The organism is Citrobacter sp. RHBSTW-00944 (genome assembly GCF_013615435.1).
Taxonomy (GTDB): domain Bacteria; phylum Pseudomonadota; class Gammaproteobacteria; order Enterobacterales; family Enterobacteriaceae; genus Citrobacter; species Citrobacter braakii.
Window position 1 is genome coordinate 3,221,882 of record NZ_CP055418.1, and the last position, 461,373, is coordinate 3,683,254.

407 protein-coding genes, 14 tRNA genes, 12 pseudogenes and 1 riboswitch (2 of these 434 only partly in view) are annotated in these 461,373 nt (G+C 52.4%); of the genes and pseudogenes, 237 read left to right on the forward strand and 196 right to left on the reverse strand.

All coding sequences use genetic code 11. From position 1 onward, the window contains the following. On the forward strand, positions 1 to 567 hold the 3' portion of the coding sequence (gene ssuB / locus HV334_RS15605) for an aliphatic sulfonates ABC transporter ATP-binding protein (RefSeq protein WP_016152467.1). The gene continues 201 nt to the left of window position 1, outside the view; only the last 567 of its 768 coding nucleotides appear in the window; the start codon falls outside the window, past its left edge; its stop codon occupies positions 565 to 567. Between the two features lie 103 nt (positions 568 to 670). On the opposite strand, the gene pepN is transcribed toward ssuB, so the two are convergent. Then, on the reverse strand, positions 671 to 3,283 hold the full coding sequence (gene pepN / locus HV334_RS15610; protein ID WP_016152466.1) for an aminopeptidase N: 2,613 nt from the start codon (positions 3,281 to 3,283) through the stop codon (positions 671 to 673). A gap of 265 nt (positions 3,284 to 3,548) precedes the next feature. Between pepN and pncB the strand changes: the two genes are divergently transcribed. The 4 genes from pncB (at position 3,549) to aspC (ending at position 9,368) form a co-directional block, all read left to right on the forward strand. Continuing rightward, complete coding sequence (gene pncB, locus HV334_RS15615) at positions 3,549 to 4,751, forward strand: nicotinate phosphoribosyltransferase (protein ID WP_047501156.1); 1,203 nt, start codon at positions 3,549 to 3,551, stop codon at positions 4,749 to 4,751. 165 nt (positions 4,752 to 4,916) lie between these two features. Next, entirely contained in the window at positions 4,917 to 6,317 is a 1,401-nt protein-coding gene (asnS, locus tag HV334_RS15620; protein WP_016152464.1) for an asparagine--tRNA ligase, read from the forward strand. A gap of 600 nt (positions 6,318 to 6,917) precedes the next feature. After that, a complete protein-coding gene (gene ompF / locus HV334_RS15625; RefSeq protein ID WP_019076404.1) occupies positions 6,918 to 7,994 on the forward strand; it encodes a porin OmpF in 1,077 nt (358 codons plus the stop codon). 183 nt (positions 7,995 to 8,177) lie between these two features. Beyond that, positions 8,178 to 9,368, forward strand: a complete 1,191-nt coding sequence (aspC, locus tag HV334_RS15630) for an aspartate transaminase (protein WP_181220596.1) — start codon at positions 8,178 to 8,180, stop codon at positions 9,366 to 9,368. Between the two features lie 54 nt (positions 9,369 to 9,422). On the opposite strand, the gene HV334_RS15635 is transcribed toward aspC, so the two are convergent. The 7 genes from HV334_RS15635 to cmoM form a co-directional block, all read right to left on the reverse strand. Further along, the gene (locus HV334_RS15635) at positions 9,423 to 10,070 is read right to left on the reverse strand and encodes an MBL fold metallo-hydrolase (protein WP_003035823.1); all 648 of its coding nucleotides are present in this window, start codon (positions 10,068 to 10,070) and stop codon (positions 9,423 to 9,425) included. Between the two features lie 28 nt (positions 10,071 to 10,098). Next, positions 10,099 to 10,647 (reverse strand): YcbK family protein, encoded by a 549-nt coding sequence (locus HV334_RS15640; RefSeq protein WP_016152461.1) that lies wholly within the window; start codon positions 10,645 to 10,647, stop codon positions 10,099 to 10,101. A 177-nt stretch (positions 10,648 to 10,824) separates the two neighbouring features. Further along, positions 10,825 to 12,576 carry a L,D-transpeptidase gene (gene ldtD, locus HV334_RS15645; RefSeq protein WP_181220597.1) on the reverse strand — a complete coding sequence of 584 codons (1,752 nt, stop codon included), beginning with the start codon at positions 12,574 to 12,576 and terminating at the stop codon, positions 10,825 to 10,827. Positions 12,577 to 12,832: 256 nt separating this feature from the next. Further along, the gene (gene mukB / locus HV334_RS15650) at positions 12,833 to 17,293 is read right to left on the reverse strand and encodes a chromosome partition protein MukB (protein ID WP_181220598.1); all 4,461 of its coding nucleotides are present in this window, start codon (positions 17,291 to 17,293) and stop codon (positions 12,833 to 12,835) included. Next, a complete protein-coding gene (gene mukE, locus HV334_RS15655; RefSeq protein ID WP_016152457.1) occupies positions 17,293 to 17,997 on the reverse strand; it encodes a chromosome partition protein MukE in 705 nt (234 codons plus the stop codon). Before mukE ends, mukB begins: the two co-directional genes overlap by 1 nt. Beyond that, positions 17,978 to 19,300 carry a chromosome partition protein MukF gene (mukF, locus tag HV334_RS15660; protein ID WP_016156123.1) on the reverse strand — a complete coding sequence of 441 codons (1,323 nt, stop codon included), beginning with the start codon at positions 19,298 to 19,300 and terminating at the stop codon, positions 17,978 to 17,980. Before mukF ends, mukE begins: the two co-directional genes overlap by 20 nt. Next, positions 19,293 to 20,096 carry a tRNA uridine 5-oxyacetic acid(34) methyltransferase CmoM gene (gene cmoM, locus HV334_RS15665; RefSeq protein ID WP_016152455.1) on the reverse strand — a complete coding sequence of 268 codons (804 nt, stop codon included), beginning with the start codon at positions 20,094 to 20,096 and terminating at the stop codon, positions 19,293 to 19,295. The genes mukF and cmoM overlap by 8 nt, the downstream gene beginning before the upstream one ends. Before the next feature lie 135 nt (positions 20,097 to 20,231). Between cmoM and elyC the strand changes: the two genes are divergently transcribed. Beyond that, entirely contained in the window at positions 20,232 to 20,996 is a 765-nt protein-coding gene (gene elyC, locus HV334_RS15670) for an envelope biogenesis factor ElyC (RefSeq protein WP_047501165.1), read from the forward strand. Positions 20,997 to 21,031: 35 nt separating this feature from the next. On the opposite strand, the gene HV334_RS15675 is transcribed toward elyC, so the two are convergent. The 13 genes from HV334_RS15675 to HV334_RS15735 form a co-directional block, all read right to left on the reverse strand. Continuing rightward, the gene (locus tag HV334_RS15675) at positions 21,032 to 21,925 is read right to left on the reverse strand and encodes a YcbJ family phosphotransferase (protein WP_016156120.1); all 894 of its coding nucleotides are present in this window, start codon (positions 21,923 to 21,925) and stop codon (positions 21,032 to 21,034) included. A 163-nt stretch (positions 21,926 to 22,088) separates the two neighbouring features. Further along, positions 22,089 to 22,835: a 3-deoxy-manno-octulosonate cytidylyltransferase gene (gene kdsB, locus HV334_RS15680; RefSeq protein WP_016152452.1), complete on the reverse strand. Its 747-nt coding sequence runs from the start codon at positions 22,833 to 22,835 to the stop codon at positions 22,089 to 22,091. After that, positions 22,832 to 23,014 (reverse strand): protein YcaR, encoded by a 183-nt coding sequence (gene ycaR / locus HV334_RS15685; protein WP_003035793.1) that lies wholly within the window; start codon positions 23,012 to 23,014, stop codon positions 22,832 to 22,834. Before ycaR ends, kdsB begins: the two co-directional genes overlap by 4 nt. Before the next feature lie 51 nt (positions 23,015 to 23,065). Further along, positions 23,066 to 24,298, reverse strand: a complete 1,233-nt coding sequence (locus HV334_RS15690) for a winged helix-turn-helix domain-containing protein (protein ID WP_181220599.1) — start codon at positions 24,296 to 24,298, stop codon at positions 23,066 to 23,068. A 41-nt stretch (positions 24,299 to 24,339) separates the two neighbouring features. Further along, positions 24,340 to 25,317: a tetraacyldisaccharide 4'-kinase gene (lpxK, locus tag HV334_RS15695; protein WP_047359381.1), complete on the reverse strand. Its 978-nt coding sequence runs from the start codon at positions 25,315 to 25,317 to the stop codon at positions 24,340 to 24,342. Further along, positions 25,314 to 27,062: a lipid A ABC transporter ATP-binding protein/permease MsbA gene (gene msbA / locus HV334_RS15700; RefSeq protein ID WP_047501171.1), complete on the reverse strand. Its 1,749-nt coding sequence runs from the start codon at positions 27,060 to 27,062 to the stop codon at positions 25,314 to 25,316. Before msbA ends, lpxK begins: the two co-directional genes overlap by 4 nt. Positions 27,063 to 27,098: 36 nt before the next feature. Next, positions 27,099 to 29,363 carry a ComEC family protein gene (locus HV334_RS15705; RefSeq protein WP_181220600.1) on the reverse strand — a complete coding sequence of 755 codons (2,265 nt, stop codon included), beginning with the start codon at positions 29,361 to 29,363 and terminating at the stop codon, positions 27,099 to 27,101. 206 nt (positions 29,364 to 29,569) lie between these two features. Continuing rightward, positions 29,570 to 29,854, reverse strand: a complete 285-nt coding sequence (gene ihfB, locus HV334_RS15710) for an integration host factor subunit beta (RefSeq protein ID WP_003035780.1) — start codon at positions 29,852 to 29,854, stop codon at positions 29,570 to 29,572. Between the two features lie 160 nt (positions 29,855 to 30,014). Next, entirely contained in the window at positions 30,015 to 31,688 is a 1,674-nt protein-coding gene (gene rpsA, locus HV334_RS15715; RefSeq protein ID WP_003035776.1) for a 30S ribosomal protein S1, read from the reverse strand. 113 nt (positions 31,689 to 31,801) lie between these two features. Beyond that, complete coding sequence (cmk, locus tag HV334_RS15720) at positions 31,802 to 32,485, reverse strand: (d)CMP kinase (protein WP_016152447.1); 684 nt, start codon at positions 32,483 to 32,485, stop codon at positions 31,802 to 31,804. 233 nt (positions 32,486 to 32,718) lie between these two features. Continuing rightward, the gene (aroA, locus tag HV334_RS15725; RefSeq protein WP_047501177.1) at positions 32,719 to 34,002 is read right to left on the reverse strand and encodes a 3-phosphoshikimate 1-carboxyvinyltransferase; all 1,284 of its coding nucleotides are present in this window, start codon (positions 34,000 to 34,002) and stop codon (positions 32,719 to 32,721) included. A 68-nt stretch (positions 34,003 to 34,070) separates the two neighbouring features. Beyond that, complete coding sequence (gene serC / locus HV334_RS15730) at positions 34,071 to 35,159, reverse strand: 3-phosphoserine/phosphohydroxythreonine transaminase (protein ID WP_016152445.1); 1,089 nt, start codon at positions 35,157 to 35,159, stop codon at positions 34,071 to 34,073. Between the two features lie 212 nt (positions 35,160 to 35,371). Then, a complete protein-coding gene (locus HV334_RS15735) occupies positions 35,372 to 36,064 on the reverse strand; it encodes a DUF421 domain-containing protein (protein WP_016156114.1) in 693 nt (230 codons plus the stop codon). 136 nt (positions 36,065 to 36,200) lie between these two features. Between HV334_RS15735 and ycaO the strand changes: the two genes are divergently transcribed. From ycaO to pflA, 4 genes are all read left to right on the forward strand, one after another. Next, positions 36,201 to 37,961 (forward strand): 30S ribosomal protein S12 methylthiotransferase accessory factor YcaO, encoded by a 1,761-nt coding sequence (gene ycaO / locus HV334_RS15740; protein WP_181220601.1) that lies wholly within the window; start codon positions 36,201 to 36,203, stop codon positions 37,959 to 37,961. Between the two features lie 404 nt (positions 37,962 to 38,365). Next, entirely contained in the window at positions 38,366 to 39,223 is an 858-nt protein-coding gene (gene focA, locus HV334_RS15745; protein ID WP_003831909.1) for a formate transporter FocA, read from the forward strand. 59 nt (positions 39,224 to 39,282) lie between these two features. Then, positions 39,283 to 41,565, forward strand: a complete 2,283-nt coding sequence (gene pflB, locus HV334_RS15750) for a formate C-acetyltransferase (RefSeq protein ID WP_016152441.1) — start codon at positions 39,283 to 39,285, stop codon at positions 41,563 to 41,565. Positions 41,566 to 41,750: 185 nt separating this feature from the next. Beyond that, a complete protein-coding gene (gene pflA, locus HV334_RS15755; protein WP_003035751.1) occupies positions 41,751 to 42,491 on the forward strand; it encodes a pyruvate formate lyase 1-activating protein in 741 nt (246 codons plus the stop codon). Between the two features lie 57 nt (positions 42,492 to 42,548). On the opposite strand, the gene HV334_RS15760 is transcribed toward pflA, so the two are convergent. Then, positions 42,549 to 43,397 (reverse strand): MurR/RpiR family transcriptional regulator, encoded by an 849-nt coding sequence (locus HV334_RS15760; RefSeq protein WP_047359385.1) that lies wholly within the window; start codon positions 43,395 to 43,397, stop codon positions 42,549 to 42,551. Positions 43,398 to 43,518: 121 nt separating this feature from the next. Between HV334_RS15760 and HV334_RS15765 the strand changes: the two genes are divergently transcribed. From HV334_RS15765 to HV334_RS15785, 5 genes are read left to right on the forward strand one after another with little or no spacing between them, the layout of a single operon-like run. Next, on the forward strand, positions 43,519 to 43,794 hold the full coding sequence (locus HV334_RS15765) for a PTS sugar transporter subunit IIB (protein ID WP_016152439.1): 276 nt from the start codon (positions 43,519 to 43,521) through the stop codon (positions 43,792 to 43,794). 16 nt (positions 43,795 to 43,810) lie between these two features. Beyond that, positions 43,811 to 45,076 carry a PTS ascorbate transporter subunit IIC gene (locus tag HV334_RS15770; protein ID WP_047501181.1) on the forward strand — a complete coding sequence of 422 codons (1,266 nt, stop codon included), beginning with the start codon at positions 43,811 to 43,813 and terminating at the stop codon, positions 45,074 to 45,076. Between the two features lie 12 nt (positions 45,077 to 45,088). Beyond that, the gene (locus HV334_RS15775) at positions 45,089 to 45,886 is read left to right on the forward strand and encodes a transketolase (protein ID WP_016156111.1); all 798 of its coding nucleotides are present in this window, start codon (positions 45,089 to 45,091) and stop codon (positions 45,884 to 45,886) included. Next, a complete protein-coding gene (locus HV334_RS15780) occupies positions 45,886 to 46,797 on the forward strand; it encodes a transketolase C-terminal domain-containing protein (protein WP_181220602.1) in 912 nt (303 codons plus the stop codon). The genes HV334_RS15775 and HV334_RS15780 overlap by 1 nt, the downstream gene beginning before the upstream one ends. 53 nt (positions 46,798 to 46,850) lie before the next feature. Next, positions 46,851 to 47,327, forward strand: coding sequence for a PTS sugar transporter subunit IIA (locus HV334_RS15785; protein ID WP_016152435.1), 477 nt, complete (start codon positions 46,851 to 46,853; stop codon positions 47,325 to 47,327). A gap of 45 nt (positions 47,328 to 47,372) precedes the next feature. Here the strand turns inward: HV334_RS15785 and HV334_RS15790 are convergent, their stop codons facing one another. Continuing rightward, positions 47,373 to 48,521, reverse strand: coding sequence for an MFS transporter (locus HV334_RS15790; RefSeq protein ID WP_016152434.1), 1,149 nt, complete (start codon positions 48,519 to 48,521; stop codon positions 47,373 to 47,375). 385 nt (positions 48,522 to 48,906) lie between these two features. Between HV334_RS15790 and ycaC the strand changes: the two genes are divergently transcribed. After that, on the forward strand, positions 48,907 to 49,533 hold the full coding sequence (gene ycaC / locus HV334_RS15795; RefSeq protein WP_016152433.1) for an isochorismate family cysteine hydrolase YcaC: 627 nt from the start codon (positions 48,907 to 48,909) through the stop codon (positions 49,531 to 49,533). Positions 49,534 to 49,562: 29 nt separating this feature from the next. Here ycaC and HV334_RS15800 read toward each other — a convergent pair whose 3' ends face one another. The 8 genes from HV334_RS15800 to lrp form a co-directional block, all read right to left on the reverse strand. Next, positions 49,563 to 50,426 carry a dimethyl sulfoxide reductase anchor subunit family protein gene (locus tag HV334_RS15800; RefSeq protein ID WP_181220603.1) on the reverse strand — a complete coding sequence of 288 codons (864 nt, stop codon included), beginning with the start codon at positions 50,424 to 50,426 and terminating at the stop codon, positions 49,563 to 49,565. A gap of 1 nt (position 50,427) precedes the next feature. After that, positions 50,428 to 51,045, reverse strand: a complete 618-nt coding sequence (locus HV334_RS15805) for a DMSO/selenate family reductase complex B subunit (RefSeq protein ID WP_003035741.1) — start codon at positions 51,043 to 51,045, stop codon at positions 50,428 to 50,430. Positions 51,046 to 51,055: 10 nt separating this feature from the next. Continuing rightward, a complete protein-coding gene (gene dmsA, locus HV334_RS15810) occupies positions 51,056 to 53,500 on the reverse strand; it encodes a dimethylsulfoxide reductase subunit A (RefSeq protein WP_181220604.1) in 2,445 nt (814 codons plus the stop codon). A gap of 68 nt (positions 53,501 to 53,568) precedes the next feature. Next, positions 53,569 to 54,861 carry a serine--tRNA ligase gene (serS, locus tag HV334_RS15815; protein ID WP_049043013.1) on the reverse strand — a complete coding sequence of 431 codons (1,293 nt, stop codon included), beginning with the start codon at positions 54,859 to 54,861 and terminating at the stop codon, positions 53,569 to 53,571. A gap of 92 nt (positions 54,862 to 54,953) precedes the next feature. Further along, positions 54,954 to 56,297: a replication-associated recombination protein RarA gene (rarA, locus tag HV334_RS15820; RefSeq protein ID WP_181220605.1), complete on the reverse strand. Its 1,344-nt coding sequence runs from the start codon at positions 56,295 to 56,297 to the stop codon at positions 54,954 to 54,956. 10 nt (positions 56,298 to 56,307) lie between these two features. Further along, positions 56,308 to 56,919, reverse strand: coding sequence for an outer membrane lipoprotein chaperone LolA (lolA, locus tag HV334_RS15825; protein ID WP_003831898.1), 612 nt, complete (start codon positions 56,917 to 56,919; stop codon positions 56,308 to 56,310). Positions 56,920 to 57,030: 111 nt separating this feature from the next. Beyond that, positions 57,031 to 60,975 carry a DNA translocase FtsK gene (gene ftsK / locus HV334_RS15830; protein ID WP_181220606.1) on the reverse strand — a complete coding sequence of 1,315 codons (3,945 nt, stop codon included), beginning with the start codon at positions 60,973 to 60,975 and terminating at the stop codon, positions 57,031 to 57,033. A 134-nt stretch (positions 60,976 to 61,109) separates the two neighbouring features. Next, entirely contained in the window at positions 61,110 to 61,604 is a 495-nt protein-coding gene (gene lrp, locus HV334_RS15835) for a leucine-responsive transcriptional regulator Lrp (RefSeq protein ID WP_002439523.1), read from the reverse strand. A gap of 547 nt (positions 61,605 to 62,151) precedes the next feature. Here lrp and trxB point away from each other — a divergent pair. The 6 genes and pseudogenes from trxB to infA all read left to right on the forward strand — a co-directional run bounded on the left by trxB (position 62,152) and on the right by infA (position 67,976). Further along, on the forward strand, positions 62,152 to 63,120 hold the full coding sequence (gene trxB, locus HV334_RS15840) for a thioredoxin-disulfide reductase (RefSeq protein ID WP_181220607.1): 969 nt from the start codon (positions 62,152 to 62,154) through the stop codon (positions 63,118 to 63,120). Between the two features lie 114 nt (positions 63,121 to 63,234). Further along, positions 63,235 to 65,001: a cysteine/glutathione ABC transporter permease/ATP-binding protein CydD gene (gene cydD, locus HV334_RS15845; RefSeq protein ID WP_181220608.1), complete on the forward strand. Its 1,767-nt coding sequence runs from the start codon at positions 63,235 to 63,237 to the stop codon at positions 64,999 to 65,001. Further along, positions 65,002 to 66,723: a cysteine/glutathione ABC transporter ATP-binding protein/permease CydC gene (gene cydC / locus HV334_RS15850; RefSeq protein ID WP_181220609.1), complete on the forward strand. Its 1,722-nt coding sequence runs from the start codon at positions 65,002 to 65,004 to the stop codon at positions 66,721 to 66,723. Positions 66,724 to 66,767: 44 nt separating this feature from the next. Then, positions 66,768 to 67,472: a leucyl/phenylalanyl-tRNA--protein transferase gene (aat, locus tag HV334_RS15855; RefSeq protein WP_016152424.1), complete on the forward strand. Its 705-nt coding sequence runs from the start codon at positions 66,768 to 66,770 to the stop codon at positions 67,470 to 67,472. Further along, positions 67,473 to 67,830 (forward strand): annotated as a pseudogene (locus HV334_RS15860) (hypothetical protein). It begins immediately after the preceding gene. Beyond that, entirely contained in the window at positions 67,758 to 67,976 is a 219-nt protein-coding gene (infA, locus tag HV334_RS15865; RefSeq protein WP_002211347.1) for a translation initiation factor IF-1, read from the forward strand. Before HV334_RS15860 ends, infA begins: the two are co-directional and overlap by 73 nt. A gap of 79 nt (positions 67,977 to 68,055) precedes the next feature. On the opposite strand, the gene HV334_RS15870 is transcribed toward infA, so the two are convergent. Next, the gene (locus tag HV334_RS15870) at positions 68,056 to 68,967 is read right to left on the reverse strand and encodes a LysR family transcriptional regulator (protein WP_181220610.1); all 912 of its coding nucleotides are present in this window, start codon (positions 68,965 to 68,967) and stop codon (positions 68,056 to 68,058) included. Between the two features lie 108 nt (positions 68,968 to 69,075). Here HV334_RS15870 and HV334_RS15875 point away from each other — a divergent pair, with 108 nt between their 5' ends. The 3 genes and pseudogenes from HV334_RS15875 to HV334_RS15885 all read left to right on the forward strand — a co-directional run bounded on the left by HV334_RS15875 (position 69,076) and on the right by HV334_RS15885 (position 70,693). Continuing rightward, entirely contained in the window at positions 69,076 to 69,930 is an 855-nt protein-coding gene (locus HV334_RS15875; protein WP_181220611.1) for a pirin family protein, read from the forward strand. Beyond that, positions 69,917 to 70,456, forward strand: a pseudogene (locus HV334_RS15880) (isochorismatase family protein); the annotation flags it as partial. The gene HV334_RS15875 and the pseudogene HV334_RS15880, both read left to right, overlap by 14 nt. Before the next feature lie 149 nt (positions 70,457 to 70,605). Then, a tRNA-Ser gene (locus HV334_RS15885) sits at positions 70,606 to 70,693 on the forward strand. 88 nt (positions 70,694 to 70,781) lie between these two features. On the opposite strand, the gene rlmC is transcribed toward HV334_RS15885, so the two are convergent. The 10 genes from rlmC to HV334_RS15935 form a co-directional block, all read right to left on the reverse strand. Then, a complete protein-coding gene (gene rlmC, locus HV334_RS15890) occupies positions 70,782 to 71,909 on the reverse strand; it encodes a 23S rRNA (uracil(747)-C(5))-methyltransferase RlmC (protein ID WP_181220612.1) in 1,128 nt (375 codons plus the stop codon). A 41-nt stretch (positions 71,910 to 71,950) separates the two neighbouring features. Further along, positions 71,951 to 72,439 carry a YbjO family protein gene (locus tag HV334_RS15895; RefSeq protein WP_016152418.1) on the reverse strand — a complete coding sequence of 163 codons (489 nt, stop codon included), beginning with the start codon at positions 72,437 to 72,439 and terminating at the stop codon, positions 71,951 to 71,953. A gap of 59 nt (positions 72,440 to 72,498) precedes the next feature. Continuing rightward, a complete protein-coding gene (gene potI, locus HV334_RS15900) occupies positions 72,499 to 73,344 on the reverse strand; it encodes a putrescine ABC transporter permease PotI (RefSeq protein ID WP_016152417.1) in 846 nt (281 codons plus the stop codon). Next, positions 73,341 to 74,294, reverse strand: coding sequence for a putrescine ABC transporter permease PotH (potH, locus tag HV334_RS15905; protein ID WP_016152416.1), 954 nt, complete (start codon positions 74,292 to 74,294; stop codon positions 73,341 to 73,343). The genes potI and potH overlap by 4 nt, the downstream gene beginning before the upstream one ends. A 9-nt stretch (positions 74,295 to 74,303) precedes the next feature. After that, on the reverse strand, positions 74,304 to 75,437 hold the full coding sequence (gene potG / locus HV334_RS15910; RefSeq protein WP_016152415.1) for a putrescine ABC transporter ATP-binding subunit PotG: 1,134 nt from the start codon (positions 75,435 to 75,437) through the stop codon (positions 74,304 to 74,306). A gap of 138 nt (positions 75,438 to 75,575) precedes the next feature. Further along, a complete protein-coding gene (gene potF, locus HV334_RS15915; RefSeq protein WP_016152414.1) occupies positions 75,576 to 76,688 on the reverse strand; it encodes a spermidine/putrescine ABC transporter substrate-binding protein PotF in 1,113 nt (370 codons plus the stop codon). Positions 76,689 to 77,120: 432 nt separating this feature from the next. Next, a complete protein-coding gene (locus HV334_RS15920; protein ID WP_016152413.1) occupies positions 77,121 to 77,597 on the reverse strand; it encodes a YbjN domain-containing protein in 477 nt (158 codons plus the stop codon). 90 nt (positions 77,598 to 77,687) lie between these two features. Then, positions 77,688 to 78,590: a 30S ribosomal protein S6--L-glutamate ligase gene (gene rimK, locus HV334_RS15925; protein ID WP_181220613.1), complete on the reverse strand. Its 903-nt coding sequence runs from the start codon at positions 78,588 to 78,590 to the stop codon at positions 77,688 to 77,690. A 59-nt stretch (positions 78,591 to 78,649) separates the two neighbouring features. Continuing rightward, entirely contained in the window at positions 78,650 to 79,372 is a 723-nt protein-coding gene (gene nfsA, locus HV334_RS15930; RefSeq protein WP_016156098.1) for a nitroreductase NfsA, read from the reverse strand. Next, positions 79,356 to 79,646, reverse strand: coding sequence for a YbjC family protein (locus HV334_RS15935; RefSeq protein WP_016152409.1), 291 nt, complete (start codon positions 79,644 to 79,646; stop codon positions 79,356 to 79,358). The genes nfsA and HV334_RS15935 overlap by 17 nt, the downstream gene beginning before the upstream one ends. Before the next feature lie 172 nt (positions 79,647 to 79,818). Between HV334_RS15935 and HV334_RS15940 the strand changes: the two genes are divergently transcribed. After that, positions 79,819 to 80,082, forward strand: a complete 264-nt coding sequence (locus HV334_RS15940) for a GrxA family glutaredoxin (RefSeq protein ID WP_016152408.1) — start codon at positions 79,819 to 79,821, stop codon at positions 80,080 to 80,082. Between the two features lie 34 nt (positions 80,083 to 80,116). On the opposite strand, the gene HV334_RS15945 is transcribed toward HV334_RS15940, so the two are convergent. Beyond that, entirely contained in the window at positions 80,117 to 80,497 is a 381-nt protein-coding gene (locus HV334_RS15945; protein ID WP_016152407.1) for an inner membrane protein YbjM, read from the reverse strand. Between the two features lie 269 nt (positions 80,498 to 80,766). On the opposite strand from HV334_RS15945, the gene HV334_RS15950 reads away from it, so the two are divergent. After that, positions 80,767 to 82,452, forward strand: coding sequence for an aspartate:alanine antiporter (locus tag HV334_RS15950; RefSeq protein ID WP_016152406.1), 1,686 nt, complete (start codon positions 80,767 to 80,769; stop codon positions 82,450 to 82,452). Between the two features lie 267 nt (positions 82,453 to 82,719). Next, positions 82,720 to 83,517 carry an SDR family oxidoreductase gene (locus HV334_RS15955; RefSeq protein ID WP_181220614.1) on the forward strand — a complete coding sequence of 266 codons (798 nt, stop codon included), beginning with the start codon at positions 82,720 to 82,722 and terminating at the stop codon, positions 83,515 to 83,517. Here HV334_RS15955 and HV334_RS15960 read toward each other — a convergent pair. Next, on the reverse strand, positions 83,504 to 84,064 hold the full coding sequence (locus tag HV334_RS15960) for a TetR/AcrR family transcriptional regulator (protein WP_029139468.1): 561 nt from the start codon (positions 84,062 to 84,064) through the stop codon (positions 83,504 to 83,506). The two genes, HV334_RS15955 and HV334_RS15960, sit on opposite strands and share 14 nt — an antisense overlap. A gap of 85 nt (positions 84,065 to 84,149) precedes the next feature. Here HV334_RS15960 and HV334_RS15965 point away from each other — a divergent pair, with 85 nt between their 5' ends. The 3 genes from HV334_RS15965 to HV334_RS15975 all read left to right on the forward strand — a co-directional run bounded on the left by HV334_RS15965 (position 84,150) and on the right by HV334_RS15975 (position 86,561). Next, complete coding sequence (locus HV334_RS15965) at positions 84,150 to 85,358, forward strand: MFS transporter (protein WP_029139467.1); 1,209 nt, start codon at positions 84,150 to 84,152, stop codon at positions 85,356 to 85,358. Then, positions 85,358 to 86,173 carry a Cof-type HAD-IIB family hydrolase gene (locus HV334_RS15970; protein WP_049282702.1) on the forward strand — a complete coding sequence of 272 codons (816 nt, stop codon included), beginning with the start codon at positions 85,358 to 85,360 and terminating at the stop codon, positions 86,171 to 86,173. The genes HV334_RS15965 and HV334_RS15970 overlap by 1 nt, the downstream gene beginning before the upstream one ends. A 106-nt stretch (positions 86,174 to 86,279) precedes the next feature. After that, positions 86,280 to 86,561, forward strand: a complete 282-nt coding sequence (locus HV334_RS15975) for a hypothetical protein (protein WP_103766083.1) — start codon at positions 86,280 to 86,282, stop codon at positions 86,559 to 86,561. Positions 86,562 to 86,589: 28 nt separating this feature from the next. Here the strand turns inward: HV334_RS15975 and HV334_RS15980 are convergent, their stop codons facing one another. Beyond that, positions 86,590 to 87,822, reverse strand: a complete 1,233-nt coding sequence (locus tag HV334_RS15980) for an MFS transporter (RefSeq protein ID WP_181220615.1) — start codon at positions 87,820 to 87,822, stop codon at positions 86,590 to 86,592. Positions 87,823 to 88,119: 297 nt separating this feature from the next. On the opposite strand from HV334_RS15980, the gene ybjG reads away from it, so the two are divergent. Both ybjG and deoR read left to right on the forward strand, forming a co-directional pair. Then, a complete protein-coding gene (ybjG, locus tag HV334_RS15985; protein ID WP_181220616.1) occupies positions 88,120 to 88,728 on the forward strand; it encodes an undecaprenyl-diphosphate phosphatase in 609 nt (202 codons plus the stop codon). A gap of 64 nt (positions 88,729 to 88,792) precedes the next feature. Beyond that, a complete protein-coding gene (deoR, locus tag HV334_RS15990; protein WP_019076372.1) occupies positions 88,793 to 89,551 on the forward strand; it encodes a DNA-binding transcriptional repressor DeoR in 759 nt (252 codons plus the stop codon). Positions 89,552 to 89,596: 45 nt separating this feature from the next. Here deoR and dacC read toward each other — a convergent pair whose 3' ends face one another. Next, positions 89,597 to 90,799: a serine-type D-Ala-D-Ala carboxypeptidase gene (gene dacC, locus HV334_RS15995; protein WP_065554553.1), complete on the reverse strand. Its 1,203-nt coding sequence runs from the start codon at positions 90,797 to 90,799 to the stop codon at positions 89,597 to 89,599. Positions 90,800 to 91,127: 328 nt separating this feature from the next. Here dacC and HV334_RS16000 point away from each other — a divergent pair, with 328 nt between their 5' ends. Next, positions 91,128 to 91,754 (forward strand): glutathione S-transferase family protein, encoded by a 627-nt coding sequence (locus tag HV334_RS16000; RefSeq protein WP_016152396.1) that lies wholly within the window; start codon positions 91,128 to 91,130, stop codon positions 91,752 to 91,754. Between the two features lie 5 nt (positions 91,755 to 91,759). On the opposite strand, the gene HV334_RS16005 is transcribed toward HV334_RS16000, so the two are convergent. Both HV334_RS16005 and bssR read right to left on the reverse strand, forming a co-directional pair. Continuing rightward, on the reverse strand, positions 91,760 to 92,857 hold the full coding sequence (locus tag HV334_RS16005) for a PQQ-dependent sugar dehydrogenase (protein ID WP_181220617.1): 1,098 nt from the start codon (positions 92,855 to 92,857) through the stop codon (positions 91,760 to 91,762). A gap of 102 nt (positions 92,858 to 92,959) precedes the next feature. Further along, entirely contained in the window at positions 92,960 to 93,343 is a 384-nt protein-coding gene (gene bssR / locus HV334_RS16010; protein WP_181220618.1) for a biofilm formation regulator BssR, read from the reverse strand. A 230-nt stretch (positions 93,344 to 93,573) separates the two neighbouring features. Between bssR and rimO the strand changes: the two genes are divergently transcribed. Then, positions 93,574 to 94,899 (forward strand): 30S ribosomal protein S12 methylthiotransferase RimO, encoded by a 1,326-nt coding sequence (rimO, locus tag HV334_RS16015; RefSeq protein WP_016152393.1) that lies wholly within the window; start codon positions 93,574 to 93,576, stop codon positions 94,897 to 94,899. A 57-nt stretch (positions 94,900 to 94,956) separates the two neighbouring features. On the opposite strand, the gene gsiD is transcribed toward rimO, so the two are convergent. The 6 genes from gsiD to HV334_RS16045 all read right to left on the reverse strand — a co-directional run bounded on the left by gsiD (position 94,957) and on the right by HV334_RS16045 (position 102,209). Continuing rightward, complete coding sequence (gsiD, locus tag HV334_RS16020) at positions 94,957 to 95,868, reverse strand: glutathione ABC transporter permease GsiD (RefSeq protein WP_047501226.1); 912 nt, start codon at positions 95,866 to 95,868, stop codon at positions 94,957 to 94,959. Between the two features lie 2 nt (positions 95,869 to 95,870). Beyond that, positions 95,871 to 96,791, reverse strand: a complete 921-nt coding sequence (gene gsiC / locus HV334_RS16025; protein ID WP_016152391.1) for a glutathione ABC transporter permease GsiC — start codon at positions 96,789 to 96,791, stop codon at positions 95,871 to 95,873. A gap of 46 nt (positions 96,792 to 96,837) precedes the next feature. After that, on the reverse strand, positions 96,838 to 98,376 hold the full coding sequence (gene gsiB / locus HV334_RS16030) for a glutathione ABC transporter substrate-binding protein GsiB (RefSeq protein ID WP_046274653.1): 1,539 nt from the start codon (positions 98,374 to 98,376) through the stop codon (positions 96,838 to 96,840). Between the two features lie 28 nt (positions 98,377 to 98,404). Further along, complete coding sequence (gene gsiA / locus HV334_RS16035) at positions 98,405 to 100,276, reverse strand: glutathione ABC transporter ATP-binding protein GsiA (RefSeq protein ID WP_019076365.1); 1,872 nt, start codon at positions 100,274 to 100,276, stop codon at positions 98,405 to 98,407. Continuing rightward, on the reverse strand, positions 100,263 to 101,228 hold the full coding sequence (iaaA, locus tag HV334_RS16040; protein WP_047501231.1) for a beta-aspartyl-peptidase: 966 nt from the start codon (positions 101,226 to 101,228) through the stop codon (positions 100,263 to 100,265). Before iaaA ends, gsiA begins: the two co-directional genes overlap by 14 nt. 192 nt (positions 101,229 to 101,420) lie before the next feature. Then, the gene (locus HV334_RS16045) at positions 101,421 to 102,209 is read right to left on the reverse strand and encodes an aminoglycoside adenylyltransferase family protein (protein ID WP_181220619.1); all 789 of its coding nucleotides are present in this window, start codon (positions 102,207 to 102,209) and stop codon (positions 101,421 to 101,423) included. 176 nt (positions 102,210 to 102,385) lie between these two features. Between HV334_RS16045 and moeA the strand changes: the two genes are divergently transcribed. Together moeA and moeB are read left to right on the forward strand one after the other, a co-directional pair. Continuing rightward, positions 102,386 to 103,621: a molybdopterin molybdotransferase MoeA gene (gene moeA, locus HV334_RS16050; RefSeq protein WP_181220620.1), complete on the forward strand. Its 1,236-nt coding sequence runs from the start codon at positions 102,386 to 102,388 to the stop codon at positions 103,619 to 103,621. After that, positions 103,621 to 104,370, forward strand: coding sequence for a molybdopterin-synthase adenylyltransferase MoeB (gene moeB / locus HV334_RS16055; protein WP_181220621.1), 750 nt, complete (start codon positions 103,621 to 103,623; stop codon positions 104,368 to 104,370). Before moeA ends, moeB begins: the two co-directional genes overlap by 1 nt. Before the next feature lie 119 nt (positions 104,371 to 104,489). Here the strand turns inward: moeB and fsa are convergent, their stop codons facing one another. Further along, entirely contained in the window at positions 104,490 to 105,152 is a 663-nt protein-coding gene (gene fsa, locus HV334_RS16060; RefSeq protein WP_019076360.1) for a fructose-6-phosphate aldolase, read from the reverse strand. Positions 105,153 to 105,284: 132 nt separating this feature from the next. Between fsa and HV334_RS16065 the strand changes: the two genes are divergently transcribed. The 4 genes from HV334_RS16065 to HV334_RS16080 all read left to right on the forward strand — a co-directional run bounded on the left by HV334_RS16065 (position 105,285) and on the right by HV334_RS16080 (position 110,975). Then, complete coding sequence (locus HV334_RS16065) at positions 105,285 to 106,184, forward strand: glycyl-radical enzyme activating protein (RefSeq protein ID WP_016152383.1); 900 nt, start codon at positions 105,285 to 105,287, stop codon at positions 106,182 to 106,184. A 5-nt stretch (positions 106,185 to 106,189) separates the two neighbouring features. Then, on the forward strand, positions 106,190 to 108,622 hold the full coding sequence (locus tag HV334_RS16070; protein ID WP_049040697.1) for a glycyl radical protein: 2,433 nt from the start codon (positions 106,190 to 106,192) through the stop codon (positions 108,620 to 108,622). 121 nt (positions 108,623 to 108,743) lie between these two features. Then, a complete protein-coding gene (locus HV334_RS16075) occupies positions 108,744 to 109,559 on the forward strand; it encodes a Cof-type HAD-IIB family hydrolase (RefSeq protein WP_047501243.1) in 816 nt (271 codons plus the stop codon). A 153-nt stretch (positions 109,560 to 109,712) separates the two neighbouring features. Continuing rightward, positions 109,713 to 110,975, forward strand: a complete 1,263-nt coding sequence (locus tag HV334_RS16080) for a DUF1479 domain-containing protein (RefSeq protein ID WP_049282692.1) — start codon at positions 109,713 to 109,715, stop codon at positions 110,973 to 110,975. Positions 110,976 to 111,118: 143 nt separating this feature from the next. Here the strand turns inward: HV334_RS16080 and HV334_RS16085 are convergent, their stop codons facing one another. Next, positions 111,119 to 112,711, reverse strand: coding sequence for an ABC-F family ATPase (locus HV334_RS16085; protein ID WP_181220622.1), 1,593 nt, complete (start codon positions 112,709 to 112,711; stop codon positions 111,119 to 111,121). A 232-nt stretch (positions 112,712 to 112,943) separates the two neighbouring features. Here HV334_RS16085 and ldtB point away from each other — a divergent pair, with 232 nt between their 5' ends. After that, positions 112,944 to 113,864 carry a L,D-transpeptidase gene (gene ldtB / locus HV334_RS16090; RefSeq protein WP_003035268.1) on the forward strand — a complete coding sequence of 307 codons (921 nt, stop codon included), beginning with the start codon at positions 112,944 to 112,946 and terminating at the stop codon, positions 113,862 to 113,864. Between the two features lie 80 nt (positions 113,865 to 113,944). Here the strand turns inward: ldtB and HV334_RS16095 are convergent, their stop codons facing one another. Next, entirely contained in the window at positions 113,945 to 115,054 is a 1,110-nt protein-coding gene (locus HV334_RS16095; RefSeq protein WP_181220623.1) for an anion transporter, read from the reverse strand. Then, positions 115,051 to 115,524 (reverse strand): manganese-binding transcriptional regulator MntR, encoded by a 474-nt coding sequence (gene mntR / locus HV334_RS16100; RefSeq protein WP_003831586.1) that lies wholly within the window; start codon positions 115,522 to 115,524, stop codon positions 115,051 to 115,053. The genes HV334_RS16095 and mntR overlap by 4 nt, the downstream gene beginning before the upstream one ends. Positions 115,525 to 115,710: 186 nt before the next feature. Between mntR and mntS the strand changes: the two genes are divergently transcribed. Both mntS and HV334_RS16110 read left to right on the forward strand, forming a co-directional pair. Next, on the forward strand, positions 115,711 to 115,839 hold the full coding sequence (mntS, locus tag HV334_RS16105; RefSeq protein ID WP_016152374.1) for a manganase accumulation protein MntS: 129 nt from the start codon (positions 115,711 to 115,713) through the stop codon (positions 115,837 to 115,839). A 276-nt stretch (positions 115,840 to 116,115) separates the two neighbouring features. After that, positions 116,116 to 117,702: a phosphoethanolamine transferase gene (locus HV334_RS16110; RefSeq protein WP_181220624.1), complete on the forward strand. Its 1,587-nt coding sequence runs from the start codon at positions 116,116 to 116,118 to the stop codon at positions 117,700 to 117,702. Positions 117,703 to 117,765: 63 nt separating this feature from the next. Here HV334_RS16110 and ompX read toward each other — a convergent pair whose 3' ends face one another. Next, on the reverse strand, positions 117,766 to 118,281 hold the full coding sequence (gene ompX, locus HV334_RS16115) for an outer membrane protein OmpX (RefSeq protein WP_016152372.1): 516 nt from the start codon (positions 118,279 to 118,281) through the stop codon (positions 117,766 to 117,768). 411 nt (positions 118,282 to 118,692) lie between these two features. Here ompX and rhtA point away from each other — a divergent pair, with 411 nt between their 5' ends. The 6 genes from rhtA to ybiO all read left to right on the forward strand — a co-directional run bounded on the left by rhtA (position 118,693) and on the right by ybiO (position 125,341). Beyond that, positions 118,693 to 119,580: a threonine/homoserine exporter RhtA gene (gene rhtA / locus HV334_RS16120; protein ID WP_016156069.1), complete on the forward strand. Its 888-nt coding sequence runs from the start codon at positions 118,693 to 118,695 to the stop codon at positions 119,578 to 119,580. Positions 119,581 to 119,883: 303 nt separating this feature from the next. Further along, positions 119,884 to 120,387: a DNA starvation/stationary phase protection protein Dps gene (dps, locus tag HV334_RS16125; RefSeq protein WP_006685362.1), complete on the forward strand. Its 504-nt coding sequence runs from the start codon at positions 119,884 to 119,886 to the stop codon at positions 120,385 to 120,387. A 365-nt stretch (positions 120,388 to 120,752) separates the two neighbouring features. Beyond that, a complete protein-coding gene (gene glnH / locus HV334_RS16130; RefSeq protein WP_016152370.1) occupies positions 120,753 to 121,499 on the forward strand; it encodes a glutamine ABC transporter substrate-binding protein GlnH in 747 nt (248 codons plus the stop codon). Between the two features lie 107 nt (positions 121,500 to 121,606). Continuing rightward, complete coding sequence (gene glnP / locus HV334_RS16135) at positions 121,607 to 122,266, forward strand: glutamine ABC transporter permease GlnP (protein ID WP_003035248.1); 660 nt, start codon at positions 121,607 to 121,609, stop codon at positions 122,264 to 122,266. After that, complete coding sequence (glnQ, locus tag HV334_RS16140) at positions 122,263 to 122,985, forward strand: glutamine ABC transporter ATP-binding protein GlnQ (RefSeq protein WP_003035246.1); 723 nt, start codon at positions 122,263 to 122,265, stop codon at positions 122,983 to 122,985. The genes glnP and glnQ overlap by 4 nt, the downstream gene beginning before the upstream one ends. 118 nt (positions 122,986 to 123,103) lie before the next feature. Then, positions 123,104 to 125,341: a mechanosensitive channel protein gene (gene ybiO, locus HV334_RS16145; protein WP_181220625.1), complete on the forward strand. Its 2,238-nt coding sequence runs from the start codon at positions 123,104 to 123,106 to the stop codon at positions 125,339 to 125,341. On the opposite strand, the gene rlmF is transcribed toward ybiO, so the two are convergent. Then, positions 125,338 to 126,264: a 23S rRNA (adenine(1618)-N(6))-methyltransferase RlmF gene (gene rlmF, locus HV334_RS16150; RefSeq protein ID WP_047359435.1), complete on the reverse strand. Its 927-nt coding sequence runs from the start codon at positions 126,262 to 126,264 to the stop codon at positions 125,338 to 125,340. The two genes, ybiO and rlmF, sit on opposite strands and share 4 nt — an antisense overlap. Before the next feature lie 210 nt (positions 126,265 to 126,474). Here rlmF and mcbA point away from each other — a divergent pair, with 210 nt between their 5' ends. From mcbA to ybiJ, 5 genes are all read left to right on the forward strand, one after another. Then, on the forward strand, positions 126,475 to 126,735 hold the full coding sequence (gene mcbA, locus HV334_RS16155; protein ID WP_016152367.1) for a DUF1471 family periplasmic protein McbA: 261 nt from the start codon (positions 126,475 to 126,477) through the stop codon (positions 126,733 to 126,735). 293 nt (positions 126,736 to 127,028) lie between these two features. Next, complete coding sequence (locus tag HV334_RS16160) at positions 127,029 to 129,314, forward strand: catecholate siderophore receptor Fiu (protein ID WP_181220626.1); 2,286 nt, start codon at positions 127,029 to 127,031, stop codon at positions 129,312 to 129,314. Between the two features lie 43 nt (positions 129,315 to 129,357). Then, entirely contained in the window at positions 129,358 to 130,035 is a 678-nt protein-coding gene (gene ybiX, locus HV334_RS16165) for a PKHD-type hydroxylase YbiX (RefSeq protein WP_016156066.1), read from the forward strand. Between the two features lie 75 nt (positions 130,036 to 130,110). Then, positions 130,111 to 130,377 carry a DksA/TraR family C4-type zinc finger protein gene (locus tag HV334_RS16170; protein WP_003035233.1) on the forward strand — a complete coding sequence of 89 codons (267 nt, stop codon included), beginning with the start codon at positions 130,111 to 130,113 and terminating at the stop codon, positions 130,375 to 130,377. A 300-nt stretch (positions 130,378 to 130,677) separates the two neighbouring features. Continuing rightward, on the forward strand, positions 130,678 to 130,938 hold the full coding sequence (gene ybiJ / locus HV334_RS16175) for a DUF1471 family protein YbiJ (protein WP_016152363.1): 261 nt from the start codon (positions 130,678 to 130,680) through the stop codon (positions 130,936 to 130,938). Between the two features lie 97 nt (positions 130,939 to 131,035). Here the strand turns inward: ybiJ and HV334_RS16180 are convergent, their stop codons facing one another. From HV334_RS16180 to rhlE, 4 genes are all read right to left on the reverse strand, one after another. After that, positions 131,036 to 132,121 carry a malate/lactate/ureidoglycolate dehydrogenase gene (locus tag HV334_RS16180; protein ID WP_181220627.1) on the reverse strand — a complete coding sequence of 362 codons (1,086 nt, stop codon included), beginning with the start codon at positions 132,119 to 132,121 and terminating at the stop codon, positions 131,036 to 131,038. 161 nt (positions 132,122 to 132,282) lie between these two features. Beyond that, positions 132,283 to 133,251, reverse strand: coding sequence for a DNA-binding protein YbiB (gene ybiB / locus HV334_RS16185; protein WP_181220628.1), 969 nt, complete (start codon positions 133,249 to 133,251; stop codon positions 132,283 to 132,285). Positions 133,252 to 133,280: 29 nt separating this feature from the next. Beyond that, the gene (gene dinG, locus HV334_RS16190) at positions 133,281 to 135,431 is read right to left on the reverse strand and encodes an ATP-dependent DNA helicase DinG (RefSeq protein ID WP_181220629.1); all 2,151 of its coding nucleotides are present in this window, start codon (positions 135,429 to 135,431) and stop codon (positions 133,281 to 133,283) included. Positions 135,432 to 135,527: 96 nt separating this feature from the next. Continuing rightward, positions 135,528 to 136,871 (reverse strand): ATP-dependent RNA helicase RhlE, encoded by a 1,344-nt coding sequence (gene rhlE / locus HV334_RS16195; RefSeq protein ID WP_049282687.1) that lies wholly within the window; start codon positions 136,869 to 136,871, stop codon positions 135,528 to 135,530. 221 nt (positions 136,872 to 137,092) lie between these two features. Between rhlE and cecR the strand changes: the two genes are divergently transcribed. From cecR to HV334_RS16220, 5 genes are read left to right on the forward strand one after another with little or no spacing between them, the layout of a single operon-like run. Next, on the forward strand, positions 137,093 to 137,770 hold the full coding sequence (gene cecR, locus HV334_RS16200; RefSeq protein WP_181220630.1) for a transcriptional regulator CecR: 678 nt from the start codon (positions 137,093 to 137,095) through the stop codon (positions 137,768 to 137,770). After that, on the forward strand, positions 137,767 to 138,762 hold the full coding sequence (gene hlyD, locus HV334_RS16205; RefSeq protein ID WP_181220631.1) for a secretion protein HlyD: 996 nt from the start codon (positions 137,767 to 137,769) through the stop codon (positions 138,760 to 138,762). The genes cecR and hlyD overlap by 4 nt, the downstream gene beginning before the upstream one ends. Then, the gene (locus HV334_RS16210; protein WP_181220632.1) at positions 138,755 to 140,491 is read left to right on the forward strand and encodes an ATP-binding cassette domain-containing protein; all 1,737 of its coding nucleotides are present in this window, start codon (positions 138,755 to 138,757) and stop codon (positions 140,489 to 140,491) included. The genes hlyD and HV334_RS16210 overlap by 8 nt, the downstream gene beginning before the upstream one ends. Next, on the forward strand, positions 140,484 to 141,617 hold the full coding sequence (locus HV334_RS16215) for an ABC transporter permease (RefSeq protein WP_016156059.1): 1,134 nt from the start codon (positions 140,484 to 140,486) through the stop codon (positions 141,615 to 141,617). The genes HV334_RS16210 and HV334_RS16215 overlap by 8 nt, the downstream gene beginning before the upstream one ends. A gap of 10 nt (positions 141,618 to 141,627) precedes the next feature. Then, positions 141,628 to 142,734: an ABC transporter permease gene (locus HV334_RS16220; RefSeq protein ID WP_016152354.1), complete on the forward strand. Its 1,107-nt coding sequence runs from the start codon at positions 141,628 to 141,630 to the stop codon at positions 142,732 to 142,734. Here HV334_RS16220 and HV334_RS16225 read toward each other — a convergent pair. After that, positions 142,696 to 143,106 (reverse strand): YbhQ family protein, encoded by a 411-nt coding sequence (locus tag HV334_RS16225; protein WP_016152353.1) that lies wholly within the window; start codon positions 143,104 to 143,106, stop codon positions 142,696 to 142,698. The genes HV334_RS16220 and HV334_RS16225 overlap by 39 nt on opposite strands. Positions 143,107 to 143,237: 131 nt before the next feature. Here HV334_RS16225 and HV334_RS16230 point away from each other — a divergent pair, with 131 nt between their 5' ends. The 3 genes from HV334_RS16230 to HV334_RS16240 are packed head-to-tail and all read left to right on the forward strand — an operon-like array spanning position 143,238 to position 146,199. After that, a complete protein-coding gene (locus HV334_RS16230; protein WP_153690577.1) occupies positions 143,238 to 143,999 on the forward strand; it encodes an endonuclease/exonuclease/phosphatase family protein in 762 nt (253 codons plus the stop codon). Continuing rightward, positions 143,996 to 145,237 (forward strand): cardiolipin synthase ClsB, encoded by a 1,242-nt coding sequence (clsB, locus tag HV334_RS16235; RefSeq protein ID WP_153646788.1) that lies wholly within the window; start codon positions 143,996 to 143,998, stop codon positions 145,235 to 145,237. Before HV334_RS16230 ends, clsB begins: the two co-directional genes overlap by 4 nt. After that, on the forward strand, positions 145,237 to 146,199 hold the full coding sequence (locus HV334_RS16240; protein ID WP_181220633.1) for a YbhN family protein: 963 nt from the start codon (positions 145,237 to 145,239) through the stop codon (positions 146,197 to 146,199). The genes clsB and HV334_RS16240 overlap by 1 nt, the downstream gene beginning before the upstream one ends. A gap of 39 nt (positions 146,200 to 146,238) precedes the next feature. Here HV334_RS16240 and HV334_RS16245 read toward each other — a convergent pair whose 3' ends face one another. The 6 genes from HV334_RS16245 to moaA all read right to left on the reverse strand — a co-directional run bounded on the left by HV334_RS16245 (position 146,239) and on the right by moaA (position 149,686). Continuing rightward, positions 146,239 to 146,943 carry a Bax inhibitor-1/YccA family protein gene (locus tag HV334_RS16245; RefSeq protein ID WP_003831536.1) on the reverse strand — a complete coding sequence of 235 codons (705 nt, stop codon included), beginning with the start codon at positions 146,941 to 146,943 and terminating at the stop codon, positions 146,239 to 146,241. Positions 146,944 to 146,984: 41 nt separating this feature from the next. Continuing rightward, on the reverse strand, positions 146,985 to 147,437 hold the full coding sequence (gene moaE / locus HV334_RS16250) for a molybdopterin synthase catalytic subunit MoaE (RefSeq protein ID WP_046274634.1): 453 nt from the start codon (positions 147,435 to 147,437) through the stop codon (positions 146,985 to 146,987). A 1-nt stretch (position 147,438) separates the two neighbouring features. Next, a complete protein-coding gene (moaD, locus tag HV334_RS16255; protein ID WP_181220634.1) occupies positions 147,439 to 147,684 on the reverse strand; it encodes a molybdopterin synthase sulfur carrier subunit in 246 nt (81 codons plus the stop codon). Beyond that, positions 147,677 to 148,162 (reverse strand): cyclic pyranopterin monophosphate synthase MoaC, encoded by a 486-nt coding sequence (gene moaC, locus HV334_RS16260; RefSeq protein ID WP_003035188.1) that lies wholly within the window; start codon positions 148,160 to 148,162, stop codon positions 147,677 to 147,679. Before moaC ends, moaD begins: the two co-directional genes overlap by 8 nt. A 2-nt stretch (positions 148,163 to 148,164) precedes the next feature. Further along, on the reverse strand, positions 148,165 to 148,677 hold the full coding sequence (gene moaB / locus HV334_RS16265; RefSeq protein WP_181220635.1) for a molybdenum cofactor biosynthesis protein B: 513 nt from the start codon (positions 148,675 to 148,677) through the stop codon (positions 148,165 to 148,167). A 19-nt stretch (positions 148,678 to 148,696) separates the two neighbouring features. Further along, positions 148,697 to 149,686, reverse strand: a complete 990-nt coding sequence (moaA, locus tag HV334_RS16270; protein WP_016152346.1) for a GTP 3',8-cyclase MoaA — start codon at positions 149,684 to 149,686, stop codon at positions 148,697 to 148,699. Continuing rightward, a riboswitch (molybdenum cofactor riboswitch) is annotated at positions 149,674 to 149,819 on the reverse strand. (Overlaps the previous gene by 13 nt.) A gap of 392 nt (positions 149,820 to 150,211) precedes the next feature. Between moaA and yvcK the strand changes: the two genes are divergently transcribed. After that, complete coding sequence (gene yvcK, locus HV334_RS16275) at positions 150,212 to 151,120, forward strand: uridine diphosphate-N-acetylglucosamine-binding protein YvcK (RefSeq protein WP_016152345.1); 909 nt, start codon at positions 150,212 to 150,214, stop codon at positions 151,118 to 151,120. A gap of 64 nt (positions 151,121 to 151,184) precedes the next feature. On the opposite strand, the gene nhaC is transcribed toward yvcK, so the two are convergent. From nhaC to uvrB, 3 genes are all read right to left on the reverse strand, one after another. Next, positions 151,185 to 152,651 (reverse strand): Na+/H+ antiporter NhaC, encoded by a 1,467-nt coding sequence (gene nhaC, locus HV334_RS16280; RefSeq protein ID WP_181220636.1) that lies wholly within the window; start codon positions 152,649 to 152,651, stop codon positions 151,185 to 151,187. Positions 152,652 to 152,666: 15 nt separating this feature from the next. Next, a complete protein-coding gene (locus tag HV334_RS16285; RefSeq protein WP_047501285.1) occupies positions 152,667 to 153,878 on the reverse strand; it encodes a PLP-dependent aspartate aminotransferase family protein in 1,212 nt (403 codons plus the stop codon). A gap of 316 nt (positions 153,879 to 154,194) precedes the next feature. Beyond that, positions 154,195 to 156,216, reverse strand: a complete 2,022-nt coding sequence (gene uvrB / locus HV334_RS16290) for an excinuclease ABC subunit UvrB (protein ID WP_181220637.1) — start codon at positions 156,214 to 156,216, stop codon at positions 154,195 to 154,197. A 770-nt stretch (positions 156,217 to 156,986) separates the two neighbouring features. Between uvrB and HV334_RS16295 the strand changes: the two genes are divergently transcribed. Next, positions 156,987 to 157,709, forward strand: a complete 723-nt coding sequence (locus HV334_RS16295; protein ID WP_103283652.1) for an ATP-binding cassette domain-containing protein — start codon at positions 156,987 to 156,989, stop codon at positions 157,707 to 157,709. Here the strand turns inward: HV334_RS16295 and bioD are convergent. The 4 genes from bioD to bioB are packed head-to-tail and all read right to left on the reverse strand — an operon-like array spanning position 157,675 to position 161,299. Continuing rightward, on the reverse strand, positions 157,675 to 158,373 hold the full coding sequence (gene bioD / locus HV334_RS16300) for a dethiobiotin synthase (RefSeq protein WP_101699852.1): 699 nt from the start codon (positions 158,371 to 158,373) through the stop codon (positions 157,675 to 157,677). The two genes, HV334_RS16295 and bioD, sit on opposite strands and share 35 nt — an antisense overlap. Continuing rightward, positions 158,366 to 159,121: a malonyl-ACP O-methyltransferase BioC gene (gene bioC / locus HV334_RS16305; protein ID WP_016156049.1), complete on the reverse strand. Its 756-nt coding sequence runs from the start codon at positions 159,119 to 159,121 to the stop codon at positions 158,366 to 158,368. Before bioC ends, bioD begins: the two co-directional genes overlap by 8 nt. Next, positions 159,105 to 160,262 (reverse strand): 8-amino-7-oxononanoate synthase, encoded by a 1,158-nt coding sequence (gene bioF, locus HV334_RS16310; protein WP_181220638.1) that lies wholly within the window; start codon positions 160,260 to 160,262, stop codon positions 159,105 to 159,107. The genes bioC and bioF overlap by 17 nt, the downstream gene beginning before the upstream one ends. Beyond that, positions 160,259 to 161,299: a biotin synthase BioB gene (gene bioB / locus HV334_RS16315; RefSeq protein ID WP_029139462.1), complete on the reverse strand. Its 1,041-nt coding sequence runs from the start codon at positions 161,297 to 161,299 to the stop codon at positions 160,259 to 160,261. Before bioB ends, bioF begins: the two co-directional genes overlap by 4 nt. A 76-nt stretch (positions 161,300 to 161,375) precedes the next feature. Here bioB and bioA point away from each other — a divergent pair, with 76 nt between their 5' ends. From bioA to HV334_RS16345, 7 genes and pseudogenes are all read left to right on the forward strand, one after another. Further along, positions 161,376 to 162,665 carry an adenosylmethionine--8-amino-7-oxononanoate transaminase gene (gene bioA / locus HV334_RS16320; RefSeq protein WP_047501294.1) on the forward strand — a complete coding sequence of 430 codons (1,290 nt, stop codon included), beginning with the start codon at positions 161,376 to 161,378 and terminating at the stop codon, positions 162,663 to 162,665. A gap of 254 nt (positions 162,666 to 162,919) precedes the next feature. Continuing rightward, a pseudogene (tssD, locus tag HV334_RS16325) lies at positions 162,920 to 163,411 on the forward strand (type VI secretion system tube protein TssD). 10 nt (positions 163,412 to 163,421) lie between these two features. Beyond that, positions 163,422 to 163,778, forward strand: a complete 357-nt coding sequence (locus HV334_RS16330) for a tlde1 domain-containing protein (protein ID WP_181220639.1) — start codon at positions 163,422 to 163,424, stop codon at positions 163,776 to 163,778. Further along, positions 163,775 to 164,209 (forward strand): hypothetical protein, encoded by a 435-nt coding sequence (locus HV334_RS16335; protein ID WP_181220640.1) that lies wholly within the window; start codon positions 163,775 to 163,777, stop codon positions 164,207 to 164,209. Before HV334_RS16330 ends, HV334_RS16335 begins: the two co-directional genes overlap by 4 nt. Before the next feature lie 196 nt (positions 164,210 to 164,405). Then, positions 164,406 to 164,666 carry a hypothetical protein gene (locus HV334_RS16340; RefSeq protein ID WP_047501297.1) on the forward strand — a complete coding sequence of 87 codons (261 nt, stop codon included), beginning with the start codon at positions 164,406 to 164,408 and terminating at the stop codon, positions 164,664 to 164,666. Next, positions 164,626 to 164,787: pseudogene (locus HV334_RS25330) on the forward strand (phage tail protein); the annotation flags it as partial. The gene HV334_RS16340 and the pseudogene HV334_RS25330, both read left to right, overlap by 41 nt. A 99-nt stretch (positions 164,788 to 164,886) precedes the next feature. Next, positions 164,887 to 165,363 carry a kinase inhibitor gene (locus HV334_RS16345; RefSeq protein ID WP_016156043.1) on the forward strand — a complete coding sequence of 159 codons (477 nt, stop codon included), beginning with the start codon at positions 164,887 to 164,889 and terminating at the stop codon, positions 165,361 to 165,363. A 56-nt stretch (positions 165,364 to 165,419) separates the two neighbouring features. Here the strand turns inward: HV334_RS16345 and hutH are convergent, their stop codons facing one another. The 5 genes from hutH to hutI all read right to left on the reverse strand — a co-directional run bounded on the left by hutH (position 165,420) and on the right by hutI (position 171,721). After that, on the reverse strand, positions 165,420 to 166,940 hold the full coding sequence (gene hutH / locus HV334_RS16350) for a histidine ammonia-lyase (RefSeq protein ID WP_049043079.1): 1,521 nt from the start codon (positions 166,938 to 166,940) through the stop codon (positions 165,420 to 165,422). Position 166,941: 1 nt separating this feature from the next. Next, positions 166,942 to 168,627, reverse strand: a complete 1,686-nt coding sequence (gene hutU, locus HV334_RS16355) for a urocanate hydratase (RefSeq protein WP_181220641.1) — start codon at positions 168,625 to 168,627, stop codon at positions 166,942 to 166,944. 125 nt (positions 168,628 to 168,752) lie between these two features. Beyond that, entirely contained in the window at positions 168,753 to 169,472 is a 720-nt protein-coding gene (locus HV334_RS16360) for a histidine utilization repressor (protein WP_181220642.1), read from the reverse strand. An 87-nt stretch (positions 169,473 to 169,559) separates the two neighbouring features. After that, positions 169,560 to 170,501, reverse strand: a complete 942-nt coding sequence (gene hutG, locus HV334_RS16365) for a formimidoylglutamase (protein WP_181220643.1) — start codon at positions 170,499 to 170,501, stop codon at positions 169,560 to 169,562. Continuing rightward, complete coding sequence (gene hutI / locus HV334_RS16370; protein WP_049269855.1) at positions 170,498 to 171,721, reverse strand: imidazolonepropionase; 1,224 nt, start codon at positions 171,719 to 171,721, stop codon at positions 170,498 to 170,500. Before hutI ends, hutG begins: the two co-directional genes overlap by 4 nt. A gap of 223 nt (positions 171,722 to 171,944) precedes the next feature. On the opposite strand from hutI, the gene HV334_RS16375 reads away from it, so the two are divergent. From HV334_RS16375 to HV334_RS16435, 13 genes are all read left to right on the forward strand, one after another. Continuing rightward, positions 171,945 to 173,228 (forward strand): putative acyl-CoA thioester hydrolase, encoded by a 1,284-nt coding sequence (locus tag HV334_RS16375; RefSeq protein ID WP_047502440.1) that lies wholly within the window; start codon positions 171,945 to 171,947, stop codon positions 173,226 to 173,228. A 560-nt stretch (positions 173,229 to 173,788) separates the two neighbouring features. Further along, entirely contained in the window at positions 173,789 to 174,481 is a 693-nt protein-coding gene (locus tag HV334_RS16380; RefSeq protein WP_181220644.1) for a prepilin-type N-terminal cleavage/methylation domain-containing protein, read from the forward strand. 70 nt (positions 174,482 to 174,551) lie between these two features. Beyond that, positions 174,552 to 176,729 carry a type II secretion system protein gene (locus HV334_RS16385; RefSeq protein ID WP_181220645.1) on the forward strand — a complete coding sequence of 726 codons (2,178 nt, stop codon included), beginning with the start codon at positions 174,552 to 174,554 and terminating at the stop codon, positions 176,727 to 176,729. Positions 176,730 to 176,745: 16 nt separating this feature from the next. After that, positions 176,746 to 177,201, forward strand: a complete 456-nt coding sequence (locus HV334_RS16390; RefSeq protein WP_019076325.1) for a TcpQ domain-containing protein — start codon at positions 176,746 to 176,748, stop codon at positions 177,199 to 177,201. Between the two features lie 20 nt (positions 177,202 to 177,221). Then, positions 177,222 to 178,664 carry a type II and III secretion system protein gene (locus HV334_RS16395; RefSeq protein WP_047497825.1) on the forward strand — a complete coding sequence of 481 codons (1,443 nt, stop codon included), beginning with the start codon at positions 177,222 to 177,224 and terminating at the stop codon, positions 178,662 to 178,664. 7 nt (positions 178,665 to 178,671) lie between these two features. Next, the gene (locus HV334_RS16400; RefSeq protein ID WP_181220646.1) at positions 178,672 to 179,217 is read left to right on the forward strand and encodes a hypothetical protein; all 546 of its coding nucleotides are present in this window, start codon (positions 178,672 to 178,674) and stop codon (positions 179,215 to 179,217) included. A 4-nt stretch (positions 179,218 to 179,221) separates the two neighbouring features. Further along, positions 179,222 to 180,076 carry a hypothetical protein gene (locus HV334_RS16405; protein WP_181220647.1) on the forward strand — a complete coding sequence of 285 codons (855 nt, stop codon included), beginning with the start codon at positions 179,222 to 179,224 and terminating at the stop codon, positions 180,074 to 180,076. Then, positions 180,058 to 180,594: a hypothetical protein gene (locus tag HV334_RS16410; RefSeq protein WP_047497815.1), complete on the forward strand. Its 537-nt coding sequence runs from the start codon at positions 180,058 to 180,060 to the stop codon at positions 180,592 to 180,594. Before HV334_RS16405 ends, HV334_RS16410 begins: the two co-directional genes overlap by 19 nt. A gap of 143 nt (positions 180,595 to 180,737) precedes the next feature. Further along, positions 180,738 to 182,120 (forward strand): ATPase, T2SS/T4P/T4SS family, encoded by a 1,383-nt coding sequence (locus HV334_RS16415; protein WP_141875514.1) that lies wholly within the window; start codon positions 180,738 to 180,740, stop codon positions 182,118 to 182,120. Further along, positions 182,104 to 183,141: a type II secretion system F family protein gene (locus HV334_RS16420; RefSeq protein ID WP_049282667.1), complete on the forward strand. Its 1,038-nt coding sequence runs from the start codon at positions 182,104 to 182,106 to the stop codon at positions 183,139 to 183,141. The genes HV334_RS16415 and HV334_RS16420 overlap by 17 nt, the downstream gene beginning before the upstream one ends. A 12-nt stretch (positions 183,142 to 183,153) precedes the next feature. Continuing rightward, positions 183,154 to 183,951, forward strand: coding sequence for an A24 family peptidase (locus tag HV334_RS16425; protein ID WP_153690592.1), 798 nt, complete (start codon positions 183,154 to 183,156; stop codon positions 183,949 to 183,951). Between the two features lie 12 nt (positions 183,952 to 183,963). Then, on the forward strand, positions 183,964 to 184,740 hold the full coding sequence (locus HV334_RS16430) for a M23 family metallopeptidase (protein WP_249415025.1): 777 nt from the start codon (positions 183,964 to 183,966) through the stop codon (positions 184,738 to 184,740). Positions 184,741 to 184,754: 14 nt separating this feature from the next. After that, a complete protein-coding gene (locus HV334_RS16435; protein WP_103766049.1) occupies positions 184,755 to 186,119 on the forward strand; it encodes a hypothetical protein in 1,365 nt (454 codons plus the stop codon). 115 nt (positions 186,120 to 186,234) lie between these two features. On the opposite strand, the gene pgl is transcribed toward HV334_RS16435, so the two are convergent. Beyond that, on the reverse strand, positions 186,235 to 187,230 hold the full coding sequence (gene pgl / locus HV334_RS16440) for a 6-phosphogluconolactonase (RefSeq protein WP_016156024.1): 996 nt from the start codon (positions 187,228 to 187,230) through the stop codon (positions 186,235 to 186,237). Positions 187,231 to 187,395: 165 nt separating this feature from the next. Here pgl and HV334_RS16445 point away from each other — a divergent pair, with 165 nt between their 5' ends. Beyond that, positions 187,396 to 188,214, forward strand: a complete 819-nt coding sequence (locus HV334_RS16445; protein ID WP_181220648.1) for a pyridoxal phosphatase — start codon at positions 187,396 to 187,398, stop codon at positions 188,212 to 188,214. On the opposite strand, the gene modC is transcribed toward HV334_RS16445, so the two are convergent. From modC to HV334_RS16465, 4 genes are all read right to left on the reverse strand, one after another. Beyond that, positions 188,215 to 189,273 (reverse strand): molybdenum ABC transporter ATP-binding protein ModC, encoded by a 1,059-nt coding sequence (gene modC / locus HV334_RS16450; protein ID WP_016152328.1) that lies wholly within the window; start codon positions 189,271 to 189,273, stop codon positions 188,215 to 188,217. A 2-nt stretch (positions 189,274 to 189,275) separates the two neighbouring features. Further along, positions 189,276 to 189,965 carry a molybdate ABC transporter permease subunit gene (modB, locus tag HV334_RS16455; protein ID WP_016152327.1) on the reverse strand — a complete coding sequence of 230 codons (690 nt, stop codon included), beginning with the start codon at positions 189,963 to 189,965 and terminating at the stop codon, positions 189,276 to 189,278. Beyond that, positions 189,965 to 190,738, reverse strand: coding sequence for a molybdate ABC transporter substrate-binding protein (gene modA, locus HV334_RS16460; protein ID WP_016152326.1), 774 nt, complete (start codon positions 190,736 to 190,738; stop codon positions 189,965 to 189,967). The genes modB and modA overlap by 1 nt, the downstream gene beginning before the upstream one ends. Before the next feature lie 201 nt (positions 190,739 to 190,939). Next, entirely contained in the window at positions 190,940 to 191,089 is a 150-nt protein-coding gene (locus tag HV334_RS16465; RefSeq protein ID WP_003023026.1) for an AcrZ family multidrug efflux pump-associated protein, read from the reverse strand. Positions 191,090 to 191,219: 130 nt separating this feature from the next. Here HV334_RS16465 and modE point away from each other — a divergent pair, with 130 nt between their 5' ends. The 6 genes from modE (at position 191,220) to galM (ending at position 198,023) form a co-directional block, all read left to right on the forward strand. After that, positions 191,220 to 192,008: a molybdenum-dependent transcriptional regulator gene (modE, locus tag HV334_RS16470; RefSeq protein WP_016152325.1), complete on the forward strand. Its 789-nt coding sequence runs from the start codon at positions 191,220 to 191,222 to the stop codon at positions 192,006 to 192,008. Positions 192,009 to 192,075: 67 nt separating this feature from the next. Then, the gene (modF, locus tag HV334_RS16475; RefSeq protein ID WP_181220649.1) at positions 192,076 to 193,548 is read left to right on the forward strand and encodes a molybdate ABC transporter ATP-binding protein ModF; all 1,473 of its coding nucleotides are present in this window, start codon (positions 192,076 to 192,078) and stop codon (positions 193,546 to 193,548) included. A gap of 216 nt (positions 193,549 to 193,764) precedes the next feature. Next, the gene (gene galE / locus HV334_RS16480) at positions 193,765 to 194,781 is read left to right on the forward strand and encodes a UDP-glucose 4-epimerase GalE (RefSeq protein WP_016152323.1); all 1,017 of its coding nucleotides are present in this window, start codon (positions 193,765 to 193,767) and stop codon (positions 194,779 to 194,781) included. 9 nt (positions 194,782 to 194,790) lie between these two features. Further along, on the forward strand, positions 194,791 to 195,837 hold the full coding sequence (galT, locus tag HV334_RS16485; protein ID WP_181220650.1) for a galactose-1-phosphate uridylyltransferase: 1,047 nt from the start codon (positions 194,791 to 194,793) through the stop codon (positions 195,835 to 195,837). A gap of 3 nt (positions 195,838 to 195,840) precedes the next feature. Further along, positions 195,841 to 196,989: a galactokinase gene (galK, locus tag HV334_RS16490; RefSeq protein WP_047359465.1), complete on the forward strand. Its 1,149-nt coding sequence runs from the start codon at positions 195,841 to 195,843 to the stop codon at positions 196,987 to 196,989. Beyond that, the gene (gene galM / locus HV334_RS16495) at positions 196,983 to 198,023 is read left to right on the forward strand and encodes a galactose-1-epimerase (RefSeq protein ID WP_181220651.1); all 1,041 of its coding nucleotides are present in this window, start codon (positions 196,983 to 196,985) and stop codon (positions 198,021 to 198,023) included. Before galK ends, galM begins: the two co-directional genes overlap by 7 nt. Positions 198,024 to 198,072: 49 nt before the next feature. Here galM and chbG read toward each other — a convergent pair whose 3' ends face one another. After that, positions 198,073 to 198,723, reverse strand: coding sequence for a chitin disaccharide deacetylase (gene chbG, locus HV334_RS16500; protein WP_181220652.1), 651 nt, complete (start codon positions 198,721 to 198,723; stop codon positions 198,073 to 198,075). A gap of 90 nt (positions 198,724 to 198,813) precedes the next feature. Here chbG and HV334_RS16505 point away from each other — a divergent pair. Then, positions 198,814 to 199,511, forward strand: a protein-coding gene (locus tag HV334_RS16505; protein WP_095033700.1) for an IS1-like element IS1B family transposase whose coding sequence is annotated in 2 segments (ribosomal slippage) — positions 198,814 to 199,063 and positions 199,063 to 199,511 — 699 coding nt in all. Because the reading frame shifts where the segments join, the coding sequence is not laid out codon by codon here. Positions 199,512 to 199,513: 2 nt separating this feature from the next. Here the strand turns inward: HV334_RS16505 and HV334_RS16510 are convergent. Then, positions 199,514 to 199,900: pseudogene (locus tag HV334_RS16510) on the reverse strand (PTS N,N'-diacetylchitobiose transporter subunit IIC); the annotation flags it as partial. A 407-nt stretch (positions 199,901 to 200,307) separates the two neighbouring features. On the opposite strand from HV334_RS16510, the gene gpmA reads away from it, so the two are divergent. Further along, positions 200,308 to 201,060 (forward strand): 2,3-diphosphoglycerate-dependent phosphoglycerate mutase, encoded by a 753-nt coding sequence (gpmA, locus tag HV334_RS16515; protein ID WP_003022999.1) that lies wholly within the window; start codon positions 200,308 to 200,310, stop codon positions 201,058 to 201,060. Between the two features lie 156 nt (positions 201,061 to 201,216). Here the strand turns inward: gpmA and aroG are convergent, their stop codons facing one another. Then, positions 201,217 to 202,269 carry a 3-deoxy-7-phosphoheptulonate synthase AroG gene (aroG, locus tag HV334_RS16520; protein ID WP_181220653.1) on the reverse strand — a complete coding sequence of 351 codons (1,053 nt, stop codon included), beginning with the start codon at positions 202,267 to 202,269 and terminating at the stop codon, positions 201,217 to 201,219. A gap of 317 nt (positions 202,270 to 202,586) precedes the next feature. Here aroG and HV334_RS16525 point away from each other — a divergent pair, with 317 nt between their 5' ends. Together HV334_RS16525 and zitB are read left to right on the forward strand one after the other, a co-directional pair. Then, on the forward strand, positions 202,587 to 202,961 hold the full coding sequence (locus tag HV334_RS16525; RefSeq protein WP_016152318.1) for a YbgS-like family protein: 375 nt from the start codon (positions 202,587 to 202,589) through the stop codon (positions 202,959 to 202,961). 113 nt (positions 202,962 to 203,074) lie between these two features. Next, positions 203,075 to 204,016, forward strand: a complete 942-nt coding sequence (zitB, locus tag HV334_RS16530; protein WP_181220654.1) for a CDF family zinc transporter ZitB — start codon at positions 203,075 to 203,077, stop codon at positions 204,014 to 204,016. On the opposite strand, the gene pnuC is transcribed toward zitB, so the two are convergent. The 18 genes from pnuC to cydA all read right to left on the reverse strand — a co-directional run bounded on the left by pnuC (position 204,013) and on the right by cydA (position 215,922). Then, a complete protein-coding gene (pnuC, locus tag HV334_RS16535; RefSeq protein WP_016152316.1) occupies positions 204,013 to 204,732 on the reverse strand; it encodes a nicotinamide riboside transporter PnuC in 720 nt (239 codons plus the stop codon). The genes zitB and pnuC overlap by 4 nt on opposite strands. A 27-nt stretch (positions 204,733 to 204,759) precedes the next feature. After that, positions 204,760 to 205,803, reverse strand: a complete 1,044-nt coding sequence (gene nadA / locus HV334_RS16540; RefSeq protein ID WP_181220655.1) for a quinolinate synthase NadA — start codon at positions 205,801 to 205,803, stop codon at positions 204,760 to 204,762. Between the two features lie 269 nt (positions 205,804 to 206,072). Beyond that, positions 206,073 to 206,148 (reverse strand) — tRNA-Lys (locus HV334_RS16545). Positions 206,149 to 206,180: 32 nt separating this feature from the next. After that, positions 206,181 to 206,256 (reverse strand) — tRNA-Lys (locus tag HV334_RS16550). Between the two features lie 151 nt (positions 206,257 to 206,407). Beyond that, positions 206,408 to 206,483: transfer RNA gene (locus tag HV334_RS16555), tRNA-Lys, on the reverse strand. 3 nt (positions 206,484 to 206,486) lie between these two features. Beyond that, positions 206,487 to 206,562, reverse strand: a tRNA-Val gene (locus HV334_RS16560). A gap of 26 nt (positions 206,563 to 206,588) precedes the next feature. Beyond that, a tRNA-Lys gene (locus tag HV334_RS16565) sits at positions 206,589 to 206,664 on the reverse strand. A gap of 165 nt (positions 206,665 to 206,829) precedes the next feature. After that, positions 206,830 to 207,618: a cell division protein CpoB gene (gene cpoB / locus HV334_RS16570; RefSeq protein WP_016156016.1), complete on the reverse strand. Its 789-nt coding sequence runs from the start codon at positions 207,616 to 207,618 to the stop codon at positions 206,830 to 206,832. A gap of 9 nt (positions 207,619 to 207,627) precedes the next feature. Next, positions 207,628 to 208,146: a peptidoglycan-associated lipoprotein Pal gene (gene pal / locus HV334_RS16575; protein WP_003022983.1), complete on the reverse strand. Its 519-nt coding sequence runs from the start codon at positions 208,144 to 208,146 to the stop codon at positions 207,628 to 207,630. A 34-nt stretch (positions 208,147 to 208,180) separates the two neighbouring features. Next, positions 208,181 to 209,473, reverse strand: coding sequence for a Tol-Pal system beta propeller repeat protein TolB (gene tolB / locus HV334_RS16580; protein WP_003022981.1), 1,293 nt, complete (start codon positions 209,471 to 209,473; stop codon positions 208,181 to 208,183). A gap of 127 nt (positions 209,474 to 209,600) precedes the next feature. Then, entirely contained in the window at positions 209,601 to 210,857 is a 1,257-nt protein-coding gene (gene tolA, locus HV334_RS16585) for a cell envelope integrity protein TolA (RefSeq protein WP_016152313.1), read from the reverse strand. Between the two features lie 64 nt (positions 210,858 to 210,921). Continuing rightward, positions 210,922 to 211,350, reverse strand: a complete 429-nt coding sequence (tolR, locus tag HV334_RS16590; RefSeq protein ID WP_003022978.1) for a colicin uptake protein TolR — start codon at positions 211,348 to 211,350, stop codon at positions 210,922 to 210,924. A gap of 3 nt (positions 211,351 to 211,353) precedes the next feature. After that, positions 211,354 to 212,046, reverse strand: coding sequence for a Tol-Pal system protein TolQ (tolQ, locus tag HV334_RS16595; RefSeq protein ID WP_016152312.1), 693 nt, complete (start codon positions 212,044 to 212,046; stop codon positions 211,354 to 211,356). Then, complete coding sequence (gene ybgC / locus HV334_RS16600; protein ID WP_003831439.1) at positions 212,043 to 212,447, reverse strand: tol-pal system-associated acyl-CoA thioesterase; 405 nt, start codon at positions 212,445 to 212,447, stop codon at positions 212,043 to 212,045. The genes tolQ and ybgC overlap by 4 nt, the downstream gene beginning before the upstream one ends. A gap of 330 nt (positions 212,448 to 212,777) precedes the next feature. Further along, positions 212,778 to 213,071, reverse strand: a complete 294-nt coding sequence (gene ybgE / locus HV334_RS16605) for a cyd operon protein YbgE (protein ID WP_016152311.1) — start codon at positions 213,069 to 213,071, stop codon at positions 212,778 to 212,780. Beyond that, the gene (gene cydX, locus HV334_RS16610) at positions 213,071 to 213,184 is read right to left on the reverse strand and encodes a cytochrome bd-I oxidase subunit CydX (protein WP_003022970.1); all 114 of its coding nucleotides are present in this window, start codon (positions 213,182 to 213,184) and stop codon (positions 213,071 to 213,073) included. Before cydX ends, ybgE begins: the two co-directional genes overlap by 1 nt. A 14-nt stretch (positions 213,185 to 213,198) precedes the next feature. Beyond that, positions 213,199 to 214,338, reverse strand: coding sequence for a cytochrome d ubiquinol oxidase subunit II (gene cydB / locus HV334_RS16615; RefSeq protein ID WP_016152310.1), 1,140 nt, complete (start codon positions 214,336 to 214,338; stop codon positions 213,199 to 213,201). A 15-nt stretch (positions 214,339 to 214,353) separates the two neighbouring features. Beyond that, positions 214,354 to 215,922 carry a cytochrome ubiquinol oxidase subunit I gene (cydA, locus tag HV334_RS16620; RefSeq protein WP_016152309.1) on the reverse strand — a complete coding sequence of 523 codons (1,569 nt, stop codon included), beginning with the start codon at positions 215,920 to 215,922 and terminating at the stop codon, positions 214,354 to 214,356. Between the two features lie 1,217 nt (positions 215,923 to 217,139). On the opposite strand from cydA, the gene glmS reads away from it, so the two are divergent. From glmS to cobO, 10 genes are all read left to right on the forward strand, one after another. Beyond that, the gene (gene glmS / locus HV334_RS16625; RefSeq protein ID WP_016152308.1) at positions 217,140 to 217,589 is read left to right on the forward strand and encodes a methylaspartate mutase subunit S; all 450 of its coding nucleotides are present in this window, start codon (positions 217,140 to 217,142) and stop codon (positions 217,587 to 217,589) included. Then, on the forward strand, positions 217,589 to 218,977 hold the full coding sequence (gene glmL, locus HV334_RS16630; protein WP_181220656.1) for a methylaspartate mutase accessory protein GlmL: 1,389 nt from the start codon (positions 217,589 to 217,591) through the stop codon (positions 218,975 to 218,977). Before glmS ends, glmL begins: the two co-directional genes overlap by 1 nt. A gap of 18 nt (positions 218,978 to 218,995) precedes the next feature. Continuing rightward, entirely contained in the window at positions 218,996 to 220,441 is a 1,446-nt protein-coding gene (locus HV334_RS16635; RefSeq protein ID WP_181220657.1) for a methylaspartate mutase subunit E, read from the forward strand. Then, positions 220,441 to 221,682, forward strand: coding sequence for a methylaspartate ammonia-lyase (locus HV334_RS16640; protein ID WP_016152305.1), 1,242 nt, complete (start codon positions 220,441 to 220,443; stop codon positions 221,680 to 221,682). Before HV334_RS16635 ends, HV334_RS16640 begins: the two co-directional genes overlap by 1 nt. A 3-nt stretch (positions 221,683 to 221,685) precedes the next feature. Continuing rightward, positions 221,686 to 223,056 (forward strand): acyclic terpene utilization AtuA family protein, encoded by a 1,371-nt coding sequence (locus HV334_RS16645; protein WP_016156013.1) that lies wholly within the window; start codon positions 221,686 to 221,688, stop codon positions 223,054 to 223,056. After that, positions 223,053 to 223,370: a DUF4387 domain-containing protein gene (locus HV334_RS16650; RefSeq protein ID WP_016152303.1), complete on the forward strand. Its 318-nt coding sequence runs from the start codon at positions 223,053 to 223,055 to the stop codon at positions 223,368 to 223,370. Before HV334_RS16645 ends, HV334_RS16650 begins: the two co-directional genes overlap by 4 nt. A gap of 168 nt (positions 223,371 to 223,538) precedes the next feature. Beyond that, positions 223,539 to 224,843 (forward strand): dicarboxylate/amino acid:cation symporter, encoded by a 1,305-nt coding sequence (locus HV334_RS16655; protein WP_047497772.1) that lies wholly within the window; start codon positions 223,539 to 223,541, stop codon positions 224,841 to 224,843. A 125-nt stretch (positions 224,844 to 224,968) separates the two neighbouring features. Then, on the forward strand, positions 224,969 to 225,970 hold the full coding sequence (gene glsA / locus HV334_RS16660) for a glutaminase A (RefSeq protein WP_065554176.1): 1,002 nt from the start codon (positions 224,969 to 224,971) through the stop codon (positions 225,968 to 225,970). 58 nt (positions 225,971 to 226,028) lie between these two features. Further along, positions 226,029 to 227,681, forward strand: coding sequence for a class I fumarate hydratase (locus HV334_RS16665; RefSeq protein WP_181220658.1), 1,653 nt, complete (start codon positions 226,029 to 226,031; stop codon positions 227,679 to 227,681). Between the two features lie 9 nt (positions 227,682 to 227,690). Continuing rightward, positions 227,691 to 228,293: a cob(I)yrinic acid a,c-diamide adenosyltransferase gene (cobO, locus tag HV334_RS16670; RefSeq protein ID WP_016156012.1), complete on the forward strand. Its 603-nt coding sequence runs from the start codon at positions 227,691 to 227,693 to the stop codon at positions 228,291 to 228,293. Between the two features lie 82 nt (positions 228,294 to 228,375). On the opposite strand, the gene HV334_RS16675 is transcribed toward cobO, so the two are convergent. Then, positions 228,376 to 229,278: a LysR substrate-binding domain-containing protein gene (locus HV334_RS16675; protein WP_047359471.1), complete on the reverse strand. Its 903-nt coding sequence runs from the start codon at positions 229,276 to 229,278 to the stop codon at positions 228,376 to 228,378. A gap of 405 nt (positions 229,279 to 229,683) precedes the next feature. Here HV334_RS16675 and cobA point away from each other — a divergent pair, with 405 nt between their 5' ends. Next, the gene (gene cobA / locus HV334_RS16680) at positions 229,684 to 230,472 is read left to right on the forward strand and encodes a uroporphyrinogen-III C-methyltransferase (protein ID WP_053090133.1); all 789 of its coding nucleotides are present in this window, start codon (positions 229,684 to 229,686) and stop codon (positions 230,470 to 230,472) included. On the opposite strand, the gene HV334_RS16685 is transcribed toward cobA, so the two are convergent. Continuing rightward, a complete protein-coding gene (locus tag HV334_RS16685; protein ID WP_016152296.1) occupies positions 230,451 to 231,344 on the reverse strand; it encodes a PocR ligand-binding domain-containing protein in 894 nt (297 codons plus the stop codon). The two genes, cobA and HV334_RS16685, sit on opposite strands and share 22 nt — an antisense overlap. Positions 231,345 to 231,715: 371 nt before the next feature. On the opposite strand from HV334_RS16685, the gene otnK reads away from it, so the two are divergent. The 8 genes from otnK to HV334_RS16725 are packed head-to-tail and all read left to right on the forward strand — an operon-like array spanning position 231,716 to position 238,470. Further along, a complete protein-coding gene (gene otnK, locus HV334_RS16690; RefSeq protein ID WP_181220659.1) occupies positions 231,716 to 232,972 on the forward strand; it encodes a 3-oxo-tetronate kinase in 1,257 nt (418 codons plus the stop codon). Continuing rightward, positions 232,969 to 233,613 (forward strand): aldolase, encoded by a 645-nt coding sequence (locus HV334_RS16695; RefSeq protein WP_016152294.1) that lies wholly within the window; start codon positions 232,969 to 232,971, stop codon positions 233,611 to 233,613. The genes otnK and HV334_RS16695 overlap by 4 nt, the downstream gene beginning before the upstream one ends. A gap of 9 nt (positions 233,614 to 233,622) precedes the next feature. After that, positions 233,623 to 234,429: a DeoR/GlpR family DNA-binding transcription regulator gene (locus tag HV334_RS16700; RefSeq protein WP_016156008.1), complete on the forward strand. Its 807-nt coding sequence runs from the start codon at positions 233,623 to 233,625 to the stop codon at positions 234,427 to 234,429. Continuing rightward, a complete protein-coding gene (locus HV334_RS16705) occupies positions 234,410 to 235,186 on the forward strand; it encodes a TIM barrel protein (RefSeq protein ID WP_181220660.1) in 777 nt (258 codons plus the stop codon). The genes HV334_RS16700 and HV334_RS16705 overlap by 20 nt, the downstream gene beginning before the upstream one ends. Before the next feature lie 28 nt (positions 235,187 to 235,214). Further along, positions 235,215 to 236,027 (forward strand): 3-keto-5-aminohexanoate cleavage protein, encoded by an 813-nt coding sequence (locus HV334_RS16710; protein ID WP_047497759.1) that lies wholly within the window; start codon positions 235,215 to 235,217, stop codon positions 236,025 to 236,027. 21 nt (positions 236,028 to 236,048) lie between these two features. Continuing rightward, complete coding sequence (locus HV334_RS16715; protein ID WP_181220661.1) at positions 236,049 to 237,395, forward strand: bile acid:sodium symporter family protein; 1,347 nt, start codon at positions 236,049 to 236,051, stop codon at positions 237,393 to 237,395. Between the two features lie 5 nt (positions 237,396 to 237,400). Continuing rightward, complete coding sequence (locus HV334_RS16720; protein WP_016152289.1) at positions 237,401 to 237,820, forward strand: heme-binding protein; 420 nt, start codon at positions 237,401 to 237,403, stop codon at positions 237,818 to 237,820. Further along, entirely contained in the window at positions 237,817 to 238,470 is a 654-nt protein-coding gene (locus HV334_RS16725; protein WP_181220662.1) for an aspartate/glutamate racemase family protein, read from the forward strand. The genes HV334_RS16720 and HV334_RS16725 overlap by 4 nt, the downstream gene beginning before the upstream one ends. 53 nt (positions 238,471 to 238,523) lie before the next feature. On the opposite strand, the gene mngB is transcribed toward HV334_RS16725, so the two are convergent. After that, positions 238,524 to 241,157, reverse strand: a complete 2,634-nt coding sequence (gene mngB, locus HV334_RS16730) for a mannosylglycerate hydrolase (RefSeq protein WP_181220663.1) — start codon at positions 241,155 to 241,157, stop codon at positions 238,524 to 238,526. A gap of 24 nt (positions 241,158 to 241,181) precedes the next feature. Further along, a complete protein-coding gene (gene mngA, locus HV334_RS16735; protein WP_181221910.1) occupies positions 241,182 to 243,098 on the reverse strand; it encodes a PTS 2-O-a-mannosyl-D-glycerate transporter subunit IIABC in 1,917 nt (638 codons plus the stop codon). A 184-nt stretch (positions 243,099 to 243,282) separates the two neighbouring features. Here mngA and HV334_RS16740 point away from each other — a divergent pair, with 184 nt between their 5' ends. Then, positions 243,283 to 243,999, forward strand: coding sequence for a GntR family transcriptional regulator (locus tag HV334_RS16740; RefSeq protein WP_019076293.1), 717 nt, complete (start codon positions 243,283 to 243,285; stop codon positions 243,997 to 243,999). A gap of 81 nt (positions 244,000 to 244,080) precedes the next feature. Here HV334_RS16740 and sucD read toward each other — a convergent pair whose 3' ends face one another. From sucD to sdhC, 8 genes are all read right to left on the reverse strand, one after another. Then, positions 244,081 to 244,950 carry a succinate--CoA ligase subunit alpha gene (gene sucD, locus HV334_RS16745; RefSeq protein ID WP_003022929.1) on the reverse strand — a complete coding sequence of 290 codons (870 nt, stop codon included), beginning with the start codon at positions 244,948 to 244,950 and terminating at the stop codon, positions 244,081 to 244,083. Further along, positions 244,950 to 246,116, reverse strand: a complete 1,167-nt coding sequence (gene sucC, locus HV334_RS16750) for an ADP-forming succinate--CoA ligase subunit beta (protein ID WP_003022927.1) — start codon at positions 246,114 to 246,116, stop codon at positions 244,950 to 244,952. The genes sucD and sucC overlap by 1 nt, the downstream gene beginning before the upstream one ends. A 90-nt stretch (positions 246,117 to 246,206) precedes the next feature. After that, the gene (odhB, locus tag HV334_RS16755; protein ID WP_016156001.1) at positions 246,207 to 247,430 is read right to left on the reverse strand and encodes a 2-oxoglutarate dehydrogenase complex dihydrolipoyllysine-residue succinyltransferase; all 1,224 of its coding nucleotides are present in this window, start codon (positions 247,428 to 247,430) and stop codon (positions 246,207 to 246,209) included. A gap of 14 nt (positions 247,431 to 247,444) precedes the next feature. Then, entirely contained in the window at positions 247,445 to 250,246 is a 2,802-nt protein-coding gene (gene sucA / locus HV334_RS16760) for a 2-oxoglutarate dehydrogenase E1 component (protein WP_016152283.1), read from the reverse strand. A gap of 235 nt (positions 250,247 to 250,481) precedes the next feature. Continuing rightward, positions 250,482 to 251,198 (reverse strand): succinate dehydrogenase iron-sulfur subunit SdhB, encoded by a 717-nt coding sequence (gene sdhB / locus HV334_RS16765; RefSeq protein WP_003022921.1) that lies wholly within the window; start codon positions 251,196 to 251,198, stop codon positions 250,482 to 250,484. A 15-nt stretch (positions 251,199 to 251,213) separates the two neighbouring features. Further along, positions 251,214 to 252,980 (reverse strand): succinate dehydrogenase flavoprotein subunit, encoded by a 1,767-nt coding sequence (gene sdhA / locus HV334_RS16770; protein WP_003022919.1) that lies wholly within the window; start codon positions 252,978 to 252,980, stop codon positions 251,214 to 251,216. Beyond that, positions 252,980 to 253,327 carry a succinate dehydrogenase membrane anchor subunit gene (gene sdhD, locus HV334_RS16775; protein ID WP_181220664.1) on the reverse strand — a complete coding sequence of 116 codons (348 nt, stop codon included), beginning with the start codon at positions 253,325 to 253,327 and terminating at the stop codon, positions 252,980 to 252,982. Before sdhD ends, sdhA begins: the two co-directional genes overlap by 1 nt. Further along, positions 253,321 to 253,725: a succinate dehydrogenase cytochrome b556 subunit gene (sdhC, locus tag HV334_RS16780; RefSeq protein WP_016152282.1), complete on the reverse strand. Its 405-nt coding sequence runs from the start codon at positions 253,723 to 253,725 to the stop codon at positions 253,321 to 253,323. Before sdhC ends, sdhD begins: the two co-directional genes overlap by 7 nt. A 702-nt stretch (positions 253,726 to 254,427) precedes the next feature. On the opposite strand from sdhC, the gene HV334_RS16785 reads away from it, so the two are divergent. The 8 genes from HV334_RS16785 to HV334_RS16815 all read left to right on the forward strand — a co-directional run bounded on the left by HV334_RS16785 (position 254,428) and on the right by HV334_RS16815 (position 261,617). After that, positions 254,428 to 255,711 (forward strand): citrate synthase, encoded by a 1,284-nt coding sequence (locus tag HV334_RS16785; protein WP_016152281.1) that lies wholly within the window; start codon positions 254,428 to 254,430, stop codon positions 255,709 to 255,711. 228 nt (positions 255,712 to 255,939) lie between these two features. Further along, complete coding sequence (gene tssD / locus HV334_RS16790) at positions 255,940 to 257,679, forward strand: type VI secretion system tube protein TssD (protein ID WP_153690601.1); 1,740 nt, start codon at positions 255,940 to 255,942, stop codon at positions 257,677 to 257,679. Next, positions 257,666 to 257,950: a bacteriocin immunity protein gene (locus HV334_RS16795; protein ID WP_153690602.1), complete on the forward strand. Its 285-nt coding sequence runs from the start codon at positions 257,666 to 257,668 to the stop codon at positions 257,948 to 257,950. Before tssD (HV334_RS16790) ends, HV334_RS16795 begins: the two co-directional genes overlap by 14 nt. Before the next feature lie 236 nt (positions 257,951 to 258,186). Then, positions 258,187 to 259,334, forward strand: a protein-coding gene (locus tag HV334_RS16800) for an IS3 family transposase (RefSeq protein ID WP_131020090.1) whose coding sequence is annotated in 2 segments (ribosomal slippage) — positions 258,187 to 258,436 and positions 258,436 to 259,334 — 1,149 coding nt in all. Because the reading frame shifts where the segments join, the coding sequence is not laid out codon by codon here. A gap of 64 nt (positions 259,335 to 259,398) precedes the next feature. Further along, complete coding sequence (locus HV334_RS25500) at positions 259,399 to 259,683, forward strand: HNH endonuclease (RefSeq protein ID WP_323741284.1); 285 nt, start codon at positions 259,399 to 259,401, stop codon at positions 259,681 to 259,683. After that, positions 259,684 to 259,959 carry a bacteriocin immunity protein gene (locus tag HV334_RS16805; RefSeq protein ID WP_153690603.1) on the forward strand — a complete coding sequence of 92 codons (276 nt, stop codon included), beginning with the start codon at positions 259,684 to 259,686 and terminating at the stop codon, positions 259,957 to 259,959. It abuts the gene before it with no gap. A 76-nt stretch (positions 259,960 to 260,035) separates the two neighbouring features. Next, a complete protein-coding gene (locus HV334_RS16810; RefSeq protein WP_181220665.1) occupies positions 260,036 to 260,440 on the forward strand; it encodes a DUF2251 domain-containing protein in 405 nt (134 codons plus the stop codon). 130 nt (positions 260,441 to 260,570) lie between these two features. Further along, on the forward strand, positions 260,571 to 261,617 hold the full coding sequence (locus HV334_RS16815; protein WP_016156000.1) for an AbrB family transcriptional regulator: 1,047 nt from the start codon (positions 260,571 to 260,573) through the stop codon (positions 261,615 to 261,617). Here the strand turns inward: HV334_RS16815 and nei are convergent. Genes nei through ybgI form a run of 8 tightly spaced genes read right to left on the reverse strand, consistent with a single transcriptional unit; the run spans position 261,614 to position 267,909 of the window. After that, on the reverse strand, positions 261,614 to 262,405 hold the full coding sequence (gene nei, locus HV334_RS16820; RefSeq protein WP_047497737.1) for an endonuclease VIII: 792 nt from the start codon (positions 262,403 to 262,405) through the stop codon (positions 261,614 to 261,616). The genes HV334_RS16815 and nei overlap by 4 nt on opposite strands. A gap of 14 nt (positions 262,406 to 262,419) precedes the next feature. Then, on the reverse strand, positions 262,420 to 263,064 hold the full coding sequence (gene pcp / locus HV334_RS16825) for a pyroglutamyl-peptidase I (protein ID WP_016155998.1): 645 nt from the start codon (positions 263,062 to 263,064) through the stop codon (positions 262,420 to 262,422). Between the two features lie 9 nt (positions 263,065 to 263,073). Then, positions 263,074 to 264,069, reverse strand: a complete 996-nt coding sequence (locus HV334_RS16830) for a DUF979 domain-containing protein (protein ID WP_016152277.1) — start codon at positions 264,067 to 264,069, stop codon at positions 263,074 to 263,076. Further along, positions 264,066 to 264,788: a DUF969 domain-containing protein gene (locus tag HV334_RS16835; RefSeq protein ID WP_003831395.1), complete on the reverse strand. Its 723-nt coding sequence runs from the start codon at positions 264,786 to 264,788 to the stop codon at positions 264,066 to 264,068. The genes HV334_RS16830 and HV334_RS16835 overlap by 4 nt, the downstream gene beginning before the upstream one ends. A 55-nt stretch (positions 264,789 to 264,843) precedes the next feature. Next, on the reverse strand, positions 264,844 to 265,578 hold the full coding sequence (gene pxpA / locus HV334_RS16840; protein WP_053388605.1) for a 5-oxoprolinase subunit PxpA: 735 nt from the start codon (positions 265,576 to 265,578) through the stop codon (positions 264,844 to 264,846). Next, positions 265,568 to 266,500, reverse strand: coding sequence for a 5-oxoprolinase subunit PxpC (gene pxpC, locus HV334_RS16845; protein WP_047497731.1), 933 nt, complete (start codon positions 266,498 to 266,500; stop codon positions 265,568 to 265,570). Before pxpC ends, pxpA begins: the two co-directional genes overlap by 11 nt. Then, positions 266,494 to 267,150: a 5-oxoprolinase subunit PxpB gene (gene pxpB / locus HV334_RS16850; protein ID WP_181220666.1), complete on the reverse strand. Its 657-nt coding sequence runs from the start codon at positions 267,148 to 267,150 to the stop codon at positions 266,494 to 266,496. Before pxpB ends, pxpC begins: the two co-directional genes overlap by 7 nt. Before the next feature lie 15 nt (positions 267,151 to 267,165). Then, complete coding sequence (ybgI, locus tag HV334_RS16855) at positions 267,166 to 267,909, reverse strand: radiation resistance protein YbgI (protein WP_181221912.1); 744 nt, start codon at positions 267,907 to 267,909, stop codon at positions 267,166 to 267,168. Between the two features lie 289 nt (positions 267,910 to 268,198). Here ybgI and dtpD point away from each other — a divergent pair, with 289 nt between their 5' ends. Continuing rightward, on the forward strand, positions 268,199 to 269,680 hold the full coding sequence (gene dtpD, locus HV334_RS16860) for a dipeptide permease DtpD (protein ID WP_016155995.1): 1,482 nt from the start codon (positions 268,199 to 268,201) through the stop codon (positions 269,678 to 269,680). Positions 269,681 to 269,729: 49 nt separating this feature from the next. Here dtpD and HV334_RS16865 read toward each other — a convergent pair whose 3' ends face one another. The 3 genes from HV334_RS16865 to HV334_RS16875 form a co-directional block, all read right to left on the reverse strand. Then, positions 269,730 to 270,644 (reverse strand): Rpn family recombination-promoting nuclease/putative transposase, encoded by a 915-nt coding sequence (locus tag HV334_RS16865; RefSeq protein WP_181220667.1) that lies wholly within the window; start codon positions 270,642 to 270,644, stop codon positions 269,730 to 269,732. 161 nt (positions 270,645 to 270,805) lie between these two features. Then, complete coding sequence (phrB, locus tag HV334_RS16870) at positions 270,806 to 272,224, reverse strand: deoxyribodipyrimidine photo-lyase (protein ID WP_181220668.1); 1,419 nt, start codon at positions 272,222 to 272,224, stop codon at positions 270,806 to 270,808. A 124-nt stretch (positions 272,225 to 272,348) separates the two neighbouring features. Next, positions 272,349 to 272,555, reverse strand: a complete 207-nt coding sequence (locus tag HV334_RS16875) for a YbfA family protein (RefSeq protein ID WP_003022870.1) — start codon at positions 272,553 to 272,555, stop codon at positions 272,349 to 272,351. A 308-nt stretch (positions 272,556 to 272,863) separates the two neighbouring features. On the opposite strand from HV334_RS16875, the gene kdpF reads away from it, so the two are divergent. The 9 genes from kdpF (at position 272,864) to potE (ending at position 284,799) form a co-directional block, all read left to right on the forward strand. Beyond that, positions 272,864 to 272,953, forward strand: a complete 90-nt coding sequence (gene kdpF, locus HV334_RS16880; protein ID WP_001670793.1) for a K(+)-transporting ATPase subunit F — start codon at positions 272,864 to 272,866, stop codon at positions 272,951 to 272,953. Then, positions 272,953 to 274,632: a potassium-transporting ATPase subunit KdpA gene (gene kdpA, locus HV334_RS16885; protein WP_016152269.1), complete on the forward strand. Its 1,680-nt coding sequence runs from the start codon at positions 272,953 to 272,955 to the stop codon at positions 274,630 to 274,632. The genes kdpF and kdpA overlap by 1 nt, the downstream gene beginning before the upstream one ends. A gap of 20 nt (positions 274,633 to 274,652) precedes the next feature. Beyond that, the gene (kdpB, locus tag HV334_RS16890; protein WP_016152268.1) at positions 274,653 to 276,701 is read left to right on the forward strand and encodes a potassium-transporting ATPase subunit KdpB; all 2,049 of its coding nucleotides are present in this window, start codon (positions 274,653 to 274,655) and stop codon (positions 276,699 to 276,701) included. A gap of 8 nt (positions 276,702 to 276,709) precedes the next feature. Continuing rightward, positions 276,710 to 277,276: a potassium-transporting ATPase subunit KdpC gene (gene kdpC, locus HV334_RS16895; protein ID WP_181220669.1), complete on the forward strand. Its 567-nt coding sequence runs from the start codon at positions 276,710 to 276,712 to the stop codon at positions 277,274 to 277,276. Positions 277,277 to 277,286: 10 nt separating this feature from the next. Further along, a complete protein-coding gene (kdpD, locus tag HV334_RS16900; protein WP_181220670.1) occupies positions 277,287 to 279,971 on the forward strand; it encodes a two-component system sensor histidine kinase KdpD in 2,685 nt (894 codons plus the stop codon). Further along, positions 279,968 to 280,645 carry a two-component system response regulator KdpE gene (gene kdpE / locus HV334_RS16905; protein ID WP_016152265.1) on the forward strand — a complete coding sequence of 226 codons (678 nt, stop codon included), beginning with the start codon at positions 279,968 to 279,970 and terminating at the stop codon, positions 280,643 to 280,645. Before kdpD ends, kdpE begins: the two co-directional genes overlap by 4 nt. A 278-nt stretch (positions 280,646 to 280,923) precedes the next feature. Beyond that, positions 280,924 to 281,028, forward strand: coding sequence for a leader peptide SpeFL (speFL, locus tag HV334_RS16910; protein ID WP_114149115.1), 105 nt, complete (start codon positions 280,924 to 280,926; stop codon positions 281,026 to 281,028). Positions 281,029 to 281,284: 256 nt separating this feature from the next. Next, positions 281,285 to 283,483 carry an ornithine decarboxylase SpeF gene (speF, locus tag HV334_RS16915; RefSeq protein ID WP_181220671.1) on the forward strand — a complete coding sequence of 733 codons (2,199 nt, stop codon included), beginning with the start codon at positions 281,285 to 281,287 and terminating at the stop codon, positions 283,481 to 283,483. Next, positions 283,480 to 284,799 carry a putrescine-ornithine antiporter gene (gene potE / locus HV334_RS16920; RefSeq protein ID WP_016155987.1) on the forward strand — a complete coding sequence of 440 codons (1,320 nt, stop codon included), beginning with the start codon at positions 283,480 to 283,482 and terminating at the stop codon, positions 284,797 to 284,799. Before speF ends, potE begins: the two co-directional genes overlap by 4 nt. Before the next feature lie 71 nt (positions 284,800 to 284,870). Here the strand turns inward: potE and pgm are convergent, their stop codons facing one another. Beyond that, complete coding sequence (gene pgm, locus HV334_RS16925) at positions 284,871 to 286,511, reverse strand: phosphoglucomutase (alpha-D-glucose-1,6-bisphosphate-dependent) (protein ID WP_016152262.1); 1,641 nt, start codon at positions 286,509 to 286,511, stop codon at positions 284,871 to 284,873. 24 nt (positions 286,512 to 286,535) lie between these two features. After that, positions 286,536 to 287,078 (reverse strand): replication initiation negative regulator SeqA, encoded by a 543-nt coding sequence (seqA, locus tag HV334_RS16930; protein WP_016152261.1) that lies wholly within the window; start codon positions 287,076 to 287,078, stop codon positions 286,536 to 286,538. A 194-nt stretch (positions 287,079 to 287,272) separates the two neighbouring features. Here seqA and ybfF point away from each other — a divergent pair, with 194 nt between their 5' ends. The 5 genes from ybfF to fur all read left to right on the forward strand — a co-directional run bounded on the left by ybfF (position 287,273) and on the right by fur (position 289,884). Next, positions 287,273 to 288,046 (forward strand): esterase, encoded by a 774-nt coding sequence (gene ybfF / locus HV334_RS16935; protein WP_032947058.1) that lies wholly within the window; start codon positions 287,273 to 287,275, stop codon positions 288,044 to 288,046. A gap of 128 nt (positions 288,047 to 288,174) precedes the next feature. Next, entirely contained in the window at positions 288,175 to 288,462 is a 288-nt protein-coding gene (ybfE, locus tag HV334_RS16940; protein WP_003022842.1) for a LexA regulated protein, read from the forward strand. Between the two features lie 155 nt (positions 288,463 to 288,617). After that, a complete protein-coding gene (gene fldA, locus HV334_RS16945; RefSeq protein ID WP_003022839.1) occupies positions 288,618 to 289,148 on the forward strand; it encodes a flavodoxin FldA in 531 nt (176 codons plus the stop codon). Positions 289,149 to 289,358: 210 nt separating this feature from the next. Next, positions 289,359 to 289,445 (forward strand): ryhB-regulated fur leader peptide, encoded by an 87-nt coding sequence (locus tag HV334_RS16950; RefSeq protein WP_049259739.1) that lies wholly within the window; start codon positions 289,359 to 289,361, stop codon positions 289,443 to 289,445. Next, complete coding sequence (fur, locus tag HV334_RS16955; RefSeq protein WP_003022836.1) at positions 289,438 to 289,884, forward strand: ferric iron uptake transcriptional regulator; 447 nt, start codon at positions 289,438 to 289,440, stop codon at positions 289,882 to 289,884. The genes HV334_RS16950 and fur overlap by 8 nt, the downstream gene beginning before the upstream one ends. 65 nt (positions 289,885 to 289,949) lie before the next feature. On the opposite strand, the pseudogene HV334_RS16960 reads toward fur, so the two are convergent. After that, positions 289,950 to 290,533, reverse strand: a pseudogene (locus HV334_RS16960) (IS4 family transposase); the annotation flags it as partial. Between the two features lie 215 nt (positions 290,534 to 290,748). Here HV334_RS16960 and HV334_RS16965 point away from each other — a divergent pair. The 3 genes from HV334_RS16965 to HV334_RS16975 are packed head-to-tail and all read left to right on the forward strand — an operon-like array spanning position 290,749 to position 292,201. Then, complete coding sequence (locus HV334_RS16965; RefSeq protein WP_181220672.1) at positions 290,749 to 291,063, forward strand: hypothetical protein; 315 nt, start codon at positions 290,749 to 290,751, stop codon at positions 291,061 to 291,063. A 12-nt stretch (positions 291,064 to 291,075) separates the two neighbouring features. Continuing rightward, the gene (locus HV334_RS16970; RefSeq protein ID WP_181220673.1) at positions 291,076 to 291,864 is read left to right on the forward strand and encodes a DUF4225 domain-containing protein; all 789 of its coding nucleotides are present in this window, start codon (positions 291,076 to 291,078) and stop codon (positions 291,862 to 291,864) included. Further along, the gene (locus tag HV334_RS16975) at positions 291,854 to 292,201 is read left to right on the forward strand and encodes a hypothetical protein (RefSeq protein WP_181220674.1); all 348 of its coding nucleotides are present in this window, start codon (positions 291,854 to 291,856) and stop codon (positions 292,199 to 292,201) included. The genes HV334_RS16970 and HV334_RS16975 overlap by 11 nt, the downstream gene beginning before the upstream one ends. Positions 292,202 to 292,328: 127 nt before the next feature. On the opposite strand, the pseudogene HV334_RS16980 reads toward HV334_RS16975, so the two are convergent. Continuing rightward, positions 292,329 to 292,695 (reverse strand): annotated as a pseudogene (locus HV334_RS16980) (transposase domain-containing protein); the annotation flags it as partial. A 191-nt stretch (positions 292,696 to 292,886) separates the two neighbouring features. Between HV334_RS16980 and tcuR the strand changes: the two are divergent. The 4 genes from tcuR (at position 292,887) to HV334_RS17000 (ending at position 297,789) form a co-directional block, all read left to right on the forward strand. Further along, positions 292,887 to 293,813 carry a tricarballylate utilization LysR family transcriptional regulator TcuR gene (gene tcuR, locus HV334_RS16985; protein WP_047501718.1) on the forward strand — a complete coding sequence of 309 codons (927 nt, stop codon included), beginning with the start codon at positions 292,887 to 292,889 and terminating at the stop codon, positions 293,811 to 293,813. A 97-nt stretch (positions 293,814 to 293,910) separates the two neighbouring features. Then, positions 293,911 to 295,314: an FAD-dependent tricarballylate dehydrogenase TcuA gene (gene tcuA / locus HV334_RS16990; protein ID WP_142417702.1), complete on the forward strand. Its 1,404-nt coding sequence runs from the start codon at positions 293,911 to 293,913 to the stop codon at positions 295,312 to 295,314. Further along, positions 295,301 to 296,440: a tricarballylate utilization 4Fe-4S protein TcuB gene (gene tcuB / locus HV334_RS16995; protein ID WP_101699818.1), complete on the forward strand. Its 1,140-nt coding sequence runs from the start codon at positions 295,301 to 295,303 to the stop codon at positions 296,438 to 296,440. Before tcuA ends, tcuB begins: the two co-directional genes overlap by 14 nt. A gap of 53 nt (positions 296,441 to 296,493) precedes the next feature. Next, the gene (locus tag HV334_RS17000) at positions 296,494 to 297,789 is read left to right on the forward strand and encodes an MFS transporter (RefSeq protein WP_181220675.1); all 1,296 of its coding nucleotides are present in this window, start codon (positions 296,494 to 296,496) and stop codon (positions 297,787 to 297,789) included. A 51-nt stretch (positions 297,790 to 297,840) separates the two neighbouring features. On the opposite strand, the gene chiQ is transcribed toward HV334_RS17000, so the two are convergent. Beyond that, complete coding sequence (gene chiQ / locus HV334_RS17005) at positions 297,841 to 298,173, reverse strand: ChiQ/YbfN family lipoprotein (protein WP_016155980.1); 333 nt, start codon at positions 298,171 to 298,173, stop codon at positions 297,841 to 297,843. Positions 298,174 to 298,222: 49 nt separating this feature from the next. Continuing rightward, complete coding sequence (chiP, locus tag HV334_RS17010) at positions 298,223 to 299,629, reverse strand: chitoporin (RefSeq protein ID WP_016152254.1); 1,407 nt, start codon at positions 299,627 to 299,629, stop codon at positions 298,223 to 298,225. A gap of 636 nt (positions 299,630 to 300,265) precedes the next feature. On the opposite strand from chiP, the gene HV334_RS17015 reads away from it, so the two are divergent. Genes HV334_RS17015 through HV334_RS17025 form a run of 3 tightly spaced genes read left to right on the forward strand, consistent with a single transcriptional unit; the run spans position 300,266 to position 304,727 of the window. Next, on the forward strand, positions 300,266 to 301,267 hold the full coding sequence (locus HV334_RS17015) for a LacI family DNA-binding transcriptional regulator (protein WP_181220676.1): 1,002 nt from the start codon (positions 300,266 to 300,268) through the stop codon (positions 301,265 to 301,267). Positions 301,268 to 301,301: 34 nt separating this feature from the next. Further along, on the forward strand, positions 301,302 to 303,410 hold the full coding sequence (locus tag HV334_RS17020) for an ADP-ribosylglycohydrolase family protein (protein WP_181220677.1): 2,109 nt from the start codon (positions 301,302 to 301,304) through the stop codon (positions 303,408 to 303,410). A 33-nt stretch (positions 303,411 to 303,443) separates the two neighbouring features. Further along, on the forward strand, positions 303,444 to 304,727 hold the full coding sequence (locus HV334_RS17025; RefSeq protein WP_181220678.1) for an ABC transporter substrate-binding protein: 1,284 nt from the start codon (positions 303,444 to 303,446) through the stop codon (positions 304,725 to 304,727). A gap of 58 nt (positions 304,728 to 304,785) precedes the next feature. Here the strand turns inward: HV334_RS17025 and glnS are convergent, their stop codons facing one another. Both glnS and nagE read right to left on the reverse strand, forming a co-directional pair. Then, positions 304,786 to 306,453, reverse strand: coding sequence for a glutamine--tRNA ligase (gene glnS, locus HV334_RS17030; protein ID WP_016152250.1), 1,668 nt, complete (start codon positions 306,451 to 306,453; stop codon positions 304,786 to 304,788). Between the two features lie 187 nt (positions 306,454 to 306,640). After that, entirely contained in the window at positions 306,641 to 308,590 is a 1,950-nt protein-coding gene (gene nagE / locus HV334_RS17035; RefSeq protein ID WP_181220679.1) for a PTS N-acetyl glucosamine transporter subunit IIABC, read from the reverse strand. 342 nt (positions 308,591 to 308,932) lie between these two features. Between nagE and nagB the strand changes: the two genes are divergently transcribed. From nagB to HV334_RS17095, 12 genes are all read left to right on the forward strand, one after another. Next, positions 308,933 to 309,733 carry a glucosamine-6-phosphate deaminase gene (gene nagB, locus HV334_RS17040; RefSeq protein WP_003022803.1) on the forward strand — a complete coding sequence of 267 codons (801 nt, stop codon included), beginning with the start codon at positions 308,933 to 308,935 and terminating at the stop codon, positions 309,731 to 309,733. A gap of 60 nt (positions 309,734 to 309,793) precedes the next feature. After that, positions 309,794 to 310,942, forward strand: coding sequence for an N-acetylglucosamine-6-phosphate deacetylase (nagA, locus tag HV334_RS17045; protein WP_046274596.1), 1,149 nt, complete (start codon positions 309,794 to 309,796; stop codon positions 310,940 to 310,942). Between the two features lie 8 nt (positions 310,943 to 310,950). After that, positions 310,951 to 312,171, forward strand: coding sequence for an N-acetylglucosamine repressor (locus HV334_RS17050; protein WP_016152247.1), 1,221 nt, complete (start codon positions 310,951 to 310,953; stop codon positions 312,169 to 312,171). Between the two features lie 157 nt (positions 312,172 to 312,328). Then, positions 312,329 to 313,081, forward strand: coding sequence for a ribonucleotide monophosphatase NagD (nagD, locus tag HV334_RS17055; RefSeq protein WP_005121413.1), 753 nt, complete (start codon positions 312,329 to 312,331; stop codon positions 313,079 to 313,081). Between the two features lie 252 nt (positions 313,082 to 313,333). Further along, complete coding sequence (gene asnB, locus HV334_RS17060) at positions 313,334 to 314,998, forward strand: asparagine synthase B (protein ID WP_003835552.1); 1,665 nt, start codon at positions 313,334 to 313,336, stop codon at positions 314,996 to 314,998. A gap of 222 nt (positions 314,999 to 315,220) precedes the next feature. Beyond that, positions 315,221 to 315,297, forward strand: a tRNA-Met gene (locus HV334_RS17065). 8 nt (positions 315,298 to 315,305) lie between these two features. Beyond that, positions 315,306 to 315,390, forward strand: a tRNA-Leu gene (locus HV334_RS17070). 23 nt (positions 315,391 to 315,413) lie between these two features. Further along, positions 315,414 to 315,488: transfer RNA gene (locus HV334_RS17075), tRNA-Gln, on the forward strand. A 37-nt stretch (positions 315,489 to 315,525) separates the two neighbouring features. Beyond that, positions 315,526 to 315,600: transfer RNA gene (locus HV334_RS17080), tRNA-Gln, on the forward strand. Positions 315,601 to 315,621: 21 nt separating this feature from the next. Beyond that, positions 315,622 to 315,698: transfer RNA gene (locus HV334_RS17085), tRNA-Met, on the forward strand. Positions 315,699 to 315,741: 43 nt separating this feature from the next. Next, a tRNA-Gln gene (locus HV334_RS17090) sits at positions 315,742 to 315,816 on the forward strand. A gap of 36 nt (positions 315,817 to 315,852) precedes the next feature. Beyond that, positions 315,853 to 315,927 (forward strand) — tRNA-Gln (locus HV334_RS17095). Between the two features lie 103 nt (positions 315,928 to 316,030). Here HV334_RS17095 and ubiF read toward each other — a convergent pair. Beyond that, positions 316,031 to 317,206 carry a 3-demethoxyubiquinol 3-hydroxylase gene (gene ubiF / locus HV334_RS17100; RefSeq protein ID WP_181220680.1) on the reverse strand — a complete coding sequence of 392 codons (1,176 nt, stop codon included), beginning with the start codon at positions 317,204 to 317,206 and terminating at the stop codon, positions 316,031 to 316,033. A gap of 145 nt (positions 317,207 to 317,351) precedes the next feature. On the opposite strand from ubiF, the gene miaB reads away from it, so the two are divergent. The 13 genes and pseudogenes from miaB to HV334_RS17165 all read left to right on the forward strand — a co-directional run. Further along, a complete protein-coding gene (gene miaB / locus HV334_RS17105) occupies positions 317,352 to 318,782 on the forward strand; it encodes a tRNA (N6-isopentenyl adenosine(37)-C2)-methylthiotransferase MiaB (protein WP_103766019.1) in 1,431 nt (476 codons plus the stop codon). Between the two features lie 191 nt (positions 318,783 to 318,973). Further along, complete coding sequence (locus HV334_RS17110; protein WP_019076268.1) at positions 318,974 to 320,020, forward strand: PhoH family protein; 1,047 nt, start codon at positions 318,974 to 318,976, stop codon at positions 320,018 to 320,020. Then, positions 320,017 to 320,484: an rRNA maturation RNase YbeY gene (gene ybeY / locus HV334_RS17115; protein WP_181220681.1), complete on the forward strand. Its 468-nt coding sequence runs from the start codon at positions 320,017 to 320,019 to the stop codon at positions 320,482 to 320,484. Before HV334_RS17110 ends, ybeY begins: the two co-directional genes overlap by 4 nt. 162 nt (positions 320,485 to 320,646) lie before the next feature. Further along, entirely contained in the window at positions 320,647 to 321,525 is an 879-nt protein-coding gene (gene corC / locus HV334_RS17120) for a CNNM family magnesium/cobalt transport protein CorC (RefSeq protein ID WP_005121418.1), read from the forward strand. A gap of 24 nt (positions 321,526 to 321,549) precedes the next feature. Continuing rightward, entirely contained in the window at positions 321,550 to 323,088 is a 1,539-nt protein-coding gene (lnt, locus tag HV334_RS17125; protein WP_094760687.1) for an apolipoprotein N-acyltransferase, read from the forward strand. A gap of 357 nt (positions 323,089 to 323,445) precedes the next feature. After that, entirely contained in the window at positions 323,446 to 324,354 is a 909-nt protein-coding gene (gltI, locus tag HV334_RS17130; protein ID WP_016152242.1) for a glutamate/aspartate ABC transporter substrate-binding protein GltI, read from the forward strand. A 288-nt stretch (positions 324,355 to 324,642) separates the two neighbouring features. After that, positions 324,643 to 325,383, forward strand: a complete 741-nt coding sequence (gene gltJ / locus HV334_RS17135; RefSeq protein WP_016152241.1) for a glutamate/aspartate ABC transporter permease GltJ — start codon at positions 324,643 to 324,645, stop codon at positions 325,381 to 325,383. Next, a complete protein-coding gene (gltK, locus tag HV334_RS17140) occupies positions 325,383 to 326,057 on the forward strand; it encodes a glutamate/aspartate ABC transporter permease GltK (RefSeq protein WP_003022757.1) in 675 nt (224 codons plus the stop codon). The genes gltJ and gltK overlap by 1 nt, the downstream gene beginning before the upstream one ends. Then, a complete protein-coding gene (gene gltL / locus HV334_RS17145; protein ID WP_003022754.1) occupies positions 326,057 to 326,782 on the forward strand; it encodes a glutamate/aspartate ABC transporter ATP-binding protein GltL in 726 nt (241 codons plus the stop codon). The genes gltK and gltL overlap by 1 nt, the downstream gene beginning before the upstream one ends. A 116-nt stretch (positions 326,783 to 326,898) precedes the next feature. Beyond that, a complete protein-coding gene (gene rihA, locus HV334_RS17150; protein ID WP_047501740.1) occupies positions 326,899 to 327,834 on the forward strand; it encodes a pyrimidine-specific ribonucleoside hydrolase RihA in 936 nt (311 codons plus the stop codon). Between the two features lie 121 nt (positions 327,835 to 327,955). After that, the gene (locus HV334_RS17155) at positions 327,956 to 328,936 is read left to right on the forward strand and encodes an IS5-like element IS5 family transposase (protein WP_032430896.1); all 981 of its coding nucleotides are present in this window, start codon (positions 327,956 to 327,958) and stop codon (positions 328,934 to 328,936) included. Between the two features lie 380 nt (positions 328,937 to 329,316). After that, positions 329,317 to 329,610 carry a hypothetical protein gene (locus HV334_RS17160; protein ID WP_181220682.1) on the forward strand — a complete coding sequence of 98 codons (294 nt, stop codon included), beginning with the start codon at positions 329,317 to 329,319 and terminating at the stop codon, positions 329,608 to 329,610. Positions 329,611 to 329,786: 176 nt separating this feature from the next. After that, a pseudogene (locus HV334_RS17165) lies at positions 329,787 to 329,996 on the forward strand (type VI secretion system tube protein Hcp); the annotation flags it as partial. Between the two features lie 49 nt (positions 329,997 to 330,045). Here the strand turns inward: HV334_RS17165 and HV334_RS17170 are convergent. Continuing rightward, positions 330,046 to 330,528, reverse strand: coding sequence for a zinc ribbon-containing protein (locus HV334_RS17170; protein WP_003022748.1), 483 nt, complete (start codon positions 330,526 to 330,528; stop codon positions 330,046 to 330,048). Between the two features lie 235 nt (positions 330,529 to 330,763). Between HV334_RS17170 and leuS the strand changes: the two genes are divergently transcribed. The 4 genes from leuS to nadD are packed head-to-tail and all read left to right on the forward strand — an operon-like array spanning position 330,764 to position 335,628. Continuing rightward, the gene (gene leuS / locus HV334_RS17175; protein WP_049040670.1) at positions 330,764 to 333,346 is read left to right on the forward strand and encodes a leucine--tRNA ligase; all 2,583 of its coding nucleotides are present in this window, start codon (positions 330,764 to 330,766) and stop codon (positions 333,344 to 333,346) included. A gap of 14 nt (positions 333,347 to 333,360) precedes the next feature. Beyond that, entirely contained in the window at positions 333,361 to 333,954 is a 594-nt protein-coding gene (gene lptE / locus HV334_RS17180) for an LPS assembly lipoprotein LptE (RefSeq protein ID WP_181220684.1), read from the forward strand. Next, positions 333,954 to 334,985 carry a DNA polymerase III subunit delta gene (gene holA, locus HV334_RS17185; RefSeq protein WP_181220685.1) on the forward strand — a complete coding sequence of 344 codons (1,032 nt, stop codon included), beginning with the start codon at positions 333,954 to 333,956 and terminating at the stop codon, positions 334,983 to 334,985. The genes lptE and holA overlap by 1 nt, the downstream gene beginning before the upstream one ends. A gap of 1 nt (position 334,986) precedes the next feature. Beyond that, positions 334,987 to 335,628, forward strand: a complete 642-nt coding sequence (gene nadD / locus HV334_RS17190) for a nicotinate-nucleotide adenylyltransferase (RefSeq protein ID WP_087121840.1) — start codon at positions 334,987 to 334,989, stop codon at positions 335,626 to 335,628. Here nadD and cobD read toward each other — a convergent pair. Next, positions 335,603 to 336,697 carry a threonine-phosphate decarboxylase CobD gene (cobD, locus tag HV334_RS17195; protein ID WP_181220686.1) on the reverse strand — a complete coding sequence of 365 codons (1,095 nt, stop codon included), beginning with the start codon at positions 336,695 to 336,697 and terminating at the stop codon, positions 335,603 to 335,605. The genes nadD and cobD overlap by 26 nt on opposite strands. Positions 336,698 to 336,793: 96 nt before the next feature. Between cobD and HV334_RS17200 the strand changes: the two genes are divergently transcribed. The 10 genes from HV334_RS17200 to lipA all read left to right on the forward strand — a co-directional run bounded on the left by HV334_RS17200 (position 336,794) and on the right by lipA (position 346,243). Then, entirely contained in the window at positions 336,794 to 337,405 is a 612-nt protein-coding gene (locus HV334_RS17200) for an adenosylcobalamin/alpha-ribazole phosphatase (RefSeq protein ID WP_016152234.1), read from the forward strand. Positions 337,406 to 337,659: 254 nt separating this feature from the next. Continuing rightward, entirely contained in the window at positions 337,660 to 337,977 is a 318-nt protein-coding gene (gene rsfS / locus HV334_RS17205; RefSeq protein WP_003022728.1) for a ribosome silencing factor, read from the forward strand. Positions 337,978 to 337,980: 3 nt separating this feature from the next. Beyond that, positions 337,981 to 338,448: a 23S rRNA (pseudouridine(1915)-N(3))-methyltransferase RlmH gene (rlmH, locus tag HV334_RS17210; protein WP_003022725.1), complete on the forward strand. Its 468-nt coding sequence runs from the start codon at positions 337,981 to 337,983 to the stop codon at positions 338,446 to 338,448. Positions 338,449 to 338,478: 30 nt separating this feature from the next. Then, positions 338,479 to 340,380 carry a peptidoglycan DD-transpeptidase MrdA gene (gene mrdA, locus HV334_RS17215; protein ID WP_016152233.1) on the forward strand — a complete coding sequence of 634 codons (1,902 nt, stop codon included), beginning with the start codon at positions 338,479 to 338,481 and terminating at the stop codon, positions 340,378 to 340,380. 2 nt (positions 340,381 to 340,382) lie between these two features. After that, positions 340,383 to 341,495 (forward strand): peptidoglycan glycosyltransferase MrdB, encoded by a 1,113-nt coding sequence (gene mrdB / locus HV334_RS17220; protein ID WP_006685529.1) that lies wholly within the window; start codon positions 340,383 to 340,385, stop codon positions 341,493 to 341,495. Positions 341,496 to 341,505: 10 nt separating this feature from the next. Beyond that, on the forward strand, positions 341,506 to 342,609 hold the full coding sequence (rlpA, locus tag HV334_RS17225) for an endolytic peptidoglycan transglycosylase RlpA (RefSeq protein ID WP_137379424.1): 1,104 nt from the start codon (positions 341,506 to 341,508) through the stop codon (positions 342,607 to 342,609). Between the two features lie 142 nt (positions 342,610 to 342,751). After that, a complete protein-coding gene (gene dacA / locus HV334_RS17230) occupies positions 342,752 to 343,963 on the forward strand; it encodes a D-alanyl-D-alanine carboxypeptidase DacA (RefSeq protein ID WP_003022711.1) in 1,212 nt (403 codons plus the stop codon). A gap of 106 nt (positions 343,964 to 344,069) precedes the next feature. After that, entirely contained in the window at positions 344,070 to 344,333 is a 264-nt protein-coding gene (ybeD, locus tag HV334_RS17235; protein ID WP_003022706.1) for a DUF493 family protein YbeD, read from the forward strand. Positions 344,334 to 344,429: 96 nt separating this feature from the next. Further along, on the forward strand, positions 344,430 to 345,071 hold the full coding sequence (gene lipB, locus HV334_RS17240; RefSeq protein ID WP_016152231.1) for a lipoyl(octanoyl) transferase LipB: 642 nt from the start codon (positions 344,430 to 344,432) through the stop codon (positions 345,069 to 345,071). Positions 345,072 to 345,277: 206 nt separating this feature from the next. Then, positions 345,278 to 346,243, forward strand: coding sequence for a lipoyl synthase (lipA, locus tag HV334_RS17245; protein WP_003022702.1), 966 nt, complete (start codon positions 345,278 to 345,280; stop codon positions 346,241 to 346,243). Between the two features lie 76 nt (positions 346,244 to 346,319). Here the strand turns inward: lipA and tatE are convergent, their stop codons facing one another. Together tatE and HV334_RS17255 are read right to left on the reverse strand one after the other, a co-directional pair. Beyond that, on the reverse strand, positions 346,320 to 346,523 hold the full coding sequence (gene tatE / locus HV334_RS17250) for a twin-arginine translocase subunit TatE (protein ID WP_016152230.1): 204 nt from the start codon (positions 346,521 to 346,523) through the stop codon (positions 346,320 to 346,322). Positions 346,524 to 346,651: 128 nt separating this feature from the next. Next, a pseudogene (locus HV334_RS17255) lies at positions 346,652 to 347,439 on the reverse strand (deaminated glutathione amidase). Between the two features lie 90 nt (positions 347,440 to 347,529). On the opposite strand from HV334_RS17255, the gene crcB reads away from it, so the two are divergent. After that, a complete protein-coding gene (crcB, locus tag HV334_RS17260) occupies positions 347,530 to 347,913 on the forward strand; it encodes a fluoride efflux transporter CrcB (RefSeq protein ID WP_003831281.1) in 384 nt (127 codons plus the stop codon). A gap of 51 nt (positions 347,914 to 347,964) precedes the next feature. On the opposite strand, the gene cspE is transcribed toward crcB, so the two are convergent. Further along, complete coding sequence (cspE, locus tag HV334_RS17265; RefSeq protein ID WP_000034825.1) at positions 347,965 to 348,174, reverse strand: transcription antiterminator/RNA stability regulator CspE; 210 nt, start codon at positions 348,172 to 348,174, stop codon at positions 347,965 to 347,967. Between the two features lie 189 nt (positions 348,175 to 348,363). Next, on the reverse strand, positions 348,364 to 348,927 hold the full coding sequence (gene pagP / locus HV334_RS17270; RefSeq protein ID WP_345943264.1) for a lipid IV(A) palmitoyltransferase PagP: 564 nt from the start codon (positions 348,925 to 348,927) through the stop codon (positions 348,364 to 348,366). 451 nt (positions 348,928 to 349,378) lie between these two features. Between pagP and dcuC the strand changes: the two genes are divergently transcribed. Further along, positions 349,379 to 350,761 (forward strand): anaerobic C4-dicarboxylate transporter DcuC, encoded by a 1,383-nt coding sequence (dcuC, locus tag HV334_RS17275; protein WP_047501759.1) that lies wholly within the window; start codon positions 349,379 to 349,381, stop codon positions 350,759 to 350,761. Between the two features lie 149 nt (positions 350,762 to 350,910). Here the strand turns inward: dcuC and dpiA are convergent, their stop codons facing one another. Both dpiA and dpiB read right to left on the reverse strand, forming a co-directional pair. After that, entirely contained in the window at positions 350,911 to 351,591 is a 681-nt protein-coding gene (gene dpiA, locus HV334_RS17280; protein ID WP_016152226.1) for a two-component response regulator DpiA, read from the reverse strand. Further along, complete coding sequence (dpiB, locus tag HV334_RS17285; protein WP_181220687.1) at positions 351,560 to 353,221, reverse strand: sensor histidine kinase DpiB; 1,662 nt, start codon at positions 353,219 to 353,221, stop codon at positions 351,560 to 351,562. Before dpiB ends, dpiA begins: the two co-directional genes overlap by 32 nt. Before the next feature lie 388 nt (positions 353,222 to 353,609). On the opposite strand from dpiB, the gene citC reads away from it, so the two are divergent. From citC to rna, 8 genes are all read left to right on the forward strand, one after another. Next, positions 353,610 to 354,686: a [citrate (pro-3S)-lyase] ligase gene (citC, locus tag HV334_RS17290; protein WP_016152224.1), complete on the forward strand. Its 1,077-nt coding sequence runs from the start codon at positions 353,610 to 353,612 to the stop codon at positions 354,684 to 354,686. Then, the gene (gene citD, locus HV334_RS17295) at positions 354,683 to 354,979 is read left to right on the forward strand and encodes a citrate lyase acyl carrier protein (RefSeq protein WP_181220688.1); all 297 of its coding nucleotides are present in this window, start codon (positions 354,683 to 354,685) and stop codon (positions 354,977 to 354,979) included. The genes citC and citD overlap by 4 nt, the downstream gene beginning before the upstream one ends. Next, on the forward strand, positions 354,976 to 355,884 hold the full coding sequence (locus HV334_RS17300) for an aldolase/citrate lyase family protein (RefSeq protein ID WP_019076252.1): 909 nt from the start codon (positions 354,976 to 354,978) through the stop codon (positions 355,882 to 355,884). Before citD ends, HV334_RS17300 begins: the two co-directional genes overlap by 4 nt. 9 nt (positions 355,885 to 355,893) lie before the next feature. After that, the gene (citF, locus tag HV334_RS17305) at positions 355,894 to 357,426 is read left to right on the forward strand and encodes a citrate lyase subunit alpha (protein ID WP_016152222.1); all 1,533 of its coding nucleotides are present in this window, start codon (positions 355,894 to 355,896) and stop codon (positions 357,424 to 357,426) included. Positions 357,427 to 357,429: 3 nt separating this feature from the next. After that, a complete protein-coding gene (gene citX / locus HV334_RS17310; RefSeq protein WP_181220689.1) occupies positions 357,430 to 357,984 on the forward strand; it encodes a citrate lyase holo-[acyl-carrier protein] synthase in 555 nt (184 codons plus the stop codon). Continuing rightward, the gene (citG, locus tag HV334_RS17315) at positions 357,953 to 358,858 is read left to right on the forward strand and encodes a triphosphoribosyl-dephospho-CoA synthase CitG (RefSeq protein WP_016152220.1); all 906 of its coding nucleotides are present in this window, start codon (positions 357,953 to 357,955) and stop codon (positions 358,856 to 358,858) included. The genes citX and citG overlap by 32 nt, the downstream gene beginning before the upstream one ends. A 25-nt stretch (positions 358,859 to 358,883) precedes the next feature. Then, a complete protein-coding gene (gene citT / locus HV334_RS17320) occupies positions 358,884 to 360,347 on the forward strand; it encodes a citrate/succinate antiporter CitT (RefSeq protein WP_016152219.1) in 1,464 nt (487 codons plus the stop codon). Positions 360,348 to 360,457: 110 nt separating this feature from the next. Further along, on the forward strand, positions 360,458 to 361,264 hold the full coding sequence (gene rna / locus HV334_RS17325; RefSeq protein WP_049282446.1) for a ribonuclease I: 807 nt from the start codon (positions 360,458 to 360,460) through the stop codon (positions 361,262 to 361,264). A gap of 41 nt (positions 361,265 to 361,305) precedes the next feature. Here rna and HV334_RS17330 read toward each other — a convergent pair whose 3' ends face one another. Next, a complete protein-coding gene (locus HV334_RS17330) occupies positions 361,306 to 361,929 on the reverse strand; it encodes a flavin reductase family protein (RefSeq protein WP_016155958.1) in 624 nt (207 codons plus the stop codon). Positions 361,930 to 362,025: 96 nt separating this feature from the next. Beyond that, complete coding sequence (locus HV334_RS17335; protein WP_016152216.1) at positions 362,026 to 362,856, reverse strand: alpha/beta hydrolase; 831 nt, start codon at positions 362,854 to 362,856, stop codon at positions 362,026 to 362,028. Between the two features lie 275 nt (positions 362,857 to 363,131). On the opposite strand from HV334_RS17335, the gene rnk reads away from it, so the two are divergent. Next, on the forward strand, positions 363,132 to 363,542 hold the full coding sequence (gene rnk / locus HV334_RS17340) for a nucleoside diphosphate kinase regulator (RefSeq protein ID WP_005120853.1): 411 nt from the start codon (positions 363,132 to 363,134) through the stop codon (positions 363,540 to 363,542). Between the two features lie 187 nt (positions 363,543 to 363,729). Next, positions 363,730 to 364,158, forward strand: a complete 429-nt coding sequence (uspG, locus tag HV334_RS17345; protein WP_016152215.1) for a universal stress protein UspG — start codon at positions 363,730 to 363,732, stop codon at positions 364,156 to 364,158. Between the two features lie 250 nt (positions 364,159 to 364,408). On the opposite strand, the gene ahpF is transcribed toward uspG, so the two are convergent. Beyond that, on the reverse strand, positions 364,409 to 365,974 hold the full coding sequence (ahpF, locus tag HV334_RS17350) for an alkyl hydroperoxide reductase subunit F (protein ID WP_181220690.1): 1,566 nt from the start codon (positions 365,972 to 365,974) through the stop codon (positions 364,409 to 364,411). Positions 365,975 to 366,128: 154 nt separating this feature from the next. Next, complete coding sequence (gene ahpC, locus HV334_RS17355) at positions 366,129 to 366,692, reverse strand: alkyl hydroperoxide reductase subunit C (RefSeq protein WP_004859485.1); 564 nt, start codon at positions 366,690 to 366,692, stop codon at positions 366,129 to 366,131. Between the two features lie 374 nt (positions 366,693 to 367,066). On the opposite strand from ahpC, the gene dsbG reads away from it, so the two are divergent. The 4 genes from dsbG to HV334_RS17375 all read left to right on the forward strand — a co-directional run bounded on the left by dsbG (position 367,067) and on the right by HV334_RS17375 (position 370,914). Next, positions 367,067 to 367,813, forward strand: coding sequence for a thiol:disulfide interchange protein DsbG (dsbG, locus tag HV334_RS17360; protein WP_153690627.1), 747 nt, complete (start codon positions 367,067 to 367,069; stop codon positions 367,811 to 367,813). A gap of 205 nt (positions 367,814 to 368,018) precedes the next feature. Beyond that, positions 368,019 to 368,939: a LysR family transcriptional regulator gene (locus HV334_RS17365; RefSeq protein ID WP_181220691.1), complete on the forward strand. Its 921-nt coding sequence runs from the start codon at positions 368,019 to 368,021 to the stop codon at positions 368,937 to 368,939. A 149-nt stretch (positions 368,940 to 369,088) separates the two neighbouring features. Beyond that, a complete protein-coding gene (locus tag HV334_RS17370) occupies positions 369,089 to 370,312 on the forward strand; it encodes a phosphoadenosine phosphosulfate reductase (RefSeq protein ID WP_181220692.1) in 1,224 nt (407 codons plus the stop codon). Continuing rightward, positions 370,297 to 370,914: a ParB/RepB/Spo0J family partition protein gene (locus tag HV334_RS17375; protein WP_047501774.1), complete on the forward strand. Its 618-nt coding sequence runs from the start codon at positions 370,297 to 370,299 to the stop codon at positions 370,912 to 370,914. The genes HV334_RS17370 and HV334_RS17375 overlap by 16 nt, the downstream gene beginning before the upstream one ends. Here the strand turns inward: HV334_RS17375 and HV334_RS17380 are convergent, their stop codons facing one another. Next, positions 370,915 to 372,075 carry a pyridoxal phosphate-dependent aminotransferase gene (locus HV334_RS17380; RefSeq protein ID WP_181220693.1) on the reverse strand — a complete coding sequence of 387 codons (1,161 nt, stop codon included), beginning with the start codon at positions 372,073 to 372,075 and terminating at the stop codon, positions 370,915 to 370,917. 132 nt (positions 372,076 to 372,207) lie between these two features. Between HV334_RS17380 and HV334_RS17385 the strand changes: the two genes are divergently transcribed. Next, on the forward strand, positions 372,208 to 373,296 hold the full coding sequence (locus HV334_RS17385) for an oxidoreductase (RefSeq protein ID WP_181220694.1): 1,089 nt from the start codon (positions 372,208 to 372,210) through the stop codon (positions 373,294 to 373,296). A gap of 105 nt (positions 373,297 to 373,401) precedes the next feature. On the opposite strand, the gene HV334_RS17390 is transcribed toward HV334_RS17385, so the two are convergent. The 7 genes from HV334_RS17390 to entC form a co-directional block, all read right to left on the reverse strand. Further along, positions 373,402 to 373,599 (reverse strand): YbdD/YjiX family protein, encoded by a 198-nt coding sequence (locus tag HV334_RS17390; RefSeq protein WP_019076244.1) that lies wholly within the window; start codon positions 373,597 to 373,599, stop codon positions 373,402 to 373,404. 63 nt (positions 373,600 to 373,662) lie between these two features. Further along, complete coding sequence (gene cstA / locus HV334_RS17395) at positions 373,663 to 375,768, reverse strand: pyruvate/proton symporter CstA (RefSeq protein ID WP_016152202.1); 2,106 nt, start codon at positions 375,766 to 375,768, stop codon at positions 373,663 to 373,665. Positions 375,769 to 375,953: 185 nt separating this feature from the next. Then, on the reverse strand, positions 375,954 to 376,367 hold the full coding sequence (gene entH, locus HV334_RS17400; protein ID WP_029139447.1) for a proofreading thioesterase EntH: 414 nt from the start codon (positions 376,365 to 376,367) through the stop codon (positions 375,954 to 375,956). Positions 376,368 to 376,369: 2 nt separating this feature from the next. After that, positions 376,370 to 377,125 (reverse strand): 2,3-dihydro-2,3-dihydroxybenzoate dehydrogenase EntA, encoded by a 756-nt coding sequence (entA, locus tag HV334_RS17405; protein ID WP_103765998.1) that lies wholly within the window; start codon positions 377,123 to 377,125, stop codon positions 376,370 to 376,372. Beyond that, on the reverse strand, positions 377,125 to 377,982 hold the full coding sequence (locus tag HV334_RS17410; RefSeq protein ID WP_016152199.1) for an isochorismatase: 858 nt from the start codon (positions 377,980 to 377,982) through the stop codon (positions 377,125 to 377,127). The genes entA and HV334_RS17410 overlap by 1 nt, the downstream gene beginning before the upstream one ends. A gap of 13 nt (positions 377,983 to 377,995) precedes the next feature. Beyond that, entirely contained in the window at positions 377,996 to 379,606 is a 1,611-nt protein-coding gene (gene entE / locus HV334_RS17415; protein ID WP_047358073.1) for a (2,3-dihydroxybenzoyl)adenylate synthase EntE, read from the reverse strand. 33 nt (positions 379,607 to 379,639) lie between these two features. Then, on the reverse strand, positions 379,640 to 380,815 hold the full coding sequence (entC, locus tag HV334_RS17420; RefSeq protein WP_181220695.1) for an isochorismate synthase EntC: 1,176 nt from the start codon (positions 380,813 to 380,815) through the stop codon (positions 379,640 to 379,642). 187 nt (positions 380,816 to 381,002) lie between these two features. Here entC and fepB point away from each other — a divergent pair, with 187 nt between their 5' ends. Then, on the forward strand, positions 381,003 to 381,959 hold the full coding sequence (fepB, locus tag HV334_RS17425; protein WP_016155944.1) for a Fe2+-enterobactin ABC transporter substrate-binding protein: 957 nt from the start codon (positions 381,003 to 381,005) through the stop codon (positions 381,957 to 381,959). Positions 381,960 to 382,017: 58 nt separating this feature from the next. On the opposite strand, the gene entS is transcribed toward fepB, so the two are convergent. Next, positions 382,018 to 383,256, reverse strand: a complete 1,239-nt coding sequence (entS, locus tag HV334_RS17430) for an enterobactin transporter EntS (protein ID WP_016152195.1) — start codon at positions 383,254 to 383,256, stop codon at positions 382,018 to 382,020. 109 nt (positions 383,257 to 383,365) lie between these two features. Here entS and fepD point away from each other — a divergent pair, with 109 nt between their 5' ends. The 3 genes from fepD to fepC are packed head-to-tail and all read left to right on the forward strand — an operon-like array spanning position 383,366 to position 386,156. Then, positions 383,366 to 384,373, forward strand: coding sequence for a Fe(3+)-siderophore ABC transporter permease (fepD, locus tag HV334_RS17435; protein WP_046275115.1), 1,008 nt, complete (start codon positions 383,366 to 383,368; stop codon positions 384,371 to 384,373). Further along, positions 384,370 to 385,362: an iron-enterobactin ABC transporter permease gene (gene fepG, locus HV334_RS17440; RefSeq protein ID WP_181220696.1), complete on the forward strand. Its 993-nt coding sequence runs from the start codon at positions 384,370 to 384,372 to the stop codon at positions 385,360 to 385,362. Before fepD ends, fepG begins: the two co-directional genes overlap by 4 nt. Then, a complete protein-coding gene (gene fepC / locus HV334_RS17445) occupies positions 385,359 to 386,156 on the forward strand; it encodes an iron-enterobactin ABC transporter ATP-binding protein (protein ID WP_046275116.1) in 798 nt (265 codons plus the stop codon). Before fepG ends, fepC begins: the two co-directional genes overlap by 4 nt. Before the next feature lie 46 nt (positions 386,157 to 386,202). Here fepC and wzz(fepE) read toward each other — a convergent pair. Beyond that, positions 386,203 to 386,922, reverse strand: a pseudogene (wzz(fepE), locus tag HV334_RS17450) (LPS O-antigen length regulator Wzz(fepE)); the annotation flags it as partial. A gap of 55 nt (positions 386,923 to 386,977) precedes the next feature. Here wzz(fepE) and HV334_RS17455 point away from each other — a divergent pair. Then, positions 386,978 to 387,675, forward strand: a protein-coding gene (locus HV334_RS17455) for an IS1-like element IS1B family transposase (RefSeq protein WP_095033700.1) whose coding sequence is annotated in 2 segments (ribosomal slippage) — positions 386,978 to 387,227 and positions 387,227 to 387,675 — 699 coding nt in all. Because the reading frame shifts where the segments join, the coding sequence is not laid out codon by codon here. A 15-nt stretch (positions 387,676 to 387,690) separates the two neighbouring features. On the opposite strand, the pseudogene HV334_RS17460 reads toward HV334_RS17455, so the two are convergent. The 4 genes and pseudogenes from HV334_RS17460 to fes all read right to left on the reverse strand — a co-directional run. Then, positions 387,691 to 388,113: pseudogene (locus HV334_RS17460) on the reverse strand (Wzz/FepE/Etk N-terminal domain-containing protein); the annotation flags it as partial. 228 nt (positions 388,114 to 388,341) lie between these two features. Then, positions 388,342 to 392,232, reverse strand: coding sequence for an enterobactin non-ribosomal peptide synthetase EntF (gene entF / locus HV334_RS17465; protein WP_181220697.1), 3,891 nt, complete (start codon positions 392,230 to 392,232; stop codon positions 388,342 to 388,344). Beyond that, a complete protein-coding gene (locus HV334_RS17470; protein ID WP_095715175.1) occupies positions 392,229 to 392,447 on the reverse strand; it encodes an MbtH family protein in 219 nt (72 codons plus the stop codon). The genes entF and HV334_RS17470 overlap by 4 nt, the downstream gene beginning before the upstream one ends. Before the next feature lie 30 nt (positions 392,448 to 392,477). Beyond that, positions 392,478 to 393,695 (reverse strand): enterochelin esterase, encoded by a 1,218-nt coding sequence (gene fes, locus HV334_RS17475; RefSeq protein WP_016152189.1) that lies wholly within the window; start codon positions 393,693 to 393,695, stop codon positions 392,478 to 392,480. A 253-nt stretch (positions 393,696 to 393,948) separates the two neighbouring features. On the opposite strand from fes, the gene HV334_RS17480 reads away from it, so the two are divergent. The 6 genes from HV334_RS17480 (at position 393,949) to HV334_RS17505 (ending at position 401,251) form a co-directional block, all read left to right on the forward strand. Beyond that, positions 393,949 to 396,243, forward strand: a complete 2,295-nt coding sequence (locus HV334_RS17480; protein WP_094760663.1) for a TonB-dependent siderophore receptor — start codon at positions 393,949 to 393,951, stop codon at positions 396,241 to 396,243. A gap of 50 nt (positions 396,244 to 396,293) precedes the next feature. Beyond that, positions 396,294 to 396,956, forward strand: a complete 663-nt coding sequence (entD, locus tag HV334_RS17485; RefSeq protein WP_047415103.1) for an enterobactin synthase subunit EntD — start codon at positions 396,294 to 396,296, stop codon at positions 396,954 to 396,956. Between the two features lie 117 nt (positions 396,957 to 397,073). Beyond that, on the forward strand, positions 397,074 to 398,015 hold the full coding sequence (locus HV334_RS17490) for a D-ribose ABC transporter substrate-binding protein (RefSeq protein WP_049282465.1): 942 nt from the start codon (positions 397,074 to 397,076) through the stop codon (positions 398,013 to 398,015). Positions 398,016 to 398,026: 11 nt separating this feature from the next. Then, a complete protein-coding gene (locus tag HV334_RS17495; protein WP_049282466.1) occupies positions 398,027 to 398,635 on the forward strand; it encodes a DUF2291 family protein in 609 nt (202 codons plus the stop codon). Continuing rightward, entirely contained in the window at positions 398,635 to 400,161 is a 1,527-nt protein-coding gene (locus tag HV334_RS17500; RefSeq protein ID WP_176443253.1) for a sugar ABC transporter ATP-binding protein, read from the forward strand. Before HV334_RS17495 ends, HV334_RS17500 begins: the two co-directional genes overlap by 1 nt. A 1-nt stretch (position 400,162) precedes the next feature. After that, complete coding sequence (locus HV334_RS17505; RefSeq protein WP_016152183.1) at positions 400,163 to 401,251, forward strand: ABC transporter permease; 1,089 nt, start codon at positions 400,163 to 400,165, stop codon at positions 401,249 to 401,251. Positions 401,252 to 401,333: 82 nt separating this feature from the next. On the opposite strand, the gene HV334_RS17510 is transcribed toward HV334_RS17505, so the two are convergent. Next, positions 401,334 to 402,284 (reverse strand): sugar-binding transcriptional regulator, encoded by a 951-nt coding sequence (locus HV334_RS17510; RefSeq protein ID WP_047358065.1) that lies wholly within the window; start codon positions 402,282 to 402,284, stop codon positions 401,334 to 401,336. A 316-nt stretch (positions 402,285 to 402,600) separates the two neighbouring features. Here HV334_RS17510 and HV334_RS17515 point away from each other — a divergent pair, with 316 nt between their 5' ends. The 4 genes from HV334_RS17515 to HV334_RS17530 are packed head-to-tail and all read left to right on the forward strand — an operon-like array spanning position 402,601 to position 407,368. After that, positions 402,601 to 403,431 (forward strand): transketolase, encoded by an 831-nt coding sequence (locus HV334_RS17515; RefSeq protein WP_016152181.1) that lies wholly within the window; start codon positions 402,601 to 402,603, stop codon positions 403,429 to 403,431. After that, entirely contained in the window at positions 403,424 to 404,371 is a 948-nt protein-coding gene (locus HV334_RS17520) for a transketolase C-terminal domain-containing protein (protein ID WP_141874950.1), read from the forward strand. Before HV334_RS17515 ends, HV334_RS17520 begins: the two co-directional genes overlap by 8 nt. 37 nt (positions 404,372 to 404,408) lie before the next feature. Then, the gene (locus HV334_RS17525) at positions 404,409 to 405,827 is read left to right on the forward strand and encodes an L-fucose/L-arabinose isomerase family protein (RefSeq protein ID WP_181220698.1); all 1,419 of its coding nucleotides are present in this window, start codon (positions 404,409 to 404,411) and stop codon (positions 405,825 to 405,827) included. 32 nt (positions 405,828 to 405,859) lie between these two features. Then, on the forward strand, positions 405,860 to 407,368 hold the full coding sequence (locus HV334_RS17530; protein WP_104652079.1) for an FGGY-family carbohydrate kinase: 1,509 nt from the start codon (positions 405,860 to 405,862) through the stop codon (positions 407,366 to 407,368). A gap of 127 nt (positions 407,369 to 407,495) precedes the next feature. On the opposite strand, the gene HV334_RS17535 is transcribed toward HV334_RS17530, so the two are convergent. Then, positions 407,496 to 408,193, reverse strand: a protein-coding gene (locus HV334_RS17535) for an IS1-like element IS1B family transposase (protein WP_095033700.1) whose coding sequence is annotated in 2 segments (ribosomal slippage) — positions 407,496 to 407,944 and positions 407,944 to 408,193 — 699 coding nt in all. Because the reading frame shifts where the segments join, the coding sequence is not laid out codon by codon here. A 55-nt stretch (positions 408,194 to 408,248) separates the two neighbouring features. Here HV334_RS17535 and HV334_RS17540 point away from each other — a divergent pair. Then, a pseudogene (locus HV334_RS17540) lies at positions 408,249 to 408,980 on the forward strand (YbdK family carboxylate-amine ligase); the annotation flags it as partial. Positions 408,981 to 409,046: 66 nt separating this feature from the next. After that, positions 409,047 to 409,295, forward strand: a complete 249-nt coding sequence (locus HV334_RS17545; RefSeq protein ID WP_016152175.1) for a DUF1158 domain-containing protein — start codon at positions 409,047 to 409,049, stop codon at positions 409,293 to 409,295. 21 nt (positions 409,296 to 409,316) lie between these two features. Here the strand turns inward: HV334_RS17545 and HV334_RS17550 are convergent, their stop codons facing one another. Both HV334_RS17550 and HV334_RS17555 read right to left on the reverse strand, forming a co-directional pair. Then, positions 409,317 to 409,658 carry a RamA family antibiotic efflux transcriptional regulator gene (locus HV334_RS17550; protein ID WP_003021996.1) on the reverse strand — a complete coding sequence of 114 codons (342 nt, stop codon included), beginning with the start codon at positions 409,656 to 409,658 and terminating at the stop codon, positions 409,317 to 409,319. Between the two features lie 17 nt (positions 409,659 to 409,675). Further along, complete coding sequence (locus tag HV334_RS17555) at positions 409,676 to 410,788, reverse strand: MBL fold metallo-hydrolase (RefSeq protein WP_016152174.1); 1,113 nt, start codon at positions 410,786 to 410,788, stop codon at positions 409,676 to 409,678. Between the two features lie 189 nt (positions 410,789 to 410,977). Here HV334_RS17555 and HV334_RS17560 point away from each other — a divergent pair, with 189 nt between their 5' ends. The 4 genes from HV334_RS17560 (at position 410,978) to HV334_RS17575 (ending at position 414,009) form a co-directional block, all read left to right on the forward strand. Continuing rightward, the gene (locus HV334_RS17560) at positions 410,978 to 411,559 is read left to right on the forward strand and encodes a TetR/AcrR family transcriptional regulator (RefSeq protein ID WP_016152173.1); all 582 of its coding nucleotides are present in this window, start codon (positions 410,978 to 410,980) and stop codon (positions 411,557 to 411,559) included. Continuing rightward, positions 411,559 to 411,927 (forward strand): MmcQ/YjbR family DNA-binding protein, encoded by a 369-nt coding sequence (locus tag HV334_RS17565; protein ID WP_016152172.1) that lies wholly within the window; start codon positions 411,559 to 411,561, stop codon positions 411,925 to 411,927. Before HV334_RS17560 ends, HV334_RS17565 begins: the two co-directional genes overlap by 1 nt. A gap of 119 nt (positions 411,928 to 412,046) precedes the next feature. Beyond that, complete coding sequence (gene nfsB / locus HV334_RS17570; protein WP_016152171.1) at positions 412,047 to 412,700, forward strand: oxygen-insensitive NAD(P)H nitroreductase; 654 nt, start codon at positions 412,047 to 412,049, stop codon at positions 412,698 to 412,700. 64 nt (positions 412,701 to 412,764) lie between these two features. Continuing rightward, on the forward strand, positions 412,765 to 414,009 hold the full coding sequence (locus HV334_RS17575) for a mechanosensitive ion channel family protein (protein WP_016152170.1): 1,245 nt from the start codon (positions 412,765 to 412,767) through the stop codon (positions 414,007 to 414,009). 3 nt (positions 414,010 to 414,012) lie between these two features. On the opposite strand, the gene HV334_RS17580 is transcribed toward HV334_RS17575, so the two are convergent. From HV334_RS17580 to pheP, 5 genes are all read right to left on the reverse strand, one after another. Continuing rightward, the gene (locus tag HV334_RS17580) at positions 414,013 to 414,993 is read right to left on the reverse strand and encodes a LacI family DNA-binding transcriptional regulator (RefSeq protein ID WP_016152169.1); all 981 of its coding nucleotides are present in this window, start codon (positions 414,991 to 414,993) and stop codon (positions 414,013 to 414,015) included. A 77-nt stretch (positions 414,994 to 415,070) separates the two neighbouring features. After that, the gene (locus tag HV334_RS17585; protein WP_137379416.1) at positions 415,071 to 416,222 is read right to left on the reverse strand and encodes a Gfo/Idh/MocA family oxidoreductase; all 1,152 of its coding nucleotides are present in this window, start codon (positions 416,220 to 416,222) and stop codon (positions 415,071 to 415,073) included. Further along, positions 416,219 to 417,247, reverse strand: coding sequence for a sugar phosphate isomerase/epimerase family protein (locus HV334_RS17590; RefSeq protein ID WP_047358057.1), 1,029 nt, complete (start codon positions 417,245 to 417,247; stop codon positions 416,219 to 416,221). The genes HV334_RS17585 and HV334_RS17590 overlap by 4 nt, the downstream gene beginning before the upstream one ends. 15 nt (positions 417,248 to 417,262) lie before the next feature. Further along, positions 417,263 to 418,504: an MFS transporter gene (locus HV334_RS17595; protein WP_181220699.1), complete on the reverse strand. Its 1,242-nt coding sequence runs from the start codon at positions 418,502 to 418,504 to the stop codon at positions 417,263 to 417,265. Positions 418,505 to 418,669: 165 nt separating this feature from the next. Further along, complete coding sequence (pheP, locus tag HV334_RS17600; RefSeq protein ID WP_047415083.1) at positions 418,670 to 420,064, reverse strand: phenylalanine transporter; 1,395 nt, start codon at positions 420,062 to 420,064, stop codon at positions 418,670 to 418,672. A 246-nt stretch (positions 420,065 to 420,310) separates the two neighbouring features. Here pheP and HV334_RS17605 point away from each other — a divergent pair, with 246 nt between their 5' ends. From HV334_RS17605 to HV334_RS17615, 4 genes are all read left to right on the forward strand, one after another. After that, positions 420,311 to 421,486, forward strand: coding sequence for a DnaJ family molecular chaperone (locus HV334_RS17605; RefSeq protein WP_016152164.1), 1,176 nt, complete (start codon positions 420,311 to 420,313; stop codon positions 421,484 to 421,486). Positions 421,487 to 422,103: 617 nt separating this feature from the next. Continuing rightward, entirely contained in the window at positions 422,104 to 422,286 is a 183-nt protein-coding gene (locus HV334_RS25335; RefSeq protein WP_249415026.1) for a hypothetical protein, read from the forward strand. 23 nt (positions 422,287 to 422,309) lie between these two features. Further along, a complete protein-coding gene (locus HV334_RS25340; protein ID WP_225622975.1) occupies positions 422,310 to 422,681 on the forward strand; it encodes a LuxR C-terminal-related transcriptional regulator in 372 nt (123 codons plus the stop codon). Between the two features lie 196 nt (positions 422,682 to 422,877). Continuing rightward, positions 422,878 to 432,210, forward strand: a complete 9,333-nt coding sequence (locus tag HV334_RS17615) for an autotransporter outer membrane beta-barrel domain-containing protein (RefSeq protein ID WP_181220700.1) — start codon at positions 422,878 to 422,880, stop codon at positions 432,208 to 432,210. A 179-nt stretch (positions 432,211 to 432,389) separates the two neighbouring features. On the opposite strand, the gene HV334_RS17620 is transcribed toward HV334_RS17615, so the two are convergent. From HV334_RS17620 to rclA, 6 genes are all read right to left on the reverse strand, one after another. After that, complete coding sequence (locus tag HV334_RS17620; protein ID WP_016152160.1) at positions 432,390 to 433,157, reverse strand: EAL domain-containing protein; 768 nt, start codon at positions 433,155 to 433,157, stop codon at positions 432,390 to 432,392. A gap of 101 nt (positions 433,158 to 433,258) precedes the next feature. Next, entirely contained in the window at positions 433,259 to 433,846 is a 588-nt protein-coding gene (locus HV334_RS17625) for a helix-turn-helix transcriptional regulator (RefSeq protein ID WP_345943288.1), read from the reverse strand. A gap of 24 nt (positions 433,847 to 433,870) precedes the next feature. Continuing rightward, positions 433,871 to 434,557 carry a pilus assembly protein PilZ gene (locus HV334_RS17630; RefSeq protein WP_047501820.1) on the reverse strand — a complete coding sequence of 229 codons (687 nt, stop codon included), beginning with the start codon at positions 434,555 to 434,557 and terminating at the stop codon, positions 433,871 to 433,873. A 578-nt stretch (positions 434,558 to 435,135) separates the two neighbouring features. Next, positions 435,136 to 435,696, reverse strand: coding sequence for a reactive chlorine resistance membrane protein RclC (rclC, locus tag HV334_RS17635; protein ID WP_181220701.1), 561 nt, complete (start codon positions 435,694 to 435,696; stop codon positions 435,136 to 435,138). 11 nt (positions 435,697 to 435,707) lie between these two features. Then, a complete protein-coding gene (rclB, locus tag HV334_RS17640; protein WP_049282516.1) occupies positions 435,708 to 435,944 on the reverse strand; it encodes a reactive chlorine resistance periplasmic protein RclB in 237 nt (78 codons plus the stop codon). 164 nt (positions 435,945 to 436,108) lie between these two features. Then, entirely contained in the window at positions 436,109 to 437,434 is a 1,326-nt protein-coding gene (gene rclA, locus HV334_RS17645; RefSeq protein ID WP_181220702.1) for a reactive chlorine resistance oxidoreductase RclA, read from the reverse strand. 235 nt (positions 437,435 to 437,669) lie between these two features. On the opposite strand from rclA, the gene rclR reads away from it, so the two are divergent. Continuing rightward, positions 437,670 to 438,524 (forward strand): reactive chlorine-specific transcriptional regulator RclR, encoded by an 855-nt coding sequence (gene rclR, locus HV334_RS17650; RefSeq protein ID WP_101699772.1) that lies wholly within the window; start codon positions 437,670 to 437,672, stop codon positions 438,522 to 438,524. 51 nt (positions 438,525 to 438,575) lie between these two features. Here the strand turns inward: rclR and HV334_RS17655 are convergent, their stop codons facing one another. After that, complete coding sequence (locus HV334_RS17655; protein WP_181220703.1) at positions 438,576 to 441,719, reverse strand: CusA/CzcA family heavy metal efflux RND transporter; 3,144 nt, start codon at positions 441,717 to 441,719, stop codon at positions 438,576 to 438,578. A gap of 34 nt (positions 441,720 to 441,753) precedes the next feature. Then, a protein-coding gene (locus HV334_RS17660) for an IS1-like element IS1B family transposase (protein WP_095033700.1) occupies positions 441,754 to 442,451 on the reverse strand; the annotation gives its coding sequence in 2 pieces (ribosomal slippage) (positions 441,754 to 442,202 and positions 442,202 to 442,451; 699 coding nt in all). 313 nt (positions 442,452 to 442,764) lie between these two features. On the opposite strand from HV334_RS17660, the gene uspF reads away from it, so the two are divergent. Beyond that, positions 442,765 to 443,193 carry a universal stress protein UspF gene (uspF, locus tag HV334_RS17665; protein ID WP_016152141.1) on the forward strand — a complete coding sequence of 143 codons (429 nt, stop codon included), beginning with the start codon at positions 442,765 to 442,767 and terminating at the stop codon, positions 443,191 to 443,193. A gap of 240 nt (positions 443,194 to 443,433) precedes the next feature. Here uspF and torD read toward each other — a convergent pair whose 3' ends face one another. The 3 genes from torD to torC are packed head-to-tail and all read right to left on the reverse strand — an operon-like array spanning position 443,434 to position 447,753. Next, positions 443,434 to 444,048 carry a molecular chaperone TorD gene (gene torD / locus HV334_RS17670; RefSeq protein WP_080858976.1) on the reverse strand — a complete coding sequence of 205 codons (615 nt, stop codon included), beginning with the start codon at positions 444,046 to 444,048 and terminating at the stop codon, positions 443,434 to 443,436. Beyond that, positions 444,045 to 446,585 carry a trimethylamine-N-oxide reductase TorA gene (gene torA, locus HV334_RS17675; RefSeq protein ID WP_181220704.1) on the reverse strand — a complete coding sequence of 847 codons (2,541 nt, stop codon included), beginning with the start codon at positions 446,583 to 446,585 and terminating at the stop codon, positions 444,045 to 444,047. Before torA ends, torD begins: the two co-directional genes overlap by 4 nt. Continuing rightward, the gene (torC, locus tag HV334_RS17680; protein WP_016152138.1) at positions 446,575 to 447,753 is read right to left on the reverse strand and encodes a pentaheme c-type cytochrome TorC; all 1,179 of its coding nucleotides are present in this window, start codon (positions 447,751 to 447,753) and stop codon (positions 446,575 to 446,577) included. The genes torA and torC overlap by 11 nt, the downstream gene beginning before the upstream one ends. Before the next feature lie 131 nt (positions 447,754 to 447,884). Here torC and torR point away from each other — a divergent pair, with 131 nt between their 5' ends. Then, complete coding sequence (gene torR, locus HV334_RS17685; protein ID WP_016152137.1) at positions 447,885 to 448,577, forward strand: two-component system response regulator TorR; 693 nt, start codon at positions 447,885 to 447,887, stop codon at positions 448,575 to 448,577. Here torR and torT read toward each other — a convergent pair. Then, a complete protein-coding gene (gene torT / locus HV334_RS17690) occupies positions 448,550 to 449,581 on the reverse strand; it encodes a TMAO reductase system periplasmic protein TorT (RefSeq protein WP_181220705.1) in 1,032 nt (343 codons plus the stop codon). The two genes, torR and torT, sit on opposite strands and share 28 nt — an antisense overlap. An 82-nt stretch (positions 449,582 to 449,663) precedes the next feature. Here torT and torS point away from each other — a divergent pair, with 82 nt between their 5' ends. Continuing rightward, entirely contained in the window at positions 449,664 to 452,450 is a 2,787-nt protein-coding gene (torS, locus tag HV334_RS17695) for a TMAO reductase system sensor histidine kinase/response regulator TorS (protein ID WP_181220706.1), read from the forward strand. 8 nt (positions 452,451 to 452,458) lie between these two features. Here the strand turns inward: torS and HV334_RS17700 are convergent. Continuing rightward, positions 452,459 to 452,535, reverse strand: a tRNA-Arg gene (locus HV334_RS17700). A 39-nt stretch (positions 452,536 to 452,574) separates the two neighbouring features. Continuing rightward, positions 452,575 to 452,754 (reverse strand): hypothetical protein, encoded by a 180-nt coding sequence (locus HV334_RS17705; protein ID WP_016152134.1) that lies wholly within the window; start codon positions 452,752 to 452,754, stop codon positions 452,575 to 452,577. Positions 452,755 to 452,791: 37 nt separating this feature from the next. On the opposite strand from HV334_RS17705, the gene fimW reads away from it, so the two are divergent. The 3 genes from fimW (at position 452,792) to fimZ (ending at position 455,713) form a co-directional block, all read left to right on the forward strand. Further along, a complete protein-coding gene (fimW, locus tag HV334_RS17710; RefSeq protein ID WP_181220707.1) occupies positions 452,792 to 453,385 on the forward strand; it encodes a fimbria biosynthesis transcriptional regulator FimW in 594 nt (197 codons plus the stop codon). A 385-nt stretch (positions 453,386 to 453,770) separates the two neighbouring features. Further along, on the forward strand, positions 453,771 to 454,493 hold the full coding sequence (locus HV334_RS17715) for a hypothetical protein (RefSeq protein ID WP_047501853.1): 723 nt from the start codon (positions 453,771 to 453,773) through the stop codon (positions 454,491 to 454,493). 587 nt (positions 454,494 to 455,080) lie between these two features. After that, complete coding sequence (fimZ, locus tag HV334_RS17720) at positions 455,081 to 455,713, forward strand: fimbria biosynthesis transcriptional regulator FimZ (protein ID WP_016152131.1); 633 nt, start codon at positions 455,081 to 455,083, stop codon at positions 455,711 to 455,713. 49 nt (positions 455,714 to 455,762) lie between these two features. Here fimZ and sfmF read toward each other — a convergent pair whose 3' ends face one another. The 6 genes from sfmF to fimA all read right to left on the reverse strand — a co-directional run. Next, the gene (gene sfmF, locus HV334_RS17725; protein ID WP_047501855.1) at positions 455,763 to 456,299 is read right to left on the reverse strand and encodes a fimbria assembly protein; all 537 of its coding nucleotides are present in this window, start codon (positions 456,297 to 456,299) and stop codon (positions 455,763 to 455,765) included. Beyond that, on the reverse strand, positions 456,292 to 457,299 hold the full coding sequence (gene fimH, locus HV334_RS17730; protein WP_047501858.1) for a type 1 fimbria D-mannose specific adhesin FimH: 1,008 nt from the start codon (positions 457,297 to 457,299) through the stop codon (positions 456,292 to 456,294). The genes sfmF and fimH overlap by 8 nt, the downstream gene beginning before the upstream one ends. Positions 457,300 to 457,303: 4 nt before the next feature. Continuing rightward, complete coding sequence (locus tag HV334_RS17735; protein ID WP_181220708.1) at positions 457,304 to 459,925, reverse strand: fimbrial biogenesis usher protein; 2,622 nt, start codon at positions 459,923 to 459,925, stop codon at positions 457,304 to 457,306. A gap of 7 nt (positions 459,926 to 459,932) precedes the next feature. Beyond that, positions 459,933 to 460,625 carry a type 1 fimbria chaperone FimC gene (gene fimC, locus HV334_RS17740; RefSeq protein ID WP_016152127.1) on the reverse strand — a complete coding sequence of 231 codons (693 nt, stop codon included), beginning with the start codon at positions 460,623 to 460,625 and terminating at the stop codon, positions 459,933 to 459,935. Between the two features lie 41 nt (positions 460,626 to 460,666). Then, positions 460,667 to 461,200: a type 1 fimbrial protein subunit FimI gene (fimI, locus tag HV334_RS17745; protein WP_016152126.1), complete on the reverse strand. Its 534-nt coding sequence runs from the start codon at positions 461,198 to 461,200 to the stop codon at positions 460,667 to 460,669. A gap of 77 nt (positions 461,201 to 461,277) precedes the next feature. Then, on the reverse strand, positions 461,278 to 461,373 hold the end of the coding sequence (gene fimA / locus HV334_RS17750) for a type 1 fimbrial major subunit FimA (protein ID WP_181220709.1). It continues 459 nt past the right edge of the window; the window shows 96 of its 555 coding nt (coding positions 460-555); its start codon lies beyond the right edge, outside the window — the gene reads right to left on this strand; it ends in the stop codon at positions 461,278 to 461,280.

Consider the following 461,373-nt stretch of genomic DNA (forward strand, 5'->3'; position numbering starts at 1 on the left):
TTACTTGCCGGAACCACCCCGCTGGCAGAAATTCAGGAGGATACGCGAATGATGTTTCAGGATGCGCGTCTGCTGCCCTGGAAGACGGTTATCGATAATGTGGGTCTGGGTCTGAAAGGTCACTGGCGCGATGCGGCCCGGGACGCGCTGGCCGCAGTTGGGCTGGAGAATCGTGCTCAGGAATGGCCTGCCGCCCTGTCCGGTGGACAAAAACAGCGCGTGGCCCTGGCGCGGGCATTAATTCATCGTCCCGGTCTGCTGCTGCTGGATGAACCCCTCGGTGCGCTGGATGCCTTAACCCGCCTTGAAATGCAGGAGCTGATTGTCTCTTTATGGCAAGAGCACGGCTTTACCGTACTGCTGGTCACCCATGACGTCAGTGAAGCGGTGGCAATGGCCGATCGCGTGTTGCTTATTGAAGATGGAAAAATCGGACTGGATTTAACAGTGGATATTGCGCGACCACGCCGGATTGGTTCGGTGCGTCTGGCAGAGCTGGAAGCAGAAGTGTTGAACCGGGTAATGCAGCGTAGCGAAACGGAACAGCCGATCCGCCGGCATGGATAAGCATTCAGAAAAATCAGGCCCAGTAAGCGCAAGCGCCACCGGGCCTTTTGCCGGATAGCGGCGTTACCGCCTATTCCGGCTTACAAAACGACAGGTCAACGTTTCAGGCTAACGCTTTGGTTACCTTCTCGAACAGATCGCCGGAGAGATTCTCCAGACCTTTCAGCTGTTCCAGCGCCGCGCGCATCTGCGTCTGACGTTTTGCATCATACCGTTTTAAGCGAATCAGCGGCTCAATCAGACGTGACGCCACCTGCGGGTTACGGCTATTGAGTTCAGTCAGCATGTCGACCAGGAACTGATAGCCGCTGCCATCTTCCGCATGGAATGCCGCCGGGTTGCTGCCCGCAAAGGCGCCAATCAGAGATCGGATTCGGTTCGGGTTACTCATACTGAAGGAACGGTGCTTCAGTAAGCCACGTACCGTTTCCAGCACGTTTCTCGCCGGGCTGGTGGATTGCAGGATAAACCATTTGTCCATCACCAGACCGTCATGATGCCACTTATCGTCATACTCCTGCATTAGCGTGTCGCGGCAAGGCAGTTGCGCCGCGACTGCCGCGGACAGCGCCGCCAGCGCATCGGTCATATTGTTTGCTTCACGGTACTGCTTGCTGACCAGCGTGTCGGCCAGATGGGTTTCGCCAAAGGCCAGGAAACGCAGGCAGGCATTACGTAGCGTACGCTTGCCAATATCGGCATGCTCAACGCGGTACTCATCAAGATGATTAGCGTTATAGATGGCGAGGAATTCATCAGCCAGTTCGGCCGCCAGCGTGCGAGTTAACGCTTCACGTACTTCCGTTATCGCCACCGGATCGATGATGTCGAACAGTTCAGCAATTTCATTCACCGAAGGCAGCGTCAGAATCTCTGCCGCCAGTGCCGGATCGATTTTTTCATCCAGCAAAATCGCCCGGAATGCATCGGCCACGTGTACCGGCAGCGACAGCGGCTGTCCCTGCTGATGGCGAGCTACGTTGAGCTTAATATAGGTCGCCAGCAAGCTTTGCGCCGCGTCCCAACGAGAGAAATCGTTACGCGCATGACGCATCAGGAAGGTCAGTTGCTGATCGCTCCATTTGTATTCCAGTTTTACCGGTGCGGAGAATTCGCACAGCAGTGCCGGAACCGGCTGGAAGTAGACGTTATCGAAGACAAACGTCTGCTCAGCCTGAGTGACATTGAGTACGGAATTCACCGGGTGCCCGCCTTTTTGCAGCGGGATCACTTTCCCTTCGTTGTCATACAACTCGAGGGCGAAAGGAATATGCAGCGGTTGTTTTTCGGCCTGATCCGGCGTGGCCGGCGTGCGCTGGCTGATAGTCAGCGTGTACTGCTCAGTAGATGGATTGTAGTCATCACGCACGGTCAGAATCGGCGTACCGGACTGACTGTACCAGCGGCGGAAATGCGATAGATCGACGTTGGACGCATCTTCCATCGCCTGCACGAAATCATCACAGGTTGCAGCGCTGCCGTCATGACGCTCAAAGTACAACTGCATCCCTTTCTGGAAGTTAGCCTCACCGAGCAGGGTGTGGATCATACGAATAACTTCAGCGCCCTTTTCGTACACGGTCAGGGTATAGAAGTTGTTCATTTCAATGACCATATCCGGACGGATAGGATGCGCCATTGGGCTGGCATCTTCGGCAAACTGCAGGCCGCGCATGGTGCGCACATTGCTGATCCGGTTTACCGCGCGTGAGCCGAGATCGGAACTGAACTCCTGATCGCGGAACACGGTTAGCCCCTCTTTCAGGCTCAACTGGAACCAGTCGCGACAGGTCACGCGGTTGCCGGTCCAGTTGTGGAAATATTCGTGACCGATGACGCGCTCAATATCGAGGTAGTCTTTGTCGGTGGCGGTATCGGTACGTGCCAGCACATATTTGGAGTTAAAGATGTTCAGACCTTTATTCTCCATCGCCCCCATGTTGAAGAAATCGACCGCGACAATCATATAAATGTCGAGGTCATATTCGAGGCCAAAGCGCTCTTCATCCCATTTCATGGAGTTTTTCAGTGAGGTCATCGCCCACGGCGCGCGGTCCAGGTTGCCGCGATCGACGTACAGTTCCAGCGCCACTTCACGCCCGGAACGGGTGGTAAAGGTGTCGCGCAGGACGTCGAAATCACCGGCTACCAGCGCAAACAGATAACACGGTTTCGGGAACGGATCCTGCCACTGTACCCAGTGACGACCATTTTCCAGTTCCCCCTGCGCCACACGGTTACCGTTGGAGAGCAGGAACGGATATTGGGTTTTATCGGCGATAATTTTGGTGGTAAAACGCGCCAGGACATCCGGCCTGTCGAGATACCAGGTAATATGGCGGAACCCTTCCGCTTCACACTGGGTGCACAGCGCGTCGCCGGACTTGTACAGTCCTTCCAGCGCGGTATTGGCCGCCGGGCTAATTTCATTCACGATACGCAGCGTAAAACGTTCCGGCAGTTGACTGATGACCAGAGCGCCCTCTTCTTCTTTATACTCTGCCCACGGCTCGTCGTTCACGTGGATCGACACCAGGGTCAGATCTTCACCATTCAGGCGCAGGGGCGCATCGGACGCGCCATGACGGACAGCCTGGCTCACGGCGGTGACCACGGTTTTTTCAGCATCCAGGTCAAAGGTCAAGTCAATATCAGTAATCTGGTAATCCGGCGCACGATAGTCGTGACGGTATTTGGCTTGTGGCTGTTGTGTCATAAAAAACCTTTAGCATCTTTGGTAGAGTCTCGGCTTCAGTCTATTCCTGTTGCGTAAATCGCGCTACGCAGAATGTTCATCTTTTCAGGCACAAACACCCTTTTTGCTACATTTTTATAACACGCGGCACGAATTGCCCTCGACCAGAAAGACAGCTTATGGTGTGATCGGGGTTCAATAAATCGCTAAACAAGGTATACTCCAGCGGTTTTCTTAGTTGTTTATTGTACTAAACGCTCCCGTGAGAGGATGCTACTGCGCACCTATGACACAATTCGCTTCTCCTGTTCTGCACTCGCTGCTGGATACAGACGCTTATAAGTTGCATATGCAGCAAGCCGTTTTTCACCACTACTATGATGTACAAGTAGCGGCTGAATTTCGTTGCCGTGGCGATGACCTGCTCGGTATTTATGCCGATTCTATTCGTGAGCAGGTGAATGCTATGCAACACCTGCGACTGCAGGAGGACGAGTACCAGTGGCTCTCCGACCTGCCTTTCTTTAAAGCTGATTACCTCACCTGGTTACGTGATTTCCGCTATAACCCGGAACAGGTTTGCGTCACCAATGATAACGGTAAGCTGAACATCCGCTTAACCGGGCCGTGGCGTGAAGTGATCATGTGGGAAGTCCCGCTGCTAGCGGTTATCAGTGAGATGGTACACCGTTACCGTTCGCCCGAATCAGGCGTCCCGCAGGCACTCGATGAGCTGGAAAGCAAACTAGTAGAATTCTCTGCTTTAACGAAAGATGTCGATATGTCCCGCTTCCATCTGATGGATTTCGGTACGCGTCGTCGTTTTTCACGTGAAGTACAGCAGGCTATTGTTAAACGCCTGCAGCGAGAGCCCTGGTTTGTCGGCACCAGTAACTACGATCTGGCCCGCCGCCTGTCATTAACCCCAATGGGCACGCAGGCGCATGAGTGGTTCCAGGCTCATCAGCAAATCAGCCCTGAGCTTGCCACCAGCCAGCGCGTTGCCCTGGCCGCCTGGTTAAATGAATATCCTGACCAACTCGGCATTGCGCTGACCGATTGCATCACCATGGATGCGTTTTTACGCGACTTTGGCGTCGAGTTTGCAACCCGCTATCAGGGTTTACGCCATGACTCAGGCGACCCGGTGGAATGGGGTGAAAAAGCCATCGCCCATTATGAAAAACTGGGCATTGATCCGCTGAGCAAAACGCTGGTGTTTTCAGATAACCTCGATTTGAAAAAAGCGATTGAGCTCTACCGCCACTTCTCTTCTCGTGTGCAGTTGAGTTTTGGTATTGGCACACGTTTAACCTGTGATATTCCCCAGGTTAAGCCGCTCAATATTGTAATCAAGCTGGTGGAATGTAACGGCAAACCTGTGGCGAAGTTATCTGATAGCCCGGGTAAAACCATCTGCCACGATAAAGCGTTCGTGCGCGCGCTACGCAAAGCCTTCGATTTGCCGCATATTAAAAAAGCCAGTTAAACCTTCCAGGGAGCCAGTTTGGCTCCCTTTTCACGCTAATTTCCGAAATCTTTCACTCCAGCTACGAATTCTGCTTGTCTGATTGCAGATGCCAGGTAACATAGGTATCCCCCCATTACGGGTGGACATGTGTTTATATATCCGACTATTAACAGAGAGAATATTATGAGCGTTGTGCCTGTAGCCGACGTACTCCAGGGCCGCGTAGCCGTTGACAGCGAAGTCACCGTGCGCGGATGGGTGCGTACCCGCCGAGATTCAAAAGCTGGCATCTCCTTCCTCGCCGTTTATGACGGTTCCTGCTTTGATCCTGTACAGGCCGTCATCAATAATTCTCTGCCCAATTACAATCAGGACGTACTGCGCCTGACGACGGGTTGTTCAGTTATCGTAACGGGTAAAGTCGTTGCATCTCCTGGACAAGGACAGAGCTTTGAAATTCAGGCCACTGAGGTTGAAGTAGCCGGCTGGGTTGAAGATCCTGATACCTATCCAATGGCGGCTAAGCGTCACAGCATTGAGTATCTGCGTGAAGTGGCGCACATGCGCCCACGTACCAACATGATTGGTGCTGTCGCGCGAGTACGTCATACGCTGGCGCAAGCGCTGCATCGCTTCTTCCACGAGCAGGGTTTCTTTTGGGTATCGACTCCGCTGATCACCGCTTCCGATACGGAAGGTGCCGGTGAAATGTTCCGCGTGTCTACGCTGGATCTGGAAAACCTGCCGCGTAACGATCAGGGCAAAGTCGATTTCGACAAAGACTTCTTTGGTAAAGAAGCTTTCCTGACCGTTTCCGGTCAGCTGAACGGCGAAACCTACGCCTGTGCTCTGTCCAAAATTTATACCTTTGGCCCGACGTTCCGTGCAGAAAACTCTAATACCAGTCGTCACCTGGCAGAGTTCTGGATGCTGGAACCGGAAGTGGCTTTCGCCGACCTGAACGATGTTGCAGGCCTGGCTGAAGCGATGCTGAAGTACGCGTTCAAAGCCGTACTGGCTGAGCGTGCGGATGATATGAAATTCTTCGCCGAACGTGTCGACAAAGACGCGATTTCACGCCTGGAACGTTTCATTGAGGCTGACTTCGCGCAGGTGGATTACACCGACGCGGTAAGCATTCTGGAAAAATGCGGCAAACAGTTCGAAAACCCGGTTTACTGGGGTGTAGATCTCTCTTCTGAGCACGAACGTTATCTTGCTGAAGAGCACTTTAAAGCGCCGGTTGTCGTTAAAAACTACCCGAAAGATATCAAAGCGTTTTATATGCGCCTTAACGAAGACGGTAAAACCGTTGCAGCAATGGACGTCCTGGCTCCGGGAATCGGTGAAATCATCGGTGGTTCTCAGCGTGAAGAGCGTCTGGACGTACTGGATGCCCGTATGCTGGAAATGGGTCTGAACAAAGAAGATTACTGGTGGTATCGCGACCTGCGTCGCTACGGTACCGTTCCACATTCCGGCTTCGGTTTGGGCTTTGAGCGTTTGATCGCTTACGTTACCGGCGTGCAGAACGTCCGTGACGTTATTCCGTTCCCGCGTACCCCGCGTAACGCCACGTTCTAACCCTGCATTTTTGATACAAAAGCCAGCATTGCTGGCTTTTTTTGTCACCGCTTCACGTTTTGGGATCCCCCTCCCGCGTTTAACACAACCCTTCGCCTTCCCCCTTCCTGTTACGTAATATTTCACCGCAACATATTTGAACAAAAAATAATCAGTATTTTTATTGTGGATTAGCATTTTCTGATTAGATAGTACATTTTCTGACCATTTGCACGGCATTCCAGACGTCCAGAAATAGCTATCTGTAAACCATGAACTTTATGGCAGAACAGAGAAAAAAGGAGTTTATCTAAATTAAATATAAGAAAATCATATAAATAGAAATAGAAGTGGTGATTTTTAGCGCACGGACATCTGAAATTTGAAGTTGTTCACAAAGTTGCACAAAAATAACATTTTGTTACACACTTTTTCTTTTTGAAACCAAATATTTATATTTGTAGCACTTTGACGGTAGCGAAACGATAGTTTGAATGGAAAGATGCCTGTCAGACACATAAAGACACCAAACTCTCATCAATAGTTCCGTAAATTTTTATTGACGGAAATTATTGGCGGCAGTGGCAGGTGTCATATAAAAACCGATGAGGGTAATAAATAATGATGAAGCGCAATATTCTGGCAGTGGTTATCCCTGCTCTGCTGGTAGCCGGGGCAGCTAACGCTGCAGAAATCTATAACAAAGATGGCAACAAAGTAGACCTGTACGGTAAAGCAGTAGGTCTGCACTATTTTTCCAAGCACAACGGTGACAATGCCTACGCACCTAATGGCGATCAGACTTACGCCCGTCTTGGTTTCAAAGGGGAAACTCAGATTAACGACCAACTGACCGGTTACGGCCAGTGGGAATACCAGTTCAGCGGCAATAACTCTGAAGGCGGTGATGATGCTCAGAATGGCAACAAAACCCGTCTGGCGTTTGCCGGTCTGAAATTTGGTGACGCAGGCTCCTTCGATTACGGTCGTAACTACGGCGTCGTTTACGATGCTCTGGGTTACACCGATATGCTGCCAGAATTCGGTGGTGACACTGCTGCTTCCGACCAGTTCTTCTCCCAGCGTAACGGCGGTCTCGCAACTTACCGTAACTCTAACTTCTTCGGTTTGGTTGAAGGCCTGAACTTCGCTGTTCAGTACCTGGGCAAAAACGAGCGTGATGACGTTCGTCGCTCTAACGGTGATGGCGTTGGCGGCTCTGTTAGCTACGAATTCGAAGGTTTTGGTATCGTAGGTGCGTATGGTGCAGCTGATCGTACCGATGCCCAGCAAAACCCAGTTCTGCGCGGCCACGGCGACAAAGCTGAGCAGTGGGCGACCGGCTTGAAATACGATGCTAACAACATCTACCTGGCGGCGAACTACAGCGAAACCCGTAACGCAACCCGTATCGCTAACGGTTATGCTAACAAAACTGAAGACGTCCTGTTGGTTGCTCAGTACCAGTTCGACTTCGGCCTGCGTCCGTCCCTCGCCTATACCAAATCTAAAGGTAAGGACATCGAAGGAATCGGCGACGTAGATCTGGTGAACTACTTCGAAGTGGGTGCGACTTACTACTTCAACAAAAACATGTCCACCTATGTTGATTACATCATCAACCAGATCGATTCTGACAACAAACTGGGCGTAGGCTCTGACGACACCGTTGCAGTGGGTATCGTTTACCAGTTCTAATAGCAGACCTCTTTGTTAAATGCCTAAAAAACAGGACTTCGGTCCTGTTTTTTTATCTCTGCTAGCGGATTCTTGCGTCTTAAAAAAACACCTCGGCTTTTCGTCAGTAACGGTTGGCATTTTGTAAATCTACCGTTAACCTGATAGCGGACTTCCCTTCTGTAATCACTATGGAACCTCGTCATGTTTGAGAACATTACTGCCGCTCCTGCCGACCCCATTTTGGGTCTGGCTGATTTGTTTCGTGCCGATGACCGCCCAGGAAAAATAAACCTTGGGATCGGTGTATATAAAGATGAGACAGGCAAAACGCCGGTACTGACCAGCGTTAAAAAAGCCGAGCAATATATTCTGGAAAATGAAACCACCAAAAATTACCTTGGCATCGACGGTATTCCAGAGTTTGGTCGCTGCACTCAGGAATTACTGTTTGGTAAAGAAAGTTCGCTTATCAACGACAAACGTGCGCGTACAGCACAGACTCCTGGCGGCACTGGCGCACTGCGTGTGGCCGCTGATTTCCTGACAAAAAACACCTCAGCTAAACGCGTATGGGTGAGCAATCCAAGCTGGCCAAACCATAAGAGCGTCTTTAACTCTGCCGGTCTGGAAGTTCGTGAATACAACTATTACGATGCCGCGAACCACTCATTAGACTTTGATGCGCTGCTGGCAAGCCTCAGCGAAGCGCAGGCTGGCGACGTGGTGTTATTCCACGGCTGCTGCCATAACCCAACCGGTATCGATCCTACGCTGGAGCAGTGGCAAACGCTGGCTCAGCTTTCTGTCGAAAAAGGTTGGTTGCCGCTGTTTGACTTCGCATACCAGGGCTTTGCCCGCGGTCTGGAAGAAGATGCAGAAGGTCTGCGCGCATTCGCTGCGCTGCACAAAGAGCTGATCGTCGCCAGCTCCTACTCCAAGAACTTTGGTCTGTACAATGAGCGCGTAGGCGCCTGTACGCTGGTTGCAGCCGATGCTGAAACCGTCGACCGCGCGTTTAGCCAGATGAAGTCCGTCATTCGTGCCAACTATTCCAACCCACCAGCACACGGCGCGTCGGTTGTGGCAACCATCCTGAGCAACGATGCCCTGCGCGCTATCTGGGAGCAGGAACTGACTGATATGCGTCAACGCATCCAACGCATGCGTTTGCTGTTTGTGAATACGCTGCAAGAGAAAGGTGCGAACCGCGATTTCAGCTTTATCATCAAACAGAACGGCATGTTCTCATTCAGCGGCCTGACCAAAGAGCAGGTTCTGCGTCTGCGTGAAGAGTTTGGTGTCTATGCCGTCGCTTCCGGACGTGTGAACGTAGCAGGAATGACGCCAGATAACATGGCGCCGCTGTGCGAAGCGATTGTCGCAGTACTGTAATCTATCGCGTACTAAAAAGGCCGCAATAGCGGCCTTTTTCATTTATCTGCGGTGTTACCAGACTGGCATTTCATCCTGCAGGAACGGATTATGTAGCCGTTCGTTGCCCAACGTCGAAAGTGGGCCGTGACCCGGAATAAACGTCACGTCATCGCCCAACGGCAACAGTTTACGTTTAATCGAATCAATCAATTGACTATGATCTCCGCGAGGAAAATCGCTGCGCCCTACGCCGCCTTTGAAAATCACGTCACCAGAAATCAGTAGCTTTGATTGTTCATCAAAGAAGACCACATGTCCCGGCGTGTGACCCGGGCAATGCAGTACCTGCAACGTCACGTTACCCACGCTTACCCGGTCGCCTTCATTCAACCAGCGATCGGGCGTCAGCGGCTCACAATCGCCCAGGCCAAACATGCGACTCTGAGCAGGAAGTCCTTGTAACCAGAACTCATCTTCTTTTTCCGGACCAATAACCGGTACACCATAATGCTGTGCCAGTTCAGCCGCCGCACCTACGTGATCAAGATGACCATGGGTGAGCAGGATCTGCATTAGCGTCAGGCCACTGGCATCGACTTCCTGTTTGATTTTCTCAGCATCGCCGCCGGGATCGACCAGCGCAGCCAGACGGGTTTGCTCACACCAGATTAACGAGCAGTTCTGGGCGAATGCAGTGACCGGAATAATACGATAGTTCATACGGCTCCTGTTTCATTAAGCTTATGGATCACCAATGACGCGCCGGTCCGGTGTCAATATGCACAAAGTTACTGCGTGGGTAGTATCCTACACCACCTGCGCGCATAGATAACGCAGCTTTGCGAATATTACTTAATGCGATGCCTTCAATATGGAAATCCATGGCCTGCCCTTTCGTGTGGTAGCTTTTCTTTGCCACACCGCGGCTGTGCGCACGTAATTCATTATTGGTATCAATAGAGCGGTAACCAGAAATAAGCTGTACGGGTTTACGCGTGCCCAGCAGGCCCTGCAGACGGAAGAGTTGATCGAACAATCCCGGATCGATGGATTTCACTTTATTCGCACGAAAATCACGGAAAAAGTGATTAAGTTTAGCTAATTCGTCCTGAATATAGCCCCTGCCATCAAAAAACTCTGCTTTTATTGACTCACCGGTATGCAGGTTATTCAGAGTCAAAATGCGCGGACGTGGGGTAGAGAGTGTAGCAAACGCAGGCGTAGGCAGGATGGCAGCGCCGAGGGCAATACCACCAAGCGCCAGCAGTTTGCGGCGATTAGCGTCAAATTTGTCCATGGTTTTAAGGTCTACAAGGTCAATGTTATCGTATGTATGCTCTAGCGCACGCGGGAAACCTTATCTGGCTAAGTAGTCCACGTCAAGGCTCCCAACCCCAGGAAATACGGGGTTTGCAGCCATTTCGCCCCGTTTCCAGCATAACTTACGACAATTATTTTCCTCGAACTGCTTCATTTATCTGATTAATTGTTCAGCTTTTGACACAATTTGTGCACTGGATCGCGCTGTCTGATCGTAATTGTAAATATCTGTACGATACTGCGTGCGACCATCCGGGCCAACAAATGCGGTCAGATAGTAGAGGTTGACGGGGATATTCTGGCGAATATTCACGTACCTTGTATCCCCTTGCTTCAGGGCATCCGAGATGCGCGTATCATTCCACCCCGCATCCTGTAGCAGCATATTCGCCAGCTCAGATGCCTTGTTCACGCGCACGCAACCGGAGCTTAACGCCCGCGAATCCTTCTGGAACAGAGTGTGGTTCGGCGTATCGTGCAGATAAATAGCATCCGAACTCGGCATATTGAATTTATAGCGTCCGAGCGAGTTACGCGCTCCCGGAGCCTGCTGGAAGCGGAACGGCAGATTGGAGGCGGTGATGGTGGCCCAGTCAACCTGCCACGGATCTATCGTCTCTTTGCTGTTCCAGCCGCGCATTACGGTATAGCCGTGACGCTCAAGATACCCCGGGTCATTCCAAACCTTAGGCAGAATATCCTTCCGGGCCAGCGTCGGCGGCACGTTCCACGGCGGGTTAACGACCACGTTATTCAGCGCACTGCTCATCATCGGCGTTTTACGATCGGGACGTCCGACGATAACGCGCGAGGCCAGCACCTGATTGCCGTTTTGATAATACACCAGCGAGTAGGCAGGAATATTCACCATGATACCGGTAGACAGCGTACCCGGCAGCAGGCGCAAGCGCTGAATATTTAACGCCAGCACGCCCGCACGTTGAGCAGGCGTCACGTTCAGCCAGTCACGCGTGGCAGGGCCAATCGCGCCATCGGCCCCAAGCCCCTGCCACGTCTGAAAACGCTTAACCGCGTCAACAAGTTCACGATCGTAAGCGCTACGGCCTTCTTTGGCAGCCGTACTGACAACAGACTCCAGCATCCCGGTACGGCGTAAAATTTCACGCAGCGCAGGGATATCGTTACTCCACTCCCCCGGACGCAGCGTCGCGGTACTGGTCAGTTGCGGCCAGGGCCGCGTATCGCCCACCAGCTTGAGCAGCGAATCATGCATTGCTGCGTACTGCGGATGTTGCGGTGCCAGGCTGGCGACAAACGAAGTCAGTTGACCGTTATCCAGCGCGACTTGCCATTGGTTGATCACGGAAATCGGCGGCGTCGTCAGCGCATAGGGCTTATCGCTATAGAGCCAGCGATTACCTTTGACGGGGATGTTGGCAATAAAGTGCAGATACCCCATCATCGCATCTGAGAGCACGATATCTCGCGCCTGACCGGTTACTGCCGGGTCAGTCAGTAAAGCAACCCAGGTGGTGAACTGCGGCTGAAAGCCGGCAATCGCCACTTCAGCTAACTGTTGCTGAAAGGCTTTTACCGCATCACGATTTTCCCACATCGGTTTCATTTCGCGTGCGGCATACAGCAGTTCCAGTTGGCTCATATAAACCGGTGTGAAGCCCGCTGGAAGTTGAGATTGTAATTCGGCGCGGGCTTTATCAACTGACACGCCCTCGGGCAGTGGTTGGATACCTGCCATGATAGCCGTCGCGGAAGATTGAGCCTGCGGCTGCGATAACGCTGTTGGCTGTTCACTGACGGTCGCTGAGCTATCGCCAGGGATCATTTCAGGCTCATCGGCCTGCGCATTGAACAGTGGAGCGAATGTTACGGCCAGGCACAAACTAATTGCCGACAGCCGACGACCACACATTTTATTAAGCAACATCCCTTGCCCCCTGTTTTTTTATCATACTTTGAGTAGCCAGGCCGTATGTCTTCCCCTTATTTTGGCGGGGCCGAACCTGTAAAACGCCAATACAAGCTGAAGTATGACGAGCAAGCCTGTGACGCGTTAGGCTTACCTTTAGTATATAAACATGAAAAAATTTTTGCCTAACCTAATGTAAAGAAGTTTAAAGAAATTACACCAGTTATTGAGAATTTTCGGAAGAAAAGAAGGCGGCCATTTAGCCGCCTTTTATTTAGCTTGCCTGCGAGGAGGCATCTTCGGTGCCAGGCAGCGGCTCAGGTAACTGAGGCGCAAACCCGCGCAGACCTACCACGTGAACGTGTTCGGTGTTCTGGAAGACTTTACGCACCAGTTTGTAGGTGGTGCCTTTCTCCGGGCTAATGTTTTCTGGGGCTGCGATAATCAGCTGCATTTGCAGACGCTCGCACAGTTCAAACAGGGTCGCGATAGAGCGTGCATCAAGTCGCGCAGCTTCATCCAGGAACAGCAGACGGCAAGGAGAAATATCTTTCCCGCGCAGTCTACGCCCTTCGTCTTCCCAGCTTTGCACAACCATCACCAGAATAGACATCCCGGTCCCGATCGCTTCACCGGTTGACAGCGCGCCAGATTCAGCACGCAGCCAGCCGTCAGAGCCACGGTTAACTTCAACTTCCATTTCCAGATAGTTACGGTAATCCAGCAGTTCTTCACCAATGGTTTGCGGCGTACGTTGCCCCATATCAATCTGCGGATTCAGACGCTGATACAACTTCGCCAGCGCTTCAGAGAAGGTCAGACGATTGCTGTTAAACAGATCCTGGTGCTGCTCATGCTGTTCGGAAAGTACGTCCAGCAAGGTAGCATGCGTCTCGCGTACGTTGACGTTCAGACGAACGCTGTTTACCTGGCCAAACGACACGCTTTGCAGCCCCTGGTTCAGCATGCGAATACGGTTCTGTTCGCGCTGAATGGTCTTACGAATGATATTCGCCACGCTGCGAGAGCTGATCGCCAGTTTCTGTTCGCGAGACGTTAATTCTTCCGTCAGACGGCTCAGCTCAATCTCCATCTGTTCGATCGCTTCAACCGGATCGTCGGTACGGATGATATCCTGGCGAATACGTTCACGCAGATGCTGATAAACCGCGACAAAGAACTGAATTTTACGCTCTGGACGTTTTGGATCTTCAGACATGCGCAGTACATCGCGCAGGTGTTCGTTATCCGCAACCGCCAGGCGCAGCGCACCGAGCGCCTTATCCGACATCGAGCGCAGTTCATCACCGGAAAGATACGCCAGCTCCCGACGGTGCAGGCGGCGTTCAACGCCGTTATCTTTCACCATCCGCATCACCGCACACCATCCGGCTTTCGCGGTAACTACCTGCTCGCGCATTTCAAAATAATCACGTTCCAGCTTGCGCAGCCTGCGGGTCAGGTTTTCCATCTCCGCTTCGCAGAAGGTCAACGCTTTTTCCAGTTGGTTACGGCGCGCACGGTTATTGCTGAGCTGCGCATGCAGTTCATCACGACGAATACGCGCGCGCTCTTCGGCACCGCTGTCCGCACGAACGCCAATATCCTGCAGTTCACGTTGTAAATCGTTAAGCAGCTCTTTTTTGGTGTCATAGGAGCTTTTCAGCGACGCCATGACCTGGTTGTACTGGCTTAACTGTGCGGCGTGACTGCGTAGCGCTTCACGGGCGCGGGTACGTTCAGCTTCCGCCTGTTCCAGGCGCTCACGCAGTTTTTCGTTCAGATCGCTGTTGCCGCTAAGCATTTCAGCAGAGTCGGAATAGCTAAAGTGCGCCCGGCGCTGCACCACTTCGGTCAGAGCAAAAGCTTGCTGACGCGCATCGCGCTGCATCTGCTGGGAATACGCGTAGTCTTCCTTCAGTTGTTCAAACTGCTCAGGGTCATTTTGCAGGACCGAAACAATCGGTTCCAGTTTGGCTAACTGGTTACCATGTTGCTGCACAAAACGCGCCGCTTCCTGGGCTTCATCCAGGCGCTCACGAATTTCGTCCACGCGATCGGCCAGCGTGTCATCCGCCAGCAGATTCAAACGCGGGAGAAGGCGGTTAAGAGCGGAGACCCCCTCTTTCGCCTGCTCAAACTGCATACGGCTTTGCTGATTATCATTTTCATGATTGCTCAGCGCACGTTCCAGTTCAACGCGACGGCCATTCAGTTGGCGAATTTCCGCTTCCGGATCGGCTTCAAACGCCACCGACAAATGACTGCCAATGAAACGACTGAACGCCTGATGCAGACGCTGGGTTTTCTGGACGTCAAAGGAGAGCGTTGCGAAACGTTCAGACAGCCCTTCACGCTCGGCATGCAGGGTTTCGATACGGCTTTCGCGCGCTGCACGGCCAAAAATCGGCACCGTCGGGAAGCGGGAATAACGCCACTGACGCTCGGCGGTTTTCACCACTACCGCTTTTTCCAGCTCATCAACGCTGAAAACGCTGTCATCAAACGACTGCGGATCCCCTTCGATGAAATAGAGATCTTCCGGACAATCCGTCAGCCCTTCAAGCTGCTCGGTAATCAGCGACAGATCCGGCACCACGATGGCATGACGCGAAGGACCGTACAGCGCAGAGAAGTACGGCGCATCTTCAAGACTAACGTCGTCATAGATTTCTGACAGCAGAACGCCACCGAAGCGCTCCGCCAGCGCGTTCAGACGCTGATCTTCCGCCCCGCCCGGCTGACTTAAACGTTCAATCTCTTCATCAACTGCATTTTTGCGCGCACCGACTTCATCACGCTCAACAATGGCTTCACGCTCGCGCTCCAGCAGTTGTTGCAGATACTCGGTCACGTCCTGGCTTGAGGTAAACTCTTCGCCACACTGCTCGCTAAGCTGATTCAGGCTATTCTGCGCGGCCAGCCAGACAGGCGCACGTTTCATCAGATGCTGGATACGAGACTGCAGTTGTTCCTGCTCCTGACGCAACGTCATACGCTGTTCGCTGGCAGAAGAGACGCTGTCCGACAATGCGGCGATACGTTCTTCCAGCTCCTGGTGCAGCGCTTCCAGCTCATCGATATCGAACTGTTTACCCTGACGCTTGCAGAATTCAGCCAGCAGACGCTCGGCGTCTTGCTGTTCGCGCAGACGCTGCTCCAGTTCGCTGAGTCGCATACGCAACGGCTGAACCTGTTCCGCCAGGTGGCGCTGTTCAACGCCTTCCCGCAGCAGTTCACGCGCCACGCTCCAGGCTTCACCACGCGCCAGCGGGCCATTGATAGCCGCCACCAGCTGATAAGCCTGTTCGAACTGGCTGTGCGCGGTTTGCGCCACGCTCATTTTTTGTTCCAGCGTCAGCAGTTTTTCAGTGGCTTCCTGCTCTTTAGCCTGGAAGGTTTCCAGCCATTCAGCAGCGCTGTCGGCGGTCAGATCCGGTAAGTGACAGAGCTCTTTCGCCCGATTCAGCGCCTGGATCGCCTGGGTATACTGGATGGCTCGCGTTTGCTGGACGTCCAGCGCTTGCTGATAATCGGCAAGCTGGCTTTTCAGCTCATCCACTTCCAGTTCCGCGGCTTCTGCGCGGGCTTCGTTTTCATCCTGGCGGTCAACGGCCTCCGCGACCACCTCATTTTGTTCTTCGAGACGGACCTGCAGTTCTTCGAGATCCGCTTCGTAGCGTTCAATTTTTTCCTGCTGACGCAGCGCGGTTTGCACCAGATTCAGGTGATCGCTCGCGGCCTGGTAATCAGCTTCCAGATCGCCTTCCGCGCCGTTATGCTCGCCCAGTTCGCGCGCCATATCCACGTGCTTATACTGCTCAGCGGCCAGCTGCTTACGTGAAGTATGCAGCTCACGACGATATTCCAGCGCTTTATCAAGATGGATACGACGTTCGTTGGCGTGACGCATATAATCCGCGGCCACATAGTTGGTCGCTTCGCTGATCAAATGCTTAAACAGATCACGGTCAGACTGAGTTACGCGAATCGCTTCCAGCGTCATGCGGTTTTCACGCAGCGCAGCTTCCATATCCTGGAAGGCTTTACGTACGCCGCTGTTTTCCGGCAGCAGGTAGTCACGCAGTGAACGGGTAATGGCACTGGAGATCCCGCCGTACAGCGAGGCTTCAATCAGACGATAGAATTTACTACGGTCAGACGCGGAACGCAGACGACGGGCGATGATGCCCAGATCGAACATCAGTGAGTGATAATCGGTGATTGAGTTGAACTGTTTAAACTGCACGCCTTCCATCTCATCAAGCTTCTCTTTCAGCTCAGAGAGGGACAGCACGCGCGCCTGGCGTTCATTCAGCGTTTCCGTCACCAGTTGGGTTGGCTGCACCGACATCGGCAGTCCCTGAATGGCAAACGGTTTGATATCCACTTTACGATCGCGACCGGCAACCTGTTGCAGACGCACCCCCACGACCACGCGCTGATGGCGCGAGTTGAGGACGTCGAGCATTGAGTAACAGACGCCCGCTTTCAACTTACCGTGCAGGCCCTTATCACGTGAACCACTGGTTGCACCGGCTTCGGTGGTGTTACGGAAATGCAGCAGGGTTAAGTCCGGGATGAGCGCTGTAACAAATGCCGCCATGGTGGTGGACTTACCCGCACCGTTACCGCCGGACAGCGTGGTAACCAGTTCATCAAGGTCGAATGTACGGGCAAAAAAACCATTCCAGTTAATCAGCGTAAGTGAGCGAAATTTACCGCGTTCAATCATTATTCTTCTTCTCCACTGTCCGGCTGATTCTCTTCGGGCTCATCGTTGAGCTGCAGGCGGTTCTCGACCGGCATCGCTTCGCCATCACGAATTAAGCGACGCTGCGCTTCTCGCGGATCGTCACCGCTGCGCACGTCCGCGCCAAAGCGGAAGACTGATTCCGTAATACGGAATTTGCTGCTGTCGTGACCCATAAACCACACCATGCCTAAACGGCGCAGACGGTTTAGCGAAGAACGAACTTTTTCCTGTAGCTTCTGGCGATCAACATCCGAACCGGTTGAACGATTGTTCACCAGTTTCAGCAGCTTCGCTTCATCAGCCAGCGTTAGCAGCTCGTCGTACAACTCTTGCTGGGTAAAAATCCCTTCATTCGCCAGGCGTTCCGGGCTGAGATAGAGATAGCAAAGAATTTTACCGACCATCATGTCCAGTTCAGACAGGACCGAACGGGGAATGAGCGTCGTTGAACGCGGGCGAAGGTAGAAGAACCCTTCCGGCGCACGGATCAATTCCACGTTATAGCGGCTGTAAAACTCTTCAAAATATTCCTGAAAATCCATCAGGAAGGCATGATTATCCAGTTCATCCAGACCGATATGGCGGCCCGAACGTAAGGCGCTGTCCAGCGCCGGAAATAACGGATTCGCCAGCGCCTGCGCCAGCTTTACCGGCATCACTTGTTCAATATTTGTCAATGACATGCGCCTGTACCTTGGCTCCGTAATCATTAATCGGCTGCCATTTGGCTGGCAGTCCGGTGAAGTCTGCTTGCGCTACGCCAAGGCGTACCGCCTGATCGATAACTATGCGCGCGACGTCGAAATGACGCGCACGTGGGTATTGCGCCAGATACTCGCGCACGACCAAACCGAGATCCAGTGGTGTTTGTCTGGATTTGTAGATAGCTAGCTGTTCTTCGATGATCGCCGCCAACTGTTCACGGATCTCGTTAAATTCTTCATATTCCAGATCTTCCGGAAGCTCGCCGGTGACCTCTTCGTCACGCAGCACCATCTCTTCGTCACGCATATCCAGCAGACGATCGGCGTTGGCATAGGTTAGCGCCCACGGATCGTCAAAGTATGTCTGCACGGACTGGCGCAGACGCTGGGCAAAGACGCGGTTTTTATCCATATCGATCGCGGTACGGATAAACTTATGCACGTGACGATCGTAGCCGATCCATAAATCAATGGACTGCTGACCCCAACTGATAATGCGGTCGAGCTTACTTTGTAAGTCAAACACCAACCGATCGACGAAATGCAAATCGTCATGCGTCATCGTGGCGTCCTGGATGTGTAACAGGTGAGCCTGTAGCTTATCCCCCGCCGCTTCCAGCGTATCCTGCAGTTCACGCAGCGTACCAGACGTTTCAGAGAGCAGCAGTTCACAGCTGGAGATCGCCGCCCGCCAGTCTTTATTAAGCAACTGTGCGATGTCGTCTTTTACCTGCTGTTGCTGTTCATCCATGATGCGCTGAGTCAGATCGATACTGTCAAAAATCTCCGCCACCGAGTATTTCAATGGCGCGTAGACGTTGCGATGCCAGTGGAACTCATCGCCACCTTCCGCTGCCGCATCCGCCGCGCGCTTTAGTTCACCAGCAACAATCGACAGTTGCATTGAAAGACGTAGCGTAGAGAATTCACGCTGACGAATGTAGTAATCCGTGATGCCAATTCCCAATGGCGTTAAACGATATATAGCGTTGCCTTCCGCCTGCTCGCTGGTAAAGCGGTTCAGCAGACGTTGACGCACCATATCGTTGATCGCGTTGTTGGCGCGTACGCCGATGGTTTCGCTGGTTTGCTCAAACGCATCACTCACATGGCGGAACGCATCCACCAGCTCACCTTCACTCATCTCGCCGTCAAGTCGCTCACCGTTCAGGGTCGCGACCGCCAGCAGGAACGAAAGTCTGTCTACCGGCAGAGAGATGGAGAAGTCATTTTTTCTGGCCCAGGCAACCAGTTCGGGGACTGTCTGGGAAAATTCACTCATAAATTATCCTTGCATCTGCGGCTCGGGCCGAACTTTTAATCGCGGTGACATGAATATAGCGCCCAAGGCTGATATACGGTTCCTGGCGGCAATAGCGCGTTTCTAACTCAAGTAACATTTCAAAGTCGTCATGCTGTTTATGTTTATCTCGCAGATAATCATGAAACACACGGACGCCCGTTTTACCGGTTATCTGCCAACCGATCTCGTCCAGCCACTGGTAGACCTGCCCCGGATCGCGCGGGTAGTCCGGTGAAAGCGTGCGTTTTTTACGTTTCGGCATCCCCACCTGCACATAGTCAAAGTTCCCTGCGACCATGTTATGCATCAACAGACCGTTAGCATTGTAGAACATTAACGACAGCGCGCCGCCTGGACGCAATACTGACCACAGAGTCTGCAACACGCTGACCGGATCTGTCACCCACTCCAGCACAGCATGAAACAATATCAGATCAACCGGGCTTTCCAAATGCGAAGCAACATCCTGAGCGGCGCATTGTATAAAATGCATGTTCCCGCTCACACCTTTTGCCTCTGCCGCCTGTTGCGCTCGGGCGATCATCTCGCCAGACAGATCGCATAATGTGACGAAATGTCCTCGTTCCGCCATTTTGATGGCCGTTTGCCCTTCACCACCACCGGCATCCAGAATGTGCAGTTTTTGCTCACCGAACGTTTCCAGTAATCGATCCAGATCCTGCCAAAGGATAGCCTGTCTTAATTGACCTTTGGTGGTGCCGTAAATGTTACGGGAAAACTTCTCTGCAATGTCATCAAAATTGCGATCCCGCATCGGGCTCTCCGCATACTGGCTTTAGGGTGACTAAGTAAAACCGCTATTTTGTCACACCCACGCCGAGAATGAACCTTCCTGGTGTAATATCCCTGCAGATCCCCTGCTGTATGGTTAAAAAAGGAACCAAAAAGGATGCTTTTTACGCTGAAGAAAGTGATTGGCGGTATGATGCTGCCGCTGCCACTGATGCTAATTATGATGGGTATTGGCCTGGCGCTGGTCTGGTTCAGTCGCTTTCAAAAAACAGGGAAAGTGTGTATTAGCCTGAGTTGGCTGGCACTGTTACTCCTTAGTTTACAGCCCGTCGCCGACAGCCTGTTGAAACCGATTGAGGACAGTTATCCAACGTGGCAAGGTTCGCAAAAAGTGGAATATATTGTGGTGCTGGGCGGAGGGTATACCTGGAATCCGCAGTGGGCGCCGAGTTCAAATCTGATCAGCAACAGCCTTCCACGTCTGAATGAAGGTATTCGCCTATGGCGCGCAAACCCGGGATCGAAGCTCATCTTTACCGGCGCTGCTGCAAAGACGAATAACGTCAGTACCGCAGAAGCTGGCGCCCGCGTAGCGCAGTCGCTGGGGGTGCCAGCCGATGAAATCATCACCCTGGATCACCCCAAAGATACCGAAGAAGAAGCCGCAGCGGTAAAGAAAGCCATCGGCAATGCGCCGTTCCTGCTGGTAACCTCTGCCTCCCACTTACCGCGGGCGATGATCTTCTTCCAGCAGGCCGGCTTGCATCCGCTGCCAGCACCAGCCAATCAGTTAGCAATTGATTCACCGCTTAATCCGTGGGAGCGCGCTATACCTTCACCCGTCTGGTTGATGCACAGCGATCGCGTTGGTTACGAAACCCTGGGACGCATCTGGCAGTGGCTGAAAGGATCGGAACATTGACAGGAATGTTGCCTGATAAGATGTTCACATGTTTATCATGCGAGCCACGGCAGCAATGATTTCGTTGCCAGGTCAAAGTTGGAACGATTAAAGCGTCCGGTGTTGACCAGTTGCGTCACTTCATCCCATAACACGTACAACCAGCGCCGCCAGATGAATGACTCCGCCACTGGCGCGCGCTGCAGGTATTGCCAAAGCAAGCTTTCCGCCAGCGCATTATCCATCAGGCGGAACAGTTCATATTCCCTTGGCGCCCACAGCATCAACCCCGGCCCCACCATAGCCAGAAGCTGATCGCTACGGGCGTCTTTGAGCATGCTACGTAAACTGAAATTACCGTGGATCAGCACGCAGTTATCATTGAATCCTTCAAATAAGGCAGGCAAACACTCACGGGTGCGAAACAGGATCCGCTTGTCCTGCATCGTTAGCCCGGTATTGTTGAACTGATTTAACGTGGTCCACAGCACCTCAACCCGCTGACGATACCAGGATGGCCAGATATTCTCTTGCGTGTTATCCACCATTCCCACGCAACCAGCACTATCCTGCCGATGCCATGACAGCAGACCTTCTACGATCTGATCTTTTAAATGTTCCCAGCGTTCGGGCGTTCGGGCAGGCGCTTCCACCGGCACTCCACGTAAACGCTCAAGCAGTAGCACATCAGGACCGGGATGTTCCTCGTGGGTTAAGACCCCATAAATGACGGGCATACGCACCGTACCACTGCGCGCCAGCATGGAGGTTTTCCATGCCAACTGCTGCGCCATACCCGGCGTGGTGAAACTTCTCGCCATCAGTGGCATCGGATTTCCCTGGCTGTCGTACAGTGACCACAGGGCCGTATCCACTTTTTCATTCACGCATTCTATACGACTGAGTTTTTCACCCAACAGATGACTGAGTTCGGCACGCAACTGTTCCATTTCGGATTGCCCTCATAAATGCTACTGCTTTCATAATGAGCGTCGTGCAGACAGATGTCACCCGGATGAGATCAATTGATGAAAAGAAAAGTGGCGGGAAAGCGTAACGATATGACACTCCTCCCAAAAATTCGCGTCATCAGGGGGAGTGTCGTGAGAAAAACTAACGCATTTCGGCGCGAACGCGCTCAAGATCTTCGGCAGTGTCTACGCCGGTACCGGGTACTTCTTTTGCGACGGCAACATGAATTTTTTCGCCGTACCACAGCACACGTAGTTGCTCCAGCATTTCAATATGCTCAAGCGGGCTGGGCTGCCAGTTAACATAACGGCGGATAAAACCGGCGCGATAGCCGTAAATACCCAGATGTCGCAAGAAGGTGTCACCCACCGTTTCCAGGCTTTTAGCGAAACGGTCGCGATCCCACGGAATGGTCGCGCGTGAAAAATAGAGTGCATAACCTTCGGCGTCCAGAACGACTTTCACCGCATTCGGATTAAATGCCTCTTCCGCACTGTGAATCGGGGCAGCAAGGGTCGCCATACCGACCTGGCGCTGTGCCAGATTCTCAGCGACCTGGCGAATAATGACCGCCGGGATCATCGGCTCATCACCCTGTACGTTCACAATAACGGTATCATCGCTAAAGCCACATTTCTCGACGACTTCCGCCAGACGCTCCGTACCGGACTGGTGATCGGCGCGGGTCATGCATACTTCACCACCCACCGCTTCTACCGCGCGAGCGACATCTTCGTGATCGGTCGCAACGATAATACGTTCAGCGCCAGATTCACGCGCACGCTCCAGCACATGCACGATCATCGGCTTGCCATTGATATCCAGTAGCGGCTTGCCCGGCAAACGTGTGGACGCATAACGCGCAGGAATAATGACCACAAAACTCATGATTTACTCTCATCAGCAGTCAGAACGCGAGCTTCGGTTTCCAGTAACACGGGAATGCCATCACGCAGTGGGAAAGCAAGGTTATCCAGTTTACAAATCAGTTCCTGTTTTTCCTGGTTAAACCAGAGTTTGCCATTGCATACCGGGCAGGCAATGATTTCAAGCAGACGATGATCCATAGTTCCTCCAGATGGACCGGATTGTGAATCCGTAAATATTAACATAATCGCTTACCGTGCTGGGTCTATTTCCCAACCATGGCGTGCATCAGCAAATAAACTTTCAGGATAGCGTCCCAGCGTCACACGTGTTGCCTGCTGCCAGCGGGCAAAATCATCAATCGCCTGAAACAATCCTTTTTGCAGAGTAACCCCAGGTTTGACGCCATCCTGTAACCACAGCGAAATCACTTCCAGTACGCCCGTTTTGCGGTGCATTTTGGCATCCATCCGCCCAACTAACTGCCCGCGATGCAGCAGCGGCAAGACGAAATAACCATACTGACGTTTCGGTGCTGGCGTGTAACATTCGAGCCGATAGCTAAAATCGAATAGCTGCTCTGCCCGTTTACGATCCCAGACCACCGGATCAAAGGGTGATAATACTGCGCTATGCGTCGCCGTTAATTTACCCGTCAATGCCTGCTCCAGCAGCGGCTGAAGGTGGCTATGCAGCCACAGGGTTCCTAACCCTTCGACATCGACAGGAATAATCTGTTGCTGCTGTGCACGTACGTTGCACCAGTTTTTTAGCGCCGGACGCTTCAGGCGATAGTAGTCTGCCAGCCATTGTTCGCGAAAAATCCCCAGACTGCGGGCGCTGTTATCCAGCATGAGGCTTTCAGCTTCTTCCTGTGAAAGCCGGTCGCGTTCATCATCCCAGTGCGGCATGACGCGATGGGTTAAATCATACACTCGCTGGAAATTACGCCGTTCCACCACCATCACTTTCCCGGCGGTGAACAGGCCTTCAAGATGACGCTTATGCGGTTTCCATGCCCACCAGCCGCTGGCCCCCTTGTGCAGATGCTCAAAATCAGCAGAGCGGACTGGTCCGTTATGCTGGATGTGCTGGAGCAGTTGCTCAATCTCATGAGCATGTTCTTTCATCCACTCCGCTTTATATTTCCAGCCCATTTTCTCCGGGGCCAGCATGCGGTGACGTATCAGCATAAAGTCGCTACGCGGCAAAAAGCAGGCCTCGTGCGCCCAGTATTCCATCAGTTCGCCCCGCTGCAATGCGTCATCCAGCCACTGGGGCGAATAATCACCCAAACGACTAAACAGCACCAGGTAAGGGCTGCGCGCCACAATATTGATGGTATCGATTTGCAATAACGACATGCGCGAAATGGCAGCAAGAATATCTGCTGGGGTTGCCCGACGGCGTGTTTTTTTCAGCAGCCCTTGAGCGGCAAGGTGAAGATGACGGGCATCCGTCAAAGAAAGACGCGGCAACGACATTTATGGCCTCATAAATGATTCGCTGCCGCAGCGTGAATCAGTTAGCGAGTCAGCGAGATTAAGCTATCCAGCAACATATCAGGCCGATCGCCTGACAAATGAGCGTCAACAGGTAAATACCACCAGTTTTCATCGGCAAATGCACGGCACTTAACCGCATCTTTTTCCGTCATCACCAGCGTTTGCCCGGCGTCTGCAAACGCACTGACGTCACTGTAGGTCAGAGACTGATGGTCTGCCAGCGCAATACTTTTTTGCACGCTGGCACCGCATGCTTCCAGCGTGGCAAAAAAACGCGGTGGATGGCCAATGCCCGCCATGGCGACAATATTGGACAGCTGCGACACATCGCGGCGTTCACCCGTACGTAAATTAACGGCCAGCCCCGGTTCAAGTCGCATAGGGATTTCCCCTGGCTGCGCAACGCCACCGTTAACGATAGTCGCATCCACCGATTTAAGCCGGCCTGCGCGTTCCCGCATGGGACCCGCGGGAAGCCACCAGCCATTGCCAAACCGACGTTCTCCGTCAATAACCACGATTTCAACATCTCGCGCCAGACGGTAGTGCTGTAGCCCATCGTCCGTCACAATAATCTGCACATCGTGTTGGGCCAAAATGGCTTTGACCGCATCCGATCTTACCGGGGATACCGCTACGGGCACGCCGGTACGTTGGGCGATCAGCACAGGTTCATCACCCGCTTCTGCCGTAGTGGTATCTGCGGTCAGTAACAGCGGGTAAGCAGCCGCTTTCCCGCCATAACCACGCGACACCACGCCCACGCGAATCCCACGTTGACGCAGTTGTTCAACCAGCCAAATCACCACTGGTGTTTTGCCATTGCCACCCGCGGTCAGGTTTCCGACCACCACAACCGGGACTGGTGCACGCCACGCGCGTTTAATCCCAAGCTTGTAACATAAGCGGATCCCCCCGCTGACCAGGCCATACAGCCAGGAGAGCGGGAGTAACAGTCGCCACAGCGGCGACTCACCAGACCAGATTCGAGCGATCATTGACCGAATTGCATTTTATGTAATTGTGCATACACCCCACGCTGCTCAATCAGCTCGCTATGGGTTCCGCGCTCAACAATAATACCGTCTTCCACCACAATGATTTCATCCGCCTGTTCAATGGTAGAAAGGCGGTGAGCAATCACCAGGGAGGTACGGTTTTTCTGAAGCTCATCCAGAGCAGCCTGAATTGCGCGTTCAGACTCGGTATCGAGTGCCGACGTTGCTTCATCAAGGATCAGAATCGGACTGTCACGCAACAAGGCGCGGGCAATAGCGATACGCTGGCGCTGACCACCAGATAGCAGGACGCCGTTTTCGCCAATCACCGTATCCAGGCCATTGTCCATCTTATTGATGAAATCCATGGCGTAAGCCATTTTCGCCGCTTTTTCGATCTGCTCACGGCTGTACAAATCGGTACGCGCGTAGGCGATGTTGTTGGCAACCGTATCGTTAAACAGGTGCACATTCTGCGAAACCAACGCGACCTGATCGCGCAGGGATGCCAGGGTATATTCACGTAGATCGTGTCCGTCCATCAGAATCTGCCCTTCATCAATATCATAGAAGCGCGTGATCAAGCTGGCGATAGTGGATTTCCCGGAACCCGAACGGCCAACCAGGGCAACGGTTTTCCCCGCTGGGATACTCAGGTTGATGTTGCGCAGCGCAGGTACTTCACGTCCCGGATAGGTGAATGTCACGTTGCGGAATTCGAGATTGCCGGTAGCGCGTTCGATTTCGCGTGTACCTTCATCTTTTTCCTGCTCGCTATCCAGAATCGTAAATAAGGTCTGGCAGGCCGCCATACCGCGCTGGAACTGCGCGTTGACGTTGGTCAGCGATTTCAACGGACGCATCAGCGCGATCATTGACGAGAAGACAACCGTAATTGTCCCTGCAGTCAGGTTTTCCATTACGCTTGGGAAGCTGGCTGCATACAACACGAAGGCCAGAGCCAGAGACGCAATCAGCTGGATGATAGGATCGGAGATAGAAGAGGCGGAAACCATCTTCATGCCCTGCAAACGCATCTTATTGCTGACTTTATCAAAGCGCTTAGTTTCGACTTCCTGACCACCAAAAATCAGAACTTCTTTGTGGCCTTTCAGCATCTGCTCCGCACTGGTCGTAACCTGACCCATGGTGTTTTGCATATTTTTACTGATGCTACGAAAACGCTTGGAAACTATACGAATCGCCACTGAAACAATTGGCGCCAGTACAATCAGGATCAATGACAGCTGCCAGCTGTAATAGAACATCATGATAAACAGGCCAATAATTGAAGCCCCTTCACGTACCACGGTGATCAGCGCGCCGGAGGACGATGATGCGACCTGCTCTGAATCATAGGTAATACGTGACAACAGCGTACCTGTAGACTGTTTATCAAAAAAGGAGACCGGCATGCCCATCATATGGCCAAACAGGCGGCGACGCATGGTCATGACCACTTTGCCTGATACCCATGAGATGCAGTAGCTGGAGACATAGCTGGTGAATCCGCGAAGAACCATTAGTCCAATGACCACCAGCGGCATCCACAGCAGCACCGAGCGATCCGTTTTACCAAAACCATCATCCAGTAATGGCTTAAGGAGCGATAGCATGAAGGTATCGCTGGCCGCGTTCAGGATTAACGCTATACCCGCCACGATCAGACCCGATTTAAAAGGCGCTATGGTTGGCCATAGTCGGCGAAACGTCTGCCACGTAGAGAGATCTTTATCGTTATGCATTCAAAAAACCAGCATTTGTTAGAATAGCCGCATATTCTACCCGTTATCCTCCGACACGCCAAACCACTGATGATACCAACGAGGTAAAATCTGATCCCGCAAGCTGTTTATTCGCCAGTTTTTTTGATAAAAATCCAGCGTAATCTGCCCCTGGTGTGGTGTATCCAGCCATTGATAATTTTGTTGCCGATAACGTTGCTTCACTTTCCTGGACGGGAGACGCCAGGCATTGTAACGGGATGCGGAGGCTAGCGCGGCCTGCCCGCCGACCCGCTGAATCAGCGCCTGCGATGATGAGGTATTGCTACCATGATGTGGAACCTGTATCACCGTAGACTGCAGATGCTGCCAGTAGTGACTTAGCATTTTTTGTTCAGCGGGAGACTCAATATCTCCGGTCAGCAGAATACTCTGATGCCCGTCATCGACCTTAACCACGCAGGAGTGGTTATTCCCCAGATCTTTATTTCCACGCACGGGCCAATGCGCACTAAAGGTTAACCCTTGCCATTGCCAGCGCTCCCCGCGTAAACACGGGAGATGCCCTTCCCAACCTAATGGGCTTCTTATCCATAGCGACGGCCAGGATTGCTGCAGCGAACGCAACCCGCCCCGGTGATCCATATGCTCATGGCTTAAAATAACGCCTTCTGGCTCCAGGTTGTGCCAGCGTAGCCATGGAATAATCAGCTGTTGCGCGCTATCGCCTTCAGGCCATGCCAGACCGGTATCGTAAAGAATCGCTTTCCCATTGCGCGCAATGACCATCGCCAGCCCCTGCCCGACGTCCAGCATATGCACTTGCCAGACATCAGTACGTAGCGTTCGCCAGAACGGGGCGCTCAGTAAAAGGAGCACAGTGACGCAAACTACCGGTATAGTTCGCCACGCGTTCAGCCGATATGCGATGAGCAGGAGTCCGGGTACAAATGCAAGCCATTGCCAACGTGCATCAATATTGATCCACCCTTCAGGCAGGCCCCTGAGCCCCCAAAATAATAGTGCGAGGGAGCGATCCGCTAAATACCATAGGTTCGACTCAACCATCGCCAGCCCGGTTAAATGCACGATCATGCCTGCTAATATCAATGGTACGGAAATAAACGTAACCAGCGGTACGGCAAACAAATTCGCCAGAAATGAGGTCAGGCTAAAACCGTGGAACATCGCGATTTGCACAGGCAGAAGCAGGAGCGTAATTCCCAATTGCAAATGAGCAAGCGCCAGAAATTGGCGTCCAACGCGCGACAGAGGCCAATCCGGCATCGGAACCCATTGATACCAGAACAGCAGCGCCGCAACGGCAAAAGCAGACAACCACAGACTTTGTGAAAGAACGGCGACAGGATCCACCACCAGAATGGCTGCCAGACAGCAGATCCACACCGACCATCCACTCCACTGCCTGCCGCTGAGTTTTAGCCCTCCCCAGACCAGTAGCGCAACAACCGTACGTAATGCCGGGGGCTGTAGCCCCGTTAACCAGGCATAGAATGTTGCGCAGACGATCCCGCCAACTAACGGAACCTGCCAGCAAATCCATCTGGTTGGCATAAAAAATTGCCCCGCGCGAATTAATCCTGCTGCCAGAAGTGCGGCAAATGCAATATGCAGCCCGGAGATAGCCATCAAATGGGCCGTACCGGTATCTCGCATAATGGTTTTCACCGCTTGTGACACGGACAAGCGCTCCCCCATTCCCAGGCCCAGTATAACCTGCTGCCAGGGATAGTCAGCGAGCGCGCTTTTCAACGAGGAGAGATACCTCGAACGCAAACTGCATTGTTGTGTAATAACCGAAGCCTGCAATAATCTTCCCGTCAGCAGTTGGTGCTGCGCCAATGCGTAACGCTGGCTATCAAACCCGCCCTCGTTCAATTGACCGTGTATAGCACGAACCTTCAACGTCATCGCCCATGTCTGGCCCGCACAAACGTTGCCGGGTAAGTACTGCCCATACAGAGTAATTCCGATGGCAGGAAATACCCGCTTCCCCTGCAGATGCGTGATCTGGCCGTAGTGCGTTGTCATATTATCGGTTCCGGTTATCCGCACGATGGCCTGCTGGCTTTTTGCAGGCAGCGTATTACCGGCCCACAGCGCATCTTTCGCAGCCAGAACTCCCCAAAGAAAAAATAGCAGGGTTAATCCGGCGAAACGTACAGGGCTGTGAGAAATAAGGCAGAGCAGAATTGCCAGACCAAATATAACGCCGATGCACAGCATGTCAGGTAACGCAGGTAATAGCATAAGCGGGAGAATGCCGAATAATGCACTCGTACTAACCGTTGTTATTTTCATCAGTCACCTCCCTGTAGCAGGAAGTGTGCAGTAATGTTCGACGGTTGTCTGGTGCCAATTTAGCGTTATACGGTACGCATTCCGCTAACATTTAGCGGCGCTTGTAACGTGCAAATTAACTGGGATGGAGATTCCAGGATGGGCTGGCAGAAATGAAAAAAGCACCCATGCGGGTGCTTTTCTCGGCGTTAAGTCTCGCTAAAAACTTAACCGTAAATATTGGCGCGATCGCGCAGTTCTTTACCTGGTTTAAAGTGCGGAACGTATTTTCCTTCCAGGTCCACTTTATCGCCGGTCTTCGGATTACGTCCGGTGCGCGGTGCGCGGTAATGCAAAGAGAAACTGCCGAAACCGCGGATTTCAATACGCTCGCCCTGCGCAAGAGTCGAGGCCATATGTTCCAGCATCTCTTTAACTGCATCTTCAACCGCTTTCGCGGGAATATGAGGTTGCTGGGTTGCAAGTCTTTCAATCAATTCTGACTTGGTCATGATTCCTCCGGTTCCTTAAAGGCATAATTAGCTGCTGCATTGATTAAGGGCGGCCTTAGCCGCCCTTTGTCATTGATTACAGGACGAATCCTGTAATCTGTCAAGCTACTCGTCACCCTTTGTGCTGTTAACAGCACAAAGGATTTAGGAGCACTCGATATTACTCGCCTTTAGCTGCTTTGAAAGCTTCAGCCATTGCGTTGTTAGAGAAGTTAGCATCTTCCTGTTTGTTAACAGTTGCGATTGCATCTTTCTCATCAGCTTCGTCTTTAGCACGAACAGACAGGCTGATTGCGCGGTTCTTACGATCAACGCCGGTGAATTTAGCTTCAACGTCGTCGCCTACGCTCAGAACCAGAGTTGCATCTTCAACGCGGTCGCGGGAAGCTTCAGAAGCGCGCAGGTAACCTTCAACGCCGTCAGCCAGTTCTACGGTTGCGCCTTTAGCATCAACTGCAGTGACTTTACCGTTTACGATTGCGCCTTTCTTGTTCAATGCAACCCAGTTGTTGAACGGATCTTCTGCGAGCTGTTTAACGCCCAGAGAGATACGCTCACGCTCTGCGTCAACCTGCAGAACAACAGCTGCGATTTCGTCGCCTTTTTTGTATTCACGAACTGCTTCTTCGCCTGCAACGTTCCAGGAGATGTCAGACAGGTGAACCAGGCCGTCGATGCCGCCGTCCAGGCCGATGAAGATACCGAAGTCAGTGATAGACTTGATTTTACCTTCAACACGGTCGCCCTTGTTGTGGGTTTCCGCGAACTGCTGCCATGGGTTGTTTTTGCACTGCTTCAGACCCAGGGAGATACGACGACGTTCTTCGTCGATATCCAGAACCATAACTTCCACTACATCGCCAACGTTAACAACTTTGGACGGGTGGATGTTTTTGTTGGTCCAATCCATTTCGGAAACGTGAACCAGGCCTTCAACGCCTTCTTCGATTTCAACGAAGCAGCCGTAGTCGGTCAGGTTGGTCACGCGACCAGTCAGTTTGGTACCTTCCGGATAACGCTTAGCGATAGCTACCCATGGATCTTCGCCCAGCTGTTTCAGGCCCAGAGATACACGAGTACGCTCGCGGTCGAACTTCAGCACTTTAACAGTGATTTCGTCGCCAACGTTTACGATTTCGCTCGGATGCTTAACGCGTTTCCATGCCATGTCGGTGATGTGCAGCAGGCCGTCAACGCCACCCAGATCAACGAATGCACCGTAGTCAGTGAGGTTCTTAACGATACCTTTAACTTCCATGCCTTCCTGCAGGTTTTCCAGCAGCTGATCGCGTTCTGCGCTGTTTTCGGATTCGATAACGGCACGACGGGAAACAACAACGTTGTTACGCTTCTGATCCAGCTTGATTACTTTGAATTCAAGCTCTTTGCCTTCCAGGTGCAGCGTGTCGCGGACCGGACGAACGTCTACCAGGGAACCCGGCAGGAACGCGCGAATACCATTCAGCTCAACAGTGAAGCCACCCTTGACTTTGCCATTGATAACACCAGTAACGGTTGCAGCTTCTTCGTAAGCTTTTTCCAGCGTGATCCAAGCTTCGTGACGTTTAGCTTTTTCACGGGACAGCAGGGTTTCACCGAAGCCGTCTTCTACTGCATCCAGAGCAACGTCAACTTCGTCACCAACCTGGATTTCCAACTCGCCCTGGGCGTTTTTGAACTGCTCTGCCGGAATGGCGGACTCAGATTTCAGACCAGCGTCAACCAGTACTACGTCTTTGTCGATAGCAACAACAACACCACGAACGATGGAACCCGGACGGGTTTCGATTTCTTTTAAGGATTCTTCAAACAGTTGAGCAAAAGATTCAGTCATGTTTAATCTTCAGGTTTCATATTTAACGTCCACCTGGCTCCATGCCGGATGGGGTTGTTTAACATACCCGCTGTCAATCCATTGCAACGGGGGTACTGCAAATTCGGTCGCACTTAAGCGAGTGCCAGTTTTTGGCGCGCGTATTGTAACGCTTTTTCAATCACTTGCTCAATGCTTAATCGGGTTGAATCCAAAACTAAAGCATCAGCAGCGGGAACCAGCGGCGCTACAGCACGGTTACGATCGCGGAAATCGCGTTCTTCGATCTCGGCCAAAAGGCGTTCAAAGTTAACACTAAAGCCCTTTTCCTGCAACTGTAGCATACGTCTATGCGCACGTTCTTGCGAGGAGGCGTCCAGGAAAATTTTCACTGGTGCATCCGGGAACACCACGGTCCCCATGTCTCGTCCGTCGGCAATCAGGCCGGGCGCTTCACGAAACGCGCGTTGACGACGTAACAGCGCTTCGCGTACGCGAGGAAACGCAGCGACCTGAGATGCGGCATTCGCTACTTCCTGGGTGCGGATTTCGCCGCTGACATCTTCACCTTCCAGAATGACTTCCAGGTTGCCGTCCGTTGAGATAAAACGCACATCCAGGTGTGAGGCAAGCGGTACCAGAGCATCTTCAGATGTGACATCAACATGGTGATGCAACGCTGCGAGCGCCAGTACGCGGTAGATCGCGCCTGAATCTAACAGATGCCATTGCAATGCTTCCGCCATTGCCTTGCACAAGGTGCCTTTTCCTGCACCACTTGGGCCATCAATGGTAATAACCGGGGCAATTGCCGTCATCTTTTTCTCCTTAAACGGGCATACGTTAACGTGAACGCCGCGCATTATACGCGCCAACGCTAATAATCGTTAACACAGAGTGTAAAAACCCGATTAGTCTGTAACGATGTGAGGAAGAATTGCGCAATTATAGCGGGCTGGCGAGAAACCAGCCCGGAAGATGACACTGATTTACTTTTTATCTGCAGCGATGCGCTCACGAATATGCAGAGCGCGATCGTCAGATGTGAGGATCAGGCAGGTGTACTAATACGCGCCAGCTGTTCGAAATAATCCGGGAAAGTTTTGGCGGTACATTTAGGGTCCAGAATGGTCACCGGCGTGTCAGACAACGCCACCAGCGAGAAACACATCGCCATGCGGTGATCGTTGTAGGTCGCGATCTCCGCAAACTGTAACGTCGCCGGTGGTGTAACGCGAATATAGTCTTCGCCCTCTTCAACGATCGCACCCACTTTACGCAACTCGGTCGCCATCGCGAACAGGCGGTCGGTCTCTTTGACGCGCCAGTTGTAGATGTTACGTAAAGTCGTGGTGCCTTTAGCGAACAGCGCTGCCGTGGCGATGGTCATCGCCGCATCGGGAATATGGTTCATATCCATGTCTACCGCGTTCAGCTCACCGTGAGTACAGGCAATAAAGTCTTCGCCCCAGGTAATGGTCGCGCCCATTTTTTCCAGCACATCAGCGAAGCGGATATCACCCTGCATACTGTTGCGGCCAATCCCGGTGACTTTTACCGTACCGCCTTTAATGGCTCCCGCTGCGAGAAAATAGGAAGCGGAAGAAGCATCGCCTTCAACCAGATATGCACCCGGTGACTGATACTGCTGCTGACCCTGCACAACAAAGCGCTGGTAGTTCTGATTCTCAATTTCAACACCAAACGTTTTCATCAGGTTCAGTGTGATATCAATGTAAGGTTTGGATACCAGCTCGCCTTTAATGGCGATCGTCGTATCCTGCGGCGCCAGTGGCGCAGTCATCAGCAGCGCAGTCAGGAACTGGCTGGATACGCTGCCGTCTACCTCAACCTGTCCTCCGGTAAAGCCACCGCGCAGACGTAAAGGCGGATAGTTTTCCTGCTCCAGGTATTCAATGTTGGCTCCGCCCTGGCGTAACGCATCAACCAGATGGCCAATCGGGCGCTCTTTCATGCGCGGCTCACCCGTCAACACGATGTCATTACTGCCCAGACACAGCGCAGCGGCCAGTGGGCGCATTGCGGTTCCGGCATTGCCAAGGAACAGTTCCACTGCGCCTTCGGCATGCAGCGCGCCGCCATTGCCGATAATCTCGCAACGCGTACGGTCGGCAGAAAGGGTATAGCTAATTCCTAACGCATTCAGAGCATTAAGCATATGGCGGACATCATCGCTGTCCAGCAGATTAGTCAGGACAGTGGTGCCATTTGCTAATGCAGCCAGCAGCAAAGCGCGGTTAGAAACACTTTTGGATCCAGGCAGATTGATGGTGCCATCCACCCGCGCAATGGGTTGTAACGTCAGGGATTCCATGAAACTCGACTCTCAAAAACAGACATAAAAACCCCACAGACTGGCTGTGGGGATGAAAATACAGCAGATTAACCGCGGCGGCGCTCGAAATCGACCATGAAATCGGTCAGCGCTTTTACACCTTCTAGCGGCATTGCATTGTAGATGGACGCGCGCATACCACCGACCACACGGTGCCCTTTCAACGCGTGCAGACCCGCAGCGAAAGACTCTTCCAGGAAGAGTTTATCCAGTGCGCTGTCAGCAAGCTGGAACGGTACGTTCATGCGTGAACGGTTCGATTTTGCCACGTCGTTACGGTAGAAATCGCTGTTATCGATTACGCCGTACAGCAGTTCCGCTTTTTGCTGGTTAATTTTATCCATCGCGTTAACACCGCCCTGCTCTTTCAGCCATTTAAAGACCAGGCCAGACAGGTACCAGGCAAAGGTTGGCGGCGTGTTGAACATGGAGTCGTTGTCATTCAGCACGGTATAGTCGAGGATTGACGGGCATGACACATGAGCCTTACCCAGCAAATCTTCACGTACGATGACAATGGTCAGCCCGGCCGGGCCGATGTTTTTCTGCGCCCCGGCATAAATTACGCCATAACGGCTCACGTCAAGCGGTGCGGAAAGAATGGTAGAGGACAGATCCGCCGTAACCACCACATTGCTGGCAAAATTCGGCGTTTCATCGATCGCAATGCCATCAATGGTTTCATTCGGGCAATAGTGCAAATACGCCGCGTTGTCTGAAAGCTGCCATTCGCTCATTGGCTTAACAGCACGCAGTCCGTCAACGGTGACTTTGGCGTCAATAACGTTTGGCGTACAGTATTTTTTCGCTTCTTTAATTGCGCTGGCGGCCCAATAACCGGCATCGACGTAATCCGCCGTGGTTTTGTCACCCAGAATATTTAACGGGATACCCGCAAACTGCCCGCGCCCACCGCCATGGCAGAACAACACTTTATAGTTGGAGGGGATGCTGAGAAGATCGCGAAAATCCTGCTCCGCTTCCTCTGCGACCTGGATGAATTCTTTGCCACGGTGGCTAATTTCCATCACCGACGTGCCAAGACCGTTCCAGTCGCGAAGATCCTGTTGAGCCAGTTTAAGTACTTCTGCCGGTAACATTGCCGGACCTGAACTAAAATTGAAGACCTGAGCCATTTCCCCTCACCACGTTGTGTTGTTGTCCAATCAACATCCTGTCATTGGCGATAATCCGGTGACAGACATTGGTATAAGTTATTCCTGTGGATATCGGTTTTATCATTCAGTGACACGCGCCGCAATGGGTAAAACTGGCCAGGGTAAAAATGTGTCATTGGTCACACAACAGAATCTATCGGATTGACGGGTAAAAACCGAGATTTTCGCTGTCAGGTGACCCGTTTTGCCCGACTGGCCTTCGACCATTCTGGATTTGCACAGCGTGGACATAATTGATGATCTCCGGCGTTCATTTGCACCACTTCACTACACCGTATACAGGCATAGTCCCCAGCTTCAGGTATCACTTTAAATCGCTGTGTACAGCGTTTAGGCAAAATACTGAGCCCCGGCTTTACGTCTTCATCAGCAAAGAAATAGACGCTGATTTGCCCATTTGTCTCCAGGATGGCCAGTCTCACCTGTCCCAATTGCTCCACGCCGTTCAAACGCAATTCCATAAAGAATTCGAATTCCGTCATATTGGCGCTATTGAGCTTCGACCATGCCAGCTCGCCGTCCTCAATGATCACAACGGGCTTGCCCTCCAGCAAATCCTCCATTTTCTCGCTATGCGCCATCAGCCACATAACCAGCCGATACAGCACAGCAAGCGTAATAAAGACCACCAGCACCGGCAGCATCGGGACATCATCATAAAATGCCACGTCTCCCGCCGCAGACCCCAGCGTAAGGATGATCAGCACTTCAAAAAGCGACATCTGGCGTACGCCGCGACGTCCGGTGATTTTTAAAAACAGAAAAACCAATATAAAGGTATAGAGGCTGCGCAGAGCAACTTCTCCCAGAAAATCCATGGGCACCTTATCCAGTACCATTCGGTGTAAATCGAAAGCTTTCATTATTATGCTCTAAACGTGGTTGGCTGTAGGAAAGCATAGCTAATACTTTTATTTACGTCTGAACTCCGGCGACGATAGCGCCATTCATTTAAAACCCGTATCATTGCGCGCTTTCCGTACGACAAAAGTGATTTTCATGACGCAAACATTTATCCCCGGCAAAGATGCCGCTCTGGAAGACTCCATCGCTCGCTTCCAGCAAAAATTGCTCGACCTTGGTTTTCAAATTGAAGAAGCCTCGTGGTTGAATCCCGTCCCTAACGTCTGGTCAGTACATATTCGCGACAAAGAATGCGCGCTGTGCTTCACCAACGGTAAAGGCGCGACGAAAAAAGCGGCGCTGGCTTCCGCGCTGGGCGAATATTTTGAGCGTCTGTCGACTAACTATTTCTTTGCGGATTTCTGGCTGGGTGAAACCATCACCAACGGTCCATTCGTGCATTATCCGAACGAAAAATGGTTCCCGTTGACTGAAGAAGACGACGTACCTGAAGGTCTACTGGATGCTCGTCTGCGTGCGTTTTACGATCCAGACAACGAACTGACTGGCAGCATGCTTATCGATCTGCAATCCGGTAATGAAGAACGTGGGGTCTGTGGCCTACCGTTTACCCGTCAGTCGGATAACCAGACCGTCTATATTCCGATGAATATTATTGGCAACCTGTACGTTTCTAACGGCATGTCTGCGGGTAACACCCGAAACGAAGCGCGCGTTCAGGGCCTGTCTGAAGTCTTTGAGCGTCATGTGAAGAACCGTATTATTGCGGAAAGCATCAGCCTGCCGGAAATCCCGGCCGAAGTCATGGCGCGCTATCCGGCAGTGGTGGAGTCCATCGCCAAACTGGAAGCGGAAGGTTTCCCAATTTTCGCCTACGATGGCTCGCTGGGCGGCAAGTATCCGGTGATTTGCGTTGTCCTGTTCAACCCGGCCAATGGTACCTGCTTTGCCTCCTTCGGTGCGCACCCGGATTTCGGCGTTGCGCTGGAGCGTACCGTCACTGAACTGCTGCAGGGTCGTGGTCTGAAAGATCTTGATGTCTTCACCCCTCCGACCTTTGACGACGAAGAAGTGGCTGAACACACTAACCTTGAAACCCACTTCATCGACTCCAGCGGCCTGATCTCCTGGGATCTGTTCAAGCAGGATGCTGACTATCCGTTCGTTGACTGGAATTTCTCCGGCACCACGGAAGAAGAGTTCGCCACCCTGATGGCCATCTTCAACGCTGAAGATAAAGAAGTGTATATCGCCGACTACGAGCACCTGAGCGTTTACGCGTGCCGCATTATTGTTCCGGGAATGTCTGACATCTATCCGGCTGAAGATCTGTGGTTAGCCAACAACGCCATGGGCGCCCATCTGCGTGACACTATCCTCTCTCTTCCGGGCAGTGAATGGGATAAAGAAGACTATCTCAATCTGATCGAACAACTGGATGAAGAAGGCTTTGACGACTTCACCCGCGTACGCGAGCTGCTCGGTCTGGCAACCGGTGCGGATAACGGTTGGTACACCCTGCGCATTGGCGAGCTTAAAGTGATGCTGGCGCTGGCCGGCGGCGACCTGGAGCAGGCGCTGGTCTGGACAGAATGGACGATGGAATTCAACGCCTCTGTCTTTAGCGCTGAACGTGCCAACTACTACCGCTGTCTGCAAACGCTGCTGTTGCTATCTCAGGAAGAAGATCGTCAGCCGCTACAATATCTGAACGCGTTTGTTCGCATGTACGGTGCCGAGGCGGTTGAAGCCGCAAGTGCAGCATTAAGTGGCGAAGCGCCGTTCTACGGGCTTCAAACTGTTGATAGCGATCTGCAGGCTTTCCCGGCGCATCAGTCTCTGCTGAAAGCTTACGAAAAACTGCAGCGCGCGAAAGCAGCACATTGGTCAAAATAGTGACAATCAGCCTGCGCTGAGTAGGCTAAAGGTATTGTCTGGGCTATATTACGGGGCGCTTAATGCGCCCTGTTTTTTATTTTGGTCAAATCAAAAAATAAATGTAAAAACAAGGTTAAATATTAGTAGTTGATATTAAGAAAATTAGCTTATTAATGTGGTTTTTTATCTCAATTACTCCATTTTAATTAACCGCCCCAGAGGAGACAGAAAGAAAAAATTCAACTCACTTTATAATTTTTAAAATTTATTTTTATTTGGATAATCAACAAGTTACACCGTAATCGCATAAAAACCATGCGCCTTACGGGCCTATAAGCCAGGCGAGATATGATCTATATCAAATTCTCATCTATAATGCTTTGTTAGTATCTCGTCGCCGACTTAATAAAGAGAGAGTTAGTGTGAAAGCTGACAACCCTTTTGATCTTATTCTTCCTGCTGCAATGGCCAAAGTTGCCGAAGAAGCAGGCGTCTATAAAGCAACGAAACATCCGCTTAAGACGTTCTATCTGGCAATTACTGCCGGTGTATTCATTTCAATTGCCTTTGTTTTCTATATCACCGCCACAACCGGTACCGGCACAATGCCTTTCGGCATGGCGAAGCTAGTAGGTGGTATCTGCTTTTCCCTGGGGCTGATTCTCTGCGTTGTCTGCGGTGCAGACCTCTTCACCTCAACCGTACTGATTGTCGTAGCGAAAGCCAGTGGTCGCATCACCTGGGGCCAATTGGCTAAAAACTGGCTTAACGTTTATGTCGGCAACCTGATTGGCGCCCTGATCTTCGTGTTACTCATGTGGCTTTCTGGCGAGTATATGACCGCTAACGGCGCGTGGGGTCTCAACGTCCTGCAAACAGCCGACCACAAAGTGCACCATACTTTTGTTGAGGCGGTAAGTCTTGGCATCCTGGCTAACCTGATGGTGTGTCTGGCAGTATGGATGAGCTATTCGGGTCGCAGCCTGATGGACAAAGCGTTTATCATGGTATTACCGGTCGCAATGTTTGTTGCCAGCGGTTTTGAGCACAGTATCGCAAACATGTTTATGATCCCTATGGGTATTGTAATTCGCGATTTCGCCACCCCGGAATTCTGGACCGCTGTTGGGTCTTCTCCGGAGAATTTTTCTCACCTGACCGTGATGAATTTCATCACCGATAACCTGATTCCGGTTACGATCGGCAACATTATCGGCGGCGGTTTGTTGGTCGGGTTGACATACTGGGTCATTTATCTGCGTGGTAACGATCATCATTAATCTGATGATGCCCATTACACGCAGTAAATAAAAAATCCACTTAAGAAGGTAGGTGTTACATGTCCGAGCTTAATGAAAAGTTAGCCACAGCCTGGGAAGGTTTTACCAAAGGTGATTGGCAGAATGAAGTAAACGTCCGTGACTTCATTCAGAAAAACTACACTCCGTATGAGGGTGACGAGTCCTTCCTGGCTGGCGCAACTGATGCGACCACTGCACTGTGGGACAGCGTGATGGAAGGCGTTAAACAGGAAAACCGCACTCACGCGCCTGTTGACTTTGACACCTCCGTTGCTTCTACCATCACTTCTCACGACGCTGGCTACATCAACAAAGCGCTCGAGAAAATTGTTGGTCTGCAGACTGAAGCTCCGCTGAAACGTGCGATCATTCCGTTTGGCGGCATCAAAATGGTTGAAGGTTCCTGCAAAGCGTACAATCGCGAACTGGACCCGATGCTGAAAAAAATCTTCACCGAATACCGCAAAACCCACAACCAGGGCGTATTCGATGTTTACACCAAAGACATTCTGAACTGCCGTAAATCCGGTGTTCTGACTGGTCTGCCAGATGCCTATGGCCGTGGCCGTATCATCGGTGACTACCGTCGCGTTGCGCTGTACGGTATCGACTACCTGATGAAAGACAAATACGCTCAGTTCGTCTCTCTGCAGTCCGATCTGGAAAACGGCGTAAACCTGGAAGCCACTATCCGTCTGCGTGAAGAAATTGCTGAACAGCACCGCGCACTGGGTCAGATCAAAGAAATGGCTGCTAAATATGGCTGCGATATCTCTGGTCCGGCAACCAACGCTCAGGAAGCTATCCAGTGGACTTACTTCGGCTACCTGGCCGCGGTTAAATCTCAGAACGGCGCAGCAATGTCCTTCGGTCGCGTATCCACCTTCCTGGATGCCTACATCGAACGTGATATCAAAGCAGGCAAAATCACCGAGCAAGACGCTCAGGAAATGATTGACCACCTGGTCATGAAACTGCGTATGGTTCGTTTCCTGCGTACCCCTGAATATGATGAACTGTTCTCTGGTGACCCGATTTGGGCAACTGAATCTATCGGTGGTATGGGCGTTGATGGCCGTACTCTGGTTACCAAAAACAGCTTCCGCTTCCTGAATACCCTGTACACCATGGGTCCTTCTCCGGAGCCGAACATCACCGTTCTGTGGTCTGAAAAACTGCCTCTGAACTTCAAGAAATTCGCCGCTAAAGTGTCCATCGACACCTCTTCTCTGCAGTACGAGAACGATGACCTGATGCGTCCGGACTTCAACAACGACGACTACGCTATCGCTTGCTGCGTAAGCCCGATGGTTGTTGGTAAACAAATGCAGTTCTTCGGTGCGCGTGCAAACCTGGCGAAAACCATGCTGTACGCAATCAACGGCGGCGTTGATGAAAAACTGAAAATGCAGGTTGGTCCTAAATCTGAACCGATCAAAGGCGACGTTCTGAACTTCGACGAAGTTATGGAGCGCATGGATCACTTCATGGACTGGCTGGCTAAACAGTACGTCACTGCACTGAACGTTATCCACTACATGCACGACAAGTACAGCTACGAAGCCTCTCTGATGGCGCTGCACGACCGTGACGTTATCCGCACCATGGCGTGTGGTATCGCTGGTCTGTCCGTTGCTGCTGACTCCCTGTCTGCAATCAAATATGCGAAAGTTAAACCGATTCGTGACGAAGACGGTCTGGCTGTCGACTTCGAAATCGAAGGCGAATACCCGCAGTTTGGTAACAACGACTCTCGCGTTGATGACATGGCGGTTGACCTGGTAGAACGTTTCATGAAGAAAATTCAGAAACTGACTACTTATCGTAACGCTATCCCGACTCAGTCTGTTCTGACCATCACCTCTAACGTGGTTTATGGTAAGAAAACCGGTAACACCCCAGATGGTCGTCGTGCTGGCGCGCCGTTCGGACCGGGTGCTAACCCAATGCACGGTCGTGACCAGAAAGGTGCTGTTGCCTCTCTGACCTCCGTTGCTAAACTGCCGTTTGCTTACGCTAAAGATGGTATCTCTTACACCTTCTCTATCGTTCCGAACGCACTGGGTAAAGACGACGAAGTTCGTAAGACCAACCTGGCTGGTCTGATGGATGGTTACTTCCACCACGAAGCGTCCATCGAAGGTGGTCAGCACCTGAACGTGAACGTCATGAACCGTGAAATGCTGCTGGATGCGATGGAACATCCGGAAAAATATCCGCAGCTGACCATCCGTGTTTCTGGCTACGCAGTACGTTTTAACTCCCTGACTAAAGAACAGCAGCAGGACGTTATTACTCGTACCTTCACTCAGACCATGTAATTGGTTTTGACTGAAATCGTACTTTAAAAAGCGTACAATAAAGGCTCCACGTAAGTGGGGCCTTTTTAATAGCCTGCTTTGTCAGCTATCTATACTTATGGATAGCAGCCAAAACAGACTCGACACAGTTAATAACTGTGCACTAACACTGGCCCCGGATGGGCCACACCTGGAGAAACACCGCAATGTCAGTTATTGGTCGCATTCACTCCTTTGAATCCTGTGGCACTGTTGATGGCCCGGGCATCCGTTTTATTACCTTCTTCCAGGGCTGCCTGATGCGCTGCCTGTATTGTCATAACCGTGACACATGGGATACGCACGGCGGCAAAGAAGTCACCGTCGACGAGTTAATGAAAGAGGTCGTGACCTACCGCCACTTTATGAACGCCTCCGGTGGCGGTGTGACAGCGTCCGGTGGCGAAGCTATCCTGCAAGCTGAATTTGTACGCGACTGGTTTCGTGCCTGTAAAAAAGAAGGTATTCATACCTGTCTGGATACCAACGGTTTTGTTCGCCGCTACGATCCGGTGATCGATGAATTGCTGGAAGTCACTGACCTGGTGATGCTCGATCTCAAACAGATGAATGATGAAATCCATCAGAATCTGGTGGGCGTATCTAACCATCGTACGCTTGAGTTCGCACGTTACCTGTCCAATAAAGACATCAAGGTGTGGATCCGCTACGTCGTTGTGCCTGGCTGGTCTGACGATGACGACTCCGCGCACCGCCTGGGCGAGTTTACCCGCGATATGGGCAACGTAGAGAAAATCGAACTGCTGCCATACCATGAGCTGGGCAAACACAAATGGGTGGCAATGGGTGAAGAGTACAAACTTGACGGTGTTAAGCCACCGAAGAAAGAGACCATGGAGCGCGTGAAAGGCATTCTTGAGCAGTATGGTCATAAAGTGATGTACTAATGACGACCACGGCGTCGCAGCGCTCTGCTTGAGTAGCGCGACGCCAACGTTCGATGCCTACGACATAAAATATTCTGAAAGTTTATTGGTCACGCTTTCAATAGAGAAAATACGTTTCTGGTGTGCTTTACGACACTGCACGTAACGCTCATCCTGCTCTTCCAGAGCACTGAGTATGCGATCCGCCACCATCATCGCACCAGCAATTTCAGCAAAACCAGACTCACCTTCCCCCTGTAACGCAACCGCCGCCTGTAAATTCCAGTCAGAAAGCCGATTTAATGGAGCAAACGATCCGCGAGTTAACGAGAGAATTTTTATGCCTTGTTCCTTCGCTAGCGTCAGCGACTGCATCATATCGGTAGAGATTTGTTCTGTATGAATAACAATAATCCCTGTTTTTTGGCTGTCCGCCAACGGAGAGATAGCCGCCGGATAAAATCGGTCGATATAACTGGCTATTTTCCCCATCTGCACGAGATTGATTTGCAGGAATAACGCCACCGGCACCGCCGTACCTACCGCATAAATTGCAATATTACTGAGCTGATTTAACCAGGTCGCAACCGCCTGCAATTCTTTGCTGTCGATGATGGCATTGCTGTCACAAACGCTTGCCAGTACCGCCGCCGTCTCCTCACTTCCTCCATCATTCGGCCGTGCAGCTCCTTGTTCCAGTGCAAGAGCCGTTCTGAAATCAGAAAACCCCTTAAAACCAAAGGCACGGCAAAAACGAGTGATGCTCCCCTCACTGGTATCAATAGAATCGGCCAGCTCGGTTATCGTATGCCGCATCACAAAATCAGGATTTTCAGTGATAAAACGCCCTACCTTTTCCAGGATCGGACTCAGCTCTGAAGCCCCATTTCTTATGTTAATCAATAAATTAGTATCTATCTGACTCATTTTTCGCCTTTTTGCACAAAATGCAAATGCTGTCACATACTTTGCCCGGCTTTGCGATAATAATTTTTATCGCACCAATGATAATTAAAAATAATTATTTTTACAAACAGGAGAACGTCTAATGAAAGGTCTGATCGTCTGTCGTACCGGTATGGGCAGTTCGCTAATGCTGAAAATCAAAGCCCAAAAAGTCATCGATAAACATGGCTGGGATATCGATCTTGAACACGATGTCCTGTCAGGGCTACGAACCTGGCAAAACATCGACTTCGTGATCACCATGAGCGACCTGACCGATGAGGTAGAAGCCGCCGGGTTCAGAGCAATCGGTATCACCGATCTGATGAACAGCGAAGAAATGGAATCTGCGCTCACCAGCGTTGTTCAAAACAACTAACCTCTCCGGGGGAAATATGGATCTCCTAAAGTTCATTGTATTCGACATTTTGGGTGTAACCCCACTTTTAGTTGGCTTTATTGCGCTAATTGGTTTGCTTATCCAGCGTAAACCCATCGAAAAAGTGCTTTCAGGTACCTTTAAAACCATCGTCGGATTTCTGGTATTTGCCGGCGGAGCAGGGATTGCGGTGACATCCTTAGGTAATTTTCAGACCTTATTCAGCGATGGATTCGGTCTGAAAGGAGTGATGCCGTTAGCCGAAGCGTTAACAGGGCTGGCACAAACCAAGTTTGCCATGTGCGTTTCACTCATCATGGTCGTTGGTTTCGGCTGGAACTTGTTTTTTGCCCGCGTAACGCCGTTCAAATACATCTTCCTGACGGGTCAACATAATCTGTATCTGTCTGCCCTCTTAACCGTTACGCTTAAGGCGCTTGGCTACAGCGATGTAACAACAATCATCGTCGGCTCCATACTGCTGGGGCTTGCGGCCTGTGTCTATCCAGCTATCGCTCAGCCGTGGATGCGTAAGATTACCGGTAATGATGAAATCGCGATGGGTCATTACGTTACTCTGGCCTACGCGCTATCGGGATGGATCGGTTCGAAAGTGGGCGATCCTAAGCAGTCAACAGAAAAGCTAAATCTTCCCGGATGGTTGGGGATTTTTAAAGACTACATCGTCTCCGTGTCCATCTCTGTCAGTATTTTCTATTACATCGCGGCGCTTGCCGCAGGCAAAGAAGCGGTAACAGCCGCCGCCGGTGGAATGCATTGGCTGGTTTATCCGCTATTCCAGTCACTCACGTTTACCGCATCGCTTTATATCATCATCACCGGCGTTCGCTTGCTGTTGTCAGAAATAGTCCCGGCATTTCTGGGCATCTCTGAAAAATTTATCCCGAACGCCAAACCCGCACTGGATTGCCCAGTCGTCTTTCCGTATGCCCCAACCGCCACCGTTTTAGGTTTCATCTCTTCCTTTGTGGGTGGATTGGTGGTTATGGGGGTACTCGCATCAATTGGGCAAACGGTCATTATCCCCGTCGCCATCCCCTACTTCTTCATTGGTGCTACCGCCGCCGTCTTCGGTAATGCGTCAGGAGGCTGGAAAGGGGCCATCGCCGGTAGCTTTGTCACTGGCATATTAATTGGTATTGGCCCGGCACTCATCTATCCCATCATGGAATCGGTGGGATTGTCCGGTACTAGCTTCCCGGAGACAGATTTTGTCGCCCTCGGCTTAGTGGTTTATTACATCGGCAAAATGTTGCCCTGATAAGGAATGAACATGAATATTGACGAATTGAAATCCCATGCGCTGGCTGCTCGCCGGGATATTGTCACCATGATTTATGAATCAGGCATTGGCCATCCTGGCGGTGCATTGTCCATCATCGACATTCTGACCTGGATTTACGATCAAGAGGTGGACTTCTCCTGCGCCCCTCGCGCTCGCGTGGTCATGAGCAAAGGTCATGCGGTTGCTGCTCAGTACGCCATGCTGCATCAAAAAGGCAAAATTGAGCGCAGCGAATTTAATACTTTTCGACAAATTAACTCACGTTTACAGGGGCACCCTAGCATCAAATCTCTGCCCGAAGTCGATGCAACAACCGGCCTGCTGGGCCAGGGATTATCCATTGCCTTTGGTATGGCGGCGGCCAAAAAACAGCGGGGGGAATCACAGCGCGTTTTCGCCATCATTGGCGATGGCGAAATGCACGAAGGACAAATCTGGGAAACGCTACAACAAGCAGGCCATATGAAGATGGATAACCTGGTGGCGATTATCGACTACAACGGTTTTTCCTCCCACGACCCCGTTAATCAGGTGGTGAATCTGGAACCTCTGGCCGACAAAGTGCGTCTTTTCGGCTGGCACGTACTCGAACTCCATAACGGTAACGATATGCATCAGGTTGCCGACACGCTGATGCTTTCACGCCATCTGAAAGGAAAACCTGTCGCCATTATTGCGCATACCACCAAAGGCAGTGGCGTTAGCTATATGGAAAATAACGGTGACTGGCATTCAAAAACCCCAACCACCGAACAATATCAGCAGGCTATGGAGGAGTTGCAGTGATGAAAGCCCCACGTGATGAAATTGGTAACGCACTCATTGCCCTGAAAAAAAAGGGCTATCCCATTGTCGCCATTGATAGTGATTTAGCCAGCTCCACCCGCACTGACCAGTTCCAGGCCATCTATCCAGACGCTTTCTTTGAAATGGGTATTGCGGAAGGATCGGCAATGAGTTTTGCCACTGGCCAGGCGCTGGAAGGAAATATTCCGTTCTACGTTAACTTTGCGATGTTTGTGACAGGCACCGCCTGGACTCAACTGCGCCAGGCGTGCTACGCCAAAGCTAACATTAAATTAGTTGGTAGCCACCCAGGAATGGATGATGGACCTGACGGCGCATCGCATCATGCGCTGGAAGATCTGGCCCTGACGCGCGTACTGCCGGGGCTCACAATTCTAACGCCTGCCGACGCTGAAGAAGTTGAGGCCGCATTTGAACAGGCAGTAAACATTCCCGGTCCGGTCTATATTCGCGTAGCCCGAGAACCGATGCCCGTGCGCGATAAATCTGCCGTTCCGCGAGTGACCGATATCGCCGCCGTGGAGGACTCAGGCAATGACTTCGCCATTCTCTATGAAGGGACCGTTCTGGAGCAGGCAAGCGCAGGTTATGTGCAGCTGTGCGCCCAGGGAAAACGTGGCAAGCTGATTCACGTCGCCATGCTAAAACCGTTTAACCGCCAGCGCTTTCTGCAACTGATTGCCAACTGCCCGCAGATCGCAACGATTGAAAATCACACGATCACCGGTGGGCTTGGCGGACAGGTTGCTGAAGTATTGGCGGAGGAAGGATTAACCACGAGATTAATCCGACTGGGGACACAAGATACGTTTACGGAATCAGGCAATAGCCGCCAGTTGAAAGAGAAATACGGTATTTCGGCGACCGCACTCTTTGAAGCCCTCAGATAGTTCGGGTTGGCAGACCGCAATGCGGTCTGCTGCTCTGAAATAAGGAGAACACAATGACATCTGCGCTATTTTCTGCCTGTCAGTTTCGTGAACAATGCCACTCCTGGCAGGAGGCCGTGACGCTGGCTTGCCAGCCTCTGGAAGAACTGGGCGCGATTACGTCCGCCTACGCTCAGGCAATCATCCGTGAAACAGAACAACTGGGTCCGTGGTACATCTTAAGCCCTGAGTTTGCCCTACCGCACGCTCGTCCAGAAGAAGGAGTGATAAGCAGTGAGACACATCTGTCGCTCTTGTGTCTGAAAGAGGCGGTGCCTTTTCCAGGGCATCCAGATGTGCGGTTAATTATTGTCCTGGCGGCTGCCAGCAGCACCCGACATATTGAAATGATTCAAAAACTGGTTTGCTGGCTGGATGAAGGGGAGCATTTACAACAGCTGACGAGTATGACCAGTCAGGCGCAACTTCACTGCACGCTGAAAGCATGCGAATACCTCGCAACTTCCGGCATACCCGCAATGGGAAAATGAGTCACGGTATGCAAACATTTTGCCTTGCATACCGTCTGGCGCGCTTTATACGTGAGCCACCGGAGTCGGCGTATGTCTGGCGCTACGCAACAACATCAGCAGATAAATAAACGATACGCTGGCGATCATAATGAATAACAGATTATCGGAATAATTCTGCATCAGCATTGCGGTGAATGAAGGACCAAGCAGGCTGCCAACGGTATAGCTTAATAACAATGCCTGATTCATGGCGACCAGCTGATGATGTTCAACCTTTTCACAGGCCCATGCCATCGCCACCGGATAGAGGGTAAAACCTGCCGCACCCAACATAAACAACGCAGGCGCCATCGCCGCCTGATTCAGCATGGCGATACTTCCGACGATAACCACGAAGACCTGGACGCGTAAAACCAGCAGGCGTCCCAGCTTGTCTGCCAGGCGGCCAATCGGCCATTGCCCCAGAATACCGGCGCTAACCAGAACCGCCATCCAGAAACCAATGCTGGCGTTGCTCACCCCTTGATGGTTGAGATACAGCGGCATCAGGCCATACAAAGACCCCAGAACAATCCCGGAAATAATACAGCCGTTAACGCCCAGACGCGCCTGACGCAGCTTCAGCATGGAGGTAATAGGAGTAGACTGCTGTTCATCACCCTGCTGATTGGCAATGCGCGTAAAGAGCAATGGCAAAACACCAGCCAGGATCGTACCCGTCACCCACGGCAGGACGTTCATCAATTCTGTTGATACTTTACTAACCAGTAGCTGGCCTAAAAACGTCCCCACGTAATAGATCATCATATAGGCGGCAAGCAAGCGTCCGCGATTACGCGAAGTCCCACTGCACATCAGCGCACTTTCCACTACCACCCAAATCATGGCGCAGCCAACACCGGCGATAAAACGCCAGGTCATCCAGCTCCAGAATCCCACCATAACCCCCAGGCCGATACAGCCCGCGGCAAAAATAAGCGAGGCAATGTAATAGCTGCGATTAAAACCAAGGTGTTTTATTAAATACCCGGTCAGCAACGTCCCTACCAGATTGCCGGTAAAGTAGGAAGAACTCACCACACCTACCTGCCAGGTGGGCAAATTTTCATGGGCGAGCCAAAGCGGGACGAGCGTGTTTAACACGGCGATCGCCAGGGTCAGCAGAAGCAGCCCGCACAGCAACAGCATGACGGGACGGGTATAGATGGACATGAATAAAAACCGTGAGGAAGTTCAAATTTCATGCGCATCATGCCACTGCCAAAAACATTGTCAATCGGCGCAATCAAAGGGCTGAGGCGCTTTCCGGACGATCGATTTGCATTACTGATTCTTAATGTGAATAGATAAAAAACACAAAAACACATCTGCTTGTTTTTATTGATCTAAAACAAAAATCTCGCGTTGCGTTCAGTCGAAAAATTTCATGGACTCCCCTTACTTTTATTTCTTACTAAACTCTATGCGGGATGCAGATCTGCATTGTCTTCAAAATAGAACAGTGAGTTCTTATTTAGGTATCTAATCCATATATCGTTCTTTCTGTAGACTTAAACTCATCAAATTTCCCCCACTGATGCTGAACAGGAGAAATATCATGACTAAACCTTACGTAAGACTTGATAAAGATAATGCGGCAGTACTGCTGGTCGACCATCAGGCTGGCCTGCTCTCTCTGGTTCGGGATATCGATCCCGATAAATTTAAAAACAACGTGCTTGCCCTCGGCGACTTAGCAAAATACTTCAAACTCCCAACCATTCTGACAACCAGTTTTGAGACAGGACCAAACGGGCCACTGGTACCGGAACTGAAAGCTCAATTTCCCGATGCGCCTTATATTGCTCGCCCCGGAAACATTAACGCGTGGGATAACGAAGATTTCGTGAAAGCAGTGAAAGCGACCGGTAAAAAACAGCTGATTATTGCCGGTGTCGTGACGGAAGTTTGCGTAGCTTTCCCTGCGCTCTCGGCTATTGAAGAAGGTTTTGATGTCTTTGTCGTAACCGATGCGTCGGGTACATTTAATGAAATTACTCGCCATTCAGCATGGGATCGGATGTCCCAGGCCGGTGCTCAACTGATGACGTGGTTTGGTGTCGCATGTGAGTTGCATCGCGACTGGCGCAACGATATCGAAGGTCTGGCGACGCTGTTCTCTAATCACATTCCTGATTATCGCAATCTGATGACCAGCTACGACACGTTAACTAAACAGAAGTAAAAAACCGGGGCTATGCCCCGGTTTGTCATTTAGCTGGCAACCGCCATACCGACGGTCATATGCAGCCCGTAGAACACGCCACGACCAATCAACTCGCCGACTAACAGCAGAATAAACGCGACGGAAAGCAGCGGAACTGCAGGCTGGTAGCCTTTCACTTGCGGTACAATCCAGCAGCACAACGCTACTGCCAGAGCGACAATCCGCCACGCCATCAGCGAGCCGTAATCCGGAACCAGCGCAGACGCCTGTTGAATGGAACTGTGGATCGTCGCCAGTTCAGCCCCCTGCATTACAGACATGATGGCGCTCACGACCAGAGCAAGCACTGAAATAGCCGGCAACAGGCGCATCGCCCAACCGTCCACGCCAGCAATTCTCAGCAACAGATATCCCAGCAACGGACCGCCCATAAACATCGTCAGGAAAAAGCCCAGCGGCGTCCAGATGCTGTACCAGGTCGGTACGGTATCGATGGTGTTATACACGCGCACCATCATCCAGACAAAAACCACGCCCAGTACCATGGTGACAACTAACCACAGATTGCGTAATACGGGCGACATTTTTTTCAACGTTGCCAGCAGCCAGCCGATGCCGCCAACGGCAAAGAAGATTGAGCCGCTGGCAATTTCATTACTCAACGCAGAAGACCCTACACGATTGAGTGAGTTAAAGGCGCGCATCGGTGAGCCCAGGTGGAGCATGGAAGCAATAAAGCCAATGCCCATTAATACCCACAGCCCGAACATGCAGGCAATCACGCGCTGCTGCGATTCAGGGCGTAAGTCCCCTTTCATCAACGCCAGCGCCAGAACGATAAAGCCACCAACTACACACTGTCCGAAGACAGTGAAGATCATCAGCGGCCATTCATGCCATCCACTTCCCATCTTACACCTCCTTCGGATTGGCCAGATAACCTGTAGTATCCCCGGTCGGGCGGCTATTGGCGTTAGGTTTGATGACAATACTTGGTTTGGTAAAGTGCGCGCCCGGCAGTGGCGCTACCGCAGCCAAAGTACCGTGTTTTTTGCGCAGCTCTTCAATCGGACCAAAATCCAGCGCACGCAGTGGGCAGGACTCCACGCAGATAGGTTTCTTGCCTTCAGCGACGCGCTCATGGCAGCCATCACATTTAGTCATATGCCCTTTTTCAGCATTGTACTGTGGCGCGCCGTAAGGACAGGCCATGTGGCAATACCGGCAGCCAATGCAAACATCTTCGTCGACAACGACAAAACCATCTTCACGTTTGTGCATCGCACCGCTCGGACAAACCTTGGTACAGGCTGGATCTTCACAGTGGTTACACGCAATGGAGAGGTAATAAGCAAAGACGTTCTGATGCCAGACGCCGTTGTCCTCCTGCCAGTCGCCGCCTGCGTATTCATAAATGCGGCGGAAGCTGACTTCCGGGGTTAAATTTTTGAAATCTTTGCAGGCCAGTTCGCAGGTTTTGCAACCGGTGCAACGGCTGGAATCAATAAAAAATCCATACTGGGTTGTCATCGGTTACTCCTTACGCCTTTTCAACCTGAACAAGGTTCGTGTGTGACGGATTCCCCTTTGCGAGAGGAGACGGACGCTGGGTCGTCAGGACGTTAATGCAACCGCCCTGATCCACGCGTTTTGCATCCGGGTCATACCAGGCCCCTTCGCCCAATGCCACCACGCCGGGCATCATACGTGGCGTCACTTTCGCCTCAATATGCACTTCACCACGATCGTTAAAGATACGTACCTTGTCGCCGTTGTTAATACCGCGTCGCTGCGCATCCATCGGGTTGATCCACATTTCCTGGCGGCAGGATGCTTTCAGGACATCGACGTTGCCATAGGTCGAGTGAACGCGAGACTTATAGTGGAAGCCGGTCAGCTGCAAAGGGAATTTCTCCACAAGCGGATCGTTTAAGCTTTCAAAGCCTGGGGTATAAATCGGTAGCGGATCGATTACATCACCTTCCGGCAGTTCCCAGCTTGCCGCGATCTCGGCAAGCTGCTGCGAATAAATTTCGATCTTACCTGACGGCGTGGTCAGCGGATTGGCTTTAGGATCCTCACGGAATGCCCTGTACGCCACATGATGTCCTTGCGGATCGCGCTGTTTAAAGATCCCTTGCTGACGGAATTCTTCAAACGTAGGCAGTTCAGGAATCGCTTTGCGCGACTGCTCATACAGATGGCGCATCCACTCTTCCTGAGTACGACCTTCTGTAAACTGCTGCTCAACGCCAAGGCGCTTCGCCAGCTCGCTGGTCATCTGGTAGATAGTCTTGCATTCGAAGCGTGGTTTGATCGCCTGATCGGTGAAAATCACATAGGACATGTTCCCGCATGAGGCATCCAACGCGAAATCCATCTGCTCAGAGGCGGTACAGTCCGGCAGCAAAATGTCCGCGTATTTCGCCGAGGAAGTCATATGACAGTCGATGACGACGATCATCTCGCACTTCTTCTCGTCCTGGAGGATTTCATGCGTGCGGTTAATATCAGAGTGTTGGTTAATCAGACAGTTACCGGCATAGTTCCAGATCATCTTAATAGGAACATCGAGCTTGTCTTTGCCGCGTACGCCGTCACGCAGGGCCGTCATCTCCGGGCCTCGCTCAATCGCGTCCGTCCACATGAACATCGAGATGCTGGTTTCAACTGGGTTTTCCAGCGTTGGCATACGCTCAAACGGCAAACTGTATGAGCCCTCACGTGCCCCGCTGTTGCCGCCGTTGATCCCAACGTTACCGGTCAGGATAGCGAGCATAGAAATGGCGCGGGTCGCTATTTCACCGTTAGCATGACGCTGCGGCCCCCACCCCTGGCTGATGTATGCCGGTTTAGCGCTACCTATTTCACGCGCCAGTTTGACGATACGTTCAGCGGGAATACCGGTAATCTGCGCCGCCCACTCCGGGGTCTTGGCAATGCCATCCTTACCCTGCCCAAGAATATACGCCTTATAGTGACCGTTCTTCGGTGCGTCGGCCGGTAAGGTTTTCTCGTCGTAACCCACGCAGTATTTGTCGAGGAACGGTTGGTCAACCATGTTTTCGGTGATCAGGACATACGCCAGACCATTGACCAGCGCCGCATCAGTACCAGGACGGATCGGGATCCATTCATCTTCACGCCCCGCACCGGTATCCGTATAACGGGGATCGATAATGATCATGCGGGCATTGGATTTCTGTCGCGCCTGTTCAAGGTAATAGGTTACCCCACCCCCGCTCATACGGGTTTCACCAGGGTTATTACCGAACAGAACCACCAGCTTGCTGTTTTCAATGTCGGACGGGCTGTTACCGTCAGCCCAGCCGCCGTAGGTATAGTTCAACCCGGCAGCGATTTGCGCTGAAGAGTAGTCACCGTAGTGATTAAGATAGCCGCCGCAGCAGTTCATCAACCGTGCCACCAGCGTTTTACCCGGCGGCCACGAGCGCGTCATAGTGCCACCCAGCGTACCGGTACCGTAGTTCAGGTAGATAGACTCATTGCCGTAGTCTTTGATAAGACGCTGCATATTGCTGGCAATGATGTCGTAGGCTTCATCCCAACTGATGCGCTCAAATTTTCCTTCGCCACGCTTACCAACGCGTTTCATCGGGTATTTCAGACGATCGGGATTATAGACTCGGCGACGCATGGATCGACCACGCAGACAGGCGCGTACCTGGTGCAGACCGTCATAGTTGTCATCGCCGGTGTTGTCGGTTTCGACATACTTTATTTCACCGTCGACCACATGCATACGCAGCGGGCAGCGGCTGCCGCAGTTCACTGTACACGCGCTCCAGATCACTTTCTCATTAATCGGTGTCGGATTAAGGGCTTCTGCAGCATTTGCAATACGGGTAAATGGCAGGGTAAACGCGCTACTGGCCACCGCCAGTCCGCCTATCGCCGTCGTTTTCACCAAACCGCGGCGAGTAACCTCAGCTGCCAGCACGGCATCGGGGATCTTAGTTTTCATAGTGGCTCACTCTGCTGCTCACAATAAAAAAAGCGCCCTGAGGCGCTTTTTTAGCAGAGAAAGGTAGCTTAGCCGATGAATTCGAGGCCATTCATGTACGGACGTAATACTTCCGGAACCTGAATGCGGCCATCAGCCTGCTGATAGTTTTCCATTACCGCAACCAGCGTACGCCCAACCGCCAGACCGGAACCGTTCAGAGTATGCACTAAACGGGTCTTTTTGTCGGATTTGCTGCGGCAACGCGCCTGCATACGACGAGCCTGGAAATCCCACACGTTGGAGCAAGAGGAGATTTCGCGATAGGTGTTCTGCGCCGGGATCCACACTTCAAGATCATAAGTTTTGCATGCGCCGAAGCCCATGTCGCCAGTGCACAGGATGATTTTGCGATACGGCAGACCCAGCAGTTGCAGGACCTTCTCGGCATGGCCGGTCATCTCTTCCAGCGCGTCCATCGACTCTTCCGGGCGAACAATCTGCACCATCTCAACTTTATCGAACTGGTGCATACGGATCAGACCACGCGTGTCACGACCGTAAGAACCTGCTTCAGAACGGAAGCACGGCGTATGCGCAGTCATTTTGATCGGCAGCGCATCTTCATCGATGATTTCGTCGCGCACCAGGTTGGTCAGCGGAACTTCTGCTGTTGGGATCAGCGCATAGTTGCTGCTGTCAGCTTCTTCATCCAGCGGACGGGTATGGAACAGATCGCCAGCGAATTTCGGCAGTTGGCCTGTACCGTACAGCGTGTCATGGTTAACCAGATACGGGACGTAGTTTTCGCTATAGCCATGCTGCTCAGTATGCAGATCCAGCATGAACTGAGACAGCGCACGGTGCATACGCGCAATCTGCCCTTTCATAACAACAAAACGAGAGCCGGTCAGCTTAACCGCCGCGGCGAAATCAAGACCCGTGTGCATTTCACCCAGGGTAACGTGATCGCGCACTTCGAAATCAAACTCACGCGGAGTACCCCAGCGGCTGACTTCGACGTTGTCATTTTCATCTTTACCCACCGGAACGTCGTCCGCTGGCAGGTTAGGAATAGTCAGCGCAATGTCGCGGATCTCGGCCTGTAAGGTATCAAGTTCAGCTTTCGCGGCATCCAGCTCTTCGCCCAGTTTGTTCACTTCCAGACGTAAAGACTCGATATCTTCCCCGCGCGCTTTTGCCTGGCCGATGGATTTCGATCGCGAGTTACGCTCTGCCTGCAGGTTTTCAGTTTGTACCTGCAGAACTTTACGACGCTCTTCAAGAGCGCGCAGCTTATCTACATCCAGCTTAAAGCCCCGGCTTGCCAGTTTTTCTGCGACTGCGTCTGGCTCATTACGCAGCAGATTGGGATCGAGCATGCTTATCCTGTGCTTATCGAATTAAAATAGGAGAAAGTGACCACAGCCTGCGGTCACAGGGATACAGAGACAACATTACCGCAACGATAACACTAACGGTAGCGTTTTATAGGGCTATTTTGATCCTGTCCGGCGAGCCAGGCGAGCTTTTCGCCAATCTTGCCTTCAAGACCTCTGTTTGTGGGGCGATAATAGCGCGTTTGTGCCATTTCCTGCGGGAAGTACTCTTCTCCGGCGGCATAGGCATTAGGCTCATCATGGGCATAACGATACTCCTGACCGTAGCCCATCTCTTTCATCAGCTTAGTCGGCGCATTGCGCAGGTGAACTGGCACGTCGTAATCCGGACGTTCGCGGGCATCAGACAACGCGGCTTTAAAGGCGGTGTAAACCGCATTACTCTTCGGCGCACAGGCTAGATAAACAATCGCCTGAGCAATCGCGCGTTCGCCTTCCGCGGGTCCCACGCGGGTAAAACAGTCCCATGCGGAAATCGCCACCTGCATGGCGCGGGGATCGGCATTGCCGACATCTTCTGAGGCAATCGCCAGACAGCGACGGGCAACATACAGCGGATCGCCACCAGCGGTAATAATTCGCGCATACCAATAAAGCGCCGCATCTGGGGCGCTTCCACGTACCGACTTGTGTAATGCGGAGATGAGATCGTAAAAACGATCGCCTTTATTATCGAAACGCGCACTACGTTCACCGGCAATTTCGGTGAGCAATTCTGGTTTCAATACGCGCTTGCCGGAATCATCAACTTCGGCCATATCGGCCATCATTTCCAGCGTATTCAGCGCCCGCCGCGCGTCACCATTAACCAGTTCGGCAATAGCCCGACGCGTTTCTGGCGGCAGAATAATATCCTGGCCGCCATAACCACGCGCTTTGTCTGACATCGCCTGGTCCAGCACCTGTTCAATGTCGTCGGAAGTTAACGATTTCAGTAAATAAACGCGTGCACGCGACAACAGCGCCGAGTTGAGCTCAAACGAGGGGTTTTCAGTGGTAGCGCCAATAAACGTAATGGTACCGTCTTCAATATGCGGTAAAAACGCATCCTGTTGGCTTTTATTAAAACGGTGAACTTCGTCCACGAACAGGATCGTGCGTCGCCCCGCGTTACGGTTCTGACGCGCACGCTCAATCGCTTCACGAATTTCTTTCACGCCAGACGTAACTGCCGAAATTCGTTCGACATCGGCGTTAGCGTAACGGGCAATAACTTCGGCAAGCGTCGTTTTCCCGGTCCCCGGCGGTCCCCATAAAATCATGGAGTGCAGATGCCCGGCCTCGATAGCGCGCGGCAAGGGTTTGCCCGCAGCCAGCAGATGCTGCTGGCCGATATACTGCGCTAAATTTTCTGGCCGCATACGCGCGGCCAGCGGCTGAAAAGTATTATCAGAAAAGTCGAGCGACAGATTGCTCACTCACACGCCTCTACTTACGTTGATCGTCAACCGTTACACCTTGCGGCGGGGTAAAGGTGAATTTAGAGGGTTCAATCGCACCATTCTGCTGAGATTTCAGCTGATAGCTGCTGCGCTGATCGTCTTGTTCAACGGCGCTGAACTGGTGGATCGTCCCGTCACGCCCAACATTGATAGTAAACTGCTTAAGGTTACCGCTGCTGGTTTTTGGCGTCAGCACGAAATCATCGCCATTTTGCTTAATATTGTACTGCTGCCAGTCGCTGGCCTGGTTACGTGCAATCAGCATGAACGGCGTGTTGCCCGTGGCGTCTTTCAGCCATGTCGCAGTCGCCTGCTCAACAAACGGGTTAAAGAACCACAGCGTTTTACCATCGGAAACCAGGATGCTCTCGTCAGGCTGCGTCATATGCCAGTTAAACAGATTAGGACGTTTAACCCATAAGTCACCCTGACCTTCCTGCACCGCCGCACCGCTACCGTCCGTGACCTTCTGAGTAAAGCTGGCATGGAAACTACTGACTTTATCCAGGCGGCTTTTCAGGTCGCTGGCAGCATCTGCCCAGACGCTGCTCACCACAAAGCTCGACAATAATGCACAGGTGATTGCGATTCTTTTCATCGTTATTCCTCAAAATACGTCACTCCCAACGGGGAGATCCCTCTGCTATCCATTTCAGGCCAAAAATCAGCATGAGGAAAGTAGAAAATACTGAATTACTTAACTTTGCAATCATTCGAAGGGCGGCGGAGCCAGCACTTCACGATTACCATTATGCCCTTGCTCGCTGACAATTCCCTGCGCTTCCATCTGTTCGATGATGCGCGCCGCTCGGTTGTAACCGATACGGAACTGACGCTGGACGCCGGAGATTGAGGCTTTGCGTTTCTGGGTAACAAAGTTTACCGCCTGATCGAACAGCGGATCCAACTCTTCGCCACCATCAAAGCCGCCACCGCCGCCTTCGCTTTCGCTGTCAGACGTTATGCCGTCAACGTATTGTGGACGACCGCGCGCTTTCCAGTCCTGAACCACAGCGTGAACTTCTTCATCACGTACAAAGGCGCCGTGTACACGCACTGGGATCGTTGAGTTTGGTGCGGAATACAGCATGTCACCCATACCCAACAGCGATTCCGCGCCGCCCTGGTCAAGGATGGTACGCGAGTCAATTTTACTGGACACAGTAAAGGCGATACGCGTTGGGATGTTCGCTTTAATCAGACCAGTAATAACGTCAACCGACGGTCGCTGGGTCGCCAGCACCAGGTGGATCCCCGCCGCACGCGCTTTTTGCGCCAGACGAGCAATCAGTTCTTCCACCTTTTTACCCACGGTCATCATCAGGTCGGCGAATTCATCCACCAGTACAACGATATACGGCAGTTTTTCCAGCACCGGATGCTGAACATCCATACTGTCGCCCGGCTTCCAGTACGGGTCCGGAATCGGACGCCCCATACGGGCGGCTTCAGCAATTTTTTCGTTATAACCGGCAAGGTTACGCACGCCAAGCGCCGACATCAGCTTGTAGCGACGTTCCATTTCATTGACGCTCCAGCGCAGGGCGTTGGCAGCATCTTTCATGTCGGTCACAACTTCAGTCAGCAAATGCGGAATGCCTTCATAAACCGACAGTTCCAGCATTTTCGGGTCAATCATGATAAAGCGAACGTCTTCCGGCTGCGCCTTGTATAACATGCTGAGGATCATGGCGTTCACCCCAACCGACTTACCGGAACCGGTTGTCCCTGCCACCAGCAGGTGCGGCATTTTCGCCAGATCGGCAACCACGGGTTCGCCCGCAATATCTTTACCCAGTACCACGGTCAGCGGAGATGAGTTATCACGGAATTTGGCGTTATCCAACACTTCGCGCAGATAAACGGTTTGACGTTTTTTGTTGGGTAACTCCAGCCCGACATACGGTTTGCCCGGAATGACCTCGACCACGCGTACCGCTGCGGTCGACAATGAACGCGCCAGATCTCGCGACAGGTTGGAAATACGCGCCGCTTTAACTCCAGGAGCAAGATTAAGCTCAAAGCGAGTAATAACCGGACCAGGAGAGTAGTTCACCACATCGGCTTTAATGCGGAAGTCCGCCAGACGAGCCTCCACCAGACGAGCCATTTGCTCCAGAGCGAAAGTATCTATCGGCTCAACCTCACTCGGCGGCGGCGTGAGCAGATCCAACGATGGCAACGGCGTACTTGGACGGTGCGCCGGACGACTGTCGCCATTACGCATCAGGAGCGGATGGATCAGACTATCCTGCGGCGATGGTGTAACAGGCTGCGCCGGCTGCTGATAATGCTGCTGCGGTGCGACTGGCTGCGCTGGCTGCTGATAATGCTGCTGTGGTGCGACTGGCTGCGCTGGCTGCTGATAATGCTGCTGCGGTGCGACTGGCTGCGCTGGCTGCTGGTAATGCTGTTGTGGTGCGACAGGCTGCGCCGGCTGCTGAAAATGCTGCTGTGGTGCGACAGGCTGCGCTGGCTGCTGGTAATGCTGCTGCGGTGCGACAGGCTGCTGGTACTGCGGCGCAGGCTCCGGCATTACGCCTGGAGTAAATAGCGGCTCATGCGGACCATCATCCACCAGCGTTTTCATTGGCGAAAATTCAAAGTCATCAAGCGAGAACGGATTCGCTCCGGCAGGCTGTTCACCGGAATAGCGCTGCTGCTGGGAAGAGGCAAACTGGCGGGCCAGTTCCGCTTCTGCGGCTGAATCATCATCAGTCTGACTGGCATCATCCTGATACTCCTCGCCATAGCGGTGCTGCTGCGACTGGGCGAACTGACGCGCCAGCTCATCTTGCTGCATTGCGTCAATTTCTTCGTCACTGTACGCATCTATATCAAGATGCTCTTCGCGCGCTTTCTCTTCAGCCATACGTTGTGACGGCAGTTTTATGCCATACGACGCCAGCTCCCGACGAGTAGGTACGCGCACACGATTCGGACGCGGTAACTGCGGACCAATCCCCTCTTTCACCTGTGGACGCGGTGCACCGCTACCCGCAAGACTAAAGACAGGTGCTGCGGCAGCCGCACCCGCCCCTAAAGCGGCGTTTTTCACCCCGGCGGCCAGCGGCGCAACGGCAGCAACTGACTCAACGGGCGGTATGGATGCTGCCGTCGGCATAGACGGCTTAACACGTTCAGGCTCCTGAGCAGGCTCTGGAATCGGCTGATACCAGGCGGCCAGTTGCTCGCGCTCACGTGCACGTTTCTCTTCAACTTCTTCAAAATAGTAGAGTGGCGGACGAGTCGGTTTAACCTCTTCAACCACCGGCTCAGGTTCCACTACAGGCGGTTGTTCAACCGCAGGCTGCTGGAACGCGGCGTTTTGTTGAAAGGTTGATTCCGGCTGATAAACAGGTTGCTGCACGGGCTCCGGCTGATATGCAGGTTCAGGCTGCCAGTTGTGCTCCGCGGTAAATCCCTGCGGCTGCGGACTTTCTTCCACAACCGGCTGCTGCCATGGTTCATACTGCTGCTGCACCGGTGGCTGTGCGTAGTGGGCTGGCTGAGGATACCCCTCAGGCGCTGGCGCAATCACCGCATCACCGGTTTGCGGACCAGGCACGGCTTGCCAGGCCACGGCTGGGGCCGGTTGTTCCATAACCGTATTGGTCACTGGCGATGTTTGCAGCAGCGGATCAACCGGTGCGCTCCAGGCCTGAGCTGCCGTTGTCGCTGCAGCTGCGGCGGCAACTGGCTCTGTCACCGAATGACCATTCAGCAGTGGGTCAAGTTCGTCATATTCAGGCAGCGTCGCACGATTACCGGAGAACAGCACATCGTTAGGATCGGCAACAACGCCACGAGCGCTGTATTCAATTTCGTCTTCATCATCCATGCGTTTGCCGGAAAATAGCGCGGCATCAGTATGACGGCCAAGCGGGTTGGTAAATTTCTCCGCCAGACGCTTACGGCGCGCTAACGCACCGCGCAGAATACGCGCCCGACGCGATTCATGAGGTTTGCCATCAGCGGTGTCGAAAGACTCATCTTCATCTTCATATTCTTCGTCATCGACCCAGGTATCGTCGCGACGGGTACGGTTGCTGGCAAACGTCAGGATATTGAGTAACCAGCCGCCCAGTTTTTCCGCAATGCTCACCCATGACCAGCCGGTAAACAGCGTTAATCCCGCAGCCCAAATGCACAATAGCGTCAGCGTACCGCCGCTACTGTGCAGTAATGGTTGCAACGTGGTGCTGAGCAGGCTGCCGATCACGCCGCCAGAGGCAAAATACCAGATGTCATCGGCATTGATTGCGGCAAGCCCGCAGGAGGTAAGGATCAGCGCCAGAACGCCAATAATACGCAGCGAAACGGCAAAATAATCGACGTATTCGTCGCTGGCCTGGTGTCGCCATGCAAACCAGCAGCCGCCGACAATGATGACGGGAATGGTGTAGGCCATGACGCCAAAAATAAAGAACAGTGTGTCTGCCAGCCATGCTCCGGGTATTCCCCCCAGATTATGGATAGGTTCGTGCCACGCGGTTTGCGACCAACTGGGATCCGAAGGGTTAAAGCTGAGTAAGGCAGCCATCAACCAGACGGCAAAAAGGGCAATAAGGATCAGTAGCGCTTCCAGGAGTCGGCGCCCGCTGCTTAACTTCGTCAATGTGACGTCTTTGTCTTCAGTGTATTCCTGGCTCAAAAACGGCTCTCCAGGTTTCAGGCTTTTCCTGCCCGATGCTAAAACGGACAACAGCACCGGGTTGCCCCGGCACTGTTGCTGTATGGATTAACAGGAGTGTAATCAAACTGCGTCGATTTTGCACCTGTTCCGTGTTAGCGCGTCTTAATTACCAGACGATTGCTCTGTTTGACTTCTTCCATTACGACATAAGTACGTGTGTCATTCACGCCAGGCAGACGCAGCAGGGTTTCCCCCAACAGCTTACGGTACGCCGACATATCCGGTACGCGTGTTTTCAACAAATAGTCGAAATCACCGGAAACCAAATGACACTCTTGAATTTCTTCAAGTTTTTGTACTGCAGAGTTAAATTGCTCAAACACATCCGGGGCGCCACGATTCAGAGTAATCTCAACAAAAACCAGAAGTGATGCATCCAGATAATGCGGGTTTAACAGCGCTGTATAGCCCTGAATAAAACCCTGTCTTTCCAACCGACGCACACGCTCAAGGCAGGGCGTTGGTGAAAGTCCCACACGTTTAGAAAGCTCGACGTTAGAAATACGCCCATCCTTTTGCAGCTCATTAAGAATGTTACGATCGATACGGTCGAGATCTTTGCCAGGGCGCTTCTTACTATCTACCATTATTATTGTCTCTCTGTATTCCTTCCCTACTCCTGCCTGACTCTACCAACATCACTGTTCAGAGTCGCTACCCATCAAAATAAACCGCAACCCAGAGGGATTTTCGGTTTGTAATGCCTGGGCTTATGGTGAGAAGACCGTTGCCTGTCGGCGGCTATCGACATCACGAATGGCATCTGTCCACACCATGCGTAGATTTCGCTAACACGGTAAACATGGTATCTACATGCATGATTATGCAGCACATACATGACACATTTTTTTTCTTCCTTGACTGTTTTCGCAAAACAGCAGGTGATTGTCAAAGCAAAACATCGATTTTTAGTACAACATGCCAGTTATTCATTCGCAGTGATGGAAAATCGTCATTTTATCACCTTATAACTGACCGATTTTTAGTAGAAATCGTTATAGTATTACGACTTATTCCCCCGCTCATCGGTTTCTGCTATTACAAAAATTGTTAACAAAATCGCCATACTCTTTTTTTACGCCTGTAAATTCCCTACAATCCTGCTCATTGCCTGCCAACAACTATGGGGATCTCATGGGCGCAACCAAACACAGTAAACTTCTTATTCTGGGCTCAGGCCCTGCGGGATATACCGCTGCGGTCTACGCTGCACGCGCTAACCTGCAACCGGTACTGATTACCGGTATGGAAAAAGGTGGTCAACTGACCACAACAACAGAAGTGGAAAACTGGCCTGGCGATCCGCACGATCTCACTGGCCCGCTGCTGATGGAGCGTATGCACGAACATGCGACCAAATTTGATACAGAAATCATTTTTGATCACATCAGCAAAGTTGATCTGCAAAACCGCCCTTTCCGTCTGACCGGCGATAGCGGAGAGTACACCTGTGACGCACTGATCATCGCTACCGGCGCTTCAGCACGTTACCTGGGCCTGCCTTCAGAAGAAGCATTCAAAGGCCGCGGCGTTTCCGCCTGCGCAACCTGCGACGGTTTCTTCTACCGTAACCAAAAAGTTGCGGTGATTGGCGGTGGCAACACTGCGGTTGAAGAAGCGCTGTATCTGGCGAATATCGCATCTGAAGTGCATTTGATTCACCGTCGCGACAGTTTCCGCGCAGAGAAAATTCTCATCAAGCGTTTAATGGATAAAGTTGAAAACGGCAACATCGTGTTGCACACCCACCGCACGCTGGAAGAAGTAACCGGTGATCAAATGGGCGTAACCGGGCTGCGCCTGCGCGATACGCAAAACACTGACAATGTGGAGTCATTTAACGTTGCCGGATTGTTTGTCGCTATCGGTCACAGCCCGAATACCGCCATTTTCGACGGTCAGCTTGAACTGGAAAACGGCTACATCAAAGTTCAGTCCGGTATTCACGGTAATGCCACACAAACCAGCATTCCGGGGGTCTTCGCAGCCGGTGACGTGATGGATCATATTTATCGCCAGGCGATCACCTCTGCGGGCACAGGCTGTATGGCCGCACTCGATGCAGAACGTTATCTCGACGGTCTGGCGGACGCTTGCAAATAAGTTTTACAAATCAGTAACAAAAGTAAAAAAGGCGACTATAAGTCGCCTTTATTTTTGCCTCGTTGTAACATTGCCCTGCCCAAAAATTCCAATAACTCACCTGCTAAGCGTGCAATGAATAAAACCCGTCAAAAAGAGCTGACCCGCTGGTTAAAACAGCAAAGTGTAATTTCCCAACGATGGCTGAACATTTCACGCCTGTTGGGGTTCGTGAGTGGTCTGTTAATCGTCGCTCAGGCCTGGCTCATGGCCCGCATTCTGGACCATATGATCATGGCCAACATTCCCCGAGAGGCGCTACTGCTTCCGTTCATCGTGCTGGTATTGATTTTCATCCTGCGGGCATGGGTCGTCTGGTTACGCGAACGGGTCGGGTTTCACGCAGGGCAACATATTCGCTTTGAAATTCGCCGCCAGGTGCTTGACCGTCTGCAACAGGCAGGTCCGGCCTGGATACAGGGCAAACCGGCCGGGAGCTGGGCCACGCTGATCCTGGAGCAGATTGACGATATGCATGATTACTATGCACGTTATCTGCCGCAAATGGCGCTGGCCGTATGCGTCCCATTATTGATTGTGGCGGCGGTATTCCCGTCAAACTGGGTAGCCGCCCTTATTCTGCTCGGAACAGCCCCGCTGATCCCGTTATTTATGGCAATGGTCGGAATGGGCGCTGCCGATGCTAACCGCCGCAATTTTCAGGCTCTTGCCCGCCTCAGCGGTCATTTCCTCGATCGTCTGCGGGGCATGGAAACGCTAAGAATATTTGGTCGCGGTGAAGCCGAAACGGAAAGCATCCGCGCTGCGTCGCAAGATTTCCGCCAGCGCACCATGGAAGTCCTGCGCCTGGCGTTCCTGTCATCCGGTGTCCTTGAGTTCTTTACCTCTCTGTCTATTGCGCTGGTGGCGGTTTACTTCGGTTTTTCCTACCTCGGAGAGCTCGATTTCGGCCACTACGGGACGGGCGTCACGCTGGCAGCAGGCTTCCTCGCGCTCATTCTGGCGCCGGAGTTTTTCCAGCCCCTGCGCGATCTGGGCACGTTTTATCACGCCAAAGCGCAAGCCGTTGGTGCAGCTGATAGTCTGAAAACTTTCATGGAAACCCCGCTGGCTCATCCAGAGCGTGGCGACATTGAGCTGGCGACGAAAGACGCCGTTTCACTTGAGGCACACGATCTGATTATCACTTCGCCGGAAGGTAAAGTGCTGGCCGGCCCGCTCAACTTTACCCTGGCAGCCGGTCATCGCGCAGTGCTGGTTGGACGCAGCGGTTCCGGTAAAAGTTCGCTGCTTAATGTCCTGTCCGGTTTCCTCTCTTATCGGGGATCGCTGCGAATTAACGGCTTTGAACTTCGCGACCTGTCACCTGATTCCTGGCGTAAACAACTGTCATGGGTCGGGCAAAATCCGCAACTTCCTGCCGCCACGTTACGCGAAAACGTTCTGCTGGCTCGCCCCGATGCCAGCGAAGAACAGCTACAAGCCGCACTCGACAGCGCATGGGTCAGCGAGTTTTTACCGCTGCTGCCGCAGGGCGTGGATACGCCAGTCGGCGATCAGGCGGCCCGACTTTCCGTCGGGCAAGCGCAGCGCGTTGCCGTCGCTCGCGCCTTACTCAATCCCTGTCAGTTACTGCTGCTGGATGAACCCGCCGCCAGCCTTGATGCGCACAGCGAACAACGCGTGATGCAGGCGTTGAACGCGGCATCTCACCGCCAGACCACGTTGATGGTGACGCACCAGTTGGAAGATCTTGCCGACTGGGACGCTATCTGGGTGATGCAGGACGGACAGATCGTTGAACAAGGTACCTGGACCGAACTTAGCTCAGCCAACGGGGCTTTTGCGACATTACTGGCTCATCGTCAGGAGGACATCTAAATGCGCGCTTTGCTACCTTATCTGACGCTGTATAAACGTCACAAATGGATGTTAACGCTGGGGATCGTTCTGGCGATCGTCACGCTGCTGGCAAGTATTGGTTTGCTGACGCTTTCAGGGTGGTTCCTGTCGGCTTCTGCGGTGGTTGGCGTCACCGGAATTTACAGCTTTAACTATATGCTCCCTGCCGCAGGCGTACGCGGCGCAGCGATCACCCGCACCGCGGGGCGTTATTTCGAACGACTGGTCAGCCATGACGCAACATTCCGTGTGCTGCAGCATTTGCGTATTTATACCTTCAGCAAACTGCTGCCGCTCTCCCCTGCGGGCCTGTCCCGTTATGGACAGGGTGAATTACTTAACCGCGTGGTGGCTGATGTCGACACGCTCGATCATCTGTACTTGCGCGTGATCTCCCCGCTGGTAGGGGCTTTTGTCGTCATCATGGTGGTCACGCTGGGGCTAAGCGTTCTCGATTTCACGCTGGCTATCACCCTCGGCGGTATTATGCTGCTAACCTTATTTATTCTGCCCCCACTCTTTTATCAGGCAGGCAAAAGCACCGGACAAAGTCTGACGCATCTGCGTGGGCAATATCGTCAGCAGTTAACCTCCTGGCTACAGGGCCAGGCTGAATTGACCATTTTTGGCGCCAGTGAACGCTACCGCGCTCAAATGGAAGCCACCGAGCTGCAATGGCACGAAGCCCAGAGACGCCAGTCTGAATTAACGGCGTTGTCGCAGGCGGTCATGCTGTTAGTCGGCGCGCTGGCAGTGATTATGATGCTATGGATGGCCTCAGGCGGCGTGGGCGGTAACACCCAGCCAGGCGCACTGATCGCGCTGTTTGTCTTCTGTGCACTAGCCGCGTTCGAAGCGTTAGCGCCTGTCACCGGCGCATTTCAGCATCTCGGCCAGGTTATTGCCTCTGCGCTGCGCATCACCGAACTTACCGAACAGCAGCCAGAAGTGACCTTCCCGGATGCGGGTTCCTCGGTTTCAGAGCAGGTAACCCTTACGCTACGCGATGTATCATTCAGCTATCCAGGACAGGCGCAAAAGGCGCTCGATACACTTTCCCTGCAGGCCAACCCCGGTGAACACATTGCGATTCTCGGTCGCACCGGCTGTGGTAAGTCAACATTATTGCAATTGCTAACCCGCGCATGGGATCCGCAGAGTGGCGAGATTCTGATTAACGAACAGCAAATTGCGACCCTTAGTGAAGCCACGCTGCGCCAGAGTATCAGCGTCGTGCCACAACGCGTGCATCTGTTCAGCGCTACGCTTCGCGATAACCTGTTGCTGGCGGCACCGCACGCCGGCGATGACGCATTAGCCGCGATGTTGTGCCGCGTCGGTCTGGACAAACTGCTTGAGGATGATGGACTCAACGCATGGCTGGGCGAAGGCGGTCGTCAGCTTTCTGGCGGCGAGCTCCGTCGTCTGGCTATCGCCCGCGCCTTATTGCACGATGCTCCGCTGATGCTGCTGGATGAACCCACCGAAGGGTTGGATGCCACAACGGAAAGTCAAATGCTTGAATTAATTAGCGATGTCATGCGCAACAAAACCGTATTAATGGTTACACATCGTCTACGTGGGCTGTCACGTTTTGATCAAATAATAGTAATGGACAACGGACAAATTATTGAGCAAGGTAATCACGCAGATCTGTTAGCCAGGCAGGGGCGTTATTACCAGTTTAAGCAACGTCTGTAAGCTATTATTGAACGATCAAACTCGCGTAGTGGAGTTTCGCTGTCATGCGCCTGGTGCAACTGTCCCGCCATTCCATAGCCTTCCCGTCACCGGAAGGCGCTTTACGCGAGCCTAACGGTTTATTGGCGCTTGGCGGCGATCTCAGCCCTGCCCGCCTGCTGATGGCCTATCAGCGCGGTATTTTCCCATGGTTTTCACCTGGCGACCCCATCCTTTGGTGGTCGCCCGATCCGCGCGCCATTCTTTGGCCCGAGAAATTTCACCTCAGCCGCAGCATGAAACGCTTTCATAAAAATTCGCCTTATCGCGTGACGCTCAATTACGCGTTTGGTCAGGTGATTGAAGGCTGCGCGAATGACCGGGAAGAAGGCACCTGGATAACGCATGATGTGGTGGATGCTTACCATCGCCTGCACGAACTGGGGCATGCCCACTCAATTGAGGTGTGGCGACAAAATGAATTAGTGGGCGGTATGTATGGCGTGGCGCAAGGTACGCTGTTTTGTGGCGAATCGATGTTCAGCCGTCAGGAAAATGCGTCCAAAACCGCACTGCTTGTTTTTTGCGCTGAATTTATCCGTCAGGGCGGAAAATTAATCGACTGCCAGGTATTAAATAGCCACACAGCCTCGCTGGGCGCCGTCGAAACACCGCGTCGGGAGTACCTTGAGCACCTGAGCAGACTGCGCCAGCAGCGGCTACCGAGCCATTTCTGGATTCCCAGGACGTTATTTTCACCTCAGGAGTGAATGTTTTCGGCACATTTTTTGTCGGGGTGTTATAATTGTCGCGCAGAGTTGGTTTAGCCCATTACCCCGCCGCCGTTAAGGAACAGTTCGCGTCAGGCAACGCCTATCGTTTATCTCCTCGTTCCCTTACACGTTGCGCTTTAAGTGCGGCTTTGCCGTGTGTGGATAGAGTAATGCGCCAAACCCGATTTGCTGTGTTTTAAACGCACAAATCTTTACTTATTAAAAGAACTTCGGCATTATCTTGCCGGTTCAAATTACGGTAGTGATACCCCAGAGGATTAGATGGCCAAAGAAGACAATATTGAAATGCAGGGTACCGTTCTCGATACGTTACCTAATACCATGTTCCGCGTAGAGTTAGAAAACGGTCACGTGGTTACTGCACACATCTCCGGTAAAATGCGTAAAAACTATATCCGCATCCTGACGGGCGACAAAGTGACTGTTGAGCTGACCCCGTACGACCTGAGCAAAGGCCGCATTGTCTTCCGTAGTCGCTGATTGTTTTTAACGCCCGAATGGCGTCCAGATAATAAAAGGTCGGTTTAACCGGCCTTTTTTGTGGGCTGAAGCCTGGTATTTAATCCTCAATCATCCGCGCATATTCTTCCGTTAAGAAATCCACTAATGCGCGCACTGACGGTAATAATCCCCTGCGTGATGGAAATACTGCGTGAATAATTTCTCGCTTAGGTTCCCAACCGTCGAGCAACGCCACCAACTCACCCGCAGCTAATTGATCTTTTACCATCAACTGTGGAAGTTGAACAACACCTACGCCGGTGACTGCGGCTTCGCGTAACGCCAGCATATCGGTGGTGATCATACGCGGCGTGAAATGCACCTCCACCCGCGCGCCCTGCGGGCCGAATAACTCCCAACGATGCACATGTTTACCAGAGGCCAGACTCAAACCTGGCCAACGGGTCAGCTCTGCCGGAGAGTGTAGCGCCCCCATCTGCTCAATTAACTGCGGGCTGGCATACAAGCGATGCCCTCTGTCCGCCAGGACGCGCATCACCAGGTCGCTATCCTCAAATGGCCGAGGTCTGACGCGAATCGCCACATCCAGACCTTCTCCAACGACGTCAACACGACGGTTCGTGGCCTCCAGTTGTACTGATACGTCAGGATAACGTGCCATAAAACGGGCAAGCATTGGCCCGATATGCACATGCAGCAACGTAACAGGACAAGTCAGCTTCACAACGCCACGCGGTTCAACCTGTAACGCGGCAATGGCATCCTGCGCCGCCTGCGCCTCCACCAGCATCGCCTTACAGTGTTCGTAAAAGGTTTGCCCGACTTCAGTCACGTTAAATTGCCGGGTGGTTCGCTGAATCAGTCGTACCCCCAGCCTCTCTTCGAGTTGCGCTATCCGTCGGCTCAGTTTTGATTTTGGTTCATCAAGCGCCCGACCCGCCGCCGCGAATCCCCCTTCCTCTACAACATGCACAAACCATGCAAAATCATTGAGATCCGGCCTTGCCATTTTATTGTCCTATTTTTGAGACAGTGAGAGCTATTTTAGCTACTACTCAGCTCGCTGTCATGAATATAAGCTTATTCACATCAAAACAACGCCACTGAGGAGACACATATGAAACAAGTAACAGGCATCTACACCGCACCTCGCCCACACTGGGTTGGCGATGGATTTCCGGTTCGCTCGATGTTCTCTTACCAGTCTCATGCTGAGCAATTAAGCCCGTTCCTGCTGCTTGATTACGCGGGTCCGCATACGTTCACGCCGGGTAACGAAAAACGCGGCGTAGGTGAACACCCTCACCGCGGTTTTGAGACGGTGACTATCGTTTACAGCGGCGAAGTTGAACACCGTGATTCAACCGGTCGCGGCGGCATTATCGGCCCTGGCGATGTGCAGTGGATGACCGCTGGTGCAGGAATATTACACGAAGAGTTCCACTCCCCAGAATTTACCCGTCAGGGCGGTGAACTGGAAATGGTGCAACTGTGGGTCAATCTGCCGGCAAAAGACAAAATGGCCGTACCGGGTTATCAGGGCATCAGCAGCGATGTTATTCCCACCGTCGCCTTGCCCGATGATGCAGGCAGCGTTCGCGTGATCGCGGGCAGCTATCAGGATACGAAAGGCCCGGCACACACCTTTTCACCGCTGAACGTCTGGGATATGCGCCTGCAACGTAATCATCCGCTGACGTTGTCCCAGTCTGAAGGGTGGAGCACCGCTCTGGTGGTATTAAAAGGGAATATCACCGTAAACGGCACCACGCCTGCCGGCGAAGCACAACTGGTAGTGCTAAGCCAGCAGGGGAAAACGCTACACATTGAAGCCACCAGCGACGCCAGCGTGCTGCTGCTGTCTGGCGAACCATTGAACGAGCCGATTGTAGGTTACGGTCCGTTTGTGATGAATACGAAACAAGAAATCGCTGAAGCCGTCCGCGATTTTAACTCCGGCCGCGCTGGCTAAAATCGCAACCCTGGCGAAGATGCCGGTAATTACCACGGCATCGGTACCGCAGGGGCCTAACGGCCCGTTGATCCCAGAGATCCATGCCAATGCGCCACATGCCCAATACGTAGCACGTAAAGGCGAAATCAACGCCTGGGATAACGAAGACTTCGTGAAAGCGGTCAAAGCAACGGGTCGTAAGACGCTGATTATTGCCGGTACGATCACCAGCGTGTGCATGGCTTTCCCAGCCATCAGCGCGGTTGCTGAGGGTTACAAGGTCTTCGCAGTGATCGACGCTTCCGGTACTTACAGCAAAATGGCGCAGGAAATCACCCTGGCACGTGTTGTTCAGGCTGGCGTGATACCGATGGATACCGCCGCCGTCGCTTCTGAAATTCAGGGGACATGGAACCGTGAAGACGCCGCTGAATGGGCGGAAGTGTATACCAAAATCTTCCCGGCTTATCAGTTGCTGATCGAGAGCTATAGCAAGGCCCAGGAAGTCGTGACCAACGGCGAAAAACTGGACTCGCAGCGCTAATCATATTCTCCGCGCCTGTCCGGGCGGAGGAATATGTACATTGCGTAACCAAACGAGAGTTAACACGTAAATTCTGCTTGACCGTTTTAGCGCAACTCCCTATAGTAGCGCCCCGTTGCCCCCCAAGCGGTCAGGCAGCAATACAATATGGTGAGGTGTCCGAGTGGCTGAAGGAGCACGCCTGGAAAGTGTGTATACGGCAACGTATCGGGGGTTCGAATCCCCCCCTCACCGCCATATTCAAGAAAGAGCTCGTACGCAAGTACGGGCTTTTTTTTCGCATGCTGCATTTGCCTGATAAACGTAGCGCCATCAGGCATGTCGGTTATTGTCGGCTGAGCAGTGTTAACACTTCGTAATGCGCGGTATGTGGGAACATATCAAAAAGTTGGACGCGTTCAATGCGATATCCAGGCAACTCGCGGATATCCTTCGCCATGGTTTGTGCATTACAGCTGGAGTAAACGATAAAACGCGGCGCCATGCGGGAAAGAAAATCGCACAGCGGCTTCCCAATCCCCCGACGAGGCGGATTCACCAGCACCAGGTCCGGCACTTCTCCCTGCGCGGTAGCAAACTGGGTTGAATCCAGCGCCTGAAAATGCAGATTCTTCAAACCAAGCTCCTGCGCCGACTGTTTCGCGCAAGTAATGGCCTCTGGCGCAATTTCAATACCCGTCAGTTTCATCTGCGGCGTGGCGCAGTGCAAACCAAAACCCCCGACGCCGCAAAACAGATCCCACATGTGATTAACCGGAAGCTGACGCACCCAGTCGCGCGCCGTGGCATATAAATGCCCAGCCACCACGGGGTTGGTCTGGAAGAAGCTCTGTGGGCGTATCCACAATGGCACATCGTTAAAGCGTTCAGCCAGCGCCTGTTGTTCCGTCAGGAAGATTTCGCTCTCCCCTTCCATAATCGCCATATGCACAGGTTGAATATTGGCGGTGATCACTTTTAATTGCGGAAGCTGGGCCTGTAACCATGGCAGCGCCGTACTCAGTTGTGCCAGTTTCGCATCGGAGCGCAGAACAAAACGCAGCATCATACCGCCATCAAACCGGCTTTCCGTTAACAGCAGATATTTCAGCTCCCCGCGTTTGCGCGCCACGTTATAGGGCGTCAACCCCGCACGGGCGATAAACGGTTTAAGTGCGGCAAACACCGGCGCAAAAGACTCAGGATAGAGCGGACACTCGCACAAATCCTCCGGCGTACCGTCACGATGCAGCATCCCCAGCAGCGGTTTTTCCACGCTGCCGCTGACCACCATTTTGGCTTTATTACGAAAAGCGCTCTCCGGGCCGCTGACCGACGCGCACCATTCTCCGACCGGAGAAGCGGCCAGCAGATTCTGCAGTTCGGCTGTTTTGGCGAAGAGTTGATCGGCGACAGGCTGCGTTATCCACTGACAAGAGCGGCAGCGTTCGGCGTCATAAAGTGCGCACTGCATACAAAAACCTACAAATTAACAGGGGGCGAAGATTATACACGTTATTGCAAGCGGAAGAACCGCCTGCTGGACGCAGGAACAAACAGCAGTAGCAACACCAGCATATCCGGCAATTTTTGCATCACCAGCGTATGCAGGATTTCACGTCTGGACTCTCCCGCAATACTGAACAGTTCCGGATATCCATAGCCCAATGAGGCCGCCCACAGATAGACGCTGGCGATAATCTGGGTCAGTAGATAGACCCAGCGTGCCCAGTTCCGACCTTTAACCAGCGAAAATGCGCAGTAAATTTCGATAAACAGCAGCACCAGGCTACCCAGAAACACCAGCGTCAAATTCCAGGTCTGGACGCTGCGATGAATAAACTCGCTGGTTCCGCGAAACCCGAGCGTATTAAAAATCATCAACAGATCGAGACAGCGGATCATGATAATAGCCAGCGCCGCCACCTGCACTAAAGTAGGGACGTTTAAACGGGCATGTGATGTGGATGATTTCTTAAAAAATCCCAACGCGTCGTCTTCCATGAAAACGGCGCAGCCACCGCAGCTGCGCCGTATAGACAGGTTGGCAGATTTTAGTTTTTTCAGCCGCGTCTTGCACGTTGGATATCGCGAATCCGTTGTTTTTCTGTTCGCGCCATCAGATACCACGCGATAAATCCGATAATTCCTACTACGCCAAGTATCAACGTCGCCAGCGCGTTGATCTCCGGATTGACCCCCATACGTACGCTGGAGAACACCAGCATGGGTAACGTTGTGGCGCCAGGACCAGAGACAAAACTGGCAATGACCAGGTCATCGAGCGACAGCGTAAAGGCCAGTAACCACCCTGAGATCACCGCCGGCATAATCATCGGCAGCGTGATGACGAAAAAAACCTTCAGCGGCGTGGCACCAAGATCCATCGCCGCTTCCTCAATGGAGTGATCCAGTTCGCGTAAACGCGAGGAAATCACTACCGCCACGTACGCTGTACAGAATGTGACGTGCGCCAGCCAGATGGTCAACATACCGCGATCCGCTGGCCAGCCGATGGCGTGCGCCAAAGCCACAAACAGCAGCAGCAGCGACAAACCGGTAATGACATCCGGCATCACCAGCGGTGCGGTGATCATAAAGGCGAAACCATTTGATCCACGAAAACGACCAAAGCGCACCATCACCACGGCGGCGATGGTACCGAGAATTGCCGCCATCGTCGCAGCACAGGCGGCAATCGTTAAGCTCATGCCGACGGCGCTTATCATCGCGCTATCGTGGAAAAGCTCACCATACCAACGCGTTGACCACCCCGCCCAGACCGTCACCAGCTTGGAGCTGTTAAACGAATAGATAACCAACATCAGCATCGGCGCGTACAGGAAGGTAAAACCCAGTACCAGGATAAAAATACGCCACGGCGAGCGAACGACCGGTAAGTTATTCATCCGTGTTCCCCCACGCTTTTTTGCTGATATTTATGGAACCACATGATCGGCACAATCAGTAACAGCAGCATAATAATGGCGACGGCAGAAGCCACCGGCCAGTCTCGGTTATTGAAAAACTCCTGCCAAAGCACGCGCCCAATCATGATGCTGTCCGGGCCGCCCAGCAGTTCCGGGATCACAAACTCTCCAACCGCCGGGATAAACACCAGCATTGACCCGGCGATAATCCCGCCCTTGGTCAACGGCACGATCACGCTAAAGAAGGTTTTCAATGGTCGGGCGCCTAAATCCAGTGCCGCTTCCACCAGCGAGTAATCAATACGCGTCAGCGCGGTATAAATCGGCAGCACCATAAAGGGCAAATAGGCGTAAACAATACCGATATAGACTGCCAGATTGGTGTGCAGAATCGTCAACGGTTGGTCGATAACGCCCAGCCACATCAAAACGTTGTTCAGGACACCGTTATTTTTCAGGATCCCCATCCAGGCGTATACGCGAATCAAAAATGACGTCCAGGACGGCAGGATCACCAGCAGCAACAGAATATTGCGTGTCGAGGGTTTGCTGTGCGCGACCGCCCATGCCAGCGGATATCCCAACAGCAGGCAACAGACAGTCGAAATCCCCGCTACCTGCAAAGATTGCAGATACGCATCAAAATAGAGCGGATCGTCCGTCAGTTGCAGGAAATTGCCTAAATTGAGGGTGATGGATAACTGATCGTCAGCCCATGAAATGAGGTCGGTATACGGCGGAATAGCCCGCGCCATTTCAGCCAAACTGATTTTGAAGACGATCAGAAACGGCAGCAGAAACAGGAGCATCAGCCACACATACGGCAGCGCGATGACCAGCTTGCGCCCGTGCTTCATTTGCAGCCGCGACATAAACAGCGTGAAACGCCCCACGTTATCCACGCGCGCCGGAGGTTCAAGTGTACTCATCTTCGCTCCTTAAACCGTCAACACCACACAGCTGTCCGCATCCCAACATAAACGGACTTCGTCACCCCAGGTTGGTAATCCCTTGCGATAACGATGTTCATTTTGTAACTGAGCGCTCAGCATCTGGCCACTTTTCAAGCGTACGTGGTACACTGACAAATCACCCAGATAGGCAATGTGCACCACTTCGCCTACCGCGAAGTTATATCCCTCTGGCGGAGGGGCTTCGCAGAGCATGATTTTTTCCGGGCGCAGCGCAACATACACCGGGACGTTATCGACAACGGAAGCGTCTGCGTCCACTTTCAGCGGATGTACCAGTCCTGGAGACTCAATAACCAGACCATCTTCCTGACGCTCTTTCAGCAGTCCTTCAAAGACATTAACCGAACCGATAAATTCTGCACTGTAACGCGTAGTCGGATGCTCGTAGATCTCTTCAGGCTCGCCGATCTGGACAAATTTGCCACGGTTCATGATCGCAATGCGGCCCGCCATCGTCATGGCTTCTTCCTGATCGTGCGTCACCATCACGCAGGTCACGCCGACACGTTCAAGGATATCCACCACTTCCAGTTGCATGCGGTCACGGAGCTTTTTATCCAGCGCCCCCATCGGCTCATCCAGCAGCAGCAGCTTCGGGCGTTTCGCCAGGCTACGCGCCAACGCCACGCGCTGACGCTGACCGCCAGAAAGCTGATGCGGCTTACGTTTGGCGAACTCCTGCATATGCACGAGTCCTAGCATCTCACTCACCCGGCTGGCGATTTCAGCCTTTGGCAGCTTGTCCTGCTTGAGACCAAAGGCAATGTTCTGCTCTACCGTCATGTGCGGAAACAGTGCATAGGACTGAAACATCATATTAATCGGACGCAGATAAGGCGGGACATGCGCTAAATCGACGCCATCAAGCATAATTTGCCCGGTTGTTGGCTGTTCAAATCCCGCCAGCATCCGCAACAGGGTCGATTTACCGCAGCCGGACGCCCCGAGCAGAGCAAATATTTCACCTTTGTAGATAGTAAGATTGACGTCATCAACGGCGTGCTGACCGTCAAAGGACTTGGTCAGGTTGCGAATTTCAAGCAGCGGGGTCAGCGCCTTGCGGATTTTCGCTTGTGGGCGTGGGGTTGCATCATTCAATTAGGCGCTCTCCGGCATAAAACAAAGAAACGGTGCAAATAACGCACCACGGTGGTGCGTATTGCCGGGTTATATGTGTCCGGGATCAACACTGCCCGGCAGGCGTAAATCCTGCCGGGTCACGTCCCGTACATCGGGTTATTTCCCGCTTTTTACCTTCGTCCAGGCGCGAGTACGTACACGGTCGATCTTCGGATCCTGTACTTTCAGCGTGAACAGCTTGGCGCGGACATCGGCAGGCGGATAAATGCCCGGGTTGTCGCGCACGTCCTGGCTGACCAGTGCTGTCGCTTCTTTGTTGGCATTGGCATAGAACACGTGGTCAGAAATATGCGCAATTACATCAGGGCGCAGCAGGTAGTTGAGGAACTGATAGGCTTCGTCTTTGTTTTTCGCATCGGCTGGCATCGCGAACACATCAAAGAAGGCCATCGCACCTTCCTTAGGAATCGAGAAGGAAATATTGACGCCATTTTTCGCTTCTTTCGCACGGTTTGCCGCCTGCCATACATCCCCGGCCCAGCCAATCGCCACGCAGGTATCACCGTTTGCCAGGTCGTTAATGTACTGCGAGGAGTGGAAGTAGCGAATATTCGGGCGCAGTTTCAACAGCAGATCGGTTGCCGGTCCGGTGTAATCATCCGCTTTGGTACTGTTTGGATCTTTACCCAAATAATTCAGCACGGTGGCAAACACTTCTTCGGGCGCGTCGAGGAAAGAGACGCCGCAGCTTTTGAGTTTTTCCAGATTTTCTGGCTTGAGGATCAGATCCCAGCTATTAACCGGCGCATCTGGCCCCAGTACTGCTTTCACTTTATCCACGTTATAGCCAATACCGGTTGTTGCCCACATATATGGCATCGCAAACTTGTTGTCCGGATCGTGTTTACCCACCAGCTTCAGCAATTCAGGATCGAGGTTTTTCCAGCCAGGCAATTTGCTCTTATCCAGCGGCTGGAAGACGCCCGCGGTCAGTTGACGCTCAAGGAAACTGGCGGATGGAACGACAAGGTCAAAGCCGGTACTGCCAGCCATGAGCTTACCTTCCAGCACTTCATTGGAATCAAATACGTCATAGATAACTTTAATTCCGGTCTCTTTTTCAAAATTAGCCACCGTATCCGGGGCAATATAATCAGACCAGTTATAAATATGCAGCGTTTTTTGTTCAGCAGCGAGCGTGCCAGCAGAGATGGCCATCAGAGCACCCGCAACCAGGCCTGGTAACCATCGTTTATTTAAGGCGGTCATAATCTCTTCCTTCTGAAAGTTCGTTAACAAACGAACAAAAATGTCACACTCTAATGATATGCAAGAAACGTGCATATTCTTTCAAGCGGCACCCATGAAAAGAGAGGACTCTCCTCACGCCGCTATTGCGCGCTGTTATCCGCCCATGCATTCAATATGCATTGTGGCCACAGGTCAGGCCACAAGGGGCTGTTTGAATGATGACGTTGATCAGCTTCGCAAGAATAACTTTAGCCAGGATTTGTGGATATAGCCCAGATTAAAAAACGTCTTTTATCAATTTTTTATGCATGAATTGTCTATGACATACAGTGGAAGGCGCTGAATGGAGGTGAATAATTCTTTAATGAACGGTTAAATGCAGAATAAAAACAGGCAATACGCAACCGCTTTGGCAGCGGCTGCGCAATATATGTCCAGATTCAGGAAGAATTAATGGAGGAAATGAACTTCGGCGTTGCTGTTTTGCGCATCTTCTTCAGCGTTAAATAACAGCTGATGCGCACCGGCCTCGAGGATCACCATCGATATTTGCTCTTCACTCTGGCGAACAAAATATTCGAACTGCTCAAACGTCACGCCCGGGATAACGGATAAAGACTGGCAGACCACCAGCTTTGGCAGATTATCATCCTGCATATCCAGAAAGGCTTTCACCGTGAGTGAACTGGCGTTAATCGCAGACAGATCGGCGGCCAGCGGCAGTAGTGCAGAAGGTCTGACTTCTGCCATCGCCGAAAACAGAATGACGTTATCGACCAAATCAACTTTTGCATCAAAGATGCCGTCAAAATTCTGCATGTGCGGCAAATGCAGCGCCTGACAGGTATCGCATTCAAAAAAACTCATGCCCAGGTCGTCGAGCCATTGACGCAACGTATCCAGAGTGGGAACGACCAGTGATGTCATAATAATGTGCGACCTCTATTGATGAAAAAAATACCGGCACAGCTTACGCAAAAAGAGCGTATCATACTACGATCGCAATCGATATTGTGCTTAGCCGCCGATTTTAAGGCAAAATTCAGGTGTAGCGTGACGCTCAATCCACTGGATCATCTTGCCGGCAATGTCTATTCCGGTAGTTTTCTCCACCCCTTCCAGGCCAGGAGAAGCGTTGACCTCCATGACCAGCGGCCCACGTTCAGCACGCAGAATATCAACGCCAGCAACGTCCAGACCCATTGTCTGAGCGGCTTTGAGCGCAATTTCCCTTTCGCGCGGCGTGATATTCGCAATAGTGGCAGCCCCACCGCGATGGAGATTAGAACGAAAATCACCTTCTTTGGCCCGGCGCTCAATGGCGGCCACCACCTCGTCACCGACCACGAAACAGCGAATATCTCGCCCTTTCGCTTCTTTGATATATTCCTGAACCAGAATATGGGCATTCAACCCACGAAAGGCATCCACCACGCTTTCTGCGGCCTGCCGCGTTTCCGCCAGTACCACGCCGATCCCCTGCGTACCTTCAACCAGTTTCACCACCAGCGGCGCGCCGCCAACCATGTCAATCATGTCGCTGGTATCGTCCGGAGAGTGAGCAATCCCGGTGATGGGTAAATCGATTCCCTGACGCGCCAGCAACTGCAGCGAACGCAGCTTATCGCGCGCACGCGTAATTGCTACCGACTCATTCAGCGGATAGCTACCCAGCATCTCAAACTGGCGCAACGCCGCAGTACCGTAAAAGGTAATCGCTGAACCAATCCTTGGGATCACTGCATCGAAATGAGGAAGCTGGCGGCCCTTATAATGAATTGAGGACGCCGCCGGGCTGATGTTCATATAGCAAGAAAGGGGATCGATAATTTCAACCAGGTGACCACGCTGCATCGCCGCTTCACGCAGGCGCTTACAAGAATAGAGCGTTCCGTCCCGGGACAAAATGGCAATTTTCACCCTGCACCTCTCTGAATGACCTGGTAAAAGCTGGCGTATCATACACTGCGTTAAAATCTTTAGCGCGTAGCCCATCCCTGTTTATGCAAATATTCCAGGATAAAGGGACGACTTTCTTTAATGATGGTGCGGCGAATATGGTCGCTCCAGGTGTCACGGCGCGTATTGCTCCCGCGGGTCAGATAGTACTGCGCGAGCTGCTCATCATATTGCGATAAAACGTCTTTGTTGAGTGGCTGATACTGATTTTCGTGCACCACAAGCGACGCTGGCAGTCGCGGCTTGATATCCGGGTTATCAGCAGGCCAGCCGAGGCACAGCCCAAACAACGGCAGAACATGTTGCGGAAGCTTCAGCAGTTCAGTGACCGGCTCAATGTTATTTCGCAGACCGCCAATAAACACGCCGCCAAGCCCCAAAGACTCTGCCGCCGTCAGCGCATTTTGCGCCATCATCGCGGTATCAACAACGCCCAGTAGCAGCTGTTCCGCCAGCCCGAGTTGCGCGTCAGGGCAAATCTGCAAATGGCGATTAAAGTCAGCGCAAAACACCCAGAACTCGGCGGCCTGCGCCACATGTTTTTGTCCGCCGGATAAAGTAGCCAGTGATTCGCGCAGTGCGTTATCCGTTATGCGAACGATGGTTGTGCATTGTAAAAAACTGGAGCTTGAGGTCCCCTGAGCGGCGGCAATAATCGCCTCCCGCTGCGCATCCGAAATGGCATCATCGGTGAAATGGCGAATGGAACGGTGGCTACGAAGTAAATCAATGGTTGGCGTCATCTCTTTTTTCTCTGTCTGAACGTGAAGAATCTCCGGGGGTTCGTGACATCAGCTGCGGCGCAACCAGTTGAGCAATACGCCACGTTAATACCACTGCGGCGGGAAGCATCAGCAGCACACCCAGAAATATCATCACCACGCAGGCTAACGGACTGCCAAGCGGTGCGGGTAAAGTGAGGTAATCGTTAAGCGATAGCAGCGCCAGCGATAACAAAACCATCCCGATTATTTCCAGCATCAATACGCTTTTGGGTAATGCACCAATTGTGCGCATAAGCGGCCTCCCGGCGAAATGGCTTTCATTATAAAACGTTCCGGCTTGACGTGTTTAACAGTTATAGCTTGAGGATATCAAAGCAACAGGCTGAACCTGCTTTTCATCTGTCACAAATCGCGGCATCATAACAAGTATTGCCATCCGGCCTGATAAGTTCGAGGAGAGAGAGATGTTTGCCGTTATTTTTGGTCGTCCAGGGTGCCCGTATTGTGTGCGCGCAAAAGAATTAGCAGAAAAATTAAGCAATGAGCATGACGATTTTAACTTCCGCTACATTGATATCCATGCCGAAGGTATTACGAAAGCCGATCTGGAAAAGACGGTAGGTAAGCCAGTTGAAACCGTTCCGCAGATTTTTGTTGATCAAAAACACATCGGCGGCTGCACGGATTTTGAAGCGTGGGCAAAAGAGAACATGAATCTGTTCGCCTGATAGCCGTTTCTACGCCCTCCGCTGGAGGGCGTCTTCAGTTCTTTTTCCGTCGATGATGCTGATTGAACAAGTTGCTGATAAACAAAAAACACAATGCGCCAAGCGCGCACCAAAACACCGCACTAAACAACCACGCCAGCTCTTGCCACAATGAACGCGTCGGCATAAAAACGAACCGCATCAGTAACAGACAGCACGGCGCCGCCAACATGGCACCAAGAAGGGGTTTGAGCACCTCCCGACGATGGGAGAAAAAGCTTGCTGCAGCACCAGGCAGGATAAAAAACAACAATCCGACCTCAGGATGCCCTGCCGCTCTGAATGCCCCTTTCACGTTCAGCGTTAATGAAAGACACACCACAATAAAGAGCACAAAGCAGCAGACCGCACCCGCCCAACTTTGCTTATGTTTCAATTGTTCCTCCTGACACATTCTCTATCGAACACTCTTTTCGCCCGCAGGCGTCCAGTCAGATAAAGTAACCAGGCATTCCATGCCAAAAACACACTCACACGATTCTTATAGCCGTTGATACGTAATGAGATTAAACTAACCGCATATATTGTTATGCTGCATTATTCGGGGCTGTGTACGAAGCTGTCGCCCCTTAATTTCTGGCAAAAACATTAGCGTAAATTGCCATTTCTTTCAATAGCTTACTAGTAAACAAGAAGTTAGTCTCCGTGAATATAAACGTCGCAGATTTGTTAAATGGGAATTACATCCTGTTATTATTTGTGGTCCTGGCACTGGGCCTGTGTCTGGGTAAATTACGTCTGGGTTCAGTCCAACTCGGTAATTCCATTGGCGTTTTAGTGGTGTCCCTATTATTAGGTCAACAGCACTTTAGTATTAACACCGATGCATTAAATCTCGGCTTTATGCTGTTTATTTTTTGTGTCGGTGTCGAAGCCGGTCCCAACTTTTTTTCGATTTTTTTTCGCGATGGGAAAAATTATCTAATGCTTGCTCTGGTGATGGTCGGCAGCGCCATGCTGATCGCCCTGGGGCTGGGTAAGCTATTTGGCTGGGACATCGGCCTGACGGCAGGTATGCTGGCCGGCTCGATGACCTCAACGCCGGTGCTGGTCGGCGCGGGTGACACCTTGCGCCATTCCGGAATGTCGGGGACATCGCTTTCAACCGCCCTCGATAACCTGAGCCTCGGTTATGCGCTCACCTATTTGATTGGTTTGGTCAGTCTGATTGTTGGCGCGCGCTACCTGCCGAAACTTCAGCATCAGGATCTGCAAACCAGCGCCCAACAAATCGCACGTGAACGGGGTCTGGACACTGATGCCAACCGTAAGGTTTATCTGCCGGTAATTCGTGCCTATCGCGTTGGCCCGGAACTGGTGGCATGGGCCGATGGCAAAAATCTGCGCGAGCTGGGTATCTATCGCCAGACCGGTTGTTACATTGAACGCATCCGTCGCAACGGCATCCTGGCCAACCCGGATGGCGACGCGGTACTGCAAATGGGCGATGAGATAGCCCTGGTGGGTTATCCTGATGCACATGCCCGCCTCGATCCCAGCTTCCGTAATGGTAAAGAGGTGTTCGATCGCGATCTGCTCGATATGCGCATCGTCACTGAAGAGATTGTGGTGAAAAATCACAATGCCGTTGGCCGCCGCCTGGCCCAGTTGAAGCTGACCGATCACGGCTGTTTTCTCAACCGCGTGATCCGTAGCCAGATTGAAATGCCTATCGATGACAACGTCGTGCTTAATAAAGGCGACGTGCTGCAGGTCAGTGGGGATGCTCGCCGCGTCAAAACCATTGCCGATCGTATCGGCTTCATTTCCATTCACAGTCAGGTGACCGATCTGCTGGCCTTCTGCGCCTTCTTTATCATCGGTCTGATGATCGGGATGATCACCTTCCAGTTCAGTAATTTCAGCTTCGGCATCGGGAACGCGGCTGGACTGCTATTCGCCGGGATCATGCTGGGCTTCCTGCGTGCCAACCATCCAACGTTTGGCTATATCCCACAGGGGGCGCTGAACATGGTCAAAGAGTTTGGCCTGATGGTATTTATGGCAGGCGTCGGTTTAAGCGCGGGCAGCGGCATTGGCAATGGCCTTGGCGCCGTGGGTGGGCAAATGCTGATTGCCGGCCTGGTTGTCAGCCTGGTGCCGGTTGTCATCTGTTTCTTATTCGGTGCTTACGTATTGCGCATGAACCGCGCCCTGCTTTTTGGCGCCATGATGGGCGCGCGTACCTGCGCTCCGGCAATGGAAATCATCAGCGATACGGCACGCAGCAACATCCCCGCATTAGGCTATGCCGGGACCTACGCAATTGCCAACGTACTGCTGACATTAGCGGGGACACTCATCGTCATTGTCTGGCCTGGGCTTGGTTAGCGCTGAAATTTACTCTTAAACGAAAATTTTTTGCAGGTAAGCAGAACTTTTCTTCAAGACGTCAGTCATAACTATTGCCACTGCTTTTCTTTGATGTCCCCAATTTGTGGAGCCCATCAACCCCGCCGTTTTGGTTCAAGGTTGATGGGTTTTTTGTTGCCTGAATTTTGCGATCGCTGACTCCCTCCCCCGAAACTCTCTCACATTTGCAGCATGCTGGTTATGACACATACTTTTAGTCAGAGCTAAATGGTAATGGGGGGTGCTATGTTACTCGCAGGCAAAGTCGCGGTAATCTTCGGAGGCAGCGGCGCTATAGGCAGTGCAGTTGCGCATGCCATGGCGCGTGAAGGCGCCCATGTGTATCTGGGCGCGCGCAGTCAGGAAAAGCTGGATTGGGCGGCCAGTAGCATTCGAACCGCGGGCGGTGCCGCCGAAACCTTTGTCACCGATGTACTCGACGAATACGGCACCTCAAAACAAGTTACTCAGCTTGCGCAGCAAACCGGTGGAATAGATGTGGTGGTTAACGCAACCGGCTTTATGCATGAACAGGGCAAACGCATCGAGGCGTTATCCCTTTCTGAGTTTATGAGCGGTATCACCCCTTTCCTCTCGGCGCAGTTCAATATCGCAAAAGCCGTAACACCACACATGGGCGGCAATCGTGCGGGCGTCATTCTCACCGTTGTTGCGCCCGCGGCCCCGATGGCGATGCCTGGCCATCTGGGACACATCGTCGGCTGTGCGGGAACAGAGGCCTTTATTAAAGCGCTTGCCAGCGAACTGGGGCCGGCGAATGTTCGGGTCGTCGGCGTGCGCTCGCATGCGATTGTGGATGCCGTTCAGGCCGGTTCCTATACCGGGGAGATTTTTACCGCTAAAGCGCAGTCAATGGGTATAACCGTCGCACAATGGTTAGCTGGTGCGGCGCAAAGTACCATGCTTGGGCGTCTGCCTACGCTTGCACAAATCGCAGAGGTAATGACCTTTCTGGCTTCAGACCATGCCGGAGCAATCACCGCAACGGTGGTGAATATTACCGGCGGCGCTACGCACAGCTGACCGTCGCGGGCAACCCCGCAATACGCTCCACCATCAGCAAGATATCTTCTCGCCGCAGCGGTTTTTTGTCCGTGACAAAATGCAGCGTCATCCCTTCAATAAACGCATCCAGCGCCCGCGCCGTAACCGGAGCAAACCACTGCTCCAGCGTTTGTTGGCTGCGTAACATCCAGTTTTGCATCACCGTTTTTAGTGCCGGTTTACGGCTGGCGAAGGCATACAGCTGATACATGAGTTCCATGTTATCGGGTGTCGTGACCTGGGAGCTGTAAATCATATCGGTAATCGCATGGCAAGCCTGCGACGCATCCGCAACGTCGGCAAAAAAAGCCTGATACTGCAGCATCATCCTGTCAGTAAAACGGTCAAATGCCTCCATTAAAAGCTCATCAATTCCCGAAAAGTAATAGGTCATAGAACCCAAGGGCACCTGAGCAATTGTCGCAATCTTCCGATGTGTAACCGCATGAATACCATGGGCTATTACCGCATCCAGAGTCGCCTGAACTATTTTTTCCCGCCGCTGCGGATCGTTCGCACGTCGCACTGCATTACCTCTTCTTGCATTTGTGTACAAATGTACACAACCTTGCTAAGGTTGTCTTCTTTCCTCTTTTCTTTGGCTCGAATTCATGACTGGCATCTCATCACGCAAAGCCTTAAGACGTCGCACCTGGGCACTGTTCACGTTCTTCTTTTTACCAGGATTATTAATGGCTTCCTGGGCAACGCGTACCCCTGCCATCAGAGATATCCTCTCCATCTCAACCGCCGAAATGGGCGCGGTGCTGTTTGGACTCTCAATTGGTTCGATGAGTGGCATTCTTTGTTCGGCCTGGCTGGTGAAACGATTTGGCACGCGTAAAGTGATCCGCACCACCATGTCTTGCGCAGTCCTCGGAATGGCAATCCTCAGCGTGGCGCTCTGGCTGCATTCCGCATGGCTTTTCGCATTTGGTCTGGGCGTGTTCGGCGCCAGCTTTGGCGCAGCAGAAGTTGCCATCAACGTCGAAGGTGCGGCTGTTGAGCGCGAAATGAATAAAACCGTACTGCCGATGATGCACGGTTTTTACAGCCTGGGAACGCTGGCGGGTGCCGGAGTCGGGATGATGCTTACCGCCTTCAGCGTACCGGCGACCGCGCATATCTTGCTGGCGGCGATGGTGGCTATCACCCCTATCTTCATCGCCATCAAAGCTATTCCTGACGGCACGGGTAAAAATGCCGCTGACGGGTCTCACTCTGGCGAAAAAGGACTGCCTTTTTATCGCGATATTCAGCTATTGCTGATTGGCGTCGTGGTGCTTGCAATGGCATTTGCTGAAGGTTCCGCCAACGACTGGCTTCCGCTGCTGATGGTGGACGGACATGGATTTAGCCCAACATCAGGCTCGCTGATTTATGCCGGATTTACGCTGGGCATGACCGTTGGACGATTTACTGGCGGCTGGTTCATCGACCGCTACAGCCGCGTCGCGGTAGTACGCGCCAGTGCGCTTATGGGTGCTCTTGGGATTAGCCTGATTATTTTTGTCGACAGCACTTGGGTGGCGGGTGTTTCCGTTATTCTGTGGGGACTCGGCGCATCACTGGGATTCCCACTGACCATTTCGGCTGCCAGCGACACCGGCCCCGATGCGCCAACCCGCGTCAGCGTTGTCGCCACTACCGGCTATCTGGCATTCCTGGTTGGACCACCGCTGCTGGGCTACCTGGGTGAACACTACGGCCTGCGTAGCGCTATGCTGGTGGTGCTGGCGCTGGTGCTTGTCGCCGCCATCGTCGCGAAAGCGGTGGCAAAACCGGATCTCAAAAACACCACTGTGATGGAGAACAGCTAATGCGTATCAAACTGATTGCAGTCGACATGGACGGCACATTTTTAAGCGACCAAAAAACCTATAATCGTGAGCGCTTTATGGCGCAATACCGCCAGATGAAAGAACAAGGGATCCGCTTTGTGGTCGCCAGCGGTAACCAGTATTACCAGCTCATCTCCTTTTTCCCTGAACTGGCCAGTGAAATCTCATTTGTCGCCGAAAACGGCGGATGGGTGGTCAGTGAAGGGGAAGATGTCTTTAACGGTGAGCTGGCAAAAGACGATTTCCAGGCCATCATGGAACATCTGCTGACCCGTACGGACATCGACATTATCGCCTGCGGTAAAAATAGCGCCTATACCCTGAAGCGGTACAGCGATGAGCATAAGACTGTCTCCGCCATGTATTATCATCGTCTTGAATTTGTGGATAATTTTGACAACCTCAACGACATTTTCTTCAAGTTCGGGCTAAATATTTCAGACGATCGTATCCCCCAGGTGCAGGCTGACCTCCATGAGGCGATTGGCGACATTATGGTGCCGGTACATACCGGCTACGGCAGCATCGATTTAATTATACCCGGTGTGCATAAGGCAAACGGTCTGCGTCTGCTGCAACAACGCTGGAATATTACCGACGATGAGGTTGTTGTGTTTGGCGATGGCGGCAATGATATTGAGATGCTGCGTCAGGCAGGATTTAGTTTTGCAATGGCGAACGCCCATGAGCCGGTTATCCAGGCGGCAAAATATCGCGCAGGGTCGAACAACGAAGAGGGCGTGCTGGATATTATCGACCGCGTGTTAAAGAATGAAGCACCGTTTACGCAATAACGCCTCAGCACAGACGGCAACAAAATGATGGCATGATCTATTCATAATCCGCCTCAAATTAACCCGCTGGATTATTACCTCCAGTGAATATTCAGACGAGCGGATTATGAAGAAAAGTGTACTGATAGCGACATTGTTGCTGGGTTTTGCGGGGACAACATTTGCGCAAAGCGTTACCATTGATGTACCAAGCGGTTATAAGGTGGTGGTAGTACCCTCTTCCGTCAGCGTTCCGCAGGCGGTCAGCGTTACCACAGCGCCACAAACGGTGTATGTTGCTCCGGCGCCTGCCCCGGCGCCTGTCTATCGCGCACATCCTTATGCGCGACATGTTGCAAGCGTCGGTGAAGGAATGATCATCGAACACCAGATTGACGATCACCACTAAGTTTTTGCCTGGCCCGGGCAACCGGGCTTTAACCTTCCCGTGAATCCCCTACCCGTTTATCTTTCAGGAAGATAACCATCAGAATCACCCACAGTACGCCGCTTGCCAGATTGAACAGGCTGAACAAGCCGTTTCCTCCGAGCAGATAAGCGTGTTTACTCAGCTCAATACCGACGGTAAAAATCAGCATCTGCAACATACCCATGGCGGCAGAAACCGTGCCCTTACTCATTTCACTGGCAAACAGCGTCAGACGTACCAGTCCCGCATTCGCCACGCCAATACCAAACGCATAGATGCTTAAACCCGCCGTCATCCATAGATACGCATGGGATGACACCACCGTGGCCGCAGCGGCAATCACCAGCCCGACGGCGATTGGCCAGCCGCCCATGATAATCAGCGAACGTACGGTTTTTCGCGAGGTCAGGCGCGCCAGTACCAGGTTACCGGCAATCAACGCGCCAAAAATCGGTACCTGCAACAGGCCATATTCGTAACTGCTGAGATGTTCACCGCTGATGATAATAATCGGGGACTGCGCAATCCACGCCAGTAACGGCAGGCTGACAAAACCCAATGCCAGCGCGCCTGCAACGAAGCGCACGTTCCTCAGCACCAGCTTATAATCTTTGCCCAGCTCTTTAATCGACAGCTTTTCACCAAGCCGGGTTGCCGTTTCCGGCATCGCGCGTTGCAGACCAAAAAAAGAGATGGCGGCCAGGGCGGCAAACAGGATAAACATCCCTTCCCACGGCAGAACATGTACCCAGGCTGCACCGACCAACGGCCCCAGCAGGGGCGCAATCAACGCTACGTTTGCCATCAGCGCGGTAATTTTTATGCACACCGCTTCTTCAAAGGATTCCTGAATTGCGGCGTAACCCACCGCGCCAATAAAGCACAGGCTTATCCCTTGTAAAAAACGCAGGAAGGTAAATTGCTCAATATTCTGCGCAAGCAGGGTTGCAAGGCAGGTCACAATGAACCAGAGCACGCCGGTTAACATCACCGGGCGACGTCCAATTCGATCCGACAGCGGTCCTAATAACCACTGCAAAAACATGCCGCCAGCCAGATAGGCGGTCATGGATGTGGGCACCCAATCTAATCCGGCATTATATTGCTCCACCACCGCCAACATTCCGGGCTGGATCATATCGTTGCCGATATAAGTAGAGAATTCGTAAAGCACCAGACAGAGAGGGAAAAGTAATGCCTGACGCCCCAAATGGGCGCCTGAAGATAAACGGTTCTGCATGCAGTCTCTTAACTATAGGAAAATCGCGCAAAGTGTAATAAATGCGCCGTACTGGTGATAGTGAATTATGTGATTTGCAAGCAAATTGCGCACATTTTTACACTCAATTGCTCAGGAACATTTTGCGTTAAGGTTAATTTAAGTTGAGGCCGCTATCATGTTCAATAAGTCTCATTAATTGTCTGAAAAATAGTCATTTAACAGACAAATAAGACAAGACCGCTTTTTATCCCGTGAAAGCAATTTTATGCTCTCCCCTCATGGGCCTTTTTAACGATTACACTGAGTCTGGACGTTATGCTGGAAAATCTGAACAACTCACTTTTTTATCTCATCAATGCCACGCCGGACTCTGCGCAATGGATGATATCGCTTGCCATTTTTATTGCCAAAGACCTGATTAACATCGTACCGCTGTTAGCCGTTGTGCTTTGGCTTTGGGGGCCGCGGGCCCAGGTTACTCTCCAGCGCCAGTTAGTTATAAAAATGGCGATTGCGCTGATCGTCGGTCTGACGATTTCATGGCTGATGGGGCATCTGTTTCCTCACGATCGTCCGTTTGTTAACCACATCGGTTACAACTTCCTGCATCATGCGGCGGATGACTCTTTCCCGAGCGATCACGGTACGGTTATCTTTACCTTTGCACTGGCTTTCCTGTTCTGGCATCGCCTGTGGACGGGCGCTCTGCTGATGGTCGTTGCTGTGGCGATTGCCTGGTCGCGGGTCTACCTTGGCGTACACTGGCCGCTGGATATGCTGGGAGGATTACTCGCCGGGCTGATTGGCTGCCTGAGTGCCCAGATGATCTGGCAGCGGTTTGGCACGCCCCTGTACCTCGGCTTGCAAAATGGCTATCGCGCCTGCTTCGCTCTGCCCATCCTTAAAGGCTGGGTGCGTGACTAACCCACGGTAAAAAGAGTAGTATTAAGCGCGATACTGAGCACTTATTCTACTCTCCAGGGGAACTATGGAAACTCGACGCGACGAGCGTATTGGTCAATTACTGCAGGCGCTGAAACGCAGCGATAAATTACACCTCAAAGAAGCCGCGACGCTGCTGGGCGTATCTGAGATGACCATCCGTCGCGACCTGAATAATCACGATGCTCCCGTCGTCTTGCTCGGGGGCTATATTGTTCTGGAACCCCGCAGCGCCAATCACTATTTAATCAGCGATCAAAAATCCCGACTGGTTGATGAAAAGCGCCGTGCCGCCCAGATGGCGGCAAGCCTCGTGCAGGCACACCAGACTATCTTTTTCGACTGTGGTACCACCACGCCGTGGATCATTGAGGCTATCGACAATGAATTGCCTTTCACCGCAATCTGCTACTCGCTGAATACGTTTCTGGTGCTGCAGGAAAAACCGCAGTGCCGCGTCATTCTGTGTGGTGGCGAATTCCATGCCAGCAACGCAATTTTCAAACCGCTTGATTTCCAGGAAACGCTGAACAACCTGTGCCCGGATATCGCTTTTTATTCCGCAGCTGGCGTTCATATTGAGAAAGGCGCGACCTGTTTTAACCTGGAAGAGCTACCGGTGAAACACTGGGCGATGTCGATGGCGCAGCATCACGTGCTGGTGGTCGATCACAGCAAATTTGGTAAGGTGCGTCCTGCGCGGATGGGTGAAGTAAAACGCTTTAATACCATCGTCAGCGATAGCCGTCCTGACGAGGCGTTTGTTGAGTACGCGAAAGCGCAACGTATCAAACTGATGTATTAAGCGATACTGCCGGATGGCGATAGCGTCATCCGGCAAACGCTAAGATTAAGAGAACCAGCCGCCAAACCACTGGTGGAATTTCATCATCACAAAGTCCCACATGCGACTAAAGAATCCCCCCTCTTCCACGGCCTCCATCACCATCAGTGGACGCTGCTCGATGGATTTCCCGTTCAACTGGAAGTCGATAGTTCCCACAACCTGGCCTTTCTTCAGCGGCGCGGTTAACTGTGGTTCGGTCAGGGTAAAGCTGGCCTTCAGGTTTTTGAGCTGACCACGCGGGATAGTCACCGAGCCCGCTTCTCCGGCGCCCAAATTAACTTCACTCTTATCGCCAAACCAGACGCGCTGCGTCACGAAAGTGGCATCCGGTTTAATCGGCGTAACGGTTTCAAAGAAGCGGAAGCCCCAGGTCAGCAACTTTTCTGACTCATTAAAACGAATGCGGTCGGTTTTCGCCCCCAACACCACAGAGATCAGGCGCATATCCCCTTGGGTCGCGGAAGCAACCAGGTTGTATCCCGCCCCGGCCGTGGTACCGGTTTTCATACCGTCCACGTTCAGGTTGGTGCTCCACAACAAACGGTTGCGGTTCGGCTGGCGGATTTTATTAAAGGTAAATTCTTTCTCTTTGTGGATAGCGTACTCTTCCGGTACATCGTGGATTAGCGCCTTCCCGAGCAGGGCCATATCACGTGCGGTACTGAACTGTCCTGCCGCATCCAGGCCATGCACGGTCTGGAAAGTGGTATTGGTCAGCCCCAGTTTTTTCGCGTAGCCGTTCATCAGACCAATGAAGGATTCCTGGCTGCCGGCAACGTAATCAGCCAGTGCGATACAGGCATCGTTACCAGACTGGATGATAACGCCTTTGTTCAGATCGGACACTGCAACCTGATCGCCGGGCTTGAGGAACATAACAGACGAACCGCGCAGGGCCGGATTACCGGTCGCCCAGGCGTCTTTGCCCACGGTGACCATATCGTTGAGGTTAATTTTCCCGGCCTTCAGCGCCTGACCGACCACATAGCTGGTCATGATCTTAGTCAGACTGGCAGGATCCAGTTTCTCATCAGCATTACCTTCCGCCAGTACCTTACCGCTGGCGTAATCCATTAGGATCCACGCGCGCGCGTCGACGCTCGGTGGGGCCGTTGGTTGCTCCGCCGCCTGTACGCTCGGCGACAAAAGGATTAAGAGTGCAGAACCTGCAGCAAAGCTGCGAAGTGAAGAGAAGTATTGCGTCATAAATGCCACCCGAGTATCCATTCCAAAAAACCACGTCATACCACACCGTGTTTACACAAAACCAGCCAAGCGACCCTGGCCAACCCATGCAGAAAAGGTCTGATGGATGACGTGTAAAATAAGTGCGGTGAGTAATAACGCACTAACGAGCTTAAAGAAACCGTAAGTTGGTAAAGTTTTTAAAGTTTATGCAATAACACCGCGCTGCGCTGCTCCTGGCACGATTTTTTTAGACTTTGTTGCGTAAATATTAGGTTTACCCCACCATGTGGGCTAGTCAGATGGCATCTGCAGCCATAAAGCTGCTCAATTAATTTGCGGGGTTACTATGATTACACTGTGGGGTCGCAATAACTCGACCAACGTAAAAAAAGTATTGTGGACGCTCGAGGAACTGGAACTGCCGTATAACCAAATTCTGGCGGGCGGACAGCATGGCGGTAACCGCGATGCCGACTATCTGGCACTCAACCCGAACGGACTGGTCCCGCTGCTACGTGATGATGAAACGGACGTTGTTCTGTGGGAATCCAATACCATTGTCCGCTATCTGGCAGCTCAGTACGGACAAAAGCGTTTGTGGATTGACGCCCCGGCCGCGCGCGCCGTCGGTGAAAAATGGATGGACTGGGCAAACCAGACGCTAAGTCCTGCGCATCGGGTTATCTTGTTTGGCCTGGTCAGAACCCCTGCCGAGAAACGCGATATGGCGGCAATCGAGGCGGGTAGTCAGGTGTGCGATAACCTGTTTGCTATTCTGGATAACGCGCTGGCGGACCAGCCATGGTTCTCCGGGGCTGAATTTGGCACTGCCGATATCGCCGTTGCGCCGTTTATCTATAACCTGTTCAACGTTGGCCTGAGCTGGACCCCGCGCCCACATCTGGAGCACTGGTATCAGCAACTGACCGAACGTCCGGCGTTTCAAAAAGTCGTGATGATCCCGGTCAGCTAACTAAATCAGGGACTCACTTTCAGTAATTCCCCGTCGGACTCGTCGGTTAGTACGTATAAGTACCCGTCTGGTCCGACGCGCACATCACGAATCCGTTGTCCCCTTTCCTGCAACAGACGACCCTCTTCGGTGACGGCATTCCCTTTGACGCTCAGCACGATCACTTCTTTATCTTTCAACGCGCCAATAAATAACTTCTGCCGCCACTGTGGGAAGGTATCGCTATTATAAAAAGCCATTCCGCTGACCGCCGGTGACTTTTCCCAGTAAAAGATGGGTTGCTCTGTTCCAGCAACAATTGGGCCTTTTGCTTCGGGAATTTTAAGACCACTGTAGTTAACGCCCCAGGTCGCAAGCGGCCAGCCGTAGTTTTTCCCTTTCTCGGGGATATTGATTTCATCGCCCCCGCGTGGACCATGCTCATTAAGCCACAGCGTATCGCTCCAGGGATTCATCGCCATCCCCTGCGGGTTGCGGATACCATATGACCAAATCTCTGCCCGCGCTCCTGCCCTCTTCACAAACGGATTATCCGGCGGAATTTTTCCCTCATCGGTCAGTCGTACGACCTTGCCCTGCAGCTTATCCAGATCCTGTGCGGTAGAACGTTGATTGTTTACACCAAGGCCAATAAACAGATAACCGTTGCCATCAAAAACCATACGTCCGCCAAAATGGTTTCCGCTGGAGAGCTTCGGCTGTTGGCGAAAAATGGTCTGGAACCCTTGCAGATGTTTGAGATCGTCGCTCAGTCGTCCGTAACCAACCGCTGTCCCGGCGTTACCTTCACTGTCAGCTTCAGCAAAGCTAAGCCACACCCGGCGAGATTGTTTAAAATCCGGTGCTAATGCCACATCAAGCAATCCCCCCTGACCATTCGCCCAGACTTTGGGTACGCCGGTCAGCGGGTCGGAAAGCCCCTTCCCTGACTGCCAAAGTCGAAGCTGGCCGCCTTTGAGCGTAATGAGCATGCCGCGATTGTCGGGTAAAAACGCCAGCGACCACGGATGATCGAGTTTCGTTTGCAGCACTTCCACCTCTACCGCGGCGGCATAAGAGGAAAATAGCGCGAGTGGGACAGCACAGAGAAAGAGTCGACGCATAACACCTCCTTAATGGCTCTGCATAAAGCGTAGCCAGCAAGGGGAATTATCCCGCCACATTTACATAATCTTAACGAAAAGGGGGAGCGCCCTCCCCCTGATTCAGACGTGTTCCAGCGTTGAATAAGATTCCAAACACTGGTTACTTAGCGTCAGCGTTGTCAGGCAGTTTTCCAGTTTCTCTGCGTTAACGGCGATAAAAGTTGGACAATCGTGATGTCCACTCATAAGACAAACAGCGGCGGCGGCTAACGCCCCTTCAGCACGATGAAGGGCATTCCACTCTTCCTGATCAAGATGCCTACCGTGAAGCTGTGATTGCTCGTGCAATTCGCGATTCAGTGCAAAAAAATTATCACGCAGACGATCGCTCTCGCTGACTGACATGTAGCCTTTCGCTTTTCTCAACAGCAGATAAGCGGCAAGTTCGACACGGGCGTTTATCAATTTGTTGAGAAGATCGGTTCTCAGTCTGTCAACAACCATACTTTGTTCCTCCTCTTTCCAACTATGGTGCAACTTAATAGTATGGTCATTTTTTGAACAAAGTCGTGTCCAGGATCAATCCATCACCGAAAATTAACACAATTTACAAATAATCTTTAATTCCACGCCGGGCGTGGCGACTGATGGTATGAGATTGCGATACAATTTTTATTCAGAACTCTGTAGAATCCGTGCCCTGAATATTCCAATAACTGAACAATTTTTACGCTATGAGCAATGTAACCCACCAGCCGAAAATCGGCTTTGTCTCCCTCGGCTGCCCGAAAAACCTCGTCGATTCTGAACGCATCCTGACCGAACTTCGTACCGAAGGCTATGACGTTGTGCCAAGCTACGACGACGCGGATATGGTTATCGTTAACACCTGTGGCTTTATCGACAGCGCGGTTCAGGAGTCGCTGGAAGCAATCGGCGAAGCGCTGAACGAAAACGGCAAGGTGATCGTCACCGGCTGTCTGGGCGCGAAAGTCGATCAGATCCGTGAAGTCCACCCGAAGGTGCTGGAAATCACCGGACCGCATAGCTACGAACAGGTTCTGGAGCACGTTCACCACTATGTGCCCAAACCAAAGCACAACCCGTTCCTGAGCCTGGTTCCTGAACAGGGCGTCAAGCTCACTCCGCGTCATTATGCCTATCTGAAAATTTCTGAAGGCTGCAACCACCGCTGCACGTTCTGCATTATTCCGTCGATGCGTGGCGATCTGGTGAGCCGTCCGATTGGCGACGTCCTCAGCGAAGCCAAACGTCTGGTGGATGCGGGCGTAAAAGAGATACTGGTCATTTCTCAGGATACTTCCGCGTACGGCGTGGATGTGAAGCATCGCACCGGTTTCCATAACGGCGAGCCGGTCAAAACCAGCATGGTTGATCTGTGCGAGCAGTTATCAAAACTGGGGATCTGGACTCGTCTGCATTACGTCTATCCCTACCCGCACGTTGATGACGTGATCCCACTGATGGCGGAAGGGAAAATCCTGCCGTATCTGGACATCCCGCTGCAACATGCCAGCCCGCGTATTCTTAAGCTGATGAAACGCCCAGGCTCCGTGGACAGACAACTGGCACGCATCAAGCAGTGGCGTGAAATCTGCCCTGAACTGACGCTGCGCTCAACCTTCATTGTCGGTTTCCCGGGTGAAACGGAAGAAGACTTCCAGATGCTGCTCGACTTCCTGAAGGAAGCGCGTCTGGACCGCGTGGGCTGCTTTAAATACAGCCCGGTAGAAGGCGCTGGCGCCAATGACCTGCCGGACCAAATCCCGGAAGAGGTGAAAGAGGAACGCTGGAACCGCTTTATGCAATTGCAACAGCAAATCTCTGCTGAACGTTTGCAGGAGAAAGTGGGCCGCGAAATTCTGGTTATCGTTGATGAAGTTGACGAAGAAGGCGCGATTGGCCGCAGCATGGCTGACGCCCCGGAAATCGACGGGGCGGTATACCTGAATGGCGAAACCAAGGTGAAACCTGGCGATATCATCCGCGTGAAGGTCGAAAACGCTGATGAATACGATCTGTGGGGCACCCGCGTTTAAATAAGCGCAACCCAACTGTAGGCCGGATAAGCGTTACGCCTTATCCGGCCCTGTGATTTATCCTTTAATTTTCGGGTCCAGCGCGTCGCGCAGACCATCTCCCAGTAAGTTAAACGCCAGTACCGTCAGGAATATCGCCACCGCCGGGAAAATCGCCACGTGCGGCGCGATCACCATATCAGCGCGGGCTTCATTGAGCATTGCCCCCCACTCCGGGGTCGGCGGCTGCGCACCCAATCCCAGAAATGACAGGCTCGCGGCAGAGATAATCGACGTGCCAATTCGCATGGTAAAAAAGACCACGATCGATGAAACCGTACCCGGCAGGATATGGTTGAAGATGATGGTCGCATCGCTGGCGCCGATACTGCGCGCGGATTCAATAAAGGTCTGCTGCTTTAGCACCAGCGTATTTGCGCGCACCAGCCGCGCGAAGGCCGGAATGGAGAAAATGGCCACGGCAATAATCACGTTTGCAATGCCGCTGCCCAGCACGGCGACCACGGCTATCGCCAGCAAAATACCCGGAAAGGCAAACAGCACATCGCAGATACGCATAATCAGTCGATCCCACCAGCCTTCGAAGTATCCCGCCAGCAGACCCAGCACAGTGCCAATCGCTGCGCCAATAAATACGGCAAAGACCCCCGCCGCCAGCGAGATTTGCGCCCCCACCAGCACACGGCTAAAAATATCCCGCCCCAGCGAGTCAACGCCGAACCAGTGCAGCATCGACGGTCCGTCATTCAGACGGTCATAATCGAAGTAATTCTCGGCATCAAATGGCGTTAACCAGCGAGCAAAAATCGCCACCATTATCAGCAGCAGGACAAATAACCCCGCTAACATCGCCATGCGCTGGCGACGGAAACGACGCCAGAATTCATGCCACGGCGTGCGTATCTGCTCAGGCTTAACAAGGGGCATCGCATTTAAAATCGCCTGTCGGCGCCAGTTAAAAAATCGCATCCTTACTTGTACCTGATAGCCGGATTAATGGCGGCATAGAGCACATCCACCACTAAGTTAATAAGAATAAACTCCAGAGAAAACAACAGCACCTCGGCCTGAATCACCGGGTAGTCGCGCATTTCGACTGAGTCCACCAACAGCCGCCCAAGCCCTGGCCAGTTAAACACCTTCTCAACTACAATCGAGCCGCCAAGCAAAAAGCCAAACTGTAGCCCCATCATGGTGACCACCGGGATCATCGCATTACGCAAACCATGTTTTAACACCACCCAGGTTTCACTCACCCCTTTGGCCCGCGCGGTACGCATATAGTCTTCACTGAGCACATCGACAAACGAAGCGCGGGTAAACCGGGCTAACACCGCAGCCACCGCCGCACCCAGGGTAATAGACGGGAGGATATAGTGCCGCCAGGTATCAGCGCCAACGGTGGGCAACCAGCCAAGCTCAACGGAGAATATCTGCATGAGCAGCATGCCGAGCGCAAACGCTGGGAAAGAGATCCCGGTGACGGCGAGCGTCATACTCAATCTGTCCGGCCAACGATTGCGCCATACAGCAGCAATAATCCCTGCCGTCATGCCGAATAACACCGCCCACGCCATGCTGGCAATGGTCAGCCATAGCGATGGCATAAAACGACTGGCTATCTCTTCGGAGACCGGGCGACGAGAAACCATTGAGGTTCCAAAATCGCCTTGCAACACGTTAGTAATGTAATGCCAGAACTGAATATGCAGCGGCTGATCCAGACCCAACTGCTGGCGCACCAGTTCGATCACCTCAGCATCAGCCTCCGGTCCGGCAATCAGCCGGGCCGGATCGCCGGGTAGCAGGTGAACAAATAAAAATACCAGCACCGCTACAATCAACAGAGTTGGAATCAACCCCAGCAGGCGCTTGAAAACATAGTTAAGCATCACACTCCCTTCGCCGGCCCCTGTGTGGCGGGGCCGGATGAATAGCTTATTTTAAATCCGCATCATCAAAGCTAAATCCGGTATCCGGCATGATCCAGAACCCGGTCAATCTGGTGTTGTGCGCCGAAATCAGTTGTTCCACTACCAGTGGGATCCACGGCGACTCTTTCCAGATAATATCCTGCGCATCCTTGTACAGCTTCGCTTTCTGGGCCGGATCGTTGGTTTGCAACGCTGCTGCTAAATCACTGTCCACCTGCTTATTGCTGTAGAACGCCGTATTAAACAGCGTTGGCGGCCAGTTTTGAGATGCAAACAGCGGTGACAGCGCCCAGTCTGCTTCACCCGTAGAGGCAGACCAGCCGGTGTAGAACATGCGTACCCCGCTCTCTTTCTGCGCTTTACCTTCAACTTGCGCCGCGCGCTGACCGGCATCCATCGCCGTCACCTGAGCCTTAACGCCCACCTGCGCCAGTTGCTGCTGGGTAAATTGCAGCACTTTCTGCGCGGTACTATGGTTATGAGAAGACCATAGCGTGGTGGTAAAACCGTTCGGATAACCCGCTTCTTTCAGCAGTTCGCGCGCTTTTGCCGGGTCGTATGGCCATGGCGTATAGCTTTGCGCATAGGCGATCGACGGAGGGAGAACGCCGGTTGCTGGCGTCGCGTAACCGGCAAACGCCACTTTCACCAGCGCCTGACGGTTGATGGCATAATTCAGCGCTTCACGCACCTTCGGGTTATCGAACGGTTTTTGCGTGACGTTCATGCTGATGTAACGCTGCATAATAGACGGACTGGCCACCAGTTCCAGGTTTTTATTCTTCGCCAGTAGCGCCGCCTGCTCGTAAGGGATCGGGAAGGCAAACTGCGCTTCCCCGGTCTGCAGCATTGCCGCACGCGTGTTGTTGTCGGTCACCGGACGCCAGGTAATCGTATCCAGCTTTGGCAGCCCTTGCTGCCAGTAACCCGCGAACTTCTTAACCTTTACAAAATCCGTCTGATTCCAGGTCTCAAGCTGATACGGCCCGGTCCCCACGGGATGGAAACCGATCTCCTTGCCGTATTTCTCCAGCGCGGCGGGAGAGATCATCGCCGTAGCCGGGTGCGCCAGAATATTGATAAATGCAGAGAACGGCTGCTTCAGCGTTATCTTCACCGTCGACGGATCGACGACCTCGGTTTTATCGATATTCTTATACAGGTTGTAGCGTTTCAGATGGTTTTCCGGGTTGCTGGCCCGATCGAGGTTAGCTTTAACCGCATCGGCGTTGAAGTCGGTGCCGTCCTGAAACTTCACGCCCTGTCGCAGCTTAAGGGTATAAGTCAGGCCATCATCAGAAACCGTATAACTCTCCGCCAGCACATTTTTCAGCTTCATCTCTTTATCAAGGCCAAACAGCCCCTGGTAAAACGACTTCGCTACCGCCTGCGACAACGTGTCGTTTGCGTCGTAGGGATCGAGGGTGGTGAAATTGGATCCTACCGCCACTACTACATCTTTGGCGGCCCAGCCAGGTGTGGCGGCCAGCGCAGAGGCCACTCCCACAGCAACCAGCCATTTTCGAGCAACAATTTTTGTCATGTTATTCTCCTTAAACCCTGCCTGCCTGTTATAAACGCGAAAGCGCATTTTCTGGTTGCGGACGCGCAACATAATGCCCCGGGCCAACTTGCTGGAGTGAAACGGGGGAAATCTCTTCACCGCGTTTGCGGATATTACTGGGGATATCATCCGACAACAGCACGCGCTGGGGCCGGTGATGTGAGGGATCGGCGACCGGGACTGCCGCCATCAGTTTGCGGGTGTACGGATGCTGCGGATTTTCAAACACCGCGCGTCGGGTGCCGATCTCGACGATTTGCCCAAGGTACATCACCGCCACCCGATGACTGATCCGCTCCACCACCGCCATATCGTGGGAAATAAACAGGTACGCAATCCCCATTTCTCGTTGGAGGTCGAGCAACAGGTTGATAATTTGCCCGCGAATTGAGACATCCAGCGCCGAGACTGACTCATCGGCAATAATCACCTTGGGATTGAGCGCCAGCGCCCGGGCAATACAGATACGCTGACGCTGACCACCGGAAAACTCATGCGGATAGCGCCAGGCATGCTCAGGGAGCAATCCTACGCGTTCCAGCAGCCATGCAACCCGTTTTGCCGCCGCATCGCCTTGCAGTAGCCCATGCACCCGCAGCGGTTCTAAAATGGAATATCCCACGGTCTGACGCGGATCGAGCGAAGCATAGGGGTCCTGGAAGATAAATTGAATATCCCGACGCAGCGGCTGTAGCTTACTGGCGGCCAGGGTATCGATACGCTGTCCGTTGAAAACAATCTCCCCGCGTTGAGACTCTACCAGACGTAGCAGCGCCCGACCGGTGGTGGATTTCCCGCAGCCTGACTCCCCCACCAGCGAGAGCGTCTCTCCGGGCCACAGGTCAAAGCTAACGTTTTCCACCGCATGCACCTCGCGGGTCACCCGATTAAGAATGCCGCTGCGCAGCGGAAAACGCGTCACCAGATTACGTACCTGCAAAATAGGCTCGCCTTCAACCACGGTATCCTGTTCAGTCTGTGGTTCTACATGACTGGGATCGTGTAACGAAATGAGAGGAAACCGGCGCGGGTACGCTTGTCCGGTCATCGCCCCAAGCTGCGGCACGGCTGCCAGCAGCGCTTTGGTGTAAGGATGCTGGGGAGCGTGAAAAATCTGCTCAACGCTGCCGGTTTCTACCGCCTCGCCCTGATACATCACCAGCACGCGATCGGCAATATCCGCCACGACGCCCATATCGTGGGTAATAAAGATCACTCCCATCGACATATCCTGCTGCAGCACTTTTATCAGTTGCAGGATTTGTGCCTGAATAGTGACATCCAGCGCGGTAGTCGGTTCATCGGCAATTAAAACCGCAGGGCGACACGATAGCGCCATGGCGATCATTACCCGCTGGCGCATGCCGCCAGAAAGCTGGTGCGGATAACGCGATAAAATAGCCTTCGCCTCAGGAATACGCACCTGGTCGAGCATCCGTTTCGCTTCCACCATCGCCTCTTCGTGGCTGGCCCCCTGATGCAAACGGATTGACTCAGCAATCTGCTCACCCACGGTAAATACCGGATTAAGCGATGTCATGGGCTCCTGGAAGATCATGGCGATATCCGCGCCACGCACGTGACGCATCCGCGACGCGCTCTGTTCACCCAGCTCAATAACCTGTCGGTTACGGCGTCGAAGGAGCATTTCATCGCAGCTCACCTCGCCGCCTGACTGTTCAATCAAACGCATTAGCGACAAGGCTGTTACCGACTTTCCTGAACCGGATTCACCCACTATCGCCAGCGTTTCACCACGCTTCAGGCGAAATGACAGATTACGCACCGCACTGATGCGCTGTTGCTCCTGTTCAAAGGCAATGTTCAGGTTGCTGACTGCCAGCACGTCGCTGGCGTCAAGCTCATCACTGTGTGGCAACGGTATCTCCTTTTTCCTGATAAATACCGGTGGTTGGCGTATCGCCTGCATATCCCCAGGCACGGTACATGCCTTCGCTGTTAAACGGCAAGGCGACGTTGCCCTCGTGATCGACGGCAATTAAACCGCCGCTACCGCCGAGCGCCGGTAATTTTTCCATTACTACGCGTTCGCACGCCTCCGATAAACTCAGGCCGCCATAGTCCATCAACGCCGCAATGTCATACGCCGCCAGCGCACGAATAAAGACTTCACCGGTTCCGGTGCAGGAAACGGCCACACTTGCGTTATTGGCATAACAGCCTGCGCCAACCAGCGGACTGTCACCTACCCGACCCGGTAATTTGTTGGTCATCCCGCCGGTCGATGTTGCCGCCGCCAGATTGCCAAACATATCCAGCGCGACCGCACCCACAGTACCCATTTTGTTGTTTTCATCCAGCGGGGTCGCGCTATGATCCAGCACCGTTTCACCCGCCGATTGCGCTGCCAGCAGTTGAGCGTAGCGTTCTGGCGTCGAGAAAATATCCGCCGAAACGCGCTCCATCCCCTGCGCAATGGCAAAGTTTTCAGCCCCTTCACCTATCATCATGACGTGGGGGCTGTGTTCCATCACCAGGCGTGCCGCGAGAATCGGGTTGCGCAGATGGCTAACCCCGGCGACGGCTCCCGCGTTTAGCGTATTACCGTCCATCACACAGGCGTCCAGTTCATGGGTTTCATCACGGGTATACACCGCGCCAATTCCGGCATTAAACAACGGACACTCTTCCAACAAACGCACAGCTTCGGTAACCACATCCAGTGCGCTACGACCGTCTTCAAGCATCCGTTGGCCGGTTTCAACGATATCCGACAGCGCTTGTATATAACGCAATTCTTGCTCCTGGCTCAGTAACGCGCGGGTGATAGCCCCTGCGCCGCCGTGAATTGCAATGACTGCTTTACCCATTTTATTCGTCCATTAGGTGGCGGGTACCGGGGGGTTATAAATATCAGAATTTCGGTGACTTATTGATTCGATTTTTGAATATAGAAAGATGCAGACGTCATGTAAAGGTAAAGGCCCGCACCTCACACCCCGTCTCATCAGGTCATTCAGATGTGTTTAACGGAAAGGAGATCTCTCGACGTTGGTGCTAAATTATTCAAGCCGATCGGTAATCTGTTTTTTTGCATAAAACACAAAGCGTTCTACAGACGGCATACACGCTGCCCAGTTATGTTTGGTTAACCCCAGATATTCCGCACGCGCCGCTTGCAGCAAATCAGCATGCTCAGCGGGTAATTGCGGCAGAAGCCAGGATGCGGCCTCATCTTTAACGACAATATTACCCGTAACCACGCTATACCAGATACGTGCCAGAGCAAGGATGATATTACGCTCGTCCCCCTCTAAATCAGCCGGTTTCTGCCACATCTCAAGGATATGCCGAAATGTTTGCAATACATCGCTAAACGGAATGACGTTAAATAACGTCTCAGCAGGTTCACCGAACAGCGGTACGCTGGCGCGCCGGGCCTGGGTTAGCAGAATAGAAAGATCAGGATCCACCATTGCCGGTTCAAACACGCCAGCGCGAATATCATCACGCAGCCATTCGCCAAACTGCATTTCTCTCGCCGGTGGAAATCGCCACGGCACGATCTGCGAGTGCAGAACAACGGTCACTTCCAACGCACGATATGGCCCGGAGGTGCCGGGAGGCGCTGAAATGGTCAGCAAATCCTGCATCAGTTTTTTTCTTTGTCGGGCATTTATTGGTTCACGCAGGGTGACCAATAAATCAATGTCGCTTTGGGGTTTTAAGCCGCCTTCAACCGCAGAGCCATACAAATGAAGGGCAATGAGATTCCCCGCGAAAATCTGACGGATGCACGCACTGGCGGCCTCCACCTGTCGTCGAATTGCGTCTGGAATAATATTAGCCATTTAGCCCCCAGGGAAAAATGAGCGGAAATATTGAGTCTATACTGCATTCTTCCTGCAGCGCTATCCCTGGCACAAAACCTTTACCAGATCTGATTCTAAGCCTGAGGTAGCATACTGCCCGCGTCCATTTTCTGACATAATGAGCAGATTCGATTTTGCCCCGCAGGAGTCTTCTCATGGAATTTACCGCCGGACTGATGCCGCTTGAAACGGCTCTCTCTCAGATGCTTTCGCGTATTACCCCGCTCACCGCCGTCGAAACGCTGCCGCTGGTTCAATGCTTTGGCCGCATTCTGGCCACCGACGTTGTCTCCCCCATTAATGTACCGGGATTCGATAACTCGGCAATGGATGGCTATGCGGTACGATTAGCCGATTTACAATCTGATCAGCCGCTTGCGGTGGCGGGTAAAGCCTTTGCCGGTCAGCCTTTCCATGGCGAGTGGCCTGCGGGAACCTGCATCCGTATTATGACCGGCGCCCCAGTGCCTGCTGGTTGTGAAGCGGTGGTGATGCAGGAGCAAACGGAACAAACTGACGACGGGGTGCGTTTTACCGCCGAAGTCCGCCGCGGGGAAAATATTCGTCTGCGCGGTGAAGATATTGCAAACGGCGCGGTGGTGTTTCCCGCCGGGACTCGCCTGACAACCGCCGAGCTTCCCGTTCTGGCTTCGCTCGGTGTTGCCGATGCTCCCGTTGTACGCAAAGTCCGCGTGGCGCTGTTCTCCACCGGTGATGAACTGCAGTTGCCAGGTCAGCCGCTGGGAGACGGGCAGATTTATGACACTAACCGTCTGACCGTTCACCTGATGCTGCAACAGTTGGGCTGCGAAGTGATCAACCTGGGGATTATTCGCGACGATCCCAACGCGCTGCGTGCCGCGTTTGTTGAAGCCGACAGCCAGGCCGATGTCGTCATCAGCTCCGGCGGCGTTTCAGTAGGCGAAGCGGATTACACTAAAACTATTCTGGAAGAGCTGGGAGAAATTGCCTTCTGGAAGCTGGCTATCAAACCGGGCAAACCGTTCGCGTTTGGCAAACTGAGCAACAGCTGGTTTTGCGGTCTGCCGGGTAATCCAGTGTCTGCGGCCCTCACCTTTTATCAACTGGTACAACCGCTCCTGGCGAAACTCAGCGGCAACACCGCCTGTGGACTGCCGCCTCGCCAGCGTGTGCGCACCGCCTCACGCCTGAAGAAAACACCTGGCCGTCTGGATTTTCAGCGCGGCGTATTGCAGCGTACCGCTGAAGGCGAACTGGAAGTCACCACTACCGGGCACCAGGGCTCGCATATTTTTAGCTCTTTTAGCCAGGGTAACTGTTTTATCGTGCTGGAGCGCGATCGCGGTAACGTCGAATCCGGCGAATGGGTTGAGGTCGAGCCGTTTAACGCACTGTTTGGAGGCCTGTAATGGCAGAACTCAGCGACCAGGAGATGATGCGCTATAACCGGCAAATCATTCTGCGCGGCTTCGATTTCGAAGGTCAGGAAGCGCTCAAGGAGGCGCGGGTACTGGTCGTTGGTGTGGGGGGACTGGGATGCGCAGCAACTCAGTACCTTGCAGGCGCTGGCGTCGGGCATTTAACCTTGCTCGACTTTGACACGGTCTCCGTGTCGAACCTCCAGCGCCAGACGCTGCACAGCGATGCGACCGTTGGACAGCCAAAAGTGCTATCCGCCCGCGACGCACTGGCGCGGATTAACCCTTATATCGCCATTACGCCGGTGAATGCCCTGCTGGACGAGAGCGAGATTCACGCACTTATCGCCGAACACGATTTGGTGCTGGACTGTACGGATAATGTCAGCATCCGCAATCAGTTGAATGCCGGATGCTTCGCCGCCAGGATTCCGCTGGTTTCCGGTGCGGCAATTCGCATGGAAGGACAAATTACCGTATTTACCTACCAGGAAGGAGAGCCCTGCTACCGTTGCCTGAGCCGTCTGTTCGGTGAAAACGCCCTGACCTGCGTAGAGGCCGGAGTGATGGCCCCGCTGATCGGCGTGATCGGCTCGTTACAGGCGATGGAAGCCATTAAGCTGCTGGCTAACTACGGTAAACCGGCGTCAGGAAAAATCGTCATGTACGACGCCATGACCTGCCAGTTTCGCGAAATGAAGCTGATGCGCAATCCCACCTGTGAGGTCTGCGGGAGTTAGCAGAGAAATCGTCGGCACCACACTATTGCCAGAGGGCGATGCTAATGCCTCCAATCAGGCCTACAACAGCGCATTGTGTAGGCCGGAAAAGGTGTCAGCCGCCATCCGGCTAAACAGACTTACAGAGAAGTGCGTCCAAATGCGCTCTGCCAGTCGTGCTCGAACTTCGCTACGGCAGCATCCACGGCCGGAGAGCTAATCATCTGCTGAGCGACATCCAGCGGCAGCGTGATGGACTCGCAGCCTGCCAGCAGGCAATCCAGCGCCTGACGCGGCGTTTTAAAACTGGCGGCCAGTACTTTGGCGTGCGGGGCATGCATTTTCAGTAAAGTCTGCAGATCGGTCACCGTCTGAATGCCGTCCCCCCCCTGCGCATCCACACGGTTAACGTATGGCGCAACGTATTCGGCCCCCGCAAGCGCAGCTAATAGCCCTTGAGCAGCGCCGTATACCGCGGTACCCAACGTCGGGATCCCTTCTTCTTTCAGCAATTTAATGGCCGTCAGACCTTCTGCCGTGACCGGCACTTTGACCACGATATCCGCAATGATTGCCCGCAGCTTACGCGCATCACTGACCATGCCTTCGGCGGTGGTCGCCATTACCTGAGCAAACAGGCGTCCTTGCCCTCCCATCGCTTCCTGCAGTTGCGGCAGTAACACGTCCAGCGTCTGCTTACCTGCCGCCACAATGCTTGGGTTAGTGGTCACCCCTGCCAGCGGAAAAACCCGCGCCAGAGCTTTTACCGCGTCAACGTCAGACGTATCTAAATAGAGTTCCATAACCTTTCCTCAAACGAATAATTAGCATGAATAAAAGGTAGCACGGCGAAACCTCACGGTTAGTTGACGTACGTCAATATAACTTTCATTCGAAAGTAATTTAATCTTTATACGAAAGATAAGAGGCCGCTTATGATTTTCAATATCCAGCGCTATTCCACACATGATGGTCCCGGTATCCGTACTGTGGTGTTCCTTAAGGGATGCTCCCTGGGCTGTCGGTGGTGCCAGAATCCGGAAAGCCGCGCCCGCACGCAGGATCTGCTCTATGACGCGCGTTTGTGCCTCGACGGTTGCGATCTCTGTGCTCAGGCCGCACCGAAGGTGATTGAACGCGCGCTGAGTGGATTGCTGATTCATCGCGAAAAACTGACCGATGATGCGCTCACGGCGCTGACCCACTGCTGTCCAACCCAGGCGCTGACCGTCTGCGGAGAGGAAAAAAGCGTGGACGACATCATGGCGACCGTAGTGCGTGATAAACCGTTTTACGATCGCAGCGGCGGGGGTCTCACCCTGTCTGGCGGTGAACCCTTTATGCAGCCAGAACTGGCGGCAGCGCTGCTCAAAGCCAGCCACGATGCAGGTATTCATACAGCGGTTGAAACCTGTCTGCATGTCCCGTGGAAGTATATTGAACCGTCATTACCTGACGTCGACCTGTTCCTGGCCGATTTAAAACATGTCGCCGACGCGCCGTTTAAACAGTGGACCGATGGCAGCGCCTCTCGCGTACTGGAAAATCTGAAAAAACTGGCCGCCGCCGGTAAAAAAATGGTTATCCGCGTCCCCCTGATTCAGGGGTTCAACGCTGACGAAGCCGCTATTCAGGCCATTACCGATTTTGCTGCCGACGAGCTTCACGTCGATGAGATCCATTTTTTGCCCTACCACACGCTGGGCATCAACAAATACCACTTACTCAGTCAACCCTACAACGCACCGGATAAACCGCTTGATGCGCCTGCGCTGCTCGAATTTGCCCAGCAGTACGCCAGCCTGAAAGGTTTAACCGCGACCCTACGAGGATAATCGCCATGACCACTCTGAAACTGGACACACTCAGCGACCGTATCAAAGCGCATAAAACGGCCCTGATCCACATCGTGAAGCCGCCGGTTTGTACCGAGCGCGCCCAGCACTATACCGAGATGTACCAACAGCATCTGGATAAACCTATTCCGGTTCGCCGCGCACTGGCGCTGGCCCATCATCTGGCGGAACGCACCATCTGGATCAAGCATGACGAACTGATCATTGGTAACCAGGCAAGCGAAGTGCGTGCCGCGCCAATCTTCCCGGAATACACCGTGTCGTGGATTGAAAAAGAGATCGATGACCTCGCCGACAGACCGGGCGCGGGCTTTGCGGTAAGCGAAGAGAACAAACGCGTGTTGCACGAGGTGTGTCCATGGTGGCGTGGTCAGACCGTGCAGGATCGCTGCTACGGGATGTTTACGGACGAGCAGAAAGGGCTGCTGGAAACCGGCATTATCAAAGCCGAAGGTAACATGACCTCCGGTGACGCACACCTGGCGGTAAACTTCCCGCTGCTGCTGGAAAAAGGTCTCGACGGCCTGCGCCACAAAGTTGATGAACGTCGTTCCCGCATCAATCTGACATGTCTGGAAGACCTCCATGGCGATCAGTTTCTGAAAGCGATTGATATCGTGCTGGAGGCCGTCAGTCTGCACATTGAGCGCTTTGCCGCGCTGGCACGTAAAATGGCGGCCACGGAAACTCGCGCCAGTCGTCGTGATGAACTGCTGACCATGGCGGACAACTGCGATGTTATCGCCCATGAGCCGCCAAAAACGTTCTGGCAAGCGCTACAGTTGTGCTATTTCATCCAGTTGATCCTGCAAATTGAATCAAATGGTCACTCGGTGTCGTTTGGTCGCATGGATCAGTACCTCTATCCGTTCTACCGTCGTGACGTAGAACTGAACCAGAGCCTCGATCGTGAGCACGCCATTGAGCTGCTGCACAGCTGCTGGCTGAAACTGTTGGAAGTGAACAAAATCCGCTCCGGCTCCCATTCGAAAGCCTCGGCGGGTAGCCCGCTGTATCAGAACGTGACCATTGGTGGCCAAAACCTGGTTAACGGTCAGGCAATGGATGCCGTCAATCCGCTCTCCTACGCTATTCTGGAATCCTGCGGTCGCCTGCGTTCTACTCAGCCAAACCTGAGCGTGCGTTATCATGCAGGGATGAGTAATGATTTCCTGGATGCCTGTGTACAGGTGATCCGCTGCGGCTTCGGGATGCCTGCCTTTAATAACGACGAAATCGTCATACCTGAATTCATTAAGCTTGGCATTGAACCGCAGGACGCCTATGACTATGCGGCCATTGGTTGCATCGAAACCGCCGTTGGCGGCAAATGGGGCTACCGCTGTACCGGTATGAGCTTTATTAACTTTGCCCGCGTGATGCTGGCAGCGCTGGAAGGTGGTCGCGATGCCACCAGCGGTAAAGTATTTCTGCCACAGGAAAAAGCGCTCTCGGCTGGTAACTTCAACAATTTCGACGAAGTGATGGATGCCTGGGATGCGCAGATTCGCTACTACACGCGTAAATCTATCGAAATTGAGTATGTTGTCGACACCATGCTGGAAGAGAACGTACACGATATTCTGTGCTCTGCGCTGGTAGATGACTGTATTGAACGCGCGAAAAGCATTAAGCAAGGCGGCGCGAAATACGACTGGGTATCGGGTTTGCAGGTGGGTATTGCCAACCTCGGCAACAGCCTGGCTGCGGTGAAGAAACTGGTCTTTGAACAAGGCGCTATCGGTCAGCAGCAACTGGCCGCCGCGCTGGCCGACGATTTTGACGGTCTGACCCACGAACAATTACGCCAGCGGCTGATCAACGGCGCACCGAAATACGGCAACGATGACGATAGCGTTGATACGCTGCTGGCCCGCGCTTATCAGACCTATATCAATGAGTTGAAACAGTATCATAATCCACGTTACGGACGTGGCCCGGTTGGCGGCAATTACTACGCGGGTACCTCATCGATCTCCGCAAACGTACCGTTTGGCGCGGCAACGATGGCCACGCCGGATGGTCGTAAAGCGCACACTCCGCTGGCAGAAGGCGCAAGCCCGGCTTCCGGAACGGACCATCTCGGCCCAACAGCGGTAATTGGCTCGGTGGGTAAACTGCCGACCGGTTCAATCCTCGGCGGCGTGTTGTTAAACCAGAAGCTGAACCCGGCCACGCTGGAGAATGAATCCGATAAGCAAAAGCTGATGATCCTGCTGCGTACCTTCTTTGAAGAGCACAAAGGCTGGCATATTCAGTACAACATTGTCTCCCGTGAAACGCTGCTGGAAGCCAAAAAGCACCCGGATCAGTATCGTGACCTGGTGGTCCGTGTAGCAGGTTATTCGGCCTTCTTCACCGCGCTGTCTCCAGATGCGCAGGACGATATCATCGCACGTACTGAACATATGCTGTAATCCCCCTTACCCGGCGGCATTTCGCTTGCCGGGTATTCTTCTTTCGAATGAAATAAATTTGTGCTTTAGCTCACATTGTTATTAAAATGTTTCTGGTCGCAGTTATGAGCCAGGAGCAAGTATGACCATCAAAGTTATCGTCACCGATATGGACGGAACTTTTCTCGACGACGCCAAAAAATACGATCTTGCACGTTTTATGGCGCAGTATCAGGAACTAAAAAAACGGGATATTGAATTTGTCGTGGCCAGCGGCAATCAGTATTACCAACTGATCTCCTTTTTCCCGGAACTCAAAGATGAGATCTCTTTTGTTGCCGAGAACGGGGCGTTCGTCTTTGAACATGGCAAACAGCTGTTTCACGGTGAGCTGACCCGCCACGAATCCCGCATTGTCATTGGCGAACTGCTCAAAGATACGCATCTCAACTTTGTGGCTTGCGGCCTGCAAAGCGCCTACGTTAGCGAAAATGCCCCCGAGTCCTTTGTCGCATTGATGTCAAAACACTACCATCGCCTGAAACCCGTGAAGGATTATCAGGACATCGATGATGTGCTGTTCAAGTTCTCGCTGAATTTACCGGACCAACAAATCCCATTAGTGATCGATCACCTTCATTCTGCCCTTGACGGTATAATGAAGCCTGTCACCAGCGGCTTTGGGTTTATCGACCTGATCATTCCAGGTTTGCATAAAGCCAACGGAATCAGCCGTCTGCTAAAGCGCTGGAACCTGTCCCCGCAAAATGTGGTCGCCATTGGCGATAGCGGCAACGACGCAGAAATGCTGAAAATGGCGCGCTACTCTTTCGCCATGGCCAACGCGGCAGAGAGTATCAAATCGATTGCCCGCTATCAGACCGACGACAATAACCATCAGGGCGCGCTGAACGTGATTCAGGCGGTGCTGGATAACACTTCCCCTTTTAATTGCTAATCCTGCCCAACCGGGGTATCCCCTTGCCCCGGTTTCCACGCTTTTTCATGTTTCTCACACCATCAAATTTTAAACTTGCGTTAACTAAATTTTAACCTATATTATCACCTGTAAGTCAAATGAGTTTCGAATGAAAGTTAATGCGAGGTGGATATGGCTTTTACTTTTACCAGCGACACGTTGCCCACCGATCACAAAGCGGCAATCCGGCAGATGAAAAAGCAATTGCGTGAACAGCTTGGAGATGTTCAGTCGATTTTCAATCAGTTGAGCGAGGCCATTGCTAATCGCGTGGCGGAAATCAACGACCTCAAAGCGCAAGGCTCTCCAGTATGGCCTGTGTTGTCCTATGCGGATATCAAGGCAGGTCGCGTGAGTGCTGAGCAGCGTGAAGAAATTAAGCGTCGCGGATGCGCGGTCATTAAAGGCCATTTCTCTCGCGAACAAGCCCTCGATTGGGATAGGTCAATGCTGGACTATCTGGACCGCAACCATTTTGACGACGTTTACCAAGGACCGGGCGATAATTTCTTTGGTACCCTGAGCGCGTCGCGACCTGAAATCTACCCCATCTACTGGTCCCAGGCGCAGATGCAGGCCCGTCAGAGTGAAGAAATGGCAAATGCGCAGTCATTTCTCAACCGTCTTTGGACATTTGCAGGCGAAGGTAAGCAATGGTTTAACCCGGATGTCAGCGTTATCTACCCCGACCGCATACGCCGTCGTCCACCGGGAACGACGTCCAAAGGGCTGGGCGCGCATACGGATTCCGGTGCGCTGGAACGCTGGCTTCTGCCGGCATATCAGCAGGTCTTTGCTAATGTTTTCAATGGTAAGCTGGAAGATTACGACCCGTGGCAGGCCGCGCATCGCACTGAAGTAGAAGAGTACACGGTGGATAACACCACCAAATGTTCAGTATTCCGCACCTTCCAGGGCTGGACTGCACTCTCTGATATGCTGCCAGGTCAGGGGTTGTTGCACGTGGTCCCTATCCCTGAAGCGATGGCCTGGGTACTGTTACGTCCATTGCTTGACGATGTGCCGGAAGATGAACTTTGCGGCGTAGCACCCGGCAGAGTTCTGCCGATTTCTGCGCAATGGCATCCGCTGCTGATTGAAGCGTTAACCAGCATTCCGCAACTGGACGCCGGAGACTCCGTATGGTGGCATTGTGATGTGATCCACTCCGTCGCACCGGTAGAAAATCAGCAGGGTTGGGGCAACGTGATGTACATCCCTGCCGCACCGATGTGCGAAAAGAATCTGGCCTACGCCCATAAAGTGAAGGCCGCGCTGGAAAAAGGCGTATCGCCGGGTGATTTCCCACGCGAGGATTATGAAACTCACTGGGAAGGACGCTTCACGCTGGATGATTTGAATATCCATGGCAAGCGTGCGCTGGGGATTATTTAATTTGTAACTTACACAAGTTTCCCTAAGTATTTCGCGTTACAGGAAGGCGGCCAGCCTGTAAATCCCCACAAGCTTACACAAGTAAGTGACCGGGGTGTACAGGTGCAGCCAACACACCTGTAACACGAAAGACGACGGGAAAATTATTCGACGCCCTTGCTACGCAGGTAATCTTCGTAGTTACCGGTGAAGTCGATTACGCGTTCCGGCGTAATTTCAATCACGCGGGTTGCCAACGAACTGACGAACTCACGGTCGTGAGAAACGAAGATCAGCGTGCCCTGGTACATTTCCAGCGCCATGTTCAGCGATTCGATAGATTCCATATCCAGGTGGTTGGTCGGTTCATCCATTACCAGAATATTCGGTTTCTGCATCATCAGCTTACCGAACAGCATGCGTCCTTTTTCACCACCGGACAGCACTTTAGCAGGTTTCTTGATATCGTCCTGGCTGAACAGCAAGCGACCAAGGAAGCTACGTACTACCTGCTCATCATCGCCTTCCTGTTTCCACTGACTCATCCACTCGAAGACCGTCAGATCGTTTTCGAATTCGTACTCGTGATCCTGCGCGTAGTAACCAACCAGGGCGTTTTCAGACCATTTCACAGTACCGTTATCCGGCTGTAATTCGCCGACCAGCGTTTTCAGCATGGTTGATTTACCCACGCCGTTGGCACCCAGAATGGCAATTTTCTCACCGACTTCCAGCAACAGGTTAAAGTTTTTAAACAACGGACCTTCATCAAACCCTTTCGTCAGCGCTTCCACTTCCAGCGCGTTACGGAACAGTTTCTTATCCTGTTCGAAGCGGATGAACGGGTTCTGACGGCTGGACGCCTTCACTTCGTCAAGCTTGATCTTATCAATCTGACGCGCACGAGAAGTCGCCTGACGAGATTTAGATGCGTTGGCGCTAAAGCGGCTGACGAAGGATTGCAGATCGGCAATCTGCGCTTTCTTCTTGGCGTTATCGGCCAGCAGACGTTCACGCGCCTGAGTTGCCGCCGTCATATATTCGTCGTAGTTACCCGGATAAACACGCAGTTCGCCGTAGTCCAGATCCGCCATGTGCGTACAGACCATGTTCAGGAAGTGACGGTCGTGCGAAATGATGATCATGGTGCTGTCACGCTCGTTCAGCGTCTGCTCCAGCCAGCGGATGGTGTCGATATCCAGGTTGTTCGTTGGTTCGTCGAGCAGCAGAATGTCGGGGTTAGAGAACAGCGCCTGTGCCAGAAGCACACGCAGCTTCCAGCCGGGGGCGACTTCGCTCATCGGGCCATAATGCTGTTCTACCGGAATACCTACGCCCAGCAGCAGTTCACCCGCACGCGCTTCCGCAGAGTAGCCGTCCATTTCGCCATACAGAACTTCAAGGTCAGCAACTTTATAGCCGTCTTCTTCGCTCATTTCGGCCAGGGCGTAAATGCGATCGCGCTCCTGCTTTACTTCCCACAGTTCACCGTGACCCATGATCACGGTGTCAAGCACGGTGAACTCTTCAAAGGCGAACTGATCCTGACGCAGCTTACCAATGCGCTCGTTCGGATCGAGGGAAACGTTGCCCAGCGTCGGTTCGAGGTCGCCGCCGAGAATTTTCATAAAAGTGGATTTACCGCTACCGTTCGCGCCAATCAGGCCGTAACGGTTGCCGCCGCCAAATTTGACGGAAATATTTTCAAACAGCGGCTTGCTGCCGAACTGCATGGTGACGTTGCTGGAAACTAACACTGGCGTATCCTGAAAGAGAAAGAAATATGTGACGAACCGCTTATTATGCCATAAGTCTGCAATAAGATCGCGCCTTGATGCTGAAGGGATAAAGTGAAAGCAAAAGGAAAAAAATGTGATTTAGTACACATCCGAATTCCTTGTTGCTCAGATTGCACATATAATGCGTGCCCAACACTACATAAATCTCAACCCACTAGCCTGCCTGGCACTGAATCTCGCATACATGAACATGAATATGAAATTAACAACGCTTTTCGCGGCGGCACTCGCAATAGTTGGTTTTTGTAACACCGCTTCTGCCGTCACGTACCCGCTGCCTACCGATGGCAGCCGTTTGATCGGCCAAAACCAGGTCATCACTATTCCTGAAGGCAACACCCAACCGCTGGAGTATTTTGCGGCGGAGTATCAGATGGGTCTGTCTAATATGCTGGAAGCCAACCCGGGCGTGGATACCTTCCTGCCGAAGGGCGGTACCGTACTGAACATACCTCAGCAATTGATCCTGCCGGATACCGTGCATGAAGGTATTGTTATTAACAGCGCTGAAATGCGTCTGTACTACTACCCGAAAGGCACCAACACCGTTATTGTTCTGCCGATCGGTATTGGTCAGTTGGGCAAAGACACGCCAATCAACTGGACCACCAAAGTAGAACGTAAAAAAGCGGGCCCGACCTGGACGCCAACGGCAAAAATGCATGCGGAATACCGCGCTGCGGGCGAACCGCTGCCAGCTGTTGTTCCGGCAGGTCCGGATAACCCGATGGGCCTGTACGCGCTGTATATCGGTCGCCTGTACGCCATCCACGGCACCAATGCTAACTTCGGCGTCGGCTTACGCGTCAGCCACGGTTGCGTGCGTCTGCGTAACGACGACATCAAATTCCTGTTTGAAAATGTGCCGGTCGGCACCCGCGTACAGTTTATCGATGAGCCGGTAAAAGCCACGACTGAACCAGACGGCAGCCGTTACATCGAGGTACACAACCCACTGTCTACCACTGAAGCACAGTTCGAAGGCGGGGAAATCGTACCGATTACGCTGAACAAGAGCATTACCAGCATCACCGGTCAGTCTGACGTCGATCAGGCCGTCGTTGAGCAGGCGGTACAGAACCGTTCAGGTATGCCGGTTCGTCTGAACTAAGCATCAAAACTGCCCTTTCGCCTTATCGGGCCTACTTAACCTGTAGGCCCGATAAGCGCCAGCCCCATCGGGCACAATCCTCACATCACCTGCAATAAACCATACCCTACCAGCGCCGCCCATATCAGCATCGGCACCGAATACCAATGAAAACGCCACCAGATCCTTCGATCGTTTGCCATCCGTAAAGCAATAAGATTCGCCAGCGATCCCGGCAACAACCCAAAACCGCCCACATTGACCGCCCAGGCCAGCAGCAGCGTTGGCGGGACGTAGTTCAGCAGCAAAATCGTGCTGGGAACATTACTGATAAACTGCGACAGGCCAATGGCCGTCAACCAAAGCCCCAGCGCTGAAAGCGTGCCAATCTGGTGGGTAATCTCCTGCAAGGCCGGGAGTTGCGTCAGCAAGTGCACATCAATGAACATCGCCATAAACACCAACAGCAGCGTCCAATCCACGCTGAGGATCACGCGGCGAGCCAGCACCATGAATCCTGCCGCGACGATCGCCAGGCCCCACAGCTCTTGTTTTAACTCTAGTGCCGCCAGGAAAATGATATACAGCCCCAGACAGCTCCACACCAGGCGCGGTTGCCAGTCAGGCGCGCGCGTACCGGTATGATAATGCAATGCTTTATACGGGAAACTGAACCAGCACAGCACCACCAGCATCAGCATCATGGTCCCCGCAAGCGGCGCCATCTGCCAGGTAAACGCGGTAAACGATAAGCCGGAGCGTCCCCACATCAGAATGTTTTGCGGATTACCAATTGGCGTGAGCAACGATCCGGCGTTTACCGCCAGCGCCTCAAAGATAATCAGGCGATTTACAGGAATGGCACACAATTTTTTCAGGGTGATCGTCAGCGGAACAACAATAAACAGCGCAACATCGTTGGTCAGAAACGTCGACAGCAGGGCCGCCGCCAGCACCATAAATATCGCCAATTGACGTTCGGTGTTAAAGCGCCGGGTCATCTTGCGCCCTAACACATCGAAGTAACCGCTTAGCTCCACGCCTTTGGTCAGTAACATCAGGCCGCTAAGCGTAATGATCGTGTGCCAGTCTATCGCCCCCGGCCACGACCTTGGCGTAAACGGCACGAACAGGCTCAGTACAACCCCGACGATGATTAACAGCTGAAAAAAGCGATCGCGCTGTAAGGCGCGTAGTAAAGGAAAACTCATTCAGAGCCTGTGCCTTGCTGTTGCGTAAACCGGCTAAAAGCCTCCAGCGTTTCCTTACTGACGTGATGCTCCATTCCCTCCGCGTCGCGACGGGCAATTTCCGGGCTGATACCTAACATCAGCAGGAAATTCTCCACAATCTGGTGACGCTCCCGACTCTCCTGAGCCAGTCGCTCACCTTCTGCGGTTAAAAACACGCCCCGCCAGGGGATCATTTCAATCAACCCAACTGAAGCAAGACGCTTAAGCATTTTAGCAACCGTCGGCTGGGAAACCCCAAGCCGTGCTGCCATATCTACCTGGCGCGCTTCACCCACCTCAATAATGAGATCGGAAATCAGCTCTACGTAGTCATCAATCAGCTCACGGCGATGTGCCTCCCGGACCTGACGAAATCCTTCAACGTGTTCTTCGACATTCACCAATTGCGTCACTTTTTTTGTTGTTGGCATACCTGCGCGACGACTCATTCTGCTTCCTCGTTACTGTGACGCGTTAACGGCATCTGATTAGAGAACGCTCATTGTAAACCAGAGTTGCGTGGGCACAAAAAATTAACGTTTTAGCAATAGCTATATAATATAGCCTGTGCTATATCTGTATATAATAAAGACATCCCTCAAGGACTGATGGGATCGTGAAGTCAGGAGGTTTATATGAATGAATTTAAGAGGTGTATACGCGTGTTTAGCCACTCTCCCTTTAAAGTACGGTTAATGCTGATCTCTATGCTGTGCGACATGATTAACAGCAAACCAGAGCAGGATAAACCTGCAGATAAATAATGCGGCGTCGCGGCACGCCGCTTCATTTTCCTGCCGTAACTCGGATACGGTGATCGTTTTCGTGCCAATAACCCTTCTTTTTGTCAGTTTTGCCACGCCCCTCGCAAAACAATTTCTTAGTAGTAGTTGACCTTCTCTTGCACACACTCTATCTTTTCGCAGCCCTGCATATATTGCGGCTCGCGGATGCGGACCCTATCCCCCTTCTCGCTCTCTCAGGCAGGCAATGACCCTTAGCGCCAGGGTAAGCACATGGCGTTTTTGTAACAGTGGCATATGAATTTAACCCTCAAAGATTCAATCATTGCTCGTAGCCGGGCGATTAGTCCGTGGACTGGCCTCTATTTCTTACAGTCTCTGCTGATCAACCTTGCGCTGGGCTATCCGCTTAGCCTGCTCTATAGCGTTGCTTTCACCTGTATATTGATGCTGCTGTGGCGCAGCGTGCCGCGTGCGCAGAAAGTGCTGATTGGCATTTGCTCGCTGATAGCGGCAATGTACTTCCCGTTTGGCCAGGCTTACGGTTCGCCGAACTTCAATACCTTGCTGGCGCTGCACTCAACCAATATGGAAGAGTCTACTGAAATCCTGACCATCTTCCCCTGGTACAGTTATCTGGTTGGGGTGTTTATTTTCGCCCTCGGTGTTATCGCCGTACGCCGTAAAAAAGAGGTGCAGCAGCGTAGCTGGAACAAGTTCGACAGCATTTGTTTGCTGTTCAGCATAGTCGCGTTCTTTGTAACCCCGGTGCAAAACCTGGCCTGGGGCGGCGTGTTCAAGCTGAAAGACACCGGCTATCCGGTTTTCCGCTTTGCCAAGGACGTTATCGTTAATAACAACGAAGTGCTCGACGAACAAGAGCGTATGGCGAAGCTGGCGAGCGTGAAAGACAGCTGGACGGTAACCGCCGTGAAGCCGAAGTATCATACCTACGTGGTGGTCATCGGCGAAAGCGCCCGCCGCGATGCGTTAGGCGCTTTTGGTGGTCACTGGGATAACACGCCGTTTGCCAGTTCCGTTAACGGCTACATCTTCGCGGATTACATCGCGGCAAGCGGTTCGACACAAAAATCACTCGGCCTGACGCTGAATCGAGTGGTCGACAATAAACCCCAGTTCCAGGATAACTTTGTCACTCTGGCCAACCGCGCGGGATTCCAGACGTGGTGGTTCTCCAATCAGGGACAGATTGGTGAATACGATACGGCCATCGCCAGCATTGCGAAGCGAGCTGATGAAGTTCAGTTCCTCAAAAGCGGTGATTTCGAAGCGGATAAAAATACCCGTGACGAAGCGTTGTTGAAGATGACCGCCCAGGTGCTGGCAACCGAGCGCACTCAGCCACAGCTTATCGTGCTGCATTTAATGGGCTCGCATCCGCAGGCCTGCGACCGGACGCAGGGTAAATACGAGACTTTCGTCCAGTCAAAAGAGACATCTTGCTATCTGTACACCATGACGCAGACGGATGACCTGCTGCGCCAGCTTTACGATCAGTTACGTAACAGCGGTAACAGCTTCTCGATGGTCTATTTCTCCGATCATGGCCTCGCGTTTAAAGAGCGGGGGAAAGAGGTGCAGTACCTGGCGCATGACGATCAGTTCCAGCAGAATTTCCAGGTACCATTTATGGTGCTGTCGAGCGATGATAAAGCGCACCGGGTGATTAAAGCCCGTCGCTCCGCCAATGATTTCCTCAGCTTTTTCTCGCAGTGGACGGGGATAAGCGCGAAGGAAATCACCAACAGCTATCGCTTTATTTCAGAGAAAAAGGCTGGCCCGGTGTACATCACCAACTTCAAATTGCAGAAGGTGGACTACAACCATCTGGGTACCGACATCTTTGAGACCAAATCTCGTTAATCTCTGAGTTGCGCACAAAAAAAATCCGCCCCGAGAGGCGGATTTTTTGTATCACCGAAGTGATTAGAAGCGGTAACCCACGCCAGCGATCCAGGTGCCAACGTCAACGCTACGAATACGGCTCTGCTCGTAGGAGAAGTCCAGAGCAACGTTTTCGATCGGGTTGAACTGCAGACCAGCACCGTAAGAGAAACCGTAGTCACTGGTGGTGTGGTTATCAGCCGGGGATGCTGCGTTCTGGAATTTACCGTAGCCAACACCCACTACACCGTAGATGCTTGCCCAGTCGTTCAGACGGTAAGCCGGGCCAGCAGTGATGCCGTAGTACTGGGTTTTGTTGTAGTCGCCAGACGCATCGGTACGATCTTTTTCAGTGTAAGTGAAGGAACCGATAACACCCAGCGGGTTGCTGTCCTGCTCGTAGCGATACTTCAGGTTAAAACCGTTCATTTTGTTCGCTGCGCCCTGAGCATCGCTCTGAGCGTAACCACCGGTAACGGTAGAAGTCGCAGCTACAGCAGTACCTGCGGAGAAAGCCAGAACAGCGGCCAGTGCTGAAAGACATGCAATTTTTTTCATAACCACCTCAAATGTGCTTCAAGTAAATCCTAAGTTTTAAATATACCAAAAATTGATGGGAAACTCTTTGCGATTCGCGATGTCTAACGGGGTCTTTCATGTAACAGAACGTTTCAGAAACCCGCTATCTCTTTCAATTAACATCACTTTTCTAACCTAAAATGCCATTATTGCGCGCACAATATGGCACATTCATCCAGAATATTCCTAATCACACAGATTATTAATCCATCACTTTCATGCCATTGTACGGAACTGAGCAATTTTTTTTTCAACGAATACTCAACCAGCGGTGCGTATTTCCATTACACTCGCTGTTTTACTTTTCTATACATCACGTCATCCGTGTCGTAGCAAGTTTGCAACGTCGCGCAGATGAAGGCGTGTAATTATCATTTGACAGGAGAAAGGATGCCGGGGTCGTCACGTAAAGCGCCAGTCTGGTTGCCTATTTTGGTTTTGCTTATTGCTATGTCCTCCATTCAAAGCGGAGCATCTCTGGCAAAATCGCTATTCCCACTCGTCGGTGCGCCGGGCGTTACCGCATTGCGCCTTGCGCTGGGCACCCTCATCCTTATTGCCTTCTTTAAACCCTGGCGTTTGCGATTCGCCAAAGAACAGCGCCTGCCGCTACTGTTTTATGGTCTGTCTCTGGGCGGGATGAACTATCTCTTCTACCTGTCAATCCAGACCGTCCCGCTGGGAATTGCCGTAGCGCTGGAATTCACCGGCCCGCTCGCGGTAGCGCTGTTTTCATCCCGACGTCCGGTGGATTTCATTTGGGTTGCACTGGCTGTACTCGGGCTTTGGTTCCTGCTGCCGTTAGGTCAGGACGTTTCTCACGTGGATTTAACCGGTGCTGCGCTGGCGCTGGGCGCTGGCGCCTGCTGGGCAATCTATATTCTTACCGGGCAGCGTGCCGGCGCGGAACATGGTCCGGCGACCGTTGCGGTAGGGTCATTAATTGCGGCGCTGATTTTTGTACCCATCGGCGCGCTCCAGGCTGGGGATGCCTTGTGGCACTGGTCCATTCTGCCGTTAGGCCTGGCCATTGCGGTCCTCTCCACTGCGCTTCCCTACTCGCTGGAGATGATTGCGTTGACGCGGCTGCCAACACGCACTTTTGGTACTCTGATGAGTATGGAACCCGCACTGGCTGCGGTTTCAGGAATGATCTTCCTCGGTGAAACGCTGACGCTTGTCCAAACGCTCGCTCTGGGCGCCATTATTGTCGCATCAATGGGTTCGACGCTCACTATTCGCAAAGAACCACAAATTAAGCAAGTTGACGTGAATTAACCACTTAATATTCTGCATGGTTTGCATAATCATGCAGAATATTCAATTGTAAATCTGCGTGATAATTATTCTAATAAATATAATTTTCTCATCTACATATTTCTTGAAATTTTTACATTAACATAAAAATAACACACCTCCATTAGCAACCATCATATCTATATGATTTTATTGGTTATTTCATGCCCACCCCTCTCTTCGCTATTAAAGTGATAGGTAACACCAGAAAAATAAATCCAAAATTCACGCTATACTTATTCCCGTTGAAGAGCTGGGACATAATTATCAAGAGGATATGAAAATATGAGTACCGCAAAACTGGTAAAAACAAAAGCATCTGCCCTCCTTTATACCCGCAACGATGTAACAGATAGCGAAAAGAAAGCGACCGTAGAGCTGCTGAATCAGCAAGTGATCCAGTTCATCGACCTGTCTTTGATCACCAAACAGGCTCACTGGAACATGCGCGGCGCGAACTTCATTGCTGTGCATGAAATGCTCGATGGCTTCCGTACTGCCCTGACCGACCACCTCGATACCATGGCTGAGCGCGCCGTACAGTTAGGCGGTGTGGCATTGGGTACCACCCAGGTTATTAACAGCAAAACGCCTCTGAAAAGCTATCCGCTGGATATCCATAGCGTACAGGACCACTTAAAAGAGCTGGCCGATCGTTATGCCGTCGTCGCTAACAGCGTCCGTAAAGCCATTAGCGAAGCAAAAGACGAAGATACAGCAGATATCTTCACCGCCGCTTCACGCGACCTCGACAAATTCCTGTGGTTTATCGAAGCCAACATTGAATAACAGCAGACATAAGAATTACCTATATAACCCTCGCCCTGGCGGGGGTTTTGCACATCTATGGTGCATGACATTGATCGTTCGTCACTCCAAAGTAAATTATTTGTAATAATCACTTCACACAATCGTTAACGAAAGATTGTTTTATCAACAATTTTTACGCTAAATAGTCATACCGTTTGCACCGTGTCAGGTACGCACCAAATGAGTGCCCCAAAACAGTGCAGATTACCCGCTTTGCCCTACTTATTGTGCAGAGAAACGAGACACCCTCTTGTTAAAACAATGAGTTGCAAAACTGGCACGATTTTTTCATTAAGCCATATGTTCTCGCAGGGGATCGCCCCGTGGATATAAAAGGAAATCCTATGAAGTCTGTATTAAAAGTCTCACTGGCTGCACTTACCCTGGCTTTTGCGGTGTCCTCCCATGCCGCAGATAAGAAACTGGTTGTCGCAACCGACACCGCATTTGTACCGTTCGAATTCAAACAGGGTGACAAATACGTTGGTTTTGATGTGGATCTGTGGGCTGCCGTGGCCAAAGAACTGAAGCTGGATTATGAACTGAAACCAATGGATTTCAGCGGCATCATCCCGGCTCTGCAAACCAAGAATATCGACCTGGCGCTGGCGGGTATCACCATCACTGATGAGCGTAAGAAAGCGATCGACTTCTCTGACGGCTACTACAAAAGCGGTCTGTTAGTGATGGTCAAAGCGAATAATAACGACGTGAAAAGCGTGAAAGATCTGGATGGTAAAGTCGTCGCTGTGAAGAGCGGCACGGGTTCCGTTGATTACGCGAAAGCTAACATCAAAACCAAAGATCTGCGTCAGTTCCCGAATATCGATAACGCATATATGGAACTGGGCACCAACCGCGCAGACGCCGTGCTGCACGACACGCCAAACATTCTTTACTTCATCAAAACCGCTGGCAACGGTCAGTTCAAAGCAGTAGGCGAATCCCTGGAAGCCCAGCAGTACGGTATCGCCTTCCCGAAAGGCAGCGATGAACTGCGTGAGAAAGTGAACGGCGCGCTGAAAACGCTGAAAGAGAACGGCACATACAACGAAATCTACAAAAAATGGTTCGGTACCGAACCTAAATAACAAGAACGTTCTGTAACGCCCGGTAGCGCCAGCGCCGCCGGGCATGCAATTTTGAGTCATCGTGTTATGGCTCATTACTTTTCTCACCACGGTAACAGGAACGAAATATGCAGTTTGACTGGAGTGCCATCTGGCCCGCCATCCCGCTTTTGATTGAAGGCGCCAAAATGACCCTGTGGATCTCGGTCCTCGGTCTGGCAGGCGGTCTGATAATCGGGCTTGCAGCAGGGTTTGCGCGTACTTTCGGCGGTTGGATAGCCAATCACGTAGCGCTGGTGTTTATCGAAGTCATTCGCGGTACGCCAATCGTTGTGCAGGTGATGTTTATTTACTTTGCCCTCCCAATGGCATTTAACGATTTACGCATTGATCCCTTTAGCGCCGCCGTTGTCACCATCATGATCAACTCCGGCGCCTATATTGCGGAAATCACCCGCGGCGCGGTGCTCTCAATCCATAAAGGATTCAGCGAAGCCGGACTGGCGCTTGGGCTTTCACGTACAGAGACTATCCGCCACGTTATTTTACCTCTCGCGCTGCGTCGTATGCTGCCACCGCTGGGCAACCAGTGGATCATCAGCATTAAAGATACCTCGCTGTTTATTGTCATTGGCGTAGCTGAACTGACCCGTCAGGGCCAGGAAATCATTGCCGGTAACTTCCGCGCACTGGAAATCTGGAGCGCCGTTGCGGTGTTCTATCTGATCATTACGCTGGTGCTGAGCTTCATTCTGCGTCGTCTGGAAAGAAGGATGAAAATCCTGTGATTGAATTTAAAAACGTTTCTAAGCACTTTGGCCCAACCCAGGTGCTGCACAATATTGACCTGAACATTCAGCAGGGCGAAGTGGTGGTAATTATCGGACCATCCGGGTCCGGTAAATCAACCCTGCTGCGCTGCATTAACAAACTGGAAGAGATAACCTCTGGCGATCTGATCGTCGATGGTCTGAAGGTAAACGATCCAAAGGTAGACGAGCGGTTAATCCGCCAGGAAGCCGGGATGGTGTTTCAGCAGTTCTACCTGTTCCCGCATCTGACGGCGCTGGAAAACGTCATGTTCGGACCGCAGCGCGTACGCGGAGCGAATAAAGAACAGGCCGAGAAACTGGCTAAAGAGCTGCTGGCGAAAGTAGGTCTGGCCGAGCGTGCGCATCACTACCCTTCTGAGCTGTCTGGTGGTCAACAGCAGCGTGTGGCGATCGCCCGTGCGCTGGCGGTGAAGCCGAAAATGATGCTGTTTGATGAGCCAACCTCAGCGCTGGACCCGGAACTGCGCCACGAAGTTCTGAAAGTTATGCAGGATCTGGCGGAGGAAGGGATGACCATGGTGATTGTGACCCACGAAATCGGCTTTGCCGAAAAAGTGGCTTCACGCCTGATTTTCATCGATAAAGGACGTATTGCCGAAGACGGTAATCCGCAGGCCCTGATTGAAAATCCGCCCAGCCAACGTTTACAGGAATTCTTGCAGCACGTTTCCTGATAGCTCTCCCTCCCTTCGCCTGAAGGGAGGTTTTTCACCAGAATCCTCTCATTTCATTTCTCCCCCGCCCTGACATCTATACTTATCCTTTTGAATTTATTTTCTCATGGGAGGAGTCATGCGCTGGATCCTGTTCATCTTTGTTTGTCTGGTGAGTCTCCCGACTCAGGCGGTGACGATACCTGGCGTCACTACGCCAACGTCAACCAACGCGCAAACCGCGCCGGCGAAAGAGCCGGATGTTGAACAGAAGAAAGCGGCCTACGGCGCACTGGCTGATGTGCTGGAAAATGACGCCTCGCGCCAGGAACTGATCGGTCAGTTACGCAAAGTGGCGACAGCGCCCCCTGCCGAGCCGGTGCCAACCATGGTTCCGCCCACGTTAACGGAAGAAAAAACGGTGCTGGAAAACGTCACGGATGTCACCCGCCACTACGGTGAGGCGCTCTCCAGCCGCTTTGCTCAGCTTTACCGCAATATTACCGATGCACCACACAAGACCTTTAACCCGCAAACGTTCACCAATGCCCTGACCCATTTTTTAATGCTGGCGGCGTCAGTGTTCGGTTTTTTCTGGCTGCTTCGCCTGTGCGCGCTGCCGCTGTATCGCAAAATGGGGCAATGGGCACGACGGAAAAACCGCGAACGCAGCAACTGGCTCCAGCTTCCGACGATGATCATCGGCGCATTCATTATCGATTTGCTTCTGCTGGCGCTGACTTTGTTTGTCGGGCAGATACTGAGCGACAGAATGAACGCCGGTAGCCGCACTATCGCCTTTCAGCAAAGTCTGTTTCTCAATGCCTTTGCGTTGATTGAGTTCTTCAAAGCCATTCTACGCCTGATATTTTGCCCAACGGTGGCCGAACTGCGCCCGTTTAACATTCAGGATGCCGGTGCGCGCTACTGGAATCGCCGTTTAAGTTCATTGAGCAGCCTGATTGGATACGGACTTATCGTTGCCGTTCCCATTATCTCGAATCAGGTCAACGTGCAGGTCGGTGCGATGGCAAACGTCATCATCATGCTGTGTATCACGCTATGGGCGCTGTACCTGATTTTCAGAAACAAGAAAGAGATAACGCAGCATTTGCTGAATCTGGCGGAAAGATCGTTAGCGTTTTTCAGCCTGTTTATCCGCGCCTTTGCACTGGTATGGCATTGGCTGGCCAGCGCCTACTTCATTGTGCTGTTTTTCTTCTCGCTGTTTGATCCTGGCAACAGCCTGAAATTCATGATGGGCGCTACGCTGCGCAGTCTGGTAATCATTGGAATTGCCGCCTTTGTTTCCGGCATGTTTTCCCGCTGGATAGCCAAAACTATTACCCTTTCGCCACACACCCAGCGCAGCTATCCGGAACTACAAAAGCGGCTGAATGGCTGGCTGTCGACGGCGTTAAGCGTAGCCAGGATCCTGACGGTGTGCATCGCGATAATGCTGCTACTGAATGCCTGGGGATTGTTCGACTTCTGGAACTGGCTGCATTACGGCGCAGGAGAAAAAACGGTGGATATCCTGATCCGTATCGCGCTGATTTTATTCTTCTCCGCCATCGGCTGGACGATCCTTGCCAGCCTGATTGAAAATCGTCTGGCTTCCGATATTCACGGCCGCCCGCTCCCCAGCGCTCGTACCCGCACCCTGCTGACGCTGTTTCGCAACGCGCTGGCGGTGATCATCAGCACGATCACCATCATGATTGTGCTATCCGAAATTGGCGTCAATATCGCGCCCTTACTGGCCGGGGCCGGGGCGCTGGGGCTGGCTATCTCTTTCGGCTCGCAAACGCTGGTAAAAGATATTATTACCGGGATCTTTATTCAGTTCGAAAATGGCATGAACACCGGCGACCTGGTGACCATCGGTCCACTCACCGGTACGGTTGAACGGATGTCCATCCGCTCTGTGGGCGTCCGTCAGGACACCGGGGCGTACCATATCATTCCCTGGTCATCGATAACGACCTTCGCCAACTTTGTGCGCGGGATTGGATCGGTCGTCGCCAATTACGACGTAGACCGCCATGAGGATGCAGATAAAGCGAATCAGGCGTTGAAAGACGCTGTGGCTGCAGTGATGGAACAGGACGATATTCGCGGGCTGATTATTGGCGAGCCGTCGTTTGCCGGGATTGTGGGGTTAACCAATACGGCCTTCACGCTACGGGTCTCATTTACCACATTACCGCTGAAACAGTGGACGGTACGTTTCGCGCTCGACAGCCAGGTGAAGAAATACTTCGACCTGGCCAACGTACGCGCGCCAGTACAGACGTATCAGGTTTTGCCTGCACCGGTGAATGGCCCTGCGTCGGCAGCAAGCGAACCGCTGCCGCCAACCGAGCCAACGCTTTAGCGTTTACGCGCCATAAAACGGCGACGCTGATCGTTATCCATAAAGGTCCAGGCAATAAAGCGACTCTGCTTTTGCCCCTGGGCCATCTCTTTCTTAACCACTTTCACCGCGCCCGCATCCGTTAACGCATGGTACAGCGGAGGCAAATTCTCACCGCGCGAAACCAGCGTGGTGAACCACATCACCTGACGGCCAAAGGCCTGGCTTTCGGCGATCATTTTTTTGATGAACGCCACTTCACCGCCTTCACACCACAGCTCCTGCTGCTGCCCGCCAAAGTTCAGCGCATCATCTTTATCCTGCCCCAGATTACGACGTTTGCGCTCGCTTCCGGCGCGGGCTGAAGCCGCAGAATCATGGAAAGGCGGGTTACACAATGTGGCTTCATATTGCTCATTCTTGTGAATGATACCGTTGAAGATTGCCGTAGCATCTTTCTGGCGACGCAGACGAATTGCGCGAGTTAACCCCGGATTGGCATTTACGATCGCCTGAGCGCTGTTAAACGCTTCGCTACTGGTCTCACTGCCGGTGAATCGCCAGCCGTATTCATGCACGCCGATCAGCGGATAAATACAGTTTGCCCCAACTCCCACGTCCAGCACGCTCGCATTTGCCGGAATGGTTCCGCTGGTTTCACCTAACAGGTCGGCCAGATGGTGAATGTAGTCAGCGCGACCAGGAACCGGCGGGCACAGAAAACCGTCTGGAATATCCCAGTTTTTCACCGCATAAAAATGCGCCAGCAGTGCTTTATTGAGCGCCTTCACTGCCTGCGGATTCGCGAAATCAACACTCTGCTCGCCGCCAGGCGTGAGGGTGAGAAATTGCGTCAACTCGGGTGTAACCTGGCATAAAGTCGCAAGATCATAACGGCCATTGTGGCGGTTGCGTGGGTGTAATCCCGGTTTCTGGGGGGGCATAGCATTCTCCTTTTAACAGCGGCGTAAGATACCCGCATAACGCCACGCGGTAAACACACAGCAAGGAAATTTGCTTTTTTTATACCTATTTGATGGCTTGCTGATTGTTCAAAAAACAGACATCTCATCACCAGTTTTTTGCGGTAAATGTCATCCGCTGACGGCCTAAACTTATCAGGCACGACCTGTTGTTTCTCAGAGGATATCACCATGAAGAAATGCCTCACATTCCTTGCCGCTACCGTACTGACCGGCATGACATTTGCGTCCTTTGCTGCACAGCCCTACACCAGCCCTCAAACCGGCCAGCTACAAGCTTCCGGCACTGTTTTCGCTACCGGAGCTTCTAACCTGAGCGATCTCGAAGACAAGCTGGCAGAGAAAGCGAAAGAGCAAGGCGCAAAAGGCTTTGTCGTCAATTCTGCGGGCGGTAAAAACCAGATGTACGGCAGCGCAACTATCTATAAGTAGTCCCTCACCTTAGCCCAACTGCATTCACCCCGAATGCAGTTTGCTACCTGCTGTTCACGTCGTTCACCGCTCAAATTGTAATCATCGTGTAGCAATTTTGAATCCAATGTAAATAAATGTATTTATTTTTGAATTAATGAATGCTAAAACGTCGCACTGATTAGTAATGCTTATCAAAATCATTATCAATTACACATTCACTCCCGCGAGGCCTGCAGGGTATAACATCCACAGAGATGTCCCTTCGCGCGAGTGAAACCGTCTACTCAAAAAATAATAAGTCACTCACTAACATGGATAAAAATCGCAATTTGCCTGCCAGTAGTTTTCATTCACTGACTTTTTTTGCCGGTCTGTGTATTGGCCTGTGTCCGGTAGCTCAGGCTGTCGCCGCGGGCGATCAAGATAAAAAACAAGAAGATACGCTGGTTGTTGAAGCGGCCAAACCTTCGTTATACGCCCCAACGCAGTCTGCCGACCCTAAGTTCTCCCGCCCGGTAGCGGATACAACCCGCACCATGACAGTGATTTCTGAGCAGGTGATTAAGGATCAAGGTGCAACCAATCTGACCGATGCGCTGAAAAACGTACCGGGCGTTGGCGCGTTTTTCGCCGGTGAGAACGGTAACTCCACCACCGGTGACGCGGTTTACATGCGTGGTGCGGATACCTCGAACAGTATTTATATCGACGGTATCCGTGATATTGGCAGCGTTACGCGCGACACTTTCAATACCGAACAGGTTGAAGTGATCAAAGGCCCCTCCGGCACCGACTATGGCCGTAGCGCGCCAACGGGCTCCATCAATATGATCAGCAAACAGCCGCGCACCGACTCAGGGATCGATGCCTCGGCCAGCGTCGGTAGCGCCTGGTTCCGCCGTGGTACGCTGGACATAAACCAGGTCATCGGTGAGACCACCGCTGCACGGTTAAACCTGATGGGTGAAAAAACGCATGATGCCGGTCGCGATAACGTTAAGAATGAACGTTATGGTGTGGCCCCCTCTCTCGCCTTTGGCTTAGGCACTGAGAACCGACTGTATCTGAACTATCTGCATGTCACCCAGCACAACACCCCGGATGGTGGTGTCCCCACCATCGGTCTGCCGGGATATTCCGCGCCTTCCGCGGGGACTGCTGCACTGAATCAGTCAGGAAAAGTGGATACGCATAACTTCTACGGTACCAACTCGGATTACGACGATTCAACGACCGATACCGCAACGATGCGTTTTGAACATGACCTGAACGACAGCACCACTATTCGCAACACCACCCGCTGGTCACGCATTAAGCAGGATTATCTGATGACGGCGGTGATGGGCGGCGCGACTAACATCACTCAACCCTCCAGCAGCGTCGACACCTGGACCTGGTCACGCCTGGCAAATACCAAAGATGTCAGCAATAAGATCCTGACCAACCAGACCAACCTGACCTCAAAATTTTACACGGGAGCCATCGGTCACGACATCAGCACCGGCGTGGAGCTAACGCGTGAAACGCAAACCAACTATGGTGTAAACCCGATCACCCCGCCGCCGGTAAATATCTATCACCCCGACAGCAATGTGAATATCGGCGGATTGTCTCGTAACGGCGCTAATGCTAACGGGCAAACCGATACCTTCGGTGTATACGCCTTTGATACGCTACAGATTACCCGTGAGTTTGAACTAAACGGTGGTATTCGCCTCGACAATTACCGCACGGAATATGACAGCGCCACCGCTTGCGGCGCTTCTGGTCGCGGCGCGGTCGCGTGTCCGACAGGCGTGGCGAAAGGTTCTCCGGTCACCACCGTGGATACTGCCAAATCAGGCAATCTGGTGAACTGGAAAGCGGGCGCGCTGTATCATCTGACCGATAACGGTAACGTTTACATTAACTACGCCGTTTCTCAGCAACCGCCGGGCGGCAGCAACTTTGCCCTCGCTCAGGGCGGAAGCGGTAACAGTGCGAACCGTACCGATTTCAAACCGCAGAAAGCGAAAACCAGCGAGATCGGCACCAAATGGGAGGTGCTGGATAAGCGCCTGCTGTTAACTGCCGCGATTTTCCGTACGGATATTGAGAACGAAGTTGAGCAGAACGACGACGGCACATATTCCCAGTACGGGGAGAAGCGCGTTGAAGGTTACGAACTCTCGGTAGCAGGGAACATCACTCCCGCATGGCAGGTTATTGGGGGTTACACCCAGCAGCGCGCGACGATCCACAGCGGCAAAAACGTTGCTCAGGATGGTTCTTCATCCCTGCCGTACACGCCAGAACATGCGTTCACGCTGTGGAACCAGTATCAGGCTACCGATGATATCTCTGTTGGCGCGGGTGCTCGCTACGTGGGCAGTATGCATCGCGGTTCCGACGGGGCCATGGGTACGCCATCCTACACCGAAGGTTACTGGGTCGCCGACGCGAAACTGGGTTATCGCGTGAATCGCAATCTCGATTTCCAGTTGAACGTCTATAACCTGTTCGACACCGATTATGTATCCTCCATTAACAAGAGCGGATACCGTTACCATCCGGGTGAGCCAAGAACCTTCCTGCTCACGGCAAATATGCATTTCTGATCTTTTACGTGGGGCGTAAGCCCCACTTTCAGGAGAAACACTGATGATGTATCACATTCCCGGCATTCTGTCGGCGCAGGATGTCGCCTGGTTTCGCGAACAGCTGGACGCTGCCGACTGGGTTGATGGCCGCGCAACCACCGGCGCTCAGGGCGCGCAGGTTAAAAACAACCAGCAGGTGAATACGCAAAGTGAACGTTACGGCGTTTTACAACAGGCGGTACAAAACGCGGTGAACAACAGCGCGTTATTCTTCGCCGCTGCATTACCGAAAACGCTCTCCACACCGCTGTTCAATCGCTACCAGCACAACGAGACCTACGGTTTTCACGTTGACGGCGCGGTGCGTAGTCATCCGCAAAACGGCTGGATGCGCACAGATCTTTCCGCCACCTTATTCCTGAGTAATCCTGACGATTATGAGGGAGGAGAGCTGCTGGTCAATGACACCTACGGCCAGCATGCGGTAAAACTTCCGGCAGGCGATCTGGTACTTTACCCTTCCAGCAGCCTGCACTGCGTTACGCCGGTGACCCGTGGGGTTCGGGTGGCATCCTTTATGTGGATCCAGTCGATGATCCGGGACGATAAAAATCGCGCCATGCTTTTTGAGCTGGATAAAAACATCCAGTCCCTGAAGACACGTCATGGGGAGAGTAGCGAGATCCTGTCGCTTCTCAATCTCTACCATAACCTGCTGCGCGAATGGTCTGAAATCTGATACCGCTGACGCGTGGTCGTTTTTCAGCCATCACATTCGCTATACTTATTCTGTAGACATCAGCAGGAGGTAGGTATGGCATCCGGATGGGCAAATGACGACGCTGTTAACGAACAGATCAACAATACTATTGAAGATGCTGTTGCCCGCGCCCGCGGTGAGTTACCGACGGGGGAAAGTCTGTATGAATGCGAAGAATGTGGCAATCCAATCCCTCAGGCCAGACGGGAGGCCGTGCCCGGCGTACGCTTGTGCATCACATGCCAGCAGGATAAAGATTCACATAGCGCAGCATTTTCAGGATATAATCGCAGAGGTTCGAAAGACAGCCAGCTACGTTGACTTATCTTTACCGAAAGTTTCAGCGCATACGATTTCCTTTACGAGCACGCTTTTTTGCACTCTGTGTAGCAAAATGTGCCGTTGTCGGTTTCTCTGTAAAGCGCAATGACAAGAACTGTAAATCCCTCTTTCGAATTTATTAATATTCAATAAGTTATTTGTCATTCAATTTTTTTGATTGATGTCGTCAATTCTATTCGATTTTATCTCGCATAAAAAAACGTGATACTTCTCACATCGACGAAACAACGTCTTCTTAAAGAACACTGACTAACAGAACAAACCTGCGAGAAATTAATCATGAAAAATATCAAATTTGCTGTTGCCGCCATCGCTCTGTCTACCCTGTCATTTGGCGTTTTTGCTGCCGAGCCAGTTTCCTCTACTCAGGCGCAAAACATGAACAAAATTGGTGTGGTATCTGCTGACGGCGCCACCACGCTGGACGGCCTGGAAGCAAAACTGGCTGAAAAAGCGACCGCTGCTGGCGCAACGGGTTACAGCATCACTTCCGCTATCGGCAAAGACAAAATGAGCGGCACCGCGGTTATCTATAAATAACCGAAAGATTACCTGTACGACCCAATGCTCCAACCCTCATTGACCCTGTTTGTTACCCTTTGTTTGCCCGTCCGCCACTGGACGGGCTTTTTTTTGCTTAGTGTTCCAGTCGTTGACGGAATTCCTGCAACACGGCGTCTGGCATCCCTATTTGCAACGCCGCCTCGCAAATCGCCTGCCAGCTTCCGGCATCCAGCGGAATACCTTGCTCCAGCCGTTCTTCACGAGTATTCACCTCCCACTCCCCTGGCAACAGGATCGGGGCATCTTCAGCATGGGGGGACGCTTTCACCCACTTAGCAAAGGCCGCGACCTGGTTGTCGCAGTCCGGCGCGCCAAACAGTTCCGGATTCATAATGATGGTCGTCATACAGTTAATGATGGCATCCGCGCTGGTCTGCAGGCTCTCTTCATGTGTGGTTTTACCACCAGAAAGCGCTCCCCCCATAATTTCGCACATTGCCGCCAGCGCATAACCTTTGTGTTGGGCGAAGGTCAGCAACGACCCCAGTGGAGAGACCTGCATTACGGCAGGATCGGTTGTGGGTACCCCATTAGCATCAATCAGGCATCCCGGAGCCACCGGCTCGCCCTTGTGCCATGCCACACGGGTTTTGCCAAACGCGATGGCGCTGGTTGCATAGTCCAGCAACAACGGGAACGTATTTTTAAGCGGGAACACCACGCAGAAGGGGTTGGTGCCAAATCGACTATCGCGGCCATGAAACGGTGCGACCATCGGGATCCCTACCACATTCACAAAGTGCACCGAAACAAAACCCGCCGCCGCACATTGCTCCGCCCAGTAGCCAATGCGTCCAATATGGTGCGAATTATGTAATGCCACGGCAGCGATACCGTGCTGGCGCGCTTTTTCGATCCCAAGCGTAATTGCCTCGTGGGCCGCCACCTGACCAAATGCGCAGTCGCCGTCAAGCGTAATCACCGCTCCCGCATCGTTGACCACTTTGGCATGGCGGTTGATCTGCAGGTGTCCCTGCGAAAATGAGCGAATATAGCTTGGGATCATGCCGATACCGTGGGAGTCGTGGCCGGCGAGGTTAGAGGCTATCAGATGATCGGCCACCAGCCGCGCCTCCAGCTCATTGCTTCCCATCTGGTGAAAAACGGCCTGGATAAAGGCGTGCAGCGTTGGCACATGGAAGCGATGTCCACTGTTCATTGTTATCTCCTGTTGTGTCGCGTGTTGATTGTGGTTCTTATTTTTCAACAAACTATGCTGCGCCACAGCGCTCAGGAGATCAATAAACGTGCAGAAATTTCACGTTGCCGGAAGGCGTGAACCGACGGGCCAGGCAAATGACCCGTCGAGAGAAAGAAAAATCAGAAGCTTTGCTCGACGCGGCCAAATCCTTCAGCCAGCGTCGCGGATTCACCGGTTGCTACCAGGCAGCAGGCCATCTGGATCTTCAGCGATGCCGGAACCGGCTCACTGCCCGCCAGACAACGCTCAATCCAGCGCGCGGTAGTTTCCGGGTCTTTAGCCTCCGGCAGCGGGACCGGCTCATCGGGCATCTCGCTCTGCCGGTCCTGTAGCACTCGCACGCCGGACGAATCTATCAGGCTTATCTGCGGGCAGCGCTGCGGGTTGGCGTACACTTCCCCCTCGGTACCGTGCATCAACAGGGCACGCCCACCGATATCGCCGAAAAATTTCGCCACGCGCGATACGTATTCCGGGTGGGAAACGCTGGAAAGACGCAGCGCGGCATCTTCGGCAAACGGCGTGGCTAATTTAGCCAGCGTATGCGCACTGTTACGCACGCCCATTCGCCAGCGCATCGCCAGCTGTTTTTCCAGCGGAGGACACAGCGCACCCACCGGGATAAACACCGGCTCATGACCATCCAGCTTTGCCTGCGCCTGCCCGGCATGCAGCGTCGGCGCAATCCCCATCAGTTCGAAAATGGTTTCAGTCAGCACGCGGGTTGGATCCTCGCTGACACCGTGCACCACCACCGGGAAGCCCAGCTTATGCAGTAAAATCGCCAGCAGCGGAGTCAAATTTGCCTGCTTGCGCGCGCCATTGTAGCTGGGAATGACAATCGGCATGGGTTTGGCCACTGGCGGAGTCAGGCGAATGGTGTGGTTCTGCATCGCTTCGTAAAAGCCCAGCATCTCCGCTTCGCCTTCGCCTTTAATACGCAGCGCAATCAGTACACCGCCCATCTCAAGATCGGGCACCTCGCCGTTCATCATATGGGTATACAGTCCGCGAGCAGTATCCTTATCCAGGTCACGCGCGTGATTTTTTCCTCGCCCAATCTCTTTGATGATTTTGCGGTAATCCATCGATAACTCCTTGCCTGTTGCTCGCATCGTTAACGCCGACGGCGACGCGTGGGTTTCGCTTTTTCTTTTGGTTTTACTATAACGTCTGGCACAGCAGGTTGCTCTATCGGAAATATGGGTAATGCGTTCAGTAAACGCTTGCCATAGCTTTTGGTCAATAAACGCTTGTCATAAATAACCACTTCTCCCCAGCAGCCGTGGCTACGAATGAGTCGCCCAACCTGCTGGATCAAATTGAATGACGCCGCGGGCAAGCTCTGCACCTCAAAGGGGTAGCGGTTCAGGCTTTTCAGCCACTCGCCCTCGGTGATCACCACCGGGCTGTCGATAGGCGGAAAAGCAATTTTGTGAATATGCACCTGGGTCAGCAAGTCGCCTTTCAAATCCAGACCTTCGGCAAAAGATTGCAGCCCAATCAGTACGCTACGCTCGCCGTTGGTCACCCGCTTGCGGTGCAGCTCCACCAATCGATAGCGCGGCTGGTCGCCCTGTACCAGCAACAGCAGGCGCAGATCGGTAACGTGCTCAAGAAAACGCTGCATTGCCCGACCGCTGGCAAAGAGTACCAGCATGCCCTGATGCTTTTTACTTTCCAGCTGTTCGCGGAAATAGGCGGCCATTTCCGCGATATGCTGCTCTTCGTTATCAATTGACGGTTCGTAGCGCATCTGCGGAATGACGATTTTGCCTTGCTCAACGTGATTAAACGGTGAATCCAGCGCGATAAACCGGTCCCCTGCTTTTTCTTTCAGCCCGCTCATCTCCTGCAAACGCGAGAAGCTGTTGAGCGAACGCAGCGTGGCGGAGGTCACGATAATATGCGGTACGCTGCGCCACAGCAGTCGTTCAAGCTGATCGCTCACACGGATCCCCACACAGTGGAACCAGACGTGGATCTGCCCGTCACGCACTTCGCGCGTCGCCCATTTACTCACCGGCGCGCCTGACGACTGCGCGAGCGAAGCCAGCCGCCACAGTTTGCTTTGCGCCTCAAACATGCCCAACGCCCGATTCATCTGCAAAATAACCCGATGCAGACGCACAATATCGTGGGTGCCGGTTTTTTCGCTGAGATCGTTGAGGAACAGTTCCGCCAGACCGCGCAGCATTTCTGTTAGCTTCGCCAGACGCTGACAAATCTCCATCACTTCCGCAGGCAGTTCGCCCATCGCGAAGCGGTGTTCCGCCTCCTGGGTCGCAGGCATGTACAAATTAAGAATGTTATTGAGCGATGAAATCAGCTCATACAGTTCCTCACAGTGACCGTTCAGACGCTCGGCATTCGCCAGCGGCGGCGTAGTTTTTGGACGAAACTGTTCCAGGCAGGTGGCTACTAATTTGCAAAACAGATCCAACTGCAGTCGATACCAGGGGGCGCTGATTTCTGCGCTCATCTCCAGCGCATCGCGCGCGACGTCCGGCAAATGGTGACCTTCATCAAGGACCAGCAGCAGGTTCTTCGGCTCCGGCAAAACAGCTTCGCTTTCCATGGCCGCCATCACCAGCGCGTGGTTAGCCACCACCACTTCGGCTTCCTGAATCTCACGGCGGGCGACAAAAAAGGGGCATTCACGATAGTAGTGACAGTTACGATTCAAACAGCTGGCTTTATCAGTGCTCAGGCGCTGCCAGAGTCCGTCGTCGATAGCGATATCCGTGTGATCGCGCAGCCCGTCCCACTTGTAGCTATCGAGATCGCCTTTTAGCCTGGCGCAGCGCTTTTGTTCTTCCTGGTTGTTGGGCGTCAGGTCATCGTCGAGAAAGGCCAACAGATCCTGCTGATTGTGTTCGCTACTGGCCAGCGCCGCTAAATTACGCGGGCAGACGTAACGCCCGCGACCAAACGCGGCGGTAAAACGTAGATCGGGGATAATTTTGCGCAGCAGCGGTAAATCTTTGCTGTAGATCTGATCCTGTAAAGCAACGTTGGCGGTACTGACCACCAGCGTTTTTTGTTCTTCACGCGCTATGGCAATACCGGGAATCAGGTACGACAGCGTTTTCCCCACCCCGGTCGGCGCTTCAATCGCCAGATGCCGCCCTTCTTCCCCGGTGAGCGTTTTCGCGACGTCAGCAATCATCTGCCGCTGCGGCGCACGGGGAATAAAGTCGGGGATCTGTTCCTGAAGCGCCTTATACCAGGCGGCAATTTGCGCTTTTAGCGCAGCCGTTAGTGCCATGAGAAAACCTGAAGTACTGTATAAACAGCCACTATTGTGGCACTTTCTGATACGTGTCGCAAAAAGAAAAGCCCGACCTTTCGGCCGGGCTCGCAATTACTGTGCTGTAGACGGTTTGCGCGGACGGCGCGGTGGACGAGGCTTATCGCCCGCCGGTTTGCCTTCGCCGCTACGCGGTTTCGCTTTTGGCGCACCGCCATCCTGACGACGCGGCTGCTGACCACGCCCTGCTCCACCCTGACCGCGACCACCGCCGCCACGCTGCTGGCGACCATTCTGGATCGGCTCGGCTTTGATGGACGGGTCTGGCTCGTAGCCTGGCATCGCAATTCGCGGGATCTCTTTTTTCAGCAGCTTCTCGATGTCACGCAGCAGCTTGTGTTCATCGACGCACACCAGAGACAACGCTTCGCCGGTAGCGGCCGCACGACCGGTACGACCAATACGGTGCACATAATCTTCCGGGACGTTTGGCAGCTCGTAGTTCACCACGTGCGGCAGCTCTTCAATATCCAGACCGCGCGCGGCAATATCGGTTGCCACCAGCACACGAATATCACCGGATTTAAAATCAGCCAGCGCACGCGTACGCGCCCCCTGAGATTTATTACCGTGGATCGCCGCGCTGCGAATGCCGTCTTTATTCAGCTGTTCCGCCAGATGGTTCGCACCATGTTTGGTACGGGTAAACACCAGCACCTGCTGCCAGTTGCCCTGACCGATCATCTGCGACAACAGTTCACGTTTACGCTTTTTATCAACGAAATGAACGTGCTGAGTCACCTGCTCTGACGCGGTATTACGGCGCGCCACTTCGATTTCCAGCGGATTGTGCAGCAGCTTTTCGGCCAGCGACTTAATATCATCAGAGAACGTTGCTGAGAACAGCAGGTTCTGGCGTTTTGCCGGCAGTTTCGCCAGAACGCGACGGATATCATGAATAAAGCCCATATCCAGCATGCGGTCAGCTTCATCCAGTACCAGAATCTCAACCTGATCCAGTTTCACCGCATTCTGGTGTTCCAGATCGAGCAAACGACCAGGCGTGGCGATCAGCACATCCACACCGCCGCGCAGCTTCATCATCTGTGGGTTAATGCTCACGCCGCCGAAGACCACCAGCGAGCGAATATTCAGATACTTACTGTAATCACGTACGTTTTCGCCAATCTGGGCCGCCAGTTCGCGGGTTGGCGTGAGGATCAGCGCACGCACCGGACGACGGCTTTTGCCATGCGGCTGATGGGTAATCAGGTGCTGCAACAGCGGCAGGGTAAAACCTGCCGTTTTCCCCGTACCGGTCTGGGCGCTGGCCATCAGATCGCGGCCTTCCAGCACGGCAGGGATCGCCTGCTGCTGAATAGGGGTAGGTTCACGGTAACCCTGCTCGGCAACGGCACGTAAAATTTCAGGGTTTAAACCAAGGGAATCAAAAGACATAACAACTCCGAACCACCCTGACCGTTACCGGTGTCGTTTTCAGGGAGATACATATAATAAAGATGACAAAAACCACAATGTCATGAAGGGGCGGAGTGTAGCAGTTTTTGTGATGTGCCGCATAAATTATCCCTGCGCTGAAAAATAACGGTCCGGACTGGACAAGGTTACACATCAGTCATAATCTTAATCAATCGATTGATTAAGATCTGAGTCGTGCTATGAATACACCCACCATGACAACCAAAGGTGAACAGGCGAAAAATCAGCTCATTGCCGCCGCGCTGGCGCAGTTTGGCGAGTATGGTCTGCACGCCACTACTCGCGATATCGCCGCGCAGGCCGGGCAAAATATTGCTGCTATCACCTACTATTTTGGCTCAAAAGAGGATTTATATCTCGCCTGCGCCCAGTGGATTGCGGATTTTATCAGCTCACAGTTTCGCCCGCACGCTGAAGAAGCCGAGCGTCTGTTTGCTCAGGCGGACCCGGATCGTGGCGCGATGCGCGAACTGATCCTCCGCGCCTGCAAAAATATGATCATGCTGTTAACCCAGGACGATACCGTTAACCTGAGCAAATTTATTTCGCGCGAACAGCTTTCACCCACCGCGGCTTATCAACTGGTGCACGACCAGGTTATCAATCCACTACATACTCACCTGACGCGCCTGATTGCTGCCTATACCGGCGGCGATGCCAACGATACCCAAATGATCCTGCACACCCACGCCCTACTCGGCGAGGTACTGGCCTTTCGTCTGGGGAAAGAAACCATTCTGTTGCGTACGGGCTGGTCACAATTTGATGAGGATAAAACCGCGCTGATTGACCAAACGATCACCTGTCACATCGATCTTATTCTGCAAGGTTTAACGCAAAGGAGTCTGGAGTCATGAAAAAACCTGTCGTTCTCGGGCTGGTCATCGCGGCCCTCGTTGCCGTGATTGCCGGTGGAACGTGGTGGTATCAAAGTCGGCAAGATAACGGTCTGACGCTGTACGGCAATGTCGATATCCGTAGCGTCAACCTGAGTTTTCGCGTCGGCGGCAGGCTGGCCTCGCTGGCGGTTGACGAAGGCGATGCCATTACCGCCGGTCAGGTGCTGGGCGAACTGGACCGTGCGCCGTATGAAAACGCATTAATGCAGGCAAAAGCGAATGTTGCCGCCGCCCAGGCGCAATACGATCTGATGCTGGCAGGGTATCGTGAAGAGGAGATCGCGCAAACCGCAGCGGCAGTCAAACAGGCGCAGGCAGCCTATGATTACGCGCAAAACTTTTACAATCGGCAGGTGGGATTGTGGAAAAGCCGCACTATCTCCGCCAACGATCTGGAAAACGCCCGTTCATCACGCGATCAGGCGCTGGCCTCTCTGAAATCCGCACAGGATAAACTCAGCCAATACCGCAGCGGTAATCGTGTGCAGGACATCGAGCAGGCGAAAGCCACGCTCGAACAAGCTCAGGCCGAGCTGGCCCAGGCAGAGCTTAATTTGCATGACACCACGCTGACCTCGCCGTCTGACGGCACGTTACTCACCCGTGCGGTCGAACCCGGCAGCATGCTGAACGAAGGAGGCACGGTACTGACGCTGTCACTCACGCGTCCGGTATGGGTTCGCGCCTACGTTGACGAACGAAATCTGAGCCATGCGCAGCCAGGACGCGAAATCCTGCTTTACACCGATGGCCGTCCGGACAAACCGTATCACGGTAAAATCGGCTTCGTGTCGCCCACCGCCGAGTTTACCCCAAAAACAGTCGAGACCCCTGACCTGCGCACCGACCTGGTTTATCGCCTGCGTATTGTGGTGACCGACGCGGACGATGCGCTGCGCCAGGGAATGCCGGTAACGATAAAGTTCAGCGATGAGGCACGGCATGAATGACGCCGTCATTACGCTGAATGGACTGACGAAAAACTTTGCCGGAATGGATAAACCGGCCGTCGCCCCGCTCGACTGTACCGTTCATGCGGGCTACGTGACCGGGCTGGTCGGGCCGGATGGCGCTGGCAAAACCACGCTGATGCGAATGCTGGCAGGGCTGTTGAAACCCGACGCCGGTAGCGCAACGGTGATTGGTTTTGATCCCATCAAAGACGACAGCGCGCTGCATGCGGTACTGGGGTACATGCCGCAGAAATTTGGTCTGTATGAAGATTTGACCGTCATGGAGAACCTCAATCTCTATGCAGATTTACGTAGCGTTACCGGTGAAGCGCGAGAAAAAACCTTTGCCCGGCTACTGGAATTTACCTCGCTGGGGCCGTTTACCGGACGCCTGGCCGGCAAGCTTTCCGGCGGCATGAAACAGAAGCTCGGACTTGCCTGTACGCTGGTCGGTGAACCCAGCGTGTTACTGCTGGATGAGCCTGGAGTGGGCGTCGACCCTATTTCCCGTCGCGAACTGTGGCAAATGGTTCATGAACTGGCCGGGGACGGCATGCTGATCCTCTGGAGCACTTCGTATCTGGATGAAGCTGAACAATGCCGTGATGTGCTGCTGATGAACGAAGGTGAATTGCTGTATCAGGGCGATCCCACTCAGCTTACGCAAACCATGTCGGGTCGCAGCTTCCTGATGAGCAGTTCGCAGGAAAATAACCGCCGACTGCTGCAACGCACGTTAAAACTGCCGCAGGTTAGCGACGGGATGATTCAGGGGAAATCCGTCCGCTTAATCCTGAAAAAAGAAGCGACGACCCAGCAGATTCAAAACGCTGACGGCATGCCGGAGATAACCATCAACGAAACCGCCCCCCGCTTCGAGGATGCCTTTATCGATTTACTCGGCGGGGCCGGAACATCGGAGTCACCGCTGGGCGCTATCCTGCATACCGTGGAAGGCACGCCAGGTGAAACGGTGATCGAAGCCAAAGCGCTGACCAAAAAATTTGGCGATTTTGCCGCTACCGACCACGTAGACTTTGCCGTGCAGCGCGGCGAGATTTTTGGTTTGTTAGGGCCCAACGGCGCGGGCAAATCCACTACCTTTAAAATGATGTGCGGCCTGCTGGTCCCCACCTCGGGTAAAGCGCTGGTGCTGGACATGGACCTGAAGGTCAGCTCCGGTAAAGCGCGCCAGCATCTGGGCTATATGGCGCAGAAATTCTCCCTGTATGGCAACCTGACCGTTGAACAGAATCTGCGCTTTTTCTCCGGCGTCTACGGCCTACGCGGTCGGGCGCAGAAGGAGAAAATCGAGCGGATGAGCGAGGCATTCGGCCTGAAGAGTATCGCCTCCCACGCCACCGACGAACTGCCGCTGGGCTTTAAACAGCGCCTGGCGCTGGCCTGTTCGCTGATGCATGAACCCGACATTCTGTTCCTCGATGAACCCACTTCCGGGGTCGATCCCCTCACCCGTCGGGAGTTCTGGTTACATATCAACAGTATGGTGGAAAAAGGCGTCACGGTGATGGTGACCACCCACTTTATGGATGAGGCAGAATACTGCGATCGCATCGGGCTGGTGTATCGCGGCAAACTGATTGCCAGCGGTACACCGGACGACCTGAAAGCTCAGGCTGCTGACAGTGAGACGCCAGACCCGACCATGGAACAGGCGTTTATCACGCTAATCAATGACTGGGATAAGGAGCATACGCATGAGTAACTCCGTTCTCTCCTGGCGTCGCGTACGCGCGCTGTGCGTGAAAGAGACGCGCCAGATCGTCCGCGATCCCAGCAGTTGGCTGATTGCGGTGGTGATCCCGCTGCTGTTGCTGTTTATCTTCGGCTACGGGATCAACCTCGACTCCAGCAAGCTGCGGGTAGGGATTTTGCTCGAACAGCAAAGCGAAGAGGCGCTGGATTTTACCCATACCATGACCGGTTCACCGTATATTGACGCCACCATCAGCGATAACCGTCAAGAATTGATTGAGAAAATGCAGGCCGGGCGCATTCGCGGGCTGGTGGTGATCCCGGTGGATTTCGCCCAGCAGATGGCGCGACCCAACGACGTGGCGCCGATCCAGGTGATCACCGACGGCAGTGAACCGAATACCGCTAACTTTGTACAGGGTTATGTCGAAGGCATCTGGCAGATTTGGCAACAACAGCGGGCGGAAGATCGCGGAGAATCATTTGAACCTTTGATCGACGTGCAGACCCGCTACTGGTTTAACCCGGCGGCCATCAGCCAACATTTTATTATTCCCGGGGCGGTAACCATCATCATGACGGTTATTGGCGCTATCCTCACCTCATTAGTGGTGGCGCGCGAATGGGAGCGCGGAACCATGGAAGCGCTGTTGTCTACCGAAGTCACCCGCGTCGAACTGCTGCTGTGCAAACTGATCCCCTATTACTTTCTGGGCATGCTGGCGATGCTGCTGTGTATGCTGGTGTCGGTGTTTATTCTCGGCGTGCCCTATCGCGGTTCGTTGCTGATCCTGTTTTTCATTACCAGTCTGTTTCTGCTCAGCACGCTCGGCATGGGGTTGCTTATCTCCACCATCACCCGCAATCAGTTTAACGCCGCGCAGGTCGCGCTAAACGCCGCCTTCCTGCCCTCGATTATGCTGTCGGGTTTTATCTTCCAGATAGACAGCATGCCGGCGATTATCCGGGCAGTAACCTATATTATTCCGGCTCGTTATTTCGTCAGCACCCTACAAAGCCTGTTTCTGGCGGGAAATATTCCAGTGGTGCTGATTATCAACGTGCTGTTTTTAATCGCTTCGGCGGTGATGTTTATTGGCCTGACGTGGCTTAAAACCAAACGTCGGCTGGATTAAGGGGACGGGCATGTTTCATCGCTTATGGACATTAATTCGTAAAGAGCTGCAATCACTGTTACGTGAACCGCAGACGCGAGCCATTCTGATTTTACCGGTGCTGATTCAGGTTATTCTGTTCCCGTTCGCGGCCACGCTGGAAGTCACCAACGCCACTATCGCTATCTATAACGAAGACAACGGTAAACATTCGGTGGAGCTAACCCAGCGCTTCGCTCGCGCCAGCGCCTTTACGCACGTTCTGCTGCTGAAAAGCCCGCAGGAGATCCAGCCCACCATCGACACGCAAAAAGCCCTGTTGCTGGTGCGTTTCCCGGCCAACTTTTCGCGTAATCTGGATACCTTCCAGCAGGCTCCCATGCAGATTATTCTCGACGGGCGTAACTCTAACAGTGCGCAAATTGCCGCGAATTACCTGCAACAAATCGTTAAGGAGTATCAGCAGGAGCTGATGGACGGCAAGCCGAAACCGAACAACAGCGAGCTGGTGGTGCGTAACTGGTATAACCCGAATCTGGATTACAAATGGTTTGTGGTTCCGTCGCTGATCGCCATGATCACCACCATCGGCGTCATGATCGTCACTTCGCTCTCGGTTGCCCGCGAGCGCGAGCAAGGCACGCTGGATCAGCTGCTGGTCTCCCCGCTTACCACCTGGCAGATATTCATCGGTAAAGCGGTGCCCGCGTTAATTGTGGCAACGTTTCAGGCCACCATTGTGCTGGCGATCGGCATCTGGGCTTATCACATCCCCTTTGCCGGTTCACTGGCGCTGTTCTATTTCACGATGGTGATTTACGGGCTGTCGCTGGTCGGCTTTGGTCTGCTGATTTCATCACTGTGCGCCACCCAGCAGCAGGCGTTTATCGGCGTGTTTGTGTTTATGATGCCGGCGATTTTACTTTCAGGCTACGTCTCGCCGGTCGAAAATATGCCGGTCTGGCTACAGAATCTGACGTGGATAAACCCAATCCGCCATTTTACGGACATCACGAAACAGATTTACCTGAAGGATGCGAGTCTGCAGATTGTGTGGGGAAGTTTGTGGCCGCTTTTGGTGATAGCGGCCACGACCGGCTCAGCGGCGTATGCGATGTTTAGACGCAAGGTGATGTAGCTTTTTGTCTTTCGCCAACAGCGAGACCACGGCGGGTCCGGCAAGGATCACCAGCCCCGCCAGGGCCAGCAAGACGTTGTTTTGCAGCACGCGCGACAGCAACCACAGTACGATCATCGCGGCACCGAAATACCACGTGGTAGTCAGTTCTTCCAGCACATCAGCTACGTCGCGCCAGCGCTGCTCATGGTGACGTTGCAAGGCCAGCATTAATAAAACCGTTACGCCGTAAACGACGCATAATCCCAGGCCGACGCGCACCAGCGTACCGCTCATCCAGCCCATTACCAGCAACGCCACTACCAGTAAATGCAACACAATCTGCCAGCAACTTAGACCCGTTGCGACACGAACACGTTGTTGCCACCTCATGGCTTTTCTCCTGAAGGATTTTCAACTAATTATTCAGAGTACCGGACTTTACGGAAAATTCCGCAACACCGCATCTTTTTGTGACGACGACTACACTATTTTATTTAGGAAGTAACGCCAACGGGAGGCTCATGAGCGGATCGGGAGTTCAATTTTCATTCAATGTGCTCACCATTAATACTCACAAAGGGTTCACCGCCTTCAACCGGCGTTTTATTTTGCCTGAGCTACGGGAGGCTGTCAGAACGGTCGGTGCAGACATTGTGTGCCTACAGGAAGTTATGGGCGCGCACGATGCTCACTCGCTGCAGATTGAGAACTGGCCGGATACCACCCACTACGAATTTCTGGCGGACACCATGTGGAGCGACTTCGCCTACGGGCGTAACGCCGTGTACCCGCAAGGGCATCACGGTAACGCGGTGCTGTCGCGTTATCCCATTGAACATTATGAAAATCGCGATGTGTCCGTCGGCGCGAGTGAAAAGCGCGGGGTCCTCTACTGCCGCATCGTGCCGCCAATGCTCTCGCACCCAATTCATGTCATGTGCGTGCATCTCGGTTTGCGTGAAGCACACCGTCAGGCCCAGCTCGCTATGCTGGCTGGCTGGGTCAATGCCCTGCCCGACGCGGAGCCCGTGGTGATCGCCGGAGATTTTAACGACTGGCGGCAAACGGCCAATCACCCGTTGAAAGCCAGGGCCGGCCTTGACGAGATTTTTACCCGCGCCCACGGTCGCCCGGCGCGGACGTTTCCGGTGCATTTTCCCCTGCTGCGTCTGGACAGGATCTATGTGAAAAACGCGAATGCCAGTACCCCAACGACGCTGGCGCTGCGTCACTGGCGACATTTGTCCGATCATGCCCCCCTGAGTGCGGAGATTCATTTATGAAAAATGGCTGGCGTGAAGGCAATCAAATTCAACTGCTGGAAAACGGCGATCAATACTATCCCGCCGTCTTTGACGCCATTGCACAGGCACAGCAAAAAATTATCCTTGAGACCTTTATTTGGTTTGAAGATGCGGTCGGAAAACAGCTGCATGCCGCCTTGCTCGGCGCCGCCCAGCGCGGAATCAAAGCAGAGGTGCTGCTGGACGGTTACGGTTCGCCGGATCTTAGCGACAGTTTTGTCGAAGAGTTGACCGTAGCAGGCGTTGTTTTCCGCTACTACGATCCGCGCCCGCGTCTGTTCGGTATGCGCACCAATCTCTTTCGCCGTATGCATCGCAAAATTGTGGTCATTGATGACCGTGTTGCCTTTGTCGGCGGCATCAATTATTCCGCTGAACACATGTCTGATTACGGTCCCGAGGCCAAGCAGGATTATGCCGTTCGCGTGGAAGGTCCTGTCGTGGCCGACATCCTGAAATTCGTGCTGGATAACTTACCGGGACAGAGCGCCGTACGACGTTGGTGGCGACGTCATCACCGGGCAATTGAGAATCATCGGCCTGGCGAAGCTCAGGCGCTGTTTGTCTGGCGCGATAACGAAGAGCATCGCGATGATATTGAACGCCACTATTTGAAAATGCTGACCCAGGCCCGGCGGGAAGTGATCATTGCCAATGCCTATTTCTTTCCGGGTTATCGCCTGCTGCATGCCCTACGAAAAGCTGCGCGACGCGGCGTTCGGGTAAAACTCATCGTCCAGGGTGAACCGGATATGCCGATTGTGAAAGTGGGTGCCCGCCTGCTGTATAACTATCTGGTTAAAGGCGGCGTCCATGTCTATGAATACCGGCGTAAGCCCCTGCATGGTAAAGTCGCGCTGATGGACGATCATTGGGCGACGGTAGGTTCCAGCAATCTCGACCCGCTCAGTCTGTCGCTCAATCTAGAGGCGAATCTTATTATTCATGACCGCACGTTTAACCAGACCCTGCGTGACAACCTGAACCCCATTATTGCGCAGGACTGCAAGCGAGTTGATGAATCAATGCTGCCAAAACGCACCTGGTGGAACCTGACCAAAAGCGTGCTGGCCTTCCACTTTTTACGCCACTTCCCGGCGCTGGTCGGCTGGCTACCGGCGCATACCCCGCATCTGGCCGAGGTAGAACCACCCGCACAGCCAACTCTGGAAACCCAGGATCGTATTCCAACTGAGGATGCAGGAGGGGAAACCTGATGCTAAAAAACCACCGACGCTGGCGCTTAGCGAAAAAGATCCTCACATGGCTATTTTTTATTGCGGTCATCGTATTGCTGGTCATTTATGCCAGCAAGGTCAACTGGCAGGAAGTGTGGACGGTAATTCGCGATTACAATCGGATCTCCCTGCTCAGCGCCGTAGGGCTGGTGATCGTCAGTTATTTACTTTACGGCTGCTATGACCTGCTCGGGCGCTACTACTGCGGGCACAAGCTGGCAAAACGCCAGGTCATGCTGGTGTCGTTTATCTGTTACGCCTTCAACCTGACGTTAAGCACCTGGGTGGGCGGTATTGGGATGCGTTATCGTCTCTACTCGCGTCTCGGATTACCGGGGAGCACAATTACGCGAATTTTTTCACTGAGCATTACCATCAACTGGCTGGGCTATATTCTGCTGGGCGGTTTTATTTTCACCTTCGGCGTCGTTGAACTGCCCGCGCACTGGTATATCGATGAAGGTACGCTACGCCTCTTAGGCATTGCGCTGCTGCTGATGATTGTTGTTTATCTGTGGTTTTGCGCTTTCGCTAAACATCGCCACATCACCATCAAGGGCCAAAAACTGGTGCTGCCCTCCTGGAAGTTTGCCCTCGCGCAAATGGCGATATCCGGTACTAACTGGATGGTAATGGGGGCGATTATCTGGCTGTTGCTGGGTCAGAATATCAACTATTTCTTCGTGCTGGGCGTGCTGCTGGTGAGCAGTATCGCCGGTGTTATCGTGCATATTCCGGCGGGGATTGGCGTGCTGGAGGCGGTCTTTATGGCGCTGCTGGCAGGAGAGAATACCTCTCAGGGGACAATCATTGCCGCCCTGCTCGCGTATCGCGTGCTGTACTATTTTATTCCGCTGCTGCTGGCGCTGATGTGCTATTTGCTGCTGGAGAGTCGGGCGAAAAAGTTGCGGGTAAAAAACGAGAAGGCGATGGCGAAATAATTCACCGGATGGCGGCTTACGCCATCCGGCAACAGAGAGTTAACGACGATTGCCGAAGATACGCAGCAGCATCAGGAACAGGTTGATGAAGTCCAGATACAGCGTTAAGGCCCCAAGAATTGCGTATTTACGCAGATTTGAGCTGTCACGCAGGTCGATCTGCTCACCGATATTTTTCAGCTTCTGCGTGTCATAAGCGGTCAGGCCGACAAACACAATCACCCCAATATAGGTCACCGCCCACATCAGCGCTTCGCTCTTCAGCCAGAAGTTAACCAGCGAGGCCAGCACAATACCGATCAGCGCCATAAACAGCATATTGCCGAAACCGCTGAGATCGCGTTTGGTGGTGTAGCCGTACAAACTCATGATCCCGAACATCCCGCCGGTGACCACGAAGGTGCTGGCGATAGACGAGTAGGTATAGACGATAAAAATGCTTGATAGCGTCAGCCCGGTTAATGCCGAATAGAGCATAAACAGCGTGGTCGCCATTCCCGCGCTGAGCCTTTGCACCATGCCGGACAGGACGAACACCAGCGCTAGCTGGGCGATGATCAGTCCAAAGAAGGTGATTTTGCTGGAGAAGACAAACATCATCACCGCGGGCGTATTTGCTGCATACCAGGCGATAAACGCCGTCAGCAACAATCCGCAGGTCATCCAGCCGTACACCTGCGCCATATACGTTTGCAGGCCGGAACGGGCCTGTACAATAGAATCGGATCGTGGGAATCGGTCCATGACAATCTCCTGAATCAGTATGAGCCTACACCAATTGTACTCTACCAGCGTTTTGCTGCTAGCTTATCGCTGTCGCGGGCATCAACCCAGCGCTCACCTTCTGGCGTGGCCTCGCGCTTCCAGAACGGTGCGCGGGTTTTCAGATAATCCATAATGAACTGCCCGGCATCAAACGCGCTGCTGCGATGCGCACTGGTCACGCCAACAAAAACGATTTCGTCACCCGGCCACAGTTCGCCAATGCGATGAATGACCGTTACTCGTCCCAGCGGCCAGCGCGCACGCGCTTCGTCGACAATCTCCGCCAGCGCTTTTTCGGTCATTCCCGGATAGTGTTCCAGCGTTAACGCCTGTACGCTATCGCCGAGATTGTGATTGCGGACTTTACCGGTGAAAGTGACCACCGCGCCATCTTCATCGCGTTCGGCCAGCCAGGGATACTCATCCCCGACGCTGAACGGCGCATGACCAACAACAATTCGCGTTTCAGCCATCTTAGCCTCCGGTTACCGGTGGGAAGAAAGCCACTTCGTCACCCGCATTAAGGGGATGGTCAAAACTGACCAGCGTCTGGTTTACCGCGGCCAGCAGCTTGCCGTCTTCCAGCGCCAACGCCCAGCGATCGCTTTTTGCCGCAAGACTCCGGCGCAGCGCTTCTACCGTTGCAAACTCAGCGGCGACCTTTATCGCATCCGTGTTCACCAATTCCCGTACCTGAGCAAAGAAAAGAACCTTAATCATGCGCATCCACCTTAAAATCTCCCGATTTGCCGCCGCTTTTAGCCAGCAGACGCACCGGACCAATCACCATATCCTTTTGCACCGCTTTGCACATATCGTAGATGGTCAACGCTGCCACGGAGGCCGCCGTTAACGCTTCCATTTCGACGCCGGTTTTCCCGGTCAGGCGACACAGCGTTTCAATGCGTACGCGGTTGTGTTCCGGCTCGGCGTGCAGATTAACTTCAACCTTGCTCAACATCAGCGGATGGCACAGCGGGATAAGATCCCAGGTCCGTTTGGCGGCCTGAATACCGGCAATACGCGCCGTGGCGAAAACGTCGCCCTTATGGTGGCTGCCGTCGATAATCATCGCCAGCGTTTCGCTACGCATGGTAACGAATGCTTCTGCACGCGCCTCGCGTACGGTTTCCGCTTTGGCGGAGACATCCACCATATGCGCTTCGCCAGCGGCGTTAATATGAGTCAGTTGCGACATACTTATTTCTTCAAATGTGGGTGGAAATTACACGGACGCGTACGGGCATCGAGCTGCGGCGCAATGATATTTTCCCATGCGGTACGACACGCTTTAGTCGACCCTGGCATGGCGAAAATCAGCGTTTTGTTGGCCACTCCGGCAATCGCCCGGGATTGCAGCGTCGCGGTGCCAATCTCTTCAAACGACAGCATACGGAATACTTCACCAAACCCTTCGACTTCTCTATCAAACAGCGGTTGCAGCGCTTCTGGCGCCTGGTCCCCTTCGGTTAAGCCCGTACCGCCTGTAATGAGCACGACCTGCACATCCTCACTGGCAATCCATGCAGAAACCTGGGCGCGAATGGCGTAGCGGTTCTCTTTGACGATCGCCTTGTCGACAATCTGATGACCCGCCTCTTGCGCCGAGTCACGCAGAAAATGGCCGGAGGTGTCATCTTCTTCGCCGCGACGGTTGGAAACAGTAAGAATAGCAATGCGTGTCGGGATAAATTCAGCGCTTACCTGACTCATGAAAAACTCCTTTTAGCGATCAGCCGCCAATGTAAGATAAGTTTTGCGTAATACCGGTATTGTTCTGATGCAGGAAATGAGTCTGCTTTTTCTCCAGCAGCGCGGCTGAAATGCGTTCTTCCAGCGCCGACTGCTGAGCGTCATCTTCCAGCAAATCACGCAGGCTTACGCCGCCTTCACCAAATAAACACAGATGCAGCTTGCCGACAGAGGAAACGCGCAGACGGTTGCAGGTGGCGCAGAAGTCTTTCTCATAAGGCATGATCAGACCAATTTCACCAGCATAGTCAGGATGACAGAAAACCTGAGCCGGGCCGTCGCTGCGCTGTCGGATCTGGTGGATCCAGCCGCGACGCAGCAGCTCATCGCGCAGGACCTGGCCTGAGATATGGTGTTTACGGAAGAGAGAGCTGCCCTCACCCGTTTCCATCAGTTCAATAAAGCGTAGTTGGATAGGACGGGGCTGAACCCACGCCAGGAAGGTGTCCAGTTGATGATGGTTTACGTCACGCATCAGCACGGTATTGACTTTCACTTTTTCAAAACCCGCATCAAAGGCGGCGTCAATGCCTGCCATCACCTGCTGAAATTTGTCCTGCCCGGTAATGGCGTGAAACTGACGGGCATCGAGGCTGTCGACGCTGACGTTAAGTGCGGTCAGTCCGGCATCGCGCCAGGCAGCGGCATCACGCGCCAGACGATAACCATTAGTGGTCACCGCAATCTGACGGATGGCGTGGTTTTCGCGCACGGCGGCGATAATGTCGGTAAAGTCGCGACGCAATGAAGGTTCGCCCCCTGTCAGACGCACTTTTTCCGTTCCCAGACTGGCGAACGCGCGCGTAACGCGGCGAATTTCATCAACGGTCAAAAAGCCGTTATTGGTGACACCGCCGGGCTTATAGCCATCCGGCAGGCAGTAGGTGCAACGAAAGTTACACACATCGGTAATCGACAAACGTAAGTAGTAAAACTTACGTGCGAAAGCATCGGTAAGTTGAGAGCCCATGTACACCTTTCCAAATACGGGAGACGTAGTCATTTCTTCCTACGCCCTGGTGACAAACTTATTCAAGTATTGTCACGGCCAAAGCACCGTATCATTTGACCCAGGTGCAGAGGCTAGAGTGTTTATTCTCGTCATACTTCAAATTGCAGAAGCGTGGGCTTTGCTCGTTCCCCCCAGTCACGTACTTATGTCCGCTTACGGGGGATTTTCTCGCTCACTGCCTTCCTGCAACTCAAATTATTCAGAGTACATTGTGGTTATGCCGATACTAGCGTGTAAATGACGCTTTTGCCATGTACACTTTCGTTGTATAAACACATACATAGCGACATGATCGTGCAATTTCGCTACAGAATAAGCAAAAACCACAGTTTTGCATTGATATACATCATCTTGCCGGCAGGTGAATCTCGTCAGAAAGGAGTAGATCGCAGAAAAAAATTACGCCAGATTCCGCCTGGATAATTGCTGAAAACACACTATTTACGTTACTGTAGCGCCGATCAATTGATATCAGGAAAATATATGCGCACTCGCACGCTGGCAGATCTGGACCGCGTTGTCGCTCTCGGCGGAGGGCATGGACTGGGACGCGTTCTCTCCTCTCTTTCCCCTTTAGGTTCACGCCTGACAGGGATCGTCACCACGACCGATAACGGCGGGTCGACAGGTCGTATTCGTCGCTCTGAAGGAGGGATTGCCTGGGGAGACATGCGTAACTGTCTGAACCAGTTAATTACTCAACCCAGCGTTGCATCCGCCATGTTTGAGTATCGTTTTGGCGGTAATGGTGAGCTTTCCGGGCATAACCTCGGAAATCTGATGTTAAAGGCGCTCGATCACCTCAGTGTGCGGCCTCTGGAAGCCATCAATTTAATTCGTAGTCTGCTGAAAGTTGACGCGCATTTAATTCCGATGTCGGAGCTACCGGTGGACCTGATGGCTATCGACGATCAGGGACATGAAGTCTATGGCGAAGTGAATATCGATCAGCTCACCATCCCGCCGCAGGAGCTGATGCTGTCGCCAAAAGTCCCCACCACGCGGGAGGCAGTTGAAGCTATCGCCGAAGCGGATTTGATTTTGATAGGACCCGGCAGTTTTTACACCAGCCTGATGCCGCTCCTGCTGCTCGACGAATTAGCGCAGGCATTACGTCGCACACCTGCCCCGATGGTCTACATCGGCAATCTGGGTCGTGAATTAAGCCTGCCAGCAGCCAGCCTGACGCTTAACGATAAGCTGGCAATCATTGAACAGTACGTTGGCAGGAAAGTGATTGATGCGGTGGTAGTGGGCCCGAAAGTGGATGTATCCACCGTTACCGACCGCGTTGTTATTCAGGAAGTGCTGGAAGCCAGCGACATTCCCTACCGCCATGACCGCCAGCTATTGCATTACGCGCTGGAGAAAGCGGTACAGGCGCTGGGGTAATCCCAAGTGCGTGATTAGCATACAATCCTCATCGTAATGAGGATTGTACTTGTAGCTTACTGCATTAACCTCTCAGCACAGGTACCTGCTCGGCGGATATTGGCTCTTCGTATCTTGTGCCAAAATTAGACCACCGGGCAAGAATGGCAAAGAATACGGCCATAACCAGGCAACTTAAATTGAACAAAACCCAGGGTGCATAATCCAGCGTCGCTACCCCCAGCGTTTTCGCCATGAACATACCAGATATTGTCCAAGGGAAAAGTCCTTCAAGTAGCGTGGCTCCAGACTCCATTGATCGGGACATATTAACCATATGCAATTTTTTGTTTTTAAAACAAGGATCATAAATATTCTTCACCAGAAAGAAACTGATGACTGCATTGCCAGTGCAGGCAACTAATAAAGAACTTGTGAACATTGTCGCCAACAGAGTACTGGTCACCGTTTTTAATTTCTGAACCAGTCGCCCAAGCAGTACATTAAGGCCACCAGAAACATCAAGTGCCGAAGCGAACATAAATGCACAAAGCATAACCACAATTGGGCTAACCATTGAATACATACCGCCACGATTAAGCAATATATTAATATTTTTAGTCGTAGATTCATTCATCGCGACATCTGAAAAATTGCTGATCATATTGGTATTAAAGCCATTAATCGATGCTTGAACGAGGTCCATCATGGTAAACGGCTGAAAAATTGCGCATATTGCCAGAGCAAAAAAAGAAGATGCGATCAAAACAATAATGGTATCCCATTTTTTTATCGCACCAATAAAGACCAGCAATGTCGGTAATATTAATAAAGGGTTAAGCCAGAATAATGAGTTTAGCGCTTTTTTCATGACCGGGATAGTATCTAGTTGGATTGAATTTACCACATTTAAATCTAACCCCGCGATATAAAACCCCAGGCAGGCAAACAAAAAAGCAGGAACCGATGTATACAACATATTTCTAATACTTTGATAAAGCTCAGCCCCCGCAGCTAACGCGGCCATGTTTGTGGTATCTGATAAAGGAGATAATTTATCACCAAAATAGGCACCGGAGATAACGGCTCCAGCAGTAATCGGCAATGACACATTCATCGCCGCGGCAACGGCAACCAACGCCACACCAATTGTTCCTGCGGAACCCCATGAAGTGCCTGTAAATGTCGAGATGCAAACCGTCACTAAAAAAGCTGTAAGATATAAGTAAGCTGGGTTGATAATTTCCAGGCCATAATAGACCATTAACGGAATGGTACCACTAACCATCCAGCATCCAATCAACATACCGATCGACAGTAGAATTAACATCGCAGGGACGGCATCTTTTATTTTTTCAATAAAAGTCTGGAGAATTTCCTTCCAGCCCGCGCCATAGTATCTGGCAAAAAAACCCGTAATAATTGTAATAACAATTAAGATAAATTCAACTGGGTAATTTAAAACCCCAATACCTATAAAGAAAACCAGGAAAATAGCCACTAATAACATCAATGCTGCATAAAAGCTCGGTTGCTTATTTGTGCTTACCATGTTATTTTCCCGCTATTAATATGTTTTTATAGAATCAAATGCATTCTCTAAGTCCGCAATTAACATCTCTGGAGATTCCTGTCCAATTGAAATCCTAATTAAACCAGGCGCCATCCCATCTTTGCATATTACATCCTGGTTATAACCGCGATTTGGAGAAATAATCAGGCTTTCATATCCCCCCCAACTGCATCCCGGTTTGAAAATTCTACAACTATCAATAATGGCTTTAACTTTTTCAAAACTGCCATCTTTAAGTTCAAAACTAATGAGACCAGAAGTACCAAACATTTGTTGTGAAACAATTTCACGTTGTTTTGCATCAGCCATAAGAGGGTGACAGATATTCTCAACCTCTGCTCTGCTATTGAGAAAAGTAAGAATTGCATAGGTATTATTCTGATGTTGTCTCATGCGCAGCGGCAACGTTCGTAAACCGCGAATCACTAGCCATGCGCTATCCGGGGCCAGCACTGCGCCAAGAAGCTGATGTGAAAAATCACGAATAATATCAAGATAGACTTTTGCGCCTACCACAGCACCCGCCGTTAAATCACTGTGACCGCCGATATATTTAGTACAAGAGTGGAGCACTAAATCGAAACCAAGAGTCAATGGCTTTTGGAAGAGTGGCGTAGCCCATGTATTATCAATGGCAGTAATAATATTATTCTCTTTCGCCAACTCTGCTATCATCTGCAGATCCACAACTCGCATGGTCATTGTTCCTGGGGATTCCGTGTATATCATGCGAGTATTCGGCTTTATTTTCTGCCGAATATCCTCGACATCGCCACTGAGAACAATGTCATAGTCAATACCAAAGCGTTGTTGCATTTGCTTCACCAGCACAACTGTTGGACCATAAACATTATTCACCAGAATAATATGGTCACCACTTTTCAGCAGGCCAAACAATGTTGCGCTTATCGCGCCCATGCCCGATCCAAAAACTTTGCAGGCCGCGCCACGCTCCAACGCTGCCAGTTTATGCTCTAACAGTTCCGTTGTTGGGTTAAGCCCCCGGGAATAGATGTAACGTTCAGCTTCGTGCTGCATATCATCACAGTATTGCTGATAGCTCTGCTGCACAAACAGACTGGTTTTTACTAGCGGAGGGCTGACTGCACCAAAATTTTTCTGGTGTTGTTCACCAACTCCAGAACATATCATGGCGTCCTGAACGGCATAATCATTCTCAGCGTAATTGCATATTATTTCTTTCATAATTTTCCTTTATATTTTCGTCAGGGAAATTTCTATAACAGGACAATTATAAAAAAAAGGAACAATGACAGCCTTTTGCTTGCTGCCAAAATGCTGAAAGAATCGTCAGAAATGTAAAGAATAAAACGATGAGATTCACAAAGCTGAAAAACAAAAATCAATTCAGCAAAGAATCAATTAGAGTGAGTGCATTAATTTTAAGAATAATAAATGGCAATAGAAAAACGAATAATATAATTATAAATGATAATACATTCTGTATTTTTCCAATCGCCATGGCATTTACGCGATGGCGAATTGGAAAGTGGAAACAATCTTACGATGCCGCGATAAACAACTCGCGCAGCTGATGCAACTGGTCGCGGATTGTCGCAGCCTCTTCAAATTCAAGATTCTGCGCATGCTGCATCATCTGCCCTTCCAGCTCATGAATCTTCTGCTGCAGCGCTTTTGGCGTCATATCCAGTTCGACAATTTCAGACTTCGCGCCTGCGCGTGACTTCCCTTTGCCTTTCGCCTTAGTCTTCGCAATATTCTGACCCAGCGCCAGAATATCGACCACTTTCTTGTTCAGCCCCTGCGGCGTAATACCGTGTTCTTCGTTGTAGAGATGCTGTTTCTCACGACGGCGTTCAGTTTCACCTATCGCCTTAGCCATTGAGGCGGTAATTTTGTCGCCGTAGAGAATAGCCTTCCCGTTGATATTACGCGCCGCACGGCCGATGGTCTGAATAAGCGAACGTTCAGAACGCAGGAATCCTTCTTTGTCTGCGTCCAGAATCGCCACCAGTGAGACCTCAGGCATGTCCAGACCCTCACGTAACAAGTTGATACCCACCAACACGTCAAACTCGCCCAGACGCAGGTCACGAATGATTTCCATACGTTCCACGGTATCGATGTCTGAGTGCAGATAGCGCACCCGCTCACCGTGCTCTTCGAGGTATTCGGTGAGATCCTCTGCCATCCGTTTCGTGAGCGTAGTGACCAGCACACGTTCGTTAATCGCCGCACGGATGCGGATCTCAGACAGCAGATCGTCAACCTGCGTCGCCACCGGGCGTACCTCAATGATCGGATCCAGCAGGCCGGTCGGTCGTACTACCTGATCGACGACGTCATCACCGGATTTCTCCAGTTCATAGTTGCCCGGCGTCGCTGAGACGTAGATGGTCTGCGGGGCCAGCGCTTCAAACTCTTCAAATTTAAGCGGACGGTTATCCAGAGCCGACGGCAGACGGAATCCGTATTCGACCAGAGTCTCTTTACGCGCCCGGTCACCACGATACATACCGCCAATTTGCGGGATAGTGACGTGGGATTCATCCACCACCAGCAGGCCGTCGGCAGGCAGGTAATCAAACAGCGTCGGCGGCGGCTCGCCGGGGCCACGCCCGGACAGATAGCGGGAGTAGTTTTCAATCCCCGAGCAGTAACCCAGCTCGTTCATCATTTCCAGATCGAACTGCGTACGCTGACTTAGCCGCTGTTCTTCCAGCAGTTTGTTATTTGCCAGCAGGACCTTACGCCGCTCTGCCAGCTCAACTTTGATTTCTTCCATCGCCTGCACGATACGTTCGCGCGGCGTCACGTAGTGCGTTTTAGGATAGATGGTGTAGCGTGAAATCGTGGATTCAACCTGCCCGGTAAGCGGGTCAAACAGCGATAAACGTTCGACCTCTTCATCAAACAGTTCCACGCGCAGCGCGATATCGTCGGATTCAGCCGGGAAAATGTCGATCACTTCACCACGCACGCGGAAGGTTCCGCGCTGAAATGCCTGATCGTTGCGGGTATATTGCAGTTCCGCCAGGCGGCGCAGGATCGCACGCTGGTCGATAATCATCCCCACCGTCAGGTGCAGCATCATTTTCAGATACAGATCCGGATCGCCCAAACCATAGATAGCGGAAACTGACGCGACGACAACGACATCCCGACGTTCCAGCAGCGCTTTGGTCGCCGACAGACGCATTTGCTCAATATGTTCGTTAACCGAGGCATCCTTCTCGATGAAGGTATCAGAACTTGGTACGTAGGCTTCCGGTTGATAATAGTCGTAGTAGGAGACGAAATACTCCACCGCGTTATCCGGGAAGAACTCTTTCATCTCACCGTACAACTGCGCGGCCAGCGTCTTATTGGGAGCCAGCACCATGGTAGGCCGCTGCAAGTCCGCAATTACGTTAGCGATGGTGAATGTCTTCCCCGAGCCCGTCACCCCCAGCAGCGTCTGATGCGCCAGACCATCCTCCAGCCCTTCTTCCAGACGGCGAATAGCCTCAGGCTGATCGCCAGAGGGTTTAAAAGCGGAATTTAGTTTGAACGGTTTACTCATGAGCAGCTACCTGAAGCAATGGGCGGGCAGGTGTGTAATTTTACTCGCAGTCGTATATTTTGCCAGTAAAATATACTGGATGAAAAAACAGTAACGCACCAGAATATTTCTGATACGCCATCAGAATGACCGTGACCGCAGGCTAAAATTTGGCCTCAGACAAGATAAAACACCAGCAAAAACGTGTTATCCCCAAAGCAATGACTTTTTTAACATTTGTCAAGCCGCCCGATGAAAGTTTTGTGGCAACGCATGACACTTCTGCGACAGCCATTGATTTTATCTAACATTCTGTAATTTAATGACTATTATCCCGAGCCGTCTTTCGCATCAATTTAGTCGCAGGCCGCGTCTTCTCTCGCTTACATTGTGTTTTCTAACTCTAATACACAAGGTTATCCACAGGAATAGTGGATAACTGCCTCCAGCCCGTATGGACTGTAGCCTGGCAAAAACGCCCTCACTCCCTTTTCCGGAGGGATAAAAAAAATTTATCGCTATTTTTTGATATTTATCAGCTAACGAAGCGGCCTGGAATGGCCGGGATCTTGCTCGCATTTTCATCATTTTCTTGCCTGCACCATTACGACACCGCCAGGCACTGGCAATGTGCACAAAACAACGCCAGCCCTCCGGCCAGCCAGACGTTACCGCCTGCGCGGCACACTCTCCTGCTGTTTTTTGACCCCAATCCCTCTTCTGGCAAGAGAATTGCAATTTTCTTCCGACGACCTGTACGTGGGGCGGATAGCATCATGCTGGAGGAATCTATGTTGAGTCTTCGCGCAGTGAATCATTATTACGGTAATCAACACTCCCTATGGGATGTGGATCTCGACCTGCTGCCCGGTAAATGTACCGGTGTGCTGGGGCTTCCAGGAATGGGAAAGACTACGCTGACCAATTGCATTATCGGCAATTTACCGATCGAAAGCGGCACCATGTTCTGGCATCAGGCTGGCGCACCGCCGCGCGACCTGAGTCCCATTCCGGCGGCAAATCGCATCGCGCTGGGCATTAACTACGTTTCACAAGAGAGACGGATTTTTTCGCAATTGACGGTAGAGGAAAATCTGCATATTGCGCGCCAGGCGGTTGAGGAAAGCGAAACGATGAACAGCAGTGATATTTATCGCCTGTTTCCACAGTTGTTCGTTCTGCGTCAGGCCAAAGGGGCGGCATTATCGGAAGATGATCAGCACCAGCTTGCGCTCGCCAGCGCGCTGGTCACACGCCCGCGCCTGCTGATCCTCGATGAGCCCACGCGGGGAAGTGGCCAGGCATATATCCACAAACTGGGGAACCTGGTTGTAAGGTTAAGCCAGGAGCTCGGCATCGCCATAATGCTCGCGGAGCAGAGCCTGCCGTTTATTCGTCGGGTCGCTGACTGCTACTGCCTGTTACACCGTGGACGCAACGTGGCTCAGGGGCAAATCACACAGCTCAGCAACCCGCTAATCACCGACTGGGTGACGCTACAGACAAAACGCTAAGATCGATATAACGTCCTGTCGATGCCCGCTCCGGCTCTTCTGCCAGCCAGGGAATTTCCCCCAGCAGCGGAGCCGCAAGCACACGCCTGAGCGTTGCCATATATTCAGCATGACGCTTGCCAGGTGGCGTCACATCATTGGCGACCCATCCGGCAAGCGTCAGTCCGGCCTGCTGCACCGCCTGGGCGGTCAGCACAGCGTGGTTGATGCAGCCGAGCTTAACGCCAACCACCAGAATAACCGGCAGTTGCTCTGTTTTCACCCAGTCAGCAAAACTCAGCGTTGGCGAAAGCGGCGTAAACCACCCTCCGGCACCTTCCACCAGCACCCAGTCAGCCTGTTGTTCCAGCGCGCGTAAACCCGCAGACATTACTGAGGCCTGAATGGGGCGACCTTCGTCCGCGCTGATGATATGCGGTGAGGTAGGTTCCGCGAAGGTATAGGGGTTGATAGCCGCATAGTCCACCGTCACAACACTGTTGCGCTGTAATGCCAGGGCATCGCTATTGCGCAGACCTTCAACCGTCATTTCACTGCCCGACGCCACTGGCTTATAGCCGACGGTTCGCAATCCCCTCTGCCCCGCCGCCTGTAGCAACGCGCAACTGGCGATAGTTTTCCCCACTTCGGTATCCGTCCCGGTGACAAAAAAAGTGTTAGTCACGTTGAATCACTCCCAAAAATAGATGATAGGTCAGCGGATATTTCCCCTGCTGGCAGGGCCAGGCTAGCTGTAGCTGGCGCAGCTGTGAGCGGGTCAGTACGCGCGGCTCGCGGCCATCATGCAAATGCGTCGCGCCAATGCCCTTCAGCGAGCGCATGGCGCTCAGCGCATCGTCAAACCACAGCGTGACGGCATGAGACTGGTATTCAACGTCCCACCCATGCAGGGCGTTTTCCAGTTGCTCCACGGGCAAAAAACGATTGGCGTGCTCCCGCTCATCAACTGCTCGCCACGCCTGACGAAGCTCCGGCATTGACCCCTGCGCCAGGGTACTAAACGCCACCGTCCCGCCAGGACGCACCACCCGGTAAAGCTCGCGTAACGCGCCGCGCAGATCGCTGCACCACTGTACGGCCAGATTGCTCCAGGCGAGGTCGAAAGTAGCAGCAGCCTGCGGAATGGCTTCAATATCCGCCAGCAAATAACGGTGGGCGACATCGTGACGCTGTGCTTCAGTCAGCATTTGCGCCGACAGATCCAGCGCGCAGACCTCGCTCCCTTGCTCCCGCCAGTAACGGCTCATACGCCCAGGCCCGCAGCCCGCATCTAAAACCTGAGAGAATGCCCGACCATCGAGTCGTGCCAGTAACGCATCGGCGCTCTGACGCTGGAGTTCCGCGTGTTGCTCATAGTGAGTAGCCGCGCGACCAAACGCGGCAGCAATCGCCTGCTTATTGACCTGCGCCATGCAGCACCTCCAGTAAGCGATCGATATCCTGGACTTCATGCGCCTGGGTCAGCGTAAGCCGCAGCCTGGCCGTACCAACCGGCACCGTCGGTGGGCGAATAGCCGTCACCCAGCATCCCTGTTGACGTAATGCCTCCGCCAGCTGCAAGGCTTTATGATTGTCGCCCACGATCAGTGGCTGAATGGCGCTGTCTGACTGCGCCAGCGTTAAGTCCGGCGTATTCACCCCAGCGCGAAAACGCTGGATCAGCATCGCCAATTTTTCTCTGCGCTCATCGCCTTCGCGGCTGCGGATCACCTCCAGCGCGGCGCGCAAGGCCTGGGCCTGCGCCGGAGGCATACTGGTGCTGTAGATCAGATGACGGGCAAACTGCAGCAGATAATCGGCCACGCTGTCTGAGCACAAGATTGCCGCACCGCTGACGCCAAACCCTTTGCCAAACGTCACCACTAACAGCTCGGGTTTCACCTGCTGTCGGGAGCACGAGCCGCGCCCTTCCTCACCGCTGACGCCAATCCCGTGCGCATCATCCACCAGCAACCACGCGCCATGCCGCTCAGCTACCGCGTGAATTTCCGCCAGCGGTGCGCTATCGCCATCCATGCTGAACACCCCTTCAGTGACCACGAGTTGTTGCCCCGGACAGGGGGTGGTCAGCAGACGGTCCAGATGTTGGGGATCGTTATGGGTAAAGCGACGTAGCACGGCAGGGCTAAGGCTGGCAGCTTCCAGCAGTGAGGCATGGCTGAGCCGGTCAGCAACAATCCGGTCCTCTTTGCCCATCAGCGCGGCAATAGCCGCCTGATTAGCGGCAAAACCGGAGATAAACAGTAGCGCCCGTGAATAGCCGAGCCATTGCGCCAGCTCATCCTCCAACGCCTGATGAGCAACGGAATAACCGCTGACATGACCCGAGCCGCCGCTGCCGACGCCAAAACGCTCAGCGCCTTGCTGCCACGCGCAGATAATATGCGGATGGTGGCTTAAGCCAAGGTAGTCGTTGCTGGAAAAATTCAGGTATTGGCGACCGTCGGCCTGCAGCCAGCGACCGGCACCCTGCGTCACCGCATAGCGCCGACGCAACGCATCAGCACGACGACGCGCCGTTAACGCATCGTCTATTTTTTGCTGCCAGGTCATACGGTTGCCGCGTTGTAGTATTCGTCGGTATCTGGGGTACGCAGCGCCTGCTCCAGGCGTTGCTGCTGTTCGTTATCACCCGCCAGCACCGCCGTTTGCTGCGGATTGAGACCCAGTTTGCGAAACAACAGCAAATCCTTATCTTCGTTCGGGTTCGGCGTGGTCAGCAGTTTGCAGCCGTAGAAAATCGAGTTAGCCCCGGCCATAAAGCACATCGCCTGGGTTTGTTCGTTCATCTGCTCGCGTCCGGCTGAAAGACGGACATATGAAGTCGGCATCATGATCCGCGCCACGGCGATAGTACGAATAAAATCAAAGGCATCCACATCGTCATTATCGGCAAGCGGCGTGCCTTTCACTTTCACCAGCATGTTGATCGGCACGCTTTCTGGCGGCGTTGGCAGATTCGCTAATTGCAGCAACAGACCCGCACGGTCGGTCACCGTTTCCCCCAGTCCCACAATCCCGCCGGAGCAAACTTTAATGCCCGCCTCACGCACTTTATCCAGCGTATCCAGGCGCTCCTGGTACGACCGGGTTGTGATGATATTGCCGTAGAATTCCGGCGAGGTGTCGAGGTTATGGTTGTAGTAGTCCAGACCCGCATTGGCCAGCCGCTGGGCCTGATTTTCGTTCAGCGTACCCAGCGTCATACACGCTTCCAGCCCCAGTTCTTTTACGCCCTGAACCATCTGTTCCAGGTAAGGCATGTCGCGTTCGTGTGGATTCTTCCACGCCGCGCCCATGCAAAACCGCGTTGAACCGGCCTGTTTCGCTTTACGCGCAGAGTCCAGTACCTGTTCAACCTCCATCAAACGTTCCGTTTCCAGACCGGTTTTATAGCGGGAGCTTTGCGGGCAGTATTTGCAGTCTTCCGGGCAGGCACCGGTCTTAATCGACAGCAGCGTACTGACCTGAACCTGCCGCGGATCAAAGTGCTGACGGTGAACCTGCTGCGCTTCAAACAGCAGATCTAACAGCGGTTTTTCAAATAATTCGGTGACTTGCGACATTGTCCAGCGAGAAGAATGAGCCATATTGGTATACGTTTCGTTATGAGTTTGGTGTAGACTCGTAAACCTAAATCTTTTTAATTTGGTTTACAAGTCGATTATGACAACGGACGATCTTGCGTTTGACCAACGCCATATCTGGCACCCTTACACCTCCATGACCTCCCCGTTACCGGTTTATCCGGTGGCGCGTGCCGAAGGTTGCGAACTGATTTTAGCCAGCGGTGAGAGGCTGATAGACGGCATGTCATCCTGGTGGGCGGCGATCCACGGTTACAATCACCCACAGCTGAACGCCGCGATGAAAACGCAGATTGATGCCATGTCACATGTGATGTTTGGCGGCATTACCCATGCCCCGGCCATTGCGCTGTGCCGCCAGTTGGTGGCGATGACGCCAGAGGCGCTGGAGTGCGTTTTTCTCGCGGATTCAGGTTCGGTCGCCGTAGAAGTAGCAATGAAAATGGCGCTGCAATACTGGCAGGCCAAAGGCGAATCCCGTCAGCGTTTCCTGACATTTCGAAACGGTTATCACGGCGATACCTTCGGCGCGATGTCGGTCTGCGATCCCGACAACTCGATGCACAGTCTGTGGAAGGGTTATCTGCCGGAGAACCTGTTTGCGCCCGCCCCGCAAAGCCGCATGGACGGCGAGTGGGACGAACTGGATATGGTGCCTTTTGCCCGCCTGATGGCCGCGCATCGCCACGAGATTGCGGCGGTGATCCTTGAGCCGATTGTGCAGGGCGCTGGCGGCATGCGCATGTATCATCCCGAATGGTTAAAGCGCATCCGTAAGATGTGCGACCGTGAAGGGATCCTGCTGATTGCCGATGAAATCGCCACCGGATTTGGTCGTACAGGCAAGCTTTTTGCCTGTGAACACGCCAACATAACCCCGGACATTTTGTGCCTCGGCAAAGCGTTAACCGGCGGAACCATGACCCTTTCCGCCACCCTGACCACGCGTCAGGTCGCGGAAACCATTAGCAACGGTGAAGCCGGATGCTTCATGCACGGTCCAACCTTTATGGGTAATCCGCTGGCCTGCGCCGTCGCCTCCGCCAGCCTGTCGTTACTCGAAACCGGTGAGTGGCGCCCACAGGTAGCGGCTATTGAAGCGCAACTGCGGACAGAACTCGCCCCGGCGGCAGACTCGAGTTGGGTAGCCGACGTGCGCGTACTCGGCGCCATCGGTGTGATCGAAACCACGCATCCGGTGAATATGGCGGCGTTACAGAAGTTCTTTGTTGAACAGGGCGTGTGGGTACGACCGTTTGGCAAACTGATCTATCTGATGCCGCCGTACATTATTCAGCCCGATCAGTTGCGTCGTCTGACCCAGGCCGTAAACGAGGCTGTGCGCAGTGCAACATTTTTTAGCGATTAATCAGCGCCCGGTCCGGACGTGGAAAAGTGAAACAGCCCGGATTATTCGATGACTGATGAAGTAACAATATTTAGACATGAAGGCCGGATTATTCCGGCCTTTTTTTATTTGCATCAAAGAAATTGCAAATCGTTTTATATCAATGCTGAGCAAAAATTGACGGGTGATTTAGTAAGCGATAGCGTGAATTTGTCACGTAAGTGATTAAAGTGAAAGGATTTTATGAGATTTTCCTTAAATGGAGTTTTAAGAAAATGGCTATTCCAGCTTATTTATGGCTCAAAGATGACGGCGGCGCTGATATCAAAGGTTCCGTAGATGTTCATGGACGTGAGGGCAGTATCGAGATTTTAGGTCTGAATCATGGTGTATCGCTGCCAACAGACCCCGCCACAGGCAAAGCGACAGCAACACGTCAACATGCCCCATTCACATTTGACAAGGAAACTGATGCTTCAACGCCTTATCTGTATAAGGCTGTAACCACAGGGCAAAAGCTCAAATTGGCAGAAGTGAAATTTTATCGCATCAATGATGCGGGTCAGGAAGTTGAATACTTCAGCATGATGATGGAAAACGTAACTGTAATCAGCATAGGCCCGGTTATGTATGACGTTAAATCGCAGTACGGTGAAAAGCGTAATCATCTGGACGTCGTGGAATTGATGTAGGAGAAAATAACCTGGCGTTACGCGGACGGTAACATCATTCACTCGGACAGTTGGAAGGAACGCGTAACCGCGTAAGGAGACAGTCATGGCATGGAAATATGAGCAGAGCACTGGCAAATTATACAGCGGTTCTGAACTGGTGGAGACCGGCTACTCTGGCAATCTGACGAATAAGAACAACCCGGACCGGCAGCATGTCCGGAGTATGGGGCCGATCCCGCGTGGAACATATAGTATTAACGGACATTCATCCTCTAAAGGCCCTTATACTATCATTCTTGTGCAGACATCTGGTGAATCTTTTGGTCGTACTGATTTCCGCATTCACGGAGAACGCGTGGGTATGCCAGCAGGATTCGCCTCAGCGGGCTGTATTATTATGTCCCTCTCAACGCGCCGCCGGATTTTACGTGAAGGCGGCCCGTTTGAGGTTGTACGATGAAACGGCTCGCATTATTGCTACTACTTCCGTTTATTGTGGCCACTTCAGCAGCTGGCGAAGTGAACTGGCCCGATGCGCTGAAAGGCGTGGCTGCGGGCGATCAAGCGTGGCTGAATAAAACGCCAGAACTCGCGGCTGCGGCAGATGTTAAGCAGGCCATTAAACTGGAAGATGCTTTATCTGCTGCCCTAACAGCAAATACAACCGGCGCTCTTGATGCGCTCAGCGTCATTGACGCGGGAAAATGGCCGCACATGCTCGGGACTGATATTGTCTGCGGAGTGCCTGTTGAAGCTCCAGCAACCGTTGAGGATTTTTATCAGCGGACACGTCCTGCGTTGTTAAGCACTGATAAGGGCGCTCGCTGCTTGTGGTTCCTCGAAGCAACATATGAGGAATGGAAAGCAGACAAAGCCCGTCAGGTTAAGTAAGATAATTAACCCGGTCAATATGGCCGGGTCCTTTCCTCCGCTTCCCTTTGATTTTTCGTGCCGCAGCCGCTAAGGCGCTGAACCCTCTCAGCCGCTCCCTGAATACTCAACACCACACAATAACCGCTCATGCAGTGGGTTTAACCGACAGCACCGGCACGCCGCACACGTTCCGGCACCCAGTAAGGATTATTAAATGACATTTCACGTCCCAACCATTGCAGAAAGTACCGACCGCCAGTTACGCGATATTCAGAACGCGCTACCCGATGAGAACGCCGACACCAGCAGCGACAGCGACTACACCGTCCGGGCTAATGCTGTATCAGGCGTGGCGGACGATCTCTACGCCTATCAGGGCTGGATTATTCGCCAGATTTTCCCTGACACCGCCGAGAAGGAGTATCTGGAGTTTACTCGATGCCGCACTGGCTGGACTGGTCACCAGTGCGAATAAAGTATCCTACTTCACCGGAGAGGATAAGGCAGCGCTGGCTGATTTAACTTCTGTTGGTCGTGACATTATCAGCAAGAACGCTATTGCCGACATTCTCACATACCTTGGTTTGCACGAAACCGGATTTGCCACCCTTGATTGAACGCAAAACAGTCCAGAATATTTCGCCACGCTACATACGGTTCCTGGCTACACTTTTTGGCTAACGAGAGGAGTCAGCATGAAACTAATCAGTAACGATCTGCGCGATGGCGAAAAGCTTGCGCATCGCCACGTCTTTAACGGCATGGGGTATGACGGGGATAATATTTCCCCGCATCTGGCGTGGGATGACGTGCCAGCTGGGACCAAAAGCTTTGTCGTGACCTGCTACGATCCTGATGCACCAACCGGCTCCGGCTGGTGGCACTGGGTGGTGGTAAATCTGCCAGCAGATACCCGCGTACTCACGCAAGGCTTCGGCTCCGGGCTGGTTGCGCTGCCGGATGGGGTGATTCAGACCCGTACGGATTTTGGGAAAGCAGGTTATGGCGGTGCTGCGCCGCCGAAGGGGGAAACCCATCGCTATATCTTTACGGTTCACGCATTGGATGTGGAGCGTATTGATGTCGATGAGGACGCCAGCGGCGCGATGGTCGGCTTTAACGTTCACTTCCACTCGCTCGCCAGCGCCTCGATTACGGCGATGTTCAGTTAAGCTGTGTTGTGCCGGATGTCGGCTTCGCCGCATCCGGCCTACTAAACAAGGCTTCTCTATAGAAATTCAGGCAACAATTTCAACAACGTCCCCTGGGCTAACAGTTCGGTTGCGCACTCAATATCCGGAGCAAAAAAGCGATCCTGCGTATAGTGGGCAACCTGCTCGCGCAGAGCCTGGCGCGCCTGCTCCAGCAGCGGGCTTGAGGTTAACCCTTCACGCAGGTCAATCCCCTGACACGCCGCCAGCCACTCCACGGCAATCACGCCGCGCGTATTCGCCGCCATCTCCCACAACCTGCGGCCCGCTGCCGGCGCCATAGACACATGATCTTCCTGGTTGGCGGAGGTCGGCAAGCTGTCCACGCTGTGCGGATGCGCCAGCGCTTTGTTCTCGCTCGCCAGCGCGGCCGCGGTTACCTGAGCAATCATAAAGCCGGAGTTCACCCCGCCGTTTTTCACCAGGAACGGCGGCAACTGCGACATATGTTTGTCCATCATCAGCGCAATGCGTCGCTCTGATAACGCCCCGATTTCCGCAATCGCCAGCGCCAGATTATCTGCCGCCATCGCCACCGGTTCAGCATGGAAGTTGCCGCCGGAAATGACATCGCCCTCTTCGGCAAACACCAGCGGGTTGTCGGAAACCGCGTTGGCTTCTACCAGCAGGACCTCCATTACCTGACGCATTTGCGTCAGGCACGCCCCCATCACCTGCGGCTGACAGCGCAAAGAATACGGATCCTGCACTTTTTCACAGTTATGATGCGACTGAGAAAGCGCGCTGGTGTCGGTCAACACGTGGCGGTACAACGTTGCGGCATCAATCTGCCCACGCTGTCCTCGTGCGGCATGAATACGGGCATCAAACGGACGACGAGAGCCCAAAACGGCTTCGGTGGTCAGCGCCCCACACACCGTCGCAGACGCGAACAGCTCCTGGGCTTCAATTAACCCGCGCAGCGCAAAGGCTGTGGAAGCCTGAGTACCGTTGAGCAGCGCCAGCCCTTCTTTCGCCTCCAGCGTAATCGGCTCCAGCCCGGCCTTTTTCAGCGCTTCGGTCGCCGGAAGCCATTCCCCCTGCCAGCGCGCTTTACCTTCGCCCAGCAGCGTCAGAGACATATGCGCCAGCGGTGCCAGGTCACCCGATGCGCCCACTGACCCTTTCGCCGGGATCAGCGGATACACCCCGGCATTCACCAGCGCAATCAGCGCTTCAATCACGCTGAGACGAATACCCGAAAAACCCCGCGCCAGGCTGTTGATTTTCAGCACCATAATCAGGCGTACCATCGCGTCATCGAGCGCCTCACCAACGCCTGCCGCATGGGAAAGCACCAGCGAACGCTGTAAATTCTGCAAATCTTCCGTGGCGATACGGGTCTGAGCCAGCAGGCCAAAGCCGGTATTAATGCCATACGCCGTACGGCCTTCAGCGACAATATTATTGACGCAGGCGACGCTTGCGTTGATCGCATCAATCGCCCCGGCATCCAGGCTCAGTTTGACCGGCTGCTGCCAGATGTCGCGCAGTTGCGCAAAGCTCAGATGACCCGGCGTTAATGTCATGGTGTTCATATCAGCGTTTCTCCTGCGTCGCCGCGACCATCGGCAAATTCAGCCCTTCTTCGACGGCGCAATCCACCGCAATGTCATACCCGGCGTCGGCGTGGCGCATCACCCCGGTAGCCGGATCGTTATGTAATACCCGGGCGATACGCGCTGCGGCTTCATCAGTGCCATCGCAAACAATCACCATCCCGGCATGCTGGGAGAAGCCCATTCCTACCCCGCCACCGTGATGCAGTGACACCCAGGTTGCACCGCTGGCGGTGTTAAGCAGCGCGTTCAGCAGCGGCCAGTCGGATACTGCATCAGAACCGTCGCGCATGGCTTCGGTTTCGCGGTTCGGGCTGGCGACGGAGCCGGAATCCAGATGATCACGGCCAATAACAATCGGCGCAGACACTTCGCCGCTGCGCACCATTTCATTAAACGCCAGCCCCAGTTTTTGACGCCATTCCAGACCGACCCAGCAGATACGCGCCGGTAATCCCTGGAAGTTAATCCGCTCACGCGCCATATCCAGCCAGTGGTGCAGATGTTTATCGTCAGCCACGATCTCTTTCACTTTGGCATCCGTTTTATAAATATCCTGCGGATCGCCGGAAAGCGCCACCCAACGGAACGGGCCAATGCCGCGGCAGAACAGAGGGCGAATATAAGCAGGGACGAAACCAGGGAAATCAAAGGCGTTTTCCACGCCCATCTCTTTGGCCATCTGGCGAATGTTGTTGCCGTAATCAAACGTCGGCACGCCCATTTTGCTGAACGCCAGCATTGCCTCGACGTGCGTTGCCATTGAGCGTTTCGCCGCCTGTACCGTGCCCTGCGGATCGGACACCGCTTTCGCCTGATACGCTTCCCAGCTCCAGCCGGACGGCAGATAACCATGCAGCGGATCGTGGGCGCTGGTCTGGTCAGTGACCATATCCGGGCGCACACCGCGCTTCACCAGTTCCGGCACAACGTCGGCGGCGTTAGCGCATAGCGCAATGGAGACCGCTTTCCCCTCACGGGTGTACTTTTCGATACGCGCCAGCGCGTCTTCAAGCGATGTCGCCTGCTCATCCACGTAGCGGGTACGCAGACGGAAATCGATCCGGCTTTGCTGGCACTCAATATTCAGCGAGCAAGCACCTGCCAGCGTTGCGGCTAACGGTTGCGCCCCACCCATGCCGCCCAGCCCGGCGGTCAGCACCCAGCGTCCGCTCAGGTTACCCTGATAATGCTGACGCCCGGCCTCAACGAAGGTTTCATAAGTCCCCTGCACGATGCCCTGGCTACCGATGTAGATCCAGCTCCCGGCGGTCATCTGGCCATACATCGCCAGCCCTTTGGCGTCCAGCTCGTTGAAGTGTTCCCAGGTAGCCCAATGTGGCACCAGGTTGGAGTTGGCAATCAGTACGCGCGGCGCATTGTCATGGGTTTTGAAAACGCCAACCGGTTTACCGGACTGGACCAGCAGGGTCTCATCGGTCTCCAGTTTGGTCAGCGCGTTGACGATGGCGTCATAACATTCCCAGTCCCGCGCGGCGCGACCAATCCCGCCGTATACCACCAGCTCATGCGGATTTTCCGCCACATCGGGATCCAGGTTGTTCATTAACATGCGCAGCGGCGCTTCGGTCAGCCAGCTTTTGGCCGTTAACGTGGTGCCGCGTGGGGCACGAATATCCTGCTGACGGTACTTGCTATGAGACATGGTAGAGCACTCCTCGCGAACGATCGGACAGAAAAGTAACATATACTTGTCTATACAAGTTGTCGCAAGCGTGCTTTTAACAAAAAAGATACAATTTTATTATACTGCGGCAGCAATCACGCTTTTCAGGACATAAACCGCCCTTGCAGGCGATAGCGGGAACCCGGGAAGAGCAAACGGGCATGAGAGACAATAGATGACGCAGACCAGGTTTTACGGCGGATCAGCAGGCAGGGATCGTGTTCTTTGATATTCAGCAGCACGCACTCTTCGGCACTGGCGCGTACCGCTTCAACAATATGCTCGCCTTCCGTTAAAGGGGCTATCAGCGACAGATACGCGTGCGGCGTAGTCTGGCTGTAATCCTGCACCAGATACGCTGGCACAATTTCGGCATTCACGCAGCGATCTTCAATCTGCACCGGCAGTTCGTTCTCGTAGTGCACCATGACAGAGTGAAAAATGGAGGTGCCTTCTTTGACGTTTAACACCAAAGCCTGCTGCGCGCTTGCCTGGGTTCGTTCCAGCGTGATCACCTCGCAGCGGTGCTGATGCTGACGGGCGTTGATTTCATCCGCGATGCTGCGAATTTCAAATAGCGCAGACTGGCCCTTCGGCTCGGCGACAAACGTCCCTACGCCCTGCAAACGAACCAGTAACCCTTCATCCGTTAACTCACGCAGCGCCCGGTTGATGGTCATGCGGCTGAAACCATACTGCGCCACCAGCTCCGCCTCAGAGGGAATGCGATCGTGAGGTTGCCAGATACCGCTGGCAATCTTTTCGCTGATCTCCTGTTTGACCTTTTCGTAAAAAGGTGCCGGAGCAGAACGGGATGGGAGCATGCGTAAGCCTTCCTTAAGCTGAGAATGTGAGTGGGTACAGTTTACAGGCATTACCCGAACCTGATAAGCGTAACGCCATCAGGTATATCAGTGCCACCAGTGCGCGATTTGCCAACCTAATCGCGCCGCAACGCGCGCCGCTCTGCCATCATCGTCAAAGCGTGGATTAAATTCAACCATATCCACCGCCTGCAGTTTACCGCTACGACACAGGGGTTCAATCAGATTCAGCAGCGTCGCCAACGGTACGCCCAGCGCAGCGGGTGCCGACACGCCGGGCATTTCCCACACCGGCAGCACGTCGAGATCGATAGTCAGATAGATAACATCCAGGTTGGCGACAAACTGCGCTAACTGCGCCTGCGCCGTTGCACAGTACAGATCCTCCACCACGGTCACACCGAGCCGTTGCGCCTCATCCCATAGCGCCTGGGTGTTTGCCGCCCGACTGACACCGATACAGGCATAGTGAAATTCACGCTGCTGTTCATCGCAAAGCTGCGCCAGTTGGCGAAACGGTGTACCGGAAGTAGCCTGATCGGCATGGCGCAAATCGAGGTGCGCATCGAAGTTGACGATCCCCACTTTCGCCTGCGGGAACGCATCCAGCACGCCTGCGCCGTGCGCAAATGCAGTTTCGTGTCCTCCCCCCAGAACAAAGGTACGCATATTCTCCTGCTGACAGCGCTGCACCGCATTGCGTAGCGCCTGCTGCGAGCCCTCAAGGTCGGGGGCCTGGGCCACAATATTTCCCAGATCTACCAGCCGATGATGCCCATCGTGGCTGGCTAAATTCGCCAGCGCCTTGCGCAGCACATCGGGCGCTCCGGCGGCTCCCGTCCGGCCCTGATTACGTTTCACGCCTTCGTCGCAGGCAAACCCAAGCAGCGCTATCTGCTCGCGATACATTTCTGGGCTAAATGTTGGGCTCAGCGTGATAGTCTGAAACAGGCGCAGCGCATTCGGCGATTCGGCGCGGTCATCACGTCCCTGCCACAGCGCAGGTGAAACAGGTTGCCAGTGAGTCATACTATTTGTCCTTTGAATACGCGTTGGTAGAGCGGGTTACGCCCCGGTTCGTACAGGATCTCGACCGGGAGAGTGGCATCCCACACCACAAAATCGGCCACAAACCCGGCCTTCAATTGACCATGAGTGGCATGACGTCCCAGCGCCCGGGCCGCATGTCGGGTGACGCCCGCCCATGCTTCTTCCGGCGTTAAACCAAACTGAACGCAGGCCATATTCATCGCCCAGTGCAGGCTGATAAACGGGCTGGTACCTGGGTTAAAATCTGTCGCCACCGCCATCGGTACCTGATATTGACGCAGCAACGCCACCGGCGGACGCTGTTGCTCTTTAAGGAAATAGAATGCGCCGGGCAGCAGCACGCCGACCGTACCGCTTTGGCTCATCGCCGCTACGCCCGCTTCATCGAGATATTCAATATGATCGGCGGATAACCCGTGGTAGCGGCTTACCAGCTGTGCGCCACCCAGCAATGACAGCTGTTCAACATGGCCTTTAATCGGGATGCCCAACGCCTGCGCGGCCTGAAACACCCGCTCGCTCTGCGCCAACGAAAAACCCACGCTTTCACAAAACAGATCGACGGTCTCGAACAGCCCTTGTTCCCACAGCTGCGGCAAAATGGTCTCGCACACCAGCGTAATATAGCCGTCAGGATCATCCCGGTATTCTGCTGGAGTCGCATGGGCAGCCAACAGCGTGGGGCTTATTTCAATGATATTCTCCGCCGCCAGCGCCGCTGCCACGCGCAATATTTTCTCTTCTGTCTGCAAATCCAGGCCGTAACCGGATTTTATTTCCAGCAACGTAACGCCTTCTTTGATCAGTTGTTCCATACGCTGATGCGCTAGATGTAAGAGTTGCTCATCACTGGCGCTGCGGGTTGCTGATACGGTGGCATTGATACCCCCACCCTGGGCGCTTATCTGCTGGTAGGAGACACCGTTTAGCCGCTGCTCCCATTCGCCTGCGCGGTTTCCACCAAAGACCAGATGCGTATGACAGTCAATCAGGCCAGGTGTAATTAGCCTGCCCTGCATATCAAAGGTATTGTCATGTGTGAGATAGAGCGATGACTCCGGGACGATATCGCGAATCTTCCCCTGGCGGACGATCAGCGCATGACCCTCCACCAGCCCATACGGGGTGTTACGTTCGGGATCCATGGTCGCCAGACGAACATTGCGCCAGATAACATCATCAGGGAAGAATTGCTGCATTCGACTCACCACTTGTCATAGGTTGTATAGACATTTATTTTTGATTATACGGATGTTGTCAACCTGAAGGACCGTAATTGTTATGTATTTGTGATATAAGGACTCTCCGCGCCGGGCATTGCGGCGATAAAAACAACTTTTTACCTTTTAACCTTCCCGTTTCGCTCAACTTAGTATAAAAAAGCAGGCTTCAATGGATAACTTTCAAAGCCCGGAGCAACCTGTGAACATATCATCAGTTTCCCGTCTGGCGCTGGCAATGGCTTTTGGCGTGACGCTGACCGCCTGTAGCTCTACGCCGCCCGATCAAATTCCTTCCGATCAGACCGCGCCAGGTACCTCTTCGCGCCCGATCTTGTCGGCCAATGAAGCGAAAAACTTCGTTGCTGCGCACTATTTTTCCGCGCTGACGCCAAACACCGCGCCGTGGAGCCCTTCTGCTATTTCTCTGCCTGCACAGCCTGACTTCGTGGTTGGCCCGGCTGGGACTCAGGGCGTCACCCATACCAGCATTCAGGCTGCGGTTGATGCAGCAATCATCAAGCGTACTAACAAACGTCAGTACATCGCGATTATGCCGGGCGAGTATCAGGGCACGGTATATATCCCGGCAGCAACGGGAAGTCTGACGCTGTACGGCATGGGCGAAAAACCGCTGGATGTGAAAATTGGCCAGGCTATTGATGGTGACATGAGCACCGCAGACTGGCGTCGTACGGTGAACCCGGGCGGTAAATACATGCCGGGTAAACCGGCGTGGTATATGTTTGATAATTGCCAGAACAAGCGCGGCACAAATATTGGCGTGATGTGTTCTGCCGTCGTCTGGTCGCAAAATAATGGTCTGCAATTGCAGAACCTGACCATCGAAAACAATCTGGGTGACAGCGTTGATGCGGGTAATCACCCGGCCGTTGCGCTACGTACCGATGGCGATAAAGTGCAGATCAATAAGGTCAACATCCTCGGTCGCCAGAATACGTTTTTCGTGACTAACAGCGGCGTACAAAACCGTCTGGAAAACGATCGTCAACCGCGTACTTTGGTAACCAACAGCTACATTGAAGGCGATGTGGATATTGTTTCCGGTCGCGGCGCCGTGGTGTTCGATAACACCGATTTCCGCGTTGTGAACTCCCGTACGCAGCAGGAAGCCTATGTGTTTGCACCAGCGACGCTGTCAAACATCTACTACGGCTTCCTCGCCACAAATAGCCGCTTCACGGCGAGTGGTGATGGCGTGGCGCAGTTGGGCCGCTCGCTGGATGTCGATTCAAACACTAACGGTCAGGTCGTTATCCGCGACAGCGTGATCAACGAAGGCTTTAACATGGCAAAACCATGGGCTGACAGCGTTATCTCGAAGCGTCCTTTTGCCGGTAATACCGGTGCAGAAGATGACAAAGGTGAAATCCAGCGCAACCTGAACGACACCAACTTCAACCGCATGTGGGAATACAACAACCGCGGTATCGGTAGCAAAGTGGTTGCCGAACCGAAGCAGTAATCACAGCCATCAAACCGCTGGCGGGAACACTCCCGCCAGCCCCCTTCACCGCTTTCAACGTCTTTTCTTCACACAGGTAATATTTTCACCAACGCAGGTTTAAATTGATCGCGTGAATCAATCTATTTATAGCCATAATAATTCGAGTTGTATGAAGGCAAGCCCAGGCGCTTACCTAAGTAAGTTACAGTAACGTTTAACTGGACAAATATTGTTTTGCCGCTAAACTCACTTTTTAACCTAAAATAGATAAAAAGCCAAGCCATATTAATTTTAATGTATGAGCATTGTCAATATATATCACTCTCCGGAAAAGGAAAATTACCGTAACTTTTTCTAAAAATAAATCAAAAAACCCGTTACGATATTTCCAATATATAATATATATATTGTGAAATTTTATTAAAAAATAACTCATCAGACCAGTCACCTTTATTCCTAATTATCCCATCACAGCTTTTAGCTTCTGGTGATTTACGAAAAATGCCGCATATAATCTTTTGGCACAGTGAGTGCAGGGTTAATTTTTTACAGCAACTAATATCTAAGGATTTATGGATATGAAAAGCATGATTCATTCATGGAAAAGGAAATCAGCGCAGTATCGTGAGCTGAAAAAGCAGAAAGGCGTAACGCTGCTTGAAATTATCATTGTACTGGGCATTATCGGTATTATCGCCGCAGGTGTGATTATTCTGGCACAGCGTGCGTTTAAAGCGCAGGATATTTCTGGGATTATTGACAATACCAACTCCGTTCGTGTTGCAATGAGTGAAGCGTATAAAGACCAGGCAGAATATCCAGTCCCGACAAATAGTATCACTGGTTTGACGAAAGCAAATATCGCCACTGAAGATAGCGATACCCCAATTTCTACCCTGGTGAAAATGGGTAAAGTTGATGTACCAGAAGCCTTTAACGGAATTTCCAGCGATGCGTTTGAAATTGGTGCGGCAAAAATCGCTAGCACTGGTACAAATAAAGGTTTCTATCTTGTTATTAACGGTCTGGAAGTAGAAGACTGTCGTAACCTTGCATCGCAGATAGGTGCCCAGTGGGATTACGTTGCAAGCAGTACAGCAATCGCAGGCGCAGAAGCTGGTGCTGGTGTCATTGACATGAGTGGAGCCGTTAGTTCGACTGTTCTGAAAACCCTCTCAACGGATAACCTGAATCCGACAAACATTGCGAATGCAGACTTCTGTAACGCTACGTCTGAGGGTGCCAGTGCTTTAATCCTGGGTAGTCGCTAATACGCTTATATTTTATGTAGTACTTGTTCTGCCCCCTGAAGGGGGCAGTTTTGCTAAATGGATTTAATAGATGATAAGTAAGCGCAACGCTAATATTTACGAACGTCAGGCAGGCGTCACCCTTCTTGAAATGATTGTTGTGCTTGCCATTATCGGCATGTGCCTGATGACTTATGCCAATTATAAACTAAAAGAAGCCCAGCAAAGTCACCAACTGATTGTCGCTGATATGATCGCCCGTGATATTTCCGGCGTGATGCGATTTGTGGCACAAGACAAACTGGCTACCACAAATAGCGCACAACAAGCCAACCCACTGTACGGAAAAAATACTCACGTCAATATCGCGAATTATGATAACCGCGTTACTAACAGGACATTACAGGATTCACCCGACACGGATGATAATAATTTTTATTCCGGTTGGTCTGCTGCTGTGTCAACACAAACCGATGTATCGCCCACCCGGGGTTCTCGCTATCTGTTTCTGGGTAGCGAATGTAGAAATGGCAATATTGAGAAAGGGAAACTGCCCTTCAAGCTTACGGAGTCTATGCTGCCGTGTGAACTGCGCCCTGGCGCCGAATCGCTGGAGTTAGTGCTGGAACGCGTGGACTTCGTCAACAACAGTCGCACCAGCGGGTTGGGCATTGAACGTGTCGACTTCTATCTCGTCTACCAGACAGATGCCGAGAACGAAGGTCTCCATTTTGCCGGATTTATTAAGCCGCTGGAAAAAGCGCTGAAAAGTGTCGATCTCGGTTATCTGCAGGCGGTGGTGTTTGAAATCGAGGGTAACGGTAATTTTAACCTGGTAACAACGGCCTCAGGCCAACCGCTGCAGATGGGTGACGTTCCCAATCATATGAGCAGGCTTGATACGAATAAACGTTACGGCATTCGCTTAAGCTTAGACAAAAACAGTGAAGATATTACTGCCGATGGTTCTGTTCCGGCTGCCAAGCTGTGCTGGAACGATGCCAAAGGCGAGGCCGGACCGTGTATTACGGCGATTGATGAAGACCGCCTGCTGATTACCAGCAGCGATGCAACGGGCAAAGATAAAAACGAACCGGCGATGTGCTGGAGCAGAGAGCAAAACAAGAGCACGCTGTGCCTGGCGGCAATGAACAGCAACGGCGTCAATCCGGATGGCAGGCTTAATCCAGACGGCACGCCGTATAATCCGGACGATCGCATTCTGCATCTGCGTACCAGCGCGGATAAAACAGACGGTAGCGAAGTGGATCCTGCTTCGCCGAGCTCGCTCAAAGGCACCACCGGCACGCTGTACGCCAATATCGTGATGGAAAATACCTCGCGCAAGCATCCGGAAAAATGGTATGTGGCTTACAATGGAACTGATGCTGACAGGCTTAAAAACGGTATCCAGGATGATGATGATACCAGTAGCTTACCTAATCAATTTGCAGATGCTTTCCATGGTCAGTATGAGCTGGTGACGCCCACCACCACCTTTTATCAGTCATTCAAAAACGATTACCCGCAGGGTAAAGGTCCGACAGGAGCTGATCCTGTTTATACAGCCGCAAATGATAGTACAAATTACAACAAGCTCTTAAGTGAGCCGGGCGTGATTCGTTTACCGTTGCAAACGTGTCCTAAAGTAACCGGTATCGATAAAGACCGTAAAACCAAGCTGCGTAGCCTCTATCCCCGCCTGTCGGTCGCCATATCATCTGTCGCGGCAGATGAGGATGATGGGGCAAACAAAACCGGTGGCTATTTCGACTATACCCAGCAGGGGGCAACCCGGACGAATAGCTACAAGAGTCAGAACGATCCGAAACCTGTGGGCGCGGTAGCCGCTGTGGCGATCCAGGCCAACATCGTGGTGAACAAAGATATTGTCTCTGCCAACGTCCCGGATAAAGTGAACGTAAACGGAATCTTTGAAGACTGGATCGCGGAGAAATGGTTTAAAGGCACAGGTAATAATCTGGACGAGCCCTTCTGGTTAATCAGCGCCGCGTCGGCAACAATTACCCCAGGTGGCAAAAAAGATGTGAATAAAATAAACCCACAGTCTCTCTCGGTGGTAATTAACCAGTGGTGCAGCACAATCCCGCAGGGGGGAATGATTTCATCCGAAGGTTACGCCTGGACTGAGGCGGAGCCGAATAAGTATGTGCTCCATTCTCTTGTTGCGGAAGATAACGATCTTAAATTTTATAAAGAAAACGGTGATGAACTTAAGATTCCGGACCATGAAAGAAACACCTATTAATCATTGGAAGAGTAAGATGAAAAAAACATGGATAATTGGGGCTGCCGTGTCCGCATTATTAGGCAGCCAGGGAAGTTTTGCCGCCAGCGCGCCAGCCGGGCAAAAAATTGACGCAGGGATGTTAACCACCACGCCAGTGAAAGAAAGTACAACCACGCCGCGAAATCCCTTTTCCGGAGATGATACGGTGAAAAGCGTCGCGCCTGTCAGTGCGCCAGTGGTGGAAATAAAAATTGATTTACTGGAAGAGGAGTTATTAAGCCAGCAACTCTCAAAATGGGCGCAGCAAAATGGCTATAAGTTGCTCTGGAACAGCTCAACTGATTTTGTTATTTACAAGGCAATTCATTTGCAGGGTAAATCAACACAGGATGTGCTGGTTAAGCTTGGACAAGTATTTACGTCAGAAAACTACGGGCTGGTGATAAAAGACTACCAGGCGAATAACGTACTTATCATTGATGAGCAGTAATTAAGCAAGGGAATAATGCTATGAAAATTAAAGTTTCGCTTCTGGCGTTGACGCTGGCTCTTCAGGGTTGTACGTCTATTGATACCAAGTACGATAAAAGTATTGTCCCGCAGGAAACCGGCAACCCGACCACTGCGGATGAAATGAAAACGACCGGTTATATGAAATATAACGAGCCTTATCTGGGCAAAAAGGTTGAATATAACTCCCGTAAACAGGCGCTGCTGCGTAAGCAAGTGAGTATTCAGTCTTACGAGCCTACCGATCTGGCGACAATTCTTGAGGCGGTGACCGCGCAAACCGGTATTAGCTACCGTATTAATACTTCCGTTCCCGGTGGAAAATCGGATGCGGGGGAACCGGAGTTCCGTAGCGTTAAATTCAACGGAACGTTTGAGGAATTTACCCGCTATATTTCCGCGCTGTATGACGTGAATCCGCTGCTGGATAACAACGGCGTACTGGTCGTCTCTTATTTCCAGAACTATGTGCTAAAGCTCGATTTTTACGGCGAAGACAACAAGTTTGAGACCAGTCTCGATCTGTCCGGTAATGAAGCCACTTCCGGCGGCGGTCTGAAAGGCAAAGCCGAAACCAAGTTTGAATCCAGCTTCTGGGACGACGTTGAGGATATGGCGGATAAATTCGTCTCCAGCGGCGTTTACAGTATTTTCAAAGACGCCTCGATTCTGACGATCACCGCGCGTCCTTCGGAATATCACGCGCTGAATGAGTCACTGAAAAAATTTCAGGCGGATAACACCCGTCAGTTTGTCGTGACTTACAAAATATTCACCCTTGATAAGCGCAAAACGAAAGAGCTGGGCGGTGGGGTCAATATGACCTTCAACGACGGGACCTCCTCTTTTGGTATCGACAGCTCAGAAATGCTGATGAAGCTCTCCGGCGGCTTAACCGCAGGCTGGACCAATCAGCATATGAATATCAGCTCTCAGTTGGATGCCCTGTACGAACTCACCGGCAGTAAGGTGATCCAGAGCGGTTCGTTTATTACCCGTAATAACATCCCTATTCCGCTCAACATGACCACGTCGCAATATTATGTCTCCAGCCGTACCAGGGAACAAGATTCCAATACAGGAGACGTCAGTACGGAGGTGGAAACCACGGAACTGGTCACCGGCACCAGCTTTATTCTTACCCCGCGTATCTTAACCGACGGGCGAATTGAAGTGGCCAGCGGCTTTACCAAGCGCTACCTCAACTCAATCGATACCTTTGATGAAGTTCAGTTGCCGTCGGTAAGCACGACGGAAATGTTTAACATTTCCACAATTACGCCGGGTAGCCTGCTGCTGGTCAGCAAATACGAAGCGAAAGAGGATTCTGACGGTCAGGGATGGTCGGTGCTGGCAGGCTCAGTTACCAACAACGAACATGTCGAAACCGTGGTGATGGTAGTCGGTATTGATAATTACCGTGCCCCAACGCAGACCCGATGAGGGCATCATGCTTAAGCACTTATCAGAAAATCGGGTATTAATTGATCTGGTCTGGAGCTACGAGCCCACCTCTCACGAACCTTATTATCTTGACTGGCTGGCACATATACGGCGACCCCATCGCCAGTTAACGATCTTGTCGGATGAAGGGGAAATGGTTACGGGTTTCTGTACTAAACACTCCACCTTATATGAGCCTTTCGCTCTGTGGATGAAAGCCCTGTACGGTAACGGTATTTATTACTATGAGCAGGCGGAAAGCTACTATTTCCTGATTATCTCGCACGGTGTTCCCGTTTCGGGCAGCGACCGTCTGGTCTCCAGACGCTTCTGGATGAAGCTGAAAGAGCAACTGAAAGAATCGCCACAGTATGCGGATCTACCGTTAATTCAGTTAACGGAACAGCACATTGAGGCGGTGATTGAAGGCTGTACTGAACATCAGCGGCGGCAGAAAAAGCGGCGACAGATGATGATCGGCGCTCTGATAGCAGGCGGCATCGTATTTTTACTGGTGTTTATGACACTACTGAAATTATTTATAAAAGAATGAGAACGTGGCGGTCTCTGAAAATCTCTATTTCTGGAAGCGTCGTAATATAGGGGGCGGTTCTACCGGGCGAGGAGGTAATATTATCGTCTGGGTTGTTACGCTACTGATTTTATTAGCTGGCGGCGGCGGGGCGGGCTATTACTATTTTATCTGGAAACCGGAGCAGGAACGATTGGCCAGAGTCCAGGCTGAACAGGCTGCCCGCCAGCAAAAAATCAAAGCTATCGAAGATTTTTATCGCAACTCGCTCACGGGCGGCAGCATTTCTGATGCCAGCCTGCTGCTGGAGCAGCTCTTGCTGGCGAATAAAAAACTGTCGCAGGTGGGCTTTGCGCCAAAAAGTATTGAATGTACCAGTACGGGCTGTTCACTCAGCTATGCGCTGAATCCAGGGCGGATATTTAGCGTGGCCGATATTAATCTCTGGGGCAAAACCTGGTCGCCCAGTTTTTCAAAAAACACGCTGGACTATACGGGCATTGAGTCCGGGATGAATAAACACCCATGGCTCATCGCGTGGCAGAGTAAAAACACGGTCAATCTGCCGGTCTGTACCGATGTATTAAGTTATATCAGCACCTGGAACTCATTAGGCGGACGAAATACCGAACTGGTATTAACGGGGATGCCCTCCTCTGCCGTCGGGCAAAATGAAAGCGCGCTGAAAAGTGCGGTAACGTCATTCGGCATGCTGTTCGCCGGTTGGACGATCACCTCACCGACCAAAATGGATTTCTCAGGCGTGTCGTTGGTGTTGAATAAACAACCCTTTGCCGACGCGTTTATTATCAAATCAATCGTATTCAATGAAAACTCAACGCTCGTTACCGGAGGACTGGCATGCAAAAAGGGAAATTAATCATTGCGGGAATAGTGTTGACGCTTTCACCTGCTCTTTACGCCGCAGATACGGCAGAAATCATCCCCGCGCAGCAGGTTGTGCAAGCGGAAGGCACGCCGCCGTTAAGCGACGTATCGCCGATGCAGGATCACGTTGTTGAGATGATAGAAAAAGATTTCAACTTCGAGAGCCAGTACCGCGAGCTGGCGAATCAGCTTGCGCTGGAAAAAGTCCGCAGCGAGCTGCGTAAGCTGCGCGGTGAGAAAAAGGCGGATAGCGTAGCGGTTATGCCGATGAGCACCGCCAGCACAATGGATGATATTAGCGCTTCCCCAGGAGCAACGTCAGAATCTGCGCCAGGGCTGCGGCCGCTGCTGATTTCCGAAATCGCGGGCCAAAAACGCGTGGCGATTGCCGGCGCCGACGGCGGCGTGAAGATGGTGCCGCTGAATCAGCGTTTTAGCTACGGCGGTTATGACTATATTGCGCGTCATAACAAGGCGAATGACGTGACGGTCGAGGTTGTGGGTAAGTGATCGATTATATCCAGTTTAACGAGGAGAACATTCATTCTCAGGAGTGGCAATTCCAGGAGTATGACGGCGATATTCTGGTTGCTGAGCATGCGGATGAAGCCTGGTTACTGGTATCCACGCCTTTGATTGATAATCTGGCGCCAATGCAGGCGGTGTGCCACCGCCTGCAGGTTTCCCATAATATTCAGGTTAAGGGAATAGCGCAGGTTACTGAGAAAAATTATTACCTGATCGTTGAACAACTGCTGTCGGCGGGAAGTAAGCTGCTTGAGCAGGAAAGCAGTAACACACAGCTTGCGCTGGAAGAGATGCTGAAAAAGGCCGTGGGGTTAAAGGCCAGCGACCTGCATATCACCCGTAATGATATGGTGGCGAATATTGAGCTGCGCATTAACGGCGTGCTTTGTCCGTTTATACAGATGAAGGCGTCACGCTGCGATGAGCTGGTGTTCGTGCTCTACAACGTTGAGGCAAGCACCCGCGACACCACCTGGAACCGCAATATTGCGCAAAACGCCAATATCCTCTATTCGCTGGCGGGGAAAAGCTACCGCTTCCGCTATGCGCACTATCCGATATTTGGCGAGACCAGCGATTGCTATCACGCGGTATTGCGTATTATTCCATCGGGTCTGGACAGAGCCAGCGTCGCGAGCCTGGATAAGCTTGGCGTTTCCGATGAGGAAATTAGCGACCTCAAAAGGATCCTGAGTAACCCCTACGGCGCATATATTATTGCCGGAACAACCGGTTCGGGAAAATCCACCACCCTGAAAAATCTGATGGAGTGGATGCAGATCAACCGCTACGACAATCGCGGCTGTTTTCTGACCGTAGAGGATCCGGTCGAATATCAGATCTATGGCGCAACGCAAAGTTCGGTATTAAGCGGCGAGTCAGGAGGATTCCATTCGGCGATCAAATCCTCGCTGCGTCGCGACCCGGACGTACTGATGGTGGGGGAAATTCGCGACAATATCTCTTCTAACGCGCTGGCCGGGGCGGTGGAAAGTGGTCACTACTGCTTTACCACCGTGCACGCAGGCAACATCGTTTCGTTATTGCAACGCTTATCCGCGCTCGGTATTACCAGCGATAAGCTTTCAACGCCGGGCTTTATTGCGGGCTTACAGTGCCAGAAGCTAATACCGGTACTGTGCCCGCAGTGTAAAACGTCGTTACAGACCACCGCCATTAAGGGACGCGAGTTCCAGCTTTATGAAAAAAACGCTGAAGGCTGTCCGGCCTGCAAACACACGGGTATTGGCGGACGCCAGTTGGTGATGGAGTATTTGCTGCCAGTGTATGACGAGCTGGAGGCCATTGCTGAACAGAAGTGGCTTAAAGTTTATACCGTCTGGCGCGCGAAGCGATTAAAACAGACCGGCCTGAGCGAAGGATTCGAAATTAAAGAAAAAACGATGGCGGCGGTACTTCAGGGACGCGTGTGCGCGACCTGGTTTCAAATGGAATTTGGGCAAGTCGTTCAGGAAGAGCTGGAGGTAATAGTTGAAAAAATTCGGTAAGAAACAGCGTATTTATCTTTATCAGTTTTGCGCAGACATGATTAACGCTGAGCTTCCGCTGTATGATGCGCTGCAAAAATTACGCGCGGAAGGGGAAAAACTGCTCGGCAAAGGATTTGCTAAACGTCTGGAAGAGCTAACTGCGAAAATGGCGAAAACCACCTCTATTGCGATGGTTTTCGAGGGGCTGGTCCCTGAATCTGAACTGAGCGTGATTAACGCGGCGGAACGCAGCGGCAGCCTGGCTGACGGTTTTATCACCCTGGTAAACGTGATTAATTATAACGATGAACTGCGCAAGAAAATCGTCGGCGCCATCACCTTCCCGCTCATTATGCTGGTCCTGTCGCTGGTGGTAATAGGCGGTTATGCCTATAAGGTGTTCCCGGCTTTTGAAGGCGTTGTACCGGTTGAAAAATGGCCTGGCGTCACCAGCGCGCTCTATATTTTTGGGATGGCGCTGTGTAAAGGGCTGTGGATATATATCCTCATTGGTTTTATTGCGCTGGTTACCGTGATCAAAATAGCAATGGGCAAAATGACCGGGAATATTCGTAATCAGTTTTTTGACCGAATTATGCCGTTCTCAACGTATAAGCAGTTGACTGCCTCTATTTTTCTCAACAACCTGGCGCTGATGTTAAAAAACGGCATTCCGCTCAATGATGCACTCAGTATTATTAACCTGAACTCCAGCCGCTGGCTGCGCTGGCACCTGGCCGGGATGCAGAAGAAAATGGCGGCGGGCGTCAGCTATGGGGAGGCGCTCAATTCGGGTTTACTGAACACGGAAACGCTGCTCAATATCAGTCTTTACGCCGCGCTACCTTCGTTTAATGAGGTGCTGCTGGCGGTATCGAATAAATCACGTGAACACATTCGGGAATATATCACTAAACTTTCCGGGTTATTAAAAGCGCTCTCCACGCTGATATTAGGCGGTTGCGTAATATGGGTTTTTGCCGCGTTGTTTTCGCTCAGCGACAAGCTGGCGGCGATGGGCGCCAGCGGTTCTTTTTAGGAAAATTAAATCATGGATCTATTAATGCCATGGATGGTGGCTATTTTTATTCCACTTGGATTGCTGTTTGGCAGCTTAGCCAACGTGATTATTTATCGTCTGCCGCTGATGCTTGGCGTGATAGATGAGGATGATTCAGAAGGGGCGGCGGTTAATTTGTGGTGGCCGCCGTCGCACTGCCCTGCCTGTAAATCGGATATTAAGCCCTGGGATAATATTCCGGTTCTCAGTTGGCTGTTACTGAAGGGCAAATGCCGCCAGTGCGGCATTGCGATCCCGGTTATTTATCCGATTTCTGAACTGGCGATGGGGTTGGTATGGGGGGCGCTGGCCTGGTTTTACCTGCCGCAATGGTCTCCTCAGCTCGCGCTGGCGTATGCGCTGTTGTTTATGGTGCTCTACAGCGCGGCGATTATCGATTTTAAACATCTGATTCTGCCAGACGCGCTGGTCTTCACCGTGCTCTGGGGCGGGCTACTGCTTGCCGCATCGGGCTACTCCATGGTGCGGGTGAAGGACGCAGTTTACGGCGTCGCCGCCGCCTGGCTGCTGCTGTGGGCCGTGATGAAGCTGTGGGAGACGTTGTGCAAACGCGACGGTCTGGGCTACGGCGACGTCAAGCTCTACGCCGCCTGCGGGGCATGGCTTGGCTGGCAGCGCCTGCCGGAATTACTCTGCTTTTCGGCGCTGGCCGGGCTGCTGTTTTACGTCTGCGTGCGGTTCTTTTATACGCAAGAGGATGACAAACATCGCTTTTATATTCCGTTCGGTCCGGCTATCGCGCTGGTCGCGTTTTTACTGCTGCTCTGACGGGGGTCGATCGTGTCGTGTCTGATATGGAGCGTATGGCTAACAATAGCGCCGCTGGCGACGACCAGCTGCGAGCAGGCCTGGCAGCAGGCTTTCGTTCCGTCATTACAGGTGGCGCAAGTGTGGTCAGAAGAGAACCTGCAGATATCGTCCAGCGCTGCGGCGGTGGTTGATGATAACGCGCCGGTACGCTTTATCTGGCCCGTGGCGAAGCGCCAGATCAGCTCAGGATTTGGACAACGCCTGCACCCTGTGCTGGGGCGCATGATGCAGCATAAAGGGATGGATATTCCTGTGCCATTCGGCAGCAGCGTGCATGCAATCGCCGACGGCGAAGTAGTGGAGAGCGGCTACGATCGCGGCGCCGGGTACTTTATCACTCTCCGTCATGCGGACGGCTGGCTGAGCCGCTATTTTCATCTCGCCTCTGCGCGGGTGCGTAAGGGCGAAAAGCTGACGGCGGGCGAAGAGATCGCCGCATCCGGCAGCAGCGGTTTTAGCACAGGTCCGCACCTGCATCTGGAAATAGCCTGGCGAGGCGTGGCGCTCGACCCACAGCCCTTGCTGAACAACACCCCGCTGCTGGCGCGCGCCGGGCGTACGTCCACAGAAGAAAAATCCGACGCTCAGCCTCGGGTGGTGCTGGTTTCTCAGGGACCGGGCGGAACACGGATTACCGTCCGGTTTAACAACAAAACGCGCACCGTGGCACCAGGTAGTATGGTGTTTGGCAACTATCAGGTCGTGCTGTTGCGCAGTGGTAAATATCAGATTATTTCCGCTGTATAACAAGGAGCTACACAATGGAAAAAAAGAAAAGGATCGCTTTATCGGCGGGGTTGCTGGCGGCAGCGCTGCTTTTTAACCCTGGTGTGTTGGCAAGTGACGACACTCAGGAGCCAGAGAACAGCAAAGGGCATTTTGGCTTTCTGCCTCCGCAGCCACCGCTGAAACTGCCGGGATCACATTATTTTCTCGTTAAGGTTTCGAGTGATTTTAACAGTCTGGGTATGCCATCGCCTGGACGCTATCAGACCACAGGCGTGAATGTTTACTGGAAAACCAAGGGAATCGATCAGGAGCGGGGGCGTCCGCGATTTTCTTTTATTGGACCAAATCTGCCAAATTGTCCATTTTCGTCCAGTGCGCCCTGTAGCGTTACTTTGGCTAATGCTGATGGCGATAATGAGGACACCGTTGATGGTAAAAAACTGTATCAAATAGGATCAACGGAGCATCTGGAAGGGTTAGTCTGGGTTTATTCTAACACCGGTGCGACTAATGGAAACGATTGGTTTGGTTCCCCCTCACAGAACGAGGACTTTCATTGCTACGACCCAGCGCTATATCGTACTGATTATAGCAGGAGAACGCGATTTTTTCGGGGGTTTTATTGGGGATTTAAAGATTGCGGAAATAACATAGAAAACAAAGCAGACATCGTGTTCGATTCTAATGGTCAGTTTGTTCGCACGACTGAGCCTGATAATGATGTCCAGCTTTCTGCTATGTTCAATACGCAAGATCCAGAACTCTGCGAAGATGCGGGTTCCTTATACTGTGGTGGTTATCAACGCCCCGGTACTGCGGGAGGTAAACCCAGCGGCTATATCTATATCCCCAGTAATAATCTGGAGTATATGATTATTGAGGTAATGGGGTTTGAAGCTAGACTGGGTAATCCAGGTGCTCAGTATACTTTCCCCATTATAGCGATGAAATATACCAGCGTGAGTCCAGAAAACTATGAGATGGAATTTCTCTCAACGCATGACTCGGACAATTCGAATCCGCCCCCCATCCTGAAATCGTTTTATCAGAAAGGTTTTACCTCTTTCAGAAACATGAATCCAGAGGCATCCAACCTCCACTTGAATGAACCGGAACGTAACGACAGCGACGGATACGGTCGCATTTTGGATTTCAGAAATATTGACTATCTGGAGGTGGACATTAAATCTGTCGCCCATATGGAGATACATGGTGCCCCCCCCATGGCAAGGGATAATTACACGGGTTCGGGTAGGGGCGGAGTCGGGGTTAGTCTTCGCAAATATGACTGGAAATGTTCAGAAGGCCCTGAAGTAGTCCCTGACGGAGCAGAGCTTAATGGGGCAACAGAAGAGGAATACCTTAAGGCTAATTGTGCCTACAAGATGCGCTATTAATTGCTGACCGGCGGCGTCTGCGCCGTATGAGTTAATTTTTTCCCCGCGAGGTTCACACGGATGTGAACCTCGCTTTTTATCTTTGAACAGGCTTTTCCTGTTCTGACTGGTGGCGTTAGTACGCGTTCACCACGACCCACATCGGGCCCTGCCCTACCGCATAACGCCCCTTCTCTGCCAGCAGCCCCTGCTCGCCAGCAATCTCATACACCGCGATATGGTGCGATTTTTGCCCGGCTGCAATCAGGTATTTACCGCTGTGATCGATATTAAAACCGCGCGGCTGAACTTCAGTAGGCTGGAAACCCTCTTTGGTCAGCACGCTGCCATCTTCAGACACGCTAAAGATCGTAATCAGGCTGGCGGTGCGGTCACAGGCGTACAGATGACGACCATCCGGTGTAATGTGAATATCCGCTGCCCAACGGGTATCAGTGAAATCAGCAGGCATCATATCCAGCGTCTGCACACATTCAATCTTGCCGTACGGATCTTTCAGCGCCCAGACGTCAACGGAGCTGTTCAGCTCATTCACACAGTAGGCAAATTGCTTATTCGGATGGAACGTCATATGACGCGGGCCCGCGCCTTCAACGGTGGTCACTTCCGCCGGTTCCTGCGCCACCAGATGTCCATCATCGCTTACCTCAAAGAGACAGATACGATCCTGTTTCAACGCCGGAACCCACAGGATACGGTTATCCGGTGAGATGTTGGCCGAGTGGCAGCCGTCCAGACCTTCAACCACGTCAACCTGTTCCACCGGCAGGCCATCTTCCAGACGCGTGACGCTCACGCTCCCGGCGTTATAAGAGCCGACAAACACGAAACGTCCCTGATGATCGGTAGAAATATGCGTCGGGCTACCCGGCAGCGCAGACTCCGCCGCGAAGGTCAGCGCACCGTCATCAGGCGCAATGCGGTAAGCCAACACGCGAAACTCCGGGCGCACGCCAACATAGAGGTAGCGCTTATCCGGGCTGACGACCATCGGCTGTACCTGACCCGGCACATCAACCACCTGCGTCAGCGTCAAAGAACCATCATGATTCAGGCTCCAGACGTGGATTTGCTGACTTTCAGGGCTGGCGGTATAAACGGTTTGCTTCATGAATACTCCTTTGCTTTTTGGCAGGTGGCTGCAATTGCCTGACACACGCCTAAGGTAGACGCTTTTAACGGTGAATGCTTAATTAAGGCGCAGAATTTTGTCCGGCTCCCGTCTCGGTGTACCATTCCAGCAGACAAAATTCTCAACCTTAATCTGGAAATAACTATGACCGCACGCGTGATTGCCCTGGATTTAGACGGTACCCTGTTGACCCCGAAAAAAACCTTGCTGCCATCCTCTCTTGAAGCGCTCGCGCGCGCCAGAGAAGCAGGATACCAACTTATCATTGTCACAGGTCGCCATCACGTTGCTATTCATCCTTTTTATCAGGCACTGGCGCTGGATACACCTGCAATTTGCTGCAACGGCACCTACTTGTATGATTATCAGGCAAAAACGGTACTGGAATCCGATCCCCTTCCGGTAAACCAGGCATTACAGCTGATCGAAATGCTGGATGAACATCAGATCCACGGGCTGATGTATGTGGATGAGGCCATGCTGTATGAGCGCCCAACCGGGCATGTGGTGCGTACCGCTAACTGGGCGCAAACCCTGCCGCCGGAACAGCGCCCGACCTTCACCCAGGTACCTTCGCTAGTGCAGGCCGCACATGACGTTAACGCCGTCTGGAAATTTGCCCTCACCGACGAAGATATTCCGAAACTGCAGCAGTTTGGTAAGCATGTTGAACAGCAGTTGGGGCTGGAGTGTGAATGGTCCTGGCACGATCAGGTCGACATTGCCCGTAAAGGCAACAGCAAAGGGCGACGCCTTACCCAGTGGATTGAAGCACAGGGCGGGTCAATGGAAAACGTCATTGCCTTTGGTGACAACTTTAACGATATCAGCATGCTGGAAGCCGCAGGTACCGGCGTGGCGATGGGTAATGCGGACGACGCGGTCAAAGCCCGCGCCAACATCGTAATTGGTGACAACACCACCGATAGCATCGCGAAATTTATCTACTCCCACCTGCTGTAATCACGCGGTAATCGATACGCTCTTAATTTGCGCGTACAGCCACAGGCCAGGTTTGATACCCAGTTCATCCCTGGCCCACGGGCTGATCCTCGCCCACAGCGTTTTACCGCCCACTTCAAGCTGAACCTCCACCTGACCATTATCGTCATAGCACTGCGCGACTTTCGCCCGCAGCACGTTACGAATACTGGTCTGCTGCGGCGGTTGAAGCACCAGCGAAACATCAGATGCCTGAATACGAATACGCAGCGCAGTTTGCAGCGGTTGATCCAGCTTATTGACCCATAGATGCTGATCGCCAAGCGCCAGTGCAGTCATTGCGTAATGTGGATGATGTTCCAGCACGCTGACTTTCAGAATGCTGCTTTGCTGTTCCTTTGGTAGCCACGGGTGCATCACGCTGCTGCCCCAGACATCTTCCAGCGAACCGAACGCTTTGACCTGCCCGTTTTCCAGCACCATCACTTTGTCTGCCAGGTGCAAGATTTCATCGAGCGAGTGGCTGACGTAGAGCATCGGAATATTAATTTCACGCGCCAGGCGTTGCAGGTAAGGCAACAGTTCGCGCTTACGCGGGATATCCAGCGAGGCTAACGGCTCATCAAGCAACAACAGTTCCGGCGCGGTAAGCAGCGCCCGACCGATGGCTACGCGCTGTTTTTCACCGCCAGAAAGCCCGCCGGGCAGACGGTCAAGCAGCGATTCAATGCCCAACAGGGCCACCAGCTTATCAAACTGTCCGGCCATACTTTTCGCCATACCGTAACGCAGGTTGCCGCGCACTTTATAATGCGGAAACAGGCGCGCATCCTGGAAAACATAGCCCACCCGGCGTTTTTCGGGCGTTAAACAGATACCGTTCTCGACGTCGTTCAAAACCCGTCCGTTAAGCACGATGCGCCCGGACTGCGGCTGCGTCAGGCCGCTGATGGCGTTAATCAGCGAGGTTTTACCCGCGCCGGAAACGCCAAAAATAGCGGTGATCCCACTGGCTGGCAGCGTTTCGTTGAGCGTCAGGCAATGCGTCCCCAGCGTCTGGGAGAAATTAAGTTCCAGCATGATTACCGCCCCGTCCGTTCACGGCTAATACGCGCCAGCCATTCAGAAATCAGCAGTGAAATCAGCGCTAACACAATAGAAATGATACATAACCTTGCCGCCGCGCTTTCGCCGCCAGGGGTCTGGATCAGGGTATACATCGCCGACGGGATAGTGCGGGTTTCGCCAGGAATATTGGAGACAAAGGTAATCGTTGCGCCAAATTCCCCGAGGGAACGCGCGAACGCCAGCACCGTACCGACAATAATGCCAGGTAGCATCAGCGGTAAAGTAATCGTCACAAATACGCGCCAGCGTCCAGCACCCAGCGTGCGGGCCGCCTGCTCCAGCTTGACATCGACACCTTCCAGCGCCAGACGAATAGCCCGTACCATAAGCGGGAAAGACATCACCGCCGCAGCCAGTACCGCACCGCGCCAGCTAAAGGCAAAGGTAATGCCAAACCAGTCATACAGCCATTCGCCAATGAATCCGCGGCGTCCCATGGCAACCAACAGCAAATAGCCCACCACGACCGGCGGCAGTACCAGCGGCAAATGCAGCACGCTGTCGAGCAGCGCTTTGCCCGGGAACTTGCATCGCACAAGCAGCCAGGCAAAGAAGATCCCAAACGGCAGACTAAACAACACAGCCAGGGAAGAAACTTTCAGGCTCAGTATAACGGCCTGCCATTCAGGATCGGTCAGTATCATTACTTGGTCGTAAATCCATAACGTTTAAAGATTTCAGCAGCCTGCGGTCCTTTCAGGTAATCATAGAACGCGCTGACCGTTGCGTTTTTGTGCCCATCAACAATTGCGATAGGGTATTCCACTTTTTTGTGTGAATCTTCCGGGAAAGTCGCAACAACTTTTACGCCCTTGCTGGCGACAGCATCGGAACCATAGACGATCCCCAGCGGCGCTTCGTTACGCTCTACCAGCGCCAGCGCACCGCGCACATCTTCGGCAGGTGCCAGTTTCGGGGCCAGGGTATCCCATGCCCCCAGTTTTTGCAGCGCTTCTTTAGCATAAATGCCCGCCGGAACATGTTCCGGATCGCCAACGGCCAGACGCCCACCATTTAACAAACGGGTCCAGTTGGTTTTGCTGTCGATGGTGAAGTCTTTCTGCGCACTGTCTTTCGGTGCGACAACCACCAGGCTGTTACCCAACAGCGTTTCACGCGTTGCGGTATCAATCGACTTTTTGTCTACTGCGTAATCCATCCATTTCTGATCGGCAGAGATAAACAGATCGGCCGGAGCGCCTGCTTCAATCTGTCGCGCCAGCGTGGAAGAAGACGCAAAAGAAGAGACAACGTCAACGTTCTTCTCTTTTTTGTATTGCGTCGCAATATCCTGCATCGCGTTAGTCAGTGAAGCCGCTGCGAAAACAGTAATTTTTCCTTCATCCGCCAGCGCATGCCCGGCAACAGTAAGAGAAAGTGTTGCCCCGGCAAACAAGCGTAACCATGTACGTGCCATCTGTAACTCCTTTGAGTTTCGTTATGTAGTCGCAAATATAACGAGTAAACCAGGATTTTCCCAGTGGTTATTGATACCAATTTGAGGTTACACGAAGAAAATATCGGCAGGGAAAGCAGGATCTTGAGAAACGGTAGACAGAGAAAAAGGGTTGGAAGGCGTAAAAAATATAAACGCCCGACTGAGCGGGCGTTTGGTGAATCAATGATTCTGTCTGGACTGGTCTTTTTGACCGATACCGGAGAAAATGTTGAACACTTCACCCAGTCCGTAAATCAGACCCAGAATGATGGCCATTACCACAGGTACCATGATTACGGCGAATACCAGACTTTTCAATAACTCTAACATGGTCAACTCCAGATGTAGTCCTTAGCTGTATTCTAACCACATAACGCAGAAAAGCACTCCCCTTTTGTGCGGTCGACTTTGCTCAGGCACGGTTTTCCGTCACAATACCCTCTTTTGCCAGGAGCTTGTGATGCAGGCCGAAATCCTTCTTACGCTGAAACTTCAGCAAAAACTGTTTGCCGATCCCCGTCGCATTTCTCTGCTTAAGCATATTGCGCTTTCCGGCTCCATCAGTCAGGGCGCGAAGGATGCAGGTATTAGCTACAAAAGCGCCTGGGATGCGATTAACGAAATGAACCAACTCAGCGAACAGACGCTGGTTGAGCGCGCCACCGGCGGCAAAGGCGGTGGCGGCGCGGTATTAACGCGCTACGGCCAACGCTTAATCCAGTTGTATGATTTGCTGGCGCAGATCCAACAAAAAGCCTTTGATGTTTTGAGCGATGACGATGCGCTACCGCTCAATAGCCTGCTGGCGGCTATCTCTCGATTTTCACTGCAAACCAGCGCCCGCAACCAATGGTTTGGCACAATCACTGCCCGCGACCACGATCAGGTCCAGCAGCATGTCGACGTCCTGCTGGCCGATGGCGAAACGCGCCTGAAAGTGGCGATCACTGCGCAAAGCGGCGAGCGTCTGGGTCTTGAGGAAGGCAAAGAAGTACTGATTCTGCTGAAAGCGCCGTGGGTAGGAATCACTCAGGACGACGCCATCGCTCAGGCCGCCGATAACCAGTTGCAAGGCACGATTAGCCATATTGAACGCGGTGCGGAACAGTGTGAAGTGCTGATGACGTTGCCAGACGGCCAGACGCTGTGCGCCACCGTTCCGGCCCAGGACGCCGCAACGCTGCAAGAAGGCGCTAACGTCACCGCCTGGTTTAATGCAGACAGAGTGATTATCGCCACGCTGTGCTGAGTAGATTGACATCAGCCTGAAGAACACGTATCCCTGTTATTAATCGCTGCAAATAATGGGATACAAAATGTCATCGTTGCAAATTTCGCAAGGCACGTTTCGTCTTAGCGACACAAAAACGCTCCAGTTAAATGCGTTGACGTTAAACGCGGGTGATAGCTGGGCGTTTGTTGGCGCTAACGGGAGCGGGAAATCCGCGCTGGCCCGCGCACTGGCGGGAGAGCTGCAGCTTCTGAAAGGCGAGCGCCACTGTCAGTTCACGCGTATTACCCGACTCTCCTTTGAGCAGCTACAAAAGCTAGTCAGCGACGAGTGGCAGCGAAACAACACCGATCTTCTTAGTCCCGGTGAAGACGACACCGGGCGCACCACCGCCGAAATCATCCAGGATGAGGTCAACGATCCCGCCCGCTGCGCTGCGTTGGCGCAGCAGTTTGGCATTTCTTCCCTGCTCAACAGGCGTTTCAAATACCTTTCCACCGGTGAAACACGCAAAACCCTGCTCTGTCAGGCGTTAATGTCCGCGCCGGATTTACTGATCCTTGATGAGCCCTTTGACGGGCTGGACGTGGCGTCACGCCGTCAGTTAGCAGAACTGCTCGCGGAGTTGCATCAGGCCGGCTTTACGCTGGTGCTGGTACTTAACCGCTTTGATGAAATTCCCGAGTTCGTGCAGTTTGCTGGCGTACTTGCCGATTGCACACTGACAGAAACCGGCGCAAAAACCGACCTTCTGCAACAGGCATTAATCGCTCAGCTTGCCCATAGCGAGCGGCTGGAAGGAATTCAGTTACCTGAACCGGACGAGCCTTCGGTGCGCCGTACGTTGTCAGATAACGAGCCGCGAATTGTGCTTAACGATGGCACGGTCTCGTATAACGATCGCCCTATCCTTCACCATTTGAGCTGGCAGGTAAATCCGGGGGAACACTGGCAAATCGTCGGCCCCAACGGAGCGGGAAAATCAACTCTGCTCAGTTTAATCACCGGCGATCACCCCCAGGGCTACAGCAACGACCTGACCCTGTTTGGCCGTCGCCGTGGCAGCGGTGAAACTATCTGGGATATCAAAAAACACATCGGCTACGTCAGCAGCAGTCTGCATCTGGATTATCGGGTGAGTACCACAGTTCGCAACGTTATTCTCTCTGGTTATTTTGATTCAATCGGCATCTATCAGGCCGTTTCCGACAGGCAGCACAAGCTGGTGCAACAGTGGCTGGATATCCTTGGCTTCGATAAACGTACCGCGGATGCGCCATTTCATAGTCTTTCCTGGGGACAGCAGCGGCTGGCACTGATTGTTCGCGCGCTGGTTAAACACCCGACGTTGTTGATCCTTGACGAGCCTTTGCAAGGGTTAGATCCGCTCAATCGCCAACTGATTCGCCGTTTTGTGGATGTGCTAATCGGTGAAGGTGAAACTCAACTGCTGTTCGTCTCTCACCACGCCGAAGATGCCCCAGCCTGCATTACCCATCGACTGGAGTTTGTGCCCGAGAACGACATCTACGCCTATCGACTAACATCTCTGCGTTAGTTTTCATTGCAGGGCGTTTATCACGCCCTTTTTTTCTGCTTTTTTCAGACAAACGCCGAAATAACAACCCAACATAATGATTTAAAATAGAAAAATCATTACAAATGCGTGAAACCCACGGAGTGTAAACGATTCCACTAATTTATTCCATGTCACACTTTTCTCATCTTTGTTATGCTATGGTTATTGCATACCATAGGCTTAACGGAGCGAATTATGAGAGTATTGGTTACAGGTGGTAGCGGTTACATTGGAAGCCACACTTGCGTGCAGTTGTTGAAAAACGGTCACGAGGTGGTGATCCTGGACAATCTCTGCAACAGCAAACGCAGCGTTTTGCCCGTCATTGAGCGTTTAGGTGGCAAGCAGCCGACCTTCGTGGAAGGGGATATCCGTAACGAAGCGCTGATAACCGAAATTCTGCACGATCATGCCATTGACACGGTCATTCATTTTGCGGGTTTAAAAGCCGTTGGAGAATCCGTTGCCAAGCCGTTGGAGTACTATGACAACAACGTCAATGGCACCCTGCGTCTGGTGAATGCAATGCGCGCCGCCAACGTGAAAAACTTCATTTTTAGTTCCTCCGCAACCGTCTATGGCGATCAGCCGCAAATTCCTTACGTTGAAAGCTTCCCCACCGGCACGCCGCAAAGTCCGTACGGCAAAAGCAAGCTGATGGTAGAACAAATCCTGACCGACCTGCAAAAAGCACACCCCGACTGGAGTATCGCCTTACTGCGCTACTTTAACCCTGTTGGTGCTCATCCGTCGGGCGATATGGGGGAAGATCCGCAAGGTATTCCCAACAACCTGATGCCTTACATCGCACAAGTTGCCGTGGGCCGCCGCGAGTCCCTTGCCATATTTGGCAACGACTACCCAACTGAAGATGGCACCGGCGTTCGCGACTACATCCACGTGATGGATCTCGCCGACGGCCACGTCGTCGCGATGGAAAAACTGGCGGGCAAACAGGGTGTGCATATTTACAACCTCGGAGCAGGCATCGGCAGCAGCGTACTGGACGTGGTCAACGCCTTCAGCAAAGCCTGCGGTAAACCCATTAATTACCATTTCGCCCCGCGCCGTGATGGCGATCTTCCAGCTTACTGGGCAGATGCCAGCAAAGCCGATCGCGAGCTTAACTGGCGCGTGACCCGCACACTGGATGAAATGGCACAAGACACCTGGCACTGGCAGTCACGCCACCCGCAAGGATATTCGGATTAAGGACCAATCATGACGCAATTCAATCCTGTCGATCATCCACATCGCCGTTTTAACCCGCTCACCGGGCAGTGGATCCTCGTATCACCGCATCGCGCCAAACGCCCGTGGCAAGGGGCGCAGGAAACCCCGTCTAAGCAGGTACTGCCTGCACATGACCCGGACTGTTTCCTGTGTGCTGGCAATACGCGCGTTACCGGTGATGTAAATCCGGATTACACCGGGACCTATGTTTTTACCAATGATTTTGCGGCGCTGATGTCCGATACCCCGGACGCGCCGGACAGTCACGATCCGTTGATGCGTTGCCAGAGCGCGCGCGGTACCAGCCGCGTAATTTGCTTCTCGCCCGATCACAGCAAAACGCTGCCAGAACTCAGCGTCACTGCGCTGACAGAAATCGTAAAAACGTGGCAGGAGCAGACCGAAGACTTAGGGAAAACCTATCCCTGGGTGCAGGTATTTGAGAATAAAGGCGCGGCGATGGGGTGCTCGAACCCGCACCCGCACGGTCAAATTTGGGCCAACAGCTTTTTGCCTAACGAAGCTGAACGTGAAAATCGCCTACAGAAAGCATACTTCGCCGAACAGGGCGCGCCGATGCTCGTTGATTACGTCCAGCGTGAACTGGCAGACGGCAGCCGTACGGTCGTTGAAACTGAGCACTGGCTGGCGGTTGTCCCTTACTGGGCCGCGTGGCCGTTCGAAACGCTGCTGCTGCCGAAAGCGCATGTGCTGCGTATTACCGATTTGACCAACGAGCAGCGTGCTGACCTGGCGCTGGCGTTGAAAAAACTGACCAGTCGTTACGACAACCTGTTCCAGTGCTCATTCCCCTACTCCATGGGCTGGCACGGCGCGCCGTTTAACGGTGAAGAAAACGAACACTGGCAGTTGCACGCGCACTTTTACCCGCCGCTGCTGCGTTCCGCGACCGTGCGTAAATTTATGGTCGGTTATGAAATGCTGGCAGAAACCCAGCGAGACCTGACCGCAGAACAAGCGGCTGAGCGACTGCGTGCGGTCAGCGACATCCATTTTCGCGAATCCGGAGTGTAAATAATGAGTCTGAAAGAAAAAACACAATCTCTGTTTACAGAAACGTTTGGCTACCCTGCCACCCATACTATTCAGGCACCGGGTCGTGTAAACCTGATCGGCGAACATACCGATTATAACGACGGCTTCGTTCTGCCCTGCGCCATCGACTATCAAACCGTCATCAGCTGCGCGGCGCGCGACGATCGAAAAGTACGCGTCATCGCCGCTGATTACGACAATCAGGTTGATGAGTTCTCTCTCGATGCGCCGATTATCGCCCACGACAGCCAGCAGTGGTCAAACTACGTGCGTGGCGTGGTAAAGCATCTGCAAAAGCGCAATAACGCCTTTGGCGGCGCGGATCTGGTGATCAGCGGTAACGTCCCGCAGGGTGCTGGCTTAAGCTCTTCTGCCTCACTGGAAGTCGCTGTTGGTACGGTATTCCAGCAGCTCTATCATCTGCCGCTCGACGGCGCGCAGATTGCCCTGAATGGCCAGGAAGCTGAAAACCAGTTTGTCGGTTGTAACTGCGGCATCATGGATCAGCTGATCTCCGCACTTGGCAAGAAAGATCATGCGCTGCTGATCGACTGCCGTACGCTGGGCACCAAAGCCGTTTCTATGCCTGAGGGCGTCGCGGTGGTGATCATCAACAGCAACTTTAAACGCACGCTGGTCGGCAGCGAATACAACACCCGTCGCGAACAGTGTGAAACTGGCGCGCGTTTCTTCCAGCAGCCAGCGCTGCGTGATGTCAGCCTCGAAGCGTTTAACGCTGTCGCCCACGAGCTGGATCCGATTGTTGCCAAACGCGTGCGCCACGTCATCACGGAAAATGCGCGTACCGTTGAAGCCGCACAGGCACTGGAAAAAGGCGACCTGCTGCGCATGGGCCAGCTGATGGCAGAATCTCACGCCTCAATGCGCGATGACTTTGAAATCACGGTGCCGCAAATTGATACGCTGGTAGAGATTGTCAAAGCGACCATCGGTGATAAAGGCGGTGTGCGGATGACCGGCGGCGGCTTCGGCGGCTGCATCGTGGCGCTGATCCCGCAAGATTTGGTTCCTGCCGTACAGCAGGCTGTCGCCGCACAGTACGAGGCAAAAACTGGTATTAAAGAAACATTCTACGTCTGCAAACCTTCACAAGGAGCCGGACAATGTTAAACGAAATCCCCGTGCAGGCTCCGGACGGTCAACCGTTTCGCCTGCTCACCCTGCGCAATGACGCAGGGATGGTAGTCACGCTCATGGACTGGGGCGCGACCCTGCTCTCTGCGCGTATTCCGCTTAGCGATGGTAGCGTGCGCGAAGCATTACTCGGCTGCGCCAGTCCAGAACAATACCCGGAACAGGCTGCATTTCTGGGGGCTTCGATTGGCCGCTACGCGAACCGTATCGCCAACAGCCGCTATACCTTTGCTGGCGAAACCGTTGAATTACTGCCAAGTCAGGGCAATAACCAACTGCACGGCGGACCAGACGGTTTCGACAAACGTCGCTGGCAGATAGTCAATCAGAATGACCGTCAGGTGCTGTTCGCCTTAACGTCTGACGATGGCGATCAGGGCTTCCCAGGCCATCTTTGCGCCACCGCGCAGTATCGCCTGACGGATGATAATCGTATTTCAATAACTTATCGTGCCACGGTCGATAAACCCTGCCCGGTGAATCTGACGAATCACGTCTATTTTAACCTCGACGGCGATAAAACGGATGTGCGCCAGCATAAGCTGCAAATTCTGGCGGACGAGTACTTACCGGTTGACGAAATGGGTATCCCGCATGATGGACTGAAATCCGTCGCCGGTAGCACGTTCGATTTCCGCACCCCTAAAATCATCAGTAGCGAATTTCTGGCCGATGACGATCAGCGCAAGGTGAAAGGTTACGATCACGCCTTCCTGCTTCAGGCACAGGGCAACGCGCGTACGCCGGTCGCTCAGTTGTGGTCACAGGATGAAAAACTGCAGATGGTGGTCTACACCTCGACCCCGGCATTGCAGTTTTACTCCGGTAACTTCCTCGGTGGTACGCCTTCCCGCGGGCCAGAGGCCTACGAAGACTGGCAAGGCCTGGCGCTGGAAAGTGAATTTCTGCCGGACAGCCCGAACCACCCTGAGTGGCCACAGGCGGATTGCTTCCTGCGTCCGGGTGAAGAGTATGCCAGCGTGACGGAATATCAGTTTATTCCAGCCTGATGTCGTCCTCATGCAAAATGCCCGGCGATGTAAACCGCCGGGTAATTCATCACAGATCGCGATAGGTTCCCAGCCGGAATCCCAACTCCACCACTGCACGTTGCAGTGCAGGCGAAGTCAGTACCTCCAGTTCATCCAGTCGCGGAAAACAATAACTGCTGGCCATGCCTGTTTTGTCGATAAAAGCAGGATGACACATCAGCTCGACAGATTGTTCATCACCCAGTGTTGCCCGTCTTAGCGCTTCAAGAACGAAGCGATCAGAGACATTTTCAGCATAAAAATCATTGATAAAGCGTTCAACTCCGCGTACCCCTTGTACCGGGATATTTTGCTGCCGGATCGCCTGCCAGTCGAGGCGTACTGGTACGCCTTTTTTACGAGCAAAATCTGACACATGCTGCCAAACCTGAGGAATAAAATGGACATGATGATGGCTATCAATATGGGTTGGCTGACGCCCAAAAAGCGAGACAAAGCGATCAAACTGCTGGTGTAATTCAGCCACAATATCCTCATCCGCCAGTGAGCCCTGTTTTGCTACCTCCCACACCCATTTCCCTAAATGACCTTCTCTCACCAGGGAAGGCATCGCGGACAGTGGCCTGCCATAACTGAGAACAAAATGTAAACCAACACCTAGCAAGGGATAATCAGCGCTGATCTCCGCCGCATGTTCGATACCCCCGGCATTCATCATTGCTGTCGTTGAGGTAACTAAGCCATGGCGATGTGGGTGATGCTGCCAACTTACTGATTTAGTGTATGATGGTGTTTTTGAGGTGCTCCAGTGGCTTCTGTTTCTATCAGCTGTCCCTCCTGTTCAGCTACTGACGGGGTGGTGCGTAACGGCAAAAGCACTGCCGGACATCAGCGCTATCTCTGCTCTCACTGCCGTAAAACATGGCAACTGCAGTTCACTTACACCGCTTCTCAACCCGGTACGCACCAGAAAATCATTGATATGGCCATGAATGGCGTTGGATGCCGGGCAACCGCCCGCATTATGGGCGTTGGCCTCAACACGATTTTCCGCCATTTAAAAAACTCAGGCCGCAGTCGGTAACCTCGCGCATACAGCCGGGCAGTGACGTCATCGTCTGCGCGGAAATGGACGAACAGTGGGGATACGTCGGGGCTAAATCGCGCCAGCGCTGGCTGTTTTACGCGTATGACAGGCTCCGGAAGACGGTTGTTGCGCACGTATTCGGTGAACGCACTATGGCGACGCTGGGGCGTCTTATGAGCCTGCTGTCACCCTTTGACGTGGTGATATGGATGACGGATGGCTGGCCGCTGTATGAATCCCGCCTGAAGGGAAAGCTGCACGTAATCAGCAAGCGATATACGCAGCGAATTGAGCGGCATAACCTGAATCTGAGGCAGCACCTGGCACGGCTGGGACGGAAGTCGCTGTCGTTCTCAAAATCGGTGGAGCTGCATGACAAAGTCATCGGGCATTATCTGAACATAAAACACTATCAATAAGTTGGAGTCATTACCAAAGACGCGATTGATAATAAGCCAGCGGCCAGAGCATCGACTTTACGCTCTTCAGCAAGTGCCATACCAATAAAAAATGGTGTCATTAATGACATTATCCCCAGCGTGCCGTTATAAACGCTGCCACCAATGACTTTTAATTGTTCCAGAGAAGCAATTGTTCCTCCATCCAGCCGCACCCCCATTGACCAGAAGAATGATCCTTCACCAAAATTAAGTAGCACATTGTTAATAAGAACAAACATTGCCCCAACCAGCGTTAAAGGCATTAACCTGATAAAGCCATTTTTAATGGCATTGACATGTACCTGTTTTCCCAGTTTTACGGCAACAGGTAAGATCACCCTTTCCAGAGAGCTTATTGCACCTGACATGATAAATATCCTCAAATATGAAATCTGATAAGGAAATGAATTATTGTGAAATTCTTTGACGGAAAATTAATCGTTCGAACATTTACTCAGAAATTATGAATAGCATACTTGAAGACATTCAAAGGCAGTAATGAGTAAGGTACTTGAATTCCGTTTGATTGACTTTTTGGTATGAGGATTTTCACATTTTGAACAATTTTCAGGCTCTGCATTCACTGAAAATCTCGCCCCTTTTCTCTCAGGTGCTCAGTCACTTACCTTGCTCTCCCTACACAACCTCTCATTTACATGTTTCTTACATTAATGACTAATTTTCGCTATTGTATAAGGATAAGCATTGCCGCTGACGGATTACGGCAATATAATGAGAATTATTATCATTCGATATGATTTATAGGAGTGAATGTATGGCTGTAACTAAGCTGGTTCTGGTACGTCACGGTGAAAGTCAGTGGAACAACGAAAACCGTTTTACCGGTTGGTATGATGTTGATCTGTCCGAGAAAGGCGTGGGCGAAGCAAAAGCGGCAGGAAAACTGCTGAAAGAGGAAGGCTACAGCTTCGATTTTGCTTATACCTCTGTGCTGAAACGTGCCATCCACACCCTGTGGAACGTACTGGACGAACTGGATCAGGCCTGGCTGCCGGTTGAGAAATCCTGGAAACTGAACGAACGCCATTACGGTGCGCTGCAGGGTTTGAACAAAGCAGAAACCGCGGAAAAATACGGTGATGAGCAGGTTAAGCAGTGGCGTCGCGGCTTTGCGGTTACCCCGCCGGAACTGACCAAAGACGACGAGCGTTATCCGGGTCACGATCCGCGTTATGCGAAGCTGACCGACAAAGAGTTACCAGTTACCGAAAGCCTGGCGCTGACTATCGATCGCGTTATCCCTTACTGGAATGAAACCATTCTGCCGCGCATGAAAAGCGGTGAGCGCGTAATTATCGCCGCTCACGGTAACTCTCTGCGTGCGCTGGTTAAATACCTGGATAACATGGGCGAAGATGAGATCCTTGAACTGAACATCCCGACCGGCGTACCGCTGGTGTATGAGTTCGACGAAAACTTCAAGCCGATCAAACACTACTATCTGGGTAACGCTGACGAGATCGCAGCAAAAGCGGCGGCCGTTGCGAACCAGGGTAAAGCGAAGTAATTTTCGCGGTAAGTTAAAGAAAAAGCGTGGATTTCTCCACGCTTTTTTTATTTCGACACGACTAGAAAATGTAGGCCAAATAAGGCATCGCCGCCATCCGGCAGTCTGCACCGGAATGCCTGATAGCACTACTCTTCTCAGGCCCAGGGGACTTGGTTAACCGCGACGCGCTTTTACCGCATCCGCCAGTTGACGCAACACCGCATCGGTATCTTCCCAGCCAATGCATGCGTCGGTGATACTCTTACCGTAGGTCAGCGGCCCACCGCTATCCGGATTCTGATTACCTTCCACCAAATGGCTTTCGATCATCACGCCAATAATTGCTTTTTCGCCACCGGCGACTTGTCCGCAAACATCTTTCGCAACATCCATCTGCTTTTTGAACTGCTTGCTGGAGTTGGCATGGCTGAAGTCGATCATCACTTGCGCAGAGAGTCCTGCTTTGATCAGGCCTTCTTTCACGTCCGCAACGTGCTGGGCGCTGTAGTTCGGCTCTTTGCCACCGCGCAGAATGATATGGCAATCGCCATTACCACTGGTATTCACGATCGCTGAATGACCCCATTTGGTGACAGACAGGAAGCAGTGCGGTGCCCCTGCAGCGTTGATTGCATCAATCGCCACTTTGATGGTGCCATCGGTTCCGTTTTTAAAACCAACCGGGCAGGACAGACCCGATGCCAGCTCGCGGTGCACCTGAGATTCTGTTGTACGTGCCCCAATCGCGCCCCAGCTCATCAGATCGGCGAGATATTGTGGGGTGATCATATCGAGGAATTCACCCGCTGTCGGCAATCCGCTGTCGTTGATATCCAGCAGCAGTTTACGCGCAATGCGCAGCCCATCATTGATCTGGAAGCTGTTGTCCATGTGCGGGTCGTTGATAAGCCCTTTCCAGCCAACGGTGGTACGCGGTTTTTCAAAATAGACGCGCATGACGATTTCAAGCTCACCTTTTAACGCTTCGCGCAGCGCCAGCAGACGAGTGGCATACTCTTTGGCAGCTACCGGATCATGAATAGAGCATGGCCCAATCACCACCAGAAGGCGATCGTCGCTCCCTTTCAGAATTTTATGAATCGCCTTACGGGCATGAGCCACCGTATTGGCGGCATTTTCAGTAGCGGGGAATTTTTCCAGCAGTGCGACTGGTGGTAATAACTCGTTGATCTCTTTAATGCGTAAATCGTCGTTCTGATAATTCATGATTATTCCAGCGTTGCCATACTTATATAAATGAATGCAATCCCTCCAATCTATATCTTCAGTCATAAAGTGTAAACGGGGTTTTACACTTTGGACGGATTAATCCTGGAATTGGCCAAAAAAACGCAATAAAGTAGCGAAAAATGAGATCCAAACTACAATTTCTAACTGTAACAGCTTTAATTTTCATAGATTTCAAGATTCTATGCTGGTTTTAATTTCCATAGCAAAACGATTAACCACATATTAATGATGTAACTGGCACATGCACTGTTGGAAGACGTTATCCGACATATCGACCTTAACAGGAGCATATTATGCATATGACAAAGCTGGCTTCACTCTTCCTTACCGCTACACTCAGCCTCGCCAGCGGCGCGGCACTGGCTGCTGAAAGCAACGCGCAGTCCAATAACGGTCAGGCAAATTCCTCGGCTGATGCAGGACAAGTCGCCCCAGACGCCCGCGAAAACGTGGCGCCAAATAATGTCGACAACAGTAACGTGAATTCAGGTGGCACAATGCTGCACCCGGACGGTTCATCAATGAACCATGAAGGGATGACCAAAGATGAGATGCACAAAAACACGATGTGTAAGGACGGTCGCTGCCCTGATGTGAATAAGAAGGTTGAGACCGGAAACGGCATCAACAATGATGTTGACACAAAAACTGATGGCACCACGCAGTAACGCTGAAATTAAAGCTAATAACGGGAGAGCAATAGCTCTCCTTTTTAATTTTATCATCCCAAAAACGGTATGATGGCATACAGTAAAGATGAGAATAACAAAGGGATGGCATAATGGCGCACGCACATACTCATACTTCCTCTGAGCAACCCAAGGACAATAATGCCCGCCGACTGATGTTCGCATTCTGCATTACAGCCGGATTTATGTTGGTTGAAGTGGTGGGTGGCATACTTTCTGGTTCACTGGCCTTGCTGGCCGACGCCGGGCATATGCTCACGGATGCTGCGGCGCTGCTTTTCGCGCTGCTGGCCGTCCGGTTTTCCCGTCGCCCGCCCACAATACGACACACCTTCGGCTGGCTGAGGCTCACGACGCTGGCCGCATTTGTTAATGCCATCGCATTGGTCGTTATCACCATTTTAATCGTCTGGGAGGCGATTGAGCGCTTCCAGACGCCTCGACCCGTGGCTGGCGGCATGATGATGGTTATTGCTGTCGCGGGTCTACTGGCCAACGTGCTCGCTTTTTGGGTTTTACATCGCGGCAGTGAAGAGAAAAATCTGAACGTCCGCGCCGCGGCGCTGCATGTGATGGGCGATTTACTCGGCTCGGTCGGGGCAATCATCGCTGCGCTGATTATTATCTGGACGGGCTGGACGCCCGCGGACCCAATTCTCTCGATTCTGGTTTCCGTGCTGGTGCTGCGTAGCCCCTGGCGATTGCTAAAAGATAGCGTTAATGAATTACTGGAAGGTGCCCCGCTGACGCTGGATATCGCCGCACTGCAGCGCCATCTCAGCCGGGATATCCCTGAAGTCCGCAACGTTCACCATGTCCATGTCTGGATGGTGGGCGAAAAACCGGTAATGACGCTGCATGTTCAGGTGATCCCGCCACACGATCACGATGCGTTGCTGGAGCGTATTCAGCATTTCCTTATCCATCACTACCAGATTGAACACGCCACAATCCAGATGGAGTATCAGCCGTGCAATGGGCCGGACTGTCACCTGTATCAGGGCGTGTCCGGCCATTCACATCATCACCATTAATGAGAAAGCGCGTGGGAACCCCGCTCACGCGCGCTGTTAATCCACATCCTGCTACCGTTCAGGGCGATAACCGTCAGGATCATATATTCCAGCGACATGGCATATACGCCTTGCAGGGCAAAGATCACCACGCTAATGACGTTAATGATCACCCACAGCAGCCAGTTTTCAACGTATTTGCGCGTCATCAGGATCATCGCCGCAATCGACAGCACCATCATGCAGGAGTCCCAGAACGGGAATGCATCGGGTTGTAGTTCAGGCACAACAACCTGTAATCCCAATGCCTGCATAATATTCACCGCAATGCCTGTCAGGAACGCAAAGACCGGATCGATATAGATCGACATCAGGCCGATCGCCACCACGCAAGCCGCCAGCCAGCCGATCGCTTTTGGAAGCGGTAGCCAGCGAATTTTCAGTTCCGCTTCATGCTGGTTGGTTTGCCGGGACCAGGCATACCAGCCGTAGATATTTGCGGCAAAGAAGAAAACTTGCAGCAACAAGCTGGCATAGAGCTGGATCTGAAAGAAGATAATTGCAAACAGCGTGACGTTTATCAGACCGAAGAAGTAATTGCTGATTTTCTCAAGGCTCGCCAGGCCAATACACAGCAACCCGGCGATCGTTCCCACGGCTTCGATCCACGACAAATCGTAACCACCCGCGCCAATCGGAATATGTACCAGAATGTTCTGCGTGCTAAAAAAGTCCATCTTTTCCCCCAGAGCAAAAATAAATAATTACGCTCGAAGTGTAGCCGCAAATTCCAACATACGGTTTAACGGCAACAGCGCCCCTTCTCTCAGCGAGTCCTCAACATGTATCTCATGAGCCGCGCCGCCATGTTCCAGGCCCTCAGCAATCGCTTTCAGGCCATTCATCGCCATCCACGGACAATGCGCACAGCTGCGACAGGTTGCCCCCTCGCCAGCCGTCGGAGCTTCAAGCAGCTCTTTATCCGGAACGGCCTGCTGCATTTTGTAAAAAATGCCCCGGTCAGTCGCCACAATCAACTGCTTATGCGGTAACGATTTAGCCGCGTTGATGAGCTGGCTGGTTGAGCCAACCGCATCTGCCATATCAACGATAGACTGAGGGGACTCCGGGTGCACCAGCACCGCTGCATCAGGGTAAAGCCCTTTCATGCGTGTTAAAGCCTGGGTTTTAAACTCGTCGTGGACGATACAGGCCCCCTGCCAACAGAGCACGTCTGCGCCGGTCTGTTTTTGCACGTAGTTGCCCAGATGTCTGTCCGGAGCCCAGATGATTTTTTCACCTAAACTATCAAGATGTTCAATAAGTTCAACCGCGATACTGGAAGTCACGACCCAGTCCGCACGTGCTTTAACGGCAGCAGAGGTATTGGCGTAAACCACCACGGTACGATCCGGATGCGCGTCGCAAAATGCGCTGAACGCGTCAATCGGACAGCCCAGATCTAATGAACATTCCGCCTGTAAGGTCGGCATCAGGATGGTCTTTTCCGGGCTGAGAATTTTGGCAGTTTCTCCCATAAACCTCACGCCCGCAACCAGCAGCGTAGAGGCAGAATGCTTTGCACCGAACCGCGCCATCTCCAGAGAATCAGAAATACAGCCCCCGGTCTCTTCCGCTAACTGCTGAATTTCAGGATCGGTGTAATAATGCGCGACCATAACGGCATCACGCTCTTTCAGCAGGCGCGTGATTTTTTCACGATAAAATTGCTTTTCATCCACACTTAGCGGTACTGGCTTCGGCGGAAACGGATAAATTGCTGCTTCGGGATCAAACATCACGCTCATCTTGCTTTCTCGTTTCACTGGCTTAACGAAATAACCGATTAAAAGCGTGACGCACGCCATATTCGGTTTGATTTGTTTTGTATGCTAAACAAGATAGCGGATTGGCGCAGAAAAGTCACAATAATTGCGAGTGATGAATGCCGGATGGCGTCTGACGTCTTATCCGGCCAACGCGAGTAGTGTCGTCTGTAGACTGATAAGCAAAGGACATCAGGCAATCTTATAAATCGCAGATAGCAAAAAGGCGCCTTTAGGGCGCCTTTTTACACTGGTGGGGCGTGCAGGATTCGAACCTGCGACCAATTGATTAAAAGTCAACTGCTCTACCAACTGAGCTAACGCCCCCGTATGGGGTTTACTGCTTCAATTATTCAGGATGGTGGGTCGTGCAGGATTCGAACCTGCGACCAATTGATTAAAAGTCAACTGCTCTACCAACTGAGCTAACGACCCGCTCGGATGTCACCTGAAAATTCTTTACTCGACACCAATATAACAATTGATATGGCGGCGTGCAGGATGACTCGACTTCGTCTCGCCCTAACGGGCCGTTGCTAAAGCAACGTTATCCTTCACGTTTAACACCTGAGTACAATGTTAAAGTTGGTGGGGCGTGCAGGATTCGAACCTGCGACCAATTGATTAAAAGTCAACTGCTCTACCAACTGAGCTAACGCCCCGAGTGGTGGGTGATGACGGGATCGAACCGCCGACCCCCTCCTTGTAAGGGAGGTGCTCTCCCAGCTGAGCTAATCACCCGATACTACGCTGGATACTGCATTAAGTGGTGGGGCGTGCAGGATTCGAACCTGCGACCAATTGATTAAAAGTCAACTGCTCTACCAACTGAGCTAACGCCCCACTTTTTCCGCCGCTTTCGGGCTGTTTGATATCCCTTGGCAACGGCGGCATATATTACTGATTTCAGATTTTAGCGCAACAAAAATTTCGATGTAAATAACTCAACTGCTTAGGAATCACACGACACGACCAGAAATAACACGATTTCTGGTCGCATGGTGGTCATTACATCGCGCCAAGGCGTTTTTGCGCTTGTTTCGCGCCATCAGTGCCAGGATATTTAGTGATAACCTGCTGATAAACCGCTTTAGCTTTTGCTGTGTCACCTTTGTCCTGCATGATGACGCCGACTTTATACATCGCGTCTGCAGCCTTAGGTGATTTTGGGAAGTTTTTAACTACCGAAGCAAAATAGAACGCAGCATCATCTTTTTTACCCTTGTTGTAATTCAACTGACCCAGCCAGTAATTCGCATTGGGCAGGTAAGTAGAGTCCGGGTACTTTTTGATGAAGTTCTGGAATGCTTCAATCGCGTCATCCTGGCGGGATTTATCCTGCACCAGAGCAATCGCTGCATTGTAATCGGTATTCGCATCGCCAGTTTGCACGGGAGCCCCTGACGTTGCTGCAGCTCCCGCATCAGGTGCAGGGGTTGCCGCCCCACTCTGATCGCCACCTGTAGACTGTGCCGCAGGCGCACTACCGCTGCCAAGATTATTCATCTGCAGCAATATCTGCTTCTGTCGCTCAACAACCTGATTCAGCTGATATTGATTTTCCTGAATTTGACCACGCAGGGAATCGATATCGGACTGATTATCGGAGAGTTGTTGCTGGAGTTGGGTTAAAAGCTGACTGTGAGCGTTAGAAATACGCTCGAGTTGAGTGACACGGTCTTCGACCGAGCCTGAGCCGACACTACTGATTGGCGCCTGTGCAAAAGCGGCCCAGGGGGCCGCTATGCCAACCAGTAACGACAGACTCAACAGGTGATGTCTGAAGTTACTGCTCATGCAATTCTCTTAGTAAACCAGTACGGCGCGACGGTTTTTGGCGTAAGCCGCTTCGTCATGACCCAGTACTGCAGGTTTTTCTTTACCGTAAGAAACGATGGAGATCTGGTCAGCAGAAACGCCTTTACCCTGCAGGTACATCTTAACGGCGTTCGCACGACGCTCACCCAGGGAGATGTTGTACTCAGGAGTACCACGTTCGTCCGCATGACCTTCTACGGTGACTTTGTAAGACGGGTTGCTACGCAGGAAGTTAGCGTGAGCATCCAGCATTGCAGCGAAGTCAGAACGGATATCGTACTTGTCCAGATCGAAGTAAACGATGTTGTTCTGCTGCAGCTGTTGCATCTGAAGACGCGCTTGCTCTTCAGAAGACATGTTGCCGCTGCCGTTTGCATCCATACCAGTGCCGGCACCCAGCATGCCTTCGCTGCCGTCATTGCTGGCGTTCTTGTTAGAAGAACACGCTGCAATAGCCATAACAGGCAGAGCAATCATCAGCCCTTTCAGCACTTTGTTCAGTTGCATTTCAATGATTCCTTTATTAATCAATTATTTATTATCACAGATACGGCGACCAGGCAGGGAATTTAACCTGACCATCAGTTGCCGGAAGACGCGCTTTGAAACGCCCATCTGTAGAAACCAAATTCAGCACGGATCCCATCCCCTGAGAAGAGCTGTAGATTACCATAGTGCCGTTAGGTGCCAGACTTGGCGTTTCATCCAGGAACGTTGACGACAGGACTTGTACGCCACCCGCTACCAGATCTTGTTTGGCAATGTGCTGCTGACCATTGGCTGAGCTTACCATTACCATAAACTTACCGTCGCTGCTCACATCCGCATCCTGGTTTTGCGAACCTTCCCAGGTAATACGCTGCGGAGCACCGCCGTTGACGTTAACTTTATATACCTGCGGACGACCGGCCTGGTCAGAGGTAAAGGCCAGGTTTTGGCTGTCCGGGAACCAGGTAGGTTCCGTGTTGTTGCTGCGACCATCCGTCACCTGACGGATCTGACCGGAACCAATGTCCATGACATACAGGTTCAGGCTACCGGTTTTAGACAGGGCAAACGCCAGTTTGCTGCCATCCGGAGAAAACGCAGGTGCACCGTTGTGACGTGGGAACGACGCTACCTGACGAACCGCGCCATTAGACAACGTCTGAATAACCAGCGCAGAACGACCGCTTTCGAAAGTGACGTATGCCAGCTTTGAACCGTCCGGAGACCATGCCGGAGACATCAGCGGCTGCGGAGAACGGTGTACCACGAACTGGTTGTAGCCATCGTAGTCGGATACACGTAATTCGTACGGGAACTGGCCGCCGTTCGTCTGAACAACATAAGCGATACGGGTACGGAATGCACCTTTAATACCGGTCAGTTTTTCAAACACTTCGTCACTTGCAGTATGGCCCGCGTAACGCAACCACTGCTTGTTCACTTTATAGGTGTTCTGTGCCAGTACGGTACCCGGTGCGCCACCGGTATCTACCAGTTGATAAGCAACGCTGTAGGAACCATCCGGATTAGGCGTAACCTGACCTACTACCACGGCATCAATACCCAGCGCAGACCATGCGGCAGGTTGAACTTCCTGTGCGGTACCCGGCTGCTGCGGCAGGCGAGAACGGTCTAACGGATTAAATTTACCGCTGTTACGCAGGTCAGCGCCTACGATACCACCGATATCTTCAGGTGCAGCACCCGGCCCTGCCCACTGGAAGGGGACAACACCAATCGGGCGTGCCGAGTCCACCCCCTGGGTGATCTCGATACGTACTTCTGCGTGCAGCACCGCTGCCCACAGCATCAGAAAACCAAATGCTACTCGTAATGCCTGCTTCATCATATCTCCCTTATCTGGACGGAAAGCCCACGATAATTTAGCAGAATGTTAACAAACTCAAATACACAAAACTACCAGAACGCTGTCTCAACCTTAGACCGTTTCCCCTGAATTCTCAGGGACGTTATTACAGTTTAAAGTCCAGCTTGGCATCTTTTACTTTTTCATAAACAGCCTGGCTAGGCGGTTTAGGAATTCTGGCTGTTTTCGCAGCCGTCAGCGCAGCCTGACACAATGCCGGATCTCCGCCCTCTTCGGTCACATCCAGTAACAGACCATCGGGTGCTAACTTGATATGTAATACGCAAGATTTACCCGCATACAAATCGGCACCATACAGACGGCTCTGGATCGCATTACGAATTTGAGATGCGTAAGCACTGATATCAGCGCCAGATGCACCGCCATTTGCACCACTTGTACCACTATCTTTCGCCGGTTGACCGTTTCCTTTCGCTCCACCACCCGATTTCGGTGCATTCTTACCGGAGCTTAAGTCGCCCAACAAGTCGTCAACGCCAGAGGCTGCAGCTGCTTTTTCGGCCGCAGCCTTTTTCGCAGCCGCCGCTTTATCTGCCGCAGCTTTCTTATCGGCAGCGGCTTTCTCGGCTGCAGCTTTTTTGTCTGCTGCTGCTTTTTCCGCTGCGGCTTTCTTATCAGCCGCAGCCTTTTCAGCAGCGGCAGCTTTCGCGGCAGCGGCTTTTTCTGCTTTCTCCGCAGCAGCTTTCTCGGCTGCTGCTTGCTTGGCGGCTTCAGCCTGAGCTTTCTTCGCAGCGTCTGCGGCAGCCTTAGCAGCTTGTGCTTCGGCAATTTTCTTCGCATCAGCGGCGGCTTTAGCGGCTTCAGCCTCTGCTTTTTTCTGTGCGTCCGCAGCGGCTTTCTTCGCGGCATCTGCCGCTTGTTTCGCCTGAGCATCAGCTTTGGCCTTCGCGTCTGCAGCAGCCTTCGCCGCAGCTTCTTCAGCCTGTTTCTGTTGCTCTTGCGCTTTCGCGGCGGCGGCTTCGGCCTGTTTCTGCTGTTCCGCCTGTTCGCGCACTTTTTCCTGCGCGGCTAAACGTTCTTTTTCAAGTTGCTTCAGTCGCTCTTGCTCGGCCGCCTGCTTCTCGCGAAGTTCCTCAGCTTGCTGCTGCGCCTGTTTTTCACGCTGCTCTTCTGCACGTTTAGCACTTGCCTGCTGTTGCTGCTGCCTGTCGTACTGTTGCACAACGGCGCCAGGATCGACCATAACGGCGTCGATGGACGAACCGCCACCGCCGCCGGCTGAAGCATCAATGTGCTCATCGAACGAACTCCAGATCAGCGCTGCAAATAAAATGACATGCAGCACCGCTGAAATAATTATCGCCCTTTTGAGCTTGTCGTTTTGTTCGGTTGCCTTTGACACTCTCGGTTCCCAAAAAACTGTTCGCCTGTTACGCGCTATCTTTCAAGCCAGCAAAACGCAGTCATCAGATTGGCTGCGTCATCAAGCCAACCGATTTTACGCCTGCACTGTGTAACAAGTTCAGCGCTTTAATTATTTCATCATAAGGCACGTCTTTCGCACCACCGATTAAAAAGACCGTTTTCGGATTGGTCTGCAGGCGACTTTTCGCTTCCGCGATAACCTGCTCCGGCGGCAGTTGATCCATACGATCTTTCTCAACGACCACGCTGTATTGCCCTATCCCGGAAACTTCAATAATGACCGGCGGTTCGTCGTTACTGCTGACAGCTTGCGATTCGGTCGCATCCGGCAGGTCGACTTCCACACTCTGCGTAATAATCGGCGCGGTTGCCATAAAGATCAGCAACAGCACCAGTAGTACGTCGAGCAGCGGTACAATATTGATTTCGGACTTGAGTTCGCGACGACCTCGTCCACGCGTTCTGGCCATGGCTTACCCCTTGTTGCTCTCGCTAACGGTAAACGCCTGGCGGTGCAGAATCGCGGTGAACTCTTCCATAAAGTTGTCGTAATTCAGTTCCAGCTTGTTCACGCGCTGATTCAGTCGGTTGTAAGCCATAACCGCCGGGATTGCCGCAAACAGACCGATAGCCGTTGCAATCAATGCTTCCGCGATACCCGGTGCGACCATTTGCAGCGTTGCCTGTTTTACCGCGCCTAACGCGATAAATGCGTGCATGATCCCCCAAACGGTACCGAACAGACCGATATACGGGCTGATAGAGCCTACGGTGCCGAGGAATGGAATATGCGTTTCCAGCGTTTCCAGTTCACGGTTCATCGAGATACGCATCGCACGGGATGCCCCCTCAACGACCGCTTCCGGCGCATGACTATTCGCCCGATGCAGACGCGCAAACTCTTTGAATCCGCTGTAGAAAATTTGTTCCGAACCCACCAGATTATCACGACGCCCCTGGCTTTCCTGATACAGGCGCGACAATTCAATGCCGGACCAGAACTTGTCTTCAAATGCTTCGGCTTCACGTGAAGCCGCATTAAGAATACGGGTCCGCTGGATAATAATGGCCCAGGATGCGATTGAGAAACCAATCAAAATCAACATGATAAGTTTAACCAGAAGGCTTGCCTTCAGGAACAAATCAAGGATATTCATGTCAGTCACTGCTTAAACTCCGCGACAATAGACTTGGGAAGCGCACGAGGCTTCATTTTGAGTGGATCAACGCAAACAATCAGAACTTCGGCTTCATTCAGCACGGTGTTCTCTGCGTTGACAATGCGTTGCGTGAAAACCAATGAGGTGCCACGCATTGACGTAATTTCGGTTTGGACTTCGAGCATATCGTCGAGCCGGGCAGGCGCAAAATACTCCAGCGTCATCTTGCGCACCACAAAGGCTACACGTTCGGCCAACAGGACCTGCTGACTGAAGTGATGATGACGCAGCATTTCTGTGCGTGCTCTTTCGTAAAAAGCGACGTAGCTGGCGTGGTAAACCACTCCACCGGCATCGGTGTCTTCATAGTAGACACGAACCGGCCATCGAAACATATACTTGTTCATTCTTACTGCCTCTTTGTTGGCTTCGCCCACTCACACCGGTCGCTTAACTTTGTAAGCGCCTGGTGACTCGCGTTCTTGCCGCCGCGATGCTTCAAGAATGTCGTTGTATATCGCGCTGTATTCACTTTACATCCCGGTAATGCAATTAAGTTGCGTCCTGATGGTCCAGTGTCGCCACCGCACACAACTCCAGGGCACAACCTTAGGTTAATGCTTTCAAACTTCGCTACTATACGCGCGGGAATGGTGGTTTGGAATGGGGGAAAGTAAACGGAGAGTAAAAATTTATGGGCTTATGCAAGCCCATAAATATTTAAGGATGTTTCTTATTCAAAAGAAGAAGAAAATCAGACCAACAACCAGGACGATATCCGCGATTAGCGGGCAGAAAATGCCCTGCCAGTGTACGGCGCGAGGACGAAAACCAACGCCGTGAATGATGCCTGCGCAGACCGCCCACATCAGCAGGAGACCATGCCAGATTTCCAGCTCACTGGTTTTGGCCGCGAAACGTGACGGATCCCAGAATATGCAGCCAGCCAACACGATTGCCAGCACAAAGGAAAGCGCCCGCAAGGGGCGCTTGTCCATCGCGTTATACTGCATCGCGATAATGTTGGTCATCAGCTATCTTCTTGTCCGGCTTTGCCTGATTCAACGTGCTCAAGCGCCAGCGCTGTGATTATCCCAAATGCACAGGCAAGAAGCGTTCCCAAAATCCATGCGAAATACCACATTTTAAGCTCCTTACTTAGTACAGAGAGTGGGTGTTGCTTTCAATATCTTCTTTGGTGATGCGTCCGAACATCTTCCAGTAACACCAGCCGGTGTACAGCAGAATGATCGGAACGAACACACAAGCTACATACGTCATCAGATTCAGCGTCAGCTGGCTGGACGTTGCATCCCACATGGTCAGACTTGCGTTCATCATGGTGCTGGATGGCATCACAAACGGGAACATTGCGATACCAGCCGTCAGGATGATGCAGGCTAACGTCAGTGAAGAGAAGACGAACGCCCATGCCCCTTTCTCCATACGAGAAGTCAGGATGGTCAACAGCGGCAGAACCACGCCCAGTGCAGGAACCAGCCACAGGATAGGTGCATTGTTAAAGTTCACCATCCATGCGCCAGCCACGCGAGCCACTTCTTTGGTCAGCGGGTTAGAGGCGGCATGATGATCCAGTGCTGAGGTCACAACATAACCGTCAATACCGTAAATCACCCACACACCAGCCAGCGCGAAGCAGACCATAGTGACCAGTGCCGCAACCTGCGACGTTGCACGCGCACGCAGATGCAGTTCACCTACCGTACGCATCTGCAGATAGGTCGCGCCCTGGGTGATGATCATCCCAACACTCACGACACCCGCCAGCAGACCAAACGGATTCAGCAACTGGAAGAAGTTACCGGTGTAGTACAAACGCATGTAGTCGTCTACGTGGAACGGAACCCCTTGCAGCAGGTTGCCGAACGCCACGCCAATAACCAGCGGTGGAACGAAGCTACCAATGAAGATGCCCCAGTCCCACATGTTGCGCCAGCGCATGTCTTCAATCTTGGAGCGGTAATCAAAACCGACCGGACGGAAGAACAAAGACGCCAGTACCAGGATCATCGCCACATAGAAACCGGAGAACGCAGCGGCATACACCATCGGCCAGGCAGCGAACAGTGCGCCACCCGCGGTGATGAGCCAAACCTGGTTACCGTCCCAGTGCGGGGCGATGGAGTTAATCATAATTCGACGCTCGGTATCATTACGACCGAGGAAACGGGTGAGCATGCCCACCCCCATGTCGAAGCCATCAGTGACCGCGAAACCAATCAGCAGAATGCCAACCAGCAGCCACCAGATAAAACGCAATACTTCATAATCGATCATTTGACGACTCCTGTCTTAGCGTGCCGGCTGAGAAGTCACAGTGGACTGCTCGTAGTGATAACGACCGGTTTTCAGGCTACTCGGCCCAAGGCGTGCGAACTTGAACATCAGATACAGTTCAGCCACCAGGAACAGGGTATACAGGCCGCAAATCAACAGCATCGAGAAGATGAGGTCGCCAGCGGTCAGCGAAGAGTTCGCTACGGCTGTTGGTAACACTTCACCAATCGCCCACGGTTGGCGGCCGTACTCTGCAACAAACCAACCGGATTCAATGGCAATCCACGGCAGAGGAATCGCATACAGCGCGGTGCGCAGCAGCCATTTTTTCTCACCGATACGGTTACGAATCACGGTCCAGAAGGACACTGCGATGATTGCCAGCATCAGAATGCCGCACGCCACCATAATACGGAAAGCGAAGTACAGCGGCGCAACGCGAGGAATAGAATCTTTCGTTGCCTGCTGAATTTGCGCTTCGGTCGCGTCGGTGACGTTATCCGTATAGCGTTTCAGCAGCAGACCATAACCCAGGTCTTTCTTCATGCTGTTGAACTGGTCGCGAACGGCCTGATCGGTAGTACCCGCACGCAGTTCTTCCAGCAGTTGATACGCTTTCATCCCGTTACGGATGCGCTCTTCGTGCTGCACCATCAGGTCTTTCAGACCAATGACCGGTGTATCAACAGAGCGGGTGGCAATGATGCCCAGCGCATAAGGAATTTGAATCGCAAAATGGTTTTCCTGCGCATCCTGGTCCGGAATACCGAACAGGGTAAAGGAAGCCGGTGCAGGCTGCGTTTCCCATTCGGCTTCAATAGCAGCGAGTTTGGTTTTCTGCACGTCGCCCATTTCGTAACCGGATTCATCACCCAGAACGATAACAGACAGAATAGCAGCCATACCAAAGCTGGCGGCGATTGCAAAAGAACGTTTAGCAAACGCGAAGTCACGACCGCGCAGCATATAGTAGGAGCTGATCCCCAGAACGAACATCGCGCCACAAACATAACCAGATGCCACAGTGTGAACAAATTTCACCTGTGCTACCGGGTTGAGCACCAGTTCAGAGAAGCTCAGCATCTCCATGCGCATGGTTTCAAAGTTGAAATCCGCGGCGATTGGGTTTTGCATCCAGCCGTTCGCAACCAGAATCCACAGTGCGGACAGGTTAGAACCCAGGGCCACCAGCCAGGTGACGCACATATGCTGGACTTTACCCAAACGGTCCCAGCCGAAGAAGAACAGACCTACAAAGGTGGATTCGAGGAAGAAGGCCATCAAACCTTCAATCGCCAGCGGCGCACCGAAAATATCCCCTACATAGTGGGAGTAGTAAGACCAGTTAGTCCCGAACTGGAACTCCATGGTCAGACCGGTTGCCACACCCAGAGCGAAGTTGATACCAAACAACTTGCCCCAGAACTTGGTCATATCTTTATAAATCTGTTTGCCGGAAAGGACGTAGACCGTTTCCATGATGGCCAGCAAGAACGCCATACCTAGCGTCAGTGGCACAAACAGGAAGTGGTACATCGCGGTCAAGGCAAACTGTAAGCGCGACAGTTCGACTATATCTAACATCATGACTCCTTGCTCATCGCATGAAGACTCCGAGAGTGAACCCCGTTAGAAAGGGTCACACGCATGCCCCAATACAAATTTATCTGCTTCCCTCCGCCGCTGCTTTTTCTTCTCATTTGAAGAAAGGACAATGATGAAAGGTTACAAACATGTTAATAAAACACTCAAATTGATCCCGCAATTATATTACGCCGTAAAATCCTTACAATAAACAGGTTTTTATCGAGGTAAATTTGCATTTTTCGATAGTGATCAATTTATAGCTAATTTATCACTTTCAGACCAATTTGATCTGCAGCAATTTAACCTCTTTTGAGGCTGTTTACCAAGATTTAAACATTGATTTAAATCAATTTTCAAATTTAATGTTAATAGTGTTTAACAGTCAGGCGACTAGTGAACGCCATGTTAACGGTATGTTTTTCAATGAGTAATTGCCGTTACTACAAATGATAGGATATTTATTTAAATCTACACGATCTTTTAACCCGCCCGACTGACAAAATTGCCAGCAGATAAAGAGTCACTATTGCCGGGTAGCTCACAGTTTTTTGTTTAGCAAGTCATGGAATTGTTATTTCATACAAATTATTCATTTAAATTTTACTTATAATTAACACCAAGATGTAACTATCTCAAATGGAAGCGAAAGCGTCCCTCATTGACAGACGCATTGGGTTTGACGTCCTCAGCACAGCGCAGGCGTATCGCTTAAAGCATCACTGAAAGTTATCACTCACTTCTCTTTTTCTCTTATGTGGCAACGTTTAAATATGCCACAAACAATTCATTATCATTTTTATCTTAAATTTAACAAAATATAATTATGTCATATAAGATTAAAAAATAAAAAACCGTTATCCCGTTCACAAGTTATTTAGTAAAGGTAATTTTTTAAATTATAAAAAACGACGCATAAACGAGGCGCACAACAAAATAAGATTTCGATCACAAACATGGCAAGTCATTTATTCGTCATTTTCCTGGTAAATTAAAAAAAGCCGCAAAAACAAAACCCAACTACCTGATAAACAAGGATTTTTACAAATAAAAAATATAACAATCATTTTGCGCAGGATATTTTGAAAATAGATCAATTGCTTCCTTTTCCGCTTACACAGAAACTCCGACCCTATTAAGAGGTTGTCACAAGCCATGTTCTAAATATTAGAAAATAATTTTCACTTATTGACCATCAGCCCTACAGAGGATTACCCATGAAGAAATCTACACTTGTTATTGGCGTCATCGGTGCTGACTGCCATGCAGTAGGTAATAAAGTTCTGGATCGCGTTTTTACTGCTCATGATTTTCACGTAATCAACCTCGGGGTGATGGTGAGCCAGGATGAATATATTGATGCCGCGATTGAAACAGGCGCCGATGCCATCGTGGTGTCCTCTATCTACGGTCATGGCGACATTGACTGCCTCGGGTTACGTGAGCGCTGCATCGAACGCGGCCTCGGCGACATTCTGCTGTACGTCGGCGGCAACCTGGTAGTTGGTAAACATGACTTCGGCGATGTGGAAGTGAAGTTTAAGGAGATGGGTTTTAACCGCGTCTTCGCACCAAGCCACGACCTGGAAGATGTCTGCGCGCTTATCACCAATGATATTCGCCAACACAATGGCCTCGAGCAGCGTTGCCTGGAAGAGGCTATCTGATGCAAACAGTTTCTGTCGATATCGGCTCGACATGGACCAAGGCTGCCCTCTTCGCCTATGAAGGCGAGGAATTAACCCTGGTAAACCATGTCCTGACCCCAACCACCACACATCATCTGGCAGACGGTTTTTTTGCCAGCCTGAATCAGGTGCTGAACGTTGCCGATGCTCGCCCGTTACTGAAAAGTGGTGAAGTGCAGTTGAAATACTCCTCCTCGGCCAAAGGTGGACTCGCCGTTGCAGCAATGGGGCTGGTGCCTTCCATTACGCTGGAATCAGCAAAAGTTACCGCCCATTCGGCAGGAGCGAAAATCGCGCAATATTATTCGTACAAACTGAACCGGCATGACATCCAGGAGCTGGAATCATCACCGCCAGACATTCTGTTGTTTACCGGCGGTACAGACGGTGGCGAAGAAAGCTACGGCCTGGCGAATGCGCACGCGCTGGCAGGCTCAACGCTTGATTGCGCCATTATCTACGCCGGAAACCGGGACATTCAGGACGAAATACAAACGATTCTGGGACACAAAGATCTGACCACGGTAGACAACATTCTGCCTGACCTCGATCACCCGAATCCGTTTGCCGCGCGCCAGGCGATTTGCGATGTGTTCTTGTCACGCATTGTCAAAGGTAAAGGTCTGGACGTCATCGTCGGCGAAACCGGTGAAGAGCCAATGCCGACGCCATGGACGGTATATGAGTTAGTCAAAGCCATTAGCGATTACGACAGCGCATGGAAGGAATTCATGCTGATTGATATGGGCGGAGCCACCACGGATGTCTATTCGGCCAGCGCGAATACCCTCTCCCCCGATACCGTCCTGCATGGTGTTCCTGAACCGTTCGTCAAACGTACCGTTGAAGGCGACCTGGGAATGCGCGTTTCCGCCGTCGTGGTGGGAGAAAGCACGCAGGATATGGTGAAAGTCATCTTCGCCCAACAACCGCAGCGCGAGGAAGCATTTTACCGCTACCTGCGTCATCTGGTTGGGCAACCGGATTACCTGCCGCTCAGCGAGGAGGAGAAATATTTCGACACCCTGCTGGCAGGTTTGTGCGTGGGCTATGCCGCTGAGCGCCACGCGGGCACTAAAAAGCAGGTTTGCACCTGCGTGGGTAACGTGGATTTACAGATGGGTCGCGATCTCACCACCGTACGCAAAGTCGTCGGTTCAGGGGGATGGCTCTCTCGCGCCAGCCAGTTCGATATCCATAGCTGGCTCAAATACCGGGAGCTGGACGACCAGGGTAAAAGAATTTTGTTACCGAATCAGTTTGAGTATTACCGCGATTCAAATGGCCTGCTCCCGCTACTGGCAAACGTCGCCAGGCTGTACCCGCAAGCCGCTGCTCGCACCAGCATTCAGTGTTTAACCCTATAAAACTTAAGGCAGCTACGAATGGAACTTCGAAATAAAAAATTGACCCATGACGAATTCATGACCGAAAGGCATCAGGTATTACAAACCTGGGAAACCGGCAAAGACGTTGAGAACTTCGAAGATGGCGTGAAGTACCAGCAATCAATCCCGGATAATAAGCGCTTCTCCCTTGCTCTGCTGAAGGCCGATCAGGAAGGGAAAACCCTGAGCCAGCCGCGCGCAGGCGTAGCATTAATGGATGAGCATATTGCGCTGCTCAAAACATTGCAGGAAGAGTGCGACCTCCTGCCGAGTACTATCGATGCCTATACCCGTCTGAACCGCTATGAAGAAGCCGCCGTCGGGATCCAGAAATCTATCGAAGCAGGTACTTCTAAGCTGAATGGTTTACCGGTCGTCAATCACGGGGTTGCTGCCTGCCGTCGTATGACTGAAGCGCTGGAAAAACCGATCCAGGTTCGTCACGGCACGCCGGATGCGCGCCTGCTGGCAGAAATCGCCATGGCCAGTGGCTTTACCAGCTACGAAGGCGGCGGCATCTCCTACAACATTCCTTACGCTAAACGTGTCACTCTGGAAAAATCCATCCGCGACTGGCAGTACTGCGACCGCCTGATGGGCATGTACGAAGAGAACGGTATTCGTATCAACCGTGAACCGTTTGGCCCACTGACCGGCACCTTGATCCCGCCGTTTATGTCCCACTCGGTGGCGATTATCGAAGGTCTGTTGGCTCTGGAACAAGGCGTGAAGTCAATTACCGTTGGCTACGGCCAGGTCGGTAGCCTGACGCAGGATATTGCAGCGATTCAGGCGCTGCGCGAACTTTCCCACGAATATTTCCATAACCACGGCTTCGACGATTACGAACTGAGTACCGTTTTCCACCAGTGGATGGGCGGATTCCCGGAAGATGAAGCAAAAGCCTTCTCCGTTATCGCCTGGGGCGCAGCGGTTGCCGGTATGTCAGGTGCCACCAAAGTGATCACCAAAAGCCCGCACGAAGCGTTCGGTATCCCAACGGCGGCAGCGAACGCCCAGGGTCTGAAAGCTTCGCGCCAGATGCTCAACATGGTCAGCGACCAGAAATTCCCGCAGTGCGCTGCCGTGGAGCAGGAAGTTGATCTGATTAAGAGCGAAGTCCGCGCGGTGCTGAAGAAAGTCTTCGAACTAGGCAATGGCGACATTGCGCGCGGTACGGTGCTGGCCTTTGAAGCAGGCGTACTGGATGTACCTTTCGCGCCAGCCGCCTGTAACGCCGGTAAGATCCTGCCTGTTCGCGATAACACAGGCGCCATCCGTATTCTCGAAGCCGGTGCCGTTCCGCTGCCGAAAGACATTCTCGCCCTGCACCACGACTACGTCGCAGAGCGCGCGCATTTCGAAGGCCGCAAGCCTTCTTTCCAGATGGTCATTGATGACATCAACGCCGTATCCCACAGTAAATTAATAGGAAGACCATAATGAAAATTAAACAGGCCCTTTTCACAGCTGGCTACTCCTCATTTTATTTTGACGATCAGCAGGCCATCAAAAACGGCGCCGGTCATGACGGGTTTATCTATACCGGCGCTCCGGTAACGCCTGGATTTACATCTGTTCGTCAGGCGGGTGAATGCGTATCCGTACAGCTGATTCTGGAAAACGGCGCAGTAGCAGTGGGCGATTGTGCAGCGGTGCAATATTCAGGTGCAGGTGGACGCGATCCGCTGTTCCTGGCTGAAAACTTCATTCCGTTCCTTAACGATCACATCAAACCGCTGCTGGAAGGCCGCGACGTTGATTCGTTCCTGACCAACGCCCGTTTCTTTGACGAACTGCGTATTGACGGCCATCTGCTGCATACCGCCGTACGTTATGGTCTGTCTCAGGCGCTGCTCGACGCGGCGGCACTGGCTACCGGTCGTCTGAAAGCAGAAGTGGTTTGTGATGAATGGCAACTGCCGTGCGTCCCGGAAGCCATTCCATTATTTGGCCAGAGCGGCGACGACCGTTATATCGCCGTCGACAAGATGATCCTCAAAGGTGTGGACGTCCTGCCGCATGCGCTGATCAATAACGTAGAAGAGAAGCTGGGCTTCAAAGGCGAAAAACTGCGTGAGTACGTCCGCTGGTTATCAAACCGCATCCTGAGCCTGCGCACCAACGAAACCTATCACCCGACGCTGCATATTGATGTCTACGGCACCATCGGTCTGATCTTCGATATGGATCCCGTGCGTTGCGCCGAATACATCGCCAGCCTGGAAGCCGAAGCTCAAGGCCTGCCGCTGTACATTGAAGGCCCGGTAGATGCCGGTAACAAGCCGGATCAGATCCGCATGCTCACCGAGATCACTCAGGAGCTTACCCGTCTGGGTTCCGGCGTGAAAATTGTTGCGGATGAATGGTGTAACACCTATCAGGATATCGTGGACTTCACCGACGCGGGCAGTTGCCACATGGTGCAGATCAAGACCCCGGATCTGGGCGGTATTCACAACATCGTCGATGCGGTGCTGTATTGCAACAAACACGGAATGGAAGCCTATCAGGGCGGTACCTGTAACGAAACGGAAATCAGTGCGCGTACCTGCGTACACGTCGCGCTGGCTGCGCGTCCAATGCGCATGCTGATCAAGCCGGGTATGGGTTTCGATGAAGGGCTCAACATCGTGTTTAACGAAATGAACCGCACCATCGCGCTGTTGCAAACTAAGGATTAAGAGATGGCACGCACATTTAAGATCTTATCGCCTACGGCTATCCTGGGTTATGGCTTCCCGGAAGAAAGTTTTCGTAAAGCCATGGAAGAGTCACCGGATCTTATTGCTGTTGACGCAGGTTCCTCCGATCCAGGCCCCCACTATCTGGGGGCGGGTAAACCCTTTACCGACCGGGCCGGTGTGAAACGCGATCTGCGCTATATGATCGTGGCAGGCGTGAAGAACAACATCCCGGTAGTGATCGGCACGGCCGGTGGTTCTGGCGCAGCTCCGCATCTGGAGTGGTGTCGCCAGATAATCCATGAGATCGCACAGGAAGAAAAACTGTCCTTCTCAATGGCGTTAATCCCGTCTGATGTCGACAAAGAAATCGTTCATCAGGCGCTGGATAACGGCAAAATCACCGCGCTCGATTTTGTGCCTGAACTGACTCACGATGCAATTGAAGAGAGCACCTACATTGTCGCGCAGATGGGCGTCGAGCCTTTTCAGCGTGCGCTCGAAGCTGGCGCGCAGGTGGTTCTGGGCGGACGTGCCTACGATCCGGCCTGCTTCGCCGCGCTGCCAATAATGCAGGGCTTTGATGAAGGTCTGGCACTTCATTGCGGGAAGATCCTTGAGTGTGCTGCCATTGCTGCCACCCCTGGCTCCGGCTCAGATTGTGCGATGGGGATCATTGATGACAACGGCTTTACGCTGAAGGCGTTCAATCCCAAGCGTAAGTTCACTGAAACTTCCGCTGCGGCGCACACCCTGTATGAGAAGTCCGATCCGTACTTCCTGCCAGGACCAGGCGGCGTGCTGAACCTGAAAGCGTGCACCTTTACCCAAGTTAACGAGGGCGAAGTGTATGTCAGTGGTTCACGTCATGAAGAAACACCGTATGCGTTGAAACTGGAAGGCGCGCGTCAGGTTGGCTTCCGTTGCCTGACCATCGCCGGAACGCGCGACCCAATTATGATTGCCGGGATTGACACCATTCTCGAAGAGGTACAGGCAAGCGTGGCGCGTAACCTCTCTCTGAATGACGACAGTATCCGCATGACGTTCCACCTGTATGGTAAGAACGGTGTGATGGGCAACCATGAACCGATGAAAACCGCCGGTCATGAGCTGGGGATTTTACTGGATGTCGTTGCGCCGACGCAGGATATCGCCAACAGCGTTTGCTCGCTGGTACGCTCTACCCTGCTGCACTACGGCTATGAAAATCGCATTGCGACTGCGGGCAACCTCGCCTTCCCGTTCTCGCCATCTGATATTCAAAGTGGACCGGTGTATGAGTTCTCGATCTATCACCTGATTGAAGCGAGCGATGCGCTGCGATTTGATTTCCACATTGAACAGGTGACGCCAGAAGGAGTTCAGGCATGAAACACTCAATTTGTTCACTGGCGCAGGTTATTCGCTCCAAAAACGCCGGACCGTACGAACTGGTTTTAGATATTTTATTTAAAACCAGGGAAGACTATCAGCGGGTAAAAGCCTGCGAGCAATTAACGCCGCAGCTCATTGCCAGTTTATATAATGTTGAACCTGACTTCATTCACAATATCGTGTGGTTCGATCCGGCGAATGCCGTAAAAATCGTCATGCCGCGCGATATTATTTCCGGCAACGTCGGTGACAATGATGTTTATGGTGCTCAGCAACACGCTCCATTATTAAGTATTGAGTTCGACTTGTAACAAAACACACAATAACAACCATTGGAGCACTGAATTCAGCGGTATCACAGTGCTTCGAATTATTCATGCGGTTGGTCACAACAGGCGTGCGTCTGAGCTGCTGTCCAGGCTCAGGCGCACACCACCCTACACAATTCAAATTACCAGCCTTTATCCGATGGAGTACACATGAAGAAAATAAGTTTAACGAAGATGATCATATTAGGCCTGATACTCGGCATGATTGCCGGGGTGGCCATAAATAATATGGCCGCGGCTGAAACAGCAAAATCCTATGCAGCAGATATTTCTATTTTTACCACCATATTCTTACGCATGGTAAAAATGATTATCGCGCCATTGGTTATTTCAACTCTGGTTGTTGGTATTGCCAAAATGGGCGATGCCAAAACGCTGGGACGTATATTTTCGAAAACCTTCTTCCTGTTTATTTGCGCCTCTCTGGTGTCAATTGCACTGGGTCTGGTTATCGTTAACATCTTCCAGCCAGGCGCGGGGATCAACTTCGTGCCGCATGACGTCGGGGCCGTTGCCGCCGTTCAGTCAGAGCCATTCACGCTGAAAGTGTTCATCTCGCACGCGGTACCGACCAGTATTGTCGATGCGATGGCGCGTAACGAAATTCTGCAGATCGTGGTGTTCTCAATTTTCCTCGGTTGCAGCCTGGCCGCAATTGGTGAAAAAGCCGAGCCTATCGTGAAGGTTCTGGATTCACTGGTACACGTGATGCTGAAGCTGACGGGCTACGTCATGCTGTTTGCACCACTGACCGTTTTTGCCGCTATTTCTGGTCTGATTGCCGAACGTGGTCTGGGTGTGATGGTCAGCGCCGGGATCTTCATGGGTGAATTCTATCTGACCCTGGGTATGCTGTGGGCAATCCTGATTGGCCTGTCAACCATGATAGTCGGGCCTTGCATCGCGCGTTTGACCAAATCAATCCTCGAGCCTGCACTGCTGGCCTTTACTACCTCCAGCTCAGAAGCCGCCTTCCCGGGCACCCTGGACAAGCTGGAAAAATTCGGCGTTTCTTCAAAAATCGCCAGCTTCGTTCTGCCTATCGGTTACTCCTTTAACCTGGTCGGCTCCATGGCGTACTGCTCATTTGCCACCGTCTTTATTGCTCAGGCGTGCAACATTGAGCTGAGCATGGGCGAGCAAATTACCATGCTGTTAATCCTGATGCTGACCTCTAAAGGGATGGCGGGCGTACCGCGTGCATCAATGGTGGTTATCGCCGCAACCCTGAACCAGTTCAACATTCCTGAAGCTGGTCTGATCCTGTTGATGGGCGTCGATCCATTCCTCGATATGGGTCGTTCTGCTACCAACGTCATGAGTAACGCAATGGGTGCTGCCATTGTAAGTCGCTGGGAAGGTGAACACTTCGGCCAGGGTTGTCGTGGCACTGCGCCAGTGAAGACCCCGGAACAAGAACGTCCGGTTACCGAAACAGAAGTCGCGTTGTCCTGATACGACGTTATTGCCGGATGGCGCTTGCGCTTATCCGGCCTACATAACGTTTAACTATCCGTTGGCCGGATAAGGCGGTACACCGCCATCCGGCACCATGATGAGTACACCAACAGGATTGCACCATGACTAAAAATCTTCTCGGCGTGAGTATTTTTTCCTTCAGCGTTTTGTTCAGCGCAACGACTCTCGCGCAAACCACGCCGGATTACGCAAAGCTTATCGACCAGGCACATCAAAAATATAAAAGTAACCACGATGGAAAAGTCGCCGACTACATCCCTGCCCTGGCGACCTACAGCCCGAATAACTTTGCCATCACCATTGCCACGGTGGACGGCAAGATCTACCAGGTTGGCGATGTTAACAAACCCTTCCCCATGGAATCCCTGAGCAAAGTCTTCACCATGGCGCTCGCCATGGAACAGCACGGCCCTCAGGTGGTGCTGGATAAACTCGGGGCCAATGCCACCGGCATGCCTTTCAACTCCGGTTTAGCGGTTGAGCTGACCAAAGGCGCGCCTGAGAACCCGCTGGTAAACGCCGGGGCGATGAGCACCGTTAGCCTGATTGAAGCCAAAGACAAAACCGATCGCTGGAACAAAATCCTCGACAACCTGAACGTCTGGGCCGACGCCACGCTCACGGTTAATGAGCCGGTCTTTAAATCCGAGATGGAAACCAACCAGCACAATCAGGCGCTGGCGAAGCTGATGGAATCCTATAACAGCTTCTATGGCAATACCGACGAAGCTGTCGAAATTTATACCCGTCAGTGCTCGGTGGATATCACCGTTGAGCAACTGGCCAAAATGGGGGCGGTACTGGCGAACAAAGGCAAATCTCCATTCAACGGCAAGCAGTTGCTGAATGAAAAATATGTTCCGCAGGTGCTGGCAGAAATGGCGATTGCCGGACTATACGACGGCAGCGGTAAATGGCTCTACACCGTGGGCATCCCGGCAAAAAGCGGCGTCGGTGGCGGCATGGTCGCCGTTGTCCCGGGCGAATATGCGATTGCCGTCTATTCTCCGCCGCTGGATGAAGCCGGTAACAGCGTTCGCGCCCAGAAAACGATCGAATATGTCGCCGAAGCGACAAAAGCCAATGTCTTTTTAGCGCATTAAGCAATTACGGATGGCGTGAGCGCCATCCGACATATTAACTAAAAGGTGAGATGTAAACATGTCTAAACCATTTGTCTGGCAGGAACTCTTTGTTCAGAGTAAAGATAATACCGAATATGAATTACTGAGTAACCAGCACGTTGCGGTAACGGAGTTAGACGGAGAGGAAGTGATTAAGGTTGCGCCAGAAGCGCTAACCTTATTAGCCCAGCAGGCATTTTATGAGGCTTCATTTTTCCTGCGCGCCGGACATTTAAAACAGATAGCCAGCATTCTGCACGATCCGCAGGCCAGCAGTAACGATAAGTACGTCGCATTGCAACTGCTACGCAATGCTGAGGTTTCGGCCAAAGGCGTCCTGCCCAACTGCCAGGATACCGGGACGGCAACCATTGTGGCCTGCAAAGGACAGCATGTCTGGACCGGCGGCGATGATGCAGAAGCATTAAGCAAAGGCGTGTACACCACCTTCACCGAAAACAACCTGCGTTACTCGCAAAATGCCCCGCTGGACATGTATACCGAGGTCAATACCCAGACTAACCTGCCGGCGCAAATCGACATCAGCGCCACGCCGGGTAACGAATACCGTTTCCTGTTCGTCAACAAAGGCGGCGGCTCTGCTAACAAAGCGGCGCTGTTCCAGGAAACCAAATCTATTCTGCAGCCGGAAAAGCTCACCGCGTTTCTGATCGAAAAAATGAAATCACTGGGTACAGCCGCCTGCCCGCCGTATCACATCGCTTTCGTCGTTGGAGGCTTGTCCGCCGACCAGACGCTGAAGGTTGCCAAACTGGCTTCAACTAAATATTACGATAACCTGCCCACCCGCGGGAACGAACTGGGTCAGGCATTCCGCGATACGGCGCTGGAAGCCGAGCTGCTTAACGCCAGCCGCGAGTTTGGCATCGGCGCGCAGTTTGGCGGCAAATACTTTGCCCACGATATCCGGGTGATCCGCCTGCCACGCCACGGCGGCTCCTGCCCTATCGCCATGGCTCTCTCCTGCTCAGCCGACCGCAACATCAAGGCCAAAATCAACAAACACGGAATCTGGCTGGAGAAACTCGAGCATAATCCGGGCAAATTTATTCCCGATTCACAGCGGGTAGAAAATAGCGCCCAGACCGTACAACTGGATCTGAATCGTCCGTTGCGCGAGATCCTGCATGATCTCACCACTCTGCCAATTGGGACGCGTTTATCGTTAACCGGCCCGATTGTTGTGGCTCGCGATATCGCGCATGCCAAAATCAAAGAGCGCCTGGATAACGGCGAACCAATGCCAGATTACATGAAAAACCATATCGTCTATTACGCGGGCCCGGCTAAAACCCCCAGTAATCTGGCCTGCGGTTCGCTAGGTCCCACAACCGGCGGGCGCATGGACGGTTACGTCGATGCTTTCCAGGCCGCGGGCGGCAGTCTGATCATGTTGTCGAAAGGCAACCGCAGCGCGCAAGTCACGGATGCGTGTCGCAAACATGGTGGTTTTAACCTTGGCAGCATTGGCGGCGCCGCAGCCTTGTTGGCGCAGCAGTACGTGAAGAGCCTGCACTGCCTTGAATATCCCGAGCTGGGAATGGAAGCGGTGTGGATGATGGAAGTTAAAAATATGCCGGCCTTCGTATTAGTGGATGATAAAGGCAATAACTTCTTTAGCCAGTTTGAGCAGCAGCATCGCTGCGCAACCTGTCCGGCAGGACATTAAGGAGTCACCATGGAAGCGCGAGCCAATAATGACAGACACCGCCAGCGTCAGCAGAAACTGAAAGAACAGGTTGATACCCGCGTGGCGGCGGCAACGGAGAAGAAAGGGATCCTGATTGTCTTCACCGGCAACGGTAAAGGAAAATCCACCGCAGCCTTTGGTACGGCAACGCGCGCGGTTGGTCACGGAAAAACCGTTGGCATCGCGCAGTTTATTAAAGGCCAGTGGGATAATGGCGAGTACAACACGCTGCAACCGCTCGGTGTCGAATTTCATATTATGGGCACCGGATTTACCTGGGAAACCCAAAATCGGCAAGCGGATATCGAGGCGGCAACGGTAGTCTGGCAGGAAAGTAAGCGCATGCTGGCTGATCCGCAGTACGATCTGGTGGTGTTGGATGAGCTTACCTACATGCTGGCTTACCACTATCTGGACACCCAGGAGGTTATCAGCGCCATCGAAAATCGCCCTGCGGAGCAAAGCGTCATCGTGACCGGGCGCGGATGCCATGCGCTGTTACTGGAACTGGCCGATACGGTCAGTGAAATTCGCCCGGTCAAGCACGCGTTTGACCGCGGGATTCAGGCACAGATTGGAATCGACTGGTAGCCGTTCTTTTGCCGGAAAACGATGCTAACGCGTCTTATCCGGCCTACCAATCGTTGTAGGCCTGATAAAGCGCAAACCACCATCAGGCAGCCGACACCACGGACTTACTGAGCAACCAGTTACGAAATGTCTGTAAATGCGCAGACTCCGATTTCTCTTCACGCCACGTCATAATGAAACGGTTCCCGGTGCGCATCGGAACATCGCAAGGAATGACCATATCACCATTGTCCAGATCGTGCTGAATGGCAAAACGAGGAAGCAGCGCAACCCCCAGATTAGAACGGACCGCCGCAATCAACATCGACAACAGATCAAATCTCGGGCCTTTATTTACCAGCGGGCTGCTGACGTTGGACAGCGCAAACCATTCCTGCCAGCCTTTGATTCGCGTACTCTGGTGCAACAGCGGGTATTCGTTCAGCAGTTCGTGGACTGACAGTTTCCGTTCCGGTTCGGCCAGCAGGCAGCGGCTGCAAACTGGCAGAATTTCCTCTTCAAACAGGTACTCAACCTCTGACCACGGTGAGTAGAAATCTTCGCGCATAATTGCCGCATCATACTCACGATTAAGAAAATCACCGATATTCGCCAGCGAATGGATGTTCACGATAATATCAGGATTGAGTTTGTTAAACTCGCGCAGGTTGGGGATCAACCAATGCGTACTGAACGTCGGATTTACCGCCAGCTCAATAACCTGTACGGTCGGTTGCCAGGTCATTATTGTGGTCGTATCGCGCTCGAGTTTATTTAACGTTTCTTTAACGATACTTAAATAGTGTTTGCCGGCCGCATTTAAAAAAATACGTTTTTTGGCATGATTAAATAGCGCGGTATTAAGAAAATCCTCCAGTGCATTCACCTGGCGGAAAACAGCACTTTGTGTTAACGCCAACTCTTCAGCTGCCCTGGTATAACTTTCGTGACGCGCAACCACTTCAAAAGTTACCAGCAACTCCGTCTTGGGTATTTTTCCTCTCATAACTTCTTCCATATGCAGCGTACAAAAATAGTTTAATTTATAAAAAATAATTCAAGGCACCCAGATAAGCACCGAGAGTTATATTTTATTTTCTCCATTGATGTCATTGATCCAATCCATGATTTGCTCACACTGATGGCGGATAAATATTAACCAATAATACTCAAGCACAACAATAAACACAATTTAAATAAGGTTAAACCTAAGTAAATAGTGCCAATAAGTTCTTAATAATTTTTCAAGTCTTCTTGTTTATTGCAGAAAAAACTTTGCGAGATTAATCAATATTATCCATGCGCTAATCCTGGATAATTTCACGTTATAACTTACGGGCAAACGACTGCTTTTAATCATTTATTGATGTCGTTTGTGCCATTTTTTGACAGACGTGATAAAGGACACATTGTGAAAACTTTCGGAAAGGTCTGGCTCGTTGGAGCAGGTCCTGGTGATATTTCATTACTGACCCTCAAAGCAATGATCTGCATTAAACAGGCTGACGTCATTATTTACGATCGGCTGGTCAATCCTAAAATTTTAGAATGGGCATTACCTGACTGCCTGCTTATCAATGTCGGCAAAAATCCAGGATTCCATTGCGTTCCCCAGGGTGAAATCAACGCACTACTGGTCCAGTATGCCCAAACACACCACAACATTGTGCGCCTCAAAGGTGGCGATCCGTATGTATTTGGCCGTGGGGCTGAAGAAGTTGAGGATCTGGTTGAAATGGGCATCCCTTTTGAAGTTGTACCGGGTATTAGTTCTACGATTGGCGGCCTGACCTATGCCGGTATCCCGGTGACGCATCGCGATTTTGCCTCCGGCTTTCACGTGGTGACTGGCCACACGCGGGAAGGCAATCAGCAGCAGGACTGGCGTCAACTGGCGAAACTTAATGGCACGTTGGTCATCGTCATGGGTATCGCCAATCTGGCGTTTATCTGTGAAGAGTTGTTGATGGGCGGGAAATCAGCAGACACGCCCGCCGCACTAATTATGTCCGCGACCCGAGAAAATCAACGCCGCCTGACCTGCACGCTCGGTTCATTATTGAGCAAGGCGCAGGAAGCGAATATTGTTCCACCGGCGCTGATTGTAATCGGAGATGTGGTGACCCTGAGCGATCGACTCTCTTTTATACCTGAAGCCATCACGCTGCCAGACAATCTTTACTGCGAAAGTCTGGCGTGACGAAAAGACTGGGGCGACGTTTGATGCGCCGCCCGGAAAACGCGGCAAAAGTAACTGGTTTGCGCGTATTGCAGTTTCCTGGCAATACTGTCTATGGAATGAACCGGATCGTGTAATAACTCCCCTGCTTTTTGCATTTTTTTCTGACTCACCCAGGTTTTAAAATTAACACCCTGGCGTTTCTTGAAAAACCGGCTGAAATAGTTCGCGCTTAAGCACACATGAGCCGCGACAGATTCCAAAGACAATTCACCATACAAATTCTCGTCAATATAACGCAGCGCCGCCATAAGTTTTTTCTCGTGACGTGAAGGCTCAGTGAAATAATGATGAGCGTAACGGGTTGCCGGAACTACAATCTTCTCAGAGATCAATTGTTCTTTCTCAAAATTATCAACAATAAAACTTAACAAATTTGCTGACGCCACCAGTACATTATTATCCACCATTGCAGACTGGCCCCACTCAGCTTTAATTTCGGGGTTATTAATCCATGAGTTTTTGTTATCAATAGCGATAGTTTTATATTCCTGATACTTTACCCGCACCTGCCCGCAGATAATAAAACCGTAAAGGTGTCCCTCATGAATTAATGGCATCGAGAACAGGCTTAGCCCTGCATGACAGGTGAGTATTCTGGGTTTAAGCTGTTTTAATGCCTCAAAAGCACAGTACTTGTCGCACTTTTGGCAACCTGCTCGATAGCGCTCATCCGCACGCATTAATGTGCAAAACGAATTAAAATTATGACATTCAGACAACGCTATACCGTTAATATCAACGACGACTGTGGCTAACCCAGTGGCTCGGGAGAAGAGTTCTGCGATAGAGAAAAAACGGTGTAAATAGTCATCCTGGATTTTCAGCGGCACGTTATCCTCCGGCATTAACAATATTAAGGCCGCTAATATGCAAAAATTAGCCTCAGGAAAGAATGATGCTTACCGCAAAAAATAATCTCATTTGTGCAGATGATTATGATCAATTGGCAAGAAAATTATAGCGACCACGATAATACTCTGCAGCACACCGCGACTTCGCTTTCTCAAAGATTAACGAATCTTCACACTCTCTTGTGAGACTCTTTTCGCAACACTCAACACCTAACTTCATTATTTTCAATAAATTACCCGTTTTTAATGTGAATCGATGATGTGCTTATTTGTGATAATCATCATGTGAATGTGAAAGGCCCTCCTGAATAATATGTTCAATTAGCAAACAATCTGAACGGAGTTGATCCATGGCCGTCACCACAGGCGTTATCGCCGACGATTTTACCGGCGCAACGGACATTGCAAGCTTTATGGCGCAGCAGGGGTGGCGCGTCGCGCTTCTGCCCGGTATGCCCGATCCCGCGCAATGCTGGAATGAAGAGGTTGACGCTATCGTCATCTCGCTGAAAAGCCGCTCATTACCCGCAGAACAGGCCGTCGCCCAATCCCTGTCCTGTGCCCGCTGGCTGAAACAAAATGCAGGTGTCCGCCAGATTTATTTTAAATATTGCTCGACGTTTGACTCCACGCCAACAGGCAATATTGGCCCGGTCAGCGATGCATTGATGAACGACCTGCAGGTTCCGCAGATCGTCCACTGCCCTGCTCTGCCGCAAAACGGACGCACGGTGGTGCATGGTCATCTTTTTGTACACGGCATACTGCTTAACGAATCCGGGATGGAAAAGCATCCGCTCAATCCAATGAACGATGCCAGCCTGCCGCGTCTGCTGAGCGCGCAAACGCCAGGCGCGGTTGGTTGCATCAACCTCACGACCCTGCGTCAAGGTGTGGAAGCGGTCACTTACGCCCTGGCCCAACTTCAGGCTGAAGGTACGCGTCACGTTATCGTCGATACGCTGGATGAAGCAGATCTCAACACACTGGCGCAAGCTCTCCATGCCAGCCCTCTGTTAGCCGGGGGCTCCGGGCTCGGCGGCGCGCTGGCCGCCTGCAGCGGAGGCCAGCAATCCATGCCGCCGGACTCTTTTCCACTGCCTGCCAAAACGGTGGTGTTCTCCGGTAGCTGTTCGGCAATGAGCAATCGTCAGGTTAATCGCTATAAGGCCGCGGCAGCGTCTCGTTTGCTTGATGTGTCCCGCTGCCTGTCTGATGCCGAACGCTACACCGATGAACTGAGCGCTTGGGCGATGACGCATATCAGCGACCCATTAGCGCCATTGATATACGCCACCCAGCCGCCAGACGTACTCAAACGTATTCAACAGGAGCACGGCGAACAGGCCGCCAGCCAGGCAATCGAACACGCTTTTGCCCGGCTGAGTTCAAAGCTACGAACTGCGGGTGTAAACACCTTTATCGTCGCGGGCGGAGAAACCTCCGGCACCGTTGTGGAAGCCTTGCAGGTGAAGCGTCTGTCCGTCGGCAAAGCCATTGCGCCAGGCGTACCGTGGGTATTTTCCTCCGGTCTGGCGCTGGCGCTGAAGTCAGGCAACTTTGGTGACGACGATTTCTTTTTTACTGCCCAGGAGTACGCATTATGAATTCGGTGAGTGAACACCAACTGCGCGAACTACTCGTCCACTATGGCCGTTCCCTGTTTATGCGCGGTTACAGCAGCGGCGGTTCCGGCAATCTTAGCGTCAAAATGCCAGATGGCGGCTATCTGGTGACCCCGACCAACTCTTGTCTGGGCGAGCTTGATCCTGCCACGCTAAGTCGGCTGGATGCCAACGGCGTTCATCTTAGCGGCGACAAACCCTCAAAAGAGGTGCCCATGCATCTGGCGTGGTATCGACATCGGCCATCCTGCGGCGCGGTCGTGCACCTGCATTCTCCATGGCTGACCGCGCTCTCCTGCCTGCCGTGCACCACGCCGAAAAACTGCCTGCCGCCGTTAACACCGTACTATGTGATGCGCGTCGGGCAGTTACCGCTGCTGCCCTATTTCAAGCCTGGCCATGAAGGCATTGCCAGCGCACTGAGTGAAATCGCGGCAGACCATACGGCCGCGCTGCTGGCCAATCACGGGCCGGTAGTAAGCGGTCGCTCGCTGCGTGAGGCGGTGTTTAACGCCGAAGAACTGGAAGACAGCGCCCGCATCTGGCTGACGTTAAAACCGCTTGGCTATGTTCCGCTCTCAGAAGAAGCGGTGGCCGAACTTGAACATTCCCGGCAAGCGTGAGGTGACATAATGATCCCCGAGCAACGACGTGATTTTATCTACCGCTACGTGCACGAAAAAAATGCCGCCTCATTTAATGAACTGGCAGATTTGATGAGCGTGTCGCATATGACCGTGCGTCGCGACATCCAGTTGCTGGAAGAAGAAGGCAAAGTTATTGCCATTAACGGCGGAGTGAAGCTCAATAACCTGCTGAAATCCGAGCTGCCATGGCGGGAAAAAGCCGAGTTGAATCATGACGTGAAACGTAAAATGGGCCAGCTCGCCGCCATGCTCATTGAGCCCGGACAAACGCTGTATCTGGATGCCGGTACGTCGTTGTTTGAAGTGGCGAAAGCGGTCGCCGCCAGCCACTGTTTCAATCTGACGGTAGTAACCAACGATTTTTCCATCAGCCACTATCTGATGGATATGCCGCACATCACGCTCTATCACACCGGTGGTCTGGTGGATCAGCGTAACCGCTCATGCCTTGGAAAAAGCGCCGCCAGTTTTCTGCGCACCATTAATATTGACGTGGCGTTTCTGAGCTCCTCATCGTGGGATACCGAACGCGGCATGTCGACGCCGAGCGAAGGGAAAGCTTCGGTTAAAGAAGCGGTACTCACCGTTTCCCGGCGTCGGGTGCTGGTCTGCGACAGCAGTAAGTTTGGCAAATACGGCATGTTCCATATCTGTGGGCTGGAACAGTTAACCGACATTATTTCTGATAACCGGTTACCAGAAAACGCCCAGCAAACTATTGCCAGCCAGGGCGTTAAGCTGCATCTGGTTGATAACCGGGAGGGTGCGCGCCATGCTGAAGTTAGCGGCTAACCTCGACTGGTTGTTTACAGATTTACCGATAGCGGCGCGATTTGCGGCGGCGCAGGCGGCTGGTTTTCGCGGCGTTGAAGGGCTATTTCTCTGGCAGCACCCGCTGACGCATTTGCACGCTGCACAGCGGGAAACATCCCTGCCGGTGGTGCTGATGAACGCACCGGCGGGTAACTGGGCACAAGGTGAGCGGGGACTGGCCGCGCAGCCCGGTCGAGACCAGGAATTTCACCATAGCCTCAACGTGGCACGTGATTACGCCACGGCGCTGGGCTGTTGTCGGGTTCACGTTATGGCCGGTTCGCGCTGCGACGATCTGACGCTTCACGCTCAGCGCACTCTCCTGAGCAACCGGCTGCGTATCGCCTGCGATATGATGGCTGAAGCGGAAATCGATGTGCTGATTGAACCGTTAAATTCGCAGGATATGTCCGGTTATTTTATTGACAGCTTTCCGTTGGCCGAATCTATTATTCAAGAGGTTGGCAAGAAAAATATCGGTTTACAGTTTGATATTTACCACTGTCAGAAAATTCATGGCAATGTGGCAAAAAATATTGAACGCTACTTCACCTTAATTAAACATTTTCAAATTGCTTCTGTCCCCTATCGCCATGAACCGGGAACAGGTGAATTAAATGAAACATGGCTATTCGATTTTATTAGAAAAATGAATTATCAGGGCTGGATTGGCTGTGAATATCAACCATCAACATCAGGGCCCGACTCATTAAACTGGATAACGCCTTACCTATAATTTAAATATCTCTGTACCGGAGGAAAATATGTCGGATACTGTTATTATTTCGCTGGCACCCGTTGCCGCGGATTGCCCCAGAGTTATACCCGCAGAACTGGCGCAGGAAATACTCGCCAGCGTAGAGCATGGCGCGTCCATCGTGCATTTACACGTTCGCGATAAACAGGGTCGCCTGACGCCGGATACCACCAATTTTCAGGCGACCATTGATAGCGTCATGCGCCATTCAGACCTGATTATTCAGGCGTCTACCGGCGGCGTCTCTTCAATGTCCATCGCCGAACGCTGCGCGCCACTCTCCTGCCCCGGCGTAGAGATGGCTTCGCTGAATGTCGGTTCCGTCAACCTCGGAGATGCGGTGTACTTTAATCCCGGTCCGGACGTGGAATATTGCTCCCGGCAAATAGTCGAGCGCAATATTATTCCCGAGTTTGAAGTTTTTGAAATTGGCATGATTAATAACATCCTGAACCTTGAAGATAAAATAAAATTCCAAAAACCCATGCTCTTTAATATCGTCCTCGGCCATCGCGGCAGTACGCCAGCAACCATTGACGCTTTAATTGCTCTGCGTAGCATGATCCCGCGCGATGCCTTATGGGGTATTACTCATTTTGGCAGAAAGAATTTCGATATTATTGCCGCCGCCGTCGGCATGGGGGCCAGTGAAGTGCGAATCGGCTTTGAGGATAGCTATTATTTAAGCGCTGAAGAAAAAGCACAGCATAATTACCAGCAGGTTGCCAAACTCGCCACGCTCATTCGCAGCATGGATAAAAAAGTCGCCACGCCAGAAATTGCGCGGCACATGTTATCTATTCCATCCCGGCAGCAATAACAACAGCAAGGACATTTCAACATGACTATGACCACTGTTATTCACAAAACCGGACTCGGTATCAGCGTTGCGGGCGCGGCGCTAGCGATTATCGGTGCGCTAATCCAGTCCGCGGCGCTCTGGCAGCCAGGGCTGGTGATGTTCACCGCCGGATTCGCCGCCGGTGCAGGCTACTGGCCGGGTCTACGCAGCTATCAATTTACGCTATGGATCATCGCCGGATTTGTCGCCGCCATGACCTGGTCTACGGATCTGATCGTCTGGGGCGGTTTCAATATCACCCATAAATGGATCGTATTCCTCGTCATTCAGGCCACCATGTTTAGCATGGGCACTAAGCTAACGATCCAGGATTTTATTGACGTCGCCAAAATGCCGTGGGCGGTGTTTATTGGCACCTTCTGCCACTTCGTTATCATGCCTCTGCTCGGCCTGAGCATTACGCTTATCTTTAACTTTCCGCCTGAGGTAGCGGTCGGGATTCTGCTGATTGGCGCCTGCCCAAGCGGACTCTCCTCTACCGTCATGGTCTATATCGCGAACGCCAACCTGGCGCTGGCGGTCTCGATCGCCGCAGTCTCAACGCTGGCGGCGACGGTGATGACGCCGCTGTGGGTTAATCTGCTGGCGGGGTCGATGATCGATATCCAGCTCACCGCAATGGTAATGGATGTGGTGAAAATCGTATTGATCCCCATCGGCGCGGCAATTCTGCATGACTATCTGAAAACCTATGCGGGCGTGCGCGGACCCCGTGTCGTCCAGATGCTGGCCGGGATCGGCGCTCTTTGGCTGCTGTATATGATTGCTGGCGGCTGGGACGCGCTGTTTGGTCACGCCAGCGCCGACGCGCAAATGTACGCGGTGGTGCTCAACTTCGTGGCAGGCGGTCTCGTCTGGGCATTGTTCTACAACTGGCTGTATGGCCGCGTGGCGGGCGTGAAGAAAATCATGCCGACCATCTCAATGATGGGGATCATTTTCTTTACGACCACCGCAGCCGCAGCCGGGCGCGAGAACCTGGTGCAGGTCGGCTTCCTGCTCTGCTTCGCCATGTTGATGCATAACCTCGGCGGCTTCCTGATTGGCTATCTGATGAGCCGCTGGATCTTCCGCATGGACGTACAGTCTGCACGCACCGTAGCCTTTGAAGTCGGCCTGCAAAACGGCGGCATGGCGTCCGGGCTTGCCGCAGCGATGGGCAAACTGGCAACGGTTGGCCTGGCCTCGGCGGTGATGACTCCACTTGGCAACGTCAGCGGCTCGCTGCTCGCGAACTACTGGCGCAAGAAAGACGCCAGACAGGCGCAGGCCGCCGCAGCCAAAGATCCCGTTCAACCCGCTTGCGAAAATCTGTCAAAAGGATAATCACGATGACAACTCTCACTCTGGGGCATGCCCTGCGCGCCGTGGCCTCTGCGCTCGACCTTGCCGAAACATGTTACGCAAAACGCCCGTTAAGCGTAGCCGTATGCGACGCCAATGGCGAACTACTCAGCTTTGCGCGGATGGATAACGCCAAACTGTTAACCATCGAGTTAACCCAGCGCAAAGCACGCACCAGTAGCCGTCTGGGCTGCACCACGCAGGCATTTTTACAGCGCCTGCAGAAAGAGCAACTGGATATCGGTTATTTTGCTGACCCGCTGTTTACGGCGCTGCCGGGCGGGATCCCAATTCTGCACCAAGGAAAATGCCTTGGGGCCGTCGCGGTAGGCGGTTTATCCGCGCAGGAAGATCATGATGCGGCGCTGGCCGTCGCGGAAACGTTACTTAAGGAGATTGCCCAATGAAAAAGGTCGCCATGCTGCATACCAGTGCCGCCACGCTTACGATGATGCAACAGCTGATTGCCGACATCATGCCGGATGTGGAAGTCATGCACCTGGTGGAAGAATCCATGATCAAGCAGGTAATGAAGGCCCAGGGCGTGACGCCCAATATTGCCGCCCGCATCGCCGACTATGTGCATATTGCCGAAAAGGCTGACTGCGATATCTTTATTACCGCCTGCTCCTCAATTGGTACTGCGGTGGAGCAATGCCAGTTTATGACCCCACTGCAGCTCGAGCGCATTGACTGCGCAATGGTGGAAGAGGCGATTGAAAAAGGTGAGCGGATCGCCGTACTGGCGACCGTGGCAACCACGCTGAAGCCAACGCTGGATTACGTACAGCGCAAAGTGCAGCAGAGCGGTAAATCGCGAACCATCACGCCTATATTAATGGAGGAGGCATTCCACGCGCTGCTGGCGGGAGACATGGATACTCATGACCGTATCGTCAGTGAAGGGTTACAGAGCGCCTTTACCCAAGCGGATGTTGTGATGCTGGCGCAAGCCTCGATGGCGCGCGTTTTACAGCAGCTCCCTTCCCCGCCGGTGCCGGTAATGACCTCGCCGGAAAGCGGAATTCGCTGGTTGAAAACACTGGCATCATCCTGATAGCGGCCGGTCAGCGCCAGCATAAGATTGCTGGCGCTGACTCATCACTTCTTTCAGGCCAGTTTCAGACTAAACGTCCGCGACTGCCCTGGCCGAAACTCGCCGTTAATTCCCTTCGCATCGTTCTGCTCGCCAGCGGGTATTTCATCCATACCGGTTTCGTAGCAATGCATTACGCTTTGGCTAAACGACACGGCGGCATCGCAACTGACGCTGTCAGAGGGATTAAATAAACGCAGGATGATTTCATCTCTGTCCTCTGCTTTTTTTAGCGCGCTAAGCTGACAGCCAACCGGTGACATACTCAACAGGCTGTAGCTATCGGGAACAGTAAACGCTGCTTTGTTGAGCTTCATCGCATCCCACGGGATTTTGTTATAACACTGGACGGGCGTCAGCCAGGCACGCGCCTGCTGAGCCAGGCCAACGTTAAGCGGCGTCCCGCTATAACTAAACAGGCAAAAGCGCCCGTGCAGCACGCCCCGCATCTGGGAATCCGGTACCGCCATTTTTATGCCTGACGGCCTGCCGGGACGTAATAAGAGATCCTCTTTGCCGAGTAAGCCGACGCCACGGAGCAGCGTCAGAGCAAACGTTTTTTTCTCCTCACCCACTACCTCAAATTCGCGCAATCCTTCGCTAAACACCGCGAGTCCATGACGCCCCTCCTGCAGCGCGGCGTAGTTGAGCAGATTCCAGACCGGCACCGGCGCTTCTTTCCATCCCTCAGCCTGCCAGTTGGCCATCGCTTCATCGTGAACAGGCCGTAGCAGCGAACCAAACTGGGTATCAGCCAACACGTCATTAGTGTGAAATGGCGTGGGGATAAGCACCCGAATTCGGTGATCGTCAGCCTGATTGTCAATGCGAATATCAACCTCAATCCGCCGGCTGTTATGGCTTAGCGTAACACCTATTTCGATGCTAACTTCACCATTGCGCTGACGTGACGCGCGCGCCTCCAGATCCGCCGGAACCGCCATCCGATAGCGAATGATTGCCCGGTCTTGCCATCCCTCGCGGATAATTTCATGCTCAAACGCAACGCCCGCAGACGTGAGGCGCCAATCCTCGCGCGAGGGGGAGTAATCGTACTCATCCCCGTCGTCGGCGCTTTCTTCAATCTCCAGTACGCGTTGATAAACAATCCCTGAGTCCTTATCGCGTAGCTGTAGCGTTCCATCGTCATTGAGATCGATCAGCCAGAACGCGTTCTCCAACAGTGCCTGGGTCGCCGGAGCGGGTATCGCCTGACGGCCAGCAACATGCGGTTCGATATACAGCGTGCAGTACCCCATCGAAGGTAGAATCTGGTTGAGCTGAATATCAAACTCCATAAACGGCTCGTAGTTGCCGTAATGGACGATTTGCCGGTCGATAAGACCAGGATCAAGCTCGCGCACGCCACGAATAAAATAAGGGATTTCATTTCCTCTGCCATCAAGCAGGCGGAACTGGCTGGCGCGAAGACGTACGGTCGTATTGATCACCGCCTCACGCGGCCAGGGCATCAGGTTGAACATCACCAGCTTGTCTTCTTCACTGTGCGCCATGTTGTCAGTGATTTTACGCAGGTAAAAACGAATCAAATTGTCGGCCATATCTTCGGCCAGCACGAAGCGTGAAACGATTTCACGATGCACTTTATCGCTACAACAACAGCCGATGCTGTCGTGGGCATGATTCTTTAAAATCTCTTTCCACATTTTCTCCAGCAGACCGTGGTGATATTCAAAACCTAAACTCCAGGCCAGCGTGGCGAGCGGTTCCAGCAGGTTAACGATTTTATTCTCAATACGCGCATGGATAATTTTGATATCCATTCGTGTGGATCCAATCGTACGATGCACGCGCATATATTTACCGTCGATAAACTCGCCGTGCAGGGTAGCCAACGTCTCCCGATGCGCTTCGATATGAGCAAAAATCTCCTCGAAGCGGCTCATGACAAATTTTCGCTCCGGGTAGATTTCACGCAGTTTATCCATCACCGCAAAGATGTTTTGCTGTAACGGCATCTGGTCATGCCCGTTGGGTAATAGGATTTCTTTAGTCACCGAGGCGTTCTCCAGCACCTCGAAGTAGCCGTCAAGTCGCTTCCGCAGCCCGGCCTCATCCTCGGGTAAGTACTTACCAATCGCATAGCCCAGCGGCAATACCTGTGTCGTCACCTGGCTACCGTCAGCGCTTTGCCATAAAAATTCGGTTTTATCGGTGCCATGACGTTCAGAGCACCCACGCCAGAACAGAGCCCGGTTGATACCAAAACCATTATAAATATGCGGCATCTGCCCGGACATCCCAAATGAATCAGGTAGATAACCTATCTTCATCGGTTCGCCAAAGGCCATACAATCGCGGATGCCGTACATCAGATTGCGGACAATTGACTCACCGGAAACGAGGGTCGTATCCGTTTGCGTGTACCAGGGGCCGATAATAAGCTTCCCGGCCTGCACCAGCGCTTTAACCCGCTGCCGGTTTTCAGGTTTCACCGCAAAATAGTCTTCCAGCACCGCCGTTTGACCATCCAGCACGTAATATTTGTACTCTGCATCCTGCTCAAGGCGAGTCAGGATCTCTTCCATATTGTTAACCAGCAAAATACGCGACTCTTCGGTGGTGAAGTACCACTCACGGTCCCAGTGCATATGCGGCGTAATGTGAACGCGAGATACTGCTTTCATCGTCATTTCCTGTTGAGTAAGTGCTTACGGCATCACGCTATCGGTGACGTATTTCCCCTGTTTAACCGCTTGACGCCGCCAGAGCAGTAAAATCGCCGTGGAGATAATCGTCCCAATCAGCGCAGCGCCAAACCAGCCCGCGGCGGCCATCACCGCGCTTAGGTCTGCGGGGATAAGTAAAAAGAGCGAGAAAATCCCGGCACCTGGGGTCGAAAGCCCAATCCCCATGGCCCCAACGATGGCTCCGGTCGCCATCGACCCCATCACTAAAGAGCCAATCACCCGAATCGGGTCCTCAATCGCCAGCGGAATCGCGCCTTCGGTAATCCCGGCAAGGCCGAGCAGCCAGGTGGATTTACCGGTCTCAATCTCAAACTGTTTGAACAGGCGTGGCGCCAGCATGGTTGAGGCGGTGACGGTAAAAGCAGAAACCATTTTTACCGAAGCGAAAATGGCGTAGGGACCGAATACGCCGTTGGCCATCGCGCCCAGACAAAAGGCATACGCCGCTTTATTGACCGGACCGCCAAGATCAAACGAACACATAAAGCCCAGGATCATACCGAGCAGTAGCGCGTTGGTGCCTGATAACCCATTTAGCCAGGCCGTCAGCGAGGTATTGATCCAGGCGACAGGCTCGCCAATCACAAACAACATCAGGCTACCCGCGCCCAACGTGCCAATCACCGGATAGAGGTAGAACGTTAAAAAGCCATTGAATTTGCTGCTTAAACGCAGATGCTGTTTCACCCAACGCATGAGATAACCGGCAATCAGGCCACCGGCAACACCGCCAAGAAAACCCGAGCCGATTAAGTTCGCCGCCAGACCCGCCGCAAAGCCTGGAGCCAGCGCTGGTTTATCCGCCAGCGAATAAGCGGTATAGGCCGACAGTACCGGAACCATCAGCGTGCCCAGCATCCCGCCGCCGAGTTGGCGATACATCCACAGCCAGGATTTCTCTAAGCTGTACACATCCTGTAGGTCGAAAATCTGTGCAATCAATACCGCCACCGCCAGTACCGTCCCTCCGGCGACGATTAACGGCACGGCAAACGAAATTCCGCTCAGCAGTGCTTGTTTCAGGTCGGTTTTCAGCCCCTTTTTCACCTCTGTCTGTGGCTGAGAAACACGCTGGCTTTGCAGAGACTCCAGCGCTAACGCCTGTTCAATCAGCGCTTTTGCGTGGCGCAACGGTTCGGCAACCGGAACGGAGATCGCCGGGATACCGTTGAAACGTTCACTTTCTTTAATAGCGACCTCTGCGGCGAAAATGCAGGCGCGCGCATCATTCAGTTGTTGAGCCGTTAAGCGGTCTTCAATGCCATTGGCACCCTGTTTTTCCACCACCACGTTAACGCCCATTTGTCGGCCGGCTTTCTCCAGATACTCAGCCGCCATATAGGTATGCGCAATGCCCGCCGGACATGCGGTAACGCAAACAATCGTTGGCGCATCCGCCGTCGCCACTGCGGCCTGCGGCGGTGTTTCGACCACTAATGCCGCCAGCACCGCTTCGGCGCTGGTCGCTGCCATCACGCGAGCACGCAGATCCTCATCCGCAAGGCAGGTGGTCAGTTCGGTCAGGATTTGGATATGAGTCGAACCGGCTTCATCTGGCGGGATCGCCAGCAAAAAAATAAGTTCAACAGACTCCGGGCCATCAATACCTTCCCAGTCCATCGGTTCACTCAGCGTCGCCACCGCGAAAGCCGCCTCTTTCACGGCCGACGATTTACCGTGCGGTACCGCCAATCCTTCGCCAAGCGCCGTAGGTCCCAGCGATTCGCGGTGAAAAACTTCCGCCAGATAAGCGTCGGCATCGGTGATTTTGCCTAATTCGGTCAGCCGCTGCGTAAGTTGGCGGATGGCATCGTCACGATCGGTAAATCTCGCCTGCACACAGACTGCGCGAGGGTGGGACAGTATTGTCAAATTCATCATGGTCCTCAGAGGATTGTCATTATTATGTGCCGCGATTGTCGCAGACAAAACAATATCTTTACGTGATCAATTTCACTAACGAGACAATATTTGTATTTAATTTGTATTATTTACTATTGATAAAATGTACGCATAATTTGTCTTGAATATCTGACTTTATTGCCGACAAAAGCGAAAAGAGATGAGCAAAAAACCGATGTACCGCCAGATAGCCGACGTTCTGCGCGAACAAGTTGCAAAAGGTGAATTAAAACCAGGTGATGCACTTCCCACAGAATCTACGCTACAGAGCCGTTTCGAGGTCAGCCGCGTGACCATCAGGCAAGCACTCAAGCTGCTAACGGAACAGAATATTATCGAGAGCATTCAGGGCAGCGGTTGGTATGTGAAAGAGGAGCGCGTCAATTACGACATTTATCAGCTCACCAGTTTTTATGAGAAGCTTGCCGACCGTCAGGTTGAAACGCACAGCGAAGTGAAGGTCTTTGAGGTCATTCCAGCAGGAGAGATGCTGGCCGAATGGCTACAGCTGGCGGCTGAAGATAAAGTCTGGCATGTAAAACGGGTTCGTTTTATTAAGCAGAAAGCCGTTACCCTCGAAGAGACATGGATGCCGCTCGCCCTCTTTCCCGATCTCACCTGGGAGGTGATGGAAAATTCTAAATATCACTATATAGAACAGATCAAAAAGATGGTTATCGATCGCAGCGAGCAGGAACTGATCCCGGTTATTCCGGATGAGGATACTGTAGAAATGCTGGGCATGCCGCAGGGGAAACCGGTGCTGGAGAAAATCTCTCGCGGGTTTCTGCTCGATGGACGCGTTTTTGAATACAGCCGCAACACCTTCAAAAGCGACGATTATAAATTTACGCTGGTGGCAAAACGACGCCATTAAAAAAGGCCATCATCAGATGGCCAACCATGTCGAAACGGGACCAGCCCTTGACTATGCAGAGAGTCAGGGCTGTTTTTTTTCTTACTTAATCACTGTTTTCAGCGCTTCGCCGATATCGGCCAGGCTACGAACGGTTTTCACGCCAGCGGCTTCCAGCGCAGCGAATTTCTCATCCGCCGTGCCTTTACCACCTGCGATGATCGCACCAGCATGACCCATACGTTTACCTTTCGGCGCAGTCACACCCGCGATGTAACCCACAACCGGCTTGGTCACATGATCTTTAATGTACGCCGCCGCTTCTTCTTCCGCGCTACCGCCGATCTCACCGATCATGACGATCGCTTCGGTCTGCGGATCTTCCTGGAACAGCTTCAGGATATCGATGAAGTTAGAGCCTGGGATCGGGTCGCCGCCGATACCCACACAGGTAGACTGACCAAAACCGTAGTCGGTGGTCTGCTTAACCGCTTCATAAGTCAGCGTACCGGAACGAGAAACGATACCGACTTTACCAGGCTTGTGAATATGGCCCGGCATGATGCCGATTTTACATTCGCCAGGGGTGATAACACCTGGGCAGTTCGGGCCGATCATGCGCACGCCAGCTTCATCCAGCTTCACTTTCACAGTCAGCATATCCAGCGTTGGGATACCTTCGGTGATGGTGATGATAAGCTTGATGCCTGCATCGATAGCTTCCAGGATGGAGTCTTTGCAGAACGGAGCCGGAACGTAGATAACGGTGGCGGTTGCGCCGGTCGCTTCTACTGCTTCACGTACGGTGTTGAACACCGGCAGACCCAGATGCGTGGTGCCGCCTTTGCCCGGCGTAACACCGCCGACCATTTGCGTACCGTAAGCAATCGCTTGTTCAGAGTGGAATGTCCCCTGGCTACCGGTGAAGCCCTGGCAGATAACCTTGGTATCTTTATTAATTAAAACTGACATTATTTCCCCTCCACTGCGGCAACAACCTGCTGAGCTGCATCCGTCAGACTTTTCGCTGCAATAATATTCAGGCCGCTATCAGCCAATTTTTTCGCGCCGAGTTCAGCGTTGTTACCTTCAAGACGTACCACGACCGGAACGTTAACGCCCACTTCTGCTACCGCGCCGATGATACCGTCCGCGATCAGGTCGCAGCGTACGATACCGCCGAAGATGTTAACCAGTACGGCTTTAACATTGTCGTCAGAGAGGATAATTTTGAACGCTTCGGTTACACGCTCTTTGGTCGCACCGCCGCCAACGTCAAGGAAGTTAGCCGGTTCGCCGCCGTGCAGTTTAACGATGTCCATGGTGCCCATTGCCAGGCCCGCGCCGTTAACCATACAACCGATGTTGCCGTCCAGAGCGACGTAGTTCAGTTCCCACTGTGCAGCCTGTGCTTCACGCGGATCTTCCTGAGACTGATCGCGCATTTCACGCAAGTCAGCCTGGCGGAACAGCGCGTTGCCGTCAGCGCCCAGTTTGCCGTCGAGGCAGATCAGATCACCCTGCTTGGTCACCACCAGCGGGTTGATTTCGATCAGCGCCAGATCGCGCTCAAGGAAGATAGTCGCCAGACCCATGAAGATCTTGGTGAACTGCTGAACCTGTTTTCCTTCCAGACCCAGTTTGAACGCCAGTTCACGACCCTGATAAGGCATCGGACCGGCCAGCGGATCGAGCGCTACTTTGTGGATCAGGTGCGGCGTTTCTTCCGCCACTTTTTCAATTTCCACGCCGCCTTCGGTAGAGGCCATGAAGACCACGCGACGGGAACTACGGTCAACAACTGCGCCGAGGTAAAGTTCTTTACCAATGTCGGTCGCTGCTTCAACCAGAATCTGATTTACCGGTTGACCATGGGCGTCTGTCTGGTAAGTGACCAGACGTTTACCCAGCCAGTGTTCAGCAAAAGCGCGAATGTCTTCTTTGCTGTTCACAACCTTCACACCGCCCGCTTTACCACGGCCACCAGCGTGAACCTGACATTTCACTACCCACGGGCCTGCGCCGATTTTAGATGCAGCTTCTTCAGCTTCACGCGGAGTAGTACAGGCATAACCCACCGGTGCCGGTAAGCCATAGCGGGCAAAAAGTTGTTTTGCCTGATATTCATGTAAGTTCATGTGTTCTGTCCATCCTTCAGGTAATCGTTATCTTTTACCCGTAGGCCTGATAAGCCTCCAGACCTACGGGGCAGGTGATACTCTTATTTACTACACGTCCAGCAGCAGACGCGTCGGATCTTCCAGCAACTCTTTAATGGTTACCAGGAAGCCTACTGACTCACGACCATCGATCAAACGGTGGTCATAAGACAGCGCCAGATACATCATCGGCAGGATTTCAACCTTGCCGTCTACGGCCATCGGACGATCTTTGATGGCATGCATACCCAGGATGGCGCTCTGCGGTGGGTTGATGATCGGGGTAGACATCAGGGAACCGAACACGCCACCGTTAGTGATGGTGAAGTTACCGCCCGTCAGATCGTCGACCGTCAGCTTGCCGTCGCGACCTTTAACTGCCAGTTCTTTAATATTTTTCTCGATGTCAGCCATACCCAGCAGATCCACATCACGCAGGACCGGCGTGACCAGGCCACGCGGCGTGGAGACCGCCATGCTGACATCAAAGTAGTTGTGGTAAACCACGTCATCACCGTCGATGGACGCGTTCACTTCCGGATAGCGTTTCAGCGCTTCAACAACCGCTTTCACGTAGAAAGACATAAAGCCCAGACGGATACCGTGACGTTTCTCGAACGCGTCACCGTACTGCTTACGCAGATCCATGATTGGCTTCATGTTGACTTCGTTGAACGTGGTCAGCATGGCGGTGGAGTTTTTCGCTTCCAGTAGACGCTCAGCTACGCGTTTGCGTAGACGGGTCATCGGAACACGTTTTTCGCCACGAGCGCCCAGTTGAGCCTGTGGTGCAGGCGCGGCGGCCGGCGCTTTGGCTTCTGCTTTCGCAGCCGGTGCTTTGGCCAGATGCTTTTCAACATCTTCACGCGTGATACGACCACCGACGCCGGTGCCATTGATGGCGCTGGCTTCGAGGTTATGCTCACCCAGCAGGCGACGGATCGCCGGGCTCAGGGCATCGTTGTTCTGTTCAGCAAGAGACGCCTGCTGGCGTTGTGCCGGAGTAGAATCTTTCTCTTCAGACTTGGCGCTGGTCTCTTTGCCAGAGCTGTTGCCTTCACGCAGGCGACCGAGGATCTGGCGAGAAGTGACGGTTGTCCCTTCATCTTCCAGAACCGCATCAAGAATACCGTCCGCTGATGCCGGTACTTCCAGTACCACTTTGTCAGTTTCGATTTCTACCAGTACTTCATCACGACGTACTGCATCGCCCGGTTTTTTGTGCCAGGTTGCAACCGTTGCATCCGCTACGGATTCAGGCAGGTCGGGAACAAGAATATCTACGCTACTCATTATTTATCCTTTATTTAATCGACGTTCAGCGCGTCATTAACCAGATCTTGTTGCTGCTTCTGGTGAACGGACATATATCCTACTGCCGGAGAGGCAGAGGCCGGGCGACCTGCATAACGCAGAGCTGACCCAAATGGAATTACTTCACGGAAATGATGCTGGCTGCAGTACCATGCGCCCTGGTTGAGCGGCTCTTCCTGGCACCAGACAAAATCATGTACATGAGCAAACGGTTTCAGCGCTTCCTGCACCGCTTTATGCGGGAACGGATAGAGCTGTTCGATACGCACAATGGCGACATCTTTTTGGTCGTTCTTGCGGCGTTGCTCCAGCAGGTCGTAATAAACCTTACCAGAACACATCACGACACGCTTCACGCCTTTAGGATCAAGTTCATCTACTTCGCCAATGGCTGGCAGGAAGGTGCCATTTGCCAGTTCGTCCAGCGTGGACACCGCCAGCGGATGACGCAGCAGCGACTTCGGTGACATCACTACCAGCGGACGACGCATTCCGCGCAGCGCCTGACGACGCAGCATGTGGTAAACCTGTGCCGGGGTAGACGGGACGCAAACCTGCATGTTTTGCTCAGCGCAAAGTTGCAGATAACGTTCCAGACGCGCGGAGGAGTGCTCCGGGCCCTGACCTTCATAGCCGTGTGGCAGCAGCATAACCAGACCGCACATACGGCCCCATTTCTGCTCGCCGGAAGAGATGAACTGGTCGATAACCACCTGCGCACCGTTGGCGAAATCACCGAACTGCGCTTCCCAGATAGTCAGGGTGCGCGGTTCTGCCGTGGCATAACCGTACTCGAATGCCAGCACCGCTTCTTCAGACAGCACGGAGTCCCATACGCGGAACGTGCCCTGGCCGTTATGCACATGCTGCAGCGGAGTGTACGTTGAACCATTCGCCTGGTTATGAATCACCGCATGACGGTGGAAGAAGGTTCCGCGGCCAGAGTCTTCACCCGACAGACGTACCGGAATACCTTCATCAACCAGCGTGGCGTAAGCCAGATTCTCTGCGCCACCCCAGTCGAACAGCTTCTCGCCTGCGGCCATGGCCTGACGGTCGCCGTAAATTTTGGCAACACGCGACTGCATTTCCACCGCTTCAGGCACGGTGCTGATGCGTTTTGCCAGCTCCTGCAGACGCTTCATCTCAACTTTGTTCGGGTAGTTTTCATCCCACTCGTGGTTGAGGTACGGCGACCAGGTGAAGGAGTGCATATTCATTGGACGCCACTCTTTCACCACGCATTCGCCTGCGTCCAGCGCGTCACGATACAGATTGACCATTTCGGTCGCATCTTCCAGCGTAGCGACGTTGTCCGCTTCCAGCTTGTCAGCGTAGATTTTGCGCGGGGTCGGATGCTTTTTGATTTTCTGATACATCAGCGGCTGGGTTGCGCTTGGCTCGTCGGCTTCGTTGTGGCCGTGACGGCGGTAGCACACCAGATCGATAAAGACATCGCGTTTAAAGGTATTACGGAAATCCAGTGCCAGACGCGTTACGAAAGCGACCGCTTCCGGGTCATCCGCGTTCACGTGGAAAATCGGCGCCTGAACCATCTTACCGATGTCGGTGCAGTATGGTGTAGAACGTGCATCTAGCGGGTTAGAGGTGGTGAAGCCCACCTGGTTATTGATAACGATGCGAACGGTACCGCCCACTTCGTAACCACGCGCTTTCGACATGTTCAGGGTTTCCTGAACCACGCCTTGCCCGGTTACTGCCGCATCACCATGAATAGTGATTGGCAGCACTTTATTGCTGCTCGGCTCGTCCAGACGATCCAAGCGTGCACGTACGGAACCGATAACCACCGGGCTAACGATTTCCAGGTGCGACGGGTTAAACGCCAGCGCCAGATGCACCAGACCGCCTTCGGTTTCGATATCCGATGAGAAGCCCATGTGGTACTTCACGTCACCGGTACCGAGGTGTTCTTTATGTTTGCCCGCAAATTCGTCGAATAGATCCTGCGGCTTTTTACCCAGCACGTTAACCAGGACGTTCAGACGACCACGGTGCGCCATACCCAGTACCACTTCACGGGTACCGCTGTTACCGGCGTGGCGGATCATCTCTTTGAGCATTGGGATTAACGCATCACCGCCTTCCAGCGAGAAGCGTTTCGCGCCCGGGAATTTCGCGCCCAGGTAGCGTTCCAGACCTTCCGCTGCGGTCAGTTCGCTGAGGAAGCGTTTCTTCTCTTCACTACTGAACGCAGTACGACCAGACTCGATACGCTGCTGAAGCCAGCGTTTTTCTTCGGTGCTGGTGATGTGCATATACTCGGCGCCAATCGGGCCGCAGTAGGTTTGTTTCAGCGCGACAACCAGGTCGCTCAGCTTCATCGTGTCTTTGCCACCGGCAAAAGAACCCACGTTAAAGCTTTCCTGGAAATCCGCATCGGTCAGATCGTGGAAGGAGGGATCCAGATCGGCCACATTTTCTTGCTGCCACAGTCCCAGCGGATCGAGATTCGCATGCTGATGACCGCGGAAACGATAGGCGTTAATGAGCTGCAGGACTTTAACCTGCTTCACATTGGCATCAGGGTCGGAAATAGAAGAAGAGTAACGTGGGGTAATCAACGCCTGTCGACGGAAATAATCACGTGTTTTTGAGTGGAGTTGATCCGGTTTGACTCCGGTACCAGGTAACTGCTGGAACGTCGAACGCCAGTTAGCATCTACCGAGTCAGGGTCGGTTAAGAAGTCTTCATAGAGCTGTTCTATCCAGCTCTGGTTAGAACCAGAGAGGTAAGAAGAGTCCAACCAGGCTTTCAAAGCGCTGTTCTGCATCGTGATCCCTTAAGCATTTGTATGCTTATTTCGCCGTGGATACTACCACGCACACCGATGTGCGTGCCGGGGTTCACTTGTTGCGGACTGTCGTGTCATCTGCGTCCGCTAAGGAACCTTTAAAAACTGTCTAATAATCGTCGTCGTTCAGGCTGCGATTATTGCTATCAATGTGGCAGTTTTTAGAGGTTTCCCTGCACGGCCGGGGAATCTCTTCCCCGGCAACTACAACTACTTATGCACTACGTTTGAGCAGCATCGACTTAATATGACCGATGGCGCGCGTCGGGTTCAGCCCTTTAGGACATACGCTGACGCAGTTCATGATGCTATGACAGCGGAATACGCTGAAAGCGTCACTTAAACCTTCCAGACGGCTGTCGGTCTCGGTATCGCGGCTATCAATTAAGAAGCGATACGCGGCCAACAGGCCTGCCGGGCCAATAAACTTGTCCGGGTTCCACCAGAATGATGGGCAGGACGTTGAGCAGCATGCACACAAAATACATTCATACAGCCCATCGAGCTTCTCACGCTGCTCTGGCATTTGTAAATGCTCACGAGCCGGAGGATTTTTCCCATTATTCAACAAGTAAGGCTTAATCTTCTCATACTGTGCGTAGAATTGTCCCATGTCTACCACCAAATCGCGCACAACCGGTAAACCTGGCAGCGGGCGAATGACAATTTTTTTGCCCGGCTGATTCAGCGCAGAAATAGGTGTGATACAGGCCAGTCCATTTTTGCCGTTCATGTTCAGACCGTCGGAGCCGCAGACCCCTTCACGGCATGAGCGACGAAACGACAACGACGGATCTTTTTCTTTCAGCTGCATCAACGCATCCAGCAGCATCATGTCGCGCCCTTCTTCCGCCTCCAGGGTGTAATCCTGCATGCGCGGAGCGTCATCAACATCCGGGTTATAGCGATAAACTGAAAACTCGAGTTTCATTGTCCTGTCTCCGCATTAATAAGTACGAATCTTCGGCGGGAATGCCGGGCGCAGCTTCGGTTCCATATTGACTTGACGTCGCGTCATGGATTCCGACTCTGGCAGGTACAGGGAATGGCACAGCCAGTTTTCGTCATCACGTTCCGGGAAGTCGAAGCGGCTATGCGCGCCACGGCTTTCGGTACGGAAGTTTGCAGATACTGCAGTGGCGTACGCGGTCTCCATCAGGTTATCCAGCTCCAGACACTCAACGCGCTGGGTGTTGAACTCACTGGAGGTATCGTCCAGACGGGCATTTTTCAGGCGTTCGCGAATCGCTTTCAGCTCTTCCAGGCCCTTCGCCATCGCATCGCCTTCGCGGAATACCGAGAAGTTATGCTGCATACATTCTTGCAGCGCTTTACGAATTGCCACCGGGTCTTCACCGTTACGGTTACCGTTCCAGCGATTCAGACGCGCCAGAGAAGCGTCGATTTCATCTTCGGTTGCATCCAGCAGGTCACCCTGCTCTGCGATAGATTCCTGCAGATGCAGACCCACAGCACGACCAAATACCACCAGGTCAAGCAGTGAGTTGCCGCCCAAACGGTTAGCACCGTGAACCGATACACAGGCGATTTCACCGACCGCAAACAGCCCTGGGATCACCACATCTTCGCCCTGCTCATTCACGGTCAGCGCCTGGCCGGTGACTTTGGTCGGAATACCGCCCATCATATAGTGGCAGGTTGGGATAACCGGGATCGGCTCTTTCACCGGGTCAACGTGAGCAAAGGTACGGGACAGTTCGAGAATACCCGGCAGACGGGACTCCAGCACTTCTTTACCCAGGTGGTCGAGTTTCAGTTTGGCGTGCGGCCCCCACGGACCGTCGCAGCCGCGACCTTCGCGGATTTCGATCATGATGGAACGCGCCACCACGTCACGACCCGCCAGGTCTTTAGCATTCGGGGCATAACGCTCCATGAAGCGCTCACCGTGTTTGTTCAGCAGGTAGCCACCTTCACCACGACAGCCTTCTGTTACCAGAACACCCGCGCCAGCGATACCGGTTGGGTGGAACTGCCACATCTCCATATCCTGCACCGGCACGCCAGCGCGGATAGCCATACCGACGCCGTCACCGGTGTTGATGTGGGCGTTGGTGGTGGACTGATAAATACGGCCAGCACCGCCGGTCGCCAGCACGGTTGCGCGGGCTTTGAAGTAAACCACTTCACCGGTTTCAATACACAGCGCGGTACAACCAACAATCGCGCCATCGGCATTTTTGACCAGATCCAGCGCATACCATTCGGAGAAGATGGTGGTGTGGTTTTTCAGGTTCTGCTGATACAGCGTGTGCAACAGCGCATGGCCGGTACGGTCTGCCGCTGCCGCGGTACGTGCCGCCTGCTCGCCGCCGAAATTCTTCGACTGGCCGCCAAACGGACGTTGATAAATTGTGCCATTATCGAGGCGAGAGAACGGCAGCCCCATGTGGTCCAGCTCCAGAATCGCTTCCGGACCGGTTTTACACATATATTCAATAGCGTCCTGGTCACCTATGTAGTCCGACCCTTTGACGGTGTCGTACATGTGCCATTCCCAGTTATCTTCATGGGTATTACCGAGCGCAACGGTGATGCCACCTTGCGCAGATACGGTATGGGAACGGGTTGGGAACACTTTGGAGAGCAGCGCACAGGTCTGACCGCTCTGGGAAATTTGCAGCGCCGCGCGCATACCTGCGCCGCCGGCACCAATCACAACAGCATCAAATTCTCTGACTGGCAGTTTCATTACACACCCCACACCACAACAAATCCATAAATGACGTAAACCACCAGCGCAACGACGATAGCCAGTTGCAGAATCAGGCGCACGGCCAGCGGTTTAACGTAGTCGGTCAACACCTGCCACATGCCGATCCAGGCATGAACCAAGATGGAGAAAAGAGCCAGCAGGGTGAAGACTTTGGTGAATGCCGATGAGAAGAAACCGGTCCAGACTTCAAACGTCAGTTCGCCGCTGGTGGCGAAGAAGCCGACCATATAGATGATGTATAACGTCAGAACGATAGCGGTAGCACGGACCAGAATGAAGTCATGTACGCCGTTGCGTCCTAATGCGGAGGCGTTGCTTACCATACGAGGACTCCTGCGAGAAGTGAAAGCACGACAATGATAACGAAACAAATTTTGGCGGAACGTGTCCCTGCTTCGAGGGTTTCTTCGATATAGCCAAAATCCATCAACAGATGGCGAATGCCCATTACGGCGTGATATGCCAGCGCAATCAGGATCCCCCACAGAATTAACTCCACAAAGAAGTTATTCATAATGGATGACGCCGCGAGGAAACCTTCAGGGGAGGAAAGGCTGGTACCCAATAACCACAACAGAATCCCGACCGCCACGAAGGTGATCACTCCGGATACGCGATGGAGAATGGACGCTATCGCCGTGATTGGGAACCGGATCGTTTGTAGGTCCAGATTGACAGGTCTTTGTTTTTTCACATTTCTTATCATGAATAACGCCCACATGCTGTTCTTATTATTCCCTTTGGACTTCGGGTACAGAAGATGAAGACACCTGTAGCCTGAAAGACGACGGGATTTCCTTCCTCCGGTCTGCGTGCGGGTCAGACAGCGTCCTTACTATAACTACGCGTCATATAAAACACTGCTTCCAGATGCTAAAACGACACGTTACAACGCTGGTTGGCTCGGGATTGCAGGGTATTCCGGAGACCTGGCGGCAGTATAGGACGTTCACAAAATCATTACAATTAACCTACATATAGTTTGTCGGGTTTTATCCCGAACAGTGACATAGGTCACGATAACAACATTATTTTAATTTTTAACCATCTAATTTGACAATCATTAAACAAAGTTGTTACAAACGACACCAGAAAAAGCATATAATGCGTAAAAGTTATGGGGTCACTCTTTCACCGGACATTTAGTTATGTAACAGTGTGGAAGTGAAGTATTGACCAATACAGTCAGGACAGTTATTAGTGATAGACAGGTTTAATAATTCGGATTGCTAAGTTCTTGATTTGCAGTTTATTCGCCATGAAAAGACCGTTTTACCTGCAAGCGCCCATAGCTCTGTACCCAGGTTATCCCCTCTTTCGCAGAGCGGCGAGCCAAATAACAAACTGGTAACGGTTCATTGATGTACGAAGGCAAATGTGAGTTCCAGCAGTCTTAAGCAATAAGGCGCTAAGGAGACCGTAAATGGCTGATACTAAAGCAAAAATCACTCTAAATGGTGACTCTGCTATTGAACTGGATGTGCTGAAAGGTACGCTCGGTCAAGATGTTATTGATATTCGTAGTCTTGGCTCAAAAGGGATGTTTACTTTTGACCCAGGTTTCACCTCTACCGCATCCTGCGAATCCAAAATTACTTTCATCGACGGTGACGAAGGTATTTTGCTGCATCGCGGCTTCCCGATTGATCAGTTGGCGACCGAGTCGAACTATCTGGAAGTGTGTTATATCCTGCTGTACGGCGAAAAACCGACGCAGGAGGAGTACGACGAGTTCAAAACCACAGTCACTCGCCATACCATGATCCACGAACAGATCACCCGCCTGTTCCACGGTTTCCGCCGCGACTCTCACCCGATGGCCGTTATGTGTGGTGTTACCGGGGCGCTGGCTGCGTTCTACCACGACTCGCTGGATGTGAATAATCCGCGTCACCGTGAAATCGCCGCCTTCCGTCTGCTGTCCAAAATGCCGACCATGGCAGCGATGTGCTACAAATATTCCATCGGACAGCCGTTCGTGTACCCGCGTAATGACCTCTCCTACGCCGGTAACTTCCTGAACATGATGTTCTCCACGCCGTGCGAAAAATACGAAGTGAATCCGATTCTGGAACGCGCAATGGACCGTATCTTGATCCTGCACGCTGACCACGAACAGAACGCCTCAACCTCTACCGTTCGTACCGCCGGTTCTTCTGGCGCTAACCCGTTTGCCTGCATCGCGGCCGGTATTGCTTCCCTGTGGGGACCCGCACACGGCGGCGCAAACGAAGCTGCGCTGAAAATGCTGGAAGAAATCAGCTCTGTTAAACACATTCCGGAATTTGTTCGCCGCGCGAAAGACAAGAATGATTCCTTCCGCCTGATGGGCTTTGGTCACCGTGTTTATAAAAACTATGACCCGCGCGCCACCGTCATGCGTGAAACCTGCCATGAAGTACTGAAAGAACTGGGCACCAAAGATGATCTGCTGGAAGTGGCGATGGAACTTGAACACATTGCGCTCAACGACCCGTACTTCATCGAGAAGAAACTCTACCCGAACGTAGATTTCTACTCCGGCATCATCCTGAAGGCGATGGGTATTCCGTCTTCCATGTTCACCGTTATCTTCGCCATGGCGCGTACCGTGGGCTGGATTGCACACTGGAACGAAATGCACACCGACGGCATGAAAATCGCTCGTCCGCGTCAGCTGTACACCGGCTACGACAAGCGCGATTTTAAGTCTGATATTAAGCGTTAATTGTTCAGGCCACCGGGTAATTCCGGTGGCTTTTTTCAGATCCAGTCCTGTTTGTTGCATTTACCTCTTCAATATTATCTCCTATAGTTCACCTGTCCTTAAATATATTTAAATCCATCCTAACCCCACTCTATTTAATATAGCATTAATCGCTAATACGTTATTTGATTTTTAAATTCATTAGTTATTTAATCCAGCACGATAAAAACCAGCGCTGGATTAAATGACATGGGCGACCTTATTTATCTGAAGGTAACAGGTGAGCAACAAGGCGAGATCTCTTCTGGTTGTGGTACCGACGCATCGGTAGGCAACCGCTGGCAGGAAAATCATCCTGATGAGATTTTTTCTTTTTCACTCTCTAACGGATTAGTTGGCACAGGTTCTGGTATTAATACCCATGCGCTAAGATTCGAAAAACTAATTGATAAAAGTACGCCATTATTTATTAATGCCATCAATAATAATGAATTTCTGTTTATTGAAATTGATTTCTGGAGAATAAACAGATTTGGCAGATGGGAACGCTACTATTACATTCAATTAAGAAATGCTTCGGTAAAAAGCATACAAACATATGTGACCCTAAATGAGCTTGATACCGAAGAAATTGCGGTATCGTATGACTATATTCTTTGCAAGCACCTGATTGCCAATACGGAGTTTGACTACCTGGCGTTTCCTGCTGAGTACAACCGTTTGTTTATACCGCTTCGCAATCAGCCGACTAGTTCGATAATACCCGTTGCGAAACTCCCTTTCCCCCCAGCACCACACATTCCTGCGGTCACGCCGGTCTATGCCAAATCATGTCTGAAAGAGAAAGGCTGTACAGACGCGGGGAGCAGTGAAGAATCGGCTGAAAACTTCGGACAGATGGCGATTTTCGCACAATCATCCGTCGATGATTGTTGCGGATATGCACAGCCCGCAGAAGCCTCGGTCGCACTGCCGATCTTAGGTGGACTGACGCAGGTGTGGGGCGAGTGGTCTCTCAGTGGCATTCTCAGCGCCGCACGAGGCGTTCCTTATATCGGGGCGCTGGCTTCCGCACTGTATATACCGTCCGCTGGTACGGGCAGTGTACGCGTTCCCGGACGCGATGAGTTCTGGTATGAAGAAGAGTTACGGAAAAAGGCGCTGATCGGCGGCACGGCCACAACCCGGGTTCGTTTTTTCTGGGGAACCGACATTCACGGTAAGTCGCAAGTATACGGCGTGCATACCGGCGAAGGAACTCCGTATGAAAACGTGCGCGTTGCGAATATGGAGTGGAATGATGAACATCATCGCTATGAATTTACGCCCGCCCACAATGTAGATGGGCCGTTAATTACCTGGACGCCGGAAAATCCTGCTACCGGCGATTTACCCACACATACGGGTAGCAATGTTCCGCCGCTTGATCAGACAACGATTCTGGTGACGCCAATTCCGGATGGCAAAAATGAGTACACCACGCCACCGTTCCTGGTGCCGGATGTCGCCGATTTTAACGATTATATTCTGGTCTTTCCGGCCGATTCAGGCATTCAGCCGATATATGTATACCTGAAAACAGCCCGGGACGAACCCGGTACGGCAACAGGCTACGGTGAAACTTTATCCGGAAATGGTCGTTGGCTTGAGGCCGCCAGTTCAGGGCTGGGAGCGCCGATACCTGCACAGGTGGCGGATAAGCTGCGAGGAAGAATGTTTCGCAACTTTGACCATTTCAGAGAAGAATTCTGGCTTGCGGTGTCAGAATGCCCTGAGCTTATGAAGGATTTTAAACCTTCTAACCAAACCCTGATAAGAATGGGGTTAGCACCATATCCTACTCCTTCAGAGCAGGTAGGCGGCAGAACGACTTTTGAACTTCATCACTTAGAAGAAATCCAGCATGGCGGAGAAGTGTTTAATATGGATAATATATACATTACCACTCCTCGCTTACATATAGGAATACATAAAAATGCTAATAGATAATGAAAAAACAATAATCGATTACACTGAGTCAGAGTTCATTGCTCTGCTATCTAACTTTTTTGAGAATAAATATGGGCTAAATGCCAGGGATTTTGGTAAATTTATCGATGACCTACAACTACATGTAGTCAAAATCACCCAGCACCCACTTGGTAATGGACTGATTTTTAATACACCAGATGAGATTGAATGTTCACCCTTAGGAATATTTAAGGAAATAAAAAAATGGAGAGCATCTCATGGCTTAGCGTTATTTAAAGATTCCAAATAAGCGATATATCAAGAGATATCATAACATTCAAAAACTGTCTGAAAGTTTACACTGAGTCTAAAACTTTGGAGTTCTTAAATGAGTTTTTTGCAGCGGACCCGAAGGGGCGAGGCCCATGGATGGGCCGAGTAACAAAGCCAACGCACCTGCAGCTTGAAGTATGATGGGTATAATGAATCGCCACGGGTTTAACAGACACCTCAGAGTCATTTAAGATGGCTTAAAGAGAGGTGCCCATGAGCGGTAAGCGTTATCCCGAAGAGTTTAAAACTGAAGCAGTCAAACAGGTTGTTGATCGCGGTTATTCTGTTGCCAGCGTTGCAACACGTCTCGATATCACCACCCACAGCCTTTATGCCTGGATAAAGAAGTACGGTCCGGATTCTTCCACTAATAAAGAACAGTCAGATGCTCAGGCCGAGATCCGCCGTCTCCAGAAAGAGCTGAAACGGGTTACCGACGAACGGGACATATTAAAAAAAGCTGCGGCGTACTTCGCAAAGCTGTCCGACTGAGGTACGCCTTTATCCGTGACAACTCCTGTTGCTGGCCTGTTCGCCTGCTCTGTCGGGTGCTGGATGTTCATCCCAGTGGTTTTTACGCCTGGCTTCAGCAGCCGCATTCACAACGCCATCAGGCAGACCTGAGACTGACAGGACAGATTAAACAGTTCTGGCTGGAATCGGGATGCGTCTATGGTTATCGCAAAATCCATCTGGATCTGCGTGACAGCGGGCAACAGTGCGGAGTAAACAGAGTCTGGAGACTGATGAAACGTGTCGGAATAAAGGCTCAGGTCGGATACCGAAGCCCGCGGGCACGTAAAGGCGAGGCCAGTATCGTGTCACCCAACAGGCTCCAGCGACAGTTCAATCCGGATGCTCCTGATGAGCGTTGGGTAACGGACATAACCTACATCAGGACCCACGAAGGCTGGCTGTATCTTGCCGTTGTTGTTGATCTGTTCTCACGCAAAATTATCGGCTGGTCCATGCAATCCCGGATGACAAAGGACATTGTCCTGAACGCACTGCTGATGGCTGTATGGCGGCGTAATCCCGAAAAACAGGTGCTGGTTCATTCGGATCAGGGCAGTCAGTACACAAGCCATGAGTGGCAGTCGTTCCTGAAATCACACGGCCTGGAGGGTAGCATGAGCCGTCGCGGTAACTGCCATGATAATGCGGTTGCAGAAAGTTTTTTCCAGTTGTTGAAACGTGAACGGATAAAGAAAAAGATCTACGGAACGCGAGAAGAAGCCCGCAGTGATATTTTTGATTACATCGAAATGTTTTATAACAGTAAGCGTCGGCATGGTTCTAGCGAACAGATGTCACCGACAGAATATGAAAAACAGTATTATCAACGGCTCGGAAGTGTCTAGATTATCCGTGGCGATTCAAAACAGTATTAGAGGAGACTATTCGACTAGTTAAAAGGCAGATACGCTGCGAGGAAGAACGTTTCGCAACTTTGACCATTTCAGAGAAGAATTCTGGCTTGCGGTGTCAGACTGCCCTGAGCTAATGTCACAGTTTAAAAAATCGAATCAGACAATAATTAGAGATAAGGGATCACCATTCGTTATTGAAGAGGAAGCCGTTGGAGGACGAGATGTCTATGAGTTGTATCACATAGAACAAATCCAACACGATGGACCTGTTTACGACATGGATAACTTACGAGTAAACACGCCACGCAACCATATTCGCATTCATAAAGAGGAGAAATAGATGTTTAAAGAACGCTTAGAAAACTATACAGAAGCAGAGATGTTAGATTATCTTCGTGAATTCTTCGAAAACCCGCAAAAATTAGAAGGAAAAGCCCTGACGGAACATTTTAGTCAATTAGCAAAACATTTAATTAAAATTACTGCTCATTCTGAAGGCAGGGATCTTATCTTTAACCCACCTGAAGACAGAGAGGATTCACCCGAGGGTGTCTTGAATGAAATCAAAAGATGGCGTAAATCCCAGGGATGCCCATTATTTAAAGAATCAACCTAAAAATTTCAAATCAAGCAGTTAAATTATCAATATCAATAATAAAACAGCGTAATTTTATACATCCAGAGAAATTAAAATGACAATAACGGTTACGGTTCAAGCTCAACTCATTGTCGGTGAAGCGCAGGTAATAGAAAGTTTGGCCCCAGAAGGTTCTTACACGGCTGTATTTGAAGATGATGGCCAAACCGGGTATTTCTATGCGCTTGATGACTCTTCAGACGGAAATCCTATCAAAGATGCACTACATATTTACAATGCAGAAGACGTATCAGATGGCCATATCCCATCGGATTTGAAGATCGGTTGGTCAGAAGACAGTAAGAAATGTGTGTTGCTAATAAATGGTTATCCACACGGCGTGTTTGATTTTGAATCTAAAAATGGATACTGCCGGAGCGGTTTTCCTCCTCCAATCAGTCAGGAATGGTCTATCTTCGGACATGCCTGGAATGATGCTGTCGACGATTATTTCAGATAGCAAGCATATCGTTTTATTCACAGGTTCACCGTTTAGTCCGTTTTTATTGATACCTGATATTTTTTTCAGCGGGCTTTTTCTCTATGCTGTATCAATACGTTAAACGCAGCATATAACTCAGGAGCATGGGATGCCTGTTTTGCAATGGAGCCTGTTGTTTCTGCTATCGCTCCTTCTTTCCCTGTTCTTTTTGTTTATACACCTTCCAGGACCGCTGCTGCTCGGTTCGATGATCGTCGGCATCATATTCAGTATGCGCGGCATCTCACTGCACCCTCCCCGCTGCACATTTCTTGGCGCGCAGGCGATTCTCGGCTGCATGATTGCCCAAAACCTGACGGGCTCAATCTTGACGACCCTTACGGCCCACTGGCCGATGGTGATTATCATCCTGCTGGCGACCCTTATCAGCAGCGCGGTAATCGGCTGGCTGCTGGTTCGCTACAGTAACCTACCGGGAAACACCGGTGCATGGGGCTCGTCACCTGGCGGTGCGGCGGCAATGGTGGCGATGGCGCAGGAATATGGTGCCGACATCCGGCTGGTGGCGTTTATGCAGTATCTGCGCGTACTGTTGGTGGTTGGTGCGGCGGCACTGGTCACCCGAGTGATGATGGGCGACCAGGCCCAAACGGTCAGTGAGCAAATCGTCTGGTTTCCGCCGCTGAGCAGCAATCTGTTCAGTACCCTGGCGCTGGCCGCCGTTGCCGGTACGGCCGGGCGTCTATTGCGTATCCCCTCTGGCGTCATGTTGCTACCGATGTTGGCAGGCGCATTGCTGAATGCCGGTGGCGTGATGGTGATCGAACTGCCGGAATGGCTGCTGGCGATTGCCTATATGGCCATCGGCTGGCAAATCGGCCTGGGTTTTGACAAGCAGATCTTTTTAATGGCGTTGCGCCCCTTACCGCAAATCCTCTTGTCCATTTTTTCACTGATGGCGATCTGCGCCGCTATGGCCTGGGGACTGGCGCATTACATGCAGATAGATTTTCTTACCGCCTATCTGGCGACCAGTCCAGGCGGCGTGGATTCTGTTGCGGTGATTGCCGCGGGGAGCCACGCCGATATGGCGCTGATCATGGCGATGCAAACCCTACGGCTATTCAGTATTTTATTGACTGGCCCGGCGGTGGCGCGGTTTATTTCGCTACACGCGCCAAAGCATCCCGCTTAGTGCTGACATCCCGGACACCAGTAAAAGGGTCGTGAAGAGAGCGTCGTTTTTTCGATGATTCCGCCACAGCGCTCACAGGCTTCACCATCCCGGTGAAAGACCTTAAAGCGAAACAGCGCGCCGTGATGTTTATTCTCATCCACCAGCCCGCGGGTGTTATAGGACAAACGAGGAATATCAAGCAGCGCATGCGCCAGCGCATCCAACTGCTCATCTCCGAGCATCGACGCTTTATGCTGCCCGGTCAGCCCTACTTGCCACAGAATCTCTACTCGCAGGTAGTTACCTAATCCCGCCAGAAACGCCTGGTCCAACAGCAGGCCAGAAAACTGGCGATTGCGAAAACGCGGGGATAACAGACGCGCTTTCACGTCATCGGGCGTTAAACGTAAATCCAGGACATCCGGCCCAACCCGTTGCAGGAACGGGTGGGTAGCGAGCTGTTCCGGCGTCAGCATGTCGATATCAGAGGCGCTATAGAGCAGAATAGTTTTGTCGTGTGTTTGCAACCTGACACGCAGTACCCGCGAAGTCTGCGGTATTTTGCCGGTATCCACCACTCGCCACACGCCATAGAGCTGATTGTGGCTGTACAGCGTCAATCCATTAGAAAAATGGGTCAGCAATGCTTTACCCCGCGTTTCAAGCTGGGTAACACTCTGCCCAATCAGTTGAGATTGATACGGTTTTAGCTGCTCAAAGGCAAACCAGACATCGGTCAGGGGTTTGCCTTTGACTGCCGCCTCCAGGTTATCCGCCGCGCGGCGGATCTCCGGGCCTTCAGGCATAATACTGTCCTTTTTTAATGTGTTGCACCGCCCGTCACTGCGATATCACTCTCCACCTGCAACGCGGTGGCAATCGCAACTTCCAGCGCCCGGCGCACCGTGTCCGCTGCCATACTTGGCGCCCCGGGGTGCTGTGCAGCCTGTTGCGGCAAATAAGGGATATGAATAAATCCTCCCTTCACCGCCGGAACGTCACGTAGTTTATGCAGTAGGCCATACATCACGTGGTTACAAACGAAAGTGCCCGCGGTTTGGGAAACCGAAGCCGGAATTCCCGCGTTGCGCATGGCAACAACCATCGCTTTGATCGGCAACGAACTAAACCATGCTGCCGGACCATCGGCCACAATCGGCACATCTACCGGCTGTTGACCCTGATTATCCGCAATACGCGCATCGTCAACGTTGATCGCCACGCGCTCCACGGTGACATCCGTGCGCCCACCCGCCTGCCCCACCGCCAGCACCAGTGATGGCGACAGCGCGTCAATCGCACCATTGAGTACGGCAAGAGACTCGCCAAAGACGCACGGCAGTTGGCGGGCAACGACGCGGCATCCGCCGATGATAGCATTGTCGAGGCCCGAGACCACTTCCCAGGAAGGGTTAACTGACTCGCCGCCAAAGGGTTCAAATCCCGTGATGAGTACTGTTTTCATCCTGTCACCTTACAAGAACATCAGGAAATACATCAGGAACACGTTGACCAGCAGCAGCAGTATGCCGGTTGGCACCTGCGCTTTAATCACCGCGTTTTTATCCGGCAGCTCCAGCAGCGCTGCAGGAACAATGTTAAAGTTTGCCGCCATCGGCGTCATTAACGTCCCGCAATAGCCAGAGAACATGCCAATTGCCGCCATTACTGCCGGATTGCCGCCGTGCTGCAGCACGAGGATCGGAATCCCAATTCCGGCGGTCACGATCGGGAAAGCGGCAAACGCATTGCCCATGACCATCGTCAGCAATGCCATGCCGAGGGTGTACACCGCCACTGCGATAAAGCGGCTATCCACCGCCAGGTATTCTTGCGTTAGCCAGGAAATACCGCTGCCTACGCCCGCTGCCGTAAACAACAGCCCGAGCGTGGCCAAAATCTGCGGCAGGATGAACGCCCAGCCGATGGAGTCCAGCAGACGGCGCGCCTCCTGAATCGGTTGGTGAACCCGCTCATGGGTCATTTTTATCGCCATCGCCAGACCAATCAACGAGCCTGCGGTCATGGAAAAGAGCGTCACCAGCGTGGCGTGATTACCCGGCCCAAACAGCGCATCCTGTAAGCCCGGAATATGGTTGAACATCAGCACGCCAATAACCGTTACCACCGGAATTGCCAGCGCCGGGAAAAACAGGCGGTTACCCAGACGACTGGCGCTTTCTTCGCGCTGTTGCTGCGTTCGTTGATGGTAGCTTCCCAGCTTCACGCCGCCAAAACCGGCGATCAGGGCCAGCACGACCACCGCAACGCCAACGGCAATATGCACCGTGCGTTTGTCGCCAAACAGCGAGTATGTCCAGTCGCCAAGCAGAAACAGTACGCCATATATGCCCCAAAACAGGCCGGTGGTGAAGCGACGCGGGTTCGCTTTGTCCTGCCAGGACATCAGCGCCACAATCAGTAATACCGCTCCCGCCAGCCAATAGAGATAGCTTTGTTGAAAATTCATTTCGCTTCACCTTTCGCTGCGGCATTCGCTTTCGCCACCTCACGTTGCAAATAGCTATCCAGACGCCACAGACGCGTACCGTGGATCAGGAATGCACAAATTGCCGTTGGGATCCCCCACAAGGCAATATGCAGCGGTTCGGTCTGGATCCCACCAGACTCCAGCATAAAGTTGTGCATAAAAATGATGGCGCCGAAGGCAACAAAGATATCTTCACCGAAGAACAGTCCGACGTTATCGGTCGCAGCTGACATGGCGCGCAGACGATAGCGTACCGCCCCAGGTATCTCGCCGTGATTTTTCTCTGCGGCCCCTTCCGCCATCGGCGCCAGCAGCGGACGCACCATCTGCGGATGCCCCCCCAGACTGGTCAGCCCTAACGCAGCGGTCGCTTCGCGAATGAACAGATAGACAATAAGCAGACGACCACTGGTGGCGCTGCGGATTTTTGCAATCCACGCCTGAGCACGCTCTTTGAGTCCGTGGCGTTCCAGCAGGCCAATAACCGCCAGCGGGATCAGCAGGATAAATGGCAGGTTGCGGGTGTTAAGAAAACCTTCACCCAGCTTCTCAAGGATAGTGGCGATCGGCATATGCGCCGCCAGCCCCGTGACGATCCCGGCAATAATGACCACCAATACCGGGTTAAAACGTAAAAGAAATCCGACCACGATGACGGCGATCCCCGTCAATGGCCAGAGAGAAATTACCTCTCCCATAATTCAGTCCTGTATATGTTGTTGTGTAATATATTATTGTTTTATATGAATAAATTTATGCGCTAATTTGAATATTGCATGCATTGAATGCGGCTCGCAAGCGACGGGCAAAAGCGAGTGCGTGCTCACCATCCCCGTGAATGCATACCGTCTGGGCTGTCACGCTCGCCCACGTTCCACTCTGGCTTTTTACTCTGCCGGATTGCACCATTTCTAGCGTTTGCGCCAGCGCCTGCTCTTCATCCTCAATCAATGCGCCCGGTTGGCTGCGCGGCACCAGACTGCCATCCGCCTGATAACCCCGATCGGCAAAAACCTCCTGACGTGTTACCAGACCATAGCGTTCTCCGGCACGAATCAGTTCGCTTCCCGCCAGCCCTACCAGAACCAGCGACGGATCGCAGGCATACACCGCTTGAGCAATAGCATCCGCCAACTGAGGATCTTTCGCCGCCTGGTTATAAAGCATACCGTGCGGTTTAACATGACGCATTACGCCGCCCTGCGCACGCGTGATGGCAGCCAGCGCACCAATTTGATACAGCGTCTGCGCATACACCGTTTCCACAGGCAGGGTCATGGCGCTACGGCCAAAATTTTCCCGATCCGGAAAACTCGGATGCGCACCTATCGCTACGCCATTTTTTAGCGCTTCGCGCACGCTTAAAAGCATCGTCTGCGCATCACCGGCGTGAAACCCACAGGCGATGTTGGCTGATGACACCAGTTGCAGCAGCGCTGCATCGTTAGGGCATCCCTCACCGAGGTCTGCGTTGAGATCAATTTTCATTGTTAAGTCGCCATGTTAACTGTTCCAGATAACGCTGCCGATCCTGGCGCGCCTTAAGCGCTTCCTCCAGCGAACACTGCACAAAATGAATCGGCTGGCCGAGCGGGATCTGCGCCAGATGATACATATCTGCTTCGATGATACAGGCGATACGCGGATAGCCGCCCGTCGTCTGAGCATCGTTCATCAGCACGATGGGCTGACCATTATGCGGAACCTGCACTACGCCAGGGAGCAAACCATGCGACAATAGCTCGCGATCGGTCGTGCGCGTCAGCGACTGCCCCTGCAAGCGATACCCCATACGGTTGCTTTGCGGACTCAGCTGCCACGGGGAGCGCCAGAAAGAAGCCTGCGATACTTCGTCAAACTCCTGGTATTCAGGCCCGGGGAGCGCACGAATGTGGTTGCCCCACATCAGCTGTTTTACGCCCTGCGGCCCGCTGAATTGCCGGGTCGATGCGCCAATTGGCAGCCGATCGCCATCGCGCAGCAGACGCCCTTCCAGCCCGCCAATTCCGACTTTGAGATCGGTACTGCGCGACCCCATTACTTCGGGCACATCAAAACCGCCCGCTACCGCCAGATAGCTGCGCATGCCGTGGTGTGGACGTTTTAGCGTCAGACGCTGCCCGGCTTTCACCGGCAGCCGCCATCCGCTCCATACGGGAGTACGATCCAGGTGCGCTTCACATCCCGCTCCGGTCAGGGCAAACCAGCCATCGGTTTCAAATTCCACCACCAGTTGCCCCAGTGTGATTTCCAGCGCAGCGGCATTCGCATCATTACCCACCAGCAGATTAGCAACGTTCAGCGCCGGTTTATCCAGCGCGCCACAGTGACTGATTCCGGATTGACGAAAACTATGGCGTCCCCCGTCCTGTACTGAGGTGTACATGCCAGCGCGAATGATGTTTAACATATCCCCTCCTTCTGCGGGACAAAACGCACGGTATCGCCAGCCCGTAACAGAATCGGCTCCTGCCGTTTTGGATCAAATAACGCAACGGAGGTACGGCCAATCAATTGCCATCCACCTGGCGTGGAAAGCGGATAGACCCCCGTTTGGGATCCGCCAATACCCACAGAACCTGCCGGAACAAGCAGACGCGGTTCCGCACGCCTCGGAGTATGGAGCGATTCAGGTAAGCTCCCGAGATAGGGAAATCCCGGCTGAAAACCGATAAACCACACCACATAATCAACCGACGCATGAAGTTCGACGACCTGCTTGTCGCTTAATCCACTGTGCCGGGCGACCTCAGCCAGATCGGGGCCGAACTCACCGCCATAGGTCACGGGAATTTCAATAAAGCGCGAGTCCGGCTCCAGCGCCTCACTCTCTTCCCACCAGCGCTGCAGGCGTTCAATCGCATCCAGCGCCAGCGTTTTCGGTTCGCGCAGGGTAACCGTGATATTGTTCATTCCCGGAATAGCTTCCAGCACATTCGGGGCATCAACCAGACGCTGGGCCAGACGCCAGATGCGTTTCTGAGTCGCCAGCGTAATGGGAGGTTCCAGCTCAAGAACCACCGCACTTTCACCTAACAGATAACAACGCGCTCGCTGCACTTTCGTCCCTCTTTATTACGCTGGATTAGGAATATCGATAAAGGTTACGTCCAGATCGGTATTTTCATTCAGCCATTCGCTCAATGCGCGAATGCCGCCGCGTTCGGTCGCATGGTGACCAGCAGCATAAAAATGCAACCCTTGCTCGCGGGCTGAGTGAATGGTTTGCTCTGAAACTTCACCGGTGATAAAGGCATCGACACCAAACCGGGCTGCGCTATCAATGAAACTCTGCCCCCCCCCTGTACACCAGGCGACGCGCTGAACTTTTTCCGACCCGGTATCACCGCACCATAACGGTTTACGGCCTAAACGCGCTTCAATCCACGATGCCAGCTCCAGCCCCGGAACCGGCATGGAGAGTTCTCCCCATGGCACCAGCGGCTCGATTTCACCCATGACGGTGATCCCCAACAGCGCTGCCAGCTGCGCGTTATTACCCAGTTCCGGGTGAGCATCCAGCGGCAGGTGCCAGCCATACAGGTTGATATCATTTTCCAACAGCGTTTTCAGACGATGGCGCTTCATACCGCGAATAACCGGAGATTCGCCTTTCCAGAAATAACCGTGATGAACGATGACCGCATCCGCCTGCAGGCGTACCGCCTCGTCCAGTAACGCCTGACTTGCGGTCACGCCGGTCACGATTTTATGCACCGTCTCTTTGCCCTCAACCTGCAAACCATTCGGCGCATAGTCGCTAATGGCGGCGCTGTTCAGTTTGTCGTTGATCAGTTGTTCCAGTTCGGTGTTTTTCATCATCGTCCTCGTAGTCATAAATTCTGCCTGCCCAATCAGCAACACAGCTTAGGTTAAAATAGCGTTCCCGCTTGCGTTCGTCGATAGACATTTCACTGACACATCAAGAAACAATCACACCCGATTTGAACGCAATTTGCTTACCCCCACGCGATCTAATTCATGTATATTTATGCAATCAGACAGCATATTGCAAAAATAATCAGATCTGTATCAAAGTTAAAACTTTAAGGAAACACACTCGCGCAGCACGTTCAGCCTGTTGCGAGGCATTTACTTCGAGAAAAGAATGAATAAACAAGCATCTCAACCACGGGCGATTTATTACGTCGTTGCGCTACAAATTTGGGAATACTTCAGTTTTTACGGCATGCGTGCATTGCTGATCCTGTATCTCACTAACCAGCTTAAGTACGACGATAATCACGCATATGAACTGTTCAGCGCCTACTGCTCGCTGGTCTACGTCACGCCCATACTTGGGGGATACCTGGCCGATAAAGTGCTCGGCAATCGAATGGCGGTGATGATCGGCGCATTTTTAATGGCAGTGGGGCATCTGGTATTGGGCGCCAGCGAAATGGCCCCGGCGTTCCTTTATTTGTCGCTGGCGATTATTGTCTGTGGCTACGGTCTGTTTAAATCCAACATCAGTTGCCTGTTAGGCGAGTTGTATCAGCCTGAAGACCCTCGCCGTGACGGTGGATTCTCTCTGCTCTACGCTGCCGGTAATATTGGTTCAATCATCGCGCCCATTGCCTGCGGCTACGTGCAGGAAGAGTACAGCTGGGCGATGGGCTTTGCGCTGGCGGCGATTGGCATGCTGGCGGGGCTGGTGATTTTCGTATGCGGTAATCGCCATTTCGCCCATACCACCGGCGTCAACAAGGCCGTCTTGTGTGCGAAAAAATATATGCTGCCAAACTGGGCCTGGTTGTTAGTTCTGCTGGTTGCAGCACCGCTGCTGATTACCGTTCTGTTCTGGAAAGAGTGGTCCGTTTACGCACTGATCGTTGCTACTGTTATTGGTCTGGCGGTTCTGGCGAAGATTTACCGCCAGGCGCAGACCCAGAAACAGCGCAAAGAGCTGGGGCTTATCGTTACATTGACCTTCTTCAGTCTGTTGTTCTGGGCCTTTGCTCAACAGGGCGGCAGTTCGATTAGCCTGTATATCGACCGCTTCGTTAACCGAGATATTCTGGGATATTCCGTCCCTACCGCGATGTTCCAGTCGGTTAACGCCTTTGCCGTTATGCTGTGCGGTATCGTGCTGGCCTGGGTGGTCAAAGAAAGCGTTAGCGGTAATCGTACCGTACGTATCTGGGGTAAATTTGCCCTTGGCCTCGGTTTAATGAGCGCCGGATTCTGTATTCTGACCTTGAGCGCCCGCTGGTCTGCGGCTTACGGTCACTCTTCCATGCCGCTGATGGTATTGGGGCTGGCGGTCATGGGCTTTGCCGAGCTGTTTATCGATCCGGTGGCTATGTCTCAGATTACACGTATCGAGATCCCAGGAGTGACCGGCGTATTAACGGGTATTTACATGCTGCTTTCCGGGGCCATCGCCAACTACCTGGCCGGCGTTATCGCCGATCAAACCTCACAAGGTTCGTTTGACTCAGCGGGCGCTATCAACTATTCCATCAATGCATATATTGATGTCTTTAGCGAAATAACCTGGGGCGCGCTGGCCTGTGTGGTGCTGGTACTGCTGATTTGGCTGTACCAGTCGCTGAAGTTCAGAAATCGTTCGCTGGCGGTAGAGTCCTGAGTTTACAGGCCCGATGATGTAATAAGATTCGGGCCTGTTTTTCTGGAGATTATGCATGGTTTACAGCCAAATCCGCTTCTGAAACACCGGTCACCAGTTTTACCATTTCGCGTTCTATTCCCTGTTCCAACATGGTTTGCGCTATACGTAATGCCGCTTCTTGTTTTCCTTGTTGTAGCCCTTGTTGTAGACCTTCCTGTAATCCATCTAACCGTAACCGCTCTGCAATAGTCATCAGCCTCTCCTTGTGTTGGGGGATCCGTTGTGCCATCTCTTGCATAAACTCATTAAAGCGAGATTCATCGCCAGATTGTAGAATGTAATTAAACATCGCCTGTAATTGCGTGTCATTAGCGCATCCAGTAAGTAGCAGCGTGGTCAGTTGCTCTACCAGCCCCATCAAATCCCGCCGACGGATATGTTTTTGCATTAATTCCAGCAGCGCCATTCGCCTGTGAGCCATGATCTCATCATCGGGTACTACCGTTATGTCCACCAACGGAAATGCGCTGGAATAAAGTTGTCTTGCCGCCACGGAGTCGGCAAAGGCATCCAGCCAGCACAACGAGTACGGATAGGGGCTTCGGCAGCCATGATAAAACAGCATCGGTATCACCAGCGGCAGTTCCTTATGCCCTGCGTCCAGATGGCGCTGCATCGCCGCCATCGCATAACGCAACAGACGAAAAGCCATATGCGGCTCGGCTGAACTTTGATGCTCTAAAACCACATAGACATAACCGTCGCCGTCGCGAGTGTGCAAAGACCAGAGCACGTCGGAGTAGCGCGAACGTAAATCCGCTTCAATAAAGCTTTCTGACTCCAGCTTCAGCGAATTCAAATCGCAAAGCGTCCGCAGTTCAGCTGGCAGGTGAATGTCGAGAAAATCCCGCGCAGTTTCGGGATGATGTAAAAACGTTTTAAACACCGCATCGTGCGGTGTGGATGTCGTTGGCGTTGTCATTAATTTCCGTCATCTGAATGAAGATGACGGAAATTTACTGCTGAGGGAAAACTTATGCAGCAGGGTATTCACGGTACTGAGAGCACGTTTCAGCGCTAATAGCTCCCGACTGCAACATGTTCATTCTGCTGGAAGGCATTACGCAGAAATCCGTCACATACTTATCCCTTGCGCGCCACCTCATAGGCCGCCAGCGTCGCCAGTCTTGCTTGTTTATGATCGACAATCGGACGAGGATAGTTAAGCGTAACCTGCGCTTTTTCAGCCCATGTCCACGGATCATGAATGGCTTTACCCGGCACAACGCGCAGTTCCGGCAGCCACTGGCGGATAAACTCACCGTCGCGGTCAAATTTTTCGCCCTGAGTCGTGGGGTTAAAGATACGGAAATACGGTGCGGCGTCGGTCCCGGTTGAGGCCGCCCACTGCCAGCCGCCGTTATTGGCCGCCAGATCGCCATCGATCAGTTGCGACATAAAATATTGCTCGCCTTTACGCCAGTCGATCAGCAGATCTTTCACTAAAAAACTGGCCGTAATCATGCGTAATCGATTATGCATCCAGCCTGTAGCGTTGAGCTGACGCATCGCCGCATCCACAATCGGGTATCCCGTGTTCCCTGTTTGCCAGGCATGCAAATGTGCAGGATTATTCTGCCATTGCACGCGATCGGTCCAACGGATAAACGGTTGATGCCGACACAGCGCCGGATGGTAAGTCATCAGATGACGATAAAATTCACGCCAGATAAGTTCGTTCAGCCAGACGCTGCCTTCCCCTCCTTCAAGCGCCTGCGGCTGCTCCGCGAGCAGTCGATTCAGGCACTGGCGCGGCGACAATCCCCCTGTCGCCAGGCTCGCGGATAATCGACTGGTACCATCAACCGCAGGGAAATCACGCCGTTGCTCATATTCGCGCGCGGCCTGCTGGCAAAACTGGCGTAATTGCGCGATAGCCAGTTTTTCTTCTGCCACAAACCGCTGCGCATCAAAATCTTGCTGCGGATAGCTCAGCGTTATTGATGTTAACGGAGCGTCAAGAGCGCCGCTTTCTCTCACCTTCGGCGCGCTAACGCATTCTGGAACACCCTCTTTAATCCGCTTTAGCCAGGCATTTTTAAACGGTGTAAAGACTTTATACATTTCGTGATTGCCGGTCATGACCGCCCCCGGAGGCAAGATCACGCTATCGTCAAACCCTTCACACACCACATGGGGTAGTACCTTCTCAACGGCGACATCACGCTGACGTTCGTTTATTTCGTATTGATAGTTATAAAACAATCGGCTGACGCTATGCTGTGCGCAGACGTTTTTGACGGTTTCCACGCTGGTCGCAAAATCTGCAACTTCATCAAACAGAAGCGGGATGCCTTTTTCCGCCAGCGCCGTCTGCAACGCATTCAACTGCGCACTCACAAATGCCGCCTGACGTGGGGCCATTTCGTGCGCCTTCCACTGCTCAGGAGTAGAGATATATAGCGCGATGACCTGCGCAGTACGATCCCGACAAGCCGCCGCCAGCGCGAGGTTGTCATGCAGACGTAAATCACGTCGAAACCAGACCAGATGGGTGGTCATAATACTCCCGGATATAAATTAATCATTGCCACTCGTTATCTATTACACCGACAAGTGTAGACGTCGGCGCATAAAAAAAACCGCCACATTACTGTGAGCGGTTTTCTTGAGCAAGAACGATAACTTAGTAGAAATCGCAGGTGGCTTTTTCAGCCTGCTCCATCCACACCGGTTTATCACTGGTTTTAGACCAGACGCGGTGCAGGTAGCTGTAAAAACGAGCGCGGTCTTTCCAGAACAGCATGACCGGTAGCGCCAGCACGCCCGCCACTACGGCAAAGGTACGGCGCAAGAAAACAATGTGTGCTGGATATTCTTTATAAAAGTCCATAATCCTCTCCCATATATCTGTTCGGTGAATAGCACCGGAAAAATAAACTTGGTTAACTGATGAAAATAATACCGCCTTGTGTGTAATTTTGCTACTCATCCGACCACTTATTTTTATCTATTGATGCTCCGTTTAGCTTAAAACCGTAATTAAGTTACATAAAAGTTAAATTAATACTAACCATTAGTTAAATAATGGTTTTTGCCATTTTTATACTTTTTTTACACCCCAGCCGCTGATTTTTGCGAAATCTTTGCAAGCAAAAACCTACGCTCTGGTTATCACATTTATGCCACTGGAGGTGCACTGTGAGTGCAGGCGTGATAACCGGCATTGTGCTGGTCTTTTTATTATTAGGTTACCTGGTCTATGCCCTGATCAATGCGGAGGCGTTCTGATGGCGGCCCAAGGATTTTTACTCATTGCCAGTTTCTTGCTGGTGCTATTTGTCATCGCCAGACCGTTGGGATTTGGGCTGGCTCGACTGATCAACAATACGCCCCTGCCGGGTCTGGTTGGCGCGGAGCATTTACTCTGGCGCGGTCTGGGCATCTCGCAGCAGGAGATGAACTGGCGGCAGTATCTGCTGGCTATCCTTGCTCTCAATGCGCTGGGCCTGCTGGTCCTGTTTTCGATGCTGATGGCGCAAAACCTGCTACCGTTAAATCCCCAACAACTGCCAGGGCTTTCGTGGGATCTGGCGCTCAACACGGCGGTGAGTTTTGTCACTAATACCAACTGGCAATCCTATGCTGGCGAAACCACCTTAAGCTATTTCAGCCAGATGGCCGGGTTGACCGTGCAGAATTTCCTGTCTGCGGCGACCGGAATTGCGGTGATTTTTGCCCTGACCCGCGCTTTCACACGCCAGAGTATGAACACGCTGGGCAACGCCTGGGTCGATCTGGTTCGCATTACGCTGTGGATCCTCGTCCCTATTGCGTTGCTCATTGCCCTGTTCTTCATTCAGCAAGGTACGTTGCAAAACATATTGCCTTATCAGCCCATCACCACCCTTGAAGGGGTGAAACAGCTGCTGCCAATGGGGCCAGTCGCCTCACAGGAAGCGATTAAGATGCTCGGCACTAACGGAGGGGGGTTCTTTAACGCTAACTCATCGCATCCGTTTGAAAACCCAACCGCACTGACCAATCTGGTACAGATGCTGGCTATTTTCTTAATTCCCACCGCGCTGTGTTTTGCCTTTGGGGATGTGGTGGGCGATCGTCGTCAGGGGCGGACCTTACTGTGGGCCATGTCACTGATTTTTGTGGTCTGCGTTGCCGTCGTGATGTGGGCCGAAGTTCAGGGCAACCCGCACCTGATGGCATTCGGTGCCGACAGCAATATCAACATGGAGGGCAAGGAGAGCCGCTTTGGCGTGCTGGCCACGAGTCTCTTTTCCGTCGTCACCACGGCAGCATCCTGCGGGGCTGTCGATGCGATGCATGACTCCTTTACCGCACTGGGCGGCATGGTACCTATGTGGCTGATGCAGATTGGTGAAGTGGTCTTCGGCGGTGTGGGTTCAGGTCTGTACGGCATGCTGCTGTTCGTGCTGCTGGCGGTATTTATCGCCGGGTTAATGATTGGCCGTACGCCGGAGTATCTGGGTAAGAAAATCGACGTGCGCGAAATGAAAATGACCGCGCTGGCGATTCTGGTCACCCCTACGCTGGTCCTGCTCGGTACAGCGATCGCCATGATGAGCGATGCCGGGCGCAGCGCCATGCTTAATCCAGGTCCTCACGGCTTTAGTGAAGTCCTGTATGCCGTGTCGTCTGCCTCGAACAACAACGGTAGCGCCTTTGCCGGATTAAGCGCCAATAGCCCGTTCTGGAACTGCCTGCTGGCCCTGTGCATGTTCTTCGGTCGCTTCGGCGTGATCATCCCCGTGATGGCTATTGCCGGGTCGCTGGTCAGTAAAAAGATCCAGCCAGCAAGCCCAGGCACGCTACCTACCCACGGCGCGCTGTTTGTCGGGTTGTTAATCGGTACGGTGTTACTGGTTGGCGCTCTCACCTTTGTTCCTGCCCTGGCGCTTGGCCCGGTCGCAGAATACCTGTCATTACACTGAGTGATGCGGAGCACATTACTATGAGTCGCAAGCAACTGGCGCTGTTCGAACCCTCTCTGGTCGCACAGGCGCTGATGGACGCCGTGAAAAAATTAAGCCCACATACCCAGTGGCGTAACCCGGTGATGTTCATCGTCTGGCTGGGCAGTTTGTTAACAACCCTGTTAACGGTGGCGATGGCAACAGGTCATATGCAGGGCAGCCCGTGGTTTACCGGCGCGATAAGTCTGTGGCTGTGGATTACCGTTCTGTTCGCCAACTTCGCTGAGGCGCTGGCAGAAGGTCGCAGCAAAGCTCAGGCTAATAGCCTAAAGGGAGTCAAAAAAACCGCCTTCGCCCGCAAACTTCGCGAACCCAAATACGGCGCGGCAATGGATCACGTTCCTGCCGATGATTTACGGAAAGGGGATATCGTGCTGGTGGAAGCTGGCGATATTATCCCGTGTGACGGCGAGGTCATTGAAGGTGGCGCATCAGTAGATGAAAGTGCCATTACCGGTGAATCCGCGCCTGTGATTCGTGAATCCGGTGGCGATTTCGCCTCCGTCACCGGCGGGACCCGCATCCTCTCCGACTGGCTGGTTATCGAATGCAGCGTAAACCCCGGTGAAACGTTCCTCGACCGGATGATCGCCATGGTTGAAGGCGCGCAGCGGCGTAAAACGCCCAATGAAATCGCCCTGACGATCCTGCTGATTGCCCTGACCATTATCTTTTTGCTGGCGACCGCCACGCTATGGCCGTTTTCCGCCTGGGGTGGTAGTGCGGTCAGCATCACGGTGCTGGTTGCCTTGCTTGTGTGTTTGATCCCTACAACGATAGGCGGACTGCTCTCAGCGATTGGCGTCGCCGGGATGAGCCGCATGCTGGGCGCGAATGTCATCGCTACCAGCGGACGTGCAGTAGAGGCGGCAGGTGACGTAGACGTACTGCTGCTGGATAAAACCGGCACCATTACGCTGGGTAACCGTCAGGCTTCGGATTTTCTGCCCGCCCACGGCGTGGACGAAAAAACGCTGGCCGACGCCGCACAGCTTTCATCGCTGGCCGATGAAACGCCGGAAGGCCGCAGCATCGTGATCCTGGCAAAACAGCGCTTTAATCTGCGTATTCGCGACGTGCAATCTCTGCACGCTACCTTTGTGCCGTTTACCGCCCAAAGCCGGATGAGCGGCATCAACATCGACAACCGAATGATCCGTAAAGGGTCGGTCGATGCCATTCGTCGGCACGTTGAAGCCAACGGCGGCCACTTTCCCGCCGATGTGGAGCAGAAGGTCGAAAGCGTCGCTCGCCTTGGCGCAACGCCGCTGGTGGTTGCCGAAGGCTCCCACGTACTGGGCGTGATTGCGCTGAAAGATATTGTGAAAGGCGGGATCAAAGAACGTTTTGCTCAACTGCGCAAAATGGGGATTAAAACGGTGATGATCACCGGCGATAACCGCCTGACCGCTGCCGCGATCGCCGCTGAGGCCGGAGTGGATGACTTCTTAGCTGAAGCCACGCCGGAAGCCAAGCTGGCGCTGATTCGTCAGTATCAAGCGGAAGGTCGTCTGGTGGCAATGACCGGCGACGGAACCAATGACGCACCTGCCCTGGCGCAGGCCGACGTTGCGGTCGCCATGAACTCTGGAACCCAGGCAGCGAAAGAAGCAGGTAACATGGTGGATCTCGACTCCAACCCCACCAAACTGATTGAAGTAGTGCACATTGGTAAACAAATGCTGATGACGCGCGGTTCGCTGACCACTTTCAGTATTGCCAACGACGTCGCGAAGTATTTCGCTATTATCCCGGCCGCCTTCGCCGCCACCTATCCGCAGCTCAATGCGCTGAACGTGATGGGACTGCATTCGCCAGACTCGGCGATCCTCAGCGCGGTTATCTTTAACGCGCTGGTTATCGTCTTTCTGATCCCACTGGCGCTAAAAGGCGTGAGCTACAAACCTTTGTCCGCATCCGCGATGTTGCGCCGCAATTTGTGGATCTATGGTTTGGGCGGTTTGGTTGTGCCGTTTATCGGTATCAAAGCGATTGATTTACTGCTGACCCTGCTGGGTCTGGTGTGAGGTTTCAGATGAGTGGATTACGTCCTGCATTATCAACATTGATTTTCCTGATGCTTATCACTGGCGGGGCTTACCCGTTGCTGACGACCGCGCTGGGGCAGTGGTGGTTTCCCCACCAGGCTAACGGTTCGCTTCTTAGCGAAGGTCAGATTGTTCGCGGCTCTGAGCTCATCGGGCAACATTTTACCGCTGCCGGTTATTTTCAGGGGCGTCCGTCTGCCACAGCTGAAATGCCCTATAATCCAATGGCTTCAGGCGGCAGTAATATGGCAGCCAGCAACCCGGAACTGGATAAACAGCTGCAAAGCCGGATTGCCGCACTGCGTGCCGCCAACCCGCAGGCCAGTCCTGCCGTCCCGGTAGAGCTGGTAACGGCTTCTTCCAGCGGGCTGGATAACAACCTGACGCCAGCCGCGGTGGCCTGGCAAATTCCCCGCGTGGCGCAGGCTCGCAACCTCAGCGTTGAAGAGGTTACGCGGTTGGTTGCACAATATACGCACAAGCCGTTGGTCAGTTTTATCGGTCAGCCGGTGGTGAACCTGGTGGAACTTAATTTAGCGCTGGATAAGCACTGAGAAAAAGGACATGCATAACGAACCCTTACGCCCCGACCCCGATCGCCTGCTGGAGCAGACCACGGCCCCGCATCGGGGAAAACTGAAAATTTTCTTCGGTGCCTGTGCTGGCGTCGGCAAAACCTGGGCCATGCTGGCAGAGGCCCAGCGACTGCGGGCGCAAGGGTTAGATGTGCTGATTGGCGTGGTGGAAACCCATGGACGCAAAGAGACCGCCGCGCTGTTGGACGGCCTCAGCATCTTGCCGCTAAAGCGACAAGCGCGCCATGGCCGCCACATCAATGAGTTCGATCTCGACGCTGCGCTGGCCCGCCGTCCAGCGCTCATTTTGATGGATGAACTGGCGCACAGTAATGCGCAAGGCTCACGGCATCCTAAGCGCTGGCAGGACATTGAAGAGCTGCTGGAAGCCGGGATTGATGTCTTTACTACCGTTAACGTGCAGCATCTGGAAAGTCTCAATGACGTGGTCAGCGGCGTTACCGGCATTCAGGTTCGTGAAACCGTACCCGACCCTTTTTTCGATGCCGCCGACGATGTGGTGCTGGTCGATCTCCCCCCCGACGATTTGCGCCAGCGCCTGAACGAAGGCAAGGTTTATATCGCCGGTCAGGCAGAAAGAGCCATCGAGCATTTCTTTCGCAAAGGTAATCTGATCGCGCTACGTGAACTGGCCCTGCGCCGCACGGCTGATCGGGTAGACGATCAGATGCGCGCCTGGCGAGGACGTCCGGGAGAGGAGAAAGTCTGGCATACCCGCGACGCTATTTTACTGTGCATTGGGCACAATACCGGCAGCGAAAAACTGGTACGCGCCGCCGCACGTCTGGCGGCGCGTCTCGGCAGCGTCTGGCATGCGGTGTATGTCGAAACGCCAGCGCTGCACCGACTGCCCGAAAAACAACGCCGCGCAATTTTAAGCGCTCTGCGGCTGGCTCAGGAGTTAGGCGCAGAAACAGCTACCCTTTCCGACCCCGCCGAAGACAAAGCGGTCATCCACTATGCCCGTGAGCATAATCTGGGAAAAATTGTGCTCGGGCGTCCGACTACGCGTCGCTGGTGGCGTAGCGATTCCTTTGCCGACAAACTCGCTCATCGCGCACCGGATCTCGACCTGATGATTGTTGCGCTCGATGAGCCCCCTTCACGCCCTGTGCTGCAAACGGCTGATAGTCGCACCTTTAAGGATAAATGGCGGGTACAAATTCAGGGTTGTGTGGTTGCCGTTGCGCTGTGCGCCATCATTACGCTAATCGCCATGCAGTGGCTAATGGCCTTTGACGCCGCCAACCTGGTGATGATCTATTTATTGGGTGTGGTTGTTATCGCACTCTTTTACGGACGCTGGCCATCAGTGCTGGCAACCTTTATTAACGTCGCCAGCTTCGATCTCTTCTTTATTGCCCCACGCGGGACGCTGGCCGTTTCAGACGTTCAGTACCTGCTCACCTTTGCCGTAATGCTAACGGTAGGGCTGGTTATTGGTAATCTGACCGCCGGGGTGCGTTATCAGGCGCGGGTTGCGCGTTATCGTGAACAGCGTACGCGTCATTTGTATGAGATGTCGAAAGCGCTGGCCGTCGGTCGGAGTCAGATGGATATCGCCGCCACCAGTGAACAGTTTATCGCTTCAACGTTTCAGGCCCGCAGCCAGGTTTTACTACCCGGTGAGAACGGCAAGCTAGCCCCGCTCACCCATCAACAGGGCATGACGCCGTGGGATGACGCCATTGCCCAATGGAGCTTTGACAAAGGGCAACCGGCCGGTGCAGGCACCGACACGTTACCGGGCGTGCCATATCAGATTTTACCGTTAAAAAGCGCCGATAAAACGCATGGGCTGCTGGTAGTCGAACCGGGAAATTTACGCCAGCTTATGATCCCCGAACAGCAACGCCTGCTGGAAACCTTCACTCTACTGGTAGCCAGTGCGCTGGAGCGCCTGACGCTGACCGCCAGCGAAGAGCAGGCGCGGTTTGCCAGCGAGCGCGAAAGCATTCGCAACGCCCTGCTCGCTGCTCTGTCCCACGATTTGCGCACGCCGTTGACGGTGTTGTTCGGTCAGGCGGAAATCTTAACGCTGGATCTGGCCAGCGAGGGATCGCCGCACGCGCGCCAGGCCAGTGAGATTCGCCAGCACGTTCTGAATACTACCCGACTGGTTAATAACCTGCTGGATATGGCGCGAATTCAGTCTGGCGGCTTTAATCTTAAGAAGGAGTGGTTAACGCTGGAAGAGGTGGTCGGCAGCGCCCTGCAGATGCTGGAGCCCGGTCTCTCTGCCCCGATTAATTTGTCGTTACCTGAACCGTTAACACTGATTCACGTCGATGGTCCGCTCTTTGAACGGGTGCTGATTAACCTGTTGGAAAACGCCGTCAAATACGCGGGTCCACAGGCGCAAATCGGTATTGATGCCAGCGTCGATGGCGCACATCTGCAACTGGACGTCTGGGATAATGGGCCGGGTATTCCGTCGGGTATGGAACAGCGCGTTTTTGACAAATTTTCCCGGGGAAACAAAGAGTCATCGGTGCCCGGCGTTGGGCTGGGGCTGGCAATTTGTCAGGCTATTGTGGACGTGCACGGCGGTACTATTTCGGTCCACAATCGCGCGCAGGGAGGAGCCTGTTTTCGTGTTACACTGCCCCAGGAAATCCCCCCTGAACTTGAAGATTTTCATGAGGATATGTGACGAACGTACTGATTGTTGAAGATGAACATGCCATTCGCCGCTTTCTGCGCACCGCGCTGGAAGCCGATGGCCTGCGTGTATATGAAGCGGAAACGCTGCAACGTGGTCTGTTGGAAGCCGCCACGCGAAAACCCGATCTCATCATTCTCGATCTCGGCCTGCCGGACGGCGACGGCATTGATTTTATTCGCGACCTGCGACAATGGAGCGCGATTCCGGTGATTGTGCTTTCAGCCCGCAGTGAGGAAAGCGATAAAATTGCTGCGCTGGATGCCGGTGCCGATGACTATCTCAGTAAACCCTTTGGTATTGGCGAGCTACAGGCGAGATTGCGCGTGGCATTGCGTCGCCACGCCAGCGGTGCGTCTCCCGAACCGGTGGTACATTTTTCCAACGTCAAAGTGGATATTGCCGCGCGCCTCGTTCACCGTGGTGACGAGGAAATTCATTTGACGCCGATTGAGTTTCGTCTGTTAGCGGTTCTGCTAAATAATGCCGGGAAGGTACTGACGCAACGCCAGTTGTTAAATCAGGTTTGGGGACCAAACGCCGTCGAACATAGTCACTATCTACGTATTTATATGGGACACCTGCGCCAGAAGCTGGAACTGGACCCGGCCCGTCCGCGTCATTTTCTGACCGAAACCGGAATTGGCTATCGGTTTATGCCGTGAATTCTTATTCATTTTTTCTGATTAATTAATAAATATATTTTTCATTACTCATTCCACTGCATAATACTTATTATGCAGCCAGTAGAATATTGTAAAAAAATAATAAAATACAAATAAATAACATATAAACAACAAAACAGCATCTTGTCTCGTACTATGCATAAATGGCGACTAAATATTTTATAAACGATCGTTTTTTATTGATCTTCTTCACAGTTCATAGCCATTTCCTGGATAAAATACCCGCACCTTCCACTTATCCAGTAAAGGTAACTAAAATGGAAAATAATAGCCGTACAATGCCACATATAAGGCGAACAACGCATATTATGATGTTTGCCCACCGCAACAGTTTCGACTTTCATTTCTTTAATGCCCGTTAGTCTTCCGACTAAGGGCACTCAAGTATACAGGTCTTCCTGACTCTCTGTATCGCAGGCTAACGCCTGTATCCGCAGTGCTCTCCCTGCATAACCCTGTATTACCTGTGACCGGACCGGTTAGGGTTTATTGCATCTTCAAAAAAGCAATTTACTGATTTATTTATCAGCGGTATGACTTTGCTTTTTTTTCCGGAGTTATCAATTTCTCATTTGAGAAATTGAGGACCTGCTATTACCTAAAAATAAAGAGATGAAAATGTCAGAATTAAAAATTGCCGTAAGCCGTTCCTGTCCTGATTGTTTTTCTACGCAGCGTTCTTGCGTAAATATCGATGAAAGTAATTTTATTGATGTTGCTGCTATCGTGTTATCCATCAATGATATTGAACGAGGAAAACTCGATGAAATTGACGCCACCGGCTATGGGATTCCTGTTTTTATCGCCACCGAAAATGAAGAACGTGTTCCATCTGAACATCTGCCGCGGATCTCAGGTGTATTCGAATGTAATGAAGCCCGTACCGCCTTTTATGGCCGGCAGTTAGAAACCGCCGCCAGCCATTATGAAACGCAGTTACGTCCGCCGTTCTTCCGTGCGCTTGTCGACTATGTCAATCAGGGTAACAGCGCCTTTGATTGTCCTGGTCATCAGGGGGGCGAGTTTTTCCGTCGCCATCCTGCGGGTAATCAGTTTGTCGAATATTTCGGCGAAACACTTTTCCGCTCCGATTTGTGTAATGCCGATGTCGCAATGGGTGATCTGCTGATTCACGAAGGCGCTCCCTGCATCGCACAACAGCACGCAGCTAAAGTTTTCAACGCGGATAAGACCTACTTTGTACTGAACGGGACCTCCTCATCGAACAAAGTGGTGCTTAACGCATTGCTCACCCCAGGCGATCTGGTGTTATTCGACCGCAACAACCACAAGTCAAACCACCACGGCGCGTTATTGCAGGCCGGGGCAACGCCGGTATATCTGGAAACCGCGCGTAACCCGTACGGCTTTATCGGCGGGATCGACGCGCACTGCTTTGAAGAAGGCTATCTACGTGAACAGGTGAGTGAAGTTGCGCCACAACGTTCGAAAGATGAGCGTCCATTCCGTCTGGCCGTGATTCAGTTAGGTACCTACGACGGCACAATCTATAACGCACGTCAGGTGGTGGATAAGATCGGTCATCTGTGCGACTACATCCTGTTTGACTCCGCGTGGGTTGGCTATGAGCAGTTTATTCCGATGATGGCCGATTGCTCTCCGCTGTTGCTGGATCTTAACGAAAATGACCCCGGCATTCTGGTCACCCAGTCAGTGCACAAACAACAGGCAGGCTTCTCTCAGACTTCGCAGATCCACAAAAAAGACAGCCATATTAAAGGCCAGTCTCGCTACGTGCCTCATAAACGAATGAATAACGCGTTCATGATGCACGCCTCCACCAGCCCGTTCTATCCGCTCTTTGCCGCACTGGACATCAACGCCAAAATGCATGAAGGCGTCAGCGGGCGCAACATGTGGATGGACTGCGTCGTCAACGGAATTGATACTCGTAAGTTGATCCTGGAAAACTGCCACCATATCCGCCCGTTCGTGCCGGAGATAGTAGAGGGTAAACCGTGGCAGGCTTATCCCACCGCTGAAATCGCCAGCGACCTGCGTTTCTTCCATTTTGTTCCCGGTGAACACTGGCATGCCTTTGAAGGGTATGCCGAACACCAGTACTTTGTGGATCCATGCAAATTGCTGCTCACCACTCCGGGTATTAATGCGCGTAACGGCGAATACGATACCTTCGGCGTTCCGGCTACCATTCTGGCTAACTTCCTGCGCGAAAATGGTGTGGTGCCCGAAAAATGCGACCTCAACTCCATCCTGTTCCTGCTGACCCCCGCAGAAGATATAGCGAAGTTGCAGCAGCTTGTCGCCCTGCTGGTACGTTTCGAAAAACTGCTGGAAGCCGATGCCCCGCTAGCCGAGGTTCTGCCTTCGATCTACAAGCAGCATGAAGCCCGTTACGCCGGTTACACCCTGCGCCAACTGTGCCAGGAGATGCACGATTTGTATGCGCGTCACAACGTGAAGCAGCTCCAGAAAGAGATGTTCCGTAAGGCACATTTCCCGCGCGTCAGCATGAATCCCCAGGATGCCAATTATGCATATCTGCGTGGTGAAGTTGAACTGGTGCGTCTGCCGGACGCTGAAGGTCGCATCGCGGCAGAAGGCGCGCTGCCTTATCCTCCGGGCGTACTGTGTGTGGTTCCGGGTGAAATCTGGGGCGGTTCAGTATTACGTTACTTCAGCGCACTGGAAGAAGGAATCAATTTGCTACCGGGTTTTGCGCCTGAACTCCAGGGTGTCTACATCGAAGAACACGACGGTCGTAAACAGGTGTGGTGCTACGTGATTAAGCAACAAAGCGCGCAACACGCTCTGTTGAAAGGGGAAATGTTATGAGCAAAGCCAAATCCAACAAAATGGGCGTCGTCCAGCTCACTATCCTGACCATGGTTAATATGATGGGATCCGGAATCATCATGTTGCCCACCAAGCTTGCGGAAGTCGGTACTATCTCGATCATCTCGTGGCTGGTGACTGCTGTCGGTTCAATGGCGCTGGCCTGGGCCTTCGCAAAATGCGGTATGTTCAGCCGTAAATCCGGTGGTATGGGGGGTTACGCTGAATACGCCTTTGGCAAATCCGGTAACTTTATGGCGAACTACACTTATGGCGTTTCGCTGTTAATCGCCAACGTGGCTATCGCCATCTCCGCCGTTGGCTACGGTACCGAGCTGTTTGGCGCCACACTGACACCGGTGCAGATTGGCCTGGCAACCATTGGTGTACTGTGGATCTGTACCGTGGCTAACTTTGGCGGGGCGCGCATTACCGGGCAGATCAGCAGCATCACCGTTTGGGGCGTCATTATTCCGGTTGTCGGTCTGTGTATCATCGGCTGGTTCTGGTTCAGTCCGACGCTGTACGCTAACTCCTGGAATCCACACCACGTCCCGTTCTTCACGGCTGTCGGCTCTTCCATTGCGATGACCTTGTGGGCTTTTCTGGGTCTGGAATCGGCCTGCGCCAACGCTGAAGTGGTAGACAACCCGGAACGCAACGTGCCCATCGCCGTATTGGGCGGTACGCTGGGCGCGGCGGTGATTTACATCATCTCCACCAACGTGATAGCCGGGATTGTGCCGAATATGGATCTGGCTAACTCTACAGCACCGTTCGGTTTAGCCTTCGCACAAATGTTCACCCCGGAAGTCGGTAAGGTGATCATGGCGCTGATGGTGATGTCCTGCTGCGGTTCACTGCTGGGCTGGCAGTTCACTATCGCTCAGGTATTCAAATCGTCGGCTGATGGGGGTTACTTCCCTAAAATCTTCTCCCGCGTGACTAAAGTAGACGCGCCGGTTCAGGGGATGCTGGCTATCGTGATCATCCAGAGTGGTTTATCACTGATGACTATCAGCCCGTCACTGAACAGTCAGTTCAACGTGCTGGTCAACCTGGCGGTGGTGACGAACATCATTCCGTATATTCTGTCGATGGCCGCGCTGGTAATTATTCAAAAAATGGCGAATGTTCCGTCGTCAAAAGCGAAACCGGCGAACTTCGTGGCGTTTGTTGGCGCATTGTACAGCTTCTATGCGCTCTACTCCTCTGGCGAAGAAGCAATGCTTTATGGTTCTATCGTGACCTTCCTCGGCTGGACGCTGTATGGCCTGGTATCACCGCGTTTTGAACTGAAAAATAAGCATAGTTAAATCCTGGCATAAAAAAGCCCGGTAGCGCTAACGCTTACCGGGCCTACAAAACGCGTCAGTACAAACAAGACTTACGCGTTTTTCAGCACTTCGCTGACAATCTCAACGGCTTCTTTTTCGATCTGCTTGCGATGTTCTTCACCAAGGAAGCTCTCGCAGTAGATTTTATAGGCGTCTTCAGTACCTGACGGACGCGCAGCAAACCAGCCGTTGTCAGTCATCACCTTCAGACCGCCGATAGAAGCACCGTTACCCGGTGCCGCCGTCAGACGTGCCGTGATCGGGTCGCCCGCCAGCGTGCTGGCACTCACCATTTCCGGAGACAGCTTAGACAGCGCCGCTTTCTGCGCGGAGGTCGCGCTTGCCTGAAGTCGGTTGTAGCTTGGCGCGCCGAAGCGGGCTGCCAGTTCGTTGTAGTGCTCTTGCGGATTCTTACCGGTCACTGCGGTAATTTCTGCCGCCAGCAGGCACATGATGATGCCGTCTTTGTCGGTTGACCACGGTGTACCATCAAAGCGCAGGAAAGAAGCGCCCGCGCTCTCTTCACCACCAAAGCCAAAGCTGCCGTCAAACAGACCGTCAACGAACCACTTAAAACCAACCGGAACTTCGACCAGTTTACGCCCTAAATCATTCACTACGCGGTCAATCATCGCCGAAGAGACCAGCGTCTTACCAACGGCAACGTCTTTGCCCCACTGCGGACGATGCTGGAACAGGTAGTTAATCGCCACCGCCAGGTAGTGGTTCGGGTTCATCAGACCCGCCGGGGTGACGATACCGTGACGGTCATAGTCCGGATCGTTGGCAAAGGCCAGATCGAACTTGTCACGCAGCGCCAACAGTCCCGCCATCGCGCACTCGGAGGAGCAGTCCATACGGATTGCGCCATCTTTGTCGAGATGCATAAAGCGGAAAGTCTGATCAACGTGATCGTTAACGATAGTCAGGTTCAGGTTGTAGTGCTTGGCAATACGCTTCCAGTATTCGATACCGGAACCGCCAAGCGGATCGACGCCCAGCGTCAGGCCCGCTTTCTGGATCGCCGCCATGTCGACGATGTCGGCCAGTCCTTCAACAAACGGCTGAACCAGGTCCTGCTCTTTTACATGACCAGATGCCAGCGCAGCATCCAGCGACATACGCTTCACGCCTTGCAGACCGTCAGCCAGCAGAGCGTTAGCCCTGTCTTCCACCACTTTGGTAACGTTAGTATCTGCCGGACCACCGTTTGGCGGGTTGTATTTAATGCCACCATCTTCCGGCGGGTTGTGGGATGGCGTGATCACAATGCCGTCAGCCAGCGGGCCGCCTTTTTTGTTATGGACCAGGATAGCATTCGACACGGCAGGGGTTGGCGTAAAGCCGTTATTTTCCTGCACGATGACGTCCACGCCGTTCGCTGCCAGCACTTCCAGGACAGAGATAAAAGCCGGTTCAGACAGCGCGTGGGTATCCTTGCCCACATAGCACGGGCCAGTGATCCCGTTTTTCGCACGTTCTTCAGCAATCGCCTGAGCGATAGCCAGAATATGCGGCTCGTTAAAACTATGACGACCTGCACTGCCGCGATGTCCGGACGTACCGAACTTGACGGCGTGCTCAGCGTTCCCTGCCGTTGGTTTCAGTACATAGTACTGTGCCGTCAGTTGGGCGACGTTAATCAAATCACTCTGTTGCGCAGGTTGACCTGCACGGTTGTGGATTGCCATTGCCTGGTCCTTCTAATGCAAGGATTAAATTGTTCCGCAAACCTTTTCAATCAATTCCGCAGGGAATTGCATTGACTGCATGATGTGCTCAACCATGCTGCATTTACGGCCGGTATTGGTATTGGTGATCACCCAGTACGGCGTGCCTGGCACGTGTTTCGGTTTGGTTTGATTACCATTTTTCAGCAGCGTCTGTTCATCTGCTGCAAAATAAACGCGCGTACGACCATGCAACGATTCCGTTGCTTCGGCGAACGCGTTTTGATCCAGTGAATAGAGTGTAGACAGCACCAGCATAAAGCGATTTACTGCTTTCTTCTGCTCCGCATATTCGTCGGACAGCAGCAGTTCACGCATCGCGCGCACTTTATCTTTTACGGGGTTAACCGGCTTCGCTTCCACGACAGCTTGCACAGCGCGGACTTCTTTTACTACCGGAGTGACAGGCTGTGATGCGGCGGAAAACTTCAACATACGCCGTAAAATGTCGGATGCGCTCTCGCCGATATGCTTGGTGTGGCTGGCAATATAGCTATAGAGTTCATCATCAACTTCAATCGTTTTCATCTTAATCCAGTGCAGTGTTTAGCTGAATACAAGTTGTTGGGGTCAACACGCGTAGTGTAAAGGCAAATCCCAACAGCGGATAGCGTCAAGCCTGGTGGCTGGCAAAACTCAGAGTAACCGTAGTTGTTGCAGCCATGTGGCAGAATGGTCAACATGATACCCTAACCCGTGAGTGTGAAAAAAAGAACTTTGCCATGAAATTGAATATCCGAGCGCAATCTGCGCAAAACCTGCACAATAATTCTCCCATCGTCCTGGTGCACGGCCTGTTTGGCAGTCTGGATAACCTGGGGATCCTGGCGCGCGATCTGGTGGCCGATCACGATATCATCCAGGTTGATATGCGAAATCATGGCCTCTCCCCGCGTTCACCTGTGATGAATTATCCGGCCATGGCGCAAGACCTGCTGGATACGCTGGACGATCAACAGATCGAAAAAGCGATCTTTATTGGTCACTCAATGGGGGGTAAAGCCGTCATGGCGTTAACCGCGCTGGCCCCGGAACGTGTCGAACGGTTGGTAGCCATCGACATTGCCCCCGTTGACTATCATGTTCGCCGTCACGATGAGATTTTTGCTGCCATTAACGCAGTAACTGACGCGCAGTCCTCTTCGCGTCAGCAGGCGGCGAGCGTCATGCGCCAGCATCTGCAAGAGGAAGGCGTGATCCAGTTTCTGCTCAAATCCTTCGTCGACGGCGAATGGCGCTTTAATGTTCCCGTGCTGTGGGAGCAATATCCTCATATTGTCGGCTGGGAGACCATCCCGGCGTGGGAACACCCGGCGCTGTTTATCCCCGGTGGCAACTCACCTTATGTAACCGAAGCGTATCGCGAACAACTGCTGGCGCAATTCCCGCAGGCTCGGGCGCACGTTATTGCAGGCGCGGGCCATTGGGTGCATGCGGAAAAACCGGAGGCGGTACTGCGCGCCATCCGTCGTTATCTGAGCGAGCAGGCTAACTGATTAAAAACTCAGCGTCTGCGCGTGATTACGCGCGTGGGCGTTGGCGTGTCTCCCCTGCTGATGTATTATGGCGGGCTATCCATCCGGGCAGACGCCTGGCTGATTGTTTCCCCGAAGTCACCAAGATCATGGCCAAAGAACAAACGGACCGTACGACATTAGATCTGTTCGCGCAGGAGCGTCGCCCGGGACGACCCAAAACTAATCCGCTCTCGCGTGATGAACAGTTACGTATTAACAAACGTAATCAGCTTAAACGCGATAAAGTTCGCGGGCTTAAGCGTGTCGAACTGAAACTGAACGCTGATGCTGTTGACGCTCTGAACGAGCTGGCCGAGGCGCGCAACATGAGTCGCAGTGAACTCATCGAAGAGATGCTGATGAACCAACTCAGCGCATTGCGCGGTCAGGCTTAGTCTGAATTTCTGCTCTAAATCATAAATCGTGTAGCACAGAGTGCAGTCCTGCGTGTTTGCTGTTTCCGCATGCCTGACTGTTCTGCTATGATTGCCCTTATCCGTGGGCAATGCGCCACCACCATTTCAATAAGTTTCAAGAGGTTATTTTACTCATGGCAATCACTGGCATCTTTTTCGGCAGCGACACCGGTAACACCGAAAACATCGCAAAAATGATTCAAAAACAGCTTGGTAAAGACGTTGCCGATGTACATGACATTGCAAAAAGCAGCAAAGAAGACCTCGAAGGGTATGACATTTTGCTGCTCGGCATTCCAACCTGGTACTACGGTGAAGCGCAGTGTGACTGGGACGATTTCTTCCCTACCCTCGAAGACATTGATTTTAACGGCAAGCTGGTTGCATTGTTCGGCTGCGGCGACCAGGAAGATTACGCAGAATATTTCTGCGATGCGTTGGGTACAATTCGCGACATCATCGAACCACGCGGCGCAACCATCGTTGGTCACTGGCCAACGGCGGGTTATCACTTTGAAGCGTCCAAAGGCCTGGCTGACGACGACCACTTTGTGGGTCTGGCCATTGATGAAGATCGCCAGCCTGAATTGACCGCCGAACGCGTAGAAAAATGGGTTAAGCAGATCTCTGAGGAGCTGCACCTCGACGAAATCATCAATGCCTGATTTTGTGTGGCGCAGATTTCCATCTGCGCCACATCAATAGATAAAACCAATCAAAATAATTGCTACAAATTTGTAACTTTTTCGTCTGACCCTGTACAATGGCCGGATGCCAATCGGGTATTGCACAGTGTGTTTGTCGGCGATACCACGTTTTGATTAACAATATATGCCAGAGACTTGCAGTTTTCATTTAGCCATGGCAGTTCTATAATGAATCGCATTATCTCAAGTGCAATTTCTGTCACTTCTGTTAATGAAGTGAATCGTTTAGCTACAGGACAGATTCCGCATGACTGACAACAATACCGCATTAAAGAAGGCTGGCCTGAAAGTAACGCTTCCTCGTTTAAAAATTCTGGAAGTTCTTCAGGAACCGGATAACCATCACGTCAGTGCGGAAGACTTATACAAACGTCTGATCGATATGGGTGAAGAAATTGGTCTGGCGACCGTGTATCGCGTGCTGAACCAGTTTGATGATGCCGGTATCGTGACCCGCCATAATTTTGAAGGTGGTAAATCCGTCTTCGAACTGACTCAACAGCATCATCACGATCACCTCATCTGCCTCGACTGCGGCAAAGTGGTCGAGTTCAGCGATGATTCCATCGAGGCGCGCCAGCGTGAGATTGCGGCTAAACATGGTATTCGTTTAACCAACCATAGCCTCTATCTTTACGGTCACTGCGCCGAAGGCGATTGCCGCGAAGATGAGCATGCTCACGACGGTAAATAAGTGATGCTTTCTGAAAAGCCAACCATTCGGTTTAATGCTGGTCACTTAAGGTGATCGGCATTATTCATTCCCCACAGATGTTGTCTGACCATCTCTGGTAACATGCTTCTCAGTGTCCAGCGGTTTCTGCACAGGAACCGCTTTTTCTCACGATACCCCAGCATTCTTTCCCACCGGTGTTAATACAGCTCTGCTATGTCTGCAGCCGGATAACGCATGGCTTCTGTCATTGACGTCGCGACCTGACGCTCCACTCCGTTTAGCCTGTGTCTGATTAGCCGCACTGTGAGCGTATCCGGCAGTCCTTCCCACTGCTTTCACGCCCGTGGGTTGATCTTCAGCATTATCAGCTCATCCTGTTTACCCAGCCTGCGTATTACCTCATACTGCGTGCCTTTCTTTAACGGCAACAGCCAGTGCCGGTTTCCCCGCCACTATGTCCGTCGTGTAACAGACCCAGTAACCAGAAGCCTCTGTCGAACAGCGTTACGCTGTTATCCGGCACCTGTTCCACCAGCGTTTCCACCAGACGCATTTCATTGCCATACCTGCCAATTACGCTCTCGCTCAGCAGATGACTGCTCAGCCCCATCAGGCATACCATACGGACCTGGGAATAGCCTTTTTCACCGTACAGATTTTCCGCTTTCGCGAGGCTGCCGCATTTTCGGGGGATTGGTCAACCGCTCCTGAAACGCTCGGCATTACGCTTCGCGTTTTTTTATGCCTGTCATTTCATTCTTATTTTATAATCGATTTGATCTTTATCATTTTATTATTATTTCACAAGGTATAATTTAATGATGTGACATATTTACCAATATGTTTTTTATATTTATCATTAATAAATAATAGAAATATTGAATGAATAATGAATTGGTAGACATTCTGGTAAAAGCGGGCATGAAAAAAAAGGATGCCACTATCCTAATTAAGCTGGCAAAAGTGAAAAATATCAGCTTAGGTCGGGCATTTTTTCTCTATGCTTGGAAATATTACGCCTGGGGTATAGCTTTACTATTAGCAGTGATTTTCGCATCATTTTCTGAGGGCATAGAGTTCTTTATAGTAAACGTTCTCTTCTGTATTGCTGTAGCTCTCATTTCACTTTTTTTTACCCCTTTTGTCATAAATCTAATTTGGAGTATTAAAATTCAAGTTAAGTTGATCGGAAAATAACAGGAAATTATTATGAGTAGTTATGGATTAATGAATTTACAGCAAGAAAAAGAAAAAATAGATAACCTCGTTTTTGAAATTAGCTTTTACTATTTACATGATAGTCACTTACGCTCCGAATTTATGGCAGAAGAAAATAGACTCGTTAATGGTTATCAACAAGGTAGATTGGATTTTGCCAAAACAATGGAATGTTTACAAAAACATTATCAAATTCTAAGTAATTCCCATACTCAGTTACAAATGGGGACTGTCAAATTATATGCAATAGTTGAGCGTGAAAGAGAAAGGCATTCAACATTTACCATAACATTAAAACGAGTTGGATTCATTAGTGGGGCAATGCAAGTTATCGGTGGCTATAGCTTATGTAAAGCAACCCTTGGTGCTGCATGTAAAAGTTATGGAGTTCCTTTAATGATACAGGGAAGCGAGAATGTTTGGGAAAATGGTTATTATTTATTATATCATGAAGCCCCCCGGAAAATGCCTTTGCGGTATGCCTACCGACAGGTAGCAAATCTATTGGGTGGGGATGAAAAGGATGGTGATATTGCTTTTTCAACGGGAGATCTTGTTCTTTCTTTCGGTTCCGCCTCAACGCTAACGTTGAGAACAGATTCGTGGAAATTATTCCGCTATATACAGGAAGATTATATTCGCAGTTGGAGAACTTTGGGAGCTGTTGGGAGCGCTAGTGAGTTAACCGGTGATGCGGCTAGTGGATTAACTATTTATCAACTTCTTGGTGGAGAAAATACTCATTGGGCCGAATTGAGGGAACAAGGAAATGATTTTTAAAACATATGATCAGAATGATAAATTTTTAACTGAAAGTATTAAGCTTGCGGGTTTAAGTGAGTATAAAGCACAGAAACTCATTCATTTTGCTAATGAAAACAAAATAAACATACAAAAGGCCTATTTATTAACAGATGCAAGCGTTATTAAAGTTGATATTATCCTTGCTTTTGTTATGTCATTTTTTACATATTCAATTATACAAAAAGATTTCACTGAGTTATGGGCATTCCTTTCAATATTCGGATTATTGTTTTTTGTTATTGAGTTAACCTGTCGGCTTCACAAGAACTATTTTAAGGTTTGTAAAGCTTATATCAAGTTACGAGGGATTTAAGTGATTGACCTGGTATTACATTAATTTCATTAGACAATGAATGGTGTTTTTTGTCTATTTTGATTAATGACATAAAGACAATACTAGCGAACGCTGGAATGAAGGAAAAAATTCGTTTCTTGATTAAATTCCAGAGTAGATGCCGGGCTTCCTTGAGCCAGTGCTGTTGTGTGAGATGGAAGAGTTCCCGGATGGCATTTTCTCCCAGGGTTTTAGGGCGGACGATAACAAAACTGGGGGCGTAAACGTTCTGCCAGTACGATCCACGATATCCATAGATTGATGATATAAGAGAGGGGCTTGTTGTTGAATATCACCATGCCGATAACCTGCCAGACCATGGATTCGAGCGGGAATTTGTGTTTACGCAGCGTGACCGCATTGGTGAGAGAAAAGGCTTGCTGAATAAGGTCCGGGGAAAAAAGGTCAGTAAGACTCTGAACGTCATCGAGTGCAGTAAGATTAATGATGCCGAGAGCCTGTGAACGTTCCATTTAAAAAGGATTCCATGAGGAGCATAGACCCCTTTTTACACCAGCCACCGGATTGGTCAACAGCTCCTTAAACGATCAGCATTAAGCCATTCGGTTGGCTTTTTTTATGGGCATTATCACCCCTTTTCCCCTTCCCTCCACTCCTGTGTTGCTTTAATGTAAAATCTATAGTCCCTTCCCGGAGAGTCGAAATGGAACTTCGCCAGCTACGCTATTTTGTTCGCATTGTAGAAACCGGCAGCATGGGTAGCGCGGCGCTCGATCTCAATATTGGGGTTTCGGCACTCAGCCAGCAAATGTCCCGCCTGGAAAACGAACTCGCTATTCGCCTGCTGCAGCGCACCTCGCGTGGCGTTACGCCCACCAGCGCCGGACTTGCTTTTTACTCCCAGGCGCAGCTGGCGCTCCGCCACGCAGACGATGCAATCCTCGCCGCGCGAGAGTCCCGGCTTTCCGGGCACGTCAGCGTCGGTATGGCCCCCAGTACCGCTTCCGTTCTCGGCATGCCTTTTATTAACGCCATGCGGGAAAGCTATAGTGATGTCCGCCTGCATGTGGTGGAAAGCCTCTCTGGCAACCTGGAACGGATGATTAATACCCGCCAGATTGATCTGGCCGTGGTATTTCAAAAAGAAAAGCTCCTGCGCTGGAGCGCCAGACCGATTCTCGAAGAGCGCCTGTTTTTGATTGGGACTCATGCCTTACTGGCCGATATTGCCGATGACAATATTGCGCCAGCCCAGTTGGCAAGTATCCCATTGATAATGCCCAGCCCAGGCCACGGTCTGCGCGGCAGGCTGGAAGCAATTTGTCAGGAACACGCGCTGCGCATTGAGATCGCCACAGAAATTGATGGTCTGGCGCTGCTAATGCGCGCCGTTCGCAGTGGAATCGGCGCCACTCTCCAGCCCGGCGCGGCGATTTCCCATCTCGATAAAGAGACGCTAAGAGTGATCGGCGTCCATAATCCAATACTGAGTCGCCCCAACTTTCTGGTCAGCCTTTCTGATGATGAGCTCACCCCCGCGGGCCTCGCCGCCCGCGTGGTGCTAACGAAAGTGATGCATCAACTGGTGGAAGCAGGAAGCTGGCCAGGCGCCATCCTTTACAATAACTAAAGCCCTCTTTAGCACTTCGTCATAGCGCCCGCACAAGCTGTGCGTATACATTTCAATTACAAATTTAACAATTAGTTAAATGGTAATGGGGTATACGATGGTTGATGTTCTGGTGATTGGCGGTGGCAATGCCGCGTTATGTGCTGCCCTAACCGCCCGGGAGCAAGGAGCTTCGGTACTCCTGCTCGAAGCGGCTCCACGGGAATGGCGCGGGGGAAATTCTCAACACACGCGTAATCTGCGCTGTATGCATGACGCGCCGCAGGATGTGCTGGTGGAAAGCTATCCTGAAGAGGAGTTCTGGCAGGATCTGCGGCGCGTCACCGAGGGAAATACTAACGAAGCCCTGGCGCGTCTGGTGATCCGCACCTCTTCACAATGCCGCGACTGGATGCGACAACACGGCGTTAATTTTCAACCTCCTCTCTCCGGTGCTTTACACGTAGCGCGAACCAACGCCTTTTTTATGGGGGGCGGGAAAGCCCTCGTGAATGCCTATTATCGCAGCGCAGAAAAGTTAGGCGTGCAAATCCGCTATAACACACCAGTGCAGGCGCTTGAACTGCATAATGGTGAGTTTGTGGCAGCGCTGGCAGGCGAAGAGCGCATAACCGCTAAGTCCTGCGTGCTTGCCGCTGGCGGATTTGAGTCAAACCGCGAATGGCTGCGCGAAGCCTGGGGAGAGAACGCCCGCGGCGAGTGGCCTGCGGATAACTTCCTGATTCGCGGCACGCGCTTTAATCAGGGCGTACTGCTTAAATTTATGATGGATGCCGGGGCGGACATCATCGGCGAACCCTCCCAGTCACACTGCGTAGCCATTGATGCCAGAGCGCCATTATATGACGGCGGGATTTGCACCCGCGTGGACTGCGTTTCACTCGGCATAGTAGTCAACCGTGACGCAGAACGTTTTTATGATGAAGGCGAAGATTTCTGGCCCAAACGCTACGCCATTTGGGGACGCCTGGTCGCCCAACAGCCAGGACAGATTGGCTATTCCATTATCGACAGTAAAGCCATCGGCCACTTTATGCCACCGGTATTCCCCGGCGCACAGGCGAATACGCTGGCGGAGTTGGCGCATCAGTTGGGGCTGGATGCCGAACGCTTTACCCACACCGTGACGGCGTACAACAACGCCTGCCAGCCAGGTCAGTTCGACCATACCGTCCTGGACAACTGCGCGACGAAGAAGTTATCCCCCGCGAAAACACACTGGGCGCGACCGCTGGACCAGCCACCTTACTACGGCTATGCCCTGCGGCCAGGAATCACCTTCACCTATCTTGGGTTAAAAGTGAACGAACGCGCTGCCGTACACTTTGCCGGGCAGCCAAGCCGCAACCTGTTCGTCGCCGGAGAGATGATGGCGGGCAACGTGTTGGGCAAGGGTTACACCGCTGGCGTGGGCATGTCGATCGGGACAACCTTTGGCCGCATTGCCGGAAAAGAAGCCGCGCTGGCAGCACGTAAGGAGGCACGTCATGAAGCAGCTTGAGAAACTGATCATCGAAGCACAAATTATCACCGAGCCGGAAGCAGAAGTTGAACGTGTGATGCAGGTCTGTAACGCCTGCCGCTATTGTGAAGGTTTTTGCGCCGTGTTCCCGGCAATGACTCAGCGCCTGGAATTCGGTAAAGCGGATATCAATTATCTGGCTAACTTGTGCCATAACTGCGGCGCCTGCCTGCACGCGTGTCAGTATGCCCCACCTCATGAATTTGCCATTAACGTACCGAAGGCGATGGCGGAAGTGCGGCTCGAAACCTATCAGCACTACGCGCAACCCGCCGCCTTTGGCGCGCTTTATCGTCGCGCAGGCATCACTGTGACGCTGGCGCTGGTTTTCGGTCTGATCCTGTTTTTACTCCTCGCCATGAGTTTAAAGGGCTCGTTATTCCATCCTCCGCTGGCCGGGGATTTTTATCAGATTTTCCCGCATAACCTGCTCGCATGGATGTTTGGTTCGGTATTTATTCTGGCGATAGGTCTGCTGATGGCGGGTGTTCTCCGCTTCTGGCGCGAAATCTCTCCGGGTGTACCGCGTTCCGCTGAAATTGCTGAAGCCTCGCACAATGCGCTGACGCTGAAGTATCTCGATGGTGGGCATGGCAAAGGTTGTAACGAAGCAGATGATGCCTTCACCCTGATGCGCCGCCGTTTCCATCACTTCACCTTCTACGGTTTTATGCTCTGCTTTGCCGCCACCGTGGTGGCAACGGGCTATCACTACTTTGCAGGTATAGAAGCGCCCTATCCGTTCTTCAGCGTTCCGGTAATGCTGGGCACGTTGGGCGGCATTGGCCTGACTGTCGGCCCGGCTGGCTTGCTATGGCTCAATTTTAAGCGCTCACCGCTGCATGGCGACGCACGGCAAAAACCGATGGATCGCGGTTTTATTTTGCTGCTGCTCCTGACCAGTCTGACAGGTTTAGCGCTGCTGGCGGGAAGAGACACCTCCTGGATGGCTATTTTGCTCGCCATTCACCTCGGCGTGGTCATGGCGCTCTTTCTGACCATTCCTTATGGAAAATTTGCCCACGGATTTTACCGCTGCGCAGCCTTACTCAAGTGGGCGATTGAGAAACGGCGCGGCAAACAGGCGGGGGTCGCAGGCGACTAACCCGCAAACTCTTACCTCTATAAATATTATGATAAGACAGTGGAGCAAACCCAATGACACAACAACCATCGCGCGCCGGAACTTTCGGCGCAATACTGCGGATAACCAGCGGTAATTTCCTCGAACAGTTTGACTTTTTTCTGTTCGGTTTTTACGCCACCTATATCGCAAAGACCTTCTTTCCTGCAGAGAGTGAATTTGCCGGGCTAATGTTAACTTTCGCCGTGTTTGGTTCAGGTTTCTTAATGCGGCCTGTTGGCGCAATAGTGCTGGGTGCTTACATCGACAGAATTGGTCGCCGTAAAGGACTGATGGTGACGCTGGCGATTATGGGCTGCGGTACCCTGCTGATTGCCCTGGTACCCGGTTATCACAGTATTGGTCTGCTGGCCCCTGTCCTGGTATTACTCGGCCGATTATTACAGGGCTTTTCTGCAGGGGTGGAGCTGGGCGGCGTCTCGGTTTATCTTTCTGAAATCGCCACCCCTGGCAATAAAGGCTTCTACACCAGCTGGCAGTCCGCCAGTCAACAGGTCGCCATTGTGGTGGCGGCTCTGATTGGTTACGGCCTGAACGCCACCCTGGGACACGATGAGATCTCTGAATGGGGCTGGCGTATTCCATTCTTTATTGGTTGCATGATTATTCCTTTGATCTTCGTGCTCCGCCGCTCGCTTCAGGAAACAGACGCCTTTTTACAACGCACACACCGTCCCGACACCAGGGAAATTTTTACTACCATCATCAAAAACTGGCGTCTCATCGCTGCGGGTACGCTGCTGGTGGCGATGACCACAACGACGTTCTACTTTATTACCGTCTACACACCGACCTATGGTAGGGCTGTACTTCACCTGAGCGCTCGCGACAGCCTGATCGTCACCATGCTGGTCGGTATTTCTAATTTTATCTGGCTGCCGATTGGCGGGGCGATTTCTGACCGAATTGGTCGTCGTCCGGTGTTGATGGGGATTACCATCCTTGCACTGATCACCACCTGGCCGGTTATGCACTGGCTCACCGCCGCGCCAGATTTCACGCGCATGACGCTGGTTCTGCTTTGGTTCTCGTTCTTTTTTGGTATGTACAACGGGGCAATGGTCGCCGCACTCACCGAGGTGATGCCTGTCTATGTGCGTACGGTGGGCTTTTCACTGGCATTCAGTCTTGCCACGGCGATTTTTGGCGGCCTTACGCCAGTCATCTCCACAGCGCTGGTCCAGCTAACCGGGGATAAAAGCTCACCGGGGTGGTGGCTGATGTGTGCGGCACTTTGCGGGCTCGCCGCCACGGCAATGCTGTTTGTCCGGCTGAGTCGGAGTTATCAACCGGTGGAATATAAACCCTGAAATGCAAACGGGCGGAAAACTCTCCGCCCGTTGTCTGTTTCATTTTTCGATTTACTGCGCAGTATTCTTGCTACGAATTTCCTGCCAGACCTTGTCGCAATCAGCATTAACGGACTGACCATTACCCGTGCGCGTGGCCTGGATGCATTGCTGATAATCCAGTACGCGTACGCTTTCTTCATTGGCAAACTGCTGATGCTGCTTTTCTTTCTTCAGCACATTCAACACGCTTTGGCAGGCTTCGATTTTCTCCGGCGATCCTTGCGCGGTAGTAATGCACGCGCTGTAGGCTTCTTTCAGACGGCTGTCTTCTTTTGGTGCCGGGGATTGCGCGCAAGCCACCAGCCCGGATGCCATAACAGCGATGAGTATCAGTTTTTTCATAGCACTTTCCTCAACGATGCGGCAGGCGCCCGGCCTGCCGCTGTTGGCATTAGAAGATGGTGAACGGAGCAATAACGATGAATTTCACGTCGCGCTCATCCTGGAAGATGTTGCCGTAACCACCGCCCCAGCTCGGAATGTCTGAATGGTTGTCGTACTGGGTGAAGTGCAGTTTAAACATGGTGCCCTTCGCACGCCCCTCTTGCAGGGTATAGACCGCATCCAGGCTGTAAGAAGATTCTTCGATAGTCCGGTTTTTGTCGTAGTACGCATCCGGATTGATCTGCCAGGTTGATGGCTTGGCATCCCATGCGTAAACGTAGGACGCGCCCACTGCCCAGCCCGGCAAATTCCAGTTCTTCAGGTCATACATTGCGCCGAAGAAGACAGCCTTTTCGCCGTTGGCGTTGAAGTCGGAACGGTTATCCCACCAGATATCCAGGCGACCGTTTGATGAGGCGTAGGTCGGGGTCATACGCTGCAGGAAGTACCCCTGCTGCCCGTCCGCTTTAACCCAGGTCCCTTCCAGACGCAGGTCAACCACTTCCGCCACTTTGTAGCCAAAGGTCAGCGCCTGCAGCCAGGCCGTACCGTCATAAATGTCGTTCACGGTGCGATCATCAACTTTGTCGCGCGCGCCGTAGAACTGGTAGCTGGTGGTAAACGGGTTACCGCCTAAATCGAATTTATAGCTGGCTTTTGCGAAGTACTGATCGACGTAGCCTTCAGACTGACCAAATGCGGCTTCCAGCAACAGGTTATTTTTGAAGTCATATTTCGCGCCGATTGAGTGCAGATAATCTACGCTGGTCTTTTTATCAGCCTGATAGAATTTATCGACTTCAGTGTGCCATGGTGCTTTATATTCGTTGGCCCACATATAGGAGAAGCTCAGTGCACCAGCATCACCATAGTCGAAGTTGGCTCCGGCTTCAGCACCCTGATAGGTACCTGGCATAAAGCTCCAGTGCGGAGCCAACAGAGTCTGTCCGGTTGGTTGAATGTAACCGGCGCGCGCCCAGGTTGGGCCGAATTTAAATTTGGCTGCTGCTTTATAAAGGCTAATTCCGCTCTTATCGCCGGAGTAATCTTCATCATAGCCTTTATTTTTTGACGAGAATGCAATTTCGTTTGGATGACCGCTTTCGCTACTTTCGTTCATTTCAATAGCGGTAAATGCTGCGATATCAATACCAAACATATCAGCCGCATAACCGGACTGGAAGTCGAGGTTAGCGTTCCAGGTGGAGTGAGAAAGGTTGGTTTTGTATTTGTCGTGATCGGTCACATCTTTACGGTCACGCTCACGCTGCCAGTAATAGATGCCGCCGGTTAAGGTTGAGTCATCAATAAACCCTTCGGCGTGTACCTGGGGAGCGACAACGAAACCCGACATTGCTGTGATACCGGCGATAGCCAGCGCCAGCGTACTACGTTTGCCACTAAACGTACGCATATGTTAATCCTCTTTGACGTATAACCCTTCGTTTTTCAAGCTGCATCGGTGTTGGCTTTACTCGGCCTTTGGCCTCGCCCCTTCGGGGACAGCGCACGCGCTGCGTCTCCGCCTTGATGCAACTCGAAATCCATTGGGTATAAAATGCTGCCGACAAAAGCGGACAGCGAAAAAACAAAAATTAAAAAAGTAGCGCTGAGAAAACCTCAGTGACTACAATGAATAGACTATTTTTCGCGACGCGAATTATCAATCTCTTTCTGTAACGAGTATGTAATAGTATGAGCAACCGCACATATTTTCTTGTTTTCTGTTACATTTTGCTTTGGGAGTAAAAAAATTCACAAAAACAAGAAAAAATACTTTATATACATATAGATATCTTCAATTTTATTATTATATATATAATTCCACCCCTAATAATTGTCTTTGCATTCGCAAAACAAATTAATTCTCAAGCGTCATTAATTCGCTCTGCAAACAGAACGTTTGAACTCCTGAATTCACTCTCCGTCGTTGATGTGACCGTCCTCGGATTTTCCACACAAATACACTCACTTTATAAGGTTTTTATTGACAGCTACCGGGTGTCCCATTATTCAAAGATGCAGGTTATACGTATAAGTTGATAAATAAATGACAAAACGCATCACGCAGAAAGACGTTGCTGCCCTGGCTGGCGTTTCACAGGCGGTGGTATCCGTGGTACTCACCAAAGGAAATCACACCTACCCACACGAGACAGTGAGCCGGGTTGAGCAAGCGGCTAATCAGCTGGGATATATACCGAACCGTTTTGCACAAGCGCTGAAAACCAATAAAACCATGTCGATCGCCTGCATCGTGCCGGATATCGCCAACCCTTTTTATGCCTCGCTCGTCCGTGGCGTTCAGTCGGTGACGGATAGGTATCACTACGATGCGATCGTGGCCAGCACCGATGGATTACGGGAAAGAGAGCTGCATTTTTTGCGCTGGTCAGCGCAGGGGCGGGTCGACGCCGTGGTGGGGACATTTTTTAACGTCGGGATGAAAGATTTTGCCCCGTATCTTCAGGCAGGGATCCCGATTGCACGTATTGAAGCCAGAATGAAAAAAAACGGCCCGCTACCGCTGCATAATGTTTATATCGACAACGCCGCTGCCGCGCGCAGCGCCGTCGAATATCTGCTGGCACAGGGGCACCGAAATATCACGATGATCGCCAGCGCTGGCGGTCCTGAGCCTGCCAGAGTGGAAGGATATCGCCAGGCGATGACCCAGGCCGGCCGCCTTCCGCGCATCAAAATTCTGCCAGGTTTTAACGAACAGAGCGGCTATCAGATCGCGATGCAGCTGATTAATGACGGTACGCTCCCGGATGCGATTTTCGCCGCCAACGATTTAATGGCTATCGGCGTGATGCGTGCCGCAAGGGAGAAAGGCATCACGATCCCGGAGCAGCTTGCGGTGATGGGGTTCGATGATATTCCCGCCGCCGGGCTGGTAACCCCTTCCCTGACCACTATCGCCCAGTACCCGGAGCAGCTTGGGCAAAAAGCGGCCGCCCTCCTCCTGGCGCAAACTGATATCACCGCACCGCTCCAGGGCAGCACCACAGAAATGCCCTGGGGCCTGGTAAAAAGAGAATCCGCCTGAACGGCTGATAAAACACCACACAAGGATCAAACAGATGGATTTGCCTTCAGATTATGAGTCGCGCGTTTATGCAGGGGTGTTAGGGAAATTAATCGGCGTCTACCTTGGCCGCCCTTTCGAAGGATGGACCTACGAAAAAATTATGCAGGAGCTGGGGCCGATCCAGTATTACGTCCACGAAAAATTTAACCGTCCGCTGGTTGTCACCGACGATGATGTCGCCGGAACCTTTACCTTTATCCGCGCACTGGAAGATTATGCCCTGCCGCCGGATCTGAGCGCAGAACAGATGGGTCACTGCTGGCTTAATTACATCATTGATAAACGCACCATCCTCTGGTGGGGCGGCAACGGTAATTCGACGGAACACACCGCCTGGCTGAATCTCAAAAAAGGCATTCCGGCTCCGCTAAGCGGAGCCATTGCGACCAACGGGAAAACGATTGCCGAACAGATTGGCGCACAAATCTTTATTGATAGCTGGGCGCTTGTCGCACCGGGACAACCCCGTCTGGCGGCAGAACTTGCCAAAAATGCCGCCAGCGTGAGCCATGACGGTGAAGCGGTGTATGCCGCTATGCTCTGGGCGGCGATGGAATCACAGGCCTTTATTTGCCAGGAGATCGAACAGCTTATTGACGTTGGACTATCCGTGATCCCGGCAGAGTCGCAAATAGCCCAGCTGGTTGGCGATATCCGTCGCTGGCGACGGGAAGATAACGACTGGCAGACGACCCGCCAGCGAATCGACGACAACTATGGCTATCACAAATATCCCAGCAATTGTCACATCATCCCTAATCATGCGCTGATGATTATGGCGATCCTTTACGCGCCGGACGACTTCCAGCAGGCCCAGTGCATTGTCAATACGTCAGGATGGGACACTGACTGCAATGCGGGGAATGTCGGCTGTCTGTCCGGCATTATGCTGGGACTCCAGGGTATTGACGCAGGCCCGGACTGGCGCGGGCCGCTGGCGGACAGAATGCTGATCTCCTCAGCCGACGGAGGGTTCTCCATAAACAACGCCGTGCGGATCACCGATTACCTGGTCGGGCTGGGACACCAGATTGCCGGTCTGCCGCGCCCTGAAGCCAAAAAATCCGGCGCGCAGTACCATTTCTCACTACCGGGCAGCGTGCAGGGTTTCCGCTGGCTTAATGAAGAAAATGCGGCCGCGGTTGAGGTTAAAAATGAGGCGCACCTGGGGCGGCAGATGTTGAGTCTGCACTATCGCCATCTTGCGCCCGGACTTCACGCCAGCGTGACCACGCAAACCTTTACCCCGCCTGAAATCGTGGAAATGCGCAGCTACGATTTAATGGCTACCCCACTTATCTACCCAGGTCAGCGTCTTCAGGCCACCCTGATTGCGCCACCGGATAACACATCCGCGTTAAACGTGCGGCTCTGCTACCGGGTTTATGATGACAACAATCAACTGACGCCCCAGTACGGCGCCGCGCAGAGCATAGCCCCGGGTGAATCGCTAACGCTGGCGTTGGATCTCCCGGACTGCCAGGGCCAACCGATCGGCGAGATTGGCGTAACAATCAGCACCGATGCCCGCGTTGCCCGCGGTCGCCTGCTCATCGACAGTATGCGCTGGGACGGCGCGCCTGAGCTGACCCTGCGAAAACCCACAGGGGAAAATAATTTCTGGTGGCGGGCCTGGGTAAACGGCGTGGATCTCTTTTCGCGCCACTATCCCACCAGCTTTCGCATCTCCAAAGAGTACGACGAGGGATTGATTATTCACGGAACCCGGCAGTGGGATAACTACCGCGTTCAGAGTGACATTACGCTGCATTCAGGGGAGTACGGCGGTCTGGCTTTTCGGGTGCAGGGGATGAGGCGCTATTACGCCGCGCGCATCCTGCGCGACGGGAAATTACAGATCGTCCGCGTGCGCGACACCAGCACCAAAGTTCTGGCAGAAGCGGCGTTGTCCGACGTGTACGAGCGCCCTGTGTCGTTCGATATCAGCGTCAACGGGCAGATTATCTCCGCGACCGTTGACGGTAAAACGCTGCGCGTGGAGGACGCTGAACGCGAAGCCTTTATGGATGGCGGGATCGGTTTACTGATTTGCGCGGGTGCGCTGTCGACGGACGCTATCCATATCAGCGCCAGTTGCTAATCAACGGAAATGGACGACAACAAAGGATTAAAAATGAACATACCAAAAACAATGCTGGCGCTTGTAACAGCCGTTTTGCTTTCAGGCTGTGAGGATAAACCGCAGCAGGTGACCATCGAATTTATGCACTCCGCCGTTGAGCAGGAGCGCCAGACCGTCATTGCCGGGATCATCAACCGCTTTCAGCAAGAGAATCCGGATATTATTGTGAAGCAGGTTCCCGTCGAAGAGGATGCCTATAATACCAAAATCATTACCCTTGCCCGCTCAGGATCACTGCCGGAGGTCGTCGAGGTCAGCCATGACTATGCCAAAGTCATGGATAAAGAGCAGCTTATCGACCACAAAGCGGTGAAAACGCTGATCGACAGGCAAGGTGAAAGCGCCTTCTACGACGGTGTGCTGCGCATTGTTCGCACCGAAGACGGAACGGCCTATACCGGCGTGCCGATCAGCGCCTGGCTGCAGGGAGTCTGGTATCGGAAATCGGTACTGGCTAAAGCGGGAATCGACGAACCCAAAAACTGGACGCAGCTGCTGGAAGCGGCACGCAGGCTGACCGACAGCGCCAGTAAAAAATATGGCATCGCGCTGCCGACGGCTGAAAGCGTCATGAGCGAACAAACCTTCTCTCAGTTCGCACTTTCAAACGGTGCCAATGTGTTCAACGCAAACGGCGACATCACGGTTAACTCAGCGGAAATGCAGGCCTCGCTGAACTATTATCGCGAACTGGCCCGCTATACCATGCCTGGCTCAAACAACGTAACAGAGATCAAAGACGCCTTTATGAACGGTACCGCGCCGATGGCGGTCTATTCGACCTACATCCTGCCAGCGATTTATCAGGATGGTTCACTGGCGGATTTAGGCTTTGTCGTGCCGAGCGAAAAATCACCTGCCGTATTTGGCGTTATCACATCATTAACGCTCACAGCCGGTCAGACTGAGGCAGAAACGAAAGCCGCCGAAAAATTTGTCAGCTTTATGGGACAGGCGCAGAACGCGGCTGACTGGGTATTGATGTCGCCGGGGGCGATGCTGCCGGTGACGAAGGCCGCCGCGCAAAACGTCAGTTGGAAGAACAACCCTGCCGTCAAAGTCTTTGGAACTCTCCCTGAACAGCTGATTGCCCAGTACCCAAATATGCAGGTCTTTGGATCGGTCGGCGAGAAGAACTTTACGCGGATGGGGGATATTACCGGCTCCATGATCCTCAGTGAAATGGTCAATCAGGCGACGGTGGATAAGCAGGAGACATCGGTGGTGCTGGAACGCAGCCAGCAGCGGGTTCAGGCGTTAATGCAGCATAAGTAAAACAGAAAAATCCGCCTCAAACGTCGCGGTGGCGGCGTTTGAGGCAGTGTGGCAGGAATTACTCGCCGACTTTAGCCCACGTATCGCGCAGACCTACAGTGCGGTTAAATACCAGCTTGTCAGCCGTTGCATAGCGGCTGTCGAGGCAGAAATACCCTTCACGCTCAAACTGGAACGCTTTACCTGCAATCGCAGCCTGCAGTGACGGCTCACCGTAACCCTGCTTAATGACCAGCGATTCCGGGTTGATCACGGACAGGAAGTCTTCCGCCGCACCTGGGTTTGGCACGCTAAACAGACGATCGTACAAACGGATTTCAATCGGCAGCGCATGGGACGCGCTCACCCAGTGAATAACACCTTTTACTTTACGACCATCAGCCGGATCTTTGCTCAGGGTGTCGGCATCGTAGGTGCAGAAAATGGTGGTGATATTCCCTTCTGCATCTTTCTCTACACGTTCAGCCTTGATCACGTAAGCATTACGCAGACGTACTTCTTTGCCCATCACCAGACGCTTGTACTGCTTGTTCGCTTCTTCGCGGAAGTCTGCGCGATCGATCCAAATTTCACCGCTAAACGGCACTTCACGGCTGCCCATTTCCGGTTTGTTCGGATGGTTAGGCATGGTAACCAGCTCGCTTTCGCCCTGCGGATAGTTTTCGATAACCAGTTTCACCGGATCGATAACTGCCATCGCGCGCGGGGCGTTTTCGTTCAGATCTTCGCGAATGCAGGACTCCAGAGAAGCGATCTCAATGGTGTTATCCTGCTTGGTCACGCCAATGCGTTTGCAGAACTCACGAATAGCGGCAGCGGTATAACCACGACGACGCAGGCCAGAAATCGTCGGCATACGCGGATCGTCCCAGCCTTCAACGTGCTTGTCGGTCACCAGCAGGTTCAGCTTGCGTTTGGACATCACGGTGTATTCCAGATTCAGGCGCGAGAATTCGTACTGGCGCGGGTGAACCGGAATGGTGATGTTGTCCAGCACCCAGTCGTACAAACGACGGTTATCCTGGAACTCCAGCGTACACAGTGAATGCGTAATGCCTTCCAGCGCATCGCTGATGCAGTGGGTAAAATCGTACATCGGGTAGATGCACCACTTGTTGCCGGTCTGGTGGTGTTCGGCGAACTTAATACGGTACAGCACCGGATCGCGCATCACGATAAACGGCGAAGCCATATCGATTTTCGCGCGCAGGCAGGCTTTACCTTCTTCAAAACCACCGGTACGCATTTTTTCGAACAGTGCCAGGTTCTCTTCGACGCTACGATCGCGGAACGGGCTGTTTTTACCTGGCTGCGTCAGAGTGCCGCGGTATTCGCGGATCTCCTCCGCTGACAGTTCATCAACGTACGCCAGGCCTTTATTAATAAGCTCTACCGCATAGGCGTGAAGCTGATCGAAGTAATCCGAAGAGTAGCGAATATCGCCAGTCCAGTGGAAACCTAACCATTCAACGTCGTTTTTAATCGACTCAACGTACTCGATATCTTCTTTAACCGGGTTCGTATCATCAAAACGCAGGTTGCACTGGCCCTGGTAATCTTGCGCAATGCCAAAGTTCAGACAAATGGATTTCGCGTGGCCAATGTGCAGATAGCCATTTGGCTCCGGCGGAAAACGTGTATGGATAGTGGTGTGCTTACCACTGGCCAGATCTTCATCGATGATCTGACGAATAAAGTTACTCGGGCGGGCTTCAGCCTCACTCATCGTGGATTCCTCAAAGCGTAAACAACGTATAACGGAACATGATCTTATAAGCGACGTCAGGAGACAACTATTTGTTGCACAAAAAAGGTGTTTCAACAGGATATATGTGGATATTTGCTGCAAAAAAAAGCGGCGGAGGAATATCCCCCGCCGCTTAAGGCACTTAACTCACTTTACTCAGGAGCAGTTATTTACCTTTAATCTCATACAGTGGTGTTTGACCAGCAACCACATGACCTTCGGCTTTAATGACCAGAGCACCGAAATCATCGCTGTTGCTGCACACAACCGGGCTAATCATGGAACGTGCGTTAGCGTTCAGGAACTCCAGATCCATTTCCAGAATCGGTTGACCTGCAGTCACTTCCGCACCTTCTTCAACCAGACGCTTAAAGCCTTTACCTTCCAGCGCTACTGTATCGATGCCCATGTGGACCACGATTTCCGCGCCTTTAACGGTTTCCAGACAGAACGCATGGTTAGTGTTGAAGATTTTCACGATGGTGCCGGCAGCCGGAGCAACCACGATTTTATCCGTTGGCTTCACCGCCACGCCGTCGCCTACAGCTTTGCTGGCGAAGGCTTCATCAGGTACCTGCTCCAGCGCAACCACGTCACCGGTAATCGGAGAAACTAAAGTTTCAACGGTTACAGCGTTCGCTACAGCTTGCGGTTTAGCAACCGGAGCCGCTGCTGCTGGCGCACTTTCACCAGACGCTGCAGCCACCGGGCCACGCGCAACAACTTTCTTCATTTCGTCGCCGATAGATTCGGCCTTCGCACCCACGATGACCTGGATAGTTTGCTTGTTCAGCTTAACCACTCCAGATGCGCCTAAACGTTTACACATCGCATCATTTACGCGACCGGAGTCGGCAACGGTCAGACGCAGACGAGTGATACAGGCATCAATCGCTTTCAGGTTATCGGTACCGCCAACTGCTGCAATGTAGTTGGTTGCCAGTTGAGCCAGACCTTCTTCAGTGTTGCTGTTCGCTTCTTCAGTAACGATATCGTCTTCTTTATCTTCACGGCCCGGCGTTTTCAGGTTAAACATACGAATAACCGCGCTGAACAACACAAAGTAAATGACGAAGAACACCAGGCCCATCACGACCAGCATCCAGACGTTCTGACTCGCCGCCGGCAGGTTGTACATCAACACGTAGTCGATAGCACCTGCGGAGAAGGAGAAGCCCGCGTGGATCCCCAGCAGTGTTGCAACGAACAGGCTGATACCCGTTAACAGTGCGTGCAGGAGGTACAGCAATGGCGCCAGGAACATGAACAGGAATTCCAGCGGCTCGGTAACACCGGTCAGGAACGCGGTGATCGCAACGGACAGCAGCATACCGCCAACCATCGGACGACGTGCTTTCGGAGCGGCGAAGTACATTGCCAGCGCCGCACCCGGCAGACCAAACATCATGATCGGGAAGAAGCCAGACATGAACATACCCGCAGTGCCGTCACCCGCGTAGAAGCGGTTGATGTCACCGTGGAATACGGTACCTGCAGCGTTAGTGAATTCACCAATCTGGAACCAGGCGATGGTGTTCAGCACCTGATGCAGACCGGTTGGGATCAGCAGACGGTTGATGAAACCAAAGATACCGGAACCCAGCTCGCCAGCGCCCACGATCCACTCACCGCCCGCATGGATGGCGTTCTGCACCGGCGGCCACACGTAGCCGAAGATAGCAGCCAGCACCAGACAGAAGAAGCCAGTGGCGATCGGCACGAAGCGTTTGCCGCCAAAGAAGCTCAGGAAGTCAGGTAATTTGATACCAGACCAACGGTTATACACTGCACCGCCGACCAGACCAGTGATGATACCTGCCAGCACGCCCATGTTGATGGCCGGGTTAATGGTAACCATTGCTTTGGTCAATATGAAATAACCGACCGCACCCGCCAGCGCTGCAGCACCCGCGCTGTCTTTTGACCAACTGGAAGCCACACCGATAGCGAAAATTAACGCCAGGTTATCAAAGATGGCCCCACCCGCTTGCGCGATGAAGGGTACGTTAAGTAAATCTGGTTGGCCGAATCGCAGCAGCAGTGCCGCGACTGGCAGCACAGCGATGGGGAGCTGTAACGCCCTACCCAGCCGCTGGAAAAAACCTAAAATATTCATTTTATTCCCCCTACGAGACCCCGATTAGGCTTCTTTGAAGCCATATTTTTATTGTGCGACCATTCCTGACAGCAAGATTCTGGAACAACAATATTAACCATTCATCTACATTCAGAGTGTGTGAAAATTTAATTCGTATCGCAAATTAAATGCGTGTTTTTTGTGATTCCAGTCACCAAATATCGTTATTAACCCTCCCTTCCACTGGCTAACTACGAAAACTTATTTTATCATTCAAAAAATCGAAACGGATTGATCCTTACCGATGCAAAACCAGGTTACGCTTAATACTGCACAGAGACTCAATCCGCCAATTGCTTACATTTACTTTTGAGGTGAAGAATGAGACTGATCCCCCTGAATACCGCTGAACAAGTCGGCAAATGGGCTGCTCGCCATATCGTTAACCGTATTAACGCGTTCAAACCAACGGCTGATCGTCCGTTCGTTTTGGGCCTGCCGACTGGCGGTACTCCGCTGACAGCCTACAAAGCATTGGTTGAAATGCACAAAGCGGGCCAGGTAAGCTTCAAGCATGTTGTAACGTTCAATATGGACGAATATGTTGGCCTGCCGAAAGAGCATCCGGAAAGCTACCATAGCTTCATGCATCGCAACTTCTTTGATCACGTTGATATTCCAGCAGAAAACATCAACCTCCTCAATGGTAACGCACCGGATATTGATGCAGAATGCCGTCAGTATGAAGAAAAAATCCGTTCTTACGGTAAAATCCACCTGTTTATGGGCGGCGTAGGCAACGATGGTCACATCGCGTTCAACGAACCAGCCTCTTCTTTGGCTTCCCGTACCCGCATCAAAACGCTGACTCACGACACGCGTGTTGCGAACTCACGCTTCTTTGACGGCGACGTCAGCCAGGTGCCTAAATATGCGCTGACCGTTGGCGTGGGCACCCTGCTGGATGCTGAAGAAGTGATGATCCTGGTACTGGGCCACCAGAAAGCGCAGGCGCTGCAAGCCGCCGTTGAAGGCAACGTTAACCATATGTGGACCATCAGCTGTCTGCAGCTGCATCCGAAAGCCGTTGTGGTCTGCGATGAGCCTTCCACCATGGAACTGAAAGTGAAGACGCTGAAATACTTTAACGAGTTAGAAGCGGAAAATATTAAAGGTCTGTAATTGATGTCTCCGCCCTGTCGATAAGTTGCAGGGCGGCATTTTTTGAAATCGGGGGTCGGAATGTATGCTTTAACCCAGGGCCGGATTTTTACCGGTCACGAAATTCTTGATGACCATGCGATTGTTGTCGCCAATGGCCTGATTGACAGCGTTTGCCCACTGACTGAGTTACCGTCAGGAATTGAACAGCGCTCACTGAATGGGGCCATTGTTTCCCCCGGTTTTATCGATGTACAGCTAAACGGCTGCGGCGGCGTACAATTTAACGATACGGCAGAAGCCGTGACCGTTGAAACGCTGGAAATCATGCAGAAAGCCAATGAAAAATCTGGCTGCACCAGCTACCTGCCAACGCTTATCACCACCAGCGATGACCTGATGAAACAAGGCGTTCGCGTCATGCGTGAATACCTGGCGAAACACCCGAATCAGGCACTAGGGCTTCATCTGGAAGGTCCGTGGCTGAATCTGGTGAAAAAAGGCACCCATAATCCGGGATTTGTCCGTCAACCGGACGCTGCGCTGGTTGATTTCCTGTGCAATAATGCCGATGTGATCACCAAAGTGACGCTGGCGCCAGAAATGGTCCCGGTAGAGGTCATTACCAAGCTGGTGAATGCGGGTATTGTGGTTTCTGCGGGTCACTCAAATGCAACGGTAAAAGAAGCAAAAATCGGGTTCCGCGCAGGCATCACCTTTGCGACGCATCTGTTCAACGCGATGCCGTACATTACCGGTCGCGAACCTGGTCTGGCGGGCGCTATTCTTGATGAAGCCGATATCTATTGCGGTATCATCGCCGATGGCCTCCACGTTGATTACGTGAACATTCGTAATGCCAAACGCCTGAAAGGCGACAAGCTGTGCCTGGTCACCGACGCAACCGCACCAGCAGGTGCAAACATTGAACAGTTCATTTTCGCTGGTAAAACAATATACTACCGTAATGGATTGTGCGTTGATGAGAACGGTACACTGAGCGGCTCATCATTAACCATGATTGAAGGCGTACGCAATCTGGTCGAACATGCGAATATCGCTCTCGACGAAGTCTTACGTATGGCAACGCTCTACCCTGCTCGCGCCATTGGCGTCGACAAACAACTCGGCAGCATCGCGCCAGGCAAAGTAGCCAACCTGACTGCGTTCACGCACGACTTTAAAATTATCAAGACCATCGTTAATGGCAACGAGGTCGTTACTGAGTAAGAGAAAGAATGACACCAGGCGGACAAGCTCAAATAGGTAATGTTGATCTCGTAAAACAGCTTAACAGCGCGGCGGTTTATCGCCTGATTGACCAGCATGGGCCAATCTCGCGAATTCAAATTGCCGAGCAAAGCCAGCTTGCCCCCGCCAGCGTAACGAAAATTACGCGTCAATTGATTGAACGCGGGCTGATCAAAGAAGTCGACCAGCAGGCCTCCACCGGGGGCCGCCGCGCTATCTCTATCGTCACCGAAACCCGCAATTTCCACGCGATTGGCGTACGCCTGGGCCGCCACGATACTACGCTCACGCTCTATGATATGAGCAGTAAAGTGGTCGCTGAAGAGCATTATCCCCTCCCGGAGCGCACCCAGGAAACGCTGGAATATGCGCTGCTCAACACCATTGCCACCTTTATTGAGAACTGCCAGCGGAAAATCCGCGAGCTGGTTGCGATTTCCGTCATTCTGCCAGGCCTTGTTGATCCTGAAAGCGGCGTCATCCGCTATATGCCGCACATTCAGGTCGAAAACTGGGGGCTGGTCGAAGCACTCGAAAAACGCTTTAAGGTCACCTGCTTTGTCGGTCACGATATTCGCAGTCTGGCGCTGGCCGAGCACTATTTCGGGGCAAGCCAGGATTGCGAAGACTCCATTTTGGTGCGTGTTCACCGCGGAACCGGGGCGGGAATCATCTCCAATGGCCGAATTTTTATTGGTCGCAATGGCAACGTGGGTGAGATTGGCCATATTCAGGTAGAGCCGCTGGGTGAGCGCTGTCACTGCGGTAATTTCGGCTGTCTGGAAACAATTGCCGCCAATGCCTCTATTGAACACCGCGTGCAGAACTTATTGAAACAGGGTTATCCAAGCCGACTCACGCTGGATGATTGCGGCATTAAAGCCATCTGTAAGGCGGCTAATAAAGGCGATAACCTGGCATCAGAAGTCATTGAGCACGTTGGTCGTCACCTGGGTAAAACCATCGCCATCGCCATCAACCTGTTTAACCCACAAAAAATCGTCATTGCGGGCGAAATTACCGAGGCTGATAAAGTGCTGCTGCCTGCTATAGAAAGCTGTATCAACACGCAGGCGTTGAAAGCGTTTCGCCACAATTTACCGGTGGTTCGTTCCACGCTGGATCACCGCTCAGCCATTGGCGCCTTTGCGCTGGTGAAGCGTGCGATGCTCAACGGTACATTGCTGCAACGTTTGCTGGAAAGCTAATACCAAGCTGCCTCTGCGTTAGCTGCATCTGCTCACCTCAGTCACTTACTTCAGTAAGCTTCCGGGGTTCTCAGACTTGTGCCGCCTTGATGCAACTCGAATGATTTAGTGTATTTTGTGTATAGTAATGCCTTCTTTTTTTGATGTCGGATTGTCCATGGCCATTAAGAATGTAATTTGTGATATCGACGGCGTGCTGATGCACGACAATGTTGCCGTACCGGGTGCGGCAGAATTTCTGACTGGGATCCTGGAAAAAGGCCTGCCGTTAGTTTTGCTGACTAACTATCCTTCACAGACCGGGCAGGATTTGGCAAACCGCTTCGCCACCGCGGGTGTGAATGTCCCTGATAGCGTCTTTTATACTTCCGCCATGGCTACCGCTGATTTTCTTCGCCGCCAGGAAGGGAAAAAGGCCTACGTGGTAGGTGAAGGTGCGTTAATTCACGAGCTGTATAAAGCCGGGTTTACTATTACTGACGTGAACCCCGATTTTGTGATTGTTGGCGAGACGCGATCCTATAACTGGGACATGATGCATAAAGCGGCATATTTTGTGGCCAACGGCGCGCGTTTCATCGCCACAAACCCGGATACTCACGGACGCGGTTTTTATCCCGCCTGCGGTGCGCTGTGCGCCGGTATCGAAAAAATCTCTGGCCGCAAGCCGTTTTATGTGGGCAAACCCAGCCCGTGGATTATTCGCGCGGCGCTCAACAAAATGCAGGCGCATTCGGAAGAGACCGTTATCGTCGGCGACAACCTGCGTACCGATATTCTGGCGGGCTTCCAGGCGGGTCTCGAAACCATCCTGGTATTGTCTGGCGTTTCGACGCTCGACGACATTGACAGCATGCCGTTCAGACCAAGCTGGATTTACCCGTCCGTTGCGGAAATTGATGTGATTTGATGCGTAAGCCGGATAAGACGCCCCCGCGTCATATCCGGCCAGAAGAAATCCTTCCATTTAATAAAACCGCCATAAAATTATCGATTCATTAATAAACCCGTCTATTCCGTAATCTTTTTTCACCAATCCACAATGACCATTGCGTTTTTTATTTTCTGACCCGTAATTCACTTGCGCCCTCTCCAGCTTTGCGGCATTTTCTTTATCAAGCAAACATAAAAAGCATCACGCAACAGGTTAACGGAGAAGGTTATGTGTTCTATTTTTGGCGTATTCGATATTAAAACTGACGCAGTTGAACTGCGTAAAAAAGCCCTGGAATTGTCTCGTCTGATGCGCCATCGCGGCCCGGACTGGTCGGGTATTTACGCCAGTGATAACGCCATTCTGGCGCACGAACGTCTGTCCATCGTCGACGTCAACGCCGGTGCCCAGCCGCTGTACAACGTGAAGAAAACGCATATCCTGGCGGTTAACGGTGAAATTTATAACCATCAGGCGCTGCGCGCTGAATACGGCGATCGCTATCAGTTCCAGACCGGTTCCGACTGCGAAGTTATCCTTGCGCTGTATCAGGAAAAAGGCCCAGAGTTTCTGGATGACCTGCAAGGCATGTTTGCTTTTGCTCTGTACGACAGCGAGCAGGACGCTTATCTGATCGGTCGCGATCATATCGGGATCATCCCGCTGTATATGGGTTACGACGAGCACGGTAACTTCTACGTTGCGTCTGAAATGAAAGCCCTGGTTCCCGTGTGTCGCACGATCAAAGAATTCCCGGCCGGTAGCTATTTATGGAGTAAAGACGGCGAAATTCGTCAGTACTACCAGCGCGACTGGTTTGAATACGATGCGGTAAAAGACAACGTTACCGATAAAAACGAGTTGCGTCAGGCACTGGAAGATGCAGTGAAAAGCCACCTGATGTCAGATGTTCCTTATGGTGTATTGCTGTCCGGCGGTCTGGATTCATCCGTCATTTCCGCAATCACCAAAAAATACGCCGCGCGTCGTGTTGAAGATCAGGAGCGTAGCGAAGCCTGGTGGCCGCAGTTGCACTCCTTCGCAGTAGGCCTGGAAGGCGCACCGGACCTGAAAGCCGCGCAAGAGGTGGCGAACCATCTGGGTACTGTACACCATGAGATCCACTTCACCGTGCAGGAAGGTTTGGATGCTATCCGCGACGTGATTTATCACATCGAAACTTACGATGTTACGACGATTCGCGCCTCGACCCCGATGTACTTAATGTCGCGTAAAATTAAAGCGATGGGCATTAAAATGGTGCTGTCGGGCGAAGGTTCTGACGAAGTATTTGGCGGCTATCTCTATTTCCACAAAGCACCAGATGCAAAAGAGCTGCACGAAGAGACCGTGCGTAAGCTGCAGGCGCTGCATATGTTCGACTGTGCCCGTGCCAACAAAGCTATGTCGGCCTGGGGAGTGGAAGCTCGCGTGCCCTTCCTGGATAAGAAATTCCTTGATGTGGCGATGCGCATCAACCCACAGGACAAAATGTGCGGCAACGGCAAAATGGAAAAACATGTTCTGCGTGAATGTTTTGAGTCCTACCTGCCAGCAAGCGTTGCATGGCGCCAGAAAGAGCAGTTCTCCGATGGTGTCGGTTACAGCTGGATTGATACCCTGAAAGAGGTGGCCGCTGAGCAAGTTTCTGACCAACAACTGGAAACCGCCAGCTTCCGTTTCCCTTACAACACGCCATCATCTAAAGAAGCGTATTTGTACCGTGAGATTTTCGAAGAGCTGTTCCCGGTTGCGAGCGCTGCGGAATGTGTGCCTGGCGGGCCGTCTGTTGCCTGTTCTTCTGCCAAAGCAATCGAATGGGATGAGGCGTTTAAAACCATGAACGATCCTTCTGGTCGTGCGGTTGGCGTACATCAGTCCGCTTATAAATAAGTTAATCCTTAGAAAAGGGCCCTGCGGGGCTCTTTTTTATGTCTATTTTCTGTGCAAAAAAACAATTAATAACTAATAATTGCCGAATATTGCGTCATGCTGTTCGCAACCTAACCAAACAGTCACATTCCAGCTATTTTCAATGAAAAAGGGGTTGACGCTTCAAGGCTCAATACGCATAATGCGCCCCGCAACGCCGATAAGGTTACGCGAAAAAAAGATGGCTACGTAGCTCAGCTGGTTAGAGCACATCACTCATAATGATGGGGTCACAGGTTCGAATCCCGTCGTAGCCACCATCTTTTTTGCGGGAGTGGCGAAATTGGTAGACGCACCAGATTTAGGTTCTGGCGCCGCAAGGTGTGCGAGTTCAAGTCTCGCCTCCCGCACCATTCACCCGTAAGCGTTGCACGGATGGGGTATCGCCAAGCGGTAAGGCACCGGTTTTTGATACCGGCATTCCCTGGTTCGAATCCAGGTACCCCAGCCATTTTTTCTTCGATGTAGCGGTTCACCGCAACGGTCATTGGGGTATCGCCAAGCGGTAAGGCACCGGTTTTTGATACCGGCATTCCCTGGTTCGAATCCAGGTACCCCAGCCATCGAAGAATATGATAATATCTGGCTACGTAGCTCAGCTGGTTAGAGCACATCACTCATAATGATGGGGTCACAGGTTCGAATCCCGTCGTAGCCACCATATTAAGGACGTATCGACTCGTTCGGTAAATCCAAAAAATTGTTGGGGTATCGCCAAGCGGTAAGGCTCTGGTTTCTGATACCAGCATTCCGAGGTTCGAATCCTCGTACCCCAGCCAATTTCAAAAAGCCGTCCATTCTGTGGATGCACCCGTTGGGGTATCGCCAAGCGGTAAGGCTCTGGTTTCTGATACCAGCATTCCGAGGTTCGAATCCTCGTACCCCAGCCATATTAAAAAAGCTCGCTTCGGCGAGCTTTTTGCTTTTCTGCATTTATTACCTGATGGCGTTATGCTTACCAGGCCTACAACGTTCTCTGTAGGCCTGTCTGAATTACAATCCTAACGCGAACTTGAGTGCCTGGCGTTTCAGCACGCCGGCGCGCTCTGCGGCCATTAGCCCAAGATTACGCATGATACGCAGCGGCTGCAGGTTGTTGCTAAATCCTGCGTAGAACAGATCCATGCCGCTTTGCATGATGAAATTGTCAGTCATGCGACGGTTCTGATAGCGCTTCAGCACCAGCTGACTTGCCCAGAACTCACCGTAGCTGCGCGCATTCACCAGCACGTCAATCAGCGCATCCACATCACGGAACCCCAAATTAACGCCCTGCCCCGCCAGCGGATGAATGGTATGCGCGGCGTCACCCACCAGCGCCAGTCCTGGCTGCACATATTGCAGCGCGTGACGGCGCGTTAGCGGGAATGCCCCCGCTGCGACAGGCGTAACGTTACCGAGTCGCGATGGGAAATGTTTGGCGATCTCCGCCTGCAGTTGCGACATATTCAAACCTTGCAACTGGCGGATACGCGCCGGTGAGTCGTACCACACCAGCGAGGCCCAGTTATCAAACAGCGGTAAAAATGCGCGCGGACCGTCAGGGGTGAATTGCTGCCAGGTGCTGTCTCCCGGCGAATTCTCGCATTGTACGGTTATCAACATACAGGACTGCGCATACTGCCAGGCATGGATACCAATCCCGGCCATTTTCCGCACCTGAGAATTTGCGCCATCGGCGCCGATGACCAGCTTCGCGCTGATTTTTTCCCCACCAGCCAGCTCAAGCTCATGCCGATCGTTATGTTGATGCAGAGAGATCAGCGACGCAGGCACCCGCAGCGTGACTTTGGGGTGAACGTCCAGAGCCTGCCAGAGCACCTGTTGCAGGACCGTGTTTTCCACCATATAGCCCAGTAAGGGCAGCTTAAGCTCGGCGGCATCAAACATCACATGGGCATTTTCCCATTCCCACGTTTCCAGACGACGGTAAGGATGGCTGCGCATCCCCTGAACCGTATCCCAGACGCCCAGCCCTTTCAGTAACGACACGGAGGCGGAGCTGATGGCCGAAATTCTGACATCAGGCTGTCCGTCAGCCACAAACGGCGCGGGAACGGCATGCTCAATGACCGTTACCGTAAATCCATGCTGCGCCAGTCCTAGCGCCAGCGCGCCGCCGACCATCCCCCCGCCGACAATGGCAATTTCCGTTGGTTGATTTGTCATGGTCAATTATCCTGTTACATGTATTGTGTAAGTTTACAGGATTTTTTACCCCTTGAGGCTGACATCCGTCATACTGGTCACAACCGCGCCAAAGCAGTACACTATGCGCCCTGCATTTCAGCCACAATTTCGCAAGAGCAAGTCGATGACCAAAAAACTCCATATTAAAACCTGGGGCTGTCAGATGAACGAATACGATTCATCGAAGATGGCCGATCTGCTGGATGCCACCCATGGGTATCAACTGACCGACGTGGCCGAAGAAGCGGATGTGCTGCTGCTGAATACCTGCTCTATCCGTGAGAAGGCTCAGGAAAAAGTCTTCCATCAGTTGGGCCGCTGGAAGCTGTTAAAAGAGAAAAACCCCAAGCTGATCATCGGAGTCGGTGGCTGTGTTGCGTCTCAGGAAGGCGACCATATTCGCCAACGCGCGCACTATGTCGATATTATTTTTGGGCCGCAAACCCTGCATCGTCTGCCGGAAATGATCAACAAAGTGCGTGGAAGCACCACCCGTAGCCCGGTGGTTGATATCAGTTTCCCGGAGATCGAAAAATTCGACCGCCTACCGGAACCGCGTGCTGAAGGTCCAAGCGCTTTCGTGTCAATCATGGAAGGTTGTAATAAATATTGTACATACTGCGTGGTGCCATACACCCGCGGTGAAGAAGTGAGCCGTCCGGCGGACGATATTCTGTTTGAAATCGCCCAGCTTGCGGCGCAAGGCGTGCGTGAAGTGAACCTGCTGGGACAAAACGTGAACGCCTGGCGCGGTGAAAACTACGACGGCACGACCGGATCTTTTGCCGATCTGCTGCGTCTGGTCGCGGCGATCGATGGCATTGACCGTATCCGCTTCACCACCAGCCATCCGATCGAATTCACCGATGATATCATTGAAGTGTATCGTGACACGCCAGAACTGGTGAGTTTCCTGCACCTGCCGGTTCAGAGCGGTTCAGATCGCGTACTGAACCTGATGGGACGCACCCATACCGCGCTGGAATATAAAGCGATCATCCGCAAACTGCGCGCAGCGCGTCCGGATATCCAGATTAGCTCCGACTTCATCGTTGGCTTCCCAGGCGAAACCACGCAGGATTTCGAGCAGACCATGAAGTTGATTGCAGACGTCAATTTTGACATGAGCTACAGCTTTATCTTCTCTGCGCGTCCAGGCACCCCTGCCGCCGATATGGTTGACGACGTGCCGGAAGAAGAGAAAAAACAGCGCCTGTATATTCTGCAAGAGCGTATTAACCAGCAAGCTATGGCCTGGAGCCGTCGCATGGTCGGCACGACCCAGCGCATTCTGGTTGAAGGCACATCGCGTAAAAGCATCATGGAACTGTCTGGCCGTACCGAAAATAACCGAGTGGTGAACTTTGAAGGCAACCCGGAGATGGTCGGTAAGTTCGTGGATGTAGAAATTACCGATGTCTGGACGAACTCCCTGCGCGGTAAAGTGGTGCGCACCGAAGACGAAATGGGTCTGCGCATCGCTGAATCCCCTGAGTCAGTTATTGCGCGTACCCGCAAAGAAAACGATCTGGGCGTCGGTATTTATCAGCCTTAATCTTCAATGCCCGATGGCGCTACGCTTATCGGGCTTACTCTTCTGGGCTCGCTGCCCCGGCGGGCCTTGTAATCTACCTCATCATCCCCATATTTATCGCAATGCTTGCGCCTTTCCCCCATGGCGTGAATAATTTCCTTAGATGCCGGTAAATGTTCAGCGTCCGGCAAGACATGCAAAAGAGGAACAGTTTGAACATAGACACTCGCGAAATCACCCTTGAACCCGCAGACAATGCCCGCCTGTTGAGCCTTTGCGGCCCATTTGATGACAACATCAAGCAGCTGGAACGTCGCCTCGGCATCGAAATTAACCGCCGTGATAACCACTTTAAGCTGACCGGTCGCCCAATTTGCGTCACCGCGGCGGCAGATATTTTACGTAGCCTGTACGTCGATACTGCCCCAATGCGGGGTCAGACGCAGGACATTGAGCCTGAACAAATTCATCTGGCAATTAAAGAAGCGCGAGTGCTTGAGCAAAGCGCAGACAGCGTGCCGGAATTTGGCAAAGCGGTGAACATCAAAACCAAGCGCGGGGTAATTAAGCCGCGTACGCCGAACCAGGCACAATACATTGCGAATATCCTCGACCACGACATCACCTTTGGCGTTGGCCCTGCGGGTACGGGTAAAACGTATCTTGCGGTTGCCGCTGCGGTCGATGCGCTTGAGCGTCAGGAGATCCGTCGAATCCTGCTGACCCGTCCGGCAGTGGAAGCGGGCGAAAAACTCGGCTTCCTGCCGGGTGACCTCAGCCAGAAAGTCGATCCCTACTTACGACCGCTGTATGACGCACTGTTCGAAATGCTCGGGTTTGAGAAGGTCGAAAAGCTGATTGAGCGTAACGTCATTGAAGTTGCGCCGCTGGCCTACATGCGCGGTCGTACGTTAAACGATGCGTTCATCATTCTTGATGAGAGCCAGAACACCACCATCGAACAGATGAAAATGTTCCTGACCCGTATCGGCTTTAACTCCAAAGCGGTTATCACCGGCGATATCACCCAGATTGACCTGCCGCGAAGCACCAAATCCGGTCTGCGTCATGCCATTGAAGTGCTGGCTGAAGTTGACGAAATTAGTTTTAATTTCTTCCATAGCGAAGACGTGGTTCGCCACCCGGTGGTCGCCCGTATCGTCACGGCGTATGAAGCCTGGGAAGAAGCAGAACAGAAACGCAAAGCCGAGCTGGCTGCAGAACGCAAGCGCGAAGCTCAGGAGCAGGAACAAAAATGAGTCAGGTTATTCTCGATTTACAGCTGGCATGTGAAGACGAATCCGGTTTACCAACAGAAAGTCAGTTTCAGGGTTGGCTGGATGCGGTGATCCCCCAGTTTCAGGAAGAGTCTGAAGTTACCATTCGTCTGGTCGATGACGCGGAAAGCCACGAGCTGAACCTGACCTATCGCGGGAAAGATAAATCAACCAACGTACTCTCTTTCCCGTTTGGAGCCCCGCCGGGCATTGAAATGCCGCTGCTGGGCGATTTGATCATCTGCCGTCAGGTAGTCGAGAAAGAAGCGCAGGAACAAGGCAAACCGCTTGAGGCCCACTGGGCGCACATGGTGGTGCACGGTAGCCTGCATTTACTCGGTTACGACCATATCGAAGACGATGAAGCGGAAGAGATGGAATCCCTCGAAACAGAGATTATGCTTGCTCTGGGCTATGAGGATCCGTACATTGCCGAGAAAGAATAAGCATTTCGAAATCTTGTAAGCCTGATAAGGCGCAGCCGCCATCAGGTATTGCGCCTTATCCGGCTTACCTGGTTTGAAGTACGATGAAGAGACATGCCGTCAACAGCTGAATATACGCATGACGAGCTTTGTATTAACTAACATGAGAACCCATACGACGCCATGAGCGACGACAATTCACACAGTAGTGACACCTTAAACAGCAAAAAGGGATTTTTCTCCCTGTTACTGAGCCAACTTTTCCACGGTGAACCAAAAAACCGCGACGAACTGTTGGAGCTGATCCGTGATTCCGGGCAAAACGACCTTATCGATGAAGATACGCGCGATATGCTCGAAGGGGTGATGGATATTGCGGACCAACGCGTGCGCGACATCATGATCCCTCGCTCTCAGATGATTACCCTGAAACGCAACCAGACCCTGGACGAATGTCTCGATGTCATTATCGAGTCTGCCCACTCGCGTTTCCCGGTGATCAGCGAAGACAAAGATCACATTGAAGGGATTCTGATGGCCAAGGATCTGCTGCCGTTTATGCGCAGCGATGCCGAAGCCTTCAGCATGGAGAAAGTGTTACGCCAGGCGGTTGTCGTACCTGAAAGCAAGCGAGTTGACCGCATGCTGAAAGAGTTCCGCTCCCAGCGTTATCATATGGCTATCGTCATCGACGAATTCGGCGGTGTCTCAGGTCTGGTGACCATTGAGGACATCCTTGAACTGATCGTGGGTGAAATTGAAGATGAGTACGACGAAGAAGACGATATCGATTTCCGTCAGCTCAGTCGCCACACCTGGACCATTCGCGCTCTGGCGCCGATCGAAGACTTCAACGACGCTTTCGGTACCCATTTTAGCGACGAAGAAGTAGATACCATCGGCGGGCTGGTCATGCAGGCCTTTGGTCATCTGCCCGCGCGCGGGGAGACTATCGACATTGATGGTTACCAGTTCAAAGTGGCAATGGCCGACAGCCGTCGTATTATTCAGGTTCATGTCAGAATTCCGGACGACTCACCCCAGCCCAAACTGGACGAATAAACCCGAAACTGGATCTAAGACTACATGGCATTTGCCCCATTAATTGAACGCCAGCGCATTCGCCTGCTGCTGGCGTTATTATTCGGTGCCTGCGGGACGCTGGCTTTCTCTCCGTATGACATCTGGCCCGCTGCGATCGTTTCGCTGATGGGCCTGCAGGCTCTTACCTTCAATCGCCGTCCGCTCCAGTCTGCCGCAATCGGCTACTTCTGGGGATTGGGGCTGTTTGGCTCCGGCATCAACTGGGTTTACGTCAGCATCGCGCAGTTTGGCGGTATGCCGGGTCCCATTAATGTGTTCCTCGTGGTTCTGCTTGCCGCATACCTTTCCCTCTACACCGGCCTGTTTGCCGGCGTGTTGGCGCGTCTGTGGCCGAAAACCACCTGGATACGCGTGGCGATTGCCGCGCCGGTCGTCTGGCAAATAACCGAATTCCTGCGCGGCTGGGTACTGACCGGCTTTCCGTGGCTACAGTTCGGCTACAGTCAGATCGACGGTCCGTTAAAAGGGCTGGCTCCGGTAATGGGCGTTGAGGCGATTAACTTCCTGCTGATGGTGGTTAGCGGCCTGCTGGCGCTGGCGCTGGTGACGCGTAACTGGAAGCCGCTGATTGCCGCGCTAGTGCTCTTTGCTCTGCCCTTTCCGCTGCGCTATATCCAGTGGTACACGCTTGAGCCGGAAAAAACCACTCAGGTCTCGATGGTGCAGGGTGACATTCCGCAGTCGCTCAAATGGGATGAAGGTCAGTTACTCAACACCCTGAAGATTTATCTCGACGCCACCCAGCCTGAGATGGGCAAATCACAGCTGATCATCTGGCCAGAATCCGCTATCCCGGACCTGGAAATTAATCAGCAGCGTTTCCTGGGCATGATGGATGACCTGCTGAGATCGAAAAACAGCACGCTGATTACCGGTATCGTTGACGCGCGTCTGAACAAGCAGAATCGTTACGACACCTACAACACCATCATCACGCTGGGTAAAGACAGCCCGTACAGTTACGACTCCAGCAACCGCTACAACAAAAACCATCTGGTACCGTTTGGCGAGTTCGTCCCGCTGGAATCGATCCTGCGCCCGTTAGCGCCGTTCTTTGACCTGCCAATGTCGTCTTTCAGCCGTGGGCCTTATGTGCAGCCACAGCTGCATGCGCACGGCTTTAAGCTGACGGCTGCCATCTGCTATGAAATCATTCTTGGCGAACAGGTACGGGATAATTTCCGCCCGGATACGGACTACCTGCTGACGATTTCCAACGATGCCTGGTTTGGTAAATCCATCGGCCCGTGGCAGCACTTCCAGATGGCGCGTATGCGTTCCCTCGAGCTGGCGCGCCCTCTGCTGCGTAGCACCAACAACGGTATTACGGCGGTGATTGGTCCACAGGGTGAGATTCAGGCGATGATCCCGCAGTTTACCCGCCAGGTCCTGACCACCAGTGTGACGCCAACGACGGGCTTAACCCCTTATGCCCGTACCGGTAACTGGCCGCTCTGGCTGCTGACCGCGCTGTTTGGCTTTGGTGCGGTGGTAATGAGCCTGCGCCAGCGTCGTAAGTAACCTTCCTTTCCCGGCCGGATAACGTTTCGCTTATCCGGCCCACAAAACATTTCCCGCTCCCCATTCTGGCACGTCTATTGCTTTGTTCTACAAGACAAATGCAGTTTTGGCTGAATGTGCAACCTGGTCGCACCAACGTTGAGCGCCGGTAGCACCTGAAAAGTGCAACAAGATATTTTTGCCCCCAAATGGTGCGGCGCACTTCGCAAAAATAAACAATAAAACAGCAAATTCTTTACATTCATCCAAACTAAATGTTAACAAACATATACAAGACTGCACGTTTTAGTAGCAAACAATAACAACATCACAATGGGTATCAATGCGTCCCTGGCGCAGACGATAAAGGAGTTGGATATGCAATTACGTAAGCTCGCCACTGCCATGCTGGTCATGGGAATGTCAGCCGGTCTGGCGCACGCAGAAGACGCAGCACCAGCGGCAGGCAGCACGCTGGACAAGATCGCCAAAAACGGCGTGATTGTGGTCGGCCACCGTGAATCATCGGTACCGTTTTCTTACTACGATAATCAACAAAAAGTGGTCGGTTATTCACAGGATTACTCCAACGCGATCGTTGAAGCCGTGAAGAAAAAGCTGAACAAGCCTGACCTGCAGGTGAAACTGATCCCGATTACTTCACAAAACCGTATCCCGCTGCTGCAAAACGGCACCTTCGACTTTGAATGTGGCTCCACCACCAACAACGTCGAGCGCCAAAAACAAGCGGCTTTCTCTGACACCATTTTCGTTGTTGGTACTCGTCTGCTGGCGAAAAAAGGCGGCGACGTCAAAGATTTCGCCGATCTGAAAGGTAAAGCCGTAGTCGTGACTTCGGGTACCACCTCAGAGGTGCTGCTGCACAAGCTGAATGAAGAGCAAAAAATGGATATGCGCATCATCAGCGCGAAAGACCACGGTGACTCTTTCCGTACTCTGGAAAGCGGCCGCGCCGTTGCCTTTATGATGGATGACGCCCTGCTGGCTGGCGAGCGCGCGAAGGCGAAGAAACCAGACAACTGGGAGATCGTCGGCAAGCCGCAGTCTCAGGAAGCTTACGGCTGCATGCTGCGTAAAGATGACCCTCAGTTCAAAAAGCTGATGGATGACACTATCGCCAAGGCGCAGACCTCAGGCGAAGCTGAGAAATGGTTTGATAAGTGGTTTAAAAATCCAATTCCACCGAAGAACCTGAACATGAATTTCGAACTGTCAGACGAGATGAAAGCCCTGTTCAAAGAACCGAATGATAAAGCGCTTAACTAATTAATTAGAAGAGTACACAAAACCTTTCAAGTTATATCGAGGCGGCAACTGAGCGAATTCCCGGGCGCTTACATGAGTAAGTAACCGGGATGAATAAAGGCAGCCAACAACGAGATATCTTGAAGGATGAAGTGTAATCAGGGAGGCTTCCCCTCCCTCTCGATTGCTACTCAGCACGGACAGACTATAAGCCTGATGGTCGTTCCCCATCAGGCCTGAAAACCGCAAAACGCTGAATAACAATCTTCGGGGGTAGCGCTGCTACCCTTTTTTTTCTGGAGTAGATTTATGTCTATAGACTGGAACTGGGGTATTTTTTTACAACAAGCCCCGTTCGGCAACACCACCTATCTCGGCTGGCTCTGGAGTGGTTTCCAGGTCACTGTCGCGTTATCTATCACCGCCTGGGTTATCGCTTTCCTCATCGGCTCTTTATTCGGCATCTTACGTACCGTACCAAATCGTTTCCTTTCCGGGATCGGCACGCTGTACGTCGAGCTGTTTCGTAACGTTCCGCTCATCGTCCAGTTTTTTACCTGGTATCTGGTCATTCCTGAACTGCTGCCGGAAAACATCGGGATGTGGTTTAAGTCTGAACTGGATCCCAACATTCAGTTCTTCCTCTCATCCATGCTTTGTCTGGGGCTGTTTACCGCTGCGCGCGTCTGCGAACAGGTTCGTGCCGCTATTCAGTCTCTGCCTCGCGGGCAGAAAAATGCCGCGCTGGCGATGGGGCTGACGTTGCCGCAGGCCTACCGCTATGTTCTGCTGCCAAACGCTTACCGCGTGATTGTTCCGCCAATGACCTCAGAGATGATGAACCTGGTAAAGAACTCCGCGATCGCCTCCACTATCGGCCTGGTCGATATGGCTGCGCAAGCGGGTAAACTACTGGATTACTCCGCCCACGCATGGGAATCGTTTACGGCCATCACTCTGGCCTACGTACTGATTAACGCCGTCATCATGCTGGTGATGAATCTCGTCGAACGCAAAATCCGCCTGCCTGGCAATTTGGGAGGCAAATAATGTACGAATTTGACTGGAGTTCTATCGTCCCTTCCCTGCCGTATCTGCTGGATGGGCTGATCATCACGCTGAAAATCACCGTCACGGCAGTCGTCATTGGTATCGTATGGGGGACCATCCTTGCGGTAATGCGTCTGTCCAGCTTCGCGCCAATTGCCTGGTTTGCGAAGGGCTACGTCAACGTATTCCGCTCCATTCCGCTGGTGATGGTGCTGCTGTGGTTCTACCTGATTGTGCCCGGCTTCCTGCAAAACGTGCTGGGTCTGTCGCCAAAAACCGATATTCGCCTGATCTCAGCGATGGTCGCATTTTCGATGTTTGAAGCCGCGTACTATTCCGAGATTATCCGCGCCGGTATCCAGAGTATTTCTCGCGGGCAGTCTAGTGCCGCACTGGCGCTCGGGATGACCCATTGGCAGTCAATGAAGCTCATCATTCTGCCGCAGGCATTTCGCGCGATGGTGCCGCTGCTGCTTACCCAGGGCATCGTACTCTTCCAGGATACCTCGCTGGTCTATGTATTGAGTCTGGCAGACTTCTTCCGTACCGCCTCCACCATTGGCGAGCGTGACGGCACGCAGGTTGAAATGATCCTGTTTGCTGGCGCCGTTTATTTTGTATTCAGTCTGAGCGCATCGTTGTTGGTCAGCTATTTGAAGAAAAGGACAGTTTAATGATTACCCTGAAAAATGTTTCTAAATGGTATGGTCACTTTCAGGTGCTGACCGACTGCTCCACGGAAGTGAAAAAAGGTGAAGTGGTGGTGGTCTGCGGCCCGTCAGGTTCAGGTAAATCAACGCTTATCAAAACGGTGAACGGGCTGGAGCCGGTACAACAGGGCGTCATCACCGTTGATGGTACCGTGGTGAATGATAAAAAGACCGATTTGGCCAAACTGCGCTCCCGCGTTGGCATGGTGTTCCAGCACTTTGAACTGTTCCCGCATCTGTCGATTATTGAGAACCTGACTCTGGCGCAGGTAAAAGTGCTTAAACGCGATAAAAAGCCGGCCCGCGACAAAGCGCAAAAGTTACTGGAACGCGTTGGTCTGTCAGCGCATGCCGAGAAGTTTCCAGCTCAGCTCTCCGGGGGCCAGCAACAGCGTGTCGCCATCGCCCGGGCGCTGTGCATGGATCCTATCGCCATGCTGTTTGACGAACCGACGTCAGCACTCGACCCAGAAATGATCAACGAAGTACTGGACGTCATGGTTGAACTGGCCAATGAAGGGATGACCATGATGGTGGTTACCCACGAAATGGGCTTTGCGCGTAAAGTGGCGAACCGGGTGATCTTCATGGATGAAGGGAAGATTGTTGAAGACTCACCGAAAGAAGAGTTCTTCGCTAATCCAAAATCAGACCGTGCCAAAGACTTCCTCGCGAAAATCCTGCACTAATTTTGCTGGCGCGCACCTCCATGTGCGCGCCACCTCACGATTTATCTCTTCACTTCTCGAAACAGGCACAGCCCAGCGTTAACCTTGTCACAAAGTCCCACTTACAAGGAGCAACAATGGCACTTCCTATCCTGTTTGATTGCGATCCAGGTCATGACGACGCTATCGCAATTGTTCTCGCCCTCGCTTCACCTGAACTGGATGTGAAAGCGATAACCTCCTCTGCCGGTAACCAGACCCCCGACAAAACGCTGCGTAACGTATTGCGTATGTTAACGTTGCTCAACCGTACGGATATCCCAGTGGCCGGTGGCGCAGTCAAACCGCTGATGCGCGACCTGATAATTGCCGATAACGTCCACGGTGAGAGCGGGCTTGATGGCCCGGCGCTGCCTGAACCCGCTTTTGCTCCACAGGACTGCACCGCCGTGGAATTGATGGCGAAAACCCTGCGTAACAGTCAGGAACCGGTGACGATTGTCTCCACCGGGCCGCAAACTAACGTGGCATTGCTACTGAATAGCCATCCTGAACTGCACCCCAAAATTGCCCGTATCGTGATCATGGGTGGTGCAATGGGCCTCGGAAACTGGACGCCCGCCGCTGAGTTCAACATCTTCGTGGATCCAGAAGCCGCTGAGATCGTGTTCCAGTCGGGCATTCCGGTGGTGATGGCTGGACTGGATGTCACGCATAAAGCGCAAATACATCGTGAAGATACCGAACGGTTCCGCGCTATCGGCAATCCCATTTCGACAATCGTTGCTGAACTACTCGACTTCTTCTTTGAATATCACAAAGATGAAAAATGGGGATTCATTGGCGCGCCGCTGCACGATCCATGCACCATTGCCTGGCTGCTGAAACCTGAACTGTTTACCACCGTTGAACGCTGGGTTGGTGTGGAAACTCAGGGCAAATACACCCAGGGAATGACCGTGGTTGACTACTACTTCCTGAGCGGCAATAAGCCCAATGCCACCGTAATGGTGGACGTGGATCGCCAGGGGTTTGTCGATCTGCTAGCGGAGCGTTTGAAATTTTACGCCTGATATTTATCATTGAGTAAGATCGCTATGTTGAATCATAGCGATTTTACTGTTAGGGAAGGTGCGAACAAGTTCCTGATATGAGATCATCATATTCATCCGGAGCGCATCCCAGAGGGACATCATGAGCCATCAACTCACCTTCGCCGATAGTGAATTCAGCACTAAGCGCCGTCAGACCCGAAAAGAGATTTTCCTCTCCCGCATGGAGCAGATTTTGCCATGGCAGAATATGACCGCTGTCATCGAGCCGTTTTATCCCAAGGCGGGCAATGGCCGACGGCCCTATCCGCTGGAGACCATGCTGCGTATTCACTGCATGCAGCATTGGTACAACCTGAGCGACGGTGCCATGGAAGATGCCCTGTACGAAATCGCCTCCATGCGCCTGTTTGCCCGATTATCCCTGGATAGCGCCCTGCCGGATCGCACCACCATCATGAATTTCCGCCACCTGCTCGAGCAGCATCAACTGGCCCGTCAATTGTTCAAGACCATCAATCGCTGGCTGGCCGAAGCAGGCGTCATGATGACCCAAGGCACTTTGGTGGATGCCACCATCATTGAGGCACCCAGCTCTACCAAGAACAAAGAGCAGCAACGCGATCCGGAGATGCATCAGACCAAGAAAGGCAATCAGTGGCACTTTGGCATGAAGGCCCACATTGGTGTCGATGCCAAGAGTGGCCTGACCCACAGCCTGGTCACCACCGCGGCCAACGAGCATGACCTCAATCAGCTGGGTAATCTGCTTCATGGAGAGGAGCAATTTGTCTCAGCCGATGCCGGCTACCAAGGAGCGCCACAGCGCGAGGAGCTGGCCGAGGTGGATGTGGACTGGCTGATCGCCGAGCGCCCCGGCAAGGTAAGAACCTTGAAACAGCATCCACGCAAGAACAAAACGGCCATCAACATCGAATACATGAAAGCCAGCATCCGGGCCAAGGTGGAGCACCCGTTTCGCATCATCAAGCGACAGTTCGGCTTCGTGAAAGCCAGATACAAGGGGTTGCTGAAAAACGATAACCAACTGGCGATGTTATTCACGCTGGCCAACCTGTTTCGGGCGGACCAAATGATACGTCAGTGGGAGAGATCTCACTAAAAACTGGGGATAACGCCTTAAATGGCGAAGAAACGGTCTAAATAGGCTGATTCAAGGCATTTACGGGAGAAAAAATCGGCTCAAACATGAAGAAATGAAATGACTGAGTCAGCCGAGAAGAATTTCCCCGCTTATTCGCACCTTCCTTAGCTAATAGCGAACGTGAATACTGCGTTACTTCATTAATTTGTCAGGTAATACTGAATAAACCCCCCAGCAGATTAATGTATCATGCAGCACCCGGCACAACAAATCAGATGAACATTGAATGAATGCTTCAGATTATCTCAGGGTAAGGTTTCAGAATGACAGGCAGTTATCCATATATATTGAGAATGGATTCACAAATACGATGTACACGGTTTACTGTAGCCTCAGCTATGGCGGAAGCTATTGCACAGTCAAAAGCCGTTGCGCGAAAACTGGCTGGTAAAATGCCAGTTGGCGTTTATCTTCTGCAGGTCTATGGGTTTCAGCAAAAAGCAGCTATGGCAGCCCGGGCACTGAAAGCAATAGATCCAAGTTATTATTGGATTCTTTACCAAGCAAAGCTGGAGATGCTCTATTACTTCGTTGAGCCAGCTCTTTCAGAAATAATTCAGAAAGTTCATGCTGGTGTCTATTCTAACCTCGATCAGCTTGCCGACGAAATCATGGAAAGATTCGATGTTTAAGAGTCTAATATCAGTTGTACTATATAACCTTGTACTCCCAGCAATCTTGATAGTTTTTGCCGTGCTCTGGTTATATTTATTTCCTGAATACTGGTGGGAGCTAATGCTCATCAGTATTATTGCTATTTTTTGGTTTTATCCGGTCATTACAGAAAAATTCGAAAAATTCAAATGACCAAATATTATATATTTATATGGAAAAGGCGTATTTTAATATCATTCTAAACAATGTGAAAATCACATCCATTACCGCAGATCTTTATCCTGGAGCTTCAACCGGGACACATCTTGAAACCATTCTGCTACGCTATGAAAGCATCACATGGAAGCATTGCGATGGAAATATCATCTATACGGATGCCTGGAATCAACGCGTTGTGGCGTAACACATTCGCAATCCCTCACAGAGCCGCGTTAGCGGCTCTCAGGTGAAAATCACGGCTCAAACGGTCGACGCTGGAACTGATCGTGTCCGCATTTCGGGCATAGCGGCAGCACATCAGGAGTGTACACCGCTAAATGGAAGTGGCACTTCTCGCACACCAGATTGCCCAACCCGACCACCTCGCCGCTGTGATAAACCCCGTGATGGCTGAGGTCCTGGAACACTTCGCGCCATTCGAGCTGCGTTTTATCGGTAATATCGGCCAGTTCCTGCCAGATACTCTCTTTGATTACCCGCATAAAGACGCTATCGGTCTCCTCATCGAGGCTTTCTTCATAGCTCAGAGCAAACTCTTCCAGGTCGCGTCTGACGGCCCGGGTGAGCTCTTCCACCTCGGTGCGCGTTAACTCCCCGGTCTGCATAACGCGCTGACGCGCCTGTTCCACCAACGCATCAATATCGCGTTCGCCATTACGCAGGCGTTCACTCAGTGAAGCCACCAGTTCACGGTAATATTGAGCAACCTTGTTCATCGCTTCGCCTCCTGGGTCGTTAACTGTCTATAATAATAGACGTTATTTACGCTACGCTTTGCAAGACTGTCCACAGAGTGTGTAAATTCGTGCAAGAATTATCCTTACGGGAATTCAACGTTGAATGCGCGAAAGGCTGTTTTGGCGCGGGCGTTTGGGCTATGCTATGCGGATCTAAAACACCACATCTAGAGCTACGTTTGTAGCTGTATTGAAAACAGGACCACTGGCTGCCATGCAAGAGCAATACCGCCCGGAAGAGATAGAATCCAAAGTACAGCTTCACTGGGATGAGAAGCGCACATTTGAAGTTACCGAAGACGAGAGCAAAGAGAAGTATTACTGCCTGTCTATGCTTCCCTATCCTTCTGGTCGACTACACATGGGCCACGTACGTAACTACACCATCGGTGACGTGATCGCTCGCTATCAGCGTATGCTGGGCAAAAACGTACTTCAACCAATTGGCTGGGATGCGTTCGGCCTGCCTGCCGAAGGCGCTGCGGTTAAAAACAACACCGCCCCGGCACCGTGGACGTATGACAACATTGCATACATGAAAAACCAGCTCAAAATGCTGGGTTTCGGTTACGACTGGAGCCGTGAGCTGGCAACCTGCACCCCGGAATACTACCGCTGGGAACAGAAGTTCTTCACCGAGCTGTACAAAAAAGGGCTGGTGTACAAGAAAACGTCTGCCGTTAACTGGTGCCCGAACGACCAGACCGTACTGGCGAACGAACAGGTTATCGACGGCTGCTGCTGGCGTTGCGATACCAAAGTTGAGCGTAAAGAGATCCCGCAGTGGTTCATCAAAATCACCGCTTACGCTGACGAACTGCTGCGCGACCTGGATAATCTGGATCACTGGCCTGACACCGTGAAAACGATGCAGCGCAACTGGATTGGCCGCTCTGAAGGCGTGGAAATCACCTTCGATGTGAACGATTACGACAACACGCTGACCGTCTACACCACACGCCCGGACACCTTTATGGGTGCGACCTACCTGGCGGTTGCTGCAGGTCATCCGCTGGCGCAGAAAGCCGCTGAAAATAACCCAGAATTGGCTGCCTTCATTGACGAATGCCGCAACACCAAGGTTGCTGAAGCCGAAATGGCGACCATGGAGAAGAAAGGCGTCGACACTGGTTTCAAAGCCGTTCACCCGCTGACTGGCGAAGAGATCCCGGTTTGGGCAGCAAACTTCGTGCTGATGGAATACGGTACAGGCGCAGTTATGGCCGTTCCGGGTCACGATCAGCGCGATTACGAATTTGCGACCAAATATGGCCTGACCATCAAGCCGGTAATTCTGACCGCTGAAGGCGCAGAGCCGGATCTGTCTGAACAAGCGCTGACCGAAAAAGGCGTGCTGTTTAACTCCGGTGAGTTTGACGGCCTCGACTTCGAAGCGGCCTTCAACGCCATTGCTGACAAGCTGGTAGCTAAAGGCGTGGGTGAGCGTAAAGTTAACTATCGTCTGCGTGACTGGGGTGTTTCCCGTCAGCGTTACTGGGGCGCGCCGATTCCGATGGTGACGCTGGAAGACGGTACCGTCCTGCCGACGCCAGAAGACCAACTGCCGGTTATTCTGCCGGAAGACGTAGTCATGGACGGCATTACCAGCCCAATCAAAGCCGATCCGGAGTGGGCGAAAACCACCGTTAACGGTATGCCTGCGCTGCGTGAAACTGACACCTTCGATACCTTTATGGAGTCGTCCTGGTACTACGCGCGCTACACCTGCCCGCAGTATCAGGAAGGTATGCTGGATTCCGACGCGGCGAACTACTGGCTGCCGGTTGATATCTACATTGGCGGTATTGAACATGCCATCATGCACCTGCTCTACTTCCGCTTCTTCCACAAACTGATGCGCGACGCAGGCATGGTCAACTCTGATGAACCAGCTAAACAGCTGCTGTGTCAGGGGATGGTTCTGGCCGATGCGTTCTACTACGTTGGCGCCAACGGCGAACGTAACTGGGTTTCTCCGGTTGATGCCATCGTTGAGCGTGACGAAAAAGGTCGTATCGTTAAGGCTAAGGACGCAGAAGGCCATGAACTGGTGTATACCGGCATGAGCAAGATGTCCAAGTCGAAAAATAACGGTATCGACCCGCAGGTCATGGTTGAACGCTACGGCGCCGACACCGTACGTCTGTTCATGATGTTCGCTTCTCCGGCTGATATGACGCTGGAATGGCAGGAGTCCGGCGTTGAAGGGGCGAACCGCTTCCTGAAACGTGTCTGGAAACTGGTTTACGAACATACTTCCCAGGGAGATGTTGCTGCCCTGAACGTTGATGTGTTGAGCGAAGATCAAAAAGCGCTGCGTCGCGACGTGCATAAAACCATTGCTAAAGTCACCGATGATATCGGTCGTCGTCAGACCTTTAACACCGCGATTGCGGCGATTATGGAGCTGATGAACAAGCTGGCGAAAGCACCGCAGGCAGACGAGCAGGACAGAGCCCTGATGCAGGAAGCATTGCTGGCTGTTGTACGCATGCTTAACCCGTTCACCCCACACGTTTGCTTCACCCTGTGGCAGGCGCTGAAAGGCGAAGGCGATATCGACAACGCGCCGTGGCCGGTGGCGGACGAAGCAGCAATGGTTGAAGACTCAACGCTGGTTGTGGTTCAGGTAAACGGCAAAGTACGTGGCAAAATCACCGTTCCGGTAAACGCCACTGAAGAGCAGGTTCGTGAACGTGCTGGCCAGGAGCATCTGGTGGCAAAATATCTTGATGGCGTTACCGTACGTAAAGTGATTTATGTACCGGGTAAACTCCTCAATCTGGTCGTTGGCTAAGCGCGGGAGGAAGCGTGCGACTTCTGACAACATTGTTGTTATCGCTGGCGGTGCTTGTCACCGCCGGGTGTGGTTGGCATCTGCGTAACACTACGCAGGTTCCACCCTCAATGAAAACCATGATCCTGAACTCTGGCGATCCGAACGGCCCGTTAAGCCGCGCGGTGCGTAATCAGCTGCGTCTGAACGGCGTTACGCTGCTTGAAGACGGTACCATGCGTAAAGATGTGACGTCCTTACGTCTGGGTGCGGTCAGCATTTCGCAGGATACGGCATCGGTATTCCAGAACGGTCAAACGGCTGAATACCAGATGGTGATGTCCGTAAGTGCTACTGTGCTGATTCCAGGTCATGATATTTATCCGATCAGCGCCAAAGTTTATCGTTCGTTCTTTGACAACCCACAGGCTGCACTGGCGAAGGATAACGAGCAGGACATGATCATAAAAGAGATGTATGACAAAGCGGCTGAACAGTTGATTCGTAAGCTGCCAAGCGTACATCTGGCCGATACTCAGTCATCCAATGCTGATGCTGAGCCTGCGGAGAATAAAACCGTAGCGCCTGCGTCATCTCCGGCGCGTGTCTCCACCACGCTGGGTAACTGATGCTCAAGTTGTACCCTGAACAACTTCGCGCACAGCTCAATGAAGGGCTGCGCGCGGCGTATTTACTCTTGGGCAACGATCCCCTCTTATTGCAGGAAAGCCAGGATGCCATCCGTCAGGCTGCCGCAACACAAGGATTCGAAGAACACCACGCCTTCACTCTGGACAACAGCACCGACTGGGGAGAGATTTTTTCACTCTGCCAGGCGATGAGCCTGTTTGCCAGCCGTCAAACCCTGCTTCTGCAGTTGCCTGAAAATGGCCCTAATGCCGCCATTAATGAACAGCTCGCGTCACTCGTCACTCTGTTACATGACGATCTGCTGCTGATAGTTCGCGGCAACAAACTCACCAGGGCACAGGAAAACGCCGCATGGTATACGGGGCTTGCGAATAACGCGGTTCAGGTAAGCTGCCAGACGCCGGAACAAGCACAGCTTCCTCGCTGGGTTGCCGCCAGGGCGAAACTTAATAACCTGCAACTGGATGACGTGGCCAATCAGCTTTTGTGCTATTGCTATGAAGGTAATTTGTTAGCACTGGCGCAAGCGCTGGAACGATTAGCGTTGCTTTGGCCTGACGGCAAGCTAACGCTGCCTCGCGTGGAGAAAGCGGTTAACGATGCCGCGCACTTTACCCCATTCCACTGGGTAGACGCGCTGCTAATGGGCAAAAGCAAACGCGCGCTGCACATTCTGCAGCAGCTACGCCTGGAAGGTAGCGAGCCGGTTATTTTGCTGCGAACGATCCAGCGTGAGTTACTGTTGCTGGTTAACTTGAAACGGCAGTCGGCCCATACGCCTTTGCGCACGTTGTTTGATAAACACCGGGTGTGGCAAAATCGCCGGGGCATGATGGGAGATGCGCTAAACCGGATGAACCCGGCGCAACTGCGTCAGGCTGTTACGCTTTTAACGCGTACGGAAATTACGCTTAAACAAGACTATGGTCAGTCAGTGTGGGCGGAACTTGAGGGGCTTTCCCTTTTGCTCTGTCATAAATCGCTGGCCGATGTTTTTATTGATGGTTGATATGAAATCATTGCAGGCTCTGTTCGGTGGCACCTTTGATCCGGTGCATTACGGTCATCTTAAACCGGTTGAAATTCTGGCGAATCTGATTGGCCTTTCCCGGGTCATCATCATGCCCAATAACGTGCCGCCACATCGTGCGCAGCCCGAAGCGTCCGGTGAGCAACGTAAGCGTATGGTTGAACTGGCCATTGCTGATAAACCGCTGTTTTCCCTGGATGAACGCGAGCTGAAACGCGATACCGCCTCCTACACCGCGCAAACGCTAAAAGAGTGGCGCGAGGAGCAAGGCCCGAACGTGCCATTAGCGTTTATCATTGGTCAGGATTCGCTGCTAACCTTCCCTTCCTGGCATGACTACCACACGATTCTGGGTAATACCCACCTCATCGTGTGCCGACGTCCGGGCTATCCACTCGAAATGGCGCAGGAAAAACACCAGCAATGGCTGGAGGATCATCTGACCCATTCAGCAGATGACCTGCACAACCTGCCTTGCGGGAAAATTTACCTGGCCGAAACGCCGTGGTTTAACATCTCCGCCACGCTCATCCGTGAGCGCCTGGAAAAGGGCGAGCCGTGCGACGACCTAATGCCAGACGCGGTGCTTGACTATATCAATCAACAGGGACTGTACCGCTAAGCGCCTTGCGTAAGGCCGTCAGCAGGTGGTTATTCTCTTCCTGGCTGCGAACGGCTACCCGATAATAGCGCGCATCCAGCCCCGGATAATTGGCGCAACTGCGAATCAAGACATGCTGTTTCAGCAACGCAAGTTGCAGATCAATATCCGCACGATCGCAGCGTAATAAACGATAATTTGCCCGGCCGGGATACGCCGTCAGGCCGGGCAGATCTTGCAGTTGTTGATCAAACCGCTCCCCCTCTTGTTCCAGCCATTTCCACGTCTCCCGCTGATATGCGCTATCGCGTAAGATAATCTCGCCAGCCAGGGCAGCAAACGCATTAATTGACCACGGCATTTGTTGGCTGCGCATCTGTGCAACCGCCTGTTCGTTACTGTTGACCAGATACCCCAGACGCAGTCCCGGGATCGCATAGAACTTGGTGAGCGAACGCAGCACCCAAATATGCGGGTTCTCGTGCAGTAACGGGATAAACCCCGACTCCTTGGCAATAAAATCGATAAACGCTTCATCAAGGATCAGGGCGATCCCCAGCGACTCGCAACGCGTGGCAATTTCACGCAGAAGGCGGGTTTCGGGCAACAACCCGGTGGGATTATTGGGCGTACAGAGAAACAGGCAGTCCAGCTCAGGCGTTAACGCATCGAGGATCGCATCGGTAAGCTGCCAGCCATCGTCTTCGCACAGCGCAAACTCATGGATCGTACACTCTCCCCATTGCAGCGCCCGACGATATTCCGCAAACCCGGGCGTCACGATCATCGCGTGGCGTGGCTTCAGGCCATGCACCAGGGTAAAAATGGATTCGGTTTCACCGTTCCCGGCCAGGATCCACGAGGGCGGAATTTGATGATGCTCCGCCAGCGCGGCATGCAGTTGCGCGTAATCGACATCCGGGTAACGCTCCGTGCAGTCCAGATTGTCGATAATCGCCCGTTTTAAACTTACCGGCATACCCAGCGGGTTAATATTAGCGCTAAAATCCAGCAACTGTTCAGGCAAGATGCCCAACAATTCGGCGGCTTCTCGGGTGTTACCGCCATGTGCGCTCTTCAATAAAGACATCGTGCCGCTCCACGTAAAAAAGGGTATTTTAGTGAAAAATCACTGCGCAATCAGGGCAAACATCATATTTTGTGCGAATAGCCTCACGAGGAAAACATGAGACTCTGGTTAGTACGTCATGGCGAAACCGAAGCCAATGTCGCTGGTTTATATAGCGGCCACGCCCCCACACCGCTAACGGAACGGGGGATCGCTCAGGCACAAACGCTGGGTACGCTGTTACGCAATGTCCCTGTCGACAACGTTCTGTGCAGCGAACTGGAACGCGCCCGCCATACAACGCAGTTGATTCTGGCGGAACGTGAAGTTCCTGTGCGCAACATGCCTGAGCTTAATGAGATGTTTTTTGGTGACTGGGAAATGCGTCACCATCGCGATCTGGCGCGCGAAGACGCCGAAAATTACGCCGTATGGTGTAACGACTGGCAGAATGCGACGCCCACCAATGGCGAAGGTTTTCAGGCGTTTTCCCAGCGAGTGGAACGTTTCATTGCCCAGCTTGCTGATTATAAAGCGAGCCAAAATCTGCTGGTGGTGAGTCATCAAGGCGTGCTGAGCGTGTTGATCGCCCGTCTGCTGTCCATGCCCGCTGCGGCAATGTGGCATTTCCGCGTCGAACAAGGCTGCTGGAGCGCAATTGATTTTTGTGACGATTTTGCGGTTCTGAAAGTGCTTAACAGCCGGGCCGTATGGCGCGACGGGGAGTGAAAGCGCTGTTTTTTATGCCGAAGGGCCTCTCTCCCATTGACACCCCATGACAGGCTGTTATTCTCCGCAGCCTGACTTTTCCCGCCCTTCAGAGCTTTGCAGAAATTGTTTTACAAAAATGGCGATGCATTCTGTAGCGTGGGGTGGGATGATAGCGCACTTCACAAGCGCATTCGGAGACATTTGTCCCGATATCGCCTCTGGTTCAGGTATACTAACAGACGTTTTTAACTCTTTTCACCCAGGGGGAACACTTGCAGGGTAAAGCACTCCAGGATTTTGTAATCGACAAAATTGATGACCTGAAAGGTCAAGACATCATCGCCTTAGACGTTCAGGGCAAATCCAGCATCACTGATTGCATGATTATCTGCACCGGTACATCCAGCCGTCACGTTATGTCTATTGCAGACCACGTGGTTCAGGAGTCCCGCACTGCTGGCCTGCTGCCGCTCGGCGTGGAAGGCGAGAATGTCGCTGACTGGATCGTCGTTGACCTCGGCGATGTGATTGTCCACGTGATGCAGGAAGAGAGTCGTCGCCTGTATGAACTGGAAAAACTCTGGAGTTAATGCGTGAAGCTGCAACTTGTCGCTGTGGGTACGAAAATGCCTGACTGGGTACAAACCGGATTTACCGAGTATCTCCGTCGGTTTCCGAAAGATATGCCCTTTGAGCTGATCGAAATCCCGGCAGGAAAGCGCGGCAAGAACGCGGACATTAAACGCATTCTCGACAAAGAGGGTGAGCAGATGCTGGCTGCCGCAGGCAAAAACCGCATCGTCACCCTTGATATCCCGGGTAAACCCTGGGACACGCCGCAGCTGGCGACCGAACTGGAGCGCTGGAAACTGGACGGTCGTGACGTCAGCCTGTTAATTGGCGGGCCGGAAGGTCTCTCTCCTGCCTGTAAAGCGGCAGCGGAACAAAGCTGGTCACTCTCTGCATTAACCCTTCCACACCCTCTTGTTCGGGTTCTGGTTGCGGAGAGTCTGTACAGGGCGTGGAGCATTACCACCAACCATCCTTATCACCGTGAGTGATCATTGATTCTTGAGTAGATTAAGCAGCGGATGAAACTACAGAATTCTTTTCGCGACTATTCGGCTGAGTCCGCGCTGTTTGTGCGCCGGGCGCTGGTCGCTTTTTTGGGGATTTTGCTGCTAACCGGCGTGCTGATCGCCAACCTTTATAATCTGCAAATCGTTCGCTTCACTGATTATCAGACCCGTTCGAACGAAAACCGCATCAAACTGGTGCCTATCGCGCCGAGTCGCGGCATCATTTATGACCGCAACGGAATTCCTCTCGCCCTTAACCGCACCATTTATCAGATAGAAATGATGCCGGAAAAGGTAGACAACATTCAGGATACCCTCGACGCGCTGCGTAACGTCGTAGACCTGACGGACGACGATATTGCTGCCTTTAAAAAAGAGCGCGCCCGTTCACACCGTTTCACCTCAATTCCGGTAAAAACCAACCTGACTGAAGTTCAGGTCGCACGCTTTGCCGTGAATCAATATCGCTTTCCTGGGGTCGAAGTTAAAGGCTATAAACGCCGCTATTACCCATACGGCTCTGCGCTGACCCACGTAATTGGCTACGTATCGAAGATCAACGATAAAGACGTAGACCGCCTGGACAAAGACGGCAAACTGGCTAACTACGCGGCAACGCATGACATCGGCAAGCTGGGTATTGAACGTTATTATGAGGACGTGCTTCACGGCCAGACCGGGTATGAAGAAGTTGAAGTGAACAACCGCGGCCGCGTCATTCGCCAACTGAAAGAAGTAGCGCCGCAGGCCGGGCACGATATCTATCTCACCCTTGATTTGAAACTCCAGCAGTATATTGAAACGCTGCTGGCGGGCAGTCGTGCCGCCGTGGTAGTTACCGACCCGCGTACCGGAGGCGTTCTGGCGCTGGTATCTATGCCGAGCTACGACCCGAATCTGTTCGTGGATGGTATCTCCAGTAAAGATTACTCCGGGTTGCTCAATGACCCGAACACCCCCTTGGTTAACCGCGCCACACAGGGTGTTTACCCCCCTGCTTCGACGGTTAAACCTTACGTTGCGGTTTCTGCGTTAAGCGCAGGCGTCATCACCCGCAACACCGGCCTGTTCGATCCGGGCTGGTGGCAGCTACCGGGCTCTGAAAAACGTTACCGCGACTGGAAAAAGTGGGGGCACGGCCATCTGAATATCACCCGCTCTCTGGAAGAGTCCGCGGATACGTTTTTCTATCAAATCGCCTATGATATGGGGATTGACCGGCTTTCAGAGTGGATGAGCAAATTTGGCTACGGCAAATATACGGGCATCGATCTTGCCGAAGAACGCTCCGGCAATATGCCAACCCGCGAGTGGAAGCAAAAACGGTTTAAAAAGCCATGGTATCAGGGTGATACCATTCCCGTCGGCATCGGCCAGGGTTACTGGACAGCAACCCCAATCCAGATGAGTAAAGCGCTGATGATCCTTATCAACGACGGTTTGATAAAAGTCCCGCATCTGTTGATGAGCACGGCAGAAAACGGCAAACAGGTACCGTGGGTACAGCCGCACGAACCGCCCGTTGGCGATATTCATTCTGGTTACTGGGAAATCGCGAAAGACGGTATGTACGGTGTTGCGAACCGCCCTAACGGAACTGCGCATAAGTATTTTGCTGGCGCGCCTTACAAAATTGCGGCGAAATCAGGTACCGCGCAGGTCTTTGGCCTGAAAGCTAATGAAACCTATAACGCACATAAGATCGCCGAGCGTTTACGTGACCACAAGCTGATGACGGCCTTCGCCCCCTATGATAAACCCCAGGTCGCTGTCGCCATGATCCTTGAAAACGGCGGTGCGGGTCCGGCGGTGGGTACCATTATGCGCCAGATTCTTGACCATATTATGTTGGGCGACAACAACACCAATCTGCCTGCGGAAAACCCAGCGGTTGCAGCAGCGGAGGACCAATAATCGTGACGGATAATCCGAACAAAAAAACATTCTGGGACAAAATCCACATCGATCCCACAATGTTGCTTATTTTGCTGGCTCTGCTGGTTTACAGCTCACTGGTCATCTGGAGCGCCAGCGGCCAGGATATTGGCATGATGGAGCGCAAAGTCGGCCAGATCGCAATGGGCCTGGTCATCATGGTAGTGATGGCGCAAATTCCCCCCCGGGTGTATGAGGGCTGGGCGCCCTATCTCTATATCTTTTGCATCATTCTGTTGGTGGCGGTAGACGCCTTCGGCGCCATTTCCAAAGGTGCGCAGCGCTGGCTGGATTTGGGTATCGTGCGTTTTCAGCCTTCTGAAATTGCCAAAATCGCCGTGCCGCTGATGGTTGCGCGCTTTATTAACCGTGACGTTTGCCCACCATCGCTAAAAAATACCGCCATTGCGCTGGTGCTGATTTTTATGCCCACGCTGCTGGTCGCCGCCCAACCTGACCTCGGCACTTCAATTCTGGTCGCCCTTTCCGGTCTGTTTGTCTTGTTCCTTTCTGGTTTGAGCTGGCGCTTAATCGGCGTTGCGGTGGTTCTGGTCGCGGCGTTTATCCCGATACTGTGGTTCTTCCTGATGCATGATTACCAGCGTCAGCGCGTCATGATGCTGCTCGACCCGGAAACCGATCCGCTGGGCGCGGGTTATCACATAATTCAGTCTAAAATTGCTATTGGCTCCGGCGGGTTACGCGGCAAAGGCTGGCTGCATGGTACACAATCGCAGCTTGAGTTTTTACCCGAACGCCACACCGACTTTATCTTTGCTGTCTTAGCGGAAGAGCTGGGTCTGGTGGGGATCTTGATTCTGTTGACGCTCTACATTTTGCTGATTATGCGCGGATTATGGATCGCTGCCCGCGCGCAAACCACCTTTGGTCGCGTCATGGCGGGTGGCTTAATGTTGATATTATTCGTTTATGTCTTCGTAAATATTGGTATGGTGAGCGGTATTCTACCCGTGGTTGGGGTTCCACTCCCACTGGTCAGTTACGGAGGCTCGGCACTTATCGTGCTGATGGCCGGGTTCGGGATTGTTATGTCGATCCACACCCATAGAAAAATGTTGTCGAAAAGCGTGTAAGGGGTACGCAATGCGTAAGCAGTGGCTTGGTATCTGCATCGCAGCAGGAATGCTCGCGGCGTGTTCGAGTGATGATGGTCAGCAACAGGTTGCTGTCGCGCCGCAGCCTGCGGTGTGTAATGGTCCGATTGTTGAAATCAGCGGGGCCGATCCGCGCTTTGAACCCCTGAACCCAACGGCGAATCAGGACTACCAGCGTGATGGTAAAAGCTACAAAATCGTGCAGGATCCCTCCCGCTTTAGCCAGGCCGGACTTGCCGCTATCTATGATGCGGAACCAGGAAGCAACTTAACCGCGTCTGGCGAAGCGTTTGATCCGATGCAGCTGACCGCTGCGCATCCGACGCTGCCAGTCCCCAGCTATGCCAGAATTACCAATCTGGCGAACGGCAGGATGATCGTCGTGCGCATTAACGATCGCGGGCCTTATGGCAACGATCGCGTGATTTCACTTTCGCGCGCCGCAGCCGATCGTCTGAACACCTCCAACAACACTAAAGTGCGTATCGACCCAATCATCGTCGCCCAGGATGGTTCATTGTCCGGACCGGGTATGGCTTGTACCACGGTCGCGAAACAAACTTATGCCTTGCCTGCGCGTCCTGATTTAAGCGGTGGCGGCAATATGGGAAGCATGCCTTCGCCATCGGATGCAGGTCAGCCCCAAGGCGATATTCGTCCGATCAGCAATTCCACGCTGAAAAGCGATGATCCAACCGGTGCGCCAGTAAACAGCAGTGGATTCCTCGGTGCGCCAACCACGCTCGCATCAGGCGTGCTGGAAAGCAGCGAGCCGACTCCTGTGCCGCAATCGACAACCACCGCACCGGTCACGTCAACCGCGCCGGCAGCAACCCCAGCAGCCGTCACAGCGCCCGCGGCAACTGCCAACGGACGCTATGTGGTTCAGGTTGGCGCAGTCAGCGAGCAGTCGCGCGCGCAGCAGTATCAAAAGCGTTTAAGCCAGCAGTTTGGCGTTCCTGGCCGGGTGGTACAAAACGGCGCAGTCTGGCGTATCCAGATGGGGCCGTTTGCCAGCAAAGCTGAAGCCTCCACATTGCAGCAGCGTCTTCAATCCGAGGCGCAATTACAGTCCTTCATCACCGGCGTGTAATAACGTAAATCAGGTATCTGAACTGTCAGTTTCTGTAAATGACATTAACAAAGTCACGCGGAAAGTCAGATGCCTGCCAGTTATGCATTTGCTATAGTAGGGCACTTTTTTTAATTTCATCACGGACGTCGTAGTTCAGACCATGAAGACCACTTTTTCCGCTCGTTTCGTGCAGCGTATGGCGCTCACCGCGGCTCTCTGCGCAGCCTCTCTCTCTGCTGCTCATGCCGATGACCTGAATATTAAAACCATGATCCCGGGTGTTCCGCAGATCGATGCGGAGTCGTATATCCTGATTGATTACAATTCAGGTAAAGTTCTGGCAGAACAGAACGCAGACACTCGCCGCGACCCCGCCAGTCTGACCAAAATGATGACCAGCTACGTCATCGGCCAGGCGATGAAAGCCGGGAAATTCAAAGAAACCGATCTGGTCACCGTCGGCAATGACGCATGGGCTACGGGCAACCCGGTCTTCAAAGGTTCATCGCTGATGTTCCTCAAGCCAGGCATGCAGGTTCCTGTTTCTCAGCTGATCCGTGGTATTAACCTGCAATCCGGAAACGACGCGTGCGTGGCGATGGCAGACTTCGCAGCCGGTAGCCAGGATGCTTTCGTCGGCCTGATGAACAGCTATGTGAATGCGCTGGGCCTGAAAAACACCCACTTCCAGACCGTTCATGGTCTCGATGCTGACGGTCAGTACAGCTCGGCTCGCGACATGGCGATGATTGGTCAGGCTCTGATTCGCGACGTGCCTAACGAATACTCTATCTATAAAGAAAAAGAGTTCACTTTTAACGGCATTCGTCAGTTAAACCGCAACGGCCTGCTGTGGGATAACAGCCTGAATGTCGACGGTATCAAAACCGGTCACACCGATAAGGCTGGCTATAACCTCGTTGCATCCGCAACCGAAGGCCAGATGCGTCTGATCTCCGCCGTTATGGGTGGTCGCACCTATAAAGGCCGAGAAACCGAAAGTAAAAAACTGCTGACCTGGGGCTTCCGTTTCTTCGAAACCGTGAACCCGTTGAAAGTGGGTAAAGAATTTGCCTCAGAACCTGCCTGGTTTGGTAACACCGATCGTGCGTCGTTAGGCGTTGATAAAGACGTCTACCTGACCATTCCGCGCGGCCGCATGAAAGACCTGAAAGCCAGCTATGTGTTGAACACCACTGAACTGCACGCCCCGCTACAGAAAAACCAGGTTGTCGGCACTATCAACTTCCAGTTAGATGGCAAAACCATTGAACAGCGTCCGCTGGTGGTGCTGCAGGAAATCCCTGAAGGCAACTTCTTTGGGAAAATCATTGATTACATTAAATTAATGTTCCATCACTGGTTTGGCTAAAAATCGAACACTTGAAAGTGTGATTTACGTCCCCATATACTAGGTATCCAGATAACTCCCACGCGCAGTGGGAGTTATTATTTTTTGATGTAACGCCGGAGCTGACATGAAAACCAAACTTAACGAACTGCTTGAATTCCCTACTCCATTTACTTACAAAGTAATGGGGCAGGCGTTGCCTGAGCTGGTTGATCAGGTGGTTGAAGTGGTACAGCGCCATGCGCCAGGTGATTACTCTCCGACGGTAAAACCGAGCAGCAAAGGCAACTACCACTCGGTCTCAATCACCATCACTGCTACACACATTGAGCAGGTTGAAACGCTGTACGAAGAATTAGGCAATATCGATATCGTACGCATGGTGCTGTAAAAACCTGTCGGTTACCCGCTGCATCCCCGCTCGGGTAACCCCTCCCCCCTGTGATATACTTTTCCCCTCTTTAACATTCTCTACGGAGATGCCGTTTTGTATCAGGATAAAATTCTGGTCCGCCAGCTCGGTCTTCAACCTTACGAGCCAGTCTCTCTGGCCATGCATGAATTTACCGATACCCGTGATGAAAACAGTCATGATGAAATCTGGCTGGTAGAGCATTATCCTGTCTTCACCCAGGGTCAGGCAGGTAAAGCTGAGCACGTATTGATGCCGGGAGATATTCCGGTGATCCAGAGCGATCGTGGCGGTCAGGTGACCTACCACGGGCCAGGCCAACAGGTCATGTATGTGCTGTTGAACCTGAAGCGTCGTAAACTTGGCGTTCGCGAACTGGTTACGCTGCTGGAGCAAACCGTCGTGAATACCCTTGCCGAAATCGGCATTGACGCCCACCCGCGAGCCGATGCGCCTGGCGTATACGTGGGTGAGAAGAAAATCTGTTCTTTGGGATTACGTATCCGTAAAGGATGTTCATTTCACGGCTTAGCGCTCAACGTGGATATGGACTTGTCGCCTTTCCTGCGTATCAATCCTTGTGGTTATGCCGGGATGGAGATGGCGAAAGTATCGCAGTGGGATAGCACAGCCACGACCGAGAGCATTCGCCCCCGCCTGCTGGCCAACATCTTCGCGCTATTGGGTAACCCACCGCACGAGTACATCGCGGACTGAAAATACGGTCATACTTTGCCACGGCATATGTTGTGGCAAATGGCACAAAACAACAACTATTTTACATTTTGCCAGCCTGTCAGGCTGCTTTCTGGCCCGTTTCAATGATATACTGCGTATCACTAATTCAAAAATAGTTGATAAATGCAACATTCCCTTGAATTGAAACGCTTTCCTTCGTAATTCGCAACTGGAACACGCAAGCTATGAGTAAACCCATTGTGATGGAACGCGGTGTTAAATACCGCGATGCCGATAAGATGGCTCTTATCCCGGTAAAAAATGTGGCAACAGAGCGTGAAGCCCTGCTGCGTAAACCGGAATGGATGAAAATAAAACTGCCAGCGGACTCCACTCGCATCCAGGGCATCAAAGCGGCAATGCGCAAAAATGGCCTGCACTCTGTCTGCGAAGAAGCTTCCTGCCCTAACCTGGCTGAATGTTTCAATCACGGAACAGCAACCTTTATGATCCTCGGCGCAATCTGTACTCGCCGTTGCCCATTCTGTGACGTTGCCCATGGCCGTCCAGTTGCTCCTGACGCCAACGAGCCGTTAAAACTGGCTCAGACGATTGCAGACATGGCGCTGCGCTATGTCGTGATTACCTCCGTTGACCGCGACGATCTGCGTGACGGCGGCGCTCAGCACTTTGCTGACTGCATCACCGCGATTCGTGAGAAAAGCCCGTCGATTAAAATCGAAACGCTGGTGCCTGACTTCCGTGGTCGTATGGATCGCGCGCTGGATATCCTCACAGCCACGCCGCCGGACGTGTTTAACCACAACCTCGAAAACGTACCGCGTATTTATCGTAATGTACGCCCTGGGGCTGACTACAACTGGTCACTGAAGCTTCTGGAACGCTTCAAGGAAGCACACCCTGAGATTCCGACCAAATCGGGTCTGATGGTGGGTCTGGGTGAAACTAATGCTGAAATCATTGAGGTCATGCGCGACCTGCGTAGCCATGGCGTGACCATGCTGACGCTGGGGCAGTATTTACAGCCAAGCCGCCATCACCTCCCGGTTCAACGCTATGTAAGCCCGGATGAGTTCGATGAGATGAAAGCAGAAGCCATGGCTATGGGCTTTACCCACGCTGCTTGCGGTCCATTCGTGCGCTCTTCATACCATGCTGACATGCAGGCCAAAGGGCTGGAAGTGAAGTAATCGTGTAATACTCACTTACATATCAGCAATAAAAAACCGGCAAATCGCCGGTTTTTTTCATGCAGAGTTTGCAGAATTACTCTTTATGAGAAAGCTTCTCAGCCTGAACGCTACCATCAGCCTCTTTCTTGGCATCGGCATTATCGTCGTTCATTGCTTTCTTGAAGCCCTTGATTGCCGTCCCCAGGTCTCCACCCAGAGTACGTAACTTCTTGGTACCAAACAGCAGAACAACCAGTGCGGCAACCACCAGCAGTTTGGTAATACTAATCTCACCCATAGATACCTTCTTGACTTAAACCAGGCTACATAAAGCGCCATATTAACCTGAGAATATTAACGGCCTTTCGACGCGCGCACACAATAGCAATCTGTAACAAGGTGAATCAAGCCTTGTTTAAAAAAACGTCATAATAATTGCGGTGGCGCAAAGCGTCGGTTACTTAACACCGGAAGTTGTGCCCTGACCTGCCTGACCCGCTCGGCGGAAACCTCGGCCATAATGAGCGCGGGCGTTTCAGCCGCCGCCGCAATAGTCACGCCAAAGGGATCGATGACCCGGCTTTGGCCGATATTCTTGTTACCGCACTCTCCGGCCGCAACCAGATAACACGTGGCATCCAGCGCTCTTGCCGCCAAAAGCGTGGCCCAGTGATGCTCTTTTAACGATCCCCGCACCCAAGCCGCAGGTAAAACGAGAATCTCAGCCCCCTGCAACGCATGCGCCAGCGCCAGCTCAGGGAAGCGCAGGTCATAGCAGGTCATTAGCCCTACTTTTAATCCGCCTACGTCCAGCAGCGGCGCTATGGCGTCCCCTGCATCGACATTACGTGACTCCTGAATCGAAAAGGCGTCATAGAGATGTAATTTAGCGTAATGGGCCACTACCCGACCAGCCCGTAGCGCCACCAGCATGTTAAATGCCCGGCCTGGCACAGAGGGAACATGAATCGTCAGGATTGTCGTCATCTCATTTTGTGCGCTTTCTCGCAACAAACGCGTCAGAAACCCACCTTCCAAAAGCTGAGCTGATTTCACTGACAGGTCAGGGTCTAAATCGTCACGCGCCAGCAATGCCTCCGGTAATACCAGTAGCGACGCCCCTCTCCTGCAGCCTGAGACATCAGTAAGGCGCAGGTTTCTGCATTTTTTTCCCATGAAGGTCCCACGGCAAATTGCCCTGCTGCAACGAACATATTCCCTCCAGAAAACTTTGTTAAGCTCGCCAACAACAATTATTCAGCGTTACACTCACCCTCTATACAATCAAATAGCAGGATTACGCAGTGTTACAACTCCTTTTAGCGGTTTTTATCGGTGGTGGCACAGGTAGCGTAGCAAGATGGATGTTGAGTATGCGGTTTAACCCGCTGCATCAGGCCATTCCATTCGGTACGCTGGCTGCAAACTTACTTGGCGCATTTATCATTGGTATGGGTCTGGCATGGTTTAATCGCATGACAAATATTGACCCAATGTGGAAGGTGCTGATTACTACTGGCTTTTGCGGGGGACTGACAACGTTTTCCACTTTCTCTGCTGAGGTAGTGTTTTTACTGCAGGAAGGACGCTTTGGTTGGGCTATGGTGAATGTACTGGTTAATCTGTTGGGATCATTCGCGATGACCGCTCTGGCATTCTGGTTGGTATCTGCCTCTCCCGCACATTGAAGCGAAAAAAACCCGCAATTAAGCGGGTTTTGAATGCTTGCTGTCGTATGCTTACAGAGCGATTACGTTTGCAGCAGAAGGGCCTTTGGCACCGTTAGTGATTTCGAACTCTACACGCTGACCTTCAGCCAGAGTTTTAAAACCATTGGTCTGGATTGCAGAGAAGTGTACGAACACATCTTTGCTGCCATCTTCCGGAGTAATGAAACCGAATCCTTTGGACTCATTAAACCACTTAACGTTACCTTTAATCTTAGACATCAAAATTACCTTTACATGAAAAATAGACACAAATGCTGTGTCGGGTATCAGTACAACAATTGTGGTGCACTTTGTCCAGTCGAACTTTATCAAAAAGTGATAAATGTCGCGTTATTTTTCAGTTAAACTTCCTATCACTATGTTTTTAAAAGATTTTTCAATAAACCACCTGACAATACAGGTAGTCCATCAAAACTGGAACCGCATCCACGCAAAGTAGACGTTGCCGTTGTTATACGTTCCAGGAATGTAGGTCATCTGAAACGTTGCCGGACCATAACCAATTGATGCCAGCGGTAACAGCACCGGTACCGGAATGTAGTTCCAGTTATCACGCGCGGTGAAACCGGCGGTAAAGCCGAGACCTGTATGGAAGTTTTCATCAGCCAGCGGTCGCCAGGTTTTTTCCCAGCCATAGCCGCCAATGGGTTCCCATTTATTGTAGGAATCCTTAAACGCCATGATATAAACTCCGTGCCAGTTACCTTTATCATCCCAACGGGATTGACCAAATCCTGCACCCCACGGCCGTTCATTGTAGCGATCCGTTTTTTCTTTATCGTAGGCAAAACGCGCATGCCAGGTAATAGCAGGTACATACAGATCATAATGTTCCGGCTGCTGCCAGGTTTCACGGACATTATCTTTAAAAGTAGCAAACCAGCCTTTATCTTCAGCAGCCACCTGGGAAGTGAAAGCTAACTGAATAAAAATAAATGAAAAAATGAGAAAATATCGTTTAGCGAAAATCACAACTTAATTACCATCCTGGGATTTATTATTAATTTTAGCAAACCCAACCTTAATGTCAGCTTAACAAAAATGCGCAAATAAAAAATCAGAATATTCCTCAGCCTATAAGTTATCCCTTTATTTACTGAGCCATTTCATAGGAACTATTTTCTCTTTATTGCCAATAAATTGTGCTTTCCTGCGGCGAGAATTAAATAACATCACAATAAATTAACAATAAGTCATCAATATCACCACAAAACACACACACCAACGCTGCGCTTCACAGTTTTTTATTGTGATATTGTTTTTTTAATCGCGATGCTGAAAAAACGGCTTAGCCATCGCTTGAATCCGTATTTTTATTGATTTCAATCAGCAAGAGTTATCGGTTTATTAGGCACATTCTGTCACCACTTTTTACTTTTTTTAGTTTTTTAACTTTCTGGGCAGCAATGCGACAGGGGAAACAATGTTGACATTTATTGAACTCCTTATTGGGGTTGTGGTTATTGTGGGTGTAGCGCGCTACATCATTAAAGGTTATTCCGCGACAGGCGTACTGTTTGTCGGCGGTCTGGTTTTGCTGATTATCAGTGCGTTGATGGGCCATAAAGTTTTGCCGTCTAGCGCGGCAACAACGGGCTATACGGCAACAGACATTGTTGAATATATTAAAATTTTGCTGATGAGCCGTGGCGGCGATCTCGGCATGATGATTATGATGCTGTGTGGTTTTGCCGCCTACATGACGCATATTGGCGCGAATGATATGGTGGTTAAGCTGGCCTCTAAGCCGCTGCAGTATATCAATTCACCTTATCTGCTTATGATTGCCGCCTATTTTGTCGCCTGCCTGATGTCCCTGGCGGTCTCTTCAGCAACCGGTCTGGGCGTATTGCTGATGGCGACATTGTTCCCGATCATGGTTAACGTTGGGATTAGCCGTGGCGCCGCAGCGGCCATTTGCGCCTCCCCAGCCGCTATTATTCTTTCGCCAACATCCGGTGATGTAGTGCTGGCTGCAAAAGCCGCGGAGATGCCGCTGATCGATTTCGCGTTTAAAACCACGTTGCCAATTTCCATTGCCGCCATCATTGCTATGGCGATTGCCCACTTTTTCTGGCAGCGTTACCTGGATAAAAAAGAGAACATTTCTCATGAAATGTTAGATGTGGCTGAAATTACCACTACCGCCCCGTCGTTTTACGCCATCTTGCCATTTACCCCGATCGTTGGCGTCCTGATTTTCGATGGAAAATGGGGCCCACAGCTGCATATCATTACGATTCTGGTGCTGTGCATGCTCATCGCTGCTGTACTGGAGTTCGTACGAGGATTCAACACCCAGAAGGTTTTCTCGGGTCTGGAAGTCGCCTACCGTGGTATGGCGGATGCCTTTGCTAACGTGGTGATGCTGTTAGTCGCGGCGGGCGTTTTTGCCCAGGGTCTGAGCACAATCGGCTTTATTCAGAGTCTGATTTCTATCGCCACCTCGTTTGGCTCCGCGAGCATTATTCTGATGCTGGTACTGGTGATCCTGACTATGCTGGCGGCAATGACCACGGGGTCCGGTAACGCACCTTTCTATGCTTTCGTTGAGATGATCCCGAAACTGGCGCACTCTTCTGGTATTAACCCGGCTTACCTTGCTATCCCGATGCTGCAGGCATCAAACCTTGGACGCACAATCTCTCCGGTCTCCGGTGTGGTTGTCGCTGTCGCAGGGATGGCAAAGATCTCTCCGTTCGAAGTAGTGAAACGTACCTCGGTTCCGGTACTGGTTGGACTGCTGGTTGTGATTATCGCAACTGAAGTGATGGTGCCGGCGACGTCCGCCCTGATTGGCGGTTAACGATAACTGTCAGTATCTGACCTTGATACGCAAAATCATTTAAGCTGCATCAAGGCGGCAAGTGAAGACATCCCCAGTACCATAGATAATTATGTGACTGGGGTTTCTTCACGCAGCCCACAAAGAGGCAGCTTCAAGGATGACGTGAATTAGCCGCCGTGATAAATACGCTGCGGCCTTCCCACCTTACCGTGAATAATCTCCGCAATAATCAAATGACGGCTGGCACAGTACTCCAGGTAGCGCCTGGAGGTGGTACGGCTGATAGTGAGCGCCTGGGCGATCGTTTCCGCAGTATGATGTACCGTCGGATCGGCAAATAATTTCAACACCGCATTCAGCGTTAACGCATCAATTCCGGTCGGCAAATCGCCTTTCGGTTCGCCGCGCGCATAAGCATTAAACATTTCATCAATCTGCTTTTGACTGGCGCTGTCATTACCGGCCAACATGCGTCTGCGCTGTTGATAACGCGTCAGCGTCTGTCCCAGGCGCTCGTAGGCAATGGGTTTAACCAGATAATCAAACGCGCCGCTGCGCACGGCCTCGGAGACCGTTTCCATGTCGCTGGCCGCCGTGGTAAACACCACGCCGCCCGGATAACGCGTCTGGGTTAGTTCATGCAACAACGTAATTCCCTTGCCGTCCGGCAAGTAGTTATCGAGCAGAATCAAACCGGGCTTAAAACGCTCAATCATCATCCTCGCTTGCGCAAGATTACCCGCCAGCCAAATCTGGCTGAAGCCGGGTATATGGCGGATATATTCAGCATGCATTTCCGCCAGTAGCGTTTCATCCTCAACGATCAATAGCGTTAATGGTTCCGTCATTATTTTTTTTCACTTTCGGAAGAAATAAAGAAAATAAGGTGCCGCAGGGGGAGTTATCTTCGAGTGTAATCACCCCGTTACAGCGCCTCACATAACTTGCAATCAGATACAAACCGATGCCATGTTCACCTGGTTCATCGGTACGGGTGCTCACACCCTGTTCAAATATTTTTTCACGCAATGCTTCCGGTACACCGCATCCCTGATCGGCAACTTCGATGATCACGTCATCCCCTTCATCGCTCAAATAGAGTTCGACGATCTTGTTGCCTTGCTGGGTGCGCAAGCTCGCTTCAAATGCATTATCAAGCAGATTGCCAACAATTGCTGCAAACTCTGTGCTATCCAGCCCCTCAGGGAGTTGATGCAGTTGACTGCCAGGAACGATAGTCATAGTGAGGCCCAGTTCACGTGCACGCTGCACCTTGCCAAACAACAGACCGGCTACCTGACGATCGGCAAACGCGCCACGCAGGCTGTCAATCAGTTGCTGTTGCGCCTGCGACTCCCCCTGCACCATTGCCAGCACCCGGTCATACTCTTTCATTTGCAGCAGGCCATTAATGGTCGACATCCAGTTAAGGTGTTCATGACGCAGCGTTCTCAGGCTCTCTACATACTGTTTGATCTGCGTTAATTGCGCATTAAGAGTAGCAATTTCATCTTTACTACGAAAACTGATGATTGCCCCAAGCAGTTCATCGCCGGAGCGAATCGCCTCTCGGTTAGCGATAACGCTCAGGCCATTAAAGTTCACCATCGCGTCCTGTCGTTTTTCCGCAATCTGCTGGGTGAAAAAGTCAGTCGGCTGAACCACCTCACTAACCGGTTTTCCAAGCCACTTTCGTCCAGGCGAAGACAGTCCCAGCATTTTCCTCGCGCTGCGGTTTATTGCGGTGATATACCCATCAGGGTCCACGGCGATCAAACCTTCATATACCGAGCTGAATAGTGCTTCCTGCTGACGCACTACCCGCGCGATTTGCTTAGGCTCCATCCCCATCATCTGCCGGCGAATATGGGCGGCAAATAACCAGGAGAGCAGCATAAGTACCAGCAACAGCAGGATAAACACCCCTGCCATTGGGAGTAAAAAGTCCGATCGCCAGCTATCGATTTTACTGATCAGATAGCCAATTGAGACCACGCCAATAATTTTGCCATCGTCATCAAAGATGGGCGTTTTGGCGCGCATCGCCATCCCAATCGACCCTTTGCCGGTAATAAAGTAACTTTCCCCTCTTTCCAGCGCGCCGGGTTTAGTGAACTGCATCGGGTAGCCAATTTTTTCCGGATTTGGGTGGTAAAGGCGGACAGAGTTGGTATCCCCGATCACCACATAGTCGAAGTCAGTCCCGCTCTGCAGTTTGTCGGCAATGGTCGCCAGACGCTTGTAATCACGATGCTTCACCGCCGCGATGATACTGTCGTTAGAGGCGATGATTTTGGCCTGGTTCATCGCCATATCGCGGACATGCGTTGCCAGATAATCTTCAAAGCTGGCGGTAAAGTATTGTGCTAACGCGGCGATAATAAAAACAGAAACGACCAAAATAAGCAGAAAGATACGCAATGGAAACGCCAGACTGCGAAAAAAAGGAAACCGTGTTTTATTTTTCTGCTCTGCCATATTTCTTCCTCAGCGACGATACCCAAAACTTATTTCTCATTGTAGTTGTAATAAAAATGTTTTATTTGCAAGTTGCGGTATAAAACAGGATCGTTGCAGATTCCCCACCTTAAATCAATTAAACAAATTAAAACCACACGCTATTTCGGAGTTAAATTAATTAAAAAACTTAAAACCATAAAACACATTAAAACCTTCTAACTTATTGTGAAATAAATCAAAAATTACCTCCAAAATACTCCTTACGATGTATGCAGCAGGGAAAAGAAGAAATACTCCGTAATAAAAAACATTCCCTTCAATTGCAAACAAGAAGTTATCAGGTTGCTAAACAGAGCAACAAAAACAGAAACCCAGTAACAAATATAGCATCGGGGCTCTATTCACTATGTTCGGTAATAATATATTCACGCAAGTTAAACGCTCAGAAAATAAAAAGATGGCGGCTATCGCGCAATTTCTGAAAGAGAATGATTTGAGCGTTGATACAACTGTCGAAGTATTTATCACCGTCACCCGTGATGACCGCCTGATTGCCTGCGGCGGCATTGCCGGCAATATCATAAAGTGCGTCGCCATCTGCGAATCCGTAAGGGGTGAAGGCTTAGCGCTGACGCTGGCGACCGAGTTAATCAACCTCGCCTATGAGCGCCACTGTACGCACCTCTTCATCTATACCAAAACCGAGTACGAGTCGCTGTTTAAGCAGTGCGGTTTTTCTACGCTGACCAGCGTTCCCGGCATTATGGTGCTGATGGAAAACAGCACCACACGTCTGAAACGCTACGCTGAATCACTGGCGAAACAGCGCCATGAAGGGAAAAAAATTGGCTGTATCGTCATGAACGCCAACCCCTTCACCAACGGACATCGTTTTCTGATCCAACAAGCAGCCGCGCAATGTGACTGGCTGCATCTGTTTTTGGTGAAAGAAGATACCTCGCGTTTTCCGTATGAAGACCGACTGGATCTGGTGCTTAAAGGGACAAAAGACATTCCACGTTTAACCGTTCATCGCGGTTCGGAATACATCATTTCCCGCGCCACATTCCCGTGCTACTTCATCAAAGAGCAGAGCGTTATTAACCACTGCTATACCGAAATAGACCTGAAAATCTTCCGCCAGTATCTGGCCCCGGCTCTTGGCGTCACGCACCGCTTCGTCGGTACCGAGCCGTATTGCACCGTCACCTCCCAGTACAACAACGATATGCGCTACTGGCTGGAGACCCCAACGCTTCCCGCCCCACCGATTGAACTGGTGGAAATTGAGCGGCTGTGCTTCCAGGAGATGCCGATTTCTGCCTCCTGGGTGCGCAAGCTGCTGGTTAAAAAAGATCTCACGGCTATCGCATCCCTGGTCCCTGACGCCACGCTGCACTATCTGCAAAGCATGGTTGAGCGGGCCTCATCGGGTGCGGCAGTCCGCCAAAATACCCCCGCATTAGCAACAGGTGAAAAATGAAAATAAACCAGGCAGCCGTCGCAGGCACACTCGAGTCCGGTGATGTGATGATTCGCATCGCCCCACTCGATTCGCAGGATATTGACCTGCAGGTTAACAGTAGCGTCGAAAAGCAGTTCGGTGATGCCATCCGGGCCACCATTCTGGACGTTCTGGCCCGCTACAACGTACGCGGCGTGCAATTAAATGTTGATGATAAAGGCGCACTGGACTGCATTTTACGTGCGCGACTGGAAGCACTACTGGCCCGCGCTGGCGGTATTCCGGCACTGCCATGGGAGGATTGCCAGTGATTAGTGAATCTTTGCAGCAACGTAAAACCCGTACCCGCCGCAGCATGCTGTTCGTACCGGGCGCCAATGCCGCCATGGTCAGCAACTCGTTCATCTATCCGGCAGATGCGCTGATGTTCGACCTGGAAGACTCCGTCGCGCTGCGCGAGAAAGATACTGCTCGCCGTATGGTGTACCACGCGCTGCAGCATCCGCTGTATCACGACGTTGAAACTATCGTGCGCGTAAACGCCCTCGACTCCGAATGGGGCATTAACGATCTCGAAGCCGTGGTACGCGGCGGCGCTGACATCGTGCGTTTACCGAAGACCGATACCGCGCAGGACGTCATCGACATCGAAAGCGAAATCCTGCGTATCGAGAAAGCCTGTGGCCGTGAGCCCGGCAGTACCGGTCTGTTAGCTGCCATCGAATCGCCGTTAGGCATTACCCGCGCGGTAGAAATTGCCCACGCTTCCGAGCGCCTGATCGGTATTGCACTGGGTGCGGAAGATTATGTGCGTAACCTGCGCACTGAGCGCTCTGCGGAAGGGACTGAACTGCTGTTTGCCCGCTGCTCTATTTTGCAGGCGGCACGCTCTGCCGGCATTCAGGCGTTCGACACCGTTTATTCCGATGCCAACAACGAAGCGGGTTTCCTGCATGAAGCCGCACACATCAAGCAACTGGGTTTTGACGGTAAGTCGCTCATCAATCCGCGCCAGATCGAGCTCCTGCACAACCTGTACGCGCCGACACGCAAAGAGCTGGCTCACGCGCGCCTGGTCGTGGAAGCCGCTGAAGCCGCCGCTCGCGAAGGCCGTGGCGTAGTTTCCCTGAACGGCAAAATGGTCGACAGCCCGGTTATCGAGCGCGCCCTTCTGGTTATCTCCCGTGCAGAACTTTCAGGCATTCGCGAAGAATAAGGCAAAAAAATGACGCAGAAAATCGAACAGTCTCAACGCCAGGATCGCGTGGCGACCTGGAGCCGTCATGCAGAAAGTGAGCTTTCCGCTTATCAGAGCACCGCAAAAGTAGAATTACAGGCGCAAAAACCGCGCGACAAAAAGCTGTGCGCTAACCTGGAAGACGCCATTCGTCGTTCAGGTTTACAGGATGGCATGACCATCTCTTTCCACCACGCTTTTCGCGGTGGCGATCTGACGATTAACCTGGTGATGGACGCCATCGCCAGAATGGGCTTTAAAAATCTGACGCTGGCCTCCAGCTCCCTGAGCGACTGTCATGCTCCGCTGGTTGAGCACATCCGCCAGGGCGTGGTCAGCCGTATTTACACCTCCGGGCTGCGTGGCCCGCTGGCGGAAGAGATCTCGCGTGGCCTGCTGGCCGAGCCTGTGCAGGTCCACTCCCATGGCGGCCGTGTACACCTGGTGCAAAGTGGCGAACTCAGTATTGATGTGGCGTTCCTCGGCGTACCGTCCTGCGACCAGTTTGGTAACGCTAACGGCTATACCGGTAAAGCGTGCTGTGGTTCACTGGGCTATGCCCGCGTCGATGCCGAAAATGCAAAACAGGTTGTCCTGCTGACTGAACAGCTGCTGACCTATCCGCATAACCCGGCCAGCATTACGCAGGATCAAGTGGATCTGATTGTACAGATCGATCAGGTCGGCGATGCGGACAAAATCGGTGCTGATGCGACACGCATGACCACCAACCCGCGTGAACTGTTAATCGCCCGTAGCGCGGCAGACGTCATTGCTAACTCCGGTTACTTCAATGAAGGCTTCTCACTGCAGACAGGAACCGGCGGCGCTTCTCTGGCCGTTACTCGTTTCCTGGAAGACAAGATGCGCAGCCGCGATATCCGTGCTGACTTCGCCCTGGGCGGCATCACCGCTACCATCGTTGACCTGCACGAAAAAGGCCTGATTCGCAAACTGCTGGACGTACAGAGCTTTGACCGTAACGCGGCTGAGTCGCTGGCCCGTAATCCAAACCACATTGAGATCAGTGCCAACCAGTATGCCAACTGGGGCTCAAAAGGCGCCTCCGTCGATCGTCTGGACGTCGTGGTGCTGAGCGCGCTGGAAGTTGATACCAGCTTCAACGTTAACGTACTGACCGGTTCTGACGGCGTACTGCGCGGCGCATCCGGCGGTCACTGCGATACTGCGGTTGCAGCTGCGCTTTCCATCATTGTCGCTCCGCTGGTTCGCGGACGCATCCCGACGCTGGTTGATAACGTCCTGACCTGCGTAACCCCGGGCTCCAGCGTAGACATCCTGGTCACTGACCACGGTATCGCCGTTAACCCTGCGCGTCCGGAACTGGCTGAACGTCTGAAAGAAGCCGGTATGAAAGTGGTGTCCATTGAATGGCTGCGCGAACGTGCACAGCAGCTCACCGGTCAGCCACGCGCTATCGAATTCACCGACCGCGTGATTGCCGTTGTGCGTTACCGCGATGGCTCGGTGATTGACGTTGTGCATCAGGTGAAGGAATAAGCCATGCGCCTGCTCCCTGAACACGCCACCCAAAACGCGGTTTCGATTCCCGAGCTGCTCGCCAGCCGGGATGAGAGACAAGCAAGGCAACATGCCTGGCTGACGCGTCATCACGCGCCACTGGTCTCGTTTACCGTGGTCGCACCGGGTCCGATTAAAGACAGCGCATTAACCCGTCGCATCTTTAATCACGGCGTCACCGCCCTGCTCGCGCTGGCGGAAAAATCCACCTGGATTGTCAGGGAGCAAACGTCGCTGGTTTCTGCCAGCGGTCCGGAAGGTCTTTTGTCTATTGAGGCCCCGGCCCACGATCTCAAGCTCGCCACGATTGAACTTGAGCATTCACATCCGCTGGGACGGTTATGGGACATCGATGTCCTGACCCATGAAGGGGAAATTCTGTCCCGGCGTCATTTCGCACTCCCTGCCCGCCGCTGTCTGCTGTGCGAGCAAAGCGCTGCCGAATGCGCGCGAGGTAAAACCCACGCGCTTTCCGACTTACTCTCTCAGATGGAGGCACTGCTGCATGATGCCGATTCCCGCAACATCAACCAATAACGCAGTCCTTCCTCTGGATCTGCCTGACGCTTACGCAACGCTTGCGTGGCGGGCCATGTTGACTGAAGTCAACCTGTCGCCCAAACCGGGTCTGGTGGATCGTATTAACAACGGCGCACATAAAGATATGGCGCTGGAAGATTTTCATCGCAGCGCTGAGGCAATTCAGGCCTGGCTGCCGCGTTTTATTGAATATGGGGCGTTTAGCGCACAGCTGTCGCCTGAAGATGTATTGAAAGGACTGCGCCCACTGGGCATGGCCTGCGAAGCCGATATGTTTCGCGCCACCGAAGGGGTAAACACCCATAAAGGGAGCATCTTTTCACTGGGGCTGCTGTGTGCCGCCATTGGCCGCCTGCACCAGCTCCAACTAACTGTTACCGCTGAAACCCTTTGCTCTACGGCAGCAACATTTTGCCGTGGCCTGACCGAGCGCGAACTGCGCCAGAACAATCAACAACTCACGGCTGGCCAACGTCTTTATCAGCAACTGGGATTAACCGGCGCACGGGGCGAAGCCGAAGCGGGATACCCGCTAGTCATCCAGCATGCCCTGCCGCACTACCGCGCACTGCTGACTCAGGGCCGCGATCCTGAACTGGCGCTACTCGACACATTATTGCTGCTGATGTCTATCAATGGCGACACCAACGTGGCTTCACGTGGCGGCGCAGAAGGTCTGCGCTGGCTACAGCAGCAGGCCACAACTCTATTGCAGCAAGGGGGGATTCGCACCCCTGCCGATCTCGAATACCTGCGCCAGTTCGACCAACAGTGCATTGAACGCAACCTCAGCCCAGGAGGCTGCGCCGATCTGCTGATCGTCACCTGGTTCTTAGCTCAGATTTCACAAGTTCATCATTATCACAATTAAAGATCCTTTCCGGAGAATCACACACATGTCTTTAGCAAAAGATAAAATATGGAAATTACTGGCCCCATTGGTCGTAATGGGCGTCATGTTTCTTATCCCTGTCCCTGATGGAATGCCCCCGCAAGCCTGGCACTATTTTGCCGTTTTCGTGGCAATGATTGTTGGGATGATCCTGGAGCCAATCCCGGCAACAGCGATAAGCTTTATCGCCGTAACGATCTGCGTCATCGGCAGCAACTATCTGCTGTTTGATGCTTCAGAGCTGGCCGACCCGGCGTTTAAAGCGGGTAAGCAAGCGCTGAAATGGGGTCTGGCAGGCTTCTCCAGCACGACCGTGTGGTTGGTGTTTGGCGCGTTTATCTTCGCGCTGGGCTATGAAGTCACCGGTCTGGGTCGTCGTATCGCGCTGTTCCTGGTAAAATTCATGGGTAAACGCACCCTGACGCTGGGCTACGCGATTGTCATCATCGACATACTGCTGGCGCCGTTTACACCGTCCAACACCGCGCGTACCGGTGGTACCGTATTCCCGGTTATCAAAAACCTGCCGCCGCTGTTTAAATCATTCCCGAACGATCCGTCCGCGCGCCGTATCGGTGGATATCTGATGTGGATGATGGTAATCAGTACCAGCCTGAGCTCCTCTATGTTTGTTACCGGCGCTGCACCTAACGTACTGGGTCTGGAATTCGTCAATAAAATTGCCGGTATTCAAATCAGCTGGTTGCAATGGTTCCTCAGCTTCCTGCCGGTTGGTATTATTTTGCTGATCGTTGCTCCGTGGCTGTCCTATGTTCTTTACAAGCCAGAAGTTACTCACAGTGCTGAAGTTGCCGCGTGGGCTGGTGATGAACTGAAAACCATGGGTAAACTGACGCGTAAAGAGCTGACCCTGATCGGTCTGGTTCTGCTCAGCCTGGGTCTGTGGGTCTTTGGCGGTAAACTGATTGATGCGACCGCTGTGGGTCTGCTGGCAGTCTCGCTGATGCTGGCACTGCACGTTGTCCCGTGGAAAGACATCACCCGTTATAACAGCGCATGGAACACCCTGGTTAACCTCGCCACGCTGGTCGTTATGGCGAATGGTTTAACCCGCTCAGGCTTCATCGACTGGTTCGCCAACACGATGAGCTCGCACCTGGAAGGCTTCTCGCCTAACGCGACCGTGATCGTTCTGGTGCTGGTGTTCTATTTTGCTCACTACCTGTTTGCCAGCCTTTCCGCACACACCGCCACCATGCTGCCGGTTATTCTGGCCGTCGGCAAAGGCATCCCGGGCGTTCCGATGGAACACCTGTGTATCCTGCTGGTACTGTCCATCGGTATCATGGGCTGTCTGACTCCGTATGCAACTGGCCCTGGCGTTATTATCTACGGCTGCGGTTATGTGAAGTCCAAAGACTACTGGCGTCTGGGTGCTATCTTCGGCGTTATCTACATCTCTATGCTTTTGCTGGTCGGCTGGCCGATTCTGGCAATGTGGAGCTAATTATTCGGGTTCCCGCCTGATGAAAATGATGCCAGTCAGCTAAACCTGACTGGCATTTTTTATGATTAAATAGATGATATTCAGAATTGATATAAGTATCCGAAATCATCATGACATCAACATGGCGTTATTCTTCGCTGCTGGCAGCACTTCTGCTCCCAGTTTCTGTAGCTCAGGCCGATGAACTTCAGGCAAAACAGTACGCTGATTTTGACAGCTACGTGCTGGCCCTCTCCTGGCAAACCGGATTTTGTCAGAGCCAACACGAGCGAAATCGTCAAGAGCCCGACGAATGTCGTCTGCAAAAAGAGAGCGCGGACAAAGCAGATTTCCTGACCGTTCACGGTTTATGGCCCAGCCTGCCAAAATCCATCGCCGCCCGTGGAGTAGACAACCGCCGCTGGATGCGCTTTGGCTGCGCGACTCGCCCTATTCCCAACCTGCCTGAAGCGCGCGCCAGCCGTAAATGCGCGGCTCCCGAAACGGGCCTGTCGCTGGAAAGCGCGGCAAAACTCAGTGCCGTAATGCCCGGTGCCGGCGGGAGATCCTGTCTGGAACGTTACGAATATGCCAAACATGGCGCCTGTTTCGGTTTTGATCCCGACGCGTACTTCGGCACGATGGTACGGATGAATAATGAGGTTAAGAACAGCGAGGCTGGCAAATTCCTCGCAGAAAACTACGGCAAAACCGTCAGCCGCAGCGCATTTGACGCCGCCGTCGCTAAAAGCTGGGGCAGAGAGAACGTCAAAGCCGTGAAGCTAAGCTGCCACGGCAATCCGGCCTATCTCACAGAAATCCAGTTGTCCCTGAAAGCCGACACCATTAACCAGACGTTATCCGCACAGTCATTCTTACCGCAACCGCATCCGGGTAACTGCGGTAAACAGTTTATTATCGACAAAGTGGGATACTGAAAATAACGACCGGCGCGGCAAACTGGCGTCGGTCCATATGGTTAGCGTTTTGAACGAGCATCCGGGCGAACTAAATCAAAGCGGTGTGTTTCACTTATCGAATAATACGCCGTTGGCCCGCCCGCACGCAGTACCGGTTTTGCTTTCGCCGTCTGGTAGATGCCGCCTTCCAGTAGCGTTTCATCAATATGAATACCCACCACTTCTCCCAGCACCAGCCAGGTTTCAACAGGCGAACCATCAGCGGTGGTCAGTTGCAGACTTTGCGATAAGCGACACTCAAAATTGACCGGGCTTTGCGCCACCCGCGGCACGCTGACTATCCGACTATCTGCCTTACTAAGCCCGGCGGCAAAAAACTCATCTTCGCCGTGAGGCAAGCTGGCTGACGTTTCGTTCATTGCACTGGCCAACTCAAGAGTCGTCAGATTCCAGACAAACTCACCGGTGTCGATAATATTCTGCACGCTGTCTTTCCAGCCGCTGCTGGCGAAACCAATAATCGGCGGGTGATAATTAAAGCAGTTAAAGAAACTGTACGGTGCAAGGTTATGCCGACCGTCGCTGTCGCGGGAGGCAATCCAGCCAATAGGGCGCGGTCCAATGATGGCATTCAGCGGGTCATGCGGTAAACCGTGTCCTTGTGATGGTTGATAGAAATACATAGTGTTCTCTGTTGAAGTTAACATCAGCGCAGCACAAATTATGCTTCGCTCATCTCCCTGGAAAAAGAAGATCAGCGTAGAACAATCCGCTAAAGATTACGATTGAATAAAGTTGAGCAGATCGCCGTTGATCTGTTGTTTATGGGTAGTGCAAATGCCATGCGAACCGCCAACATACACCTTCAACTGCGCGTCCGGCAGTATTTCCGCCGCAACCTTTCCGCAGGTTTCAAACGGGACAATCTGATCGTCATCACCATGGATCACCAGCGTCGGAATAGTCATCTTTTTGAGATCCTCACGCAGGTCAGTTTCTGAAAACGCGTGAATACAGTCGTACAACGCTTTGATGGAACCTTGTAAGCCCTGTTCAACAAAGCTTTCACGAACGGCTTTCGACGCATTTACGCCCGGGCGGTTGTAGCCATAGAATGCAGCGGTCAGTTCATAGAAGAAGGCAGCGCGATCGTTTATCACTCCCTCACGGATGCCATCAAACACCTCTTTCGGCACACCATTTGGGTTAAAGTCTGTCTTGATCATTATGGGCGTCACCGCGCCGATTAACACCGCTTTGGCTACCCGCTGCGTTCCATGGCGTCCAATGTACCTCGCCACTTCCCCGCCCCCGGTAGAGTGTCCAACATGTACGGCATCTTTAAGATTGAGATGCGCGGTAAGTTCAGCCAGATCGTCAGCATACTGATCCATATTGTGACCATCCCAGGGTTGGGCTGAACGCCCATGCCCACGCCTGTCATGGGCGATCACCCGAAATCCTTTCGACCCGAGGAACAGCATCTGATCCTCAAACGCATCTGCCGTCAGCGGCCAGCCATGGCTAAAGACGATAGGCTGTCCACTTCCCCAATCTTTAAAATGCAAATAGCTGCCGTCTTTCAAGGTAAGTTTGTCGTACTGGCTCATGAGATCTCCTGTCGCGGAACACTGAGTTGTTTGACGCGCCCGCAGCGAGCGCTTAAAAAGCATAATGCAAATTGGAGAACGATCGCGTTTTTCGGCTAAAATCACACCATACGCAACAATATTGATGATTTGCCTGAATGTGAACTAAATCACTTCAAACCAGGGGTAAGTCTCAGTATCATCATAAAAGCTAAACCCTTGCCGCCTGACGGTGAGGGTTTTCTTTTGGGATTATTTACCTGCGCACCCGCAGTATCGACGACATGGAGTAACAAATGTCCAGACCAACTATCATCATTAACGACCTCGATGCGGAACGCATTGACCGCCTGTTGGAGCAACCTGCGTTTGCTGGTTTACCGATTGCCGACGCCCTGAACGCCGAGCTGGATCGTGCCCAAATGTGTTCACCAGAAACCATGCCGCACGATGTCGTGACCATGAACAGCCGCGTGAAATTCCGCAATCTGAGTGATGGCGAAGTCCGTGTGCGTACCCTGGTGTATCCGGCCAATATGACTGACAGCAGCACACAGCTTTCGGTAATGGCACCTGTTGGCGCTGCACTTCTGGGCCTGCGCGTTGGCGACACCATTCACTGGGAACTACCAGGCGGAACCTCAACACACCTCGAAGTAATCGAGCTTGAGTACCAACCTGAAGCTGCGGGCGACTACCTGCGCTAACTCTGTCTTATCAAAGCCACTCGCTTTATCTTACAGGGGATGCATCCGCATCCTCTTTCCGGTTAGTTCCCAGCTCCTGACTCTCACCTTATCTCCTGTTCGCAAAACATAAATCTGTGTCGTGACTGACAGAATCATTTTTAATACTATGCTGATATGTGTTCATGTAATGACAAGGAGAATGTTTATGTACAACACAATCATAATGCCTGTTGATGTATTCGAAATGGAACTGAGCGACAAGGCTATTCGCCATGCAGAATTTCTGGCACAGGAAAACGGGGTTATCCATCTGCTGCATGTGCTGCCAGGCTCAGCAAGCTTAAGCCTGCACCGCTTTGCAGCCGATGTCCGTCGTTTTGAAGAGCATCTACAACATGAAGCGGAAACCCGTCTGCAAACGATGGTCGGTCACTTCAGCATCGATCCTTCCCGTATTAAACAACACGTCCGCTTTGGCAGCGTACGTGACGTCGTCAACGAGTTGGGTGAAGAGTTGAATGCGGATGTGGTCGTCATTGGATCGCGCAACCCATCAATCAGCACTCATCTGCTCGGCTCAAACGCTTCCAGCGTTGTTCGCCACGCTACTCTGCCAGTGCTGGTTGTACGTTAATAGCCTCTAATTTGCTAAAGAAAACCCCTGCCAGGTTAATGCCTGACAGGGGTGACCATTAAAACGTAATGCAGGTTGATATAATAAAGAAAACGCCTCATCTTTCTTTGATGAAACTAATGGTCAGACTCATTAAATGAATGTGTTACGCGGTTTATTGTTTCAAGAATTGACAATCTGAAAGCGTGGAAATAAAAAACCGCCAGCGGATGGCTGACGGTTTTGGCATTGCAGGTGAGTCTTACTTTTTTTATGCTACTGTCGTGCGAATCAGATAATCAAACGAACTCAATGAGGCCTTCGCGCCTTCACCGGTCGCAATGATGATCTGCTTATACGGTACGGTGGTGCAGTCACCAGCGGCGAAAACCCCCTTCACGCTGGTTTCGCACTTGGCATCGATGATGATTTCACCCATGCGATTACGCTCGACGGCACCTTCCAGCCAGTTGGTGTTTGGCAGCAGACCTATCTGTACAAAGATACCCGCCAGTTCCACACTGTGAACGTCGCCACTCACGCGGTCGCGATACTCCAGGCCGGTGACTTTGCTGCCATCGCCTTTCACTTCTGTCGTTTGCGCATTCAGAATAATATCGACGTTTTTCAGACTGCGAAGCTTATTCTGCAGCACCTGGTCAGCCTTCATTTCAGGTGCGAACTCCAGCAGCGTCACATGTTCAACAATGCCTGCCAGATCAATAGCAGCTTCAACACCGGAGTTGCCGCCACCAATCACCGCAACGCGCTTGCCTTTGAACAGCGGGCCATCGCAGTGCGGGCAGTAGGTTACGCCTTTTGTGCGATACTGATCTTCACCCGGAACGTTCATGTTGCGCCATTTCGCACCGGTGGCAATGATAATGCTGCGTGCTTTCAGCACCGCACCGGATGCCGTTTCAATCTGATGCAAACCGCCTTCCTGCGCCGCCGGAACCAGTTTACTTGCGCTCTGGCTGTCGATCACATCAACATCATAGTCATCAACGTGTGCTTTCAGCGCGCCCGCCAGTTTCTGGCCTTCGGTTTTCGGTACCGAGATGTAGTTTTCAATATCAACGGTATCAAGAACCTGACCGCCAAAACGTTCGCCCATCAGACCGGTGCGAATACCTTTACGTGCAGAGTACACTGCCGCTGCCGCCCCCGCAGGACCGGAACCGACAATCAGCACGTCATAAGCATCACGTTTGTTCAGCTCTTGTGCCGCACGTTTTTCTGCGCCGCTATCTACTTTCGCCACGATCTCAGTCAGCGTCATACGCCCCTGACTGAACTCTTTGCCGTTCATATACACCGCCGGAACGCCCATCACGTTGCGATCGGTAATTTCGTTCTGGAATGTACCGCCGTCAATCGCCGTATGCTTGATGCGTGGATTCAGTACCGACATCAGGTTCAGCGCCTGTACCACGTCCGGACAGTTATGACAGGAAAGCGAATAATAGGTTTCAAACTCAAAATCACCGTCGAGATCGCGGATCTGCTCCAGCAACGCCTGCGCCTCTTTTGATGGATGACCACCGGTCCACAGCAGCGCCAGCACCAGGGAGGTAAACTCATGGCCCAGCGGAGAACCGGCAAAGCGCGGCCCCTGGTGAGAACCTGGATTAGTGATCAGGAACGATGGCTTGCGTACCGCCAGAGTATTGTCTTCTTTAAAGGTGACTTTTTCTGACAGTTCAGCAATTTCAGTCAGCAGTTCCTTGATTTCTGCCGATTTGGCGCTGTCATCCAGCGTAGCAATCAGCTCAACAGGTTTGGTCAGTTTCTCAAGATAAGCCTTGAGCTGGGTTTTCATATTTGTGTCGAGCATTCTTCTTCCCTCTCTGAAAACATCATCATGCAAGCCGACTTTGCGGGACTGCATTAATGCAACTTGCGTCATGGTGCTGGAATGAAACAGGCGCAAACTGCGCCTGTGGAATGGCCGGATGCACTGCGTTTATCCGGCCGACAAATTATGCGACTTAAATCTTACCGACCAGATCTAAGGATGGAGCCAGGGTCGCTTCGCCTTCTTTCCATTTCGCCGGGCAAACTTCACCTGGGTGAGAGGCAACGTACTGTGCGGCTTTAATTTTACGCAGCAGGTCAGACGCATCACGGCCGATACCTTCAGCGGTAACTTCGATTGCCTGGATGATACCCTGCGGGTCTACAACGAAGGTTGCGCGGTCAGCCAGACCTTCATCTTCACGCATGTTGTCGAAGTTACGGGTCAGGGCGCCAGTCGGGTCGCCGATCATCGCGTATTTGATTTTCGCGATGGTGTCAGAGCTGCTGTGCCACGCTTTGTGGGTGAAGTGGGTGTCAGTAGATACGGAATAGACATCTACGCCCAGTTTCTGCAGTTCTTCGTAATGGTCAGCCACATCACCCAGCTCGGTCGGGCAAACGAAAGTAAAGTCAGCCGGGTAGAAGAAGAAGACGCTCCAGCGACCTTCGGTATCTTTCTCGGTTACTTCGATGAACTCACCGTTTTTGAACGCCTGGTTTTTGAAAGGTTTAATTTTGGTATTAATCAAAGACATCTGTACTTCCTCCGTGTTTTCGTTGAGAGATAAGTTAACGAAAATCTCTTCGCAGGGCTAATGCGTTTCCTTTATCAAATCAATAAGCGTTAACTAACAACCCACTCAAACTCATGTTGTGAACCTAAAGATAAAAGTAAAAAAGGCCCCCTTTGCAGGGAGCCTCATTACCCGAGCTACCCGCAGGTAACGTCAGTGCCAGCAGGGCTGGCTATGTGTTGCGCTCTACATTACCTTAACAAAGGTCGTAACAGCGATTGGGATTACATCACCCCACTCAAGAAAGGGCAATCGACAGACGGTCGATCTTACCTATGGCTGCGATAGGTTTTGCAACTTAGCCCCCTTTCCTTCTGATTTTATAAGGAAAATCAATGTTTAAACGTACCTTACTCTTAACCCTGCTTCCTGCCGTGGTGCACGCCGAAGAACTTCCTGCTCCCGTTAAAGCTATTGAGAAACAGGGCATTACTATTCTGAAACCCTTCGACGCGCCGGGTGGAATGAAGGGCTACCTGGGAAAATACCAGGATATGGGCGTTACTATCTATGTTACGCCTGACGGCAAACACGCCATTTCCGGTTATATGTATAACGAAAAAGGCGAAAACCTCAGTAATACGCTGATAGAAAAAGAGATCTACGCCCCTGCCGGGCGCGAAATGTGGCAGCGAATGGAAAAAGCATCCTGGATTCTGGACGGGAAAAAAGAGGCTCCGGTCATTGTCTACGTGTTTGCCGATCCCTTCTGTCCCTATTGCAAACAGTTCTGGCAGCAGGCTCGCCCGTGGGTGGACTCAGGTAAAGTTCAGTTGCGCACATTACTGGTTGGCGTAATTAAACCCGAAAGCCCGGCTACCGCCGCAGCGATTCTGGCCGCAAAAGATCCGGCCAAGACCTGGCATGACTATGAGGCATCCGGTGGGAAAATGAAGCTACAAATCCCGACTTCCGTCTCACCGGAGCAGATGAAAGTGTTGAATATCAATCAAAAGTTGATGGATGATTTAGGCGCCAACGTCACGCCGGCTATCTATTACATGAGTAAAGACGATACGTTACAACAGGAAGTCGGCTTACCGGATAAGGAGAAATTAAACATTATCATGGGTAATAAATAAATGTGAAAAAATGAGTGGTTGTTATCATTCCCATGTCAATCACTCATTTAAATTAACTTTTTTGGTCAAAATTACGCAACATGTGCTATTTTTAGTTTAAATTAATAATTCATTAAGCACACAAACATAAATCACAAGAATATTCACAACTTAAAATATTTCAGAATTAAATTTTTCAAAACATGACCATCACAGGAAGGTATGTATGGCTAACCTCTATGACCTTAAAAAGTTCGATCTCAATCTATTGGTTATCTTTGAGTGTATTTATCAACATTTGAGTATCACTAAAGCTGCCGAAACTTTGTATATCACCCCCTCTGCCGTTAGCCAGTCACTGCAACGGCTACGCACACAATTTAATGACCCACTGTTTATCCGCTCCGGAAAAGGCCTAACGCCAACGATGATGGGGATTAACCTCCATCATCATCTTGAGAAAAACCTCAACAGTCTGGAGCAGACACTAAACATCATGAATAACTCCAGTCTGAAGAAAAAATTCGTTATTTACTGTCCACAACTGCCAACCATTATCAACATCGAGGAAGTTATTCATTTTCTCAGAGAAGACTCGCATGTCGAAATTGAGCACCATAACATACTCATCACTGCTGAAAGTACGGAAAATCTGTTGGCTTACAGAAAAGCAGATTTAGTCATTGCTACCGCTCCAGTGAGTAATCGTTCGATAATATGCTCGCCATTTAAAACTGCTGAAACAATATTAGTTTGCAACAAAAACCATCCGAGAATTAATGGAGAAAGTACGCTTGAAACAATATTAAAAGAACAGTTCACGCAACTTATCTCTGAAGATCCTGGCGTTAAAGAATACTGGCAAAAAACCAGCGCATTGCTGGCTAATCGAGATATTGGCTTCCGCAGCGACTCATTAATAACGATCATTAATATTATTTCAAACACAGATATCATAGGTCTGTTACCAAGAGATGTTTACGAACAATATATCGGCTCATTTAATTTAAAAGAGATCCGTATCGATATCCCCTTACCCAAAATAAATTTATTTTTGATGTATAACAGAGCGTCACTCAACAATACTGGCTTCGTTAATTTAATTAATAAAATAAATGATAAAAATGACCAAAGGACTAACAAGTAGAGCTTTACCTATTCATTTTATATTTTTATGAATGAAGGCAATTCAAAATAACCATGAATGTATTAAAACGTTGCACCTGGAAAAAATTAGCATATCTTATTGTCAGCATTTGTTATTGTTTTAAATAATAATTTTGATATGAGTTTAATATGTCTATTTATAAAATCCCGCTTGATCAAAACGTGCTGGACGCCGCTCTGGAGCGCATAACCTGGGCGCTGGAAACTCTGCCTCGGGTTTGTGTCTCTTTCTCCGGCGGGAAAGATTCAGGACTGATGTTACATCTGACAGCTATGCTTGCACGCCAACTGCATAAAAAAATTGACGTACTATTTATCGACTGGGAAGCCCAGTTTTCCTGCACTATTGATTATGTTGAGGCGCTTCGTGCACGTTATTCTGATGTCATCGAGCGCTTTTATTGGGTGGCTTTACCGCTCACCACCCAGAATTCACTCTCTCAATTTCAGCCAGAATGGCAGTGTTGGGAACCCGGTACTCCGTGGGTTCGCCAGCTTCCCACGGATGCCATAACCGATCCAGATTATTTCTCCTTCTATCAACCCGGCATGACCTTTGAACAATTTGTTCGCGAGTTCGCAGACTGGTATTCAGAGAAACGTCCAGCCGGCATGATGGTCGGGATCCGCGCCGATGAGTCATATAATCGTTTTGTCGCCATTGCCAATTCGCAAAAGCAGCGCTTTGCCGATGATAAACCCTGGACCACCAGCGCCCCCGGCGGGCATACCTGGTATATTTACCCGATTTATGACTGGAAAACTGCCGATATCTGGACCTGGTTCGCAAAAACCAGAATGTCGTGCAATCCCTTATACAATCTCATGTATCAGGCCGGTGTCCCAACACGTTACATGCGTATTTGTGAGCCCTTTGGCCCGGAACAGCGTCAGGGATTATGGCTATATCACGTCATTGAACCCGAGCGTTGGGCAACCATGTGCGCCCGTGTCAGCGGTGTAAAAAGTGGCGGAATTTATGCCGGTCAGGACAACCATTTTTACGGGCACCGCAAAATATTGAAACCCGAACATTTAAACTGGCAGGAATACGCCATGCTGCTGCTCAACAGCATGCCGGAAAAGACCGCTGAGCATTATCGCAATAAAATCGCCATCTATTTGCAGTGGTATAAGAAAAAGGGCATGGACAATATCCCGCAAACTCAGGAAAAAGATATTGGCTCAGCGGATATTCCGTCATGGCGGCGTATCTGTAAAGTCCTGCTGAATAACGACTACTGGTGCCGGGCGCTGTCATTCAGCCCCACAAAACCCAAAAACTACCAACGTTATAATGAACGCATGAAAATAAAACGCCAGCAATGGGGAATCTTATGCAACACCGACTAACTCAAGAACTCACTGGTTTTCTTTCTGGGCTGTCAGAAGAAGAACGAATTGAAGCAATCAACCAATTCAGAATGGCTATCCACAGCGTCAGCCCTTTTCGTGAAGAGCCAGTAGACTGTGTACTATGGATTAAAAACGAGCATATCTCACCCAATGACTATAACCCTAATAACGTTGCGCCTCCGGAGAAAAAGCTGCTGCAGAAATCCCTCGAAGCAGACGGATTCACGCAGCCCATCGTGGTAGTTCACTCCACGGAGGAAGAATACGAAATTGTCGATGGTTTCCACCGTCATGAGCTAGGTAAAAGCAAACCGTCGCTGAAATCACGCCTGCATGGCTACCTGCCGGTCACCTGTTTACAGCGTGAGCGCCATGAACGCATGGCAGCGACAATTCGTCATAACCGTGCCCGTGGGCGGCATAAAATTCATGCCATGTCGGAAATCGTTCGTGAATTATCACTACTGGGATGGAGCGCAGAGAAAATCAGTAAAGAGTTAGGTATGGACGACGATGAGGTTTTACGTCTGAAACAAATTAACGGTCTGCAAGAGTTGTTTGCCGACCGTCGCTTCTCCAAAGCCTGGACAGTAAAATAGCTACAGCGCAACCAGACGTTCGGCTGCCGCCAGCAGCGTCGATTCTTGCTTGGCAAAACATAGGCGAATCAGCTTATGCGGGAAAGGATCGGCGCAGAAAACCGACAACGGGATCGCGGCAACGCCTACTTCTTTGGTCAGCCACTGGCAAAACTCAACGTCGTTAAGCGTGGAGACGGCACTGTAATCGACCAGCAGAAAATAGGTGCCTTCACACGGCAAAATTTCCAGCCGGCTGTCACGCAGCGCGTTCACCAACACATCGCGTTTTTTCTGATAAAAGGCTGGCAACTCACGATAGTGTGTTGGATCCTCCCGCAGCATATCCGCCAGCGCCAACTGAGCCGGCGTATTCACTGAGAACGTCAGATACTGGTGTACCTTGCGTAATTCAGCGCTAATGGCGGCAGGCGCAACGCAGTAACCGACTTTCCAGCCGGTCATATGGTAGGTCTTCCCAAACGATGAAACGGCAACGGCGCGTTCGCGCAGCTGTGAATGCGCCAGCACGCTGGCATGTCCTTGTCCGGCGAAGCAAATGTGCTCATAAACTTCGTCGCTGATGACAAAGATCTCGCGTTCTCTAATCGCCTGCCACAGGGCATCAAAATCGGCGTGATGCCATACGGTGGCGGAAGGATTGTGCGGCGTGTTAAGGATCACCAGTCGGGTACGATCGCTGAGTACAGCGCTAAATTCCTGCCAGTTGACGCGAAAAGACGGCGGTTGCAGCGCGATACGTTTAACTACGCCGCCGGATAATTCGACCGCGGGCGCATAGCTGTCGTAGCTCGGGTCAAAACAAATCACCTCATCGCCAGGACGCACCAGCGCCGTAATTGCGGCGAACAGCGCTTCTGTGGCCCCCGCCGTCACGGTCACTTCACTATTCGCATCAGGTTTATAGCCATACAACTGCGCGGTTTTATCCGCAATGGCTTCGCGCAGCGGCTGTACGCCCGTCATCGGCGCATACTGGTTTGCGCCATGCGCGACGTGATACGCCAGACGTTCCTGCAAAAAAAGTGGGCCGTCAAAATCAGGAAATCCCTGCGAGAGGTTAATGGCCTGATGCTGCTGCGCCAGCGCGCTCATTTGCGTGAAGATAGTGGTGCCAAGATTAGGCAGTTTGCTTTGCGGAATCAGCGGGTTATTACTCATTATTGTTATCCCAGCGGGTGATGTTGTGGTTGAAGCCACTATAGCACGATGCTAGTATTTGGCAATCAAGACGTTCAGACGTCTATATAAAAATAACCTGCATTGACAGGACAGCCAAAAGGACAACACAACATGAGTAATACCGAGATTCGCGTCGTCACCGGCCCGGCCAACTATTTTTCCCATCCCGGCAGCCTGTCAAGACTCAACGATTTTTTCACCGCAGAGCAACTCTCACGCGCCGTCTGGGTGTACGGTGAACGCGCCATCGACGCGGCCCGCCCTTATCTGCCTGAGGCATTTCATCTTGCCGATGCCAGGCACCTGCTGTTTACGGGACATTGCAGCGAAACCGATGTTACTCAACTGGCAAAAGAGTCAGGAGAGAATCGCAGCGTGGTGATTGGTGTGGGCGGCGGGACATTGCTCGACACAGCCAAAGCGCTGGCTCGTCGTCTGGGTCTGCCTTTTGTCGGTATTCCTACTATCGCAGCGACCTGCGCCGCATGGACACCGCTCTCCGTCTGGTACAACGATGCAGGCCAGGCGCTGCATTTCGAAATTTTCGCTGACGCCAATTTCCTCGTGCTGGTCGAGCCAGAGATCGTTCTCAATGCGCCTGAAGAATACTTACTGGCAGGGATCGGCGACACGCTGGCGAAATGGTACGAGGCCGTCGTGCTCGCGCCTGAGCCGGAAAACCTGCCTCTGACCGTACGTCTGGGTATCCATGCTGCGCAGACGATCCGCGACGTCCTGTTGGAAAGCAGCGAGCAGGCGCTGGTCGATAAGCAACAAGGCACGTTGAGCCGCACATTTTGCGATGTGGTGGATGCAATTATTGCCGGAGGCGGCATGGTCGGCGGTCTGGGTGAGCGCTACACCCGCGTGGCGGCGGCGCATTCGGTACATAATGGCCTGACCGTGCTCCCGCAAACGGAGGAGTTTTTACATGGCACCAAAGTGGCGTACGGCATACTGGTGCAAAGCGCGCTGCTGGGACAAGATGATGTGCTGGCGCAGTTAATTACCGCCTATCAGCGCTTCAACCTGCCAACCCGGTTGGCTCAACTGGAAGTGGACATCAACAACCGCGCCGAAATCGACAACGTGATTGCGCACACCCTGCGCCCGGTGGAGTCCATTCATGCGCTGCCGGTAACGTTAACGCCACAGACGCTGCGCGCAGCCTTCGAAAAAGTAGAATCGTTTACGGTGTGATTATGGTGCGGGGATGCCTGATGGCGGCAACGCAGCGAAACCCTGGAGCTTACAAAAGGTAAGTGACCAGGGTGAACACGCCTGCAGCTTGAATGATGAAGTACATTAACAGCAGCGCGCGCCGCCTTTCCCCCCGTAGCGCGCATCCTGGCGTTCGCGGAAAAATTCTTCGTAGGTCATTGGCGTCAGGTCCGGATGCGTGACGCGCATATGCTCAACATAGTTGTCGTAATCCGGCACACCTATCATTAATCGGGCGGTTTGACCTAAATACTTCCCGGCTTTAGAGAGCGTTTCAAACATAGTGGTTCCCTGTCGAACAAACGCCCTCCCCATTCAGGAGAGGGCTCGTTGGTTAAGAGAATATTAGTGCGCGCCTTTCGCCTGCGCCACGATCTCTTCGACATTCTCAGGCATCGGTTCGTATGGCGTTTCTTTCGACGTAGGTTTGTCCTCTTTCAGTGCTGCCAGTGCAGTTTTGATGGAGAACAGACCCAGCACCACAACGACTACCATGAAGAAGATAGTGAGACCCGCATCCAGGCGGTTGTTAAACACCAACTGCGTCAGCTGCGACTGAGTGTACTGCGCCGGAATATTACCGCTGTCGATCATCGCTTGGAACTTGTTAGCGATGGCGAGGAAGCCAATTTTCGCATCCGGGCTAAACGCTTTCTGCCAGCCGGCGGTCAGGGTACAAATCAGCAGCCAGGCCGTTGGCACCAGCGCCACCCAAGCGTAGCGCTGACGTTTCATCTTGAACAGCACCACCGCGCAAAGCATCAACGCCATACCGGCCAGCATCTGGTTGGCGATACCAAACAGTGGCCACAGGGTATTAATACCACCCAATGGATCCACCACGCCCTGGTGCAAGAAGTAACCCCAGGCCAGCACGCACAGCGCCGTTGCCAGCAGGTTCGCAGGCAGCGAATCGGTACGTTTCAGACCCGGTGACACCACGCCCAGCAGATCCTGCAGCATAAACCGTGCGGCACGCGTACCGGCGTCTACCGCCGTCAGAATAAACAGGGCTTCAAACAGAATGGCGAAGTGATACCAGAACGCCACATCCATCATGCCGCCCAGCGCACCATGCAGAATATACGCCATGCCCACCGCCAGCGTCGGCGCACCGCCTGCGCGGGAAATAATGGATTGTTCGCCGACATCGTTCGCAATCTGATGCAGCGTATCAGGCGTGATAACAAAGCCCCAACTGCTCACAACCTGTGCCGCTGACGCAACCACATCGGTGGTTCCGGCAGGTGCCAGTACAGCCATCGGGCTGTTCATCGCAAAATAGACGCCCGGGTCGATAACGCAGGCCGCCACCAGCGCCATAATGGCGACAAAGGATTCCATCAGCATCCCGCCGTAGCCAATAAAACAGGCCTGACCTTCATTCGCCAGCATCTTCGGCGTGGTGCCGGAGGCAATCAGCGCGTGGAAACCAGAGACCGCACCGCAGGCGATGGTAATAAACAAGAACGGGAACAGGTTACCGCTCCAGACCGGGCCTGTACCGTCAACAAACTTGGTCAGCGCAGGCATGGTCAGCGTCGGACGCATGATCAGAATCCCTACCGCCAGACCAACAATGGTACCGATTTTCAGGAAGGTAGAGAGATAATCACGCGGCGCCAGCAGCAGCCACACCGGCAACACAGCGGCGACAAAGCCGTATCCCACCAGCATCCAGGTCAACTGTACGCCGGTAAAGTCAAAGTACGGTGCCCAGGTCGGGCTTTCAGCCACCCAGCCGCCGGAAATAATAGCAAACACCAGGAATACCAGACCGATAACCGACACTTCACCAATGCGGCCCGGGCGCAGATAACGCAGGTAAATCCCCATAAAGATCGCCAGCGGGATAGTAAAGGCGACGGTGTAGGTTCCCCACGGGCTGTGGGTCAGAGCTTTCACGACGATCATCGCCAGTACCGCGAGGATAATCACCATGATCATAAAACAGGCTACCAGCGCAATGACGCCCGCCGTTGGGCCCATCTCTTCTTTCACCAGTTCGCCAAGGGAACGACCATCGCGACGGGTAGAAACAAACAGCACCATAAAGTCCTGCACCGCCCCCGCCAGTACCACCCCGGCAAGCAGCCAGATCATACCCGGCAGATAGCCCATTTGCGCCGCCAGCACCGGTCCAACTAATGGACCCGCTCCAGCAATCGCCGCGAAATGGTGGCCAAACAGCACTTTTTTATCGGTAGGAACATAGTCCAGACCATCGTTATGACGCACAGCTGGCGTCATACGCGTCGGGTCCAGCGCCAGTACATTTTTCGCGATGTACAGGCCGTAGAAACGGTAAGCGATAAGGTAGACACAGACCGACGCCACGACTATCCACAACGCGTTGATCTGTTCGCCACGATTTAATGCGATATAGCCGAGGGCAAATGCTCCCATAACGGAGAGCACTGTCCAGACGAGGTACTTCCCTGATTTATTCATACTTGGTTTTCCGTTGTCCTGGTCAGAGAGATGTTACATTTTGTTTCTATAACATCTTTTCTGAATTTAACAACCTGACAACCATGTAAACCCGAAGTATCACTGAGTATTTACATTGCATTGTTAACTGGATCACTTCATTTAGCCGTTAACCCTGCAATTTCATTTTACTTTGTCGGGCGACTTCACCCCATCACCGCAGTGCCTAAACGACAGGTGCAACAGCGTCGTCCCTGCTCATCAAAGATGACGATTTCCCAGCTTTGACTCTGACGCCCGAGGTGCAACGGCTGGCAAACGCCGCGCACTTTCCCCTGCGCAACCGCCCGATGGTGCGTGGCGTTCAGTTCCGTACCCACCACACACTGCCCGTCGCGAGTCATCAGATAACCCGCCATCGAACCCAATGTTTCCGCCAGGGCCGCCGACGCGCCGCCGTGCAGCAGACCAAACGGCTGATGCGTCCGGCTATCCACCGGCATTTCGGCTTCCAGCACATCATCCCCCAGTCGGGTATAGACCATGCCTAAATGCGCCACCATCGTGTTCTGACTGGTGGCATTCAGTTCATCCAGCGTTAAATGACGTTTCCAGATCATCGTCATGCCCCCAGCGTGGAGCCGCCGTCCACCACGATATCCTGAAGCGTAATGTGGCTCGCCAGATCGGAAGCGAGGAATAAAATCGTGTTAGCGATTTCCTGTGGCCGGGCGATTTTCCCCAGCGGAATGCCGAGCTTGAACTGCTCGCCAAACCCACGAATTCGCTGTTGCTCCGCGTCATCGCTGACCCACAACGTACGCTGCATGTCGGTGTCGGTCGAGCCTGGCGAAACCACATTGCAACGCACACCGCTGCCTGCCAGTTCAAGTCCGACGGTCAGTGCCAGGTTTTTCAGCGCGGCTTTTGACGCACCGTATGCGCTCATACCGATACGCGGCGTGTGCGCCGCATCCGACGCGACGGTCACGATTGCCCCGCCCTGCTGGCGACGAAACTGCGCCATCGTCTGCTGAAACAGATTGAACGCCCCACCAACGTTAACCGCAAACGTCTGCTGCCACTCCTCAATGCTCAGCGCATCGGTGGCCCCCATACGCAAAATACCCGCCGCATTGACCAACACATCCAACCGCTCGCGCGTTTGCAGGACGCGCTGACACACCTCAGCCACCTGTTCAGCATTCGCCACATCCAGCACTTCGGTGGCAAACGGGTAATTATCCTGAGAAAATTCACGATCGAATCCTGTCACCTCAGCACCCGCTTTCACAAACGCCAGCGCCGTGGTGTAGCCAATCCCTTTTCCCGCGCCGGTTACCCAGACGGTTTTCCCTGCGAAGTCAAATCCAGACATTACTTCACCTCGCGAGAGAGCAGCGTCCACCAGGCGTCAATGGTCGGGTTTTTCGCCAGCATCACGAAGTCAATATCGCCATGAACCTTACGCCAGCGTGCCGCCAGCGCCATCATGCGCACGGAATCCAGTCCGTAGTCGATCAGGTTTTCGTCATCCATCGGTTCTTCGGACTCATCGAGCAGCGGCAGAATAATGCTGCGTAACGCATCTTTGCTGGCCGGTACCGGCGTCGGTAATAATTCCTGAGTCATCACCACACGCCCGGAGCGTCCCGCCACGTATTTCAGCGACATCAGATGTTCGTCACGGCTAAAGTCTGCCAACGCATCGGCAACCATAAACGGCTTGATGTCGCGCATAAAGGCGTCCGTTGCGGTGGTCATACAGCCAATATGCGCATACACGCCGGTAATGATCAGTTGATTACGTCCGGTCTCCTTAAGCATCTGCTCCAGCGGGGATCGATGAAATGCGCTGTAACGCCATTTCACCAGAATGGTATCCGCTTCATCCGGCGCCAGCGCCTCTACGATTTTCTGCTGTTCCGGCGAACGCGTCAGTCCCGGTCCCCACATATCATTGAGCAGAGCGCGGTCTTCATCACTCTGTTCTTTCGGCTGAGCGGTGTAATACACCGGAATGTTATGCTCTTTGCAGTACTGACGCAGTGCGGCGATGTTAGCGACGACCTGCTCCATCATCGGGCAGTTATCGCCCCAAAAACCGATAAAATAGTCCTGCATGTCGTGGATCAGCAGTGCGGCGCGTTCGGGGTCAAACGCCCAGTCCACTTTGTTCACCGGAACATCAAGCGCCGTGGGTAGCGCATAAGCCTGCAGTTTAGGAATTGCCATCTCTTATTCTCCTTCAGGCCAGTGAACGTGATGCCAGCCACTGACGTAATTGTTTTTTATCTACTTTCCCAACCGGAGTCAGCGGTAACGACTCAACGCACTCTACGCGGTCAGGTAATTTAAATTCCGCTACGCCCTGTTCGCGTAGAAAACGACGCACCTGCACCGCTCGCAGCGGCTCTTTTACCACCAACCAGGCACAGCTTTTCTCGCCCATCAGTTCGTCATCCATACTGACCAGCGCGGCATGGATCACCATCGGGTGGCGCAGCAGCAGGTTTTCAATCTCTTCTGCAGCGATCTTCTCTCCACCGCGGTTGATCTGATCCTTCTCGCGTCCCTGGACGGTGATGTAGCCATCTCGATCGATGGCGATCAGATCGCCGGAGCAGTAAAAACCGTTGGCGTCAAAGGCGCTGGCATTGTGCTCAGGACTGTTGAAGTAGCCGCGGAAGGTGTATGGGCCACGCGTCATCAGGCGCCCGGTTTCTCCCTCGGCTAAAGGGTTGCCGTCAGCGTCTGCGACCCAGACTTCATCATCGGGACACATCGGGCGGCCCTGGGTATTGATGATGCGTTCAGGACTGTCGTCCAGACGGGTGTAGTTCACCAGCCCTTCCGCCATGCCGAAGACCTGCTGCAGCTGGCAGCCAATCTCCGCCGGAATACGCGCCGCAAGCGAGGCGGAAAGCCGAGCCCCACCGACCTGTAGCAGCGTCAGCGAAGCCAATTGCGCATTGCTCCCCCACTCCGCAATTGCCTGCAGCCACAGGCTCACCGCTGGCGGCACCAGCGCCGTGACGTTAACCTGATGCTGTTCAATCAGAGGGAAGCACAGGGTGGCGCTCGGGTCAGCCGCCAGCACGACGGTGCCGCCAGCCAGGAATACCCCCAACGCGCCAGGCGAACTCATCGCGTAGTTATGCGCCGCCGGGATCGCGCATAAATAACGCGTTTCCCCGGTGAAGCGGCAAATCTCATTACTGCGACGCACGCTGTAGTAGTAATCGTTATGGGTACGAGGAATCAGCTTTGGCGTCCCGGTAGTCCCGCCAGAAAGCTGGAAATAGGCCACCTCATCAGCAGGCGATGGCGTGGCGGAAAAATCAGTCGCAGGCTGGCTTATCGCCGTTTGCAGATTGTGTTCGCCTTCATCATTACGCAGTTGCACCACGCGCACTGAATTGTGTTCAGCCACAAAAGCGTTAAGAAAATCGTCTCCGCTAAACAACGCATGCTGACGATCGGCAATCAGCAGCGCAGGTTCGATCTGTTTCGCATAGGCGTTAAGTTCGTTTCGCTGATGGCTGAATAATGCCAGCACCGGAGCTACGCCCAGCTTGAGCAGCGCAAAGAAAGTGATATACAACTCAGCCACGTTGCCCAGTTGCACCAACGCGGTTTCGCCGGGTTTGATCCCCTGACGGCGCAGACTGCAGGCGAGATTGTCAGTGGCCTGATTCAGTTGACGATAGCTCAGATGGCGTTCGCCATCGATCACCGCCGTATGGTCGCTGTCGGCGTGACGGGTCAGAATGTCGGTCAGCGGCAAATCCTGCCAGTAACCTTTTTCACGATAGCGGCGGGCAAACTCCTCCGGCCAACGGGTGAAAGGAATACTCATTATCGCTCCTTAGAGGCCTGGTCAATAAGGCTCTTAATGCAGTCCAAAAACATTCAACATCGTGGAGAGTTTGGCTCCCGTTTCACGCCATTCCGCAACCGGGGAGGAAGCCGGAACAATCCCGGCACCGGCAAAGAAACGTACCTGATTACGCAACAGCTTCGCACAACGGATCGTCACCACCCATTCGCCGTTGCCTTGGGCATCACACCAGCCGACAATGCCACCGAACAGTTCGCGATCGAACGGCTCCAGCTCGGCGATCAGTTTGCGCGCAACCTGATGCGGGAAGCCGCTCAGCGCAGGCGTCGGATGCAGCAGGCACGCGAGCGTCAGGGCGTTTTCTTGCGCGTTGGCTTTACCCTCAAACGGCGTGCCGAGGTGCCAGAGCGTAGGCGTGGTGACCAGTTGCGGAGAAGAAGGGAGTTGCAGTTCACGGCTGCGATCGCGCAGGACATTTTTCATGGCCTGCGTCACCAGTTTGTGCTCATGGCGATCCTTTTCGGACGCCAGCAGGCGGATGCCCGCCTCACGGTCCAGCACATCGTCCGGTTGACGTCGTGCCGAGCCTGCCAGCGGTAATGAGCTGAAACGATCGCCTTCTTTGCGTAACAGCAGTTCCGGACTGGCGCCAATCAATACGCCACCGTCTTCAAGGGGAACGTGAAAGTTGTAGCTCGCCGGATTTTGCGCCACCAGGCGCTCCAGCAGCGCCCCACTGTCAATATTGGCATCAGCGGTAATATCGATCAGGCGTGACAACACCACTTTGTCGACTTCCGGGGTTGCCGTCAGCGCAGCCGCGCGAGCGACCATATCTTCAAAGAAGTTCTGTTCCGGGATCGATTTACGTTCAACAACGTTCAGCGACTGATGCGCGTTAAAGTAACGAGATGATTGCTGCTTCGCCGTTCGGGAGAACGTCTGCCATGACTGGGGAATAAACAGCGATGACGGCTGGCGGGTGTCAAAAGGAATCGCCCCGACCATGATGGGGTTAGCGATACCCTGCGCTTTGGCATCAGCAAACAGCGCATGCATTTTTTGTTGGAAAGGGCTGTCTGGCGAATCGCCATCAATTGCCGGTTCCGCATAGCGGGCGAAGCATCCTGACGTCGTAAAACTACGGTACGGCGACATAAAGAAAAAACTGTCGGGAGCGAGCGTCGGCATAGTCTGCGTTTTTTCCTCGGCCAGTGACGTTTCCATATCATCCTCCAAAAATGATAAAAGCTCTAATAATGATTATCATTTATATTTTCGGTCGCTAACCTAAAAGCAAAGCGGCGGTATGTCAACTCTTGTGGCAGCACAATGTGCGACTTTGGCTTGCATCCTTGTCCACTAATAATGAAAATGAGAAGCATTACTTATACTGATAACAGGATGCTGATTCGTGAGTCTCCCCTCTTTTTGTCGCACCGTGCTCTTACTGGCAGGTTTGTCTATTTCAGGAATTTCTTCAGGTTATGCCGCCGACTGGCCGCGTCAGGTTACCGACAGTCGTGGTACGCATACGCTGGAACATAAGCCGCAGCGAATTGTCTCCACCAGCGTCACCCTCACCGGCTCGCTGCTGGCAATTGATGCCCCGGTCATCGCCAGCGGCGCTACTACGCCGAACAATCGCATCGGCGATGCACAGGGCTTTTTACGCCAGTGGAGCGAAGTGGCAAAGGCACGCAAACTGAGCCGCCTGTATATCGGCGAACCGAGCGCTGAGGCCGTGGCAGCGCAAATGCCGGATCTGATTCTGATCAGCGCCACCGGGGGAGATTCAGCCCTCGCGCTATACGATCAGCTGTCCACCATTGCGCCAACGCTAATCATTAATTACGACGACAAAAGCTGGCAGGCGCTGCTGACGCAGTTAGGTGAAATTACCGGTCAGGAGCAACAGGCGGCTGCGCGTATTGCCGAGTTTGATAAGCAACTGCAGGCGGTCAAGCAGCGTATTACCCTGCCGCCGCAACCGGTCAGCGCGCTGGTATACACCGCTGCAGCGCACAGCGCCAACCTGTGGACGCCTGAGTCGGCGCAGGGCAAGCTGATGGAGCAGTTAGGGTTCACCCTGGCACCGCTGCCTGCCGGATTGCACACCAGCCAGAGTCAGGGCAAACGCCACGATATCATCCAGCTTGGCGGTGAGAACCTGGCGGCTGGCCTGAACGGCGAAGCGCTGTTCCTGTTCGCTGGCGACAACAAAGATGCCGACGCCATTTATGCTAATCCGCTGCTGGCGCATCTGCCTGCCGTGCAGAATAAACGTGTTTACGCCCTGGGTACGGAAACCTTCCGTCTCGACTACTACAGCGCGACCCTGCTGCTGCAACGTCTGTCAGCTCTCTTTTAATCGCCAGCGCCGGATACGGCTAACGCCTTATCCGGCCTACAAACCGTAGAAGACAACGCTATCCGGCATTCACGGGCATTTGTCGGAATCGGCGCACTTCTCCCAGCAACAGCAGCAGTAGCAGACCGACAATCACCAGCCCAAACCCACTTACGCTTGCCGAAGCAACCGGTGTCATCATCGCCCCCAACCCCCCTAACAGCGCCGCGCCGATCGCATCTCCTGTTACGTTCTGCGCAGTCCACAAACCGTTAATTCGCCCGAGCATCGCTTCTGGCGTCTGCGTCTGTAACAGGGTGTACTGCAACAAAGAGCTGACCGCACTCAGCCAGCCGAACAGCGCCAGGCAGACAACGCCAAGCTCCCAGACCGGCATCAACCCAAACAGACCGATAGCCAGGAACGAAGCCACGGTCGATACCAGCATGATCAGTCCCGGACGCACGCTGTGCGCCAGTTGCCCGCTGGTCAACGCGCCCACCGCCGCGCCAAGAGGAATGGCCGCATACAGCAGACCTATTTGCGCGCTCGACATTTGCCAGTTAATCGCCAACGCGGGATACAACACGCGCACGGCGCTCGCCATAGTCAACAGACCGCCAAGCAGCGCAATGCCGCCAATCAGCGGACTGGCAAGCAGAAAGCGAAATGCTGCCAGCAGCGATTTTAGCGGATGCTCGCGCGGCTGCGGCGGAGGCGGCAGCGCAGGAAGGCTCAGCAACGGCAGCAAGGTAATGAAAGTGCCCGCCGCCGCCAGACCGTAGTTCCACGCCACGCCACCGGTCGCGAGCAATACCCCGCCAAGCATCGGCGAAATAACCGAACCCAGACGTACCGTCAACATGGTAATCGCCCCGGCCTGCATCAAATTCTCCCGCCCAACCAGCGCCGGTGTTGCCGCCAGCAACGCGGTCACGCCCAGCGAGGCAAAGAAACCGTCCCATAAGCCAAGCAAATAAATCGCCAGTAACGACGGTTCGGGCAGCAGCGCATTCAGACACAGACCAATAAAGCCGATTCCGCAGGTTCCACGAGCCAACAGGATCACTTTTTTACGCTCATAGCGGTCGGCCAGCACCCCGCCCACCATCAGACCAATAAACATTGCGCTGCCGGTCAACGTCACTGACAAACCTACCTGCCAGGTCGACTGGGTCATCATCTGGATCTGTACCGGAACCGCCACGCCGAGTAGCCCCAGAGAGACAATGGAAATAAAACGGGCGAGGAAGACGGCGCGAAATGCAGGGTGGGTCTTTAACAGGCTGAGATTGAGCAGCCAGGATTGTCGATTCATTACAGAGCCTTACCAGGTACTTTTTCAATATCCATTCGATGGCTGCACATGCTAACATATCCAAATAAGATCGATAACGATAATTACTATCATTATCAGGGAAGTTGATATGTCATGCTCTGTTTCCGCGACACGTGCCTTCGCCGTGCCCGGACTATTGTTATTACTTGTTCTCACCACGGTATTAAGTCTGGTTATTGGCGCCAAGTCGCTACCGGCCTCCGTGGTGCTGGATGCACTTACCAGCAGTTGTCAAAGCGCTGATTGCACCATCGTGCTGGACGCGCGACTGCCGCGCACGCTGGCGGGGCTGCTCGCCGGTGGGGCGCTGGGTCTGGCTGGTGCATTAATGCAAACGCTCACGCGTAACCCTCTCGCTGATCCCGGCATTCTGGGCGTTAACTCCGGTGCCAGCTTCGCTATTGTGCTGGGAGCCGCGCTGTTCGGCTTTTCCTCTGCGCAAGAGCAACTGCTGATGGCCTTTTCCGGGGCGCTGGCCGCGTCGCTTATAGTGGCCTTTACCGGCAGCCAGGGCGGCGGGCAGTTAAGCCCGGTACGCCTGACGCTGGCGGGCGTTGCGCTGGGCGCGGTGCTGGAAGGATTATCCACCGGAATCGCCCTGCTCAACCCGGATGTCTACGATCAGTTGCGTTTCTGGCAGGCCGGTTCATTGGATATCCGCAGCCTGCAAACGCTGAAGGTCGTCCTGGTGCCGGTACTGATTGCCGCGGCTGTCGCGTTATTCCTTAGCCGTGCTCTGAATAGCCTGAGCCTCGGGAGCGACACCGCCACCGCGCTTGGCAGCAAAGTCGCTCGCACGCAGTTTATTGGCCTGTTGGTGATTACCGTACTGTGCGGCAGTGCGACCGCGATTGTCGGCCCTATCGCCTTTATCGGCCTGATGATGCCGCATATGGCGCGCTGGCTGGTGGGGGCAGATCACCGTTGGTCGCTGCCCGTTACCCTGCTGGCAACCCCCTCTCTGTTGTTAATTGCCGATATCATCGGTCGCCTGATTGTCCCCGGCGAACTGCGCGTTTCAGTGGTCAGCGCATTTATCGGCGCGCCGGTGCTTATCTTTCTGGTACGCCGGAAACCGCGCGGGGGTGGCGCATGATGCACCTCTCCCGCCGCCTGATAGTCAGCAGCCTGCTGCTGGTTGTAGGTTGTCTCGCCGTTGGCTTGTGGAGCCTGCGTAGCAGCGTCGTGACGCTGGAAACCCAGCAAATTATTGCCGCTCTGCTTGGCGATGCGCCGCGCAGTATTACGCTGGTGGTGACCGAATGGCGTTTGCCACGCGTGCTGATGGCGCTATTGATTGGCGCGGCGCTCGGCGTGAGCGGTGCAATATTCCAGTCGCTGATGCGCAACCCGCTGGGCAGCCCGGATGTGATGGGTTTCAATACCGGTGCCTGGAGCGGTGTGCTGGTGGCAATGGTGCTGTTCGGACAGCATCTCACCGCTATCGCGCTTGCGGCCATGGTTGGCGGGGTCCTGACGTCTCTGGTGGTCTGGGCGCTCGCCTGGCGCAATGGTATCGACACCTTCCGGCTGATTATTATTGGGATCGGCATACGCGCCATGCTGGTTGCGTTCAACACCTGGCTACTGCTGAAGGCATCATTAGAAACCGCGCTGACCGCCGGACTGTGGAACGCCGGATCGCTCAATGGCCTGACCTGGGCCAAAACCTGGCCTTCTGCCCCACTGATTATCCTTATGCTGGTGTGCGCCACGCTGCTGGTGCGCCGGATGCGTTTACTGGAAATGGGTGATGACAGCGCCTGTGCGCTTGGCGTCAGCGTAGAGCGCTCACGTCTGATGATGATGCTGGTTGCGGTTGTACTAACCGCTGCCGCCACCGCGCTGGCTGGCCCTATCTCGTTTATTGCCCTTGTCGCCCCACATATCGCGCGGCGGATTAGCGGCACATCGCGCTGGGGATTAACCCTGTCGGCGCTGTGTGGCGCGTTGCTGCTGTTGATGGCGGATTTATGCGCCCAACAGCTGTTTATGCCTTATCAGCTTCCGGTGGGCGTTGTCACCGTAAGCCTCGGCGGTATTTATCTTATCGTCTTGTTAATTCAGGAGTCCCGCAAAAAATGATCGAATCAGTAGCCCGTTTGCGTGGCGACCAGTTAACGCTGGGTTATGGCAAATTTACCGTAGCGGAAAACCTCAATGTGTCGATTCCAGACGGTCACTTCACCGCGATTATCGGGCCAAACGGCTGCGGAAAATCTACGCTACTGCGCACGCTTAGTCGTCTGATGACGCCCGCGCACGGTAAGGTCTGGCTCGACGGCGAGCATATCCAGCACTATGCCAGCAAAGAGGTTGCTCGCAGAATAGGTTTGTTGGCGCAGAACGCCACCACGCCGGGTGATATTACGGTACAGGAGCTGGTTGCCCGTGGGCGCTACCCGCACCAGCCATTGTTTACCCGTTGGCGAAATGAGGATGAAATCGCGGTCTCAAACGCAATGCAGGCGACGGGAATCACTCATCTTGCGTCACAAAGTGTGGATACCCTTTCCGGTGGACAACGCCAGCGCGCATGGATTGCGATGGTGCTGGCGCAGGAAACGTCGATTATGCTGCTCGACGAACCTACCACCTGGCTGGATATCAGCCATCAGATCGATCTGCTGGAGCTGCTGAGTGAGCTAAACCGGGAGAAAGGGTATACGCTGGCCGCCGTTCTGCACGATCTTAATCAGGCGTGTCGCTATGCGACGCATCTGATTGCGCTGCGTGACGGAAAAATTGTTGCCGAGGGTGCGCCGAAAGAGATCGTCACCGCGCAGCTTATTGAAAAAATCTATGGTCTGCGCTGTATGATTATCGACGATCCAGTTGCCGGAACGCCGTTAGTGGTGCCGCTTGGGCGCAATAAATAGCAAGATTTACCGTCTGGCGGACTGTTCGCCGCCAGACGAAAAGGCATCACACCAGTTGTTGGTCAATAAACGTCATTTTTTGCTTACGCGCCACCATGGCGTAATTCAGCAGAACACCACCACACGCCACCATGCCACCCAGCAAAGCTGCCAAAATAACGATCATCGATTTTGCCGGACCATCTTTATGCACTGGCAGCGAAGGTGAAAGTTGATATTTAAATGGCGTAAATTTTACATCATTCACATTCATAGCTAACAGCTGTTCAACGTGATATTGGCGGTTACGTAATTCACCGTTAATTTCAGCAACATCCGTTACCGACTTTTCTATTTCTAATTTACGTGCAATGCCGTCAGCGCCCAGTGAAATAGAGAAATCAGGGTCATCTTTCACCGCCTGACCATTACTGTAGACCGGTTTTTTAATCCCAGCGGCATTCGCAATTTCCAGTGAATAATGCAGTCGCTGGATTTTGGCGTCCAGTTGATTCTTAAGCCTGACGCGATCCATCTCCAGTCTTTCTTTCTCAAAGCTGGTTTTGATGGACAGTTTATTACGAATATCTTCCAGCGTTTCTTTCACCACAGCATCAGAAATATACTGGATATAGCCCTTCAGCACAGACTGGGCTTCTTCAGCCTGGGGCGCGGTAAAACTTAGCGTCCATGCGGTATACAGCGAAGTCTCATTCTTTTTTCCCACATTGCTGTCAACGGCGTTCATTTTTTCACTGAGCCTGACAATTGCCCGATGCAGGTCCATGGTGATGCTGCCAACTTACTGATTTAGTGTATGATGGTGTTTTTGAGGTGCTCCAGTGGCTTCTGTTTCTATCAGCTGTCCCTCCTGTTCAGCTACTGACGGGGTGGTGCGTAACGGCAAAAGCACTGCCGGACATCAGCGCTATCTCTGCTCTCACTGCCGTAAAACATGGCAACTGCAGTTCACTTACACCGCTTCTCAACCCGGTACGCACCAGAAAATCATTGATATGGCCATGAATGGCGTTGGATGCCGGGCAACCGCCCGCATTATGGGCGTTGGCCTCAACACGATTTTCCGCCATTTAAAAAACTCAGGCCGCAGTCGGTAACCTCGCGCATACAGCCGGGCAGTGACGTCATCGTCTGCGCGGAAATGGACGAACAGTGGGGATACGTCGGGGCTAAATCGCGCCAGCGCTGGCTGTTTTACGCGTATGACAGGCTCCGGAAGACGGTTGTTGCGCACGTATTCGGTGAACGCACTATGGCGACGCTGGGGCGTCTTATGAGCCTGCTGTCACCCTTTGACGTGGTGATATGGATGACGGATGGCTGGCCGCTGTATGAATCCCGCCTGAAGGGAAAGCTGCACGTAATCAGCAAGCGATATACGCAGCGAATTGAGCGGCATAACCTGAATCTGAGGCAGCACCTGGCACGGCTGGGACGGAAGTCGCTGTCGTTCTCAAAATCGGTGGAGCTGCATGACAAAGTCATCGGGCATTATCTGAACATAAAACACTATCAATAAGTTGGAGTCATTACCCAGGTCCATTTCATCGATATCCGCGCCTTTCAGTTGTTCCATCACGTAAGGAGAAGAACGCAGATACTCTTCCAACAATGAGGGTGACTGAAATTTTTTGATAAACAGATTAAATACTTCACCACGGCTAACGTTAATATCCATATCCAGCACGCGCAATTTGGTCAACGTATTTTCGAGGTTCTGCCACTGGACGGGCTCGGCCGGCGTCACGATGGCCTGACTGGTCCATTTTTGCGGTAGTAGAAAAGAGACCAGAATACCCACACAGGCAAAGGCGAAAACGGTCGCCATAATTTTCGTCCTGGCGCGCCATAAGATTTCGATTAGATTAACTAAATCGATTTCGTTAGCATTTACCGCTGGCTGAGGATACGCAGTAAAATCCGAAACGTTATCTTGCTTAATATTTAATGATGACATGTGTGTGACCTGAGATCCGTACCCAAAGAAGAACATTTCCGAAAGAGAAGTCTACCAGTTAGTAAGAATTATCCGAAACACTCTTTGTGCTCGAAGCCCTACCAAAAATTATATTCGGAATTTATTCACCCTTTTAATCGCCCTCATCACACCAAAAAAGATCAACCCCATAACATAATTATTACATCATGGGGTTATTTGATCGTCGCGATAGTAAGATTCGCTTTGTTACACCGATTTATTGATCAGGGTGTTTATTATTGGCCCTATCGCCTCAAACGAGCTGGGAGAGATAATATCGACATGCGCGCAGTCCTGCCGATATACATCCAGACTGGATATCCACGGTGACCAACTGCGTTCAGGACTGACCCCCGGCACTAAGGTGCGCTCAGCGACGAACAGCGTGGCGTGACCAGCAAATGGCACGCTGTGTGCCGTGGTGAGCAGGCGAACCGCATCGGCGTAGTTGCCTTCGATAGCATTAAATAAGGCCTCTGACGCATTCCCCTGCTGCGCTGCCAGAAACGCTTCACGTTCACGCTCGATCTCGGCCAGTACCGCGGGATCCAACCCATTAGCCTCCTTTTCCTGCCAGTTTTGCGTTTCCGGCGGCCAGGTATCCAGCAGCCCCAGGAATGCAACTGTCTCTCCTCTGGCATGTAAGCGTGCGGCGATTCCCTGCGCCAACGTCCCCCCCAGCGAGTAGCCTAATAAATAATAGGGACCATGAGGCTGCTGGCTGAGCAGCGTTGCCAGGTGATGTTCGCATACCGCATCAAGGTTTTCCGCCGTCTGCATAGGGCCATCCGGTCGCGGCGACTGAATGCCAATAATCGACCACTGCGGACTGAGGTAACGCGACAGCACGCTAAACTGCCAGGCGAAACCCGACGCCGGATGGAAGCAAAACAGCGTTGGGCCATGACTTTCACGCAGCGGCAGCAGCGTCTCGAATCCCAGACGCTGCGACTGTTCATCATCATTGCTCTCCAGCAGTGCACTCAGTTGTTCAACAGTAGAAGCCACCATTATCTGCCCAGGCGTTACCTGACGCTCAAAAATCCGGCTCAACTGCGCTGCCAGCTTCATCGCCAGCAGCGAATGTCCGCCAAGCGCAAAGAAGTCAGCCTCTACGTCATTAACCTCGCAATCCAGCAAAGCCGCAAAAGACTGCGCGATGGCGGTTTCAGTCCCTGCTCGCGGCGCACGTCCTGACGTACGCGACGTCAACTGCGGCATCGGCAGCGCTTTACGATCCAGTTTACCGTTTGCACTCAGCGGCAGCTCCGCCAGTTGCAACAATACCGTCGGCACCATATGCGCAGGCAGTTTTTCACGCAGAGTTTCCCGCAATGCAGACGTATCCAGCGGTAACCCCGATTGCGACACCAGATACCCCACCAACTGTCGCGCATCGCCGCCTGTCGCCGCCGCCTGGTTGAATACGCAGGCGTGGGCTACGGCATGTTCGACATCTGGCAGTTGCTGCATCACCCGATCAATCTCACCGAGCTCAATGCGCTGTCCGCGAATTTTAAGCTGGTCATCGCTGCGCCCGAGGTATTCCACTGCGCCATTCTCCAGCCAGCGCACCACATCCCCGGTACGGTACATGCGTTCACCAGGGTTAAATGGATCGGCGATAAAGCGGCTCGCGGTTAGATCCGCTCGCCCCAGGTATCCTTGCGCCAGTTGGATCCCCGTCAGATAGAGATCACCTGCCACGCCAAAGGGCACCGGGCGCATCATGGCGTCCAGGATCCGTAAACTGGTATTCCATACCGGATAGCCAATCGGCACGCTATTGCCCGTTACGGCAGCGAGATCGTCCCCCCAGGCCGGATACCAGCTCACATCGACTGCCGCTTCCGTTGGCCCGTATAAATTGTGCAGTGGCGCATGAGTCAACTGTTCCCATTCGCGGCATAAATCTGCAGGTAAGGCTTCGCCGCTGCAGAATACCCGTTTCAGCGAGGCACAGCTCTCCCGTGCGGTTTCCGGCGTCAGTGAAGCAACAAAAGCGGCCAACATAGAGGGAACAAAGTGCGTGGTCGTCACCCCTGACTGCGCAAAGAACTGCTGCATCGCCAGCGGATCGCGGTGCGCTTCAGGTTCTGCCATGACCAGTTTTGCCCCGGCAATAAACGGCCAGAAAAACTCCCATACCGAGACGTCAAAACTGCACGGCGTTTTTTGCGCCACCACATCATCCGCGGTCAGTGGATAGTGATTTTGCATCCACAGCAAACGGTTAACGATGGCGGTTTGCCCAACCATTACCCCTTTTGGTCTGCCGGTAGAACCGGAAGTAAAAATAATATAGGCCGTATGATTAGGTTGAGATAGCGCCAGCGGTGCAGCATCCTCTTCTGGCAGCGGCGCGTTGTAGCACAGACTTTCCAGCTCCGGAATATCGCTAAAGCGCGCCAGTTGCTCTTCGGTCGCGATCAACAATTTTGGCTTCGCGTCTTCGAGCATCATCCGCAGGCGATCGTCCGGGTATCCGGTATCCAATGGCAGCCAGGCGGCTCCCGCCTCAACAATACCGTGCAGCGCCAGCGTGAGGAACACGGAACGCGGTAATGCCACGGCAACGCTGTCACCAGGCTGTACGCCACGTTCGCGCAGGCGGCGCGCCAGCGCCACAACCTGTTGGCGCATTTCACGATAGCTAAACTGATAGCGGGCATCAGCGAGCGCCGGGGCATCCGGCGTTTTATCGGCCTGCTGTGCCACCAGCGCGCTCAGCGTGGTGGACGGGATCGCCACGGTCGTGTCGTTAATCTTCGCCAGCCGCTCATGTTCTGTCGGCAACAGCATCCCGGCATCGCCGCAGCATAGCGACGGATTGTCGGCAAACTGCGCGATAAGCGCGGTTAAACGCGATGCATGTTGCGCCAGCGTCGCGGCATCGTAGCGCTGTTTATTGGCCAGGATTTCAATACTCAGCCCGCCGTTTTCATCCGGGAACAGCGCCAGCTCCAGATCGTTCACCGGACCTGTCGCCAACGTATGGGTTTGCGCCTGAACGCCGGGAATATTCAGCTGATAGTCGAATATTTTCACGTTCAGTACCGGGCCAAACAGGGGTTCGGCACCGGCTGCGCGCCCGCTGTCGCGAACAATTTGCTCAGCATCATATCGCTGATGTCGGCGCATTTTCTTCAACTGTGCGGCCAGTCGTTGGGCAAGTGCAGGCAAGCTTTCTGCCGCACTCAACTGCACGCCAAATGGCAGGACGTTTAAAACCGGTCCGGTGGACGTGAGCGCCGCCGACCCCATACGCCGCATAAAGATAAACCCGGCGGCATATTCCATTCGGCTGCATAAACGTCCGAGCCACAACGCCACCAGCGCAAGGGCCAGATCCGCACGCTGAACGTCTGGCATACGTGCCGCAAGCCGGCGAAACTCCCCTTCAGGCGCGGTTAACTTCAGACGAATAATATCCGCGCTGGCCGACCGACCTGGCAGGGGTTTGTTAGACAGCGAAGCCGGAGGTGGGAGTTGCTTTCGCTGCTCGGTCCAGAAGGTGCCGTCGCGTTGCCAGGCATCGCTTTGCCGATACTGTTGATACTCTTCCACCACCTCAGAAAATGGCGTAAAAGGTGATTCCGGCGTGGGCTCGCCATGCAGCCATGCGCGGTAAATCGCGGCTATCTGGCGGGTAATGGCCGGGAAACTGAAGCCATCAACCAGCAGATGATGGTAACGCTGATACCAATACCAACGCTTTTCTCCCACCTGAATGAGCAGGTGAAAAACCAGCGGCTTAGTGCCATCAGCACGGATGTCCTGCTGCAGGTCTGCCTGCATCAAGGCGCGCGCTGCCGCATGCGGATCGGATTTTTCGCGCAGATCGATAATTTCTGGTGGCGCAAAGGCAAGCGCAGAGTCTACCCATTGCCAGACCTCGCCGTTATCTTCGCTAAACCGCATCCTTAGAGTATCGGCCTGCTGCAGACCCGCCACTACCGCTTTCGCCAGCAACGGTGCGTCCAGATCGCCGGTTAATTCTACGTAGTGCGCCACGCTCCACGCTGAGGGCAATGTGGAGAGTTTTTCTGCCATCCAGATCCCCGGCTGAGCCGCAACTAACGGTAAACGTTGAGTCATGGAGCCTCCTGCACATCGACGTAGTTCGCTGGCGCCAACGTGGTCCAGTTTGCATCCAGCCATTGCTGGCAGGCTTCCTGTGATTGGGGTTCACACGCGACCGTCCAGCCAGCAGGAAGTGAGCATTGCTGCGGCCAAAGGCTAAACTGACGTTGGGGATTTTGCAGAATGTAAAACTGGCCCTGCGGATTATCGAAGGGGTTACTGAATTCCATACTCAACTCCTGTCGTGGAACATCGTCCGGTTAAATCGTGTCGGTAAGCGGTTGCCAGAGCGTGATCAGCCCTTGCATCAGTCCGCCGCGCCAGCAAAGCGCATCGTGTCCACCATCAACCTGACGCCAGAAAATAGACTGTGGTGCAGAGGGTAACTGGGCATAAAGCGCCTGATTTGCGCGATAAATAATGGGCTCGCGGATCCCAGCTTCCAGGACAATACGCAGCCCCTGGGCGCTTATCTTTCCACTCTTCAGTTGCTCAACGATCGCCCCATCCTGATGACCACCGCGATGCGGCCACCAATAAGAGCCCGACTGGCTGAGCACGCAGCCAAAGCGCGCGGGCCAGTTAAGCCCGGCATACAGCGATGACAGCCCGCCAAAACTTTGCCCGGCGACGACGGTACGCTGCGGGTCGTCACTGAACGCGGTCGTGGTCTTCACCAGCGGCAATAACTCCTGCTGTACTGCCAACCAAAAATCCGCATTACACGGCAGTTCGCGGCTGCGGTGAGCCGTGTCGATGGTATCAATCAGGAGATAAACAGCGGGCGGGAGGTGTCCGCGATGGGTGAGTGAAGTCAGCGCAGGCCAGACCGGCATACTTTGTGCCCAAAACTGTCCGTCCAGCAGGATAGCCAGCGGACGCGCTTCCGGTTGGGCTTCACCAGTGGTAAACACCCACACGCGGCGCGTATTGCCGAGTCTGGCGCTACGCCATTGCAGGCAAACTGCGGGCGAGTCGGGGTTTTCAGGTCGATCCCATCCCGGTTGTACGGGTGCATCAGGCATTTCCAGCGCAGACACTGCATGACCACGACCGCCCTGCCAGCTCTGCGGATTGAGGGGATCGGCAATAGCCTGCGGCAACAATTGCCGCCAGCCTTCACGCAGCACGGTTCGGTCAGGCGCTTCGCCCGGCGTCTGCGCGGCAAAAATATCATTTCGTTCTGTTGGGATAAAACAGTAACTGCCGCGCCAGTTGGCGCTGAGGGAAACACTCCAGCACCAAACATTTGTTCCGTCAATGCGTTGCATCGACTGCGGGGTGGCATTTTGATGGTGGTCGGTGACGCCGGTGATATAGACCCATACGCGATGAATGGCTGACTCTTTTTCCGTTCCCTGCGGGTCGCGCCACCAGAAGGTTACCCGATAATTTCCGTTGTCTTCACGCTCCCACTCCGGGCCTTTTTTTGACTGCCACCACGCCTCGCTTCCCATCTTTAACGTCGTCACCGCCATAACCCCATGTTTATTGTCAAATTTTATGATCTAGCGTGAAATATATTGATAATATTATTGATAACTATTTGCATTTGCAATAGCGTATTGTCGCGCTGTGGGAAGCGCGCACAGTTTTTCACCACTTATAAACCGGCCTGGCGCTGCGTACTTTTTCTGGAATGGAGGGTTTACGCGGATGCGGGCGACATCAGACCAAATGCCGCACCACGGCACATTGGTACTCGTGGCTAAAAGAACAGCAGGACATACAATGAACAACAAGATTCATTCACTGGCCTTATTGGTCAATTTAGGGATTTACGGGGTAGCCCTGCCAGCGATGGCAGAAGATCAAACCGATAGCGCCGCTGTCTCTCATGAAGACACCATCGTGGTTACCGCCGCCCAGCAGAACCTGCAGGCACCGGGCGTTTCAACCATTACCGCTGATGAAATTCGTAAGAATCCTCCCGCTCGCGATGTGTCGGAAATCATCCGTACCATGCCAGGCGTCAACCTGACCGGTAACTCAACCAGCGGTCAACGCGGCAACAACCGCCAGATCGATATTCGCGGCATGGGGCCGGAAAACACCCTGATTCTGATCGACGGCAAACCGGTAACCAGCCGTAACTCTGTGCGTCAGGGCTGGCGCGGCGAGCGTGATACCCGCGGCGATACCGCATGGGTTGCTCCGGAAATGATCGAACGTATTGAAGTGCTGCGCGGTCCTGCCGCGGCACGCTATGGCAACGGTGCGGCTGGCGGCGTGGTGAATATCATCACCAAGAAAGGCGGCGATGAGTGGCATGGCTCCTGGAATACCTATTTCAACGCCCCGGAACACAAAGAAGAAGGCTCGACCAAACGCACCAACTTTAGCCTGAATGGCCCGCTGGGCGGGGATTTCAGCTTCCGCCTGAACGGTAACCTCGACAAAACCCAGGCCGACGCGTGGGACATTAACGATGGTCACCAGTCTGCACGTACGGGCGACTACGCAGATACCATGCCAGCGGGTCGTGAAGGGGTAAAAAACAAAGATATCAACGGCCAACTGCGGTGGGATTTTGCGCCAATGCAATCGCTGGAGTTTGAAGCCGGCTACAGCCGCCAGGGCAATCTATACGCTGGCGACACCCAGAACACCAACAACGATAACAAAACCAACGGACTGGTAAAAAAATACTACGGTAAAGAAACCAACCGTATGTACCGTCAGAACTATGCGCTGACGTGGAACGGCGGCTGGGACAACGGCATTACCACCAGCAACTGGGCGCAATACGAACATACCCGCAACTCCCGTTTGGGTGAAGGTCTGGCAGGAGGTCTTGAAGGGCTATTTAACAGTAATCATTTTACCGACACTGACCTGGCGGATGTCACCCTGCACAGCGAAATTAGCATTCCATTCGACCTGTTGGTTAACCAAAATCTGACGCTCGGTACCGAATGGAACCAGCAGCGCATGAAGGACATGAGTTCCAATACTCAGACCTTTATGGGCGGTAATATTCCTGGGTCCAGCAGCACCAACCGCAGCCCGTACTCAGACGCAGAGATTTTCTCTCTGTTTGCTGAAAACAACATGGAACTGACCGACAGCACCATGCTGACGCCGGGTTTGCGTTTCGATCATCACAGCATTGTGGGCGATAACTGGAGTCCGTCCCTGAACCTGTCCCAAGGTCTGGGCGATGATTTCACCCTGAAGATGGGGATTGCGCGCGCCTATAAAGCGCCAAGCCTGTATCAGCTCAACCCGAACTACATTCTGTACAGTAAAGGTCAGGGTTGCTACGCCACTGGCTCAGCGACCGGTATTGGTTGCTACATGATGGGCAACGATGATCTGAAGGCCGAAACCAGTATCAACAAAGAGATTGGTCTGGAGTTCAAACGTGATGGCTGGCTGGCCGGGGTAACCTGGTTCCGCAACGATTACCGTAACAAGATTGAAGCAGGAACCGTACCGTTAAGCAGAACATCGATTACCCAGAAAAACCCGACCACAGGTAAAACAACAACAACCTACACCGATATCTATCAGTGGGAAAACGTGCCTAAAGCGGTGGTGGAAGGTCTGGAAGGGACGTTGAACGTGCCGGTTAGCGAGACCGTAACCTGGACCAACAACATTACCTACATGCTGCAAAGTAAGAATAAAGAGACCGGCGAACGCCTGTCGATTATTCCTGAATACACGCTGAACTCGACCCTGAGCTGGCAGGCACGCGAAGATCTGTCATTGCAATCCACCTTCACCTGGTACGGCAAACAGCAGCCGAAAAAATACGATTACCAGGGGAAACCGGTGACCGGCAGTTCAGCCCAGGAAGTGAGTCCGTACAGCATTGTCGGCCTGAGTGCGACCTGGGATGTGACGAAAAACGTCAGCCTGACCGGCGGCGTGGATAACGTCTTCGACAAACGTCTGTGGCGTGAAGGTAATGCCCAAACCACCAGCGACAACAAAACTGGCTATTACATGGCGGGCGCTGGCGCGTACACCTATAACGAACCGGGCCGGACGTGGTTCATGAGCGTTAACACACACTTCTGATAACGTTTTTCCCTCTCCTCGCTGCGGGGAGAGGGAAGCCGTAAGAAATCATGCACACAACGCACATCCCGCTCCCTTTCGCAGATCATACGCTGCACATTGTCGAATTTGATCCCGACACTTTCCATGAGCACGACCTGCTCTGGCTCCCCCACCACACTCAGCTCCACTCCAGTGGGCGTAAGCGTAAAGCTGAGCACTTAGCGGGGCGTATTGCTGCAGTCCACGCACTGCGTGAATTTGGCCACAAAACCGTGCCCGGCATCGGTGTGCAACGCCAACCGTTGTGGCCACAGGATCTGTTTGGCAGCATCAGCCATAGCGCAACAACGGCGCTGGCGGTCGTATCAACGCATCCCATTGGGCTGGATATAGAAGCTATTTTTACACCACAAACCGCAGTTGAGCTGGCCGATGGCATTATTGATAACCACGAACATCAGATTTTGCAGCATGCCTGCCTGCCCTTTCCGCTCGCCTTAACCCTGGTATTCAGCGCAAAGGAGAGCCTGTATAAGGCGTTTTCCAATCAGGCATCGGGGCTACCAGGTTTCACCAGCGCAAAAATCACCGCACTCACGACTCAGCAATTAACATTACAAATCATGCCGTCATTTTCGGCAAACCTCGGCAATCAAGAAGTTAACGTTCATTGGTTTCAGCGTGATAAAAATATCGTGACGCTATTTCCATTCTCACCATCAGGATCGTGATCCTTTTCTCTTTTTAAGAAATTAGCTGCGCAAATCGTAGACAGTTCGATTATCTCGACTTATCGTTAACTTGAATAATAAATCATATTTGAATAAATATTCAAAGTGGAGAAAGAGATGAACAAGACCTTGATTAAATCCGTATTACTGGCCTCGATCCTTACCGCATCGGGTTCGCTGTATGCTGCCGACAACGGACTGATTGCGATTATTACCCCTTCTCACGATAACCCGTTTTTTAAAGCCGAAGCCGACGGTGCAGTCGCCAAAGCAAAAGAGCTGGGATACGCCACGCTGGTTGCCTCTCATGATGATGACGTCAATAAACAAAACCAACTGATTGAGACTGCTATTGCTCGTAAAGCGAAAGCGATCATTCTCGATAATGCGGGTGCAGATGCCACCGTAGGGCCGCTGGAAAAAGCCAAAGCAGCGGGTGTAGCTGCTTTTCTTATCGATCGCGAAATCAATAAAACCGGCATCGCGGTGGCGCAAATCGTGTCGAATAACTATCAAGGCGCACAGCTCGGCGCAGAGAAGTTCGCCAGGTTACTGGACGGAAAAGGGAAGTACGTTGAACTGCTGGGACGTCAATCCGACACCAACGCCCATGTACGCTCGCAGGGGTATCACGATGTACTCGATGACTATCCGGACATGAAAATGGTAGCCCAGCAGACGGCAAACTGGAGCCAAACCGAAGCCTTTACCCGAATGGAAGCCATTCTACAAACCAACCCAGATATCGTAGGCGTGATCTCAGGTAACGATACTATGGCGCTGGGTGCAGAAGCCGCACTAAAAGCGGCGGGGAAAAATAATGTCATCGTGGTCGGTTTTGATGGCAGCGACTACACCCGCGATTCAATCATTAATAAAAGCAATATTAAAGCGACAGTACTGCAGCCCGGCTGGCAGCAGGCACAAATGGCTGTTGAGCAGGCGGATTACTATCTGAAAAACGGCAAAGCCCAGAAAGAAGAAAAACAGCTCATGGATTGCGTGCTGATTGACGAAACCAATGCCAGCAAGCTGAACAAGTTCAACCTGAGCCACTAAGCGGAGGCACTATGTCGTTAACACAATGGGGTGCCGCGCTGGTTGGATGCGCCACCCTGTTGCTGACGGCCTGTACGGTAGTTGACCTCGACGAAAACGGCAAACCAATTATCCCGGCCGATCCTCAGGCCAAAGCCAGTTTCGACAACCAGACTCCCGATCAGATCGCGCAACAAACCTGGCAATCCCGCGTCCTGGAAGCGGCACAGCAACATGTTCTGGATGCTTCAGCGCTGACCGCTCGCCTGAAGGCCCCCTCACCCGCTCCCGAAAGCGTGTTTGTACGCCTGACCAGCCAGATTGATAGCGTCGACACCACCAATGGGCGAGAGCACACCATCGTGGTGAGGGTCAATGATATGCCCGTCACGATTCAGATTGGCCCGGTAATGCGTGGCAATGCTATTCGCGATGCCAGTGGTTTCAAGTTTGAAGATTTTACTAACCAGGTTCAGTTTGCCCAACTGTCACGGGCTTATAACCGTGAAGCGGCGAAACAGTTACCCGCCGTAGACACTAGCTGGCAAGGGAAAACTGCCACGGTGCTGTTCGCCGTGACGTTGAATGCTGGAAAAGCGGAAAACGCAGCAGCACTGACGCTGGAACAGGAGGCTCACTAATGCGCAATACCTCAGCTGATGACATCATCCTGCGCACGCATGCCATTTCAATGCTGTTTCCCGGCACAATTGCGCTGGACAGCGTCGATTATCAGGTCTGGCGTGGCAAGGTGAATGTGATTATTGGTGAGAATGGTGCGGGGAAATCGACGTTGATGAAGATCCTCGCTGGCGTTCAGCAACCCAGTAGCGGTGAGATGTCGCTCAATGGAAATCCCGTGCGCTTTGCCAGCACCCGGGATGCTGCGGCACATGGAATTGGTATGGTGCATCAGGAGCTAAACCTGTTTGAGAACCTCTCCGTCGCGGAAAACATTTTCCTCGGTCGGGAGATTCAAAAAGGCATGGCCCCCATTAATGAGGCCGAGCAAGAGAAACGCACCGCGGAATTATTAACCCGGCTCGATCAGCCGATATCACCGCGCGACCTGGTTGGCAATCTCAAAGTAGGGCAGCAACAGCTGGTCGAAATCGCCAAAGCACTGGCTGAAGATGCAGATATCCTGATTCTTGATGAACCCACCTCAGCGCTCAGTAAAACTGAAGTCGAGATTCTGTTTCGCGTGATCCGTGAACTTACTCGCCAGGGCGTGTCGATAATCTATATCTCCCATCGTCTCGAAGAATTGATGGCAATTGGCGATGTGATCACTATTTTACGCGATGGTAAATTTCAAGCCGAAGCCAAGGTTAGCGACATCGATGTCCCGTGGATTGTGCGCGAGATGTTGGGCAGTGATCCGGTAAGCAACTTTCTCGAACCCGGCCGCACGTTTGGAGCTCCGGTTCTGGAAGCTGAACATATCACCTGCGTGAATACCGCTGGCAGCGCAGTCGTCAATGACGTCACCTTTAACGTTCACGCCGGTGAAATTGTCGGTATCTATGGACTTATGGGGGCTGGGCGAACCGAATTGTTCGAGTGCTTGTTAGGTACTGAGCGCAACTACCTCGGAAAACTGTGGCTCGACAGCAAACCGGTCCCGCAGCGCTTAACCACCGCCGATCGCATCCGTATGGGAATGAGTCTGGTGCCGGAGGATCGCAAGCGCACGGGGATTTTCCCCATTTCATCCGTCGCCACCAATCTGACTATTGCCAGCCTTTGGCGGCGTCTGCAACGTGGCTTTGCCATTGCCCGCAAAGATGAAGAGGCCGTGGTCGCCAGCACAATTGGCAATCTGTCGATAAAAGTCTCCTCGCCAGAGGTTGAAATTCAGGCGCTGAGCGGAGGGAACCAGCAAAAAGTGGTGATTGGTCGCTCTCTGCTCACCAATCCCAAAATTCTATTTCTTGACGAACCCACACGCGGCATCGATGTCGGGGCGAAAGCCGATGTGTTCCGCATGATGGTCCAGCTTTCCCAGCAAGGTATTGCTGTGGTCTTTTCCACCTCAGATTTAAAAGAAATTATGGCGGTTTCTGACCGCATTCTGGTGATGTCCGGCGGCAAGCTAACTGCCGATATCGCCCGCGATCGTGCCGAAGAATCGGCGCTGGTAACCGCAAGTGCTCAGGGGTTCTGATATGAAAACACTACAATCTGCCGCCATCGCGCCTCGCTCCACAGTCGCCTTCTCTCGGGAAAATATCCTGCTACTAATCCTAAAACTGCGCACTTTTATTGCACTGTTTTTAATCGTCGGGTTCTTTGCCTTCACCGTACCGGGATTTCTCTCTGGCGGCAGCATGGTCATTATGATCAAGCATATCGCCATTAACGCCTTTCTGGCGCTGGGGATCACGTTTGTCATTATTACCGCCGGGATTGATCTCTCAATTGGCGCTACGCTTGGGCTGTGCGGCATGGTCGCGGGATGGCTAATCACTAAAGGCATTGTATTGCCAATGTTCGGCATCGCAATTTTCCCCAGCGTCTGGGTGATTGTGCCTGTCGTCTTGTTGATTGGTGGGCTGATTGGCGCGGCGAATGGTTGGATCATCACCCACTATAACGTCGCACCGTTTATTTGTACGCTCGGAACCATGTACGTTTTGCGCGGGGCGGCGATGCTGACCTCCGATGGGCAAACCTTTCCTGGGCTTTCCGGCAATCCGCAGCTCGGCAATACCGGTTTTGATGAGATTGGTGCCGGTACACTGTTTGGGATTCCGTGGGCCATCTGGATGATGATTGTGCTGGCACTGGTCATTGCTTACGTCGCTCGTCGTCTACCCTTTGGTCGCCACGTTTACGCCATCGGGGATAACGAGCGCGCTGCTGAGCTGTCAGGGGTAAAAGTAAAACAGGTGAAAATCTGGGTGTATACCCTATCCGGACTGTGTGCCGCGATTGCTGGAATTGTGGTCTCGGCACAGCTTTCCGCCAGCCATCCGGCCAACGGTACGGCATTTGAGATGAACGCCATTGCCGCAGTGGTTCTCGGCGGTACGTCACTGGCCGGTGGACGGGGCACGATTTTAGGCACGCTGATTGGCGCTTTCGTTATCGGTTTTCTGGCCGATGGTCTGGTGATGATGGGCGTCAGCGAGTTCTGGCAAATGGTGATTAAAGGTATCGTGATTATCGTCGCGGTCATCATCGACCAGATGCAAAACCGGATGCAGCAAAAAGCCGCGGTGGTAGCACAAAAGGCGGCGATGGAAAGTCAGTAATCCCCTCTGAAAAGTCTGATATGTACAACCAGACAGCTCCAGGGGCCTCCTGGGGCTGTCAATTGTTTAACTCACCGTGACATCACCCTTTCACCAGACTGCGGGCTGTCGGGTAGTCGGTGATCAATACGTCAATATAATTCCCCTGCAATGCCCCGCGTATCGCATTCTGTTTTTCCACACCACCAGCCAAAGCAATCACGTGGTTACACTCCCGGATCTGCGAAAGCTCCATTCCGATGACCGGGTCTTCCTCATGGCTGAGTACCGGGTTACCTGCTGCATCGTAATAATGCAGACAGATATCGCCTACTGCGCCGCGCTCGGCGAGCAGTCGCAACATTTCTTCGTTGTAGTAGTTGCCTGAGTTTTTCAGCAATTGAGAAGGCTCCAGTTCGCCAATACCGACAATTGCCACATCCACTTCAGCGAACTTTTCAACCACCGCGGCAACGTCAGGGCTGTTAACCAACCGTGTACGCTCTTCAACCGAATGCTCAATACTTTGTGAAGGCAGCAGCCAGGCCGGACAGCCGAGGTGCGCTGCCAACTGTTGCGTAAGAATCGTGGCCTGCACGTTACCATTCGGCCCTACGCCGCCCAGCAGTTGGATCACCCCCGCCGCACGGATATTTTGCGGGTGCATCTCATCGACCATACAGCGAATGGTGCTACTCCAGGAGGAAATTCCAACCAGGTCCTCGGCTCGCAAGCGGGTTTCAACGTAATGCGCCGCCGCGCTGCCAATTGCATGCTTAATTTGCGTATTGCTGGGGTTGTCACCGACATCCACGACAATCGCCTGACGAATACCAAACTGCTCTTCAATGGCTTTTTCCAGCGCCACAAAGATATTGGTCGGCTGTACGACGGTGATTTTCACCAGCCCTTCTTTCTGACAACGCGTTAAAGCACGGGAGACAAAGGACTGCGACAAATGCAGCAGCGTGGCGATTTCAGACTGTTTTTTATTTTCGGCGTAGTAAAGCGTGGCAATCTTAACCAGCAACCGCTGTTCATCCTGCTTTGACATGGCATTCCCCCTGATAAACTGCCTGTTATTTTTATTCATACCTGAATAGATAACAAGTCATCAGTACCTTTCCAGTTATCACGTTAGTGTGATCCTTTTCTCTTTTCTCCAAAATTTGGTGGCACAAGCCGTAGACAAACCGCCAGACAAGGCATATCTTTAATAGTGAATAATAAATCAGTAGTGAATATTTATTCTAACCAATAACGACTGACTGTTTTATCTGCAGATTACGTAGTGGGTAGAGAGACAGTTGCACTACTGCACTCACATGGAATATTTATTCATTCAAGATTAAACATTCAAGAGGTGTCTTATGAATCCGTTTTCGCTCTCAATACCAGAGCTAGAAAAGAAAGCACGTGCCGTGCGTCGCCGCATTATCGTGTTGAATGCTGAAAGCCCGGCTGGCGGGCACACTGGCGCAGACCTGTCGCAGGTTGAACTGCTGACAGCACTCTATTTTCGCATCCTGAATTGCTCCCCGGAGATTAAAGAGAGCGACGAGCGCGATATCTACATCCAGTCAAAAGGTCACGCTGTGGGCGGTTACTACTGTGTCTTGGCAGAAGCCGGTTTTATTCCTGTGGACTGGCTGGCGACCTATCAACACGCTGATTCGCATCTGCCGGGGCATCCGGTAAAACATAAAACGCCAGGAATTGAATTGAATACCGGAGCTCTTGGTCACGGTCTGCCGGTTGCAGTAGGGATTGCGCTGGCGGCTAAACGCAGCAACAGCAAACGCCGGGTGTTTGTCGTCACCGGTGATGGTGAACTGGCCGAAGGCAGCAACTGGGAAGCGGCACTGGTCGCTGCCCACTATAAACTGGATAACCTGATTATCATCAACGACAAAAATAACCTCCAGCTTGCCGGCTCAACCAAAGAGATCATGAACACCGATCCGCTGGATGAAAAATGGCGAGCCTTCGGTATGCAAGTCACAGAGTGTCGCGGGAACGATATGAGCGATGTGGTGCGCACGCTGGAAGGATTAACCCCTGAAGGCAAGCCATATGTCGTCATTGCACACACCACCAAAGGAGCCGGGATCTCTTTTATCCAGGGCCGCCCGGAATGGCACCACCGCGTGCCAAAAGGAGAAGAAGTTGAACTGGCGCTGGAGGAACTGAAAGATGCGTAATAGCGAACACCTCGCCACCGTCATGGTGAACACGTTAATTGCCGCGGTCAAACGTGGAATGGATGTTGTGCCAGTGGTGGCTGACTCAACATCAACAGCCAAAATCGCCCCATTTATGAAGGAATTTCCCGGTCGTCTGGTCAACGTGGGTATTGCCGAACAGACGTTGGTCGGTGCTGCTGCCGGACTGGCGCTGGGCGGTAAAATCGCCGTCACCTGTAACGCTGCGCCCTTCTTGATTTCTCGGGCCAATGAGCAAATTAAAGTCGATATTTGCTACAACAATACCAACGTGAAGTTGATTGGCCTGAACGCAGGGGCCAGCTACGGACCGCTCGCCAGTACGCACCACAGCATTGATGATATTTCCGTGCTACGCGGTTTTGGCAATATTGAGATTTACGCCCCGTCCTGTCCGGTGGAATGCCGACAGATTCTCGACTACGCCTTAAGCCACATAGGTCCGGTTTATATTCGCCTGGATGGCAAAGCCTTACCCGAATTACACGACGAAAACTACCAGTTCGCGCCGGGTAATATCGATATTTTGCGCAAAGGAAAAGATGTCGCACTGGTGGCAATGGGCTCAACTGTGCATGAAATTGTCGAGGCTGCCACAGTGCTGAAACAGGCGGGTATTGACGCCAGCGTAATCAGTGTACCGTCAATTCGTCCCTGCAATACCCAACAGTTACTGGCGGCTTTAACCCACTGCAAGGCAGTGGTTAGCGTGGAAGAACATAACATTAATGGCGGCGTGGGAAGTCTGGTGGCTGAAGTGCTGGCAGAAGCTGGCTGTGCCATTCCACTGCGTAGATTGGGGATTGCCGATGGCCAATATGCAATCGCAGCCGATCGTGCAGCAACGCGCGCGCACCATGAAATTGACGCGGCGGGTGTCGTGAAAAACGCCACCGCACTGTTGCTGGTAACACGATAAAACAATAACAACAACAGAACACTTACTGGAGAAAGCGATGTCACGAATTCCTCATCAGTTGACCATGGCGGTGATTATTGGCAATCGGGGATTTTTCCCGAGCTATCTGGTTGCTGAAGCCCGCGAACAAGCCAGCGTGCTCTTTGAGCGGCTGGGCATTAACACCATTATGCTCAACGAAACGCAGACAGAACTCGGCGGTGTTGAAACCCGTCAGGATGCGAAAGTTTGTGCTGAACTTTTCCGCGCTCACCGCGACAAGATTCACGGTGTGGTGGTACTACTGCCGAACTTTGGCGATGAAAAAGCGATAGCGGAAACGCTGCGACTTTCCGGTTTAGATGTCCCGGTTCTGATCCAGGCGCAGGAAGACAACCTGGATAAAATGGGGCTTGCCACTCGCCGTGACAGCTTCTGCGGCAAGATCTCCCTGTGCAATAACATGCGCCAGTACGGTATTCCGTTTACGCTAACCACCCAGCATGTCTGCGACCTGTCAGGCGAGGTGTTTGCACAAGACCTGAAACGTTTCGAACAAATCTGTCGCGTGGTCGCCAGCATGCGCGGAGTTCGCGTCGGCGCTATCGGCGCACGTCCAGCTGGGTTTAACACCGTCCGCTACAGCGAAAAATTGCTCGAAAGACTGGGTATTGCCGTCGAAACACTGGATCTGTCTGAAGTCTTTACCCGCATCAAACGACTGCGCGACGACGATATCCGGGTGGATGAAAAACGCCGCCTGTTGATGGATAACGCCGACGCCAGCGCCATTCCAGCAGACAAACTGGTCACCATGGCAAAACTGTTTGTCGTTATCAGCGAATGGGTCATCGCTAATGATATTGATACAACTGCCATCCAGTGCTGGACCTCGCTGCAGGAAAATTTAGGCATCAACGTGTGCTCAATCATGAGCGTGATGTCCGGGCAGTTAATGCCCAGTGCCTGCGAAGTGGATGTGATGGGCGCGTTGTCAATGTATGCCCTCGCCAGCAGCAACTTAAGTCCAGCATCCATTGCCGACTGGAATAATAATTTCGGCGACGATCGTGATAAATGCGTTCTTTTTCACTGCGGTAATTTCGCATCAGCCAGTCTGGACAGCCCGAAGATGGGGACGGACGATATCATCGGTACCACCGTCGGTAAAGAGAACACCTGCGGTGCAGTTCATGGTCGTATGAAAAGCGGTGCCTTGACCTACTTCCGCCTGAGTACCGACGATTTAACCGGCGAAATCAAAGCCTACGTCGGCGAAGGGCTATCGGTTGACGATCCGCTGGACACTGTCGGCTGCCGAGCGGTAATCCAGGTGCCTCATCTGGAGAACCTACTGGCCTGGATTTGTCGTAATGGCTTTGAGCATCACGTGGCAATGAACCATTCCGCCAGCGCAGAGGTGCTGCATGAAGCTTTCACCCGCTATCTCGGGGTGGATACCTTTTTCCATCGCTAATACTCAGGGAAACCGAAGGGCTGGAGAAAACAATGTCAGCACAAAAAGACATTATTATTGCGCTTGATGAAGGCACCACCAATGCCAAAGCCGTAGCGCTGGATGGTCAGGGAAACGTGGTCGCGAAGTTCTCACGCGCGCTGGCGATCCACACGCCCCGTGAAGGCTGGGTTGAACAGTCAGGTGATGCACTTCTGGACGCATCGCTGGATGTTGTGGCACAAGCCATTGCCTGCGTCGGCGCACAACGCGTCGCAGCGCTGGCGATCAGCAATCAACGTGAAACGGCGATAGGCTGGTATCGTGCCAGCGGTCGCCCTCTCGGCCCTGCTATCACCTGGCAATGTTCGCGTACGGCCGATTTTTGCCGTGCATTACGTGAACAGGGGCACGAGGCGTACATAAAATCCATCACCGGATTACCCGTTGCCCCACTCTTTTCCGCCTCTAAAATGCGCTGGCTGCTGGAGTCAGTTCCCAACGGTATGACGCTCGCACAGCAAGGGGAAATATGTCTCGGGACCATCGATAGCTGGTTACTGTGGAACTTAACGCACGGCGAGGAATTTCGTTGCGACATCTCCAACGCTTCACGCACGCAGTTGCTCAATCTCAACAGCGGACAATGGGATAACGAGATGTTGGCTCTATTCGGTATTCCGCAGCAGGCGTTACCCGAAGTTTGCCCTTCCAGCCACCATTTTGGCGTAACAAAAGGTCTGGAGAGGATACCTGATGGAATCCCTATTCTGGCGATGATTGGCGACTCTCATGCTGCGCTTTTTGCCCATGGGCTGGGTATGGAAGGCTGCGTCAAAGCGACCTATGGCACCGGATCTTCCGTTATGGCTCCCGTATTCTCGGCGCAGTCCGAGGTGAGCGCGCTGGCAACGACCATAGCCTGGCATGACGCTGACACCCTGGTCTACGGACTGGAAGGTAATATTCCGCATACGGGAGATGCCGTCGCATGGATGGCCGATAGCACAGGTCTTAGCGAATTACCGGAAGAGCAACTGCTTCATGAGCTCAATACGCTGCCCGCCACGGTTGACTCCACACTGGGCGTCTATTTTGTTCCGGCCCTTACCGGGCTGGGCGCGCCCTGGTGGGATGAAGATGCCCGGGGGTTGATTCACGGTCTCAGCCGCGGAGTGAAACGCGCACATCTGGTACGTGCTGCCCTGGAGTCGATTACCTATCAGATTGCCGATGTTGTTTTAGCGATGCGCCAGCACAACGGTTTTCGACTCAGCGCGTTAATGGTTGATGGCGGGCCAACAAAAAATGACTGGCTAATGCAGTATCAAGCCGATTTATTGGGCTGTCCGGTGATGCGCAGCGATATCCCTGAACTTTCCGCTATCGGTGCCGGATTGCTGGCACGCAAGAAGCTGCAGGGTGCATCTACCAGCCAGTTGCGAGATTATCTGCCCGATCACGTATCGTTCCAGCCAAACATGGCGCGCCATGGGAGATTGCAAAAACGCTGGCATGAATGGCAAGGAGCCGTCGAACGCACCCGTTGGCAAACCCGTTAATAAATCAACGCTAATGATAAATGCGCCCGCAGCCATAACTGACTGTGGGCGCACTGTTAATTCTTCAAAAGCGAGCTACTGTTGCTGACACGCCGCCAGCGATCGGCGTTGCGGTAATGACTCCAACTTATTGATAGTGTTTTATGTTCAGATAATGCCCGATGACTTTGTCATGCAGCTCCACCGATTTTGAGAACGACAGCGACTTCCGTCCCAGCCGTGCCAGGTGCTGCCTCAGATTCAGGTTATGCCGCTCAATTCGCTGCGTATATCGCTTGCTGATTACGTGCAGCTTTCCCTTCAGGCGGGATTCATACAGCGGCCAGCCATCCGTCATCCATATCACCACGTCAAAGGGTGACAGCAGGCTCATAAGACGCCCCAGCGTCGCCATAGTGCGTTCACCGAATACGTGCGCAACAACCGTCTTCCGGAGCCTGTCATACGCGTAAAACAGCCAGCGCTGGCGCGATTTAGCCCCGACGTATCCCCACTGTTCGTCCATTTCCGCGCAGACGATGACGTCACTGCCCGGCTGTATGCGCGAGGTTACCGACTGCGGCCTGAGTTTTTTAAATGGCGGAAAATCGTGTTGAGGCCAACGCCCATAATGCGGGCGGTTGCCCGGCATCCAACGCCATTCATGGCCATATCAATGATTTTCTGGTGCGTACCGGGTTGAGAAGCGGTGTAAGTGAACTGCAGTTGCCATGTTTTACGGCAGTGAGAGCAGAGATAGCGCTGATGTCCGGCAGTGCTTTTGCCGTTACGCACCACCCCGTCAGTAGCTGAACAGGAGGGACAGCTGATAGAAACAGAAGCCACTGGAGCACCTCAAAAACACCATCATACACTAAATCAGTAAGTTGGCAGCATCACCGCGACGGTATTCGGCCAACATGTGCATATCGGCTGCGCAAACGGCGATGATGCTATTTACCTCCTGCACGGCCTGTCGCGATTTGTTCCCCATTTTATTGCGCTCTCTGCCGCCTCACCTTATATGCAAACGTCCGACACGCGGTTTGCCTGTGCGCGGCTGAATATTTTCTCCGGATTTCCCGATAATGGCCCGATGCCGTGGGTGAATAACTGGCAGGAATTTGAGGGGTTATTTCGTCGACTGGCTTACACCAGCATGATTGATAGCATTAAAGATTTACACTGGGATATCCGCCCCAGCCCGCACTTTGGTACGGTAGAGGTTCGCGTCATGGACACTCCGCTAACCCTTGAACACGCAGTCAATATGGCGGGACTTATTCAGGCTACCGCCCACTGGTTGCTCACTAAACGGCCATTCAAGCACCAGGAGCGTGATTACCTGCTGTATAAATTTAACCGTTTTCAGGCCTGCCGCTTTGGCATGGCGGGAATCATCACCGACGTCAATACCGGCGATGGGCACCGCCTGTCAGATGACACGCTACGGCTACTGGAGAATGTCGCCGCTTCTGCGGACAAAGTAGGCGCGACCAGCGCGATCGAATCCTTACGCCTGCAGGTTCAAAATGGTCATGATGAAGCGCAGAGCATGCGTGATTTCGTCGCCGACGGCGGATCTCTGAGTGGTCTGGTGAAAAAACATTGTGAGATTTGGGCCGGGCTGTAAGCGTGGCGTTTGCGTTGCCCACAGAGATCCCGGACAATGGCTTTTTAACTCAAGTTTAACAATGCCATGAAACACCCGCTTGAATCACTGATGACCGCCGCAGGGATCCTGCTGCTGGCTTTTTTGTCTTGTCTGCTGCTGCCCGCCCCCTCACTGGGCATTGTGCTGGCGCAAAAACTCGTCGCCACCTTTCATCTGATGGATCTCAACCAATTTTATACTTTGCTGTTTTGTCTGTGGTTTTTACTGCTGGGGGTGATTGAATATTTTGTACTGCGTTTTATCTGGCGGCGCTGGTTCTCGCTGGCGGATTAGACCCGCGAGAACCCTTTGCCGTTAATGCGTTCGGCTATGATTTTCTTTGCGATACGCGCCCGGCGGCTGGCTGAACGTACGGGTGAAAATTCGCGTAAAGGTCTGCTGCGAATCGAATCCGTATTTCAAACAGATGTCATACACTTTCTGGTCGGTATCGCGTAGATCGCGCGCCGCCAATAGCAGCTTACGCTCGCGGATGTAGCGCCCGAGGCTTTCGCCTTTGTACTGCATAAAAAGACGCTGCAGGTGCCATTTGGAATATCCCGCATGGCGTGCAATATCATCAATGCGCAATGGCTGATTCAAATTATCATCAATCCATTCAACAATCGTATCAATGACCTGAGCAGAAATCGTCATCATGCTCTCCCCTGTATTCATTGAGTCGCCTGTTGCCACCAGGCCGTAAACGGTTGGTCCGGTTCGGACAGTATAACCGGTTCACCCAGCATTGGCGTCAGTAGTCGGTAATCCTGACGACGGCTGGCAAGCGCCAGTCGTTTGTAAGGATCATCCCAGGTATGTTTCGCCAGAACGAAACGGCCGGCATGCCCTGGCAACACGGCTTTCGCATGCAGATCGGCCGCGGCCTGCGCCGTCTCTTCTGGCATCATGTGAATAAACTTCCAGTCCTGGTCATATTGACCGTTCTCCATAATCGCCAAATCAACCGAGCCAAACTGCTCACCGATGGCTTTAAAATGCGGTCCATAGCCGGAATCCCCGCTGTAATAAACGTTCTGCTCCGGCGTTTCGAACATGAAGCTCGCCCATAGCGTCTGGTTGCGCTTGATACCGCGCCCCGAAAAATGACGAGCAGGCAGCACATGAACGATCAGCGAATCCGTCACTCTGACGGACTGATTCCAGTCCCGCTCTTCGATTATCTCGCTGCGCATCCCCCAGTAACGCAGATGCGACCCTACGCCGAGCGGCGTAATCACTCGCTTAATTTTCGGCATTAACGCCTTGATAGTGGCGAGATCCAGATGGTCATAGTGATCGTGCGAGATAATGAGCAGATCGATCTCCGGCATCGTCTGTGCAGTCCACGGATAATCCCCGGCAAAGGCTTTGTTCAGGAATGAAAACGGTGCGGCATAATTGCTAAATACCGGATCAATCAGGATACGTTGACCCGCCAGCTGCAAATACCATGAGGAGTGGCCCAGCCAGACCAGAGTATCCTGCTGTGGCGAAAGTCCGGCGAGATCGGTTGCCACCAGCGGTAACGGCTGCGCCGGGCGCGCATTATCACGCTTAGCGACCAGAAACTCCCACCAGGCCGCCAGCATACCTTTGTTGCCGGTATAGCCCGGTGTCGGCACCTGGTTATGAAACTGTCCATCACGATAGTGAGGTGACTGTTCAACCAAACTCAGTTGTGCCCCTTGCGGGGCCTGACCAAACCCGGCATTGAGTACAAACGGTAAACTTGCAGCTGCGGCAATAAGCATAATAACAACCACACAAACTGTGAGACGCTTCATATCCTGACCTTAAACGCGCCCCTTTCCGCTGGTTTGCGCGACTGACTCTTGATTATGAGTGAGTAAGCACTCATTATAGAAATCGAAAGTTCGCCGTCAAGATGATTTTCAATCTTTGACATTCGCCGTTGCGGTGCTGCAAAGGCCGTGATTCAATCATGTTTTTTACAGACTTAAGGGTAAAGTGTAGTGGCTCGTCCGAAGAGTGAAGACAAAAAACTGGCATTACTGGAAGCTGCAACCACAGCATTTGCACAATCAGGCATTGCGGCATCTACCGCCGTGATAGCCCGCAATGCAGGGGTTGCGGAGGGGACGTTGTTTCGCTATTTCGCGACCAAAGATGATTTGATCAACGAGCTTTACCTCTTTTTGAAGCAAGACCTTTGTCAGTCGATGATGGCAAATCTGGATCGATCGGTGACCGATGCCAAAACCATGACTCACTACATCTGGAACAGCTACATTAGCTGGGGCCTGAACCATACCTGCGGGCATCGCACGATTCGCCAGTTGGCCGTCAGCGAGAAAATCAGCAAAGAAACGGAACAGCAGGCTGACGATATGTTCCCGGAACTGCGCGATCTTTGTCATCGCTCCGTACGACCTGAGTTTATGTCTGACGAGTATCGCGCCTTTGGCGACGCGCTGTTTCTTTCTCTGGCAGAGACCACCATGGAGTTCGCCGCCCGCGACGCGGCTCGCGCAAAAGAATATATTTCGATGGGATTTGAGGCGATGTGGCGCGCACTCACCCGTGAGGAAAAATAATGGACGGCCAGACCTTACATGCCTGTGCAAAGCGCCTTGCGCTTGAACTGCCTTTTACCGAGCACTGCTGGCCATTCGGCCCGGAATACGATGTCTTCAAAGTCGGCGGCAAAATTTTTATGCTGGTCTCAGAGCTTCGCGGACGCCCGCTGGTTAACCTGAAAGCCGATCCGCAAAAGTCACTGTTAAACCAGCAGATCTACCCCAGCATTGAACCCGGCTATCACATGAATAAAAAGCACTGGATATCGGTCTACCCAGGCGACGACATTACCGAGTCATTACTGACGGAGTTGGTAAATGATTCATGGCATCGCGTCGTAGACGGCCTGGCGAAGCGGGATCAAAAACGCCTGCGTCCAGGTTGATTTATCGTTAACTCCGATAAGTGTTTTTGCATTTTCCTGTCTTATCTTTTTCTTGCTAACCCTGTACCCTGCTGAAACAAAACGCACCCGCAGGGTATGAAAAATCACCAGGAGTAGTTATGGATATTGTTTCTGTCGCCTTAAAACGTTACTCCACTAAGGCATTCGATCCGAATAAAAAACTGACCGCTGAGCAAGCCGAAAAATTAAAAACGCTGCTGCAGTTTAGTCCGTCCAGCACCAACTCTCAGCCGTGGCACTTTATCGTTGCCAGCACTGACGAAGGTAAAGCGCGCGTAGCGAAATCCGCAGCCGGCGGCTTTGTATTCAACGAACGTAAAATGTTGGATGCTTCCCACGTCGTGGTGTTCTGCGCCAAAACGGCGATGGACGATGCCTGGCTGGAGCGCGTGGTGGATCAAGAAGAGCGCGATGGCCGTTTCGCCACCCCTGAAGCCAAAGCCGCAAACCACAAAGGCCGTACCTTCTTTGCCGACATGCATCGCAAAGAGCTGAAAGATGACAACCACTGGATGGCAAAACAGGTGTATCTGAACGTCGGTAACTTCCTGCTGGGCGTGGCGGCGATGGGTCTTGATGCGGTGCCGATCGAAGGCTTCGATGCGGCGGTGATGGATGCAGAATTTGGCCTGAAAGAAAAAGGATTCACCAGCGTAGTTGTGGTCCCGGTGGGTCATCACAGCGTAGAAGATTTCAACGCCGCGCTGCCAAAATCTCGTCTGCCGCTGGAAACAACACTGACGGAAGTTTAATCCCCGCATTTGCATAAGCTCTACACAGCGGTCATCATAGACCGCTGTTTATTAAGGAGACGTTATGCAGGAATTGATATCTCAGGTAGAAGAACTCGGCATTGAAATAAATCACACCACCTCACTGGTGATGATTTTTGGCATTATTTTTATCACCGCCATTATTGTTCACGTTATTTTGCACTGGGTGGTATTACGCGCATTTGAAAAGCGCGCCAACGCCAGCTCCCGCCTGTGGCTACAAATCATCACGCAGAACAAGTTATTTCACCGGCTGGCATTCACCCTGCAGGGTATCATTGTCAATATACAGGCCGCACTCTGGTTACAGAAAGGCAGTGAAGCAGCAGAAATATTAGTAACCTGCGCACAGCTGTGGATCATGATGTACGCCCTGTTGTCCTTGTTTTCCCTGCTGGACGTCATTCTCAATCTGTCGCAAAAATTCCCTGCCGCATCGCAATTGCCGCTAAAAGGCATATTTCAGGGCATCAAGCTCATCAGCGCTATTGTCGTCGGAATATTGATGATTTCCCTGCTGATTGGTCAGTCACCGGCAATATTGATAAGTGGTCTGGGTGCCATGGCCGCCGTGTTAATGCTGGTGTTTAAAGATCCGATCCTCGGGCTGGTGGCCGGAATACAGCTTTCAGCCAACGATATGTTGAAGTTGGGTGACTGGCTGGAAATGCCAAAATACGGCGCAGATGGCGCGGTGATTGATATTGGCTTAACCACCGTAAAAGTGCGCAACTGGGATAACACCATCACCACTATCCCAACCTGGTCACTGGTATCGGACTCTTTTAAAAACTGGAGTGGGATGTCGGCTTCCGGTGGGCGACGCATTAAACGCAGCATCAGCATTGATGCTACCAGCATTCATTTTCTTGATGAGGATGAGCGTCAGCGGCTGCATAAAGCGCACCTGCTGAAACCGTATTTGACCACGCGCCATCAGGAAATTGACGAGTGGAATCAGCAGTTAGATGCGCCTGAATCGGTATTAAACCACCGTCGGATGACGAATATTGGCACCTTCCGCGCCTATCTGAACGAATATTTGCGTCATCATCCGCGGATTCGCAAAGATATGACGTTAATGGTGCGCCAGCTTGCGCCAGACGATCACGGCTTACCGATCGAAATTTATGCCTTTACCAATACGGTGGTCTGGCTGGAATATGAAAGTATTCAGGCTGATATTTTCGACCATATATTCGCCGTGATCGAAGAATTTGGCTTGCGCATTCATCAGTCGCCCACCGGAAATGATATTCGCGCGCTGTCAGGCGCGTTTCAACGCTAACGCTCAGGTACTGGCGCGTGAAATATAGCGCCAGTCCATCATCACCCTTTCCGTCTGCGCGTCAGGATTTTCTATTTTATTCAGCAGCAATCCTACCGCTTTGCGGCCTATATCCCGCGAGGGCTGCTCAATGGTCGAAAGCTGTGGGGAAACCATTTCTGCCAGTTCCGTACCGTCGAATCCCACGACGGCGATATCCTGCGGGATCTGTAATCCGGCATTGAGAATAGCACGCATCGCGCCAGCGGCCAGCGTGTCCGATACGGCAAACACCGCGTCGGGTTTCACCTCTGCGGCAAGCAATGTTTTCATCGCCGCAATTCCTGCGCTGGAGCTTAATTCGCTGGCGTATTCTACGGCCTGATACTCAAGCGACAGCGCATGCAGCGCCGCTTTATAGCCACGTTCGCGCAACCGGGCGTATTTATAACTCAGATCATGATTGATTAGCGCAATGCGTCGATAGCCCTTTTCCACCAGGTGAGATATTACCGACTGCGCAGCGTCAACATCGTTAATCCCTACGCAGGAAACCGCGCCTTTATCAGCATATTCCGCGCACTGAACCCAGGGAGCGTCGCCAATCAGCGTGGTCAGTTCCGGTAATTTTGAGAATGCATCCATGGTGATAATGCCATCAACGATTTTCCCAGACAGCAGCTTTAGCGCCGATTTTGAGCGAGCGGTATCCGAGCCGGAATTACACAGCAAAATGCGATAGCCATTCTTTTCAGCCTCTTCTTCAATGCCTTTAACAACCTCTGCACAAAAAGGGTTGGCAATGTTGGAAACCATCACCAGAATCATCGAACTGCGTGCCGTACGCAGCTGACGAGCCAGCAGGTTGGGCTGATAATTGCTTTCTTTAATAGCCTGTAGCACGCGCTCGCGATTTTTGGCTTTGACGGTATCACTGTGATTCAGCACACGCGATACCGTCGCCACCGACACACCGGCAAGCTGGGCGATTTTTTGAATAGACATAACGACGACAAGTCCTGCGGTTTAGGCTTTACGTTGAGGCTACCATAAAATCACTGCCCGGCGAACCGGGTGCGTGTTTAGCGCTGCACTGATACCCAGCGCTGCTGCTGATGGCTTTTTATAATCGCATCAATGATATACATCACATCCGCACCATCAGAAAATGACGCAAATCGACGCTCCGCCGTCGCGGGCATTTTGCCTGCCTGCACCGCCTGATAGAACTGCTGCATCATATTCTTGAACGCATCCGGCCAGCCCTCAATATGCCCACCCGGAAAGTGCGCGCTGGCAGCGACATCCGCATTCATCAATCCTGGGTCATCGGTCAGGATCTGGTTCGCCTGCTGACGGTGCCCGATCCAAAGCTGTTGCGGCGTTTCCTGATCCCAGTGCAGTGAACTCTGGCTACCGTTAATTTCAAAGCTCAGGTGATTCTTGCGCCCGGCACTCACCTGTGAAACGCTAAAGCAGCCTTTGCTACCATCGTCAAAACGTACCAGCACCGATCCACAATCTTCCGTCGTCACCGCTTTATCCTCAAATTGCAGGTCAGCCGTTTGCTGGCCAAACGTAGCGTTACTGGCGATGCTGGCTTTTCGTACCGGCCAGACGATAGCCAGATCGGCCATCACCTCGACAATACGTTTTCCAGTGACGAATTGCACCGTGTCACACCAGTGGGAACCGATATCCGCTACCGCCCGTGAGTTGCCGCCCTGTTTGGCATCGACCCGCCAGTTGTAGTCAGTTTCCAGCAGCATCCAGTCCTGCAAATAGCTCCCCTGGACGGCAAACAGACGCCCCACGCTACCGCGCCTGACCATGCTGGCAGCCTGTTGTACCATCGCAAACTGACGATAGACAAAGCTCACGCCATGCACCACTCCTACCTGCTCCGCCAGCGTTTCCAGTTCACGAGCCTCATCAGGCGTCATACACAGCGGCTTTTCTGAAAACACGTGCAGACCCGCGCGTAAAATCTGCCGATTGATGTCGGCATGCAGATGATTCGGCGTACAGTTATGCACCACCTGCAGCCCGGGATGCGCCAGCAGCGCCTCAACGCTGCCGTACGCGTGAGGAATATGAAGAGCATCTGCACGTTCCTGGGCAACCGCCAGCGAGCTATCGCAGAGCGCCACCACGTTCACACCGCCGAGTCGACGCAACGCCTCGATATGTGCAGGCCCAATAAAACCGCTGCCAATAATGCCAACCTGTATCATTTGCGTACCTCATCGCCAGCGGCGAAATCATCAAATGCGCGTGAAGAAACCGGAATAATGTGGCGGCGTATAAAATCGCTCCCCTCACGCGCCCCGGTTTGCGCGTCTTTCAGGCAACACTCCCATTCCAGTACCGCCCAGCCAGGGAAATCATATTGTGTGAGCTTGCTGAAGATGGTTTTGAAATCGACCTGACCGTCCCCCAGGGAACGGAAACGCCCAGCGCGATCGAGCCACGGCTGATAACCGCCATAGACACCACTGCGGCTACTGGCGTGGTACTCAGCGTCCTTGACGTGAAACGCTTTAATGCGCGAGTGGTAAACATCGATAAACCCAAGGTAATCCATCTGCTGCAATAACAGATGGCTCGGGTCATAGAGAATGTTGCAGCGAGGATGATGATTAACCAGCGCCAGAAAGCGCTCGAACGTTACGCCATCGTGCAGATCTTCACCGGGATGGATCTCAAAGCAAACATCCACCCCATGATGATCAAAGCGATCGAGAATGGGTCTCCAGCGGCGCGCCAGCTCCAGAAAAGCCTCTTCGAAGCGCTGACGGTTATGCGGTGGCCACGGATAAAAGAAGGGCCAGGCGAGCGAACCTGAAAACGTAGCATGCGCCGTCAGCCCCAGCCTTTGCGAAGCCGCAGCGGCCTGGTGGAGGGTTTCGATGGCCCACGCCTGCCTGGCCTGCGGATTAGCGCGTACAGATGGCGGAGCAAAACCGTCAAAAGCGTCATCGTAAGCCGGATGGACGGCAACCAGTTGGCCTTCAAGATGGGTAGATAGTTCGCTAATCACCAGCCCATGCCCGGCCAGCATCCCACGAATATCATCACAATAGGCCTGACTTCTGGCTGCTTGTTCGACATCAAACAAAGACTTGTGATTACACGGGATTTGTAATGCCTTATAGCCCAGCTCCGCCGCCCACTTTGCCACGCCTTCCAGGGTGTTAAATGGGGGACGATCCCCGATAAATTGCGCCAGAAAAATGCCAGGCCCCTTGATGGTTTTCATAACCCCTCCTGAAAATTACGCCTGCTCTTTGTCGTCATACTTGAAAGAGAAAAGGAAAATCACGGCAATCACTGCGGCAGCCACTGCCGGGATCCACCAGAATGAGGTCCACGCCTGAGGCACCGTTTGCCCCGCCACCAGACGGTTGTAAAGTGCGCCTGAAATTTGCGAACCAAGCAGCATACCGATCCCATAGGTAAACATAACGATCATGCTTTGCGCCTGACCTTTTACTTTCTCCCCGGCGATACGATCGGTGTAAATAAAGCCGACCACGAAGAAGAAGTCGTAGCACACGCCGTGCAGCAGAATGCCGAGATACAGCAGGAATCGGCCCTCTTCGCTGATGCCGAGGGCAAAGAATGCGTAGCGCACAAACCAGGCGCACATCCCGATTAACAACATGTATTTCACGCCCAGACGCCTGAACAGGAATGGGATCACCAGCATGAAGAAAATTTCAGACATCTGACCAAACGACATCGCCGTACTGACATCGCCAACGCCCGCATCAGCAAGAAACGACGCGGTATATGCGTAATAGGTTCCCAACGGTACAGAAATAAGCGTCGCGCAGAGCGAGAAGACAAAAAAGTGACGAACCTTGAGTAAGGCGAAAGCATCCGCACAAAACAGATCGCGCACTTTTACCGGCAGTCCTTTCGCCGGTGCGGGCGTGTTGGGCAACGTCAGGCTGTAGAGCGCCAGAATCACAGAAATAACCGCCGCCAGCGTAAAGATGCCGGTAGTATCCGAGATTCCGGTTACGCCGATAAAAATCCCCGCGACAATCCAGCCAATGGTGCCAAACACCCGCACCACCGGGAAAGTTTTGTCTTTATCCGACAGGCTATGAAAAGCAATGTTGTTGGTAAGCGCCAGCGTTGGCATGTAGCACAACGTGTAGCCAAACAGCAGACCAATCAACAGCGCACCGTTTTGCGCCACCAATGCCTGCGGAACAAACCAGAGGATCGCCGCGCCTGCAAGGTGCATCACCGCCATCACCTTTTGCGAGGCAAAGAAGCGGTCTACCAGCATCCCTAAGACGAACGGCGACAGAATAGAGGCAATGGGCCCGGCTGAAAACGCATCGCCAATCAGCAGCGACATGTTGTGCTGGCTCATCACCAGCCCCAGCGTGACGGACCAACTTCCCCAGATAAAGAACTGTAAGAACATCATTAGCGACAGCCGGGGTACCAGCAGCCGGTACTGTACGTTCTGTTTTCCACTACTTTCGGTTGTTGACACCATTTTTTGCCTCACCTTTAAAAAGTAATCGATTACAAAATAGATTCAATAGAAAAGTAATCGATTACAAAATAAAGATCCTGCCAGCAAAGGCAAAATTGCGAGAGCGGTCACGATAAACATTGAGAGAAGATCCGATCCCATCCTGACGATGGGATCGGTAGAAACTTAGCGGGACTTACGACACAGCAGTTTGAAGGCAACGAACAGGAACAGGATCCACACCGGCAGGAGGATAGCTGACAGGCGCATATCGTCCATCGTACACATCAGCACCAGAATCATGCCAAGGAAAGCAATACACAGATAGTTCCCTGCCGGGTACAGCAGCGCTTTGAACTGCGTCTCACGCCCCTTACGACGCATCGCCGCCCGGAATCGCAGATGGGCCAGGCAGATCATAATCCAGTTCAACAACAGCGTCGCCACAACCAGCGCCATCAGCAGACTAAAGGCCTTTTGTGGCAGGACATAGTTGATCAGTACGACCAGAGACGTAATAGCACCGGAGAGGATCAGTGAATTCACCGGTACGCCGCGACGGCTGACGCGGGTTAAGAACTTCGGCGCGTTCCCCTGGACAGAGAGACCAAACAGCATACGGCTGTTAGAGTAGACGCCACTGTTATATACCGACAGCGAAGCCACCAGAATGACAAAGTTCAGCGCAGAAGCCACCACGTTGCTATCAAGATTATGGAAGATCATCACAAACGGGCTGCTGTTGGATTTCACTTCCACCCACGGGTACAGCGCCAGCAGCACCACCAGAGAACCGATGTAAAACAGCAGAATACGGTACACCACCTGGTTTACCGCCTTTGGAATGCTTTTCTGCGGATCCTGCGCTTCTGCGGCAGTAATCCCGATAAGCTCAAGTCCGCCAAAGGAGAACATAATTACCGCCAGCGACAGGATCAACCCGTTCCAGCCGGTGGCAAAAAAGCCGTTGTAACGCCACAGGTTATCAATGCTGGCATGTTCCCCGCCGTGACCGGAAAACAGCATCCACACGCCAAAACCAATCATGCCGATAATGGCCAGCACTTTAATCAGCGCAAACCAGAATTCCGTTTCGCCATACAGACGTACGTTGACCAGGTTAACCGCGTTGATGATCACGAAGAATGCCGCGGCCCAAATCCAGGTCGGGACATCGGGCAGCCAGTACTGCATGTAGATCCCAGCCGCGGTCAGTTCCGCCATGCCAACCAGCACAAACATCACCCAGTAGTTCCAGCCGGACAGAAATCCCGCGAACGGTCCCCAGTATTTATAGGCAAAATGGGCAAACGATCCCGAAACGGGTTCTTCCACCACCATTTCGCCCAGTTGACGCATAATCAAAAAAGCGATGATCCCGGCAACGCCGTAACCCAGTAACACCGCAGGTCCCGCCATCTGAATAGCCGGGCCAATGCCCAAAAACAGGCCGGTACCAATTGCGCCGCCCAGCGCAATTAATTGAATATGGCGGTTTTGCAACCCCCGCTGAAGCGTCGGCTCATTCGTTGACGCGGCATCAGACACGCTGGTGTCAGATGCAGTTGACGCGTTTTTCACGCCCTTCCCCTGTGTCGTTTTTATTGAAGGGGCTTCTTTTAACATTTCAACCTGGTTGTCGCAAGGCGCAATAAGGACCCGCTGTGCCCGTGGCATTGCGTTTGTTCATAATTACAGTGAATTATTCTGGACGAAAAGGCATCGCAGGCCACAGAATGCGCTTTACTGTTTTTCTAACATTTTCAAACGGGTGAACCCGCTGTGTTTCAGCCACTCGTTTTTGAGCCAGGCCAGGCAACGACTGTCATGAATAAGATCATCAAACGACTGGAAATCGTCAAAAGCGCTATTGAACTGGAAGATGAGGAGATTATTTTCCAGCAGGTAGATCATCTGAAAAATGAGCCTATGTCAGTCTTGCCTGGCGCCATCGTTCAGGCGCTCGAAGCACGGCGCTTTAGTGACGCCCTACGTGAAATCACGGCCTGGCTGCAATCTCAACGGGCAGTCTCGACGTGGCAGGATCCTGCCATTGCCGCCAGTAAACTGGAACTAAAAGCGCTCGAAACACAGCTGCGTGACCTGATCGATAAGCGCAACACGCGCATTCAAATCCTCGATGATTTCAACGATCTGTATCATCTTCGTCTTGGGCCGCTGATGAGCCGGATCCTCGAGTTGCGTAAACAGCTCGCCGCCAGCGCCCAGCGCAAACAGGAAGCGGAGCGAAAACGCCGGGAACAAGACTATCAATCCTGCCAGCACTATATTTCCCAGGCCGTTGATCAACTGGCCAGGCTTAAGCAGCTCTGGATGAACCAGAATTCAGATTCGCGCGAATCGGTGGAAACACGTCAACGAATTCAGCAACAAACGGAACTTATTACCGCCCTGCTGGCGGAGATTCGTGAGCTGGAAAACGACTTTTCTCGCCAGGACGACAGCGCAGCCCGTCAGGCACAGGAAGAAGCCAGCCATGAATATGATGAATATCAGGAGCAACAGCAGGATGCGCAACATCGTTTTAGCCGTGACCAACGACTTTCTTCTGAAGAGCGTAATGAGTTAAAACGCCTGTGGCGTCAGGCCAGCCGTCTTTGTCATCCGGACGTGGTGGCGGACGATCTGAAAGAGAAAGCGCATCAGATGATGGTGCAGCTTAACCAGGCGCGCCAGAATGCCGACCTTGCTGCCGTTCGGGCGCTACTGACTCAATTGCAAAGCGGCCTCGAACCGATGATGGCGAGTGACCGATTGAACGATCTGCAGCATTTACGCAGCAAAATACAGCAGCTCAGAGAACAAATTAACGCACTGCTCAAAGAGATTACCGAACTGGAAGCTGAGAACGCCTGGCGCCTTGCCACCTCCGTGACGGATAAAGAGGCTTACTTCTCCGATCAACAACGGGCGCTTACGGAAATCCGCAATACGCTGGAACAACAGGTGCAACAGGTTGAGCAGGAGCTGTTGGCGGGCTAAGCGCTATCAGCGATAGCAAGCAGAAAATATAACATCTTCAAGCGAGATTTGAAGATTAAGCGCCAAATGATAAAAATAGCACAAAATGCTTAGTTATTAAGATAAGTCAGAGTTATCAACTTAAATAATCGAGTTTTAGGTCGATAACTGCAAATAAGACAATATTTCTCTCTCCCACCGCTTTCCCTCTCTCTTTATCCTGGCCTTGATTAAGAATTCTCCTACCTGCCAATAGTCCCATTAAGAAGAATGGTTATCTGTTTGAAATATAAGTTTTTTCATATAAATCCCCTCCAGAACAAATAGGAATACCCTGTCTTTATAGAAATGGCTGAAACATTATTCGCGTGATCCATAAGCGAAATCTATCAATCATTTACTCAGAGCTGAAATAAACGATTTATCTTAAATTTTAACAAAGTGTAATATCTACTTTAAGAATAGTTAATGATTCAAATTAATACATAAAATATCTGTTGAATCTGCAATAAATAAGGATGCGTTCACACCAAAGAACGTCATACGAGATTTAATTAACATTTCATGCGTCGCAAGAAACTCTTTTTTAGCCTAAAAAAAGAGGCGACCGCCTGCACCAAAATTTCAAGGAGATCGTTATGTCTAAGGCTATTTTTTTGGGTGAATCAATTTATCCCTGGCTAGGCATGCGAGAAATCCTACGTGGTTCATCATTATATATTGATATCGCGTACTACTCCTCTCAGACGCTTTCTGCCGTCAACATAATCCCTTATGAAATGGATTGCATCATTATTAATCCTGACAACTCAGATTTTTAAAATATGCCAGGATTATCCGCAACATGGCTTTACGCCCTGCCACAAAAATTATTGTTTTGGCAGATGAAGCTACTTTTTCTATTTTTCAAACCGTTTGCGGGAGGAACATGCTGTTCCTCGATCAAGACGCCAGCCTTGATCGGTTACTGCATGCCGTGACGTGCATATCACAAAACAAAAAACCACGTAATATCAAAGAAATAAACAACAAAATCACAGCAAACGAATTTAACGTAATGATGATGCTTGCCCGGGGTTGGTCATTGACTCAAATCGCTGGAGCATCACAAAAAAGTGAAAAAACCATCGGGGCGTACAAAAGCAACATTGCCAGAAAACTCGGGAAAAATAACTCCCGACTCAAGTACACCATTTCTCACTATAGCCAGCCGTAACTGACTTATTTAAGGACAATTATCACGGTTATTATTTAAAAGATTTTCTTTCGGCTCACTTTTAAATTCCGCATAGCACGGAAGGGAATCCTATTTCCAAAAATCTATTACCGGGTAGCACATCCGCGTGCCAACCATAGCCAACAACTCAATGTATTAACAATACACATAACAGGAATGTAGACGAGGGTTATATATGAACAAAGTTTACAGCATTATTTGGAACGCGGCGCTCGGTATCTGGGTGGTCGTTTCCGAATTAACCAAAGGAAAGAAAAAAAGCAGCTCACGTAAAACTGTCGCCGTACTGGCGGCCGGCGCATTAAGCGCTGCTTCAATGCAAGCTTCAGCAACTCCGATCATCGACATCGGTGAACATAATATTTTCGCCGACTACCAGACAGGTATTTCTGTTGGGGATTATGAAGGTGTCCACGACTACGGATTCTTATATGAAGATATCACTGCTGGTCAGGCGCTCAATATCAGCGGCGCGATCCCAACCATCAGTCCGGGTCAAAGTGGCGTTGTTGAATCAACGACCATCAGAGAGCTACTGCAAACCGGCAAAATCACCCTGCAGGCCACCAGCCCTGACCAGGGCGTAAAAACGATTACTACTGCCGAGGAGCTGGCGGAATACCTGACTTATAACCAATCATCAACGCCTTCGCAGAGCACAGAATTTGAGATTAACGACCCGGCGTTCCCCGGCGAAAAAACAACCATTAAAGTCTTTGATACCAACGCGTTAAGTAACTTTCTTACCGAATCACAGATTGGCGATTCGGCATTAAACACTTACGATCCGACGCAGTCTAAAATCTACAAACAATTTGGCATCGCGCTGGCGACAAACGGCTCCACGGCCAATCTGAATTTGGGCGACGACACGCTCAATGTACGCGCCAAAACCAATACCATCGAATTACTGGCCAAAGACTCCTCCTTACTGGAGGCTCAGGACGCGGGTAGCCAGGTTTACTGGCAATCCGATAACTTTATCAAATTTAACGCCGCCCCGGTTATTCCTGAAAAAACCTTCGCCGGCTCAGCGCAAACCTCCGTGTTTGGCGATGATGTCACGCTCATGACCTACGGCTATGATACGGACGGCAAAGTCGTCGAAACGGGTGAGCGCACATTTAACATCACCAACACGCAGGAGTTGGCCGAATTTAACGACTGGCTGTTGGGCAATAGCAGCGACGCGGCGGAAAACCCGGAAGGCGAAAAAGTCAGCCAAATCCAGCTGTGGCTGGAAGCGAATGAAGTCACTACCGTCACCGCAGCACAAACGAAGTATGCCGAGCTGATTGATGGTCTGATCAATTCCAGCAAGCCCTCTGACGTGCTCAGTTGGGATTACGACGTCTGGACAGGCGGCTTATCGCATGCCAATAACGCGACCGCTGACCGCGGTGAGCTGCATGCTATTTACGCCAACGGCGCAGGCACCTCCGGCACCCTGAACAAAGATGCGATTCTTGCCGTTGACGGCAGTATTAATGGCGTCATGAAAGCCGTTGATGGCGGGGTTATCACAAACTTTGGCGAACTGAACGCATTACGAACGTCTACGGGGCAGAGCCTGGCGATTGGCATGCTGGCAAAAGACGCGACGGCAACCAACAACGGGATGATCAACTCCGGGCTGTTTATCGATAAAGACGGCAACCAAAACGTCAACAGCTATGGCGCATTTGGTATGCAAGGCCAAGGCACCAGCCAGCTCGCTAACAACGGCATCATCAACCAGGCGATCACCACCGATAACTTTGGTACCGCTTCGGCAGCCGATCCCTGGAGCAAAGACGTCCCCGCTTCTTCGCTGACGCTGGCGATTGGTATGCAATTGTCTGACGATGCGCAAGGGGTCAACAATGGCGAGATTAACGTCGTAGACGGACGTAAAAGCGGTACATCCTTTGCCAGCGGCACCGCTTATGGCGTAGAAGTCGCCGGGAATGCCACCTTTACCAACGCTCAGAATGCCTCTATTTCTCTTGGTCGCGACGCAAGCGATCCGGCTAAAGATGTCACCATGGCAGGCGGTTCCAGCCTGAGCGCCGGTATTATGATCAAGAGCGCCAAAGAGGTGATTAACAACGGCCTTATCACGCTGGGAACCGGCGTCCGTAACGCCGCGGGGATTTTGGTCGGAAATGCCACGGGCAACGTCCTCAATACCGGCAATATCGTGATCAATGGCGGTTCTACAGGGGGCAGCAGTAAAAACTACGGCATCTCCGTACACGACAGCGGCGCAGAAAATAATCAGGAAATCCGTAACGACGGCAAGATTAACGTGAATGGCACCAACAACGTAGGGATCCACGTTAGCGCCAATAACAAAAATGCCGAAGTCACCACCAGCGATGCAGGCGCTATCGTGGTGGACGGTGAAGGCGGCGTCGGTAACCGTAACTACGCCATCTGGGCGGAAGGAGGCGCCAACGGTCAGGCAGTGGTCAACGTCTACTCTAATATTACGCTGGATAAAGCCGGTAACATCGGCGTCCACGTGCGTGATAACGCCATCGCTAACGTTGACAGCTTAAGTAGCCCCTCATTTAACAGCACCGATCAGATTGGTTATTACCTGTATGGTAAGGGCGCTACCGCCAATATTGGTCAGGCGGTGATGAATGACAACGGTCAGGATCGCACCACCATTTTCCGTATCGCCAATGGCGCATTGCTGGCCGGTAATACCACTAACCCGAAAGATCAGTCCACCTCCAACCTAGATTTGACTCTCAGCGGTAACAATTCCGTGGGCGTTCTCGCCACCGGCGCAGGCAGTAACGTAGATACCGGTGAAGCAACGTTTACCGTTAAGGGCACTGACTCTGCGGCGCTGGTTATCGAAGGCGGCGCGAAAGGGACCATCAGCGATAAAACCACCATCAATTTAACCGGTGAAAGAACCGTTGCCGGGGTTGTGGATGGTCAGGCACATCAGTTGAATGGTAATACGCAGGGCAATGCCACGAGCACGACCCTCACCTCAAACGCGAAGATCACCTCTGAAGCCAGCGGCAACAAGGTAATCGCCTATGTGGCGAGGAATCTGGGCAACCTGATCCTCGATACCAAATCGATTATCGATCTGGCCAGCGTCGACAGCATTGGTGTCGATGTTCAAATAGGCGGTAGCTTAACCAATAACTCCTCCCTCGCCCTGCATGTCAGCAACGGCATCGGCGTACGCGCCTCAGGCTCCAGCGCGCAGATTAATAAGCTGGGCAAAATTCAGGTTGATGATGGCACAGCTGGCGTTCTGTTGACCCAAGGGGCAAGCCTGCTGATTAGCGGTATGACTGGCGACAGCATTACCACCGATGGCTCCGCTGACGGCATTCGCCTGGCCGAAGGCGCTGGCGCTCTGGCCGCGCAAAGCGTGATGATCCGCGCTGATGGTACCGGTGCCGGTATTCAAAACGATGCCAACAACACCAATATCACGCTGCGTGATGTCACCATCGACTCCAACGATGGCCCAGGGATCCGCACCAGCGTGGCTCTGACCATGAACGATGGGCTGGACAATATCCTCAACGTCAACGGTAAAGGTACCGGCTTCGCCTTTGAACAACGTAATGGCGACGCGGTGACGGGCAATCTAACCATCGGCAAAGGCTATACCATTGAGGTACTAAACAGCGAAGGCAGCGGTATCCGCGCCAATACGGACGGTCGTATCACCACCAATGCCGACATCAACGTGCATGACAGCGCAGGTGGTTCAGCAATCATCGCGAAAAACGTTAGCGCATTGACCAACAGCGGCAAGATTATCTCTGCCAGTACCACCTCACCGGTAATAGACGCCAGCGGCGACAGCAGTAAAGCGATCACCAACACGGGAACCCTGCAGGCCATCAACGACTCGGCCGTGGCAGTTCAGTCTGGTAAAGGCAATGACACCATCGATATCAGCGGCGGTGTGACCAGCGGCGTAATCAACACCGGCGAAGGTACGGATACCTTCAACTGGCGTAGCGGCTCTTATGCTGGCGAAGTGAATTTCGCGGGTACTGGCGGTAACAATAAAGCCAACATTGGCAATGTGACGCTGGATAAAACGCGCCACATCCTTACCGCAGCGGGTACGGGCAACGCCCTCACCTTCACTGATACAAAAGGTGCGAAGATTGGTACGCTGGCTAGCGACAACCTGAATACCGGTACCAACATTGGCACCGGCTGGGATTCACTGACCATCAGCGGGTCAAATGCAGATGTACGCATCGTTGAAAACCTGAATCTGGCGAGCGAAACCCTTGCTGTAAACAATGGCGCCACGCTGCGTACCGGCGACCACGTCGAGCCAACCAGCACTGCCGCAAGCATTGGCGATTACAATGTCACCACCCAGGGCGCAGGCAGCAAAGTTATCTTCGATACTCAGGGAGATACCTCAGCAGCACAGATCTATCGCGGCATCATCAGCGGCGACGGGAAATTTGAACGTGCGGCGGGCGGCACCACGGTGTTTACCGCTAACAACAGCTACACCGGCTCTACCACCATTGATCAAACCGGTACGCTGCAGTTAGGTGACGGTGGAAATGAAGGCGAAGTGAGCGCCGTCTCTGACATCATCGACAACGGCGTATTGGCGATTAATCGCGCCAACACCGTGCTGCTCAACGGTGTGATCTCCGGTATCGGCGCGCTACAGCAAATCGGTGGCGGCATTACCCGTCTGAACGGCAACAATACCTATACCGATAACACCACCGTTACCAACGGCACGCTGCTGGTGAATGGCGATCAAAGCGCGGCGCACGGCGACACCACCGTCAGCGGTACGTCCACACTTGGCGGTAAGGGCATTATCGGCGGCAACGTGCTGATGAACGATGCCACAACCATCAGCGCCGGTGACGGCGGTGCGGGTACGCTATCTGTTAACGGTAATCTGCAGCTTGGCAGCAAAACGACCTCCGCTTTCGAACTGGGCCAGGCCTTTACGCCAGGCGGTGCGCTAAACGATCTGGTGAACGTGGCAGGCGATCTGCAACTGGACGGGACCCTGGATGTTACCACTTCGCAAGGCGGTAACTTCGGACCGGGCGTGTACCGTATCTATAATTACGGCGGTACGCTGGATAACCAGACGCTGGAGCTGGGCGCAATACCGGACAGTCAGGATAAGAGCAATATTTTTGTCCAGACCTCTATCGACAAACAGGTCAACCTGGTGAACGCCAACGGCGTTACCCTGCAATTCTGGGACGGAGCGACTGTAAGTCAAAGCCACGGCGCGTCGGGCATTGAGGGCGACAGCAAAATTGACGGTGGCGATGGCAAATGGATGGCGATCGGCAGTCAGGGTGATAACAACTGGACCACGGCAACGGGCGAAGGTAACGCACCTTGGGCGCAGAAGTCCTTTGCCGTCTTCACCACCAAAGGTGGCACCGTTACCGTGGATAACGCCGCGGGAGAAGTTAACTTCTCCGGGGCACAGTTTGACGCCGATGGCTATGTCGTTAAAGGCGACGCACTTAACGCTTATGCCACCACGGAAAACGCGACCCACGCAGGCCAGACGCCGGGAACCGGTGAACTGCTGCTGCGCGTTGGCGCGGGTGGCGCGGGGCAAAACTATACCGCGACCATTGAGTCCGTCATCCGCGAAGCCAGCACGACTGACAAGCTGACGCTGGTGAAAACCGACCTTGGTCGTCTGATCCTCAGCGGTGATAACGCGTATCGCGGCGGCACACGCATTGATGGCGGTACGTTGCAGATTTCCGCCGACAGCAACCTCGGTCAGAGCGGAACCGACCTGGCTATCAACAACGGCTCCACGCTGCAGATGGGCGCGGACCTGACCAGCAATCGCACCATTGCGCTGGGCGCGAATGATAACGCGGCGGTGTTTGACCTCAATTCACATGATTTCACGCCAACAGGTGAGATTACCGGCGACGGTAAACTGAAAGTCACCAGCAGCTCAAGCGATGCGGGCAGTACCCTGTCGCTCAATCGCGCGAACAGCTATAAAGGCGACACAGAAATTGCCGGTACCGGAAATGCCAACAATGTGACGGTCAACGTCAGCAAAACCGGGGCCTTTGGTAGCAATGAAAACAGCACCGTGAACGTCAATAACGGGGCAACGCTCAATGTCAGCGGAACAGAGACCAGCCTGAAATCCCTGACCATGAACATTGCCGACAGTCTGTTAACGCTGGCGGATAACGTCACCGCCGCGAGCGCAAAACTGAACCTGACGGGCACAGCGAAAGCGCTGTTAACCGATAACGCCACCGCGGGCGAGGCGACGGTTAACGTGTCAAAAGACAGTACGTTGGCGCTGGAAGAAAATGCCAGCGGTGGTACTGCTAGCGTGAATAACAGCGGACTGATGACCTTTGCGGACCAGGCGTTAGCAGAGAAAACCGTCGTTAAAAACCTGGCGGGCGGCAAGGTCGATATCAGCGCAGTCGACAGCGCAACATCTATCGGCTCGTTGTCAGGCGCGGGGAATGTCGAACTGGGCAATAAAGAATTGTCGCTGGGTAATCTGCATCTTGATGACACCATCAGCGGCATTATCAGCGGCAACGAAGGCAGCCTGGTGAAAATCGGTGACGGCACGTTAACGCTGACCGGCGATAACACCTGGACCGGCACCACGGACGTCAATGAAGGCGTACTGCTGGTCAACGGTAATCAGTCTGCCGCGACCGGTCAGGTGACGGTGAAATCTGGGGCAACGCTCGGCGGGAACGGTATTATCGGCGGCGCGGTTGATGTACTGGATGACGGCCATATTACCGCGGGTGCAGCCATCAATAGCGTGGGTAAACTGACTACCGGTTCACTGACGCTCAGCGATAACGCACAGCTTGATTACCAGTTTGGTCAGGCCTATACCCCAGGCGGAGCCTTCAATGACCTGATAGATGTGAATGGCGATCTGACGCTCGATGGTAAGCTCAATATCCAGACCTCTCCAGGCGGAAGCTTTGACGTTGGTGTTTACCGCGTCATCAACTACACCGGCACATTAACCAACAATGTGATGGACATTGCCGACGCGCCGGAAGCTGCGGACAGCCTGTACGTACAAACCTCGGTTAAAAACCAGGTTAACCTGGTCAACCATGCCGGGCTGACGCTACGTTTCTGGGACGGCACCGGCGGTGAGAATGGCGAGCTGAAAAACAACGGCGTCATCAACGGCGGCGACGGTATCTGGCAATCCAGCCAGGGTAATGACAACTGGACAACGGATGAATCAACGCCAGAAGGCGCGCTGAATGCACCGTTTACCGATGCCGCGTTCGCCGTCTTCCAGGGTGAAGCGGGCAACGTAACCGTCGATAACAGCAAAGGCGACGTCATCATCAGTGGCGCACAGTTCGCCACCGATGGTTATCGCGTGGGCGGTGAAGCCATTACCACCGATACGGCTAATACGCTGATTCGCGTCGGCGATGGCACAGTAGACGGCGCTAACTACACCGCGACTATCGACAGCGTGATCCGCGGCACCGGCGGCCTGAATAAAGGCGACCTCGGTACGCTCATCCTCACTGGCGACAATACTTACAGCGGTGGAACCACCATCACCTCAGGTACGCTGCAGGTGGCGGGTGATACCAACCTTGGCGCACCAGAGACGGGAATTACCTTTAATGGTGGTACGCTGAAATATGGTGAAGCGTTTGATACCGCTCGTCAGGTGACTCTGGAATCCGGCGGCGGGACATTCGACACCAACGGACATAACGTTTCTCTGCTGACGGAAGTCGAAGGTAACGGTCAGTTGACCAAAACCGGTAAAGGCTCCCTCACCCTGACGCTGGATAACACCTACACCGGTGGCACCACCATCGAACAAGGCGTTTTACAGCTGGGTAACGGCGGTGATATCGGCAGCATTCAGGGGGATATCGTTGATAACGGCGTACTCAACGTCAATCGTGGCGATACCCTGGCGCTGACCGGTAATATCAGCGGCGAAGGCCAGCTGCATCAAACCGGCAGCGGTGTTACGGAGTTGCATGGTGAAAACAGCTACAGCGGCGCAACGCTGATTGCTAACGGTGTACTGCAGGCGGGTAATACCAACACTCTGAGTAGCGCATCACACCACTACGTTGTCGCTGACACCACCCTCAACACGCAAGGTTACAACCAGACGGTAGCGGGACTGAGCAACGGCGGCGATGTTTCACTCATCGGCCAGCAAACTGGCACAACGTTAACCGTCAAAGGGGATTACACCGGCGAAAAAGGGACTATCAACATGGCGGCCACACAAAATGGCAGCGGCGCAGGCATTGCCGACCGTCTGATTATCGATGGCGGTAAAGCCAGCGGTAGTACGCTATTGGATGTCGATGGTTCTGGTCTCGGCGCACCAACCATTGGTGATGGTATCGAAGTGGTAACCGCGCTCAATGGCGCAACCACTACGGCACAAACGTCACGAGACGCCTTCCATCTTGCCGCCGATCGTATGGCTGCAGGCGCATTTGAGTATCAACTGCATGCGGGCAACGCTCAGGGTCAGGGTGAAAACTGGTATCTGAGAAGCGAATATCGTCCAGAAACTATGCTGTATTCTGGTCTCGCCAGCGTCGTTCGTCAGGGCGACATCAGCCTGTTAGGCAACATGCACCAGCGTATGGGGGACGAGGTTAAACCGGGTATTGATGAAGACAATCGCGCCTGGGCAAGAATGATTGGCTACTCCGGTAAAACCAAACTGGATGATGCGGCTGGAACGCAAACCAGCTCTCACACCATGGGGATTCAGGTTGGCGTCGATATGTATGCCAACGAAAGCTGGAAAGCCGGGATGTATACCAGCATTCTTGATATCGACAGCAACGTGAAAGGCACGAAGACAGGCAGCGACGGCAAAGGCGGCAACATCGACGACAACGCGTTTTATGTCGGCGGCTACGCCACCTGGTTCTCGAGCGACGGGATGTATGTTGATAACGTCCTGCAATACGGTAACCATAAATCCCGCCTGGCGGCGACCGGTAACAACGGCTCGTATACCGTCAGAGGCAACACGCTGACGGCGTCAACAGAAGTGGGTAAATCGTTCCGTTTAGGCGCCAGCGCATGGAGTCTGGAACCTCAGGCTCAGTTAATCTATCAGTACAGCGACTTTGATAACGGGCGGCTTGATGGTGTAACCCAAACGAAAGTGAAAATGGATACCGCGGATTCCTTTACCGCCCGTCTGGGCGTGCGTCTGGTCGCTGACTATGACACCAACAATGGCAAATTCCAGCCTTACGGCAGGGTCAACGTCTGGCAGGGTCTGGGTTCAAAAGACAAAACGCACTTTAGCAATGCGGTAGCCACCACCACGCTTGAGTCTTCACAACAGTACTCCAGCACTGAAGTTGCAGCCGGTCTGTCATGGTCTATCGACAGAAACCTGCAGGTTTACGGAGAACTGGGTACGCAATTTAGCAACGGTGGCAGTAAGTCGCAGGTTGAAGCGCCGGTTAATGCATCAATTGGCTTTAAGAAATCGTTCTAAGCTGACATAAACTCGCTAGCCCTCTGTTTAACAGGGGGCTTTTTTTTGCCTGTCACAGATACAAAGCTACCTGATGCGCTTAACGTATCAGGCCTACGGACTGGCGGAGAAAGCGCGGGAGCGGCCCTCTGGCAACGCGAAACAATCGAGGTTCAGGGGAACAACAGAGAGGGAGAAGATTAAGGATTATACTGCGTCAGGAGTAACGGGATCTCTTCTGCCAACACCGGGGGAGAAATGAAAAAGCCTTGAATTTTGTCACAACCAATCTGCATCAGCCGGTCCAGTTCGGACTGGGTTTCCACCCCTTCAGCAAGAACTTCAATACCAAAATTGTGCGCCAGTGAAATTATACCCTCAACAATCTTTGTTGAACGGGTATCGGGTTCAATGCCGGCGATAAATTCCTTATCAATTTTTAAGGTATCAAAAGGATATTTCAACAGATAGTTAAGATTGGCGTGGCCGGTTCCAAAATCATCAAGGGCAATTTTGACCCCTATCGCCTTCAGCTCCGTCATATTTTTAGCCGCGACCTGACTGTCGCACAGCGGCGACGTTTCCGTGACCTCTATCTGGCATCGATGGGGCGGGAGACCACATACAGTAAGATTTTTTCTGACGCGTTGGGGTAACAGCGGATCGCAGAATTCAAGCGCGGAAATATTGACGGACAATACAAGGGGCTCTGGCCAACGGGTTGCCACATCCCAGGGAGTGTGGGTAACCATATCTTCAATTGACATGATATTGCCGCTGTCTTCCAGCAAGGTAATAAAAACATCGGGAGAGATCATCCCCATCTGGGGGCTATTCCAACGCATTAATGCTTCAAACCCGCTAATACGCTGATTACGCAAATTAAAAATTGGTTGATAAACCATATAAAGCTGACTGGTATTCAATGCCTTTTCAAGCGCGGTTAACACCTCACTAGAATTAAACATTCCTCTCTCCCTCAACAAATCATAAAAATTAAAAACCAGTCAATATCACTCCCGAATTGTATCTACTATTAGGTGTGTTACATCAGAATAGAATGGCCAGGTTAGGGTAAAAAAGACATACGATGGGTAAATCTGACAATTAATTTATTTAATTCCGAGGTATTGGTCAGTCCCAGCTTGGTGACGACCCTCATTTTATGCGCCTGGATAGTTTTATAATTCAGGCTAACTAACTCTGAAATTTCTCTGGCGGTATATCCGTTTACCAATAAATTCAGAATCTGCTGCTCTCTCTCGGTTAATCTTTTCTGTGAACGATACAGCCGGGGATTCCATTTCTCGGCCGTTAACGACGCCAGTTGACCGAAATCGCGCAGTGAAGATTTCTCCGTCAAAACTATCGTTTTTTCAACATATAATAACTCTACACATAATTTCGCCACCAAACTATCAGCAATAATTACCACGACATTATTATAAAACTTGAAGCGGTTTTTATTCAAAAACTGCACGATAGTTGAACATGGTTGTTCGTTATCAATGATATTAAAAACCATGGTTTGATGCTGGCATAATGATGACTGATGCAACATATCCTCAAACTGGAATGTTTGTATCGGTACATGTTTGCTTGTCAGGTAGGCGAACAAACCGTTGCCCACAAAATTATCACTGCCACACATCAACATCCTGTTCATCGCTCCTTATCAGCATCAAATCTTATTACTCATTAAAAATTTAATAATAATCTTCTCGACCTCTGCCTCTTCACGACGATTTTTAAAATCGAACTCACATGAAATCTGATGACAGGCATACAATTGATTATCCTCATCAAATTCATTGATCATGACGACATCGATCACTTTCAAATCCAGCTGTAAACTGCCAAACGTATCAAAATCCAGCGCGGCATTTTTAATCACCGCATCTTTATAGAGAAAACGGGAGTTCACATCTTTAACAATTAATGCACAACCGCCCTGCGAGATGTTTTTAATCTTCAGAGAGTAGTTTTCTCCGTTTTTGTAACGACCAAAACAGAAAAAGTCGTAACCCTTCAGGAAGGAAAAACGCTGATTTTGTCGCTGCTGGGCAAAGAAAATCATATCCGGGATGAAGTAGGATAATCCTGCTTGTACACCTGCTGATAAGGTTTGTTCGAATCTGGCACTAAATTTTACAATCCCACTCTCACTGTGCAGGATAAAGTACTGGACCTTTTCAGGAACAATGTCTTCGTGTCCGGAGATGACAAACCGCTCGAAATCAATCTTCTCTAACTGCGTGATAACACTATGGTTTTCACATAAAACTTCAAGTTTCGTTTTCTTGTGCAACTCTTCACGAAGGGTAGCGATGATTTCAAACTTGTTGTCCTTTGCTAATCCAAAGCTCATTCTAAAACCCTTATTTCCATATTTAAGATATGTCTCGCTTTTGGTTACTCACAAAACGCAAGATCAGCATCCACCCCTGGTGCTTAATTACCATAGTGGATTCCATGTCGAACAGTTGGTTAAAAATTAAGTTTTTAACTATCTTTAGCCATTTATTGATACGTAAAAACATTTAATCAAAGTTAATTCTAGCTGAAGCCATGCCTAAAACCACATGAAGTTGTTGGCTAACTATAACAAAAGAGAATAATAAAATTTTTTGAGATGTCATTTTGAGATAACAAATAGCAAGAACTACATAGAAAAAAATAGAGGGAAATGAATGGTTTTTGATGGAAGGACCACGCAGTATGCGGACTGGCGTGCTATCGCAAGAAGAAGAGAAAATGCTTACTGCACTATATCATTAACCAGGAATATAGCTCCGACTAGTTATTGTGAAAAAGTGAATAATTATATTTCACCTGTAAAATAAATTTACCTTAGGGCAGAAAAAAGGCCAGCATCCTGCTGGCCCGGTAATTACCGAATCGAACTATAGAGGCTTACTGTCTTACAGAGGGTACAACGTTAAAAATTCAATACTTTTGCTTAATAATTGATCGCGATGAATCTGCGATGATCATCACCGCTCCCGCCAGCATTAATGTGTCTTTCAACACCAGACGCCCGGCTCCGGACAAGTACGGAAAACCGTGGTGCAAATCGCCCAGTGGCATCACCCATGCTTCCGGTGTGGTAATTAAAAATGATAAAGTCACAATCGGAGTAGCAAATGCCAGTACGCCACCAATTAATCCCAACCAACGGCTAACAGGATTAGCCAGCACCAGCAATGCGATCAGCACTTCGACTACGCCCAGGCCATTGGAGAACGTATGGGTGTTATTCGCCTTCTGCCATTCCCGCTCCTGCGGTTTAAACTCACCTTCGTGGGTTAAATGCTGCTTATATTCTTCTGGATGTTCATAAAAAAATGACATTACCGGACTATTGGCAACAAATGGCGTAATACTATCGGCTTCGTAAGGGACAAATTTCAATAAGCCAATCCAGATAAAAACAATGGCAATACTCAGGCGAATCAATGTTAATCCAATTCTATCGCCCTTGCTGAGTAAACGCAGATACTTTTCCATTCAGACTCTCCTCACTTGTACAAAATTGCGGTTGCGTGAGTGCTGCTATCAATGCGCATTGAGGTGATTTTCCAGGAAGTTGCCTTATTTTCCTGCGCCAGTCTGGCGATTGCATGTTCAACAACAGAAGGTGCGGCGGCAATTGCCGACACGCTGACGCGGGCTACTTCAACCGGCTGTTGTGCCAGTGCAGAAAATGTCACCGGCGCGGTCAGTAAAGCAGTCAACAATAATGAAGTTTTAAGCATGTTCATTTCTATTTCCATTAACAAGTAATTTCACTCGTAATAGAATAAAACATTATTGCTTATCTTATTTCCTCCATAACGCCAGAATAACTGTTCATGAGTATTTCTTTATATATGATAAAAAAAAGCCCCACACAGGTGGGGCAATCATGCAAACTATATTATTATTTTATTAGAGAGAAGAGATCGTTCAGTGATTCGCTCATGCTCGGATGAGTAAATATTTGATCGCGCAATGTCGTGTAAGGTAAACCAGCATCCATAACGGTTTTAATGATATTAATCATCTCATGAGAATCCACGCACAGCAGCGATACGCCTAATATCTGTTTCGTTTCGCGATTTACCACCGCTTTAAGTACGCCACGCGTGTCATTCATCACCCGTGCACGCGGGATAGCCGCGACAGGCAGGGTGACAACCTGGACCGCCGCGCCGCTGGCGCGAGCTTGTTCTTCTGTCATCCCCACACGGGAAAGCGGCGGCGTCATAAAGACAGAATACGGTACGTTTTGGCGATCACCGGTGTTACGTAATCCCTCGCCTGACAGGTTGTCGCGCACAATACGGAAGTCATCCAGCGAGATATAGGTAAATTGTAACCCCCCCGTCACATCGCCCATGGCCCAGATATTGTCTGCCGAAGTACGCAGATATTTATTCACCACAATGGCACCGCGCTCGTTGACATCCACACCCGCATTCTGCAACTGCAGATTTTCAGTTGCCGGTTTGCGACCCGATGCCACCAGTAGCGCATCCACAGTCTGGACGCCTTCCGGCATTTGCACCTGCACCGCGCCGTCATGGGACGAAACCGCCTGCCCCCTGGCATTAAGGATAATCTCAACCCCTTTGTCGCGTAAAATGTTGGCGATAGCGTCGGCAATATCCCGATCTTCGCGGGCTAAAAACAGTGGGGCGGCTTCATAAATGGTGACCTTACTGCCAAAGTTGGCAAACATTGATGCGAATTCAACACCAATATAACCGCCGCCTAAAATCCCCAAACGTTCCGGACGTTGCGTCAAATTTAACAACCCGGTACTGTCAAACACACCCGGTGTAGTCATTAACCCTGCCACGTTTGGCATCGTTGCCTGTGCGCCGGTATTAATAAAGATCTTTTCGCCGCTTAGCTCAATCGCGCCTGTTGGCTGCACGACCCGCACCGTATGGTTATCAATGAATTCAGCACGACCTTCAATCACATCTACATTTTCCAGATCGGCAAGATTATGGAAGTTTTTATCACGCAGAAAGCTGACAACGGAGGCCTTGCGCTGCATCGCCGCAGCAAAGTCATGATGAAGTTCAGCATCGTGTACCAGGGTTTTGGTGGGAATGCAGCCGATATTGATACATGTCCCGCCATACATGGTGTTTGACTGTTCAATAATCGCCACTCGCCAGCCCGTTTTCGCCAGGGTAGCCGCCAGCGTTTTACCCGCTTTGCCAAATCCGATAATAATCGCCTGATACTGATTCATGCTGTCTCTCCGCCATGTCACTGTTCGTTTGTTGAACTGAAGTATAGGTTTAACGATGCATGAACAATGTATCCATATCGCGCAAATTACTGTCAAATCGTCTAAATCACTATTATCTCTCTTCCACTCAATCCATCGAGACAATAAACTAACACCATAAATTTATTTAAGAAATAATGAGTAACAGCGTTACTTTATCTCGACAAGCATCAACAAGAACTGCTCAGGAGTCTTTATGGATGCACTTAGCCGATTACTTATGCTTAACGACCCGCAGGGCTCGATTGATCAAAACTGCCTGCTGAGCAGGGACTGGCAACTGCCGCACGCGGCGGGTGAGCTGTCCGTTATCCGCTGGCATACGGTAACCCAGGGATTTGCTCAACTGGATATGCCAGACGGAACGTCTTCTACGTTACGCCCAGGAACAATAGTCATTCTGCCTCAAAACTCCGCGCATCGGCTGTGCCAGACAGGGGAAGAACAAACGCATATTGTCTGCGGAAGCCTGCGATTGCAGGCATCTTCACGCTATTTTTTAACCGCCCTTCCGGAAATATTAATACTGGCACCAGAAGATAACAGTCCCATTAGCCACTGGCTGAAGGCCATGATTGCGCTGATGCAGCAGGAATACATCAACGATCTGCCTGGCTCCAACATCGTTTGCAGCCAGCAATGCGCTACGCTGTTCGCGTTAGCCGTTCGCGAGTGGCTAGCCCAGCCGACACCCGCTAAAAATGTGCTGAATTTACTGCTGCACCCAAGGCTTGGGGCCGTTGTCTTCATGATGCTGGAGTCACCGGCTTTTCCCTGGACTGTCGAAGAACTGGCAAAGCGTGCCCATATGTCGCGGGCCAGCTTTGCGCAGCTATTTCGTGAAGTATCAAACTCCACGCCGCTGGCGGTGTTAACCGAGCTACGCCTGCAATTCGCCGCCCAGATGCTGTCACGCGGATCGCAGCCGTTGATCGTTATTGCCGAGTCGGTGGGTTACGCCAGCGAATCGTCGTTTCACAAAGTCTTTTTACGGGGATTTGGCTGCACGCCGGGCGAGTACCGCAAACGCGTGAAAGCGTTGGCGGCATAACGCACCGCCTGCTTCGGCAACAAAACCGACGCAGGCGAGCGCTTCAAGGCATTACTTTTGGCTACGATGCCTGTGCAGCCACATCAGCTTATAAGCTGCCGGAATAATAAACAGCGACAGCAATGGCGCGGTAATCATGCCGCCAATCATCGGCGCGGCAATGCGGCTCATCACTTCTGAGCCCGCCCCTGTCCCCCACAAGATTGGCAACAGGCCCGCGATAATCACCGCCACGGTCATCGCTTTCGGACGCACGCGCAGCACCGCGCCGTGATACAACGCTTCATCCAGCTTATCCGCCGTAAAGGTTTGCGGATTTTCCAGTGCAGGCTCGGCTTCAATAGCATGGCGCAAGTACATCAGCATCACTACGCCAAACTCCGCGGCAACGCCGGCCAGGGCGATAAACCCGGTTCCGGTCGCAACCGACATATGGAACCCCATCCAGTAGAGGAACCAGATCCCCCCTACCAGCGCAAAGGGCACGCTGGTAATAATCAGCAGCGCTTCACCAAAGCGACGGAAAGCCAGATAAAGCAGGACAAAGATAATCATCAGCGTCATCGGCACCATCAGTTTGAGCTTATGGCTGGCGCGTTCAAGCAGCTCGAACTGCCCGGAAAACGCCACGCTGGTCCCCGGCTTTAACTGTACGTTTTCAGCGATCGCTTTTTTCAGATCGTTCACCACCGAAACCATGTCACGGTCGCGGGCGTCGATATAAATCCAGCTGGTGGGTCGTGCATCTTCGGTTTTCAACATCGACGGACCAGAAACCACTGTCACATCTGCAACATCAGCCAGCGTGATTTGCTGCTTCATGGGCGTCAGAATGGGCAGATTACGCAGCGCTTCCGGGCTATCACGATAGCTCTGCGCATAGCGAAGGTTAATCGGATAACGTGCAATCCCCTCCACCGTTTCGCCCACCATCGCGCCTCCGACCGCGGAGGTGACAAACAACTGTACCGCGCCGACGGTCATACCGTAGCGGGCTGCTTTCTCCCGATTAATGTCCACATTAATATAGCGCCCGCCCACCAGCCGCTCAGCCAGCGCCGAAGCGACGCCCGGCACGGTTCTGGCTACCTCTTCGATTTGTTCTGCCGTGGCGTCGATATCAGCCAGAACGTTACCTGACACCTTTATCCCAATCGGGCTTTTGATGCCGGTAGAAAGCATGTCGATACGGTTACGAATAGGCGGAACCCACAGGTTCGCCAGCCCTGGCAAGCGCACGGTTTTGTCGAGTTCGGCGATGATTTTGTCCATCGTCATCCCCGGACGCCACTGATCCTGCGGCTTCAGTTGGATCGTTGTTTCGACCATTTCCAGCGGCGCGGAATCCGTTGCGGTTTCCGCCTTACCGGTTTTACCAAACACGCGCGCCACTTCCGGAACGGTCATGATCAGCTTGTCGGTTTTTTGCAGCATATCCGCCGCCTGCGCCGCCGAAATCCCCGGCAGAGTTGACGGCATATACAGTAGATCGCCTTCGTTAATCTGCGGCAGGAATTCACCACCGACTTTATTCAGCGGGTAGATAACCGTCAGTATCGAAAGCACCGCCACCAGCAGGGTGGTTTTAGGCCAATGCAGCACCTTCAACAACAGCGGATGATAAATACGGATCAGGAAACGGTTAAGCGGGTTACTGCTTTCCGCCGGAATTTTGCCACGGATCCAGAAACCCATCAGGATCGGAATGACGACAATAGCCAGAAACGCCGCGCCTGCCATGGCATACGTTTTGGTGAACGCCAGCGGGCCGAACAGTCGCCCCTCTTGCCCCTCGAGCGTGAAAATAGGGATAAACGACAGGGTGATAATCAGCAAGCTGATGAACAATGCCGGGCCGACCTCTACCGAGGCATCGGTAATAACCTTCCAGCGCGTTGCGTTATCCAGTTTTTCATCCGGATGCTGATGTCCCCACTCTTCGAGCCGCTTATGGGCGTTTTCAATCATCACAATCGCGGCATCGACCATGGCCCCGACGGCAATGGCAATGCCCCCAAGCGACATGATATTGGCGTTCAGCCCCTGGAAATGCATCACGATAAACGCGATACACAGTCCCAGCGGTAGGGAAATAATCGCTACCAGCGCCGAACGCAGATGCCACAGGAACAGCGCACACACCAGCGCAACAACGATAAACTCTTCCAGCAGCTTATAGCTCAGGTTATCAATAGCGCGATCGATGAGCTGACTGCGATCGTATGTTGTAACTACCTCAACGCCTTCCGGCAGGCTGCTTTTCAGGGTGTCGAGTTTGGCTTTAACGGCGGAGATCACTTCACGCGCATTTTTACCGGAACGCAGAATTACCACCCCGCCCGCCACTTCGCCTTCACCATTCAGTTCGGCGATCCCACGGCGCATTTCCGGCCCAATCTGCACACGCGCGACATCGCGCAGATAAACAGGTACACCGTCGGCCCCTGTTTTCAGGACGATATTATTGAAGTCATCAAGCGTTTGTAGATACCCACTGGCACGGACCATATATTCCGCTTCAGCCATCTCAACAGACGAGCCGCCCGCCTCCTGATTCGACGTATCCAGTGCAGATTTCACCTCCGCCAGGCTGATGCCATATTGCGTCAGCTTCATCGGGTCGATAACAACCTGGTACTGTTTAACCACGCCGCCTACCGAGGCCACCTCTGCCACGTTCGGAATCGTTTTTAACTCATACTTTAAAAACCAGTCCTGAAGAGTACGTAACTCTGCCAGATCGTGTTTACCGCTGCGATCGACCAGCGCATATTCAAAGATCCAGCCGACGCCCGTGGCGTCCGGTCCCATCTCCGCGCTGACCCCTGCCGGTAATTTCCCCTGAACCTGGTTGAGATACTCCAGTACGCGCGAGCGCGCCCAGTAAGGATCGGTGTCATCTTCGAAAATGACGTACACATAGGAATCACCAAACTGCGAGAAACCACGCACGGTCTTCGCGCCCGGTACCGACAGCATGGTGGTGGTCAGCGGGTAAGTCACCTGATTTTCGACGATTTGCGGTGCCTGCCCTGGATAGCTGGTTTTGACGATCACCTGAACATCAGAGAGATCGGGCAACGCATCAACCGGGGTATTGATGATGGTCCAGGTTCCCCAGATACTGAGAAACAGCGCCCCCATCATCACCAGAAAACGGTTTGCCACCGAACGGCGGATAATCCATTCAATCATTTATCATGTCCTCAGTGTGGGTAATGACTCCAACTTATTGATAGTGTTTTATGTTCAGATAATGCCCGATGACTTTGTCATGCAGCTCCACCGATTTTGAGAACGACAGCGACTTCCGTCCCAGCCGTGCCAGGTGCTGCCTCAGATTCAGGTTATGCCGCTCAATTCGCTGCGTATATCGCTTGCTGATTACGTGCAGCTTTCCCTTCAGGCGGGATTCATACAGCGGCCAGCCATCCGTCATCCATATCACCACGTCAAAGGGTGACAGCAGGCTCATAAGACGCCCCAGCGTCGCCATAGTGCGTTCACCGAATACGTGCGCAACAACCGTCTTCCGGAGCCTGTCATACGCGTAAAACAGCCAGCGCTGGCGCGATTTAGCCCCGACGTATCCCCACTGTTCGTCCATTTCCGCGCAGACGATGACGTCACTGCCCGGCTGTATGCGCGAGGTTACCGACTGCGGCCTGAGTTTTTTAAATGGCGGAAAATCGTGTTGAGGCCAACGCCCATAATGCGGGCGGTTGCCCGGCATCCAACGCCATTCATGGCCATATCAATGATTTTCTGGTGCGTACCGGGTTGAGAAGCGGTGTAAGTGAACTGCAGTTGCCATGTTTTACGGCAGTGAGAGCAGAGATAGCGCTGATGTCCGGCAGTGCTTTTGCCGTTACGCACCACCCCGTCAGTAGCTGAACAGGAGGGACAGCTGATAGAAACAGAAGCCACTGGAGCACCTCAAAAACACCATCATACACTAAATCAGTAAGTTGGCAGCATCACCCCCTTGGCAATAGTCGATATATAATAAAATATATAATGAAAAAACATAAAAACGAACCCTTTTCTATTACGTGATAACACGTATTAATGAAGATACCCCTCTTGTGGTTGTGCTCAGATATACATTCACGACAAGACTTGTGACACACACCTATCATTGACGCGCATTTATGCATGCAACCTTGATCTGGTCACTTATTAAACAGATTCGATTTTCGCTACACTCTGGGTAGAGGTAAACAAACAGGAGGTAGTGAATATGTATCGCTCAATTCTGGTGCCCATTGATATCTCTGAAACCGATTTAACCCGCCATGTTGTTCCACAGGTCCTGGCGCATGCCAAAACCGCTAAGGTCCACTTTTTAGCCGTTATTCCTACCGTTCCGTTCTATGCCTCGCTGGGGCTGGCTTACTCAACAGAATTCCCGGACAGAAGCGGTCTGCAGGCCAAGGCCAGCGAAAAACTCGAAGAGATTATTAAGCAGTTCAATATTCCTGCAGGCAGGAGTCAGACTCACGTCGTTTACGGCCCGCCGAAGGATCAGATCCTCAAACTGGCGGAAGCGGTAGACGCTGAGCTTATTGTTATTGCCTCACATAAGCCTGGTTTTAGCACTTATCTGCTGGGTTCAACGGCGGCTGCCGTAGTACGCCATGCAAAATGTCCCGTGCTGGTTGTGCGGTGATAGGGTCAAAATGGGGGCGAATTTGCACTAACGTTTATAAGTTAAGCATTCTTGAGAACATGTGATTCTTGCTCAGGGTTCCGTTCACCTCAGTGGTAAACGTAGCAATATACCGGAGGCAACAGATTCATTGCCTCCGGATGTCCCACTCTCAGTTACTCATTACGCCCTTTCATTTTCGTTAAAATGGCAAGCATTAGAGCGAATGTATTCCCGTTTTTCTGTGGCTTAGGCCATCACTCAGTTCTGAATATCCAGCCTGACCAGTGCCAGCAACAGCTGACTCAGCGCACCGTAGAAACCAAAGTCATCATAGCGGCGGCATTTGGCGGTGAATTCCGGTAACCAGCGTAACAGCCCCGCCAGCGTTTCTCTGCGCAGCGCATCAATACGCTGGCGGCTAAGCCCGGACTCTCCCAGAGAAAAATGCAGATGACTCAGCAGTTCGATAAAAATTGCCAGATGATCGGCTGACTCGCTAAACGTTTCGCTTACCTGCATGCCAGCATCGGCTAACAATCGTTTAATGACCCCGTAATTCGGCCCTCCTTCAAGATGGGCCGACGCATAGGGTAACGCCGCGTGTTTTTCCGTCATCAGAAACAGGCTACAAAAATCAGCCGCCAGTTCGAGGGTAGCGTCCTCACGCACCTGAAGCGCAGCAATTTTCTCCTCCAGCTGAAGGACTTCCGCTTCAAGCGACGGTTCACCTTTTAGCACCGCGAACCACTCAGCCATTTCGCTGGACTGCAAAAGTGCCAGGCTGTCATCGTCACGTTCCTGGGAAAACAACTGCGCCAGCCAGGCGTAAACGCAGGCCATCTGTTCTGTTGTCAGGGAAGAGTGTTTTATCATGACGATACCTTCTCCGCCGGAACATATTCGCACTGCGCCACCATTTTTATCGGGCCGCTGAACGCCGTCACGTTATCCACCTTGCCGGTATATTTCTCAATTTCCACCAGCGTAGTATGAGCGCTGGTCGCCTGCGCCAGTTGAGACGTACCGATATCGATTGTTAATACGTTTGGATTGCCGTATTTACACAGCGCCCCAGTTTCTCCGCCGTTATCAGGGTCGTACCAGGCACCTTCATGAATACGCGCCACGCCTGGCGAGTAGAGATCGGAGACAACCGCCCCGGCCAGTACTTGTCCACGTGCGTTAAAGACACGGACAATATCACCGTTGCGAATCCCCCTGACGCTGGCATCCTGCGGGTTGATAAACACCGGCTCTTTACCACTTACCGCATAATGCTTACGCAGCGCTTCAGATTCACAAAGCTGCGAGTGCAGACGGAAATCAGGGTGAACAGATTGCAGATGCAGTGGCCAACGCTGCGACCCGGGTCCACCATGTGAGCGTTCGATTTTCTCAAACCACATCGGATGCCCCTGGCAGTCGTCATACTGCATACCGGCAATGGTTTTCGAGAAAATTTCGATCAATCCGCTCGGCGTGCCCAGCGGCTCAAGATCGGGGTCTTCGCGGAATGCCTGATGACGTACAAACATCTGCGGATGTTCGAATTCAACGTACTCTTGCTGATTCCAGAAAACGTCAAAAGCGGGGAGATGAACGCCGCGCCCTTTCCCCTGCTGGCTTCCTTCCTGCCAGATCCGTTTCAGCCAACCCATCTCATCCAGCCCTTCGGTAAAGGCTTCTTCACGATTAAAGCGGCGGCAGAGATCGCGGAAAATATCGAAATCATTACGTGCTTCAAATTGCGGCTGCACCAACTGTTTCATGGCGATAATACCGCGGTTGGAGTGGTTGCCATACTGGTCAAGATCGTTACGCTCAAACTGGGTCGTCGCGGGCAATACGATGTCAGCGAATCGACAGGTCGAGGTCCACTGATTATCGATGGCGATAACGGTTTCCAGCTTACGCCAGCCCTCAATAATACGATTGATCTGCTGGTGACGATGGAAAGGGTTGGTCCCGGCAAAAACGCACATCTTCAACGGCGGCAACTTGACGGTTTTGCCGTTCCAGTTAATTTGTTTACCCGGCTCAAGAATCGCATCGATAAAACGCGCGATCGGGATGGTGCTGCTGTACCCCTTATAATCAGTGCTGTCATGCACAGGAGGTACGGTGGTGGAGCCAGAAAAACCGCTCAGGATAATCCCTTTTCGGCTTGGCGTGCCCGCGCCGTTGTAGTGCCAGCCAAAGCCGAAGCCACCGCCGGGTAAGCCGATTTGTCCAAGCATTGAGGCCAGCACCACGATCATCCACGCCCACTGTTCCCCGTGCTGCATACGCTGGACGCACCAGCCGGCAATAATCTGCGTTCTTCCGCCCGCCATTTGCCGCGCCAGTTCACGAATCGTATCGGCATCAATCCCGCATATTTTTTGCGCCCACTGGGCATCTTTAGGCTGTCCGTCACTTTCCCCCAGCAGATAAGGCAGAAACTGCTCAAACCCTACGCAGTAGTTATCGAGAAAATGCTTATCGTAGAGCTTCTCGGTATAAAGCGTGTGCGCCAGCGCCAGCTGTAGCGGCACATCGGCCTGCGGATTCACGGCGACGTGTTTAACCTTGTCGCGGCCCAGGTAGTCGTGCGTCGAGGTGATGACCGGATCAACGCTGATAACCGAGATCTCGCCGCGCGCCACTTTTTCTTTCAGTTGTTCGTAGTATTCATAAACATCATGATCCGGGCACCACCAGTTCGCCTGCTGGTTTTTAATCAGGTCGGAACCCCACAGCACAATCGTTTTGCTGTTTTTCAGCACCAGCGGCCAGGAGGTCTGCTGTTCATATACCTCCATTGACCCGACCACGCGCGGCAGAATCACCTGGGCTGCACCAGTGGAATAGTCGCCCCCGGTACTTACGCTGTTGCCGTGCAGCGCAATGGCGCGCGCCAGCATCCCCGAGGCGTTATGGAACATGCCGGTTGATTGCCAACCGCTGGCCGTCAGCAGCGCGCTCGGGCCATAGGTCTTCTGAATTCGCTCCAGCTCCTGATAGAAGAAGTCCAGCGCTTCATCCCACGAAACGCGCACAAAGCGGTTATCTCCACGCTGCGTGGTATCGCTCTGATGGCGTTTACGCAACCAGTCGACGCGGGCCATTGGATAGCGAATACGCGCCCCACCATGCACGTGATCCGGCAGTCCGGCGATCATTTTTGACGGGTACTTATCACGCTCAAACGGTTTGGCTTCAATAAAACGCCCATCAACCACGGTGGCGCGGATTGCCCCCCAGTGAGATCCGGTCAGGATCCCCTCTTTGACGCCAGTTCCCTGCACCTCTGCGGCGTTGGCGCTGCGCGGTGTGAGCAGCGAAGGTCCTAACATACCAGCGACGGTCAAGCCGCCCAACTGCAGTAGAAAACGACGGCGAGATGCCTGAAAGAGATCGTTATTTTTCATTGCTTTCTCCCTTATCGCCATGCGGCTTGTCCGTGGTGTCAGAGGCATTCATCTGCAGATATTTCAGTAAGGTACGTTCTTCACGTTTATCCAGACTGGTAAATCCAATCATGCCGTTCAACGTGCCAATCCAGCCGTTGGCGTCAAAGTGTTCTTTCTCAGGTGCGCCGTGGCACTGGTTACAGGTTCCGTTATAGAGCGAGTCGGCATAAGCCCAGATTGGCTTAATGTCGTTAACCATATCGCCCTTCTGCATCCAGGCGGTGGCCTGCAGCTTGCTCCACTGCGTATTCGTTTCCGCGACGGTCGTTTGCTCCAGGGTTTTCACGTGCTGCTGAATGTCGCCACGAATGGAGGCCACAAAAATGCGTTTACCTGGCAATTGCGCCAGCACGCGCTGACGCCCGTTACTCTCTGTCCAGCCCACAATCTCAATTTGCAGCCAGTCGCCGTCACGCTTTAACACTTTTACTTCAGAAGCAGGCAGCAGTGAGCCCGCAGGTTCTTTATCCCCTTTGGCGGCATAAATAGGTTTGATGTCCAGGGAATAGAGCGTATCGCCATCGTCGTTTGCGTTGGCGCGTAACTGGTCAAACTGCTTGCGGAAACCGCTGCTCATATCGGGAAGCTGATGCGCAATACCTTTATGGCAGTCAATACAGGATTGATTGTCCTTGGCCGCAATCTTCATCTGACGCGCAGCTTCAGGGTGCTGTTTCGCGTGATCCATCGCATCATAGTTATGACAGGAACGACAGGTCGCGGAGTTGTTCTCCTTCATTCGCGCCCATTCGCGCTCCGCCAGCTCGGCACGTTTGGCTTCGAATTTCTCAGGAGTATCAATAGAGTGGGCAACAAAGGTCTGGTAAATATCGTTGCTGGCCTCCAGCTTACGTTTCACCATGCCAGGGATATCGGATGGAATGTGGCAATCATGACACTCTGCGCGCACCCCGGAGGCATTCTGAAAATGCGCAGACTGTTTATATTCTTCATAAACCGGCTGCATGCTGTGGCAGCTCACGCAAAATTCGGTTGAACTGGTTAATTTAATGCCAACGTGCGGTAAGACGATCAGCGCGATACCGACCACCATCCCGATGACGACCAGCGCCAACACTGACCAACGTGCGCTCGGTCTGAGCAGCGCCCTCCATAGTTTCCGCATAATAGCCCCTGTAAATATATGGTTTAGTTACAGAGGATCTTATTTCGCAAATGTGAACGGCAACACTGGTCAGGATGAATGGCTTACGGCACAATATGAACAGATATGAACAGAAAGAGACAACAACCAGGATGTCGCATCACATTGTCATTGTTGAGGATGAACCCGTTACCCAGGCACGATTACAGGCTTATTTTGAACAGGAAGGTTATCACGTCTCGGTCACAGCCAGCGGAGCCGGCCTGCGTGAAATCATGTCACAACACTCTGTCGATCTTATTCTGTTAGATATCAATCTCCCGGATGAAAATGGCTTAATGCTGACCCGCGCCCTGCGTGAACGCTCAACGGTGGGGATCATCCTGGTAACGGGTCGTAGTGACCAAATTGACCGTATCGTTGGCCTGGAAATGGGGGCTGATGATTATGTCACCAAGCCGCTGGAGCTACGTGAACTGGTGGTGAGAGTGAAAAATTTACTCTGGCGTATCGACCTTGCCCGCGAGGCGCGACCGGAGGCCAAAGACAACTGCTATCAGTTTGCCGGGTATTGTTTGAACGTCTCCCGTCATACTCTGGAACTGGGCGACGAGGCAATCAAACTCACCCGCGCCGAGTATGAAATGCTGGTCGCGTTTGTCACCAATCCGGGGGAAATTCTCAGTCGCGAACGTTTACTGCGCATGCTTTCGGCACGACGGGTAGACAATCCGGACTTACGCACCGTGGACGTACTGATCCGCCGTTTACGCCACAAGCTGCGGGCTGATTTACTGGTAACGCAGCACGGGGAAGGTTATTTTTTAGCGGCTGACGTGTACTGATACAGATAAACAGGACGGAATCCGCCGGGTGACAACGAGCACTTTACATGCTGGCTGTCGGCATTTTTCGGGGTGAGCACCAGGATCGGCGGACTGATATTTTCCGGCACCGGTTGTCCTTGTAATACTCTGATAGCCTGCTGAATCGCCAGTTCACCTTGCCAGACCATTTGATCGCTGGCAGCCATAATGATTCTTTCGCGTTTAAGCCCGCGATACACCTGATGCGACAGATAAAAAGAGACGACAGTTAACGGCGCGCCCTGATTGCGCTTCTCCCCCATTGCCGCTTCAGCAGCAATTGCCGTACCGGCCACCACGTCGGCATCCGGGTGACGCTCAAGCATCTCCTGCAACAGATTACGCTGTATTTCAATATCATTATCGCCCAATGCCACATCCACGATGCGCACCTGACTGCCGGCAATCGCCTGACGGAATCCGGCCACCATCACACGACTGCCCCCGGCGTCATCAGGTCCTGGCAATAATAAGACCTTTAGCGGTTTGCCCGCGCTCCACTTAACCAAATAGCGGCCTGGCTGATAACCCATCTGGAACCACGGAACCCCAACCCGGGCTTTTACCGTTGCGTCATGGATAGCATTCACCACCTCAATAACCGGCAGCGTGCCAACCTGCGCCTGCAAATCCGGAAAAGTCGTCGTGCTGCTGCCCAACAAAATGGCATCCGCGCCCCATTGCTGGCATTGAGCGATTTGTGATTTTTGCGTGTCGAACTGGCGATACCCTCCCGCCTCAAGCACCTTCAGGCTTACGCCGTATTTTTTCGCCGCCTCCAGCATGCCGTAATTCACGGAAAGCCAGTAGGAATCCTTCAGGCTGGGATACAGCGCGCACAGTTTCCAGACTTTGTTTGCAGTAACGTCCGTTAGCGGCTCCGGCACTGCCTGCTGGGCATCCTGCCAGCGCAGCAGTGCGGACCCGGTCGCGTGACCTAAGCCGGGAAAAAGTGTGATAAGCAGGAAAACCAATACGCGCATGATAGCCTCAACATTGATAAGGCTTTATCCTAGTTGCTTTCCTCTTTTGGACTCAACCTTTTTAATCTGTGGCGACCCGACAGTGAATTTATCTCTGACCAAACGACTGTGGATAGGCTTCGGGCTGATGGCGGCACTGACCCTCATTAGTACGCTGGTTGGCTGGTATAACCTGCGTTTTGTCAGCCAGGTTGAGCAGGCCAATACCCAGGCGCTGATCCCGACCATGGACATGGCGCGCCAGCTCAGCGAAGCCAGCGCCTGGGAACTGTTTTCCGCGCAGAATCTGACCACCGCAGATAATGAAAATATGTGGCTGGCTCAGGGGCGTATGTTAACCGCCCAAAGCCTGAAAATAACCGCTTTACTGAAAACCCTGCGCGAGCAGGGCTTTGATACGTCGGCCATTGAACAACAGGAAAAAGAGATCGCCCAGTCGTTAAGCCATCAGGGGGAGTTGGTTGGCGAACGTCTGAAACTGCGCGATCGGCAGCAACAGCTCAGCCAACATATTGTTGAGGCTACCGCCGACGTTGCCGAAATGGCGCGCGGTCAGGCCAGTAATGCCGCCACCTCGGCGGGCGCTACGCAGGCAAGCATTTATGATTTGATTGAGAGCCATCAGGGACAGGCGGCAGAACACGCTCTCGACAGGCTTATCGATATCGATCTGGAATATTATAACCAGATGAATGAACTGCGCCTGAGCGCGCTACGCGTGCAGCAAATGGTGATGAATCTGGGGAATAACCAGGCGCAGAATAACCTTGCAGCGCTGGAAACCCAGCTTAATGCCGCCGTCAGAGTGCTTCACCGCCGACAAATACGCATTGAAGATCCGATGGTACGCACTCAGGTTGCCGGCGCTGTAAATTCGATAAGCCGTTATGTCGATCTGCTGGCCCTGTATCGTCAGGATAATGACATCACCACCCGCTTACAGATCTTATCGCAGAACAATATCGAGCAATTTACCCGTTTCAGTAGCGAAGTCAGTCAGTTGGTAGAAATCATTGGCCAACGCAATCAGACCGGGCTGGCGCATCTCAAACAGGCCAGCCAGCGCGGGCAAACGCTGCTGCTGCTGTTAGGTGCGGTGTCATTGTGCTTGTTAATTCTCATTCTTTGGCGCGTAGTTTACCGCTCGGTCACGCGTCCGTTGGCGCAGCAAACCCAGGCGTTACAGCGTCTGCTTGAAGGTGATATTGACTCCCCATTTCCGGAAACCGCGGGCGTTCGCGAACTGGATACCATCGGGCGGTTGATGGATGCCTTTCGCGGCAGCGTTCACGCCCTTAATAGCCATCGCGAACATCTGGCCGCTCAGGTAAAAGCTCGCACCGCCGAACTGCGTTCTATGGTGTCTGAACACCGTCAGGCGCGGGCAGAAGCCGAAAAAGCCAACCAGGCAAAATCGGCGTTTCTTGCCGCCATGAGCCATGAAATACGCACCCCGCTGTATGGGATCCTCGGCACTGCGCAGTTGCTCTCAGACAATCCCGCTCTGGCGCAGCATCAGGAGAATCTGCGCGCAATCACCGACTCTGGCGAGTCTCTGCTGACCATCCTCAACGATATCCTGGACTATTCCGCCATCGAAGCGGGCGGAAAAAATGTGGCGATCGGCGATGAACCTTTTGAGCCCAGACCCTTGCTGGAAAGTACGCTTCAGCTCATGCACGGTCGCGTTGTGGGTCGCCCGGTCGTGCTGGTTACGGATTTTGCCGACGATGTCCCCGACTCCCTACGCGGCGATCCGCGCCGCATTCGGCAAATCATAACTAACCTATTAAACAACGCGCTGCGCTTTACCGATCGCGGACACATCACCCTGCGTAGCCGATGTAAAGATCAGGACTGGTATATTGAGGTTGAGGACACGGGATGCGGGATTGATCCTGTCCATCAGCGCGATATTTTTCAGCCGTTTGTTCAGGTTAGCGGTAAACGTGGGGGGACCGGGCTTGGACTCACTATCAGTGCCAGCCTTGCGCAGGCGATGCAGGGAGAACTGAGCGTCACCAGTACGCCGGGAGTCGGAAGCTGCTTTCGTCTGCGTCTGCCATTACGGGCTGGCGCGATGCCGGTAGCTAAATCCGTTCCACGTGCCATATCGTTACAGGGTTTACGCTTACTGCTAATCGAGGATAACCCCCTCACGCAGCGCATCAGTACAGAAATGCTCACCCTCAATGGCGCCCAGGTCACCGCTGCCGACAGTGCGGCTGCGGCGCTCACCATACTGCAGCAAGACGCCCAGTATAATGCCGCGCTGGTTGATTTTGATCTTCCGGATATCGACGGCATCACGCTGGCGCAACAGTTAACCCACGAGTTTCCGACGTTAAAGCTAATAGGCTTTAGCGCACACGTCATCGACGAAACGCTAAGCCAAAGAACCAGCACCCTGTTTCTCGGCGTTATTCAAAAACCGGTTCCCCGGGATGAACTTAGTCGGCTCATTACCCATTATCTCCACGGTAACGCCCCTCTCCCGGTTGCATTAGAAAATGACAACCAACGGTTAGATACCCAGCAATTAGCCGGGGATATCCAGCTAATGGGATGGCAAAAGGTGCACGAATGGTTAGCGCTCTTTAAGCAACACACCCTTCCTGTATTAGATGAGATTGACGCAGCGCGTGCAGCATGTGAGTACGAGAAGATAAAACGTCTGGCACATCAGCTAAAAAGCAGCTGCGCCAGCATGGGGATGCGTTCTGCCAGCAGGATGTGCGCAGCGCTTGAACAGCAGCCGCTAGCTGATTTTTCACTCAGAGAGGAAGTACAACTAAGTCTTACGGAAGTGGAAATGTGGTTGGCAAAAGAAAATTTGTCGCGATTAGCCGAAGCTGAACATCAGAAGTGACGTTGAAATGGTACGCCCTGTAGGATTCGAACCTACGACCTACGGCTTAGAAGGCCGTTGCTCTATCCAACTGAGCTAAGGGCGCATTGCGAAGTGATTACTTCATGCCGATGAAACGCGTGAATTATACGGTCAGCGCTTGCTGAGTCAATGCCTTTTGTTTCGGTTGCTGGCGAAGTGTACGAATGTTGATTTTTTCTGCTCGTTCAAAGGTATCCAGGAAATCACCTGGTAACAACTCAGCCCGCAAAACGTCAGATTTAGGGATGCATGTATTTAGAATATTTATGATTTTGCTTAACATTCCTTTATCCCCTCTCCAGTGGTTCAGGAACTCTTTAATGTTAAGTATCGCCATCAAGGAAGAAAACAGTCACTTCGAACATGGACTGAAAATCATCATCTCCCATCTGGCAAATCAGTGGCATCAGGAGATTAGCTTTTTACCTGTCGAAGATATCGATCGCGCTGAAATCGCGTTTATCTCACTGGATGAAGATTGGCTCAGCGCCGATTGTTACATGGTTCCTGTCCATACCAGGCGCCAACACCGGGTGGTCATCTGTAGCAAAAACGACAAAGATAAGCTGATGTTCCGCCCCTGCCTGTACATGTTGCCACTGATTTATCGGGAAGATGACGTCGACGAGATAACCAAAAAACTGGTCCTCATCCTGCAAAAACGCGCACTGCGCACTAGCGTGCCCACGACTATCTGCCATTACTGCACCACCCGCAACTTTTCTATCGAAGAACGCCAGTTCTTAATGTTTCTCGCCAGCGGGTATACGTTAGCCGAAACGGCTCATCTGCTCTCAGTCAGCGATATCCAGGCCAAAGCGACCCGCCGCAGCATTATGAAAAAGCTGCATGTGAAAAACGATCAGCAATTCTTAAGATACATCCGCGCACATCTGAACTTTCTGCAAAATTAGACGGGGTATCTCTGCCTAATTTTTATTGAGAAATATCTCATCATCGATTAAGCATCGGCTCCTACTGTACCTGGCTTCAGGCTGCGAGAATAATCCGGCCATACTATTTCCGGGGAAAAAGAAAGACACACCCGGTAATATTTTATCTAATCTCAGAGAGAGGTTGAACTGGATAAAACGATCTTTTGGGCATTGAGTAAGACATCAGAAAACTTCCGGCAAATTATTCTGATGGGGTACGCAATCGCCAGTCTGATGATTGTTGAAGCACTGAAACCCAACGGCATAAGTCAACTCACCTTTGCGCTGACAAAAGTTTGGTTCAGGGATGTCTGTAGTCAGCAATTTATCCAGACCTGCCGCAACAGAAATGGAATGGAAAAGGATGCACAGTGCAAAACGCCGGGACCGCTATCGCCGTATACGAAACGCTAACTGTAGCTGGCAATTTCCCCACTGTACCTCACAGGTATTTGACCGGATCGAGTATCTGGCGCAAAAACTCGAATGCACCTTACCAGACGGCACTATATCTCAGGCGATAATTACGACAGACTACTATCTGGCCTATGCGCTGAGTCGACATTTATTCTCAGGTACTCGCACGGCGATCTTCCAGAGCGTTGAATCGACCTTGCTCAGCATGCAAGAGCCGGTAATTAGCCAGTTAGTGATTGACATTGAAAGCTTAACAACCCCTTATTTCGATATACTTGAAAGCCTGCGCCAGCTAATTAAGAAGCATAATGACATCCAAATCTTCATAATGCTTTCCAGTCGCGATGAAGACCTCACTACATTTATTACACTGTCCGGTCCATTTTATATCTTGCCACGCAATTTGCGCCTCCCCGAGATGCGTCATGCCTTATTATCTCCGGTTCTTAGCTATATTCATTCCAGACGCATAAATCAGCTCGACTGGGAGCTGATTACGTTACTATTACAGGGTAACTCCTTAAAAAAGATTGCATTGTTACAGACACAACCCTATCACCGTATCATTTATCGCCTGAATCAGTTGATTACGCGCCTTGGATTACCCAGCAGGCAGCGCTTTTTGCATCTGATACACCGCCTCAACGTTACCTCTACCCATTTAATTTAACACCATAACTCATTGTGCTATAAGATTTTTTAGGAAATTACTTATTTTCAAATAAGAAAACAGATCTAATTTTTACAAATATTTAATATTTACAACTATTCCTGGTATTATGCCTGGAGCCACTCCCACACTTAACCTTACTGATCCTGTGCATTTCAATAGAAAATAGTCCCATTGCAGTCTTAACAAAACCTAAACAATTGGTTTATTGTGTCGTTTTTACTGTTTAAAAAAAATTTTCAATCTGCCATAATTCGAACCGCAGATAAATAATACCAATAGTCATTAACACATCTGGATCTTTCAGAATATCCTAACTGACATTAACAACCAGGATGTTGTAAGTCTTTTCCGAATGAGCAGAGCAGGTATAATCCCCACAGTTTCCTGATTAATTGTTAGTTTTCCCGGTGTGAAATGGATTTTCCACAAATTCATTGTTCTGCAGAAGAACAACCGAATAAACAAGGATGAAATAATATTTATTCGGCTCTCCCTCAGAACAATTCTTGGCTATTTGACAATATTATAACGCCTGATGTTTTATCAAATTCGCAAGATACGCAAACAGTTTGAGGCATACAACAATGAAACCAGCATCCGTTATCATTATGGACGAACACCCTATTGTCAGAATGTCGATAGAAGTACTACTCGAGAAAAACAGTAATATTCAGGTAGTGTTGAAAACCGATGACAGCCGTACGGCAATAGAACACCTGCGCACGTACCCGGTCGATCTTGTCATCCTGGATATTGAACTGCCTGGTTCTGATGGGTTTACATTACTCAAAAGAATAAAATCATTGCAGGAGAAAACTCGGGTACTGTTTCTGTCCTCAAAATCCGAGTCGTTTTATGCCGGGCGTGCTATCCGGGCCGGTGCAAATGGGTTTGTCAGTAAACGAAAGGATCTCAATGATATCTACAATGCGGTAAAAATGATTTTATCGGGATATTCCTTTTTCCCTTCGGATACCCTTAATTTCATTAACAATATAAATGCACAAAAAGGCGTCTTACATGACATGCCGCTCTCTAACCGTGAAGTTACCGTTTTGCGTTATCTGGCAAACGGGCTATCCAATAAGGAAATTGCTGAGCAGTTGTTACTCAGCAATAAAACGATTAGCGCTCACAAGGCTAATATCTACTCCAAGCTCGGGTTGCACACCATCGTTGAGCTGATCGATTACGCAAAAATGCATGAATTAATGTAATAACACTCCCGGCGAGATTTCGTTCGGGAGTGTTTTGTTAGCACATTGATTAGTTATAGTTAATCATGAACGTGGCATCAGCCTTGGCAATGCCAGGCTGAACCCCAGCAGCTAACGCGATATAGTTTGCGAAAAAGGTCAGCGTGGCGTTGCCGTTGTCATCAATCCCCACGGTCTGGCTGGCCTGCTCGAGCGGCAATCGCGTACGGTCGCTGTCGTGCAGTTCGATCGCCACCTTTTGCGCCATCACCGCGTCATCAAGCGCCAGCAACGTCGTGCCCGGGGCCGGAGTTCCGGTAAACGTTATCGAAGCGGAACCCGGCGGGCAGCCTTCTAGCTTCAGCGTAAACGCGACCGGTTGAGTGGTATCTCCGCTGGTCTGAAGCTGCTTTGTCGGCCAGGTGCCTAGCTCCACAGACTTATTGCTGTCGCCGGCAATTACCGCGCAGGTAAAGTCCACCACGTTACCGCGCAGTTCAATATTGATTTCCCCCAGCGACGAAGCGGCATGGCACAACGAGCTGAATGTCAGCAGGCACACCATTGCCAGAAGTGTCCCTGCGGCTGGCGTTTGTTTGTTAGTCATAATCCACTCGCAGATAGCCACGGGCTGTAAAAGGTCCTTCGGTAGGCTTATTGCCCGTTACGCTGACCGGCCATGTTCGGATCCCCACGCTCGCCGCGGCGTTATCATCCAGTTGAAACGGGATAGTGCTGGACAGATTATTGGGCGTTAGCGGTTTACCGCTGCTGTCGGCGACAATAAAACCTAAATCCGGGTTGTCAGATACCATCATTTGCCCGGTGGCTTTCTCGGCCTCTACGCGCATGGTTAAGTAGGCCTGTGCAGCGACGTTGGTGCATTTTATCGCCACCGTTTTGGTCTGCGGATTGATGCCTTCAGGCCGGTTTCCCGCCCCCGCCTTGCTAAACAGCGATGCGCCAATATCACCAAAATCAAACTCAACAATCTGCCCAGCGTTTACTTCGCAGTTTTGTGGAACCTCCACCTTGCCGCTGTAGCTGATGGTATAAACCGGCACGCTTAGCGCATCTCCGGTACTGGTCGTGACATAGACGCTAAACATCGTCTGCCGCGGAATCGGCACCATGTTAATAAACGGGCGGATCACTTTGAGCTTAAACACCAGCTTTGAATCCATCACGCCAAAAGGCTGCTGCTTAGGTACGTTTGGGTGAGTCCCCATGCGAATGTAATTACGCGGGGGATAAAATAACCCGGCATAGTCATCAGTTATGCTCATGGCCCCCAGCAGGTAGTCATTGAGCTTCAGATACTGAAAACCGCCTTCGGTACTTTGCACCGGAAGTTCAGTGGCATAGCTTCGATAGGTGTAATTTACCGTTGTCCCGGCCGGACAGGTGGCCTTCACGCCAACCCAGCCAGATTTTTCCGGTAACGTCACCACCTGTCCCGGCTGGTTGTTACTACTGTTGAAGACATTCGACAGATCGTAAAAAACATCCGTTGACGTGCCATTCGAGTTTTGGCAGACCGTCGCCCAGGACGAATGGGTCATCAGCAGTAAAGCGCTTCCCAGTAACAAACCCGTTTGTCGTTTCATCGTATTATTCCTGTCGTGCTGACGGAGATTCGCACGTCACGTTCGTGAGCGTTACCGCTTGTTTCAGGCTCTCCTCTGGCAAGGCATAGCGCGCCACGCAGCGCGCGTTTGCGCCTTCCCCCCATTGGATCAACAACTCGCCTTTTAGCGGCAGGCCGCTCAGGTAGATTTGCCCGTCTTCACCCACCATGCTGGTCACGCCGCTGGTGTTTTCACGCACGACGGAGCCAAACGGCACTGGTTTACCGGCATGTTTGGCGGTAATCAGCGCCCGCACACCGATTCGTGTATCAAACGCCGCCCGCACCAGCGCCCCTTTCGTTGGCACTACGCTACTGACGTTATTCTCCACATCGGTATTGTTGTTCATGGAATTGGTGTCTAACGCGACGCGGTTATAGCGATAGACGGTGGCATATGGCATCACCGCGTATCCGCGCCAGTCGGTTTGAACGCCGGTCTGGTTCTCTATCCGTACACCCTGCGCGCCCGGCGCTTTAATCAGCACGTTGGTATCGCCCAGAGGCTGACTGAGCGTAATGCCGTCCGCATGCCCCACTACGCCGCCGGAGAGCTGCCAGTTGTAGTCATGCTGGTCACGGTCGTAGTTGTAACCCACGCCCAGCGTACCGTAGGCCGCCTGCCAGTTGGCGCTGGCGTTTCCGCTATAGCCATTGGTGCTGCTGTGCCCCTGATTCACGCTGTAGCTCAGGTTGCGCCCATCCAGCAACGTACCGCCGATCCCGCTCTGCCAGCTGTTCTGTCCGTTGCTATTACGGTTGGCATTAAAGGTGGCGTAGGTGCGATCGAGGGCGTTATCACGCGAGTAACGCCGTCCGCTCAGCAGGCTGAACGGTACAGACATATTGAACGCCAGAATACGATCGGTGTTGGAGATGCCAACCGATTCATTCCACGACCAGGAGAGTGAATAGCTAATCCCCTGCCAGCCGCTGGCATAGCCCAGTTGATACCAGGTATTGGTGTCTGAAGTATTCCAGTACGTCTGCTGACTACCCGAGATATACAGCGATCCGTAATCCCCCAAATTCTGCGAAATGTTGATCTGGAAACGGCCCTTTTTGCTGTAGCTCAGGTTGTGGTAACTCGTCACATTGGGCACGTCGTGGCGATTGCCCTCACTGTCGTATTCGTACTCATAGCCTTCCATACTGCGATACGCCACATCGTCGAGGGTATAGAAGCCACGCGTTGAGTAGCGATACCCCAACAGCTGGAAGTTAGTGCCAAAATTGTTCAGCGATTTCGCATACAAGAAACGTAGCGACTGCCCCTGGTGCGTACTGTCATCCGCCAGTTGGCTGCGCGCATGGGTGAGATCGACAGAAACCGCCCCCCAGTCTCCCAGATTTCGACCGGTGCCTAAAACCACCGCGGTGTAACGTGAGGCCAACTGCGTACCACCGTATGCGGTATAGCCCTCTGGTAACCCGGCAATTAATGTTCCCTGGAAAAAGAACGGTGAAGATTGCTGGCTATTGCCGCTGCGAAAATCCCCGGCGACAACGTCATATTTGAAACGCCCTTCTCGTTGTAATAAAGGAACGGTGGAGTACGGCACCGTATAGCGTTGCTGGCTGCCGTCTTTCTCATCCACCGTGACCTCAAGATCACCGCTGGATGACGTTGGGTTGAGATCGGTTATCGAGAAAGCGCCGGGTGAAACATAGCTTTGATAAATCACATAGCCATTCTGACGAATGGTCAGTTTCGCTGCGGTACGCGCAATGCCGCGAACGGTAGGCGCGTAGCCCTGTAAGCTGTCGGGATACATACTGTCTGAGGAATAGAGCCGCGCACCGCGAAACCCGACGCTGTCAAAAACGTCGTTGCCAGTGTTGCTGTCGCCCATCACCAGTTCGCCCTTCAGCGGGATAATTGCGCGCTGAAGCCATGTACCGATGTTTTTCCAGCTTTGTGAGTGGTATCCGTCGCCCTTGGAGTAGCTCCACGCACCGTTGTTTCTCAGCCGCCAGGGGCCATAGTTCAGACCACTGAGCATACTGAGGAAATAACTGTCAGTATCACTGCCGCGGCTGCCGGTAAAGCTGTAGTTAACCAGCGCGGCCGGGATCCCTTCATCCCACTCTTCCGGTGGAATATAGCCGCGCGCGCTGTTTAACATTGACGCCTGTGGCAGGCTGACGTTTAAGCGCAGGGTAGAAAAATCAAACGCAATCTCGCTGCCGGGAATCGCCTCAGGTAGATTGATACAGGTATCGTTCGGATCCTTACTGAGTGCCGGAAACGCGGCGATATTGACGCCAAGGCGCTTTACCCAGTCGAGTCCAAAGCACGGCATCAGCCCACCGGACTTCTCCCCGGCTTTTGCCGCACTGGTAGTAAAACGAATATCCTGAGTGGCAACAAACTCATCGTTGCGCCAGATATCCACGCGATAAACGCCTTCAGGCTGGTGATTGCCTTTTTCAAAACGTGATAAATCCGCCACGGTTGCCGTATCCGCAGATAAAAAGGCCGGATTAAAATAGCTTTCCCCATAGCTTAGAGAGGGAAAGAGCGCCGCCAGCGTGGACAACGCCACCCCCGCCAGCGGTGGCGTAACCCCCGGTAACAGGCCAGGAAAATACGTTGTCTTATTCATCGTTATCTCAACGCACACTAACCGTTTTAGCCGGGGTCACAGCGCCATAATCATTGACCGTCTGGAACGTGACGTTGCCCTGAACGCCCGTGGGTAGCAGGACCTGCGCATCGCTTTTCGGCGCAACCATCACGTTATCGACCTTCGTTTTCCCCACATTGAGATTGACCAACGTGACGTAATACGCTGACGGATTGTTGATCTTCAGGTGGTTGCCGGAGCGGGAAAAGGTCAGCATTCCTGGTGCATCTTCCGGGATTTGCGGCAGATTATTCGGACGAACGAAAAGTTTGATGCGTGACAGAATCGCCAGTTGCAGAACGTTTTTGCCCTCAAGGCTGTTTTTATTGACTGACGGAATGGCTTTGACGTTCATCCAGAACAGCGACTCACGGTCTTTGGGCAACGGTTCACCGGCATAGATGATACGCAGCGTGTTTTCGCTTTTGGGTTCACTAACAAACAGCGGAGGCGTAACCACAAACGATTTTTCTTTAGCGCCGGCGCTATTCTCAATCCATGAATTAACCAGGTAACGTTCTTTGGTATCGCTATTGCTAATAGACAGGGACGTTTGTTTGGCATCGGCCGGATAAATAACGCGAGTGGCGCCTAATGCAATGCCTCCGGCAGCCTGAACACTGGCAGCAGAAAATAAGGCCAGTAAAAGGATAAAACCTGATTTTAGATAATTAAACATAGCTAAAAATACCTTTGATGCGATTATCGTTGGGAAATAAATCAGGGATAAACCAAGGTAAACCACACGTCTGAGCGAAGCGTTCCCGGTGTTATATTTTCCGAGACAGCCCGATAGCGGGCAGTAAAATGAAACGTCATCTCTTGCGTTATAATCGGCGCATAATGAAGCGGCAGGGCATTCGGTATAATTTGCCGTTGGCGCTCGTCAAATAACGCCAGGCCAATCCCCGAAGCCGCAGACGCATCGCCGCTGGCAAGAAAAACCTGCGGATCTTCCGCTGGCGTCACGCCCGCAAACGCAATCCCAACATGGTCATAAACATCGGAGCTGCACGACGTTAAGCGCAGTGAAAACGGTACGCTGGTAGAGGCGAAGCTTCCCGTCCCAGAGAAAGCATTGGTGCGATACTGCCCCATTTGCACCCGCATATCCTGACTGTCAGTGGCGACCGTACAGGCGCCGTTGACGAGCTGTCCCCGTAAGTGGACGCGGCCACTTTCCAGTATTACCGTATGTGAAAGCACAGGCATTACGCACAGCATTCCCGCCAGCGCCACGCCTTTCCCTATCATCTGCCGCATCCTTCATCATCCCCGGATATTGCCTCATCCATTGAGGCGAACGTCATCCTTGCGCAAATCAAAACGGCTTATTCGTACTTCATGATGAACGTCGCGTCGGCATTTGCCTGACCCGGCGTTGCGCTTGCGGCAGTGGCTTTATAACGCGCAGAGAAACGCAGGGT

Excerpts from the sequence above, each read along its gene's own strand:
- pepN (WP_016152466.1), bottom strand. The coding sequence starts at position 3,283 with ATGACACAACAGCCACAAGCCAAATACCGTCACGACTATCGTGCGCCG.
- pncB (WP_047501156.1), top strand. The coding sequence starts at position 3,549 with ATGACACAATTCGCTTCTCCTGTTCTGCACTCGCTGCTGGATACAGAC.
- asnS (WP_016152464.1), top strand. The coding sequence starts at position 4,917 with ATGAGCGTTGTGCCTGTAGCCGACGTACTCCAGGGCCGCGTAGCCGTT.
- ompF (WP_019076404.1), top strand. The coding sequence starts at position 6,918 with ATGATGAAGCGCAATATTCTGGCAGTGGTTATCCCTGCTCTGCTGGTA.
- aspC (WP_181220596.1), top strand. The coding sequence starts at position 8,178 with ATGTTTGAGAACATTACTGCCGCTCCTGCCGACCCCATTTTGGGTCTG.
- HV334_RS15635 (WP_003035823.1), bottom strand. The coding sequence starts at position 10,070 with ATGAACTATCGTATTATTCCGGTCACTGCATTCGCCCAGAACTGCTCG.
- HV334_RS15640 (WP_016152461.1), bottom strand. The coding sequence starts at position 10,647 with ATGGACAAATTTGACGCTAATCGCCGCAAACTGCTGGCGCTTGGTGGT.
- ldtD (WP_181220597.1), bottom strand. The coding sequence starts at position 12,576 with ATGTTGCTTAATAAAATGTGTGGTCGTCGGCTGTCGGCAATTAGTTTG.
- mukB (WP_181220598.1), bottom strand. The coding sequence starts at position 17,293 with ATGATTGAACGCGGTAAATTTCGCTCACTTACGCTGATTAACTGGAAT.
- mukE (WP_016152457.1), bottom strand. The coding sequence starts at position 17,997 with ATGTCATTGACAAATATTGAACAAGTGATGCCGGTAAAGCTGGCGCAG.
- mukF (WP_016156123.1), bottom strand. The coding sequence starts at position 19,300 with ATGAGTGAATTTTCCCAGACAGTCCCCGAACTGGTTGCCTGGGCCAGA.
- cmoM (WP_016152455.1), bottom strand. The coding sequence starts at position 20,096 with ATGCGGGATCGCAATTTTGATGACATTGCAGAGAAGTTTTCCCGTAAC.
- elyC (WP_047501165.1), top strand. The coding sequence starts at position 20,232 with ATGCTTTTTACGCTGAAGAAAGTGATTGGCGGTATGATGCTGCCGCTG.
- HV334_RS15675 (WP_016156120.1), bottom strand. The coding sequence starts at position 21,925 with ATGGAACAGTTGCGTGCCGAACTCAGTCATCTGTTGGGTGAAAAACTC.
- kdsB (WP_016152452.1), bottom strand. The coding sequence starts at position 22,835 with ATGAGTTTTGTGGTCATTATTCCTGCGCGTTATGCGTCCACACGTTTG.
- ycaR (WP_003035793.1), bottom strand. The coding sequence starts at position 23,014 with ATGGATCATCGTCTGCTTGAAATCATTGCCTGCCCGGTATGCAATGGC.
- HV334_RS15690 (WP_181220599.1), bottom strand. The coding sequence starts at position 24,298 with ATGTCGTTGCCGCGTCTTTCTTTGACGGATGCCCGTCATCTTCACCTT.
- lpxK (WP_047359381.1), bottom strand. The coding sequence starts at position 25,317 with ATGATCGCTCGAATCTGGTCTGGTGAGTCGCCGCTGTGGCGACTGTTA.
- msbA (WP_047501171.1), bottom strand. The coding sequence starts at position 27,062 with ATGCATAACGATAAAGATCTCTCTACGTGGCAGACGTTTCGCCGACTA.
- HV334_RS15705 (WP_181220600.1), bottom strand. The coding sequence starts at position 29,363 with ATGAAAATAACAACGGTTAGTACGAGTGCATTATTCGGCATTCTCCCG.
- ihfB (WP_003035780.1), bottom strand. The coding sequence starts at position 29,854 with ATGACCAAGTCAGAATTGATTGAAAGACTTGCAACCCAGCAACCTCAT.
- rpsA (WP_003035776.1), bottom strand. The coding sequence starts at position 31,688 with ATGACTGAATCTTTTGCTCAACTGTTTGAAGAATCCTTAAAAGAAATC.
- cmk (WP_016152447.1), bottom strand. The coding sequence starts at position 32,485 with ATGACGGCAATTGCCCCGGTTATTACCATTGATGGCCCAAGTGGTGCA.
- aroA (WP_047501177.1), bottom strand. The coding sequence starts at position 34,002 with ATGGAATCCCTGACGTTACAACCCATTGCGCGGGTGGATGGCACCATC.
- serC (WP_016152445.1), bottom strand. The coding sequence starts at position 35,159 with ATGGCTCAGGTCTTCAATTTTAGTTCAGGTCCGGCAATGTTACCGGCA.
- HV334_RS15735 (WP_016156114.1), bottom strand. The coding sequence starts at position 36,064 with ATGAAAGCTTTCGATTTACACCGAATGGTACTGGATAAGGTGCCCATG.
- ycaO (WP_181220601.1), top strand. The coding sequence starts at position 36,201 with ATGACGCAAACATTTATCCCCGGCAAAGATGCCGCTCTGGAAGACTCC.
- pflB (WP_016152441.1), top strand. The coding sequence starts at position 39,283 with ATGTCCGAGCTTAATGAAAAGTTAGCCACAGCCTGGGAAGGTTTTACC.
- pflA (WP_003035751.1), top strand. The coding sequence starts at position 41,751 with ATGTCAGTTATTGGTCGCATTCACTCCTTTGAATCCTGTGGCACTGTT.
- HV334_RS15760 (WP_047359385.1), bottom strand. The coding sequence starts at position 43,397 with ATGAGTCAGATAGATACTAATTTATTGATTAACATAAGAAATGGGGCT.
- HV334_RS15765 (WP_016152439.1), top strand. The coding sequence starts at position 43,519 with ATGAAAGGTCTGATCGTCTGTCGTACCGGTATGGGCAGTTCGCTAATG.
- HV334_RS15770 (WP_047501181.1), top strand. The coding sequence starts at position 43,811 with ATGGATCTCCTAAAGTTCATTGTATTCGACATTTTGGGTGTAACCCCA.
- HV334_RS15775 (WP_016156111.1), top strand. The coding sequence starts at position 45,089 with ATGAATATTGACGAATTGAAATCCCATGCGCTGGCTGCTCGCCGGGAT.
- HV334_RS15780 (WP_181220602.1), top strand. The coding sequence starts at position 45,886 with ATGAAAGCCCCACGTGATGAAATTGGTAACGCACTCATTGCCCTGAAA.
- HV334_RS15785 (WP_016152435.1), top strand. The coding sequence starts at position 46,851 with ATGACATCTGCGCTATTTTCTGCCTGTCAGTTTCGTGAACAATGCCAC.
- HV334_RS15790 (WP_016152434.1), bottom strand. The coding sequence starts at position 48,521 with ATGTCCATCTATACCCGTCCCGTCATGCTGTTGCTGTGCGGGCTGCTT.
- ycaC (WP_016152433.1), top strand. The coding sequence starts at position 48,907 with ATGACTAAACCTTACGTAAGACTTGATAAAGATAATGCGGCAGTACTG.
- HV334_RS15800 (WP_181220603.1), bottom strand. The coding sequence starts at position 50,426 with ATGGGAAGTGGATGGCATGAATGGCCGCTGATGATCTTCACTGTCTTC.
- HV334_RS15805 (WP_003035741.1), bottom strand. The coding sequence starts at position 51,045 with ATGACAACCCAGTATGGATTTTTTATTGATTCCAGCCGTTGCACCGGT.
- dmsA (WP_181220604.1), bottom strand. The coding sequence starts at position 53,500 with ATGAAAACTAAGATCCCCGATGCCGTGCTGGCAGCTGAGGTTACTCGC.
- serS (WP_049043013.1), bottom strand. The coding sequence starts at position 54,861 with ATGCTCGATCCCAATCTGCTGCGTAATGAGCCAGACGCAGTCGCAGAA.
- lolA (WP_003831898.1), bottom strand. The coding sequence starts at position 56,919 with ATGAAAAGAATCGCAATCACCTGTGCATTATTGTCGAGCTTTGTGGTG.
- lrp (WP_002439523.1), bottom strand. The coding sequence starts at position 61,604 with ATGGTAGATAGTAAGAAGCGCCCTGGCAAAGATCTCGACCGTATCGAT.
- trxB (WP_181220607.1), top strand. The coding sequence starts at position 62,152 with ATGGGCGCAACCAAACACAGTAAACTTCTTATTCTGGGCTCAGGCCCT.
- cydD (WP_181220608.1), top strand. The coding sequence starts at position 63,235 with ATGAATAAAACCCGTCAAAAAGAGCTGACCCGCTGGTTAAAACAGCAA.
- cydC (WP_181220609.1), top strand. The coding sequence starts at position 65,002 with ATGCGCGCTTTGCTACCTTATCTGACGCTGTATAAACGTCACAAATGG.
- aat (WP_016152424.1), top strand. The coding sequence starts at position 66,768 with ATGCGCCTGGTGCAACTGTCCCGCCATTCCATAGCCTTCCCGTCACCG.
- infA (WP_002211347.1), top strand. The coding sequence starts at position 67,758 with ATGGCCAAAGAAGACAATATTGAAATGCAGGGTACCGTTCTCGATACG.
- HV334_RS15870 (WP_181220610.1), bottom strand. The coding sequence starts at position 68,967 with ATGGCAAGGCCGGATCTCAATGATTTTGCATGGTTTGTGCATGTTGTA.
- HV334_RS15875 (WP_181220611.1), top strand. The coding sequence starts at position 69,076 with ATGAAACAAGTAACAGGCATCTACACCGCACCTCGCCCACACTGGGTT.
- rlmC (WP_181220612.1), bottom strand. The coding sequence starts at position 71,909 with ATGCAGTGCGCACTTTATGACGCCGAACGCTGCCGCTCTTGTCAGTGG.
- HV334_RS15895 (WP_016152418.1), bottom strand. The coding sequence starts at position 72,439 with ATGGAAGACGACGCGTTGGGATTTTTTAAGAAATCATCCACATCACAT.
- potI (WP_016152417.1), bottom strand. The coding sequence starts at position 73,344 with ATGAATAACTTACCGGTCGTTCGCTCGCCGTGGCGTATTTTTATCCTG.
- potH (WP_016152416.1), bottom strand. The coding sequence starts at position 74,294 with ATGAGTACACTTGAACCTCCGGCGCGCGTGGATAACGTGGGGCGTTTC.
- potF (WP_016152414.1), bottom strand. The coding sequence starts at position 76,688 with ATGACCGCCTTAAATAAACGATGGTTACCAGGCCTGGTTGCGGGTGCT.
- HV334_RS15920 (WP_016152413.1), bottom strand. The coding sequence starts at position 77,597 with ATGACATCACTGGTCGTTCCCACTCTGGATACGTTGCGTCAATGGCTC.
- nfsA (WP_016156098.1), bottom strand. The coding sequence starts at position 79,372 with ATGACGCCAACCATTGATTTACTTCGTAGCCACCGTTCCATTCGCCAT.
- HV334_RS15935 (WP_016152409.1), bottom strand. The coding sequence starts at position 79,646 with ATGCGCACAATTGGTGCATTACCCAAAAGCGTATTGATGCTGGAAATA.
- HV334_RS15940 (WP_016152408.1), top strand. The coding sequence starts at position 79,819 with ATGTTTGCCGTTATTTTTGGTCGTCCAGGGTGCCCGTATTGTGTGCGC.
- HV334_RS15955 (WP_181220614.1), top strand. The coding sequence starts at position 82,720 with ATGTTACTCGCAGGCAAAGTCGCGGTAATCTTCGGAGGCAGCGGCGCT.
- HV334_RS15965 (WP_029139467.1), top strand. The coding sequence starts at position 84,150 with ATGACTGGCATCTCATCACGCAAAGCCTTAAGACGTCGCACCTGGGCA.
- HV334_RS15970 (WP_049282702.1), top strand. The coding sequence starts at position 85,358 with ATGCGTATCAAACTGATTGCAGTCGACATGGACGGCACATTTTTAAGC.
- HV334_RS15975 (WP_103766083.1), top strand. The coding sequence starts at position 86,280 with ATGAAGAAAAGTGTACTGATAGCGACATTGTTGCTGGGTTTTGCGGGG.
- HV334_RS15980 (WP_181220615.1), bottom strand. The coding sequence starts at position 87,822 with ATGCAGAACCGTTTATCTTCAGGCGCCCATTTGGGGCGTCAGGCATTA.
- ybjG (WP_181220616.1), top strand. The coding sequence starts at position 88,120 with ATGCTGGAAAATCTGAACAACTCACTTTTTTATCTCATCAATGCCACG.
- deoR (WP_019076372.1), top strand. The coding sequence starts at position 88,793 with ATGGAAACTCGACGCGACGAGCGTATTGGTCAATTACTGCAGGCGCTG.
- dacC (WP_065554553.1), bottom strand. The coding sequence starts at position 90,799 with ATGACGCAATACTTCTCTTCACTTCGCAGCTTTGCTGCAGGTTCTGCA.
- HV334_RS16000 (WP_016152396.1), top strand. The coding sequence starts at position 91,128 with ATGATTACACTGTGGGGTCGCAATAACTCGACCAACGTAAAAAAAGTA.
- HV334_RS16005 (WP_181220617.1), bottom strand. The coding sequence starts at position 92,857 with ATGCGTCGACTCTTTCTCTGTGCTGTCCCACTCGCGCTATTTTCCTCT.
- bssR (WP_181220618.1), bottom strand. The coding sequence starts at position 93,343 with ATGGTTGTTGACAGACTGAGAACCGATCTTCTCAACAAATTGATAAAC.
- rimO (WP_016152393.1), top strand. The coding sequence starts at position 93,574 with ATGAGCAATGTAACCCACCAGCCGAAAATCGGCTTTGTCTCCCTCGGC.
- gsiD (WP_047501226.1), bottom strand. The coding sequence starts at position 95,868 with ATGCGATTTTTTAACTGGCGCCGACAGGCGATTTTAAATGCGATGCCC.
- gsiC (WP_016152391.1), bottom strand. The coding sequence starts at position 96,791 with ATGCTTAACTATGTTTTCAAGCGCCTGCTGGGGTTGATTCCAACTCTG.
- gsiB (WP_046274653.1), bottom strand. The coding sequence starts at position 98,376 with ATGACAAAAATTGTTGCTCGAAAATGGCTGGTTGCTGTGGGAGTGGCC.
- iaaA (WP_047501231.1), bottom strand. The coding sequence starts at position 101,228 with ATGGGTAAAGCAGTCATTGCAATTCACGGCGGCGCAGGGGCTATCACC.
- HV334_RS16045 (WP_181220619.1), bottom strand. The coding sequence starts at position 102,209 with ATGGCTAATATTATTCCAGACGCAATTCGACGACAGGTGGAGGCCGCC.
- moeA (WP_181220620.1), top strand. The coding sequence starts at position 102,386 with ATGGAATTTACCGCCGGACTGATGCCGCTTGAAACGGCTCTCTCTCAG.
- moeB (WP_181220621.1), top strand. The coding sequence starts at position 103,621 with ATGGCAGAACTCAGCGACCAGGAGATGATGCGCTATAACCGGCAAATC.
- fsa (WP_019076360.1), bottom strand. The coding sequence starts at position 105,152 with ATGGAACTCTATTTAGATACGTCTGACGTTGACGCGGTAAAAGCTCTG.
- HV334_RS16065 (WP_016152383.1), top strand. The coding sequence starts at position 105,285 with ATGATTTTCAATATCCAGCGCTATTCCACACATGATGGTCCCGGTATC.
- HV334_RS16070 (WP_049040697.1), top strand. The coding sequence starts at position 106,190 with ATGACCACTCTGAAACTGGACACACTCAGCGACCGTATCAAAGCGCAT.
- HV334_RS16075 (WP_047501243.1), top strand. The coding sequence starts at position 108,744 with ATGACCATCAAAGTTATCGTCACCGATATGGACGGAACTTTTCTCGAC.
- HV334_RS16080 (WP_049282692.1), top strand. The coding sequence starts at position 109,713 with ATGGCTTTTACTTTTACCAGCGACACGTTGCCCACCGATCACAAAGCG.
- ldtB (WP_003035268.1), top strand. The coding sequence starts at position 112,944 with ATGAATATGAAATTAACAACGCTTTTCGCGGCGGCACTCGCAATAGTT.
- HV334_RS16095 (WP_181220623.1), bottom strand. The coding sequence starts at position 115,054 with ATGAGTTTTCCTTTACTACGCGCCTTACAGCGCGATCGCTTTTTTCAG.
- mntR (WP_003831586.1), bottom strand. The coding sequence starts at position 115,524 with ATGAGTCGTCGCGCAGGTATGCCAACAACAAAAAAAGTGACGCAATTG.
- mntS (WP_016152374.1), top strand. The coding sequence starts at position 115,711 with ATGAATGAATTTAAGAGGTGTATACGCGTGTTTAGCCACTCTCCCTTT.
- HV334_RS16110 (WP_181220624.1), top strand. The coding sequence starts at position 116,116 with ATGAATTTAACCCTCAAAGATTCAATCATTGCTCGTAGCCGGGCGATT.
- ompX (WP_016152372.1), bottom strand. The coding sequence starts at position 118,281 with ATGAAAAAAATTGCATGTCTTTCAGCACTGGCCGCTGTTCTGGCTTTC.
- rhtA (WP_016156069.1), top strand. The coding sequence starts at position 118,693 with ATGCCGGGGTCGTCACGTAAAGCGCCAGTCTGGTTGCCTATTTTGGTT.
- dps (WP_006685362.1), top strand. The coding sequence starts at position 119,884 with ATGAGTACCGCAAAACTGGTAAAAACAAAAGCATCTGCCCTCCTTTAT.
- glnH (WP_016152370.1), top strand. The coding sequence starts at position 120,753 with ATGAAGTCTGTATTAAAAGTCTCACTGGCTGCACTTACCCTGGCTTTT.
- glnP (WP_003035248.1), top strand. The coding sequence starts at position 121,607 with ATGCAGTTTGACTGGAGTGCCATCTGGCCCGCCATCCCGCTTTTGATT.
- ybiO (WP_181220625.1), top strand. The coding sequence starts at position 123,104 with ATGCGCTGGATCCTGTTCATCTTTGTTTGTCTGGTGAGTCTCCCGACT.
- rlmF (WP_047359435.1), bottom strand. The coding sequence starts at position 126,264 with ATGCCCCCCCAGAAACCGGGATTACACCCACGCAACCGCCACAATGGC.
- mcbA (WP_016152367.1), top strand. The coding sequence starts at position 126,475 with ATGAAGAAATGCCTCACATTCCTTGCCGCTACCGTACTGACCGGCATG.
- HV334_RS16160 (WP_181220626.1), top strand. The coding sequence starts at position 127,029 with ATGGATAAAAATCGCAATTTGCCTGCCAGTAGTTTTCATTCACTGACT.
- ybiX (WP_016156066.1), top strand. The coding sequence starts at position 129,358 with ATGATGTATCACATTCCCGGCATTCTGTCGGCGCAGGATGTCGCCTGG.
- HV334_RS16170 (WP_003035233.1), top strand. The coding sequence starts at position 130,111 with ATGGCATCCGGATGGGCAAATGACGACGCTGTTAACGAACAGATCAAC.
- ybiJ (WP_016152363.1), top strand. The coding sequence starts at position 130,678 with ATGAAAAATATCAAATTTGCTGTTGCCGCCATCGCTCTGTCTACCCTG.
- HV334_RS16180 (WP_181220627.1), bottom strand. The coding sequence starts at position 132,121 with ATGAACAGTGGACATCGCTTCCATGTGCCAACGCTGCACGCCTTTATC.
- ybiB (WP_181220628.1), bottom strand. The coding sequence starts at position 133,251 with ATGGATTACCGCAAAATCATCAAAGAGATTGGGCGAGGAAAAAATCAC.
- dinG (WP_181220629.1), bottom strand. The coding sequence starts at position 135,431 with ATGGCACTAACGGCTGCGCTAAAAGCGCAAATTGCCGCCTGGTATAAG.
- rhlE (WP_049282687.1), bottom strand. The coding sequence starts at position 136,871 with ATGTCTTTTGATTCCCTTGGTTTAAACCCTGAAATTTTACGTGCCGTT.
- cecR (WP_181220630.1), top strand. The coding sequence starts at position 137,093 with ATGAATACACCCACCATGACAACCAAAGGTGAACAGGCGAAAAATCAG.
- hlyD (WP_181220631.1), top strand. The coding sequence starts at position 137,767 with ATGAAAAAACCTGTCGTTCTCGGGCTGGTCATCGCGGCCCTCGTTGCC.
- HV334_RS16210 (WP_181220632.1), top strand. The coding sequence starts at position 138,755 with ATGAATGACGCCGTCATTACGCTGAATGGACTGACGAAAAACTTTGCC.
- HV334_RS16215 (WP_016156059.1), top strand. The coding sequence starts at position 140,484 with ATGAGTAACTCCGTTCTCTCCTGGCGTCGCGTACGCGCGCTGTGCGTG.
- HV334_RS16220 (WP_016152354.1), top strand. The coding sequence starts at position 141,628 with ATGTTTCATCGCTTATGGACATTAATTCGTAAAGAGCTGCAATCACTG.
- HV334_RS16225 (WP_016152353.1), bottom strand. The coding sequence starts at position 143,106 with ATGAGGTGGCAACAACGTGTTCGTGTCGCAACGGGTCTAAGTTGCTGG.
- HV334_RS16230 (WP_153690577.1), top strand. The coding sequence starts at position 143,238 with ATGAGCGGATCGGGAGTTCAATTTTCATTCAATGTGCTCACCATTAAT.
- clsB (WP_153646788.1), top strand. The coding sequence starts at position 143,996 with ATGAAAAATGGCTGGCGTGAAGGCAATCAAATTCAACTGCTGGAAAAC.
- HV334_RS16240 (WP_181220633.1), top strand. The coding sequence starts at position 145,237 with ATGCTAAAAAACCACCGACGCTGGCGCTTAGCGAAAAAGATCCTCACA.
- HV334_RS16245 (WP_003831536.1), bottom strand. The coding sequence starts at position 146,943 with ATGGACCGATTCCCACGATCCGATTCTATTGTACAGGCCCGTTCCGGC.
- moaE (WP_046274634.1), bottom strand. The coding sequence starts at position 147,437 with ATGGCTGAAACGCGAATTGTTGTTGGTCATGCGCCGTTCAGCGTCGGG.
- moaD (WP_181220634.1), bottom strand. The coding sequence starts at position 147,684 with ATGATTAAGGTTCTTTTCTTTGCTCAGGTACGGGAATTGGTGAACACG.
- moaC (WP_003035188.1), bottom strand. The coding sequence starts at position 148,162 with ATGTCGCAACTGACTCATATTAACGCCGCTGGCGAAGCGCATATGGTG.
- moaB (WP_181220635.1), bottom strand. The coding sequence starts at position 148,677 with ATGAGTCAGGTAAGCGCTGAATTTATCCCGACACGCATTGCTATTCTT.
- moaA (WP_016152346.1), bottom strand. The coding sequence starts at position 149,686 with ATGGGCTCTCAACTTACCGATGCTTTCGCACGTAAGTTTTACTACTTA.
- yvcK (WP_016152345.1), top strand. The coding sequence starts at position 150,212 with ATGCGCACTCGCACGCTGGCAGATCTGGACCGCGTTGTCGCTCTCGGC.
- nhaC (WP_181220636.1), bottom strand. The coding sequence starts at position 152,651 with ATGGTAAGCACAAATAAGCAACCGAGCTTTTATGCAGCATTGATGTTA.
- HV334_RS16285 (WP_047501285.1), bottom strand. The coding sequence starts at position 153,878 with ATGAAAGAAATAATATGCAATTACGCTGAGAATGATTATGCCGTTCAG.
- uvrB (WP_181220637.1), bottom strand. The coding sequence starts at position 156,216 with ATGAGTAAACCGTTCAAACTAAATTCCGCTTTTAAACCCTCTGGCGAT.
- HV334_RS16295 (WP_103283652.1), top strand. The coding sequence starts at position 156,987 with ATGTTGAGTCTTCGCGCAGTGAATCATTATTACGGTAATCAACACTCC.
- bioC (WP_016156049.1), bottom strand. The coding sequence starts at position 159,121 with ATGGCGCAGGTCAATAAGCAGGCGATTGCTGCCGCGTTTGGTCGCGCG.
- bioF (WP_181220638.1), bottom strand. The coding sequence starts at position 160,262 with ATGACCTGGCAGCAAAAAATAGACGATGCGTTAACGGCGCGTCGTCGT.
- bioB (WP_029139462.1), bottom strand. The coding sequence starts at position 161,299 with ATGGCTCATTCTTCTCGCTGGACAATGTCGCAAGTCACCGAATTATTT.
- bioA (WP_047501294.1), top strand. The coding sequence starts at position 161,376 with ATGACAACGGACGATCTTGCGTTTGACCAACGCCATATCTGGCACCCT.
- HV334_RS16330 (WP_181220639.1), top strand. The coding sequence starts at position 163,422 with ATGGCATGGAAATATGAGCAGAGCACTGGCAAATTATACAGCGGTTCT.
- HV334_RS16335 (WP_181220640.1), top strand. The coding sequence starts at position 163,775 with ATGAAACGGCTCGCATTATTGCTACTACTTCCGTTTATTGTGGCCACT.
- HV334_RS16340 (WP_047501297.1), top strand. The coding sequence starts at position 164,406 with ATGACATTTCACGTCCCAACCATTGCAGAAAGTACCGACCGCCAGTTA.
- HV334_RS16345 (WP_016156043.1), top strand. The coding sequence starts at position 164,887 with ATGAAACTAATCAGTAACGATCTGCGCGATGGCGAAAAGCTTGCGCAT.
- hutH (WP_049043079.1), bottom strand. The coding sequence starts at position 166,940 with ATGAACACCATGACATTAACGCCGGGTCATCTGAGCTTTGCGCAACTG.
- hutU (WP_181220641.1), bottom strand. The coding sequence starts at position 168,627 with ATGTCTCATAGCAAGTACCGTCAGCAGGATATTCGTGCCCCACGCGGC.
- HV334_RS16360 (WP_181220642.1), bottom strand. The coding sequence starts at position 169,472 with ATGCTCCCATCCCGTTCTGCTCCGGCACCTTTTTACGAAAAGGTCAAA.
- hutG (WP_181220643.1), bottom strand. The coding sequence starts at position 170,501 with ATGACTCACTGGCAACCTGTTTCACCTGCGCTGTGGCAGGGACGTGAT.
- hutI (WP_049269855.1), bottom strand. The coding sequence starts at position 171,721 with ATGCAGCAATTCTTCCCTGATGATGTTATCTGGCGCAATGTTCGTCTG.
- HV334_RS16380 (WP_181220644.1), top strand. The coding sequence starts at position 173,789 with ATGAAAAGCATGATTCATTCATGGAAAAGGAAATCAGCGCAGTATCGT.
- HV334_RS16385 (WP_181220645.1), top strand. The coding sequence starts at position 174,552 with ATGATAAGTAAGCGCAACGCTAATATTTACGAACGTCAGGCAGGCGTC.
- HV334_RS16390 (WP_019076325.1), top strand. The coding sequence starts at position 176,746 with ATGAAAAAAACATGGATAATTGGGGCTGCCGTGTCCGCATTATTAGGC.
- HV334_RS16395 (WP_047497825.1), top strand. The coding sequence starts at position 177,222 with ATGAAAATTAAAGTTTCGCTTCTGGCGTTGACGCTGGCTCTTCAGGGT.
- HV334_RS16400 (WP_181220646.1), top strand. The coding sequence starts at position 178,672 with ATGCTTAAGCACTTATCAGAAAATCGGGTATTAATTGATCTGGTCTGG.
- HV334_RS16410 (WP_047497815.1), top strand. The coding sequence starts at position 180,058 with ATGCAAAAAGGGAAATTAATCATTGCGGGAATAGTGTTGACGCTTTCA.
- HV334_RS16415 (WP_141875514.1), top strand. The coding sequence starts at position 180,738 with ATGCAGGCGGTGTGCCACCGCCTGCAGGTTTCCCATAATATTCAGGTT.
- HV334_RS16425 (WP_153690592.1), top strand. The coding sequence starts at position 183,154 with ATGGATCTATTAATGCCATGGATGGTGGCTATTTTTATTCCACTTGGA.
- HV334_RS16435 (WP_103766049.1), top strand. The coding sequence starts at position 184,755 with ATGGAAAAAAAGAAAAGGATCGCTTTATCGGCGGGGTTGCTGGCGGCA.
- pgl (WP_016156024.1), bottom strand. The coding sequence starts at position 187,230 with ATGAAGCAAACCGTTTATACCGCCAGCCCTGAAAGTCAGCAAATCCAC.
- HV334_RS16445 (WP_181220648.1), top strand. The coding sequence starts at position 187,396 with ATGACCGCACGCGTGATTGCCCTGGATTTAGACGGTACCCTGTTGACC.
- modC (WP_016152328.1), bottom strand. The coding sequence starts at position 189,273 with ATGCTGGAACTTAATTTCTCCCAGACGCTGGGGACGCATTGCCTGACG.
- modB (WP_016152327.1), bottom strand. The coding sequence starts at position 189,965 with ATGATACTGACCGATCCTGAATGGCAGGCCGTTATACTGAGCCTGAAA.
- modA (WP_016152326.1), bottom strand. The coding sequence starts at position 190,738 with ATGGCACGTACATGGTTACGCTTGTTTGCCGGGGCAACACTTTCTCTT.
- HV334_RS16465 (WP_003023026.1), bottom strand. The coding sequence starts at position 191,089 with ATGTTAGAGTTATTGAAAAGTCTGGTATTCGCCGTAATCATGGTACCT.
- modE (WP_016152325.1), top strand. The coding sequence starts at position 191,220 with ATGCAGGCCGAAATCCTTCTTACGCTGAAACTTCAGCAAAAACTGTTT.
- modF (WP_181220649.1), top strand. The coding sequence starts at position 192,076 with ATGTCATCGTTGCAAATTTCGCAAGGCACGTTTCGTCTTAGCGACACA.
- galE (WP_016152323.1), top strand. The coding sequence starts at position 193,765 with ATGAGAGTATTGGTTACAGGTGGTAGCGGTTACATTGGAAGCCACACT.
- galT (WP_181220650.1), top strand. The coding sequence starts at position 194,791 with ATGACGCAATTCAATCCTGTCGATCATCCACATCGCCGTTTTAACCCG.
- galK (WP_047359465.1), top strand. The coding sequence starts at position 195,841 with ATGAGTCTGAAAGAAAAAACACAATCTCTGTTTACAGAAACGTTTGGC.
- galM (WP_181220651.1), top strand. The coding sequence starts at position 196,983 with ATGTTAAACGAAATCCCCGTGCAGGCTCCGGACGGTCAACCGTTTCGC.
- chbG (WP_181220652.1), bottom strand. The coding sequence starts at position 198,723 with ATGATGAATGCCGGGGGTATCGAACATGCGGCGGAGATCAGCGCTGAT.
- gpmA (WP_003022999.1), top strand. The coding sequence starts at position 200,308 with ATGGCTGTAACTAAGCTGGTTCTGGTACGTCACGGTGAAAGTCAGTGG.
- aroG (WP_181220653.1), bottom strand. The coding sequence starts at position 202,269 with ATGAATTATCAGAACGACGATTTACGCATTAAAGAGATCAACGAGTTA.
- HV334_RS16525 (WP_016152318.1), top strand. The coding sequence starts at position 202,587 with ATGCATATGACAAAGCTGGCTTCACTCTTCCTTACCGCTACACTCAGC.
- zitB (WP_181220654.1), top strand. The coding sequence starts at position 203,075 with ATGGCGCACGCACATACTCATACTTCCTCTGAGCAACCCAAGGACAAT.
- pnuC (WP_016152316.1), bottom strand. The coding sequence starts at position 204,732 with ATGGACTTTTTTAGCACGCAGAACATTCTGGTACATATTCCGATTGGC.
- nadA (WP_181220655.1), bottom strand. The coding sequence starts at position 205,803 with ATGAGCGTGATGTTTGATCCCGAAGCAGCAATTTATCCGTTTCCGCCG.
- cpoB (WP_016156016.1), bottom strand. The coding sequence starts at position 207,618 with ATGAGCAGTAACTTCAGACATCACCTGTTGAGTCTGTCGTTACTGGTT.
- pal (WP_003022983.1), bottom strand. The coding sequence starts at position 208,146 with ATGCAACTGAACAAAGTGCTGAAAGGGCTGATGATTGCTCTGCCTGTT.
- tolB (WP_003022981.1), bottom strand. The coding sequence starts at position 209,473 with ATGAAGCAGGCATTACGAGTAGCATTTGGTTTTCTGATGCTGTGGGCA.
- tolR (WP_003022978.1), bottom strand. The coding sequence starts at position 211,350 with ATGGCCAGAACGCGTGGACGAGGTCGTCGCGAACTCAAGTCCGAAATC.
- ybgC (WP_003831439.1), bottom strand. The coding sequence starts at position 212,447 with ATGAACAAGTATATGTTTCGATGGCCGGTTCGTGTCTACTATGAAGAC.
- ybgE (WP_016152311.1), bottom strand. The coding sequence starts at position 213,071 with ATGACCAACATTATCGCGATGCAGTATAACGCGATGGACAAGCGCCCC.
- cydX (WP_003022970.1), bottom strand. The coding sequence starts at position 213,184 with ATGTGGTATTTCGCATGGATTTTGGGAACGCTTCTTGCCTGTGCATTT.
- cydB (WP_016152310.1), bottom strand. The coding sequence starts at position 214,338 with ATGATCGATTATGAAGTATTGCGTTTTATCTGGTGGCTGCTGGTTGGC.
- cydA (WP_016152309.1), bottom strand. The coding sequence starts at position 215,922 with ATGTTAGATATAGTCGAACTGTCGCGCTTACAGTTTGCCTTGACCGCG.
- glmS (WP_016152308.1), top strand. The coding sequence starts at position 217,140 with ATGAAGAAATCTACACTTGTTATTGGCGTCATCGGTGCTGACTGCCAT.
- glmL (WP_181220656.1), top strand. The coding sequence starts at position 217,589 with ATGCAAACAGTTTCTGTCGATATCGGCTCGACATGGACCAAGGCTGCC.
- HV334_RS16635 (WP_181220657.1), top strand. The coding sequence starts at position 218,996 with ATGGAACTTCGAAATAAAAAATTGACCCATGACGAATTCATGACCGAA.
- HV334_RS16640 (WP_016152305.1), top strand. The coding sequence starts at position 220,441 with ATGAAAATTAAACAGGCCCTTTTCACAGCTGGCTACTCCTCATTTTAT.
- HV334_RS16645 (WP_016156013.1), top strand. The coding sequence starts at position 221,686 with ATGGCACGCACATTTAAGATCTTATCGCCTACGGCTATCCTGGGTTAT.
- HV334_RS16650 (WP_016152303.1), top strand. The coding sequence starts at position 223,053 with ATGAAACACTCAATTTGTTCACTGGCGCAGGTTATTCGCTCCAAAAAC.
- HV334_RS16655 (WP_047497772.1), top strand. The coding sequence starts at position 223,539 with ATGAAGAAAATAAGTTTAACGAAGATGATCATATTAGGCCTGATACTC.
- glsA (WP_065554176.1), top strand. The coding sequence starts at position 224,969 with ATGACTAAAAATCTTCTCGGCGTGAGTATTTTTTCCTTCAGCGTTTTG.
- HV334_RS16665 (WP_181220658.1), top strand. The coding sequence starts at position 226,029 with ATGTCTAAACCATTTGTCTGGCAGGAACTCTTTGTTCAGAGTAAAGAT.
- cobO (WP_016156012.1), top strand. The coding sequence starts at position 227,691 with ATGGAAGCGCGAGCCAATAATGACAGACACCGCCAGCGTCAGCAGAAA.
- HV334_RS16675 (WP_047359471.1), bottom strand. The coding sequence starts at position 229,278 with ATGAGAGGAAAAATACCCAAGACGGAGTTGCTGGTAACTTTTGAAGTG.
- otnK (WP_181220659.1), top strand. The coding sequence starts at position 231,716 with ATGGCCGTCACCACAGGCGTTATCGCCGACGATTTTACCGGCGCAACG.
- HV334_RS16695 (WP_016152294.1), top strand. The coding sequence starts at position 232,969 with ATGAATTCGGTGAGTGAACACCAACTGCGCGAACTACTCGTCCACTAT.
- HV334_RS16700 (WP_016156008.1), top strand. The coding sequence starts at position 233,623 with ATGATCCCCGAGCAACGACGTGATTTTATCTACCGCTACGTGCACGAA.
- HV334_RS16705 (WP_181220660.1), top strand. The coding sequence starts at position 234,410 with ATGCTGAAGTTAGCGGCTAACCTCGACTGGTTGTTTACAGATTTACCG.
- HV334_RS16710 (WP_047497759.1), top strand. The coding sequence starts at position 235,215 with ATGTCGGATACTGTTATTATTTCGCTGGCACCCGTTGCCGCGGATTGC.
- HV334_RS16715 (WP_181220661.1), top strand. The coding sequence starts at position 236,049 with ATGACTATGACCACTGTTATTCACAAAACCGGACTCGGTATCAGCGTT.
- HV334_RS16720 (WP_016152289.1), top strand. The coding sequence starts at position 237,401 with ATGACAACTCTCACTCTGGGGCATGCCCTGCGCGCCGTGGCCTCTGCG.
- HV334_RS16725 (WP_181220662.1), top strand. The coding sequence starts at position 237,817 with ATGAAAAAGGTCGCCATGCTGCATACCAGTGCCGCCACGCTTACGATG.
- mngB (WP_181220663.1), bottom strand. The coding sequence starts at position 241,157 with ATGAAAGCAGTATCTCGCGTTCACATTACGCCGCATATGCACTGGGAC.
- mngA (WP_181221910.1), bottom strand. The coding sequence starts at position 243,098 with ATGAATTTGACAATACTGTCCCACCCTCGCGCAGTCTGTGTGCAGGCG.
- HV334_RS16740 (WP_019076293.1), top strand. The coding sequence starts at position 243,283 with ATGAGCAAAAAACCGATGTACCGCCAGATAGCCGACGTTCTGCGCGAA.
- sucD (WP_003022929.1), bottom strand. The coding sequence starts at position 244,950 with ATGTCAGTTTTAATTAATAAAGATACCAAGGTTATCTGCCAGGGCTTC.
- sucC (WP_003022927.1), bottom strand. The coding sequence starts at position 246,116 with ATGAACTTACATGAATATCAGGCAAAACAACTTTTTGCCCGCTATGGC.
- odhB (WP_016156001.1), bottom strand. The coding sequence starts at position 247,430 with ATGAGTAGCGTAGATATTCTTGTTCCCGACCTGCCTGAATCCGTAGCG.
- sucA (WP_016152283.1), bottom strand. The coding sequence starts at position 250,246 with ATGCAGAACAGCGCTTTGAAAGCCTGGTTGGACTCTTCTTACCTCTCT.
- sdhB (WP_003022921.1), bottom strand. The coding sequence starts at position 251,198 with ATGAAACTCGAGTTTTCAGTTTATCGCTATAACCCGGATGTTGATGAC.
- sdhA (WP_003022919.1), bottom strand. The coding sequence starts at position 252,980 with ATGAAACTGCCAGTCAGAGAATTTGATGCTGTTGTGATTGGTGCCGGC.
- sdhD (WP_181220664.1), bottom strand. The coding sequence starts at position 253,327 with ATGGTAAGCAACGCCTCCGCATTAGGACGCAACGGCGTACATGACTTC.
- sdhC (WP_016152282.1), bottom strand. The coding sequence starts at position 253,725 with ATGTGGGCGTTATTCATGATAAGAAATGTGAAAAAACAAAGACCTGTC.
- HV334_RS16785 (WP_016152281.1), top strand. The coding sequence starts at position 254,428 with ATGGCTGATACTAAAGCAAAAATCACTCTAAATGGTGACTCTGCTATT.
- tssD (WP_153690601.1), top strand. The coding sequence starts at position 255,940 with ATGGGCGACCTTATTTATCTGAAGGTAACAGGTGAGCAACAAGGCGAG.
- HV334_RS16795 (WP_153690602.1), top strand. The coding sequence starts at position 257,666 with ATGCTAATAGATAATGAAAAAACAATAATCGATTACACTGAGTCAGAG.
- HV334_RS16805 (WP_153690603.1), top strand. The coding sequence starts at position 259,684 with ATGTTTAAAGAACGCTTAGAAAACTATACAGAAGCAGAGATGTTAGAT.
- HV334_RS16810 (WP_181220665.1), top strand. The coding sequence starts at position 260,036 with ATGACAATAACGGTTACGGTTCAAGCTCAACTCATTGTCGGTGAAGCG.
- HV334_RS16815 (WP_016156000.1), top strand. The coding sequence starts at position 260,571 with ATGCCTGTTTTGCAATGGAGCCTGTTGTTTCTGCTATCGCTCCTTCTT.
- nei (WP_047497737.1), bottom strand. The coding sequence starts at position 262,405 with ATGCCTGAAGGCCCGGAGATCCGCCGCGCGGCGGATAACCTGGAGGCG.
- pcp (WP_016155998.1), bottom strand. The coding sequence starts at position 263,064 with ATGAAAACAGTACTCATCACGGGATTTGAACCCTTTGGCGGCGAGTCA.
- HV334_RS16830 (WP_016152277.1), bottom strand. The coding sequence starts at position 264,069 with ATGAATTTTCAACAAAGCTATCTCTATTGGCTGGCGGGAGCGGTATTA.
- HV334_RS16835 (WP_003831395.1), bottom strand. The coding sequence starts at position 264,788 with ATGGGAGAGGTAATTTCTCTCTGGCCATTGACGGGGATCGCCGTCATC.
- pxpA (WP_053388605.1), bottom strand. The coding sequence starts at position 265,578 with ATGAAAATTGATCTCAACGCAGACCTCGGTGAGGGATGCCCTAACGAT.
- pxpC (WP_047497731.1), bottom strand. The coding sequence starts at position 266,500 with ATGTTAAACATCATTCGCGCTGGCATGTACACCTCAGTACAGGACGGG.
- ybgI (WP_181221912.1), bottom strand. The coding sequence starts at position 267,909 with ATGAAAAACACCGAACTGGAACAACTGATCAACGACAAACTGAACAGC.
- dtpD (WP_016155995.1), top strand. The coding sequence starts at position 268,199 with ATGAATAAACAAGCATCTCAACCACGGGCGATTTATTACGTCGTTGCG.
- HV334_RS16865 (WP_181220667.1), bottom strand. The coding sequence starts at position 270,644 with ATGACAACGCCAACGACATCCACACCGCACGATGCGGTGTTTAAAACG.
- phrB (WP_181220668.1), bottom strand. The coding sequence starts at position 272,224 with ATGACCACCCATCTGGTCTGGTTTCGACGTGATTTACGTCTGCATGAC.
- HV334_RS16875 (WP_003022870.1), bottom strand. The coding sequence starts at position 272,555 with ATGGACTTTTATAAAGAATATCCAGCACACATTGTTTTCTTGCGCCGT.
- kdpA (WP_016152269.1), top strand. The coding sequence starts at position 272,953 with ATGGCGGCCCAAGGATTTTTACTCATTGCCAGTTTCTTGCTGGTGCTA.
- kdpB (WP_016152268.1), top strand. The coding sequence starts at position 274,653 with ATGAGTCGCAAGCAACTGGCGCTGTTCGAACCCTCTCTGGTCGCACAG.
- kdpC (WP_181220669.1), top strand. The coding sequence starts at position 276,710 with ATGAGTGGATTACGTCCTGCATTATCAACATTGATTTTCCTGATGCTT.
- kdpD (WP_181220670.1), top strand. The coding sequence starts at position 277,287 with ATGCATAACGAACCCTTACGCCCCGACCCCGATCGCCTGCTGGAGCAG.
- speFL (WP_114149115.1), top strand. The coding sequence starts at position 280,924 with ATGGAAAATAATAGCCGTACAATGCCACATATAAGGCGAACAACGCAT.
- speF (WP_181220671.1), top strand. The coding sequence starts at position 281,285 with ATGTCAGAATTAAAAATTGCCGTAAGCCGTTCCTGTCCTGATTGTTTT.
- potE (WP_016155987.1), top strand. The coding sequence starts at position 283,480 with ATGAGCAAAGCCAAATCCAACAAAATGGGCGTCGTCCAGCTCACTATC.
- pgm (WP_016152262.1), bottom strand. The coding sequence starts at position 286,511 with ATGGCAATCCACAACCGTGCAGGTCAACCTGCGCAACAGAGTGATTTG.
- seqA (WP_016152261.1), bottom strand. The coding sequence starts at position 287,078 with ATGAAAACGATTGAAGTTGATGATGAACTCTATAGCTATATTGCCAGC.
- ybfF (WP_032947058.1), top strand. The coding sequence starts at position 287,273 with ATGAAATTGAATATCCGAGCGCAATCTGCGCAAAACCTGCACAATAAT.
- ybfE (WP_003022842.1), top strand. The coding sequence starts at position 288,175 with ATGGCCAAAGAACAAACGGACCGTACGACATTAGATCTGTTCGCGCAG.
- fldA (WP_003022839.1), top strand. The coding sequence starts at position 288,618 with ATGGCAATCACTGGCATCTTTTTCGGCAGCGACACCGGTAACACCGAA.
- HV334_RS16950 (WP_049259739.1), top strand. The coding sequence starts at position 289,359 with ATGAATCGCATTATCTCAAGTGCAATTTCTGTCACTTCTGTTAATGAA.
- fur (WP_003022836.1), top strand. The coding sequence starts at position 289,438 with ATGACTGACAACAATACCGCATTAAAGAAGGCTGGCCTGAAAGTAACG.
- HV334_RS16965 (WP_181220672.1), top strand. The coding sequence starts at position 290,749 with ATGAATAATGAATTGGTAGACATTCTGGTAAAAGCGGGCATGAAAAAA.
- HV334_RS16970 (WP_181220673.1), top strand. The coding sequence starts at position 291,076 with ATGAGTAGTTATGGATTAATGAATTTACAGCAAGAAAAAGAAAAAATA.
- HV334_RS16975 (WP_181220674.1), top strand. The coding sequence starts at position 291,854 with ATGATTTTTAAAACATATGATCAGAATGATAAATTTTTAACTGAAAGT.
- tcuR (WP_047501718.1), top strand. The coding sequence starts at position 292,887 with ATGGAACTTCGCCAGCTACGCTATTTTGTTCGCATTGTAGAAACCGGC.
- tcuA (WP_142417702.1), top strand. The coding sequence starts at position 293,911 with ATGGTTGATGTTCTGGTGATTGGCGGTGGCAATGCCGCGTTATGTGCT.
- tcuB (WP_101699818.1), top strand. The coding sequence starts at position 295,301 with ATGAAGCAGCTTGAGAAACTGATCATCGAAGCACAAATTATCACCGAG.
- HV334_RS17000 (WP_181220675.1), top strand. The coding sequence starts at position 296,494 with ATGACACAACAACCATCGCGCGCCGGAACTTTCGGCGCAATACTGCGG.
- chiQ (WP_016155980.1), bottom strand. The coding sequence starts at position 298,173 with ATGAAAAAACTGATACTCATCGCTGTTATGGCATCCGGGCTGGTGGCT.
- chiP (WP_016152254.1), bottom strand. The coding sequence starts at position 299,629 with ATGCGTACGTTTAGTGGCAAACGTAGTACGCTGGCGCTGGCTATCGCC.
- HV334_RS17015 (WP_181220676.1), top strand. The coding sequence starts at position 300,266 with ATGACAAAACGCATCACGCAGAAAGACGTTGCTGCCCTGGCTGGCGTT.
- HV334_RS17020 (WP_181220677.1), top strand. The coding sequence starts at position 301,302 with ATGGATTTGCCTTCAGATTATGAGTCGCGCGTTTATGCAGGGGTGTTA.
- HV334_RS17025 (WP_181220678.1), top strand. The coding sequence starts at position 303,444 with ATGAACATACCAAAAACAATGCTGGCGCTTGTAACAGCCGTTTTGCTT.
- glnS (WP_016152250.1), bottom strand. The coding sequence starts at position 306,453 with ATGAGTGAGGCTGAAGCCCGCCCGAGTAACTTTATTCGTCAGATCATC.
- nagE (WP_181220679.1), bottom strand. The coding sequence starts at position 308,590 with ATGAATATTTTAGGTTTTTTCCAGCGGCTGGGTAGGGCGTTACAGCTC.
- nagB (WP_003022803.1), top strand. The coding sequence starts at position 308,933 with ATGAGACTGATCCCCCTGAATACCGCTGAACAAGTCGGCAAATGGGCT.
- nagA (WP_046274596.1), top strand. The coding sequence starts at position 309,794 with ATGTATGCTTTAACCCAGGGCCGGATTTTTACCGGTCACGAAATTCTT.
- HV334_RS17050 (WP_016152247.1), top strand. The coding sequence starts at position 310,951 with ATGACACCAGGCGGACAAGCTCAAATAGGTAATGTTGATCTCGTAAAA.
- nagD (WP_005121413.1), top strand. The coding sequence starts at position 312,329 with ATGGCCATTAAGAATGTAATTTGTGATATCGACGGCGTGCTGATGCAC.
- asnB (WP_003835552.1), top strand. The coding sequence starts at position 313,334 with ATGTGTTCTATTTTTGGCGTATTCGATATTAAAACTGACGCAGTTGAA.
- ubiF (WP_181220680.1), bottom strand. The coding sequence starts at position 317,206 with ATGACAAATCAACCAACGGAAATTGCCATTGTCGGCGGGGGGATGGTC.
- miaB (WP_103766019.1), top strand. The coding sequence starts at position 317,352 with ATGACCAAAAAACTCCATATTAAAACCTGGGGCTGTCAGATGAACGAA.
- ybeY (WP_181220681.1), top strand. The coding sequence starts at position 320,017 with ATGAGTCAGGTTATTCTCGATTTACAGCTGGCATGTGAAGACGAATCC.
- corC (WP_005121418.1), top strand. The coding sequence starts at position 320,647 with ATGAGCGACGACAATTCACACAGTAGTGACACCTTAAACAGCAAAAAG.
- lnt (WP_094760687.1), top strand. The coding sequence starts at position 321,550 with ATGGCATTTGCCCCATTAATTGAACGCCAGCGCATTCGCCTGCTGCTG.
- gltI (WP_016152242.1), top strand. The coding sequence starts at position 323,446 with ATGCAATTACGTAAGCTCGCCACTGCCATGCTGGTCATGGGAATGTCA.
- gltJ (WP_016152241.1), top strand. The coding sequence starts at position 324,643 with ATGTCTATAGACTGGAACTGGGGTATTTTTTTACAACAAGCCCCGTTC.
- gltK (WP_003022757.1), top strand. The coding sequence starts at position 325,383 with ATGTACGAATTTGACTGGAGTTCTATCGTCCCTTCCCTGCCGTATCTG.
- gltL (WP_003022754.1), top strand. The coding sequence starts at position 326,057 with ATGATTACCCTGAAAAATGTTTCTAAATGGTATGGTCACTTTCAGGTG.
- rihA (WP_047501740.1), top strand. The coding sequence starts at position 326,899 with ATGGCACTTCCTATCCTGTTTGATTGCGATCCAGGTCATGACGACGCT.
- HV334_RS17155 (WP_032430896.1), top strand. The coding sequence starts at position 327,956 with ATGAGCCATCAACTCACCTTCGCCGATAGTGAATTCAGCACTAAGCGC.
- HV334_RS17160 (WP_181220682.1), top strand. The coding sequence starts at position 329,317 with ATGGCGGAAGCTATTGCACAGTCAAAAGCCGTTGCGCGAAAACTGGCT.
- HV334_RS17170 (WP_003022748.1), bottom strand. The coding sequence starts at position 330,528 with ATGAACAAGGTTGCTCAATATTACCGTGAACTGGTGGCTTCACTGAGT.
- leuS (WP_049040670.1), top strand. The coding sequence starts at position 330,764 with ATGCAAGAGCAATACCGCCCGGAAGAGATAGAATCCAAAGTACAGCTT.
- holA (WP_181220685.1), top strand. The coding sequence starts at position 333,954 with ATGCTCAAGTTGTACCCTGAACAACTTCGCGCACAGCTCAATGAAGGG.
- nadD (WP_087121840.1), top strand. The coding sequence starts at position 334,987 with ATGAAATCATTGCAGGCTCTGTTCGGTGGCACCTTTGATCCGGTGCAT.
- cobD (WP_181220686.1), bottom strand. The coding sequence starts at position 336,697 with ATGTCTTTATTGAAGAGCGCACATGGCGGTAACACCCGAGAAGCCGCC.
- HV334_RS17200 (WP_016152234.1), top strand. The coding sequence starts at position 336,794 with ATGAGACTCTGGTTAGTACGTCATGGCGAAACCGAAGCCAATGTCGCT.
- mrdA (WP_016152233.1), top strand. The coding sequence starts at position 338,479 with ATGAAACTACAGAATTCTTTTCGCGACTATTCGGCTGAGTCCGCGCTG.
- rlpA (WP_137379424.1), top strand. The coding sequence starts at position 341,506 with ATGCGTAAGCAGTGGCTTGGTATCTGCATCGCAGCAGGAATGCTCGCG.
- dacA (WP_003022711.1), top strand. The coding sequence starts at position 342,752 with ATGAAGACCACTTTTTCCGCTCGTTTCGTGCAGCGTATGGCGCTCACC.
- ybeD (WP_003022706.1), top strand. The coding sequence starts at position 344,070 with ATGAAAACCAAACTTAACGAACTGCTTGAATTCCCTACTCCATTTACT.
- lipA (WP_003022702.1), top strand. The coding sequence starts at position 345,278 with ATGAGTAAACCCATTGTGATGGAACGCGGTGTTAAATACCGCGATGCC.
- tatE (WP_016152230.1), bottom strand. The coding sequence starts at position 346,523 with ATGGGTGAGATTAGTATTACCAAACTGCTGGTGGTTGCCGCACTGGTT.
- cspE (WP_000034825.1), bottom strand. The coding sequence starts at position 348,174 with ATGTCTAAGATTAAAGGTAACGTTAAGTGGTTTAATGAGTCCAAAGGA.
- dcuC (WP_047501759.1), top strand. The coding sequence starts at position 349,379 with ATGTTGACATTTATTGAACTCCTTATTGGGGTTGTGGTTATTGTGGGT.
- dpiA (WP_016152226.1), bottom strand. The coding sequence starts at position 351,591 with ATGACGGAACCATTAACGCTATTGATCGTTGAGGATGAAACGCTACTG.
- dpiB (WP_181220687.1), bottom strand. The coding sequence starts at position 353,221 with ATGGCAGAGCAGAAAAATAAAACACGGTTTCCTTTTTTTCGCAGTCTG.
- citC (WP_016152224.1), top strand. The coding sequence starts at position 353,610 with ATGTTCGGTAATAATATATTCACGCAAGTTAAACGCTCAGAAAATAAA.
- citD (WP_181220688.1), top strand. The coding sequence starts at position 354,683 with ATGAAAATAAACCAGGCAGCCGTCGCAGGCACACTCGAGTCCGGTGAT.
- citF (WP_016152222.1), top strand. The coding sequence starts at position 355,894 with ATGACGCAGAAAATCGAACAGTCTCAACGCCAGGATCGCGTGGCGACC.
- citX (WP_181220689.1), top strand. The coding sequence starts at position 357,430 with ATGCGCCTGCTCCCTGAACACGCCACCCAAAACGCGGTTTCGATTCCC.
- citG (WP_016152220.1), top strand. The coding sequence starts at position 357,953 with ATGATGCCGATTCCCGCAACATCAACCAATAACGCAGTCCTTCCTCTG.
- citT (WP_016152219.1), top strand. The coding sequence starts at position 358,884 with ATGTCTTTAGCAAAAGATAAAATATGGAAATTACTGGCCCCATTGGTC.
- rna (WP_049282446.1), top strand. The coding sequence starts at position 360,458 with ATGACATCAACATGGCGTTATTCTTCGCTGCTGGCAGCACTTCTGCTC.
- HV334_RS17330 (WP_016155958.1), bottom strand. The coding sequence starts at position 361,929 with ATGTATTTCTATCAACCATCACAAGGACACGGTTTACCGCATGACCCG.
- HV334_RS17335 (WP_016152216.1), bottom strand. The coding sequence starts at position 362,856 with ATGAGCCAGTACGACAAACTTACCTTGAAAGACGGCAGCTATTTGCAT.
- rnk (WP_005120853.1), top strand. The coding sequence starts at position 363,132 with ATGTCCAGACCAACTATCATCATTAACGACCTCGATGCGGAACGCATT.
- uspG (WP_016152215.1), top strand. The coding sequence starts at position 363,730 with ATGTACAACACAATCATAATGCCTGTTGATGTATTCGAAATGGAACTG.
- ahpF (WP_181220690.1), bottom strand. The coding sequence starts at position 365,974 with ATGCTCGACACAAATATGAAAACCCAGCTCAAGGCTTATCTTGAGAAA.
- ahpC (WP_004859485.1), bottom strand. The coding sequence starts at position 366,692 with ATGTCTTTGATTAATACCAAAATTAAACCTTTCAAAAACCAGGCGTTC.
- dsbG (WP_153690627.1), top strand. The coding sequence starts at position 367,067 with ATGTTTAAACGTACCTTACTCTTAACCCTGCTTCCTGCCGTGGTGCAC.
- HV334_RS17365 (WP_181220691.1), top strand. The coding sequence starts at position 368,019 with ATGGCTAACCTCTATGACCTTAAAAAGTTCGATCTCAATCTATTGGTT.
- HV334_RS17370 (WP_181220692.1), top strand. The coding sequence starts at position 369,089 with ATGTCTATTTATAAAATCCCGCTTGATCAAAACGTGCTGGACGCCGCT.
- HV334_RS17375 (WP_047501774.1), top strand. The coding sequence starts at position 370,297 with ATGCAACACCGACTAACTCAAGAACTCACTGGTTTTCTTTCTGGGCTG.
- HV334_RS17380 (WP_181220693.1), bottom strand. The coding sequence starts at position 372,075 with ATGAGTAATAACCCGCTGATTCCGCAAAGCAAACTGCCTAATCTTGGC.
- HV334_RS17385 (WP_181220694.1), top strand. The coding sequence starts at position 372,208 with ATGAGTAATACCGAGATTCGCGTCGTCACCGGCCCGGCCAACTATTTT.
- HV334_RS17390 (WP_019076244.1), bottom strand. The coding sequence starts at position 373,599 with ATGTTTGAAACGCTCTCTAAAGCCGGGAAGTATTTAGGTCAAACCGCC.
- cstA (WP_016152202.1), bottom strand. The coding sequence starts at position 375,768 with ATGAATAAATCAGGGAAGTACCTCGTCTGGACAGTGCTCTCCGTTATG.
- entH (WP_029139447.1), bottom strand. The coding sequence starts at position 376,367 with ATGATCTGGAAACGTCATTTAACGCTGGATGAACTGAATGCCACCAGT.
- entA (WP_103765998.1), bottom strand. The coding sequence starts at position 377,125 with ATGTCTGGATTTGACTTCGCAGGGAAAACCGTCTGGGTAACCGGCGCG.
- HV334_RS17410 (WP_016152199.1), bottom strand. The coding sequence starts at position 377,982 with ATGGCAATTCCTAAACTGCAGGCTTATGCGCTACCCACGGCGCTTGAT.
- entE (WP_047358073.1), bottom strand. The coding sequence starts at position 379,606 with ATGAGTATTCCTTTCACCCGTTGGCCGGAGGAGTTTGCCCGCCGCTAT.
- entC (WP_181220695.1), bottom strand. The coding sequence starts at position 380,815 with ATGGAAACGTCACTGGCCGAGGAAAAAACGCAGACTATGCCGACGCTC.
- entS (WP_016152195.1), bottom strand. The coding sequence starts at position 383,256 with ATGAATCGACAATCCTGGCTGCTCAATCTCAGCCTGTTAAAGACCCAC.
- fepD (WP_046275115.1), top strand. The coding sequence starts at position 383,366 with ATGTCATGCTCTGTTTCCGCGACACGTGCCTTCGCCGTGCCCGGACTA.
- fepG (WP_181220696.1), top strand. The coding sequence starts at position 384,370 with ATGATGCACCTCTCCCGCCGCCTGATAGTCAGCAGCCTGCTGCTGGTT.
- fepC (WP_046275116.1), top strand. The coding sequence starts at position 385,359 with ATGATCGAATCAGTAGCCCGTTTGCGTGGCGACCAGTTAACGCTGGGT.
- entF (WP_181220697.1), bottom strand. The coding sequence starts at position 392,232 with ATGACTCAACGTTTACCGTTAGTTGCGGCTCAGCCGGGGATCTGGATG.
- HV334_RS17470 (WP_095715175.1), bottom strand. The coding sequence starts at position 392,447 with ATGGAATTCAGTAACCCCTTCGATAATCCGCAGGGCCAGTTTTACATT.
- fes (WP_016152189.1), bottom strand. The coding sequence starts at position 393,695 with ATGGCGGTGACGACGTTAAAGATGGGAAGCGAGGCGTGGTGGCAGTCA.
- HV334_RS17480 (WP_094760663.1), top strand. The coding sequence starts at position 393,949 with ATGAACAACAAGATTCATTCACTGGCCTTATTGGTCAATTTAGGGATT.
- entD (WP_047415103.1), top strand. The coding sequence starts at position 396,294 with ATGCACACAACGCACATCCCGCTCCCTTTCGCAGATCATACGCTGCAC.
- HV334_RS17490 (WP_049282465.1), top strand. The coding sequence starts at position 397,074 with ATGAACAAGACCTTGATTAAATCCGTATTACTGGCCTCGATCCTTACC.
- HV334_RS17495 (WP_049282466.1), top strand. The coding sequence starts at position 398,027 with ATGTCGTTAACACAATGGGGTGCCGCGCTGGTTGGATGCGCCACCCTG.
- HV334_RS17500 (WP_176443253.1), top strand. The coding sequence starts at position 398,635 with ATGCGCAATACCTCAGCTGATGACATCATCCTGCGCACGCATGCCATT.
- HV334_RS17505 (WP_016152183.1), top strand. The coding sequence starts at position 400,163 with ATGAAAACACTACAATCTGCCGCCATCGCGCCTCGCTCCACAGTCGCC.
- HV334_RS17510 (WP_047358065.1), bottom strand. The coding sequence starts at position 402,284 with ATGTCAAAGCAGGATGAACAGCGGTTGCTGGTTAAGATTGCCACGCTT.
- HV334_RS17515 (WP_016152181.1), top strand. The coding sequence starts at position 402,601 with ATGAATCCGTTTTCGCTCTCAATACCAGAGCTAGAAAAGAAAGCACGT.
- HV334_RS17520 (WP_141874950.1), top strand. The coding sequence starts at position 403,424 with ATGCGTAATAGCGAACACCTCGCCACCGTCATGGTGAACACGTTAATT.
- HV334_RS17525 (WP_181220698.1), top strand. The coding sequence starts at position 404,409 with ATGTCACGAATTCCTCATCAGTTGACCATGGCGGTGATTATTGGCAAT.
- HV334_RS17530 (WP_104652079.1), top strand. The coding sequence starts at position 405,860 with ATGTCAGCACAAAAAGACATTATTATTGCGCTTGATGAAGGCACCACC.
- HV334_RS17545 (WP_016152175.1), top strand. The coding sequence starts at position 409,047 with ATGAAACACCCGCTTGAATCACTGATGACCGCCGCAGGGATCCTGCTG.
- HV334_RS17550 (WP_003021996.1), bottom strand. The coding sequence starts at position 409,658 with ATGACGATTTCTGCTCAGGTCATTGATACGATTGTTGAATGGATTGAT.
- HV334_RS17555 (WP_016152174.1), bottom strand. The coding sequence starts at position 410,788 with ATGAAGCGTCTCACAGTTTGTGTGGTTGTTATTATGCTTATTGCCGCA.
- HV334_RS17565 (WP_016152172.1), top strand. The coding sequence starts at position 411,559 with ATGGACGGCCAGACCTTACATGCCTGTGCAAAGCGCCTTGCGCTTGAA.
- nfsB (WP_016152171.1), top strand. The coding sequence starts at position 412,047 with ATGGATATTGTTTCTGTCGCCTTAAAACGTTACTCCACTAAGGCATTC.
- HV334_RS17575 (WP_016152170.1), top strand. The coding sequence starts at position 412,765 with ATGCAGGAATTGATATCTCAGGTAGAAGAACTCGGCATTGAAATAAAT.
- HV334_RS17580 (WP_016152169.1), bottom strand. The coding sequence starts at position 414,993 with ATGTCTATTCAAAAAATCGCCCAGCTTGCCGGTGTGTCGGTGGCGACG.
- HV334_RS17585 (WP_137379416.1), bottom strand. The coding sequence starts at position 416,222 with ATGATACAGGTTGGCATTATTGGCAGCGGTTTTATTGGGCCTGCACAT.
- HV334_RS17590 (WP_047358057.1), bottom strand. The coding sequence starts at position 417,247 with ATGAAAACCATCAAGGGGCCTGGCATTTTTCTGGCGCAATTTATCGGG.
- HV334_RS17595 (WP_181220699.1), bottom strand. The coding sequence starts at position 418,504 with ATGGTGTCAACAACCGAAAGTAGTGGAAAACAGAACGTACAGTACCGG.
- HV334_RS17605 (WP_016152164.1), top strand. The coding sequence starts at position 420,311 with ATGAATAAGATCATCAAACGACTGGAAATCGTCAAAAGCGCTATTGAA.
- HV334_RS25335 (WP_249415026.1), top strand. The coding sequence starts at position 422,104 with ATGTCTAAGGCTATTTTTTTGGGTGAATCAATTTATCCCTGGCTAGGC.
- HV334_RS25340 (WP_225622975.1), top strand. The coding sequence starts at position 422,310 with ATGGCTTTACGCCCTGCCACAAAAATTATTGTTTTGGCAGATGAAGCT.
- HV334_RS17615 (WP_181220700.1), top strand. The coding sequence starts at position 422,878 with ATGAACAAAGTTTACAGCATTATTTGGAACGCGGCGCTCGGTATCTGG.
- HV334_RS17620 (WP_016152160.1), bottom strand. The coding sequence starts at position 433,157 with ATGTTTAATTCTAGTGAGGTGTTAACCGCGCTTGAAAAGGCATTGAAT.
- HV334_RS17625 (WP_345943288.1), bottom strand. The coding sequence starts at position 433,846 with ATGTTGATGTGTGGCAGTGATAATTTTGTGGGCAACGGTTTGTTCGCC.
- HV334_RS17630 (WP_047501820.1), bottom strand. The coding sequence starts at position 434,557 with ATGAGCTTTGGATTAGCAAAGGACAACAAGTTTGAAATCATCGCTACC.
- rclC (WP_181220701.1), bottom strand. The coding sequence starts at position 435,696 with ATGGAAAAGTATCTGCGTTTACTCAGCAAGGGCGATAGAATTGGATTA.
- rclB (WP_049282516.1), bottom strand. The coding sequence starts at position 435,944 with ATGCTTAAAACTTCATTATTGTTGACTGCTTTACTGACCGCGCCGGTG.
- rclA (WP_181220702.1), bottom strand. The coding sequence starts at position 437,434 with ATGAATCAGTATCAGGCGATTATTATCGGATTTGGCAAAGCGGGTAAA.
- rclR (WP_101699772.1), top strand. The coding sequence starts at position 437,670 with ATGGATGCACTTAGCCGATTACTTATGCTTAACGACCCGCAGGGCTCG.
- HV334_RS17655 (WP_181220703.1), bottom strand. The coding sequence starts at position 441,719 with ATGATTGAATGGATTATCCGCCGTTCGGTGGCAAACCGTTTTCTGGTG.
- uspF (WP_016152141.1), top strand. The coding sequence starts at position 442,765 with ATGTATCGCTCAATTCTGGTGCCCATTGATATCTCTGAAACCGATTTA.
- torD (WP_080858976.1), bottom strand. The coding sequence starts at position 444,048 with ATGATAAAACACTCTTCCCTGACAACAGAACAGATGGCCTGCGTTTAC.
- torA (WP_181220704.1), bottom strand. The coding sequence starts at position 446,585 with ATGAAAAATAACGATCTCTTTCAGGCATCTCGCCGTCGTTTTCTACTG.
- torC (WP_016152138.1), bottom strand. The coding sequence starts at position 447,753 with ATGCGGAAACTATGGAGGGCGCTGCTCAGACCGAGCGCACGTTGGTCA.
- torR (WP_016152137.1), top strand. The coding sequence starts at position 447,885 with ATGTCGCATCACATTGTCATTGTTGAGGATGAACCCGTTACCCAGGCA.
- torT (WP_181220705.1), bottom strand. The coding sequence starts at position 449,581 with ATGCGCGTATTGGTTTTCCTGCTTATCACACTTTTTCCCGGCTTAGGT.
- HV334_RS17705 (WP_016152134.1), bottom strand. The coding sequence starts at position 452,754 with ATGTTAAGCAAAATCATAAATATTCTAAATACATGCATCCCTAAATCT.
- fimW (WP_181220707.1), top strand. The coding sequence starts at position 452,792 with ATGTTAAGTATCGCCATCAAGGAAGAAAACAGTCACTTCGAACATGGA.
- HV334_RS17715 (WP_047501853.1), top strand. The coding sequence starts at position 453,771 with ATGCACAGTGCAAAACGCCGGGACCGCTATCGCCGTATACGAAACGCT.
- fimZ (WP_016152131.1), top strand. The coding sequence starts at position 455,081 with ATGAAACCAGCATCCGTTATCATTATGGACGAACACCCTATTGTCAGA.
- sfmF (WP_047501855.1), bottom strand. The coding sequence starts at position 456,299 with ATGACTAACAAACAAACGCCAGCCGCAGGGACACTTCTGGCAATGGTG.
- fimH (WP_047501858.1), bottom strand. The coding sequence starts at position 457,299 with ATGAAACGACAAACGGGTTTGTTACTGGGAAGCGCTTTACTGCTGATG.
- HV334_RS17735 (WP_181220708.1), bottom strand. The coding sequence starts at position 459,925 with ATGAATAAGACAACGTATTTTCCTGGCCTGTTACCGGGGGTTACGCCA.
- fimC (WP_016152127.1), bottom strand. The coding sequence starts at position 460,625 with ATGTTTAATTATCTAAAATCAGGTTTTATCCTTTTACTGGCCTTATTT.
- fimI (WP_016152126.1), bottom strand. The coding sequence starts at position 461,200 with ATGATAGGGAAAGGCGTGGCGCTGGCGGGAATGCTGTGCGTAATGCCT.